Annotated in this window: 432 protein-coding genes, 2 tRNA genes, 1 pseudogene, 2 riboswitches and 2 other annotated features (1 of these 439 running past the window's edge); of the genes and pseudogenes, 110 read left to right on the top strand and 325 right to left on the bottom strand. The window is 42.7% G+C overall.

Annotated features, from left to right (window positions below; translation table 11 throughout):
- The 12 genes from RIL182_RS10045 to RIL182_RS09985 all read left to right on the top strand — a co-directional run.
- A protein-coding gene (locus RIL182_RS10045) for an ABC-F family ATP-binding cassette domain-containing protein (RefSeq protein WP_134523274.1) crosses the window boundary here: on the top strand, window positions 1-1,406 show its 3' portion. It extends 538 nt beyond the left edge of the window; only the last 1,406 of its 1,944 coding nucleotides appear in the window; its start codon lies off the left edge, out of view; its stop codon occupies window positions 1,404-1,406.
- A gap of 74 nt (window positions 1,407-1,480) precedes the next feature.
- Window positions 1,481-2,134: a redox-sensing transcriptional repressor Rex gene (locus RIL182_RS10040; protein ID WP_022113005.1), complete on the top strand. Its 654-nt coding sequence runs from the start codon at window positions 1,481-1,483 to the stop codon at window positions 2,132-2,134.
- Window positions 2,135-2,327: 193 nt separating this feature from the next.
- A complete protein-coding gene (locus RIL182_RS10030) occupies window positions 2,328-3,866 on the top strand; it encodes an NAD(P)H-hydrate dehydratase (protein ID WP_134523272.1) in 1,539 nt (512 codons plus the stop codon).
- Window positions 3,867-3,927: 61 nt separating this feature from the next.
- Window positions 3,928-5,097, top strand: coding sequence for an alanine racemase (alr, locus tag RIL182_RS10025; RefSeq protein ID WP_006859343.1), 1,170 nt, complete (start codon window positions 3,928-3,930; stop codon window positions 5,095-5,097).
- A gap of 72 nt (window positions 5,098-5,169) precedes the next feature.
- The gene (locus tag RIL182_RS10020) at window positions 5,170-5,517 is read left to right on the top strand and encodes a type II toxin-antitoxin system PemK/MazF family toxin (RefSeq protein ID WP_015560523.1); all 348 of its coding nucleotides are present in this window, start codon (window positions 5,170-5,172) and stop codon (window positions 5,515-5,517) included.
- Window positions 5,518-5,600: 83 nt separating this feature from the next.
- Window positions 5,601-6,329 carry a YebC/PmpR family DNA-binding transcriptional regulator gene (locus tag RIL182_RS10015; RefSeq protein ID WP_015560524.1) on the top strand — a complete coding sequence of 243 codons (729 nt, stop codon included), beginning with the start codon at window positions 5,601-5,603 and terminating at the stop codon, window positions 6,327-6,329.
- A 193-nt stretch (window positions 6,330-6,522) separates the two neighbouring features.
- The gene (gene glgA, locus RIL182_RS10010) at window positions 6,523-7,974 is read left to right on the top strand and encodes a glycogen synthase GlgA (RefSeq protein WP_118487988.1); all 1,452 of its coding nucleotides are present in this window, start codon (window positions 6,523-6,525) and stop codon (window positions 7,972-7,974) included.
- Between the two features lie 228 nt (window positions 7,975-8,202).
- The gene (locus tag RIL182_RS10005; protein ID WP_330573325.1) at window positions 8,203-8,868 is read left to right on the top strand and encodes a ClpP family protease; all 666 of its coding nucleotides are present in this window, start codon (window positions 8,203-8,205) and stop codon (window positions 8,866-8,868) included.
- A gap of 103 nt (window positions 8,869-8,971) precedes the next feature.
- A complete protein-coding gene (locus RIL182_RS10000) occupies window positions 8,972-9,850 on the top strand; it encodes an undecaprenyl-diphosphate phosphatase (protein ID WP_172606711.1) in 879 nt (292 codons plus the stop codon).
- A gap of 51 nt (window positions 9,851-9,901) precedes the next feature.
- Entirely contained in the window at window positions 9,902-12,637 is a 2,736-nt protein-coding gene (locus RIL182_RS09995) for an FtsK/SpoIIIE family DNA translocase (protein ID WP_118596998.1), read from the top strand.
- Window positions 12,638-12,655: 18 nt separating this feature from the next.
- The gene (locus tag RIL182_RS09990; RefSeq protein ID WP_006858302.1) at window positions 12,656-14,326 is read left to right on the top strand and encodes a formate--tetrahydrofolate ligase; all 1,671 of its coding nucleotides are present in this window, start codon (window positions 12,656-12,658) and stop codon (window positions 14,324-14,326) included.
- Window positions 14,327-14,349: 23 nt separating this feature from the next.
- Window positions 14,350-15,477 carry a chitobiase/beta-hexosaminidase C-terminal domain-containing protein gene (locus RIL182_RS09985; protein WP_006858303.1) on the top strand — a complete coding sequence of 376 codons (1,128 nt, stop codon included), beginning with the start codon at window positions 14,350-14,352 and terminating at the stop codon, window positions 15,475-15,477.
- Window positions 15,478-15,570: 93 nt separating this feature from the next.
- On the opposite strand, the gene RIL182_RS09980 is transcribed toward RIL182_RS09985, so the two are convergent.
- The gene (locus RIL182_RS09980) at window positions 15,571-16,152 is read right to left on the bottom strand and encodes a xanthine phosphoribosyltransferase (RefSeq protein ID WP_022113002.1); all 582 of its coding nucleotides are present in this window, start codon (window positions 16,150-16,152) and stop codon (window positions 15,571-15,573) included.
- Between the two features lie 65 nt (window positions 16,153-16,217).
- On the bottom strand, window positions 16,218-16,742 hold the full coding sequence (locus RIL182_RS09975; RefSeq protein ID WP_022113001.1) for a hypothetical protein: 525 nt from the start codon (window positions 16,740-16,742) through the stop codon (window positions 16,218-16,220).
- A 162-nt stretch (window positions 16,743-16,904) separates the two neighbouring features.
- On the opposite strand from RIL182_RS09975, the gene rlmH reads away from it, so the two are divergent.
- Complete coding sequence (gene rlmH, locus RIL182_RS09970; protein ID WP_006858304.1) at window positions 16,905-17,396, top strand: 23S rRNA (pseudouridine(1915)-N(3))-methyltransferase RlmH; 492 nt, start codon at window positions 16,905-16,907, stop codon at window positions 17,394-17,396.
- A gap of 69 nt (window positions 17,397-17,465) precedes the next feature.
- The gene (locus RIL182_RS09965; protein ID WP_044999406.1) at window positions 17,466-18,992 is read left to right on the top strand and encodes a glycoside hydrolase family 43 protein; all 1,527 of its coding nucleotides are present in this window, start codon (window positions 17,466-17,468) and stop codon (window positions 18,990-18,992) included.
- Window positions 18,993-19,109: 117 nt separating this feature from the next.
- Here the strand turns inward: RIL182_RS09965 and RIL182_RS09960 are convergent, their stop codons facing one another.
- Window positions 19,110-20,636 (bottom strand): sodium/proline symporter, encoded by a 1,527-nt coding sequence (locus RIL182_RS09960; RefSeq protein WP_006858305.1) that lies wholly within the window; start codon window positions 20,634-20,636, stop codon window positions 19,110-19,112.
- Between the two features lie 148 nt (window positions 20,637-20,784).
- A riboswitch (Fluoride riboswitch) is annotated at window positions 20,785-20,858 on the top strand.
- 96 nt (window positions 20,859-20,954) lie between these two features.
- Between RIL182_RS09960 and RIL182_RS09955 the strand changes: the two genes are divergently transcribed.
- The 20 genes from RIL182_RS09955 (at window position 20,955) to mutL (ending at window position 44,384) form a co-directional block, all read left to right on the top strand.
- Window positions 20,955-22,160: a chloride channel protein gene (locus RIL182_RS09955; RefSeq protein ID WP_044999407.1), complete on the top strand. Its 1,206-nt coding sequence runs from the start codon at window positions 20,955-20,957 to the stop codon at window positions 22,158-22,160.
- A 182-nt stretch (window positions 22,161-22,342) separates the two neighbouring features.
- Window positions 22,343-22,981: an endonuclease III domain-containing protein gene (locus RIL182_RS09950; protein ID WP_006858307.1), complete on the top strand. Its 639-nt coding sequence runs from the start codon at window positions 22,343-22,345 to the stop codon at window positions 22,979-22,981.
- Between the two features lie 147 nt (window positions 22,982-23,128).
- A complete protein-coding gene (locus tag RIL182_RS09945; protein ID WP_242655608.1) occupies window positions 23,129-23,917 on the top strand; it encodes a CAP domain-containing protein in 789 nt (262 codons plus the stop codon).
- A gap of 233 nt (window positions 23,918-24,150) precedes the next feature.
- Complete coding sequence (locus RIL182_RS09940) at window positions 24,151-24,969, top strand: FAD binding domain-containing protein (RefSeq protein WP_006858308.1); 819 nt, start codon at window positions 24,151-24,153, stop codon at window positions 24,967-24,969.
- A gap of 80 nt (window positions 24,970-25,049) precedes the next feature.
- Window positions 25,050-25,514 carry a (2Fe-2S)-binding protein gene (locus tag RIL182_RS09935; RefSeq protein ID WP_006858309.1) on the top strand — a complete coding sequence of 155 codons (465 nt, stop codon included), beginning with the start codon at window positions 25,050-25,052 and terminating at the stop codon, window positions 25,512-25,514.
- Complete coding sequence (locus RIL182_RS09930) at window positions 25,511-27,814, top strand: xanthine dehydrogenase family protein molybdopterin-binding subunit (protein WP_015560537.1); 2,304 nt, start codon at window positions 25,511-25,513, stop codon at window positions 27,812-27,814. The genes RIL182_RS09935 and RIL182_RS09930 overlap by 4 nt, the downstream gene beginning before the upstream one ends.
- 4 nt (window positions 27,815-27,818) lie before the next feature.
- Window positions 27,819-28,445 carry a nucleotidyltransferase family protein gene (locus tag RIL182_RS09925; RefSeq protein ID WP_044999408.1) on the top strand — a complete coding sequence of 209 codons (627 nt, stop codon included), beginning with the start codon at window positions 27,819-27,821 and terminating at the stop codon, window positions 28,443-28,445.
- A complete protein-coding gene (locus tag RIL182_RS09920) occupies window positions 28,432-29,739 on the top strand; it encodes a pyrimidine-nucleoside phosphorylase (RefSeq protein WP_015560538.1) in 1,308 nt (435 codons plus the stop codon). Before RIL182_RS09925 ends, RIL182_RS09920 begins: the two co-directional genes overlap by 14 nt.
- A 35-nt stretch (window positions 29,740-29,774) precedes the next feature.
- Window positions 29,775-30,044: a YabP/YqfC family sporulation protein gene (locus RIL182_RS09915; RefSeq protein ID WP_006858311.1), complete on the top strand. Its 270-nt coding sequence runs from the start codon at window positions 29,775-29,777 to the stop codon at window positions 30,042-30,044.
- Between the two features lie 3 nt (window positions 30,045-30,047).
- Window positions 30,048-31,295: a sporulation protein YqfD gene (gene yqfD, locus RIL182_RS09910; protein ID WP_006858312.1), complete on the top strand. Its 1,248-nt coding sequence runs from the start codon at window positions 30,048-30,050 to the stop codon at window positions 31,293-31,295.
- Window positions 31,282-32,280, top strand: a complete 999-nt coding sequence (locus tag RIL182_RS09905) for a PhoH family protein (protein ID WP_006858313.1) — start codon at window positions 31,282-31,284, stop codon at window positions 32,278-32,280. The genes yqfD and RIL182_RS09905 overlap by 14 nt, the downstream gene beginning before the upstream one ends.
- A complete protein-coding gene (locus RIL182_RS09900) occupies window positions 32,277-33,470 on the top strand; it encodes an HD domain-containing protein (RefSeq protein ID WP_006858314.1) in 1,194 nt (397 codons plus the stop codon). Before RIL182_RS09905 ends, RIL182_RS09900 begins: the two co-directional genes overlap by 4 nt.
- Before the next feature lie 61 nt (window positions 33,471-33,531).
- On the top strand, window positions 33,532-34,029 hold the full coding sequence (ybeY, locus tag RIL182_RS09895) for an rRNA maturation RNase YbeY (RefSeq protein ID WP_015560540.1): 498 nt from the start codon (window positions 33,532-33,534) through the stop codon (window positions 34,027-34,029).
- Window positions 34,030-34,044: 15 nt separating this feature from the next.
- Window positions 34,045-35,706, top strand: a complete 1,662-nt coding sequence (locus tag RIL182_RS09890; RefSeq protein ID WP_006858315.1) for a putative polysaccharide biosynthesis protein — start codon at window positions 34,045-34,047, stop codon at window positions 35,704-35,706.
- A 112-nt stretch (window positions 35,707-35,818) separates the two neighbouring features.
- The gene (locus RIL182_RS09885) at window positions 35,819-36,205 is read left to right on the top strand and encodes a BofC C-terminal domain-containing protein (RefSeq protein ID WP_006858316.1); all 387 of its coding nucleotides are present in this window, start codon (window positions 35,819-35,821) and stop codon (window positions 36,203-36,205) included.
- Between the two features lie 149 nt (window positions 36,206-36,354).
- Window positions 36,355-37,638 carry a BaiN/RdsA family NAD(P)/FAD-dependent oxidoreductase gene (locus RIL182_RS09880; RefSeq protein ID WP_006858317.1) on the top strand — a complete coding sequence of 428 codons (1,284 nt, stop codon included), beginning with the start codon at window positions 36,355-36,357 and terminating at the stop codon, window positions 37,636-37,638.
- Entirely contained in the window at window positions 37,625-39,256 is a 1,632-nt protein-coding gene (locus tag RIL182_RS09875; protein WP_006858318.1) for an NAD(P)/FAD-dependent oxidoreductase, read from the top strand. Before RIL182_RS09880 ends, RIL182_RS09875 begins: the two co-directional genes overlap by 14 nt.
- A 49-nt stretch (window positions 39,257-39,305) precedes the next feature.
- Window positions 39,306-41,984: a DNA mismatch repair protein MutS gene (gene mutS, locus RIL182_RS09870; RefSeq protein ID WP_022112989.1), complete on the top strand. Its 2,679-nt coding sequence runs from the start codon at window positions 39,306-39,308 to the stop codon at window positions 41,982-41,984.
- 18 nt (window positions 41,985-42,002) lie between these two features.
- Entirely contained in the window at window positions 42,003-42,701 is a 699-nt protein-coding gene (locus RIL182_RS09865) for an FAD-dependent thymidylate synthase (protein ID WP_015520760.1), read from the top strand.
- Between the two features lie 57 nt (window positions 42,702-42,758).
- Window positions 42,759-44,384, top strand: coding sequence for a DNA mismatch repair endonuclease MutL (gene mutL, locus RIL182_RS09860; protein ID WP_330573324.1), 1,626 nt, complete (start codon window positions 42,759-42,761; stop codon window positions 44,382-44,384).
- A gap of 101 nt (window positions 44,385-44,485) precedes the next feature.
- Here mutL and RIL182_RS09855 read toward each other — a convergent pair whose 3' ends face one another.
- Window positions 44,486-45,655: an IS110 family RNA-guided transposase gene (locus tag RIL182_RS09855; RefSeq protein WP_134522982.1), complete on the bottom strand. Its 1,170-nt coding sequence runs from the start codon at window positions 45,653-45,655 to the stop codon at window positions 44,486-44,488.
- A gap of 277 nt (window positions 45,656-45,932) precedes the next feature.
- Here RIL182_RS09855 and RIL182_RS09850 point away from each other — a divergent pair, with 277 nt between their 5' ends.
- From RIL182_RS09850 to RIL182_RS09785, 14 genes are all read left to right on the top strand, one after another.
- Window positions 45,933-46,391, top strand: a complete 459-nt coding sequence (locus RIL182_RS09850) for a DNA mismatch repair MutL family protein (RefSeq protein WP_243128751.1) — start codon at window positions 45,933-45,935, stop codon at window positions 46,389-46,391.
- A 1-nt stretch (window position 46,392) separates the two neighbouring features.
- Window positions 46,393-47,349, top strand: coding sequence for a tRNA (adenosine(37)-N6)-dimethylallyltransferase MiaA (miaA, locus tag RIL182_RS09845; protein WP_006858321.1), 957 nt, complete (start codon window positions 46,393-46,395; stop codon window positions 47,347-47,349).
- Window positions 47,342-48,637, top strand: coding sequence for a methionine gamma-lyase family protein (locus RIL182_RS09840; protein WP_006858322.1), 1,296 nt, complete (start codon window positions 47,342-47,344; stop codon window positions 48,635-48,637). The genes miaA and RIL182_RS09840 overlap by 8 nt, the downstream gene beginning before the upstream one ends.
- A 54-nt stretch (window positions 48,638-48,691) precedes the next feature.
- On the top strand, window positions 48,692-49,387 hold the full coding sequence (radC, locus tag RIL182_RS09835; protein WP_022112983.1) for a RadC family protein: 696 nt from the start codon (window positions 48,692-48,694) through the stop codon (window positions 49,385-49,387).
- A 24-nt stretch (window positions 49,388-49,411) separates the two neighbouring features.
- A complete protein-coding gene (locus tag RIL182_RS09830) occupies window positions 49,412-50,428 on the top strand; it encodes a rod shape-determining protein (protein WP_006858323.1) in 1,017 nt (338 codons plus the stop codon).
- Window positions 50,429-50,436: 8 nt separating this feature from the next.
- Window positions 50,437-51,294, top strand: coding sequence for a rod shape-determining protein MreC (gene mreC, locus RIL182_RS09825; RefSeq protein ID WP_006858324.1), 858 nt, complete (start codon window positions 50,437-50,439; stop codon window positions 51,292-51,294).
- A gap of 15 nt (window positions 51,295-51,309) precedes the next feature.
- Window positions 51,310-51,828, top strand: coding sequence for a rod shape-determining protein MreD (gene mreD, locus RIL182_RS09820; RefSeq protein WP_006858325.1), 519 nt, complete (start codon window positions 51,310-51,312; stop codon window positions 51,826-51,828).
- Window positions 51,821-54,697 (top strand): penicillin-binding transpeptidase domain-containing protein, encoded by a 2,877-nt coding sequence (locus RIL182_RS09815; protein WP_022112982.1) that lies wholly within the window; start codon window positions 51,821-51,823, stop codon window positions 54,695-54,697. Before mreD ends, RIL182_RS09815 begins: the two co-directional genes overlap by 8 nt.
- Before the next feature lie 62 nt (window positions 54,698-54,759).
- Entirely contained in the window at window positions 54,760-55,587 is an 828-nt protein-coding gene (gene minD / locus RIL182_RS09810) for a septum site-determining protein MinD (RefSeq protein ID WP_006858326.1), read from the top strand.
- Window positions 55,580-55,777 carry a cell division topological specificity factor MinE gene (locus RIL182_RS09805; RefSeq protein WP_006858327.1) on the top strand — a complete coding sequence of 66 codons (198 nt, stop codon included), beginning with the start codon at window positions 55,580-55,582 and terminating at the stop codon, window positions 55,775-55,777. Before minD (RIL182_RS09810) ends, RIL182_RS09805 begins: the two co-directional genes overlap by 8 nt.
- Window positions 55,778-55,781: 4 nt before the next feature.
- The gene (locus tag RIL182_RS09800) at window positions 55,782-56,885 is read left to right on the top strand and encodes an FtsW/RodA/SpoVE family cell cycle protein (RefSeq protein ID WP_022112981.1); all 1,104 of its coding nucleotides are present in this window, start codon (window positions 55,782-55,784) and stop codon (window positions 56,883-56,885) included.
- 19 nt (window positions 56,886-56,904) lie between these two features.
- Window positions 56,905-57,300: a methylglyoxal synthase gene (locus tag RIL182_RS09795; RefSeq protein ID WP_006858330.1), complete on the top strand. Its 396-nt coding sequence runs from the start codon at window positions 56,905-56,907 to the stop codon at window positions 57,298-57,300.
- Between the two features lie 117 nt (window positions 57,301-57,417).
- Window positions 57,418-58,401, top strand: coding sequence for a D-alanyl-D-alanine carboxypeptidase family protein (locus RIL182_RS09790; RefSeq protein ID WP_006858331.1), 984 nt, complete (start codon window positions 57,418-57,420; stop codon window positions 58,399-58,401).
- Window positions 58,402-58,519: 118 nt separating this feature from the next.
- On the top strand, window positions 58,520-58,942 hold the full coding sequence (locus RIL182_RS09785) for a hypothetical protein (protein ID WP_015560543.1): 423 nt from the start codon (window positions 58,520-58,522) through the stop codon (window positions 58,940-58,942).
- 138 nt (window positions 58,943-59,080) lie between these two features.
- Here the strand turns inward: RIL182_RS09785 and RIL182_RS09780 are convergent, their stop codons facing one another.
- Window positions 59,081-59,293, bottom strand: a complete 213-nt coding sequence (locus RIL182_RS09780; protein WP_015520750.1) for a DUF378 domain-containing protein — start codon at window positions 59,291-59,293, stop codon at window positions 59,081-59,083.
- 138 nt (window positions 59,294-59,431) lie between these two features.
- Here RIL182_RS09780 and RIL182_RS09775 point away from each other — a divergent pair, with 138 nt between their 5' ends.
- The 8 genes from RIL182_RS09775 to RIL182_RS09740 all read left to right on the top strand — a co-directional run bounded on the left by RIL182_RS09775 (window position 59,432) and on the right by RIL182_RS09740 (window position 66,277).
- The gene (locus tag RIL182_RS09775) at window positions 59,432-60,823 is read left to right on the top strand and encodes an HlyD family efflux transporter periplasmic adaptor subunit (protein ID WP_118412231.1); all 1,392 of its coding nucleotides are present in this window, start codon (window positions 59,432-59,434) and stop codon (window positions 60,821-60,823) included.
- Between the two features lie 15 nt (window positions 60,824-60,838).
- A complete protein-coding gene (locus RIL182_RS09770; protein WP_006858332.1) occupies window positions 60,839-61,534 on the top strand; it encodes a YggS family pyridoxal phosphate-dependent enzyme in 696 nt (231 codons plus the stop codon).
- Between the two features lie 4 nt (window positions 61,535-61,538).
- A complete protein-coding gene (locus tag RIL182_RS09765; protein ID WP_015520749.1) occupies window positions 61,539-62,075 on the top strand; it encodes a cell division protein SepF in 537 nt (178 codons plus the stop codon).
- 2 nt (window positions 62,076-62,077) lie between these two features.
- Window positions 62,078-62,830, top strand: coding sequence for a YlmH family RNA-binding protein (locus tag RIL182_RS09760; protein ID WP_006858333.1), 753 nt, complete (start codon window positions 62,078-62,080; stop codon window positions 62,828-62,830).
- 41 nt (window positions 62,831-62,871) lie between these two features.
- Complete coding sequence (gene aroB / locus RIL182_RS09755; protein WP_044999409.1) at window positions 62,872-63,966, top strand: 3-dehydroquinate synthase; 1,095 nt, start codon at window positions 62,872-62,874, stop codon at window positions 63,964-63,966.
- A 27-nt stretch (window positions 63,967-63,993) separates the two neighbouring features.
- On the top strand, window positions 63,994-64,518 hold the full coding sequence (gene lspA, locus RIL182_RS09750; protein ID WP_006858334.1) for a signal peptidase II: 525 nt from the start codon (window positions 63,994-63,996) through the stop codon (window positions 64,516-64,518).
- 42 nt (window positions 64,519-64,560) lie between these two features.
- Window positions 64,561-65,493, top strand: coding sequence for an RluA family pseudouridine synthase (locus tag RIL182_RS09745; RefSeq protein WP_006858335.1), 933 nt, complete (start codon window positions 64,561-64,563; stop codon window positions 65,491-65,493).
- A gap of 154 nt (window positions 65,494-65,647) precedes the next feature.
- The gene (locus RIL182_RS09740) at window positions 65,648-66,277 is read left to right on the top strand and encodes a cytidylate kinase-like family protein (RefSeq protein ID WP_006858336.1); all 630 of its coding nucleotides are present in this window, start codon (window positions 65,648-65,650) and stop codon (window positions 66,275-66,277) included.
- 335 nt (window positions 66,278-66,612) lie between these two features.
- Here RIL182_RS09740 and RIL182_RS09735 read toward each other — a convergent pair whose 3' ends face one another.
- The 4 genes from RIL182_RS09735 to dtd all read right to left on the bottom strand — a co-directional run bounded on the left by RIL182_RS09735 (window position 66,613) and on the right by dtd (window position 69,054).
- Window positions 66,613-67,545 (bottom strand): fibronectin type III domain-containing protein, encoded by a 933-nt coding sequence (locus tag RIL182_RS09735; RefSeq protein WP_172606710.1) that lies wholly within the window; start codon window positions 67,543-67,545, stop codon window positions 66,613-66,615.
- Window positions 67,524-67,751, bottom strand: a complete 228-nt coding sequence (locus RIL182_RS21235; protein WP_006858338.1) for a CARDB domain-containing protein — start codon at window positions 67,749-67,751, stop codon at window positions 67,524-67,526. The genes RIL182_RS09735 and RIL182_RS21235 overlap by 22 nt, the downstream gene beginning before the upstream one ends.
- The gene (locus RIL182_RS21230; RefSeq protein ID WP_006858339.1) at window positions 67,748-68,203 is read right to left on the bottom strand and encodes a hypothetical protein; all 456 of its coding nucleotides are present in this window, start codon (window positions 68,201-68,203) and stop codon (window positions 67,748-67,750) included. The genes RIL182_RS21235 and RIL182_RS21230 overlap by 4 nt, the downstream gene beginning before the upstream one ends.
- A 398-nt stretch (window positions 68,204-68,601) precedes the next feature.
- The gene (gene dtd / locus RIL182_RS09725; protein ID WP_006858340.1) at window positions 68,602-69,054 is read right to left on the bottom strand and encodes a D-aminoacyl-tRNA deacylase; all 453 of its coding nucleotides are present in this window, start codon (window positions 69,052-69,054) and stop codon (window positions 68,602-68,604) included.
- Window positions 69,055-69,277: 223 nt separating this feature from the next.
- On the opposite strand from dtd, the gene RIL182_RS09720 reads away from it, so the two are divergent.
- A complete protein-coding gene (locus RIL182_RS09720; RefSeq protein WP_006858341.1) occupies window positions 69,278-70,012 on the top strand; it encodes a tRNA 2-thiocytidine(32) synthetase TtcA in 735 nt (244 codons plus the stop codon).
- 46 nt (window positions 70,013-70,058) lie between these two features.
- Window positions 70,059-71,108, top strand: a complete 1,050-nt coding sequence (locus RIL182_RS09715; protein WP_022112973.1) for a tyrosine-type recombinase/integrase — start codon at window positions 70,059-70,061, stop codon at window positions 71,106-71,108.
- 110 nt (window positions 71,109-71,218) lie between these two features.
- Here the strand turns inward: RIL182_RS09715 and RIL182_RS09710 are convergent, their stop codons facing one another.
- The 4 genes from RIL182_RS09710 to RIL182_RS21225 all read right to left on the bottom strand — a co-directional run bounded on the left by RIL182_RS09710 (window position 71,219) and on the right by RIL182_RS21225 (window position 74,494).
- The gene (locus RIL182_RS09710) at window positions 71,219-71,917 is read right to left on the bottom strand and encodes a lysophospholipid acyltransferase family protein (RefSeq protein ID WP_243128750.1); all 699 of its coding nucleotides are present in this window, start codon (window positions 71,915-71,917) and stop codon (window positions 71,219-71,221) included.
- Between the two features lie 214 nt (window positions 71,918-72,131).
- Window positions 72,132-72,464 carry a hypothetical protein gene (locus RIL182_RS09705; RefSeq protein ID WP_006858362.1) on the bottom strand — a complete coding sequence of 111 codons (333 nt, stop codon included), beginning with the start codon at window positions 72,462-72,464 and terminating at the stop codon, window positions 72,132-72,134.
- 162 nt (window positions 72,465-72,626) lie between these two features.
- Entirely contained in the window at window positions 72,627-74,306 is a 1,680-nt protein-coding gene (locus RIL182_RS09700; RefSeq protein ID WP_134523155.1) for an IS66 family transposase, read from the bottom strand.
- 14 nt (window positions 74,307-74,320) lie between these two features.
- Window positions 74,321-74,494 (bottom strand): hypothetical protein, encoded by a 174-nt coding sequence (locus RIL182_RS21225; RefSeq protein ID WP_006855274.1) that lies wholly within the window; start codon window positions 74,492-74,494, stop codon window positions 74,321-74,323.
- Between the two features lie 46 nt (window positions 74,495-74,540).
- Here RIL182_RS21225 and RIL182_RS09695 point away from each other — a divergent pair, with 46 nt between their 5' ends.
- Both RIL182_RS09695 and lexA read left to right on the top strand, forming a co-directional pair.
- Window positions 74,541-74,798: a hypothetical protein gene (locus RIL182_RS09695; RefSeq protein WP_134523269.1), complete on the top strand. Its 258-nt coding sequence runs from the start codon at window positions 74,541-74,543 to the stop codon at window positions 74,796-74,798.
- A gap of 128 nt (window positions 74,799-74,926) precedes the next feature.
- On the top strand, window positions 74,927-75,544 hold the full coding sequence (lexA, locus tag RIL182_RS09690; RefSeq protein WP_006856092.1) for a transcriptional repressor LexA: 618 nt from the start codon (window positions 74,927-74,929) through the stop codon (window positions 75,542-75,544).
- Between the two features lie 87 nt (window positions 75,545-75,631).
- Here the strand turns inward: lexA and rsfS are convergent, their stop codons facing one another.
- From rsfS to RIL182_RS09555, 27 genes are all read right to left on the bottom strand, one after another.
- The gene (rsfS, locus tag RIL182_RS09685; RefSeq protein ID WP_006856091.1) at window positions 75,632-75,979 is read right to left on the bottom strand and encodes a ribosome silencing factor; all 348 of its coding nucleotides are present in this window, start codon (window positions 75,977-75,979) and stop codon (window positions 75,632-75,634) included.
- An 87-nt stretch (window positions 75,980-76,066) separates the two neighbouring features.
- A complete protein-coding gene (gene yqeK, locus RIL182_RS09680) occupies window positions 76,067-76,645 on the bottom strand; it encodes a bis(5'-nucleosyl)-tetraphosphatase (symmetrical) YqeK (protein WP_044998667.1) in 579 nt (192 codons plus the stop codon).
- Between the two features lie 81 nt (window positions 76,646-76,726).
- Window positions 76,727-77,371: a nicotinate-nucleotide adenylyltransferase gene (gene nadD, locus RIL182_RS09675; RefSeq protein WP_006856089.1), complete on the bottom strand. Its 645-nt coding sequence runs from the start codon at window positions 77,369-77,371 to the stop codon at window positions 76,727-76,729.
- A 1-nt stretch (window position 77,372) separates the two neighbouring features.
- Window positions 77,373-77,669, bottom strand: a complete 297-nt coding sequence (gene yhbY, locus RIL182_RS09670) for a ribosome assembly RNA-binding protein YhbY (RefSeq protein WP_022112969.1) — start codon at window positions 77,667-77,669, stop codon at window positions 77,373-77,375.
- A gap of 57 nt (window positions 77,670-77,726) precedes the next feature.
- Window positions 77,727-79,010, bottom strand: coding sequence for a GTPase ObgE (obgE, locus tag RIL182_RS09665; RefSeq protein ID WP_006856087.1), 1,284 nt, complete (start codon window positions 79,008-79,010; stop codon window positions 77,727-77,729).
- Between the two features lie 175 nt (window positions 79,011-79,185).
- The gene (rpmA, locus tag RIL182_RS09660; protein ID WP_006856086.1) at window positions 79,186-79,470 is read right to left on the bottom strand and encodes a 50S ribosomal protein L27; all 285 of its coding nucleotides are present in this window, start codon (window positions 79,468-79,470) and stop codon (window positions 79,186-79,188) included.
- A gap of 3 nt (window positions 79,471-79,473) precedes the next feature.
- Window positions 79,474-79,803 (bottom strand): ribosomal-processing cysteine protease Prp, encoded by a 330-nt coding sequence (locus RIL182_RS09655; RefSeq protein ID WP_006856085.1) that lies wholly within the window; start codon window positions 79,801-79,803, stop codon window positions 79,474-79,476.
- 18 nt (window positions 79,804-79,821) lie between these two features.
- Window positions 79,822-80,127, bottom strand: coding sequence for a 50S ribosomal protein L21 (gene rplU / locus RIL182_RS09650; protein ID WP_006856084.1), 306 nt, complete (start codon window positions 80,125-80,127; stop codon window positions 79,822-79,824).
- Between the two features lie 160 nt (window positions 80,128-80,287).
- Window positions 80,288-81,121, bottom strand: coding sequence for an undecaprenyl-diphosphate phosphatase (locus RIL182_RS09645; protein WP_006856083.1), 834 nt, complete (start codon window positions 81,119-81,121; stop codon window positions 80,288-80,290).
- Between the two features lie 67 nt (window positions 81,122-81,188).
- Window positions 81,189-82,445: a ribonuclease E/G gene (locus tag RIL182_RS09640; RefSeq protein ID WP_006856082.1), complete on the bottom strand. Its 1,257-nt coding sequence runs from the start codon at window positions 82,443-82,445 to the stop codon at window positions 81,189-81,191.
- A gap of 1 nt (window position 82,446) precedes the next feature.
- Window positions 82,447-83,172 (bottom strand): TIGR03936 family radical SAM-associated protein, encoded by a 726-nt coding sequence (locus tag RIL182_RS09635; protein WP_006856081.1) that lies wholly within the window; start codon window positions 83,170-83,172, stop codon window positions 82,447-82,449.
- Between the two features lie 70 nt (window positions 83,173-83,242).
- Window positions 83,243-85,105, bottom strand: a complete 1,863-nt coding sequence (locus tag RIL182_RS09630) for a TIGR03960 family B12-binding radical SAM protein (RefSeq protein WP_006856080.1) — start codon at window positions 85,103-85,105, stop codon at window positions 83,243-83,245.
- 82 nt (window positions 85,106-85,187) lie between these two features.
- Window positions 85,188-85,487, bottom strand: a complete 300-nt coding sequence (locus RIL182_RS09625) for a hypothetical protein (protein ID WP_022112964.1) — start codon at window positions 85,485-85,487, stop codon at window positions 85,188-85,190.
- Window positions 85,488-85,683: 196 nt separating this feature from the next.
- Window positions 85,684-86,775: an acyltransferase gene (locus tag RIL182_RS09620; RefSeq protein ID WP_006856078.1), complete on the bottom strand. Its 1,092-nt coding sequence runs from the start codon at window positions 86,773-86,775 to the stop codon at window positions 85,684-85,686.
- A gap of 28 nt (window positions 86,776-86,803) precedes the next feature.
- On the bottom strand, window positions 86,804-87,598 hold the full coding sequence (locus tag RIL182_RS21660; RefSeq protein WP_242655489.1) for an ATP-binding protein: 795 nt from the start codon (window positions 87,596-87,598) through the stop codon (window positions 86,804-86,806).
- A gap of 189 nt (window positions 87,599-87,787) precedes the next feature.
- Entirely contained in the window at window positions 87,788-88,120 is a 333-nt protein-coding gene (locus RIL182_RS21655) for an AlbA family DNA-binding domain-containing protein (RefSeq protein ID WP_006856076.1), read from the bottom strand.
- A 92-nt stretch (window positions 88,121-88,212) separates the two neighbouring features.
- Entirely contained in the window at window positions 88,213-89,496 is a 1,284-nt protein-coding gene (gene hisIE / locus RIL182_RS09605; RefSeq protein WP_006856075.1) for a bifunctional phosphoribosyl-AMP cyclohydrolase/phosphoribosyl-ATP diphosphatase HisIE, read from the bottom strand.
- Between the two features lie 101 nt (window positions 89,497-89,597).
- Window positions 89,598-90,185, bottom strand: a complete 588-nt coding sequence (gene hisB / locus RIL182_RS09600; protein ID WP_015520729.1) for an imidazoleglycerol-phosphate dehydratase HisB — start codon at window positions 90,183-90,185, stop codon at window positions 89,598-89,600.
- Window positions 90,186-90,201: 16 nt separating this feature from the next.
- Entirely contained in the window at window positions 90,202-91,494 is a 1,293-nt protein-coding gene (gene hisD / locus RIL182_RS09595; protein WP_006856073.1) for a histidinol dehydrogenase, read from the bottom strand.
- Window positions 91,495-91,567: 73 nt separating this feature from the next.
- Window positions 91,568-92,212: an ATP phosphoribosyltransferase gene (hisG, locus tag RIL182_RS09590; protein WP_015520727.1), complete on the bottom strand. Its 645-nt coding sequence runs from the start codon at window positions 92,210-92,212 to the stop codon at window positions 91,568-91,570.
- Between the two features lie 13 nt (window positions 92,213-92,225).
- Window positions 92,226-93,410: an ATP phosphoribosyltransferase regulatory subunit gene (gene hisZ / locus RIL182_RS09585; RefSeq protein ID WP_006856071.1), complete on the bottom strand. Its 1,185-nt coding sequence runs from the start codon at window positions 93,408-93,410 to the stop codon at window positions 92,226-92,228.
- Between the two features lie 136 nt (window positions 93,411-93,546).
- Window positions 93,547-94,080: a Holliday junction resolvase RecU gene (locus tag RIL182_RS09580; protein ID WP_006856070.1), complete on the bottom strand. Its 534-nt coding sequence runs from the start codon at window positions 94,078-94,080 to the stop codon at window positions 93,547-93,549.
- Window positions 94,081-94,172: 92 nt separating this feature from the next.
- Entirely contained in the window at window positions 94,173-95,162 is a 990-nt protein-coding gene (locus RIL182_RS09575) for an RluA family pseudouridine synthase (RefSeq protein WP_006856069.1), read from the bottom strand.
- 12 nt (window positions 95,163-95,174) lie between these two features.
- Entirely contained in the window at window positions 95,175-97,199 is a 2,025-nt protein-coding gene (locus tag RIL182_RS09570; protein WP_044998665.1) for a YgiQ family radical SAM protein, read from the bottom strand.
- Between the two features lie 85 nt (window positions 97,200-97,284).
- On the bottom strand, window positions 97,285-97,992 hold the full coding sequence (locus RIL182_RS09565) for a pseudouridine synthase (RefSeq protein ID WP_022112958.1): 708 nt from the start codon (window positions 97,990-97,992) through the stop codon (window positions 97,285-97,287).
- Window positions 97,993-98,097: 105 nt separating this feature from the next.
- On the bottom strand, window positions 98,098-98,940 hold the full coding sequence (locus tag RIL182_RS09560; RefSeq protein ID WP_006856066.1) for a M23 family metallopeptidase: 843 nt from the start codon (window positions 98,938-98,940) through the stop codon (window positions 98,098-98,100).
- A gap of 54 nt (window positions 98,941-98,994) precedes the next feature.
- On the bottom strand, window positions 98,995-100,452 hold the full coding sequence (locus RIL182_RS09555) for an aminoacyl-histidine dipeptidase (RefSeq protein WP_134523267.1): 1,458 nt from the start codon (window positions 100,450-100,452) through the stop codon (window positions 98,995-98,997).
- 30 nt (window positions 100,453-100,482) lie between these two features.
- On the opposite strand from RIL182_RS09555, the gene RIL182_RS09550 reads away from it, so the two are divergent.
- Window positions 100,483-101,451 (top strand): nucleoside recognition domain-containing protein, encoded by a 969-nt coding sequence (locus tag RIL182_RS09550; protein ID WP_044998663.1) that lies wholly within the window; start codon window positions 100,483-100,485, stop codon window positions 101,449-101,451.
- Here the strand turns inward: RIL182_RS09550 and RIL182_RS09545 are convergent.
- The 14 genes from RIL182_RS09545 to nadA all read right to left on the bottom strand — a co-directional run bounded on the left by RIL182_RS09545 (window position 101,378) and on the right by nadA (window position 111,492).
- Window positions 101,378-101,983, bottom strand: coding sequence for a hypothetical protein (locus RIL182_RS09545; protein WP_006856062.1), 606 nt, complete (start codon window positions 101,981-101,983; stop codon window positions 101,378-101,380). The two genes, RIL182_RS09550 and RIL182_RS09545, sit on opposite strands and share 74 nt — an antisense overlap.
- 12 nt (window positions 101,984-101,995) lie before the next feature.
- Window positions 101,996-102,481, bottom strand: a complete 486-nt coding sequence (gene coaD / locus RIL182_RS09540; protein WP_006856061.1) for a pantetheine-phosphate adenylyltransferase — start codon at window positions 102,479-102,481, stop codon at window positions 101,996-101,998.
- 35 nt (window positions 102,482-102,516) lie between these two features.
- Window positions 102,517-103,071 (bottom strand): 16S rRNA (guanine(966)-N(2))-methyltransferase RsmD, encoded by a 555-nt coding sequence (rsmD, locus tag RIL182_RS09535; RefSeq protein ID WP_172606709.1) that lies wholly within the window; start codon window positions 103,069-103,071, stop codon window positions 102,517-102,519.
- 50 nt (window positions 103,072-103,121) lie between these two features.
- Complete coding sequence (locus tag RIL182_RS09530; RefSeq protein WP_006856059.1) at window positions 103,122-103,661, bottom strand: CinA family protein; 540 nt, start codon at window positions 103,659-103,661, stop codon at window positions 103,122-103,124.
- A gap of 11 nt (window positions 103,662-103,672) precedes the next feature.
- A complete protein-coding gene (gene pgsA, locus RIL182_RS09525; protein WP_006856058.1) occupies window positions 103,673-104,215 on the bottom strand; it encodes a CDP-diacylglycerol--glycerol-3-phosphate 3-phosphatidyltransferase in 543 nt (180 codons plus the stop codon).
- 42 nt (window positions 104,216-104,257) lie between these two features.
- Window positions 104,258-105,592 carry a 30S ribosomal protein S12 methylthiotransferase RimO gene (gene rimO / locus RIL182_RS09520; protein ID WP_006856057.1) on the bottom strand — a complete coding sequence of 445 codons (1,335 nt, stop codon included), beginning with the start codon at window positions 105,590-105,592 and terminating at the stop codon, window positions 104,258-104,260.
- Window positions 105,582-105,827, bottom strand: coding sequence for a DNA-directed RNA polymerase subunit omega (rpoZ, locus tag RIL182_RS09515; protein WP_044998697.1), 246 nt, complete (start codon window positions 105,825-105,827; stop codon window positions 105,582-105,584). Before rpoZ ends, rimO begins: the two co-directional genes overlap by 11 nt.
- A 97-nt stretch (window positions 105,828-105,924) precedes the next feature.
- On the bottom strand, window positions 105,925-106,563 hold the full coding sequence (gene gmk / locus RIL182_RS09510) for a guanylate kinase (protein WP_006856055.1): 639 nt from the start codon (window positions 106,561-106,563) through the stop codon (window positions 105,925-105,927).
- Complete coding sequence (locus tag RIL182_RS09505; protein WP_006856054.1) at window positions 106,544-106,813, bottom strand: DUF370 domain-containing protein; 270 nt, start codon at window positions 106,811-106,813, stop codon at window positions 106,544-106,546. The genes gmk and RIL182_RS09505 overlap by 20 nt, the downstream gene beginning before the upstream one ends.
- A 13-nt stretch (window positions 106,814-106,826) precedes the next feature.
- The gene (locus RIL182_RS09500) at window positions 106,827-107,705 is read right to left on the bottom strand and encodes a YicC/YloC family endoribonuclease (protein WP_044998696.1); all 879 of its coding nucleotides are present in this window, start codon (window positions 107,703-107,705) and stop codon (window positions 106,827-106,829) included.
- 140 nt (window positions 107,706-107,845) lie between these two features.
- Window positions 107,846-108,382, bottom strand: coding sequence for a transcription repressor NadR (locus RIL182_RS09495; protein ID WP_006856051.1), 537 nt, complete (start codon window positions 108,380-108,382; stop codon window positions 107,846-107,848).
- Between the two features lie 63 nt (window positions 108,383-108,445).
- Window positions 108,446-109,330, bottom strand: coding sequence for a carboxylating nicotinate-nucleotide diphosphorylase (gene nadC, locus RIL182_RS09490; RefSeq protein WP_172606738.1), 885 nt, complete (start codon window positions 109,328-109,330; stop codon window positions 108,446-108,448).
- Complete coding sequence (locus RIL182_RS09485) at window positions 109,299-110,519, bottom strand: L-aspartate oxidase (RefSeq protein ID WP_006856049.1); 1,221 nt, start codon at window positions 110,517-110,519, stop codon at window positions 109,299-109,301. The genes nadC and RIL182_RS09485 overlap by 32 nt, the downstream gene beginning before the upstream one ends.
- Window positions 110,520-110,583: 64 nt before the next feature.
- On the bottom strand, window positions 110,584-111,492 hold the full coding sequence (nadA, locus tag RIL182_RS09480) for a quinolinate synthase NadA (protein WP_022112947.1): 909 nt from the start codon (window positions 111,490-111,492) through the stop codon (window positions 110,584-110,586).
- A 207-nt stretch (window positions 111,493-111,699) separates the two neighbouring features.
- Here nadA and RIL182_RS09475 point away from each other — a divergent pair, with 207 nt between their 5' ends.
- Window positions 111,700-112,194 carry a hypothetical protein gene (locus tag RIL182_RS09475; RefSeq protein ID WP_006856047.1) on the top strand — a complete coding sequence of 165 codons (495 nt, stop codon included), beginning with the start codon at window positions 111,700-111,702 and terminating at the stop codon, window positions 112,192-112,194.
- Between the two features lie 110 nt (window positions 112,195-112,304).
- Here RIL182_RS09475 and RIL182_RS09470 read toward each other — a convergent pair whose 3' ends face one another.
- The 4 genes from RIL182_RS09470 to RIL182_RS09455 form a co-directional block, all read right to left on the bottom strand.
- Complete coding sequence (locus tag RIL182_RS09470) at window positions 112,305-112,538, bottom strand: HPr family phosphocarrier protein (protein ID WP_242655488.1); 234 nt, start codon at window positions 112,536-112,538, stop codon at window positions 112,305-112,307.
- Window positions 112,539-112,603: 65 nt separating this feature from the next.
- Window positions 112,604-114,406: an oligoendopeptidase F gene (gene pepF, locus RIL182_RS09465; RefSeq protein WP_006856045.1), complete on the bottom strand. Its 1,803-nt coding sequence runs from the start codon at window positions 114,404-114,406 to the stop codon at window positions 112,604-112,606.
- Window positions 114,407-114,506: 100 nt separating this feature from the next.
- Complete coding sequence (locus tag RIL182_RS09460) at window positions 114,507-118,901, bottom strand: InlB B-repeat-containing protein (protein ID WP_044998658.1); 4,395 nt, start codon at window positions 118,899-118,901, stop codon at window positions 114,507-114,509.
- A gap of 163 nt (window positions 118,902-119,064) precedes the next feature.
- A complete protein-coding gene (locus tag RIL182_RS09455) occupies window positions 119,065-120,681 on the bottom strand; it encodes an Ig-like domain-containing protein (protein ID WP_006856042.1) in 1,617 nt (538 codons plus the stop codon).
- Between the two features lie 719 nt (window positions 120,682-121,400).
- Between RIL182_RS09455 and RIL182_RS09450 the strand changes: the two genes are divergently transcribed.
- Window positions 121,401-122,639, top strand: coding sequence for an IS110 family RNA-guided transposase (locus tag RIL182_RS09450; protein WP_044998657.1), 1,239 nt, complete (start codon window positions 121,401-121,403; stop codon window positions 122,637-122,639).
- Between the two features lie 458 nt (window positions 122,640-123,097).
- On the opposite strand, the gene RIL182_RS09445 is transcribed toward RIL182_RS09450, so the two are convergent.
- Window positions 123,098-123,847, bottom strand: coding sequence for a P-loop NTPase family protein (locus tag RIL182_RS09445; protein ID WP_242655487.1), 750 nt, complete (start codon window positions 123,845-123,847; stop codon window positions 123,098-123,100).
- 317 nt (window positions 123,848-124,164) lie between these two features.
- Between RIL182_RS09445 and RIL182_RS09440 the strand changes: the two genes are divergently transcribed.
- Window positions 124,165-125,961 carry an Rqc2 family fibronectin-binding protein gene (locus RIL182_RS09440; RefSeq protein ID WP_006856037.1) on the top strand — a complete coding sequence of 599 codons (1,797 nt, stop codon included), beginning with the start codon at window positions 124,165-124,167 and terminating at the stop codon, window positions 125,959-125,961.
- A gap of 160 nt (window positions 125,962-126,121) precedes the next feature.
- Here RIL182_RS09440 and RIL182_RS09435 read toward each other — a convergent pair whose 3' ends face one another.
- A complete protein-coding gene (locus tag RIL182_RS09435; RefSeq protein ID WP_044998693.1) occupies window positions 126,122-126,979 on the bottom strand; it encodes a CPBP family intramembrane glutamic endopeptidase in 858 nt (285 codons plus the stop codon).
- 42 nt (window positions 126,980-127,021) lie between these two features.
- Window positions 127,022-128,149 carry a glycoside hydrolase family 88/105 protein gene (locus tag RIL182_RS09430; protein WP_134523265.1) on the bottom strand — a complete coding sequence of 376 codons (1,128 nt, stop codon included), beginning with the start codon at window positions 128,147-128,149 and terminating at the stop codon, window positions 127,022-127,024.
- A 420-nt stretch (window positions 128,150-128,569) separates the two neighbouring features.
- Between RIL182_RS09430 and RIL182_RS09425 the strand changes: the two genes are divergently transcribed.
- Window positions 128,570-128,776, top strand: coding sequence for an alpha/beta-type small acid-soluble spore protein (locus tag RIL182_RS09425; RefSeq protein WP_015560581.1), 207 nt, complete (start codon window positions 128,570-128,572; stop codon window positions 128,774-128,776).
- A gap of 190 nt (window positions 128,777-128,966) precedes the next feature.
- On the opposite strand, the gene recG is transcribed toward RIL182_RS09425, so the two are convergent.
- From recG to RIL182_RS09410, 3 genes are read right to left on the bottom strand one after another with little or no spacing between them, the layout of a single operon-like run.
- The gene (recG, locus tag RIL182_RS09420) at window positions 128,967-131,024 is read right to left on the bottom strand and encodes an ATP-dependent DNA helicase RecG (protein ID WP_134523263.1); all 2,058 of its coding nucleotides are present in this window, start codon (window positions 131,022-131,024) and stop codon (window positions 128,967-128,969) included.
- 13 nt (window positions 131,025-131,037) lie between these two features.
- Window positions 131,038-132,735, bottom strand: a complete 1,698-nt coding sequence (locus tag RIL182_RS09415; protein ID WP_006856030.1) for a DAK2 domain-containing protein — start codon at window positions 132,733-132,735, stop codon at window positions 131,038-131,040.
- Between the two features lie 14 nt (window positions 132,736-132,749).
- A complete protein-coding gene (locus tag RIL182_RS09410) occupies window positions 132,750-133,109 on the bottom strand; it encodes an Asp23/Gls24 family envelope stress response protein (RefSeq protein ID WP_015560583.1) in 360 nt (119 codons plus the stop codon).
- Window positions 133,110-133,315: 206 nt separating this feature from the next.
- Here RIL182_RS09410 and rpmB point away from each other — a divergent pair, with 206 nt between their 5' ends.
- On the top strand, window positions 133,316-133,501 hold the full coding sequence (gene rpmB, locus RIL182_RS09405; RefSeq protein ID WP_006856028.1) for a 50S ribosomal protein L28: 186 nt from the start codon (window positions 133,316-133,318) through the stop codon (window positions 133,499-133,501).
- 128 nt (window positions 133,502-133,629) lie between these two features.
- Here the strand turns inward: rpmB and RIL182_RS09400 are convergent, their stop codons facing one another.
- The 10 genes from RIL182_RS09400 to RIL182_RS09355 form a co-directional block, all read right to left on the bottom strand.
- Window positions 133,630-134,895 carry a fibronectin type III domain-containing protein gene (locus tag RIL182_RS09400; protein ID WP_006856027.1) on the bottom strand — a complete coding sequence of 422 codons (1,266 nt, stop codon included), beginning with the start codon at window positions 134,893-134,895 and terminating at the stop codon, window positions 133,630-133,632.
- Window positions 134,896-134,999: 104 nt separating this feature from the next.
- Window positions 135,000-135,842 (bottom strand): sugar phosphate isomerase/epimerase family protein, encoded by an 843-nt coding sequence (locus tag RIL182_RS09395; RefSeq protein WP_006856026.1) that lies wholly within the window; start codon window positions 135,840-135,842, stop codon window positions 135,000-135,002.
- Window positions 135,843-135,861: 19 nt separating this feature from the next.
- Window positions 135,862-137,418 carry a glycoside hydrolase family 28 protein gene (locus RIL182_RS09390; protein WP_006856025.1) on the bottom strand — a complete coding sequence of 519 codons (1,557 nt, stop codon included), beginning with the start codon at window positions 137,416-137,418 and terminating at the stop codon, window positions 135,862-135,864.
- A gap of 14 nt (window positions 137,419-137,432) precedes the next feature.
- Window positions 137,433-138,071, bottom strand: coding sequence for a hypothetical protein (locus RIL182_RS09385; protein ID WP_006856024.1), 639 nt, complete (start codon window positions 138,069-138,071; stop codon window positions 137,433-137,435).
- A 32-nt stretch (window positions 138,072-138,103) separates the two neighbouring features.
- Window positions 138,104-139,996, bottom strand: coding sequence for a family 43 glycosylhydrolase (locus tag RIL182_RS09380; protein ID WP_006856023.1), 1,893 nt, complete (start codon window positions 139,994-139,996; stop codon window positions 138,104-138,106).
- A 3-nt stretch (window positions 139,997-139,999) separates the two neighbouring features.
- Complete coding sequence (locus tag RIL182_RS09375) at window positions 140,000-141,580, bottom strand: glycoside hydrolase family 43 protein (protein ID WP_006856022.1); 1,581 nt, start codon at window positions 141,578-141,580, stop codon at window positions 140,000-140,002.
- A gap of 57 nt (window positions 141,581-141,637) precedes the next feature.
- A complete protein-coding gene (locus RIL182_RS09370; RefSeq protein ID WP_006856021.1) occupies window positions 141,638-142,324 on the bottom strand; it encodes a rhamnogalacturonan acetylesterase in 687 nt (228 codons plus the stop codon).
- Window positions 142,325-142,338: 14 nt separating this feature from the next.
- Window positions 142,339-143,181 carry a carbohydrate ABC transporter permease gene (locus RIL182_RS09365; RefSeq protein WP_006856020.1) on the bottom strand — a complete coding sequence of 281 codons (843 nt, stop codon included), beginning with the start codon at window positions 143,179-143,181 and terminating at the stop codon, window positions 142,339-142,341.
- A gap of 15 nt (window positions 143,182-143,196) precedes the next feature.
- Window positions 143,197-144,162 (bottom strand): ABC transporter permease, encoded by a 966-nt coding sequence (locus tag RIL182_RS09360; RefSeq protein WP_006856019.1) that lies wholly within the window; start codon window positions 144,160-144,162, stop codon window positions 143,197-143,199.
- A gap of 117 nt (window positions 144,163-144,279) precedes the next feature.
- A complete protein-coding gene (locus tag RIL182_RS09355; RefSeq protein ID WP_022112705.1) occupies window positions 144,280-145,878 on the bottom strand; it encodes an extracellular solute-binding protein in 1,599 nt (532 codons plus the stop codon).
- A gap of 254 nt (window positions 145,879-146,132) precedes the next feature.
- Here RIL182_RS09355 and RIL182_RS09350 point away from each other — a divergent pair, with 254 nt between their 5' ends.
- Window positions 146,133-148,400, top strand: a complete 2,268-nt coding sequence (locus tag RIL182_RS09350) for an AraC family transcriptional regulator (protein WP_243128748.1) — start codon at window positions 146,133-146,135, stop codon at window positions 148,398-148,400.
- A 21-nt stretch (window positions 148,401-148,421) separates the two neighbouring features.
- A complete protein-coding gene (locus RIL182_RS09345; protein ID WP_243095916.1) occupies window positions 148,422-149,861 on the top strand; it encodes a serine hydrolase domain-containing protein in 1,440 nt (479 codons plus the stop codon).
- 582 nt (window positions 149,862-150,443) lie between these two features.
- Here the strand turns inward: RIL182_RS09345 and RIL182_RS09335 are convergent.
- The 3 genes from RIL182_RS09335 to RIL182_RS09325 all read right to left on the bottom strand — a co-directional run bounded on the left by RIL182_RS09335 (window position 150,444) and on the right by RIL182_RS09325 (window position 154,369).
- A complete protein-coding gene (locus RIL182_RS09335) occupies window positions 150,444-151,247 on the bottom strand; it encodes a gluconate 5-dehydrogenase (protein WP_006856014.1) in 804 nt (267 codons plus the stop codon).
- Between the two features lie 159 nt (window positions 151,248-151,406).
- A complete protein-coding gene (locus RIL182_RS09330) occupies window positions 151,407-152,888 on the bottom strand; it encodes a UxaA family hydrolase (RefSeq protein WP_006856013.1) in 1,482 nt (493 codons plus the stop codon).
- Between the two features lie 14 nt (window positions 152,889-152,902).
- Window positions 152,903-154,369, bottom strand: a complete 1,467-nt coding sequence (locus RIL182_RS09325; protein ID WP_044998653.1) for a tagaturonate reductase — start codon at window positions 154,367-154,369, stop codon at window positions 152,903-152,905.
- Window positions 154,370-154,689: 320 nt separating this feature from the next.
- Here RIL182_RS09325 and RIL182_RS09320 point away from each other — a divergent pair, with 320 nt between their 5' ends.
- From RIL182_RS09320 to RIL182_RS09305, 4 genes are all read left to right on the top strand, one after another.
- On the top strand, window positions 154,690-155,700 hold the full coding sequence (locus RIL182_RS09320; RefSeq protein ID WP_015520694.1) for a LacI family DNA-binding transcriptional regulator: 1,011 nt from the start codon (window positions 154,690-154,692) through the stop codon (window positions 155,698-155,700).
- Window positions 155,701-155,725: 25 nt separating this feature from the next.
- Complete coding sequence (gene uxaC, locus RIL182_RS09315) at window positions 155,726-157,141, top strand: glucuronate isomerase (RefSeq protein ID WP_044998651.1); 1,416 nt, start codon at window positions 155,726-155,728, stop codon at window positions 157,139-157,141.
- Window positions 157,142-157,248: 107 nt separating this feature from the next.
- A complete protein-coding gene (gene kduI, locus RIL182_RS09310; RefSeq protein ID WP_006856009.1) occupies window positions 157,249-158,112 on the top strand; it encodes a 5-dehydro-4-deoxy-D-glucuronate isomerase in 864 nt (287 codons plus the stop codon).
- An 81-nt stretch (window positions 158,113-158,193) separates the two neighbouring features.
- Window positions 158,194-158,832 carry an RpiB/LacA/LacB family sugar-phosphate isomerase gene (locus tag RIL182_RS09305; protein ID WP_015520692.1) on the top strand — a complete coding sequence of 213 codons (639 nt, stop codon included), beginning with the start codon at window positions 158,194-158,196 and terminating at the stop codon, window positions 158,830-158,832.
- On the opposite strand, the gene RIL182_RS21215 is transcribed toward RIL182_RS09305, so the two are convergent.
- The 18 genes from RIL182_RS21215 to proB all read right to left on the bottom strand — a co-directional run bounded on the left by RIL182_RS21215 (window position 158,829) and on the right by proB (window position 174,404).
- Window positions 158,829-158,975: a hypothetical protein gene (locus tag RIL182_RS21215; RefSeq protein WP_006856007.1), complete on the bottom strand. Its 147-nt coding sequence runs from the start codon at window positions 158,973-158,975 to the stop codon at window positions 158,829-158,831. The genes RIL182_RS09305 and RIL182_RS21215 overlap by 4 nt on opposite strands.
- Window positions 158,976-159,053: 78 nt before the next feature.
- Window positions 159,054-159,491 carry a GerW family sporulation protein gene (locus tag RIL182_RS09300; RefSeq protein WP_006856006.1) on the bottom strand — a complete coding sequence of 146 codons (438 nt, stop codon included), beginning with the start codon at window positions 159,489-159,491 and terminating at the stop codon, window positions 159,054-159,056.
- 27 nt (window positions 159,492-159,518) lie between these two features.
- On the bottom strand, window positions 159,519-160,457 hold the full coding sequence (locus tag RIL182_RS09295; protein ID WP_006856005.1) for a hypothetical protein: 939 nt from the start codon (window positions 160,455-160,457) through the stop codon (window positions 159,519-159,521).
- A 10-nt stretch (window positions 160,458-160,467) separates the two neighbouring features.
- Window positions 160,468-160,785, bottom strand: a complete 318-nt coding sequence (locus RIL182_RS09290) for a hypothetical protein (RefSeq protein ID WP_006856004.1) — start codon at window positions 160,783-160,785, stop codon at window positions 160,468-160,470.
- 32 nt (window positions 160,786-160,817) lie between these two features.
- Window positions 160,818-161,270, bottom strand: a complete 453-nt coding sequence (locus RIL182_RS09285; protein ID WP_006856003.1) for an NUDIX hydrolase — start codon at window positions 161,268-161,270, stop codon at window positions 160,818-160,820.
- Between the two features lie 79 nt (window positions 161,271-161,349).
- Window positions 161,350-162,840 carry a peptidoglycan D,D-transpeptidase FtsI family protein gene (locus RIL182_RS09280; RefSeq protein WP_015560597.1) on the bottom strand — a complete coding sequence of 497 codons (1,491 nt, stop codon included), beginning with the start codon at window positions 162,838-162,840 and terminating at the stop codon, window positions 161,350-161,352.
- A complete protein-coding gene (locus RIL182_RS09275) occupies window positions 162,779-164,155 on the bottom strand; it encodes an FtsW/RodA/SpoVE family cell cycle protein (protein WP_006855969.1) in 1,377 nt (458 codons plus the stop codon). Before RIL182_RS09275 ends, RIL182_RS09280 begins: the two co-directional genes overlap by 62 nt.
- A 4-nt stretch (window positions 164,156-164,159) precedes the next feature.
- The gene (locus RIL182_RS09270) at window positions 164,160-166,469 is read right to left on the bottom strand and encodes a U32 family peptidase (protein ID WP_242655482.1); all 2,310 of its coding nucleotides are present in this window, start codon (window positions 166,467-166,469) and stop codon (window positions 164,160-164,162) included.
- A gap of 101 nt (window positions 166,470-166,570) precedes the next feature.
- Window positions 166,571-167,041 carry a cell division protein ZapA gene (locus RIL182_RS09265; protein WP_006855967.1) on the bottom strand — a complete coding sequence of 157 codons (471 nt, stop codon included), beginning with the start codon at window positions 167,039-167,041 and terminating at the stop codon, window positions 166,571-166,573.
- A gap of 96 nt (window positions 167,042-167,137) precedes the next feature.
- Window positions 167,138-168,130, bottom strand: coding sequence for a Holliday junction branch migration DNA helicase RuvB (ruvB, locus tag RIL182_RS09260; protein ID WP_006855966.1), 993 nt, complete (start codon window positions 168,128-168,130; stop codon window positions 167,138-167,140).
- 19 nt (window positions 168,131-168,149) lie between these two features.
- Complete coding sequence (ruvA, locus tag RIL182_RS09255) at window positions 168,150-168,761, bottom strand: Holliday junction branch migration protein RuvA (protein ID WP_006855965.1); 612 nt, start codon at window positions 168,759-168,761, stop codon at window positions 168,150-168,152.
- A 52-nt stretch (window positions 168,762-168,813) separates the two neighbouring features.
- Window positions 168,814-169,311 (bottom strand): Gx transporter family protein, encoded by a 498-nt coding sequence (locus tag RIL182_RS09250; RefSeq protein ID WP_006855964.1) that lies wholly within the window; start codon window positions 169,309-169,311, stop codon window positions 168,814-168,816.
- The gene (locus tag RIL182_RS09245; RefSeq protein ID WP_044998636.1) at window positions 169,301-169,669 is read right to left on the bottom strand and encodes a NusG domain II-containing protein; all 369 of its coding nucleotides are present in this window, start codon (window positions 169,667-169,669) and stop codon (window positions 169,301-169,303) included. Before RIL182_RS09245 ends, RIL182_RS09250 begins: the two co-directional genes overlap by 11 nt.
- A 95-nt stretch (window positions 169,670-169,764) precedes the next feature.
- A complete protein-coding gene (gene miaB / locus RIL182_RS09240; RefSeq protein ID WP_006855962.1) occupies window positions 169,765-171,255 on the bottom strand; it encodes a tRNA (N6-isopentenyl adenosine(37)-C2)-methylthiotransferase MiaB in 1,491 nt (496 codons plus the stop codon).
- Window positions 171,256-171,292: 37 nt separating this feature from the next.
- Window positions 171,293-172,561 (bottom strand): glutamate-5-semialdehyde dehydrogenase, encoded by a 1,269-nt coding sequence (locus tag RIL182_RS09235; protein ID WP_006855961.1) that lies wholly within the window; start codon window positions 172,559-172,561, stop codon window positions 171,293-171,295.
- 146 nt (window positions 172,562-172,707) lie between these two features.
- A complete protein-coding gene (locus RIL182_RS09230; protein ID WP_006855960.1) occupies window positions 172,708-173,301 on the bottom strand; it encodes a 5-formyltetrahydrofolate cyclo-ligase in 594 nt (197 codons plus the stop codon).
- A complete protein-coding gene (locus RIL182_RS09225) occupies window positions 173,276-173,500 on the bottom strand; it encodes a DUF896 domain-containing protein (RefSeq protein ID WP_015560603.1) in 225 nt (74 codons plus the stop codon). Before RIL182_RS09225 ends, RIL182_RS09230 begins: the two co-directional genes overlap by 26 nt.
- Before the next feature lie 52 nt (window positions 173,501-173,552).
- Window positions 173,553-174,404: a glutamate 5-kinase gene (gene proB / locus RIL182_RS09220; protein ID WP_006855958.1), complete on the bottom strand. Its 852-nt coding sequence runs from the start codon at window positions 174,402-174,404 to the stop codon at window positions 173,553-173,555.
- Between the two features lie 285 nt (window positions 174,405-174,689).
- Here proB and RIL182_RS09215 point away from each other — a divergent pair, with 285 nt between their 5' ends.
- Entirely contained in the window at window positions 174,690-176,417 is a 1,728-nt protein-coding gene (locus RIL182_RS09215; protein ID WP_055195878.1) for an IS1634 family transposase, read from the top strand.
- Window positions 176,418-176,716: 299 nt separating this feature from the next.
- Window positions 176,717-177,778, top strand: coding sequence for an FAD:protein FMN transferase (locus RIL182_RS09210; protein ID WP_044999484.1), 1,062 nt, complete (start codon window positions 176,717-176,719; stop codon window positions 177,776-177,778).
- 21 nt (window positions 177,779-177,799) lie between these two features.
- Here the strand turns inward: RIL182_RS09210 and RIL182_RS09205 are convergent, their stop codons facing one another.
- From RIL182_RS09205 to gnpA, 6 genes are all read right to left on the bottom strand, one after another.
- A complete protein-coding gene (locus tag RIL182_RS09205) occupies window positions 177,800-179,086 on the bottom strand; it encodes a right-handed parallel beta-helix repeat-containing protein (protein ID WP_006858765.1) in 1,287 nt (428 codons plus the stop codon).
- Window positions 179,037-179,501, bottom strand: a complete 465-nt coding sequence (locus tag RIL182_RS09200; protein ID WP_006858764.1) for a hypothetical protein — start codon at window positions 179,499-179,501, stop codon at window positions 179,037-179,039. The genes RIL182_RS09205 and RIL182_RS09200 overlap by 50 nt, the downstream gene beginning before the upstream one ends.
- Window positions 179,498-180,226, bottom strand: a complete 729-nt coding sequence (locus RIL182_RS09195) for a carbohydrate ABC transporter permease (RefSeq protein WP_006858775.1) — start codon at window positions 180,224-180,226, stop codon at window positions 179,498-179,500. The genes RIL182_RS09200 and RIL182_RS09195 overlap by 4 nt, the downstream gene beginning before the upstream one ends.
- Window positions 180,227-180,296: 70 nt before the next feature.
- Window positions 180,297-181,181 (bottom strand): carbohydrate ABC transporter permease, encoded by an 885-nt coding sequence (locus RIL182_RS09190; protein WP_006858763.1) that lies wholly within the window; start codon window positions 181,179-181,181, stop codon window positions 180,297-180,299.
- 65 nt (window positions 181,182-181,246) lie between these two features.
- On the bottom strand, window positions 181,247-182,605 hold the full coding sequence (locus RIL182_RS09185) for an ABC transporter substrate-binding protein (protein WP_006858762.1): 1,359 nt from the start codon (window positions 182,603-182,605) through the stop codon (window positions 181,247-181,249).
- 82 nt (window positions 182,606-182,687) lie between these two features.
- Window positions 182,688-184,850, bottom strand: a complete 2,163-nt coding sequence (gnpA, locus tag RIL182_RS09180; RefSeq protein WP_006858761.1) for a 1,3-beta-galactosyl-N-acetylhexosamine phosphorylase — start codon at window positions 184,848-184,850, stop codon at window positions 182,688-182,690.
- Window positions 184,851-185,119: 269 nt separating this feature from the next.
- Between gnpA and RIL182_RS09175 the strand changes: the two genes are divergently transcribed.
- A complete protein-coding gene (locus RIL182_RS09175; protein WP_006858760.1) occupies window positions 185,120-185,995 on the top strand; it encodes a helix-turn-helix domain-containing protein in 876 nt (291 codons plus the stop codon).
- Window positions 185,996-186,152: 157 nt separating this feature from the next.
- Here RIL182_RS09175 and leuD read toward each other — a convergent pair whose 3' ends face one another.
- Both leuD and leuC read right to left on the bottom strand, forming a co-directional pair.
- Entirely contained in the window at window positions 186,153-186,641 is a 489-nt protein-coding gene (gene leuD, locus RIL182_RS09170) for a 3-isopropylmalate dehydratase small subunit (protein ID WP_006858759.1), read from the bottom strand.
- Between the two features lie 23 nt (window positions 186,642-186,664).
- On the bottom strand, window positions 186,665-187,927 hold the full coding sequence (gene leuC, locus RIL182_RS09165; protein WP_006858758.1) for a 3-isopropylmalate dehydratase large subunit: 1,263 nt from the start codon (window positions 187,925-187,927) through the stop codon (window positions 186,665-186,667).
- Window positions 187,928-188,155: 228 nt separating this feature from the next.
- On the opposite strand from leuC, the gene RIL182_RS09160 reads away from it, so the two are divergent.
- A complete protein-coding gene (locus tag RIL182_RS09160) occupies window positions 188,156-189,046 on the top strand; it encodes a LysR family transcriptional regulator (RefSeq protein ID WP_022112726.1) in 891 nt (296 codons plus the stop codon).
- A 149-nt stretch (window positions 189,047-189,195) separates the two neighbouring features.
- Here the strand turns inward: RIL182_RS09160 and RIL182_RS09155 are convergent, their stop codons facing one another.
- The 40 genes from RIL182_RS09155 to RIL182_RS08960 form a co-directional block, all read right to left on the bottom strand.
- Window positions 189,196-190,539 (bottom strand): MATE family efflux transporter, encoded by a 1,344-nt coding sequence (locus tag RIL182_RS09155; protein ID WP_006858756.1) that lies wholly within the window; start codon window positions 190,537-190,539, stop codon window positions 189,196-189,198.
- 1 nt (window position 190,540) lies between these two features.
- A complete protein-coding gene (gene leuS, locus RIL182_RS09150) occupies window positions 190,541-192,958 on the bottom strand; it encodes a leucine--tRNA ligase (RefSeq protein WP_006858755.1) in 2,418 nt (805 codons plus the stop codon).
- Between the two features lie 226 nt (window positions 192,959-193,184).
- Window positions 193,185-193,494: a binding site (T-box leader), on the bottom strand.
- Window positions 193,495-193,737: 243 nt separating this feature from the next.
- Window positions 193,738-194,760: a ketol-acid reductoisomerase gene (ilvC, locus tag RIL182_RS09145; protein ID WP_006858754.1), complete on the bottom strand. Its 1,023-nt coding sequence runs from the start codon at window positions 194,758-194,760 to the stop codon at window positions 193,738-193,740.
- 70 nt (window positions 194,761-194,830) lie between these two features.
- Window positions 194,831-195,355, bottom strand: coding sequence for an acetolactate synthase small subunit (gene ilvN / locus RIL182_RS09140; RefSeq protein WP_006858753.1), 525 nt, complete (start codon window positions 195,353-195,355; stop codon window positions 194,831-194,833).
- A 115-nt stretch (window positions 195,356-195,470) separates the two neighbouring features.
- Window positions 195,471-195,647, bottom strand: a complete 177-nt coding sequence (locus RIL182_RS09135) for a hypothetical protein (protein ID WP_006858752.1) — start codon at window positions 195,645-195,647, stop codon at window positions 195,471-195,473.
- 21 nt (window positions 195,648-195,668) lie between these two features.
- On the bottom strand, window positions 195,669-197,816 hold the full coding sequence (locus tag RIL182_RS09130) for a YhgE/Pip domain-containing protein (protein ID WP_134523256.1): 2,148 nt from the start codon (window positions 197,814-197,816) through the stop codon (window positions 195,669-195,671).
- Window positions 197,813-198,241: a hypothetical protein gene (locus RIL182_RS09125; RefSeq protein WP_006858749.1), complete on the bottom strand. Its 429-nt coding sequence runs from the start codon at window positions 198,239-198,241 to the stop codon at window positions 197,813-197,815. Before RIL182_RS09125 ends, RIL182_RS09130 begins: the two co-directional genes overlap by 4 nt.
- 59 nt (window positions 198,242-198,300) lie before the next feature.
- Window positions 198,301-200,520 carry a YhgE/Pip domain-containing protein gene (locus tag RIL182_RS09120; protein WP_134523254.1) on the bottom strand — a complete coding sequence of 740 codons (2,220 nt, stop codon included), beginning with the start codon at window positions 200,518-200,520 and terminating at the stop codon, window positions 198,301-198,303.
- A 113-nt stretch (window positions 200,521-200,633) separates the two neighbouring features.
- Complete coding sequence (locus tag RIL182_RS09115; RefSeq protein WP_006858747.1) at window positions 200,634-201,086, bottom strand: hypothetical protein; 453 nt, start codon at window positions 201,084-201,086, stop codon at window positions 200,634-200,636.
- On the bottom strand, window positions 201,083-202,612 hold the full coding sequence (locus RIL182_RS09110) for a Y-family DNA polymerase (protein WP_006858746.1): 1,530 nt from the start codon (window positions 202,610-202,612) through the stop codon (window positions 201,083-201,085). The genes RIL182_RS09115 and RIL182_RS09110 overlap by 4 nt, the downstream gene beginning before the upstream one ends.
- Before the next feature lie 271 nt (window positions 202,613-202,883).
- A complete protein-coding gene (locus RIL182_RS09105; protein WP_006858744.1) occupies window positions 202,884-203,894 on the bottom strand; it encodes a GGGtGRT protein in 1,011 nt (336 codons plus the stop codon).
- A gap of 18 nt (window positions 203,895-203,912) precedes the next feature.
- Window positions 203,913-204,605 (bottom strand): iron-sulfur cluster assembly scaffold protein, encoded by a 693-nt coding sequence (locus RIL182_RS09100; RefSeq protein ID WP_006858743.1) that lies wholly within the window; start codon window positions 204,603-204,605, stop codon window positions 203,913-203,915.
- A 147-nt stretch (window positions 204,606-204,752) separates the two neighbouring features.
- Entirely contained in the window at window positions 204,753-206,345 is a 1,593-nt protein-coding gene (locus tag RIL182_RS09095) for a YARHG domain-containing protein (protein ID WP_006858742.1), read from the bottom strand.
- 21 nt (window positions 206,346-206,366) lie between these two features.
- Complete coding sequence (locus RIL182_RS09090) at window positions 206,367-207,863, bottom strand: methyl-accepting chemotaxis protein (RefSeq protein ID WP_134523252.1); 1,497 nt, start codon at window positions 207,861-207,863, stop codon at window positions 206,367-206,369.
- Window positions 207,864-207,948: 85 nt separating this feature from the next.
- On the bottom strand, window positions 207,949-208,620 hold the full coding sequence (locus RIL182_RS09085) for an LbetaH domain-containing protein (protein ID WP_044999478.1): 672 nt from the start codon (window positions 208,618-208,620) through the stop codon (window positions 207,949-207,951).
- A 176-nt stretch (window positions 208,621-208,796) separates the two neighbouring features.
- Window positions 208,797-212,750, bottom strand: coding sequence for a DNA topoisomerase III (locus tag RIL182_RS09080; protein ID WP_006858739.1), 3,954 nt, complete (start codon window positions 212,748-212,750; stop codon window positions 208,797-208,799).
- Window positions 212,751-212,773: 23 nt separating this feature from the next.
- Window positions 212,774-214,138 carry an ATP-binding protein gene (locus RIL182_RS09075; protein WP_015560618.1) on the bottom strand — a complete coding sequence of 455 codons (1,365 nt, stop codon included), beginning with the start codon at window positions 214,136-214,138 and terminating at the stop codon, window positions 212,774-212,776.
- 123 nt (window positions 214,139-214,261) lie between these two features.
- The gene (gene asd / locus RIL182_RS09070; RefSeq protein WP_006858738.1) at window positions 214,262-215,353 is read right to left on the bottom strand and encodes an aspartate-semialdehyde dehydrogenase; all 1,092 of its coding nucleotides are present in this window, start codon (window positions 215,351-215,353) and stop codon (window positions 214,262-214,264) included.
- Between the two features lie 181 nt (window positions 215,354-215,534).
- A complete protein-coding gene (gene argH, locus RIL182_RS09065) occupies window positions 215,535-216,920 on the bottom strand; it encodes an argininosuccinate lyase (protein WP_022112819.1) in 1,386 nt (461 codons plus the stop codon).
- Window positions 216,921-217,013: 93 nt separating this feature from the next.
- On the bottom strand, window positions 217,014-217,679 hold the full coding sequence (locus RIL182_RS09060; protein WP_006858770.1) for an epoxyqueuosine reductase QueH: 666 nt from the start codon (window positions 217,677-217,679) through the stop codon (window positions 217,014-217,016).
- Window positions 217,661-218,833: a glycosyltransferase gene (locus tag RIL182_RS09055; RefSeq protein WP_006858736.1), complete on the bottom strand. Its 1,173-nt coding sequence runs from the start codon at window positions 218,831-218,833 to the stop codon at window positions 217,661-217,663. Before RIL182_RS09055 ends, RIL182_RS09060 begins: the two co-directional genes overlap by 19 nt.
- Window positions 218,834-218,836: 3 nt before the next feature.
- Entirely contained in the window at window positions 218,837-219,331 is a 495-nt protein-coding gene (locus RIL182_RS09050) for an HD domain-containing protein (protein WP_015520659.1), read from the bottom strand.
- Window positions 219,332-219,408: 77 nt separating this feature from the next.
- The gene (locus RIL182_RS09045) at window positions 219,409-219,795 is read right to left on the bottom strand and encodes a hypothetical protein (protein ID WP_006857684.1); all 387 of its coding nucleotides are present in this window, start codon (window positions 219,793-219,795) and stop codon (window positions 219,409-219,411) included.
- 131 nt (window positions 219,796-219,926) lie between these two features.
- Window positions 219,927-220,391: a pyridoxamine 5'-phosphate oxidase family protein gene (locus RIL182_RS09040; protein WP_015520657.1), complete on the bottom strand. Its 465-nt coding sequence runs from the start codon at window positions 220,389-220,391 to the stop codon at window positions 219,927-219,929.
- An 81-nt stretch (window positions 220,392-220,472) separates the two neighbouring features.
- A complete protein-coding gene (gene cbiB, locus RIL182_RS09035) occupies window positions 220,473-221,447 on the bottom strand; it encodes an adenosylcobinamide-phosphate synthase CbiB (RefSeq protein WP_015520656.1) in 975 nt (324 codons plus the stop codon).
- Window positions 221,448-221,451: 4 nt separating this feature from the next.
- The gene (locus RIL182_RS09030) at window positions 221,452-222,063 is read right to left on the bottom strand and encodes a histidine phosphatase family protein (protein WP_015520655.1); all 612 of its coding nucleotides are present in this window, start codon (window positions 222,061-222,063) and stop codon (window positions 221,452-221,454) included.
- Between the two features lie 2 nt (window positions 222,064-222,065).
- The gene (locus RIL182_RS09025) at window positions 222,066-222,446 is read right to left on the bottom strand and encodes a bifunctional adenosylcobinamide kinase/adenosylcobinamide-phosphate guanylyltransferase (RefSeq protein WP_006857682.1); all 381 of its coding nucleotides are present in this window, start codon (window positions 222,444-222,446) and stop codon (window positions 222,066-222,068) included.
- Window positions 222,447-222,476: 30 nt separating this feature from the next.
- Window positions 222,477-223,244, bottom strand: coding sequence for an adenosylcobinamide-GDP ribazoletransferase (locus RIL182_RS09020; protein ID WP_134523250.1), 768 nt, complete (start codon window positions 223,242-223,244; stop codon window positions 222,477-222,479).
- Complete coding sequence (locus RIL182_RS09015; RefSeq protein WP_015520653.1) at window positions 223,241-223,882, bottom strand: bifunctional adenosylcobinamide kinase/adenosylcobinamide-phosphate guanylyltransferase; 642 nt, start codon at window positions 223,880-223,882, stop codon at window positions 223,241-223,243. Before RIL182_RS09015 ends, RIL182_RS09020 begins: the two co-directional genes overlap by 4 nt.
- On the bottom strand, window positions 223,879-225,087 hold the full coding sequence (gene cobT, locus RIL182_RS09010; protein WP_015520652.1) for a nicotinate-nucleotide--dimethylbenzimidazole phosphoribosyltransferase: 1,209 nt from the start codon (window positions 225,085-225,087) through the stop codon (window positions 223,879-223,881). Before cobT ends, RIL182_RS09015 begins: the two co-directional genes overlap by 4 nt.
- 105 nt (window positions 225,088-225,192) lie before the next feature.
- Window positions 225,193-226,767, bottom strand: coding sequence for a cobyric acid synthase (locus RIL182_RS09005; protein WP_134523248.1), 1,575 nt, complete (start codon window positions 226,765-226,767; stop codon window positions 225,193-225,195).
- A 25-nt stretch (window positions 226,768-226,792) separates the two neighbouring features.
- The gene (locus RIL182_RS09000; protein ID WP_134523245.1) at window positions 226,793-228,517 is read right to left on the bottom strand and encodes an extracellular solute-binding protein; all 1,725 of its coding nucleotides are present in this window, start codon (window positions 228,515-228,517) and stop codon (window positions 226,793-226,795) included.
- 82 nt (window positions 228,518-228,599) lie between these two features.
- On the bottom strand, window positions 228,600-230,321 hold the full coding sequence (locus RIL182_RS08995; RefSeq protein WP_242655581.1) for a sensor histidine kinase: 1,722 nt from the start codon (window positions 230,319-230,321) through the stop codon (window positions 228,600-228,602).
- Window positions 230,322-230,419: 98 nt separating this feature from the next.
- Entirely contained in the window at window positions 230,420-231,904 is a 1,485-nt protein-coding gene (locus RIL182_RS08990) for an alpha-L-fucosidase (protein ID WP_006857676.1), read from the bottom strand.
- Between the two features lie 134 nt (window positions 231,905-232,038).
- Window positions 232,039-234,069: a beta-galactosidase gene (locus RIL182_RS08985; protein WP_006857675.1), complete on the bottom strand. Its 2,031-nt coding sequence runs from the start codon at window positions 234,067-234,069 to the stop codon at window positions 232,039-232,041.
- An 83-nt stretch (window positions 234,070-234,152) separates the two neighbouring features.
- Window positions 234,153-234,776, bottom strand: a complete 624-nt coding sequence (locus tag RIL182_RS08980; protein ID WP_015560631.1) for a YesL family protein — start codon at window positions 234,774-234,776, stop codon at window positions 234,153-234,155.
- 188 nt (window positions 234,777-234,964) lie between these two features.
- Window positions 234,965-236,767 (bottom strand): type 2 periplasmic-binding domain-containing protein, encoded by a 1,803-nt coding sequence (locus RIL182_RS08975; protein WP_006857673.1) that lies wholly within the window; start codon window positions 236,765-236,767, stop codon window positions 234,965-234,967.
- A gap of 59 nt (window positions 236,768-236,826) precedes the next feature.
- Entirely contained in the window at window positions 236,827-237,792 is a 966-nt protein-coding gene (locus tag RIL182_RS08970) for a carbohydrate ABC transporter permease (protein WP_006857672.1), read from the bottom strand.
- Between the two features lie 13 nt (window positions 237,793-237,805).
- On the bottom strand, window positions 237,806-239,275 hold the full coding sequence (locus RIL182_RS08965; protein ID WP_082241367.1) for an ABC transporter permease: 1,470 nt from the start codon (window positions 239,273-239,275) through the stop codon (window positions 237,806-237,808).
- Between the two features lie 236 nt (window positions 239,276-239,511).
- A complete protein-coding gene (locus tag RIL182_RS08960) occupies window positions 239,512-241,251 on the bottom strand; it encodes an ASKHA domain-containing protein (protein WP_006857671.1) in 1,740 nt (579 codons plus the stop codon).
- A gap of 326 nt (window positions 241,252-241,577) precedes the next feature.
- Between RIL182_RS08960 and RIL182_RS08955 the strand changes: the two genes are divergently transcribed.
- Window positions 241,578-242,336: an exodeoxyribonuclease III gene (locus RIL182_RS08955; RefSeq protein ID WP_022112833.1), complete on the top strand. Its 759-nt coding sequence runs from the start codon at window positions 241,578-241,580 to the stop codon at window positions 242,334-242,336.
- A gap of 189 nt (window positions 242,337-242,525) precedes the next feature.
- Here the strand turns inward: RIL182_RS08955 and RIL182_RS08950 are convergent, their stop codons facing one another.
- The 8 genes from RIL182_RS08950 to thiS all read right to left on the bottom strand — a co-directional run bounded on the left by RIL182_RS08950 (window position 242,526) and on the right by thiS (window position 248,949).
- The gene (locus RIL182_RS08950; RefSeq protein WP_006857670.1) at window positions 242,526-243,713 is read right to left on the bottom strand and encodes a MalY/PatB family protein; all 1,188 of its coding nucleotides are present in this window, start codon (window positions 243,711-243,713) and stop codon (window positions 242,526-242,528) included.
- 203 nt (window positions 243,714-243,916) lie between these two features.
- Window positions 243,917-244,192: a cell division topological specificity factor MinE gene (gene minE / locus RIL182_RS08945; protein WP_006857669.1), complete on the bottom strand. Its 276-nt coding sequence runs from the start codon at window positions 244,190-244,192 to the stop codon at window positions 243,917-243,919.
- Between the two features lie 11 nt (window positions 244,193-244,203).
- Complete coding sequence (gene minD, locus RIL182_RS08940; RefSeq protein ID WP_006857668.1) at window positions 244,204-244,995, bottom strand: septum site-determining protein MinD; 792 nt, start codon at window positions 244,993-244,995, stop codon at window positions 244,204-244,206.
- Window positions 244,996-245,016: 21 nt separating this feature from the next.
- Window positions 245,017-245,715 carry a septum site-determining protein MinC gene (gene minC / locus RIL182_RS08935; RefSeq protein WP_015520639.1) on the bottom strand — a complete coding sequence of 233 codons (699 nt, stop codon included), beginning with the start codon at window positions 245,713-245,715 and terminating at the stop codon, window positions 245,017-245,019.
- Between the two features lie 166 nt (window positions 245,716-245,881).
- Window positions 245,882-246,526, bottom strand: a complete 645-nt coding sequence (locus tag RIL182_RS08930; protein ID WP_006857667.1) for a thiamine phosphate synthase — start codon at window positions 246,524-246,526, stop codon at window positions 245,882-245,884.
- Window positions 246,519-247,727, bottom strand: coding sequence for a 2-iminoacetate synthase ThiH (thiH, locus tag RIL182_RS08925; RefSeq protein ID WP_006857666.1), 1,209 nt, complete (start codon window positions 247,725-247,727; stop codon window positions 246,519-246,521). The genes RIL182_RS08930 and thiH overlap by 8 nt, the downstream gene beginning before the upstream one ends.
- 154 nt (window positions 247,728-247,881) lie before the next feature.
- The gene (locus RIL182_RS08920; protein ID WP_006857665.1) at window positions 247,882-248,661 is read right to left on the bottom strand and encodes a thiazole synthase; all 780 of its coding nucleotides are present in this window, start codon (window positions 248,659-248,661) and stop codon (window positions 247,882-247,884) included.
- A 90-nt stretch (window positions 248,662-248,751) separates the two neighbouring features.
- A complete protein-coding gene (thiS, locus tag RIL182_RS08915) occupies window positions 248,752-248,949 on the bottom strand; it encodes a sulfur carrier protein ThiS (protein WP_006857664.1) in 198 nt (65 codons plus the stop codon).
- A gap of 289 nt (window positions 248,950-249,238) precedes the next feature.
- Between thiS and RIL182_RS08910 the strand changes: the two genes are divergently transcribed.
- A complete protein-coding gene (locus tag RIL182_RS08910; RefSeq protein ID WP_006857713.1) occupies window positions 249,239-250,456 on the top strand; it encodes a GDSL-type esterase/lipase family protein in 1,218 nt (405 codons plus the stop codon).
- A 160-nt stretch (window positions 250,457-250,616) separates the two neighbouring features.
- On the opposite strand, the gene udk is transcribed toward RIL182_RS08910, so the two are convergent.
- Window positions 250,617-251,249, bottom strand: coding sequence for a uridine kinase (gene udk / locus RIL182_RS08905; RefSeq protein WP_015560639.1), 633 nt, complete (start codon window positions 251,247-251,249; stop codon window positions 250,617-250,619).
- A 134-nt stretch (window positions 251,250-251,383) separates the two neighbouring features.
- A tRNA-Thr gene (locus RIL182_RS08900) sits at window positions 251,384-251,456 on the bottom strand.
- Between the two features lie 247 nt (window positions 251,457-251,703).
- Between RIL182_RS08900 and RIL182_RS08895 the strand changes: the two genes are divergently transcribed.
- From RIL182_RS08895 to RIL182_RS08870, 6 genes are all read left to right on the top strand, one after another.
- Complete coding sequence (locus tag RIL182_RS08895) at window positions 251,704-252,243, top strand: cupin domain-containing protein (protein WP_015560640.1); 540 nt, start codon at window positions 251,704-251,706, stop codon at window positions 252,241-252,243.
- Between the two features lie 69 nt (window positions 252,244-252,312).
- Complete coding sequence (locus tag RIL182_RS08890; RefSeq protein ID WP_006857663.1) at window positions 252,313-253,386, top strand: ABC transporter ATP-binding protein; 1,074 nt, start codon at window positions 252,313-252,315, stop codon at window positions 253,384-253,386.
- Complete coding sequence (locus RIL182_RS08885; protein ID WP_015520636.1) at window positions 253,379-254,203, top strand: ABC transporter permease; 825 nt, start codon at window positions 253,379-253,381, stop codon at window positions 254,201-254,203. The genes RIL182_RS08890 and RIL182_RS08885 overlap by 8 nt, the downstream gene beginning before the upstream one ends.
- Window positions 254,197-254,967 (top strand): ABC transporter permease, encoded by a 771-nt coding sequence (locus RIL182_RS08880; RefSeq protein ID WP_006857660.1) that lies wholly within the window; start codon window positions 254,197-254,199, stop codon window positions 254,965-254,967. Before RIL182_RS08885 ends, RIL182_RS08880 begins: the two co-directional genes overlap by 7 nt.
- Window positions 254,968-255,008: 41 nt before the next feature.
- Window positions 255,009-256,064, top strand: a complete 1,056-nt coding sequence (locus tag RIL182_RS08875) for an ABC transporter substrate-binding protein (protein ID WP_006857659.1) — start codon at window positions 255,009-255,011, stop codon at window positions 256,062-256,064.
- A gap of 142 nt (window positions 256,065-256,206) precedes the next feature.
- Window positions 256,207-257,214 (top strand): DUF5688 family protein, encoded by a 1,008-nt coding sequence (locus RIL182_RS08870; RefSeq protein ID WP_006857658.1) that lies wholly within the window; start codon window positions 256,207-256,209, stop codon window positions 257,212-257,214.
- A gap of 25 nt (window positions 257,215-257,239) precedes the next feature.
- Here the strand turns inward: RIL182_RS08870 and glgA (RIL182_RS08865) are convergent, their stop codons facing one another.
- The 26 genes from glgA (RIL182_RS08865) to aroD form a co-directional block, all read right to left on the bottom strand.
- Window positions 257,240-258,697: a glycogen synthase GlgA gene (gene glgA, locus RIL182_RS08865; protein ID WP_006857657.1), complete on the bottom strand. Its 1,458-nt coding sequence runs from the start codon at window positions 258,695-258,697 to the stop codon at window positions 257,240-257,242.
- Window positions 258,698-258,790: 93 nt separating this feature from the next.
- Complete coding sequence (spo0A, locus tag RIL182_RS08860; protein WP_015520632.1) at window positions 258,791-259,585, bottom strand: sporulation transcription factor Spo0A; 795 nt, start codon at window positions 259,583-259,585, stop codon at window positions 258,791-258,793.
- 149 nt (window positions 259,586-259,734) lie between these two features.
- Complete coding sequence (locus RIL182_RS08855; RefSeq protein WP_243128747.1) at window positions 259,735-261,240, bottom strand: GGDEF domain-containing protein; 1,506 nt, start codon at window positions 261,238-261,240, stop codon at window positions 259,735-259,737.
- A 22-nt stretch (window positions 261,241-261,262) separates the two neighbouring features.
- The gene (gene spoIVB / locus RIL182_RS08850) at window positions 261,263-262,477 is read right to left on the bottom strand and encodes a SpoIVB peptidase (protein ID WP_118597840.1); all 1,215 of its coding nucleotides are present in this window, start codon (window positions 262,475-262,477) and stop codon (window positions 261,263-261,265) included.
- A 153-nt stretch (window positions 262,478-262,630) separates the two neighbouring features.
- Window positions 262,631-264,301 carry a DNA repair protein RecN gene (gene recN / locus RIL182_RS08845; RefSeq protein WP_044999160.1) on the bottom strand — a complete coding sequence of 557 codons (1,671 nt, stop codon included), beginning with the start codon at window positions 264,299-264,301 and terminating at the stop codon, window positions 262,631-262,633.
- 67 nt (window positions 264,302-264,368) lie between these two features.
- Window positions 264,369-264,821 carry an arginine repressor gene (argR, locus tag RIL182_RS08840; protein WP_006857654.1) on the bottom strand — a complete coding sequence of 151 codons (453 nt, stop codon included), beginning with the start codon at window positions 264,819-264,821 and terminating at the stop codon, window positions 264,369-264,371.
- A 31-nt stretch (window positions 264,822-264,852) separates the two neighbouring features.
- Window positions 264,853-265,713: an NAD(+)/NADH kinase gene (locus tag RIL182_RS08835; protein ID WP_006857653.1), complete on the bottom strand. Its 861-nt coding sequence runs from the start codon at window positions 265,711-265,713 to the stop codon at window positions 264,853-264,855.
- Entirely contained in the window at window positions 265,714-266,526 is an 813-nt protein-coding gene (locus tag RIL182_RS08830; RefSeq protein WP_022112841.1) for a TlyA family RNA methyltransferase, read from the bottom strand.
- Window positions 266,527-266,547: 21 nt separating this feature from the next.
- Window positions 266,548-268,413 carry a 1-deoxy-D-xylulose-5-phosphate synthase gene (dxs, locus tag RIL182_RS08825; RefSeq protein ID WP_134523243.1) on the bottom strand — a complete coding sequence of 622 codons (1,866 nt, stop codon included), beginning with the start codon at window positions 268,411-268,413 and terminating at the stop codon, window positions 266,548-266,550.
- A gap of 180 nt (window positions 268,414-268,593) precedes the next feature.
- Window positions 268,594-269,484, bottom strand: a complete 891-nt coding sequence (locus RIL182_RS08820; RefSeq protein WP_006857650.1) for a polyprenyl synthetase family protein — start codon at window positions 269,482-269,484, stop codon at window positions 268,594-268,596.
- A 30-nt stretch (window positions 269,485-269,514) separates the two neighbouring features.
- Window positions 269,515-269,733, bottom strand: a complete 219-nt coding sequence (gene xseB / locus RIL182_RS08815) for an exodeoxyribonuclease VII small subunit (protein ID WP_006857649.1) — start codon at window positions 269,731-269,733, stop codon at window positions 269,515-269,517.
- Window positions 269,723-270,928, bottom strand: a complete 1,206-nt coding sequence (gene xseA / locus RIL182_RS08810) for an exodeoxyribonuclease VII large subunit (protein WP_015560647.1) — start codon at window positions 270,926-270,928, stop codon at window positions 269,723-269,725. The genes xseB and xseA overlap by 11 nt, the downstream gene beginning before the upstream one ends.
- Entirely contained in the window at window positions 270,925-271,320 is a 396-nt protein-coding gene (gene nusB / locus RIL182_RS08805; RefSeq protein ID WP_044999158.1) for a transcription antitermination factor NusB, read from the bottom strand. The genes xseA and nusB overlap by 4 nt, the downstream gene beginning before the upstream one ends.
- Window positions 271,321-271,412: 92 nt before the next feature.
- Window positions 271,413-271,790 (bottom strand): Asp23/Gls24 family envelope stress response protein, encoded by a 378-nt coding sequence (locus RIL182_RS08800; RefSeq protein ID WP_006857647.1) that lies wholly within the window; start codon window positions 271,788-271,790, stop codon window positions 271,413-271,415.
- Between the two features lie 165 nt (window positions 271,791-271,955).
- The gene (locus RIL182_RS08795; protein WP_006857707.1) at window positions 271,956-272,303 is read right to left on the bottom strand and encodes a hypothetical protein; all 348 of its coding nucleotides are present in this window, start codon (window positions 272,301-272,303) and stop codon (window positions 271,956-271,958) included.
- A 1,011-nt stretch (window positions 272,304-273,314) separates the two neighbouring features.
- Window positions 273,315-274,247: a homoserine O-acetyltransferase MetA gene (gene metA / locus RIL182_RS08785; RefSeq protein WP_015560648.1), complete on the bottom strand. Its 933-nt coding sequence runs from the start codon at window positions 274,245-274,247 to the stop codon at window positions 273,315-273,317.
- A gap of 137 nt (window positions 274,248-274,384) precedes the next feature.
- Window positions 274,385-276,400 carry an NAD-dependent DNA ligase LigA gene (gene ligA / locus RIL182_RS08780; protein WP_006857645.1) on the bottom strand — a complete coding sequence of 672 codons (2,016 nt, stop codon included), beginning with the start codon at window positions 276,398-276,400 and terminating at the stop codon, window positions 274,385-274,387.
- Complete coding sequence (rluF, locus tag RIL182_RS08775) at window positions 276,397-277,152, bottom strand: 23S rRNA pseudouridine(2604) synthase RluF (protein ID WP_006857644.1); 756 nt, start codon at window positions 277,150-277,152, stop codon at window positions 276,397-276,399. The genes ligA and rluF overlap by 4 nt, the downstream gene beginning before the upstream one ends.
- A gap of 115 nt (window positions 277,153-277,267) precedes the next feature.
- Window positions 277,268-278,605: an SH3 domain-containing protein gene (locus RIL182_RS08770; protein ID WP_242655579.1), complete on the bottom strand. Its 1,338-nt coding sequence runs from the start codon at window positions 278,603-278,605 to the stop codon at window positions 277,268-277,270.
- Window positions 278,606-278,701: 96 nt separating this feature from the next.
- Window positions 278,702-278,773, bottom strand: a tRNA-Arg gene (locus RIL182_RS08765).
- A gap of 166 nt (window positions 278,774-278,939) precedes the next feature.
- Window positions 278,940-280,052 carry a DUF4422 domain-containing protein gene (locus RIL182_RS08760; RefSeq protein WP_015520619.1) on the bottom strand — a complete coding sequence of 371 codons (1,113 nt, stop codon included), beginning with the start codon at window positions 280,050-280,052 and terminating at the stop codon, window positions 278,940-278,942.
- A gap of 83 nt (window positions 280,053-280,135) precedes the next feature.
- Entirely contained in the window at window positions 280,136-281,101 is a 966-nt protein-coding gene (locus RIL182_RS08755; RefSeq protein WP_006857642.1) for an L-lactate dehydrogenase, read from the bottom strand.
- Window positions 281,102-281,276: 175 nt separating this feature from the next.
- A complete protein-coding gene (locus RIL182_RS08750) occupies window positions 281,277-283,130 on the bottom strand; it encodes an ABC transporter ATP-binding protein (protein ID WP_006857641.1) in 1,854 nt (617 codons plus the stop codon).
- On the bottom strand, window positions 283,123-285,444 hold the full coding sequence (locus tag RIL182_RS08745; RefSeq protein ID WP_134523241.1) for an ABC transporter ATP-binding protein: 2,322 nt from the start codon (window positions 285,442-285,444) through the stop codon (window positions 283,123-283,125). The genes RIL182_RS08750 and RIL182_RS08745 overlap by 8 nt, the downstream gene beginning before the upstream one ends.
- Window positions 285,445-285,447: 3 nt before the next feature.
- A complete protein-coding gene (locus RIL182_RS08740; protein WP_006857639.1) occupies window positions 285,448-285,936 on the bottom strand; it encodes a MarR family winged helix-turn-helix transcriptional regulator in 489 nt (162 codons plus the stop codon).
- A 112-nt stretch (window positions 285,937-286,048) separates the two neighbouring features.
- Window positions 286,049-286,801 carry a type I 3-dehydroquinate dehydratase gene (aroD, locus tag RIL182_RS08735; RefSeq protein WP_006857638.1) on the bottom strand — a complete coding sequence of 251 codons (753 nt, stop codon included), beginning with the start codon at window positions 286,799-286,801 and terminating at the stop codon, window positions 286,049-286,051.
- Window positions 286,802-287,002: 201 nt separating this feature from the next.
- Between aroD and RIL182_RS08730 the strand changes: the two genes are divergently transcribed.
- Window positions 287,003-288,034 (top strand): 3-deoxy-7-phosphoheptulonate synthase, encoded by a 1,032-nt coding sequence (locus RIL182_RS08730; RefSeq protein WP_015520616.1) that lies wholly within the window; start codon window positions 287,003-287,005, stop codon window positions 288,032-288,034.
- Window positions 288,035-288,164: 130 nt separating this feature from the next.
- Here RIL182_RS08730 and xerD read toward each other — a convergent pair whose 3' ends face one another.
- From xerD to RIL182_RS08715, 3 genes are all read right to left on the bottom strand, one after another.
- Window positions 288,165-289,049 carry a site-specific tyrosine recombinase XerD gene (xerD, locus tag RIL182_RS08725; protein ID WP_118597851.1) on the bottom strand — a complete coding sequence of 295 codons (885 nt, stop codon included), beginning with the start codon at window positions 289,047-289,049 and terminating at the stop codon, window positions 288,165-288,167.
- Window positions 289,050-289,123: 74 nt separating this feature from the next.
- Window positions 289,124-289,687 (bottom strand): hypothetical protein, encoded by a 564-nt coding sequence (locus tag RIL182_RS08720; protein WP_006857635.1) that lies wholly within the window; start codon window positions 289,685-289,687, stop codon window positions 289,124-289,126.
- 28 nt (window positions 289,688-289,715) lie between these two features.
- A complete protein-coding gene (locus tag RIL182_RS08715; protein WP_015560654.1) occupies window positions 289,716-290,270 on the bottom strand; it encodes an NUDIX hydrolase in 555 nt (184 codons plus the stop codon).
- 383 nt (window positions 290,271-290,653) lie between these two features.
- Here RIL182_RS08715 and RIL182_RS21965 point away from each other — a divergent pair, with 383 nt between their 5' ends.
- Window positions 290,654-290,776, top strand: a complete 123-nt coding sequence (locus tag RIL182_RS21965; protein WP_006857634.1) for a hypothetical protein — start codon at window positions 290,654-290,656, stop codon at window positions 290,774-290,776.
- A 28-nt stretch (window positions 290,777-290,804) separates the two neighbouring features.
- On the opposite strand, the gene RIL182_RS08710 is transcribed toward RIL182_RS21965, so the two are convergent.
- The 5 genes from RIL182_RS08710 to recA all read right to left on the bottom strand — a co-directional run bounded on the left by RIL182_RS08710 (window position 290,805) and on the right by recA (window position 295,901).
- On the bottom strand, window positions 290,805-291,608 hold the full coding sequence (locus RIL182_RS08710; RefSeq protein ID WP_006857633.1) for a response regulator transcription factor: 804 nt from the start codon (window positions 291,606-291,608) through the stop codon (window positions 290,805-290,807).
- A gap of 29 nt (window positions 291,609-291,637) precedes the next feature.
- On the bottom strand, window positions 291,638-292,153 hold the full coding sequence (locus RIL182_RS08705) for a hypothetical protein (protein WP_242655578.1): 516 nt from the start codon (window positions 292,151-292,153) through the stop codon (window positions 291,638-291,640).
- 208 nt (window positions 292,154-292,361) lie between these two features.
- Window positions 292,362-293,909, bottom strand: coding sequence for a ribonuclease Y (rny, locus tag RIL182_RS08700; protein ID WP_022112858.1), 1,548 nt, complete (start codon window positions 293,907-293,909; stop codon window positions 292,362-292,364).
- A gap of 201 nt (window positions 293,910-294,110) precedes the next feature.
- Entirely contained in the window at window positions 294,111-294,734 is a 624-nt protein-coding gene (locus RIL182_RS08695; protein ID WP_006857632.1) for a regulatory protein RecX, read from the bottom strand.
- A 3-nt stretch (window positions 294,735-294,737) separates the two neighbouring features.
- Window positions 294,738-295,901 (bottom strand): recombinase RecA, encoded by a 1,164-nt coding sequence (gene recA, locus RIL182_RS08690; protein WP_006857631.1) that lies wholly within the window; start codon window positions 295,899-295,901, stop codon window positions 294,738-294,740.
- Window positions 295,902-296,434: 533 nt separating this feature from the next.
- Here recA and RIL182_RS08680 point away from each other — a divergent pair.
- Window positions 296,435-296,806, top strand: a complete 372-nt coding sequence (locus RIL182_RS08680; protein WP_006857629.1) for a DUF3783 domain-containing protein — start codon at window positions 296,435-296,437, stop codon at window positions 296,804-296,806.
- 96 nt (window positions 296,807-296,902) lie between these two features.
- Here the strand turns inward: RIL182_RS08680 and trxA are convergent, their stop codons facing one another.
- The 5 genes from trxA to RIL182_RS08655 form a co-directional block, all read right to left on the bottom strand.
- Window positions 296,903-297,229 (bottom strand): thioredoxin, encoded by a 327-nt coding sequence (gene trxA / locus RIL182_RS08675; RefSeq protein ID WP_006857628.1) that lies wholly within the window; start codon window positions 297,227-297,229, stop codon window positions 296,903-296,905.
- 84 nt (window positions 297,230-297,313) lie between these two features.
- A complete protein-coding gene (locus tag RIL182_RS08670) occupies window positions 297,314-298,903 on the bottom strand; it encodes a peptide chain release factor 3 (protein WP_134523236.1) in 1,590 nt (529 codons plus the stop codon).
- Between the two features lie 24 nt (window positions 298,904-298,927).
- Window positions 298,928-300,085 carry a phosphopentomutase gene (locus RIL182_RS08665; protein WP_006857626.1) on the bottom strand — a complete coding sequence of 386 codons (1,158 nt, stop codon included), beginning with the start codon at window positions 300,083-300,085 and terminating at the stop codon, window positions 298,928-298,930.
- Window positions 300,086-300,301: 216 nt separating this feature from the next.
- Window positions 300,302-302,173: a leucine-rich repeat domain-containing protein gene (locus tag RIL182_RS08660; protein WP_006857625.1), complete on the bottom strand. Its 1,872-nt coding sequence runs from the start codon at window positions 302,171-302,173 to the stop codon at window positions 300,302-300,304.
- Between the two features lie 49 nt (window positions 302,174-302,222).
- Window positions 302,223-302,804 carry a hypothetical protein gene (locus RIL182_RS08655; protein WP_134523234.1) on the bottom strand — a complete coding sequence of 194 codons (582 nt, stop codon included), beginning with the start codon at window positions 302,802-302,804 and terminating at the stop codon, window positions 302,223-302,225.
- 52 nt (window positions 302,805-302,856) lie between these two features.
- On the opposite strand from RIL182_RS08655, the gene RIL182_RS08650 reads away from it, so the two are divergent.
- A complete protein-coding gene (locus RIL182_RS08650; RefSeq protein WP_006857624.1) occupies window positions 302,857-303,249 on the top strand; it encodes a helix-turn-helix domain-containing protein in 393 nt (130 codons plus the stop codon).
- A gap of 57 nt (window positions 303,250-303,306) precedes the next feature.
- On the opposite strand, the gene RIL182_RS08645 is transcribed toward RIL182_RS08650, so the two are convergent.
- The 14 genes from RIL182_RS08645 to RIL182_RS08580 all read right to left on the bottom strand — a co-directional run bounded on the left by RIL182_RS08645 (window position 303,307) and on the right by RIL182_RS08580 (window position 315,208).
- Complete coding sequence (locus tag RIL182_RS08645; protein ID WP_006857623.1) at window positions 303,307-304,131, bottom strand: SpoIIIAH-like family protein; 825 nt, start codon at window positions 304,129-304,131, stop codon at window positions 303,307-303,309.
- Window positions 304,128-304,733 carry a hypothetical protein gene (locus tag RIL182_RS08640; protein WP_006857622.1) on the bottom strand — a complete coding sequence of 202 codons (606 nt, stop codon included), beginning with the start codon at window positions 304,731-304,733 and terminating at the stop codon, window positions 304,128-304,130. The genes RIL182_RS08645 and RIL182_RS08640 overlap by 4 nt, the downstream gene beginning before the upstream one ends.
- A complete protein-coding gene (locus RIL182_RS08635; protein ID WP_006857621.1) occupies window positions 304,730-305,299 on the bottom strand; it encodes a stage III sporulation protein AF in 570 nt (189 codons plus the stop codon). Before RIL182_RS08635 ends, RIL182_RS08640 begins: the two co-directional genes overlap by 4 nt.
- A gap of 15 nt (window positions 305,300-305,314) precedes the next feature.
- Complete coding sequence (locus RIL182_RS08630) at window positions 305,315-306,466, bottom strand: stage III sporulation protein AE (RefSeq protein ID WP_006857620.1); 1,152 nt, start codon at window positions 306,464-306,466, stop codon at window positions 305,315-305,317.
- On the bottom strand, window positions 306,463-306,846 hold the full coding sequence (locus RIL182_RS08625; RefSeq protein ID WP_015560665.1) for a SpoIIIAC/SpoIIIAD family protein: 384 nt from the start codon (window positions 306,844-306,846) through the stop codon (window positions 306,463-306,465). Before RIL182_RS08625 ends, RIL182_RS08630 begins: the two co-directional genes overlap by 4 nt.
- 29 nt (window positions 306,847-306,875) lie before the next feature.
- On the bottom strand, window positions 306,876-307,070 hold the full coding sequence (spoIIIAC, locus tag RIL182_RS08620) for a stage III sporulation protein AC (RefSeq protein WP_006857619.1): 195 nt from the start codon (window positions 307,068-307,070) through the stop codon (window positions 306,876-306,878).
- A gap of 51 nt (window positions 307,071-307,121) precedes the next feature.
- Window positions 307,122-307,640: a stage III sporulation protein AB gene (locus RIL182_RS08615; RefSeq protein ID WP_006857618.1), complete on the bottom strand. Its 519-nt coding sequence runs from the start codon at window positions 307,638-307,640 to the stop codon at window positions 307,122-307,124.
- Window positions 307,634-308,590, bottom strand: a complete 957-nt coding sequence (gene spoIIIAA / locus RIL182_RS08610) for a stage III sporulation protein AA (protein WP_006857617.1) — start codon at window positions 308,588-308,590, stop codon at window positions 307,634-307,636. The genes RIL182_RS08615 and spoIIIAA overlap by 7 nt, the downstream gene beginning before the upstream one ends.
- Window positions 308,591-308,713: 123 nt before the next feature.
- The gene (locus RIL182_RS08605; RefSeq protein ID WP_015560669.1) at window positions 308,714-309,721 is read right to left on the bottom strand and encodes a hypothetical protein; all 1,008 of its coding nucleotides are present in this window, start codon (window positions 309,719-309,721) and stop codon (window positions 308,714-308,716) included.
- 58 nt (window positions 309,722-309,779) lie between these two features.
- A complete protein-coding gene (locus tag RIL182_RS08600; RefSeq protein WP_044999151.1) occupies window positions 309,780-311,219 on the bottom strand; it encodes a carbon starvation CstA family protein in 1,440 nt (479 codons plus the stop codon).
- 180 nt (window positions 311,220-311,399) lie between these two features.
- A complete protein-coding gene (locus tag RIL182_RS08595) occupies window positions 311,400-312,086 on the bottom strand; it encodes a hypothetical protein (RefSeq protein ID WP_006857616.1) in 687 nt (228 codons plus the stop codon).
- Window positions 312,087-312,171: 85 nt separating this feature from the next.
- Complete coding sequence (gene argS / locus RIL182_RS08590; protein ID WP_006857690.1) at window positions 312,172-313,959, bottom strand: arginine--tRNA ligase; 1,788 nt, start codon at window positions 313,957-313,959, stop codon at window positions 312,172-312,174.
- A 160-nt stretch (window positions 313,960-314,119) separates the two neighbouring features.
- Complete coding sequence (locus RIL182_RS08585; protein WP_044999148.1) at window positions 314,120-314,611, bottom strand: QueT transporter family protein; 492 nt, start codon at window positions 314,609-314,611, stop codon at window positions 314,120-314,122.
- Window positions 314,612-314,767: 156 nt separating this feature from the next.
- Window positions 314,768-315,208, bottom strand: a complete 441-nt coding sequence (locus RIL182_RS08580) for a S24/S26 family peptidase (protein ID WP_022112869.1) — start codon at window positions 315,206-315,208, stop codon at window positions 314,768-314,770.
- Window positions 315,209-315,327: 119 nt separating this feature from the next.
- Here RIL182_RS08580 and RIL182_RS08575 point away from each other — a divergent pair, with 119 nt between their 5' ends.
- Entirely contained in the window at window positions 315,328-316,521 is a 1,194-nt protein-coding gene (locus RIL182_RS08575; RefSeq protein ID WP_044999146.1) for a PqqD family protein, read from the top strand.
- Window positions 316,522-316,532: 11 nt separating this feature from the next.
- Here RIL182_RS08575 and RIL182_RS08570 read toward each other — a convergent pair whose 3' ends face one another.
- The 23 genes from RIL182_RS08570 to RIL182_RS08460 form a co-directional block, all read right to left on the bottom strand.
- Window positions 316,533-318,299, bottom strand: coding sequence for an ABC transporter ATP-binding protein (locus RIL182_RS08570; RefSeq protein ID WP_118590756.1), 1,767 nt, complete (start codon window positions 318,297-318,299; stop codon window positions 316,533-316,535).
- Window positions 318,300-318,435: 136 nt separating this feature from the next.
- The gene (locus tag RIL182_RS08565; RefSeq protein WP_006856096.1) at window positions 318,436-318,801 is read right to left on the bottom strand and encodes a hypothetical protein; all 366 of its coding nucleotides are present in this window, start codon (window positions 318,799-318,801) and stop codon (window positions 318,436-318,438) included.
- 52 nt (window positions 318,802-318,853) lie between these two features.
- The gene (locus tag RIL182_RS08560) at window positions 318,854-319,240 is read right to left on the bottom strand and encodes a hypothetical protein (protein WP_006856097.1); all 387 of its coding nucleotides are present in this window, start codon (window positions 319,238-319,240) and stop codon (window positions 318,854-318,856) included.
- 67 nt (window positions 319,241-319,307) lie between these two features.
- Window positions 319,308-320,363 carry a lysylphosphatidylglycerol synthase transmembrane domain-containing protein gene (locus tag RIL182_RS08555; protein WP_006856098.1) on the bottom strand — a complete coding sequence of 352 codons (1,056 nt, stop codon included), beginning with the start codon at window positions 320,361-320,363 and terminating at the stop codon, window positions 319,308-319,310.
- Window positions 320,353-320,907, bottom strand: coding sequence for a hypothetical protein (locus RIL182_RS08550; protein WP_006856099.1), 555 nt, complete (start codon window positions 320,905-320,907; stop codon window positions 320,353-320,355). Before RIL182_RS08550 ends, RIL182_RS08555 begins: the two co-directional genes overlap by 11 nt.
- A 39-nt stretch (window positions 320,908-320,946) precedes the next feature.
- Window positions 320,947-321,993 (bottom strand): glycosyltransferase, encoded by a 1,047-nt coding sequence (locus tag RIL182_RS08545; RefSeq protein WP_044998669.1) that lies wholly within the window; start codon window positions 321,991-321,993, stop codon window positions 320,947-320,949.
- A gap of 114 nt (window positions 321,994-322,107) precedes the next feature.
- A complete protein-coding gene (locus tag RIL182_RS08540) occupies window positions 322,108-323,529 on the bottom strand; it encodes a DUF4832 domain-containing protein (RefSeq protein WP_006856101.1) in 1,422 nt (473 codons plus the stop codon).
- A 1-nt stretch (window position 323,530) separates the two neighbouring features.
- On the bottom strand, window positions 323,531-324,796 hold the full coding sequence (locus RIL182_RS08535) for a nucleotidyltransferase domain-containing protein (RefSeq protein ID WP_006856102.1): 1,266 nt from the start codon (window positions 324,794-324,796) through the stop codon (window positions 323,531-323,533).
- Window positions 324,780-326,324 (bottom strand): lipopolysaccharide biosynthesis protein, encoded by a 1,545-nt coding sequence (locus RIL182_RS08530; protein ID WP_006856103.1) that lies wholly within the window; start codon window positions 326,322-326,324, stop codon window positions 324,780-324,782. Before RIL182_RS08530 ends, RIL182_RS08535 begins: the two co-directional genes overlap by 17 nt.
- 45 nt (window positions 326,325-326,369) lie before the next feature.
- Window positions 326,370-327,356, bottom strand: coding sequence for a glycosyltransferase family 2 protein (locus RIL182_RS08525; protein ID WP_242655491.1), 987 nt, complete (start codon window positions 327,354-327,356; stop codon window positions 326,370-326,372).
- A gap of 19 nt (window positions 327,357-327,375) precedes the next feature.
- Entirely contained in the window at window positions 327,376-328,617 is a 1,242-nt protein-coding gene (locus RIL182_RS08520) for a DUF4874 domain-containing protein (protein WP_006856105.1), read from the bottom strand.
- A complete protein-coding gene (locus tag RIL182_RS08515) occupies window positions 328,592-329,389 on the bottom strand; it encodes a glycosyltransferase family 2 protein (protein WP_006856106.1) in 798 nt (265 codons plus the stop codon). The genes RIL182_RS08520 and RIL182_RS08515 overlap by 26 nt, the downstream gene beginning before the upstream one ends.
- A gap of 35 nt (window positions 329,390-329,424) precedes the next feature.
- Window positions 329,425-330,648 (bottom strand): glycosyltransferase, encoded by a 1,224-nt coding sequence (locus RIL182_RS08510; RefSeq protein ID WP_006856107.1) that lies wholly within the window; start codon window positions 330,646-330,648, stop codon window positions 329,425-329,427.
- Window positions 330,620-331,003 (bottom strand): hypothetical protein, encoded by a 384-nt coding sequence (locus tag RIL182_RS08505; protein WP_006856108.1) that lies wholly within the window; start codon window positions 331,001-331,003, stop codon window positions 330,620-330,622. The genes RIL182_RS08510 and RIL182_RS08505 overlap by 29 nt, the downstream gene beginning before the upstream one ends.
- A complete protein-coding gene (pelG, locus tag RIL182_RS08500) occupies window positions 331,000-332,454 on the bottom strand; it encodes an exopolysaccharide Pel transporter PelG (RefSeq protein ID WP_006856109.1) in 1,455 nt (484 codons plus the stop codon). The genes RIL182_RS08505 and pelG overlap by 4 nt, the downstream gene beginning before the upstream one ends.
- A gap of 3 nt (window positions 332,455-332,457) precedes the next feature.
- Window positions 332,458-333,900, bottom strand: coding sequence for a GT4 family glycosyltransferase PelF (gene pelF / locus RIL182_RS08495; RefSeq protein ID WP_134523231.1), 1,443 nt, complete (start codon window positions 333,898-333,900; stop codon window positions 332,458-332,460).
- 2 nt (window positions 333,901-333,902) lie between these two features.
- Entirely contained in the window at window positions 333,903-335,720 is a 1,818-nt protein-coding gene (locus RIL182_RS08490) for a DUF2194 domain-containing protein (RefSeq protein ID WP_006856112.1), read from the bottom strand.
- A 50-nt stretch (window positions 335,721-335,770) separates the two neighbouring features.
- Window positions 335,771-338,167: an amino acid ABC transporter permease gene (locus RIL182_RS08485; RefSeq protein WP_243128757.1), complete on the bottom strand. Its 2,397-nt coding sequence runs from the start codon at window positions 338,165-338,167 to the stop codon at window positions 335,771-335,773.
- A gap of 20 nt (window positions 338,168-338,187) precedes the next feature.
- Window positions 338,188-339,099 carry a hypothetical protein gene (locus RIL182_RS08480; protein ID WP_006856114.1) on the bottom strand — a complete coding sequence of 304 codons (912 nt, stop codon included), beginning with the start codon at window positions 339,097-339,099 and terminating at the stop codon, window positions 338,188-338,190.
- Window positions 339,096-341,273, bottom strand: a complete 2,178-nt coding sequence (locus RIL182_RS08475; RefSeq protein ID WP_006856115.1) for an NAD-dependent epimerase/dehydratase family protein — start codon at window positions 341,271-341,273, stop codon at window positions 339,096-339,098. Before RIL182_RS08475 ends, RIL182_RS08480 begins: the two co-directional genes overlap by 4 nt.
- A gap of 13 nt (window positions 341,274-341,286) precedes the next feature.
- The gene (locus RIL182_RS08470; RefSeq protein WP_006856116.1) at window positions 341,287-341,538 is read right to left on the bottom strand and encodes a PqqD family protein; all 252 of its coding nucleotides are present in this window, start codon (window positions 341,536-341,538) and stop codon (window positions 341,287-341,289) included.
- 40 nt (window positions 341,539-341,578) lie between these two features.
- Window positions 341,579-342,424 carry a diaminopimelate epimerase gene (gene dapF / locus RIL182_RS08465; RefSeq protein WP_006856117.1) on the bottom strand — a complete coding sequence of 282 codons (846 nt, stop codon included), beginning with the start codon at window positions 342,422-342,424 and terminating at the stop codon, window positions 341,579-341,581.
- 55 nt (window positions 342,425-342,479) lie between these two features.
- A complete protein-coding gene (locus RIL182_RS08460) occupies window positions 342,480-342,800 on the bottom strand; it encodes a hypothetical protein (RefSeq protein ID WP_006856118.1) in 321 nt (106 codons plus the stop codon).
- Between the two features lie 144 nt (window positions 342,801-342,944).
- Between RIL182_RS08460 and sigG the strand changes: the two genes are divergently transcribed.
- The gene (gene sigG, locus RIL182_RS08450) at window positions 342,945-343,724 is read left to right on the top strand and encodes an RNA polymerase sporulation sigma factor SigG (RefSeq protein ID WP_006856120.1); all 780 of its coding nucleotides are present in this window, start codon (window positions 342,945-342,947) and stop codon (window positions 343,722-343,724) included.
- Here the strand turns inward: sigG and RIL182_RS08445 are convergent.
- From RIL182_RS08445 to RIL182_RS21205, 20 genes are all read right to left on the bottom strand, one after another.
- A complete protein-coding gene (locus tag RIL182_RS08445; RefSeq protein WP_006856121.1) occupies window positions 343,721-345,331 on the bottom strand; it encodes an MBL fold metallo-hydrolase RNA specificity domain-containing protein in 1,611 nt (536 codons plus the stop codon). The genes sigG and RIL182_RS08445 overlap by 4 nt on opposite strands.
- Before the next feature lie 128 nt (window positions 345,332-345,459).
- A complete protein-coding gene (gene sigE, locus RIL182_RS08440) occupies window positions 345,460-346,191 on the bottom strand; it encodes an RNA polymerase sporulation sigma factor SigE (RefSeq protein WP_006856122.1) in 732 nt (243 codons plus the stop codon).
- Window positions 346,192-346,204: 13 nt separating this feature from the next.
- Window positions 346,205-347,014 carry a sigma-E processing peptidase SpoIIGA gene (locus RIL182_RS08435; protein WP_330368905.1) on the bottom strand — a complete coding sequence of 270 codons (810 nt, stop codon included), beginning with the start codon at window positions 347,012-347,014 and terminating at the stop codon, window positions 346,205-346,207.
- Window positions 347,015-347,284: 270 nt separating this feature from the next.
- Window positions 347,285-348,481 (bottom strand): cell division protein FtsZ, encoded by a 1,197-nt coding sequence (ftsZ, locus tag RIL182_RS08430; protein WP_006856124.1) that lies wholly within the window; start codon window positions 348,479-348,481, stop codon window positions 347,285-347,287.
- A gap of 116 nt (window positions 348,482-348,597) precedes the next feature.
- Complete coding sequence (locus tag RIL182_RS08425; protein WP_006856125.1) at window positions 348,598-349,353, bottom strand: cell division protein FtsQ/DivIB; 756 nt, start codon at window positions 349,351-349,353, stop codon at window positions 348,598-348,600.
- Window positions 349,354-349,355: 2 nt separating this feature from the next.
- Window positions 349,356-350,474 (bottom strand): FtsW/RodA/SpoVE family cell cycle protein, encoded by a 1,119-nt coding sequence (locus tag RIL182_RS08420; RefSeq protein WP_006856126.1) that lies wholly within the window; start codon window positions 350,472-350,474, stop codon window positions 349,356-349,358.
- Window positions 350,475-350,524: 50 nt separating this feature from the next.
- A complete protein-coding gene (gene murD, locus RIL182_RS08415; protein ID WP_006856127.1) occupies window positions 350,525-351,889 on the bottom strand; it encodes a UDP-N-acetylmuramoyl-L-alanine--D-glutamate ligase in 1,365 nt (454 codons plus the stop codon).
- A gap of 125 nt (window positions 351,890-352,014) precedes the next feature.
- On the bottom strand, window positions 352,015-352,968 hold the full coding sequence (mraY, locus tag RIL182_RS08410) for a phospho-N-acetylmuramoyl-pentapeptide-transferase (RefSeq protein ID WP_006856128.1): 954 nt from the start codon (window positions 352,966-352,968) through the stop codon (window positions 352,015-352,017).
- Window positions 352,969-353,023: 55 nt separating this feature from the next.
- Window positions 353,024-354,751: a peptidoglycan D,D-transpeptidase FtsI family protein gene (locus RIL182_RS08405; RefSeq protein ID WP_242655493.1), complete on the bottom strand. Its 1,728-nt coding sequence runs from the start codon at window positions 354,749-354,751 to the stop codon at window positions 353,024-353,026.
- A gap of 79 nt (window positions 354,752-354,830) precedes the next feature.
- Window positions 354,831-356,882 carry a peptidoglycan D,D-transpeptidase FtsI family protein gene (locus RIL182_RS08400; protein ID WP_006856130.1) on the bottom strand — a complete coding sequence of 684 codons (2,052 nt, stop codon included), beginning with the start codon at window positions 356,880-356,882 and terminating at the stop codon, window positions 354,831-354,833.
- Window positions 356,883-356,918: 36 nt separating this feature from the next.
- Complete coding sequence (locus RIL182_RS08395; RefSeq protein WP_006856131.1) at window positions 356,919-357,422, bottom strand: hypothetical protein; 504 nt, start codon at window positions 357,420-357,422, stop codon at window positions 356,919-356,921.
- Between the two features lie 17 nt (window positions 357,423-357,439).
- Entirely contained in the window at window positions 357,440-358,378 is a 939-nt protein-coding gene (rsmH, locus tag RIL182_RS08390) for a 16S rRNA (cytosine(1402)-N(4))-methyltransferase RsmH (RefSeq protein WP_022112887.1), read from the bottom strand.
- A gap of 11 nt (window positions 358,379-358,389) precedes the next feature.
- The gene (gene mraZ, locus RIL182_RS08385; RefSeq protein ID WP_006856133.1) at window positions 358,390-358,824 is read right to left on the bottom strand and encodes a division/cell wall cluster transcriptional repressor MraZ; all 435 of its coding nucleotides are present in this window, start codon (window positions 358,822-358,824) and stop codon (window positions 358,390-358,392) included.
- Entirely contained in the window at window positions 358,776-358,943 is a 168-nt protein-coding gene (locus tag RIL182_RS21210; protein WP_006856134.1) for a hypothetical protein, read from the bottom strand. Before RIL182_RS21210 ends, mraZ begins: the two co-directional genes overlap by 49 nt.
- A 149-nt stretch (window positions 358,944-359,092) precedes the next feature.
- A complete protein-coding gene (locus RIL182_RS08380) occupies window positions 359,093-359,260 on the bottom strand; it encodes a Spo0E family sporulation regulatory protein-aspartic acid phosphatase (protein WP_006856135.1) in 168 nt (55 codons plus the stop codon).
- Window positions 359,261-359,441: 181 nt separating this feature from the next.
- Window positions 359,442-360,029 carry a zinc dependent phospholipase C family protein gene (locus RIL182_RS08375; RefSeq protein ID WP_006856136.1) on the bottom strand — a complete coding sequence of 196 codons (588 nt, stop codon included), beginning with the start codon at window positions 360,027-360,029 and terminating at the stop codon, window positions 359,442-359,444.
- A gap of 230 nt (window positions 360,030-360,259) precedes the next feature.
- Window positions 360,260-360,574, bottom strand: a complete 315-nt coding sequence (locus tag RIL182_RS08370) for a DUF1540 domain-containing protein (protein WP_015560702.1) — start codon at window positions 360,572-360,574, stop codon at window positions 360,260-360,262.
- 173 nt (window positions 360,575-360,747) lie between these two features.
- Window positions 360,748-360,969 (bottom strand): hypothetical protein, encoded by a 222-nt coding sequence (locus tag RIL182_RS08365; RefSeq protein ID WP_015560703.1) that lies wholly within the window; start codon window positions 360,967-360,969, stop codon window positions 360,748-360,750.
- Between the two features lie 77 nt (window positions 360,970-361,046).
- A complete protein-coding gene (locus RIL182_RS08360; protein ID WP_006856140.1) occupies window positions 361,047-361,550 on the bottom strand; it encodes an SEC-C metal-binding domain-containing protein in 504 nt (167 codons plus the stop codon).
- Window positions 361,551-361,797: 247 nt separating this feature from the next.
- A complete protein-coding gene (locus RIL182_RS21205) occupies window positions 361,798-361,965 on the bottom strand; it encodes a hypothetical protein (RefSeq protein ID WP_006856141.1) in 168 nt (55 codons plus the stop codon).
- Between the two features lie 154 nt (window positions 361,966-362,119).
- Between RIL182_RS21205 and RIL182_RS08355 the strand changes: the two genes are divergently transcribed.
- Window positions 362,120-362,335, top strand: coding sequence for a hypothetical protein (locus tag RIL182_RS08355; protein ID WP_022112888.1), 216 nt, complete (start codon window positions 362,120-362,122; stop codon window positions 362,333-362,335).
- A gap of 19 nt (window positions 362,336-362,354) precedes the next feature.
- Here RIL182_RS08355 and RIL182_RS08350 read toward each other — a convergent pair whose 3' ends face one another.
- From RIL182_RS08350 to RIL182_RS08315, 8 genes are all read right to left on the bottom strand, one after another.
- Window positions 362,355-363,710, bottom strand: coding sequence for a citrate/2-methylcitrate synthase (locus RIL182_RS08350; protein WP_006856143.1), 1,356 nt, complete (start codon window positions 363,708-363,710; stop codon window positions 362,355-362,357).
- The gene (locus RIL182_RS08345; RefSeq protein ID WP_006856144.1) at window positions 363,707-364,153 is read right to left on the bottom strand and encodes a MarR family winged helix-turn-helix transcriptional regulator; all 447 of its coding nucleotides are present in this window, start codon (window positions 364,151-364,153) and stop codon (window positions 363,707-363,709) included. The genes RIL182_RS08350 and RIL182_RS08345 overlap by 4 nt, the downstream gene beginning before the upstream one ends.
- A 210-nt stretch (window positions 364,154-364,363) precedes the next feature.
- Window positions 364,364-365,005, bottom strand: coding sequence for a DUF4340 domain-containing protein (locus RIL182_RS08340; protein WP_006856145.1), 642 nt, complete (start codon window positions 365,003-365,005; stop codon window positions 364,364-364,366).
- Window positions 365,005-367,125 carry a Gldg family protein gene (locus RIL182_RS08335; RefSeq protein WP_134523228.1) on the bottom strand — a complete coding sequence of 707 codons (2,121 nt, stop codon included), beginning with the start codon at window positions 367,123-367,125 and terminating at the stop codon, window positions 365,005-365,007. The genes RIL182_RS08340 and RIL182_RS08335 overlap by 1 nt, the downstream gene beginning before the upstream one ends.
- Window positions 367,125-368,072 carry an ABC transporter ATP-binding protein gene (locus RIL182_RS08330; protein ID WP_006856148.1) on the bottom strand — a complete coding sequence of 316 codons (948 nt, stop codon included), beginning with the start codon at window positions 368,070-368,072 and terminating at the stop codon, window positions 367,125-367,127. Before RIL182_RS08330 ends, RIL182_RS08335 begins: the two co-directional genes overlap by 1 nt.
- Before the next feature lie 308 nt (window positions 368,073-368,380).
- Window positions 368,381-368,983, bottom strand: a complete 603-nt coding sequence (locus RIL182_RS08325) for an HAD family hydrolase (RefSeq protein ID WP_006856150.1) — start codon at window positions 368,981-368,983, stop codon at window positions 368,381-368,383.
- 18 nt (window positions 368,984-369,001) lie between these two features.
- Entirely contained in the window at window positions 369,002-370,282 is a 1,281-nt protein-coding gene (locus RIL182_RS08320) for an adenylosuccinate synthase (RefSeq protein ID WP_006856151.1), read from the bottom strand.
- A gap of 118 nt (window positions 370,283-370,400) precedes the next feature.
- The gene (locus RIL182_RS08315) at window positions 370,401-371,282 is read right to left on the bottom strand and encodes a LysR family transcriptional regulator (protein ID WP_006856152.1); all 882 of its coding nucleotides are present in this window, start codon (window positions 371,280-371,282) and stop codon (window positions 370,401-370,403) included.
- 161 nt (window positions 371,283-371,443) lie between these two features.
- On the opposite strand from RIL182_RS08315, the gene RIL182_RS08310 reads away from it, so the two are divergent.
- Window positions 371,444-372,793, top strand: a complete 1,350-nt coding sequence (locus tag RIL182_RS08310; RefSeq protein WP_006856153.1) for an MATE family efflux transporter — start codon at window positions 371,444-371,446, stop codon at window positions 372,791-372,793.
- 141 nt (window positions 372,794-372,934) lie between these two features.
- Here RIL182_RS08310 and RIL182_RS08305 read toward each other — a convergent pair whose 3' ends face one another.
- The 10 genes from RIL182_RS08305 to RIL182_RS08265 form a co-directional block, all read right to left on the bottom strand.
- On the bottom strand, window positions 372,935-373,810 hold the full coding sequence (locus RIL182_RS08305; RefSeq protein ID WP_006856154.1) for a DegV family protein: 876 nt from the start codon (window positions 373,808-373,810) through the stop codon (window positions 372,935-372,937).
- A 15-nt stretch (window positions 373,811-373,825) separates the two neighbouring features.
- On the bottom strand, window positions 373,826-374,305 hold the full coding sequence (locus tag RIL182_RS08300; protein ID WP_006856155.1) for a methylglyoxal synthase: 480 nt from the start codon (window positions 374,303-374,305) through the stop codon (window positions 373,826-373,828).
- A 168-nt stretch (window positions 374,306-374,473) separates the two neighbouring features.
- Window positions 374,474-374,998 carry an NUDIX hydrolase gene (locus RIL182_RS08295; RefSeq protein ID WP_006856156.1) on the bottom strand — a complete coding sequence of 175 codons (525 nt, stop codon included), beginning with the start codon at window positions 374,996-374,998 and terminating at the stop codon, window positions 374,474-374,476.
- Between the two features lie 27 nt (window positions 374,999-375,025).
- A complete protein-coding gene (locus RIL182_RS08290; RefSeq protein WP_006856157.1) occupies window positions 375,026-376,735 on the bottom strand; it encodes a methyl-accepting chemotaxis protein in 1,710 nt (569 codons plus the stop codon).
- Window positions 376,736-376,747: 12 nt separating this feature from the next.
- On the bottom strand, window positions 376,748-377,629 hold the full coding sequence (locus tag RIL182_RS08285; RefSeq protein WP_006856158.1) for a BMP family ABC transporter substrate-binding protein: 882 nt from the start codon (window positions 377,627-377,629) through the stop codon (window positions 376,748-376,750).
- Between the two features lie 15 nt (window positions 377,630-377,644).
- Window positions 377,645-377,959 (bottom strand): hypothetical protein, encoded by a 315-nt coding sequence (locus tag RIL182_RS22050; protein WP_006856159.1) that lies wholly within the window; start codon window positions 377,957-377,959, stop codon window positions 377,645-377,647.
- Between the two features lie 111 nt (window positions 377,960-378,070).
- Window positions 378,071-379,648 (bottom strand): DUF4153 domain-containing protein, encoded by a 1,578-nt coding sequence (locus tag RIL182_RS08280; protein WP_006856160.1) that lies wholly within the window; start codon window positions 379,646-379,648, stop codon window positions 378,071-378,073.
- Between the two features lie 26 nt (window positions 379,649-379,674).
- Window positions 379,675-379,893: a helix-turn-helix domain-containing protein gene (locus RIL182_RS08275; protein WP_015520555.1), complete on the bottom strand. Its 219-nt coding sequence runs from the start codon at window positions 379,891-379,893 to the stop codon at window positions 379,675-379,677.
- 10 nt (window positions 379,894-379,903) lie between these two features.
- Window positions 379,904-380,383 carry a DUF2975 domain-containing protein gene (locus tag RIL182_RS08270; protein WP_006856162.1) on the bottom strand — a complete coding sequence of 160 codons (480 nt, stop codon included), beginning with the start codon at window positions 380,381-380,383 and terminating at the stop codon, window positions 379,904-379,906.
- A 297-nt stretch (window positions 380,384-380,680) separates the two neighbouring features.
- A complete protein-coding gene (locus RIL182_RS08265; protein WP_006856164.1) occupies window positions 380,681-381,571 on the bottom strand; it encodes an RpnC/YadD family protein in 891 nt (296 codons plus the stop codon).
- A 452-nt stretch (window positions 381,572-382,023) separates the two neighbouring features.
- On the opposite strand from RIL182_RS08265, the gene RIL182_RS08260 reads away from it, so the two are divergent.
- Window positions 382,024-383,751, top strand: a complete 1,728-nt coding sequence (locus RIL182_RS08260; RefSeq protein ID WP_055195878.1) for an IS1634 family transposase — start codon at window positions 382,024-382,026, stop codon at window positions 383,749-383,751.
- A gap of 254 nt (window positions 383,752-384,005) precedes the next feature.
- Here the strand turns inward: RIL182_RS08260 and RIL182_RS08255 are convergent, their stop codons facing one another.
- The gene (locus tag RIL182_RS08255) at window positions 384,006-384,695 is read right to left on the bottom strand and encodes a hypothetical protein (RefSeq protein WP_006856166.1); all 690 of its coding nucleotides are present in this window, start codon (window positions 384,693-384,695) and stop codon (window positions 384,006-384,008) included.
- A complete protein-coding gene (locus tag RIL182_RS08250; RefSeq protein ID WP_242655494.1) occupies window positions 384,695-385,459 on the bottom strand; it encodes a hypothetical protein in 765 nt (254 codons plus the stop codon). The genes RIL182_RS08255 and RIL182_RS08250 overlap by 1 nt, the downstream gene beginning before the upstream one ends.
- Before the next feature lie 260 nt (window positions 385,460-385,719).
- Between RIL182_RS08250 and RIL182_RS08245 the strand changes: the two genes are divergently transcribed.
- The 3 genes from RIL182_RS08245 to RIL182_RS08235 are packed head-to-tail and all read left to right on the top strand — an operon-like array spanning window position 385,720 to window position 387,613.
- Window positions 385,720-386,088 carry a GntR family transcriptional regulator gene (locus RIL182_RS08245; protein ID WP_044998679.1) on the top strand — a complete coding sequence of 123 codons (369 nt, stop codon included), beginning with the start codon at window positions 385,720-385,722 and terminating at the stop codon, window positions 386,086-386,088.
- Window positions 386,088-386,786, top strand: a complete 699-nt coding sequence (locus tag RIL182_RS08240; protein WP_172606708.1) for an ABC transporter ATP-binding protein — start codon at window positions 386,088-386,090, stop codon at window positions 386,784-386,786. The genes RIL182_RS08245 and RIL182_RS08240 overlap by 1 nt, the downstream gene beginning before the upstream one ends.
- Entirely contained in the window at window positions 386,780-387,613 is an 834-nt protein-coding gene (locus RIL182_RS08235; protein WP_006856170.1) for a hypothetical protein, read from the top strand. The genes RIL182_RS08240 and RIL182_RS08235 overlap by 7 nt, the downstream gene beginning before the upstream one ends.
- 111 nt (window positions 387,614-387,724) lie before the next feature.
- On the opposite strand, the gene RIL182_RS08230 is transcribed toward RIL182_RS08235, so the two are convergent.
- The 6 genes from RIL182_RS08230 to RIL182_RS08205 form a co-directional block, all read right to left on the bottom strand.
- Window positions 387,725-390,262: a cation-translocating P-type ATPase gene (locus tag RIL182_RS08230; protein WP_015520549.1), complete on the bottom strand. Its 2,538-nt coding sequence runs from the start codon at window positions 390,260-390,262 to the stop codon at window positions 387,725-387,727.
- Between the two features lie 226 nt (window positions 390,263-390,488).
- Window positions 390,489-391,874 carry an NADPH-dependent glutamate synthase gene (gene gltA, locus RIL182_RS08225; RefSeq protein ID WP_006856172.1) on the bottom strand — a complete coding sequence of 462 codons (1,386 nt, stop codon included), beginning with the start codon at window positions 391,872-391,874 and terminating at the stop codon, window positions 390,489-390,491.
- 30 nt (window positions 391,875-391,904) lie between these two features.
- On the bottom strand, window positions 391,905-392,783 hold the full coding sequence (locus RIL182_RS08220) for a sulfide/dihydroorotate dehydrogenase-like FAD/NAD-binding protein (RefSeq protein WP_006856173.1): 879 nt from the start codon (window positions 392,781-392,783) through the stop codon (window positions 391,905-391,907).
- A gap of 221 nt (window positions 392,784-393,004) precedes the next feature.
- Window positions 393,005-393,814: an ABC transporter ATP-binding protein gene (locus RIL182_RS08215; RefSeq protein WP_006856174.1), complete on the bottom strand. Its 810-nt coding sequence runs from the start codon at window positions 393,812-393,814 to the stop codon at window positions 393,005-393,007.
- A complete protein-coding gene (locus RIL182_RS08210; protein WP_006856175.1) occupies window positions 393,814-394,776 on the bottom strand; it encodes an ABC transporter permease in 963 nt (320 codons plus the stop codon). Before RIL182_RS08210 ends, RIL182_RS08215 begins: the two co-directional genes overlap by 1 nt.
- A 36-nt stretch (window positions 394,777-394,812) precedes the next feature.
- The gene (locus tag RIL182_RS08205) at window positions 394,813-395,928 is read right to left on the bottom strand and encodes an ABC transporter substrate-binding protein (RefSeq protein ID WP_044998681.1); all 1,116 of its coding nucleotides are present in this window, start codon (window positions 395,926-395,928) and stop codon (window positions 394,813-394,815) included.
- A 207-nt stretch (window positions 395,929-396,135) separates the two neighbouring features.
- Window positions 396,136-396,378 (bottom strand) — a binding site (T-box leader).
- Window positions 396,379-396,514: 136 nt separating this feature from the next.
- Between RIL182_RS08205 and RIL182_RS08200 the strand changes: the two genes are divergently transcribed.
- Window positions 396,515-397,426, top strand: a complete 912-nt coding sequence (locus RIL182_RS08200) for a bacteriohemerythrin (RefSeq protein ID WP_006856177.1) — start codon at window positions 396,515-396,517, stop codon at window positions 397,424-397,426.
- A 187-nt stretch (window positions 397,427-397,613) separates the two neighbouring features.
- Here RIL182_RS08200 and RIL182_RS08195 read toward each other — a convergent pair whose 3' ends face one another.
- The 3 genes from RIL182_RS08195 to RIL182_RS08185 all read right to left on the bottom strand — a co-directional run bounded on the left by RIL182_RS08195 (window position 397,614) and on the right by RIL182_RS08185 (window position 401,619).
- Entirely contained in the window at window positions 397,614-398,555 is a 942-nt protein-coding gene (locus RIL182_RS08195; RefSeq protein ID WP_015560723.1) for a TIGR03943 family putative permease subunit, read from the bottom strand.
- 35 nt (window positions 398,556-398,590) lie between these two features.
- The gene (locus RIL182_RS08190) at window positions 398,591-399,757 is read right to left on the bottom strand and encodes a CobW family GTP-binding protein (RefSeq protein ID WP_118772939.1); all 1,167 of its coding nucleotides are present in this window, start codon (window positions 399,755-399,757) and stop codon (window positions 398,591-398,593) included.
- Between the two features lie 125 nt (window positions 399,758-399,882).
- Complete coding sequence (locus RIL182_RS08185; protein WP_006856181.1) at window positions 399,883-401,619, bottom strand: ABC transporter ATP-binding protein; 1,737 nt, start codon at window positions 401,617-401,619, stop codon at window positions 399,883-399,885.
- 144 nt (window positions 401,620-401,763) lie between these two features.
- Between RIL182_RS08185 and RIL182_RS08180 the strand changes: the two genes are divergently transcribed.
- Window positions 401,764-402,405 carry a lactate utilization protein gene (locus RIL182_RS08180; RefSeq protein WP_006856183.1) on the top strand — a complete coding sequence of 214 codons (642 nt, stop codon included), beginning with the start codon at window positions 401,764-401,766 and terminating at the stop codon, window positions 402,403-402,405.
- A 103-nt stretch (window positions 402,406-402,508) separates the two neighbouring features.
- On the opposite strand, the gene RIL182_RS08175 is transcribed toward RIL182_RS08180, so the two are convergent.
- The 9 genes from RIL182_RS08175 to RIL182_RS08135 form a co-directional block, all read right to left on the bottom strand.
- Window positions 402,509-403,063, bottom strand: a complete 555-nt coding sequence (locus RIL182_RS08175) for a PilZ domain-containing protein (protein ID WP_006856184.1) — start codon at window positions 403,061-403,063, stop codon at window positions 402,509-402,511.
- 257 nt (window positions 403,064-403,320) lie between these two features.
- Window positions 403,321-403,497, bottom strand: coding sequence for a 30S ribosomal protein S21 (gene rpsU, locus RIL182_RS08170; RefSeq protein WP_006856185.1), 177 nt, complete (start codon window positions 403,495-403,497; stop codon window positions 403,321-403,323).
- Window positions 403,498-403,639: 142 nt separating this feature from the next.
- Window positions 403,640-404,524 carry an Ig-like domain-containing protein gene (locus tag RIL182_RS08165; protein ID WP_242655495.1) on the bottom strand — a complete coding sequence of 295 codons (885 nt, stop codon included), beginning with the start codon at window positions 404,522-404,524 and terminating at the stop codon, window positions 403,640-403,642.
- Window positions 404,525-404,557: 33 nt separating this feature from the next.
- A complete protein-coding gene (locus tag RIL182_RS08160) occupies window positions 404,558-405,847 on the bottom strand; it encodes a methyl-accepting chemotaxis protein (RefSeq protein ID WP_006856187.1) in 1,290 nt (429 codons plus the stop codon).
- A gap of 74 nt (window positions 405,848-405,921) precedes the next feature.
- Entirely contained in the window at window positions 405,922-408,582 is a 2,661-nt protein-coding gene (gene alaS / locus RIL182_RS08155; RefSeq protein ID WP_134523226.1) for an alanine--tRNA ligase, read from the bottom strand.
- A 65-nt stretch (window positions 408,583-408,647) separates the two neighbouring features.
- Window positions 408,648-408,800 carry a hypothetical protein gene (locus RIL182_RS08150; RefSeq protein WP_006856190.1) on the bottom strand — a complete coding sequence of 51 codons (153 nt, stop codon included), beginning with the start codon at window positions 408,798-408,800 and terminating at the stop codon, window positions 408,648-408,650.
- Window positions 408,801-408,875: 75 nt separating this feature from the next.
- Window positions 408,876-409,631 (bottom strand): MBL fold metallo-hydrolase, encoded by a 756-nt coding sequence (locus RIL182_RS08145; RefSeq protein WP_006856191.1) that lies wholly within the window; start codon window positions 409,629-409,631, stop codon window positions 408,876-408,878.
- Window positions 409,632-409,644: 13 nt separating this feature from the next.
- The gene (locus RIL182_RS08140; RefSeq protein WP_006856192.1) at window positions 409,645-410,946 is read right to left on the bottom strand and encodes an amidohydrolase family protein; all 1,302 of its coding nucleotides are present in this window, start codon (window positions 410,944-410,946) and stop codon (window positions 409,645-409,647) included.
- A gap of 86 nt (window positions 410,947-411,032) precedes the next feature.
- Window positions 411,033-411,875: a purine-nucleoside phosphorylase gene (locus RIL182_RS08135; protein WP_006856193.1), complete on the bottom strand. Its 843-nt coding sequence runs from the start codon at window positions 411,873-411,875 to the stop codon at window positions 411,033-411,035.
- Between the two features lie 276 nt (window positions 411,876-412,151).
- On the opposite strand from RIL182_RS08135, the gene RIL182_RS08130 reads away from it, so the two are divergent.
- The gene (locus RIL182_RS08130; protein ID WP_044998685.1) at window positions 412,152-412,823 is read left to right on the top strand and encodes a hypothetical protein; all 672 of its coding nucleotides are present in this window, start codon (window positions 412,152-412,154) and stop codon (window positions 412,821-412,823) included.
- Here the strand turns inward: RIL182_RS08130 and RIL182_RS08125 are convergent.
- The 8 genes from RIL182_RS08125 to RIL182_RS08090 form a co-directional block, all read right to left on the bottom strand.
- Window positions 412,716-413,363 carry a YczE/YyaS/YitT family protein gene (locus RIL182_RS08125; RefSeq protein WP_006856195.1) on the bottom strand — a complete coding sequence of 216 codons (648 nt, stop codon included), beginning with the start codon at window positions 413,361-413,363 and terminating at the stop codon, window positions 412,716-412,718. The two genes, RIL182_RS08130 and RIL182_RS08125, sit on opposite strands and share 108 nt — an antisense overlap.
- A gap of 69 nt (window positions 413,364-413,432) precedes the next feature.
- Entirely contained in the window at window positions 413,433-415,004 is a 1,572-nt protein-coding gene (spoIVA, locus tag RIL182_RS08120) for a stage IV sporulation protein A (RefSeq protein WP_006856196.1), read from the bottom strand.
- Window positions 415,005-415,080: 76 nt separating this feature from the next.
- Window positions 415,081-416,025 (bottom strand): diacylglycerol/lipid kinase family protein, encoded by a 945-nt coding sequence (locus tag RIL182_RS08115; RefSeq protein WP_006856197.1) that lies wholly within the window; start codon window positions 416,023-416,025, stop codon window positions 415,081-415,083.
- 145 nt (window positions 416,026-416,170) lie between these two features.
- Window positions 416,171-417,712 (bottom strand): 4-alpha-glucanotransferase, encoded by a 1,542-nt coding sequence (gene malQ, locus RIL182_RS08110; RefSeq protein WP_044998687.1) that lies wholly within the window; start codon window positions 417,710-417,712, stop codon window positions 416,171-416,173.
- A gap of 30 nt (window positions 417,713-417,742) precedes the next feature.
- On the bottom strand, window positions 417,743-418,762 hold the full coding sequence (locus RIL182_RS08105; protein ID WP_006856199.1) for a LacI family DNA-binding transcriptional regulator: 1,020 nt from the start codon (window positions 418,760-418,762) through the stop codon (window positions 417,743-417,745).
- An 86-nt stretch (window positions 418,763-418,848) separates the two neighbouring features.
- The gene (locus RIL182_RS08100; RefSeq protein WP_006856200.1) at window positions 418,849-419,715 is read right to left on the bottom strand and encodes a carbohydrate ABC transporter permease; all 867 of its coding nucleotides are present in this window, start codon (window positions 419,713-419,715) and stop codon (window positions 418,849-418,851) included.
- Window positions 419,715-420,557 (bottom strand): carbohydrate ABC transporter permease, encoded by an 843-nt coding sequence (locus RIL182_RS08095; protein ID WP_022113273.1) that lies wholly within the window; start codon window positions 420,555-420,557, stop codon window positions 419,715-419,717. The genes RIL182_RS08100 and RIL182_RS08095 overlap by 1 nt, the downstream gene beginning before the upstream one ends.
- A 134-nt stretch (window positions 420,558-420,691) precedes the next feature.
- On the bottom strand, window positions 420,692-422,155 hold the full coding sequence (locus RIL182_RS08090) for an ABC transporter substrate-binding protein (protein WP_006856202.1): 1,464 nt from the start codon (window positions 422,153-422,155) through the stop codon (window positions 420,692-420,694).
- Window positions 422,156-422,438: 283 nt separating this feature from the next.
- Here RIL182_RS08090 and RIL182_RS08085 point away from each other — a divergent pair, with 283 nt between their 5' ends.
- The gene (locus RIL182_RS08085; RefSeq protein WP_015560737.1) at window positions 422,439-423,698 is read left to right on the top strand and encodes a chloride channel protein; all 1,260 of its coding nucleotides are present in this window, start codon (window positions 422,439-422,441) and stop codon (window positions 423,696-423,698) included.
- A gap of 133 nt (window positions 423,699-423,831) precedes the next feature.
- On the opposite strand, the gene RIL182_RS08080 is transcribed toward RIL182_RS08085, so the two are convergent.
- The 18 genes from RIL182_RS08080 to RIL182_RS07990 form a co-directional block, all read right to left on the bottom strand.
- Window positions 423,832-424,263 carry a DUF1284 domain-containing protein gene (locus tag RIL182_RS08080; RefSeq protein ID WP_044998705.1) on the bottom strand — a complete coding sequence of 144 codons (432 nt, stop codon included), beginning with the start codon at window positions 424,261-424,263 and terminating at the stop codon, window positions 423,832-423,834.
- A gap of 13 nt (window positions 424,264-424,276) precedes the next feature.
- Window positions 424,277-424,864: a biotin transporter BioY gene (locus RIL182_RS08075; RefSeq protein WP_006856205.1), complete on the bottom strand. Its 588-nt coding sequence runs from the start codon at window positions 424,862-424,864 to the stop codon at window positions 424,277-424,279.
- 72 nt (window positions 424,865-424,936) lie between these two features.
- Window positions 424,937-425,956, bottom strand: a complete 1,020-nt coding sequence (locus RIL182_RS08070) for an asparaginase (protein WP_015560740.1) — start codon at window positions 425,954-425,956, stop codon at window positions 424,937-424,939.
- 17 nt (window positions 425,957-425,973) lie between these two features.
- On the bottom strand, window positions 425,974-427,011 hold the full coding sequence (locus tag RIL182_RS08065) for a threonine aldolase family protein (RefSeq protein WP_172606707.1): 1,038 nt from the start codon (window positions 427,009-427,011) through the stop codon (window positions 425,974-425,976).
- 33 nt (window positions 427,012-427,044) lie between these two features.
- Window positions 427,045-428,055, bottom strand: coding sequence for an anthranilate phosphoribosyltransferase (gene trpD / locus RIL182_RS08060; protein ID WP_044998689.1), 1,011 nt, complete (start codon window positions 428,053-428,055; stop codon window positions 427,045-427,047).
- 118 nt (window positions 428,056-428,173) lie between these two features.
- The gene (gene trpA / locus RIL182_RS08055; protein ID WP_006856209.1) at window positions 428,174-428,962 is read right to left on the bottom strand and encodes a tryptophan synthase subunit alpha; all 789 of its coding nucleotides are present in this window, start codon (window positions 428,960-428,962) and stop codon (window positions 428,174-428,176) included.
- Window positions 428,963-429,028: 66 nt separating this feature from the next.
- Window positions 429,029-430,240 (bottom strand): tryptophan synthase subunit beta, encoded by a 1,212-nt coding sequence (gene trpB / locus RIL182_RS08050; protein ID WP_006856210.1) that lies wholly within the window; start codon window positions 430,238-430,240, stop codon window positions 429,029-429,031.
- 104 nt (window positions 430,241-430,344) lie between these two features.
- On the bottom strand, window positions 430,345-431,040 hold the full coding sequence (locus RIL182_RS08045; RefSeq protein ID WP_006856211.1) for a phosphoribosylanthranilate isomerase: 696 nt from the start codon (window positions 431,038-431,040) through the stop codon (window positions 430,345-430,347).
- Window positions 431,028-431,798, bottom strand: a complete 771-nt coding sequence (gene trpC / locus RIL182_RS08040) for an indole-3-glycerol phosphate synthase TrpC (RefSeq protein WP_015560745.1) — start codon at window positions 431,796-431,798, stop codon at window positions 431,028-431,030. Before trpC ends, RIL182_RS08045 begins: the two co-directional genes overlap by 13 nt.
- 9 nt (window positions 431,799-431,807) lie before the next feature.
- A complete protein-coding gene (locus tag RIL182_RS08035; RefSeq protein ID WP_006855972.1) occupies window positions 431,808-432,377 on the bottom strand; it encodes an anthranilate synthase component II in 570 nt (189 codons plus the stop codon).
- A complete protein-coding gene (trpE, locus tag RIL182_RS08030) occupies window positions 432,374-433,795 on the bottom strand; it encodes an anthranilate synthase component I (protein ID WP_006855973.1) in 1,422 nt (473 codons plus the stop codon). Before trpE ends, RIL182_RS08035 begins: the two co-directional genes overlap by 4 nt.
- 69 nt (window positions 433,796-433,864) lie before the next feature.
- Complete coding sequence (locus RIL182_RS08025; protein ID WP_243128745.1) at window positions 433,865-434,140, bottom strand: hypothetical protein; 276 nt, start codon at window positions 434,138-434,140, stop codon at window positions 433,865-433,867.
- A 261-nt stretch (window positions 434,141-434,401) separates the two neighbouring features.
- Entirely contained in the window at window positions 434,402-435,079 is a 678-nt protein-coding gene (gene yqeC / locus RIL182_RS08020) for a selenium cofactor biosynthesis protein YqeC (protein WP_022113260.1), read from the bottom strand.
- A gap of 230 nt (window positions 435,080-435,309) precedes the next feature.
- On the bottom strand, window positions 435,310-437,718 hold the full coding sequence (locus RIL182_RS08010; protein WP_006855976.1) for an alpha-galactosidase: 2,409 nt from the start codon (window positions 437,716-437,718) through the stop codon (window positions 435,310-435,312).
- A complete protein-coding gene (locus RIL182_RS08005) occupies window positions 437,715-439,088 on the bottom strand; it encodes a glycoside-pentoside-hexuronide (GPH):cation symporter (protein ID WP_006855977.1) in 1,374 nt (457 codons plus the stop codon). The genes RIL182_RS08010 and RIL182_RS08005 overlap by 4 nt, the downstream gene beginning before the upstream one ends.
- A gap of 64 nt (window positions 439,089-439,152) precedes the next feature.
- Complete coding sequence (locus tag RIL182_RS08000) at window positions 439,153-440,622, bottom strand: DUF6937 domain-containing protein (protein ID WP_242655484.1); 1,470 nt, start codon at window positions 440,620-440,622, stop codon at window positions 439,153-439,155.
- Between the two features lie 82 nt (window positions 440,623-440,704).
- A complete protein-coding gene (locus RIL182_RS07995) occupies window positions 440,705-443,128 on the bottom strand; it encodes a glycoside hydrolase family 2 protein (protein ID WP_134523224.1) in 2,424 nt (807 codons plus the stop codon).
- 2 nt (window positions 443,129-443,130) lie between these two features.
- Window positions 443,131-443,697 carry a TetR/AcrR family transcriptional regulator gene (locus RIL182_RS07990; protein ID WP_015560754.1) on the bottom strand — a complete coding sequence of 189 codons (567 nt, stop codon included), beginning with the start codon at window positions 443,695-443,697 and terminating at the stop codon, window positions 443,131-443,133.
- 381 nt (window positions 443,698-444,078) lie between these two features.
- Between RIL182_RS07990 and larB the strand changes: the two genes are divergently transcribed.
- Entirely contained in the window at window positions 444,079-444,882 is an 804-nt protein-coding gene (gene larB, locus RIL182_RS07985) for a nickel pincer cofactor biosynthesis protein LarB (RefSeq protein WP_015520509.1), read from the top strand.
- Between the two features lie 47 nt (window positions 444,883-444,929).
- Window positions 444,930-446,399 (top strand): nickel pincer cofactor biosynthesis protein LarC, encoded by a 1,470-nt coding sequence (gene larC / locus RIL182_RS07980; RefSeq protein WP_006855984.1) that lies wholly within the window; start codon window positions 444,930-444,932, stop codon window positions 446,397-446,399.
- 61 nt (window positions 446,400-446,460) lie between these two features.
- Here the strand turns inward: larC and RIL182_RS07975 are convergent, their stop codons facing one another.
- Entirely contained in the window at window positions 446,461-446,637 is a 177-nt protein-coding gene (locus tag RIL182_RS07975; protein ID WP_006855985.1) for a hypothetical protein, read from the bottom strand.
- A 348-nt stretch (window positions 446,638-446,985) separates the two neighbouring features.
- Here RIL182_RS07975 and RIL182_RS07965 point away from each other — a divergent pair, with 348 nt between their 5' ends.
- The 5 genes and pseudogenes from RIL182_RS07965 to RIL182_RS07940 form a co-directional block, all read left to right on the top strand.
- Complete coding sequence (locus RIL182_RS07965) at window positions 446,986-447,327, top strand: transposase (protein ID WP_006855988.1); 342 nt, start codon at window positions 446,986-446,988, stop codon at window positions 447,325-447,327.
- Window positions 447,324-448,232, top strand: a complete 909-nt coding sequence (locus tag RIL182_RS07960) for an IS3 family transposase (RefSeq protein WP_006855989.1) — start codon at window positions 447,324-447,326, stop codon at window positions 448,230-448,232. The genes RIL182_RS07965 and RIL182_RS07960 overlap by 4 nt, the downstream gene beginning before the upstream one ends.
- 195 nt (window positions 448,233-448,427) lie before the next feature.
- Complete coding sequence (locus RIL182_RS07955) at window positions 448,428-448,949, top strand: helix-turn-helix domain-containing protein (RefSeq protein ID WP_022154496.1); 522 nt, start codon at window positions 448,428-448,430, stop codon at window positions 448,947-448,949.
- A gap of 4 nt (window positions 448,950-448,953) precedes the next feature.
- The gene (locus RIL182_RS07950; RefSeq protein WP_044998691.1) at window positions 448,954-449,646 is read left to right on the top strand and encodes an LptM family lipoprotein; all 693 of its coding nucleotides are present in this window, start codon (window positions 448,954-448,956) and stop codon (window positions 449,644-449,646) included.
- Window positions 449,647-449,922: 276 nt separating this feature from the next.
- Window positions 449,923-450,234 (top strand): annotated as a pseudogene (locus RIL182_RS07940) (integrase core domain-containing protein); the annotation flags it as partial.
- 123 nt (window positions 450,235-450,357) lie between these two features.
- Here the strand turns inward: RIL182_RS07940 and RIL182_RS07935 are convergent.
- The 7 genes from RIL182_RS07935 to RIL182_RS07905 all read right to left on the bottom strand — a co-directional run bounded on the left by RIL182_RS07935 (window position 450,358) and on the right by RIL182_RS07905 (window position 456,200).
- Complete coding sequence (locus RIL182_RS07935) at window positions 450,358-450,828, bottom strand: GNAT family N-acetyltransferase (protein WP_015560755.1); 471 nt, start codon at window positions 450,826-450,828, stop codon at window positions 450,358-450,360.
- Between the two features lie 362 nt (window positions 450,829-451,190).
- The gene (gene thiW / locus RIL182_RS07930) at window positions 451,191-451,733 is read right to left on the bottom strand and encodes an energy coupling factor transporter S component ThiW (protein WP_006855995.1); all 543 of its coding nucleotides are present in this window, start codon (window positions 451,731-451,733) and stop codon (window positions 451,191-451,193) included.
- A gap of 40 nt (window positions 451,734-451,773) precedes the next feature.
- Window positions 451,774-452,958: a putative hydroxymethylpyrimidine transporter CytX gene (gene cytX, locus RIL182_RS07925; RefSeq protein ID WP_006855996.1), complete on the bottom strand. Its 1,185-nt coding sequence runs from the start codon at window positions 452,956-452,958 to the stop codon at window positions 451,774-451,776.
- The gene (thiD, locus tag RIL182_RS07920; protein ID WP_022113243.1) at window positions 452,955-453,755 is read right to left on the bottom strand and encodes a bifunctional hydroxymethylpyrimidine kinase/phosphomethylpyrimidine kinase; all 801 of its coding nucleotides are present in this window, start codon (window positions 453,753-453,755) and stop codon (window positions 452,955-452,957) included. Before thiD ends, cytX begins: the two co-directional genes overlap by 4 nt.
- 165 nt (window positions 453,756-453,920) lie before the next feature.
- Window positions 453,921-454,027, bottom strand: a riboswitch (TPP riboswitch).
- A 123-nt stretch (window positions 454,028-454,150) separates the two neighbouring features.
- A complete protein-coding gene (locus RIL182_RS07915; RefSeq protein ID WP_006855998.1) occupies window positions 454,151-454,411 on the bottom strand; it encodes a hypothetical protein in 261 nt (86 codons plus the stop codon).
- The gene (locus RIL182_RS07910) at window positions 454,408-455,556 is read right to left on the bottom strand and encodes a sensor histidine kinase (RefSeq protein WP_006855999.1); all 1,149 of its coding nucleotides are present in this window, start codon (window positions 455,554-455,556) and stop codon (window positions 454,408-454,410) included. Before RIL182_RS07910 ends, RIL182_RS07915 begins: the two co-directional genes overlap by 4 nt.
- Window positions 455,553-456,200 carry a response regulator transcription factor gene (locus tag RIL182_RS07905; protein ID WP_015520501.1) on the bottom strand — a complete coding sequence of 216 codons (648 nt, stop codon included), beginning with the start codon at window positions 456,198-456,200 and terminating at the stop codon, window positions 455,553-455,555. Before RIL182_RS07905 ends, RIL182_RS07910 begins: the two co-directional genes overlap by 4 nt.
- A gap of 134 nt (window positions 456,201-456,334) precedes the next feature.
- On the opposite strand from RIL182_RS07905, the gene RIL182_RS07900 reads away from it, so the two are divergent.
- Genes RIL182_RS07900 through RIL182_RS07890 form a run of 3 tightly spaced genes read left to right on the top strand, consistent with a single transcriptional unit; the run spans window position 456,335 to window position 458,324 of the window.
- Window positions 456,335-456,475, top strand: coding sequence for a CD1871A family CXXC motif-containing protein (locus RIL182_RS07900; protein ID WP_006859626.1), 141 nt, complete (start codon window positions 456,335-456,337; stop codon window positions 456,473-456,475).
- Window positions 456,468-457,367: a 4Fe-4S binding protein gene (locus RIL182_RS07895; RefSeq protein ID WP_044999712.1), complete on the top strand. Its 900-nt coding sequence runs from the start codon at window positions 456,468-456,470 to the stop codon at window positions 457,365-457,367. Before RIL182_RS07900 ends, RIL182_RS07895 begins: the two co-directional genes overlap by 8 nt.
- A 48-nt stretch (window positions 457,368-457,415) precedes the next feature.
- Complete coding sequence (locus RIL182_RS07890) at window positions 457,416-458,324, top strand: TlpA disulfide reductase family protein (RefSeq protein WP_006859628.1); 909 nt, start codon at window positions 457,416-457,418, stop codon at window positions 458,322-458,324.
- A 158-nt stretch (window positions 458,325-458,482) separates the two neighbouring features.
- Here the strand turns inward: RIL182_RS07890 and RIL182_RS07885 are convergent, their stop codons facing one another.
- The 4 genes from RIL182_RS07885 to greA all read right to left on the bottom strand — a co-directional run bounded on the left by RIL182_RS07885 (window position 458,483) and on the right by greA (window position 461,347).
- The gene (locus RIL182_RS07885; RefSeq protein WP_006859629.1) at window positions 458,483-459,316 is read right to left on the bottom strand and encodes a DUF4300 family protein; all 834 of its coding nucleotides are present in this window, start codon (window positions 459,314-459,316) and stop codon (window positions 458,483-458,485) included.
- 81 nt (window positions 459,317-459,397) lie between these two features.
- Window positions 459,398-459,886 carry a hypothetical protein gene (locus RIL182_RS07880; protein WP_006859630.1) on the bottom strand — a complete coding sequence of 163 codons (489 nt, stop codon included), beginning with the start codon at window positions 459,884-459,886 and terminating at the stop codon, window positions 459,398-459,400.
- Window positions 459,887-459,955: 69 nt separating this feature from the next.
- Window positions 459,956-460,828 (bottom strand): methylenetetrahydrofolate reductase [NAD(P)H], encoded by an 873-nt coding sequence (gene metF, locus RIL182_RS07875; RefSeq protein ID WP_006859631.1) that lies wholly within the window; start codon window positions 460,826-460,828, stop codon window positions 459,956-459,958.
- Window positions 460,829-460,843: 15 nt separating this feature from the next.
- Complete coding sequence (gene greA / locus RIL182_RS07870) at window positions 460,844-461,347, bottom strand: transcription elongation factor GreA (protein WP_006859632.1); 504 nt, start codon at window positions 461,345-461,347, stop codon at window positions 460,844-460,846.
- Window positions 461,348-461,373: the final 26 nt, after the last annotated feature.

Here is a 461,373-nt window from a genome sequence, read left to right as displayed (position 1 = left end):
CGGATGTACTGCTTTTAGATGAGCCGACGAACCATCTGGATATGGAGTCGATCCGCTGGCTTGAGAATTTTCTGCGGGCTTACAAAGGGGCTGTTGTGATCGTAGCACATGACCGTTATTTTCTGGATCGTGTTGTCACAAAAGTTGTAGAGATTTTCCAGCATAAAGCGTATGTATATCAGGGAAATTATTCGGATTTTGCAAAGAAAAAAGCAAAAGTTCGTGAAGATCTGTTAAAACAGTATTACAACCAGCAGCGTGAGATCAGACACCAGGAAGAAGTTATTACAAAATTAAAATCATTCAACCGCGAAAAATCTATCAAGCGTGCGGAAAGCCGTGAGAAAATGTTAGATAAGATTGAACGCATTGAAAAGCCGGTTGAGGATAATACGGATATTAAGATCGTGTTAGAGCCAAATGTGGTCAGCGGAAATGACGTCCTTACCGTGTCAAATCTTGCAAAATCCTATCCGCCGGTCACATTGTTTTCGGATATTTCATTTGAGATCAAACGTGGGGAACGGGTGGCGCTGATCGGTAACAATGGAACTGGTAAAACGACCATACTAAAGATCATCAATAATCTGATTCCGGCAGATGGCGGTACCGTGACACTTGGTTCGAATGTGCATATCGGATATTACGATCAGGAACATCAGCTTTTACATATGGAAAAGACGATTTTTGAGGAAATCTCAGATGCCTATCCGGGGCTGAATAATACGAAGATCCGCAATGTGTTAGCAGCATTTTTGTTTACAAATGATGATGTGTTTAAGCACATTTCAGATTTGAGCGGTGGAGAGAGAGGACGTGTTTCCTTAGCAAAATTAATGCTTTCCGATGCGAATTTTCTGATCCTTGATGAGCCGACGAACCATTTGGATATTACATCCAAAGAAATTTTGGAATCTGCGTTAAACCAGTATACCGGAACCGTATTTTTCGTTTCCCATGACCGCTATTTTATCAATCAGACGGCGACGAGGATCCTAGAGCTGACAGGTGAGACGGTTGTAAATTATATTGGAAACTATGATTATTATCTGGAAAAACACGATATCATGACGCAACTGTATGTAAAACCACAGGAAATATCGGATATTCAGGCAGGAAAACAGGATGATGCGGTCAATAAACTTGACTGGCAGGCGCAGAAGGCAGAACAGGCAAGGATCCGTAAGATTGAAAACAGTCTGAAAAAAATAGAAGATGAGATTGCAGCATTAGAAGAAGAGATAAGCGCGATCGATGAAGAATGTGCGAAGCCGGAAAATGCAGTCAATTCCGCAAAGTTAAATGAACTTGCTGCACGACAGCAGGAGTGCAGGGAACGCCTTGAAACCTGCTATGAAACGTGGGAAGATCTGTCAATGCAGCTGGATGGAGCTAAAGATAGTTAAAAATTTCACACATTGACAGACACAGGGGAAATCACTATAATAAACGAGAGAACGTAAGAAAGGTGGAACCTTTTGTGCAGGAAAAAGAGATATCACAGGCAGTGATCCGAAGGATGCCGCGTTATTACCGTTACCTCGGAGAACTATTAGACGCCGGTGTGGAGCGTATATCATCCAATGATCTGAGCAAACGGATGAATGTGACCGCATCCCAGATCAGACAGGATCTGAATAATTTTGGCGGGTTCGGTCAGCAGGGCTACGGCTATAATGTAAAATATTTATATGAAGAGATCGGTAAGATCTTAGGTTTGAATGAGAGACACAATATTATTGTAATGGGTGCCGGTAACCTTGGTCAGGCACTTACCAATTATGTAAAATTTGAGAAACTTGGCTTTGTTATCATAGGACTTTTTGATGTAAATCCGGCGCTTGACGGAGTGACTGTACGCGGGATCAAAATCCGTATGTTAGATGAATTAGAGAGTTTCTGTGAAGAAAATCAGGTAGATATCGCAGCGCTGACCATGCCGAAGGAAAAGGCAGATGCGATTGCAAACAGGCTGGTCGGACTTGGAATCCGTGCAATCTGGAATTTTGCCCATGTAGATCTTGAATTGATCGACAAAAATGTTGTCGTGGAGAATGTACATCTTTCCGACAGTCTGATGCAGTTGTCTTACAACATTGTCAGAAACAAAAAAGCAGAAGAAAACGGCAACTGAAAAGGTGCTGTAAATGTAGAGAGCAAATAGCTGCCGCACAGATTTATGTGCGGCGTTTTTTGCCTTATAAAACAAGGAGAAAAATCCTCTGCTCCTGCAAAGGCAGTCGCATTTTGCTCCGCAAAACAAGGAGAAAAATCCTCTGCTCCTGCAAAGGCAGTCGCATTTTGCTCCGCAAAACAAGGAGGATTTCATGAAATATCTTGTAGACAGCCGGGAAATGCAAAAATATGATGCAAATACCATTTCACATTTTAAGGTGCCGGGACTTCTCTTGATGGAGCGCGCTGCAATAGCATTTGTGGAAGAGCTGCATAGACAAAATGTGGATCTTACGGAAGTACTCATTGTGTGTGGCAGTGGAAATAACGGTGGAGATGGTCTTGCGATCGCACGCCTTTTATTTTTGGAAGGACATGCTGTCACGGTCGTTTATGCCGGAAATAAAGAGCACTGTTCGGAGTCAAACAGGGTACAGCAGGATATTTTAAATGCATACGGTATTTCTATATACATGGATATCCCGGAAAAGATCAGACCTACTCTTGTAATAGACGCAATATTTGGTGTGGGACTCTCAAGAGATGTGACCGGTGAATATGCAGATATGCTGTGCCGGATGAATGAACTTTCCGGGGAAAAAGCGGCGGTAGACATTGCATCCGGGATCTCTGCGGACACGGGAGCCATTTTAGGCACAGCGTTTCGTGCAGATCTTACGATCACATTTGCATTTGAAAAATTAGGCAGTATCCTCTGGCCGGGAAATGAGTATGCCGGCAGGATCATTGTATGTGATATTGGCATCACGAAAGAAAGCTGGCTGGGTGAACCGCCGGCCGTGATGGCACTTGAAGAAAAAGATTTTTCGATACTGCCAAAAAGAAAAAGCCATTCTAATAAGGGCAGTTATGGAAAACTCTTGCTGATCGCCGGAAGTGTCAATATGGCAGGGGCGGCAGTTTTGTCTGCGAAAGCAGCTTATGCCACAGGGTGTGGTCTGGTGCGTGTGCTGACTCCGGAGGAAAACAGAGCTATTTTACAGTGCAGTGTTCCGGAGGCGGTTCTTACTACTTACGATAAAACTTTAGTACCGGAAGAACCGGTTCTGAGGGAGATCCTTGACTGGGCAGATGCCATTGTGATCGGTCCCGGACTAGGAAAAGAAAAAACTTCTGCACAGATATTAAATTTTGTGTTAGAATATGGAACGTCACATGAGAATAAAGCATTTCTTTTTGATGCTGATGCATTAAATCTGGTGGCAGAGCAGAAAAACACCGGAGTGCAGGGGGCAGATAGATGGAAAAATTTTAAGAATACTGCCGTGATTACACCGCATCTTGGAGAGATGAGCAGGCTTACCAGAAAAACAGTTGGAGAAATCCAGAAGAATCTGTTGCAGACAGCTGCAGATTTTGCAGATGAAAATCAGGTTATTTGCGTCCTGAAAGATGAACATACAGTGACCGCACTGCCGGATCATAAAAGGTATCTGAATCTTTCCGGTAATCCGGGAATGGCAACTGCAGGAAGCGGGGATGTACTAAGCGGTTTGATCGGTGCACTTATGGCACAGAAACTGACATCATATCAGGCGGCACCTCTTGGAGTATACCTTCACGGTTTGGCAGGTGATATCATGGTACAGACGACAGGTTTACAGGGCCTTACAGCCTCGGATCTGATCACCGGGATCAAAAAGGTACTAAATATTTACACACAACAGTAAAAGCGCGTATAGATTTTGTGTTGAACAAAAAAGTAATGAAAAAAATAGATTGGAGAACAACATGAACAGATACAGCAGAGTGCATGCGGAGATCGATCTGGATGCAATTCTTCACAACATGGATGCAATGCGTGGGAACATTGCAAAAGATACAAAAATTATGGCGGTCATCAAGGCTGACGGCTATGGACATGGTGCCGTAGAGATTGCAGAGACGATTGAAAAACTTGATTATCTATACGGTTATGCGGTTGCCACGGTGGAAGAGGGACTGATCCTTCGAAATCACGGGATCCAGAAACCAATCCTGATCTTAGGATATGTGTTCCCGGATCAGTATGTGGATATGATCAAAGCGGGCATCCGTCCGACCGTATTTACCAGAGAGATGGCAGAAAAGCTTTCCGTTGCGGCTGCAAGTATCGGCAGGGACTGCAAGATTCATTTTGCAATTGATACCGGAATGAGCCGGATCGGTTATCAGGTTACGGAAGAAGCTGCGGATGAGATGGCACAGCTTTCAAAACTACCGCATATTATAGTGGAGGGTATTTTTACCCATTTTGCAAAAGCAGATGAAAAAGATAAGGAGCCGACATACCAGCAGATAAAACTTTTCCGTAAAATGATCGACATGTTAGAAGAACGCGGGGTAAGTATCCCGATTCACCACTGCTCAAACAGTGCAGGAATTGTCGATATCCCGGAGGCAAACATGGATATGGTGCGTGCAGGGATTACGCTTTATGGAATGTGGCCGTCTGAGGACGTGGATAAGACGGCAATCAGCTTAAAACCTGCATTATCGCTTGTGACACATGTTGCATATGTAAAAGAGCTTCCGGCTGGCAGGGCAATCAGTTATGGCGGAACTTATGTCACAAAAGAACCGCGTATGATTGCAACGATCCCGGTCGGTTATGCAGACGGCTACGCGAGAGGACTTTCAAACAAAGGAGCTGTTCTGATCCACGGAAGGCGTGCACCGATTCTTGGCCGTGTCTGTATGGATCAGTTTATGGTAGATGTCACAGATATTCCGGATGTTAAAAATGAGGATGAAGTGATACTGATCGGCAGGGATGGTGATGAGTGCATTACCATGGAAGAGGTCGGCGGGTTATCCGGACGTTTTAATTATGAATTCGCCTGTGATCTTGGAAAACGTATACCACGTGTTTATATCCATGGTGGACGGATCATCGGTACGAGAGATCATTTTTCGGAATAATAGAAAGGAATGGAATACACCAGTAAAAATTGGCAATACTATCCGTAAAGCAAGAAAATGGAGTGGAAGTATATGGTAATTAGACGTGGTGATATTTTTTATGCAGATTTAAGACCGGTCATCGGCTCAGAACAGGGCGGTGTAAGACCGGTGCTCATAATACAGAATGATGTTGGCAACAGGCACAGTCCAACCGTGATCTGTGCAGCAATCACATCCCAGATGAATAAAGCGAAGCTTCCAACACACGTAGAACTTGACAGCAGAAAATATGATCTGGTCAAAGATTCTGTGGTGCTCTTAGAGCAGCTTCGCACAATCGATAAAAAACGTTTGAAAGACAAGGTATGTCATTTAGATTCCCAGATTCTGGTGAAAATAGATAAGGCGCTTGAGGTAAGCTTAGAGCTGTATACATAAATAGGCTTGCCAGAAAACGGAAATAGTGATAAAATAAAATGTATTTTCGAAGCAATAAACAAGTGAGAAAAGAGGAAGTATTTATGTCAGGACATTCCAAATTTGCGAATATTAAGCACAAAAAAGAAAAAAATGATGCAGCAAAAGGAAAGATTTTTACAATTATCGGACGTGAGATTGCCGTTGCAGTAAAAGATGGCGGCCCGGATCCTGCAAACAACTTTAAACTGGCTCAGGTCATTGCCAAAGCAAAAGCAAGTAACATGCCAAACGATACGATTGAGCGTGGTATCAAAAAGGCATCCGGTGAAGGAAACTCTGTCAATTACGAGTACTGTACCTATGAGGGATATGGTCCGAGTGGAACAGCTATCATCGTAAAATGTCTGACCGACAATAAGAACCGCACAGCTGCCAATGTCCGTAACGCATTTACAAAGGGACACGGAAGCATCGGTACACAGGGATGCGTTTCCTATATGTTCGATGAAAAGGGACAGATCATTATCGCAAAAGAAGACTGTGAGATGGATGCGGATGATCTGATGATGATCGCACTTGATGCAGGCGCAGAGGATTTTTCTGAGGAAGATGACAGCTACGAGATCATCACAAATCCGAATGATTTTGAGGCAGTACACGCTGCACTTGAAGCAGAGAAGATCCCTATGGCAGAAGCAGAGGTTACAATGATTCCACAGAATTATGTAGAGCTGACAGCAGAGGAAGATTTAACAAATATCAACCGTATTCTTGATCTGCTGGATGATGATGATGATGTTCAGGAAGTATATCACAACTGGGATGAATAAATAAGATTCAAGGTACATAAGATAAACGGCATGGATGAAAAGTCTGTGTCGTTTTTTATATGAAAATAAAAGTTTTTTTACATTGTATTAAATTTTTTTGCTTTGCAGTAAAAAAATATGGTATTCTTTTCGGAAATGTTATATGATAATAGTAATTAAGATTTGAAGAATAAACACAGGAATGGAGATTGCTATGAAGAAAATACTTTTTGCAGCATCGGAGTGTGTTCCGTTTATTAAAACCGGGGGTTTGGCAGATGTATGTGGAGCATTGCCGAAGGAATTTGACAAAAACGAGTGGGATGTCCGGGTTGTAATACCGAATTACAGCTGCATACCGGACAAGTTTCGCAGCAAGTTTGAATATGTTGCTCATTTTTATATGAGTGCCGGCAGTTATATTACGAATAAGTATGTCGGTATTTTAAAATATGTCATGGATGGCATTACATATTATTTTATTGATAATCAGGAATATTTTAACTGTGCAGTACCGTACGGTGATGTCCGTTATGATATTGAAAAATTCTGTTTCTTTGACAAGGCTGTTTTGTCCATGTTAAAACAGATCGACTTCTGTCCGGATATCATTCACTGTCATGACTGGCAGACAGGTCTGATTCCGGTATATCTAAAAAATGAATTTCAGGCTGATTCCTTTTACTGGGGCATGAAGAGTATTATGACGATCCACAACTTAAAGTTCCAGGGAGTATGGGATATCAAGACCATGCAGGGACTGACCGGATTTTCAGCTTCCCTGTTTACACCGGATAAGCTGGAATTTAAAAAAGATGCCAACATGTTAAAGGGTGGTCTTGTCTATGCCGATTATATCACTACAGTCAGTGATTCCTATGCACAGGAGATTCAGACCGAGTATTATGGAGAAGGTTTAAATGGTCTGTTGTCTGCACGGCATTTTGATATGCAGGGTATTGTAAACGGTATTGATTATCAGGTATATGATCCGGCAGCGGATACAAAGATTTATACCAACTATAAGCCGTCTGATTTCCGTAAGAAAAAATACATGAATAAGGTAAAATTGCAGGCAGAATTAGGACTTGCCGTTGACAAGAAAAAGTACATGATCGGTCTGATCTCAAGACTGACCGACCAGAAAGGTTTAGATCTTGTAAATTATGCAATCGACCGGATCGTGGACGACTATACACAGCTGGTTGTTATCGGTACCGGAGATCCGCAGTATGAAAACATGTTCCGCCATTATGCATGGAAATATGGAGATCGTGTTTCTGCAAATATCTGTTATTCCGATGAACTTGCACACAAACTGTACGCAGCAGCAGATGCATTCCTGATGCCGTCCCGCTTCGAACCGTGTGGCCTGACACAGCTTATTTCATTCCGCTACGGTACAGTTCCGATCGTTCGTGAAACAGGTGGACTGAGAGATACGGTAAAACCATTTAACGAATATGAAAATACGGGAGACGGTTTTTCCTTTGCAAATTATAATGGAGATGAAATGCTTTCTGTGATCAATTATTCCAAACATATTTTCTTCGACCGCAAGAAACAGTGGAACCAGATGATTGACCGCGGCATGGCAAATGATTATTCCTGGAACAATTCCAAAGGAAAATACGAGGGATTATATAATTATCTGCTCGGATGTTAGTAATGCTTTTTTAAAATAAAGATATACAAAAGAAGCGTAAAATTGATTTTCTGTATGATTATTTTACAGACGGATATACTAAATGAGAATATCGTATAAAAAACAGGATGTTTCAAACATCCTGTTTTTTATATCATGGAAAAAGAGTATAGTGTGAAAAATAAGATTTTTCACACGCAAGATTTGTGCTTGCGCACAAACTTGAGATGCGCAAAAAACAGCGCAGGAATGGAGAATATCATGGCAGAAAATCAGGAAAAGAAAAATGAGGAGATCAGAGAGTTTGGACAGATCCAGATGAAAAATAAAATTTCATTGCTGACGATCATCGGGGAGATTGAGGGACATGACTGTCTTCCGGCAACCACAAAAACGACGAAATATGAGCATGTTCTTCCAAAACTGGCAGAGCTGGAAGATAACCCGGATACAGAAGGGCTGCTGCTGCTTTTAAATACGGTTGGAGGTGATGTGGAAAGCGGTCTTGCAATCGCCGAAATGATCGCATCGATCCGCAAACCAACGGTTTCATTAGTCCTTGGCGGCAGTCATTCCATCGGTGTGCCTTTAGCGGTATCGACCGATTATTCGTTTATTGTGCCATCCGGAACCATGGTGATCCATCCGGTGCGCATGAGTGGAACCGTGATTGGTGCAAAACCGACGTACGACTATTTTAAACAGATGCAGGACCGGATCGTTCACTTTATCAGCACCCATTCGAAAGCAAGTGAAAAACGTCTGGAGGAGCTGATGATGAATACAGGAATCCTCACAAAAGATCTTGGTACAATCCTGGTCGGGAAAGAAGCGGTGGAGGAAGGACTGATCAATGAGGTCGGTGGTATTTCCGATGCATTTTCCCGACTGCATCAGATGATAGAAAAAAAATAACCAGTTAATGACAATCTGCCTCAAATATGGTAAGATAAAATATGTATGTAAAAAGTTACCGCAAAAGAACGATTTATTACGAAGATACAAAGAGGAGGCAGATATGTCATTATTACAGGCAATACTAATGGGGATCATACAGGGTTTAACAGAATTTTTGCCAGTGAGCAGTTCCGGACATCTGGCGATTTTTAAGATATTATTTGGTGTGGATACAGACACAGGACTTCTGTTTGATGTCCTTTTACATATCGGAACATTAGCAGCAATCTGCATTGTTTACTATAAAGATGTTTTAAAAATGATCGTGGAGGGAATCGGAATCATCAGAGACTGTTTTATTAACCTTATCCGGTTTATCGGAAATAAAACCGGTAAGACAGACGAACCTTACCTCCGGATCGTAAACAGCAGTTACCGTAAATTAGTCGTTTTGATCATTGTATCTACCATTCCAACCGGAATCATCGGTGTGGTTGGAAAAGATGTTGTCGAGATGGCATCGGAGATATTGCTGATACCGGGTATCTGCCTGATCCTTACCGCTGTCCTGCTTTTTATTGCAGATCATACCAGAGATGGAGAAAAATTGCCAAAGAGCGTTACATATACAAATGCATTTGGAGTCGGAATAGCACAGGGAATCGCAACACTTCCGGGATTGTCACGTTCCGGAACAACGATCACGGCATGTCTGCTCAGCGGCTTTAACCGCAATTTTGCCGTAAAATACTCATTTTTAATGTCAATACCGGCAATTCTTGGAGCACTGGTACTGGAATTAAAAGACTGCACGGCAGTTGCACTTTCCGGTGCAGAGATTGCATATTATGTAGTTGGTATGATCATAGCCGCAGTGGTGGGATATGTCTGCATTAAGACAATGCTTATCGTTGTACGCAGAAAAAAATTTACAGGTTTTGCCATTTACTGTCTGATCGTGGGTGTGATCTCGATTGGCGGATATATCTATATGGCATAAATAAATGCAATATATCTGTGCATTTACAGAAATTGAGTTGGAGGTAATATTTTGGCAACAGGGAATAGGAAGCGTTCTGCTACCGGAAAAAAATCATCATCCGGCAGGAAAACAAATTCTGGACATAAGAGAAATACAAAAAAACAGCAGGAGCGTGAAGCTGAATTTACGCGTGAGGTGATTTTATGGATCGTGGTTGCTGTTTCACTTTTGCTGTTTATCAGTAACTTTGGATTTGGCGGTACGATCGGCGGTACAGTCAGCCGCTTCTTTTTTGGTTTATTTGGAATTATTTCATATATATTTCCAATCGTATTACTGGTGGGGACTTTTTTTGCCGTTTCGAACCAGGGAAACCGGGTGGCAGCCGTAAAATTAGTGGCGGTCATTTTGTTTGTGGCATTTTTATGTATGTTTTTTGAACTCATTTCCGATGGAACTGATGCAAAAAGTGCAATGGATGCTTATCGGTACAGTTTTGATGCAAAAAGTGGAGGCGGGCTGATCGGAGGCGGACTTTCCCATATGTTATGCTCCGGATTTGGAGTGATCGGGGCATATGTGATCGATGTGATCGTACTCATTATCTCGCTTGTACTCATCACGGAGCGATCTGCATTTCGTGGCATGCAAAAAGGTGGGCGCAGGGTGTATGAGTCTGCCAAAATCAGCAATGAACGTCACAGAGAACGTGTTGAAATGCGAAGAGAAGAGCGTGAGCAGCGGGAACAGCAGCGCAGAATGGACAGAAAGGTTGAGGGCGTTGCCATTGATACAAAGCTGATTCCGGATACGCCGCAGAAACGTTCCCAGGATATCAGTGAGATTCTGCCGGAAGATATGATCGATTTGCCGGAGATCAAAGAGGAAAAACATGTCACACTGACTGCAGGAAGTACGATATCAAATACAACACCATCTGCATTTTCAGATGAGGCATTAGATGCAATGGGACAGGCGCTGACAGCAAAAACAGAGTTGTTTGCGGCAGAGGAGGAGCAGGTATCGTTCCCAATACAGATGGAAGAACCGAAAGCTTCACGGACAGTTGCAGAGGAAGCACCGTTTGCTATACCTGGACGCCCTGATCCGGCGATGGCATTTGGAATGGAGCAGGGGGCAGAGGAGATTCCATATGAGGAAGAAACGGATACTATACCGTTATTTGGGGCAGATTTAGAATCTGAGCCGCTGCCGGAAGAAACTGCTGAAGATGTGCTGCCGGTGCAGCATGAAACAGTAGTACAGACGAAAGATATGGATAACATTCCGGAAAAGATGGATGTTGAAATCGTACCGCCGGAGAAAGAATATGTCTTCCCGCCGGTTACGCTGTTAAAACAGGCAGAAAACAAGCAGGGAGATACCAGAAAACAGTTGCAGGAAACTGCCATGAAACTGCAGCAGACATTAAAAAATTTTGGTGTCAATGTCACAATCACGAATATCAGCTGTGGACCGGCAGTAACCAGATATGAACTGCAGCCGGAAATGGGTGTAAAGGTAAGTAAAATCGTCAATTTGGCAGACGATATCAAGTTAAACCTCGCTGCAGCGGATATCCGTATCGAAGCTCCGATTCCTGGAAAAGCAGCAATCGGCATCGAAGTGCCGAACAAAGAAAATGTCATGGTATCGTTCCGTGAACTGGTGGAATCAGAGGAGTTTCAGAACCATCCTTCAAAGATCTCTTTTTGTGTCGGAAAAGATATCGGCGGTAAAGTATCTGTGGCTGATATCGAAAAGATGCCGCATCTTCTGATTGCCGGTGCGACGGGGTCCGGTAAATCCGTCTGCATCAATACGATTATTATGAGTATTTTGTATAAGGCAGACCCAAAGGATGTCAAACTGCTCATGGTTGACCCGAAAGTTGTGGAGTTAAGCGTTTATAATGGTATTCCACATCTTCTGATCCCGGTTGTCACAGATCCGAAAAAAGCGGCAGGTGCGCTGAACTGGGCTGTGGCAGAGATGACTGACCGTTATAATAAGTTTGCGGAGGCGCACGTCCGTAACTTAAAGGGATACAATGCCAAGATCGACAGCCTTCCGGATGTGGAAGGAGAACCAAAACCGGAAAAAATGCCGCAGATCGTCATTATCGTAGATGAGTTAGCGGATTTGATGATGGTTGCGTCGAATGATGTTGAAGGCGCAATATGCCGGCTGGCACAGCTCGCGCGTGCTGCAGGCATTCATCTGATCATTGCAACACAGCGTCCTTCCGTCAATGTCATCACCGGACTGATCAAGGCAAATATGCCGAGCCGTATTGCATTCGCGGTAACATCCGGTATTGATTCGCGAACGATTCTTGATATGAACGGTGCGGAAAAACTGCTTGGAAAGGGAGATATGCTTTTCTATCCGCAGGGAATTCCAAAACCGGTGCGTGTACAGGGTGCGTTTGTTTCAGATAAGGAAGTATCGGATGTTGTCAATTACATCAAAGAAGAAAATGGACAGGTTTCCTACAATGCGGCAGTGGAAGAACATATGAACAACGCAGAGTCAGAAAATATGACAGTAAGCATTGATTCAAATTCAGGAACCGGAGATGGAAGGGATGCATATTTTGCAGATGCCGCAAAGCTTTTGATCGAGAAAGAAAAAGGCTCGATCGGAATGCTGCAGCGTTATTTTAAAGTTGGATTTAACCGGGCAGCAAGAATTATGGATCAGCTCGAGGAGGCCGGCATTGTCGGCCCGGAAGAAGGTACAAAACCGCGCCGCGTTTTAATGACGCAGGAGCAGTTTGAACAATATGAAGAAGAGTATTTATAAGACACGAGGAGGATCATTATGAAAACAGACATTGAGATCGCACAGGAAGCAAAAATGCTGCACATCCGTGAGGTTGCGGAAAAACTTGGCATTGCAGAGGATGAATTAGAGCTTTACGGTAAATATAAGGCAAAACTCTCAGATGAACTGATTGAGCGTGTAAAAGATGAGCCGGACGGAAAGTTAATCCTTGTAACGGCAATCAATCCGACTCCGGCAGGAGAGGGAAAGACCACGATCAGTGTCGGACTTGGTGAGGCATTTGGACAGCTTGGGAAAAAAGCAGTAATTGCACTTCGTGAGCCGTCCCTTGGACCGTGTTTTGGAATTAAAGGCGGCGCTGCAGGAGGCGGTTATGCACAGGTTGTTCCGATGGAGGATTTGAACCTTCATTTTACCGGAGATTTCCACGCAATTACTTCTGCAAACAATTTACTTGCCGCTTTACTTGATAATCACATCCAGCAGGGAAATGAACTTGGCATTGATCCAAGACAGGTTGTCTGGAAACGTTGTCTGGATATGAATGACCGTGTCCTCCGAAATATTGTGGTTGGACTTGGCAGAAAAATGGATGGAATGGTCAGGGAAGATCATTTTGTAATTACTGTTGCATCAGAGATCATGGCTGTTTTATGTCTTGCAGACGATATGCATGATTTAAAACGCAGACTTGGAAAGATCATTGTTGCATATACTTATGATGGAAAGCCTGTTACCGCTGATGATATCAAAGCAACCGGTGCGATGGCTGCATTGTTAAAAGATGCTTTGAAACCAAATCTCATTCAGACTTTAGAACATACACCGGCAATCGTTCACGGCGGACCATTTGCAAATATTGCACATGGCTGCAACAGTGTCCGTGCTACAAAGACAGCCTTAAAACTTGCTGATTATGTGATCACAGAGGCTGGTTTTGGCGCCGACTTAGGTGCTGAGAAGTTTTTCGATATCAAATCCCGTATGGCAGGACTTCACCCGGATGCCGTTGTTTTAGTTGCAACTGTCCGTGCATTAAAATATAATGGTGGTGTTGCAAAAGCCGATCTTGGAGAGGAAAATTTAGAGGCTTTAAAGAAAGGTATCGTAAACCTTGAAAAGCATATTGAAAACCTGCAGAAATATGGTGTTCCGGTTGTTGTAACATTAAATTCATTTGTAACCGATACCAAGGCAGAAACCGATTATATCGAACAGTTCTGCCGTGAGAGAGACTGTGAATTTGCACTTGCGAAAGTGTGGGAGAACGGTGGAAAAGGTGGAGTGGAACTTGCCGAAAAAGTATTAAAGACTTTAGAAACAAAAGAGAGTCACTTTAAGCCATTATATGCAGATGATCTGTCACTGGAGGAAAAAATCGAGACGATTGCAAAAGAAATCTATGGGGCTGACGGTGTGACATATGCATCTGCCGCAGCAAAGGAATTAAAACGTATCGCAGACATGGGAATGTCAGATTTCCCGGTATGTATGGCGAAAACACAGTATTCCCTGTCTGACGACCAGACAAAACTTGGCCGTCCGAGTGGATTTACCATTAATGTGAGAGAAGTTTATGTTTCAGCCGGAGCCGGATTTGTTGTTGCCATTACCGGTGCAATCATGACAATGCCGGGACTTCCGAAAAACCCTGCTGCATATGGAATTGATGTTGACGATAACGGTGTGATTACCGGATTATTCTAATAAGTCGAAAGCGAGGATATCCCATGAAATGTGCGAAGTGTGGGGCAGAGTTAAAAAAAGGCTGCCTTTACTGTTCTGTCTGTGGCCACGAAGCACAGATAGTTTCGGATTACAACGTACTTGAGGATGATTATCTGCGTTCACTTCTAAAAGACGGAGAAGGTGAAAAAAATCCGCAGGAGAAGGAACCGGAGCCAAAAAAAACAAAAAAGAAGAAAAAAAGTCATTTGGCACTTATTGTCTGCTGCTGTCTTATCATAACCGGTGCGGCTGTTGGCATTGCTGTAAAACTTTATATCGATAATAAGAATGCAAATTCCTATGATTATCAGATTGAAATGGCAGAAAAAGAGCTGGTGGATCGTAATTATGAAAATGCACTGCGATATTATAAGACGGCACTGGCATTGCAGCCGGATGATATCAAAGTTCGTGAGGCAATGGCAGAGATCTATACCAGCCAGAAAGAATATGATTCAGCACTCGTTTTATATATGGAAATCCTTCAACTTGACAAAACGAATAAAGAGGCTTATCAGCATCTGATCTCCATTTATGATGAAATGGGGGATTATGACAGCATTCTTTCTTTAAAAGAAGATGTTACGGATGAGAATATACTTGCATTATTCGATGATTATGAGGTTGGTGAACCGATCATATCTCCGCTTAGTGGGCAATATGATGATTATATTACAGTCGTGATCTACTCAATTGCCGGAAATGACATTTATTATACGACGGATGGCACTGTTCCGGATAAAGAAAATGGGATTCCATATCCACAGGGAGGTATTCCGTTAAATCATACTGGAAATTTTGAAATCAATGCTGTATGTTGTAATGAAAAAGGCATCTACAGTGATATCGTAACAGAAGAATACCAGATTCAGTTTAAAAAACCGGATCTGCCATCTGTCTCACCAGATGGAGGAGTTTTCTCTGAGGAGACCACTGTAACAATCACACAGCAGAAAGATTGCACGATTTATTATACATGGGATTCTACAGATCCAACAACAGAATCGGCTGTTTATACAGAACCGATTGTTGTTCCGGAAGGGGATTATGTATTATCTGTCATGGCAGTAAATAACAAGACAGGTTTAGTCAGTGATATCTATCGTGTAAATTTGGGATATCATCCGTAAGGAAACAGCTAAGAAAACATTGCATGAAAAAAGTCAGCCACAAACATGTGACTGACTTTTTTCATGCTTTTAATGTACACCAAAGGCATATATTTATTCTTCTTCAGGAATAAATTCGATCAGATCTTTTCCAAGTTTACTGATGCGGGCGAGAGAGTATACATCAATGCCCTGTTCCATTAATTTTCCGCGTCCCGGCTGGAATGATTTTTCAATCAGGATACCGACTCCGGCGATCGTTGCATGTGCTTTGCGCAGCAAGCGGATTGCTCCTGTTGCAGCTTCGCCGTTTGCAAGAAAATCATCCACGATCAATACATGGTCATTTTCATTGATAAACTGCTGGGATAATGTCAGCTCATAGCTTGTCCCTTTGGTAAAAGAAGTGATTACTGTCTGGTACAGATTATCATTTAACACCTTTGAAGGCTGTTTCTTTAAAATGATCATTGGAACATTCAGCGCTAACGCTGTCATAAGAGCAGGAGCGATACCGGAACTCTCGATCGTTACGACCTTCGTTACTCCACAATCTTTATAGTGTGCGGCAAATGCTTCACCGATCTGATGCATTAAAACAGGATCAACCTGATGGTTTACAAAACTGTCTACCTTTAAAATATCTTCATTGACTGCAATTCCTTCCGAAAGAATCTTCTCTTCAAGTATTTTCACAATAGCCACCTCATAAATTCAAATATTTTACCTATTATATCACATATATCTGACAGAAAAAAGTATTAAGCCAAAAATATTTTATCATAAATCGTTTCGATAATGTGATCTAAGAGGGAGGCATCTGTCTTCGGATATTTTTCAAGGAGCAGACTGCGCATGACCTCATAGCGCAGAAAATAATTCTGCTCGTCAGAATCGTCTGAAATGCCGGCATCAGCATTGATTGTTTCTGCTGTGTAGGTATCTAAAAACCAGTGGCAGATCTCTTCAAACTGCTTTTCTTCACGATCAGCTGCATTTGAAAGCGTTTTTAATTCCATAAAGGATTTTATGCCGACGAAAAAGAAGATGGCAAACATAACTCCCATGACGATAAGAATCAGTGTTTTCGTGTATGAAGCACTGTGAAAAGGAAGCAGATCCAGTCCAAACAAGATCAGAAGAATAAAACCGGCAACGCTTACGATTGTGAATGTGTAGGCGGTAGATGTGACGTCTTCTATTTTTGTTTTCTTCGATACATACGCGTGAGACGGTGCGAAATCGCTCTCGGCTGTACTGCTAAAATCAAATGGTTCCTGTGACATGGTTTTCCTCATTTCCAGATGTATGAACATCTATTGTTTTTCAAGTAATTTTAGTATAAATTATAATGTAGATGCATGCAAGCGGATTTGCTAGAATGACTATTAACAGTTCGCTGCATAATTCCGAAAACAATATAATTTTTATTTAAAATGTGAGGAACTATGAAAATTACAATTTTATGTGTCGGGAAGATCAAAGAAAAGTTTTACAGGGATGCGATCGCAGAGTACAGCAAACGTTTAAGCCGTTACTGTAAATTAGATATTATAGAGGTTGCCGACGAAAAGACGCCCGAAAATGCAAGTGATACCGTAGAAAATCAGATCAGGGAAAAAGAAGCCGAGCGAATTCTGATGCGTCTGGATAAGGAGGCAAAAGAGGGCGCATATGTATTTGCCCTTGCAATCGACGGCAGGGAATTTGATTCGGTGGAGTTATCAAAAAAGATTGAAAATCTTGGGACTTCCGGAATCAGTCAGATCGTGTTTCTGATCGGCGGATCACTGGGAATGTCGGAAAACCTGTTAAAACGTGCTGACTGTAAACTCAGTTTTTCGAAAATGACATTTCCGCATCAGCTCATGCGTGTGATCCTGTTAGAACAGGTTTACCGCAGTTACCGGATTATGAATGGCGAACCGTATCATAAATAATGCAGTTCGGCAGACAGAAATTTGAATCAAACAGTCTGTTGAGGAATGCTGCAGAAGGAGAAGAGCGACATGAGAGTACAAAATCCAGTTGTCCGTGGTTTTTACCCGGATCCAAGTATCTGCAGTGCAAACGGCAAATATTATCTTGCCTGCAGTTCGTTTGAATATTTTCCGGGGGTTCCATTATTTGAAAGCGATGATCTGTTAAACTGGAAACCGATCGGCCATTGCCTTACCAGAAAAAGCCAGGTCAATTTATATCAGGTTCCCGGTTCCGGCGGGGTGTTCGCACCGACGATCCGCTTCCATAACGGACGGTTCTATATGGTTACCAACAACAATACCTATCAGAAAAATTTTTATGTCTATACAGACGATATCTACAGCGAATGGTCGGATCCCGTTTTTGTGGATCAGGGAGGCATTGATCCATCTTTATATTTTGAGGGAGATAAAGTTTATTTTATCAGCAATGGAACTGACGAATCAGATGGAAGAGGCTGTATTTTCCAGTGTGAGATCGATATCGTAACCGGAAAACGATTGACGGAAAGCAGACCGATCTGGAAGGGCAGCGGCGGACGATACATCGAATCCCCGCACATGTATCATTTCGGTGATTGGTATTATCTGATGGTTGCAGAAGGTGGTACGGAATACGGACATATGGTGACTTATGCAAGATCGAAAGATCCTTACGGACCATTTGAGGCGTATGCCAAAAATCCGGTACTTACAAACCGAAATTTAGGCGGCAATGAAAATCATATACAGGGGATCGGTCATGGTGATCTTATCACCACACCTTATGGGGAAACCTTTATGGTATGTCTGGGATTCCGGATCCAGAGCGACTGGATGCCGTTCCATCATTTAGGACGTGAGGTATTTTTAGTTCCGGTTACCTGGGATAACGATGGATGGTTCACTGCAGGTGTAAATGGAACCGTGGAATCTGTGATGGATATGCCGTTAAATGCCACGGCACAGGAAATAAACGGACTTTATGATGTTTCTTTTGAGACATTAAAAAATGAGCCGCAGCGTTTTTGCCATCTGCGTGAGTACCACAAGGAATGTTATGCGTTTGCCAAAAACAGTGTGACACTTTTGGGCAATCGTTTTACCTTAAATGATGCAGAAACACCAACATTTTTAGGCGTCCGCCAGTCGGAGTTTGACACAGAACTTACCGTCGGACTTTCCGGGAATTCGCCGGAAGCGGGTATCACATTTTATCTGTCCGAGGAACATCATTATGATCTGGCTGTTTTATGTGATGAGAAGAAGCGCACATTGATCTTACGTCTGCGCATCGGGGATGCGATTATGGTGGTAAAAGAAATAGAACTGCCGGATGATGCAGAGGTTACCTTAAAAGTGGTATCCGATCCGGCGCAGTATCATTTTTATGGAGTGTTGGACGGAAAAGAAATTCTGCTTGGAAGCACACGTACAAAATACTTATCTTCTGAAGTTGCAGGGGGTTTTACCGGTGTTGTGATGGGAATGTATGCGGTAAACCCGGAGGAAGCTGAAGATTGTAAGGCCCTGTTTATGAATTTATGCTGGAAACAGGGGAAAAACAGAGGTTAAAGCGTAAACCTTAGTGTTTTATCATGAAAAAAACAGGGATTACATGTTACTATAGTATGTAATCCCCGTTTTTTAGATGTATTCGATCGAAATAAAATAAATCTTTTTTAAAATCTGTTATACACTCTCAAACTCATCAACGATCTCCTGTGAAGGTGGTGCAGTCAAAAGACTGACAACAACGATCGCAGCTGCAGAACATAAAAATGCCGGAAGCAGTTCATAAATTCCAAACAGGCCTCCAAGTGGGGCAATCAGATATTTCCATATAAATACCATAACGCCACCGACAATCATTCCGGCAAGTGCACCATTTCGATTGGTACGTTTCCAGAATAATGAAAACAGCATGACAGCACCGAAAGTCGCACCAAATCCTGCCCAGGCGAAAGATACGATGCGGAATACAGAACTGTTTGGGTTTCTGGCAAGGAAAACACCGATAATGGCGATCACAACAACTGTAAGTCTTGCCATAAGCATGGAAGATTTTTTGGAAAGCTTTAATCCCATGCAATCACAGAACAGGTTTTGTGAAACACATGAGGATGCAGCCAAAAGCTGTGAATCCGAAGTTGACATGGTACTTGCAAGGATTCCGGCAAGAATAAGTCCAGCCATGATAACGGATAAAACACCGTGATTACTTAAAAGGACAGCTGTTCTGACAATCAGTGTCTCAGACTGAGCCGAATTCTCAAATAACGCAAGGGCACCGGCTTTGGTCATTGCAGAACCGATAATACCGATAAAAATGGCAACAAACATGGAAATAACAACCCATACGGATGCAATCCTTCTGGAGGTTTTTAATTTGTTCTCATCCTCGATTCCCATAAAACGAAGCAGGATATGCGGCATGCCAAAATATCCGAGTCCCCATGCAAGTGTTGATGCAATGGTAAGACTTTTGTATGGAACGGATGCGCCGGCTGCAGGGTCATAGGAAGAAAAAAGACTTAAATATCCGTTCATGGATTTTGCGTTCGCAATAATGGCATCAAATCCTCCGGCAGTGTGGATACCGAAAATTACAACGATAAAGAGTGCAATTGTCATGATGATACTCTGAATCAGATCCGTCATGCTTGCGGCAAGGAATCCACCAAGAGTGGTGTACAAAACAATGACGATCGCGCTGATAATCATTGCCGGAAGATAGGAAACACCAAACAGTGTAGAAAACAATTTACCACATGCAGCAAAACCGGAAGCGGTATACGGCACAAAGAAAATCACGATCATAATTGCAGAAATTGCCATCAGTGCATGGCTTTTATCACGGTATCTGTTTTCGAAAAAAGCCGGCAGCGTGATGGAATTGTTTGCTTTGTGGGTATAACGGCGCAGGCGTTTTGCAACGATCAGCCAGTTGAGATAGGTACCGATTGCAAGCCCGATCGCAGTCCAGCCGGCCTCAGCACAACCGGAAAGATACGCAACACCGGGCAGTCCCATCAAAAGCCAGCTGCTCATGTCAGATGCTTCCGCACTCATTGCAGTTACAATCGGCCCGAGTTTACGGCCACCCAGATAAAAATCAGAAACATCATTGTTCTTTTTGGAATAGAGTACACCAATGCCAACCATCAGGATCAGATAAATGATCATGACGAGAAGCAGTCCTATTGTCTGTCCTGTCATAACAAAACTCTCCTTTGTCTGTTCATATAAATTTTTGCAAGTATATCATGAATGAAACATTACTGCAATACTGTATCACAATAAAGTTGTAATGTAAAATATTTTTTATTGACATAGCGCGAAAGATATGATATTTTACAGAAAAAAAGTATGAAACGGGAATGAGGTTCTCCCACGATTAATTCGAAACCGCTAAATTTAGCTGATGACTTCTGTGTAGACTGCACGGGGGTATCAGCTTTTTTTGTGATTTCGAAAAATAATCAGATAAAGAAAGGATGTTTGTGCAAAAAAATTGCACAGCGAAGGATTAAACGGATGGAAAACAAATCACAAACGATTGTTTTATCTCTGAAATATGTATTGCTTGCCATTTTAACCGGTGTACTGGTTGGAATCATTGATACAGTATTTGGCAGAGGACTACTGACAATTTCTGATTTTCGGACAGGCCATTATTTGTATCTGATACCGTTTCTGCCGTTTGCTGGTCTTTTGATCACATGGCTGTATTATCATTTCAGCGAGACAAGCTTAAAGGGGATGACATTAGTATTTGAGACGGGACAGAAAAAAAGAGAGGATATTCCGTTGTTGTTAATTCCTCTGGTCATGTCTGGAACCTGGATCACGCATTTATTCGGAGGAAGTGCCGGCCGCGAAGGCGTCGCCGTGCAGATCGGTGCAGTGTTATCACATGTACTTGGGCGCAGATTTCATCTTCCAAAAGACAGCCGCGTTATGCTGATTACCGGTATGGCGGCGGGGTTCGGTGGTTTGTTTCAGACGCCGCTTACAGCCGTATTTTTTTCCATGGAAGTGATCGTTGCAGGAAAAATACAGTATGAAGCACTGCTGCCGGCACTGATTGCTTCATATACAGCTGCTTATACTTCCCATACACTGGGGCTGGAAAAATTATATGTGCCGCTTAAGGATACACTTGAGATATCAGATGCTGGTATGGCTGTCCGGCTCATTGTGCTTGGAATCATTTTTGGACTGACCGGACGGCTGTTTTCGTTTCTGCTTGCAAAATCAAAAAAGTTTTTCGGAGAAAAAATCAAAAATCCATATTTCAGGATAGGTGTTATTTCCATCCCGTTAGCACTGATTTTGTTTCTGCTTTACAACGGAAGATACAGCGGACTTGGAACCAATCTGATCTCGGCAGCATTTTCTGGCGGAATGATTTATTCTTATGACTGGATCTTAAAACTGCTGCTGACAATTTTAACTCTTGCAATCGGATATCAGGGTGGGGAGGTTACACCGTTATTTTCCATTGGTGCATCGCTTGGAATTGTTTTAGGGGGAATTCTTTCCATTTCGCCGGTTCACTGTGCGGCACTCGGATACGCAGCTGTATTTGCAGGTGCAACGAACACACTGCTTGCGCCGGTGTTGATCGGACTTGAAGTATTTGGAGCAAATGATATGGTGCCGTTTCTGATCGTATGCATTTTTGCTTATCTGGTGAACGGGGATAAATCTATTTATGGAGCGCAGGAAGTGAGAAAGTAATTTTGGCCCGTATTGCTTTCATTGTTTCAGGTAAGGTTTTATGATAGAATATCAGGTATCACAAGCTTGTGGTGCCTGCGCTAAAACTTGTGATACCTGAAAACAGACAAGAATAACGCTTAAAATAAATGTGTTTAAGGGAATATATTTTGTAATAAGACAATAAGGAAGTGAGGCTAACCATGAGAAAGAAAGAACTTGCCAAAGAAGTGATCGAGCGTCTGAAAAAAGAATACCCGGATGCCGGATGCAGTCTCGAATATGACCAGGCGTGGAAACTTCTGGTCAGTGTCCGCTTGGCGGCACAGTGTACCGATGCAAGGGTAAATATCGTTGTAGAAAAATTATATGAAAAATTTCCGGATGTGAAAGCACTTGCCGAAGCACCGGTGGAAGAAATTGAAGAAATTGTAAGACCGTGCGGACTTGGAAAAAGCAAGGCACGGGATATCAGTGCATGTATGAAGATTTTATGGGAGCAGTACGGTGGAAATGTGCCGGAAGATTTTGACTCCCTTTTAAAACTTCCGGGTGTGGGAAGAAAGAGTGCGAACCTGATCATGGGAGATGTCTTTGGAAAACCTGCAATCGTAACTGACACACACTGTATCCGCCTTGCAAACCGTATTGGTCTTGTCGATGGAATCAAAGAACCCAAAAAAGTAGAGATGGCACTCTGGAAGATCATTCCGCCGGAGGAAGGGAATGATCTGTGTCACCGTTTTGTGTATCATGGACGTGAAGTATGTACGGCGCGGACAAAACCGTATTGTGACCGCTGTTGTCTGAACGATGTCTGTAAAAAGACGGGAGTGGAGTAAAAAATATTGGAAATTCCAGATTTTACCGGTTGGATGGCAGTATAAATTATGATATTCTTCTGCTTGTAACAATTATGTAATATATTTGAAATGGATAAGAAATATTTAAACTGTTACATAATGCAAAATTACAAATGGAGGAATATCATGAAGAAACAGACAATACTAGCATTTACAACGGCACTTGGAATTGCGATGAGCGTATCTGCACCGGTAGAGGCAGCGTCCGCTAACCGTGTGAACATCTCAGTTTATGAGAAGGACTGCACAACAAATCAGTGGAACTCTGTTGAGACAGGTTCTATCAATGATGTATTGAAAAAAATATGTGATCGTTTTCCGGCAATCGTTTTACCGGGAGACTGCATACCGGAAATTCCAGAAGACGACAAAGAAGAGCAGACACCGGATACGTCAGAGAAACCAGACACATCGGAAAAGCCGGGTACACCAGAAAAACCAGACACATCAGAAAAGCCGGAAGAAAGTCAGCCGGGCGGTACTGAATCAGGTGGGAACAGTACTACAGACAGTGAACAGCCGAAAGATGATGTAACGGAAAATTTCTATGCAAAACAGGTTTTAAAACTGGTCAACACAGAGCGGAAAAAGGCCGGCTTAACGGAACTTACATGGGATGATACAGTTGCGACTGCCGCAATGACACGTTCAAAAGAAATTGAAAAATCATTTTCCCATACCAGACCGGATGGAAGAAATTTTGGAACGGCGATCACAGATCTTGGTATCACTTATCGCAGAGCCGGGGAAAATATCGCATGGGGTCAGAAAACACCGGAAGCGGTTATGAATGCATGGATGAACAGTGAAGGGCACCGTGCGAATATCTTAAACCCGAACTTTAAGAAGCTTGGTGTCGGTTACCGTACAGATAGTCAGAGAACGCCGTACTGGACGCAGTTGTTTACTTATTAGAAAAGAATAAGAGTTATTTAGAGAATGGGCATATTGCAAATGAGAGTTTGCGTAATATGCCCATTTTTTTGCGGGAAACCACAGTTTTCCAGAAAAAGTCCTTGGTTTTCCAGAAAAAGTCCTTGGTTTTCTGGGAAAAGTCCTTGATTTTCCCTTATTCCCGTTTGACGGCAGTACTTCTGTACAGTATAATATAAATAGCACCCTTTTATGCGTACACACAGGAGGAATCAATGTTAACGATCAATGAATACCGCAAGGTAGAAAGTTTAGAAGAAGCGTATGAGCTGAATCAGAAAAAGAATAATAAGATCATCGCAGGCGGTGTCTGGATGAAGATCGGTGACCGGAGAATTGCGACGGCAATCGATCTGTCAGGGCTTGGGCTGGATCAGATCACCGAGACGGATACAGAGTTTGTCATCGGTGCCATGACAACACTGCGTGAGATAGAAAAACATGCGGGACTTGCCGCATATACAGACGGAGCCATCCGTGAAAGTGTCCGCCATATTGTCGGTGTACAGTTCCGCAACTGTGCAACCGTAGGTGGAAGTATTTTCGGACGTTTTGGTTTTTCCGATGTACTGACCGTATTTCTGGCAATGGATACCCAGGTAGAGCTGTATCATGCAGGTATGGTTTCCTTAAAAGAATTTATTGATATGCCATATGATAATGATATTTTAGTAGCTCTGCATGTGGCAAAAAAGCCGATCCGCATTGCCTATTTAAGCCAGCGCAATACGGCTACCGATTTTCCGGTGGTTGCCTGTGCAGTGTCTGAATATGATGGCAGTCTGCATGTGAGTATCGGAGCAAGACCGGTTCATGCCAGATTGGTAGAGCTGCCGCTCGGTTCCGGTGAACCGGATGGTTTTGGAAAGCAGCTTCCGGAAGGATTTGAAAAAGATGAGGCACTGGTAAAGGAACTTGCAACCTGGTGCGCAGATCAGTTTACTTATGGCAGCAACCGCAGAGCCGGAGCTGATTACCGAAAACATGTTGCTGGCGTGCTGATCCGCAGAGCAATCTGTTCTTTGGAAAAATAAAAGACAGGCATTGGTGTAAAAAGGTATGAAAGTCTTTGCTTATAAAAAGACAATATCAGAAATGGAGAACGAACAATAAGATGAAAATACATGTATGGCTGAATGAGCATGAAATCACACGCGAGATAGCAGCAGATCTGCCGCTGTTAGAATTTGTCCGGTCAGAGGGCTGTTACAGTGTAAAAAGAGGATGTGAGACCTCAAACTGCGGTCTCTGTACCGTGTGGATCGACCACAAACCGGTGCTTTCCTGTTCCGTGTTAGCGGCAAGGGCAGACGGTACACATATCACAACCTTAGAGGGAGTGGAAGATCGTGCAAAAGAATTTGGCACTTATCTCGCAAAACAGGGCGGCGAGCAGTGCGGCTTCTGCAATCCGGGATTTATCATGAATGTACTTGCGATGGAGGATGAGTTGGAAAACCCGACGGAGGAGGATATGAAGGAATATCTTGCCGGAAATCTCTGCAGATGCAGCGGATATGAGAGCCAGCTTCGTGCAGTCAAAGAATACCTGAAGTTTAAAATGGAGGGAAAAGCATGAACAGCAGTACGAACTTAAGAAAACCGGGAAAATTTGTCAACGCTCCCGTAATGAAAAAAGATGCGATGGCGCTTGTGACCGGAAAACCGGTTTATATGGATGATGTGGCGCCAAAGGACTGTCTGGTCGTAAAAGTTCTGAGAAGTCCGCATGCGCATGCACTGATCAAGGAGATCCGCACAGACCTTGCAGAAAAAGTAGACGGTATTGTCTGTGTACTGACCTACAAAGATGTTCCAAAACGCCGCTTTACCATGGCAGGACAGACTTATCCGGAGCCGAGTCCGTATGACCGTTATATATTAGAAGATCGTGTCCGCTTTGTCGGCGATCCGGTTGCGATCGTTGCCGGAGAGACCGAAAAAGCAGTCGATATGGCATTAAAACGGATCAAAGTGACTTATGAGGTTTTAGATGCTGTATTAGATTTCCATACAGCAATGGATAATCCGGTTTTAGTACATCCGGAGGATGACTGGAAGTCACTCTGCCCGGTGGGTGCGGACAACAAAAGGAACCTCTGTGCGTCCGGTGTGGACGGAGAGGGTGATGTGGATGCCGTGATTGCGGACTGTGATATCGTATTAGACGAAACTTACCATGTCAAAGCCATGCAGCAGAGCATGATGGAAACTTTCCGTACCTGTACCTATCTGGATACCTATGGCCGTCTGATCGTGCTCAGTTCCACGCAGATCCCGTTCCATGTGCGGAGAATCGTTGCAAATGCACTCGATATTTCCAAGGCAAAAGTGCGTGTCATCAAACCGCGTATCGGTGGAGGTTTCGGTGCAAAACAGACGGTTGTGACGGAAGTATATCCGGCGATCGTAACATGGAAGACCGGAAAACCTGCAAAAATGATCTACACCAGGGAGGAATCCATGATCGCATCCTCACCGCGCCACGAGATGGAAGTCCGTGTACGTCTTGGCGCAATGTCGGATGGAACGATCCGTGCCATCGACCTGCACACACTTTCAAATACAGGGGCGTTTGGTGAACATGGTCCGACTACGGTGGGATTAAGCGGCCACAAATCCATCCCGATGTACCACACGGAGGCATTCCGTTTTCAGTATGAGGTAGTCTATACAAACCGGATGTCCGCAGGCGCTTACCGCGGTTACGGTGCCACACAGGGTATTTTTGCGGTGGAGTCCACAGTCAATAAATTGGCAGACAGACTTTCCATGGATCCGATCGTGCTTCGCCAGAAGAATATGATCCATGAGGGCGATGTGATGCCAGCTTATTATGGCGAGACCGCGAATAGCTGCCGCTTAGAGGAATGTCTGCTAAAGGCTTCTGATATGATCGGATGGAAAGAAAAAGGCATGCGCACTGTCATGCCGGATGGAAAGATCCGTGCACGCGGCGTTGCCATGGCAATGCAGGGATCTTCCATTTCCAACTGTGACGTCGGTTCTGTCACGGTAAAATTAAGTGATGAGGGAACTTATCATATCACGGTCGGCTGTACCGATATGGGAACAGGGTGCGATACGATCATTGCCCAGTTTGCGGCGGATGTGTTAGAGACACCGATCGATAATATTTCCGTGTACGGTGTTGATACAGATATTTCCCCATATGATTCCGGTTCTTATGCATCCAGTACAACTTATCTGACCGGAATGGCAGCAGTAAAGGCATGTGAACAGTTGAGAGAACACATTATTGCACTTGCAGCAGCCCGTATGAATAAAGATGCTTCTGCACTTACTTTTGATGGAGAAAATGTCATCGATGAATCAGACGGTTCTAAAATGAGCCTTTTTGACATTGCAACCGCGTCCATGTGCAATAATGAGATATCAATGGAGGTTACTTATTCACACAGCTCCCCGGTATCACCGCCACCATTTATGGCAGCCTGCGCCGAAGTCGAAGTTGACCCTGAAACAGGCGCGATTGAGTTATTAGACTATACCGCCTGTGTTGACTGTGGAACTGTCGTAAACACCAATCTTGCAAGGGTACAGACAGAAGGAGGACTTTTGCAGGGAATCGGCATGACACTGTACGAGGATATCTGGTACGATGAACGCGGGAAAAATCTTTCCAATTCCTTTATGCAGTATAAAGTACCAAGCCGTCTGGATACAGACCGTATCCGTGTGGAATTTGACAGCAGCTATGAACCGACTGGTCCTTTTGGTGCAAAATCCATCGGTGAGATCGTCATCAATACACCGGCCCCGGCGATCGCAGATGCAGTTTATAACGCAACCGGCGTCTGGATCAATGAGCTGCCGATCACACCTGAGAAAATCCTGAAGGGAATGAAGGTGATCTGATACGATACAGATAAATCTGATCTATCTTGCTGCCGGATACGCAAGGCGGTTCGGCAGCAATAAACTGCTTACGGAATTTCATGGAAAACCGTTGTTCCTGCATGGTCTGACAGAATTAGTGCGCCTGCAGAATATGTGCAGTTATCCGTGTAAGATCATTGTTGTGACTGCATACGATGAAATTGAGCAGTTGTGTAAAGAATTGTCTGCAATCGACTGTATCGTCGTGCGCAATCAAGGTACGCAAAACGACGGAATTGCCTCAAGCATTCGAAAAGGCATAGAGACAGCTGTCACTTATCCCGTGACAGCAACGGGTGATTCTGTCTCCTATGATATGTTTTTTCAGGCAGACCAGCCGTATGTAAAAGCAGAATTACTCCATGACTTTCTGGATGCATTTTTTCGCAGCAAAAAAGGGATCGGGGCTTTAGCGTGTGACGGCAGTCTGCGCAGCCCCAATCTTTTTTCGGAAACTTATCGCGGGAAACTGCTTGCACTGACCGGGGAGTGCGGCGGTAAAATAGTGATCCGTTCCCACCCGGATGATGTTTTCTCTTATCCGGTTTTAATGCCGGAATTTTTTGTTGATATCGATACAAGGGAGGATTATGCACATGAGAATGTATGACCTGATTGAAAAGAAAAAACTTGGCATGGAACTGACCACAGATGAGATCCGTTTTATGATCGATGGTTTTACGGACGGTTCGATTCCGGATTATCAGATGTCTGCCATGACGATGGCGATCTGTTTTCAGGGAATGAGTAAACGGGAAACGGTCGACCTGACACTTGCCATGCGTGACAGCGGGGATGTGCTCGATCTCTCTTCCATTCCGGGTGTGAAAGTAGATAAACACAGTACCGGCGGTGTGGGAGATAAGACATCGTTAGCGCTGACACCGATCATTGCTTCTCTTGGAGTTCCGGTTGCAAAGATGTCTGGAAGAGGACTTGGCCATACCGGAGGAACCATTGACAAACTTGAGAGCTTTCCGGGATTTACGACTGCGCTTCCGGAGGAAATCTTTTTTAAAAATGTCCGTGAGATCGGTATTGCACTGGCAGGGCAGACAACCAATCTTGCCCCGGCGGATAAAAAGCTGTACGCACTGCGTGATGTCACGGCTACCGTCGATCAGATGTCACTGATTGCCAGCTCGATTATGAGCAAAAAATTAGCTTCCGGCAGTGATGCAATCGTGCTCGACGTCAAGACCGGAAACGGCGCATTCATGAAAAAATATGAGGACTCTGTCGCACTTGCAAAAGAGATGGTGTCGATTGGAACGATGGCAGGCAAAAAGACGGCGGCAGTCATCACGGATATGGACCAGCCGCTTGGAAATGCCGTTGGAAATGCCATCGAAGTGATCGAGGCGGTCGACACCTTAAAAGGAGAAGGCCCTTCGGATTTTAAAGAGGTAGTCTTTGCACTGGGGGCCCAGATGTTACTCTTTGCAGGACGTGCAGATTCATGCGAAGAGGCGGTAAAACTCATGCAGGATTCCATAGACAGTGGAGCTGCGCTTGATAAAATGGCTGAGTTTGTGAGAGCGCAGGGTGGGGATGCATCTTATGTATATGACACTTCAAAGTTCCCAAAAACAAAATATTCGGTCGAAGTAAAAGCAGCGTGCGGCGGATTCGTGCATCGCATTCTGGCGGAAAATATTGGCATTGCCTGTATGACACTTGGCGGTGGACGTGAAACGAAGGACAGTGTGATCGATCTTTCTGTTGGCATTTATTTAAAGAAGAAAAATGGAGATGCTGTAGATACCGGTGACACACTGGCAGTCATTTATGCAAATGATCGTGAAAAAATGGATGCGGCTGCCGAAAAAGTACTGCATGCTTATGAAATTGCTGCCGTGCCGAAAGAAATGCTGCCGGTCGTAAGAGAATATATTTACGAATAAAGAATAAGATCTTTTTTTCCTTCATACAATCATATATGAAGAAAAATCAGAAAGAAAAAATAATAAACAGCTTAGAACTGCCGAAGGATCTGATGCTCGGCGCAGCGATCGTGACTGCAACCGGAAGGCATGAGGTTCTGATTTCTAATTATAAAGGAATCCTGGAATATGAGGATTCCTTTATCAAAATACAGACAAAAAACTGCAGGATCCTGATTTCCGGCTCACATCTTGCAATCGACTATTACACGAATGAGGAAATGAAAATTACCGGGTTTTTAGACACGATCCAGTACGAAAATTAACAGATGCTGCTCTCGGTAATTAAGTATTTTAAAGGATACGTGTATGTCCGTTTAAGCGGTTATGCGCCGGAACGTTTCCTGAATTTATGCGGAAGCCATGATATTCTGATCTGGAATTTGAAATCTACGAAGGATGGATACGAATTCTGCATCAGTGTAGCAGGTTTTAAGCAGTTACGTCCGATCTTAAAAAAAACAAGAACACATATCCGCATCCAAAAAAGATATGGCATGCCGTTTGAATTGTACCATTACCGCAAACGGAAAATGTTTGCAATGGGCATGCTGTTATTTGCAGGGCTGATCTATTACCTTTCCGGTTTTATCTGGAATATTGAAGTCAACGGCAATTCCTATCTGTCTGAGGAAGTCGTACTCTGCTTTCTTTCGAAAGAACATGCCTCTTTTGGCACAAAGAAAAAAAATATTGACTGTGCGGCTTTAGAGGAAACGTTAAGAAGCCGTTATCCCGAAGTGATCTGGACTTCCATCAAAATCTACGGCACCAAAATGACGGTTGATATCCAGGAAAATCTGCTCCCGGAAGAAAATTATGAGGAAAAGAAAGAGGAGACAGCGCACGATATCGTTGCTGCCGATGATGGCTTGATCACAGAAATGATCACAAGAAGTGGTACACCGGTAGTGACTGTAGGAACCCCGGTGAAAAAGGGAGATGTGTTAGTCAATGGGTATGTTGAGATTCTAAATGATGACGGAGAGACGGCACAATATCTTTACCGCACCGCAGATGCGGATGTCATTGCAAAAGTTACATATTCCTACCATGATGAGATACCGATGGAATATGTAAAAAAAGTATCGACTGGCGCAGAAAAAATAACTTATCAGGTCAGAATTCTGGATTATCTGATCGAAAATCCTTTTTTTTCACCGGTGGAAGAACCATATGAAGTTGTGTCGGATGTGTCACAATTTCACTTTACAGATAATTTTTATCTTCCGGTTTATCTGGTCAGACAGACCTATCTGGGCTATAAAAATGAACAAAAGACGTACACAGAAAAGGAGGCAAAACGACTGGCTTCTGAGAATCTTAAGAAATATCTTGACGATTTGGAAGAAAAAGGTATTCAAATTACAGAAAAAAATGTTATTATAGAGAGAACGAAGAAAAAATATGTGGTGAAAGGAACGATTGGCACTTTAAAATCCATTGTTTCCTATCAGCCGACAAAAATCATCGAACAATCGAGCGAAGAGAGGCAACCGACGGATGAGTCTGACTGAACTATCATTAAATATACCGACTGATCATGTGGCCAATGTATTTGGTCAGTTTGATGCGTATATCAAAAAAATTGAACGCACCTTAAACGTCACTGTGGTTTTACGCGGTGAGAGTATGAAGCTCCTTGGAGAGGAACATAATTTAAAAAAAGCGGAACAGGTATTTTTACAGCTGATCGAATTATCAAAAAGAGGCAATATCATTACTGAGCAGAATGTCAATTATGCACTGGCACTTTCGGAGGAGGAAAAAGAATCCGCAATCGTGGAGATCGATAAGGACTGTATCTGCCATACGATCAACGGCAAGCCGGTCAAACCAAAGACACTTGGACAGAAAGCATATGTGGATGCGATACGCCAGAAAATGATCGTGTTTGGCATGGGTCCTGCAGGAACCGGTAAAACTTATCTTGCAATGGCAATGGCGATCACGGCGTTTAAGAATGAAGAAGTGGGAAGGATCATCCTGACACGTCCGGCAATCGAAGCCGGCGAGAAATTAGGATTTTTGCCGGGGGATTTACAGAGTAAGGTCGACCCGTATTTAAGACCGCTTTATGATGCATTATATCAGATCATGGGAGCAGAAAGCTTCCAGAAAAATATGGAAAAGGGGCTGATCGAGGTTGCACCGCTTGCATACATGCGCGGACGTACACTTGACAACGCATTTATCATATTAGATGAGGCGCAGAACACCACACCGGCGCAGATGAAAATGTTCCTTACCCGTATCGGTTTTGGATCTAAGGCGGTGATCACCGGTGATGCAACCCAGAAGGATTTAACACCTGGCACAGCATCCGGTCTTGATGTTGCCTTAAAAGTATTAAAAAAAGTGGATGAGATCGGCATCTGTGAACTGACCAGCAAAGATGTGGTCCGTCATCCGGTTGTACAGAAGATCGTGAAGGCTTATGAAGATTATGAAAACCGCAGTAAGAGCGCATCAAAAAGAAGACAGGAGACTCGCCAGCGATGAATGACCGCTTTGTAATCAAAAGAGGATGGAATCAGGTCTGCATGTTTATCGTTACCATTGCAGCCATACTTTTACTGTGTGCAAAACAACAGATTTTACTGGATCAGATTTTAGGGATTGTCTGTGTTGCCATGATATGGTTTGTATTGTTTCTTTTCTTTATAGAACACGATCGTGCGGAAGGACTGATCAGCCATAACCGTGAAACAGATTTCAAAAAAGTATTATATAGTTATACGGCAGCAGCGGTGGTGGTTGTGTTTGCATCATACTTTCCTGAATTTGTAAAACCGCTGGTATTTGTACCGCTCATTATTGCAGCCTTTGTTTCCGAACGTCTTGCGCTTATCACCGGTATTTTCTGGGATTCCATGATATGTCTGGTTATGGGACTGCATTCACAGGAACTGATATTGTACTGTCTGTTGACAATCTTTGGTGTGATCCTTGCCGGGACGGCGGAGGAAGCCACAAAACAGGAAAAAAAACTTATCTGGTATGAAGTGCTGTTGTTCTGCCTCTCCGTTTTACTTCCAGTCACCTTTTATTATCTGACCTATCAGGAGGTACATTTTGTGCTTTTATTATGGGGAATTGGAGAGGGTGCCATCAGTGTTTTGTGGCTGCAGTTTGGCTATCCGCATTTCTCACATTTGAGGGAACAGGAAGTAAATGATATCCTGACGGATATTATAGATGATACTTATCCTCTTGTCCGTGAACTGTCAAATTTTTCGAAACAGGAATATCAGCATGCACGCAGAGTTTCAAGACTTGCAGCAAGCTGTGCGAGAGTTGCCGGGGCAGATGAAAAGACCTGCGCGGCGGCAGGATTTTATTACCGGATCGGGATCATGGAAGGTGAACCGCTCACAGAGAGCGGAATCCGCATTGCACAGGAACACTGTTTCCCGGAAGATGTCATCCGTATCATCAGTGAATATGATGGCGAAACAGCACCGCCTTCATCCATCGAGTCCGCGATCGTACATATGGTAAATGGCCTGGTCAAAAAGATAGAAGTTTTTGACAGTTATACAATGGCAAGCGAATGGAATCAGGATATGGTCATCTACCAGACACTAAACGAATATTCTGCAAGCGGAATTTATGATCAGTCCGGGCTCGGCATGAATATGTTTTTAAAGATCAGGGAATATCTTGTAAATGAAGAAACCTTCTTCTTTTAAAAAACGTATAAAATACAAAAGATATAAAAACTGCCTGTAAGGCACAGAAATGAGGAAATTTATGAGTCTTTTTATAGAAAAAGAAACAGATACTGATTTTTCATTTGATGAGGAGGCACTCGCAAAAGAAGTGACAGACTATGCAATCGAGCATGAGGGATTTCCGTTTGAAGCTGAGATCAATCTGACACTCACGGACAATGATGGAATCCACGCCATCAATAAAGAATACCGTGACATTGATGCGCCGACGGACGTTTTGTCATTTCCGATGCTTTCTTATGAGAGCGCAGGAGATTTTTCGAAATTAGAAGATGATTACGATGACAATTTCAACCCGGACACAGGCGAAATAATGCTCGGTGATATCATTATCTCTGTTGACAAAGTAAAGGAACAGGCAAAAAGTTATGGGCACAGTGAAAAACGTGAATATGCATTTTTAATCCTTCACAGTATGCTTCATTTATTTGGATATGACCATATGACACCGGAGGAAGCTGCCATTATGGAGGGAAAACAAACTGAGATCTTAAACGAGATGAACATTTTAAGATAACGAGGATTAAGTCATATGGGCAAACAAAATAAAAAAAGCAGTACAAGTTTTCTTGTGCAGGGTTCTATTCTTGCTATCGCATCCATCGTCAGCCGTATTATCGGTCTGATCTACCGTATCCCGCTGACAAATATTATCGGGGATACCGGAAATGACTACTATGGAACTGCTTTCCAGATTTATAATATATTATTGATCATTTCATCCTACAGTCTGCCGCTCGCAGTATCAAAACTTGTATCTGCAAATTATTCACAGGGCAGAAGACACAATGTATACCGCATTTTAAAATGTGCATTGATCTTCGGTGTATGTACCGGTACGGTCGCCGCACTGATCCTTTTGTTTGGTGCTGAGTTTATCACAGGCACGCTGATGAAAACACCGATGAGCGTCTTCGCTGTGCGTGTACTGATCCCTGTACTTCTGATTGTTGCAGTACTTGGTGTTATGAGAGGATTTTTTCAGGGACTTGGAACAATGATGCCGAGTGCAACTTCCCAGATCTTAGAGCAGATTGCAAATGCAATCGTCAGTGTATGGGCAGCGTATGTATTGGCTGATTATGGTGCAAAGGCTGGAGCACTGCTTGGTGATGCTGATAATTATTCCGCAGCATACGGAGCAGCAGGAGGAACGCTTGGTACTGCGATCGGAGCACTGGTTGCATTATTATTCTGTACCTTTGTACTGGTTGTATATCTGTGTGCGTTCAAACGCAGTCTGCACAGAGAGCGGAAAAGAAACGTTGATTCCTATGGCTCGATATTTCATCTGCTTATCATAACGATCATCCCGGTTTTACTGAGCAGTACGATCTACAACTGCAATACCGTCATAGATCAGGCTGTATATAAACACATTGCTGCATATCAGGGATATACCGCGAACCAGTATGGTTCCTGGAATGGTATTTATACTGGAAAATATACGGTTCTGATCAATGTTCCGATCTCCATTGCATCAGCGATGGCGGCATCCTCTGTTCCTGCACTGACTGCTGCCTATGCAGCCGGGAAAAAAGGTGAAGCAAAACGACAGATCGGGATTGCAACACGTTTTATCATGGTGATTGCTTTTCCATGTGCAGTTGGCATGGGCATACTTGCATCACCGATCTTACAGCTTTTGTTCCGTGATTCATCGGAGACTGCTGCACATATGTTACAGGTAGGAGCTGTTACGATTTTGTTTTTTTCACTGTCAACGCTTTCAAACGGTCTTTTACAGGGAATCGGCCGCATGAAAGAACCGATCAAAAATGCGATCATTGCACTGGTACTGCATTTAGGACTGCTGGCAGCACTTATGTTCTTGTTTGACTTAAACATTTTTGCAGTCGTTATCGCAAATGCAGCATTCGGTCTTATCATGTGTATTTTAAATGCAGGATCAATCCGCCGTTACAGTGGATATCATCAGGAAATTCGAAAAACATTTTTTGTCCCTGCAATCGCCGCTGCCGGTATGGGTGTTGTTGTATGGCTCGTCTATCATGGCATTCTGTACGTGCTGCGTGTTAATGCTGTAGCAACGCTTTTGTCGATCGTGATTGGAGCGGCGGTATATGCAGTGTTACTGTTGCTGTTAAAAGGATTAAATGAGCAGGAAATCTTGCGTTTCCCGAAAGGCCGCATGCTGGCAGATGTCGCAAAAAAAATGCACTTATTAAAATAGCTGACGGCATGTGTTTAGACATTCTATGACCATGAAAAAATATTTCTGACAAGTGAATAAAAAGTAAAATTTGGCAAATACTTATCGTAAAACCGGAATATGGAGTGATGGGATGAAAAAAACGACGAGTATTTGCCTTTTTACCGGAATGATCTTTCTTTTATTGGTCATGGTTGTTTATTTACTGTTTACACAACAGGATACGGGGGAAAAAGAACAGGATCTTGCTGCGGCAACCGAAGAAATGCCGGCAGAAACGGATACAGAAAAAGAACTTAAGACAACAGAGAGTCTTGCAGTTTATGAACCTTATGCGTATATCATAAAACAAAAGGATGGGATTCTGGTCGTATACCAGAGTGATGGTATCACAGAATTCTTTGAAACAAATATCCGCATCCGTGATCTGAATGAAGATATGGTAAAGAAATTGGAAAATGGGATCCGGTTTTCGGACGATCAGGAATTGTACGCCTTTTTGGAGAGCTATTCCAGTTAGATTGCTGCAGCCTTTCTGATATTGATGAATTACCAGCAATAACTATGGGTTTCACGGATTGAATGTTTGTTTTTTGTATGTTAAAATAATCAATAGTTTATCCTGTTACGGACAAATAAACTATATAAATATCGAAAAAGGTTTTTAATATGACAGAAACAGAAGTTGCAGTCATTGGCGGCGGAGCATCCGGGCTGATGGCTTCTATTGCGTCTGCTTTAGCAGGTGCAGATACAATCATCTTAGAACATATGGACCGTGTAGGTAAAAAAATACTTGCCACGGGGAATGGAAAATGTAATTATACAAACGAGGTGCAGGGATTATCGTGTTACAGAGGCGAAAACCCTGCTTTTGCTGTACCGGTATTCAGACAGTTCGATCAGAAAAAAACAGTGGCGTTTTTTCGTGAGATCGGTATCGAACCAAAAATAAAAAACGGCTATTATTACCCGGCGAGTGAACAGGCTGCTTCTGTTCTGGATGTCCTTCGCATGGAAGCCGCATATACCGGTGTAAAGGAGATTGTCTCCTGTGAGATCAAAGCAATAAAAAGACAGGGAGATTTCTTTCTGATCCGGACAGGCACAGGAGATTTTCGCGCAAAATCAATCATTTTTGCAACCGGTCTTTTCGCTTCGCCGAAGAGTGGGAGTGACGGCAGTGCGCTTCCATATATTGAACACTTTGGGCACCATATCATAGATATTGTACCGGCGCTGGTGCCGTTGCAGTGCAGGCAGTCATTCTTTAAAATGCTTGCAGGAATCCGTGCAGAAGTTTCGATAAGACTGTACATAAACGGAGCAGAAACGACCAGAGAACGTGGTGAATTACAGCTGACGGATTATGGAATATCGGGAATTCCGGTTTTTCAGATCAGCCGATATGCAACCAGAGCTTTAAAACAAAAAAAACAGGTATATGCACAGATCGATTTTATGCCGGACCGGTCTTTTGGGGAAGTGAATGATCTGCTGAAACTGCGTTTTTGCATGAATGCTCACGGAAAAGATGCCTCTCAGGCGATGATCGGTCTCTGCAATAAAAAGCTTGCAGAGGTACTCTTAAAAGAAGCCGGGATTGATCTTCATATTCCGTCAAAAAAAGTACCGGAAAAACAACTGACACGTCTGACAAAACTGCTGAAAGACCTGCGTGTCGACATCACAGGAAGCAAAGATATCGCGCAGGCACAGGTCTGTGCGGGCGGTGTGGACACACGCGAGATCGATGCAGCCAGCATGATGTCAAAATTAATTCCGGGACTGTTTTTCGCAGGAGAAGTCGTTGATATTGATGGTATCTGCGGTGGATATAATCTGCAATGGGCTTGGTCCAGCGGATATGTGGCAGGAAGCCACGCAGGAGAATATGCACATCCGGGAAAAAAAGCGCACAGGAAGAAACGAGGAAATTATGATTCGAATTAATCAGATCAAGCTGCCAGTAACACATGATACGGTGCAGTTAGAGCAAAAGATCAAAAAAGCGTTGAAATTAAAGGCGGACACGCCTTTTCAATACCAGATCGTCAAAAAATCCATTGACGCAAGGAAGAAGCCGGATCTGTTTTATGTGTACTCCGTAGATGTAGAGACGGCAGACGACCAGAAAATTTTAAAAAAGGTTAACAATAATAATGTTATGTCAATCAAAGTGAAAAAATACGTCCTTCCGGAAGTCATAAATCCTTCACGCACACCTGTGATCGCGGGGGCAGGCCCTGCCGGACTGTTCTGTGCCTATGCATTAATGTCAGAGGGTTTTCATCCGATCGTGACAGAGCGTGGTAAAAAGGTCGAAGAACGGACTGCGGATGTGCAGAAGTTCTGGGAGACCGGTGTCTTAGACACCGCCTCGAACGTCCAGTTCGGAGAGGGCGGTGCAGGAACCTTTTCCGATGGAAAATTAAATACATTGGTCAAAGATCCCATTGGAAGGAACCGTTTTGTTCTTGAAACATTCGTAAAATTTGGGGCACCGGAACATATTTTATATGAAAACAAACCACATATCGGCACAGACATTCTTGCAGATGTGATAAAACGGATGCGGGAATTTATGACAGAAAATGGCGTAGAGTTTTTATTTGAGACCTGTGTTACCGGATTTTCCACCGGCAAAAACGGGAACTTAAAATCTATCGAATTAAATCACGACAGACAAATCGATACCGACTGCCTGATCCTTGCCATCGGTCACAGTGCAAGGGATACGTTTTCGCTGTTACAGGAAAAGGGCTTAAATATGCAGGCAAAATCCTTTGCGGTCGGATTCCGTGTGGAGCATCCGCAGAGCGAGGTCAATCTGACACAGTACGGAGATTTATATGCAGACAAACTTCCTGCGGCACCTTATAAAGTGACGGCAAATCTTCCCTCCGGCAGAGGGGTATACTCCTTTTGCATGTGTCCGGGCGGTTATGTCGTAAACGCTTCCTCCGAAGAACACCGTCTTGCAGTCAACGGTATGAGTTACTCGGACCGTGGCGGCAGCAACGCAAACAGTGCGATCATCGTCTCCGTCACACCGGAAGATTTTAAGGCGGATGCGATCCGTCATGGCGTTTTAGAAGATGCCGATGGGAAAGAAGATGTACTGTCCGGCGTCCGTTTTCAGGAACGTCTGGAGGAGCGGGCATGGAAACTTGGAAATGGAAAGATCCCACAGCAGTTGTTTGGTGATTACTGTAAAAATCGTCCTTCCGTTTCCTACGGTGCATTTGAGAGTACAACAAAGGGTGATTCCGTACTTTGTAATTTGAGAGGACTTCTGCCGGAAGAATTAGAGGAATCATTCATAGAAGGAATGCATCATTTTTCCCGTGCGATTCCGGAATTTGACCGTGAGGATGCGATCCTTTCCGGTGTCGAAAGCCGTACATCTTCCCCGGTGCGTATCGTGCGTGATGAATCATTCCAGTCGAATATCCGCGGCATTTACCCATGCGGGGAAGGCGCCGGATATGCAGGTGGTATCATGTCTGCGGCAATGGACGGCTTAAAGGTTGCCGAGGCAATCGGTAGATATGCCATAGAGAGTAAATGATAGATTACAATTATGAAAAAAATAGATGATCCATTTGACGGACGCTATTATGATGAATAGAAAAAGAACAGAGGTTAAAGACGTGGCAGAATATACACCTATGATGCAGCAATATTTAAAAACAAAAGAGGAATATAAAGATTGCATTTTGTTTTACAGACTCGGTGATTTTTATGAGATGTTTTTTGATGATGCGATCGTTGTCTCAAAAGAACTTGAACTGACGCTGACCGGCAAAAGCTGTGGTGCAGAGGAACGCGCGCCGATGTGCGGTGTTCCTTATCATGCAGTGGAAGGATACTTAAATAAACTGGTTGCAAACGGTCATAAAGTTGCGATCTGTGAGCAGGTGGAGGATCCAAAACTTGCAAAAGGTCTTGTAAAGCGTGAGGTGATCCGCATCGTCACACCGGGAACAAACACAGACATGCAGGCTCTCGACGAATCCAAAAATAATTACATTATGTGTATCGTATATCTTGCAGATAAATACGGTATTTCATTAGCGGACATCTCGACCGGAGACTATTTTGTTACAGAGGTCGATACGGAGCGGAAACTGATTGACGAGATCAACAAATTTGCACCATCCGAGATCATCTGCAATGAGAGCTTTTATATGAGCGGTGTCGATCTCTCTGATATGAAAAATCGCCTTGGTATTGCAGTGTACTCTTTAGAGGCATGGTATTTCAGTGACGAGACGGCAGAAAATACGTTAAAAGAACATTTTAAGGTGCAGAGTCTTGAGGGGCTTGGATTATCTGATTATGCGTGCGGCACGATCGCTGCGGGGGCATTGCTCCGCTATCTGTATGAAACACAGAAAAATGATCTTGGCAATCTTTCTGCGATTCATCCATACTCAACCGGGAAATATATGATCATAGACAGTTCGACCAGACGTAATTTAGAGCTGGTGGAGACACTGCGTGAAAAGCAAAAACGCGGTTCACTGCTATGGGTGTTAGATAAAACCAAAACAGCGATGGGAGCAAGGACACTTCGTGCTTATGTGGAACAGCCATTGATCGATAAAACCGAGATTGAACTGCGCCAGGAAGCCATTGGTGAGTTAAACGATCATGTGATCACAAGGGAGGAATTGCGCGAGTATTTAAATCCGATTTATGACCTTGAGCGTCTGATCACCCGTGTGACTTACCGGACAGCCAATCCGCGTGATCTGATCGCATTTAAGAATTCTATCAGCATGCTGCCTCCGATCAAATCCCTGCTCGATGAGTTTGACGGTGCACTGCTAAAAAATATCCAGAACGACATTGATGCCATGGAAGAACTCTGCTCCCTGGTAGATCGTTCGATCATGGAAGAACCGCCGATCTCTGTGCGCGAGGGCGGACTGATCAAGGAAGGTTATAATGAGGATGTCGATAAATACCGCAATGCCAAAACAGAGGGTAAGACCTGGCTTGCAGAGTTAGAGGCAAAAGAGCGCGAAAAGACCGGAATTAAAAATTTAAAGATCAAATACAACAAAGTGTTCGGCTATTATCTGGAAGTGACCAATTCCTACAAGGATCTGGTGCCGGATTATTTTACCAGAAAACAGACACTTGCCAATGCGGAGCGTTACATCACACCGGAATTAAAAGAATTAGAAGATATGATCTTAGGCGCGGAGGACAAGCTCGTCAGCTTAGAGTATGATCTGTTCTGTGAAGTACGGAATAAAATTGCAGAAGAAGTTGTCCGTATCCAGCGGACAGCGAAAGCAATCGCAAACTTAGACGTTTTTGTATCACTTGCAGTCGTTGCAGACCAGAATAATTACTGCAGACCAAAGATGACCAACAGTGGAGTGATCGATATCAAGGGCGGCAGACATCCGGTTGTCGAAAAAATGATCACAAACGATATGTTCATCGATAACGATACATATTTAGATAACGGAAATAACCGTATTGCAATCATAACCGGACCGAACATGGCAGGCAAATCCACTTACATGAGACAGGCTGCATTGATCGTTCTGATGGCACAGATCGGAAGTTTTGTTCCAGCGACATCGGCAAAGATCGGCATCGTGGATCGTATTTTTACCCGTGTCGGGGCATCGGATGATCTTGCAAGCGGTCAGAGTACCTTTATGGTGGAGATGAACGAGGTCGCAAATATCCTGCGCAATGCCACATCCAATTCGCTTTTAGTACTCGATGAGATCGGACGCGGAACAAGTACCTTTGACGGTTTAAGTATCGCATGGGCGGTAGTTGAACATATCAGCAACCCGCGTCTGCTCGGTGCAAAGACACTGTTTGCGACACATTATCACGAGCTGACTGAGCTGGAAGGAAAGTTAAACAACGTCCACAATTACTGTATCGCGGTCAAAGAAAAAGGCGACGACATTGTATTTCTGCGCAAGATCGTGCAGGGCGGTGCGGATAAGAGCTACGGTATCCAGGTTGCAAAACTTGCCGGTGTTCCGGATTCCGTGATTGAACGCGCCAAAGAAATCGTGGAAGAGCTGAGCGCAAATGATATCACGTCTGTCACGAAAAACATCACGCCTGCAACGGCAGGAACGAAAAAGAAAAAAGAACGTTTGGATGAAGTTGATTTGACACAGATGTCTTTATTTGATACCGTAAAGGACGATGATATTTTAGAAGAGTTAAAAACGATTGATGTCGGAAATCTGACACCAATCGAGGCATTAAACAAACTTTATGAATTACAGAATAAAATAAAAAACCGCTGGTAGAAATGGAGAATAAAATTTATGGGCACAATTACAATTTTGCCGGAGACAACTAAAAACCCGATCACGCTGATGGGACAGCGCGCCGGTGTCTGCTGGGGAGGAAATGTAGAAGATCCGGAGAAAAATTATAAACGGGGCATGGACTGTATCATTTCCGGACATGGAAGAGTCATGGAATATGTAAATGTAGAGATGATCATTGCCGGCTATTCCGCGAGAGTAGAGCGCGAGTGGTATACACATATTGGCGGCTCACCGACACGTTTACAGTCAAGTACACGCTATATCAATTATGCCGGACGCGGATTTGATTACATCATCCCGCCGTCGATCCAGAACAACAAAGAAGCATTGGAAAAATATCAGGCATTAATGGCGCATATCAATGAAGAATGCCGCGCTTTGCAGGAAGACTACGGGATTCCAAAGGAAGATGTTGCAAACGGACTGCCGCTTGGCATGACGGCGTCGATCGTGGATAAAAGAAATCTGCGCAGTTTAACGGAGATGAGCCATCAGAGAATGTGTAACCGCGCATACTGGGAATACCGCCAGTTATTTGGTGACATCCGAAAAGCACTTTCGGAATATTCGGAAGAATGGCGCTGGATCGCAGATAATCTGTTTATGCCAAAATGTGATTACTTCGGATACTGCTCCGAGACAAGACCTTGCGGGAAACCGGTGTCCGGCGTTCCTAAGATGCCAAGACCATAACAGAATAATGCTGCAGGAAATGCAGCAGAAACGATTGAAACAAAGAGGTGAATCTGTATGCCTGAAATTACACTGCTCAGTCAGGAGACAATTGACAAGATTGCAGCCGGGGAAGTTGTGGAACGCCCCTCTTCCGTGGTAAAAGAACTGGTGGAAAATGCCATCGATGCAAAGGCAACTGCCGTCACAGTTGAGATCAAAGAGGGCGGTATTTCATTTATCCGTATCACGGACAATGGCTGCGGCATCGAGCGGGCGCAGGTTCCGCTTGCTTTTTTGCGCCATTCGACCAGCAAGATCAAAAGCGTGGAAGATCTGATGAGCATTACCTCTTTGGGATTCCGCGGTGAGGCGCTCTCAAGTATCGCTGCAGTTTCACAGGTCGAGCTGATCACAAAAACATACGGGGAACTGACCGGTACCCGCTATGTTATTGAGGGTTCGAAAGAAAAGGAAAATGAGGAGATTGGTGCGCCGGAGGGAACCACTTTTATCGTCCGCAATCTTTTTTACAATACACCGGCGAGGCGCAAATTTTTAAAGACAGCACAGACGGAGGGCAATTATATCAATGACCTGATGGAGCGTCTTGCCCTGTCGCATCCGGGGGTTTCCTTTAAATTCATCAACAACGGTCAGACGAAAATGCATACCTCCGGCAATTCCAGGGAAAAAGATATGATCTATCATATCTACGGCAGGGATATCACCTCCGGGCTTTTAGAGATCGACCATAAAAATGAGTATTTTCATGTCAAGGGTTTTATCGGAAAACCGTTAATTTCCCGCGGAAACCGTAATTTTGAGAATTACTTTATCAACGGACGTTATATCAAGAGCGCGCTGCTCTCAAAGTCGATTGAGGAAGCGTACAAAGGCTTTCTGATGCAGCACCAGTATCCGTTCTGCGTTCTGTACTTTTCCATGGATACCGATCTTTTAGATGTCAACGTGCATCCGACGAAGATGGAACTCCGTTTTTCAAACAATGAGGCGATCTATAAGACATTGTTTGAAATTATCCGGGGCGCGCTGACGCACAAAGATTTTATCCCTGAAGTACCGGTGCAGGAAGAAAAGATACGGAAACGTGAAAACATCAAGGCACCGCTCCCGGAACCGTTTGAGCGCCGGGGTGTTGAAATGGTGCGGAGTGGAGGAAGGTTTCAGCCGCAGGACATACAGCAGGGAACAGGCGGACAGTCCGGTTTCGCTGCGTCAAAAGAAAATGAAGACGTGCAGACAACAATTCCGATGCAGAGCGCAGCACCGCAGAAGGAATCAGCACCGCCGGAAAACCTTTCTGTCTTTAACTCGCTTCTTCCAAAGAAAGAAACGGCTGTCACAGAACAGTCCGCGGACCGGGTATCGGAAAGCAATACATACACCGTTTCCAAACCCGTACCGCAGCCAATACAGGCGGATAAAACAACGGCAAGCCTGCCAGAAGAGACAGCGGCAGCTTTACCGGAGTCAAAAGTCACTTACGAGCAACAGGAACTTGCGGCAGTCTCCGAAGGTTTTCTGACAAAAGATGCCAAGAAGAAACACAAGATCATCGGACAGCTGTTCGATACTTACTGGATGGTAGAGTATGAGGACAAGCTGTTCATCATCGACCAGCATGCAGCGCATGAAAAAGTACTTTATGAGACCAGCTATGAAAAGTCAACCATAAATTAGCAAAAAATTTCTTTTTCATATCGGTGGTAAAAAAGGGTAACTTTAATAGAGCTCCCTTAGGGTGCTTTTTCAAAATCTATCGATATTGGTATACAGACCTCTTATTCGAGGTTGAATTCTACTTCGCCAGTGAGCATCTTCCAGATGACTCTGACAAGCTTGCCGGCACAGTGCCCAAGTGCATTGTAGTGAGACCGGCCTTCAGCCCTCTTGGCATCATAATAAGCCTTGAAGGTTGCGTTGTTTCTGACAACGTTCCAAGCTGCATTTACAAGGGCATATCGTAAAACACGAGAGCCACGTTTGGACATCCTTGTTGTCTTAGCCTGAAAGTTACCAGACTGATAAACAGAAGGATCCAAACCGGCAAAAGCAAGCAGCTTGTTAGGATTGGAGAAACGGTGAATATCACCTATTTCACCAAGAATCATTCCACCATTGATATAACCGATACCAGGAATGGTCATGATGACAGAATCGTTGAATTTCATGATATCCGTCATCTCAGCTTCAATCTTTTCTAATTGGCTATCCAGTAACTCGATTTGTTGAATGGTTTGAGTTATCTGAATAGATATAGCGCTGTCGTTAGCACCGACAGACTTCTGTGCGAGAACTCTTAATTCTTTGGCCTGTTCTTTGGTAAAGTGTCCGTGTGAGTTCACTTTGAGCAGATTTGCCAGATGAGTCATATGCATGGAAGCAATCTCTTTTGGAGAAGGTGTTTCTTTTAATAAAGCATAGACAGCGTGTTGATGCAGACCGGATTTGAAAAAGTATTGAATCTCCGGAAAGACCTGATCAACATAGGTTGTCAGTTGAATTTTCAATCGGGTACGTTGCTTTATGGTTTTCTGACGGAAACGTCCCAATGCCTTAAGATCCATCATATCGAGATCGAAGAAGCTGACGAATCTGAGGTTGTCCTGCATCATAAGAGTTTTAGCAATCACGTAAGTGTCGACCTTATCTGTCTTAGTTTTGCGAACGTTATTTTTTCGCATTTGACAGGTTTTGATGGGGTTCAACACACACACTTGGTAAAGCTCAGTAACAAGGTATCGAACAAGGTTGTCACCGTAGTGTGCCGTTGACTCAAGACCGATGATGAGGCTGTTCTTATCGAATGATTCGAGTTTAGAGACCAGCAGTTGGAAGCCATCAGCGTCATTTGTGAATTTGAACGGCTCAATGATTATTTCACCGTCGGAAGAAATCGCAGCGGCGAAATGATTAAGTTTGGCAATATCAATGCCTACGTAAATTTTCATGAGGTTGTACCTCCCTTTCCTAAAGTCTGATACCATGATGTCCACCAACGATTATCATCGTAGACTTGATAGAAATAAGTACTCTGAGTGAAAAACACTCCGGCAACATCCAGCTAATAAACAATTCAGATAAATGTAGTGGCAATACACTCCAGTTGAGTAGTCAAGCTACAGAAAACAAATCAAAAGTCCATAGTATCTGAATTGTATTGAACCACGATATTAAAAGAAAGGAAATATGTGATAATTAACTTCCTAATTATCATACAAGAAAACGATGAAAAAAGTGCGTGAAAAAACATTTTCATCACAGACGCTCAGTCCGCCGATCATCCTGACACTCAGCATTGAAGAGATCGAGATGCTTGAAAAATACAGGGAGCAGATCGATGCGTTCGGCTATGAAATCGAACCGTTCGGCGGAAAGGAATATGCAGTGACTGCTATTCCGGCTGATTTTACCGGGATTGACACAAAAACAATGTTTCTTGAAATGTTAGATGATTTTGCAAATATAAATGAAAATGATTCACCAAATGCCATTATGGAAAAAGTTGCGTCGATGTCCTGTAAGGCAGCTATCAAGGGAAACCAGCACATCAGCAGGCCGGAGGCAGAACGGCTGATCGATGAACTGCTGGAACTTGAAAATCCGTACAACTGCCCGCACGGACGCCCGACGATCATTTCCATGACCAAATATGAAATAGAAAAGAAATTTAAAAGGATTGTCTGATATGCAGCAAAAACCAATGATTATTCTGACCGGTCCGACCGCGGTGGGGAAAAGTGCCCTCTCGGTGGAACTGGCAAAAAAAATAAATGGAGCGGTGATCTCTGCGGATTCTATGCAGGTCTACCGCCATATGGATATCGGTTCTGCCAAGATCACACCGGAGGAGATGCAGGGTGTTACGCATTATATGATCGATGAGCTAGAGCCGGACGAAGAATTTCACGTTGTGCGTTTTGTCACGATGGCAAAAGAATATTTAAAAGAAATCTATGCGGATGGAAAAATCCCGATCATAGCCGGGGGCACCGGATTTTACATTCAGGCACTTTTGTATGATATTGATTTTACAGAGCAGCAGTGTGATGAGACTTACCGCAGGCAGTTAGAGGATCTTGCCAGAGAACATGGCGCAGAATATCTGCACGGAATACTGCGCGAAGTGGATCCGGCTTCCGCCGAAGCGATCCATGCCAATAATATCAAACGTGTGATAAGGGCGTTAGAATTTTATCAGTTGTCCGGCAAAAAAATATCTGAGCACAACGAAACGGAACGACAAAAACAGTCTCCATACAATTTTGCCTATTTTGTACTCACGGATGAGCGTGCAAAATTGTACGAACGCATTGACAGACGCGTGGATGCAATGATAGAAGCCGGACTTGTGGAGGAAGTAAAAAAATTAAAATCCAAGGGCTGCAGCCGGGAGATGGTTTCCATGCAGGGGCTCGGCTACAAGGAGATCCTTGCATATTTAGACGGCGGGTGTACCTTAGAGGAAGCTGTCTATATCATCAAGCGTGAGACGCGCCACTTTGCAAAACGCCAGTTGACATGGTTTAAGAGAGAGCGGGATGTGATCTGGCTCGACAAGCAGGCATTTGGCTATGATGATGCAGCGATTTTAACAGATATGATATCAATTTTAGAAGAAAAGGAAATAATCAGTCATGAATAAGTGGATGGAAGAACAATACGAAGCCCTTGGTATTTCAAGAGAAGTATATGAATTTGGAGAAAAAATCGAAGATTCCTTAAAAGAACGTTTTGCAGCGATCGATGCTACGGCAGAATACAACCAGTTAAAAGTCATCAAAGCGATGCAGGACAACCGTGTGAGTGCAGAGTGCTTTAATATGTCATCAGGATACGGCTACAACGACCTCGGACGTGACACATTAGAAAAAGTATATGCATCCTGCTTTAAAGGAGAAGATGCTTTAGTACGTCCGCAGATTACCTGCGGCACACACGCTTTAGCACTTGCTTTAATGTCAAACCTTCGTCCGGGAGATGAACTTTTATCCCCGGTCGGAAAACCATATGACACCTTAGAGGAAGTGATCGGCATCCGTCCGTCAAAGGGATCTCTGGCAGAATACGGCGTGTCTTACCGTCAGGTGGATCTTCTGCCGGACGGAAGTTTTGATTTTGAACATATCAAAGAGGCGATCAATGAGCGGACAAAACTCGTGACGATCCAGCGCTCCAAAGGGTATGCAACCAGACCAACCCTGTCCGTGGCACGTATTGGAGAGCTGATCTCCTACATCAAAGGCATCAAACCGGATGTCATCTGTATGGTAGATAACTGTTACGGTGAATTTGTTGAAGAGCAGGAACCGCTTGAAGTCGGAGCGGACATGATCGTTGGTTCTCTGATTAAAAACCCGGGCGGCGGACTTGCGCCGATTGGCGGATATATCGTCGGGAAAAAAGAATGTGTCGAAAATGCTGCTTACCGTCTGACCTCTCCGGGACTCGGAAAAGAAGTCGGTGCATCCTTAGGTGTCATCCAGTCTTTTTATCAGGGATTTTTCCTTGCACCGACCGTGGTGAGCGGCGCATTAAAGGGTGCGATCTTCGCGGCAAATATTTACGAAAAACTTGGATTTGAGGTTGTTCCGAACGGAAGTGAGAGCCGTCACGATATCATTCAGGCGGTCGCATTCCACAATCCGGATGCACTGATTGCATTCTGTGAGGGAATTCAGGCGGCGGCACCGGTCGACAGCTATGTAACGCCGGAACCGTGGGCAATGCCGGGCTATGACAGCGATGTCATCATGGCGGCAGGTGCTTTTGTACAGGGATCATCCATTGAGCTGAGTGCAGACGGTCCGATCAAGCCTCCATATGCCGTTTATTTCCAGGGCGGACTGACCTGGTATCACGCAAAACTGGGCATTCTGAAATCTTTACAAAAACTTAAGGAACGAAAACTTGTCGACCTTGACTTGTTATGATAGAATATAATGTGATTTATGTATGCTTCCCGGGAGAGCAGAGAGGAAGCATTTATGAACAAAATTACTACGGTAAAAGAATTGCCGGATTCGGAAAAACCATATGAAAAGTTTCTTACATATGGCCCGGAATACTTAAGTGATGCAGAGCTGTTAGCAGTGATTATCCGTTCAGGGACAAGCGGTCTGAAGTCTGTGGAAGTTGCGCAGAATCTGTTAAATGACGGTCATCGCAATTTATTAAACCTCTATGACATTCCGTTTGAAAAGATGCAGAAAATACGTGGAATTGGTCCCATAAAGGCAATCCAGTTAAAATGTATTGCGGAATTATCAAAGCGGATTGCACAGACAAAATCAGCACCAAACGTATGCATGACTAATCCGAGAACCATCGCAGATTACTATATGGAGCATCTGCGCCACGAGAACAAAGAACATCTGATCGTCTGTATGTTCGACAACAAATGCCACATGAAAGGTGATAAACTGCTTTCTGTCGGCAGTGCAAACGAGACGATTGTTTCGCCGCGTGAGGTTTTTGAAACAGCAATCAACTGTCATGCAGCACATCTTATCTTAGTCCATAATCATCCGAGCGGTATACCGGAACCATCCCATGCAGATGATGTCGTTACAAAACGGATTTTAAACTGCGGACAGTTGATGGGCATTCCGCTTTCCGACCATGTTATTATCGGAGATCATTCTTACTTTAGTTACAGAGAAAATAACAGGATCGTGGTTTAAACCGCGTTCCAAAGGGAGAGAACAATGACAAACAACGTATACGGTATTGATCTTGGAACATGCAATATGAAAATTTACTGCAAGTCTTCCAACAAAATCTTAAATGAGAAAAACACGATCGCATTAAAAAATAAAGATGAGATCTATGCTTATGGTAACTCGGCATACGCAATGTATGAAAAGGCCCCGGAGTCTATCCATGTGACATTCCCTGTTACAACAGGTGTCATCGCAGATTTCAACAATCTTCAGTCCATGATACAGCTTTTCTTAGAAACACATGTCAAGGGAAGCTTAAAGGGGGCAGAATTTATTGTGGCAGTACCGACAAGTATCACAGAAGTAGAGAAAAAAGCGTTTTTTGACATGTTCTATAAGAGCAAGATGAAGCCAAAGAGTGTTCTTTTATGTGAAAAACCAATCGCAGATGCTGTGGGATTGGGATTAGACGTCAATGAACCGACCGGTATCATGGTTGTAGATATCGGTGCAGATACGACCGAGATTTCTGTTATTTCACTTGGAGGACTTGTACTTAGTGATCTTCTCCATTTTGGCGGCAATAAGATTGATGAATCCATCATTACTTATGTAAAACGAAATTATAATCTGGTGATCGGGCAGAAAACGGCACAGAGTATGAAAGAACGTTTGGGTTCCGGTATCCCGGGCAATGAAGATACGATGATCGTTGTCGGCAGAGATGTTGTAAGCGGACTTCCGATCGAAATGGAAATGTCAGGCGGAGTTGTCTATGAAGCAATCAAAGATAATCTCGAAAGTATCTGCAATTCCATCAAAATGATCTTAGAGAAAACACCACCGGAACTTGCAAAAGATATTATCCATTCCGGAATCTATATCACAGGCGGAAGTTCCCAGATTCATGATCTGGATAAATTGTTTGCAGATATCACAGGAATTGATATCAATACCTGTGAAGAACCGGAAGAGTGCGTTGTGCGTGGTCTTGTAAAAATTGTTTCCGACAGCAAATACAAACATCTTGCCTTCAGCATGAAAAGTAAGATCTTGATTTAGGGGAAAGTATGAAACGAAAACCAAAATTTGTTCTTCCCACAAAATATATATTGCTTATCTTAAGCGGTGTATGTATTGTGGCAATATTACTCAGTTTTACACTCGGCATATCCGGCGGACCATTAAATACTGTCGCCGGATATGTATTTATCCCAATGCAGCGCGGCATTAATTCTGTTGGCAGCTGGATTGGTGAAAAAGCAGACAATCTAAAAAAATTAAATGATGTTATGGCAGAAAATGAAGACCTGAAACGTCAGGTGGATGATCTGACCACGGAATTAAATACCATTAAATTAGAGCAGTACGAGCTTGACAATTTAAGAGAACTTTTAAAACTGGATCAGAAATATCCAAGTTACGATAAAGTTGCAGCAAATGTTATCGGGAAAGACGGCGGCAACTGGTTTACGAATTTTACGATTGACAAGGGATCTAACGATGGAATCGAAGTGGACATGAACGTGATCGCGGGAAGTGGTCTTGTAGGAATTGTCACAGACGTAGGACCAAACTATGCAAAAGTTTCTGCTATCATAAATGATACCATAAAAGTCAGTGGTATGGTTACAACCACATCGGATAACCTGATCGTAAATGGCAGTTTACAGAATATGAATGAAAATATGGTCATTGAATTTTCAAATCTCAATGATAAGGACAATAAAGTTGCCATCGGTGATCCCGTCGTTACTTCTTATGTATCAAACCGCTATCAGCAGGGAATTCTGATCGGTTATATCAGTACACTTACCATGGATTCTAATAATCTTACAAAGTCGGGTACCATTACACCGGCAGTCGATTTTGAGCATATCGAAGAAGTTCTTGTCATTTTAAATAAGAAACAGACAGCAGAATCTTAGAAATAGAGGTTATTTATGAGAAGAAAGATTACCGTATTTATTATTATTGGCGTCTGCTATCTGTTGCAAACGACATTTTTTGACACACTTTCCTTTGCATCCATATCACCAAACCTTCTGATTATCGTAACATCGTCCTTTGGTTTTATGCGTGGACGCAAAGAAGGGCTTTTTATCGGTTTTTTCTGCGGACTGCTCTTAGATATTTTCGGTGGAGGTGTTCTTGGATTTTACAGCCTTTTATATATGTATATCGGTTATATCAATGGAATGTTCCGTAAACTTTTTTATCCGGAAGATATTAAACTGCCGCTTGTCCTGATTGCAGGCAGTGATTTAAGCTGCAACCTTCTGATTTATTTTATCATGTTTCTTTTTCGAAACAGATACGACTTTAACTACTATTTTTTACAATTAATGATACCAGAGTTGGTTTATACCATGGTTATAACAATTTTTTTGTATTTCATAATTTTAAAGATAAACCAGAAACTGGAAGCAATCGAGAAAAGGAGTGCAAGCAAATTTGTTTGATAATATAAAAGAAGCATGCCGTATGTTTTTTAAATCGCGGCTGGTTGTAGCAACAGTTGTGATGATTCTGCTGTTTTCCATTCTTCTGTGGCGTATTTTTTCTCTTCAGATTGTAAATGGAAAAGAATATCAGGACAATTATACGTTCAAAATCGTCAAGGAACGCACCTTAAACAGTACACGCGGAAATATTTATGACCGCAATGGCAACCTGCTCGCCTACAATGAACTGGCATATTCCATTACGATCGAGGATAATGGTACTTACAGTTCTACGAAAGCAAAAAATGCAGCGATCAATGCAGAAATTGCACAGGTCGTAACCGCACTTGAAGAAAATGGAGACTCCATTGTCAACGATTTTAAAATATTGCTGGATGACAATGGCAATTACAGTTATAATATAGAAGAATCCGGCGCAACCTGGAAACGTTTTCTGGCAGATGTGTTTGGAGAGGCTTCATTTGAAAGTATGCAGGAAGATGAATCTGACATCATTTCCCGCAACAAACTTGATTTTAAACCGACGGAAGCAACCGCTGCACAGGTTATGCAATATCTGGCGGGCAGCAACCGTTATGCCATTGGAACCGAATATGATGATGCAATGGCATATAAGATTACTGTTGTACGTTTTTCCATGGCACAAAATGCCTATCAGAAATATATTGCAACAACGATCGCAACGAACGTTTCCGAGGAATCGGTTGCCTATATCAGCGAACACGCTGCAGAATTGCAGGGGGTTGAAGTATTAGAGGATACCATACGAAAGTACAACGATAGTGAATATTTTTCTTCCATTATCGGTTACACCGGAAAAATATCCACCGACGAATACAATAAACTTTCAGAGACAGATGATTCCTATACTTTAAATGACGTAGTCGGTAAACTTGGTATTGAACAGTATATGGACAGCGATTTAAAAGGTGAGAAAGGTCATGAAAAGCTCTATGTGGATTATCTTGGAAAAGCGGTAAAAGTCATTGAACACGAAGAACCGCAGGCAGGAAATGATGTCTATCTGTCTATCGACAAAGATCTTCAGATTGCAGTATATAAGCTTTTAGAGCAGGAGATTGCCGGAATCGTATACTCCAATATTGATAATCCTGGATCAGATATCAATATTCCGATCACAGATGTCTATTTTGCACTGATTAACAATAATGTGATTGATTTTTCACATTTTTCAGAAGAAAATGCATCCCCCACGGAACGGGAAGTACAGCAGATCTTTGCCAGCAGACAAAATGCTGTAATTGAACAGATACGCACCGAACTGACCGGAAGTGCACCGACACCATTTGCATCGATGACAGAGGAATATCAGGATTATTTTACCTATATCATAAAAAATATGCTTCATGATAACAATATCCTGTTAAAGAAAAATATTGATACGTCCGATGAGGTTTACCTTCAATGGCAGAATGGGGCGATTGGCCCGCAGGAGTATTTAAACCATGCAATTGCCAAAGGGTGGATCGACATTACAAAGTTTTCCGTAAGTGAAAAATATTCAGATTCTACTGAAATATATGATGCATTGTGTGATTATATTCTAAATGATATCAGTACAGATTCAGATTTTACAAAAATTATATATGAATATTTAATCCAGACCGATGCAATTACCGGAAGACAGCTTTGTCTGATCTTATTTGATCAGAATATTCTGGCATTTGACGAGGATGATATTGCAGGATTATCAGGCGGCACAATTGCACCGGCTTCCTTTATCAAGGAAAAGATCCAGAATCTTGAAATTACACCGGCACAGCTTGCCTTAGATCCATGTGCGGGCTCCTGTGTGATCACAGATACAAAGACAGGGGAAGTTCTCGCTTTGGTAAGTTATCCTGGATACGACGGTAACAGGCTTGCAAACACCGTCGATTCCGATTACTTCAACAGCCTGCAGCAAAATAATGCAAGACCTCTGTACAATTATGCAACCCAGCAGCGGACGGCACCTGGTTCTACATTTAAAATGGTATCAGCGACGGCAGGTCTTGCAGAACATGTGATCAGTACGACGGAGCAGATCCAGGATCTTGGAGTGTACAAAAACGTAAGCAATGAACCGAGATGCTGGATTTATCGTTCTTTCCACGGATCACATGGTCTTATTAATGTGTCTGAAGCACTTAGAGATTCCTGTAACTACTTCTTCTATGAAGTTGGTTACCGTCTCAGTACCAATAATTATGCAATGAGCTACAATAATGATGCCGCAGAAAACGGTATTGAAAAAATTCAGAAATATGCTTCACTTTATGGCCTGAATGAAACAACCGGCATAGAAATTGAAGAGAGCAAACCGCAGGTCGCAGATAGTTTCCCTGTCATGGCTGCCATTGGTCAGAGTAATAATAACTACTCCACGATACAGCTCGCCAGATATGTTACTGCCGTTGCAAACAGTGGTACCGTATATAATTACACACTTTTAAACAAAGTAACGGATTCTGACGGAAACACATTAAAACAATACGAACCGGAGATACGCAATACCGTGGATGTCTTAAGTGACAGTGACTGGGATGCCATTCATACCGGTATACGCATGGTGGTTGAAAATACAAAAGAATTCGATGGATTTCCAATCGAGGCAGCCGGCAAGACAGGTACGGCACAGGAGGATCTGAAACGGCCAAACCACGCTTTGTTTGTCGGTTATGCTCCGTACGATAATCCTGAAATATCAATTGCAACGCGTATTGCAAATGGATATACTTCCCACAATGCGGCAGAAGTTTCAAAGAAGATCCTTGCATACTATTTCAAAGTTGAAGATGCTGATTCTCTGTTAAACGGACAGGCTGAGAATATTAATGCTACATCAAATGGTGTAAATGATTAACATTTGAATAATTCCCGTTTTTTTGCGGGTTTTATTAATAAATCAAAACAGGAGGTTCCCTCATGGGTGAAGTGATTACTTTTACCTCAGGAAAAGGCGGCGTTGGCAAAACGACAACCACAGCTAACGTTGGCGCAGGACTTTCACTGTTAGATAAAAAAGTCGTATTGGTAGATACTGATATCGGCTTACGAAATCTTGATGTTGTCATGGGACTGGAAAACCGGATCCTCTATAATCTGGTGGATGTGCTAAGCGGCAGATGCAGGGCGAAACAGGCAATCATCCGGGACAAACGATTCCCGAATCTCTCTGTGATACCGTCATCCTGTACAAAAGAAAAAATTCTGCTTGATTCTGATCAGATGAAACATCTGCTTGATGATCTAAGACAGGAATTTGATTATATATTAGTTGACAGTCCCGCAGGTATCGATCAGGGATTTTTACTTGCCATTACGGGAGCCGACCGCATTGTAGTGGTCACAACACCTCAGATTGCAGCCATTCATGATGCTGATTGTGTACTTCAGATATTAAAAACACATTATACGGTAAAAACAGAACTTCTGATCAATGGTTTTCGCAAGCACATGGTAAAAGACGGAGATATGCTAAATATCGATGATATCTGTGAACTTTTAGATGTGCCATTACTTGGTGTCGTGCCGGAAGATGAACAGATCATCATTGCCCAGAACCATGGCGAACCGTTGCTGCATCTGGATGGAAATAAAAAGAATGCATTACTTTCTGAGCTCTGCTACAACAATATTGCACGGCGAATCACAGGTGAGGAAGTGCCTCTGTTAAATTACATAAAACAGGGCAGTATTTTTTCGAAGATATTTTTTAAAAAGAAACCTGTGAAAGGAGCGCTGCATGTTTAAAACCCATTCCGGAAATGTTGCAAAAGAGCGCTTAAAGCTGATGATGAATGCAGACCATCAAAAACTGGATGATGCCACTATGGAACTGATCCGTCAGGAGATAGGCTGTGTTATCACGAAATATGTGGTTATAGAGCCGGAGAACATTGAGATTAAAGTAATGTTAAAGGATTACAAGAAAAGAGAGTAGGATAATGTCTAAACTTTATAAACTAAAGAATTACAAATTCATACTGGTCATATATGTTCTGATATTAAATACCCTGGGGGTCTTTCTGGTTGGGAGCGCAAGCCCCGGGGATCAGAAAAAACAGATCATCGGTATGGTGAGCGGTATTGTCATCATGGTGATTTTATCTCTGATCGATTACAGTTTTATCCTCCGTTTTTCCTGGATCATATATCTGCTGGCAGTCGGTCTCTTAGCACTGGTACTTGTCGCGGGTGATTCTTCAAAAGGAGCACAGCGCTGGTTTGAGATTGGCGGTATCCGCTTTCAGCCATCCGAACTTGTAAAAATACTTTTGATTTTATTTTTCGCGTATTATTTCATGAAATATGAGGAGAAGATCAATACGGTAAGAGTGATTGTTTCTTCGTTTGTGTTACTTGCGATTCCGCTGTTTTTAATCTATAAACAGCCAAATCTGTCGACAATGATTGTAATTACCTTAGTTTTTTGCGCATTATTATTTATGGCAGGCTTAAATTACAAACTGGTCGTCGGTGTGCTGATCGTATGTATTCCGGTCGGACTGATTGGAATGACACTGATCATACAGGATAAAATCCCATTCATCCACGCTTATCAGCTGGGGCGTATCATGGCATGGCTTTATCCGGATGATTATCCGGATCTTGCCTACCAGCAGCAGAATTCGATCATGGCGATCGGTTCCGGACTATTATGGGGAAAAGGACTTAACAATACGGATCCGACTTCGGTCAAAAACGGAAACTTTATTTTGGAACCTCAAAATGACTTTATTTTCGCGGTTGCAGGTGAAGAACTTGGATTTGTGGGCAGTGCAGTGATCATAATTCTCTTGCTTTTCATCACGATTGAGTGTATATTTATTGCTAGAAAAGCAAAAGACACAGCAGGCAGACTGATCTGTTGTGGTGTAGGTGCGCTGATTGGTTTTCAGACTTTTGTCAATATCGGTGTGGCGAGCGGGCTTCTGCCAAATACAGGTGTAACACTTCCGTTTGTCAGCTACGGACTTACATCATTATGGTCTTTGTATATAGGTATCGGGCTTGTCTTAAATGTCGGGCTTCAGCCGAAAAAATATTAACAACAGGGGGTCCTACAACATGAACATTGGATTAATAGCACACGATTCAAAAAAGAAACTGATGCAGAATTTCTGCATTGCCTATCGGGGTATACTTTGCAAAAATGAGCTTTATGCAACTGGAACGACCGGAAGACTGATCGAAGAGGTTACAAATTTAAACGTTCATAAATATCTGGCAGGACATTTAGGCGGGGCTCAGCAGTTAGGGGCTCAGATCGAGCACAACGAGATCGATCTTGTCATTTTTCTTCGTGATCCGTTGACACCAAAATCACACGAACCGGATGTCAACAATGTCGTAAAAATCTGTGATACACACAACATACCGCTTGCAACAAATCTTGCTACCGCAGAACTTCTGATCAAATCTTTAGACAGAGGCGATTTAGAGTGGCGTGAAATGTACAAATAACAGAAACGAATAATAGAATACACACTTTGTGAACATTCTATTATTAAGAATAAAATATATACGCAGGATATACCTTTATCTGGTGTATCCTGCGTATTTTATGAAAGGAATTTTAACATGAAACGATTGCTATCTGTTCTGTGTATTACAGCACTTTTACTTGGCAGCATTACCGGTTGTGGCAAAGAGGAGGTTACATTGGAACAGCCTTATGATATTTATGAAACGACCGGAAGTCTTGGTCTTGGAACAACTGTTTCTGCCGGTGCACAGGAATATTTTTCAAAAGACCTGTGTGTAGCCGATGACGTTTCACTTGGTACAGATACAACGGATTCACAGGTTGCAGAAGGCGCCGGTACTTTTAATCTGGCAACAAATGAGATTGTCTATGCAAAAAATATATATGAGAGACTATATCCGGCAAGTACAACAAAAATTTTGACCGCGTATATTGCATTAAAGTATTGCACAGATTTAAGCCAGACGGTCACGATCAGTGAAAACGCTGCAAATCAGGCCTCCGATTCCTCTGTCTGCGGCCTTCATGCCGGAGATGTGATCCGCATGGATGACCTTTTATATGGTATGATGCTGCGAAGCGGTAATGATGCTGCGATTGCAATCGCAGAGTCGATTTCAGGGAGTGTGGAAGAATTTGCGGCACTGATGAACAAAGAAGCAGCCGCACTGGGGGCGACACAGTCTCATTTTGTCAACCCAAACGGACTTCCGGATGAAAATCATTATACCTCTGTATATGATCTGTATCTGATTTTCCGTGCGGCATTACAGAATGAAACATTTGTCCAGATCATAAGCACGACTTCCTATGATGTAACCTATCAGGCAGGAGATGGTACAATAGAAGAACATACCTGGGAAAATACAAACCAGTATCTGAGCGGTCACGCAAAATCTCCGGACGGTTTTACCGTAATTGGCGGTAAAACGGGTACAACCGGTGATGCAGGATACTGTCTGGTGCTTTACTCCATGAATGAACAGTCACAGCCAATTATTTCTATTGTTCTGAAAGCAGACGGAAAATCAAACCTTTATCTGTTAATGAATGAAATGTTATCCGGTTTTGCAAATTAATTGAAAATATTATTGTTTTTTTTGTGTTAATATACTATAATTAATTTATAAAACGAACCGTTTTTATTCATTTTCACGAATATGGACGTTGCATCGAAGGATCAGGAGGGAAATGACCATGATAGAGATTATTTCAGGCGAAAAGGGAAAAGGAAAGACAAAGGAACTGCTTAACAAGGTCAATACATCGATCACATCTGCAACTGGCAATATCGTATATCTGGATAAGAGCCAGAAACATATGTATGAGTTAAATAATAAGATTCGATTGATCAATGTAAACGATTTTCTGATTGATAACTGTGATGAATTTCTCGGTTTCATCTGTGGTGTGATATCACAGGATCACGATCTTGAAGAAATGTACCTTGACAGTTTTCTTACCATTGCATCGATAGATTCCGATGAACTTTTAAATCATGCGATTCAAAAGCTTGATGTGATCAGTGAAAAATACAATGTAAAATTCATTTTAAGCGTATCCAAAGATGAATCAAAACTGACAGATATTGCAAAAGCAAAAATCGTCATTTCCCTATAAAAATGAATATGTAAACAATCAGATAACACACACCATGTGAATATATCTTTTGTTATGAATTATGCGGTATGGAAAGATCTCTTATCCATACCGCATAATTCATGATAACAGAATGTTTGCGAAACATGCATTCTGTTATTAAGATTCTCCTACAGAACGGATTCTTCCGAACAAGCTGAGCAGATATAATCCCCCAATTCCCACAAGTGCATAAATAATTCTTGTAAGCCATGACATATCCCCGAAAAGAAATGCCACCAGATCAAATCTGAAAAAGCCAATCAGTCCCCAGTTAATCGCACCAATGATAACCAATGTAAGCAATGTGTAATCAAGCCAGTTTGTATTCATTTTTTTAGCCTCCTTTTGCAGATAGTATGCACGCAAAAAAAAATTTTTATTCGTATAAAACTTCTTTATCCTCGTTGTTTTCTATTGAATAAAATGTTAGAATAGGAATGTTGAAAAATTTAAGAGGTGAGTAAATTTTTGAATGAACATAAAAAAGTAGTAAAATATCGTAAACCGTTCAATATAAATATTGGTGTAATCATTTTTATTATTATTTTCATATATCTTGTATTCAATGTTTTCACTTACATTACAACAACGCATACTTCTGTTTATGAAGTGGAGCAGGGAACCATGGCAGAAAATAATGTTTACCGCGGTCTGATCCTTCGGGATGAAACAATTGTCACATCGCAATACGCTGGATCACTGAACTATTATGTACGCGAATCATCGAGAGTCGGATACGGAGATCTGATCTGTTCCGTCGATGAAAGCGGAAGCGTTTCCCAAAAGATTAATGATGTAAGTGCAGACGCCTCTAATCTGGATGCCGAAGGACTTTTAGAAATCGAAAATGATATTTCCGACTATGAAAATTCCTATCAGGCGCAGACATTTTATAATATTTATTCATTTAAAGAAAATATTGATTCTGCATTAAATGAAGCCTTAAGTCTGGAAGCTTTAAACGGATTATCGGATTATACATCCGCTGCCGGAAATGGTTCTTCCTTTCATACGATCACAACCGATACACCTGGGATCCTTGTTTATTACACGGATGGATTTGAAAATACGACCACGGACAATTTTTCAAAAGAACAGTTTGATGAAGCGTCCTATCAGCGCAATAATTTAAAACAGAATGTATCCGTTTCTAACGGGGATGCGGTTTATAAACTGATCAGCAACGAAGAATGGCATATTGTCGTTCCTATTACAAATACACTCGCAGATGAACTTGCAGATGACAATACTTTAAAACTCCGGTTTAATAAGGATGGTAAAACGGCATACGCTACCTATGTGATTACAGAAAAGAGCGGCGAAAAATACCTGATTTTAACACTTCGCAATTCACTGGTACGTTACGCAAAAGATCGTTTTATAGAGATTGAACTGCTGCTTACCGAACAGACCGGACTGAAAATTCCAAATTCGGCAATTACAGAAAAAGAATTTTTTACCATACCGGTCAGCTACTTTATGAAAGGCGGGGATTCTGATGCCGATGGACTGCTTGTTTCGTCCACAAACAAAAACGGAAAGACAACAACAGAGTTTGTTTCGCCAACGATTTATTACACAACTGACGATTATTACTATATCGACAGTGAGAATGTTACTGCCGGAGACATTCTGGTAAAACCTGATTCGAATGAAACTTACCGGGTTGGCTCAGACACTGCAACCTTAAAAGGTGTCTATAACGTCAATAAAGGTTATGCTGTTTTCAAACAGATCGATATCCTTTATCAGAGCAAGGAGTATACCATCGTAAAAACCGGAACTTCCTATGGAATTTCCTTATATGACCACATCGCTTTAGATGGAGCGAAGATCAATGAAGATGATTTGTTAAAATAATGGAGGGAAAATGATATGTTAAAAGAAAATCTTGCCAATGTCGAAAAAAATATTGAACAGGCTTGTAAAAATGCCGGACGCAGCCGCGATGAAGTAACCCTGATTGCGGTAAGCAAAACGAAACCCGTTGAAATGTTACAGGAAATTTACGACGAAAACATCCGTGATTTCGGTGAAAATAAAGTACAGGAACTCTGCAGCAAGATGGAGCAGCTTCCATCAGATATCCGCTGGCATATGATCGGACATCTTCAGCGCAATAAAGTAAAGTATATTGTGGGAAAAGTTGAGTTGATCCATTCCGTGGATACATACCGCCTTGCAGAAGAGATTAACATTCAGGCAAAAAAACAGAATGTGATCGTTCCAATTCTTGTCGAAGTCAATATTGCACATGAAGAGTCTAAATTTGGTATTTCCGCAGAAGATGCAATCCTTCTTGTGGAAGAGATTTCCAAACTTGAAAATATCCGTATCAAAGGACTTATGACGATTGCGCCTTATGTTGAAAATCCGGAAGATAATCGTCTGTATTTCCGAAAAATAAAGCAATTATCTGTTGACATAACTAATAAAAACATAGATAATGTATTTATGGAAATTCTGTCTATGGGAATGACAGGCGATTATATGGTTGCAATCGAAGAGGGCGCTACCATGGTGCGTGTAGGAACCGGAATTTTCGGTGAAAGAAATTATAAACAGGAGTGAGAACATGGGAGTTCTTGATAAATTTTTAAATGTTATGCGTCTGAATCCTGAGGATGACGACGATTTTTACAATGAAGATTACGATTACGATGATGATTATACAGAGGACGAGCCAAAGCAGACATTCCGTCGCGAGAAGAAACGTGAAACAGTAGAAAAAGATTATGATTCAGATCGTCCGAAGGAGACTCCGGTAAAATCCTCATCCAAGGTAACGCCGATCCGTCCATCGAAAAAACAGACTGGTCCCGGCGGTATGCAGGTATGTGTGATCAAACCTACTTCTGTTGAAGATGCGAGAGAAATTACAGAGACTTTACTGGAGAACCGTACTGTTGTCCTCAATGTTGAGGGTCTTGACGTTGAGATTGCGCAGCGTATCATTGATTTTACATCCGGTTCATGCTTTGCAATCAGTGGTAATCTGCAGAAGATTTCAAATTACATCTTCATTATCACACCGGCATCTGTGGATATTTCCGGAGATTTTTTAAGTTTAATGGATTCATTTGAGACAAGGGGTATTCAGACCGATTTTTAATTATGAATGAGCAGGAACTTTGTAAAAAACGTCTGTTGGATCTTTCCAGACAGGCTGACCGAAAGGGAATCGTTTTATTCAGCGATTTCCTTAATTTAAATGAACTGAATATTTACCACCAGTGTGAATCCGAATTTGCCACAAAGACGGAGAGTTTTGGCGGGGTTTCCTATGCAGAGCGTCAGATAATTGCTTTTATTCCTGATGCTCTTTATTATGAATGGACATACCCGATTGCGGCATTAAAGGTGGAACCCGCTTATCCGAAGTTTGCAGAAAAATTAGGTCACCGTGATCTGCTTGGATCTGTCATGACACTCGGTATAGACCGCTCAAAGATCGGTGATATTCTGATGGGAGACGGCTGTTATTATATCCTGTGTGAGGAAAATGTGGCTCCATACTTTATGGAACAGCTCACAAAAGTTCGTCATACACTGGTGCGCTTAAGTGTTGTAAGTACAGACGAAATCAGTTCGCATCAGGAGATGATCGATAAAGATGGCATCATTACCTCAAACAGACTTGATTCTGTCATTGCCTGTGTATACCGTTTATCCAGAAGCCAGTCTTTAGAACTGATCCGCGCAGATCGTGTATTTGTAAATGGAAAAAATATTCAGACACCAACCTATATCTGCAAGCCGGATGATATTATATCCGTGCGCGGTCATGGGCGTTTTCATTTTATTTCCATCTCAGGAGAAACCAATAAAGGACGTCTGAAAATCAAATATCAGCTATATAAAAGTTAACAGTACGCTCATATGCAAAAATGCAGAAACGGAGGAGTATTATGTCAAAAAGTATACCGGTTACAGATGGAACAAATGTGATCTATACGATTGAATTAAAAAAAGATTTTGGGGATCTTTGTAAAGAACTGATCAGACTCAAAATCAGTCCTGACCAGAAACTTTGTATTGTCACAGATTCCAATGTAGCACCCTTATACGCAAAGGAAGTACAGGATCAGCTTTCTGCGGTATTTTCAAATGTATTTTTACATATTTTTCCTGCAGGTGAAGCAAGCAAAAACACGGATACCGTAGGTGCGTTATATCAGTTTCTGATAGAAAATCACTTCGACAGAAGAGACATCCTCTTAGCACTTGGTGGAGGTGTAGTCGGTGATCTGACCGGTTTTACGGCAGCAACTTACTTACGGGGCATTGATTTCATACAGATTCCAACTACACTGCTTTCACAGGTGGACAGCAGTATTGGCGGCAAAACGGGTATTGATTTTATGCAGTATAAAAATATGGTCGGTGCATTTTATCAGCCTAAATTAGTTTATATGAACCTGTCAGTGCTTCATTCTCTTCCAGGAAAACAGATTGTTTCCGGAATGGGAGAGATTATCAAGCATGGCTTGATCAAGGATGCTTCTTATTTTGAATGGCTCATCGCTCATGAAAAAGAGATCTGGGCATTAGATCCTGAAATTTTAGAAGAAATGATCTACATAAGCTGTAATATCAAGCGTGATGTGGTCGAACGTGATCCCAAAGAGCAGGGAGAGCGTGCACTCCTTAATTTTGGACACACGATTGGTCATGCCATTGAAAAGCTTTCTGATTTTTCGCTTTACCACGGAGAATGTGTAGGACTTGGTATTGTTGCGGCATCTTATCTGTCCATGCAGCTTGGCCATATTTCAAAAGAAGATTTTGAGAAAATACAAAATGCTTTATCGCTTTTTGAACTTCCAACACAGATGGATGGATTTAACGCAGAAAAAGTTCTTTCCGCAACAAAATCCGATAAAAAAATGGTTGGAAACCAGGTTAAGTTTATTCTGTTAAAAGAGATTGGAAATGCTTATATCTACCGCGAACTGACAGATGAACAGATTCTTGACGGTATCCGTTATGTCTGCCGTTCCTAAAATGATTTCCAAAGAAATGAGGACTCAATGAAACAACAATCTAAAACCATTCAAAAAAAAGCTTTTATCGGTATTTTATGCTCAGTCATTCTGATTTTTTTAGACCAGTTTACAAAATATCTTGCAGTACAGCATTTGAAAGATCAGATGCCTGTTGTTTTGTGGAAAAACGTTTTGGAACTCAGTTATTTAGAGAACCGTGGTGCAGCGTTTGGTATTTTTCAGGGAAAACAGTGGCCGCTTATTATTTTTACCGTGATTGTTCTGATCCTTATCATATATTTTTATCTGATGCGCATTCCTTCGGAAAAACATTTTGGCTTACTCAATGGAATCGCCATTCTGTTTTTTGCAGGTGCGATCGGTAACTTTATTGACCGGGTTACGCAGAGATATGTGGTTGATTTCTTTTATTTCAGACTGATCAATTTCCCGGTGTTCAACGTCGCAGACATTTATGTGACCGTTGCTGCCGTACTTTTGATCTTATGTCTGCTGTTTTATAAGGAAGAAGACTTTGAACGTATTCTTCCCACAAAAAAGAAATCATGATTTTTGTATACCATTGAATATACATACCAGAATGGAGATTTTATGAAACAGGAAACTTTCGAAATAGAGGCAGAATATGAGGGAGAACGCTTAGATAAATATCTAAGCGTTATTTTTGAGCAGTCAAAAACCTCTTCAAATGCACCTTCACGTTCTTTTTTTCAGAAACTGATCAGGGACGGCCATGTAAAAGTAAATGATTCTATAGCAAAAGCAAATTACCGTCTGCGTATGGATGACCTTGTATGTGTGGAAATTCCAGACGCCGTGGAAACACCGATTCTCCCGGAAGATATCCCGCTTGATATTTTATATGAGGACGATGACCTTCTCGTTGTCAATAAACCGAAAGGAATGGTTGTACATCCATCAGCAGGGCATTATTCAGGCACCTTAGTTAATGCGATTATGTTTCACTGCAAAGACAGTCTTTCTGGCATTAATGGCGAAATACGGCCAGGAATCGTGCACCGGATCGATATGGACACAACCGGTTCGCTCATTGTATGTAAAAATGATGAGAGCCATATTAAAATTGCAGAGCAGATCAAAGAGCACAGTGTCAATCGCAGATACCGCGGTATTGTATATGGCGTTGTAAAAGACGATGAAGGAACGATCAATGCTCCGATCGGCAGACATCCGACCAACCGGAAAAAGATGGCGATCAACGAGAAAAATGGAAAGCCGGCGATCACACATTATAAAGTACTGGAACGTTTTTCGAATTATACCTATATGGAATTTAAATTAGAGACGGGCAGAACACATCAGATCCGCGTTCATATGGCAAGTATCGGTCACCCGTTACTTGGCGATACCGTATATTCCAGTGGAAAAAGTCCGTTTAAAACGCAGGGGCAGACACTTCATGCCATGACGATCGGTTTTATTCATCCGCATACTAATGAATATATGGAAATATCGGCACCACTCCCAGAATATTTTTTGAAAATACTAAAAAGTTTACATTAAATTCCGAAAAATTGTTTTAATTTTTGAAAAAATGTAGTATAATTATACAAAAGAAACAGATATCATCATATGAAAACGAGGCGTTTTGCATGTATTGCACAAATATTTCGTAATATGTAAGATATTCTGCTGCAAAAGAAAGTGGGGGATTCCTATGTCAAATAAGATATATACCATTGGTCGTGAATTTGGAAGCGGAGGTAAAGCAGTTGGTGAGGCACTTGCCAACAGACTTGGCATCAAATTATACGACAAAGAATTATTACAGCAGGCAGCGAAAGACAGTGGCTTTTGCGAAGAGATTTTTGAAAATCACGATGAAAAACCAACCAGCAGCTTTTTATACTCACTGGTCATGGATACATACTCCGTTGGAAGCTACAATTCTTCACCGTTTCTTGATATGCCGTTGAACCATAAAGTATTCCTTGCACAATTTGAAACGATCAAAAAGATTGCAGATCGTGAATCCTGTGTCATTGTTGGCAGATGTGCAGATTACGCATTGGCAGATTATCCGGACTGCATCAATATTTTTATACATTCAGATATGGAAAACCGCGTCAAAGCTGTCAGCAAACGCCTGAATATCACAGAGAATAAGGCAAAAGACCTGATCCAGAAAAAGGATAAACAGCGCGCCAGCTATTATAATTATTATTCCAGCAAGCGCTGGGGTGATTCTACTAGCTATCATCTGACACTGGATGCCGGAAAGCTTGGTATTGACGGATGTGTCGACATGATCTTAAAATTCCGTGAAATTATGGATGCACAGAAATAAAATAGAAATATCCCGGAAAAAAGTCCCTGTTAAGGTGTATAGCCTTAATGGGGATTTTTTTATAAAAATGATAATTGCAAATTGATTAGTTTTGTTGCCGACACAGCGTATATTGAGTTAATAAGCTACAGACTATTTGCTTCCGAATACAACTATTCGTTAAACTTGTGTTTTGCGAATAGAAGAAAAGACAATCAAACAACTCAAATACACTCTGCTACATATAAATTTATACAAACTTTATCATCAATGCATCCATACGAAAATCCCGTGTTAAGATAAATATCTGGTTAACACGGGATTTTTCTGATTGACAGCCTGCAAATAAATCTATATTATTTACATTTTACTTTTTTTACTACTGAATATGCGCCATATATTTTTTTACCTTTCACAGTTTTATATGCGCGTACCTTATAATAATACGTTTTTTTGGAAGAAACTTTTTTATCAAGGAAAGTTGTTTTTTTCGCGTTTTTAACGGTGGAAACTTTTGTAAATTTTCCTTTATTTGAAACAGCAGTAAGCGCATTCCAGCTTAAGGTAACACTATCTACTTTTACAGAATTCACCTTTACATTTTTCGGTGCCGTTTTATCTACGGACTTTACTGTTACTGTCACCGTTGCCTTTGCTGAGTCATCTGCTTTCGTAGTAATAATGGCTGTTCCTGTTCCTTTGATTGTTAAATTGCCACTGGAAGCATCTATTGTCGCCACCGCATTATTAGAACTGCTCCAGTTTACATTTGCTTTTACTCCGGTCAGTGTAGTTGTTGCTGTCAGCTGATAACTCTTATTTTTATTTGTGTCATAATCATAAGTCAGATTTGCTCTTCCATCACAGATCTGAACACCTGTTATTTCTGATTCTAATGTCGGTAACAACAATAAGTACTGGTTATCTCCCGTACAAACTTCATCTTCTGTTGTAACTTTAACAATATAAAGTTTGTCTTTTCCCGGAGTAACATTCATTTTACTTCTGTCAAGTTCAAATGGAACAACAACAGAATCTGCATTCGTGACATCTTTGATCGTTCTCTGGAAAACAATATCTCCATCTAACGAATCTTCGTATACTTTCAGTTCCACATCTGCATTTCGTGCTGTCAGATTAGAAATCTGTGCATACACATCAATGATATTATCATGATAATATTCCGTTGTTTTTAGCGAAACATCTGCATATCCGAGTTTAATTTCCTGTTCATTATTTTTTGTATTGCGATCTTCATCTTGATTGATCACAAACCTGTATGTTTGCACTTCTTTCGATACGGATTTTGAAAATGTAATTTCAATCTCTTTTTCTTCTCCTGAAGCAATACTTTCATTACATCCACGGTATCGATCCAGTCATCATCCTCATATACATCAACAGTAAATCCTGATGCATCTTTCACCCCTTCATTTCCAACGGAAATTGTCGCTGTCTGCCTGCCGTTTGCATAATTTTGTTCGCTGGCGCTCACATTTTCCAATACAAGGTCATTTGCTTCAACAGTTTCCTGGTAAGCAAGGATAAACTCATCCGCATCATTGAGATCATAATACCCGAATACAATATGGTAAATTCCATCGGACGTTTTATAAATTGCTGGTTGGTAAATGTATTGTTGGTAGTGTCAAATACTGCAAATGCAAGTTCAATTCTTCCGGCAAGATCTTTAATCTGCTCTGTCGTGTTCAAATTAACAGACTTCTTGTGTCTGTCTTTTGATTCTTCCGTTTCAGTCTCTTCAATTTCAGTTTCTTCTATTTCGACTTCTTCGGTTTCAATCTCCTCAGTTTCAATTTCCCCGGTTTCGGTTTCTTCGGTTTCAGTTTCTGCTTCTTCCGTCTGAATCTCTTCTATTTCTTCCGTCTCGGTTTCAACTTTCTCAGTTACTGCTTCTTCCGTTTCGACTGTTTTCTCAGAAGCCATTTCATCCGTTTCCTGAGGTTCTTCTTTGCTGTTCCGCCAATGACTGGAACATCTCCCGGTACGGTATAACCAACTCCATTTCCAAATTTGAAATTTTCGCTGACTTTTGTATCAGTACCAATGAATCTGGATGCTTTCGACTTTATAAAAATGTTGGTCTTAACAGCCTCTGATTTTACATTGTTTCCACATACAACCTGTAAGTAAAAGAACTTTCCGGGCGGATCAGCCCGTTCCCCGCACTGACATTTATACCATATAAAAATTATACTAAAATAATTCCAATCAAAATAAACCGTATACCACCCAGCATAAATCCTGTTATGCCAAATAGCATTCCAAAATCATCTTCCTCCTTTCCTTTTTCCTTTCAAAAAAATCAACCATTCTTACGATTTTCATCGTATGAGTTCATCAGAATCAAGAATGATCGTAAAAGGTCCGTCATTCACAAGGGATATTTTCATATCTGCTCCGAAAACCCCCTGTTCTACAACTGCAATCTGATTTTTACAGCTCTCAATAATATAGTGATAAAGTTCTTTTGCCATGTCCGGTTTACCGGCATCTGTAAAAGATGGCCTGTTTCCCTTCCGGCAATCTGCATATAAGGTAAACTGTGATATTAATAACAGACTTCCATTCACATCCTTCAATGATAAATTTGTCTTTCCTTCAGAATCTTCAAAAATACGAAGTCCGATCAGTTTTTTTATCATTTTATCCGCAATCTCTTTCGTATCAGAATCGGATATGCCAATCAGTACCATAAAACCTTTTTGAATACTGCCCGTTACCTCATCATCTACGCGACATGCGGCTGAACATACGCGTTGTACTATAAATTTCATGATCCATATCTACTCCTTTTTTCATAATTTCAAATCCATTTTTTATACCAAATTTCATAACCATAAATCCTACTATAAATTTAACATATTTTTAACAATTTGCATATACTTTTCCACATTAAACAAAAAAAGTAATAATTTTATCCTGCATCATCCGGATTAAAAATTAATATACCTTTGCCTTAAAATATTGTATAATAAAGAAAGTTCAGGAGGCCTGCATATGAAATTACAGCAATTATACAGCTACACGCGAAAAGCAATTGATCATTATCAGTTGATTGAGTCCGGCGATAAGATCGCCATTGGTATTTCCGGAGGCAAAGATTCTCTTACACTTTTATATGCACTGAGTGGTCTGCGCCGCTTTTATCCCCAAAAATTCGATCTGGTAGCTGTGACCGTAGATCTTGGCTATGAAAATTTTGATCTTACAGCTGTTTCAAAACTCTGTCATGATCTTGACGTCCCATACCATATCGTAAATACAGAAATAGCAAAGATTCTCTTTGAAGAACGAAATGAAAAACCCACCTGTTCCTTATGTGCAAAAATGCGCAAAGGTGCCTTGAATCAGGCGATAAAAGAACTCGGATGTAATAAAGTGGCATATGCACATCATATGGATGATGTGATTGAAACAGCATTTTTATCCATGATTTTTGAGGGACGCTTTTATGTATTTCCCCCAAAAACCTACATGGAAGATTCTGATCTTACCATAATCCGTCCTCTGATTTATGTATCTGAGGCAGAAGTAAAAGGATTCCGGAATAAGTATCCGCTTCCTGTTGTAAAAAATCCATGTCCGATGGACGGTAATACTAAACGCGAATATGTAAAGAAACTGATACAGCAGTTAAATATAGACAATCCGGGGGTTAAGACGAAACTTTTTCATGCAATCCAGAACGGAAATATACAAGGATGGCTGTCCGGTACCAATAATGCAATTTAAGCCTTATGTTACTTTTTTAAAATCCCCCCACAAACTGGAGATCACAATGAAAGAAAAAGCATATTATGAAACAATAAACGTAAAGAATGAAGTAAAGTTAAGAAAACTATTAGAAACACTGCCACCCTTTTGCAAACAGTTTTTTATTGGCATTGAAGCAACAAGCTCTTCCAGGACAAAAATTGCATACGCATATGATATCGGGTGTTTCTTCGATTACCTGCATGCTACCAATCCGGTCTGTGCTAAAATGGATATTACAGATTTTCCAATCTCTATTTTAAATGAAATTACACCAATGGATATTGAGGAATATCTTTCTTATTTAAAATACTACGAAAAAGACGGAACGGAACACACCAATGACGAAGGTGGTTTGAAGCGTAAACTTTCTGCCCTGCGCTCCTTTTATCATTATTATTACAAAAATGGTTTGATTGAAGATGATCCAACTGTTAAAGTAGACATGCCTAAAATACATGAAAAGAATATTATCCGTCTGGATGTCGATGAGGTGGCAAAGCTCCTTGACGAAGTGGAATCTGGCGAGAATCTTACTGCGAGACAGCAACAGTATCATGAAAAGACAAAAATCCGGGATCTGGCAATGATGACACTTCTTTTAGGAACCGGTATCCGTGTTTCTGAATGTGTCGGCCTCGATATGGAAGATGTTGACTTTAAAAATAACGGCATTAAAATCCACCGCAAAGGTGGCGCAGAAGTTGTCGTATATTTTGGAGAGGAAGTCCGCAGAGCTCTCATGGATTATATGGTGGAACGCCAGAAAATCACTGCAGCCGACGGAAGTATCAATGCGCTCTTCCTATCACTTCAAAACAAGCGCATAAGTGTCAGATCCGTGGAAAATATGGTAAAAAAATATTCCAAGCTTGTAACAACCTTAAAACATATTACGCCGCATAAACTTCGGAGTACCTACGGTACATCCCTCTACCGCGAAACCGGCGATATCTATCTGGTTGCCGATGTTCTTGGACATAAAGATGTCAATACTACCCGTAAGCACTATGCTGCACTTGAAGATGAAAGACGCCGGAGTGCTGCGAAATATGTCAAATTACGTGAGATCTGATTTCTGTGTATTATTAAAAAAGTGCTATATGACATTTTATATCATATAACACTTTTTCTAATTCATAACAATAGAATGTTCATGGAAGATGCATTCTATTGTTTCATATATTATGTCTCCGGTAACAATATACTGTCAATTTTTTCCTGAATCCTGCGCTGTACCAGTTCTGCAATCTCATGTGTTTTCAATGAACCATATTCATCAAATAAAATAGGTTTCAGATAGTGTACCTGTGTTGTCACAGGTCCCAGATTAAAACTGTTAAAAACCTTATAGGAATCGATCAGGGCAACCGGTATAATCGGTGCCTTTGTCTTTAAAGCAATTTTAAAACTACCGGCCTTGAAATTGCATACGTTATTACGATTATTGAAATCGTACCCGCCTTCCGGAAAAAGGATATAACGTTTCCCCTTTTTAACGTCTTCTGAAACTTCATTAATGATTGTAAGCGCCTGCCTTACATCCTTCTTATCCAGACGTTTTCCCTGCAGCAGATCGATAAATTCCCGAACGAGGATCGTATTGGATTTTGCACGATCCATGACGATAGAGCACGGTTTTTTATGGGTATAAATAATACCAAGTGCGTCATACTTTCCCTGATGGTTTGGATACATCATATAGCCGCCCTCTGACGGGAGATTTTCCAGACCATATGCTTTCGTCTTAATTCCACCAGTCGTTTTCATAAGGCGAATCACATGGCGCGCAAGCTCATATCGCTCTTCTTCTGAATATTTTTCAGGATGATCCGCTTCCTTATGCATCTTTGGAATCATATATGGTGCTCTGAAAAGGTTCATAAGAATTACATAAATAAACTTTAACATATCTTCAACGCTATCCTCCGTACCTGGCATATACCCTGAATATCACCACTTCCATCGGGATATTTTTATGCCGAATATAATTATTATAGCTTATTTTGAAGAAAAATACAACATCCCCACAGACTACTGTTTTGTTCCTACTGTTTTGTTGCTGTTTTGTTGCTGTTTTGCGCTGCTATTTGGGCACCTATTTTAAATATTCTGCTGAATAATATGGCACTGTCAGATATTCGCCCTCATGAATATCATCCGGAAAGATATGATTGATCATACATACCTCTTCTATATAAGCTGAGGTATCTTTATAATCATCGGTCATATAAATCCCTGCAATGTCATTTAACGTCTGTCCCGGGGTAATCTGTATGCTGGTATAATATTTATAGGCACTGGTTTCATCAGCCGCCTGTGCCCGGATCGTACCAAAACATGCGGAACACATTATTATAAATAGTACCATTGATAATGCGATCAAAAAAACTGATTTCTGCTTTTTCCTGCTTTTTCTTCTGCTTCTCATAAACACCCTCCATCACATGCAAACATTTGTTGCGAACAACTGTTTGCATATCTGTATCATAATACGCGAACATTTGTTTGTCAAGTGGTTACTGTTCAGAGGTAAACTTGTAACAAAAGAACCGATGGTATAGACTAATCGTAGTCAAAACCATCGGTTTTCTTATGCAAATATTTCTGCAATCTCGCGGAACAGATTGGTCTGCTCTTTTCTGCGCATCAAAACCAGCATGCTCATGCATTTACAGAGATGGTCGATGCTTGACGGACTCCGGAATGACACAGCCTGCGCCTGTTTTCTTTTATATTTTCTCAGCAGCCGTTCGGCTTCGTTATTCGTGGCAGGTACATTCTTATTATGGAGGAAAAGAAGATGATCTTTCTTATACTTTTTCATCCTTTTGTACAGGTTGTATCCATCACGGTAGTATTTCCCAGGCGGCTCATAGTCGTATTCATCCCCAGCTATGGACAGGATTGTTTTATAACGTTCTTCAAATTCGGAGACGGTCTGCGGATCTGGCTCTTCTGATTCAGATAAACCATTCCGGTAATGGATCATTTCCTGTATCAGGGAATGCATCTGCCTGTTCCAGGTACGGTCCTTTTCGTTGTCCATGCTGTCTTTCAGATAACGCAGTACATGTGCAAGGCATTCCTGGTGGCCGGTTCCATACTTATAAAAGGTTACATCATGATCGTGGACCAGTGTCCCCTGATAGTCTTCAACGACCGTGCCCTTTATTCCATCGTGTCCCTTTTTGCCCCTGGCAAAATAGAGCACACCGCCATCCGGAACCGCACATACAAATACATACGAACTTTCCCCGTTTACACAGGCATTGGTACAGTCTGTATGCATGACAGGGGAAAGCAGCATATCGCAGAAAATCTCTTTACGCTGGGATTCTGTTTTTTGGGCAAATGACCGGCAGAGATTATTGATCATGCCTTTTGATATGTTTATTTTTCCATCTGTCAGATCAGACAAAAACCTGCGGCTTTTATCAATTGATGTACAGCAGTCATTATTCAGCAGAAACAGGAAAGCACGTAAATTTCCTCCATAGTTAACGTCATCAATGACTCCCTGTGGAAATGGTGCATGGATCCGTTCACCTGTTTTGGAATTATAGTACACATCGGCATGATACTCGGTCACATGCACTTCTACGCTGATGTCGATTTTCTGCTTTGTAATGGTTTTCGATGTTTTCTTAAAGTCAGGGTCATGGAGTACTTCTTCGGGTGCCGGAAGATAGATTTCCCTTGTCGGGGTGAGTTTCTTTCTGCAGTGCCCCCTGTGTCCTGGCTGTCCACCGGGTTTCCTTCCTGTTTTTTCGCGGCTGTTGGATATTTTTTTGCGGGCGATAGATTTTGAAGACGGGATGGATGAGTTTTCATAGTTCCGGTTAATCTGTGCCGTCAGTTTCTGTACTTTTTGTTTTTCATCATCAAGCTCTGTCTTTACTTTGTAAAGTTCCCGTCTCTGGGAAGTTACTTTTTCAAGGGCGGTGTCGCGCTGTTTTTCTGCACGGATGGCCCTTTTTTCCATCATATCCGCCTTTTTTACTGCTTCGGCGACCATACGGTCGCATTCTTTTTGCAGCTGTTCAAAAATCTCAAACCATTGATTCCGAATCGTAATGGCATGGCTGTGTTCTTTTGCTACAGCTGCTTCCAGTTTTGCAATTCTGCGTTCCAGGGCACGCACCTGTGTAAGGTGCTGTTTTTCCATTCGGATATATTTTTCTCCCGATTGAAAGGCTGCAAGTTCTTCCTGTGCTGCTTTCAGCCTGTATTGAAGTACTGTAATGGTTTCAAAAGAATTCCCCATCCCCATGCCGCGTCCTTTCCTTAAATGTTTGTCAGATCATCAATGATTTTTTCTAATTCTGCATTATGTTCCTCAAGGGATTTGATCAATGAGGACTGGGTTTCGATGACCCTGTGCTGTAGTCCGTTTGTATGCTCAAGACTGCCTATAAGTTCTTCATATGCTTTGAGTTTGCTTTTATCATCTGCGTTCATTTGTGCCTCCTTAAGTATAGGATAAGTATAGCAGAAACAGGGACGAATGGGAAATCGGACGAATTACGGGACTGGCAGAATGACGGTGGATAACCGGCAGAAAAATGAAAGAAGCAGGAGTGGAAATCCGTATTCCAGCCATGTAAAAGCAGGAAAACATGCAGGTACTGTTTATAATTTCAAAAGAAAAAGCAGGATTCGGAAGTCGTTAACGAGACTTCCCATCCTGCTTGAGTTTATCCACAAATATATTTTTTTAAATTTCGTCAGTTTTTACAATGGTCTGAACAGTAACGTCAAGTGAAAAATCGAACAAATTTTCGGAATATACGTTTGCATTTTCATTTGTTTTATGATAAAATAAATACAGGGCAGAATCATCCCCTTACAAGATTGATAAAATACATTTTATCGTATAATAGGAGGCACTTTATGGCATATGGCAAAATCAGCAGTAAGCAGCGAGAAATTTTAGAATATATCAAACAGGAAATTTTAAACAAAGGTTATCCACCTGCAGTTCGTGAGATCTGCGAAGCAGTTCATTTAAAGTCAACTTCTTCTGTTCATTCACACCTTGAGACTCTTGAAAAGAATGGTTATATCCGAAGAGATCCTACAAAACCACGTGCCATCGAGATCATTGATGACAATTTCAACTTAACAAGACGTGAAGTCGTAAATGTCCCTATCATTGGTCAGGTAGCTGCCGGTCAGCCGCTGCTTGCCGTTGAGAATATCGAAAATTACTTTCCGATTCCTACTGAGTTTATGCCAAATGCAGAAACGTTTATGTTAAAGGTAAAAGGGGACAGTATGATTAATGCCGGAATATTTAACGGTGATAAGATTCTTGTACAGAAACAATCAGATGCACAGAATGGAGATATTGTCGTTGCGCTTGTAGATGATTCCGCAACCGTAAAAACTTTTTACAAAGAAGACGGTCACTTTCGCCTGCAGCCGGAAAATGATACCATGGATCCGATCATTGTGAATGAATGTTCGATTCTTGGTAAAGTATTCGGTATTATGCGATTTTTAAATTAAGGAAAAGGCAGCTGATTTTCATGTTAACAATCAGCTGCCTTTTCCGTTTATGTTCATAAAACTATTTACAAAACATATCACTATTTTTTACAGTTCATCCACACTGATCTCTTTCCCATCTTTCCAGATACGCTCAAGATCATAAAAAAGTCTGTCCTCTTTCGAGAAAATATGGATAATGATATCATTATAGTCCATCAGAATCCATGTAGAAGACTGATTGCCTTCCACCTGCCGTACTTTAAGATCTGCCTTATATAAAGCTTCATCTACCGCATCACGCATTGCCTGAATCTGATTCTGGTTCATTCCATCTGCAATGATAAAAAAATCTGCGATCGGTGAAATTTCACGGATATCAATTACTTTCACATCCTCTGCCTTCTTGTCTTCCAGTGCCTTCACTGCTATTTTACAATATTCTGCTGAAGTCATAAATCTACACTCTCCTATTATTTTTGTTTATTTTCCCGGCAATGGCTTCATACACCACACCAGAAAGGCATGTTTAAACTTGAAACATCAATCATGTTTTTTCCTGTATTGACGGTAAAAATCATAGGTCATCTTTGTTGTTGCATCGATACTTCCACCACGGCTGGATAGATAAGCCAGCGTATCATGCAGGATTTCCGCCATACAGACATCCAGATCTTCAAAAGCGATCTTCCTTATATAGGGAAGGTTTTCTGCCTTATCCCGCCCAGGCTCAATATAATCCGCAATATAAATGATTTTGTCTAAGAGGCTCATATCCGGTTCACCGGTCGTATGCACTTTGATTGCATGTAAAATCTGTGGATCCGATACTTCATATACCGTTTCCGCCAAAAATGCCCCTAATTTTGCATGCAGCAGATACGGGCTTTTATATTCTACCGGATTGATCAGAATGTGTTTTTTTTCACACATTTCTATTTTCTGATCATTTGGGATACACTTTGCACAGTCATGAAGTAATCCTGCAAGCATTGCCTTTTCCATGGAATACTCATGTGCCATGGCAAGACAGCCCGCAGTGTACATAACACCTTTCGTGTGCTCATAACGACCCTTATCCAGTTCTTTTTTTAACTTTTTTCGAATTTCATTTAATTCCATGATAATCTCCATTTCAGACCAGCTTATTGCGAAGAGACGCTGCCGTCAGATTTGCGCAGACATAATTGCATGTCTTATCATCTAATCCTCCCCATACAAATGATGTTCCTGAATATATGCCAGTACTTTAGGCGGAATCAGCGAAATATCTGTTTTTCCGCGTCTTAAAGCCGCACGGATCTCACTGGATGAAATATCTGTTTTTCCACCCTCGATTGGATAGATTTCAGCAGGAAATAGCTGTTTTAAGGCAGAAATCTTTTTCTCAACCTCCGACAAATCCATATCATCACGTACTGCGGCCAAAATAACTGCCTTCTCACAGATAATTTCAGGATGATACCATTTTTCTAAATAATCAAGGGAGTCAGCCCCCATAATAAAGAAAAAATCAGTATCCGGACAAGCCTCTTTTAATTTTGTGAGTGTCAGATAAGTATAACTTGTCCCCTCTGCATCGATTTCCATTCGTGAAAGTTTAAAATATGGAATATCATAGATAGCCAGAGCTGTCATTTCCGCCCGGATATCTGCCGCTGTCATTTTTTTCTCGTCTTTATTGGGAGAATGTCCGGCGGGAATAAACCATACTTCATCCAATGCAAATTCTTCATACGCACTCTGCGCAATATTTAAATGTCCCTTATGAATCGGATCAAAAGAACCGCCTAAAATGCCTACCCTCTTTAAATGCTTTTGTCCGATCCTGCACTCTGCATCTTCCATATCAGCCCGGCAGTTCGTACTTGGTATTTTTCTTCGCCTGACGGAATAAAACGATCTTCTTTCCAATTACCTTCACAACCTCAGAACGTGTCCGCTCTGCAGTCACTGCAGCAATCTCTCTCGGATCATCAATACAGTTTTTTAATACAGCCACCTTGATCAGCTCTCTCTTTTCTAATGCTTCGTCTAACGCTGTAATGATCTCCGGTGTAAGGCTTGCTTTTCCAATATGAAAGATCGGATCCATCGTGCTTGCACATCCGCCAAGGTATGCACGCTGTTTACTTGTTAATGCCATAACATTCCTCATTTCCGCACCGTTTCCCAGTGCCATTAATATCACATCAGTTTCTTATTATTTATAATAATCAAATTCAAATCCATACATACGCACAGTATCGCCATCTTCGATTCCCTGGGCTTCTAATTCTTTTAATATACCCTGTTCCTTCATAAACTTCTGGAAGAATAAAAATCCTTTTTCAGAATCGATATTGGTATAACCAAGCATTTTTTCGATCTTTGGTCCCTCAATCTCAAATGCTCCATCTGCCGCCTGTGAAATCGTATAAGGCTCATCCTTAAAGAATCGCAGTGCCGGATCAAATTCAGGCTCATAGATCACCGGCTCGCTGTCGCAGTGATCGAGCAGCTCCTGAACATGATACAGCAACTCTTTTAATCCCTTTCCGCTGACTGCAGAAATCGGGAATACACGGATTCCGTCTTTTTCGAACTCCCGTCTTAAAGACTGGACGATCTCATTCTCATCACCGTACACCGCATCCATCTTGTTTGCTGCAATCACCTGCGGCTTTTCTAAAAGTTTCGGATCATATGCCTCTAATTCCTTCATGATAGCACGGATATCTGCGATTGGATCACGTCCTTCGGTTCCGGCTGCATCGACCACATGGATCATGACTTTTGTACGCTCAATATGACGCAAAAACTCAAGTCCGAGTCCGACACCTTCAGATGCCCCCTCAATGAGTCCCGGAATGTCGGCAATGACAAATCCCTTCGCACCATCTAAGTCTACGACACCAAGGTTTGGCTGTAAGGTTGTAAAATGGTAATTGGCGATCTTTGGCTGTGCATTGGTTACCCTTGACAATAACGTTGACTTTCCAACATTCGGAAAACCGACCAGACCGACGTCCGCGATCACCTTTAATTCCAATTTTACTTCCAGTTCAATGGCATCTCCACCCGGCTGTGCATATTTCGGCGCCTGCATGGTAGATGTTGCAAAATGCTGGTTTCCAAGACCGCCGCGGCCGCCTTTTAAGATCACCTGTCTGCGGTTGTCACCGGACATATCAGCAATTACTTTTCCGGACTCTGCATCTTTGATCACAGTTCCTGCCGGAACTTTTAAGATCAGATCCTCGCCGTTCTTTCCATGACAGTTGCGTTTTCCGCCTTCTTCTCCAGGCTGTGCGGCAAACTTTCTTCTGTGACGATAGTCGGTAAGTGTATTTAAACCGTCATCGACCACGAATACGATATCACCGCCGCGGCCGCCGTCTCCGCCATCCGGACCGCCGTCCGGCACATATTTTTCCCTGCGGAAACTGACATGACCATCCCCGCCTTTTCCTGATTTTATAATAATTGTTGCTCTGTCTGCAAACATATTTTTCTACCTCAAATTTAACAAAAACACGTACATAAAGCAGGGTTCAACCTGACTTTGAATACATGTGAATTACCTGTCACATTCTTAATACAAATAGAACCCGGCTATCACATCCATCTGCGATGGATGTGCCATCTGTGATGGGTGTTCATAGTCGGGTCCACAGTACATCTTATTCAGCTACTGGATAAACGGAAGCCTGTTTCTTATCTCTTCCTTTTCTTTCGAATCTTAAGATACCATCTGTTAAAGCAAATAATGTATCATCTCCACCGATACCTACATTAACGCCCGGATGAATCTTTGTTCCACGCTGTCTGTATAAAATGTTTCCAGCTTTTACAAACTGTCCGTCTGCTCTTTTTGCTCCTAATCTTTTAGATTCGGAATCACGACCGTTCTTTGTAGAACCAACTCCCTTTTTATGAGCAAAAAACTGAAGGTTCATATTTAACATGTCTTACACCTCCCTGAATTTTAGAATGATATAATCATTTCCATAAGTGTTTTGTATTCCCTGCAAACCTAAAACCAATGACTTCATAAGTAGATCGGCATCATGTCCTGCCGGGGAAGAAAACGATAAGCTTATCTTTCCTGTCTCCTCATCCGAATCAGTGAAAAAGGCATCTTTCGTATATAAGCCGAGACTGTTTACCGTATTGATGACCAATGCGGAAATCCCTGCACATACAATATCTTCGCCTTCCTCTGCATATCCGGCATGTCCAAGACATTCAAAGCCTAAAAACTCGTTGTCACGGTTTCTGAAAATCGTTATCTTTGTCATAACAACTTTCCCTGTCGATTACGCGTTGATCTTTTCAATCTTAACCTGTGTAAACGCCTGTCTGTGACCGTTTTTCTTGTGATAGCCAGTCTTTCTCTTGTACTTGTAAACGATAACTTTTTTACCTCTGCCCTCTTTTACGACAGAAGCCTCTACAGAAGCGTTTGCTACATCAGAACCAACTTTGATACCGTTGTCAGATACAGCTAAAACCTGATCAAAAGTTACTTTCTCACCAGCTTCTTTTCCGAGCTTTTCAATGGTAATGATATCGCCTTCGGATACTTTGTACTGTTTACCACCTGTTGCTATAATTGCGTACATATGGCACCTCCTATTATCATTACTCGCCAGTTATGGTGCCTTCTATCTGTGATTGATACAGTATAGACGGACTTTCAGACCTCACTGTGCGGCATACTTCGTTACTTTAGCATATATTTTTTGTTACGTCAACCATTTTTTACAAATTTATAAAATATTTTTATCTGAAAGCAAAATAAACCAGCACCAGCGCTCCAAGCACGATACGGTACCATCCAAATACCTTAAAGTCATGTTTCCGGATATAGGACATCAAAAAGTGGATGACAACAATGGAGACAAGAAACGCAACCACTGTTCCAACTCCCAGGATCACAAACTCTGCCCCGGTAAATGCAAATCCAAATTTCAAGAGTTTTAAGAGGCTCATGCCGAGCATAACCGGAACTGCAAGGTAGAACGTGAACTCCGCAACAGCTACACGGGAGACACCTATGATCAGTCCACCTATGATCGTTGCACCGGAACGTGAAGTTCCAGGAATGATGGAAAGAACCTGAAACAATCCGATCATAAATGCAGTCTGGTAGGAAATATCCGCAAGTGTTTTGATCTTTGGCTCTCTTGTCTTATTCCAGTTTTCAATCAGAATAAAGGCAACACCATAAAAGATCAGAGCGATCGCAATCACAACCGGTGTGTGAAGATGTGCTTCGATATAATCGTCAAATAATATTGTGACAGCCGCTCCCGGAATACATGCTACCACTACTTTAAACCATAAAGAAAAAATATCTTTTCTTATCACAGGCTTCGCCTTATCCTTAAACTGGAACGGAAACATCCGGTTCCAGTAGAGGACTACAACCGCAAGGATCGCACCAAGCTGAATGATAATAAAAAACATTTCCTTAAAGGAATCACTTGCGTTTAGCTGTAAAAATTCGTCCACTAAAAGCATGTGTCCGGTGCTGCTGATCGGGAGCCATTCCGTGATTCCCTCCACGATTCCAAGAAAAATTACTTTTAAAATCTCAATAAAACTTAAATTCATTTTTATTCTCTCTATACTTTCTTAATTTTGATGATACTCAAATGTCCGTAAAATGTTCCAGATTGTGTCAGGACAAACTCTCCCGCAGTGATTTTTTGATTTTCTTCCGCGTGACCTCAACAAGACCGAGTTTTGTCATCTCAACGATCTGCGTTGGTACCGGATCTTTTTTCAGTGCCGCTCCAAAAACATTTAAAAGTTCACTCTCTGCCGACTTTGCTTCCAGATTGATAAAATCAACAATGACAATCCCTGAAATATTGCGCAGCCTTAACTGTCTTGCAATTTCTTCTGCAGCTTCGATATTTACTTTAAGGAAGTTTTCCTGCATTTCCTTTTTGGCAATGTTTTTTCCGGTATTTACATCAATTACCGTCAGAGCTTCCGTCGGCTGGATAATAAGGTATGCACCTGACTTTAACCATACTCTCTCCCTCAATGCATCGTGAAGCTGTGATGTGATCCCGCTAAGTGCAGATAATGAAACCATTTCATCTTCATAATAGCGGATTTTAAGACCATGTCCGGTGAGTATTTCATCTACCCTGGATCTCACACTGCCCCCGGTTACAAGCTGTTTTGCACCGACACCATACATGTTACAGATTGTCTCAAAGATTTCTCTGTCATCCGTCACCACTTCCCCCAGTTCTGTTTCATAAAGTCCGTTTAACATCTTCTGCCACGGCTGTTCCTCTTTATGTACCAGAGAATAGCGGATCAAATATTTTGCGCCTGAGATGATTTTTTGAACTTCTGCCTCAAGCTGTGCCAATTCCAAAAGCAGTTCCTCTTTTGATGCCTGCGCAGCATTGGTACGGACGACCACACCATATGGAATCTGTTCTTTGCCTGAAAGAAAATCTTCTACGATCTTTAACAGTTTTTCTCTTTTCTCTTTTGGCAGCTTGGAAGATGCACCGATTTTTCGTTTTCCAGTCGTAAGGATCACATATTTTCCGGTAAACGTAAGGTTCGTACTTACGGAAGGATCCTTCGTCTTTAATGCTTCTTTTACCACCTGAACTAAAAGTTCATCCCCTGCACAAATTGCTTTTTTTTCTGATTGTTTTTTGGTAAAAATAGGATTTTTCAGTTCCTGCAGCGGCAGGTAACAGTTCTGTCCCGGTGCGATGCAGACAAAGGCAGCATTCAGATTTTTTACAACATTTTCTACCCTGCCTATATAAATATTTCCAAGCACAGATGTCCCGGTCATGGATTCCGTGGTCACTTCGATCAGTTTTTGTCTGGCATCACAGAGTGCCGCAATGCGGTATTCTTTTTTTTCGATTTCTGTTGTTGTAATAATAAAACGGTTCATATTACCCGATCACTTCCCCCATTTTCCCAAGGGAAATAAATCCATCTCCTGCCGGATCCATGGCATAGACATCCCTGCGGTGAATCTGGATCGTATTCTGGTCATAAGTATATCCCATTGCCTGAAACATTGCTTCTAGTACAAGTTCCGGCTTTAGGTTATCCGTACTTCCTGTGGATACTTTTAAATAAAATACCGGTCTGCCGTCTCTTTCTGACACATCAAATGCATATACAAGCTGCTTTAAATCCATGACTTTTTCGCTTTTTTTCGTCTGTTTTGTGATCAGAAATTCTTCTTTTTCCGTAAAATACTGACGGATGCCATCTGCAAAAGTTCTAACGTCTGCAGCCGGTTCATACCCTTCTTTAAAGAAAAGGTCATAGTCCGCCGCTGCAACCATGGACATTGCTGTTTTTGCATTGTCCGGCAGCTTTACATACTCTGTGACTTCCACACCTTCCACCATGGTATCATTCAGTGCCTTAATAGACGCTTCGCTTGATCTGGTAGAATTTACTTCAATATCAAGATACTCTCCATCACTGGTGATTCCGACACCAAGCGGTGCCGCAAAAGACATGATCTGGTGCGGGGAAAAGCCTTCCGAGTAGCAGATATCAATTTCTGCCCTGCGCATTGCCTTCTGAAAATAACGCATAATATCCAGATGTCCGATAAAACGCATCACACCGTATTTACGGAATTTAATCCTTATCTTTATCATAATGTCAACCTTACATTAACCCTTTCTTCTTTCACATTAAGTATCTCATGTAAAACGTTAAATATCTTTTTTAACGCTCTGCCATACATACCCCTGTTTTAAACTGGGCGGCACCACATCCGGAGCAGCGCATCCTGCAGTTTGGAGTCACATTCTCTTCCATGGCATTTTGCCATTCGCGTTTTAAGAATTCTTTCGTCACGCCGGTATCAATGAAATCCCATGGAAATACTTCATCAAGTGAGCGCTCTCTTTTGGTGTAAAAATCCATATCCACGCCACATTCCGCAAATGCATCCAACCATCTCTGGTAATCAAAATATTCGGACCACGCATCAAATATGCCGCCACGCTCATAAACCGTGCGGATCACATTTCCGACCTTGCGGTCACCGCGTGCTAATACACCCTCTAACACCGTCACATCAGCTTCATGCCAGTTGTATTTGATGCTTTTACGGTTTAACTGCTCTTTTACCGTGTCATTGACAACTTTCGCACGCGCAATATAGTCCTCCGGGTCATGCATGGATGCCCACTGGAACGGTGTAAAAGGCTTTGGCACAAAAAACGATGTTGAAATTGTGATCTGGCATTTCCCATTCCGCTGATCTTTTGGAATCTCATAATAACGTACCGCAATATCGTTTGCCAGTTCCGGGATCGCCTTCATATCCTCTTCTGTCTCGGTCGGAAGCCCTAACATAAAGTAAAGCTTTACCTTATTCCAGCCACCTTCAAATGCCATTCCGGCACCTTCTAAGATAACCTCTTTTGTAAGACCTTTATTGATAACATCCCTGAGACGCTGGGAACCAGCCTCCGGTGCAAAGGTCAGACTGCTTTTCTTGATATCCTGCACTTTTCCCATAACATCTAAGGAAAATGCATCGATACGCAGAGATGGAAGAGAAATATTGACACCTTTTCCCTTAAATTCCTCAATTAAAAATGTCACAAGTTCCTGTAACTGTGAGTAATCGGAAGAACTTAAAGAGCTTAAAGAGATCTCTTCATGTCCGGTTGACTTTAACATCTGGTACGCAAGTTTTTTTAAACGTTCCACATCTTTTTCACGTGTCGGACGGTAGACCATACCCGCCTGGCAGAAACGGCAGCCACGGATACAGCCTCGCTGGATCTCAAGAACCACGCGGTCCTGTGTCGCCTTGATAAATGGTACAATCGGTTTTTCCGGATAAACTGCCTGCGTCATATCTGTAACAATCTGTTTTGTGACCGTGCGTGGCACATCCTCATACACCGGTTCAAATCCGGCGATCGTTCCATCCTCTTTATAGCTTACTTCATATAAAGATGGTACATAAATACCAGGAATCTTTGCGGCCTCATGTAAAAAATCCTTGCGCGAAGCTCCTTCCTGCTTCATTTTTTTGTACAGATCCAGCAGTGCATCATAGGAAATTTCGCCTTCTCCCATATAAAACAGATCAAAAAATTCCGCAATCGGTTCCGGGTTATAGGTACATGGACCTCCGCCAATTAAGATCGGATCATTTTCCGTCCTGTCTGCTGCCTCGATTGGAATCTGGCTTAGATCTAAGATCTGTAAGATATTGGTATAACACATCTCGTACTGTATCGTAATTCCCAAGAAATCCGCATCCTTTACCGGCTGTTGCGACTCTAAAGAAAATAACGGGATATTCTCTTCTTTTAAAATTGCATGCAGATCCGGCCATGGGGAATAGACGCGCTCACACCAGACGTCCTCTCTTTTATTTAACATATCGTATAAAATCTGAATACCAAGATGTGACATTCCAATCTCATAAACATCCGGGAAACACATCACAAATCGGATATCAACCGTATCTTTCTCTTTTACCACGCTGTTTAACTCGTTACCGATATAGCGCGCCGGTTTATCAATCTTCATCAGTATCTCATCGGATAAAGCTAATTTTGTCATTTAAAAAAATCCTTTCCATTTCTTCTTTCGCGCTCAAATTTCGCCGTTCGTCAATCATACATGTATGTTGACTCACTTGCGCTCAATGTATCATAACATAATTTTTCAGATTTGTATAATAATGATTATCACAGATCATTTCTGTGATCGTCTGCGTGCTGTAACCACACAAATCCGTATGGGTATACATGCAGCCTAAAAAAGCTGCAAATATACATACAGATAAAAAAATGCGCAGTTTCAGTGCTGCCGCAAGCCCCATTTCCGGTGCAGAATCATCCACCTCTCTGGTCTCTCTCTTCTGCATCCCGTTTTCCTCATAAAAAGAATTGCGGATATTCTGCACATATTCCCTGCGCCGTTCGACTGTCTGTCTGTCCATAGAACACTCCATTTCTGTGCCAGTCCATCTGCATAAAATTATATGACTGATTTCATACAGCAGTTCTGTGTCCCGGCACTGGTTTACCATAAAAATATTATGTATACCAGTGACCGTTTTTAAGTAAACATCGTTTTTTTATTCTGATTTTTGATATCATTTTATGAATCTATGGACAAATTCATACCTTGTATTTTTATTTCTGTCTCTGCTTTTTTGTAAAAGGTTTCTGGAGCCATTTCAGCAGCGTATTGTCAAGGATCATTGCACCGATTGCTGAGATAAAAAGAGTCAGTACCATCATCACAATACAGCCGCCGACAATGCCACCGCCGAGCACATTGACATGCAGTTTCTGTTTGACCACAAAATGAAGTACGCCCCAGTGGATCAGCAGAATAGAATAACTGTACCGGCTGATCCACTGCACAAAGAAACTGCTTTTTGTTTTTTGGGACGCAAGGCGCTTTACCAACAAAAAGATAGCTGCCGTAAAACACATCATTGTGGGCGAATTCTGATAAATATAATTGACATAATCATTTCCGTTCCAGATCCACATACAGGTTTCAATAAATGATAGAAATCCTGTAAACATGAAAAAATTTTCTACCTTTCTGCTGCATTTTTCAGAAAGAAAATATCCAAGTAAAAAAGTGCCCGCATAAGAATCCACCACAATGCCAAACACAGAGTTGATTCCGTAAAGTGGTAGATAGGTGTCCAATGCACAAATTGCAAATACGACCCCTATCACACCCGACAATACGGTATCGGGAATATTATGTACAATATACCGCATAAACGGCGTCAGTACATACAGCCAGATGATCACATAGACCAGCCAGAAATGAGGTGCCTCCATTGGAGCCCCCGTTAAAATACGCCTCAACATCAGAATCCAGTGGTCCGGTCTCAGCCAGACAAGCCCTTCCTTTGCCACGATATACAGAATGTAATAGACAACCAGCGGAATTGCAACTTTTGTGAAACGTTTCCGGAAAAAATTGCCGATCGATTCATTTTTTACCGGGAGCAATAATGCTCCGCTTAACATGACAAAAAGCAGGTTGCAGGACAAAAATATAAAATTAAAGATGGTAAGCACCCGGAATGGGATGCTTCCGTATTCTGTCATCGTGGCAGCCAGTGAGACTGTATGCACCCCGATCACAAATACGGTCGCTATGACGCGCAGATCATCGATGTAGACCTGCCTGCCGCCTTTTGACAGATTACCAGTCATAAGTTGTTTTATTTTTTCAAACATGGAGTCTCCAATTTTCATTTTCAGGATTTTATCTGATATACCCAAATTATTTTTTCATATAAACTTTATCTTTCGTTTTGCCTTTGCTGATCAGAACTTCTACTTTTTCAGCTTTTGACAACAGCCGGCTTGCGGTCTTTTTCTCTACATCCAGTAATTCAGCCGCTTTTGCACTGTTAATGGTATCATGAACAGTCAGATATTGTAATATTACCTGTATTCTGGCAATTTCTAATTCGGACATTGATTCGGACATTGATTCGGACATAATCTCATTTTTATCAAATCCATCGCGGATATGAATAATTGTATTCAAATATGTTCTGTCATCATCCATATCAAATTCCGGTCCAGGAGAACCATTTTTCTTAAGTTCACGTAATATTTTGGGAATACCTGTGCCTTTTTTCTCTGACAAATCAATTTCTTTAAATAATTCTCCAATCCGTCTGTTCCTGTATTTTCTGCCTTTGATCCTGCCTTCGGCAAATCGCTCAAGATTAATCCATTTTGCCAATCCCGGATAATTGAGTATCTGGATACTGTCGACGTAAATCCGGATTTCAACAGGTTCCTGTTCACGATATGATTTATGAAAAAATCGTTCTGATTCCGCCTGCCCCTGAAGTTTTACAACTTTTTCTTCAATAACATTTGTGTTAATGTAATCTAATGCATCCTGAACCTGTTTCCAGATAGGACCTGTAAAGGTTTTTTCAATAAAATCATCGGATGCCTCTGCTTCTTTTGTATTAAACCGGATTAACTCAATGTATGATCCTGGGATAAATTTTTCCGGATGTTCTGCAAACATTAAAACCCCGATATTTCTAATATCCAATTCTGTATCTGTCTCATCGGCGACTTCTTCGGCAAGGAGTAATTCTTCGAGCGTACTGTTATTGATTTCTTCGATCAGGCTGCTATTGCTTTTCTTAATAAAATCTTCCAGATATCCCCGTCTGATATTATCAATTTCCAGATAAACAGTTTTAGGCGCCTGATATGGACCACTGTCACCAGCAGAACATCAAAGATAAATCAAAAAAATTCCGGAATTCTGATAATCAATGATTTCCATTCTCGGAATATATCTTGGAACGATCTGATTGCAATACTGAAAAATTTCCTGTTGGATGGAATCCAGATCCTCTTTTGGTACCCCTTCTAAAGGAAATACCGGCATCCCATTTTCTTCTTTTACACCGATCACAATATATCCACCGTTTGTATTGTCATAATCATTTGCAAAAGCACAAATAGAATGAATGATATCATTTGGGTTCCATCCTGTTTTATATTCTACCCGATCATGTTCAACCACGCGGCCTTTTAACAGTGTTTCTATTTTTAATGGTATCATTGTAATCTCTCTTTCATAAATATTTGTTATTCATGACGAACCTGCAAAAGGACATTTACAAGTAATTTCTGCCTGTAAATGTCCTTCGTATATTACCTCTGTGAAAGCTCCTGTGTGATCTCCTCCCACGTAACTCCCTTTTCCGCCATCAGCACCATCATATGATACATGAAATCGGATATCTCATATTTGATATCTTCCGGATCCGGATTTTTGGCTGCGATGATGATTTCTGATGCCTCTTCTCCGATCTTCTTTAAGATCTTATCGAGTCCTTTGTCAAACAGATAGTTCGTGTATGACCCCTCTTTCGGGTTTGCCTTGCGGTCTAAAATAATCGCATAGACATCCTCTAATACTTTCAGCGGATTTTTCTCCATATACTCCTTTTTGACGATCTCATTAAAGAAACAGGAGACATTTCCGGTGTGACAGGCTGCACCGATCTGTGATACTTTCGCTAAGATCGTATCATAATCACAGTCTGCGGTCAGTGACTTTACATACTGGATATGTCCGGATGTCATACCTTTGATCCATAACTCCTGGCGGCTTCTGCTGTAATAGGTCATCTTTCCGATATTGATCGTCGTTTCAAAAGCCTCTTCGTTCATGTAGGCAAGCATCAAAACCTCATCCGTGCGGTAATCCTGCACAATAACCGGAACCATGCCATCCGAATTTTTCTTTAAATCTGCCCATTTTAATGCCGGTTCGAAATTATCCATCTTGATCCCGCCTGCAGAGAGCTGTGCTTTCATTTCCATGATATCTGTCTCAGGATCATTGATAAAAGATCCGGCAATTCCGCGTACATTTTCGCGTTTTAAGGTCTCAATAATTTTCTCGTAATCGCATTCCTCAAAATATACGACATACGGAACGTCTGTAATATTTTCGATTGCCGTCAAAACGCTGGTGTTTAAAACCAGAAGTTCGTGAAAATGCTCCTGCATCTCCTCCTGATGTTTGAATACAAAATCAACATTTGCCACGGAAACAAGGATGCGCTCTTTTCCAAAACGGTCGCTCGCCTCTCTTGCAATATCCATGCTGTTTGATTTTGCACCGTTTACAATAACCTGCAGGCATCCGGCATAAATAAACTTCTTGACATCCTCAAAGCGGCTGATGTTTCCACCTGCGCAGACTTTGATCTCGACATTGCGGTTGATATTTTTGATGGTATGAATATTCTTCTCGTGTTCTTCGTCATCGTCTGAGAGATCAAAAATGATGATTTTATCGATACCGCTGTCATTATAAAGACGTGCCAGACTGATCACGTCCCAGCCCATTGGTTCAAAATTATCCATGCCTTTTACTGCCTGTCCATTTTTTAAGTAAATGGTGGCAACAATATTTTTGTGTTCCATATTTAAAAACTCTCCATTCCTGCATTTTCTTAACAAGCCATACACGTTTTTCTTTTGTGATATATACCTAAGACAGATTTCTGCAGGAATCGCAAGTTTTCCTACAGGCTGCCTTTTGTGGACAACACATCCGTGATACGCGGATCATAGCCGGTTGCTTCATCTAACGCCCTCGCAAATGCCTTGAACATTGCTTCGATCATATGATGGTTATTGCCGCCGGACAATACACGGATATGCAGATTCATACCCGCTGCATAAGAAACGGCATAGAAAAATTCTTTAACCATCTCCGTGTCCATATACCCTACCCGCTCCACAGTAAATTCACCATCAAAAACAAGATAAGGTCTGCCGGAGAGATCCACGGCGCAGAGCACCAGTGTCTCATCCATCGGCAAAATACAGCTTCCAAAACGCTTGATGCCCTTTTTATTTTTTAACGCTTTGCGGATCGCATTACCAAGCACGATTCCGGTGTCTTCGATCGTGTGATGGCAGTCCACGGCAAGATCACCTTCCACTTTGACATCCAGATCAAAAAAACCATGTCTGGCAAATCCTTCTAACATATGATCAAAAAAGCCGATCCCAGTGTCAATCTCCGCTTTACCAGTTCCGTCTATATTCAGATTAATCTTAATATCCGTTTCTTTTGTTTTTCGTATGTACTCCGCCGTTCTTTCCATTTTACCACATTCCTCTCTAGTCTTCAAATCGTACACGGATTGAATTTGCATGCGCCGTTAACTGTTCACATTCTGCAAACTGTACGATATCTTTATAAATCGGCTCTAATGCCTCTCTTGAATAAGAGATAATGCTTGACTTTTTGATAAAATCATCCACGCTAAGCGGTGAGAAAAATTTTGCAGTTCCGTTCGTCGGCAGCACATGGTTTGGACCGGCGAAATAATCACCCAATGGTTCACTGGAATATTCCCCGACAAAAATTGCTCCCGCGTTGCGGATCTTTGTCATCGTCTCAAATGGATTATTTGTGACAAGTTCAAGATGTTCGGATGCAATCTCGTTCACTGTCGCGATCGCCTCGTCCATACTTTCTGCCACTAAGATATAACCATAATTATCCAAAGACTTCTGAATGATTTCTTTTCTGGATAACTGTGCCACAAAACCTTCCACTTCTTTTGATACCTGCTCTGCTAAATCCCTGCTCGTTGTAACAAGGATCGCAGATGCCATCTCGTCATGTTCTGCCTGCGAGAGAAGGTCTGCTGCAACAAAACGCGGGTTTGCAGTTTCATCTGCTAACACCATGATCTCACTAGGGCCTGCAATGGAGTCAATGCTTACAAAACCAAATACGGCTTTCTTTGCCAGGGCAACATAGATATTACCAGGACCTACAATTTTGTCTACCTTTGGAACGCTTTCCGTACCAAATGCCAGCGCTGCGATCGCCTGTGCACCGCCGACTTTATAGATTGCATCCACACCTGCCTCTTTTGCCGCAACTAAGGTCGCCGGATTGACTTTTCCGTCTTTTCCGGGAGGTGTTGTCATAACGATAGTTTTTACACCCGCAACCTTTGCCGGAACGATGTTCATAAGCACGGAGGACGGATAAACTGCCTTTCCGCCCGGTACATAAACGCCGACTTTTTCCAAGGCAGTCACTTTCTGTCCTAAAATAATGCCGGACTCCTCGGAATCAAACCAGGAATACTGGCGCTGTTTTTCATGATATTTGCGGATATTTACCAGCGCCTTGCGGATCACCGTAAGCAGTTTTTCATCCACTTTTTCGTAGGCCTCTTTAATCTCATCCTCCGTCACAAGGATATTCTCTGCGTTGATGTCAGCTCCATCAAAACGCTTTGTGTAATCAAAGATCGCTGCATCGCGGTTTGCCCTTACATTTTCTATGATCTCATTTACTCTGCCTTCAAATTCACCATAGGAATTCGGGCTTCTTTTTAAAAGATTTTCCAGTATATTTGTTCTTGCCTCTTCTGTCAGTTCTATAATTCGCATACTTCTCCTCCATTTCAAAACATCTGTTCCGTCTGTATTCAAAACATTGCTGTGGCAAACGGTTTTTGTTATCTTATATGACGGTCTTTAAATCGGAAATCAGTTTTGTAATGCGCTCATTTTCCATCTTCATGCTCACCTGATTGACTACCATGCGGGCAGAAAGCGGACAAACTTCCTCTAACACCGACAAACCGTTCTCACGCAGGGTGGAGCCGGTTTCTACGATATCGCAGATAACTTCAGATAAGCCAACGATCGGCGCCAACTCGATTGATCCGTTCAGCTTGATGATCTCCACAGTCTGATGTTTCTTATTATAGAAATAATCTTTTGCAATCCGCGGATACTTGGTTGCAACGCGGATCAGTTCATGATGGTTTAACAGCTCTTTTGCATTTTCCGGTCCACAGATGCACATGCGGCATTTTCCAAATCCAAGATCAAGTACCTCGTAAATATTTCTGCCTTCCTCTAAGATCGTATCTTTTCCAACGATACCAATATCTGCTGCACCATATTCAACATATGTCGGCACATCCGGTCCCTTCGCAAGGAAAAAACGGAGTTTTAATTCTTCATTTACAAAGATCAGTTTTCTGGTGTCTTTGTCCTTCATCTCCTCGCAGGTTATGCCGATCTGTTCAAACATCTCTAAAGTTTTCTTCGCCAGTCTTCCCTTCCCAAGGGCAAAGGTTAAATATCTCATCTCTTCCATCGTATCCGTCTCCTTACATAAATGTCACATTCACAAAGTGATTCTGCTTTGCATAGGTGCGATAATCTTCTTCGGTCTTTGAGATATCTCTTGCCATCAGCTCCACATTTCTGCCGTCAGTACGCAGCTCCATCGCCTTTTTGATCGCCTCACTGCGCATTTTCGAATCATAAATAATAAGTTCGTTCTGATATTGTACCGGAATTTCGATCTTCTGTCTGGAAAGTGCTGCCATCAGCTGGTCAATAACGATCGCAAAACCGATGGATGCTGACTCCTTTCCAAAGTAAGTCAGAAGTTCATCATAACGGCCGCCCTTTACGATCGGCTCACCGCTTCCAAACGTGTATCCCGCAAAAATGATGCCGGTATAGTACTGATAATTGCTGACAATTCCAAGCTCCACGGAGACATATTTATCAATGCCATAGATCTTTAAAACCTGATGTAACTCCTCAAGGCGCTCGATCGCGGCTAAGATACGCGGATATTCAGATGCATATTTCTTTGCCGTCTGCAATTCGTCAGATCCGGTATACAGATTGCCGAGCATTCCAAACAGAGCCTTTAAGTTATCGTTTAAGCTCAGCGTCTCAGCAAACTCCGTTACACCAAAATAATTTTTGTTGGAAATAAGGTCATGAAGTTCTTCTTCCTGTTCTTCCTTTAACCCTGCCGCATCTGTCAAACCGCGGAAAAATTCTGCATGACCGACGGAAAGCTGAAACTCTTTTAATCCTGCTTTTTTCAGGCAGTCGATCACCATGGCAATGATCTCCGCGTCTGCATCTACCGTGGAATCGCCTAAAAGCTCTGCGCCAAGCTGTGTGCTCTCTTTTAATCTTCCCTGATAGCTGCTGTTGTTTAAAAATGTATTTCCCATATAGCAGAGACGGATCGGCATCTTCTCCTCACCAAAATACATTGCGGCACATCGCGCAATGGAAGGTGTAATATCCGGTCGAAGTACCAACGTATTTCCCTCCCGGTCAAAAAACTTATACAGATCCTTCGAAGGTGTGGTTCCGATCTCTCTGCCAAAGGTATCAAAAAATTCAAATGTTGGTGTCTGGATTGGGTGATAACCGTACTGTTTCTGTACTTTTAATAATTCATCCTGCAAAATCAGCTTTTTCTCGCATTCGTCATTGTAAATATCCCTGACACCTTCAGGTGTATGTAATAACTGTCTTTTCATCAAATCTCCATTCCGGGACGTTATGTGATAAGTGATTTTTCTGCCGTCCCTGCACACATTTTTCTCTTGCACTTTAGTGTGCTACCTTGCTACCACATAAAACTGCTGTTTATTATATTGGAAAACAAAGGGAATGTCAATCCCTTGCCAGCAAATCTTTTTGCAGCGTATCCAAGTAAGGAACCAGTACCGCTTTTCCTTTCGGAAGGAAATAATCGGATTCTAATTCCTCATAACGGAAACTTTTTCTTCCACCTTCTTTTGCGCGGTTCCAAAATTCCAACAGCTTTGCAAGGCGCAGATAATAAAATTCGTTCCTTGCGGTAAAACTGATCAGAAAAAAAGAAATTCCCCCCTGCTTTTCAAAGTTTTCCATGAATGTTACCTGATGTTCATGGATATTCTGAAGCGGAAAGGTGTCTGTCGCACATTCCTTTGCGTCAAAACACACCGGGATTCCCTGGACGGCGCCAATATAGTCGACGGTACTTTTCTGTTCAAAATATGCCAGCGTAATATGCCTTGTTGCCTTGTCTATATTGATGGGTGTGATCGGCGTTGGAACTTTCTGAATCAGCGCAAGGCCATTTGTCAGATAAGTTTCATTGGTGCGGTTGATGAACTCCTCTAAGGTTGAACCCCTGAGTCCTCTTGAGTTCCAGGTTGCCATGATGGTACTCCTTTATAAAAATAAATTATTCCAAATTTTTTCGAACACTATAGTCTGAAAACATGCACATGACAGAATGTACATTCATCGGTTTATAAATTTTCGATCACATTCCATGCCCGCTCAAATTCAGCACCACATGGAGCCGTAATCTCCCTGCCGTCCTCAAATACAAAGCGGCTTGCATGAAGAAGCTGTGACGTTATCCTTGCATTTTTCTTAAAATATACATTAACTCCAGAATCTCCATATTTATAGTCTCCTATGATCGGATGTCCGATAGACGCAAGATGCGCACGGATCTGATGGGATCGCCCGGTCATCAGATGAACTTCAAACTCCGTGTAACCGCCCATACAGCGAATCGGTTTATATTCCGTCTCGATCGGGAGCCATTCTCCCTCAGAAGGTTTTGTCCTGCGGATCAAAACCTGATTGGACGATTCATCTTTCTGCAGATAACCTTTCAGATAAGAAGCTTCTTTTACCGTCCCCTTTACGATACATCGGTAATATTTCTGAACCGAACGTTCCTTTAAGGCTTTTGCCATCTCCTGAAGTCCCTTTAAGGTCTTTCCGGCAGCTAACAGACCGGATGTATTGCGGTCAAGCCGGTTGCAGATCGATGGGCGGAAGGTACGGAAAGAACTTTCCGTCAGTTCCCCTTTCGCGATCAGATATGCAAGAATATATTCGTTTGCGGAAATATCTTCCGGTTTTGCCTTCTGGGAAAGCATGCCGGTCGGCTTATTGATAAAAATCACATCTTTATCTTCATAAACAACCGGAAGTTTCCGTTTTCCTGATGTAAACTCCCTCGAAAGTACTTTAAGTGCCTCGAATTCAGAATCCGGTGTGCCGCTTCCACTGAACTTCTCAAAGGTTTCATCGGAAAAAAACAGTTTTATATCGTCGCCCTGATTCAACTTTTCGGTTCCGTCTGCCTTTTTTCCATTTAAAGTAATATTCTTTTTTCGGAGCATTTTGTATATAAAGCTGCCCGGCGCATTGCCAAGCAGCTTTTTTAAATATTTATCAAAGCGTTGTCCCGCTTCGTTTTCATTGATTTTAAATTCACGCATAAAATTTTCTTTCTATTTCTTTTTATGGATGTTGCGGATCGTCTTTTTTTTCTTGGCGCCAGTATTCTGCTGGTTATTTCCAGACGCTGTAATCTTTTTACGGCTGCCGGATGTGACCGTCCGTCTGTCATTTTTCACGCTGTTTTTGCTGTGGAAATTGTCCCTGTCATTTTTTGAACTGCTTCTGTGGGAATTGTTTCCTCTGTCATTTTTCGCGCCATTTCGATCAAAAGAATGTTCTCTTCTCGGACGGATCAGGCAGTGTTTGTCAAATCCGATCAGGTCTGTTCTGCCAGCCTTTGTGAGTGCTTCCACCACCAGATCATAATTTTTCGGGTTCCGGTACTGGATCAGCGCCCTCTGCATCGCTTTTTCATGTGGATTGACAGCGACATAAACCGGTTCCATCGTGCGTGGATCCAATCCGGTATAATACATACAGGTTGAGATCGTAGAAGGTGTCGGATAAAAATCCTGTACCTGCTCCGGCATATAGCCGAGGTCACGCAAAAATTCAGCCAGTTCTACAGCTTCCTTTAAAGTAGAACCCGGATGAGAGGACATCAGGTATGGCACTAAGTACTGTTTTTTGCCAAGCTTTTCATTCATGTCCTTATATGCCTTCACGAACTTTTTATATACTTCCACGCTCGGTTTCCCCATCTTCTCCAATACCGCATTGGAGATATGTTCCGGTGCAACTTTCAGCTGACCGCTGACATGGTGCTCGCAAAGTTCACGTAAAAACGTGCGGTCTTTATCGTAAATCAGGTAGTCAAACCGGATACCGGAACGGATAAAAACTTTTTTCACATTCGGGAGCTGTCTTAATTTCCGGAGCAGCGACAGATAATCTTTGTGGTCTACTTTCAAATTTTTACAAGGCTGCGGGAACAGACACTGTTTATGCGGACAGACACCTTTGGTAAGCTGCTTGTCACACGCCGGCGCACGGAAGTTTGCAGTCGGACCTCCGACATCGTGGATATATCCCTTAAAATCCGGTTCCCAGACGATCTGGTTTGCCTCGGCTAAAATCGATTCATGGCTTCTGGTCTGGATGATACGCCCCTGATGGAAGGTCAGTGCACAGAAACTGCAGCCGCCGTAGCAGCCCCGGTTGCTGACTAAGGAAAATTTGACCTCCTCGATCGCCGGAACACCGCCTGTCTCCTCATAAGATGGATGGTAAGTTCTCATGTAAGGAAGCGAATATACCTGATCCATCTCACTCTGTGTCAGAGGTTTTGATGGCGGATTCTGTACCACAAACATTTTCCCGTCATACGTTTCAAACAAACGTTTTGCTACGAACGGATCCGTATTGCTGTACTGCACATAAAAGCTTTTTGCATATTCTTTTTTATCCGCAAGCAGTGCTTCATAATGCGGCAATTCGATTGCATCGTAAATATCCTCACGTTTTCTGGTCTTGTAAACCGTTCCGTCAATAAATGTGATGTCTTTGATATCTAACCCGCTATCCAGAGCATCTGCGATCTCTATGATACTGTGTTCGCCCATACCATAGGAAATGATGTCTGCACCGGAGTCTAACAGGATGGAACGTTTTAATTTATTCGACCAGTAATCGTAATGCGCAAGCCTTCTTAAACTTGCCTCGATCCCGCCGATGATGATCGGTTTGTGCTTATATGTCTGCCGGATCAAGTTGCAATAGACAACCGTCGCATAATCGGGGCGTTTTCCCATCACGCCTCCCGGTGTGAACGCATCGCTCTGGCGTCTCTTTTTAGAAACAGAATAATGGTTTACCATGGAATCCATATTTCCTGCAGAGACAAGAAAGCCGAGCCGCGGTTCTCCTAAAATATTAATAGACTCTTTGTCATGCCAGTCCGGCTGTGCAATGATACCGACTTTATAGCCATGTGCTTCTAATAAACGCGATATGATGGCATGTCCAAACGATGGATGATCGACATAAGCGTCACCGCACACATAAACAAAATCAAGCTGGTCTATGCCAGCCTCTCTCATATCTTCTTTGCTGATTGGTAAAAAACCATTTTTCATGTTGATCCTCATTTCTGTATATTGCACAGAGACAGCACAGATATCTAAGCCGCATCTGCATGTTTTCTTTTTTTCTGTCTGCCTGTCAGTGTCGGCGCAGTTCCTGTAATTCTTCTTCGGTCAGTGGACGGTATTCCCCGGGAGCAAGTTCATCCGGCAACACCAGTGATCCCATCTCCACACGTTTTAGATAAGTAACCTTCTTTCCCACTGCCTCAAACATCCGCTTTACCTGATGGAACCTGCCTTCTGTAATTGTTAACCTGATTTCCGAATTGTCACCCGAATGCAAAACCTCTAAAAGTGCCGGTTTTGCAGGCTTTTCTTCTCCTATGTCAACCCCATTTTCAAAAAGGTTAACATCTTCTTCCGTGACACGACCGTCGATTTTTGCATAGTAAACCTTCGAAACATGCTTCGCCGGGCTGAGCAGATCGTGTGCTAATGCCCCATCATTTGTGATGAGCAGCAGTCCTTCTGTATCAATGTCAAGTCTCCCCACAGGGAAGAGGTCATGGCGCGCCGTGTCAGTCAGATAGTCCATGACTGTCCGGTGCAGATTGTCCTCCGTTGCAGTCACACATCCCGCCGGTTTGTGAAACAGATAATATTCATACTCTGTATATGTTAACGGATTCCCCCGAAAACAGACCGTATCATTTTTTTCATCCACTCTCTGTTCCGGTTTCTTTACAACTTCCCCGTTGACCGTGACAAGCCCTGATCGGATATATTTTTTTACTTCGCTTCTGCTTCCTGTGCCGAGTTCGGTCAGTAATTTATCCAGCCGCATGGCTCTCTCCATTCTCTAAAATCTTACTATATCAATAGCCATTATTTACTATATCTGTATAATATTCAAATTATGCTGCAAATGATGTTGTCGAAAAATGGCGGCTCACCTAAGTGCGCCTCCTTGTCTTTCCCATAAATAAGAAAGCATCGGATAGGAATTTACCGAAAACTCTGTTCCATCTTTATCATTCAGATAGATTCCCATATGAAGATGGACTGCAAAATTCCCGGTCGTGCCCTCCACATCGCTGTAACCGGTGTCACCCATAAAGCCGAGAAATGTGCCCGCCGATACTGTTTCACCGATCTGAAAGTCTTTTGCATACTCCGCCAGATGGGCATAATAAAAATATGCACCGGACGGACTCCGGATTCCGATCCGGTAGCCGCCAAGACGGAGCCAGCCTATATTTTCCACAACGCCGTCGGTCATACTGTAGACCGGATATATGCCCCGCACATTTTCCGATGCCATGATATCGGTTCCCTCATGTCCGCGGTCGCCGCCAAAAGTCCGGCTCTGCATCCAGCTATTTTCAAATACAACGTTATCTTCCGGTTTTCCTGCGATCTTTCCCACCGGAAAACACAAAAGGTCACTCCAGACGCTTTTGACATATCCGTTTATCTCTGTAAATTCATTGCCACGATATTTTTTTGCATCTGCGACCTGTTTCTTCAACAGCTTAGGATCTGTCATCTGGCAGTCCGATGCAAAATACATCGTCAAAAGCTCACAAAACCCTTCCATATCGGATCCGGCATTGTTAAAAAAGGTATTGACCTGATCTTTTGTCAGATTATGGTTCCGCAGATTGCGAAATGCCGTTTCATAAGAAAAACAGTTTCTCCTGTGTGCACTCTCTAAAAGTTCTTCTGTCAAAAGTACCTGAAACACTGCCATCATACATAAAAACACAAGCAGCCACAATCTGACTTTTTTCATAAGACCAGTCCGTACTCCCTTATTTTTGCAATATTAAATTTATGACAAACGTTTTTATTTACTTCTCTTTAAAAATTCCACAATCAGTTTCCATACTTTTTCGGTAGAAGAAATGCTGAGACGCTCCTTCGGTGTATGGATATCAAAGTTATTCGGTCCGAAGGAAACGCAGTCGAGATCTGCGATCTTGCCGGATAAGATACCGCACTCAAGTCCTGCATGGATTGCCTCAAACACTGGCTCCTCGTGGAATAATTCTTCGTATACGGCACTGATTCCCTCACGGATATCAGACTCCGCGCGATACTCCCATGCCGGATAATCCCCGCTTACAGAGATCTCACCGCCTAAAAATTCGGCCAGATACTCTAATTTATCTTTTAATTCTTCTTTTCTTGTGGAGACACTGCTTCGCACAGATGCGGTCAGCTCAAGGCCATCTGTTGTCAGTTTCATGATTCCGGTATTTAAAGAAGTCTCTACCAGTCCAGGCATTACCATGCTCATATGCTGCACGCCGTTTGGCACGTTGCGCAGATAAAAGATCACTTTTGTCATGGAAGAATAAGATAATACATCATACTCCCCTGTTCCATTCTCTTTTATTTCAATGCAGACAGCCGGATCTGAGACAGCATACTCTTTTTTAAAAATCTTTTCCAGTTCTGTAATATAATCGGAAAGTTCTGCTTTTTTCTCTTCCGGAATGACGATCTCTGCCTCACACTCACGCGGGATTGCATTATCTTTTAAGCCGCCTGCAAGTGATACAACCGCCAGTTCCATTCGGTCGGAAAGATATTTTAACACACGTCCCATCAGGATATTGGCATTGGCATGTTCCTTATCGATCTCACTGCCGGAGTGCCCCCCCTCTAAGCCAGTCACAGTCAGTCCTGCGCCATATCCCTGCTGTTTCTGCCATGTGACAGGGATCACAGTATCCACAGTCATACCGCCAGCACAACTTGTCAGGAAATGTCCTTCCACATCGGAATCAATATTTAACATCTTATGGCCTTTTAACATGGAAAGATCTATGACCTCTGCTCCGAGCATGCCGATCTCCTCATCAACCGTGATCACAGCCTCAAGTCTTGGATGCGCAATCTCCGGTGAATCCATAATTGCGAGGATATAAGCAACCGCAACACCATCATCACCGCCTAAAGTCGTGCCTTTTGCTTTTAAGAAATCGCCGTCTACATAAAGCTCCAGACCGTCTTTCTCAAAATCGATCTCCACGCCTTTTTCCTTCTCACAGACCATATCCATATGTCCCTGCATGATGATCGGGTCTGCACTTTCATATCCGTCAGATGCCTCCTGAATGATCACAACATTGTTTGCCTCATCCTGATAGCACTCTAAACCATGTTCTTTTGCAAAAGAAATCAGGTAATCGCTGATCTGTCTGGTATTTCTTGAACCATGCGGAATTGCTGCCAACTCCTCAAAATATGCAAATACTTTTTTGGATTCTAACTCTGGTAAATTTAATTTGTTCTTCATAGATGCCTCCTGTTTCTCATATATTCTAATATGAAAAAGAAATTAATATTCTTGTGTATCCTTATTTTTATCGTTTATATTTTATTTTTCCCGCAGGACGCAGTAACTGCAGCAACCGACGGGCTGGTTCTCTGGTATGAGCGGGTGCTTCCCTCTCTGCTGCCATTTGCGATTTTATCCAATATCCTGATCTACTCTGGTTTTACCGGATATCTTGTAAAACTTCTCTATCCGCTCCTACGTCTGATCTTACCAGCCAGCAGAAATGGCTCTTTTGTGCTGCTGTCCGGTTTTCTGTTCGGCTTTCCGATGGGAAGCAAAAACTGTGCTGAAATGCTAAAATGCGGGCAGTTAGAATATCAGGAAGCCGAAATACTGTTTATGGTGACAAACAACATCAGTCCTGTATTTATCAGCAGCTATATTCTCTGCCAGGAACTTCATATGCCTTCCCTGATACCACTCAGCTATCTGGTAATATTTTTGCCGCCTCTCATTGCCGGTAGACTGCTCTTTTTCTTTACAGAGAAAAAGCAATCAGTATCAAACCACTCCACCACATACAAAAAGCCAGCATCTGGATCTCAAATAAATTTTAAAATCATAGACGCCGGCATCATGAACGGTTTCGAAACACTAACCAGACTTGGAGGTTATATTATGCTGTTTTCCATGATATCTTCCATGTTCCGGCTGCTTCCACTGCCAGAAACCACAAAACTGATGCTCACCGGATTGACAGAAATCACAAACGGGATCAAAGCTGCCAGCCAGTCACCCCTTACACCTGCCTGCCGTTATTTACTTGCCATGACTTTTACTGCCTTCGGCGGATGTTCCGGTCTGGCACAGACCAGTTCGATGATCAAAGGAACCGGTCTTTCCATCAAAAAATATGGAATCTTTAAACTGCTTATGACCCTAATTACTGCTGTTCTGGCATGGTCTGTTGTAACTCTTGTGTATCCGTCTGCGTTTCTTCCTGTATGTCTGCCGTAGGATTCAATTCGGCACGGTTCGTTGTAACAACATCAAGGAATCCCTGCAGAGTACTCATATATGCATCACTCCTTGCCTTAGAAGAATCCATGGCATGTGAAATTGTACTCTCTAAATTTTTCAAAATATCGTCTGTATACTGCATGGCACCCATACGGATATTATTGGCGTCATTTGTTGCATTGTCTAAGATTTCCTGAGCCTGTTTGGTTGCGATCATAACAACCTCATTTGCCTGTGCATATGCCTGCTGCATAATTTCATGCTCACTGACAAGTTCATCTGTTTTTACCTGTGCCTGTGCAATGATTGCATCCGCTTTCGCCTGCGCATCCGCTAAGATTGCTTCTTTATTGCTGATAATCTTCTGATAACGCTTGATCTCATCCGGTGTCTTGCTGCGGAGTTCATTTAATAGTTCTTCCATAGTTTCGCGGTTTACAATGATCTTAGACGGTGCAAAAGCCTGCGTCTTACAGCCGTCAATATAGTCTTCAATCTCGTCTATTATCTGTTCAATTCTGCTGGCCATAGTAACCACTCCTTATTTTTTAATCTGATACTTATCATATATCCGGTCTATAAAACGTGCCGGCACAAACTTGGATAAATCTCCTCCATAAGATGCAAATTCTTTCACGATTGTAGAGCTTAAATAAGAATACTGGAGACTGGTTGTCAAAAAAATTGTCTCCACTTCCGGATTTTCCACATGATTTGTCTGTGCAATCTGAAGTTCATATTCAAAATCTGTTACAGCGCGTAGCCCTCTTACAATGATCGTCGCATCGATTTCTCTCATATAATCGACTAAAAGACCATTAAAACTTGTCACTGTAACATTTGGCATGGAATCTGTCATCTCCTTAATCATACTAACACGTTCATCTAAAGAAAACAACGAATTTTTTGCACTGTTATTAAGTACTCCGACCACAAGCTCGTCCACAATTCTAGCAGATCGTTCTATAATATCTAAATGTCCTAACGTCAACGGATCAAAACTTCCCGGATAAATTGCTTTTTTCATAGGTTCCTCCCATACAAATGGATCATGTATTTTTTCTATTGATTTTTGATGATAAATGCATGTTCATTTGTCTTATACGTCTTTAATCGTTTCAATGTGAATCCCATATCCGGCAAATAGTCAAACGCTGTATCCAACGATGCTTCGACGATGATGATTCCATTTTCTTTTAAAAGCGAAGAATCTTTCAGGTAAGAAAGTACATCATATTCAAATTCCTGTTTATAGGGAGGATCCATAAAAATGATATCAAACCGGTATTTTCCTTCCATCGCTCTTAAAGCTGATAAAACATCCGAATTATATAATTTTGTTTCTTTTGTAAACTTGGTAAAGCGGATATTGTCCTCCACGCATGCAGCAGCTTTTTTATTATTTTCGACAAAAACGGCATACTGCGCACCGCGGCTGACTGCCTCAAGTCCCATCTGTCCGCTTCCTGCAAACAGATCCAAAAAATAGCATCCAGGGATCTCATCCTGTATGATATTAAACAATGTCTCTTTGATACGGTCTGTGGTAGGTCTGGTGTCAAGTCCTTCTACCGTTTTTAAAGGAAGGCTTCTCGCTGTTCCTGCAATAATTCTCATACTAATAACCATGCCTTTCTAGTGTAAAATATCTTTCCTATATGGATTTTTCACACTGCATACGTTTCTTCTATACATTTTTTTAACATGGAAAGTGCGCTTTCTGTGGCGCTCTTTCTTACATCCATGCGGCTGCCGGAAAACATATGACGCTCCGTCACTGTCTTTCCATTCAGATAACAGCCGATAAACACCAGCCCGACCGGGCATTCTTTCGTTCCCCCATCTGGTCCGGCAACACCTGTCACGGATACTGCCGCCATTGTTGCAGCCGTTTTTGCTGCAGAAGCAGCCATATCCGCCGCTGTTTCACTGCTTACCACGCCATAGGTATCGATTGTTTCCGGTGCAACATGTATCATTTTAACTTTTGCTTCATTTGAATATGTCACATACCCCTCTGTAAAAAACTCTGAGATTCCCGGAACATTGATCAGCGTGGACGCGATCATCCCACCCGTGGCGGACTCCGCTGTTGTAATTGTAATTTGATATTTTTTTAACAAACCATAAATGGAATATTCCAGCGGTTCCTGTACTGCACTTTTGCCGGTACAGGAATCACTGGAATCATATACATGTTCAGCCAACTGCTATTCTCCTATTTCTGTTCTTTTAAAACATTTTTATTTTTGGCAATATAATCGATCAGTGATACGACTGTCAGCGCCAAAGCAATGTATGTAAGAACCGTGCCAAGCACTGCAAAGAACGGATTTGGAATATCTAAGATCAGCACAATCACCATAAGCATCTGGAAAACCGTTTTAAATTTTCCCCAATAACTTGCAGCAATTACAATTCCATTATCTGCAGCGACCAGACGAAATCCACTGATGATAAATTCTCTCGCAATGATAATGATGACAATCCAGGCTGCAAGCTGCCCTTTCTCAATCAGACAGATCATTGCAGAGCAGACAAGCAGCTTGTCTGCCAGAGGATCCATAAATTTTCCAAAATCAGTAACCAGATTGTACTTTCTTGCAATTTTTCCATCCAGCATGTCGGTAAGACTTGCAATGATAAAAATAGCTACTGCAATATAATTGCCATAACCTTCAAAATACGGAGCAAGCATAAAGAAAACAAAAAACGGAATCAATATCATACGCATTACCGTCAGTTTATTTGGTAAATTCATAATTTACACTCTCCATTTCTGCACAATAAATTTTAAATACTGCTAGATCAATTCTCCAATCAGGTCATACTCATAGGCGCCTGTCACACGTACTTTCGCGATATCGCCCGTCATGAGTTCTTCATCTGTATTAATAAAAATATAACCATCTACATCCGGTGCATCACGGTAAGTTCTTCCAACATAAGCATTTTCATCACTCACTTTCCCTTCAATGAAAACGTATAACTCTCTGCCTTTCATGGTCTCATTTTTATCAAAAATAATCTCTTCCTGTAATTCCATGACATCTGCCTGCCAGTCTTTTTTCAGATTTTCATCCACCTGATCGGTAAACTCTGCAGCAGGCGTTCCCTCCTCCGGTGAATAGGTAAAAGCACCAAGACGGTCAAATTCCATGTCATTGATAAACTGCATCAGTTCCTCATGCATTTCCTGTGTTTCACCCGGGAAACCACAGATCAGCGTCGTACGCAGTGTAATGTCCGGAATGCGTTCACGCAGATGCGTAATGATCTTTACAAGATCTGCATTACTCGTTCTTCGTCCCATGCGTTTTAATATGGTATCATTTGCATGCTGGATCGGGATATCCAGATAATGGCATACTTTCTGATTGCGGATCATGGCATCAATCAGACCTTCGTATATTTCTTCCGGATAACAGTACATGATACGGATCCAGAACAGGTCTTTGATCTTGTTTAACTCATCTAATAAACGGTGCAGTGACTTTTCACCATAGAGATCAACTCCGTAGAGTGTGGTCTCCTGTGCCACCAGGATGAGTTCTTTTGCTCCTGCAGCAACCAGTTCTTTTGCCTGTTCGATCAGATCTTCCATCGGAACACTGCGGTAATTTCCGCGGATATACGGAATAATGCAGTATGTGCAGCGCTTGTTGCATCCCTCTGCGATCTTTAAATAAGCAAAATGTCCGCCTGTTGTCACAGAACGTTTGGTGTGCAGTGTCGGCAATCCCTCTAAGGTCTTGAAATTCTCATAATGTTTGCCCTCTAAGGACTGATGCACTGCGTTTACAATATCCTCATAGGAATTCGTTCCAAGAATTGCATCCACTTCCGGGATTTCTTTTACGATTTCTTCTTTATAACGCTGTGCAAGGCATCCGGTCACGATCAGAGACTTTAATCTGGCTTCTTTTTTCAGTTCTGCCATCTCAAGAATCGTATTGATACTTTCTTCTTTTGCATCATTGATAAAGCAGCAGGTATTGACAATGATAATGTCTGCTTCCTGCTCATCATCTGTCATTTCGATTCCATCATCTCTTAACATGCCAAGCATAAACTCTGTGTCGACCAGATTCTTGTCACATCCAAGTGATACAAATAAAAGTTTTAAATTATTCTTCATCCGATGTCTCCGGTAAAATCTTTACCTTTCCTTCGTAAAGTTCTTCTACTGCGATGGATAATGGTTTCGGGCACACTTTTTTCTCTGCCATCGGCTCATCTCCTGCAATGATCTGGCGTGCTCTTTTTGCAGCTGCAATCACAATGGAATAACGGCTGTTTACAACCGGCTCCTCACCAATTTCCACACCGTCGTTTACTACTTTCATTAATTCTACATAAGATGGATGTATCATGATAATTCCCCTTTCTTTGCGCATTGCGCATATGGCGGTCTCCCGCTCTTAGATTCTTATATTTATGTTACAGATTTTTATCTGTTTCATGAACAGACTATTTTGAAAATGTTTTTAGTTCATTCCGCATTTCCTGTATAGCTGACTCATTACGGTTTACACGGTAATGTTCATTCTGAATGATCTGATGAACTTCTTCCACACAGTCTTCTAACACGTCATTGACTACCAGATAGTCATAGGACTCAATTCCCTCCGCCTCTTCAACGGCTCTTGCAAGTCTTGACTCGATCACGTCCATCGTCTCGGTTCCTCTGCCTATCAGACGGTTTTTTAACTCTTTGGCACTCGGCGGTGTCACAAACAAAAGCAATGTATCCGGGAATTTTTCTTTGACTTTTAATGCTCCCTGGATCTCGATCTCTAAGATGACATCTTTTCCTGCCTCTAACTGTTCTTCCACATATGCCTTCGGCGTGCCATAATAATTGCCGACGAACTGCGCATATTCGATCAGTGCATCGTCTTTTATCATCTGCTCAAACTGTTCTTTTGTACGGAAAAAATATTCCACACCATCCGTTTCACCCGGTCTTGGATTTCTCGTCGTAGCCGAGATGGAAAGTGCATAGCTGTCAGCATATTTTTTCATTAATTCTTTCATGATGGTTCCTTTTCCCGAACCGGAAAATCCGGATACCACGGTAAGGATTCCTCTATTCTTTCGTATCATCATATACCTCTGTGGCATTGCCATTAAATCTGCCGGCAAGCGTCTCCGGCTGCAATGCTGATAAAATGATTTTGTTGTTTTCTGTAAAAATGACGCTTTTGGTCCTGCGTCCCTGTGTTGCATCGATCAGATTTTCCTGTTCTTTGCCTTTTTGCACCATACGCTTTGCCGGTGCGGAGTCTGAAGATACGATACAGACAATCTTATCGGTATTGACCATATTGCCAAATCCAATATTCATTAGCTTTGCCATATACCACCCGTCCCTATTCTATATTCTGGATCTGTTCCCTGACCTTTTCAATATCCGTTTTTAAACTGATACCGATATCAGAAATTGCAAGATCATTGGTTTTAGAAAGAATGGTATTTGCCTCGCGGTTCATCTCCTGCGCAATAAAGTCAAGTTTTCTTCCCACACTGCCACCAGCTTCCAAGGTATCTTTGGTACTCTTAATGTGGCTGCGCAGTCTGACTGTCTCTTCATCAACACAGATCTTATCTGCAAAGATCGTTACCTCCGTCGCAATTCTTGCATCATCGATCTGACGGTCTCCTAGCAGTTCTGCCACCTTAGCCTCTAACCGTTCTTTGTACTCCTTAATGATTACAGGGGAGCGCTCCTCAATGAAATCCACATAGGATAACATGCCATCAAGTTTCTCGCATAAATCTTTCTTTAAATGCTCGCCTTCCCTGATCCTGCTCTCCACAAACTGCTCTGCCGCACCGCGGATCGCTTTTTCAAGTCCGAGCCACAGAGATTTCTCATCTATGCCCTGTTCCTCCATCGTAAACACGTCCGGGTACTTTGAAAGCGTACTCACACGGATATCATTATCAAGTCCGAACTTTTCTGCCATACTGTTCAGATAAGTCAGATACTGGGCTGCAAGTGCTTCATTATATTTCAATGAAACATTATCCTGCGTATAATCTTCGCAGTTGATAAAAATATCAACCTTACCGCGCTCCATATACTCTTTTAACAGCGTACGGATCGCACTCTCGAAGAAATTCAGCTTTTTAGGCATCTTGATATTGACATCGAGATAACGGTGATTTACGGCTTTTATCTCTACCGTAAACTTGCGGTTCTCATCCGCAAATTCACACCGGCCAAAACCGGTCATACTTTTTATCATATTTCTCTCCGTTTCTGCAAAATATCCTGTCACGTAAAAATCACTTATGCATCACGGTTTCATCTCTTTCTCGTATGCATAAGTGATTTTATTATAAAGCGAATTTGATTTCAAGTCAATATCCCGGTTTTTTTAATTTCTTACTGTTCATATGGAAGTAATTCCGCAAGATAGCCTTTCTTTTTGAGTGCTTCCTCTATCTCATCTAACACTTCTTCACTCTCAGCGCTGATCTTATGAAAATGATATCCGGACGTCACATTGAGAAGTGGTGTCGATTTTCCTGTCTTTAAATCATCCATAAAGTTCTGCACATCTCGCCTGCTTTTGATATTTAGCGGAGCATCTAATTTCCCATAAACGCGGTGATTGACCATGACATTGACCACACATCCCCCAAGATCAACGATCGTAGTCAGTTCATCCTCCACCTGTTCATTGGTATGGCATACTTTAAATATCCTGACTGCCTGTTTTGGTTCATCCAGCAGATAACCTCTTGCAGTAGAAATAATCGGATACCCCTGTGTGCGGAGAAGTGCAATATCCTGCACCACGACCTGTCTGCTGACACCGGTTTTTTTTCCAATTGCCGTGCCGGATACCGGTGTATCTGTATCACGTATCATAGACAGGATTTCTTTTCTTCTGTCTGCTCCGGTCATTTCTTTTTCCATTTGCGATCCTCTCCTTTTTGACTCTGCATTTATTTTAGCTGAATCTGTCTATTTTTACAAGCGTTACTGAAGGGAATCTGTTACTTTCAAGTGTTTCAGGCTGATATCTAAGATCGGTGCTGAATGTGTCAGGGCACCGCTGGAAACATAATCCACTCCGAGTGCTGTGATCGTTTTGATATTCTCTTTTGTGATATTTCCGGAGCACTCTGTTTTTGCTCTGCCGTCGATCAGCCGGATTGCCTCCGACATCTGTTCCGGTGTCATGTTATCGAGCATGATAATATCCGCACCTGCTTCCACGGCTTCTTTTACCATGTCAAGATTTTCTGTCTCTACCTCGATCTTACGGACAAACGGAGCATATGCTTTTGCAGCAAGAATAGCTTCTTTTACACCGCCTGCCGCATCAATATGATTATCTTTGAGCAGAACACCGTCCGATAAATTGTAACGATGATTCTGTCCGCCTCCCACACATACGGCATATTTCTCGAAAATACGCATGCATGGTGTTGTCTTTCTTGTATCAAGTAATGTTGTGCTGCTGCCCTCTAATAACCGTGCAACCTGATGTGTATATGTTGCAATACCACTTAAACGCTGCAGATAATTAAGAGCTGTACGCTCTCCGGATAAAAGAACCCGCACGTCACCTTTTACCGTCGCAAGGAGCTGTCCTTTTTTTACAGCATCACCGTCTTTTACTTCCCTGCCATCCTGATTTTTCGCCCACTCAACTTTTGTGGACGCATCTAACATGGTAAATACACGTTCAAATACCGGAAGTCCGGCGATCACGCCGTCCTGTTTACAGATCAGTTCCACCTCTCCGGCCCTGTATTCCGGCATCACTGCGTTTGTGGATACGTCCTCACTGTGAATATCTTCCTCTAATGCAAGACGGATATATTTATCAGCAACAAGCTGCATGGTAATTGGATTCAAATTCATGATCTTCATTTCCTTTCTCTTCATTTTGTATTTTTACTGCTGCACGTTTTGCAAAAACAAGACTCTCTAACAGGCTGTTGCTTGCAAGCCGATTCTTTCCGTGAACTCCGTTGCAGCTCGTCTCCCCGACTGCATATAGATTTGGCATCGTTGTCGCAGAATCGCGGTTCACATGGACACCGCCCATAAAATAATGCTGTGCCGGCACGATAGGCGCCGGTTCTTTTAAAAGATCATACCCTTCTTCGAGACATTTTTCATAAATGTGCGGAAAATGCTTCAAAATGATTTCCTTTGGAACATGTGCAAATGAGATCCATTCATACTCCACACCTTCTTTTTTCATTTCTTCCTGTATTGCTTTTGTCACAACATCACGCGGCAGAAGTTCATTGACAAACCGTTCTCCTTTGTGATTGAGAAGAACTGCGCCTTCTCCCCTTGCTGATTCCGAGATCAGGAAACTCCTTCCAGGCTTTTTACTGTAAAGGCATGTTGGGTGGATCTGTACATAGTCCATATGTTCAAGTTCCACACCGTGTTCTTTTGCGATCCTGCATGCATCACCGGTCAGTATTGGGAAATTGGTGGAATGCTCATAAAGACCCCCGATTCCTCCGGTTGCCATAATTGTATTGTCTGCATGAATATGCAGCGTTTCACCTTCTTTTGTTTCTGCGGCCATACCGGTGCATTTGCCACCATCCACCAAAATATCTGTCATGGTCGTATACTCTAAGATGGTCACATTCGAACATTTTTTTACATGTGATAGTAGTGTCGTTGTGATCTCCTTTCCGGTAATATCCTCATGGAAGCAGATCCTCGGCCGGGAATGAGCTCCCTCCCTGGTATAGGCAAGGCTTCCATCCGGATTTTTTGCAAAACGGACACCAAAATTCAACAGGTCGTTGATCACATCCCGGCTGGAACGTATCATAATATCAACGCTCTCCTTTCGATTTTCATAATGTCCGGCCCGCATGGTATCTTCAAAGTACGAATCGTAATCAGATTCATCCCGCAGTACACAGATTCCTCCCTGTGCCAGCATGGAGTCACAGCTTTCCAAATCTTTTTTTGAAAGCATCAGAATATTCATTTCTTCCGGCAGATTCAAAGCCGCATAAAGTCCTGCCACACCACATCCTGCAATCACTACATCATAATACAGATTTTTCATATTTGACCTCATTTCTGTGCCGCCATCGGAAATGTTTCGAATTCCGTTTTAACACATGTTGCTTTTATTTTCCGGCAAGTTCTAACATTCTTGCCAGCGCATTTTTTGCAGCGCCTTCCGTTTCCGGTCTTGCATGGATCTCATTTTCCCCTGTTTTTAACACATGAAGCACTTTTTCCGGCGTGATTTTTTTCATATTCACACAGGTCGGTGTTGTTTCCGGGAAATAAAACTCTGCATCCGGTCTGCGCTCTTTTAATTTTGTAAGAACACCGCACTCCGTGCCAATGATAAATTCTTTGTCGCTGCTCTCCCCGGCAAAATTGATAATTCCGCTTGTCGATCCGATAAAATCTGCGATTTCAATAATTTTATGATTGCATTCCGGGTGAACCAGTACTTTTGCATCCGGATGCTCTGCCTTTAAATCAAGCAATTCCTCTACCTGCATAAATTCATGTACAATACAAAATCCTTCATTGTAAATGAATTCTTTTTCCGGCACCGCTGCGGCGACAAAATGTGCCAGATTCCGGTCCGGGATAAATAAAATATGTTTATTCGGCAGATTTTTTACAATCTTTACCGCATTTGCAGAAGTTACACAGACATCCGACCACGATTTGATCTCCTGTGTCGAGTTGATATAACACACGACCGCAAGGTCATCGTACTGGTCTCTCGCGGCCTGTACGGTTTCTTTTGTTACCATATGTGCCATCGGGCAGTCCGCAGCAAGATCCGGCATCAGTACTGTTTTATCCGGATTTAACAATTTTGCACTCTCGCCCATAAATGTCACGCCACAGAGTACGATCGTCTTATTTGCAAGCTCTGTTGCCTTTTTACTCAGGAAATAAGAATCTCCGATGTAATCGGCAAGTGCCTGGACTTCCGGTCTTACATAATAATGTGCCAGGATCACGGCATCTCTTTTCTTTTTCCACTCTTCTAATTCTTCCAAACTTATCATACGCCCTCTTAACTCTCTCTCAAATTTTTTGCCCATTCATTTCAGATTTTTAATGAAACTTTTCGTAGTATACCACTTATCATTACATATGACAAGACACATGTTTAAAATCATGTAAAGTTTTCTGCTTTTATTTTTCAAAGAAATGTTTTGTACTTCTGAAACAATACATAATTCATTCTGTTTCAAGACATATTAAACAACAGAATGCATGTTCCGCATTCTATCTATTGCGAATATAAAAATCATGAAAAAGAGGGATTCTATATGTTAAACGGAGATACTGTAAAATTATTGCGGGAATGTAATGCCGGCACAAAAATGGCAGTTTATTCCATGGATGAGATCTGTGATAAAATTTCAGATGCAGATTTTAAAAATATCATCCTGGCATCTAAAGAAAAACATGCGCGTCTCGGAAATGAGATCCATGCACAGTTAGAAAAATGCGATGATCCGGCAAAAGAACCAAATGCGCTTGCAAAAGGAATGTCCTGGCTGAAAACAAATGCCAAGTTAGCAGTTGAGGAAAGTGATGCTGTGTGTGCTGATCTTTTGACCGAAGGCTGCAATATGGGTGTCAAATCACTCTGCCGCTATTATAATCAGTATGCGGCCGCGGACAAACAGGCCCAGGGATTTTGCAAAGAACTGATCCATCTTGAGGAAAATCTTGCCAAAGAAATACGATGTTATCTTTAACAGAAAAACTGCCACTCACACAAAGCAAAAAAAGACAGTAACAACTTACTTTCGATTGTTACTGTCTTTTTATTCGGTTATTTACAGCCCCGTGTTTTCCGGTAAATGTGTTATCTTCCTTTTACCACAAATTCACGGATTTCCTCCATCACAGTATCATCTTCCTCATGTATGGTCAGTGTCAGAGGTTTTGACAGATCCATCGTACAGATTCCAATGATTGATTTTCCATCTACGGTATATCTGCCTTTTGCAAGGTCAAACGCTCCTTTATGGCCACTTAAGATATGACACAGCTTCTTTGCTTTTTCCGGTGCATCGATCAATACTTCTACCTGTTTCAAAACAAAATCCTCCTGTTTTGTTCTTGTATAGATATAGTATTCCACAATTTTCCACCGGTTATTCATTATTCGGCAAGCAATGCCTCGATTTCATCAAGCACTTCCCCAAATACATCCAGTGCCTCCTGGATTGGCTTTGGTGTTTCAAGGTTGACACCGGCGATCTTAAGCAGCTCAACCGGAGAGGCAGAACAGCCACCGGATAAAAACTTCTTATAACGTTCTACCGCAGGTGCTCCCTCTTTTAAGATTCCATGTGCCAGTGCAACTGCCGAAGAAAATCCCGTTGCATACTGATATACATAGAAATTATAGTAAAAATGAGGGATTCTTGCCCATTCGTAGGCAATCTCAGAATCTGATACCATATCCGGTCCAAAATATTTGCAGTTTAAGTCATAATATAATTTATTTAACGTCTCAGCGGTCAGGCTCTCTCCCTCTTCCACCATCTTATTGCTTAACATTTCATATTCAGCAAACATAGTCTGACGGTAAACAGTTCCCTTAAAGCTGTCAAGATAATGGTTGAGCAGATATGCACGCTCCTTTTTATCAGTTGTATTTTTCAGCAAATACTCCATTAAAAGCACTTCGTTACAGGTAGATGCCACCTCTGCAACAAAGATCTTATACTGGGAGTAAATGTATGGCTGACTGGAATTTGAATAATAGGAATGCATCGCATGTCCCATTTCATGTGCCAGCGTAAACATATTATCAAGGGTATCATTATGATTTAACAGCACATATGGATGTGAACCATAAGCCCCTGCAGAATAAGCTCCGCTTCTCTTTCCCTCGTTCTCATAAACATCGATCCAGCGGCTTTCAAATCCCTCTTTTACCTTTGCGACATATTCTTCCCCAAGTGGTGCTAATGCCTTTAACACGGTTTCTTTCGCTTCTTCAAAAGAAATCTTCTTTGCGGCATCTGCGATCATTGGTGTGTAAACGTCGTACATATGCAGTTCGTCCACGCCAAGGCATTTTTTGCGAAGACGTACATAACGGTGCATTTTATCCATATTCTTATTGATCGTATCGATCAGATTATGATAAACAGTCGGAGAAACATTGTTAGCATCCACTGCGGCTTCCAGTGTTGAATGATAGTGTCTCGCATTTGCATAGAAAACCTGCTGTTTTACCTGACCATTATATAATGCAGCAAGTGTGTTTGCATACTGTTTGTACACACCATAAAATCCCTCAAATGCATCCTTGCGCACACGGCGGTCTGCCGACTCCTCAAACGGAACGAAATTACCATGGGACAGTCTTACGGTATCTCCCTCTTCATCTTTGATCTCCGGGAATACAAAATCAGCGTTGTTGATGATGGAATATACCTGTCCGGATGTCTCCGCCATATCGCCTGTCATCGCTACCAGTTTTTCCATTTCAGCAGAAAGTGTATGTGCCTTGGTACGCTCGATTTCCTCGATCTGTTTACGGTAAAGTTCTAACTCTGGAAGTTCTTTATAGTATCCTTCCAGAACAGCCTCATCCATTGCAAGGATCTCCGGAACGATAAATGCAGTCTGGCTTGACACCTTCGTCAGCATAGAATACATTTTCTGGGACATTGCCTGATGTGCCGTATTTTTCTGGTCTTCATCAAACAGACGCTCTGCATAATTAAAATCATAATCCAGTTTTTCCTCTGCCTTAGCTGCGCGTTCTAATACAAATAACAGATTTTGCGCACAAGCAGCTACTTTACCTTCCATCTTTCCGATTTCATCCAGGATCTTGTCAATCTCATCCAGATCTTTTTTCCAATCCTCGTCGGACGCATACATATCTTTTAAATTCCATGTATATTCTTCTTTTACTTCGCTTCGTTTTAACAATTCTTTTGCCATTGTAAACCTCCATATTTTTACTGCCGGGAAATGATTCCAGCACTCTCTAATTTACGCTCTGCAAAAGAATTTGTAAAGGGAAATATTGATGTTTTATTATCTATTTCCTATTCGGTGCAAGGAACTGATTATAGAAGTTATTCAACGCATCCGGTTCTTTGCTGTTTCCAATTCCGTGAGTTTCCACATATTGTTTCATCTGTTTGATCGTTTCCTTTGAAAATACATAGGTTTCCGCCGGGGTATCATGATCCATGTTATTTAATGCGCTTTCCAGTGCTGCCTTGTATTCCGGATCGACTTTCCAGATAGAATTATCTTCAAGTCCGCCTTCTTCAAACGATTTGTTATAATATTTGCTGTTGATGAAACGGGTAACTCCGGCCAGATCCATCTGTGTGAGTTTTTTCGGTGTGGTATCGGTCACATGCACCATGATCTGTTTCACATAAGTATTTCCTGTATGGTCAACTACAGTCAGATTTTCCGATGCGGCAAAATCATGCTGCAGATTTGTAAATTCTTCTGCCTGGTAGTCCGGGATCGTGAAAGATGTGAACACTTCCGGATCACTCGGTGCCGGATTGGTTCCCGGTAAAATCGGACTTCCATCTTCCCGGTCGGTTGCCGTTGCATGGCTTAAGATTTCTTCTTCCGTGATAAAACCACTCTGTGCCTGCTCTAAGGTATAATAGAGATCCTGTGCCTGAATCCACGGGCAGTCGTCCCAGACAGCATAAAGTGTGATCTCTCCACCATCTTCTGCCACAAGGTTCCGAACGGCATCTCCGGCTTTCCACTGTGGGATAAAGGTGTCTTTGCCATCTTCTAAGGACCAGCCCATAAATACGGATGCGTAGACTTTTTTCTTTGGCTCCTCGGCTTTCTTATTTTCCTCGATGTCTTCTTCCTCTAAGTCATTGAGAGCATCAATATCTTCGGCATCATCTTTATTCTCTTTTGTCACGGCAACTTTTTCATTCTGATCCGTATCGTCTGTTACATCAGGATTGTCTGTATCATCTGATTCATCAGAATTATCTGCCATTTCTGCCTCGTCTGCTTCATCGGAACTGTCTGCCATTTCTGCATCGTCTGATTCATCAGAGTTGTCTGCAGTTTCTGCATTGCCTGCTTCTTCCACAGCATTCATGGAATTCTGTGCGTCTGCATCTGAATTACCTGCATCCGAATCATCTCCATTGTTTTCGGAATCCTCATCCTCTGAATTACCGGCACCCTCTGGGTCTTCCGCATTATCCGGATCTTCAGTATCTTCGATTTCTTCCGTTTCCTCTTCATATCCATCCATCATTGCCTTTGGAATCACTCCGGCAATAACATCCTCTGTCACGTTTTGTCCATCCAGTGTATATTTCACATAGGCTGCTGTTCCGTCTGCATTCCATACATCCGGTAGCGTTACGTCTTCATCATACGTTGCTTCAATATCATTGATATGTCCGGCTCCACCGTTCGGATCAAAATGGATCGTATATTTATTTGCCTCTGCATTGGCTGTCATCGTGACATTTCCGGCCGGCATCGTAAATACAAACTTCTTAGCATCTACGGTCTGCTCCCCACCGGATCCGCCTTTATAATTTCCTTTCCAGTTTAACCAGTGATAGCCTTCTTTTACTGCCGCATCGATGGTGACGCTCTGTCCATAGCGGTACGATCCGCCTCCGGTCGTCTTTTCAATGCCGGTTCCGGCATTTAATGTTACATTATATAGATGTCTTTCATAATAATAATCAATGACCATCTTTCCATCTGCAGTTACCTCTTTCGTCTGTGTTTTCGGGCTGTCAAAACCGGTGTATGTCTTTACTGCAGGAGTAACCTTGCTTCCGATCTGTGCTTTTTTCGTCTCTGTTTCGGCAAGTTCATAGTTTTTATCGTCATGGGTTGATGCAATACCATCTGCTTTCTGTTTCCAGTGGCGGACGGTATATTCTGCCTGATCCAGTTCCCAGTGTGCATACAGGGAAATGATCTTTCCTTTGGTTCCGTTGGATAAAGTACCACTCTTTGCATAGCCCCGCCAGTCACTGGCACAGATCTTGCCCTGATTATCTCCGGATGCTGCTCCGTCCACATTTACATAGGTTCCACCGCTTGCTGCAGTCCACCATCCGGCTTTCGTATGGGTTCCACTGATCACTTTACGGTAACCATTGATCGTGATACTGCTTGACAATGCAGCATTATAATAGGTGCCGTAACGGTATGTTTTATAGATATACGGTGTGTTATTTTTACAGATACTGCTGATCTGTGTTCCGGTATAACTCTTTGTCGCTGTCTCTGTAGCACTGTTTCCGATCAGCGTAAATGTATTACCGACTTTCCATACATCCGTACTCGTCAATGCCCTTGGTGTGTTTATGTAATAACGGACTTCGTATGGCTCCCCGATGCCGGTAAGTGTCAGCGTCAGGTTACAGGCCGGCATGCTTCTCTCATAGGCATAGGTCTTATCATTTACCATGTCCGATGTTACCTTGCGGTCTTTGGATTCGTTGGTCTTTTCATTGAGATCCGTCCATTTGCTGAACTGATAACCGGTGTTGAAAGCTGGTGTTGTAATAATTGTTGCACCGCACGACACCTCATACGATGCCATATAATAATCACCGGATACCGTGCTGCTACTGTTTACTGTACCTCCTGCATCTGGTGCAGCCGCTTTTATATTTTCAACTGCCTTAGCAGCCTTACCGCTTGCTTTTATATATACATCCGTTACCGCTTTGTTTGTAGCAGTTTTGTCGATTTTGACAGTGAGTACATAAATTGGAATTCCTGTCGATTCTTCCGATAATATGTCATCAATGGTAGTACCTGTTGCAACATTTTGCGATCTTAGATCTCCGGACAGTTTAGATCCATTCTTAAATTCCTCTTTTCCGGAATTTTTTTCATATGTACAGTCGATGCTGTAACTAATATAACTTCCTTTGCTTGGATTTACAAATTTACTTTTTCCAATAGCTGTTTCACCTTGCGTATCTACTGAAAACGTTACGGTATGCTCTTTTGCATTCCAAACGCCTGTAATTGTGGTTGTTTTATCAGCCTCCTTATTATAAACCGTGAGTTTTGGTTTTGTATTCGTCGGAGTTAATGCTTCGTCTAATGTAACAACCAGTTTTCCATTGTAATATCCCGTCTTAGACTGCAGCGTCTTATTGGTAATCTTCTGTGAAACAGTAACTGTTGTCGGGCTTTTTACTGTCGTAACCTGAGCTCCTTCTGCAAAGTTATCCGAAATATCTACCGCAATACCCGTCACAAACATGGTAACCCAGTGCGTTTCATCCCCTGTATTGGCCTGCAGCGTGTATTTATCATTTGCATAGGCAGGCTGTGTACTCTCTTTGGGAATTGTAAAATCAACCAAATCTCCCCTTGTCGTCGTTACTTCATCGTACAGTGCCTCTCCATTAATCGATAAATATGGACTCACTTCCTTTGACAGTCCGAAAATCCGTTTGTTTTTATTAAACTTTTCAGTTTCTTTCTGTGCATACAGATTCAGTTTTGTCAGATTAACTGCCGTGTTCCCACTATACACAAAAATCGTCAGATATTGTCCAGTTAACGGCTCTTTATCATTCGCCTTATATGCCTTTGACTTCACTTTTGTGACCATTCCGGTCTTGATATCTTTCTCTACCCATTCTCCATCGTGTTTTGAAACATCATCAATATTAAAATCCGCAGACATTCTAAGACGTACTGCTCTCATCGGAACCGTTATATCACAGTTTTCCACAACGATCAGCTGCCATCCTCCGGCGCCCTCACCGCCACCGATATGTTCATAATACGGAATGTTGAATACGGAATACGTTCCATAGATCTTGCTGCTTTTATTAATGATGTCTGTTACATCTGCATACATATTGACAAAAGTGTACTGTTTATTTACTCCATTTTCCTTTTTTTGATCTATATAATCGATCGACCGGTTATCATAAGTTGCATACTGTGCCTTTATCAGTTTTGCCGATCCATCCGGCAGTACAAAGGCGATTTCTGATTTTGCCAAAGCAGCTGCATCTGTCGTCGATCTGTCTACACTTGTTCTTGCCTGCCATACCAAATATGCAGCCCGTACTGTTCCATCCCCACCTGACGATTTTGTAAGCTTTGCAGATCTGTTATTTTTGATCTTCTTTCCAATCACGGAGTTATCTGCTTTTTTCAATACCGTTTCAGCGGCTTTATACTGGTCTTTTTCACTGTCATAGGTGTTATAGTTTGTAACAATATCGTAAGCCCATGTATCATAGTTCGTATTTCCAGTATAGTTGATATTCAACCGTCCATACAGCGGTTGTCCTGCCCCCGCCTGTGAATCCGTCATATAGGCTTCTCCTGCTTCTTCTACCGTGATCGCTTTCACACTCTGTGGGATCATGGTGAACAAAAACATTACTGCACAGAGCAGTAAAAATCTGCTTAATTGTGTTATCCTGTTTCTCATAAATCTCCTTTCGACTTTTTTGTCATGTGTAATTTATATTTTCATTTTGAAAATACCGTAATAATAAAAAATGAACTGCAAGGTAATCAGATGCCAAGCAGTTCACTTTTCTGTGGCAGCCTATAATAGACTGCCATCTACTTTATTAAATTTTCCTTGCTGTTTAAAGTTTTGTTACAAAACCATCCTTTTCTGCATTTTTATCTCTATCAGCTCCTGTAGTACATCCTGTCCTATATTCAGCAAATGATGTTGTCTTGTCACTAACAGTTACCTTCCATGAATAACTCCAACGTCCATCAGCTGTTTTTAAGGTAATAATAGCTGATCCTTTTCCTATAGCTTGAAGATAGGATTCATCCTTTACTCTTAAGATATTTTCATTGCTACTAGACATAATAATCTTATTATTGCTTGCAATAGCATCCGCATAATCACATGAAGTTGCCACTTTTTTATCTGCCGCGAAAAATTCAGTTGCTACTCCTCTTAATCTATATTCAATCGTACCATCATCATTTTTCTTCACATAGTACTTGATATTATCGTACATATCAAATCCAACTGCCAGCACCATGTCGTTTTTCTTAACCGTTACCTTGTATTTCGCCTGGACTTTCTTATTGGCTTTTGACGTAACTGTAATCGTTGCAGTTCCCACCTTTTTCGGTGTCACAAAACCGGTGGAAGAAACAGCTGCAACACTTGTGTTGCTGGACTTATAGGAAACAGCACTGTTCTTTACACCAGTGATCCGTTTTACTTTGATCTGTGCCTGTCCGTATTTCTCTTTCTGCACTAAAAGCTGTTTTCCAATAAAATGATCCTGACTACTATAATCTTCTGTATAATATTCAAGAGTCTCTGCATCTCCACAATGATCATAAATCTTATGGAAAGATTTTTCCGGATATAAAGTTACACTGTTTTCTGCAAGTACGATCTTACCTTTTCCTTTTTCGGAATAGTCCGTATCAATCATATCCGCCGTTTTTACGGTTACCTTAAACACAGCTTTTACTTTCTTGTTGATTAGGGAAGTTACAGTGATCGTTGCCTTTCCTGCTTTCTTGCCGGTTACTTTTCCTTTGGATGATACCGTTGCAACTTTTTTGTCACTGGAAGAAAAGGCAATGTTCTTATTGCTGATCCCTTTAAAGGATTTTACTTTGACAGTGGTTGTCTTTCCGACAACAATGGATGCTTTTTTCTCTTTTAAAGTGATCTTTGCTTTCTGCTTTCCTTTGCTTACAGTCAGACTCAATGTTCCTTTTACCTTGGAATCATAGATGGATGTCACAGTGATCTTACATTTTCCTTTTTTCTTTACTGTCACAACACCCTTTGCATTTACTGTTGCAATGCTGGTGTTCGAGGATTTGTATTTCAGTTCACCGGATTTGATACCGTCTTTACTGTTTTTTGATCCTACCACCACTCCATTTTTAAACATGGCAACCGGAACAATCGTGAACTTCTCTCCTGCATAAACAGTTTTCTTTTTCATGCAGTGATAATGTCTGTATGTAGAAATATTGCAACAATGTTCCTGCGTTTTATGCCATTTGGCATCATCCGATGTTGCAAACACGATCTGATTCTTTGGCTGATCCTCTCCAAAGTAATCAATGTATGTTGCCTGCTTTGCCGATACTTCCTCCGGCTGTGGTACTACGATGCTGCTGATGCACATGATAAGTGCCAGCATCAGTACGACTGCTTTTTTCCATCCTGCCAGCATTGTGGCACTGGTTCTGTTCTTTCTTCCTCTCTCTCTCATAACTTCTGATTCTCCTTTATCCTTTATTTTTGATTCTTTTACTTACGACGTTGACAAACGAAATGGAAACTTTTATAATATACCTATCAAGACAGCCGGGTGATAAGCAAATACCTATCTGCTCCGGTGAAACAAGTTTATAAGTTACAAAAATAACCGTCAACTTTTCTCAGGAGCTGGACGGTTATTTTTTTGTCTTATTATGTGTATCATTTCTGACACTTCTGACAAGCGTTATGATGGCACATATCATAATAACAAATGTGAATAAATCACTATATGTAACCATGCTACCACCCCTTTCTCCGAATCTCGGAGCAGATCTAAGTGGTAAAGCCGTCCTTTCGGCTGCCTTGATCAGTATACTATATCTGTTTTCCTTTTCTTTATTATAAACGTCATGTAATGGAAAAGCAACTTTCTCTGATCGAATATCTTCCTATTTATTTGTCAACGAATCATGAAAGCTTATCACAGCCTGTAATGAAAATGAGGTGTCTGGCTCCACTATTTTTTTGTTGCTTATTCTGCTTTATAATAGTCTTAGGTAGGATTAAGTTTGATTGCACCTTGGAGGATATGCACCCCGTTTGTCAACGTAAATGTTTTGCCCTTGAGCACAGCATATTGTCGCACCTTTTATGGATAGCACGAGTAGCAAAGTCCGCATTATCTCGGGCAAATCTCCTGCCAATTCTATTGTAAAGGAGTTGCTCCGCATGAAAGACCTTCTGGAAATTTCCTGTGGGCTGGATGTCCACAAAGAAAAAATCGTTGCCTGTATCCTGACTGGCCCTTTGGGCAAGCCAACACATTCTGAAATTCGGGAATTCTCTACCCTGATCCCAGACATGATTGCCTTACGGGATTGGATCGTTTCCCGAAACTGCCATCATGTCGCTATGGAAAGCACGGGCATTTACTGGATGCCTATTTATGAGATACTAGAGGACGCATTCTCTGGTGATATTACTTTACTGGTTGTAAATGCACGCCATATGAAGAACGTTCCCGGCAAAAAAACAGACATGCGGGATTCCGAGTGGATTTCCACCCTGCTCCGCGCCGGACTTCTGAACGGCAGCTTTATTCCTGAAAAAAGAATCCGGGAATTCCGTGATCTAAACCGCTACCGCAAGAGTATCATCCGTGATATTACATCCCAGAAAAACAGGATTGAGAAATTTTTGCAAAGCTCCGGCTTTCGCCTGTCCTCTTTCATTTCTGACATTTTTGGTGCTTCCGGCAAGAACATCATCCTGCACTTGATCGAGCACGGGCAAATTGACCGGACTGCTTTGGACTCCTGCTTAAAAACAAAGACAAGAAACCATATAGATGAAATCCTCATGTCTGTAAATGGAACCCTCTCAGAACACCAGAAAAAATTCCTCAAAATCCTCATGAACCATTATGACTCCCTAAAAGAGCATCTGAATGAAATCGAAAAAGATCTCGAACAGGATATAGAACCGTTTATTCTTCAGGTGCAACAGCTGAATAGTATTTACGGGATAAGTACCACCGCTTCCTGTGCAATTATTGCTGAAATCGGTGTTGATATGAAACCATTTAAAACCGCAGAGCACATCTGTTCATGGGCTGGCTTGTGTCCCGGGAATAATGAAAGTGCCGGGAAGCGAAAGAGCACCTCTGTCACAAAAGGCAATCCATACATAAAAAGTATGCTTTGTGAAATTGCCTGGGTAATTGCCGGAAAACGGAATACCTATCTTTCTGCTTGGTATTGGAGAATCAAACAGAAAAAAGGTGCGAAAAAAGCAATTGTTGCACTTGCCAGGAAACTACTTGTCATCATTTACACCATGCTAAAACAGGGAACTCTTTTTGACGAATCCTGTTTTGAGGCTCGACGCAAAAACTGTGAGCAAAAGCAGCTTTCCCGCTATATACGGGAATTAGAGAAACATGGTTATCATGTAGAAGCCCAAGGTTAGTCAATCTTTGTATCATCCATATTTCACTGTCGGCAGCCAATATTGTGACTGCTTTTTAGTGATGCTTTCATAATTGTTGAAAACATTTGTTGTCAAGGTTCAGATATTAGCTACAAGTTTTATTTTCGTAGCAAGGTACAGTTCTTGTATAGTGCAGATAAAAGCACAGTTTTCACTTTCATTACCATGGAATATTCTTAAAAGTATCTGTAATGAATAAAAAAGATTGTTTCAGATATGCCGTCTTTACCTATAAAACCGACATATAGAATACCAAGATTGTATTGATGTCTTAATCTTTCATATACGAATTTAGTATAGCAAATTTTTTTTATAAAAAAAGACCTTTTCATTTATTTAATTTTATTTTTATATTTGTAATTTATTTTTAATATAAAATGGAAGTTCGATTCGAGCTCCCATTTTTGCCATACTTTTATTTCTTTACAGACAGGTTATTATTTAATAGTTATAACCCTTAAAGAATAATTTTTATCCAAATGCCATCCACTGTACCATTTATAGTCTTTTTTATTAAATGTAATCTTCTGCGTAGTCACTCTTGAAATCTTTAAATCATCCACATATACATATCCGCTGGTCCTTGAGCAGGTGCCTATGACACCGATCCCCTGCCCTAGGTTATATTTCGTTTTTGTGTTAATTTTCGATGTCTGTTCATCCTTATAAACAACATTTTCCAGCGGCATATCATTGATCGTGATCACATAATATTTTCCGGATTTTTTATAGCTGGCTGTTTTCCCAGGTTTACACTCTTTTTCCTTCGCCGGATCCCACAGTGCGACACGCATTTTTTTGCCATCTTTGATCAGCATTACCGTATATTTTGTACGGATATCCCCAACATAATTACCGTTTTTACTATTTTCCAGACCTATCCACGCATCCACATGTACGGTATCTCCATTCATTTTTAAGGCTGCTGCCGGAACATACACTTTTGCAGACATTTTCATATTTTTCTTTATTTTTGAAGCTTTTTTGTAACCTGCCTGCATAACATAATTGTTATTCATCCACGCTGCATCAGATTCTTTATCTCCATTGAATACAACTTTTGAACGAAGAGCCTTATTTGCGGCTGCAAATGTCTGCTCTGACGGAACAGATGCAAATACACCGATCAGCAATGCTAACACCAGCACTCTTGCCATTAACACAATACTTTTTTTCTGTTTTACCATACGCAAATCCTCCATTTCTCATTCTCCCAATTTCACGCACTACACCTCATCTTCCAATACAATATCTGCCAATGAAAATAATTACTATCCAGACATGTAAATTATCAAAATCATCGTTATTTTTGATTATTTCATCTGTTTTCTGACTTTTTTGACAAGTTATTGTATTTAAATGAATTTATGCAATACTTATATATGTTTCATCATAATGTGTCAACAAATAAACATTCCAACAGCGTTGTTTTTATGCTAAAAATCCGTTATAATATCATTCTGCGGGAAATCCGTGGAAACACATTCCGAAAGGAGATCTAAAAATGGCTTTTGATGGATTAGTAATATCCAATCTTGTATATGAACTGAATCAAACAATTTTAAATGCAAAGATCAGCAAAATTGCCCAACCGGAAAACGACGAGCTTCTTTTTACCTTAAAAGGAAGTAACGGGCAGTTCCGTCTTGCCATGTCAGCGAGTGCTTCGCTGCCTTTTCTGTATCTGACAGAAACAAACAAACCAAGTCCGCTGACAGCACCAAATTTTTGTATGCTGTTACGCAAGCACATTGCAAACGGGCGGATCATAAAAATTTACCAGCCTCACATGGAACGTATCATTCGTTTTGATATCGAGCACCTCGATGAAATGGGTGATCTGTGCCAGAAAACACTGATCGTGGAACTGATGGGAAAACACAGTAACATTATTTTCTGCAGCTCCGACGGCACGATCATTGACAGCATCAAGCATGTATCCTCCATGATGAGTTCCGTGCGTGAGGTCCTTCCGGGACGGGCTTACTGCATTCCAGCCACGCAGGAGGACAAATTAAATCCGCTTGAAGTTACAGAAGAAGTTTTCATGGAATCTGTCATGAAAAAACCTGTTTCCATCACAAAGGCAATTTATGGCTCTTTTACCGGGATCAGCCCTGTGATTGCAAACGAGATCTGTTACCGTGCTTCGATCGACGGAGATATGCCGGTAGATTCGCTCGATGCAGACGGCAAGAAACACCTGTTCCATAACTTTTCATGGATGATGGAAGATGTAAAAAATCACAATTACTGCCCAAATATCATCACACGCGGCAGGGAACCGATCGATTTTTCCTGTTTTCGTCTGTCCGAATATGTGCACACTGCTCTGGATCAAAAAATTATGCAGAACACGGATCATGCTGACACGAATGCTTATACCATGACGGAATACGATTCGATATCCAAAGTTCTGGAGGAATACTATGCTTCCAAAAATATTTACACGCGCATCCGCCAGAAATCTGTCGACTTAAGAAAAATTGTGTCCACTGCGTTAGAGCGTAACCGTAAAAAATACCAGCTCCAGCAGAAACAGTTAAAAGATACAGAAAAAAGGGATAAATACAAAGTATACGGTGAACTGATCCACACCTACGGTTACGATTTAGAGGAAGGTGCAAAACAACTGGAAGCGCTTAATTACTATACGAACGAAAACGTAAAGATTCCTCTTGACCCGACCTTAGACGCCAAAGCAAATGCACAGAAATATTTCGATAAATACGGAAAATTAAAACGTACTTACGAGGCACTGACCGACCTGATTGAAGAAACGAAATCTGAGATCGACCACTTAGAGAGCATTGCCACATCTCTTGATATCGCCCTGACCGAGGACGATCTGGTACAGATCAAGGAAGAACTGGTGGAATATGGCTACATTAAGCGGAAACGCACTGACAAAAAAGCAAAGATCAAAAGTAAACCGTTCCATTATATTTCCTCAGACGGCTATCATATGTATGTCGGAAAAAATAATTATCAGAATGAAGAACTGACATTTAAATTTGCAACCGGAAACGACTGGTGGTTCCATGCCAAAGGAATGCCGGGCTCCCACGTCGTTGTGAAAACAAATAACGAGACAGATCTGCCGGACCGTATGTTTGAGGAGGCAGGAAAACTTGCCGGTTATTATTCCAGCGGCAGAGACAGTGACAAGATCGAGATCGATTATCTCCAGAAGAAAAATGTGAAAAAGCCAAACGGAAGTGCTCCGGGTTTTGTGGTATATTACACCAACTTCTCACTGACGGTACACCCGGATATCTCCGGTCTGACACTGGTGGAATAAATCAATAATCCAATACGCCATGACCTGCGTGCAAAACACTATCATCGTAAGCAATAGAATACACGCTTCGCGAACCAAACCATTATCATGAAAAAAACGCAGCCGTGAATTTTTATACGATTCACGACTGCGTTTTTTTCGCTTACAATGATTGAGTAATTTACGCTTCTTTCCTTTTCTGCAGTAACAAAAATGCGATCACTGCAAAAATCAGGTACGCTGCTATGGAAATAACAGAAGATTCCACACCGAAATCTCCACCTGTCAACAGAAAAGAATCGGTATCAAGAACATAATTATACCAGACCGCACTATCTGCCGCAGATCCGATATGAATCAGTCCTCCGATCATCAGACAATTCCAGATTCCATGCATGAGTGCAGAATACCAGATCGTTCCGGTATAGCAGGTCACCAGAGAAAACAGGATTCCAACGAGACTTCCTGCTATCACTACCTGGATCATTCCGGGAATACTCATTCCTTCTTCAATATGCAGACAGCCAAACAGGACAGATGGAGCTATCACTGCAATTTTCCGGTTCCATGCATATTCCACCGAACTCATAATAATTCCGCGGAATACCGTTTCTTCCACGATTCCGGTTGCCAATCCTAAATATGCAACACTTCCGGCAACAAGCTGTTTTAATGTTTCTGCTTCTAAGGTTGATTGCTGCCACGTTCCTGCAAATAACTGGTATATCAGAATCACCAACAGTGGCATTGCAAAAGCGGCGATGATCCAAAACGGATACAGATCCGGTTTCCCGATCTTAAAATCTGCCATTGGTATTTTTAACATTTTTTTACAGATCAGAAAGACTCCTCCAAGTACCAGACCCACATATAAAATTCCAGTGAAAATATTTCCTGTCACCGCTGACATTCCGCCTGCCACCAGCATATTTCCGATCAGAAGTGCCAAAAGCTGCGAAAATGCCAGAAGACAAAGTGCAAGAATACTTACGCCTGCTGCCTTTGTTCCACTAAATTTTGTTTGTTTACTACTGCTCATATCTGCTCCTTTTTCCTTTGCCGGCAAATGTTCTGATTTATTTTACATTTCCAATCGTTTCATCTCTGTATAAGCAAGTAAAAACGGACCAACGCCCTTTGCGTCATCCTTAACGACCGGTTCGGACATATAATAATCAAAAGTTCCGGAACGTCTGTTCGCACCGCCTAGTCCTGCAACCAGACAGATTCCGTCTAAATGAAGTTCACCATTCTCATCTTCCGATAAGTACTTCTCACAAATACCGTGAAATGCCTTCTCGCCATAGGTACGATAACTTTCCGGAAGGAATCCAAGGCGCACACCTTTTAACAGTGCATATGCCATGATCGAGCTTCCGCTTGTCTCAAGATAATTGCGATCCATGCCGCCGACATTTACAACCTGATACCACATACCGCTCTCATCCTGATATTTTAACATAGAGTCCATCAGCTCCACAAAAATCTGTTTCATTTTCTCATATGGTTCCCCGACAGATGCATCCGCTTTGTCCAACGTGTCGAGCAGAGCCATGGAATACCATCCTGATGCGCGGAGCCAGAAATTCTGGCTGAGACCGGTTACCTTGTCACACCAGAACATTTCTCTTGAGGAATCATATGCGTGATAATAAAGTCCTGTCTTTGGATCGCGCATATTCTTTACCACATTAAAAAACTGTGAAAAAATATCGTCATAATTTTTTTTGTCATGAAAACGCGTCTCATATTCCATGTAAAACGGCTGGCACATATAAAGGCCGTCTAACCAGACCTGATTCGGATAAATATTTTTATGCCAGAAATTTCCTTCTTTTGTACGAGGCATTTTCTGGATCTGACTGTAAACAAGATCGATTGCCTTGCGGTATTTCTCTTTTCCTGTCAGGTCATAAAGTTCAAACAACGTCTTACCTGCGTTTACATTGTCAATATTTAATTCTTCCACCGAATATCCTTTGATCGAACCATCCTCCATGACCTTGCAGTCAATAAAATGATCCGCAAATGAAAAATATTTTTCATCTTTTGTGATGGCATACATCTCTAAAATTGCCTTGATCATACATCCATCGATGTAATTCCAGGTTGATTTTTTCCCCTGTAAAATCTTTTCAATGTTCCAGATTGGACGATCCGGCGTACTCTTTTCTAAAAGTTCATCGATGTATTTTTCAATCTTATCCATACTGTTTTCTCCTTCTCCCGTGTGTTTTGTCCCCTTGTATTATGAGCCGGTTCACACAAATCACTTTACTCTTATCATAGCTTATATAATCCAGTTTGTAAATATTTTTTGTAAGCGCTTACAAATTTTATTATAATTCAATAAAATATTTTGTCGCAAACAGCCTTTTCATTCTGTACCGAAAATTTAAAGTTTATGTATCACTTGTTGCGGATATTACTTGCTTTTTTGACAAAAAATGCATGTTTAGCTGCTGTAATATTTCACATACTATCACTGAACAAAACAAAACGTGATCAAAAGCACCGCAGCAAAGTACAAACGCCGCGGAACCTATGATTAACGCGGCGTTTGTTCAAATCATACAAATGATACCTTATAAAACAAAAGATGTATCACACACTAAAGGAGGAAACTATTATGGCAAGTCGTTCATCTAACAGAGCAGCAGTTCCTGAAGCAAAAAGTGCATTAGACCGTTTCAAATATGAGGTAGCAAGCGAGATCGGCGTACCTTTAAAGGACGGTTACAACGGTGACCTTACTTCCAGACAGAACGGTTCTGTCGGCGGTTATATGGTTAAGAAAATGATCGAGGCGCAGGAGAGACAGATGTCAGGCAAATAATTTTGCCACAAATAATTTTTGCTGTAAATGACGGTTCTTCGAGCCACTAAGATCTATGATCCGCAAGGATCTATGCCTTTGGGCACACAAAAACGGGAGCTTTCCATAGGAAAGCTCCCGTTTTTGTAACCGTATTATTATTTCCAATTTACAGGCAGTATGTAAATGAAATCTATCATAAAATCAATTTTTAAAGATTGAGCCTGCTCTTCTGATCTTCAAAGAAAATTTCCAGATAGTGCTGCAGGTTTATATTTTCTTCCTCGCATAGTTCCGGGTCTGTCGCAAGCAGATCCTGCACCTCCTCAGATGCCTGCTGTAATACAGACGCATCCTGATAGATATCCGCCAGTAAAAACTGCATCTCACCGGACTGGCGGATGCCAAAGAAATCTCCCGGTCCGCGGAGTTTTAAATCTTCGCTTGCAATCTTAAATCCATCGTTGGATTTATTTAAAATATCAAGCCGCTTCATGGAATTTTTGCTGTCTGAGGCATTGACCATAATACAATACGACTGGACATCTCCTCTTCCGACACGTCCTCTTAGCTGGTGAAGCTGTGCAAGCCCGAACCGTTCTGCATTCTCGATCATCATGACCGTCGCATTCGGCACATTGACCCCGACCTCGACAACCGTTGTGGAAACAAGTACCTGGATCTCATTTTTTACAAACTGATCCATGATCTTATTTTTCTGCTCTGCTTTCATCTGCCCATGTAAAACGCCGATCACAATGTCTTCCGGCAGTTCTTCCCGCAGACGTTTTGCATAATCGGTGACATTTTCTGCTTCCATATTTTCACTCTCTTCCACTAACGGACAGATCACATATGCCTGATGTCCCTCCCGTATTTCATGTTCGATAAAAGCATATGCCTTGGGGCGGTATCTCTGGTCAACCACACAGTTTTTGATTGGAAGCCGTTTTGCCGGGACTTCATCAATCACAGAAATATCCAGATCACCGTAAATAATAATTGCCAAAGTACGCGGGATCGGTGTTGCACTCATGACAAGCACATGAGGCTCTGTTCCTTTTCCGGCAAAAGTCTCCCGCTGACGCACTCCAAAACGATGCTGTTCATCGGTGATCACGAGCGCAAGATTCTGATAGATTGCTTTCTCCTGAATCAGCGCATGTGTCCCAATGATCATAGCATTCGAATAAACCTCTAGTGCCTCATATGCACGGCGTTTCTGTTTTGCCGTCATGGAACCTGTCAGAAGCACGATCGGAATATGGAGTCCAAACTGTTCACACATGCTCTGATAGGACTCATAATGCTGTCTTGCAAGCACCTCCGTCGGTGCCATGATTGCAGACTGGTAGCCATTGTGGGCGGTATCTGCCATCGCAAGAAACGCAACGATCGTTTTACCGGAACCTACATCACCCTGGATCAGACGCTGCATGACCGTCTCGGAACGCATATCGCGTTTTACATCCGCAAGTGCCTTTTTCTGTGCGTTGGTAAGTTCATAAGGCAGCCGCTCTATCAGTTCATCTGTAAAATCATCTTCCGCAAAAACAAACTCGTTTTTTTCTTTAACGTGCTTTTCCTTCTGATACTGCATGCTTAGAATAAAAAGGAAAAATTCGTCAAACACAAGCCGCCTTCTCGCAGTAATGAGTGTCTCCATATCCTCCGGGAAATGGATCTGGCGGATGGCATAATTATACTCACAAAGACCGTATTTCTCGCGGATGGCATGCGGCAGATAATCCATAAACAAATGTTCGTCTCCAAGTGCCGCACGCACCGTCTTTGTGACAAGGTTATTGGAAAGCCCATTTGTCAGTGTGTATACCGGCAAAAACACCTGTTCCATGGAAGCATACTGTTCTTCGGTAAACATTGCTGCCTGTTCCATGACAAGTCTTCCATTCTTTTTATTGACTTTTCCATAAAAAATGTAAGTGCTGCCGACTTTTAAATTATTTTTCATATAAGGCATCCGGTACCATACCAGCTCTAAGGAGGCTCCCATCTCACTGATCGTCGTAACTGTGATCTGCATGGTGCGCACCTTCCGCACTACCGGTGTTCTTGTGATCCGTCCAAGAACCGCCGCCTGTTCCCCGTCGAGTACCTCATCCACATGTTTTGCCTGCGGATACTGTATATATGTCCGGGGATAATGAAGGAGTATATCACCTACGGTGTATACTCCTATCTTATGAAATAATTCTTCTGTTTTGGCGCCGACACCTTTAATTTCTCTTAAAGGGGAATTGCGATCCATTTTTACTCCATTCTTATTCTACTGAAATCACATAATAGTAGATCGGCTGTCCGCCATAGTGAACCTCGATCTCGACATCCGGGAATGCCTCTCCAATCTTCTCACCAAGTGCATTGGCGTCTTCTTCCTTCGTGTCCTCACCGTAATAAATGCTGACGATTGCAGAATCTTCATCGACTAACTGTTTCATCATATCCATAACCGTCGGCTCTAAATTCTGTCCTACGGAAAGAATACCGGAATCGCCGATACCCATAAAGTCATCCTGTTTGATCTCTTTGTCATCGATCACCGTATCACGGACTGCATAGGTAACCTGACCGGTCTTTACCATGGAGATTTCAGAACTCATGCGCTGCTCGTTATCTTCCGGTGTACTGTCAGGAATGTAATTGATCAGCGCAGTAATACCCTGTGGGATCGTCTTTGTCGGGATGACAATGATCTTTTTATCCTCCACAAGGGATGCTGCCTGATTTGCCGCAAGGATAATGTTCTTGTTGTTTGGCAAAATAAATACCGTCTTTGCATTTACTTTTTCAATGGCATTTAACATATCCTCGGTACTTGGGTTCATGGTCTGACCACCCTCAATGATGTAATCGACACCAAGACCTTTAAAGATCTCGTTGATTCCCTCACCGATGCTGACGGAAATAAATCCCATCTCTTTTGGAGGTTCTGCCGGTTTTTCCTCTTTTTCCTCCGGAATGCCGGCTGACTGCATCTCTTTTTCTTTCAGGGCGGAAATCTTCTCATCACGCTCTAACTTCATATTTTCAATGATGATCGTTGTCAGGGAACCATAGGTAAGTCCTCTCTGCATTGCAAGTCCTGGATCGTTGGTATGTACATGTACCTTTACGATCTCATCATCTGCGACAACAACGATGGAATCACCGATCGTCTCTAAATAAGACTTAAACTCATTCTCCTGCTGCAGTGTGATCGGTGTGTCAAGCATGATAAGGAACTGTGTACAATATGCAAATTTGATCTCCTGATTTGCCTGCGCTTCGATATTATAGGATGTTCCTGTGTTCTCCGGTGCCTTTTTGATTGTTTCAGCGCCCTCAATGGTATAATCTACCTCTTTGCCGAGCAGTGCGTCCATTGCACCCTTCATGACCTGCATCAGTCCCTGCCCGCCAGAATCCACAACACCTGCCTGTTTTAAAACAGGCAGCATCTCCGGTGTCAGATCCAACACACGGTCACCTTCCTTGATGACCTCTTCACAAAAATATACCAGATCTTCTGTATCATCACAAAGTTCTAACGCACGGTCAGACATCCCTTTTGCAACGGTTAAGATTGTTCCCTCTTTTGGCTTCATAACAGCCTTGTAAGCTGTCTCAACGGCCTTCTGGAAAGAATCTGATAAAATCTGTACATTGATCTCATCATATTCTGCGATCACCTTGGTAAAACCACGGAACAGCTGTGAAAGAATAACACCAGAGTTACCTCTCGCTCCTCTTAAAGAACCGGATGAAATAGCTTTTGCCAGCGCCTTCATCTCCGGTTTTTCCAACGCACTTACCTCTCTTGCCGCCGACATGATCGTCATTGACATATTTGTACCGGTATCACCATCCGGAACCGGGAATACGTTCAACTCATTGATCCATTCTTTCTTTGCATCCAGATTCTTTGCTCCGGCAAGAAACATCTTCGCCACAAGCTCAGTATTTATCGTAGTGATTTCCACCTTCTATGTCCTCCTTAATCAATTACACGCACGCCTTCGACGTAAATATTAATTTTTTTGATTTCCAGTCCGGTAAACTCTTCTACCTTATATCTTACCGTTTCGATTAAATTGTCGGAAACCGTACTGATGCTGACACCATAGGATACGATCACATGAAAATCAATCGTGATCTTATTATCCTCGTCAATCGCTACATTAATACCATGTGTCAAATAATCTTTTTTCAGTAACTTCACCAGACCATCTTTCATATTGACAGCAGCCATACCTACAATGCCAAAACACTCCACTGCTACAGAGCCTGCATAGGTTGCAATCACTTCCGGGTCTATTGAAACTCTTCCCAACTGGGTATCCATATGTCCATTCATATACGTTCCTGCTCCTTTCAAAGCCATATTAACGCTAGTTTATTGTCTATTATAACCGCTTTTTACCAAAATTCCTAGTCCTGTTTACTATTTTTAATATTTTTTTTAAAATTTGCTTGCAATATAAAAATGAATCTGTTAGAATAAACATGTTGTGAGTCTGATAGTACAGGCAGACTTAGTGAATTACAAGGAGGTGCAAAACTATGGCAAAATGTGCAGTTTGTGGAAAGGGCGCTCATTTCGGAAATAATGTCAGCCATTCTCATAGAAGATCAAATAGAATGTGGAAATCAAACATCAAGCGTGTGAGCTGTAAAGTAAACGGAACACCTAAGAAATTATATGTATGTGCTTCCTGTTTGAAATCCGGCAAAGTTGAAAGAGCTTAATTTTGAACACTGAAAAAACTGTCGTATCCGATTTGATATGGCAGTTTTTTTGTGTCTGGAATTTCCACTGAAACAAAAAATCCAAAAGACCGGATCTGCATTCCAGTCTTTTGGATTTTTCCTTTTTCCTATTTTACCTTAACCTTCCATGTATAATATTGCGTATTCTTGAAAGTCTTTGATTTTTTATTTACCTTTACATTTTTACTTGCGTCAATTCTTACATAATAAGTTTTTCCGCTCTTTAATGCCTTTTTCCCGAATTTTCTGATAGTTGCACTTGTCTTTTTGCTGTTATAGGTTCCAACCTTTTTGTAACCAGAGTTCTGTTTATCGGAAATATATACCGTATAATTTGATGCGCCTTTCACTTTCTTCCAGTTTAACTGAATCTTTTTTTTGGAAGTCTTTACAGACAGTTTGTAAGACGGATCCTTTGCAAAATACAGTACGTCAGACCATTCACCATATGCTTTCTTGTTATTGCTTAAGTTAACGTAACCTCTTACCTTGATCTGGTAAAACTGTTCTTTTTTTAATTTATTTGTAGAAACACGGAGTGAGGCACTTGAAGTACATGAGCCCGAATAAATTTTCTTTTTGGAATTGTCATAAATAATATATTCATAACCATTTGCAGCATTTGCTTTTTTCCATTCAAAATATGCAGCATTTGATGCCGGATAAAAAGCCGTGTTCTCTACACCTGTGATCTTAGTAGGTGTCACTGCTGAATTTGAATAATAACCACCGGAAGTTGCATATGCGGTATAACCTGTACTGCTTGTTCTTCCTGCATAAATATGTCCCTGATAACGACTGTTCTTCTTTAATCCTGTGATCTTGACACTGTTCTTTTTGGAAACAATCTCTGATGCATTGTTTTCGCTCGTTCCACTCTGATAACAGGTCAGTTTGTAACAGTTTGCCCCGGAAGCAGCCTGCCAGCTCAGCGAAATGGATGTCGTGCCTGCTCCGGTCTGTTTTACAGAATTCGATACCACCTGCTCCGGAACTGTCACAACTTCGATCGCTTTTGACCATGCAGTATCATCCGGTGCACTGGATGATTTTGTTGTAGATGTTCCGATCTGGACATAATAACTCTTTCCCGCAGAAAGACCGGAAATATAACTTTCGGATGCATTATAATTACGTTTGCTTCTGGTGGTATTGCTCTTAAAGCCTGCATCATCACTGACGCGGTAATAATAGCAGATATCATTCTGCATAACAGCGTTCCACTGCACTGTTACAGAACTGCTGCCCGCTTTTACCTGTTTCACGCCTGCCGGTGCAGCAGTCTGTGCATTCGCATCAACTCTTCCGGCAAGAACTAATGTCAGCGCAAACAGCATAACAACTAAAATCTTTTTTGTCTGTTTTCTTAACATTTTTATTCTCCTCTTTTTTATATTATCAATTTTATTTTACATCTTATATCACAGGAATGCAATCCTACTTTCTTCCCAGCCTGATTTTTTCTAAAAAACTTCTTTTAAATCCGGCACGAATCATACAATCCCTGAATATATTCTTTAGACTGTACTGCATTCTCCGGCGTTGTATTTTCAAGCGTCACATGTATATACGGCTTTCTCTCCTTAATGAAACGAATAATCTTCTCATAGTTCATCTCACCTGTTCCTGCAGCGACTGACACCAGTTTCCCATCCTGCACCACAAAATCTTTCATATGGACCATTGCAATATCATCTCCAAGCAGCTCTATCGCTTCTTCTATGATCACATCCCTGTTCTGATAATTGCTGATATCCAAAAGATTGACCGGATCAAAAATGATCTGAAGATTTGGAGACGCGATCTCATCAAGCACTTTCCGCGCTCTCTTCGGATTGCATACGATATGTTTCCACACCGGCTCGATTGCAAAAATAACGCCCATTTTTTCTGCATAGGAAATCACCGGTTTCACATTCTGTATAAAAATATCCAGCGCCTCATCCGAGTGATTTTTTTCCTCAAACTTATATGCCTCGTTGACAGCACCTGTCTCTGTTCCGACTACCCCGACGCCAAGCAGTGATGCAAACCGAATATGCGCCAGATAACGGTGTGTGATCTTTGCAAGCTGTCCTTCATCTGGATTTGCAAGGTTTAAATAACATCCCAGTACGGCAATATCAAGATCGTTTTTTGCAAATATTTTTTTCAAGTACATTGCATACCCCGGAGTCAGTGCCCCATCATCCACCGGATATTCCGTGATTACTTTTGAGAGTGCCAGATGTCCGCACAAAAACCCCTGCTCCTTTGCGATTGCAAGGCGCTCCTCAAGTGGTGCTTTTTTGATATCATGTAAACGTATTCCTAACTGCATATGTTTTCCTCTTTCTGTTCTACTGCACGAAATGGTCAATTCCCTCTGTAACAAGAAGTTCTCCATCCTGTCCCTCTATTTCCACGTTTTCTAATACCAGTTCTTTGATGTTGCGCGCAAAGATTCCCTTCTTTGTACACTCTTCCACACCGGAAGACATGGCAGGAACGCCGGATTTCGGATTCTTAGCATATGTCACTGTAATATTTTTCATAATGATCTGCTCAATTTTCTGTTCCGGCAGTCCATCAAAATATGCAGCTGCCACATGACAGTTTTGGGCTTTAATATCTTCAAAATCAAGTCTTAAGATCGCAGGTGTACCATCATCTACCGGCATTTTTTCACGGCTCTGGACAAACTCGGTCTTGCCGTCCGGATCACAGAAATAAAAACAGTTTATCACAAACGGCGTCATAACCTGATCCATATCGATTTTCCGGAAAATAATCTGATCTAAAACGGCATCTTTTCCCCGTCCTCTGCGTGTCTTGATACGTAGTCCCCGGTCTGTATCGTAAAACCGGCATTCTTCCACGACCAGATTTTTGACACCGCCAGCCATCTCACTTCCGACTGTTACTGCACCATGACCATTTTCCATCAGGCATTGTCTGATATGGATATTTTCAGAAGGTGTCCTATATTTCTTTCCCATATAGATCTTACCAGACTTAACTGCTATGCAGTCATCTCCAAGTGAGAATTTCACACCGACAATATCTACATTTTTGCATGATTCAGGATCCAGGCCATCCGTATTTGGCGAATCGCTTGGATTGTTGATCGTAAGTCCGTAGAATTTCAGGTTATCTGAAAAATACGGATGCAGTGTCCAGGACGGACTGTTCTTGAAAGTTACACCACAAAGTGTCACATTCTGACAATGGCTTAAGAAAAACAGACGCGGGCGGAATGCTCCTACCATGACTTTCGGATTTTTCCACCAGTTTTCTTTTGAAGCATTGCCATTTATCGTTCCTCTTCCGTAGATCAATACATTTTCTACATCCAGTCCGGTGATGATGCCGGCAAACATCGGTAATGGATTTCCTTCCCACGTTCCTAAATTATATTCACCCTGTTCATCATAACTTTCAATCATACCAGGAAATTTCGGATAGGCCGCCCTGTCTGTATCTGCGATAAGTTCTGCTCCCTTTGCAAGCTCAAGGCGCAGATTACTTTTTAAAAACAGACTGGTAATGCGATAGCTTCCCTTTGGAATAAGCACACGGCTTTCCTTCGGACAGGCTAGGATCGCTGCCTGTATAAACTTCGTATCATCCTGTTTTCCATCGCCTGTAGCACCAAAATCACGGACATTTAATGTGACAAATTCATATGCTGTAACAAACGATACCGTTCCTAGTTCGGTACCATCTGCTGTTCTTACAGAAACCTCATAGGAAGTCTGCGGTTTTAAATCAAACAATGAATTTATAACCGTATCCGTTGAAAATACCTCTTCACCGTTCAGCAGAACATGATATGTTTCTTTTGTATTGTAAATTCCACCATCTGCAATTTCAATGACCGCATTGCGGGCAGATTTCATAATCAGTTTTACTTCCATGACTCTTTTCCTCCCTATTCCGACTGTTCCATCGCAAGCAGATCATATTGTTCTATTGTTCTTGCTGTAATGTCTGACAGATATTCCGTCTGATCTGTCATGCCCGTATTTTTCAGATGCCCTGCCATTAAAGCACCTGTTTCTGCATATTTTTCTTTCAGCAAAATTCCAATATTGCAGCCCTTTAATATGGCATAGGCAAGTTCCGTTGTTTCTTCTCCCTCAGCTAACGCATCCTTTAATACGCGTTTATAAACTGCGGTCAAAGTGCGGTATTTTTCATAAATCTCAAAACTGATTCCATCAATCACATCCACCAGGGCTGCTAAATATGCATTTCTTGCTTTTGCATCGGCAAATCCGGCTGACGCCTCATCTTCCATCCGGTCAACGATCTTATTGTACCGCTCTTTTTTCCCACATACCGTTTCATATTCCATAAAAAAAGGCATGGCACAGATATCCTCCGGCAATTCGCCCTGCGCTGCACGGATCTGTTCTGCTTTCTCCTTATATACTCCATCTCCTGTTTCTTTATAAAACATGACTGCTAGTCTTCCGAGCCGGTCTGCCTCTGATTCATTCAGAGAAGCAATCGCCTCTTCCGGCATCTGCATAAGTTTTCTGATATCTTCCTGTCTTTTTGTTTCCATTTGTCTCCCTCGTTTTTCTGATACTGACTTTTTTATGCTTCGATATCCTGATAAATAAAATTAAAAAAATCTGCATACAATTTGTGTTCTCCGGCAACCGCATAAATACCTGTCATTGCCCCGGTAAAGCGCTTACCCATATGAATTCCTTCATCGCATAGATAATAAACATTCGCAATCTCTGCTGCTATATGTTTTTCTTCCCCCTGCAGCCGGTAAGTAAAACGCCGCTTTAAATACTCTGTTTCCACTTTCAGGCTGATCTTTTTCCCTGAACAATCACATGGAAGCATCTGTCTCTCATGCAGAACATCTTTATCCCCAATATGTTCTTTTACCTGGATATAATAAGAATTTTCCCTGCAGACTGCAAGACACACCCATGTATTTTCGTCATAATAACAGACTAAACCTGCTTCCTGACCACCTGTAAGTCCCGGTATCACAAGTTCCGTTTCCGCAGTAAAACAAAACGAAGTCTGTCTCTGCAATAAAATATTTTTAGCAGCCACATCTCTGAGTGGAAAACGGCTCCCTTTGATACGGATTCCTGATGAGAGAAAACGGATTCCTTCCGGCTCCGGTGCACGTGGTGTCATCCATTTTGGGTTCCAGCCAATATCCGGCTCTTCTTCCGGCATCCACACCGGAAGATCCGGTTTTTTCTGCAGAACCGAAGGTCCCTTTAAACCGTTTACGACCGGCCAGCCATCCGCCGTCCAGCTGATCGGATCAAGCGCCGTCTCCCTGCCAAGCATACTGTAACCATCTCCGATCATCCTGCCGCAGAGATATACCATATACCACTCCCCGTTCTGTGTGCAGACCGGCTTTCCATGACCACATCTCTGGATTGCTGCCCCCTCATCCATCTGCCGCATGATCGGGTTGTATGGACACGGTTCATAATTTCCCATAAGTGTCTTACTTCTCGCAACAGAAATCCTGTGTCCCATTCCGGTTCCTCCTTCTGCCAAGAACAGATAATAATAACCGTCTTTTTTTAACAGATGTGGTCCTTCCGGCGCACGTTTCTGATCTCCGTAATATAACAATTTTGCCTCAGAGATCTGCTTTGTGCAGTCATCATTCAGTTCTAAAATCCTCGCCCCACGGTTTAGCAGCATATAGTGTCTGCCATTCTCGTGAAAGATAGACGGATCAATTCCATCCTCATCAATGACCGCCGGTTTACTGTACGGTCCCTCCGGTCTATCTGAGCTTACCACGATCTGTTTACGGTACACAGTGCCTGTGTCATTCAGGCGGTAGGTTGCCGTGACATAAAATTTTCCATTATCATAAGAAATATCCGGTGCCCAGTAGCCTCTGCCGCCTTCCAGTTCATCCAGTGCCGCCCACTGTGGATCTGTGATCGCATGACCGATGATTTCCCAGTGTATCAGATCCCTCGAGTGCGAAACCGGGATACAGGGGAAAAATATGAATGATGAATTCACCATATAATAATCTTCCCCGACACGCACAATAGACGGGTCCGGGAACATTCCACAGCGTATCGGATTATGATACATCCCCTCATAAGATGCACCTGTTCGTTCTTTATAGTAAGAAAGAAGTTTCTCATCTTTTCTTTCATATGCAATCTGATACGGCGTCACACATTTACCATCTCCTGCCGTAATATCCATTCCAACTTTTTCCACAAGGTAACGGTTCATTTCCAGATTACCGGACGCCGCTGCATAATGCAGAATATTTCTATGATTTTCATCCACCGTATTCATACTTGCCCTGGAATATTCGACAATATACTTTACAATAGAAAAATCTCCAAGTTCCGCTGCATACAAAGCAAGCGGTACACCTTTTTCCGTCACATCATCAATGCAGGATGGATTTTCTGTCAGTTCACGGATCACACCATCTAAATTTTTTGCTTCTAATTCTTTTTGAAGTCCCATAATCTAATCTTCCAGTGCCTCTACATGCAGATACTCGAAATCTCCATAGCCTCCCAGTTCCTTTTCCCCGATGACATTCGCAAACAGCCCTATCTTCGCACCTACCCAGGTATGATCAGACGGTGTAAACTCTGCTCTCACTTCCGTCCAGGATGCACTATCTGTATCATCAGTCAATGAATAATAACAATGAAATACACTGCCGTTATCTCCCTCGCGCATCGCAAAGATCAGATAAACTTTTTCCTGTTCCTCCGGCAGTACCAAAAGCTGCTCTGCCTTCTCGCGCATTCCATCCTCACCGTCATAAGATTTTCCAAGGATCAGACGTTTCTGACCTCTGATCATGCGGACTGCAAGATATGCATAGTGACCGCCCATCATGACCATTCCCGCCTGCTCCTGTTCAGACAATGCTGAAATGTCAACACAGACAGACGCTCTAAAATATGGGCAGACCAGTTTTTCCGTCAGCACATTCGAACACTCCCAGAGGATCGGCTCCGCTTTCCCGGATGGATTTTTACAGTATAATCTCAAAATCCCCTTTCTCTCTTTCAAAGAATAAAAATCATCCTTCGGATTGCCAATCCACTGCCACTGCAAGCCGAGTTTTTCCGATGAAAAGTCATCTCCCGCCGCAAGGTAACAAGGTTTCTCTGTGATTCCGGTATTTGGTTTTTTATGGATGATACATGGTTCCCCACAGCCATCCACTGCATTGATCCCCATGACCGGCCAGTCATTTTCCCATACGACCGGCTGCATATGGACAATACGTCCGTAAAGTCCGCGATCCTGAAAATGAAGGAACCATTCATCGCCGTTTACCGTATCTACCAGTGCTCCCTGGTGCGGTCCGTTTACGATACTGTTCCCCTGATGAAGCACATTTTTCTCCTCATACGGTCCGTAAATGTTTTTTGAGCGCAGAATCACCTGCCATCCGGTCTTTACACCGCCTGCCGGAGCAAAAATGTAATAATATCCGTTTCGCTTATATACCTTTGGTCCCTCAATCGTCGGCTGTGTCTTAAGTCCACAGTAGAGGATATGGTCCTCCCCCGTCGCCTTTGTTCCATCCCATGACATCGGGAATATGCCAAGATGACTCTTAAATCCAATACGGCTCTTCGCATAACCATGGATGATATATGCATTTCCATCCTCATCCCAGAACGGGCAGGAATCGATCAGACCTTTTCCGGCTAACACAAGTACCGGTTTTTCCCAGGTTCCAAGTGCGTCTTTTGTGCGCACCATGTAGATGCCCTCATCCGGCATTCCGTAGTAAATATAAAAATATCCCTCATGGTAACGGATCGCAGGTGCCCATACGCCCTTTGCATGCTGCGGCAGATCATAGCCCGGCTCATCGATCTTTTCGATCGCATAATTTTTCAGTTCCCAGTTTACCAGATCTTTGGATGTTAAGATCGGCAGTCCCGGCACATAGTTAAAGCTGGATGCCGTCATATAATAGGTATCCCCTACGCGTATCACATCCGGATCGGAATAATCTGCAAAAAGTATCGGGTTTTTATAAGTCCCATCTTCCTGATCTGATTTCCATAACAATGACATAACCCTCAAATCCTCCTAAACACTGGTTTTATTTCCTGATACAAAAATGGCAAGGGATCACTCCCAAGCCACTAATAAATCACTATAGATACCGCCAAGTTCTTTTAAACCTCTCGCTATACATCCCGCGTAGACAACTGCACCCATATATTTCAGATGCGTATTGTCGGTCAGCCCGTCCATATGGGACGGATAGACACCTGCCGGCAGATGCATATACCATTCTTTGGTTTTTTCAGCTCCAGCCTTTCGCATTTCTGCGCGGCTCATACTGTAAAGATCGATCAGCGGAACATTTAAATTTTCAGCTGTCTGTTTCATTGCCGCCACATAATCGGTATGTTCCCCGATATCTAAATGTTCCTCATCAATAAAACATCTGCGCTCAAGCGGCGTAATAAAAACCGGCCATGCTCCTTTGTTTCTTGCTGCATTTACAAATTTTTCCAGATTCACCATGTAATCGGAATATGGATCTGTATACCGCTGTGGATCATTCTTTTTCTCATCGTTATGTCCAAACTGGATAAATAGAAAATCTCCTGCGGTAATTTTGTCATAAATCGGTGTCAGTCTCGACTCATCGATAAAGCTCTTTGTGCTTCTGCCGTTTTTGGCATGGTTCTCCACCCGCACCTCCGGCTTTAGGAACAGGTTCATCACCTGTCCTATGCCGGTCTGCGGAAATGTAAGAATGTCATTGTATTGTACGGTAGAATCTCCAGCCCAGAAAATAGTCGCCATACAAACCTTCCTCCTTATTCTTTTACAGCTCCGATATTTACACCTTTTACAAAGTATTTCTGTAAGAACGGATATACGATCATGAATGGAATGATGATAACAATGATTGCTGCATTCTTTACGGTGTTCTCAGTTGCACCACCGTTTGCCTGCGGAAGATCACTACCCATGATGATACTTCTTAACTTCATCTGGAAGTTATAAAGGTTTGAATCTGTAATATAAAGTTTGTAATGTGTATAGTCGTTCCAGTATGTAACGGCAAACATAAGACCGATGGATGCTAATGCTGCTTTTGACATCGGAAGTACGATACGGATAAATGTCTGCATCGGAGTACATCCGTCAAGTGTTGCCGACTCAAACAGGCTGGCAGGAATACCTTCGAAGAAGTTCCTCATCAATACCAGGTTATACACGTTCAGTGCCGGGAATAAGATAACGACCCAGATGGTATTGGTTAAATGTAATGATTTTAATACGAGGTAGGTAGGGATCATACCACCCTGAAAAATCATGGTAAAAAGTAATAAGTTTGCAAATAAGTTACGTCCCGGCATATCCCACTGGATCAGTACATATGCACCAAATGTAGATAAGATCAATGCGATGATCGTACCTGCAATCGTTGTGATTACAGAAATCATTAACGGATGGGACAGCGTTGGGTTTTTGAATACGGAAATGTATCCTGCAAGGCCAAATTCCTCCGGCCATAATTTCATACCATATGCGGTTTTTAAATCGAATGAGTCAACTAATACTTTCCACATCGGGATGATAATCAGTAAACTTAAGATAATAAATATTAACCCGTTTACGATCGGGAAAACTTCTATTTTTTTCTTGCTTTTCATATCTGCTGCTCCTTCCTAGACGATTCCGCGTCCATCACGTACTTTCTTGCTTAAGTGATTGCAGAACAGTACCAGTACACAACCAACCAGAGATTTGAACAGACCAACGGCTGTCGTATAACCGTAATTTGGAATCGCACCACTGTTGAAGGTCTGATAGTAAATATAAGTTTCAAGTACGTTTGCTGTACCTAAAACAGCATCATTCTGCATTACAAATGCGGACTCGAACAGGTTCATAACCTTTGCAAGGTTTAAGATCAAAACAGTAAGGATTGTATTCTGTAAAGCCGGGAAAGTAATATATCTCATCTTGCCCCAGCGTCCTGCACCATCCATTGCTGCAGCTTCATAAAGCTCTGTATTTATTCCGGCAAGCGTTGCCATAAAGATAACGGTCTGCCAACCGGTTTCTTTCCAAATATTAATGATATAGTACGCAAGTCTCCACCATTTTGAATCCCCCAGGAAATAAATCCCAGAATCAAGTACACCAGCGTTGATCAGGAATGTATTTACAAGACCTTCTGCTGTCGGTGCCAGGATCAAAGTAAAGACGGATGCGGTAACTACCCATGACATAAAATGTGGCAGATAAATAATTGTCTGCACGATCTTTTTAAAATGAATGTTTGCAATCTCATTTAAAAAGATAGAAACAATAACAGCTGCTGCTGTTGTCAAAAACAATTTGATAATACTAATCTGTAAGGTATTCCAGAATGCCGTCCAGAAATTTGGCATGGAAAACATTTTCTGAAAATTTTTGAGACCAACAAAACTTGCCTCTTTGATTCCGTTATAATCGGTAAATGCAAAACGGATTCCAAGCATTGGTAAGTAAAAGAATATTAATGCAAAAATTAATACAGGAAGAAACATCAGATAGAATCCTCTGTATTTATAGATTTTTGCTGCCAGGTGGTTCTTCTTTCCACCGGTTGTAGCCGTTACGGCTGATTTTTCATTACTTTTTCTCATATCTGTTCTTCCTTTTCAATCAAACATGAATTTGTGATCCATGATCTGTGCCGGCTGCGGATATCCGCAGTCAGGGCACAGATCATAGTTCTTAGTTCCGTTTACCGGAAAGTTTTATTATTTGTTTAAAGAATCAACGATTGCCTGTGACCACTCTGCACCGTGATTTGACTCAAACTGTGCATATGCATCATCAACAGTGATCTCACCCATAACAACTTTTGCGATCAGCTCGTTCTTTAACGTTGTTAAATCACCATTGTACTCGCTCATCTCATCTGTGGTAGGAACAAGATCCGCAGCTTTGCAATTATCATTGAATAACTGTGCAGACTCTTTTGCTTCTGCTGCTACAGATTCTTCCTGAGGATCGTTTGCAAGCTCAACTAAAGCAAGCATTGGATCAATGTGGGCTTTGGTGTACTGTGTACCCTCTTTCTCACGGTTCTCTAACATATGGAACTCACCATCCGCATATGTTTTCTCGTTCTCTGTTCCAGCAAATAATGTCTCTGCTGCTGTTGACCAGTGAATGCCTTCTACACCGTATGTCCATAAGAACTGAACGTCTCCGCCATCCTGCATCGGCTCAATGAAGTATTTGAATACGCCTTCCGGGTTCTCACATGCAGATGTGATGCACCATACTGGTGGAACACGGTCAAGGTACTGACCTACTTCAGCGATCGGAGGTAATGCTACTAACTCACCGTCTTTACCGTTTGCTTCAAGATTTGTCTTTAAGTTGGTTGCCCATGTACCTGCCCAGTAAGTAAATACACCAAAGCTGTCATCATAGAATTTGTTACGGCAGTCAGATGTACCATTTGTTAATGTGGTAGGATCAATCACGCCCTCTTTGTAAGCAGCTGCCATTCTCTCAAGTGCGCTCTTCATAGAATCCTCTGTGAATCCATCTTTCCATGTTCCGTCTTCTGCTTTATAGAAGCTTGGGTTTGCATCCTGATAGAACTCTGGTAAGTAGTTTGTATATGGAGCCTCTGTTCCGATGAAACCAGCAGCAGATACACCGTAGGTATCTCCGTTTACACCATTTCCATCCGGGTCACCGGTTGTAAATGCTTCGAGCATTGCAAGATACTCATCATAGTTTGTCGGAACATCAAGTCCGCAGTTGTCTAACCATGCTTTCTTAACATATGTAACACATCCGTTACCACGAGCTGCCGGCATACCGTATAACTTACCATCAAGTCTTACACCATCGATAACTCCTGTGCTGCCGTATGCATCCTGTCTTGTTTTTAAATCAGAAGATGCATAAGCGTCTGTCATATCCCACAGAACTCCCTGCTCTGCATAACCTGCATAATAGGTAGAAGATAAGATCATAACGTCTGGCCAGTCACCACTTGCAACTGTCTGTCCTACTACATCATAGTAAGCATCATGATCCGGCTGGATCACATTGATCTTCATTCCAAGAAGATCTTCCAATTTAGCAATGAACTCTGCCTGTCCGTTTTCCTGTGTGAAAACAGTTCCATCTACCATAATGGTGATCTCTTCTGGTTTCTCAACATCAGAATCTGTTGCTGTGCTTGCGGAAGCATCACCGCTCTCTGTGGTTGCTTCATTATTTGTAGAAGCATTTGAATTTGTTGTTCCTGCGTTACCAGTGTTGCTGGAACCGCATCCTGCCATACCAGCTACCATAGCGGCAGCCATAAGGACTGATACTACCTTCTTTTTCATAAGAACCTCCTTATTAGGAAAAAATTTGTTTCGACACTGCTCTGATGTAAGTGCTTTCATGTCTTGCTCATACATTACCATCTTATGGGATTTTCAGCAAGAAACAATATTTGACAGGGGGTACAAAATTTGTTTTAACACTACGCAAACCATTGATTTTACTGGGTTTTTGATTTTTTGTTGTATTTTTTTCATATTATGATAAAATAGAAAACGTACGATTAAAAAACATGAAAAAAGGACATTTAATACCTATGAGAATAAATTTGAATCCACCAGCGGATGCCACAGCAAAAAATGAATCCACTACGTTTCTCATGATTCGCTTTGCTATTACATACAGTGTCTTTTTACTTATCATTTTACTTCTGATGGTACACCTCCACCGTGTCTCAACAACACGCTCTGAAGAGGATTTCTGGAATCAGGATCAGTCTACCTTTGAAAGTGCCGTTTCACTTTTAGATAATAATTTCACAACCATGGATTCTATCACAAGACAGCTCAGCATGAATACCAAACTATACCATCTTGCAACGATGAAGTCCACAGACGATAATGATTTTTATCTGTCAGGTCTCACCATGAAGCAGTCCCTTGCCTCTTATATGTATTCCTACAATGAGCTTCCTTTCAGTACCTATTTTGTTTATCTGAGAAATAGCGGCTATATTATCAGTGTAAACACTTTCAATTCCGAACAGCTTTATTATATAAGAAACTATTTATCTTCCGGGGCGAATTTTAATGAATGGCATGATCTGCTCAACAACAATCTGACAAAAGATTCTGCCCTTTATCCACTTTCGGATTTTATGCTTCCCGAAAGCGGTAACGCATATCTTTATGTGTTAAATATGGACGTACTGACCTACAAAGATATTCCTGCTACCGTTGCTTTCCATATCAATGAGCAGACCTTACGCAAAATTTTCAGCGGTGTTTCTTTAGGTGATACCGGTTACATTATTGCAGTCGACGCACAGGATCAGCCAGTGTTTTCCCTGTCCGAAGATAAGAATACATCATCTGAAAAAGATTTAAATACGCTTACCGAATCCGTATTATCCTTATCCTATGATGACAATAATACCTGTGTTCACAATGACACACATATTATGCGGATCGCATCAAAAACAAATGACTGGACTTTCTATCTGGTACAGCCGGAATCCATTTATCCATCCGATTATCAGTTTATTTTTCTGCTGATCCTTTTTGCAGCAATCATCGGTGGACTTATCATGATATTTATTTTAGTCCGCAACAATATGCGCCCGATTCTTCATTTAGATGACCAGCTCCAGGAAACACTGCATGCAAATACGCAGTTAATCGAAGAAGCTGCTGCAATCCGTCCTGTTTTATATGACAATTATTTGAGACAGCTGATGAGTGGAGTTATCACAACCCCGGATGAGCTTTCATTTATCCAGAATTATCTGCATTTAGAAGATCCATCGCTTCATTATTATGTATTGTACGGTGTAACTTACGAAAATGATCCTGCTGCAGATACTTTTCCAAATGAAAATACTTCCACTGAAAGTTCTGAAAGTATGAAAGATATTATCGCCGGTCTTTTGGCCAGATATTTTTCTTATGAAAATAACTTATATCTGTGTTCCCCAAAGAAACATATTTATGCTGTGTTAATCCCTTTTAGTGGAACTGCCGATGAGATACTGATCACACTTCAGGAAAAAGCATTAAAATTTCATAGTGAACTGCTAGAAGAGTATTCGATCTGGTTTTTTGCAGGAATCGGTCTCTCCTGCTCCTTCACCAACATATGGGAATCTTACCAACAGGCGAAAGATGCTGCAGGGTATACCAGTAAAAACTATATTTTCCTTCCATATGAAATGTTGAAAAAAGACTCCCATGTTTACTACTATCCGGCTGAATTTTCAACCCGTCTGATTCGTTCCATCACTGGCGGAAATAAATCCCAGGTGATTGAAATTTTCAATCTGATCCACCAGGAGAACATTGAAGAACGTTCGCTTCCGTTTCAGTTATTACGGTTTTTACTTACCGATATCCGCAACACTCTGTTGAAAGCACGTTTTACATATACGGGAGAAAGTACTCCGCAGATAGCGGAAATTGATACTATGCTTTCACAGGACGAGTTAACTTTCCGTCTCTGTGAAGATATCAGCATTAAACTGTGTGATTTCTTTGCATCAAAATCCGAAAAGAATAATCTGATTGACAGCATTGTGACTTATATCCGTGAAAATTACAAAAATCCGGCGCTCTGCTTAAGCAAGATCTCCGACGAGTTCCACATATCAGAAAGTTATTTTTCTCATATGTTTAAAGAAAATATGAATGTGAACTTCTCTGTCTATCTGGAAGATCTGCGGCTCACAGAGGCGGCACATCTGATTGAAAAAGGCGAGTCCTGTATCAATGAAATCGCTTTGGAAGTTGGTTATAACAACCAGACGTCTTTCCGACGTGCATTTAAGAAAAAATATGGCGTTACACCAAGCAGCTTTGGTGTTCAGTCTTAATAAGAAATGGAGGATATTACAATGAATTTCAAAAAAGGTTCTCCAGAAAGTGCTGGCATCCCATCCGGATGCCTTCTTCACTTTCTGGATCGTTTACAAAAAAAACAGGTTCCAATGCACAGTTTTCTTTTAATGCGGCATGACACACTCATTGCCGAGGGCTACTATGCACCCTATCAGAAAGACACGCTGCATCGCATGTTTTCGATCAGTAAAAGTTTTACATCCATTGCGATCGGTCTTTTGGAAGCGGAAGGAAAATTATCACTGGATGATCCGATCGTCTCATATTTTCCAGACAAGATTCCAGCAAATGTACATCCGTGGATTGCAGCCATGACGATCCGGGATATGCTCATGATGCGCACCTGCCATGCCGCGACGACCTACAAAGTCGATATGAAAAGTGACTGGGTAGAGAGTTTCTTTACCGTGCCGCCAACCCATCCTGCCGGAAAGCTCTTTCATTATGATACGTCCTCCGCACATACACTCTGTGCGCTTGTAGAACGTCTTTCCGGCATGCCAATGCTCGATTATCTCAAAGAAAAGCTGTCTGTTTTGGAATTTTCCGGTGAATCCTACATGCTGACAGATCCTTTTGGCGTCTCCATGGGCGGAAGCGGACTTGTCGCTCTTCCATCCGACCTGTTAAAATTCGGTTATCTTCTATCTCACGATGGAAATATTGATGGAACACAGCTCGTTTCTGCCTCCTACATCAAAACAGCAACCTCCCATCTCTCTGACACACGCATCACGGCACCTCTTCCAAGTGAAGCCTGCGGCTATGGTTATCAGATCTGGCGCAGTGAAAAAAATGGTTTTGTCTGCTACGGCATGGGTGGTCAGTTCATCCATTACCTTCCGGATTATGATCTTCTCTTTGTCACTACCGCAGACACACAGGGACTTGCGGGTGGAAATCAACTGATTTATGATGCTCTGTATGATGAGATTCTTCCTTTCATACAGGCAGATCCACTCCCGGAAGATCAAAAAACGCATACAGAGCTTCTTTCTGTGCTCTCTTCACTTGCGATTGCACCTCTGGGCGATAGTGCAATGACGGCAGCGGTCACTTCACAAGTTTCGGGGAAACGATATATGTTCAAACCAAACAGTAGTGAGTTTACAGATTTTACAGCGGATTTTACAAATGATGAGGGATGTTTTACGTTTACACTGCACGGCAGACCGTGTTCCATTCATTTCGGTTTTGGAAAACTTGTCTGCGGACAGTTTCCCGTCTATGACCAGAGGTATGCTGCCAGCGGAGTGTGGGTTTCAGAGAACACTCTGTATGTGCGGGCGCATGTGATCGATGCGTTTGTGGGGAGTGTGCATTTTGAGGTGGTGTTTGGAGATGCGGATGTAACGGTGTTTATGAGGAAGCAGGAGGAAAGTTTATTTGGGGAGTTTCAGGGACATCTGGTTGGGATGGTTTGTGGATGCCTGTAGTGAGGCGGCAAAAGTCTTAACGCCACATGGACGGGGCGTTTAAGACGTACACGTCACTCCGTTGTAATCTAACTCAGGCAGACTTAGATTTTCTTATTTTCGGACATCGGAACAAAACAGACCCGACTTTGTGCAATTTGCCAATCAAAAACTTGAAGCCACCTTTTGACACCCGAATCCTACACAGCAAAAAACAGCTTCCTGCTTTAGCAGTGAAGCCACAATCAATATCATCTAAAATCCATCAGAAACTTGGAGGGTGTTTGCACTAAGGCACGCCGACAGTGCACCGGAACCGGCAGATTTTGTGATGACTTTGGGAGGAAATTAGAGGTTCTTAGTGCCCTTGTCACAAAACAGCGTTTTGCTGCCACGGATGGCAGCAAAAATCCCCGTCGAGCCATGGAAGGCTCGTCCGGGGATGCACGCGTCACTCTGCCACAACCCAGATCAAGGGCACTTAGAACCTCTTATTTCCGTACAACGGAACCCAACAAAACCTGCCGGTTCCGGCGCACGTCCCAAGGCTCAGCCACCTCCTGACTGGGTGCAGCATCAATTCACAACAAATCTCATCTGTTTTTACTGTGGCTGCTTACCAATATAAGCTAAAATACCACCATCTACATACAGCACATGACCATTTACAAAGTTAGATGCATCCGATGCAAGGAACACAGCCGGTCCCTGTAAGTCTTCTGCATTTCCCCATCTTGCAGCCGGAGTCTTTGCGATGATGAACTGGTCAAACGGATGTCTGGAACCGTCCGGCTGGATCTCACGAAGAGGTGCTGTCTGAGGTGTTGCAATATAACCAGGTCCGATACCGTTACACTGGATATTGAATTCACCGTACTCAGATGCAATGTTCTTTGTTAACATTTTTAAACCACCTTTTGCTGCAGCGTAAGCAGAAACGGTCTCACGGCCAAGCTCACTCATCATAGAGCAGATGTTGATGATCTTTCCGTGGCCTTTTTTGATCATGGACGGAATCACTGCTTTTGATACGATGAACGGTGCATTTAAGTCAACATCAATTACCTGTCTGAACTCTGCTGCTGACATATCGCACATTGGAATACGTTTGATGATACCTGCATTGTTTACAAGGATATCGATCACACCAACTTCCTCCTCTACTTTTTTCACAAGTTCATTCACCTGCTCCTCATTGGTAACGTCGCAGACATAACCATGAGCTTTGATCCCTTTTTCAGCATAAGCTGCTAATCCCTTGTCAACCAGCTCCTGTTTGATATCGTTGAATACGATGGTTGCGCCTGCCTCTGCATAAGCAGATGCGATAGCAAATCCGATACCATAAGACGCGCCTGTTACTAATGCAATTTTACCCTCTAATGAGAAATTGTTTAAAAATGACATAATTCTGTCTCCTTTTTTGTGTTATGTTTAAGATTCTTTCAATAAGAATCCAGTTTCTACTTTTTCTGCCGGATGTTTCTGAAATAACAGATTGAATTCTGCACAAACATTCTATTGTAGATATCCATCATATCAGATTGACAACTTTTTTCCGTTTCCTTACAAGGTAACACCCTGCTTAAAGATCGCCATATCATGGAATCCGGCTTCCTCACTGCGTACCTTCTTACCAGATGCAACGTCGATCACATAGTCAAATAATTTCTGACCTGTCTCCTCTAACTCTGCATCCTCCACAAGAACGCCCGCATTGAAATCGATCCAGTTCTTTTTCTTTCCGGCAAGTGTACTGTTGCTGGAAATCTTAACGGTCGGAACCGGGGAAGCAAACGGTGTCCCGCGTCCGGTCGTAAACAGAACAATGTGTGCTCCGCTGGCTGCTAATGCAGTTGCAGCAACAAGGTCATTGCCCGGTGCGCTGAGAAGATTTAATCCCGGCGTATGTACGCGCTCGCCGTAGGAAAGAACGCCTTTTACTGCAGCACTTCCTGATTTCTGTGTACATCCCAAAGACTTATCCTCTAAGGTTGAGATACCGCCTTTTTTATTTCCAGGTGACGGATTCTCGTAGATTGTCTGGTGATTATCTTTAAAATACTGTTTAAAATCGTTGATCAGGTTCACCGTCTGCTCAAATAGTTCTTCATTTTCACAGCGGTTCATAAGCAGTGTCTCTGCGCCAAACATCTCCGGCACCTCAGTCAGGATCGTTGTTCCGCCCTTTCCGATCAGGATATCAGAGAATTTACCAACCAGCGGGTTTGCAGTGATTCCGGAAAATCCGTCACTGCCGCCACACTTCATGCCGATGATCAGTTTGGATGCACTGATCGGCTCACGGGAGAATCCTGCCGCATAATTGATCAGTTCCTCTAGGAGTTTTTCGCCCTCTTCCATCTCGTCTTCGCATTCCTGACAGATTAAAAACTTCACACGGTTCTCGTCATAATCACCAATGTATTTTTTCAGTTCACCGATATTACTGTTCTCACAGCCAAGACCAAGTACTAACACGCCTCCGGCATTTGGATGTTTTACGAGATCAGCGAGGATCGTTCTGGTGTGTTCCTGATCATCACCCATCTGGGAACATCCATATGGATGCGGGAATGCAATCACTTCCTCCACAGAGCCATGTACCTTTGCGTTGGCACGTTTTGCCATCGCCGTCGCAATATTGTTTACACAGCCGACGGTCGGTACGATCCATACTTCGTTACGCACACCGACGCTGCCGTCCGGACGTGCAAATCCCATAAAGGTACGCTCCTCTGTCTTTTTCTCCTCTGTTTTTACAGGCTCGTAGGTATAAGTGAGCAGATCGCCGAGTGCTGTTTTGATATTGTGTACATGCACCCACTGACCGGCTTTGATATTCTCTTTTGCATTTCCGATACGGAAACCATATTTGATCACATCACCGCCCTGCGGGATGTCACAGATCGCCATCTTGTGTCCGGCAGGGATCGTCTCAGCCGCTGTGTATTCTTTTCCATCGACTGTGACTTTCTCTCCCTCTGCAAGTTCTTTTATGGCAACAATGACATTATCATTTTCATTGATTTTTATAAAATCTTTCATAAGTGTTCTCCTGCTTATGCGTTAAAAGTTTTTTCCATTGCTGCTCTCATACCAAGTGCACGGATATCTTCCATATAACCGGTTACAGCCTCTTCTACTCCGGCTAATTTGGTAAGATCTTCGCCCCAGAAATGCTCGTTGGATAAAACAGCATGTGTATACTCTGCTGCGTCCTTAGAACTGTTTGCTGCAAAGAACTCTAATACAGCAGCGTCATCTAAGATCTGGTATTCAGTACCGTCACGATGTCCGATCAGAGCCTTGTCACGGATCTCTGTTCCTGTGTAGAATGCCATCAGTGCAGCCAGTGAGAATGTCAGGTGTGTCGGAAGTTTTCCTTCATTCTTAATGTACTCTAAGAAACTCGGCATACATCTTGCGCGCCATTTTGAAACAGAGTTCAGGGAAATGGATAACAGCGCATGTTTTACATATGGGTTGTTAAATCTTGTGATCACTGCCTCTGCAAAATCAATCAGATCCTGTTTCGGAAGTGTCAGTGTAGGAATGACCTCATCAAAGATCGTTGCTTTCATAAAGTTGAAAATCAGTTCATCCTGCATAGACTCTAACACGATATCATTGCCGCAGAGATAAGATGCCAGTACAAAGGAAGTATGTGCACCGTTTAAGATACGGACTTTTCTCTGTTTGTATGGCTTCTGGTTGTCTGTAAAGATCACCGGAAGTCCTGCATCCGGAAGCGGGAACTCTTTGCTGATATCTTTTGCGCTCTCGATCACCCAGAGAGCAAATGGCTCACCTGTTACGATCAGATTGTCCTGATAACCGAACTCTTTGCAGAGCTCCTCTGCCTCGTCTCTTGGGTAACCGGTTACAATACGGTCAACTAATGTAGAAGTAAATACACAGGCTTCATCTAACCATGTCTTAAATCCCTCTTCTAAATTCCAGAGTACTGCAAGTTTCTCTACACACTCTTTTAAGTGGATACCATTGTCATCGATCAGCTCAACCGGAAGCATCACAAGACCTTTATCCATTGCCCCGTTAAAATGTTTATATCTCTCATATAAGAATTTGGTTAATTTGCCCGGATAGCTTTTTGGCGGTTCCATCTCTAATCGGTCTGTATCATCATAAACGATACCTGCTTCTGTTGTGTTCGAAACAATGTAACGTAAGCTGTCAAGTTTTGCATAATCTGCATATTTCTGATATTCACCATAAGCGTCTACTGCATCTGCAACGCTGGTCACAATGCGGTTGATACGTTTTGGCTCACCGTCTACGATTCCTCTTAACTGTACGGTATACTGGCACTCCTGATCATGGAATCTGTCAAGACTTCCAAATTCGATCGGTTTTACAAGTACGATGTCCCCGTTAAATTTCCCCTGCTCATTTGCAATGTCGATCATATAGTCAACAAATGCACGAAGGAAATTTCCCTCTCCGAACTGTAATACTTTAACCGGTCTCTCCACTTTTCCTGTTTTCTTTCTGTTTAATAATTCCATCATATTCCTCCTGCTTATCAGCTCATCACTGCACAATGTCATTTTGTAAGCGTTTACAATTTGTATTTTTACACCTTTTTGCCGTTTCGTCAATATGTAATTTTGCACAATTTAGTAATTTTTATTATTTTTCTTTAAAATCTCCATCTTTTCTTCTACATTTTTTCTATTTTCACAAAATCCGATATTGCTTTATTTTTTTTAATATTGTATAATTAGGCCAGCAGTAATGAAACTGCTTTCATTTTTTGTTTACATTCTATATTTAATGTAATCCGAAACGTTTCAGGATGCAAATTTGTTATAAAAGGATTTTTTATATGACAATATATGATATTTCAAAAAAAGCGGGGGTATCGATTGCTACCGTATCCCGTGTATTAAACGGCAGTGACAAGGTCCGCCCTTCCACAAAGAAAAAAGTCATGGATATCATTGAAAAATATGACTACACACCAAATGCTTTCGCACGCGGCATGGGGCTTCACTCCCTGCAGACGATTGGTATTCTCTGTGCAGATTCCTCGGATCTTTTTCTTGCAAAGGCAGTTTATTATCTGGAACAGGAGCTGCAGGCAAACGGTTATGAGTCTCTGCTTTGCTGCACCGGATATAATCTGGAGCTCAAGCAAAATTACCTGAATTTGATCCTTTCCAAAAAAGTAGACGGCATCATTCTTGTCGGTTCTAATTTCATCGGTACTACCGAAGATGAAAACCAGTATATTAAAGATGTTTCCACGCAGGTACCGATCATGCTGTTAAACGCTTCCTTTGATTATCCGAACGTTTACAGCACTTTATGCGACGACTACACGACTATGTTTGAGGCTACCGAGTCCATGTTAGATTCCGGTATCGCCGATCCAGTCTATATTTACAATTCTATTTCATATAGTGGCCGCAAAAAATTAAATGGTTTCAAAGACGCCTTAAAAAAACATGGCATCTCTGATATAGAAAACAGGATCCACAAATACGACGGAGATTCCCAGCAATTCAATGAAATTGCAGATTTTATGGATCAGGTTGCAAAAGAGGCCCCTCCTTTTCATGGAGTGATCGCTGCGGATGACGTACTCGCCGTCGGCGTAGTCAAATACGCACAACGCAATCATATTTCTGTGCCCGACGATTTATCGATTATTGGGTACAACAACTCCATGCTGACAACCTGCTGTATTCCGGAACTCACTTCCGTGGACAACCGCTTAGAAACACAGACTCATCAGTTAGTACAGACCTTAGTCGGTGTTCTTTCCGGTGAAGAAATGCCGAAGAAATCTATTTTCTCCGGCAAACTGATCAAACGTGGAACTACTTTATTCTAAAACAATTTTTATGGAGGAAAAAACAATGAAACAATTTATGGATGAAAACTTCTTACTTCAGAGCGAGACTGCTCAGAAACTTTACCATTCCTACGCAGCAGATGTACCGATCTTAGATTATCACTGCCACATCAATCCGCAGGAAATCTACGAGGACCGTCAGTTTGAAAATATTACCCAGGTATGGTTAGGCGGCGACCATTACAAATGGCGCTTTATGCGTTCCTGTGGTGTCGATGAAAAATACATCACCGGTGATGCTTCCGACAAGGAAAAATTCTTAAAATGGGCTGAGGTTCTTGGAAAAGCCATCGGCAATCCACTGTTTCACTGGAGTCATCTTGAATTAAAGAAATATTTTGGTTACAACGGCGTTTTAAATAAGAAAACAGCCGAGGAAGTATGGGAGTTATGCAATAAGAGACTTGCAGAGAAAGATATGTCTGTCCGCAACATCATCAGACAGTCCAACGTTACTCTGATCTGCACCACCGACGATCCGGTCGACTCCTTAGAATGGCACAAAAAGATTGCAGAGGATGATTCTTTTGACGTTCAGGTTCTTCCGGCATGGCGTCCTGACAAGGCAATGAATATCGAAAAAGTTACATATTTAGATTACATTGCACAGTTATCTGACGTTTCCGGCATCAAAGTAGATACCTTTGCAGCCTTAAAGAAGGCACTTTCAAACCGTATGGATTTCTTCGCTTCCATGGGATGCAGCGTATCTGACCACGCTTTGGAATATGTAATGTACGCACCGGCTTCCGATGATGAGATTGAAGCTATTTTTGCAAAACGTCTCTCCGGAGAAGGTGTTACCCGTGAGGAAGAGTTAAAATTCAAGACTGCATTTATGCTGTTTGTCGGCACAGAGTATACAAAACGTAACTGGGTTATGCAGCTTCACTATGGATGCAAACGTGACAACAACACTCCGATGTTCGACCGCCTTGGACCGGATACCGGATACGACTGCATCAACAACTATGCACCATCTTCTGAGATGGCAGATTTCTTAAATTTCTTAAATAAGAGCGGAAATCTTCCAAAAACTATCATTTACAGCTTAAACCCGAACGACAACCAGGCAATCGGCACGATCTTAGGATGCTTCCAGGATTCCACCGCTGTCGCAAAGATCCAGCAGGGTTCCGCATGGTGGTTCAACGATCACAAGACCGGTATGCAGGATCAGATGATCTCCCTTGCAAACCTTGGAAATCTCTCCGGTTTTGTCGGCATGCTGACAGACTCCAGAAGCTTCTTATCCTACACACGTCACGATTACTTCCGCAGAATTCTCTGCAACCTGATCGGTGGATGGGTAGAAAACGGTGAGTTCCCAGCAGATTATGATACATTAGAGGAGATCGTAAAAGGTATCTGCTACAACAACTCTGTAAATTACTTTGGATTTAACTTAAAAACCTGCTAAGATATAAAACAGGATGCATGCAGCTTTAATAACCTGATTTTCAGCGTTTTGGATTCATATATTAAGATATTTGTGATGCGCACAGAAAGGCGCAGGAAAGGATTTTTATGGAACTTCGTACTGCAGCATCTCCAAGAGATGTCAAACATTACACAACCGAACGTTTAAGAGAAGAATTTTTAATCGATGATCTGTTCCAGCCGGATGTCATCAAACTTGTATACAGCCATATCGACCGCATCATCACCGGTTCAGCTGTTCCGGTAAAGGAAACTTTAAAATTAACCGCCGGCGACGAGCTGCGCGCACAGTATTTCTGTGAGCGCCGTGAGCTCGGTGTGATCAATATCGGCGGTGCCGGCGTGATCACGATCGACGGAAAGGAATACAATGTTGCCCACAAAGAAGGCATGTACATCGGCATGGGTTCAAAGGACATTTCCTTTGCAAGCGAAAATGCAGATGCTCCTGCAAAATTTTACTTAAACAGTGCTCCTGCACATATGACCTACCCGACTGTCCTGATCAAACCGGAAGGCACACCGGAGGACGGTGTTGTCATCGTAAAAGACTGCAACAAAGTAGAACTCGGCTCCTTAGAGACCGCAAACCACAGAACGATCTGCAAATATATCCTTCCGGGACAGGTAGAGAGCTGCCAGCTTGAGATGGGTATGACAAAACTCGAACCGGGCAGTGTATGGAACACCATGCCATGCCACACGCATGACAGACGTATGGAAGTTTATCTGTATTTTGATATGCCGGAAGATGCACTTGTAATGCATTATATGGGCGAGCCGACAGAGACAAGACACATTGTGATGCGCAATGAGCAGGCTGTCATCTCTCCGAGCTGGTCAATCCACTCCGGATGCGGCACACAGGCATATACTTTCATCTGGGGAATGGTTGGCGAAAATCAGGACTTTGATGATATGGATGACGTTGCAATGACAGATCTGATGTAACTTTTATCAATGCCGGAATATGGGTGTACTGCCACTATTCCGGCAAAATAATATACCGGCAGTACAGAAATGAGGATATTCATGAAAATTGCATTAATCAACGAAAACAGCCAGGCAGCAAAAAATGAAATGATCTGTGCCACCTTAAAATCTGTGGTAGAGCCAATGGGACATGAAGTGTTTAACTACGGCATGTACTCTGCTGAAGATACACATCAGCTGACCTACGTGCAGAATGGTATTCTTGCAGCAGTTTTATTAAACTCCGGTGCTGCTGATTTTGTGATCACAGGATGTGGAACCGGCGAAGGCGCCATGCTTGCATGCAACGCATTCCCACAGGTACTCTGCGGACACATCGAATCCCCTCTTGACGCTTATCTTTTCTCACAGGTCAACGACGGGAACTGTATCGCTCTTCCATTTGCAGAAAACTTTGGATGGGGTGGAGAATTAAATCTGACCTATATCTTTGAAAAACTGTTCTGCGCTCCGGGCGGCGGTGGATACCCGAAAGAGCGTGTGGAACCGGAACAGCGCAACAAAAAGATCTTAGATGAAGTTAAAAAAGTGACCCACCGCGATCTCGTATCTATCTTAAAAGAACTTGACCGTGACCTTGTAGTCGGTGCTTTAAGCGGCGAACATTTCAGCGAGTACTTCTTTGCAAACTGTAAAGATGAAACAATCGCTGCCTGTGTAAAAGAGCTGATCGGCTAACAGTCATCACAGCAGAACAGGTAATAACCTGCGAGCATACATAAAATCATGAGCACAAACCCACAGAAACGGTTGTGAATGACGATCATCACAAGCATTCCCATTGCGAAGCAGAACAGTGCAAATCCGAGCATCCGTTTCATGGCAGACTCCAATAAAGAAACGCATATATTACTGATAATATATGCGTTTCTTTTGCGTTTCTATACTGTTTTAAAAAATTATTTGTTTGCGGAATCCTTTAAGATATCCTCCATCTCTTTTCCAGCTGCTGATTTTGCGGCATCATCGGTCTGATCCGCTGCGGAGTCCTCAGAAACCACATCATTTTTCGAGGTAAATTTGTTTACAAAATCCGGCACCATATCAAGGATTTTCGTGATTCCATCCTGATTCTTGATGTTTACCAGTTTTGTTGTCCCGTTCTGGATCACAAGAACTGCACTCGGCATGATCTTTCCACCCATACCACCGGCACCGTTATTTTTCTTTTCCTGTGAAAAAGCTCCGGCTGCAACGCCAAATGAAACATCCACCAGCGGAAGGATGATCGTATCACCAATATGGATCGCATCACCCACTACTGTTTTTGTTGTGATAAAACTGTCCATCCCCTTAAACAAGGACTCTACTGTTGTATGAAAACTGTTGTCTGCCATAATAAAAACCTGCCTTTCTCTTTTTCTTTACTTAAAAAATTTCTTTATAAAATTCCGGATATCACGCTCCTTTAACAGACGGATACCGGATATAAGTACATGTACGAGACGGATGTGCCCCTTTACCAGAAAAGTACCTTTCACATATGTCTTATCTGCTTCAAAATCGGGATAAATCCCAATATCATACTGATAGATTGCCGGAAACATGGCAAGGATTCCAAGTGCCTGTCCGGTCGCTGACGGCTCCCACAGTGCAAAATTCAGTTCTGTGTCAATCTTTCGAAAACGCGAATGTTTCAGTAAATATTTAAGTTCTTTCCAGATTGCAGAAACACTATTACGGTTATGTTCATCGGTCAGTGCAGCCTTTATTTTTCCTGCCTGCCCGGACAGGTCTGCCAGTTTTCCACGAATACCTTTGATTTTATTAGTGATATCGTGAAATTTACTTGTTATCCTCTGTCCAAACGATACTTTTTCAGAATCTGTCTCATCTATATTCTTTCGTACTATAGACGTCTGCTCTTTCGTATCTGTACCATCTTTTGAATCTTTCTTTTCATTGGCTTCTGCTGCATCTTTTACACTGACATCCCGCCGTTGCATTTTTGAATCTGATGGAAGTATGTTTTCAACCTCTGCTTTTGTCTCATGCACTGCCGTGTCTGTACTGTCTGCATCCGGTTCTTCCTCTTCGTCCTCCAGCTTCTCCCCCAGAGCGATACGTTTTCCAAAGAGTTTCAGCGTATAAGAAAAACCTTCCTCGTTATAAGAAAAGCCAAACGACAGAATATGAAGCAGCCAATGCACTTTCCCCTGAACCCGGATATTTTCTTCTATGCTTCCATCCGTCCTGTAACGAACCGGCACAACTAATACAAGAAAAACAATCAGCAGAAAAAGTGCAGGCAGCGTCAGCAGGATCCAGCCGATTATTTTTAATATGAGCAATATAACTGACATTCTACGCTCCTTACCCCTGTTTTTCTGCAAGATAGGCGCGGACGGCAAATGTGCCGGTACTGTGGTACACTTCATCCACAATGGATGCTGCGACCTCAATCGCTTCATCATAGCCCTTTGCCAGTCCCACAACCACCATATCTTTTTTCGGATACCCTTTTTGCATCAGTTCGTATGATGGTATGATATCAAGCAGATTCTGTGTGTTAGAGGCTAATGTGATCACATAAATCCCAATCTGTCCGGCATTGTGCATAATCTTCCATTTGACCTTCTTTGTCTTATGTACAATACTTTCTCCAACATACAAATCCTTATACCATATCATACATCCTGCTCCATCTTTCTGATGTGTTTTGTTTATTCATACCTGTGGCTGCCCCACAGATTATTCTTCTTTAATTCCTGATATTCCTCATACGCTCTTTCTAACATCTGTTTTTCATTCGGAAATTTCAAAAGATGATACGCCTCATGGTATTTGTAATAACCGGAATCGACAAAATATTCTTCACGCTGTGGTTTGCTGTAATAACTGTCTGCCATCATCAGATACCAGTGCACCGTCTTCTCCACAACATCCTCCGGTACCGTAAATGAATACTGACTTTTCCCGATATATTTCATCAGGGTTGCTTTCACACCAGTCTCTTCATATACTTCCCTCATCGCTGTATCCTTATATTCTTCTCCTGCTTCCACAGTTCCCTTTGGAAGTACCCATCCCTCGTATTTATTTTTGTAATTTTTGTACAAGAGCAATATTTTGCCGCGAAATATTACCACACCACCACAACTTGTTGCCTCGATCATCGCAATACCTCCTGATGTGGTTTTTTATAATACTGTCATGCTAATAAGTATAATACTTTTCAAAAGCACATGCAACATTTCATTCATTATAATATGCATCAAAAACCTCTTTTGCAATCGGCACGGCATATTCACTTCCGACACCTGCTTTTTCCACGATGACAGCGATTGCAATATCGGATTTATCATCCCGGTGTGCATATCCCACAAACCAGGAATGCGAGGAATCTGCACCGGTAGAATACTCTGCTGATCCAGTCTTTCCTGCCGCCTCATAGCTTTGACCGCTCAGTTTTTTACCGGTTCCTGTCTCCACCACATAATTCATATAATCTTTTAAAATTGCTGCCTCATCCGTTGTCATAAGCGTACCGTATTCTTCCGGCTCATACTGCTCGACCAGTGTTCCGTCGCTGCTCTCCACACGGTCTAACACATATGGCTTCATCAGTACTCCATCATTATTGATTGCACTGACAAGCAACGCCATATGAAACGGTGTCACAAGTGTCTGTCCCTGTCCAATGGAAGTTGCCATAATTGCCGAAGATCCGTCTGACTTATCCAACACAAAACTGCTCTTAGATGCCTGCAGATCCGTCGGAAGGCTGGTATTAAACAGCATTTTATTACACAGCTGTCCAAACTGGTCGATGTCAAGTTCCATTCCAAGCGATGCGTAAAATGCATTGCAGGAATTGGCAAATGCCTGGCGCAGATTCTGCGTTCCATGGCTCTTGTTTCCATAGCAGTGGATCGTATGATTTCCAACCGTATAACTGCCTGTACAGGTATAACTGTAATTTTCATAGTCTGCATGTTCCTGAATATACTCTAAAGTTGTCAGGATCTTAAATGTCGATCCCGGCGGATAAAGTCCCTGCGTCGCACGATTTAAGAGTGCTGCATCCGTGTTGTCATCTGCGGTCAGATTATCCCAGTCGGCTGCAATCGTGTTCGGATCAAAATCCGGTTTTGACACCATCGCAAGAATCTTTCCGGTGGAAGGCTCTAATACAACGATTGCTCCCTTATAATACCCCAATGCATCGTATGCCGTTGCCTGCAGTCCATAATCCAATGTTGTGACCACATTGTCCCCAGGACTTTTCTCCCCCTGCATCTCGTCTCCAACTTTATCTATAAAAGCTGTATTTGACCGTAACAGATTAAAATTTGCCAGTGACTCGATGCCTGATTTTCCCTTGGTAGAATACCCGACTATATGGGAAAATATACTGCCATACGGATATCTCCTTGTCTCATTTCCCTCACTGTCCGTCACCGTCTCCGCAAGCACCTGTCCATCATTCGTCAGAATCTGCCCGCGCACGATCTTCTGTGCAAATGTCTCCTGTCTGGTATTATAAGGATTATTGATAAATTCCTCGCTCTTAAAAAACTGGAAGTAAGAAAAATATCCCATCAGACAGATAAACAGTGCCAGAAATGAATATGTGATCACTGCAAATTCCCGGTTTTTTGTATTCTTTTTCTTTTTTCCTGTCTTAGTAGAGTTCTTCGACCTGTTGTCTCTCGTATCCGGTCTTTCGCTGTTTTTTTCTCGCATTGTTTTCTCCCTCATCCTGTCTTAAAATATACAGTCCCTGAATTACCGCAAACAGCATCATGGTTGCCAGTAATGAACTTCCTCCATAGCTGACTAACGGCAGTGTCACTCCAGTTGACGGGATAAACTTAGTCACTCCGCCAATGGTAAGAAATACCTGGAACGCATATACTGTACCCAGTCCTAACGCCACGAGCTTGTAAAACTGTTCTTTCATCTGCATTGCAATATTTAAAAACATCAAAAAGCAGCTGATGCACACCATGATCAGACAAATTGCGAAAATACCGCCTAATTCTTCTGATATTGCAGAAAAAATAAAATCCTGCTCAACAACCGGTATCTTATTCGGCGACCCCTGATACAGTCCCGTTCCAAACCAGCCGCCGGTTCCGATTGCAAACAGCGACTGACAGATCTGATATCCCTCGTTGTCAATCACACTGAGCGGATCCCGCCATGCCACAACTCTGACACGGACATGTGAAAACAGTCCATATGCAGCTACTGCAGCAATACATCCGACCAGCAGACCACCGGCAAAATAAAACAGTTTTCTGGTTGCAACATAGAGCATGACCAGATAGGTGACAAAAAAGATCAACGCACCTCCAAGATCTCTCGACGCAACTAAGATCAGCACATGCACTGCCGCCACGATCGTTGTGATACAGACTGTTTTAAAATCCGTATTTTTATAGAGCATGCCTGCCACAAAAAATACAAATAAAATTTTTACAAATTCAGATGGCTGTATCGAAAACAGGCCACCGATCGTAACCGAGATCTTCGCACCATAGCTCGTGGAACCAAATATGGTAACTGCAGCAAGTCCGACAATGCCGATCATCGCATAAAGCCAGGTCAGTCTTCGTAAGGACTGCACTTTCCGTATCAGTACCGGTATCACAATTGTAATAACGGATGCACAGATCGCAATCGCATACTGTCTGATCGCCTTCTCGTAAGAAAGCCTTGTCAGCATAATAAAGCCGACCATTAAAAGCATGCACATATTATTTGTCACAAGTCTGGACGCTTTTGGATACAGTAACTGATAATTAACGATCACGATCGTCACTAAAATTACCTGAAGAAAATAAAGAATGATCAGATTAATTTCATCCGTAACTGTATAGAGCACTAAAAATGCATCCAGATGGATCAGATACATTAAAAAAATCTGTCTGTCAAAAATATGATTCCGCTTTTCCGTACTGATCCTGCTGCGAAATGCCGAAAAACACTCATATGCATAACATGCAAACAATATGATCATCAGATATTTTGAAACTTCCACGATAAGATTTTCCATACCGTTATTCTACTCCTCGTTTATAGTGTCCACCGGTATATTCGCCTGTATACAGTTCCTGCAGACTTTTTTCCCCATTCAAAAATATTTTTTCATATAAATGTAAAATCTGTTTTACCTGTGGTCCCTGCTCCGTCGTAAAGCTGATCCGGTACGCATGGATCCCCATTTTCTCCAGCTCCTTCCGATATGGGAACAGGATCAGCGGAGCTGTATTATAAATCGTATTATAACATTCCGTACAGTTATTTTTGACCGGGAAATATTTTCCATAACGGTCCTTTAAATAAGTAACTGTCCGCATTTTGTCACACCCCCGGTCAGCCCCGGCATTGGCATGTACACACTGTGCCGACACCATCAGCGGCAGATTGCCATACAGAAACATCTCACTGTGTGTATTGTCCCTTCCCTGCAGCTCTTTCCGGTTCAGTTCCAAGGGAACGGTATCGCGCACCGGCTTCCTATCCCAAAACTGCTTTTTGGCATAGGAGTTCCATGTATACAGATTATGATCTAAAATCACATCCATATCCGACAGATTCTGACGGATAAACGCAAGTTCATCATAGCTTTTTACCACAAATCCGTCTACCCCGGTCTGCTTCATTCCGGAAAGATTCCTTTCATAAAATGAAAGTGCAGAAAGCCGGAATACTGCCGGCATGATATAATACGCCTTTTTCCCCGCCGAGTGGATACGGCTCACATCTTCTTTTAATGCTGTGAAAAGATTTTCCCTGGTATAACAGCTGCTGTCAAGATAAATGGCATCTACATAAGATGCATCAAGCAAAAGTGTGATACAGGAACGATTCTCGATGGAAACCGAAAGATACGGTGTTACGCTGCCTTTCTCTGTCTTTCGCTCTTTTTTCACAGATACCGTTTCCTTCTGCCATTCTTCGCCGGATGTTTCTCCTGCCGCCATTTCTGTTTTATGCGAAGCTTCCCTTCTTCGCATAGGTGCGGTCAATGCCTCGCTCAACCGTTCAAGTGCATTTCTCCGCAGCACATTCAGTGCCTGTACGGGAAGGAATATATCGTCATCCATATCTATGTCAAGTTCTGCAAACTCATACGGTGTATTTCCGGTCTTTTTTATGCTTGCAGCTACTTTTTCTTCCGCAAGCGGCTGTTTTAATGCTGCCTGTACCACATCTCCATCCACAGAGGTCCGGATATCATTTAATGCAACTTCCAGTTTAGCAGGACAATCTTTTTTTAATCTTAAGATTCCATTGATTTTTTCTTTTTTTTCGGACCTTACATACTGTTCTTTTATTTCTTCCCAGAGTGCTTCATTTCCTTTTGTATGTGATGGCTTATCAAGTGTGATCATCTCTCTGCCATTATGTCTTTTATAGTATCCATCGGTAAATCCACTGCGGTTTCCAAAATCATAAAGATGCTGTATATCTTCTTTCGTTACTTTGAAATCTTTCTTTGCAGTCACCTCATCCGTGCGCAGGCATGCATTGATGTAATAGTCTATATATTTGCGATAAACCGATACCACACCGGCTGCATATTCGGGCTGTTTCATTCTTCCCTCAATTTTAAAGGAATCCACTCCATTTTCGATCAGTTCCGGGATCATTGACACCGTACAGAGATCTTTCGGGCTTAAAATGTAAAGGTCACGCTCTTTTTTCCCCGTTTTTACCGGATGTTTTTTCTCATCCATGACCTCATAAGAAAGACGGCACGGCTGTGCACATCTGCCACGGTTTCCGCTGCGTCCTCCTAACATACTGCTAAACAGGCACTGCCCGGAATAACAGTAACAGAGCGCCCCGTGGACAAAACTTTCGATCTCAATATCCACATGATCTTTGATATCCCGTATCTCCGCAAAGGACATCTCACGCGCAGTCACAACACGGTCTGCTCCGAGTTCTTTCATCATCATTGCACCATAGCGGTTTGTCACGGTCATCTGTGTACTCGTATGTATGGAAAGTCCCGGAAAAGCCTCCCGCACCAGCCGAAAAGCCCCCATATCCTGAATAATGACTGCATCTAATCCCTGCTCATAATAAGGCAGCAGATACGAATATAATTCCTCTGTCAACTCACGTTCTTTAAATAATGTATTTACCGTAAGATACACTTTTCTCCCATGAATATGCGCATAATCAATTGCCAGAAGCAGTTCTTCCTCAGTAAAATTATTCGCATAGGCGCGTGCACCGAATCTGCCGCCACCGAGGTAAACTGCATCTGCACCGGCATGTATCACGGCCTGAAAAGTTTCCATGGAACCTGCCGGCGCTAACAATTCTATATTCTGATATCGTTTATTACTGTTCATTCTGATTCTCTCCATCAAAAACATAAAAGGACGAAAATAACCTCTCCGTCCCCTCACTTTTTCCTGTATGGCAGTTCTCTGCTACAGGTACCCATCTACTATTAATCAGCGGTATCTTCCTGTTCTGTTTCATCTTTTTCTGAGGTATCTTCATCCTCAATCTTCCCAAGAAGCGACTCCTCTAATGACGATTCCAAACGCGCCTTATTCAACAGTAATTCTCGATTTTCTGTATCTAAACGCTTGATCTCTTTCTTATCATTTTCCGACTGGATCTGTTCTGCGATCAGATCGTGTTTCAGGTTATAAATTTCTTTTTCTTTTGCCTCAATCTCACGCTCTAACTTTTCAGCCTGGGCTTTTGCCTTAAAATAATCATCTGCGATATTAAGCTGTAACAAAGTTGCCTTCATGTCAGCCGGAAATCTCTGATAACCCTCTATACTGTCAAATTCATTTAATTTCCCATTGATATAGACTGCAACCTTCTGAAGATATTCCTCGCTTTCGTATCCGCTTAATGTATATACTTTTCCGCCGATCACAACTTCTGCACTTGTTTTCTCTGCCATTTATCTTCTCCTCCGGTCTTCTGCAGTTTTTACTGTTTCTTTTACCGAACATCACAATATATGGTATATTATAATGACATACAACGTTAAAATCAACTATTTTGTCAATCCGAAATGCTGATATGCAAAATCAGTTACCACGCGTCCTTTCGGCGTACGGTTAATAAATCCGTTTTTGACCAGGTACGGTTCATACACGTCTTCAATCGTCCCGGAATCTTCGCCGATCGCTGCTGCTAACGTATCGAGTCCTACCGGCCCGCCGGAAAATTTTTCGATCATGATCTTTAAGATATTGCGGTCATTCTGATCGAGTCCCATCTTATCCACCTCTAAAAGATCCAGTGCAAAAGCAGCAACTTCTTTCGATATCTTTCCATCATATTTCACTTCTGCAAAATCCCTGACACGCTTTAACAGACGGTTCGCCAGTCTCGGTGTTCCGCGTGAACGTCTCGCGAGCTCAAATGCACCTTTCTCATCAATCTCCACTCCAAGTGTTTTTGCCGAATGCAGGATGATCGTCTTTAATTCTTCCACCGTATAAAACTCCAGATGATGTACCACACCGAAACGATCACGGAGCGGTGCCGACAAAAGTCCCGCCCTTGTGGTTGCACCAACCAGTGTAAATTTGGGCAGATCCAGACGGATTGCACGAGCTGTTGCACCTTTACCAATCATAATATCGATCACATAATCTTCCATTGCCGGATATAGCACTTCCTCCACCTGACGGTTCAGCCTGTGTATCTCATCCACAAACAGGACATCCCCCTCCTGCAGATTGCTTAAGATAGCCGCCATTTCGCCCGGCTTTCCGATTGCAGGACCCGATGTCACTTTAAGATGCGTCCCCATCTCATTTGCAATGATTCCCGCAAGCGTCGTCTTTCCAAGTCCCGGAGGTCCATAAAAAAGTACGTGATCCAACGCCTCGCCTCTCTGTTTTGCAGCTTCAATATATACTTTTAAATTTTCCTTCGCCTTCTGCTGTCCGATATAATCATCAAGCGTCTGTGGGCGCAGACTTTTCTCGATTTTAATATCCTCTTCCTGCACCTGTGTGGAAATGACTCTTTTTTCCATTTAATTTTTCACCACATTTCTATAAAAATGCCATATTCTTTAATGCCATCTTTAATATTTCTTCCACGTCCGTCTCTTCTGTAATCTCAATGCCGTTTAATGCACGCAGCGCCTCCGAGGACGAATATCCAAGTGCAACTAAAGCCTGCACCGCCTCGTTTTTGGTGCCCTGGGCGTGATTTTCTGCCGGTTCGCCCGTCTTTTCAAACTTCTGTTCAAACGCGTCTTCTAAGCTCATTTTATCTTTTAATTCCAGAATCAGTCTCTGCGCCGTCTTTGTACCGACTCCCGGTGCCTTTGCAATCGCTTTTGCATCATCACCAAGGACTGCAAACCGCAGATCATCGGTCGTCATCACGGACAGAATCGCAAGTGCTCCCTTCGGTCCGATCCCGCTGACACCTAAAAGCAGCTTGTAGATTTTCAATTCATCTTTGGTCAGAAATCCAAAAAGCAGCATGGCATCTTCCCTGACATGCAGATAAGTATATACTTTTACTTCTTCCCCGACAGAAGGAAGATACCGGAATGTCTGTCCGGTTGTGTAGATATGGTAACCGATTCCTCCGGTTTCCACCACAATGCTCTCCTCATCCATATCTCTCAAAATGCCTTTGATGTATGAATACATGTTAATCCTCCTAATGCTGCTGTCCACACTGATCGCATGAGCAGTAATCTAATTACACCATCCGGTTTCCAATCCGTTTTATCATTTCCTGTGCCGCAATGCCGATCAGAAACCCGGTCAGCGCACCGGCAAATAAAAGCACCGGCATATAATAAAAAATATTATAATTTTCAACAACATACGCTGCCACAATAAGCTGTCCGACATTGTGAAAAATTCCACCGCTCACACTGACAGGCAGAACGCCAAACCATTTCATCCTTTTTAATAGATACATTACAAGGAAACTGAGCAGTCCGCCTGCCAGACTATATAAAATACTGAACATATTTCCAAACAGAAAACCCGCCAGCACGATACGCAATGCAGAAACTGCCAGTGCCTCTTTTGTGCCAACGCAATATAGCATCAGTACCACAACAATGTTCGTCAGTCCAAGTTTTACACCTGGTATTCCAAAATAAAACGGAATCAGTGACTCCACATAGCTGCAGATCAGTGCCAGTGCCAGATATACACCTAAGTATGCCGTTTTTTTCTTATCTCGCAATGGAATCCAACTCACTTTCTCCTGTACCAATCACCTGCACCACTACTTTGTTTGGCAGACAGACGATTGTTTCATTTGTTTTTGAAATAGCTTTCTGGTGCACACAGAGTTTGTCCGGGCAGTCTGCTTCTGTCACATCCGCTTTTCCATCTTTGATCACAAGCAGATTCGTCGTTTTCCCGTCCTTCTGGATTGGGATCTCCTTGTCCACATCAAGCGGATAAGTTCCATAGATTGCTCCGTCTACTGTAACCTCCACGCTTGCACCGGTATCCTGATGTGTCAGATAAAATCCTGCCGCGATCCCTGCTAAGCCTATGAAAACTACAGCTAAAAAAGTAATATCTTTTTTCTTCATTCTTGCTCGTCCATATAATAGAAGCCAAAGGCTTCTTCCCGGAATTTTATATACACTCCCCATGTAATAGAAGCCGAAGGCTTCTTCCCAGGATTTTATATACTCTCCCCCATGTAATAGAAGCCTTTGCATTCCAACAGTTTCACATCCACGATTTTTCCGATCATATCCTCAGTTCCAGGAAGATGTACCACAGAGTTATTGCTGAGTCTTCCGGTCACAAGTGACGCATCCTGCTCATTTTTTTCTTCGATCAGAACCGGAAGTGTCTGTCCGGTCAGCGCTCCTGCTTTTTCTGCGGAGATCGTCTGCACTTCTTTTAACAGACGGTCAAACCGTGCCTTGATCACGTCCTCCGGGATCTGGTCTTCCATCACTGCCGCAGGAGTTCCGGTACGTTTGGAATAAATAAAAGTAAACGCACTGTCGTAACGCACTTTACGTACCACGTCCATGGTTTCCTCAAAATCTTCCTCTGTCTCTCCAGGGAATCCGACAATAATATCCGTTGTAAGTGCAATATCAGGCACTGCGGCACGGATCTTATCTACCAGTTCTAAATAATGTTCCTTGTCATAGCGCCGGTTCATCAGTTTTAAAATACGGCTGCTTCCTGACTGTAATGGAAGATGCAGATGTTTACAGATCTTTTTGGAATTTTTCATAACTTCGATCAGATCATCGGAAAGGTCCTTTGGATGGGAAGTCATAAAACGGATACGCTCAATGCCATCTACCTTTTCGATCTCCTGCAAAAGCTGTGCAAACGTCATTGGCTGCTCTAAATTTTTGCCATAAGAATTGACATTCTGTCCCAGAAGCATAATTTCCACAACTCCGTCAGCCGCAAGGCGTTCCACCTCACGGATGATTTCTTTGGGCTCTCTGCTCCGCTCCCTGCCGCGCACATACGGTACGATACAATAACTACAGAAGTTGTTGCATCCAAACATAATATTAACACCTGATTTAAAGGAGTATTTTCTTTCAACCGGAAGATCCTCAACGATCTTATCGGTATCTTTCCAGATATCGATCGTCATGGATGTACCATGACCTGCCGCATGCTCTGAATAACTGTTTTCCAATGCGGTAACGATCAGCTCTGCAAATTTATAGATATTATGTGTTCCAAAGATCAGGTTTACAAAACGGTAACTCTGTTTAATCTTTTCTACCACTGTCGGTTCCTGCATCATACAACCGCACAGTCCGATCATCATAAATGGATTTTTCTTCTGAAAGCCGTTTAAGTATCCCAGTCGTCCGTATACTTTATTGTTTGCATTCTCACGAACCGTACAGGTGTTATAAATAACAAAATCTGCTTCCTCGGAATCTTCCTCCACATAGCCGATCTTTTCCAGAATACCGACTAATTTTTCGGAGTCCCTTGCATTCATCTGGCATCCGAATGTGGATACATGAAAAGTCAGCGGACTTCCTTTTTCCTCGGAAAGCTGTCTTAAATACTCTTTTGCAATATCCATAAAGTAATACTGACGTTCCGGTTCCGTTGCCGGAATCTGGTTTTTATCTGCGATGCGCAATGTCGGGCGCACTCCCGTTGTAACTTTCTGACTCATAAAACTGTTAAATCCTCACTATTTCTATTGCTTTTTCTTATGGTCTTACCTGACCATTTCCATAAATGATATATTTTGTGCTGGTTAATGCTTCTAAGCCCATCGGACCTCTTGCATGAAGTTTCTGCGTGCTGATACCGATCTCCGCGCCAAAACCAAACTCAAAACCATCCGAAAACCGTGTGGATGCATTGACATAGACACAGGCAGCATCCACTTCATCTAAAAACTTCTGTGCATTGGTATAATTTTCCGTAATGATTGCCTCGGAATGTCCTGTATTATAGCGGTTAATATGGGCGATTGCCTCATCCACGGAAGTTACCGTCTTTGCAGAGATCGTATAATCTAAATATTCCCTGCCCCAGTCTTCTTCCACCGCCGGTTTGATTAGTTCTTTATTCAATGCAGCGTCGGCTTCTGCTGCCGCAAAACTTCTCTCATCTGCATGCACCTCCACGTTTTTTTTCTGAAGTGCCTCTGTCAGTTTCGGCATAAACGCATCCACGATCTTTTCATGAATGACAAGCGACTCGCAGGCATTACAGACACCGATCCTCTGGGTTTTGGCATTCAGAATGATATTTACCGCCATGTCAAAATCAGCAGACTCGTCCACAAAAATATGACAGTTTCCGGTTCCTGTCTCGATCACAGGTATCGTTGCCTGATTCACAACTGCACGGATCAGTCCTGCTCCACCACGTGGAATCAGAACGTCGACATACTGGTTCATTTTCATGAATGCTGTCGCAGTATCCCTTGACGTATCTTCGATCAGAGATGCTGCTTCTTTTGGAATACCAAGCTGCTCTAATGTCTTCTGGATAACCGAAACGATCGCGATATTCGAATAGATCGCATCACTTCCCCCCTTTAAGATCACAGCATTCCCGGTCTTAAAACAAAGCCCGAAGGCATCAACGGTCACATTCGGTCTTGCCTCATAGATCATGCCGACCACACCAAGCGGTACACGTTTTTTTCCGATCATCAGACCGTTCGGACGTTTTTTCATGGAAAGGACTTCCCCGATCGGATCATCTAAAGCCGCTACCTGCTGCAGACCTTCCGCAATCTGTGCGATTCTCGCTTCATTTAGCATCAGACGGTCTAATAGTCCTTCCGGCATATGATTATTCCTGCCATTTTCAAGGTCTTTTTCATTTGCGGCAATGATATCAGCAGATGCAGCAATAAGTGCATCTGCCACTGCGATAAGAGCCTGATTTTTCTCATTGGCGCCTAACGTGGCAAGGGTGCGGGATGCAGCTTTGGCTCCCTGGCATATTGGTTCTAGTTCCATGATGATACCTTTCCTTTCTGTGAAATGTTTATACGGTGTTGCGGCGATACTTGGGGCGAAACTCTGCGATAGGCTGTGGTTGTTGTAAAACGGGCACCTGTTTAACAACAGTCGAAGGTTTTGGGAGCGTTTCGCTTTGAATTGCCTCAGATTATCTTATATTCACTTTCTTCGGTATAGATACGATACATTTTTATATCTGTATCAAGTACTTCCAACTCTGGTTCAAGCTGGTTCTCGTAAGCTAATGCATAGCGGTTTAGCTTTGCAAATCTTGCAAAATAGCGGTCGTAAAAGCCCTTACCGTAGCCGTAGCGGCTGCCAGTGGGGGTAAAGACGACTCCTGGAACTAAGACTGCAACCTGTTGGTCGTATAAATCCATGGGATTTATACGGCGGCATTCCACAGTTGGTTCCATGACATGAAATGCACCCTCTGATGTCTGTGCGAAAGATGTGATCTCGTAAAATTCCATGGTACAGTCTGTTCCTGTCCGTGGCAGCGCGACATGTTTTCCATCATGTAACGCCTGTCTGAGAAACGTCAGGCAGTCTGCTTCTTTTCCAAGCGGATAATATCCAAAAATCCAGTCTGTTTTGGCATACCAGTCCGATTTTAACAGATTATCACAGATTTTTCTGCTCTTTTCATGTTTTTCAGGTTCTGACATTGCATTTCGGATGGCAAGATGTTTTTTCCGGATTTCTTTTTTATCAGGAAAGCTTTTTCTTATTTCCATATTCTTCGCCAAGGTTTGTGACCGTACCGTCCGGATTTTGCATATCAATGTTATTTAACTGTGCTACAAGATTGCGTTTTACATCCGCAACATAAGCCTTTCGCAGCATTGCCTGTTCTTCTTTTTCCGCCTCGGTAAGTCCTTCCGCCTGTGATTTGCGGTAAAGTGCGTTGATTCTGTCAATCTGTTCCTGTTTCATTAAAATCTCCATTCCTGCGCGTGAAAAATTTATTATTCACACTAATCTTTTTCTATCCGATTGTTTCTAATATAAAATCCTGTATACGGAATGTTTCCTTTTTCTGTGCCTTAAAAATGGTTCCCCTAAAGCTGTCATCAAAAATATGATGCAGTACACAGACATCTGCTCCGTTTGCAATGATCATATCTGTCCCGGAAAGTGTCGCGATCTTTGCCGCGGTCAGCTTGGTCGCCATGCCGCCGGTTCCGACATCGCTTCCGGTCGTACTCTTTGCCATTCCAAGAATGTCTGAATCCATCTTTTCGACCACTTCGATCAATTTTGCATCCGGATTCTTATGCGGATCATCCGTAAATAATCCGTCAATATCGGATAACAAAATCAAAAGATCTGCTCCAATCAGGGAAGCAACGATCGCAGAAAGCGTGTCATTGTCACCAAACTGCATCTCATAGGTAGATACCGTGTCATTTTCATTGACAATCGGGATCGCACCTAAACGGAACAATTCATCAAATGTATTTTTGGCATTTTCTCTGGAAACTGGGTTGACCATGGTATTTTTGGTCATAAGCACCTGACCTGCCACCTGGTTATATTCTGCAAACAGCTTCTGGTAGATCATCATCAGTCTTGCCTGTCCGACTGCTGCACATGCCTGTTTTGTAGAGAGTTCCCGTGGCCGCTCTGTCATGCCAAGCGACTGTCTTCCAACTGCGATCGCACCGGAACTGACTAAGCAGACATCCATCCCCCTGTTTCTTAAGTTGCAAAGCTCGCGCACTAAGTGCTCTAGTTTTGTAAAATTCAGACTACCGGTCTCCTCATAATTTAATGAAGAAGAACCGATCTTAACAACAACTCTTTTTTTCTCATGAAAGTGAAAACTTTTCTGGTCCATTTTCCCATTGAATCCCCTTTATTTCTGATTATTCTTTTTCGAACATATGCACTGTATTATACTCTATCATATCTGATGCAAAATATCAAAGAAAAAAAGTGAATGCTTGTAGCATATTCATTTTTATGCTACAGTGATGTTCGAATGACACGGGAGTTTGACACATTGAAATCCAAAAAAGTACCACAAAGCCTTGAAATAGGCTTATTTTTTTGTCAAATTTTTATTTTTATTATATAGTAATATTTGGTGATATGTGGTATAATAGTGACAGAGGTGATTATTGTGCGTATAACAACATCAAAATCAAAAAATTCTGAGTCCTTTTACATCACTCAGTCCTATACAAATGCCAATGGGAAAAGTACTTCCAAAACCATCCGAAAATTAGGTACGTTAGCTGAATTATCGGCGCAGCTCCACACGGATCGTGACGGAGTTGTTGAATGGGCAAATGAACAGGCTCGTCTTGAAACACTGAAATATAAAAGTGAAAAAGAGGATGCTACTGTCATGATTCCATTTCATTCCAACAGACTCATGGACTATAATAAGCAGAAACTTTTTTCTGGCGGATATCTTTTTCTTCAGTCTATTTACTATGGACTTAAGCTCGATTCTGTCTGCCGAAAAATCAAAAGCCGACATAAATTCGAGTATGATCTTAATGCTATTTTATCTGATTTAATTTATACAAGGGTTCTGGAACCTTCCAGCAAAAGTTCTTCCTTTCGAGCAGCAAAACAGTTCCTTGAGCCTCCAACTTATGAACTTCATGATGTTTACCGAGCTCTTTCTGTTCTTGCTTCTGAAATGGATTTTATTCAATCAGAAGTTTATAAAAACAGCTTTTTTCTTGGTGACAGAATGGATCGGATCCTTTATTATGATTGCACAAACTACTACTTTGAAATCGAACAGGAAGATGGAGATAAAAAATACGGAAAAAGCAAAGAGCACCGTCCGAATCCCATTATTCAAATGGGACTCTTTACAGATGGTGACGGAATACCTTTGGCTTTCTCACTCTTTCCTGGAAACCAAAATGAGCAGAAATCCTTAAAACCTTTAGAAACAAAGATTCTCCAACAATTCGGCTGTGATAAGTTTATCTATTGTAGTGACGCCGGACTTGCTTCTGAGGATAACCGTGTTCTTAATCACATGGGACAGAGGGCATTTATTGTCACTCAGTCCATCAAAAAGCTGCCTGCTGAAGACCGGGCATGGGCTTTAAAGAAAACTGGCTTCAAACGTCTCTCAGATGATAAACCTGTTGATCTCACAAAACTGACAGATGATGACAAGAACCAGCTTTATTATAAAGACGAACCATTGACAACAAAAAAACTGGATCAAAAATTAATCATAACCTACTCCCCTAAATATGCCGCTTATCAGAAAGCCATCCGTGCGGAGCAGATCTGTCGGGCAGAAAAAATGGTTGCAAATGGCTCTCTAAAAAAACAGCGTAAAAATCCAAATGATCCTGCAAGATTTGTAAATAAGGTAGCTGTAACCAACGAAGGAGAAAAAGCTAAGATCCACTATTATCTCGATACGGATAAGATTGCTGAAGAAGAAATGTATGACGGACTTTATGCGGTATGTACAGACCTGCTTGATGATGACGTTGCAGATATCTTAAAAGTCAGTGAAGGAAGATGGCAGATTGAAGACTGTTTCAGAACTATGAAAACAGACTTTGAAGCCAGACCCGTTTACTTAAACCGTGAAGATCGGATTAAAGCTCATTTCCTCACCTGCTTTCTTGCTCTGTTACATTTCCGGTTATTAAACCGCTCCTTGAAAGGGACTTATACCACAGAACAATTACTTCACACTTTAAAAGACATAAAATTTACGGATATAGAAGAACAGGGCTTCATGCCGGTATATGAACGTCAGGAAATCACTGATGATCTCCATGAAACCTGCGGATTCAGAACGGACTATCAATTCATAACAAAACGGAAAATGAAAGGAATTCAGAAAAAAAGTAAGCGGAGATAAAACATTACTATATTTCGTGTATGCAGATAAAAGTGCCACCCCCCTTGTATTTACAGGGATTGTGGCACTTTTTTAACTAATCAACTGTCAAAGATGAGATTATACTCTATCATATCTGATGCAAAATATCAAAGAAAAAAAGTGAATGCTTGTAGCATATTCATTTTTATGCTACAGTGATGTTCGAATGACACCATTTTATGAAATGATGTTTCAGATAACGAACAAAAGCGTATCTGCTGTGTATTCTCACGGCAGACTGACTGGAAATGGAGAATAACTTGAAAAATAAGATTTTTATGAAACGAAACTATCGATTATTTTTATGTATACTGCTGTCTATGCCGGTTTTACTGCTATCGGGTTGTGATCTGCCATCCCGGCTCAATTTTGGCAAAACTTCCGGCTCCGGCGAATCGATCTCCAAATCGGGTTTTTATTTTAATACCGTCATTACCGTCACCTTATATGGAACAAAAGACGAAACCCTGCTCGATGACTGTTTTTCTCTGGCAGACACTTATGAAAATTATTTTTCCAACACGATCGCAGACAGCGATGTGTCAAAAATCAATGCGGCAGACGGTGCACCTGTCACCGTGCATGAAGAGACCGCAGAACTGATCAAAAAAGGTCTTTATTATGGAGATCTGAGCAATGGAAAATTTGATATTACGATTGGAAAATTATCGGATCTGTGGGATGTTTCTACCAAGGCTTTATTAGAGAAAACAGATGCCTCTATGATTCCATCTGATGATGAGATCAAAAAGGCTTTAACGACAGTAGACTATCAGAATGTAGTTGTAGATGGCAATACCGTCACCTTAAAAGATCCGTCCGCTAAAATTGATCTCGGCGGAATTGCCAAAGGATATATTGCAGACCGCATGAAAGATTACCTGAATCAAAAAGGAGCCGCCTGCGGCTATATCAACCTCGGCGGCAATGTGCTCTGTCTTGGTGCAAAACCGGACGGTTCTTCCTATAATATTGGCATCCAGCGTCCGTTTGACGATGAGGGCGCTGCAATGCTCGCTGTATCCGTGACCGACCAGACCGTTGTGTCTTCCGGTGTTTATGAGCGCTATTTTGAGGTGGACGGCAAACGCTATCATCACATTTTAGATACTGCTACCGGATATCCCTATGATAACGGACTGCTGGGTGTTTCGATCATCACGGACGAATCCGTGGACGGTGATGGACTCTCCACCACCTGTTTTGCACTGGGTTTAGCTGACGGGATGGCGCTTGTGGAAAGTCTGGATAATACAGAAGCCGTTTTTATTACGGAGGATTATGAACTGCATTTTAGTTCGGGGATGGGGACTAAAATTCCGTATCAGGTGATGGAGTGATGATCTGCCATGGTATGGATTTTATAACTGTATGATCTGATTATTTTCTTCCGTAAAGTTTCCACCATCCATATTCTTTCTCACAAAAGGAACTCCCTTGCGAACATAAAATATATTATCTGTAAGCAGTGCATCCGGGTTTTCGGACGGGCTGATGGTTCCACCTAAATCATCATAACTGACGTTATTACGAAATGTGTTATGAATGGCCTCCTGCATACAAAACATCACACAACCGCCTTCATTTTGCCTGCTGTAATTATACTCATACACCGTTCCATCCCCGGAATCTGCATCGTAAGCCATCCCGTCCTGATTCAGCCGCGTGTCTGCCACTTCATTATAACAAAACAACGCATCTTTACATTTCCATGGCCAGATTGCCGCAGCAACCTTTCCACCACGGTTGCCCGGATTGCAATAAATACGGTCATTGATCTCACATGCCACAGAATCGGTCATATTATGTTCCACAAACGGGCGCAGTGCATACATGACCGTTATTCCATCTCCACCTGCCATTTTCACATAATTATCCCGTATCACAATATTCTCATGACCATATTTCAAAAACCTTTTTTTATCCAGTTCTGCACCCGCAAATTTCTCATGTGCATAACTATACCCGACTGCGATCCCCCAACGGCTCACACGATATACATAGCATCCCTCCACCAGGATATCTGAAAATCTTGCCACTCCTGTCATTGCTTCTTCCGCTGGCTGTAATGCTGTCATATAGATGCCGCCATTATTCATATGCTTGTCATAAACATTTCCATGAACATCATGGATTTTAAGATTTCGAAGTGTGATTCCACATCTTAAACCTTTCTCTTTTGCAACGACTGCAACACCTGTACGCTCCATTTTATCTGCCTGTGAATAATTTTCGCCGATCACTTTATCCGCACTGTTTGTAATCTCAATATCCTGTATGATAATATACTCGGCATCAAATAGAAGTACTGCCGAGGAAACATAACCATGGTAAACATGCATCGGCGAATCCAGTTCTTTTCCATAATCCTGATACCAGATTCCCTGTCCGTCTGTCTTTATCAGAGGATCTTCACCACATCCATAACTTCCAATTACAATCGGCATCTGCTTTGTTCCGCTGTCACGAATCTGTAAAAACTGTTTTTCAAAAACACTTCCACACGCAAGCAATATGTGATCCCCCGGTTTTAGTGCAAGCCTATTGATGGCAAAAAGACTTGCGAATGCACTGTTTTCACTCAAACCGTCATTGGTATCACTTCCGTTTATCGAATCGACATAATATTTCCTGCACAAGTCTGTCATACACTTCCTCCCGCAATCTTTTTTCAATGATCTGCTCTACCTCTTCATAAGAAAAAAGATCTCCAAAATATCTTCCAAATAAATCTTTATTCCGTTCATAGAAAGCTTTTTTCTGATTTTCTGTAATCTCCGGACTGATTCCTGATTTTCTAATATTTTCTGTCGGCTGTACAAAATCTAACCGGAAACGCGTCAATTCATACTGTAGATACATCGGCAATGAATATCTGCGCGGTCCGTAAAATACCTTTTTCTCCATTTCAAGCCTGGCATTCTCTTCATTTTTTTCTGCACATCTTTTTTCCAACGCCTCTATATCGGCGTTTTCAATCAACCCCAGCTTTTCTGCAAGAACAAGTTCGGCTTTCGCATATGCCCACTCTTCTGGTGTAAGGCAGTATCTTTTTTCTATCATTTAACAGCCCCCGTAATTCCATTTGCAAAACTTTTCTGCAGACATAAGAAAATAATCGCCGTCGGAAGTGTACAGATCAGTACACCGAGCATCAACATCCCATAATCAACACTGTAGCCGCTTTTTAAGTTTGCCACAAGCATTGGCATTGTGATGGAATCATTATTTTGAAAGACAATCTTTGGCCACAGATAACTATTCCATGCGTTCATAAAAGTAACCGTCATTGCAGCTCCATATGTTGATTTCATAACAGGCACAAACATCCGGAAAAAAATCTGTATTTCACTTAGCCCCTCCAGACGAGCCGCCTCTATAATATCATGAGGGAAAGACCGCGCCGCCTGACGGAACATCATAATCATAAATGGCGTTGAAATAGACGGCAAAACAAATGCAATCCAGCTATTGACCAGATTCCAGGAAGAGATCATTTTAAAAAGCGGGATCATGATTGCAACAAATGGCAGCATCATAGCTAACAACAATACACTCATCAATATGTCTTTTCCCTTATCATGATAAATTTCAAATCCATAACCTGCAATTGAACAGACCAATAATGTGATAATCGTCATAAGAATCGCATTTCGAAATGAATTGATCATTGCCAGCCCCAGATTCTGATTGGCAATCAATGCCTTAAAATTTTCGACTAAATATGTTCCAGGAAGCAGTTTTCCCCTGACCACATCAATACTTTGATTGGTTGCACCACAAACCATGTAATATAGTGGAAATACAGACAAAAAACTTGCAAAAATCAATACAATATGTGATATACATAATTTTCCTTTACTCACGTTTGTCACCTACTTTCATTTGAATTGCAGACAAAATTGCCACTATAATAAGGATAAACACTGAAAGTGCTGCCGCATAATTAAATTTTGGTGTCTCCACAAAAGAAATGTTATAAATATAATGCGTCAATGTCATTGTTGACTTTCCCGGTCCACCAGCCGTTAAATTTACAGACTCGTCAAACAACTGCAGTGTTCCAGACGTTGACATAATAGCCGTCAGTAATATGGTAGGCTTTAACAGTGGAATGGTGATCTTTGTAAACTGTTGAAACGGTGATGCCCCATCAATACGACTCGCCTCATAGACGGAATAATCAATATTCTGCAGCCCTGCAAGATAAAACACCATATTGTAACCGGTCCATCTCCAGACCAACGCGATTATAATTACAAATCTTGCAGCCCATGCATTCTGAAACCAGTCTACGGTCGGAAGTCCAATCGCAGAAATAACGTGATTTACCAGACCATCCTGCGCAAACAGTGACTTAAAAATCATAGAATACGATACCAGTGATGTTGCACATGGCAGGAAAATCATAGTTCGATAGATTCCTTTTCCCTTTATATTCGGATTGTTCAGTAATTGAGCAAGAACAAGGGCAATGATCAACATGACTGGAACCTGTATGATAAAATAAAATACTGTATTGAAAAGGCACTGCAAAAATGTTTTGTCCTTCAGTATCCTGACATAGTTTGCAAATCCAACCCACCTTACAGAATCTCCCATACCATTCTTAAATGACAGCATAAGCGCCTGTATCATGGGATAAAAACAAAATACAAAAATCAATATAGCTGCCGGAAGCAAAAACGCCCAACCAGTGAGGTTATGTTTTCTTTCCAGACTTAATTTTCTTTTTTTCTCCATATATTTTCTCCTAATGTAATACCGGGAACATAAAATTTGTTCCCGGTACAAACCACTTTACATATTTAATTTTCAATATTAAATTCTAATGTTTCCTGTGCATTATTCATTTCACCGTCAATATCAGCATTATTCTGAACAACATTTGTGATTGCATCTGTCAATGCACTTCTTATGTCCGAATAGTATGCACCACAGTCAAATGCTGGAACCGAACCTGCATATCCAACGATATCTTTATATACTGCCTGTCCACCATAAAAATCTGATGCCTGATTATATACATCAGACTGTGCAGCCGGAATGTAGCTTGCAATCGCACCTGCATTCGGCAACAGATCATCATATAATTCCACACTGCTTCCAAATGTAGATTTTAAGAAATCAAATGCAAGTTCTGTATTCTTACAGTTAGAAGATACTGCCCAGCTTGCACCACCACAATTTGCATAATTTGTGGCTCCATCAACTCCATCCAGTTTTGGCATGTTTACAATTGCCCATTTTCCTGACTGATCCTCTGCCGCCTGAATGGATGACATGATCCAGCATCCATTGATCACTCCTGCTGTTTTTCCGTCATTCATAGAGGCAATATACTGATCCCAGTCCGTATACTCGGCAATAATACCCTCATCAACTAATTTTTTATAAACTTCCATTGTCTTTTTTAACGCTTCATTGTCTGCAATATGAACCTTTCCGTCAACAATTGGTGAGGCTCCTGCCGACTGCAGCATTTCCATAAGTAATTCGGATCCACCGGAGGAAGCGATCATTGGCACTCCATTCGCCTCTACTACTTTTTTTGCAAGTTCCTCAAACTGTGACCATGTAGTATCCTTAAAATCGTCAACCGTAAGACCTGCCGCCTCTACCATATCCGAACGAATTGCCATAATCGTTGCACCATTATCAAAAGGAAGTCCATAATTTTTTCCCTCTGCCGTGGAATCTGCAAGTTTTCCCTCTGTAAACTGCGAAAAATCAATTCCGGAATCTGTTAATTCTGTAAAAATTCCAGGAAAATTGGCAATATTTTTATGGAATGAATAGTCCTGCATCAGAAAAATATCCGGTAAAGTACTGTAATCTCCTGACGTTGCAGCTGTAATCAGCTTTGTCTCAATATCATTATAAATATTTTCCTGAATATCCAGTTTAAAATCTGGATGGTCTTTCTGATAAATCTTTTCTGCCTGTTCCATGGCATAAATATTAAAAGTGGGATCCCAGCACCATACCGTAAGTGTTTCATCTCCATTTTCATTTGTTTCTGCGGAAACACTCTGCGTATCCTCATTACTGTTCGTAACATTTTCTTTTTCGTTCGTGTTTCCTTCATTTTGGTTCCCACCACATCCGGCAAACACAGATACTGTCATAGTTGCTGCCAACATGAATCCCAATGCTTTTTTCTTCATAAAAAATACCTCCCTGCAAAAATTATTATTTTTTTATTTTATAAAATATGACGGTATGATACCACTCATAAATTATCAATAGTTACATTGTCTCATTCAACCACCGCATTTCTCCTGGTTCTAGTGTCAACCTTACGATAAAATCGCCATTGATATACAGATCTGTCTGACATTCTTTTCCTGAATTATTTATGACAGCTATTTTTTGCGTTTTCTGAAAAACAGTGACCTCAGTATCTACATTTGTTACGTAATATCGTTTCATCTCCTGTTCCATTCCCGCTGCATAATAAATTGCACGAAGCAGAATACGGCAGTTCTGAGGGGAATACGGCAATCCTGCAAAGTAAACACCGTGACCTTTTCCGTATTGATTAACAACCAGCTGGCTGTATTCTCCATCCATTGCAAGAATCTGATAATGATCTCCCTGCGCATAAATGCGGGTCGTACCTTCTCCGAAATCAATATCCCCTTCAATATCTTCCAAGATAAAATGCTGCGGATTTTTCTCGTTATATTTATCTGTACTTAGTGAAAAACCCATCTCACGATCTACACCAAGCACATCCGCCAGCTGGAAAAATCTTCCCTGATGCTGATATGCTGTCGGTTCTCCTACTCCGATAAATCCACCACCTTCATCCACAAACTGTCTTAACGTTGTTACAACTGCTTCATCAATCCAATTTTCAGCTCCACTGAATGACGTATATGCATCTCCAACATTGATGATCACCCTGATATCTTTTGGGATTCCTTTTTTCACATCATCAAAAGAGATAAATTCCACATCAAACGGCATTCCACTCAGACATTCCAGCACTCCCTCTGCAGAATAAGTTTCTCTGTGCCATATTGCATGATGCACCTGGTTTGACATCCATTTCCGCAAACCTCCCCAACAGTTTAAAACTGCTACTTTAAATGGTGCAACATAAGATTTCGTCCCGTTCATATTTTCATGTATCTGTCTGAATTCCCCGACAACACTTTGAATCTCTTCTATAAATCCCGGCCATTCACTGGCCAATTTTAAATATCCGCCATATCCGATGCGGTCAAGCGGAGAACGTAAAATTGCCCTTCTCGCTTTCATCCAGTTGTCCTTTGCCTCCCCTATGGGATCTCCGCCTTCTCCAAACACGTCGGGGAAAAAATATGGCAAAAGCCTTCCTTCTGTATATTTAACCCCTTTTATATCTGAAATCATACGGAGTGTCACACCACTGCCAACAGAACCAACTACTGCATCCAGACCAATTTCTGCAAAATATTTTCCGTATGGTTCCGTCCCTATCCAATGATCTCCCAAAAACATCATCGCTTCTTTTCCATAGGAATGAACAATATCTACAAGTTCCTTGGCAAGCGCACAAACTTCCTGCTGCTGGAATTCAATAAAATCCTTAAACTCACGACTTGGCACACGGAACATGCTGTTGTGATATCCCTGATCCACAATAAATTCCGGTCTGAATTTATACCCTGCCCACTTTTCAAATTTCTCTAATATGTATGGACTTACACTTGCACTATATCCAAACCATTCTACAAATTTTTCACGTTTTTTATCATCAAAGGTAAGTGTAAACTGGTGAAAAAAAGTTGTAAATCTTACCACGTCGATCTGCGGGTTTTCTTCACACCAGCGTTTTAATTTTTCTTTTACGTACTTCTGGGTTTTCGGCTGCCGCACATCATATGTCAGTTGATGTGGTGTATCTTTCCAATCATTTGTAATAAAGTTATACATATGTACAGGATCCCATATTAAAAACGCCAGAAAACTTACCGTATATTCATGATAAGGAATGGTTTTTATTTCAACTTCTTCCCGTTCTTTTTTAAATTCCCAGTCATCGACAGAAACCACTTCACCCGTTGTGCGATCAATTACTTCCCACCATCTTTTGGGATCATCCAACGTATTGACTTTTAACTGCTGTGTATGAAATCCTTCCATCAATCTTATACATAGTTTTTCACTTCTTGCAGTTACGCGATTGCTGATCAGGTATTCCTGTTGAATCTCTTCCGGATTTTGCTCGGCCCAGGCATTATCCTTTCTGGTCGTATAATACGTTGCATATTTCTTTACCGGCTCATTCAATAACGCATCCGGCATCTCCGTTCCGTCACAGTCACGCAATGCATCTGCTCCAAGAAGATTTTTCAATCGTATGGTTTCCTCGACAATGTCTGCATCGGTCGGCAATGTCAGTCTGCCTGTTTGTTTTGTCATTCCTGTCTTCTCCTTTCTTGTCTCATCACCTGATGTTTTTAAGTATATCTGTCTGCATCAACTGCTTCAATTTTTATGTTGCTCTAATTTTTATATATCTTGCTTTATACTCAATAAAATATTTGCATTTATCATAAATTACTGTATACTTGCAATAAGAAACCCTATTTAATTGCTATTTTATTCATCAGTTTCACAACATTATTTTAGTAATATTGCGGTTTTAATCTATAAGATATAAAATTTGATACAACAGGAAGATAATACAAATGAGTAATGAATTAATTAATTTTGAGTACAAAGGAGTACCCGATCCGGATTTTAAACTTCGTTATATTTCTATTTCTAAATACGAAGGGGATTGGCAAAGCCACCCTCACACCCATCAGTTTTCTGAACTTTTCTATGTTATCAGTGGAAAAGGTGTATTTTACATTGAAAATGATACGGTTTCTGTATGTGCAGACGATCTGATAATCATAAATCCACATATTGAACATACGGAAAAAACGATGTCAAACGATCCTATGACCTATATTGTATTTGGTGTAGAAGGGCTCGCTTTCTATTTTAATTCCCAAAACGCTGCTAACCCAAAAGGATACAGCTACTATAATTATGGTTCCGCCAAAACACACTTTATTAATTTTTCCCAGATTATGATAAAAGAGTTTAATGCAAGAAAGCCAGGTTTTGAAGCAATCTGTCATGGTCTCCTACAGGTTTTGCTTGTTTATATTACACGCGAACAGCATCTTTCTGTCATATCTGATACCACTTTGCAAATATCAAAGGAATGTTTTGTTGCGAAAAAATATATTGATGCTAATTATGCAAAAAATATTACTTTAGATCTGCTCGCTGAAATCACCCATATCAACAAATTTTATTTATCACATTCTTTTACGGAGTATGTTGGAACATCCCCCATCAATTACCTGATGGAAACCAGACTCGCTGCAAGCAAAGAACTATTGCTCAGCTCCAGTCGCTCGATTGCAGAAGTTGCATCCAGCACAGGTTTTTCATCACAGTCGTATTTTTCGCAGATTTTCCGAAAGAATACAGGTATGTCACCCCTGCAATACCGTAAACTGAAACAAACAGATTCGAAAACCATGCAGGATGATTCCTATTATATTTGAAAATTTTATAGAAACATATAGACTTAATTGATCATTTCATGCACAAAATGATACACATTTTCTTTATTACGACAAAACAAAAAAATCCGCCAAAGACCCACTGCATAGAAATGCAGTCCCAGTCTTTGACGGATTTTCTTATTCATTCATTTTCATTTTATTTCTGGTTAATATAGTTGACCAGTCCCTCACAGTCAATAATTTTCTGCATGAACGGCGGGAACGCCTGTCCCTGATATGAGGTACCCTTTGTCACATCCGTGATCACTCCGGTATCAAAGTCGACTTCTACTTCGTCCCCGGCCTCGATCTCTTTTGCCGCCTGCGGACATTCGATGATCGGAAGTCCGATGTTGATCGAATTGCGGTAAAAAATGCGTGCAAATGTCTCTGCGATAACACAGCTCACACCGGCTGCCTTGATGGCGATCGGTGCATGCTCTCTGGATGAACCGCATCCAAAGTTTTTATTTGCCACCATGATATCTCCTGCTTTGACATTCTTTACGAAGTCTTTATCGATATCTTCCATGCAATGCAATGCCAGTTCCTTCGGATCAGAAGAATTTAAGTATCTTGCCGGAATGATGACATCGGTATCTACGTTGTCTCCGTATTTGAATACATGACCTTTTGCTGCTTTCATGTTTACTCTCCTTTTTCTTAAACCTATGCTACTTCATCCGGTCCGGAAAGTTTTCCGGTGATCGCACTTGCTGCCGCTACTGCCGGGCTGGCAAGATAAATCTCAGACTCCACATGTCCCATTCTTCCTACGAAGTTACGGTTTGTGGTGGAAACGCAGCGCTCATGCTCTGCGAGGATTCCCATATAACCGCCAAGGCAAGGTCCGCAGGTCGGTGTACTTACAACTGCACCAGCCTCGATAAAGGTCTTTAACAGTCCCTCTTCCATCGCATCGAGGTAGATCTTCTGTGTTGCCGGGATCACGATCACACGCAATCCTTTTGCTACTTTTTTGCCTTTTAAAATAGATGCTGCCACACGCAGGTCATCCATTCTTCCATTTGTACAGGAGCCGATCACTACCTGGTCGATCTTGATGTCACCGACCTCGTCGATCGTCTTTGTATTCTCCGGAAGGTGTGGGAATGCAACGGTTGGCTTTAAAGTACTAAGGTCGATCGTATAAGTCTCCTCGTACTCTGCATCCTCATCTGCCTCATAGACAACATATGGACGTTTGGAATGTGCTTCCATATATTCCTTTGCAAGATTATCTACCGGGAAAATACCATTTTTTCCGCCTGCTTCGATTGCCATGTTTGCGATTGTAAAACGGTCATCCATAGAAAGGAAGGAAATGCCGTCCCCAACAAATTCCATTGATTTGTAGAGCGCACCGTCCACACCAATCATTCCGATGATATGTAAAATGATGTCTTTTCCGCTGATCCATTTTGCCGGTTTGCCGGTCAGGACAAATTTGATCGCTGCCGGGACTTTAAACCATGCTTTTCCGGTTGCCATACCAGCCGCCATATCCGTACTGCCGACTCCGGTGGAAAATGCACCCAGCGCACCGTAGGTACAGGTGTGGGAATCCGCACCGATAATGACATCGCCTGCCACGGTAAGACCTTTCTCCGGCAGCAGTGCATGCTCTATTCCCATCTCTCCTACATCAAAATAATTTGTAATATCATGCCGGCATGCAAACTCTCTGACGCATTTACAATGCTGTGCAGATTTGATATCCTTATTCGGCACGAAGTGATCTAATACAAGTGCGATCTTATCCTTATCAAAGACACCGTCCACCTTCATTTTATCCATTTCATGAATCGCTACCGGTGAAGTAATGTCGTTGCCTAAAACCAGATCCAAATCTGCCTCAATAAGCTGTCCGGCACTGACTGATGGAAGTCCTGCATGAGCTGCAAGGATTTTCTGTGTCATCGTCATCCCCATGGGTATATCCTCCTAAAAAATTAAAATCTGTGTCAGGAATGGTGTGTGCCCGTTCCCGTTTTTTGTGTGATGTGTGTGTAGAACAACATTCGCTGTCCTATCTGTATGTTATTCTAACACAGGTGTTACTATAATAAAAATACATATTAAATATATTTACCATAACTAAACTTCATGGTATAATGAGAAAAATTATCGATGTATCCAGTATCAGAAAGGAATTTTATCATGAACCAGAATTTATCATCTTACCGGATTTTTTATACCGTTGCAAATACCGGCAACATTTCAAAGGCTGCCAAAGAACTCTACATCAGCCAGCCTGCCATCAGTAAATCCATCCAGAAATTAGAGGAAGGTGTCGGCTGCAAGCTGTTTTCCCGAAGTTCGCGCGGCGTTGTCTTAACCGATGAGGGAAAACTGCTCTACGACCATGTGAGCAGTGCCTTTGAGACTTTAACCCTCGGTGAGGAAAAATTAAAACGTTCCATTGAGCTCGGTGTCGGACACTTAAAGATCGGTGTCAGCGCAACCCTCTGTAAATATCTGCTGCTTCCTTATTTGCAGGAATTTATAAGACAGAACCCGCATGTCTCTATCTCCATCACCTGCCAGTCGACCAACGAGACACTTGAACTGCTCGAGGACAATAAGATCGATATCGGTCTGGTAGGAAAACCGGATAATTTAAAAAATATCCATTTTGATTTTCTCGAAGAGATCGAAGATATCTTTGTCTGCACCAAAGACTATCTGCGGAATTTGCGCGCGCGCGGCGTCCACAAGGATCAGATCCTTACAAACTCAACACTGATGCTGCTCGATAAAAACAATATGACACGCCAATATATCGACGACTATCTTTCTGACAACCAGATTCAGGTCAAGGAATCCATCGACATCTCCAGCATGGATCTTCTGATCGACTTTGCCCGTATCGGTGTCGGCGTTGCCTGCGTCATCAAAAGTTTTGTAAAAGAGGATCTCGCCTCCGGCGCCTTAGTGGAGATTCCGCTTGGCATCCCAATCCATAAGCGTGAGGTCGGTTTTGCCTATAAAACAACGACAAAACCTTCCAAAACACTTGGGGAATTTATCCGGTTTTATAAAAACTTTTAACAGATACAATATAATAGAATGCACGCTCCGCGAACATTCTATTATCATGAACTATACAGCCAGGTTGGCAAAGCCAACTGCTAAATAAAACTTTACTTTTTCTCAAAACTATACAGCCAGGTTGGCAAAGCGAATTGGCTCAATAAACTTTATTTCTTTTCAAAACTATATAGCCAATTCGCTTTTAAGAAGTAAATCAAAAAGATCACCGAACTGATTGACCAGGTCAGCGGGTACGCCCAGAAGATGACCTGGATTTTCGGGATAAAATGCACGGTAACCGTGATGTATGTAATTCTTATGATGCACCAGGATGCAAGCATGACAAACATCGGCACGGTAGATTTTCCCGCACCGCGCATGATACCGGCGATACAGTGCGAAAATGCCAGGAAGCAATAGAAAAATGCTTCTATGTGAGCCTGTCTGGTTGCAAATTCAACAACCTGCGCTTCATTGTTAAATGCCGCTGCAAGCTGCGGAATTGTAAAAAATACGATCACACCGACAACTTCTGCAAGCAGTGTCGAACAGGTAATGCCAAAATACGCACCTTTTTTGGCCCTGTCATACTGTTTTGCTCCGAGATTCTGCCCGATGAACGTTGTGAGCGACATTGCAAAACAGGTGATCGGCAAAAATGCAAATCCTTCTATTTTCGAATAAACACCACATCCCGCAACTGCCATCACACCAAATTTGTTGATATTCGTCTGCACGATGATATTGGCAAATGAAATGATGGAGTTCTGCATACCGGACGGCAGTCCGATTCCGATGATCTGTCCCAACATTCCCCTATGAAAACGGATCTGTGAGATCTGTACCTGATAGACATCTTTGGTGCGCATCAGACGGAGCATACATAAAAATGCGCTGGAAAACTGCGAGATGATCGTCGCAAGTGCCGCAGCACCAACGCCAAATCCCAGTAAACCTACAAACAATAAATCCAGTACAATATTTACAATCGATGAGAAGATCAGATAATAAAGCGGATGTCTGCTGTCCCCGACCGCCTGCAAGATTCCCATCACGATATTATACATGACAAATGCGACCGATCCCGCAAAATATACCCTGAAATATACAATGGAGTTTGGCAGCACCGACTCCGGCGTTCCCATCAATACAAGAATCTGGGGTGCCAATATCATTCCGACCGCTGTCAGGATACAGCCGGACACCAGACCAAATGCAATATTGGTATGTACTGCTTTTTTCAATCCTTCATAATCTGCTGCTCCAAAATATTTCGAAATGACAACGCCGGCACCAACTGCAATTCCATTAAAAAAGCCGACCATCAGAAATATCAGACTGCCGGAAGAACTGACAGCTGCAAGAGCATCACTGCCAAGAAAATTACCGACGATCAGGGAATCGGCGGTATTATATAACTGCTGAAACAGGTTCCCTAAAAAGAGGGGGATTGCAAATGACACAATCCCCTTCCAGATGGAACCCTCTAATAAGTTTGTTCCTTTTTTCATCTTATTTCATTACAATATTGACAATTCTTCCCGGAACGTAAATCTCTTTTACAATGTTTCCAGTCAGCTTATCTGCAATTGATTCTTTTGCTTTTGCAATAACATCATCTTTTGCGTCATTTCTGCCGATTGCCAATGTTCCTTTCGTTTTTCCATTGATCTGTACTGCGATCTCAACCGTATTTTCAACTGTTTTTGCCTCGTCAAATTCCGGCCATTTCTGCTGGTATACATAACCTGTTCCGCCAATGATCTGCCAGAGTTCCTCTGTGATATGCGGAGCAACAGGGTTTAACAGAATTAAGAGTGTCTCATACTCGCCCTTAGTCACAGCATTTTTCTTATAGAACTCGTTAATCAAAGCCATCATTGCAGCGATCGCGGTATTGTATTTCAGATTTTCATAATCGCTGCTGACTTTCTTGATGGTCTGATGCATCTTTGTCTCAAGTTCTTTGGAATATCCGGTTTCTTCTGTCATGATGTCCTGTAACTTCCATACACGCTCTAAGAAACGACGGCAGCCCTTGACGCCATCCTCAGACCAGGATGCACTTAAATCAAATGCTCCAATGAACATCTCATAAGTTCTTAAGGTATCTGCACCATACTCTCTTACGATATCATCCGGATTTACGACATTTCCTCTGGATTTTGACATCTTCTCTCCGTTCTCACCAAGGATCATTCCGTGGGAAGTACGTTTCTGGTAAGGCTCCGGACATGGAACTACTTTCTCGTCATAGAGGAATTTATGCCAGAATCTGGAATATAACAGATGGAGTGTTGTATGCTCCATACCGCCGTTGTACCAGTCTACCGGCATCCAGTATTTTAATGCCTCCGGACTTGCAAGTGCCTCATCATTGTGCGGATCGGTATATCTTAAGAAATACCAGGAAGATCCAGCCCACTGCGGCATTGTATCTGTCTCTCTCTTTGCAGGACCTCCACAACAAGGACAGGTCGTATTTACCCAGTCTGTCATGGCAGCAAGCGGTGACTCTCCATTGTCAGTCGGCATGTAGCTCTCTACCTCAGGAAGCATCAGTGGCAGCTCGCTCTCATCAATCGGCACATAGCCGCATTTATCGCAGTGAACGATCGGGATCGGCTCACCCCAGTAACGCTGACGGGAGAATACCCAGTCTCTTAATTTATAGTTAGTCTTTGCTGTACCAATGCCTTTTTCCTCTAAAAATGCAATCATTTTTGCCTTTGCATCTTTTACTTCCAGTCCGTTTAAGAACTCAGAATTGATCAGAACACCGGTTGCAACATCTGTAAATGCCGCTTCGTTGATGTCAACTTCCTCACCATTTTTTGCAACAACCTGTACCATTGGAATATTGAACTTTTTGGCAAATTCCCAGTCCCTCTCATCATGTGCCGGTACTGCCATGATCGCGCCTGTTCCGTAAGACATTAATACATAATCGGAAATCCAGATCGGGATTTCTTTTCCGGTTACCGGATTGACTGCCATAAGACCGTCAATCTCCACACCCGTCTTATCTTTTGCAAGTTCTGAACGTTCAAAATCGGATTTCTTTGCAGCTTCCTCACGGTATGCAGCAATCGCATCCCAGTTCTTTAACTCGTCTTTATATTTATCAATGATCGGATGCTCCGGAGATACAACCATGTAAGTAGCACCAAATAATGTATCACAACGTGTCGTATAAACACGGAGTTTGTCCTCTTTTCCGGCGATCGCAAAATCTACCTCTGCACCCTGTGATTTACCGATCCAGTTTTTCTGGGAAACCTTGACACGCTCGATATAATCTACATCATTTAATCCCTCTAACAGCTTCTCAGCATAATCGGTGATCTTTAACATCCACTCGCTCTTTACCTTGCGGACAACCGGAGCACCACAGCGCTCGCAGACACCGTTTACAACTTCCTCGTTTGCCAGGCCTACTTTACAGGAAGTACACCAGTTGATCGGCATCTCTTTTTTGTAAGCAAGTCCTGCTTTAAACAGTTTTAAGAAAATCCACTGTGTCCATTTGTAATAACTCGGATCTGTAGTGTTGATCTCTCTGTCCCAGTCGAAAGAATAGCCCAAAGAATGAAGCTGCTCTTTGAAACGCTTTACGTTATTCTCGGTTACAATCTTCGGATGGATCTTATTTTTGATCGCATAGTTCTCAGTCGGAAGTCCGAATGCATCCCATCCCATCGGATACAGTACGTTATAGCCCTGCATTCTGCGCTTTCTTGCTACGATATCAAGTGCTGTATAAGGTCTCGGATGACCTACATGAAGTCCCTGTCCTGACGGATATGGGAATTCTACCAGTGCATAATATTTTGGTTTGCTGTAGTCGTCTGTCGCAGCAAAAGCCTTATTGTCATCCCAGACTTTCTGCCATTTTTTCTCAACGACTTTGTGATTGTAAAGTTCTGACATATAATCCTCCTTGTTTTTCGAAGAAAAATGCGACTGCCCTTGCAGGAGCAGAGGATTTCCCTCCTTGTTTTGCGGAGCAAAATCCGAGTCCTTTGACGAGGAGACGATTTTCCTCCTTGTTTTTCGAAGAAAAATCCGAGCCCTATGGCGAGGAGCGGATTTTCCTCCTTGTTTTTGCGAAAAAAAACTCCGTCTCCGAAGATATGCTTTTAAAATTGCACATCCTCTTAGAGACGAAGTCTATCTTACTCCGTGGTACCACTCTAATTCGTATTCTTTTGATTTCATTTCCCATCTGTCAATATTTAAAATCCATCTGCTCATCTGTCAGATCAATTTTAACATGAAAACAAGACAATACGCTCTTATGATCCTTAACGCGGACAACACGCTTTTGCTTACACACTATAAACCTAACTGATAGCTTGGACAAAAGGACTCAAAGGCGAGTTGGGAATTTTTCTTTACTGTCTCGCAGCATCCGGCAGCTCTCTGAAAAATAAAAAATTCTTACTATTCCTTATCAAAGTCTGATGTATTTTATTCACAACATGATTTATTTTATCATATACCATGGTTTTGTCAAGTACCAACCGCCCTGTCAGAAACGTTTCCTCCAGCTGTCATAAAAGTTTTTCTGATACCGGTTCACAAGTTCTTAAGGTAAAAAAAGAACCATCATATGAAATGTACCACATGATGATTCTTTCTTTTATCTTTCCAACAATAAATCTATACTCTAAAGTATAATATCCATTGTCTCATTACTCAGCTAAAAATTAGTTGTTGATCAGTTTGTCCTCTTCGTTGTTCCAGCTGTACAGTTTACGGATCTCTTTACCAACCTGCTCTGATGGATGCTCTGCAGCTTTCTTTCTCATAGCCTTGAAGTGAACCTGACGTCCTGCAGGAGACATATCAAGTAAGAAATCTTTTGCAAATGTACCATCCTGGATATCGGAAAGGATCTGTTTCATCGCTTTCTTTGTATCCTCTGTGATGATCTTCGGTCCTGTGATGTAATCACCATACTCTGCTGTGTTGGAGATAGAATATCTCATTCCCTCGAAACCTGACTGGTAGATTAAGTCTACAATCAGTTTCATCTCATGGATACACTCGAAGTATGCATTTCTTGGGTCATAACCAGCTTCGCATAATGTCTCAAAACCAGCCTGCATTAATGCACAAACACCACCGCAGAGAACTGCCTGCTCACCGAAAAGGTCTGTCTCTGTCTCGGTACGGAATGTTGTCTCAAGAACACCAGCTCTTGCTCCGCCGATACCAAGTGCATATGCTAATGCAAGATCCTGTGCTTTTCCTGTTGCATCCTGCTCAACAGCGATCAGACAAGGTGTTCCTTTTCCAACCTGATACTCAGAACGTACGGTATGTCCCGGAGCTTTTGGAGCGATCATGGTAACATCTACATCCTTTGGAGGTACGATACATCCGAAATGAATATTGAAACCATGTGCGAACATTAACATGTTGCCTGCCTCAAGGTTTGGCTCGATATCTTTTTTGTACATATCTGCCTGTTTCTCATCGTTGATTAAGATCATGATGATGTCGGCTTTCTTTGCTGCCTCTGCTGTTGTATATACTTCAAATCCCTGTTTCTCAGCTTTTGCCCAGGATTTGCTTCCCTCATAAAGACCAATGATAACATGGCATCCTGAATCTTTTAAGTTTAATGCATGTGCATGTCCCTGACTGCCGTAGCCGATGATTGCGATCGTCTTTCCGTCTAACAGTGAAAGGTTACAGTCTTCCTGATAAAATATTTTTGCTGCCATAATTAATTTCCTCCAATTTTGGTTTCTTAATAAAAAATATGTATTTGCATATTCTTATCTGCTTATTTTGTTATAATGATACTCTTTTGCCGTCTTCGTCTAACATAACGACATCGGAAATGCCTCTCGACAATCCGGTCAGTCCGGTTCGCGCAAGTTCTAAAATCTCATATCCGGACAGAAGATCTAAAAATGCATCCAGCTTGTCCTGATGGCCTGTCAATTCGATCACCATCGAATCGTGGGTTACATCCACAACTTTTCCATGAAAGATCTCGGTTACATTTAAGATTGGCTGACGTTCTGTATCTTTCGCACGAATCTTTACTAAGATCAGCTCTCTCGTCACGGATGAACCATTTTCAAGTTTTTTGATGTCTACAACATCTTCCAGCTTCGCAAGCTGTTTTTCAATCTGCTCTAAAATCTGTTCATCGCCGGTCGCGACGATCGTAATCCTTGTATATCTCGGATCTGCGGTCACGCCGGAAGAAAAACTGTCAATGTTGTAACCTCTTCTGCTGAAAAGTCCTGAAATATGACTTGTCACGCCCGGGTTATTCTCCACTAATAGAGATAATACCTGTTTTCTCATTCTGCATCTCCAATAGTTTAATACTTTAATCACACATCACACTAAAGCTATGATATCACATCGAAATATTTTGTCAATAAACAATTTTTCATCTGCCCGAAATCATAGTCGATTTTCAGAAAAATTTTGCGGTAATAATCCATATGACTGCTGCTGCCACAAGCCAGATGCCAATCTGCCGTATCCTTTTTTCTGCATTCAGATCACCTCTCTGGTCTTTTCTCGTGCACGCCCCCGGCACAACTGTCATAAGAAGTCCTGTCAAAAGTAATACCATTCGAATCAGTAACATTTTAAGCTCCTTCGTGTGGGATCAGATCATGATCTCCGTGTTTTCCTTGCTCTTTTCAATGACATGGTTCAGTTTACGGAACGGTATCGCAATAAGAAGTCCAATGACCAGCGAAACGACCAGATAAATTGCAAGTTTTCCAACATAGATCCAGTAGTTCATCTGATAAATTCCACCGATTGTCTCTCTCATGGCATTCATTCCATACGGGAATGGCAGATATTTATAAAGTGACTGGTATACCTGCGGTAATGTCTCAATCGGGAATGTTCCGCCCGCACCGGCAACCTGGATAACCATAACAACGATTGCAAGTGCCTCACCGACATTTCCAAATGCAACGGTAAGCGAGTAAATAAACAGCGTAAATACAAAACTGCTGACTGCTCCGGCAAGCCAGAACAGGAATGGATTATGACACTGTATCCGCACATAAAACAAATCTCCAAGCACCGTGATCAGTGTCTGTGTCTGCCCTATCAGGAAAAACAGGATATAGCGCCCGAAATATGCCTGATATGGTTTTATATCCGTGATGCCCTCTTCCGGTTCTACTTTCACATGAATAATCGCAACCAGAATCAGCGCACCTACCCACAATGCCAGAATCGTATAAAACGGAGCCATGGCAGAGCCATAATTTTCAATCTCATAAATTCCGACAGTGTCAAGATTTACCGGAGAAGAGATGAAACTGCCCAGCTGCTGTGGATCTGTCTCTAATATCTCCATAAACTGTTGATACTGTTCATCCTGTCTCAATGTGGTGAAATCCGCGATGATCTGCGTCAGTTTATTATATAACTCCTGCGCCATTTCTAAAGAATCATATAAATCTGCACTTCCCCTTGAGAGCGTGTCCTCGTATTTTGACAGCACCTTTTCCACATCGCCAAAATCCGCATTGATTCCGTTTAAAATCGATGTCGTTGCGATCATGGAATTCTGCATTGCATTCATCGTGGAATCAAGCTGTGGTTTTACGGTATACTCAAACGTATGCTGCAGCGCATCCAGAGCCGTCTTACAATTTTCAATCTCGGTTGTAATCTGTCCTTTTAAGGTATTGATATCCTCCGCTGTGGCAGTTCCGTTTTCTGCAAGTCCGTTCAGTTCAAGTTCAATCATCTTTAACTGGTCACGCACACCCTGGATCTGCATTCTTGTCTCGTCATCTGCTGGTCCCTCCCAGCTTGAAACCGAGTCATTAAACATTTTTTCCAGATAAGGCACTACGGATATTGTCGCATTCAGTCCGTTTCCTGCCGCATCTTCGTATTTTCCCAGTTTTTCCATGTCATTTTGTATCACCATGGACACATTATTCAGGCTGTTCTCAACCAGATCAAAACTGTATGTAACCATCTGGGTAACCGTATCCGTCGTTGCATTTCCGGCAAGTATCAGACTTTCCATGCTGTTTACCGTGTCCTGACCTGTAGAAACCATGGAATCAAGTCCCGGAAGCATGACCTGGCTTGTTGCGACGATACTCTGTGCAGAATTTAAAATACTTGCAAATGAATTTAAGATGTTGATGTAGCTCTGCAGATCACCGCTTACATCGTTTAACCGCTGCGTAATTGTATCCGCAAGTGAACCTCCGTCAACATCGTTTCCCGCAACTGCATCCCCGACCTGCATCATTGCCTCCGCAAGTGTGCTCACGAAGCTTGCATTCACCTGTTCCTGAACAGACGTTTTGGCTTTTGAGGTAATCTTCGGCGCTATCGCATTTTTCTTTTCATTTTCATAATAAATAATATCCGGGTGTTCGATCTGTCCACCAAGGAAGCTGATCATCTCCTCCGTAAAATCATCCGGAATCACAAGAGCCGCATAATATTCACCGCTGTATACACCATCCACCGCCTCGTCGGATGTCTCAGTAAATACCCATCCCATAACCTTGTTTTCCTGTAACGCTTCAACAACGGATGAACCGATATTGACAGAAATACCCGCCACCGTTACACCTTCATCTTCTGATACCACTGCAACCTTCAGGTTTGAAGTCGAACTTTCACCATACGGATCCCAGTTTGAAAATATATTAAACCATGCATAGAGGCATGGAATCACACAAAGTCCCATGATAACCACAACCGCAACCACGTTCTGGAAAATCCGTTTCACATCGGAGATAAAGATTTTAAATATATTTTTCATTCTGTTTTCTCCTTTGTATCACTCTCTGTTATTTTGGGTATCTCTGCCTCGGAATTAAACTTTTCATCTAATTTCTGAATGGCATTCTTAATATTTTCCTCTACTTCGTCAAGCTGTTTTCCCATAAGAACATCCACAGCTTTATCCTCTTCATCCCGCAGTTCGTTTAGCTTCTCCTGCAGGTTATAATCTACATACTCTACAAGGATCAGATAAGTTGCAAGTGCAAATAATGATACGATCCATAAAATCAGGAAAACCACCTTGTTACTGTCTGTCCAGAATAACAGGATCAAAAATATAGGCGGAATGATCGCAATACATTTGAGTCCGATCTTGATCCGTTTCTGATTCTGCAAATGGATATTCTGTTCATATGCAACGAGTTTTCCATACATTTCCTCGTATCTGCTTTTTTCTTCCATTCTTCTCTCTCCAATTCTGCTATCTATAAAAAAGACTTGCTTTTCACGCTTTGCTTCCGCTACATCATTTTTGTATCTTCCATTCGTTTTTCCACAAAGTGATTCAGTTTCACAAACGGAATACGGATTACAAGTCCGATCAGAAGTCCAACTACCGCAAAGATCATCAGTTCCGCCAGATTCTTCATATAATCGCTTCCATACATACCACCGATCGTCTCACGCATGGCATTGATCGCATATGGGAACGGGAAAAATATATAGATATTCCGGTAAACTGCCGGTAAAAGTTCAATTGGGAACGTTCCGCCGGATCCCGCAATCTGAATTACCATGATCACAACCGCAAGTGCCTTACCCACATCACCGAATGAAAGGGCAAGTGAATAGATCAATAGTGTAAATGTAACGCTGGCAAGCGATGCCACCAGCCAGAACCACCCCGGATATAAAATCTGACAATGCAGGATATAGATATCTCCTAATACAATGATCAGTGCCTGTAACTGTCCCATCACAAAAAACAGCAGATATCTTCCAAAAAAGAGCTGATAGGATTTTACATTTTTCAGATTTTTCGGTTCTGCCTTCACCTTGATCAGCGCGACGAGAATCGTTCCTCCAACCCAGATCGCAAGAATCGTGTAAAACGGAGTCATTGCCGAGCCATAGTTTGGAATCGGATAAACCTCCTCTGTCGTAACCAGCACCGGCTGGGAGAAAAACTCACCATATCCTTCCGGATCGCCCTTCATGAACTCCATAAATGCCTGTACTTTTTCATCATCCTCAACCGAATTTAACCGGTCTAACAGCTTCGTTAATTTTTCACTCACACCATCGATAACCGTCTGAATCTGTTCTAAACTGTCATTTGCTCCTGTAGCGGTCGTCTCAATGCCGGAAAATACAGAACTCATATCTCCTAACGTGTCATCTAGTCTTGTCAGAATATCTGATACATTGTTCAACATCTGACTCATGCTGTCGATCACATTATCTAACTGTGGAACCAGGCTTGTCGTATACATTTCCTGCATATTTGTGATTGCCTGTGAACAGGTGGTGAGAACCTGCGTCATATCCGACAACGATTTGTTGATTGCATCCGCAACCATACTGCCCGATACCTGTGTATTGATTGTATCCGTCTGGGAATCTCCGGAGAATCCCATTGCGATCTGATTAATGCTGCTGATCGCTTTTTCAATATCTGTTGCCCCGCCATTGATCGATTCAATCGTCTCAATGATTTTCTGAATGACGGTACGGTCTGCATCCGACACGCTATCTTCAACGACCACTTTTTTTAAATGTTCCTGCAAACGGTTCAGTTCCCGCTGCAGTTCCACTGCATCCAGTGCTGCCTGATTCAGACTGTCTGCCGTCTGCTGTGCATCCCCGGCAAGATTCGTCGCATTGATACTCCCCTGAATTTTATTCATAGAATCATTGATGCTTGTCATGGTCTGGTTCACATTTTCACTGAATGATTTTAAGGATGTCTTTGTATCATCCAGGCTGCTTCTCGCCGTACCAAAACTCTTTGCACCGTCGGATACCTTGTCACTGAGTCCCGGGATGCTGCCTTTCGCCTCTGCAACCGCCTGGGAAAGTTCCGAATTTCCGGCAATGAACGTATCGATCATTTTACTGTAACCGATCAGATTTTCATTCAGATTTTCCAGTTTATTCTGAAAATAAGCAAACTTATCGTTCTCTTCCATCTGTTCGGAAATATGATTTGTCTGCTCAAATATATTGCTTGCAAGTACTTCTATGAACTGCTCATTGATGCTCTGTTTTAAGGTGGACACCGCAGAATCCGTAATCTTTGTCGCCACGGCATTCTTTTTTTCATTTTCATAATAAGAGATGGTCGGTCCCTTAAAATCTTCACGAAATACATTATACATACTGTATGTAAAGTCAGAGCTGATGATGACCGCTGCATAATATTCGCCGCTGTATACACCCTCTAAAGCCGCATCTTTTGTATCTGTAAACACCCATCCGATCTTATCATTTTCCTTCAAACTCTCAATGACCGAATCGCCCATATTAACAGTAGTTCCGTCATCCATCTGGTAACCTGTATCCTCTGTGGCTACTGCAATCTTGATATTTTTGGTATTTGCGTACGGATCCCAGTTTGAGTATATATTAAACCACGCATACAACGAAGGTATGATACAAAGACCGATCGCGATCACCAGCGCAAAAGGATTCCGCACCAGTCTCTTCATATCTCCGCTAAAAATACGCCATATATTTTTCATGCCTCACAAGCTCCTTAACTCATCCATATTCTTTCATAGAGCAAAAGTCCCTATTATCGGGGAGATTATACCATCCGAAATATTGATTGTCAAATTTACCCATCTGTCCTTTTTCACTCTGTATCCCCAAATATTTCGCCATCCATCTCAAAAATATACTGCATGTGAACTTCCGTTCCATCCTCAAATAAAAGTCTGCGCAGATAAGTATCTATTTTCCGTATCCTGCCACGATGCGTAACATAAGCCCCACCGGCTTTCTTTTCATCCGGCACAAAATAAGTAACCATAATCTCCGGCTTTTCCGAAAAATATTCCTGTAAAACATGCATTTTTTCATCAAGCTGTTCTTTTTTGTCCTCATCGAGTTCTAAGAATGCTTCTGTTCGTCTTGCCGTCTCACGGATAGAGTCCTCATGCCCTGTAAGTGCTGCGAAAGGCGAAAACTGTGCAGCCCTGTCTGATAACGCCATCTGCGGATGTTTTGTTGAGACATGATGTGGCAGATGGATGATATCATCATATTTATGTGTTTCTTTTTCCTGAAATATATTTTTCCCTTTCATGCTTTATGCCCTCCGATCTGCCGGTTACGCTCCACACTGGTAGCCCCCTCCTGCAGATTCATCCCCTTTAGCATGGCATTTTTCCCATATTTCTTTTTCACACTGAGGACTGCCTCCTGCAGTTTTCTCTCTTTTTCCTTCTTTACCTTTTCCGCCTGCTTTTTCTGTTCTAATGCCGCATAATCTGTAAACAGATCAAGCTGTTCAAACGTATCTTCCTGTTTTGCCGATGATTCATCCGATAACCTGCAGGCTACCACATAGATCCGGCGGATCAGAAGATTCGGATCTACAATACGGTCATACAACTCCATCACTGCATCCATGATCTGTTTCGTGGAGGATGTCTGGTTTTTCAGATTGATCGTTCCGTGTGCGTGTTTTGGCACCCTTCTTCCATAGCGGTCAATGGTCACTTCCCCGTGATACGCATTTCTCCGTTTTGGATCCGTCAGGTTATCAATATCATAGCCGATCGTAAGCACCATCTGATCTGTGACTAAGTGCTTTTCCACCAGATCCAGCACAAGCAGATCTGTCATTTCCCGGACGATCAGTTTTCCTTTTTCAAACTCATAAGGACACTGCAGCACCTGCCCGGAACTGATGCTGTTTGTCTCCGGCTTGTACGCTTTGATCAGGTCAATCGTGGTCGGTTCATATCCCCACGCGTGGTCAATCAAAAGTTCTGCATTAATACCAAACATTTTATAAAGAAAATCTTCATTATAAAAATCCTGTTCACCGCCTAAGGAACAGCGTGCAATATCCCCCATCGTATACAGTCCTGCCGCCTCTAGTTTTTTCCGATAACCACCACCGACTCTCCAGAAATCCGTCAGTGGTCTGTGATCCCACAGCAGTCTGCGATAACTCATTTCGTCAAGTTCTGCGATCCGCACGCCGTTTGCATCCGGCGTTACATGTTTGGCAACGATATCCATTGCAACCTTACACAGGTACAGATTCGTGCCGATGCCGGCGGTTGCTGTAACCCCTGTTTCTTTTAAAACATCCCGGATCATTTTCTCTGCCAGTTCTCTCGCACTCATCTGATATGTTTTCAGATAATGTATTACATCCATAAATACTTCATCCACCGAATACACATGCATATCTTCCGGTGCCACATATTTTAAATAGATGTCATAGATTTGGTTACTTTTCTCCATATAAAGAGCCATACGCGGCGGCGCTGCAATATAGGTCAGTTCCAGTGTCGGATCTTTTTTCAGTTCTTCCGCATTTGCTGATTTTCCGGTAAACACACCTCCGGCGATCCTGCTTCTCCGTTCTTTATTAATCTGCTTTACTTTCTGCACGACCTCAAATAACCTCGCACGCCCCGGAATTCCATATGCTTTCAGTGACGGTGATACTGCAAGACAGATTGTTTTCTCTGTTCTGCTCTCATCTGCGACGACAAGATTTGTCGTCAGCGGATCGCATTCCCGTTCGACACATTCTACTGATGCATAAAAAGATTTGAGATCGATTGCAATATAGATATGGGATGAATCACTCATGACCGGATGATGCCTCGCTTTCTGTTTTTCTGGTATAGATATTATTATAGCAGAAAATATGTTCGATTATCACCCTGTTTTTGAAAAATAAAAATATTTTCTTCCTGTATTCCCTTTTCAAAATACTCTTCTGCTAATATATTTGTTTTCCATACTTTGCAATATCCTCCAAAAGGTACTGATTTCGAATTTCAAATAAATTTATACAAAAAAAGAAACGGGATTCTTGCAAATACAAAAATCCCGTTTCTTTCTATGCTTTAAATTTATCTTAGAACTTACCAGCCTTATGAGCTTCCTCAACGGAAACTGCAACAGCAACTGTAGCACCAACCATAGGGTTGTTACCCATTCCGATCAGACCCATCATCTCAACGTGAGCCGGTACGGAAGAAGAACCTGCGAACTGTGCATCAGAGTGCATACGTCCCATGGTATCTGTCATACCGTAGGAAGCAGGACCTGCTGCCATGTTGTCCGGGTGAAGTGTACGTCCTGTACCACCGCCGGAAGCAACTGAGAAATATTTCTTACCCTGCTCGATACATTCTTTTTTGTATGTACCTGCAACCGGATGCTGGAAACGTGTTGGGTTTGTAGAGTTACCAGTGATGGAAACACCTACGTTCTCATGATGCATGATTGCAACACCTTCCTGAACGTCATCTGCACCGTAGCATTTTACAGTTGCGCGAAGTCCGTTGGAATATGCTTTCTCATATACAACATTTAATTTTGCAGCTTTGTAATCATACTGTGTCTCAACAAATGTGAATCCGTTGATACGGGAGATAATCTGTGCAGCATCTTTTCCAAGTCCGTTTAAGATAACACGTAATGGTTTCTGACGTACTTTGTTTGCTTTCTCAGCGATACCGATTGCACCCTCAGCTGCTGCGAATGACTCATGTCCTGCTAAGAAGCAGAAGCACTCTGTCTCTTCCTCTAATAACATTTTACCAAGGTTACCATGTCCTAAACCTACTTTTCTGTGGTCTGCAACAGAACCCGGAATACAGAATGCCTGAAGTCCCTCACCGATTGCTGCAGCAGCATCAGCAGCTCTTGTACATCCTTTTTTGATTGCGATTGCAGCACCTACAGTGTAAGCCCAGCAAGCGTTCTCGAAACAGATTGGCTGGATTTTCTTTACCTGATCGTAAACATCAAGTCCAGCATCTTTTGTAATTTTTTCAGCTTCTTCGATAGAGCTGATACCATAGCTGTTTAACACAGCGTTGATCTGGTCAATTCTTCTTTCATATCCTTCAAATAATGCCATTTTCGTCCGTCTCCTTTCCTACTCTTCTCTCGGGTCGATGATTTTAACAGCATCTGCCACACGGCCGTACTGTCCTTTTGCTTTTTCCCATGCAGTGTTAGGATCATCGCCTTTTTTGATGAAGTCAGTCATTTTTCCAAGAGAAACGAACTGATATCCGATAACTTCGTTATTCTCGTCAAGAGCAATACCGGTTACATAACCTTCTGCCATCTCCAAGTAACGAACACCTTTCTCTTTGGTAGCGTACATTGTACCAACCTGGGAACGAAGTCCTTTACCTAAATCCTCAAGACCAGCACCGATTGCAAGACCGTCATCAGAGAATGCACTCTGTGTACGACCGTAAACGATCTGTAAGAATAACTCTCTCATTGCTGTATTGATTGCATCACAAACAAGGTCTGTGTTTAATGCTTCAAGAATAGTTTTGCCCTGTAATACCTCTGCTGCCATAGCTGCGGAATGTGTCATACCAGAGCATCCGATTGTCTCAACTAAAGCTTCTTCGATTACACCATTTTTTACATTTAATGAAAGCTTGCAGGCACCCTGCTGAGGAGCACACCAGCCAACACCGTGTGTAAAACCTGAAATATCTTCAATTTTTTTAGAATGAACCCATTTGCCTTCTTCCGGAATTGGAGCTGGTTCATGTTTTGCGCCCTTTGCTACAGGACACATGTTTTCGACTTCCTTAGTGTAAATCATTTTAAGACTCCTTTCACTTAATAGAACTGTATGTATCAGACTTTGTTATACATTTAACATACCTTACCTATTTTCGCACATTTTGTTGAAATCTACAAGTCCTAATCGAAAAAAATTATCTTTATTCCGTGTATTTGTTTTTATACACTAATCAAAATAATTCAATTCTGAAAAAACTTCCGACCCCAGTCTGCCGGCGTTGCTGATATTTTCCCCATCCACATGAATATATCCTTTTGTTCCGTCTTTGGCACGAACATAGATCCATTCCTTTGCATCGGAACTGATAAAGAATACATCCTGACCGGATGAAACCGTCACCTGGTCTGATGTCTGATCCATAGCCTCCCACAGTGGGAGATCCACATATAATCTGTGCGGTGTGAAATACTGATACCTGTGCATTCCGGTATCCATATACTCTAATTTCCCCGCATCACTGTCATACCACCAGTAGCCATTTAAGTATGCTGTCTCAAGAATATCTGTACGAATTGTTCCATAGATTCCGCTTTGTCCGGTAAAGCCGTTGATACCGCCATTTTTTTCTTTAAAAGGAAAACCAGTAACTTCTCCGGCAAATTCGAGTGTGTTTCCATCATACCGGTAAAAATATGTCACATAATCACCACTCGGCCCATCATCTAAGACAGCAATCTCTAACGAATCATCATAAGCATTAATATCAGTGACATAAAAGCAATCTGTTTCCGGTGTCACCATCGCCGCATATTCGCACAGTTCATATGAAGTTCCATTCACGGTAAGGATACAGGAATACCCTGCATAATCGCCACTCTCTTTCACATCATAACGTATTTCTTCTTCCCTGCCGTCTCCATCAATATCTTCCATAACTTTCTGTCCTGTTTTATACTCTTTCGGATATGGATGTTCGTCTGCATATGTTTTTTCTGCTTCCTGTATCACTTTCAGATTATCTTTCTCTGTCTGGCTTAACACAGACTCGTCAAATGCATCTGTCTCCGCCGTTTTTTCATACCAGGAACATGCATTAAAATAACTCTGCAGATATTCATTGGTAAAACCCCGTCCATGTCTTGCATAGATTTCATTGCGTGCTAACCATAAATCATTGTCCGACATATTGATAAGACTGTCTGCCGAAATTGTCTGTGTCATACTGACCGGAATGATATACTGGTCAGCATCTTTGTGCAGGTTCTGTGTATCAATGACCGCATTCTGTACTACCGTATCTGACTGCTGCATCATCCCTTGATATTCATTTAAAGTATCCTCATTTTCCACATCGCAGCTCACATCCGTAGGCCTCACAACCTCATATAACACTCCATCATCGGTATATCCTAAAATACTTACACCGGCAGCATCCGGATACCATTCCGTGTCCTTCGAAATGCCAAAAAGGTATCCCATCCCTTTTTCTTTCTCATAGGAAGCCTTCTGAAAAACCGTAAATCCATTTTCATCTTCCGCAACAACATACTTGTCTTTCCAGCTTTTTGGAAACTGTAATGTAACATCCTCCCAGGTATAACTTTCCCCATTTTCCTGTAATTCTGCGTTTTCATTTTCTGTCACAGATTTCTTTTCTCCGGATGCATTTCCATCCTTTTCTGTCGTTTTTTCCGTCTCCTGGCTTTCTATCGTTTTCTGCTCATCTCCGTTTATTTCCTTTTCTGTCAGATCTGTCTTCCCACACCCTGCTGTAAAAAGCAAAAGTGCGGCTGTAAACAACCACACTTTATTTTTCATATAATTATGCACTCCTTTCTGTCAGTGCAAAAACTTTTTTATATCATCTGCCGTACTGTGAATTTTCTCTACCGCATTCTGAACCTGTTTTGCAACATCAAGGTTTTCTTCACTGAGTGTATGTACCTGTTCTGCACTCGCCGTAACTTCCTCAGTCGCTGCCGAAAGCTGCGAGCAGTTTACCACAATCTTATTGTTGGAATCTGAAAGTCCGCTTACCTTTTTATTGACCTCTTCAATATGGGCAACCAGCTCACCTATATTTTTATTAAGCAGATTAAATGTTTCTGACGCAGCAAGAATCTTTTCTTTCTGATCTTCCGTTGCCTGTACAGAACCTTCTACTGATACAACCACATCATTTGCATTTGCATTCAGTTCGTTTGTAATTCTCGTGATCTCTTCCGTCGAATTTTTTGTCTGTTCCGCAAGCTGTCTGATCTGCTCTGCTACAACCGCAAAACCTCTTCCGGCTTCTCCGGCACGTGCACTCTCAATAGATGCATTTAACGCCAGCAGGTTTGTCTGGCTTGAAATATTTAAGATCATACCTGCAATCTCTTCTACTTCTTTTGTCTTATCCTGAAGTTTGGTCATTGCCTCAGTAACATCATGATTTGTATTTGTGATCTGCTCTGCCTGATCTTTCAACTCATCCATCACACGCATATTTTCCTGAATGCTGTCATTTGAATTCATTGCGATATCCACCATCTGTTTTGATCGCTCACTTGTTTCCTCGATCGCATCCTGGATCGTTGCAGTCATGGTATTCTGTTCTTCGATGCTGTTTGCATTCATTCCGGAAGCCGTTGTAATCTCCTGCATACTGCCAGTTACAGAATTGGTCGTCTCGACCAGTTTTCCGATCAGGCTGCTGCTCTTAACTGATTCTTCCTGAACAGTTTTGGAAATCTCAAGCACTCCCTGTAAAATTTCATTCTGCTTTTTGTGTTCCTCATCTATGGATCCAAGTGCATCTGCGTTAAACAATAATGTGATCTTTCCAATTCTTGAAACCATAAATAAAACGCCAAGCACGCCGACCACAGAACATATTGTATCCACGTTCAATACAGTAATACCCTTTATTCCCTGAACAATCGTAACGATCACGTAGAGAATACTCACTCCCACACAGGTTCTTTTTAATCCACCTTCATCATAGTACGGAATCTGTAACGCAACTAAAACGATCAGTACATACGTAATAAAATGTGCATCTGTCTGTACTCCGACTAACAGATACTCTAATCCCATCTCAAGCGTAGCAATCACTTTTAATTTTGCTGTTGCATGATCTTTATGATAAATAATCGTGTCCAAAACTGATGCGCCTATTATTAATACAGTATTCCCATATACTGTTGCATTTACCAGATTCTGATTTGCCATGCGGAGCCACAGATACAGTAAAAACAATATTCCAAGAAATATGGTTGCACCTATATAGAACCGGTTCATCTTTTTGATCCGTTCCGCTTTATCATTATAAATATATTTCTTTTCTTCTTCCATATATTTTATCTCCCTGTACTTAAAATATAATCAATATTTTCTGCCATAACTTATCCGACCTGTCCGGATCTTAAGTTTAAGAATATCATGCTTCTTTTTTCTGTACAACCTCGCCCGGTTTCTTAAAAATTGAGTTTGCCGGGATCACTCCCCTGACACTTGAAAGCGGATATACATTTGTATGTCTGCCGATCACCGTTCCAGGATTTAATACAGAGTTACATCCAACTTCCACATAATCCCCAAGCATGGCACCGAATTTTTTCAATCCAGTCTCGATCTTCTCATCACCGTCTTTTACCACAACCAGTGTCTTGTCGGATTTCACATTTGACGTGATCGAACCTGCACCCATATGCGATTTATAGCCAAGAATGGAATCGCCAACATAATTATAATGCGGCACCTGAACGGAATTGAAAATAATATCATTTTTCAGTTCTGTGGAATTGCCGACAACAGAACCCTTTCCTACGATCGCACTGCCGCGGACAAATGCGCAGTGACGGATTTCTGCATCCTCATCAATGATCAGCGGACCGTTTAAACATGCTGTCGGTGCCACTTTTGCACTCTTTGCAACCCAGATATCCTCGCCTCTTTTTTCAAACTTTTCCGGATCTAATGTTGGTCCAAGTTTTTTTATGAACTCACTGATCCCTTTTAAAGCCTCCCATGGATATGTAAACTGTTCTAAATATTCTTTTGCGATTGTTTCATCTAAATCATATAAATTGCTGATTTTTGCGTTTTCCATCTTTTCCTCCATCCCAGAATGTCTCTCTCACATGGATATGAATCCAGTGTGATCCTGGCATTTCTGTTTGCATACTGGTTCTATTGTAAAACGTTTTCACAGATCTGTCAAAATAATATTCGAACACTGCAAAAAAATTTCCGGACAGACAAGAATTTCTGTCTGCCGGAGATTTCTTATGGCATAAATTCATCTAAAAAATTACTTCCAGCGATCCATTCTGCTTCTTCCTGTTCCTGAAATGCTGCAGCCTCATCCGCCATAGTGGCATAGAAATCATCCGCACCATCCGGTGTCTGTTCTGCCTGCTGTGGCTGCTGTTTTTCAGTCTCATTTTCCTGCACAGCCATCTGCACTTCTGATTGTTTCTCTGACTCCTGTTTTTGTAGAGACAGGCTTCCCGGATTGTCAAAATCAAAACTGATCCGCTCATCCTCATATTTTAGGCAGGAATCAAACACATTCCCTGCTTTCGAGTTAAATCCAGTCACTTTTTCCTTTGTCTTTCCGGTTTCCAACAGTTCTTTTATGATTGCTTCCGAAAGCGGCACTTTCGCAACCGTATGCCCTACCTTAAAACCGCAGTCACACTCATAGTACCATTGGCTTTTCTTTAAGAGTTCCCCACACCTCGGACATTTTACTGTTGTCTCGACAGGTTTTGGTTTCTCCGGAAAATCAAAGGTGATCTGCCCCTCTTTGGTCAGTTTTAACGGAGCATCAAATTTCATTCCGGTCTTTGCGATAAATCCTTCGATCACACCGGTCTTTCCATTGGTTAAAAGTTCTTTGACCTGTGCTTCTTTTAATTTTACTCCTGCGATCTGTCCAACCGAAAAACGACAGCTTTCCGGATCATCTTTTTTATAATTTGCGCAGCCATAGCCGAACGGCGTTTTCACCATATCACCGCCGCAGACCGGGCATTTCACATCTTTTAATTTGGGGGCTTCCACATCCGAGAAATCGTATTTTAGTCCGATTACCTTGCCGGATTCGTCTTTTTTTAAAGCAATCCTTGCATCAAACTTCTTTCCTGTCTTTGACTTAAATCCGCGGATCGTCGCCGTCCGCCCCTCTGTCAGAAGCTGTTTTACCTGTGCCTCATTTAACGTTTTTTCTCCCATCTTTCCAATGGAAAAACGGCAGCTTTCCGGATCATCTTTTTTATAATTTGCACAGCCATACCCGAACGGTGTCTGCACAATGTCACCGCCGCAGAGCGGACAGGAAACATCTTTTATCTTTTTTGCCTCCGCATGATCAAAGTCAAACTTTAAATATTTCCGACCGGTTTCATCGGTTTCTAATGCCACGCAGGCATCAAATTTTTTGCCCGTCTTTGACTTAAAACCGCGGATCGTCTCCGTTCTGCCGTCGGTTAAAAGTGATTTCACCTGTGACTCTGTCAGATCACGTCCGGCAAGTGTACCGATGGCAAAGCGGCAGCTCTGCGGATTTTGCTGGTCGTAATTCATACAGCCATAACCAAATGATGTTTTCTGGATCTGTCCGCCGCACATCGGGCAGACTACATCTTCTAATATCTCTGCCTCATTCTTTGAAAAATCAAATTCGACTGTTTTTCTGCCATCCTCTCCTGTTTTCAAAAGCAATGCCGCCGAAAACTTCTTTTTATTTTTTGCGGTAAACCCTTTTAAGACCTCCGTCTCTCCTTTTTGCAGCAGATCAGTCAGGTCATCCACACTAAGGGATTTTCCCGCGATTTTTCCAATGTAGAAATAACAGCTTTCCGGATCTTCACGGTGTTTCACACAACTGTAACCAAAAGAAGTGATTTCCATATCAGAACCGCAGACCGGACATTTCACCCCTTCTAATATTTCAGGTTCATTTTTGGAAAAGTCAAAATTGACTGATGCTTTTCCATTCTCATCTTTTTCAAGTACCAGTGCAGCAGAAAAGCGTTTTCTGGACTTTGAGATAAAACCGGAGAGCACTTCCGTATGTCCTTTCGTCAGAAGTTCGACCACTTCCTCTTCCGCTAAATCTCTGCCCGCAATGGTTCCGATGGAAAATTTACAGCCGCTTCCGTCCTTTTTATAATTGCTGCATCCATAGCCGAACGGTGTCGTCTCCATCTCCCCGCCACAGACCGGGCAGACTGCCTCTATTTTTTTCTTTGCGGCAAGCCCTCTTCCGCCTTTTCCGACAAACGGATGAATCCTCGCCGCAAGATTGCCGGTCAGGTCATGTTCGATCATGGAAACCGTTTCTTTGCGGATAAAATCTTCCAGTTTACTGCGATAATCTTCCATGATGACTGTTCCACGCGTGATACCGTCGAGTCCCTTTTCCCAGGAAGCCGTCATCTTCGGATTTAAGAGTGCCGGCACGGTCATGCTCACCACCTCAAACACCATCTCTCCGATCGCTTCCGGGCTTAGCACCTGCGTCTTTTGGTTCAGATTCAGATACCCGATACGCACCAGTTTGCGGATGATCTCAGCTCTCGTCGCAGAAGTTCCGATTCCGGAGCCTTTGATCTGTTCCCTTAATTCTTCCTCCTCAATAAGCTGTCCGGCATTTTCCATCGCAAGCACCATCGAACCGGAGGTATAGCGTTTCGGCGGTGCGGTCTTTCCCTCTTTGATCTCATAACCGTCCACCTTCAGGGGATCACCGGTCTTTAACTGCCCTGCCAGTTTTAAGAGTCCCGCACTTTCTTCTTCCTTATTTTCATCATTTCCCGGTCTTCCCATGATTTCAAGAAATCCCGGATTTTTTAACACCTTTGCAGATGCAAAAAGCTGTTCTGCCCCCACCTGTACCACCAGTTTGATCGTTTCATACTCAGCCGCCGGATAAAAGATACTTAAGAAGCGGCGCACGACCAGGTCATACACTCTTCTCTGTAAATCGCTTAACGAACCAAGTTCTGTGAGCTGTCCGGTCGGAATAATCGCATAGTGATCGGTGATCTTTGAATCGTCAGTATACTGTGTACGTGCAATATTCCGGTAAGTACCCTCTTTTAAAATACGCTCCGTATAAGTTTTCGTCGGCTCATAGGTTTTTAAACGATTTAAGTTCTTCCCGATCTCCTTTGCAACTGCCGTCGAGAGCACTCTCGCATCCGTTCTCGGATAAGTCGTCAGTTTTTTCTCATATAAGTCCTGTGCCACCTGTAACGTCTCATCCGGGCTGATCTTATATCGTTTCGAACACTCTGCCTGTAACTCTGCAAGGTTAAATAATAACGGTGCTTTCTTTCTGGATGTGCCGCGCTCTAAGGATTTTACGACCGCCTGTTTTCCGTCAAGTTCACCGATCAGATTTTCCGCGCTTTCGCGCTTTTTAAAACCATTTTCCTTATACAAAAGGGGCGATTCAAAATATTTAGAACCATTTACCGCCTTCCACTCTGCGGTTACTGTCTCCTCCGTTTCCGCGCCTTCCGGCAGGAATCCTCCCACCACACGGTAAAACGGCGTCTCCGCAAAGTTGCGGATCTCCCGCTCACGGATCACGACCATTCCAAGTACACAGGTCATGACTCGTCCCACCGCGATCGCCGTATAACTTTTAGTCGCCGCAGCATCATTCAATAGTTTCCCGTACTTTACCGACATCGCCCTGGAGAAATTGATTCCCATTGCATAATCTTCAATTGTGCGCATAATACCGGATTTTGCCAGATTATCATACTCTGCCATTGGCTTTGCCTCACGGATTCCGCGCAGAATCTCCTCTTCCGTCTGCGAGTCAATCCAGACACGGAGTTCTTTCATCCCCGGTCTGACCCCGCCAAAGCGTCTGATATTTTCCTCAATCGTCTGTCCTTCTTTTCCGGCATCGCCTGCCCAGTAGACAGTTTCTATGTCCTCTCTGAAAAGCATCCGATGCACCGTATCATACTGTTTGCTGACATCTGGTATTACATTGTATTTATATTCTTCCGGCAGAAACGGTAAATCTTCCAACCTCCATCTTTTGTATTTTTCATCGTATTCTTCCGGATAGACCATCTCCACCAAATGGCCGACACACCATGTAATGACATATTTGTCATTTTCAATATATCCGTCATTTCGTCCGCTCACGCCGAGAATCCTTGCAAATTCCTGCGCTACACTTGGTTTCTCCGTTATTATCAAAGACTTTGCCACTAAAGTATTTCTCCGTTTCTGTTTTATAATTCACTCATATCGATCAGAACAAAACGCTTATCCTGTTCTGCCATTTCAACAACTGCCTGTTCAAATGTGCTCGCAGAAAACAGGAAATAATAATTCGCACTGATCTTTGCTTTTTTCATATTTGCAAACAATTCTTCACACATCTCCATTGTGACCTGCGGTTTTTCCCAGTTGCACAAACCGACCAGATTTTCCCGCACTTCATTCTGGGCAATGATATCAATATTTCCTGTCTTGCCGATCCATGTTCCCATTTTTTTAATATGAAGCGGCAATTTTCCTGTAAGATTTAAAAGCCACAGATATTCCATGCAGACACCCACAAAGTAACGGTTTAAGTAGGTATTTAATCCCGGTTCGATGTAAGTATCATAAAACTCTTCCGCAGACATCATGTAGAGAGCTGACAAATGCGGATAAATAAAGCGGAACCAGAAATTGACATAGTTATCCCGGATCCGGTAAACTCCCTTTTTGGCATTCTCCCATCCGCCGGTCTCAAACGATACTGCCTTTTCGATAATGTCGGAAGCGGCAAGATTTTTCATATAGACGCTGATCTTTGCACGCGAAAATCCTGTCTTTAAGTACAGGTCGTTTAATTTGTCACACCCGCCCGCAATACAAGCTAAGATTGTATCATACACGGACAATTCCCGCAGGCTTGCACCGATAATATTTTCTGCCTTATTATACATATAGCCGTTTCTTGATAAAATCTGCCTGCAGATGTTGGTCTTTAAATCTACCTTCGGGTTCCAGTGATTGATATAACCGGTAACCCCGCCGATCACGCCGTAAACCCGGATACATTCGCTGACCGGATAATCCGGAAGTACACGCACAACTTCCAGAAAATTCAGATTGGAAAGCTTGATCGTCTGATCGATCTTTTTCACTGCATCTGTGCCGATACAATTTTCCATTTCCTTCTCAACCCACGATACAACAGAGCTGCACAGCAGGATCATGACCGGCCCCGGATACAATTTTTTTGCCTTTAATTTTAAAACAGCATTAATAAAATCCGTATCTTTTTTGGCAATATAAGAAAACTCATCGATCACTAAGATAAGCTTTTCCGGTCCACCGCTTTTGATCCGGTTAAAATATTCCTCATAATCATATTTTTGCAGCCTGACCTGCAGTTTTTCCTCTAACGCTTCCGCCATCATCTGTTTTTGAGACTCCGGTGACGCATACCGTGCACGATAATAAAAGGCTTTTTTGTTCTGCAGGAAAGTCTTCAATAACAATTCTTTTTCCAGATCCGGCCTGCCATATAAAACGCATAACTGATTGCCGGACTTTGCATACAGTGTTTCTAATTCCTTTAAAACAGCCGTTTTTACAACCATGTTTCCGCCCTCCCGTTTGTATTTCACATAGGAGAAATTATATCATTTTTTAACTTTTTAGGCAATATAAAACGCCACCGGACGTCCTGATCCGATGGCGCTTTTTGTTATTTCCTATTTTTATTATTTCTTTGTGATATATCCCTGTGCTTTCAACAATTCTGCGCAAAGTACTGCACCGCCTGCTGCACCGCGGACTGTATTGTGGGAAAGTCCGACAAACTTCCAGTCGTATACGGTATCCTCTCTTAATCTGCCGACAGAGATACCCATTCCATTCTCATAGTTAACATCTAAGGAAACCTGTGGTCTGTTGTCTTCCTCTAAGTACTGGATGAACTGCTTTGGTGCACTTGGAAGTCCTAACTCCTGCGGAACACCGCTGAAGTTTTTCAATGCCTCGATCAGCTGCTCTTTGGTCGGGTTTTTCTTAAATTTTACAAATACTGCTGCTGTATGTCCGTTTAATACCGGAACACGGATACACTGGCAGGTGATCACCGGTGATTCTGCAGGAACGATCGCTTTTTTCTCTGCATCCACATGACCCCAGATACGAAGCGGCTCTTTCTCAGATTTTTCTTCCTCTCCACCGATGTAAGGAATGATGTTTCCTACCATCTCAGGCCAGTCTTTAAATGTCTTACCAGCTCCGGAAATTGCCTGATAGGTTGTGGCAACTACTTCATACGGTTCAAACTCTTTCCATGCAGTAAGTACCGGTGCATAGCTCTGGATGGAGCAGTTTGGTTTTACGGCAACGAAACCGCGTTTGGTACCAAGACGCTCTTTCTGGTATTTGATAACTTCCATATGTTCCGGGTTTACTTCCGGCACTACCATAGGAACATCCGGTGTCCAGCGGTGTGCGCTGTTATTGGAAACAACAGGTGTCTCTGTCTTAGCATAATCTTCCTCGATCTTTTTGATCTCTTCTTTGGTCATATCTACTGCGGAGAATACGAAATCGACTTCTGCTGCTACTTTCTCTACCTCATTGACATTCATGACAACGATGTTTTTCACTGCCTCCGGCATTGGAGTATCCATTTTCCAACGGTCACCAACCGCCTGCTCATAGGTCTTTCCGGCACTTCTAGGACTTGCTGCAATGGTTGTCACCTCAAACCATGGGTGATTCTCTAAAAGAGAGATAAATCTCTGTCCTACCATACCTGTTCCGCCAAGAATACCAACTTTTAACTTTTCGCTCATTTTGCTCTAATCTCCTCGTCCCTTATTCTTTGTTTGTCCGTCTGTCGCAAACATGTGTCTTTCATAGTAAATATATTATGCTATTTCCCGGAAAAAAGCAATGCTTATTTTGTCAAAGTTTCCTGTATTTTTGGCGAAAACTTGTGCATTTGTCACAATATCACGTCAGTGTGTAAAAGTATTACATCCATTCCTTACTCAGATATTCACGCTCTTTTTCAATGACTTTCTCCATTGCCTCTTTGCCCGGAGCACCGACTGTCAGACGTTTATTGACGCATGTTTCCATAGAGATCGCATCATAAATATCCTCCTCGAATACCGGACTGATCGCTTTTAATTCCTCTAAACTCATATCATCGATCGGGATCTTTTTATCGAGGCAGTAAAGCACGATACGTCCGACGATTCCATGTGCATCACGGAATGGAACACCGTGGTTTACCAGGTAATCAGCCGCATCTGTGGCATTCGTAAATCCATGATTTGCGGACTGGCGCATTCTGTCTTTGTTAAAGCGCATGGTGGCAAGCATGCCGTTGAACAAAGCGACACAGCCTTTTACCGTATCCATTGCATCAAAAGAAAGCTCTTTGTCCTCCTGCATATCTTTATTGTATGCAAGCGGGATTCCCTTCATGGTTGTGAGCAGTGACATCAATGCACCGTAGACACGTCCTGTTTTACCGCGCACTAACTCTGCGATATCCGGGTTTTTCTTCTGCGGCATGATACTGCTTCCTGTGCTGTATGCATCATCGATTTCCACAAACTGGTATTCATTGGAGTTCCAGATAATGACTTCCTCGGAAAAACGTGAAAGGTGCATCATGATCGTCGCACATGCAGATAAGAACTCGATCAGATAATCACGGTCCGACACACCGTCCATACTGTTTAAGGTCGGTCCGTAAAAACCGAGCAGCTCTGCAGTATATTCACGATCCAACGGATAGGTCGTGCCAGCAAGTGCACCAGAACCGAGCGGACAGTAATTCATGCGCTCATAAATATCATGCAGACGCAGACGGTCACGCTTAAACATCTCAAAGTAAGCACCCATATGATGTGCTAATGTGATCGGCTGTGCTTTCTGCAGATGGGTAAAGCCCGGCATGATCGTCTCTGTATTTTCTTCCATAATATGTAAGATTGTAGTCAGAAGTTCTTTTAGCAGTCCGTCCACCGCGAGCACCTCGTCCCTGGTATAAAGACGCATATCAAGTGCTACCTGGTCGTTACGGCTGCGTCCGGTATGCAGTTTTTTACCAGTATCTCCAAGACGGTCGATCAGATTTGCCTCCACAAAACTGTGAATATCCTCATATTCCGATGTGATCTCTAATTTTCCGCTCTCCACATCCTCCTTGATCTCCTGCAGTGTTGTGATGATGTCGTTCATCTCCTGCTCCGTTAAAATGCCCTGTTTTCCAAGCATTTTGACATGTGCAATGCTGCCCTCAATGTCCTGTTTATAAAACTTCTGGTCAAATGTGATAGACGCATTGAAATTATATACAAGCTGATCTGTTGCCTTTGTAAAGCGTCCTCCCCATAACTGTGCCATATCTAAATCCTCACTTTCCTTACATAAATTATCTTCCATTCTACATGAAGTGTCTTTTCGCCGCAAGTCCCTGTTGTATTTTTATACAGGAATTTATGCATTCCCAGCTGCCGCTTTTGCCGCGATCTGTGCATCCCGCTCCCGCTTTGAGAAAACACAGCCACAGTAATACTGGCGGTACATGCCATACTCCTCCGATAGTTCCACGGAACGCTTATAGCCATTCTTCTTTTTAAAATCAGAATTCAAATATGCGATCCCGTATTCTTCCGACAGACGGTCTCCGATCTCATTTAATTTTTCCGCATTTTTGAGCGGGCTGATAGATAATGTCGTCGTAAAATAATCCATGTGAAGTTCCTTTGCAAGCTCTGCCGATTCCCTAAGGCGCAGCTCATAACAGCGGAAGCAGCGTTCCCCGCCCTCTTTCACATCCTCTAAACCGCGCGCCATCTCATAAAAGTACTCTTTGTCATAGGTTCCCTCCACAAAAGAGATCGGATATTTTGCCGGAAGCCGCTCAATAAAATGCTGCTGTTCCGCCACACGCTTTGTATATTCTTCCTCCGGATAAATATTCGGATTATAATAAAAAACCGTAATTTTAAAATACTGGGACAGATACTCCAGACAATAAGAGCTGCACGGCGCACAGCAGCTATGCAGCAGCAGGGAAGGCACTCGCTCTTCGCGCTGATTTTTTTCAATGGTTTCCTCTAACATTTTCTGATAATTCTGCTTCAATCTTCTGCCTCCCATGACAATATTTCTTTTGCACGCGCCCTCCAGGTATGTCCGGCACAAAAGGTCTGATATGCATTTTCCCGGATTTCTGAACGGAGTTTTTCATTTTCCATCAGTTCCCCGGCAGCCTCGGAAAGCGAATCTATTTTTGCCAGCGAATAAAACATCATATCCTTGCGGTTTTTAAAATGCGCACACCGGTACGGATTCGAATCTGTCAGCACCACGGTACGGTTCGCCATCCCTGCGATTGCCCGGTCATGGACGCCCCGGTTAAAGATCGGCGAAACATCAAGCATGATCTGTTCTCTTGCAATCTTTTCAAAGGAAAGATCAAAGGTGACCGGCTTCTCGATCGTCCGGTATCTCTCATACGGTGTCTGGTATTTTTCCCATCCCTCGCCGACTAACTGAACCGGTATTTTCTTTTTCAAGAGTTCATCGAGTGCCGCTTTCCGGAAATAATCCCTGATATAAGCATCCGACGCATACATCGTATTCATAAAAAGTGCAAACTGCGCTTCGTCAAGCTCCATGTCATCTTCTTTTAAACATGCCGCAAATGCTTCTTCCATTGGAAGTTCCGGCACCGCAATCCGCATTTCTATGATCCGCTTCATCATCCCGCAAAATGGCTCCGGTGCCGCCTTTACGATATCATATACTTTTTCCGGCGCATCATAAGTCCCCATAAAAAGGATATGGTCTGCGGGATTTTTTTCGCCGTCAAATAAAGCGATGGTTGCGCCAAGCGGAAGCATATGTACGCTCTTTACCTGCGGATGATATTTTTTCACATAATCTGCCTGCCCCTCGTCAAGAACAATCGCATGAAAGTTTTTTGCCCGCGTCATCAGACAATTATAATGAAACAACGGATGATCCACGATATAATCATAAAACGGCCCGTCGAACAGGTCGATCACCGGTGTTCCGTCATCCATCGCAAGCCGTGGCAGCAAGGAATTAAAATCAAATACTGCACGATATTTTTTCCCAAAAAACGGAGAAAGCACGGCATCAAGATCATCCTGGGATGTAAATTCACAAACAGTAGTCTCATATCCCAGATCATCAAATGCCGCCGCAAGCTGATGTGCAAAAAAATTTCCGGACAAATAGCAGATCTCTCTGGAACAGAATACTAAAATCTTTTCCTGCGATTCCATCGGTCATTCCTCGATTCCAAACATTTCTGCACAGATGCGTTTTCCATGTTCCGTGCGGAAAATTTTGTTGTATGCATGCATCACAGCCTCTTTTGTCACGCCATCCTCATAGAGATTGACCAGAAAATCTGCCTCCACCAGTATCTGGTAATCCAGACCGTCAATCTGGTCATAAGTGTGGTGATGTCCGACCAGATAGGACACTCTCCGGATGATTTTTTCGTCAAAATGCATTCTGCCAAGCATATCCTCTGCCACTGCCGGCCCTTCCTGCTCCTGAAGCCTGCCGTTACTGCTTCCATACTTTTCCTCCGCCACTTTGATCCCGATATCATGTACATAAGCAGCCACCTCGAGTGTCAGCAGTTCTTCCCCCTGCATGCCGGAAAGTTCCCCGATCAGCTTTGCATAGCTGTGTACCTTTGTAAAATGCTGGATTCTTTTGGGATCATTCCTGTAATACTGTATCATTTCACAAAATAACTGATTTAAATTCATCTTTTTCCTCCTGTAAATACAAACGGACTCCTGCTAAAAATCTCCCCATAGCAAAAGTCCGTTTCCATACTCATCCCTTAATCTCTCACATAACGCAGGCATAAAATCCCGACCAAATATTCTACCACACACAGCACCATAAAAACAGTGGCTCCGGTGAGAACCCCGGCTATGATCTGAACGATCACAGCGATCGCATGCAGCCAGATCGGCACATCATGCAGGCAGCAGGCAATTCCAGTCTCTAATAATACGATCAGGCAGACTGGAACGACCGGCATATGCAGTGCAATGATTCCTGTCAGAATCACCGCAAGTGCTGCAGCAATAGCTGCAAACAGCATCAGCATACTCTGATTCTCCGCAAACAGTGTTCCCAGTGTGCCTCCTATACTTTTTTTCCTGCGCTGTTTTATGGATACGCGCGGCTCCTCTTTTTTTACATAATTTTCAGGTTCACTCATACCTTAATCCCTCTCCTCTTTCTGCTATAATGTCATCCGGATAAATAATTCCATTTTCCTATGACATGCTGTCTTTGGTCATTATATCAATTTATAACAAAAAGAACAAGTAGTTTTCACTTTACCGTATTCTATGACTCATTTACCAGTTTCCCCGTTATATGTTCCGGATTTAATTCCAGACACAACACACTCGACCCGCATTTTGAAAGTTCCACTTTCGCATATTCCTTATCGTCAGTAAATTTATCACACATATTCGTGCATATCTGATTTATTGTGTCCTGATCTTCTACAAAGCGGACACGTCCGAACACAATAACGCTCTTTATATTCAGCGCCCAGTCATTTTCTTTCCGATAGCCTTTATCATAGACGCAGAAAGAAACCTTGTCACAATTTTTTATCGCATCTATTTTATGTCCCGATTTTGCACCGTGAAAATAAATTTTCCCGTTTTTTTCATTGTACCAATGAGTGACAGGCATACCATACGGATAACCATCGTCACCTAATACAGAAAGCACGCCTCTCGGTTCATTTTTCAAAATCTCCATACATTCTTCCTTGCTCAATTCCTGTTTAAATCTTCTCATTTTACGAAACATTGATATAGACTCTCTTTCTTTCATTTAATCATATAAACCATTTTTTCATTTTGAATGGCATCCTCACTGTCAGAATAATGTTACCACCAAAAGTGCCAGCAGACACAGGATTTCTCCGATCACCGCACTCCGGTACAAAAGCACATTTACCCGCACGATATCCTCCGCTTCCACCGGTCTTAAATCATCCCCGATAAATGGCTTTTTTACGATTTTTCCAAAATAGCTTGCATCCCCCGCCAGGCGAAGATGCAGGGCACCCGCACAGGCTGCCTCGGTCTGGGCAGAGTTCGGACTTGCATGATTGTAACGGTCACGCTTAAAAATGCGCAGGGCATCTTTCCCGGAAAACTGTTTTCCCGGCCCATAGGCGGCTGCAATCATCAGCGCCGCACTGATCCGCGCCGGGATATAATTCACCACATCATCGAGTTTTGCTGCCGTCCTTCCAAAATTCAGGTAACGTTCATTCTTGTAGCCCACCATCGAGTCCATCGTGTTGACTGCCTTATATAAAAACCCTAACACCGGACCTCCGATCGCCAAACAGATCATCGGAGCAATCACACCGTCCGACGTATTTTCTGCTACTGTCTCCACAGCCGCTTTCGCGACCCCTGCCGCATCCAGATTTTGCGTATCGCGTCCGACGATCATTGCCACTGCATTTCTTGCGCCCGCAAGATCATCTGCCCGCAGACGTTCATACACTTTCATGCTCTCAACTTTCAGGCATTTCGTCGCAAGGATCTGATAGGTCATGATACTTTCTAAAATACAGCCTGCCACCGGCGCAATCGCATAAGCTCCCCACAGCAAAAGACCGCTCACCGCTCCAGTCGCAAGCAGTACAACGGTCACTAGCAAAATACCTGCGCGCCGTTCTTTTTTTTCATTTCTTATGCCTGTCACATCAAGCAGTCTATGATCCAACGCTGCGATCAGATTTCCGATCAGGCGCACCGGATGATACAGCCAGTGCGGATCCCCGATCAGTAGATCCAGCAGAAATCCCGCCAGAAATGCTATCATATGATAATACATGTCTTTACTCTCCAAAAATTAATTTTTCATCACGCATGGAAATTGATGTCTCTTTCACCATCCCATTTGCGTCTACTGCATAGGACAGCGTACATTCGTATCCCTGTCCGCACCTGCACTGATAGTCAAAATAGGAACCCTGTCCATAACTGTCAAAAAGTGCCATAATCATGCCGCCATGTACAATGCAGACAACCTTTTCCGGTACAGTTACCTGTTTTTCTAATTCCATCAGGCAATCCAACAGTCCCGCTTTACACCTTGTGATAAATTCTGCCCGGCTCTCTCCGTCCGGAAACGGCAGTGTGCCGCCACTGTTGATCCATCTCTGATAATCTTCATTTCCATTTAAATCAAAGTAAGTCTTTCCCTCAAAACTGCCAAAGTTCATTTCTTTCCATTTTTCTATGATCTGATAAGGCTGATCTTTATATAAAATCTCTTTTGTCTGTCTGCACCTTAGCATGGGACTCGTAAAAATAAGGTCTGCTGCAGGATAATTTTTCCTGTTGCGCAACAGCATTTCACATCCGTCCTCAGAAAGCGGTTCATCTGTCCAGCCAAGATAACTTTTTCTGCGGTTCGACGCTGTCTCTCCATGCCGGATAAATGCCATTGTTATTTTATTTTCTGTGCTATCCCGCATATCACACGCTCCACACTCTCCGAAGATTTTGCCAGAATGACCTGCATCCTTCCGACCTGCTCCCGGTACTCTCTTTCTTCTTTTAACATCGGCACCACACCGCATCCGACTTCATTGCAGATCACGATACAATCCGGGTTTTTCTTTATAAATGTTTCTGTGAGTTTTGGCACATCTGCCTGCTCTTTCACTTTTCTTCTTACCCACAGATGGAACTTATCTACTGCTTTTGCACCGCATAACTGCTCAAGTTCTGCGTTTTCGCCCGAAAAAATGTCGTTCTCTGATATATGATACGCTGTTTTTACATAATTGCGTTTTCCCTGTGCCACTCCACCTAAAACCAGTCTCATTTTACACCCTCTTTTTTTGTTATTCCTTTATCATCGTATAATTCCACATACCGCAGCTGCCACAACGATCACACACTCACACACTGTCACAAAATATCCTTCGGTATCCCCGGTAATACCTCCAAGTTCCTTTTTACATTTCTTATAATAATACAGAAAAGTAAGACCTGCGCCCACTAACACTGCCACTCCCGTCACTCCGTCTAAATACAGCATCAGCACCGCCACCGATGCTGTCTGCAAAAACAGTGCGGTCTTTACGGCCCGCTCATGCGCTTTGCTCGTGAACATATACAAAAGTCCTTCTTTCTTTGCACCCGGAAAAGTCATCGCAGCAATACCGGAAAGACAGCGTGATAAGAAAAATCCGGCTGCCACGATCCCCGCCTGCCGTACTGCATCTATCTCTGAATATGCTCCGATATAAATCAGTTCATACAGCACCAGACAGATTACAGAAAAAGCACCTATATGCGAGTCCTTCAATATCTCAAGTTTTTTCTCTCTCGGCTGGTAAGAATGGAACGCATCCATCGTATCCATAAATCCATCCACATGAAATCCTCCGGTAACTGCAAGTGGAATGGCTGTGCCAATCATGGCAAATGCCACATTTCCAACCGAAAATTTTCCGCAGAACCACCACCAGAACATCGTGATACCGCCGATGGCCGCTCCAACCCACGGGAAAAAGCAGAATGCATACTTCATTTCTTTATCCTGCCAGGTAAACTGCGGCATCGGTATCTGGGAATACATGGAAAATGCAATGACCAGTGCTCTTAATGTTGTCATCATAATTTCTCCCCCTTTATAAAAATCGGGATTCCTGCCACAACCTCAATCACCGAATCCGCCATTTCTGCTAACTGTTGGTTGATCTGACCCAGATTTCTAATGTATTCCATCGTTTCCGGTTCATAGATAATTCCGTCCTCAAAGATCTGGTTTGTCACGATCACCAGATGTCCGGTCTGGTCTTTCAAGTGCCTGATCTGGCGGACGATATTTTCTACACAGTTTGCATTTATCTCATCACCGACAGTCTCCGGGAACATCTCATTCGCCACAAGGTTTGACATGCACTCCAATAAAGCCACGGGCATCCGTATTTTTCCATGCAGCCTGGCACATCCCTGTTCTAAAAATTCTGCCGTACATACTCTTCCATGTGATGTGTCACATGTCTGTTCCAAAGACTCTGACATGCATACCTGTGCAAACGCTTCATCCACCTTGACAGGACACTCAGCCGTTTGAAATCCTTTCCCGGCGCGAAGTTTTCTGTGCCGTTCCACACGGCGTACTCCCTCTTCTCCATAGACACGCATCGTCGCAAGATAATATAAGTCTCCTTTTCCCGCCAGCTTTACCGCCACACCTTCTGCATATTCCGACTTACCACTGCCGCTTGCGCCTGTCACTACAACCATCATACGTCTGTAAACCTCTTGTATGCTTCCACCCTAATATCTGAAAATGTTGTCCGGTTACCATAGACTGCATGTACCGTATCGAGCAGTCCAAACATCAGAACGGCACCGGTTCCCTCACCGAGCGCCAGACTGCCATCAATGACCGGATGTACACCAAGTTCCTGTAAGATCAGTGCCGCTGCCGGTTCCCTGCTTTTGTGGGAAGCGATCAGGAAATCCTTTACGCCCGGAACAAGACGTTCTGCCACAAGTGCTGCAACTGCACTGATCACACCGTCCAGCACAACCGGGACACCGTAAACTGCGCCCCCGATGCAGACACCGCACAGTCCTGCAATATCCAGTCCGCCGACCGAACACAGAATACGAAATACATCTTTGGAGTCAAACTGATATTTTTTCCGCGCCTCATCGATCACCGCAATCTTATGTAATAATCCCGCGTCACTGAGTCCTGCACCTTTTCCGGTAATCGCTGCCGTCTCACAGTTTAACAATGCCGCCGCCACTGCGCTGCTTGTCGTCGTGTTTCCAATTCCCATCTCCCCGGTTGCAAGCAGTGTCACACCATCCTCTTTGCACTTTTTTACACTGTCGATGCCAGCTTCGATCGCAGCCAATGCTTCCTCCTCCGTCATCGCCGGCTGTTTTAAAAAGTTTTTTGTACCCCTGCTCACCTTTTTATTCCAGACGCCTTCCGGTGTTTCTTCCGCTGCGATCCCGACGTCGATTGGAATGACTTTAGCATTCGCCTGTGCAGCCATAAGGCAGACAGAGCTTTTTCGTTTTCCCATGGATTCTGCAACCTGATATGTGACTTCCTGCCCGGACTGGCTGATGCCCTCCTCAACGATCCCGTTATCCGCACACATCACGATCACTGCCTTCTTTTGTAACGGCACCCTCTCGTCCCCTGTCACTGCACCGATCTGTGTAAATATCTTTTCAAAGATTCCCAGCCCATCTAATGGTTTCGCTAAGGAATCCCAGTTTTCCTGTACCTTTTTTCGGATTTTCTCATCCGGTCTTCTGATACAGACATACCCCTGTAGCGTATTCAGAACACGGTTGGTATACTTAATCAAACCTGTTTTATCGATATAAATTTCAGAATTTACACTCTTTTCAAAGCTTTCATTTCCCTGATTCAGGTATCTTCCCATCCCGCTGCCTCCTGCGTACTTCTTTTTTATTTCCGTTATCATTTATTATAGGGCAGTTTCCTGTGTTCAGCAATAAACAAATTTACTCCGTCAAATCGGTCCGTCCAGTCGCTGCTGTTCTCGCCTGTTGTGCGGTAACAAGCAGCCTTACATCCCCATCATCCTATACACCGCATCCATATCCAGATACTCCCGCAGCGTCTTCGCCAATTTATCATACTGTGTCTCTTTAAATTCCTGATAATTCTGCTGAGTCACTGCCTCCATGGAAATTCCTTTCTTTGTGGCAAGTGCCTCAACGATCTTTGCAGCAATGCCATCTGCATCAAATACTCCATGAACATAAGTACCATAAACATTACCTGCACAGATTCCATCTGCTTTTTGATTTTCAGCCTGATCTGTGATATGGCACAGATATTCATATCTTTTTTCCTGAAGCATTTCGGGCTTCTCACTCCGACCTAAATCCATCATAACCGTATCCATATCAATCTCGGCATGATCCGTCCTGCGGCTCGCTCCCATATGAATCTCATACCCCGTCAGCTTCACACCCGACAGCACAGACAGCACTCCGGTCAGTTCTTCAAATGTCCCGTCCACCTGCGTTCTCGTCTTTTCCTGTTCCATCTCTGTCTCCATCGGCAAAAGTTCCATACCGCGCAGCATACCGCCCTCCTCGACACCATAAGGATCTGTGATGCACTCTCCCAACATCTGATATCCGCCGCAGATGCCAAAGATCACGGCATCCCGATTTTGCGCATGCTTTTTGATGGCAGCCTCCAGCCCGTTCTGGCGCATCCATTTTAAGTCGCCCATCGTATTTTTACTGCCGGGCAGGATGATCATATCCGGGTGATGCAGTTTTTCCAGCGTGTCCACATAGCGGACAGAAACGCCCTCGATCGATTCAAATACCATAAAATCCGTAAAATTGGAAATGCGTGGGAAACGTATGACCGCAATATCCACCGCTTTCTCCTCATGTTCTGCAAACCGGTCTGACAGGCTGTCCTCATCCTCAAGGACTAAATGCATATAAGGCACGACCCCGGTAACCGGAATCCCACCTTTTTCTTCTAACATCTTTATGCCCGGGTCTAAGATTGATACATCGCCGCGAAACTTATTGATGATAAGCCCTTTGATGCGCTCCCGTTCTTTTTCTTCCAGTAAGACTAACGTGCCGATCAGCTGTGCAAACACACCACCGCGGTCGATATCACCAACAAGCAGTACCGGCGCATCTAAAAGTTCCGCAAGTCCCATATTGACAATATCATTTTCTTTGAGGTTGATCTCTGCCGGACTCCCGGCGCCCTCGATCACGATGATATCCGCCTGTTGTTCTAATGTATGATAAGCCTTTAAAATATCCGGGATCAGTTTCTTTTTATACGCAAAATAATCCCTCGCTTTCATATTTTCAAGCACTTCACCGTTTACAATGACCTGAGAACCGGTATCGTTGGTCGGCTTTAAAAGGATCGGATTCATACAGACCTGCGGTCTGATACCTGCCGCTTCTGCCTGCATGACCTGTGCGCGCCCCATCTCAAGTCCTTCCCCGGTAATATAAGAATTCAGTGCCATATTTTGTGATTTAAACGGTGCCACACGGTAGCCATCCTGTTTAAAAATGCGGCACAGACCTGCCACGATCAGGCTTTTCCCTGCATTTGACATTGTTCCCTGAATCATGATTTTTTTTGCCATAAACTTATTTCTCTTTCCTATGCTCTTACTCTCTGCGGCTGATCTCATCCCGCAGCAATGCGGTCATTTCCCGGTCTGCTTTTTCTAATCCGGCATCCTTTAAATTCTGCTGTAATTCATCCCATTTCGCATCAAAATCATCGGCTGGACTGACAACACACTCAATGAGTCCCTTCCACGATACATTATCTAACGCAACTAACATTTTTTCCAGTTCATCTGGCAGTGTCATCGCCCATAATGGGGAATATGCATCTTTTGAAAATTCTTCTTTCTGTGGGAAAATATCGGTCAGCATGTCAACATTCCATGCTTTCAGTGCTTCTTTTTCCATCTCATCATAGCCTTCTTTTACCATTTCCCTTGAGCTCTTACTATAGGAATTGCCCGTGGAATCAACCGACTGATTTCCATAACTTGGATATGGATAAACACGAAATCCCACACCTGTGCGCTCAGAATAATTGGTGTCTTTCCGGGACGCTTCAAGATCCTCCTCCGTAATGCACCGTTTTCCGTTTTCATCATAATAATAATCGACACCCTCAATCCCCCAGTTTAACAGGATCTGTGCCTCATCACTGCAGAGCCAGTCCAAAAACCTGACAGCCCGAACCGGATCTTTACAGCTTTTTGTAATACCAATCCCCCAGCCTACCGCAAGATTCTGCTGTTTTAAAGAAGGGCATTTCACGGATCGATCAATTGTGACCGGAAGCCCCGCATAGGTGTGCTCCTCCTGTCCATCTGCCCGCAGGGATATCTCAGCGCCTGTATAATCCCATTCCTCATCCAAAAGTCCAAGCACTCTTCCCTCTGCAACTTTTAAAACAAAATCCTCATGCGTCTGCGTCGCAAATTCAGGATCTAAAATGCCCTCATTGTACATTTCATTCAGCCATTTATAATATTCTTTCTGCCCGTCCGCTGCATGTTTATAATAAACTTCCTGTTTTTCATCATCCACGATCCACTGCCCGTTGTCTGCGGAACCATTCATATACCCGGATGGGTTCGATAACATGGTATACCAGTGCCAGTCGGAACAGACGATCGAAATACCAATGGCCGGCTTTCCGTTGATCATTGGATACTTTTCCATATAATCACGGATCATCTGCGTGTATTCTTCCAACGTATATGGTACACGATACTGGTTTTCCTGCAATACTGCCCACTGCAGCTGGGCAGTTCCGGATGTTTCTAAGGTTTCTTCCTGCACTTTGTCACTGCACAGCTGATAAATGGACGGATCCTCACTGGAATAACGCAGATTTTCATATTCATCTCCATACAGCTTTTTAATATTCGGACCATACTCATCTATCAGATCCGACATATCGATCAATGCATCGTTGCGGATCAGCGTTGATACCGAACCCTTGGCAAACACGAAATCCGGGTATTCCCCGGTTGCCACCATAAGTTCTATCCTGTTGTCATTACTGTCTGCAGGATAATCCATTTTCAATGTGACCCCTGTCTTTTCTGTAATCATCTGCGCAACCGGATCCGTCCAGGTATCCTCCAATCCATCCGCACTGTAAAATGTAAATGTGACCGGTTCTAATGATTCCTGTGTGGTTTCCTGCTGCTGTGTATCCACAGCCACCGTATTTTCCGCAGCACTGCAGCCATATAAACCCATCAACAGACTTCCTGTCATAATACCACATGCAATCCGCCTGCCTGCATGCGAATTGTACGCAAGTAAACTACATGCATACCTGTAAAAAAAACTCCTTCCCATATGTATCCTGCCCCTTTAAATTATTTCCTCATTATTTTATATCCAAATCTTCTAATATGAACTCATTTGTGTTCATTTTTTATCACATGATTTCCGATGTCAGCACCGGAAGTTTAATACATACTTTTGTTCCCGCTCCTGTCCTACTCTCAAATTCCACTCCATAATCCTCCCCATACTGGAGCTTGATTCTCTGATTGACATTGCAGATTCCAATATGTGTCCGGTCCAGATTTTCAAAATCGTTCAAACCTCTCCGTACTTCATCTAATTTTTCCATGGACATTCCGCATCCATTATCCGTCACGGTGATCCAGAGATGTGATCTCACTTCAACCCGGATCACGATCTCACCGCCGCTCTCCTTTGCTTCAAGTCCATGCACAAAAGCATTCTCCACAAAAGGCTGGATCAAAAGCGGCATAACCTTTAACGGCTCAATGTCCCCCTCCGTTTCAATACGGTAATGGATCCTGTCATGGAAACGGTAATCCTGTATTTTCAGGTAATACTCAACCAGTTTCAGTTCTGATTTTAACGGCTGCAAGGTATTACTTACCTGGATATTTCTCCGCATGATCTTTGCAAGCATTTTTGCCAGTTCCTCGATATCCGGCTGATTATGAATTCTTGCCTGCATACGGATCGTCTCTAACGTGTTATACAGAAAATGTGGATTGATCTGGCTTGCAAGCATTTTAAATTCCACTTCTTTCTGCCTTGCATTGACCTGTTCTTTCTGCACACGTTCTTTGATCACGTTATTCATCAGTTCCTGTATGGAATCGATCATTACCTTCAGATCCCGGTAGAGATCCGAGATCTCATCCTCCCCGCCGATATCCTCCGTGATATCAAAATCTCCAGTTGCAGCCTTATGCATCTGCAGACGGAATGTATTTACCCTCGTACTGAACTGATTGGAAAATACCAGAATAATTCCAAGACCAGACACCACACAGACAAGCTGTGGCACAAGACTTCCCAACGCACTGCGGGCTGCCGATCCTGCGATCTCTTCATACGGACATACACTGACTAAGGTATAATAATCATCCGAATAGTCCGGTTTTACCCGCACCGTCGATAACAGACAGGTATCTTCCCCCTGAAAACGCATTTTGCCGGAATAAGTATCATCTTTGATCTGCTTTAACAGCAGAATCATTTCATCCGTGTCCCGTTCATATTCATTGCGGTGCAGAACCACCGTGTCATTATACACTAAATAAGTATCCTGCACAGGCAGCTCCGTCCTCTTATACTGCATGTTAATTGCAAGTACACCGACCGGCTGCATATCCTTCGTATATAAAAGTCTCGACATCCGGAGTGAATCCTTGCGTTTTAACGAATCATACGAATAAGACCAGTACGGTTTTCCATTCAGTTCGAGCGTATTCTGATACCATGGCTTCTCTGCAATCTCCTGATCTACATGTACAAAATATTCATTATTGGAAATTGTATCATTATTCAGATACAACGTGATACTTGAAATTTCATGATAATAATATTTCAGATAATCAGAAATGGTATCATAGTCTCTGTAATCTGCAAGAATCTCCGAATAGTTTTCATACTGATGAAATGCGATATGCTCAATCTTTTCATCAAAGTACATCTGTTTGGAAATGTCGGAGATGACGGACATACTCTCGCTCATTGAATCCGCGATCATATTTAACCCATCCATCTCGCTTTCCTTCGCTTTCTGGATCAACACCGATCTCGTATTCTGATAAGTATAAATATCCAACAGCAGAATCGGCAGAATTCCTCCGGCAATGTATATAAAGAGCATTCTCTCCCGCAGTCTTAAATTGCCTATGAATGTTTTTATCCGGGCAAACAGACTCATGTTTTTTACGCCTTTCGTTCATTTTTCACTCAGAGCGGTGTTTATTCCGGACGCACACGCACAACAACCGGAAACTCACTGTCTATTCCAGGTGCGGTTACATGAAGTCCTTCCCCGTCCACAGACCATTGCAGCCTGCCATCATATCCTAAAATATCCACCGACTCAATGATACCATGAAACTCCGGCACATTCTGATCACTGCTGTCTGCCAGTGAACGGATACAGAAAACACCATCTTTAGGACATTGTAACGCAATTGCGTAAATATTTCCATGATTAATCGTAAAACGGTAATCTTTGTTTGTAAATTTCAGTTCTTTCTGATCCTGAAACTGTCCTTCTGCCGCTGCCGTCGGACCTTCCATGGATTTTCGCCAGACATTTGCACCGATAACGGCCTCACTGTTTACTCTCATCCATTTTGCAAGATCTTCCAAAATAGCACGGTCACCATCCGGGATCGTTCCATCCGCCTTCGGACCGATATTTAACAGAAGATTACCATTTTTGCTGACTACATCCACGAGTGTACAAATGATCTCATTGCTGCTTTTATAATCCAATGTGTCAGTATAGCACCAGGAATTTCTTGCAACTGCCGTATCGGTCTGCCAATCATAGGGCTTTGCTTCCGCAAACCCACCGCGCTCCACTTCCACAATTCCACTGCCAAACATCATCGCATCATGTTTATAACAGATTTTAACATCTTTGCCCCATTTCACGCCGCAGTTGTAATAAAATGCAGCGAGTTTCTTTAAATATGGTTTGAACGCCTGATGCTGCACCCACCAGTCAAAATACAGCAGGGATGGTTTATAATTTAATATAATTTCCGCTGTGCGTGCTAACCAGTCATTTAAAAATTCTTCTGTCGGATACGGCTCTCCGTAGAGATCTTCTGCATCCGGTTCCGGCATGGACGGCCAGTACAGATCTCCTTTTTGCAATGGTTCTTTGATATCACTGTCAAATTCTTTTCCGTGTCCTAAGAAAAACCAATGTTCTGCACGGTGGGATGATGTGCAGAACGTAAGTCCCTGTTTCTCAATCTCCGCTTTCAGTTCACCAAGTACGTCCCGTTTCGGCCCCGTCTCTGCCGAATTCCAGTGGGACAGTTCACTTTTGTACATCTGAAATCCATCATGGTGTTCTGCAACCGGAAACACATAACCGGCACCGGCTTCTTTGAATAAACGCACCCATTCTGCCGGGTCAAATTTTTCGGCGTGGAACATCGGGATGAAGTCTTTATATCCAAAGTCTTTCTGGCTGCCGTAGGTTTTTATATGGTGTTCGTATGCGGGCATTCCCTCGATGTACATGTTTCTTGGGTACCATTCGTTGGAGTTGGCGGGAACACTGTAGACGCCCCAGTGGATGAAGATGCCAAATCTTTTCTGTTTAAACCAGTCAGGGGTTTTCGCCTGCATCAGGGATGACCAGGCTGGCTGGTACGGGCCTTCTGCGATGATGCGGTCTACGGTTTCGAGAAGTTGTTGTTCTTTCTGCTGTTCCGACATAGTGTATGTCCTCTTTTCTTGCTCTAGATGGGGCGAAACTCTAATTTAGGCTGTGCCTGGGACTCAACTACTTCAGTTTTTTGAAGAGTTTCGCGGTTTCTTTGTGGAAAATCTCTACTTGCTTGAAATAACCTTTACCTGCTTTGAACGATCGCCACTGCTTTTGCCGGAAGTACAACTTTCTCTCCTGCCTGGTAAGTCATTCCGCCGAGCAGGTCAGTTCCGGCTTTTTTCAGCGTTACTTCCTGTGATTCGTCCGTCGGATTTAAGAGGAAGAGGAAGCTGCCGTTTTTGTTTTCGCGGAGAGTGATCTCTACTTTGTCACTGCCTTCTGCGAGTGGTTCTACGCCGGCTTCTTTCATAATGTCAGTTAAGAAAGTGCGGTAGAAGTCCTGATTGGAGCGGGTTGCGACGTAGCAGGCTTTTCCGGATCCAAAGGTGTTGCAGGTCAGTACGGGCATTCCGGCATAGAAGTCATTATCATAGGTTGCGAGTGTTTCTGCGCCTTCGGTATGTGATAAATCACAAAGCACTTCTGCCGGATAAGTCACATCTTTGTATGCAAAGGTATGTTTCATGCCAGCATCTCCTGCCGGAATCGCATCGGATTCTTCTACCCAGATACCCAAAATATCGCGCAGTCTGCCCGGATATCCGCCTGTGATCACAAGGTCATGGTCTTCCACATATCCGCTGAAATAGGAGGTCAGAAAGGTGCCGCCCGCTTTGACAAAGCTGCGGATCTTTTCATCATAACCGTCTTTGCACATGTATAACATCGGTGCCATGACAACTTTATAACCGGACAGATCATCGTCCACACCAACAAAATCCATTGGGATATGAAGATTTAACAGTGCCTTATAATACTGATAAATCTCCTCATAATAATTGATACAACGGCTTGGGCCTGCGGATAATACCGTTGCCCACCAGTTATCCCAGTCAAATACAACTGCCACTTCTGCCGGAGTTCTTGCACCAAGCAGTGTATCAGAAAGTTCAGTCAGTTCTTCGCCAAGTGCTGTGATCTCACGGAACACTCTCGTATTCTCATTGCCGACATGGTCGATCACTGCACCGTGATATTTCTCACAGGCACCAATGCTTCTTCTCATCTGGAAAAACATGATCGTATCTGCGCCGTGCGCTGCCGCCTGATAGCTGTATAAGCGCATCACACCTGGTCGCTTTAAGGCACAGTAGGTATGCCAGTTACTCACACTCGGTGTCTGTTCCATCAGTGCAAACGGTTTGCCACCCTTTAATCCACGCATCAGATCATGTGCCATCGCATTGTTTTCTGTCTCTGCGCCAAAGGAAGGATAGCTGTCCCAGGAAATAAAATCCATTTCTTTTGCCCATTTCTGGTAGTCTAATGATGGATAAAATCCCATCAGATTTGTGGTAACCGGAATATCCGGCGTGTACTCTTTTACCGCATCGCGCTCTAATTTGTAGCAGTCTAAGATACTGTCCGAATTGAATCTGCGGTAATCGAGTGAAATCCCCTGGAAATTGGTACGGATGCCATCCCAGTTAAACTCCTCTGAACGCATATCCGGCAAAACAACATCATCCCAGTCATAAAAGGTATGTCCCCAGAAAGAAGTGTTCCATACACGGTTTAACTCATCCAGCGTTCCATATTTTTTATGCAGCCATACACGGAATGCTTTTTCACAGTTTTCGCAGTAACATTCCCCGCCATATTCATTGGAAATATGCCATGCAACGATATTGTCATAATCTTTGTATCGCTCTGCCAGTTTTGCGGCAAGTGCCACAGAATATTTCCGGTAAGTCGGGCTGTTCGGGCAGGAATTATGACGTGCTCCGAATTTCCGCTTCATGCCATTATGCTCGACACGCAAAATATCCGGGTACTTTCTTGCCATCCACGCCGGATGTGCCCCTGTCGAAGTTGCAAAGCAGACTTTCAATCCGTTTTCTTTCACATACTCCATGATCTTATCCAGTTTGGAAAAATCATAGGTAATTTCATCCGGCTGCAGTGCTGCCCAGCTGAAAACATTGAGCGTCACGACATCAATGTGCGCTAATTTAAACAGGCGCATGTCCTCTTTCCAGATCTCCTCCGGCCACTGTTCCGGGTTGTAATCTCCACCATATAAAATTTTATGTACTTTGCTGCTCTCGATCATATTTACCTCCAATTTCTGTGCTGTATTTTTGCATCTTTTTCGTATTGCTGTTCCTGATTTGTTCTGTTAACCGGTTTTACCTGTCACTCGCCCTCGCGGTTCACACGCTCGATCTGTAAGAATACACGTTTGCTTACTGCTGCGACCGTGTAAATGATAAATCCAGGTCCAAATAAGATTCCAAGAAATATCATGGTTGAATTATACTGGAAGATCAGCACTTCTGCTGCGACGAGGATCACAAGGATCAGTGTTTTTCCAAAATATTTTCTTGAAATATCCATAGAATTCTGGATCGTGCGGACCACCGTATTTTCATATCTTGCCAGCAGTGAAAAGGAATAGATCATCGCAATGATCACAAGAAATACGGACACCATACCGATGATCAGCAAAATGACCGGATTATTTTTCACTGCTCCAAACAGCTGGAAGTCAAGATATACCGCATACCATGCAACCAGAAAGATCAGTCCCATCGGAACGCCCTGTTTAAAGTTTGCCTTGTACGCTTCAAAATATGATTTCGCGATATAGCCCTCCTCATCATCCGCTAACTTTAACGCAACCGACATTGCCGCCGTGGTCGATGCCCCGATCGTAAAAACCGGCAGGCTTCCAAGAATCCATAAAAAATTTAGTTTTAAAATATCAAGTACTCTGCTTAAAAAACGGTACAATGGACTGTCAACGCTAAAAAATTTCATTTGTTTTCCTCCAATCTCAAAGTGCTTCCCATGCACTTTTCTTATCTCTCATTTTATTTCATACCTCTGATCTGCTTTCATCATACAGGATTTTACTCCAGATATCCAGTATGATGAAAACAGACCGGGGCGATCCGGACGGAATGTCCGGATCTTCTGCTCTGGTCTGTCATTCATTTGTGATACAATTATTTGATGGTCCCTTTTACTTCGTTCTCAGCTGCTTTTCTAAGTGATGCCTCATTCTCCTGGAATGCGATACACTCGTCATAGCCGTAGTCTTTTGCCTGGGAGATCATGTCTGCAACGATCTGGTCGTATTCAGCATCTGTCTTAGCATAGATTGCTTTCCATGAATTTGTCTTGATGCACTCAGCAACCTGTGTCCATAATACAGTTAACTCATCAGATTTTGTAGACTCAGAGTATGTTGTACCAAGAGAAAGTTTGTAAGGTCTTGATCCCATGTACTCATCTGCTGTTGCAAAACCGGTCTTATCTCTCCAATCCTGCTCAATGTCAGAATTTGCATCTGTTGCAAAACTTTCCCATTTACGATAGTTGAATGTCTCACCGTTTGAATCAGGATTTAAGGAATCAATCGCCCACGTTGTATTGTTCATTTTAAAGGAACCATCATCAAATGTTCCGCTGTAACCATCAGACATCTGTGTGCTGATATCTGTCTTAGCTGCACGTCCTAAATCTGTAAACTGCGTTTTTCCATTTTCATCATAGTACCAGCAGACATCCTTTGGACCATACTCAGCTGTCATACGTCCTTCCGGAGTAGATAACCAGTTTAAGATAGCCATACACAATTCCGGATACTCTGTCTTAGCACCGATAGACCAGATACGGTTTCCACCGTAGATATTCTGACCATAGCAGATCGGGGTTGCATCTTCCGGTGGGCAAGGATACATTGCTTTGCCTTCCTGTGCATGTGAATCTGAGTTGTAGAAAGTAGAACCTAAGAAGTTGAACACATTTAAGAATGCTCCACCGTTCTGGTAATCTTCCTGCATACCGTCATATCCCTGTGTCTGGGAGTCAGGATCAAGTAGTCCTTTCTGATACAGGTTGTTATAGAATTTTAAGCATGTGAGGTAAGGTCCATTTTCCTCTAATGCTGGATGGAATACCTGCTCCTCTGGATCATACAGACCAAAACCAAATTCATCATATCCATAATAAGCAGTTGCTGTTGATTTTACGAACATTACAAGGTTTCCGTCCCAGTCGTTGAATAAGGAAACACCATAAGTTGTTTTTCCGTTATCATCGGTCGGGCAGATCTCTTTCATCTGACCTAAAACATCTACCATATCGTCTAAAGTCTTGATCTCAGGATATCCTAACTCTTTGTAAAGATCCCATCTTAAATCCCAGGTATACATGAAATCCTGACGTGCTGTCGCATCCCTTGCAACATCAAATCCGAATCCATAAACAGTACCGCCGGAAAGATTTGCATTTTTCTCTAATGCATATGGCATGTTCTGTTTGATGTATGGACCGTAATCGCTTAAGATATCATCCTCGTTCCAGTCAAAGAGCATTCCCTTGCTGACTGCCTGCTGATACTCATCAGAATCATTTCCCCAGAGAACCAGATCTCCAAGGTTTCCTGACTCCATACGTGTCTCATATACACCGTCAGAATCCGGGATGATATTTAATTTTACATTGAATTTGTCTAACATGATCTGACCAAACCATCCGATCTGCTCACCGGAATAGTTTGCTAACTGATCGAATACATCGAGAGTAACTGTCTCTTCCGGAATGATATCTGCGAGATCTTCCGCTTCATCTTCGGAAGTTTCCTCGGATACTCCACTCTCCGTTGCATCTTCGTCTGCAGCATCCCCCGCTGCATTGTTGCTGTTGTTCTTTGATGCACTTGTCTGATTGCTACCCCCACAGGCTGCCATGGAAACTGTCATTGCAGCTGCCAGAAGCAGTGATACGATTTTCTTTGCTTTCATGTAATTTTCCTCCTTGTTTTTGTGTTATTTTGATTCCGCGCCTCGCGGTTAACACCTCTTTAACCTTTTACGGCACCTAACATGATACCTTTTTCAAAGTAACGCTGCATGAATGGATATACGATTAAAATCGGGATTACCGTTACCATGGAAATCGTATATTTGATAACCTTTCCACTCATTGCTGATTTTAAAACAGCCTCGCTGACAGATCCGCCAGACTCCATTAATGCACTTAAGTTGGATGCCTGATTTAAGTAAATGTAAAGTCTGTGCTGTAAAGTATATAATTTCGGAGCTGATGTCATTAAGATCAGGGAATCCGTAAAGGAGTTCCAGTGACCAACTGCACCGAAAATCGCAATCGTCGCAAGGATCGGTTTACTGAGCGGCCAGATGATCTTGCGGAATACAGTAAAGAAGCTTGCTCCGTCGATCTGAGCACTCTCTTCGAGTTCCGCTGGAATTGACTCTATGTATGTTTTTACCAGAATGATGTTATACGGAGCCACAATACCAGGAATGATGTATGCCCAGAATGTATTGGTCAGACCTAACATCTGCATATTTAAGAACCATGGGATCAGACCCGCATTGAAATACATGGTAATCACAAGAAATCTGTACCAGAATTTTCTGCCCCACATTTCATCTTTGGTTACCAGATATCCGATAAATCCGGATGCTGCTACCATAAGTGCCGTACCAAGTACTGTTCTTGACAGTGATACGATCAATGCACTTGAAAGATCACTTACATTTAATAACGCTGTATAGTTATCAAAATGGATTCCTCTCGGTATGAAGTTGATTAAACCCTTGATTACCAGATCATTATCGCTGATCGTATTGATAAACAGGTAATAAAATGGAAATATACATGCTATTGTAAATAATGTAAAAAACAGGTAATTTAAAATGTTAAATACGATATCGCCCGGTTTTAAGCGATATTTGCGTTTATGTGTTTTTTCATAAAGTTTTTCGGCTTTTAAATCAGCCTTTTCCTGTGCTGTTTTTGCCATGTCTTACGCCTCCTTATACAATACTCTCGCCACGAATCAGTTTCGAAATACCGTTTGCAGCAAACAGTAACGTTACACTGACAACGGATTTTACCATACCGATTACTGTTGATAATGGAATCTGTCCCTGTCCGATACCAAGTTTGTATACATACAGGTCAAGTACCATGATAGAACTTGTATTGGTAGAGTTTTCAAATACTAAATACTGATCCATACCATTGCTTAAGATATTTGCAATCGACATTAACAGTAATACACAGAATGTCGGGATCAGGCTCGGCACGGTAATATTCCACATTCTCTGGAAACGTCCTGCACCGTCGACGGTTGCTGCTTCATAAAGCTGCTGATCAATACCGGAAATTGCTGCAATATAAATGATTGCACTCCAGCCGATACCTTTCCATAAGCCCCAGGCTAACATCTGCAGCCATACATGGCTGCCGCCCATCAGCATATTCACGCCCTCTTTCCAGATTCCGGCATTTACCATCAAACTGCTGACAAATCCGTCTGTAGAAAAGATACAAAATGCGATTGCATATACAAGAACCCAGCTGATGAAGTTCGGTACTGTTGTAAGTGTCTGTACGACGCGGCGGAACTTCATGTTTTTAATCTCGCAGAGGAAAATTGCAAATGCCATTGGAAGCCAGCTTGTCAAAATTCCAAGACCACTCATTGCAAGCGTGTTTTTCAGAACACGGATGATATCTCTTACCGTTGCAGGATTTTTAAACAACTGCGTGAACCATTTGAATCCAACAAAGTTATCCATGCTTAAGGTATCACCAACTTTGTAATCAAAGAATGCATATCTCCATCCCCATAATGGCAGATAACAAAATACACCAGCCAGTGCCAGGAATGGCATTAACATCAGGAACAGGCGGTACTTTGTTTCCATCTCATATTTAGCACCCGCCTCAACCTTAGGCTGTTTTGCCATCGCGATCAATGTTACGATCAGGATCAGTACTGCAACGATCAGGATCATATAAAAACCATTTGAAAAGATCGGCTCGATTTTCTTAGGTTTTTCTGTCTGGCTGATCTGACTGTATGCAAGTGCGATACCGCCAAGTCCTGACAGCATCACTGCACTTCCTGCTGCTGTGAAGATGTTACTTAATTTTTTCATTTTCAGATTACCGAGTGATAAACATCCACCGGCTGCAACTGCTGCTGTACCAACGCAGATAATCAGAGCTGATAAAGAGTCAAGCCGTAATGTTGATTTCATAACCCATCCTTTTCGGAATGCACGTCCAAACTCTGATGCCAGTGATGAGTATGAAATACCGGAAGTAAACAGTGATAAGTTTCTTCCGATCATTCCGCTGATCCTCGCTGGATTGATTCCAGGTATGAACATGAATAAGACTGCGAACAGAACTGCGATCCGAAGTACAATGTATAACTTGCCTGTAACACCGGAACCATCTGTTTTGTTGTTTTTTGAAATGCCCGTTTCTTTCATTTCTCCCTTTCCCTTCTTTTTTGGTTTTCGCCAGCATCCGGAGCTTTTCGAAAACGTTTAAGTATTGTTTTAAAAAAAATATTTCCGAACTGCTTTTGTTGTATTTATTATATAAAAGGGAAGAAAATTAAAATACCGTAAATAATTGATAAAATATACCTTGATTTTTGGTCATTCAAAATGAGACATCAAAAAATTGGGGTATTTTTGTTGAATAAATACCCCAATTTTCTGACTCAACAGAATTGCATATGTTTTAAATATAATTCCTGAAACTCTGGTGTATCTGCAAGATTGATCTCATGGGATATGGCTGCAATCTCTTGCGGCTGCATATCACTGCTTTCTTTTGAGTGTGTCAGGCATCGTGCGGCTCCCTCTAAGGCACTGTTGCCGACCGGCGTGAGTTTTCCGCGAAGTCCGATTGGCAGAAGTCCGATTCCAAGTGCTTTTTCCATGTCAAGTCCCATGCCAAACCCGCCTGCAACATATACTTTTTTTATCTGTTCATGAGAAATATTTGATTTCTGCAGTAATACTTCTAAACCCGCACAGATAGCTGCTTTTGCCATCTGCACCTGTCTGATATCCTCCTGGGTAAAATAAATTTTTCCGGGTACGACCGGAAATCCTTTTTCAAACCACGGTTCTCCCAAAATCCCCTGAGTATCAACAATATGGTGCCGCACGAGTTCATACATTACATCAATGATTCCGGTTCCGCATAACCCAATGGCCGGTTTATTTCCAATCGTCTTTGTCACCATATTATTTTTACCAAATAAAACTGCACGGCAGACAGCTCCCGGCACACCGGGCATACCGCAGGATATGTTTCCACCTTCGAATGCCGGTCCCGCGGCAACGGATGAAACAAGGAAATGATCTCCCGCAGCAAGAACCATCTCACCGTTTGTTCCAATGTCGATCAGCATCTCGCATTTGTCCGGCCGCATACCACATCCCATCATGCCCGCCGTAATATCTCCTCCAACAAAAGCTGAGATTCCCGGCATGATCTGTACTTTTGTGGTCTGATTGATTCCGGTATGCCCGCATTCTCTGACATATCCGTGTTCTCTGGCATCACTACCGTCTCTGGCAACTCCACTTTCTTTGGCATCTCCACTTTCTCTGGCATCTCCACTTTCTCTGGTTTCCTCATACTCACCATTCAATTCTCCCCACGTCATATCCTCCGGCGCAAGGTTCACAGGAGTAAATGGTGCAGCGCCAAGCCCCACACAGGAATATCCCAGTAAAAGGTGAATCATTGTAGTATTTCCGGCGATCACGATTTTGCTGACATTCAGCACATTTTCGTCCTGCCCCGCAAGCAGTGTCTCTGCCAGATTCCTCACATCTTTTAAAATGCTCTCTCTCAACTTTTCTGCATCTCCGGACGCTGCTGCACGGATCCTTGAAATCACATCTGCGCCGTATGCCCGTTGATGATTAACAGAAGATGCAGTTTTTAAGCATATTCCATCGGTGAGGGAAATCAGTTCTGCAGCGAGTGTGGTTGTTCCGATATCGATTGCGATACCATAGACGGATTTTTCCGTATCCATATTTTCCGGTTTTATTTCCCCGTCAGACCCTATTTGTGCACGATCCTCTATTTTGTTTTCACAGATAACTGTTGTCGCCTGTACATCGCTCTCCATTTTTGTGTTCCGGACAAATTCCATCTGCACCTGTATCTGATTTTCTCTGATTTCCGGAATGCATACATACAGATCATCTGTCGGAACCGTCATACAGGAAAGACGCCATCCCTCTTCCAGTTCCCGCTCCGTAAACACTTCCTTTTCCCGCTGTTTTGGCGGATCTGTTTTTCGTGTTTCTTCTATTATAATACAACATTTTCCACAGGTACCTTTCCCGCTGCAGGGCGCATCTAAATATTCTCCCTGCTCCCTTAACAGCTCCAGTATCGTCTTATTCTGTTTTTTCTGTAAAAAAATGCGTTTCATCAATCCTTACCCGCTGCCTTTCTCTCACATTTCCGTTTTTCAACAGCACCTGTGGTGCCATAGATACACGCTCCATAAACTTACTTATTGACATAAATTATACCATATTATTGTTTAACTATATCAAAACTGTTTCGACCGTATTATTTTCTTTTCATGCAGAATCACATGTTTTCCTTGTTTCAATGAAATGATAATGTTATGATATCTTGCGGAAACAATCCAGTTTTATCTGACGGTAACAAAAAATTTTAACACCAACATATTAAGATGTTGAGACCAAATAGTGCATTCCCAACATCCTAATTAAAAGAATGGAGAATACTATGAAACTGATTTCCTGGAATGTCAACGGACTGCGTGCCTGTATCCAAAAAGGCTTTCTTGATTTTTTTCATGAAACTGATGCAGATATTTTCTGTATTCAGGAATCCAAGCTGCAGGAGGGACAGATCGACCTTCCTCTGCCCGGTTATTTTTCCTACTGGAATTATGCCAAGAAAAAAGGTTACTCCGGCACAGCGATTTTCACAAAAAAAGAGCCTCTGAATGTGACTTACGGTATCGGCATCGAAGAACACGACAAAGAAGGACGTGTCATCACCTTAGAATACCCTGATTTTTACATGGTTACCTGTTATACGCCAAATTCTCAAAACGAACTGGCCAGATTGCCTTACCGCATGCAGTGGGAAGATGATTTTCGTGCTTATTTAAAAAGACTCGATGGATCCAAGCCTGTCATTCTCTGTGGGGACTTAAATGTTGCACATGAGGAGATCGATTTAAAGAATCCAAAAACCAACCGGAAGAACGCCGGATTTTCGGATGAAGAACGAGAAAAAATGACAAAGCTTCTCGATGCCGGCTTCACAGACACCTTCCGCTATTTTTACCCGGATACAGAACAGATCTATTCCTGGTGGTCCTACCGTTTTAGGGCACGGGAAAAGAATGCCGGATGGCGTATTGACTATTTTATCACTTCCAAACGGATGAATGATAAGCTGACCGGCGCAAAGATCCACACGGATGTTTTCGGATCTGACCACTGCCCGGTGGAATTAGATATTGACCTGTCATAAAGCTTTTCACGGATATTTTTGATTCAGGCCACGGTACGATGTAACTCGATATCGACTTATCAACAGCTTTCTGCAGAGGATTTGCTGTGACTGCAGTGGAGTTCCTCTTCAATAAGATATACTCCACCGCAGTGCCATCTTCGTGCCTTTTTGATCATTCTGAACAGATATCATACTGTTACAAAGTTTTTAATCTAACGCATCCACTGCTTTTTTCAGTTGCAAAAATGCCTGTTCTAACGTTTTTCTCGGACATGCAATGTTAATGCGCTCAAAACCAATACCCGTTTTCCCAAAAATTGCTCCCGCGTCTAACCAAAGTCCTGCCTGATCAATCAGTGCTTCCAACTCTTTTCTTCCCAGTCCAAGTTCTCCGAAATCCAGCCATATTAAATAGGTTCCTTCCGGCTCAATCAGTTTAATCTGTGGAAGATTTTCCTTCAGGTATTCGCGGACAAAGGAAAGATTCTGATACAGATATTCTTTTAACTGTAAAAGCCATTCCTCTCCCTCTTCATAAGCGGCCTGACATCCGACAAGTCCCATCAGATTTACCTGGCTGTATCCTGCCTGATCCACCGCACGGACAAATTTTTGACGCAGTTTTTCATCCGCAATAAAAATGTTTGACACCTGAAGACCGGCAAGATTAAAGGTTTTACTTGGTGCCGTGCAAATTACGGAAATCTGTTCAAACTCCGGTGAAACAGATGCAAAGACATGATGTTTATGCCCCGGATATACAAAATCGCTGTGAATCTCATCACTGACGACAGTCACCTGATATTTGAAACAGATCTCTCCGATTTTTCTTAATTCCCACTCTTTCCATACACGACCTACCGGGTTATGTGGACTGCAGAGCAAAAATAAATGGATCTGATGTTCCTTTATTTTCGCCTCAAAATCTTCAAAGTCGATCTCATAATGACCATCTTTTAATACCAGATCGCTGCTGACTAACTTTCTGTCATTTGACTCAATGACCTGACGAAACGGATAATATACCGGCTGTTGGATCAAAACTGTATCGCCTTTTTCCGTATATGCACGCACAGCGGCCGCAAGTGCAAAAACAACTCCCGGCGTTTTTACCAGCCACTCCGGTTTTACATCCCAGTCAAAATGATCATGATACCATCCCGATACTGCTGCAAAATAATCTTCTTTGCTGTCACTGTATCCATAAATTCCGTGTTCCACTACTTTCTGCAGTCTTTCGGTCACTGCAGGCGCAGTCTTAAAATCCATATCGGCAACCCATAACGGCAAGACATCTTCTTTTTTCCCACGTTCTTTCGCAAAATCGTATTTTAAACATCCGGTTCCTCTCCGCTCCACAGCTTCATCAAAATTGTACTTCATGACATACTCCATTCCGGAATACCGCTCCTTTAACCATCTTTTGTATTTCTGTTATTGGCTGCTGCATCCTGTTTTCTTTCTATTATCATCTAATTCATATCAAATTAGTATGATATTAGCATTTTCACTATTATATGTCAATAGTACTATAAAAAAGACTGTCCAAATGAAATATACTTTCTTCTTTGAACAGTCTTTTTATCTTTTATAAAATTTTATGAATTTCCATGTCTGATATCGCGGATCGGAATATTAACAAACAATGCCGGTACCGTTCCATTGTTCGACTCTGACTCTGTCTGCGTGATCTGAATGTCAAGGCCTTCCATATCAATATCCATGTGTTTTGAAATTACCTGGATGATCTCGTTTTTAATCTGCTCCATCATTTCCGGGGAACAGCTTGCGCGGTCAGTCACCAGCAAAAGTTTTAAACGGTCTTTTGCAACATCACCGGAACTTTTCTTCTTAAATAAGTCCATCAATCCCATGACTGTTCCTCCTAATTTTTCTTAAATAAATCTTTTAATTTTGAAAATACTCCCTGTTTTGCATCCAGATCAAGAAATGCAACTTCCTCACCGAGAATACGGTGGCAGATATTCTCATATGCCTGTCCAGCAAGGCAATTACTTCCAACCAGTGGTTCCCCCTGGTTCGTAGAGATTACGATATGTTCATCATCCGGTACTGCACCGATCAGATTGATTGCCAGAATGTCGCACACATCTTCGACATTCATCATATCACCGCGTCTAACCATGTCCATACGCAGACGGTTTACGATAAGATCAACTTTCTGGATCTGATTTGCCTGAAGCAGTCCAATGATACGGTCAGCATCACGCACTGCAGAAACCTCCGGGGTTGTGACAACAAGTGCCCTGTCTGCACCTGCGATGGCATTTTTAAAGCCCTGCTCGATTCCTGCCGGGCAGTCTAATAAAATATAGTCAAAATCCTGTCTTAAATCTTCGATCAATGCCTGCATCTGCTCCGGAGATACCGCGGATTTATCTCTGGTCTGTGCTGACGGCAAAAGACATAAATTCGGATATTTTTTGTCTTTGATCAGTGCCTGTTCCACACGGCAGTTTCCTTCTACAACATCTACAAGATTGTATACAATACGGTTCTCAAGACCCATGACAACATCTAGGTTACGAAGTCCGATATCTGTATCGATCAGCACTACTTTTTTGTTTAACTGTGCCAGACCTGTTCCAACATTTGCGGTTGTGGTCGTCTTACCAACTCCGCCCTTCCCGGACGTAATTACAATAACTTCACTCATTTTAAAATATTCCTCCTGCTGTTAAATATCGCTTAATAGTTCTTTTGTCAGCGGTTCAATACAGATTGTCCCGTCCTTTAAGTACGCAATCTGCGGAGACGTGGTCGTTTCTTTGACCTTTTTTCGTATTCTTCGTCTGCTAAAAGGTTTGTCCGGACTTTTTGCTAAAATATTTCCAATCCGAATCTGGATTGGATCCATATCGAGTGCAACAATAAATGCACTGTCATCTCCCCCAAGTCCTGCATAGACGCTTCCCTTTACCGCTCCAAGTACAACGATACTGCCGTTTGCCATGACTGCTGCGCCCGGATTGACATCACCTACCACTACGATTCCTGTTTCACTCTCAAGTGTCTGGCCAGAGCGAAGCGTTCCGCGATAAAACTGAGTCCCACCATCCACATACGGCTGCTGTACAGATGCCTGATATTCTTCGATCTGCTGTTTGACGTATGCTTCACGGTCCGGATCATGATCTACAATGCACAATATCTCGATACTTGTATTCGATGTCACCGCATCAATGATAGCCATTTCCTCATCATGCGTCAGCTTTCTTCCCTCGAAAGAGATCGCCAGTTTTGCCCCTTTAAAGAACTTCTCTGACTCTTTGAATTTCTCGACGATGGCATCCAAAAGTGCTTTAAAAGATATCTCATTGCTCAATACAAGATGTATCCCGTATTTATTACTTTTTATAACAACTGCCTGTGACATATCGTCCCTCCACTTTACTATCCGATTTAGTATAGCAGATTCTTGAAACAGGTGCAATGCGACAGGAGAAATTTGATTGAAATTTTTATATTTTTTTATATGCAATCGGCAATACAGCTTTCATTGTCTGTCGTTTTTTGAAATAACTGCCCGTTTTTTATATTTATCATATTGCCATAAAAGCGGACATGATGCACGCACCTGCCGCACCACATTCACACACGCTGTCTATTTTTCCATCGTTCAGTCCAATTCCACCGATGGCATACACAGGAATATTTACGGTTTCACATACCTGCTTTAAAAATTCCATTCCGCGTGGCGGCAGTCCTCTCTTACAGTCCGTGGCAAATATATGCCCTGCGGTCAGGTAAGATGCCCCTAGTTTTTCTGCCTCAATAGCATCCTCAACAGAATGAACCGAACAGCCTAAGATCAGCTTATTTTTATTCTTCTGATCCATTGATAGGTTCCCAGACATAAATTTTATCTGTTTTTCTTCATTTTCTGTCTTTTGCATACAAGTTCTTAACAGTGGAAGCGGCAAATGAACATACTGCCTCTCTAACCGTTTTGCGGTTTCTATATAACTGTGTAAAATACAGATCACTCCATATTCTTCACAAATTGCCAAAACCTGTCTTGCCATCTCTTCATATTCCGTCTCCGGCAGATCTTTTTCCCTTAAGATCAGAGCTGCCGGCTTTGTTTCACAGACTCTTTTGATCTGTTCTAAAAACGGCCTCTCACAAAGGCTCCGGTTTGTGACAGCAATTATTTTCCCCGGAATCGGATTTTCTTTTTTACACATAAATATAATCACTCATAACAGGCTGCAATCCTTCCTCAAGCAGTGCATCATACACCTGTTTTACTGTCCTTCCGTCAGAAATTTCAAACTGCTCGTCGCCCTGATCCTCAAGTCCTTTCGCATGGCTTCCGATACCGGTGCTGACCCCCGCAGAAATCTTTGTCGCTGCGATCTCCATCAGACTGTCTCTCACCCTTGCACACTCTCTGGTAGAAACCGTAATACTTGCATATGGCATAAACAACCGGTATGCCGTCACAACCTGCAAAAGTTGTTTTTCATGCACATCCATCGGATTGATCTTATCATTGTTGATGATCGGGCGAAGCCTCGGACAGGAAAAAGCAATCTCTGCATGTGGATATTTTCTCTGTAACAGATAAGCATGCATTCCTGTTGCAAATGCATCTTTTCTGAAATCATCAAGTCCCAGTAAAGCAGCAAAACCAACGCCTCTCATACCGCCGCGGATCGCACGTTCCTGTGCCTCCATACGATAAGGAAAAATACGTTTATGTCCTGCCAGATGAAGTGTCTCATATTTGTCTGAATTGTATGTTTCCTGAAAAACTGTTACATAATCCGCGCCGCATTCATGCAAATACGCATATTCCTCCGAATTCATCGGATAAACTTCAAGACCAATTACTTTAAAATATTTCCGCGCGATCTTACACGCTTCTCCTATATATTCCACATCTGACATTTTCCGACTTTCGCCTGTCAGGATCAAGATCTCCTGTAGACCGGATTTTGCGATCTCCGCCATTTCCGCTTCGATTTCCTCTGCATTTAATTTTGCCCTGCGGATACGGTTATGACAGTTAAACCCGCAGTAGATACAATAATTTTCACAATAATTGGCGATATAGAGCGGCGTAAAAAAACAGACCGAATTGCCAAAATGATTTTCTTTTTCCACTTTTGCACACTGTGCCATCTCTTCGATAAACGGTTCTGCCGCCGGCGACAGCAGCGCTGCAAAATCTTCCGGTGTGCGGTTTCTTTTTGCCAAGGCACATCTTACATCTTCTGCTGTATAGCTGTCGTAATCGTATGCCTCCATTGCTTCAACCACCTGTTTTGTGATATCCGATTTTAATGCCTCCATGCCTGGCAGATATACCATATGGTCGATCCTTGCCTCTTTCTGATGTTCCTTTATTTCTTCGCTTAATATACTTTCATTGATGTGTTCCATGATTTTTTCCCCTGTGCTTATTCTGAACCCGAAATTTTTTATACTCAATTTCCATTCAAATCAGATCATAAAAATGTATTATATTTTCCGATTCCAAAATTTCCTAAAACTGATTTTTGTTCTACTCTCATATTTAACGCTCTGATCTTCTGAATTATTCAGAGAGGAATCCTGTCAGCGGCGAGGATGCGCTTGCCCCTCCCATTTTGACACGTCCACAGCCTGAGAGGTATGCCTTTCTTCCGGCTTCGATCGCTTCACGGAAAGCAGCTGCCATCGCCGGGATATCACCAGCCGTCGCGATTGCGGTATTTGCCATGACTGCAGCAGCTCCCATCTCCATGACTTCACATGCCTGTGACGGCTTTCCGATACCGGCATCCACGATGATCGGCAGGTCGATCTCATCGATCAGTATCTGGATAAAATCTTTTGTACAGACACCTCGGTTAGAACCGATCGGTGCTGCAAGCGGCATAATACATGCTGCACCGGCATTCTGCATATCACGCGCCGCATTGAGATCCGGGTACATATACGGCATCACGACAAATCCTTCTTTTGCTAATACTTCTACCGCTTTTGCTGTTTCATAATTGTCCGGAAGCAGATATTTCGAATCATGAATGACCTCAATTTTTACAAAATCACTTCCGCTGATCTGTCTTGACAATCTTGCTATACGAACTGCCTCCTCCGCATTGCGCGCCCCTGATGTATTTGGAAGCAGTGTCACATTTTTTGGGATGTAATCTAAGATATTAGCCACACCACCCTCATTTGCGCGGCGCAGCGCCATCGTCACGATCTCCGCCTTTGCCTCTTTCACTGCTGCATCGATCAGTTCTAAGGAATATTTTCCGGAACCCAATATAAATCTGGAAGAAAACTCATGCTCTCCTAATTTCCATGTATCTTTTGTTATTTCGCTCATCTTTTTTTCCTCTTTTCTGCTTTTCTCTTTTTTTACTTTTCTCTGTTTTTCTGCTTTTCTCTGGTTTTTTTATTTCTCTTTTTCCGGCATTTAACAACCGCCGCCCATGAAACTGACAATCTCTAAAATGTCGTCATCCTTCAAAACAACTTTTGCATAATCTTCTTTGTCCAAAATTACATAGTTGTGCTCGACTGCAATCTGCGCTAACACATAGTGATTCTGCTCTAAATAATCAAGTATCGTTGTTCCCTCCGGCAACTTTGTGTGCTTTCCGTTGATTTCCATACATCCTCCTTTAATTTTACGGAGTAAAATCCAAGTCCCTTTGGACGAGGGGAGGATTTTTCTCCTTTTAATTTTACGGTGTAATAAAAAAAGCGTTCACGAAAGAATACACCCGCGGTGGTGTACCCCTTCATGAACGCTTTGTTCACTCTGTTTGTGATAATAACATGATACAGTGGTGAAGTCAAGGAAAATTCATGTTTCACTTTACCCTCCCTCTAAAAGGATGTATACTGATACAAAATTCACAGGACACATTTTCCTATGAATCCAAAAATTTCTGGCAGAAATGGAGAACCCGATGAATACAACAATAAATAAAAACCAGACATGGTGTTCCATGTGGGGAAATGCAGTTTCAATCGCAGAACACCGCCCTGAGAGCTATGCAAAAGATATCACACTCCGCTATCCGGTCTATGCGCCGTTTGATGGAACTGCTTTAAGATTTACCTTTGATAATTACTGCGGCAGTGAACCTGTTTCCATCACGAAAGCAACTGTCTCCATCGCAGACTGTGATTTTAATTGCGATGACATTACAAGAAAAATAAATCTTTCCTGTCCCATGCAGGAATCTGCAACAGCACAGATTACTTTTTCCGGGAATTCTTCCGTGACGATCGCCGCACACGAGCGCATCATAAGTGATGACATTTTCTTTCAGGTCCAGGCAGGCCAGACTCTCTGTGTCAACCTTTATTTTGCGGATTTTACCCTGATGCAGTCAGCAGTTCTGATCACAGGCCCTCTCTCAAAAGGATTTTTTTCACTGGGAGATCAGACTTCTGCCGGCAGGCTTCCCCTTGATACAAGCAAAACGACAAACTGGTTTTATTTTCTGAGTAACATTGATATTTTGACATCTCCGGACAATCATGCCGTGATCTGCTATGGCGACTCCATCACCGCGCAGGCATGGCCGGACGAACTGATGCTCCGGCTGTTACGGGAAGGGAAAAAACATACTTCCGTTATACGCCGTGCTGCGAGCGGTACCAGAATTCTCCGCCAGTATGACTGTATTACCTATGATTCGTACGGTTTAAAGGGAAGTAACCGTTTTTCACATGAAATACCAACTTCCGGCGCAGACACCATCATTATCCAGCAGGGGATCAATGACATCATTCACCCGGTCGGATGCGACATCAATCCATTCCGCCCCATGAGTGATCTTCCAACTGCAGAAGAGCTCATAGACGGTCTCAAATGGTACGTTGATCAGGCACATGCCCTGGGATTATCTGTTTATATCGGAACACTGCTTCCAATCGAAGACTGGCGCACCTATGCACCTTTCCGTGAAGAGTTAAAAAATCAGGTGAATGAATGGATCCGCCTGACGGACGGTTTTGAGGGATGTATCGACTTCGACCTCGCAGTACAGGATCCTGATCATCCTGCAGCATTCAAAGCCGGCTATGACAGCGGCGATCATCTGCATCCGAGTAGTGCCGGTTACAAAGCCATGGCAGATGCTGTACCTAAATCCTTTCTCTATTAAAAGACGGTCTGCCCTGAGGACTTTTTGATCACAGGACGTAGTTTCCTATGAAGATTCGGGGTGGCAAAAAAAATCGCACCAAAGCGGATTTTCATCCCGTCCTGGTGCGATTTTTACAGCATTATATATGCCCGTCAGTCTCTCATTTGACCTCTTAGCTCTATGCTTCCTCTAAATGTTTTCTTACTCTCTGGATCAGCATCTCCAACGCAACTGCATTTTCCCCGCCTTCCGGGATAATGATGTCTGCACGCCGTTTGCTCGGCTCCACAAACTGCTCATGCATCGGTTTTACCGTCGTTAAATACTGATTTATGACACTGTCTAACGAACGTCCACGATCTTTTACGTCTCTTACGATTCTGCGCAGAATACGGACATCCGCATCGGTGTCTACAAACACACGGATATCCATCAGTTCACAGAGACTCGGCTCTGCAAAGATCAAAATACCCTCTAATACAATGACCGGTGCAGGTTCCACTAGGATCGTCTTATCGGAACGATTGTGGATCGTATAATCATAGACCGGCATCTGAATCGCCTTTCCTTTTTTCAGCTCTTTGATATGTTCACATAAAAGTTCTGTATCAAACGCATCCGGGTGATCATAATTTAACTTTGAGCGATCCTCATAGTTCATCTCGTCATGGCGTTTGTAATAATTATCATGGCGAAGAATACTGACTTCATCACGTCCGAAGCTGTCAACCACTTTATCTGCCAACGTCGTCTTTCCGCTTCCTGTTCCCCCTGCAATTCCAATTAAAATTGTATTTTTTGCTTCTGCCATAATACCGTATCCTTTCATATCCTGATACAGGAAAAATCCTGTTATAGAACGCAATTTCCTGCGAACGAAAAAAGCAAGCGGAACTTTTCAGGAACCACTTGCTCTCTCATCCATCCGGCATTCCGGAATCCATAAGCCAATAGTCGGACTCGAACCGACGACCTACGCATTACGAATGCGTTGCTCTACCAACTGAGCCATATTGGCAATCTGAGGTGTGTTGTCTTTCGACTCACGCCACACTTGTTCATTATATATAATTTATATAAAAAAAGCAAGACCTTTTTTATATTTTTTTAAAGCTTATTTTCTATTGACTTTTCCTATAAAATGCATAAAATAGTCTTGTTTACTTATTGTAAACAAAACATATATTTTTACAGTTACCAAAAAATTGCAGAATTGAGATTAGTCTGAAAAATAACATTTTTCACACGCAAGAATGGAGGTTCGCATGGATATCGGAAAGCGTATGAAAGAGCTTCGTATCCAGTACGGTCTGACACAGCAGGAACTTGCTGACCGCTCTGAACTGACCAAGGGATTTATTTCCCAGCTGGAACGCAACCAGAACTCTCCGTCCATCGGCACACTGCTTGACATCATACAATGTCTCGGCACAACTCCTGCCGAATTTTTTACGGACGAAGAACCGGAACAGATCGTATTTGAAAAAGATGATTATTTTGAAAAAATCAGCGAAGATGGAAATAAAATGATCGAATGGATCATACCAAATGCCCAGAAGAACAGCATGGAGCCGGTGCGCCTTACTTTAAAACCCGGTGGTTCCTCCGACACGCATCTGCCACATGCAGGCGAAGAATTCGGCTATGTATTAAAAGGAACCGTGCGTGTTTTTTACGGTGGAAGAACTTATACTGTCCGGGCAGGCGAATCTTTCTATTTCCAGGCGGGGAAAAAACATCGGCTGGAAAATAACGGCAACCGTGATGCCATCCTGATCTGGGTTTCCACACCTCCAAGTTTTTAATCTGTATTTTACATACCATTTAGAAAGGGATAACGTTTTTTACTATATTAAGAAGCGTTTTGAACACAAATGAGCAAAAAATTAATCAATCTGACAGGTATTTCAAAATCCTACGGCGATCACGTCGTATTAGATGACTTAAATTTATATATCCGCGAAAATGAATTTATCACACTCCTCGGCCCTTCCGGCTGCGGAAAGACAACCACCCTCCGCATCATCGGCGGTTTTGAGGCTCCGGATGCAGGAAGCGTTGTCTTTGACGGCAAAGATATCACGTCCCTGCCGCCAAACGAGCGTAACTTAAATACTGTTTTCCAGAAATATGCCCTTTTCCCGCATATGTCAATCGCGGAAAATATCGCATTTGGTCTGCGGATCAAGAAAAAAAGCAAAGAATATATCAATGATAAAATCCGTTATGCACTGAAATTAGTGAATCTTGAGGGTTTTGAAAACCGCTCTATTGATTCTTTGAGCGGCGGCCAGCAGCAGCGTATCGCGATCGCGCGCGCCATTGTAAATGAACCGAAAGTTCTCCTTTTAGACGAACCGCTCGGTGCCCTCGACTTAAAGCTCCGCCAGGACATGCAGTACGAGCTGATCCGCCTGAAAAATGAGCTTGGCATCACGTTCGTATTCGTTACCCATGATCAGGAAGAAGCACTTACCATATCCGATACGATCGTTGTCATGAACCAGGGGTACATCCAGCAGATCGGTACACCTGAGATGATCTACAATGAGCCTGTCAATGCATTTGTTGCCGACTTTATCGGTGACAGCAACATCATAAACGGAACCATGATCCAGGATAAAGTTGTGGAGATCTTAGGTGTGAAGATCCCATGTGTCGACGAGGGATTCGGCTGTAATACGCCGGTCGATGTTGTAATCCGTCCGGAGGATGTCGAGATCACAGAGCCTGGTGCCGGTTTTATGGATGGTGACATCGTATCCATCATCTTTAAGGGTGTACACTATGAGATCAGCATTATGGCAAACGGCTATGAATGGCTGGTTCACACCACAAAAATGTATCCGGTGGGCACGCATGTCGGCATCAACGTGATCCCGTTTAACATCCAGATCATGAACAAACCGGAATCTGAGGATGAGGAGGCCGTGGAGATCGATGCGTAAATTAGGCAGACAGCTTTTAGCAGGACCTTATCTGGTATGGATAATCGGATTTATCCTGCTGCCGATCGTTATTATCTTATATTATGCGTTTACAAATACTTCGGGTGCTTTTACCTGGGACAATATCGCAGCGATTGCAGACCCGGTACATGTAAAATCCATTCTGCTTTCCTTAAAGCTCGGATTTTTCTGTACAGTAGTCTGTCTGCTGCTTGCCTATCCGCTTGCGATGATCTTAAACAGTTTTCATTTTAAGCATCAGAGTTTTGTCGTATTTTTATTTGTACTTCCGATGTGGATGAATTTTATGCTGCGTATCCTTGCCTGGCGGCTTTTACTCTCCAACAACGGTATCGTAAACGCACTGTTTGGTCTCTTTGGCTTTGGCCCGGTGAAAATGTTAAATACACCGACCGCCGTTGTATTCGGCATGGTATATGACTTTCTGCCATTTATGATCCTGCCGATCTATAACTCCATAGCGCGCATCAAACCGGACGTTATCGAAGCTGCAAAAGACCTGGGTGCAAATTCAAGGATCGTACTGATCCGCATTATCTTTCCGCTGACACTCTCCGGCGTGATCAGCGGAATCGTCATGGTTTTCGTTCCGGCTCTTACCTCTTTCGTGATCTCCGATCTGCTCGGCGGTGGTAAAGTGCTTTTGATCGGAAATGTCATTGAACAGGAATTTATGCAGGGAAGCAACTGGAATTTGGGCTCCGGACTTTCCGTTGTACTTATGATTTTCGTCATCGCAAGTATGGCGGTCATGAATATTTTTGATAAAGATCAGGGAGGAACTGCTGTATGGTAAAGAAGGCTGCATCCCGCATTTATCTTGCGGTCATCTTTTTATTTTTATATCTTCCGATTCTTGTTTTGGTCGTTCTTTCCTTTAACAATTCCAAATCAAGAGTCGTATGGGGCGGATTTACTTTAAAATGGTACGCCTCCTGTTTTACAGACAAAACGATCATGAACGCACTGATCATGACGCTGCAGATCACACTTTGCGCCGCAGTACTCTCCACGCTGATCGGCACACTCGCTGCCATCGGCATCAGTGCGATGAAAAAACGTGGCACCACACTGATGCTCGGTGCAACCAACATCCCGCTGTTAAACGCGGATATCGTGACCGGAATATCACTCATGCTGCTTTTTGTAAAATTTTTAAATCTGGGCTTTGTAACGGTGCTCATTGCACACATTACATTTGATATCCCGTATGTGATTTTAAATGTACTTCCAAAATTAAAGCAGGTAAACCGGAACACCTATGAAGCGGCCTTAGATCTTGGTGCCTCCCCGCTTTATGCCTTTTATAAAGTGACCTGGCCGGATATCAAATCCGGTGTGTTTTCCGGATTCTTAATGGCTGTCACCATGTCCCTGGATGATTTTTCCATCACCTTTTTTACCAAGGGTGCCGGTGTGAACACACTTTCGACCATGCTCTACACAGAACTTCGAAAAGGTGTACGTCCGGAGCTTTATGCACTTTCCACACTGCTGTTTTTTGCCGCATTTCTGCTGCTGCTTGTCATGAACCGCAGATCGTCTAAGAACAGCCAGTAATTACAGATACGCCGTATTATCCGGCAGATCGTGAGGATATCATGAAAAAATATATTGTTTTTCCGCTTTTACTTCTCGGCGCTTTTTTTGCCGCAGGCTGTGGAACAAAAAATACCGCTGACGATAATTCGCTGGTCGTTTTAAATTATGGAAAATATATGGACAGTTCTGTTTTAAAACTGTTTGAACAGGAAACCGGCATCCATGTTAAATTAGAAGAATATGAAAGCCCGGAGGAAATGTATACGAAATATAAAGCCGGTTCGATCGGTTATGACTTAATCTGCACTTCCGACTATATGGTAGAACGTCTGATCTCGGAGGGCGAAGTAAATAAGATCGACTTCAGCAGTTTTTCGAATTACCAAAATATTGATCCGTCGATCATCGATGCGGCAAGGATCTTTGACCCGGATGCCTCTTACTCCATGCCCTATTTTTACGGAACGCTCGGCATCCTCTACAATACCACGATGGTCACAGATGATGAGGTGTCCTCCTGGAATATCCTGTGGGATGAACACTACAAAGATTCCATCATTATGCAGAATTCTGTCCGTGATTCGTTTGTCCCGGCTCTTCGCCTGTTAAATTATGACATCAATACAGAAAACGAGACCGAACTGAATAATGCCGTTGATCTTCTGATCAAACAAAAACCTCTTGTGTACGCCTATTATGTGGATGAGACTTCCGATGAAATGGCTGCCGGAAATGCGGCAATGGCATTAGTTTATTCCGGGGAAGCAGCCACTGCGATGGAATTAAATGATGACCTCTCCTATACGGTTCCAAAAGAAGGTTCCAACCTCTGGATCGATTCCTGGTTCATTCCAAAGAGCTGTAAAAATCAGGAAAATGCTGAAAAATTTCTCGATTTCCTATGCCGTGAGGACGTTGCCATGAAAAATTTTGATTATGTCTGCTATGCCACACCAAACCTTGCTGTGATTGATGCACTTGACGATGAGACTCTGAGTGATACCACCATTTTCCCGCCACAGGAAACACTGGATAACTGTACCGTGTACAAACAGTTTGATGAATCCACAACTTCGCTTTACAGCTATCTCTGGAAAAAATTAAAATCCGAATAATTTTTCTTGCATTTGTAGTATGCATGTGTTATAGTAAGTCCACGCAGTGTTTTGCGTGGACTTTCCCCATTTTAGAAACAGTAATATCTTCTCCTGCACCGCGGATTTATCGTGGATAGATTCGTATTTACAGGAGGTCTTTATGACATATCAGACATTTAAACAGCAGATCAGACAATCTTTACAGGACGCATTTGGTTCTGACGTTTCCATTATCCTGCAGGACATTTTAAAAAATAACAATACCCACTTAGACGGTCTGACCGTTTTAACTCCGGGCTGCAATATCTCACCGACCATTTATCTGAATGACTATTTTCATGCATATGAAAACGGCCGGCCCATTTCTGATATCTGCACCGAGATCAGGGACATTTATCAGCAGAACAAACCCGCCCACAGTGTTGATATTTCCTTTTTCACATGCTATGAGAAGGTTCAGTCCCGCATTATCTTTAAGCTGATCAATTACGAGCGCAACAAGGCGCTGTTAACAGATGTTCCCCATTTTCGTTTTCTTGATTTGGCGATCGTATTCAACTGTCTGATCGGCATTGATCCGGACGATATCAGCCAGTCATTTTCAGAAGAAAAGATTTCCTGCTCTCCGTCAGCCTCTGGCAGCTCTGCCACGATCCTGATCCATAACCATCATCTTTCCTTCTGGAATATCACAAAAGATGACCTGTATGCACTTGCATGCAAAAACACACCGGATCTCCAGCATTATGAGCTTCGCAATATGAGCGACGTGCTAAAAGAACTTCTTTCCGATGACGACAGCTCCGCCATCCTTGCTCCACCGGCACCTTTTCCGATGTATGTGCTGTCCAATCATACAAAATTAAACGGCTCTGCATGTATCCTGTATCAGGATCTGCTAAAAAACTTCGCAGAGCACTTAAGAAGTGATCTTTATATCCTTCCAAGCAGCATCCACGAAGTTCTCATCATTCCCGTCAATTCTTTTGCCACACCGGCCGATCCTCTGCTATCCTCCGCAAACAGTCCCGCAGATACCCGTCAGCAGTCCTATCGGGAACTCTCGGAAATGGTTCAGGAAGTCAATGCCACACAGCTTTCCACAGAGGATATTCTCTCCGACCATGTATATTATTATTCAAGGGAAAGCAGCCGTATTACCATGTAAATTATTTTTCAAAAAAGTGACCGTATTACCATGTAAACTTTGTCATCAGACTGTCGTACAACTTTTCATATTCTGCCACCGATGCGTTCCAGGAGAAATCCTGACTCATACCGTGTTTTATCAGTATATCCCAGTCATTTTTATGCTGGTAAAATACGGATAACGCATAACGGATTGTCGCTAACATCTCATGCGCATTATAATTTGCAAAGGAGAATCCGGTTCCCTCTTTCGTATATTCATTATACGGAATGACGGTATCCTTAAGACCACCCGTTTCACGCACGATCGGAACCGTGCCATAACGAAGGCTCATCAGCTGGCTTAAACCACAAGGCTCAAACAAAGACGGCATCAAAAATGCATCACAGGAGGCATAAATCTGATGGGCAAGTTCCTCTGAATAGCCGATATGTACCTTCATCTTATCCGGATATTTTCCCGCAAAGTAAGACAGCATATCCTGATATCGTGCCTCTCCGGTTCCTGCCACAACAAACTGGACACGCTCGGTACTGAGCAGTTCATCCATGATATATGCGATCAGATCAAACCCTTTCTGGTCTGTCATACGCGATACCATACCGATCAGAAATACGTCCCCGTCTACCGGAAGAGACACATTTTTTTGCAGACGTGTTTTGTTGAGAGCCTTTCCTTCCTTATAATTCACCTCGTTATAATGATTGGTCAGATAGACATCTTTCTGTGGATCATATTCTGTATAATCCAGGCCATTTAAAATACCGAAAAGTTTATCCCTGCACGCATACATAAGTCCTTCTAATCCTTCACCGCCCTCTGGTGTCGTGATCTCATAGGCATAAGTCGGACTGACTGTGGTGACTGCATCTGCATAGACCACACCGCCTTTTAAGTAATTCGCCTCACCGTAAGACTCTAACTTATCTGAGGCAAAAATCTGTTCCGGCAGTCCGGTAATATCCATAACTGCAGGCAGTTTCCATCTTCCCTGAAATTTCAGATTATGGATGGAAAATACCGTCTTTATACCCGTATAGTATTCCTCATCTCCATATAAAGTACGCAAAAATACCGGAAGCAGTCCCGTCTGCCAGTCATGACAGTGGATGATATCCGGACAGAAATCAAGATACGGCAATGCCTCTAACACTGCTTTTGAAAAGAATGCGAACTTCTCCACGTCCTCATAAATATTGTTGTACGGTGCATTTCCCGCAAAATAAAATTCATTGTCGACCAGATAGTAAGTAATTCCATCATACGTTGTTTCAAAAATCCCAACGTATTGTTTCCTCCAGCTTAAATTCACATAAAAATGGCATAAAAAATGAAGCTGTCCTTTCCACCGTTCTTCCATGCAGACATATTTTGGAAGAATGACCCTCACATCATAATTCTTCTTGTCAAAATATTTTGGCAATGAGCCTGTTACATCTGCAAGTCCTCCGGTTTTCATAAAAGGCACAGCTTCTGAAGCCGCAAATAATATTTTTTTCATGTCATAAACCCTCCAGCCCCAAAAATTTATTCTTCTATAAACTTTTGAAAATCTAAAGAATATTATAACTCTTTTTTACTTTTCTGAAAAGTATTAATACATTTTATGTTCCAGACGAATACGGTCTGTGATCAGCGCGATAAATTCTGAGTTGGTCGGCTTTCCTTTTCCATTGTGGATCGTATAACCGAACATCTCATCGATCGTATCCATCTTTCCCCTGCTCCATGCTACCTCGATCGCGTGACGGATCGCTCTCTCCACTCTGCTTGATGTTGTCTGGTATTTCTTTGCAATCGTCGGGTATAGGATCTTTGTGATGGAATTTAACATCTCCATATCATTCACGGACATAACAATGGCATCCCTTAAGTACTGATATCCTTTGATATGTGCCGGAACACCGATCTCATGGATGATCTCCGTCACATCCGCTTCAAGACTGCGCTCGCTGACCGGCTCTGCCTTTTCATATGCATTTATCTTACGTTTTTCCATTCCGGGCACACTGCGGTTTTTGATCCGTTTGATCCGGTCAATGATCATATCATTATCAAATGGTTTCATAATGTAATACGATGCCCCCATGTTGATCGCATCTTCCGTGATACGATCTTGTCCGATTGCACTGATCATGATAAATGCCGGGTGTTTTTTGATCGTTTTATCCTTGTTCACACGGCTAAGTACCCCAAGTCCGTCTAACTTTGGCATTACTATGTCAAGCAGCACGATATCCGGCTCTTTTGTTTTTATCACACGATAAGCTTCCTCACCGTCTTTTGCTGTTCCTACCACATTCAACTCATCATCACTTTCGATAATATCCCCTAATAACTGTAACATTATCTCATTATCATCAGCAATTGCTACACTTAATTTTTCCATTTCAAGCCCTCCTGTGACAAAACAATAGAAAGTGCGCCTCGCGAACTTTCTATTATCATAAATTATTTGTAAATTGATGATACTTATTTTCACTCAAATTATTTTGTCGAATGTAGTCGTCAAGCGCAAAAATTTACATAAATTATGGATTATTCTACAATAATACGAAATCCATCCCTTCCGTTTTCTTTTACTTCATACAATGCTTTATCCGCATGTTCAATCAGACTATTTCTGCTTTCCTGTCTGCTTGGCAGGAAACTTGCATATCCCTGTGAAATCGTGACGGCTGCCTGTCTGCCAGAATCCTTATCCTCTATATGCAGCTGCTGCAGTTCTTTTTTTATCGTTTCTGCAATGGAAGTGATCGTATTTTCTTCCCCGTTCTGGATAAGCAGTACAAACTCATCCCCGCCAAACCTGTATGCCTTTCCACGTTTTTCCACGGCATTCTTCAAAACATCAGCAACATGTCGAAGACAACGATCCCCCTGAATATGCCCATATGTATCATTATGCTGTTTAAAGCAGTCGATATCAAGCACTCCGACAGCAATCTTTTCGCCTGTTTTTATTGCATGTTCAATCACATCCACAGCATCCTTCTCTAACATATACCGGTTGCCCAGCCCTGTCAGTGCATCCTGATTGGAACGTACCTCCGCATGTCTGCGTTGTTCTTCCTTTTCCTGAAGTTCAATCTTTAAGTCGATCGCACATGCACGTTCCTCATTGTCTGCTTTTTTCTGCTGCTGAGCCACATCTACATAGTGAATGCAGAGCTTTACATACTGCTCGTTGTCCCCAAGCTCCTTATAGTAATCCAGCCACATTTCATTGAGAATCATTTCATAATAAATGCTGTTCTGTTTCTTTGCATGCTGCTCAAATGCCAGAATCACTCTTTTCCACTTGTCAAACTCCTGCATATCTTTCAGCAGGCCGCACAAGTCACTTACATCTTCAATATAATCTGCTGCATTTGAATCATCAATTCCACCCTTTATCAATTCATCCAAATGCTCATACACATATTCTTTTTCCCCAATGTTCCAGTAAAGTCTTGATTTCAATGTCAGATAAGAGTAACGATACATTTCATTCACAATACCCTGGCTGCATTTTTCTAATTTAAGAAGTTCCTTGCGTGCATCGTCAAGCCGGTCAAGTTCCCCATAGGACTTCATGAGATTCATGTGTGTAATCAGATACCTGATCTGAAAATTCTCATTCTCTGTGTCTGTCACTTTTTCAAGTTCATCTGCAGACCTTTCAAAATATCCAATCGCCTTTTGGTGCTGCCGTAACTCCTGATATCTGGAACCTATGTTATTATACGCCAATGCCAGAACGGATGTTATTCCATGTCTTTTTGAACACTCTAACACTTCTAAATAACAATCCATTGCAGCCGATTCATTTCCAAGCGACACATAGATGACACCCATCATATTCTGCGCAAATGCATACTGTTCATAATTTTTTTCCATCCGATAGATATCGATTGCATTCTGCGTTAAAGTTGCCGCCTTATTTAATTCTTTTGAAAAAAAGGCTGTCCGGCCTTCCTCCATATATTCCGCCGCTAATTTCTCTATTTCACTCTCTGTATGCATATGCCACCCATTTACAAAAACTGTCACTTTTTGTTTCATAATACCATATTTGCCTGTGATGTTAAAGCATTTTCTCAATGAATATCCCATAACCCCTGGTCGGATCATTGACGAGCACATGTGTAACGGCCCCGATCAGTTTCCCGTCCTGTATGATCGGACTGCCGCTCATTCCCTGTACGATCCCGCCTGTCAGCTCTAAAAGTTCAGGGTCTGTAACCCGGATCAGGATTCCTTTATTTTCCTCTTTTCCGCTGTAATCAACACTTTCCACCATCACTTCATATTTTTTACTCTCCCCGGAAACAGACGATACAATAAACGCACTTCCGGTCCTGATATCCTGTTTATAACGCACCTCATAACACTCCCCGGTTTCTAACCACTTTAAGTTTCCGTTTAAGACTCCATGAATCCCAAGACCGGTGTTTTGCATGATCGAACCTATTCTTGTACTGTCTCCGTATTGAATAATACCGGAAAGTTCTCCCGGAGTGCCTGACTTTCCTTTCTTTATGCCTACAATATCTGTATGATAAAGATACCCTTCCGCCATACTCATGATCGTTCCGGTATCGCTGTCACTCACTGCATGTCCAAGTGCTGCATAGGTTCCATCTGCTTTGTAATAAGTAAGTGTTCCTACTCCCGCAAGGTCGTCCCTCACCCAGACACCAAGCATATATTTTCCACTGACACTCTTTACCGGATCCAGGGAAACCTCAATATATTCCTCGCCACGCATGATTCCAAGAATATCTTTTTCTCCTCCGGCTTCGTTCACTGCTGCAGCAAGGTCTTCTTTCTCGCTGACTGCCATCCCATTGACACTGACAATATAATCTCCGCTTTTTACAAGATTTTCTGACGGCTTTACCTCCCGTCCATCTACCCTCTCCACTTCCCCATTCCCGATCACAAGTACTCCTTTTGTTTTCGCATAAATTCCAACCGGCATTCCACTGGCATAAACCGTTTCCGGTTCCACCAGCATAACCGTGATATCTTTAACGGGAAAAATTCCAAATAATCTGCAATTTACACAATACGTAAGCGGTGAATCTTTTGTCAGATATTCAAATACCTCCGTACTGTCCTGCTTTAGCACAACACTGACCGGAACATCAAAATCATAAGATACCGTTTCTCCCGCTCTCACATATATCTCATCCGGCACAGCATTCTCAAACGATTTTACCGCAAAAATCAACGTAAAAAAGAATCCCATACAGGTAAGATTTTGTATAATTCTGTAATAAGCACTTATCTTTTTCATTCTCTCTCTCCTGTTTTCCCCATCTTTCGCAAAAAAAGAAGATATCCTGTTTCGATATCCCCTTTTTATTATATGTGCTTTTTTCTTTTTCACGCTGTTATTTATCCAAACTGCCCTGCCACTTCCTGACACACCGGCCTTTTTTTGGAATTTTTATTTTTTCTTTTTTGCGGCAAGTTCTTTCATTTCCCGCGCACTTTCTCTTACCTTATCCGTGATTTCAACACCGCCAAGCATACGGGACAGTTCGTCCACGGTTTCTGCCGTATCAAGCCGTCTGATCTTTGAGACGGTTGCGCCGTTTGAGACAGCCTTCTCAATCAGATAATGTGCATCCGCCATCGCAGCGATCTGCGGCAGATGTGTGATACAGATGATCTGGTGTGAACGTCCTAAAAGATTCATTTTCTCGGAAACCATCTGTGCCGTGCGTCCGCTGATTCCACTGTCGATCTCATCAAAGATCAGCGTCTCCACCTCGTCCTGATCGGCAAGCACTGTTTTTATCGCAAGCATAATTCTTGAAAGCTCTCCCCCGGATGCCACCTTTCCAAGCGGACGTACCGGCTCTCCCGGGTTTGTTGAGATCATAAACTCCGCATCGTCGTATCCGTTTGCTGTGTAGTTTGACAGCACGTCAAACCGCATTTCAAATACAACATCTAAAAAGTTCAGATCTTTCAATGCTTCCGTCACTGCAATAACCAGTTTTTCTGCATATTTTTTGCGGATATCGGACACTTTTTCACAGCTTTTCTGCAGTTTTTTCTCCGCGTTTTTTACTTTTTCTTTTAAATCAGCCAGATAAGTATCGTAATCTTTTAACCGGAGCAGCCGTTCCTGTTTCGTTTCACATGCACTTAATATTTCCTCAATAGAACTTCCATATTTTGACTTTAAGTGATTGATCTCATCCAGCCGTTTTTCCAGATGGTAAAACGTCTCCTCGTCAAAATCTGTATCATCCAGATAATCTGCAATCTCCCGGTTAAAGTCATTTAGCAGATTGTCGATCTGTGTAAGCGTTTCTTCCATATCAGCAATTTTCTCATCATACACTGATACGCCCGAAAGTTCCCTTAGCGCACGTCCGGTCAGCTCTGATGCCTGATCCATCCCTCCGGTATACTGATACGCCTGATTGAGTGCTTCCACAATTTTTTTCCCATTGATGAAACGCTTATACTGTGTCTCTAATTCCTCATCTTCTCCCACAGTAAGTCCGGCCTCTTCAATCTCACCGACTTCATATTCCAAAAACGAAACTTCCCTTAAGCGTTCTTCCTCATCCACGTCCGCATCGTTTAACTCTGACACAAGTTTCTTATAGTCCTTATATGCCTCTGCAAGCTCCTTTTTCGGCTGCTCGATCTCTTCCTTTGCATAACTGTCAAGGATCTCTAAATGCTTTTTCTTCGACAAAAGTGACTGATGCTCATGTTGTCCGTGAATGTCAATCAAAACCGAAGCAATTTCTTTTACTTTTGAAGCAGGCACACTCTCGCCATTGACCTTCGAGACACCGCGTCCACCCGTGATCCTGCGGCTTAAGATGACCTCATCATCCTCAGTCTCCACATCAAGCTGCTTTAACACCTGTTTCTGCTTTTCGGTAACAGAAAAAATGAGTTCCACCAGCGCTGGTTTTTCCGGGTCACGCAGCATTTCTTTCTGAACCTTGCCTCCAAGTGCAAGATTGATTGATCCAATGATAATGGACTTTCCGGCACCTGTCTCACCGGACAGGATATTTAATCCCCCGGCAAAATCGACCTCCGACTCATCAATCAGTGCTAAATTTTTCACATGCAGATTTTGTAACATAGAATCTCCTTCCTGCGCATTCCCGCGCATTCTCTCCCGGAAGTATCTCCTCTTTTCTGACAGTCTGTTATTCTTCTACAATTTTGCGCAGCCGTCCCATAACTTCAACAGTTTCCTGTACACTTCTGACTGCACACATGATCGTATCATCCCCGGCAATACATCCCACAACTTCATGCAGATGCATGGCATCAAGTGCCGCAGCCACCGCCATTGCCATTCCTGATACCGTCTTGATAACAAGGATATTCTGTGCCATATCCATGGAAACAAATCCATCGCGGAACACTCTGGTATATTTTTCAGACAGATCTTCGCTTGCCTCCATCAGTGCAACATATTTCTGCCTGCCCCCGTTGACTGCCACCTTTGTCAGCTTCAATTCCCGAATATCCCTCGAAACCGTTGCCTGCGTTACCTGATATCCTTCCCTCTCTAAATAATCCGATAATTCTTCCTGTGTTTCGATGTTATTCTTTTTTATCAGTTCAAGTATTTTTGCCTGTCTCTTTGTTTTCATACTTTCTCCTGTTCTAAAGATAAATCCACTATTATGTATAAGCGCTCATCTTCCTGCGCAATATTTCAAGGAAACTTTCACTGCTCAATTTACAGATCTTTGCCGTATCTTCCGCCCTGCGCACCACAAAACGATCGCCCACTTCCAAACGAACTTTGCTGTCTCCGTCAAAACTGACTTCCACCATCTCGTCTTTCTGGGAGCGACGCTTTCCAAGTTCTACGGTAACCTCCTCATCTGCACTGATCACGATACTTTTTGAGCTTAAGTTATGATCATTGATCGGCGTGATCAGCATCATCTGTGCCTTCGGGTCCACGATCGGACCTCCCGCCGACATATTATATCCTGTAGATCCGGTTGGTGTCGATATAATGATTCCATCTGCGCGGAACGTATTCAGATATTCACCATTGACATAGACGATCAGATTTACCACCGAAAGTGCCCCGGTTCTGTGAATTACCACATCATTAAGTGCGATATCCGCAGGCAGTATCTCACCACCCTTGATCCCGTATCCGCCAAGCATCATCCGCTCTTCGACCATGTAGTCGTCTTTCATGAGCTTGTCAACTGCTGCAAATACGTCTTTTTCTTCCAGCTCACACAGATATCCCAGTGTCCCTAAATTGACACCGATCAGCGGCAGTCTGCTCTTTACCAAAGCTGCTGCGGCACGGATCAACGTACCGTCTCCACCGAGCACCAAAACTCCCTGTGTATTTTCAGGGATATCTTCCCTGTGCGGAGCCGCCTCACCCGGTGTCTCCCCATTGCTGAAAAAAGTGCTGCAGGAACCACCCTTTTTCTCAATGTATTCTTTAATGTGATTGGTCAGCCTCGCCTCAGAATCCTTATAATAGTTTGTGATAATCAGAAAATTTTTCATTTATTTGTCCAGTTCTCCATGTGCCGCATCTACCACTTTTTGTACATCGACAGATTCTTCCACGCCTGCCTGTTCTGCCTCTGCCTCTTTTTTCAGATGCACCAGATACTCAATATTGCCCTCAGGTCCCTTGATCGGCGAATATTCCAGATGAAGCACGGAAAATCCGATTGAAAGTGCGAATGATACGACCTTATCAATTACTTCCTCATGTACGGATTTATCGCGCACAACACCTTTTTTCCCTACTTTTTCTCTTCCCGCCTCAAACTGTGGCTTGATCAGGCACACCATTTCACCGCCATCTGCCAACAGTTCTCTTGCCGGGCCAAGCACCTTCGTCAATGAGATAAATGAAACGTCAACAGATGCAAAATCTAATACATCATCGATATCCTGTGGTGTCACATAACGGATGTTCGTCTTTTCCATGCAGACCACCCGCGGATCCTGTCTTAGCTTCCATGCAAACTGACCGTATCCGACATCGACAGAATACACTTTTTTTGCGCCGTTCTGGAGCATACAGTCTGTAAATCCTCCGGTCGATGCCCCGATATCCATACAGACTTTGTCATTTAATTCTATATCGAAATGCGTCATCGCTTTTTCAAGCTTCAATCCGCCTCTGCTTACATATTTCAGCGTATTTCCCTTTATCTCGATCTTTGCCTCTGTATCAAACATGGAACCTGCCTTGTCCTCGCGCTCATTTTCCACGAACACATTGCCTTCCATGATCATCGTTTTTGCTTTTTCCCTGGACGGTGCCAGTCCTCTGTTTACCAACAATAAATCCAATCTTTCTTTCAATGAATCTGTATCCTTTCTGCCTTATAATGGATGATAAACCTCTTTGATCCGTTTTAATATGGTATCCGCATCAATACCGACTTCGTGGTATAGAATATCCACATTTCCATGCTCCACATACTCATCAGGGATTGCTATATTAAGTACATTCACATAGATTCCCTGTTCGTTATAAAAACGGGTGATATGCTCCCCGAAGCCACCATTTATGACATTCTCTTCCATGGTAACGACCAGTGTATGTTTCGATGCAGCCTCCATTAACATCTGTGTGTCTAACGGCTTTGCAAAACGGGAATTGATAAGACTTGCAGGAATGCCTTCTTCCCTTAATGCCGCATGCACTTTTTCAGCCGTCTTAACCATCGATCCTAACGCAACCAGTGCAATCTCTGATTCACGATAGATCCATTCACTCTTGCCGACGGAAATCGGCTGCCTGTATTCTTTCAACCCGTCATACGCTTCCCCACGCGGATACCGCACTGCGATCGGTGTCGGAAAATCGACGGCATACTTGATCATATCGGAAAGTTCCCATTTATTTTTCGGTGCCATGATCGTCATGTTCGGAATCGCAGACAGATAGGATATATCGAAAATACCCTGGTGTGTCTCTCCGTCACTGCCGACAAGTCCTGCCCTGTCGATTGCAAAAACAACCGGCAGATTCTGAATACACACATCATGCAGGATCTGGTCATATGCACGCTGCAGGAAAGATGAATATACCGCAAATATCGGTTTTAACCCTGCCGCCGCAAGTCCTGCCGCAAACGTAACTGCATGTTCCTCCGCAATTCCAACATCAAAGAAACGACCCGGGAACATATTATGAAAACGTTTGAGTCCCGTACCATCCGTCATAGCCGCTGTGATTGCTACCACTTTTTCATCACGGTCACCAAGCTTGCGCATCACAGTTGAAAAAATATCCGTGTAGTTTGCTTTCACTCTCGGTTTGCTTGGCAATCCGGTCTCAATATCAAACGGCTCCGTACCATGAAATCTTGCCGGATGGCGCTCGGCAGGCAGATATCCTGCACCTTTGTGTGTTAAAACATGTACCATGACCGGGCCTTCAATATTCGACGCTTCTTTCAGCAGTCTTAAGATTCCCTTCATATCACTGCCATCAACCGGTCCTAAATAAATGATGCCCATCTCTTCAAAAAGCATGCCCGGAATAAACAGCTGTTTGATTCCACTCTTCGTCTTACGGATCCGCTCTACCATTTTATTGCCGTAAACCGGAATCTTGTTTAGCGAATTCATCACGCCCATTTTCAGATCCAGATAGGCATCTGCCGTCCGAAAACCGGACAAATATGTCGAGAGTCCACCGACATTTTCAGAAATAGACATATTGTTATCATTCAGCACAATAATAAAATTAGATTTTAACTGTGCCGCATTATTCAGAGCTTCAAATGCCATGCCGCCAGTCAGCGCACCGTCCCCGATCACAGATACGACCTTATAATCCTCGCCCGCGATCTCTCTGGCATGTGCATAGCCTAATCCGGCAGAAATCGAGGTGGAACTGTGTCCCGTATCAAAGCAGTCACAGTCGCTTTCTTTTCGTTTCGGGAAACCGCTCATCCCGCCATATTTGCGGAGTGTATCAAAGTTTTCTCTTCTTCCGGTTAACAGTTTATGTGTGTAGGACTGATGACCAACATCCCAGATCAGTTTGTCCTTTGGCAGATCCAAAAACAGATGAAGCGCCATGGTAAGCTCCACCACACCCAGATTTGACGCCAGGTGTCCACCGGTAACCGATATTTTCTGAATTAAAAATTCACGGATCTCATCCGCTAATATCTCTAACTCTTCCTCTGAGAGTTCTTTGATATCATTTTCTTTTTTTATTTTTTCCAATATCATACTGACTTCCTCTGTTTCCCGGTTCTCTTTTTGTACCGATTTATTCAGGATATAATGAGCGCAAGAGAGTCAATATGCCTGCATGATTGACGAACGGCGAATTGGATCATGTGCTGTTTTTGCACAGGATATAATGAGCGCAAGAGAGTCAACATGCTCGCATGATTGACGAACGGCGAATTATTTTTCACGCGAAATCAGATAGCGCAATAATTCTGTCAGGAATTCATTTTTCACAACCAGTGTCTCCATCTGTGCGATCGCCTTTTCCGAAAGGTCTGCAACATCCTGTTTTGACTTCTCGATTCCTTCATACGTCACATAGGTGCTCTTGTGATTCTTCTCATCACTGCCGATCGGCTTTCCAAGCACTTCCATCGTACTTGTCACATCGAGGATATCATCCTGTATCTGGAATGCAAGCCCGACTTTTGATGCCACCGCTTCCACGATCTTCTGTTCACTTCCGGTCGCCCCAGCAAGAACAGCTCCAATCATCATGGACGCCTCGATCAGCGCACTTGTCTTGAGACGATAGATAAAATCAAGTTTTTCTTTTGTCATATCACAGGTATTCTCAGACTCAACATCCACTGTCTGTCCGCCGACCATTCCATAAATTCCCGCTTTTGCAGACAAAATACGGATTGCTTTTCCAATTCCCGGATTCTGTGGTTCGATATCCAGTGCCTTCGCCGCCGTCTCAAATGCATATGTCAAAAGAGCATCCCCGGCAAGGATCGCCATTGCCTCCCCATACACCACATGTGTTGTCTTTTTGCCACGGCGGTATTCATCATTGTCCATCGCCGGAAGATCATCATGCACCAGTGAATATGTATGTATCATCTCGATTGCAGCCATAAACGGCTCGATTACTTTCGATTTTCCGCCAAACAGCCGGTAAGTCTCTAACATAAGAATCGGCCGTAATCTTTTTCCTCCTGCAAGAAAACTGTAATTCATTGCTTCGATCACAGTTTTCTGGTATCCCTTTTCCTCTGGCAGATAGGAAGTTATGATCTGTTCTGCCTCATCTGTATGTCTGCCTATTTCCGCTTTGATATCCATATCTGCTCCTCCATATGCACCGTCTGCATCTTAAAAATCTTCCAGTTCCCCTTTGGCATTTAAAATCTGCATCTTTTTCTCTACGGTATCTAACATCACATTGCACTCTTTTAGTTTTTCCACACCGCTCTGATACAGCAAAAATGACTGTTCCAGTGAAATCTCCGGCTGTTCCATCTGTTTTAAAATATCCTCAAGCTCTGCAAAATTATCTTCCAGCGCAGGCTTGTTTTTTGTTTCATCGCTCATGCAAAACCTCCGTCACCTCTGCCTCTAACGCACCTTTTAACAGGCGGATTTTCACACGGTCACCCGCTTTCACACCCTCTGCATCTGTAAGTGTATGCCCGTTTTCATCTGTCACATAAGAATATCCCTGTGCAAGTTTTTTTACCGGCGACACACCCTCTAATCTTTCCGAAAGCAGCGCCAGCTTATGCCTGCGCAGCTCAATCATATGCTCCATGCGGTTTCTTAGCTGTTCTTCCAGATCTGCCGCATATTTTCTTTTTTCGCGCAGCTGCCCCTCAGGGCTCAGATAGGAAAGTCTGTCCTTTGCATGTTCTAATTCTTTTCGCATCTGCTGGATGCGCTGCATATTCAATAAGAACATCCGCTCTTTGATCTCGCCAAGTCTTCCCTCCACTGCCGCATAATCAAACACTGCAAGTTCTGCTGCTGCCGACGGCGTCGGTGCCCGCAGATCTGCCACAAAATCAGCGATCGTCCAGTCTGTTTCATGACCGACTGCTGAAATAACCGGAGTTTCACACTCAAAAATGGCTCGCGCTACCTCTTCCTCATTGAACGCCCACAGATCTTCAATCGAACCACCGCCCCTGCCGACAATCATGACATCCACCCCAAGCGCATCTAACGCATGGATTCCATTTACAATACTCTCTACAGCACCATCCCCCTGCACTAAAGCAGGGTATAAAATCAGCTGCACAAACGGGTTACGTCTCGCAGAAATATTGCGGATATCCTGCACCGCAGCACCGGTCGGTGCTGTCACAACTCCGATCTTCATTGCATACGGCGGGATCGGCTGTTTGTATTCTGCCGCAAACATTCCCATTTCTTCTAATTCCTGTTTCAGAGCTTCAAACTTCTGGTAAAGGTTTCCCGCACCGTCAAGTTCGATTTCTCTTGCATAGATCTGATACTTTCCATCACGCTCGTATACTTCCACCGAACCCGTCACGACAACCTGGTCGCCTTCTTTCATCTGGAACTTCAGACCTTTTCTGCTGCCCGCAAACATCACTGCGTTAAGCGTCCCGGCTGCATCCTTGATCGTAAAATAGATATGACCGGACGTATGATATTTGCAGTTAGACACTTCTCCCTTTACACTGATCCGCTGTAACATAAAATCCTGGGCAAACATATTTTTGATATATGTATTGACCTGCCCTACGGAATATACGTTTTTCATCATACCAGTTTTGCCAGTACACCATTTACAAACGAAGGTGAATTATCTGTGCCGTACTGTTTTGCCAGTTCCACCGCCTCGTTGATTGCAACTTTCGCCGGTACATCTTCCTCATACAGCATTTCATACACTGCCAGACGGATCAATGTCAGATCAACTTTTCCCATTCTTCCTGTTTTCCAGCCTTCTGATACCTCATTGATCTTCGCGTCAATCTCCTCAAGCTTTTCAGAAATCTTTTCTACTTTTTCAAAAATATATGTCTTGTCTTTTTCTTTCCAGTTGCAGGCATCATCCTCACACAATGCAATCTGCTCTGACATCTCTTCCTGATTATAAAATTCCACACGGAACAGCATTTTAAATACCTGCTCTCTTATCTCTCTTCTGGTCATATTCTTTTCTTCTGTCATCCTTTCTTCTTGTATTCTTTTACGCATAAGGAAAAAGGATGTCGCTTAAGACACCCTCTTTTCTTAGAATAGCATTATTTATTGTTGCCCATGTCCACACTTGCGATACGGATGTTCACTACGGATACTTCAAGTCCTGTCATATTTTCAATCGCATTTTTTACTCTGTCCTGTACTTTGGCAGATACCTCCGGAATGGAATAACCATAAGAGATATTCAGCGCAACGTCCACATTGACGGTTCCCTCAAGCACCTCTACTCGAATGCCTTTGGAAAGATTCTTCATGCCAAGCTTACTAACAAGTTCATTTGTAATGTTGCCAGCCATGGAACCTACCCCTTCAACCTCTGTAGCGGCAAGCCCTGCAATGATGGCAACTACTTCATCTGCTATCTTCACTTCTCCCAAATTACCATCCTTTATTTTAAATGTTTTTCTATCCTCACCCATCGCTAATTGCCTCCTAAGTGATATTATAAACTTATTATAACAGACTATTCTTGTTTTGGAAACTAAAATTTGTATAAAACCGGGATTATCTGTCAGAATGGTAGTATCTTTATCTTTAAATCAGTTTGATATAGACATCTAACTGCTCTTCTTACAATTCTGCCACTAAATCTGCAAATTCTCCGAGCTCTCCTCGTACCGCATAGGTTTCCAGGGCATTGTAATAATCCAGTCGATTTTCTTTTGCGATAGATACCGGCCATTCCCAACTGGCAGAACATGCCCCGCACCACTGATCCGTACTTCCTGATTCCGGTAAATACCACCAACTATAATATTTTCTGTCAAAATTGCATGAATATCCTTTACAATAGGTTCATCCAGTATTTTTCCTTCCGCAATGCACTTTTTAACATACTGATACGCCTTCTTGTGATTGACAACTTCATATATTTCACGCAGTTCTTTTCCGCCTACAGATATTCCATCTTCCAGTACTACCTTGGTTTCCATCAGCGTCAATGTATTACCTTCTATAGCTGTGGAATTATGTGTAAAAGTTAATTCAAAGTCTTTTTCATAGGAAGATAATATTGGCTTTGCACAGTTTTTGACTTTGAGTCATTTCGATAGTATGGCTCATGTGAACGTTAATACTTATCATAACCTAACTGATCGTCCATTTCGGCTTCTAACATTCCCTGAATTGTACTAGCCAGCAAATTTTTAAAGCGCCTTATATATCATTAACAGTTTCTATGCAAAAGTAGTTATTTTTTTAAACAAGAAGATTAAAGTGAAGAAACACCAGAATCGACATCCACCGAATCTAGCGTTTCTTTATCATAGAATCATTTTACAGCCCTTTGCTTTTACTCGTCCTTATAAGTATTTCTTACATTTTTAAGCTTTGTCTGTCCAGATACTGCTATTCCAACAACATCTAACACATCTACTTCTAATCCAGGATAGTACGGATAAAATCTATTTTGTTTCCATTGACTAACGGTCATATCTCCAGAAGCCTTTTTGAAAACCATTCATATGCTTGATCCAAGCAAGAAACGGCATCTCTACAAAATGTAATATTATATTTAGAATTATTCCGTATATAATAACAGTCAAAATAATATTGTGACATTTCTATTTTTGTTGTATCATATACAAATTTAATATCTGGATAATATACATCAACATTTGCAGAATAGATATATCCATTTTTCATCTCGTAAATCCATAATAAATCATCAAGACAACTTGATGATTTCAAATACCGAACCCAATCTTAAAAAAATAACTGCATCACAACACCTCTTTTTTACGCAAAAAAAGAGAAGAAAGTTTTCACGTTCTTCTCATATTTTTGTCATATCAGAGTTCTATTTTCTTTTGTTTTTTGGAGTGTGTATGCTACACACTATCTACACACTTTCGCTATCAAAATATGTGCCATTTTATACAATTTTATAATTTTCTGAAGCAAACCAAATACGGCTCTAAGTCTCTATTTCCGGGAAGACGACCTTATTTCCCTACAATCTCCGCCGTATCAATGAACTCATACGGTGTCGTCTGGTACACATAATAGTTCAGCCAGTTTGAGTAGAGGATATTCCCATGTGACCGCCACTCCAGCCTCGGCTTTTTCGTATCATCATCATCCGGATAATAGTTGACCGGGAGATCGATCGGCAGTCCTTTTTCTTTATCACGTTTGTACTCCTTGTCAAGTGTGACACGGTCATACTCCGGGTGTCCCATGACGAAAATGCGTCTGCCTTCGTCTGCGATTGCAAGGAACACACCTGCCTCATCAGACTCGGCAAGAATCGTCAGATCCGGTATTTTACGGATATCTTCCGCTCTCACTTCTGTATGTCTGGAGTGCGGTGCCATAAAATAATCGTCAAAGCCGCGGACTAACGGCACTTTGCGGTTCATGACATGATGTTCAAACACCCCGAATACCTTTTTGTCCAGCAGATGCTTTTTCAATCCATAATGATAATAAAGTCCTGCCTGTGCACCCCAGCATAAATGCATCGTAGATGTCACATGTGTTTTCGTCCATTCAAAAATATCACACATTTCCTTCCAGTAGTCCACTTCCTCAAATTCCATCTGTTCCACCGGAGCCCCTGTGATGATGAGTCCGTCAAAATAACGGTTTTTTACTCCATCAAACGTCTCGTAGAATTTGTTTAAATGGCTCATGGATGTGTTTTTTGACTCATGGGACGATACTGTGATAAATGTCACATTGATCTGCAGCGGTGTGTTCGACAGCGAACGCAAGAGCTGCAGCTCTGTGTCTTCTTTTAACGGCATTAAATTCAGGATTCCAATCTCAATAACGCGGATATCCTGATGTGTTGCTCGACTTTCATCCATAACAAATATATTTTCCTTCTCCAATATCTCTTTCGCCGGTAAATCACTCTGTGTTTTAATTGGCATAACATTCTCCATTCTCTGAGCAACTTGTTGCGAAGCGGCGACGGAAATTTCAAATTTCTGTCTGCCATAAAAGATATTTGTTTTGCTCAGAAACAAATATCTGTGTGGCAAATAAGCTATCGAGCTTATTTGCCACACTATTCTCCATTCTCTGCGCTGATTCCAAGCAGTACAAACAGTTCTGCTTCCGTGAGCACCGTGATTCCAAGTTCCTGTGCCTTTGTCAGTTTGCTGCCCGCACTCTCTCCTGCAACAACATAATCTGTCTTTTTCGATACGGATCCTGATACTTTTCCGCCGTATTTCTCCACCAGTTCCGCCGCTTCTTTTCTTCCAAGTGTCGGCAGTGTACCTGTGATGACAACTGTTTTTCCACTGACTGCCGAATCGATCGTCTCGGTCTCTTCCGCTTCCATGTTCACACCTAAAGACTTTAGTCGGGCGATCATTTCTTTATTTTTTTCATCATGGAAGAAACGGAAAATGCAGTCTGCGCTGACTTCCCCGACATCGTCCACCTCCATCAGGGCATCCCTGTCAGCATCCTCTAAATCAAGGATCGAAGGAAAACGTTTCATGATCGTCTTTGCGGCAGCTTTTCCAACATTCGGAATACCAAATCCGGTCAGAAGCATGTATGCATCATTTTCTTTTGCCTTTTCGATTGTTTCTAAAAGCTTGTCTGTATTCTTTTCTTTTCCGATAATACCCTGTTCGATCAACTCTTCCCTGTGATCTTTCAGTTCAAATATATCGGCAATATCCTTAATATACCCCAAACGAACAAGTTCTTCAATATAAACTGTACCAAATCCCTTGATATCCATGGCATCCCTGCCGACAAAGTTAATGATATGACGTTCTAACTGTGCCGGACAGTTTGGTGAAGTACACTTGATATCCGCAGTATCTTTTTCACGTTCCGTCTTTGCACCGCAGACCGGACAGACATCCGGAATCATAAAACGCTTCCAGCCGTCCGGTCTTTTTTCCTTGCGGACTTCTTTTACTTTCGGAATGATCTCTCCGGATTTGTAAACCACGATCGTATCGCCAATGCCGACATCTAAATCATCAATGAAATCCTGATTGTGCAGTGTTGCCCTTGAAACAGACGTTCCACACAGGCGCACCGGCTCAAACACGGCAGTCGGTGTGATCCTTCCGGTCCTTCCAACGGAAAGTTCAATATCAAGCAGTTTTGTTTCCTTTTCTTCCGGCGGATATTTGTATGCGATTGCCCATTTTGGAACTTTTGATGTATTTCCGAGCAGTTCCCTGTCCGAATAGCGGTTGATCTTAATGACCGCACCATCGATATCGTAGCCGAGATTTCCACGGTTTTCTCCGATCGCTGTAATTGCATTCCAGACTTCATCCGCTGTTTTGCATACTTTGTAATCTTCGATGATCGGGATGCCCTGTCTCTTTAAAAATTCATATCCCTGCGTGTGAGTCATAATGTCCATGCCACGCACCTGCTGGATATTAAATACAAACATGGAAAGTTTTCTCTCTTTTGTCACGCGGCTGTCAAGCTGACGCAGCGTTCCTGCTGCGCAGTTTCTCGGATTTGCAAAAATCTTTTTTCCAAGCAGTTCCTGCTGTTCATTGACTCTGTCAAAATCTTCATTTTTCATGTAGACTTCCCCACGGATCTCCAAATATTCCGGTTTGTCCTTTAATTTCTTTTTGACATCTGAGATCACTTTTGCGTTCGCGGTCACATCCTCGCCAAAATTCACACCATCACCGCGCGTCAATGCAAGTGAAAGATCGCCATTTTCATAACGCAGCGCCATGGACAGCCCATCAATCTTATATTCGACCACAAACTCCGGATCATCAAGCTGCTCTTTCATCTGCTCTACAAAATCAACGACCTCTTCTTTTGAGAAAACATCCTGAAGACTTAACATCGGCACATTGTGATGCACTAAGACTCCGGCAGTCCGCTTTGCCGTGCCGCCGACATGCTGTGTCGGAGAATCTTTTGTCACCAGTTCCGGATGCTCTTTTTCTAATTTTTTCAACTGCTGCATCAGCATGTCAAATTCATAATCAGAGATCTCAGGACTGTCCTGATTATAATATCTGTCACTGTGATAATTGATCTTATCCCTTAACTCTTTGATCTGTTCTTCCGGTGTCATCTGTCTCCTCCATCCCGTCCGTGAATCACTGTCGTATTTGATGAATCTTTTACCAGCCTCATCAACTCTTTATATTCCTGCGGAGTTACCTCGCGGTAAGTTCCGGCTTTTAAATCTCCCAGTTCAATATTCATGATACGGGTTCTTACCAGTTTTTCCACTCTATACCCAAAATATTCACACATGCGCCGGATCTGACGGTTCAATCCCTGTGTCAGTATAATGCCAAACTGCCTTTTCCCGATCCTCCATACTTTGCATTTGCGCGTCGTGGCATTTAATTCCACCAGTGGAACTCCTCCTGCAAGTCCACGCAGGAAACTGTCGGTCACGGGCTTGTTGACCGTGACGATATATTCTTTTTCATGCATATTTCCGGCACGCATGATGCGGTTTACAATGTCACCATTGTTTGTCATAAGCAATAAGCCTTCGGAATCTTTGTCCAGCCTTCCAATCGGATAAATCCGTTTCGGATAATTGATGTAATCCACGACATTATTCTTTTCCCTCTTTTCAGCGGTACATACAATTCCGGTTGGCTTGTGAAATGCCAGAAGTATCATTTCCTCTTCTTTTTTTACCGGCTTTCCGCAAAAAAGAACCGTCTGGTCTGGCAATACTTTTGCTCCCATGGAAGCAACCACACCATCTATCGTCACATTTCCTGCTTCTACCTGACGGTCCGCCTCTCTTCTTGAGCACACGCCTGCCTCGCTGAGATATTTATTGATTCTGACTGGCTCCTGCATTTTTCACCTTTCTCTTTCTGCACAAAAGCGGAGACTTATCTTTAAAGTCTCCGCCATTTCTACTGTGGCTACAAGTCTGTTACTAAAAATGTGCCATCCATTGTATATTGAACATTTACTGTAACAGGGAAGTCTTAATATAACCGGTCTGTCCATTCCAGGTTACCTTTGTCCATCCCTCTGCATAGCTCATAACTACCGTGACCTTCTCACCGGAAAAAGCTGTTCCGATCTTGCTGTCGTTCTCGCTCATTCCCGAACGGATATTTATGGAATCACTCAGCGTAATGACTGTTCCCTCAGCTATAAAATTGCTTGTGGTCGTCTGCTCTTCATTTCCACCGTTATCTGAATCAGAATCGGAATTTTTCGTTGTAAGATACTCTGTCTTAATATATCCGGTCTGTCCGTTATAATTTACAACACTCCACTCTCCATCTGTACCTGTTCTTGTAAGTGCTGTGCCTTTCTCTAACGTTCCAATTTTATCGGATTCTGTATCTGCGGCTGCTCTGACATTTACAGTATCTACTGCATAAACGGTATCCGGCTCACCCTGTGTCGGTGTATCTTCCGCCGGCTGCTCCGTATTCTCCTCCGGTGTCTCAGTCTGCTCTGATTCTGTTGTTTCTTCCGGAGCCTGCTCTGTGCTCTCTGTCTCGGTATTCTGGCTGACGATCGTGCCTGCCCACTCAGTGATCGCATTCGGAATCGTCGTGGAGATCATCTCACTTAACTTATCATCCGAAGCAATGGCCGTGTCATATTTACCCTGTACTTCTTTCTGAAGTGTATTGACATCTTCGCTGTCCTCGTACTCACTGATCAGGTTCTGAATGCTTGTATCTAACGCATTTTCTTTAATCTTTAAATTGTACTGGCTGTAAAGGTTATCAATGTATACACTGCCATCTTCATTCGTGCGCACATAGAAGAAATCCAGTCCCGGCGCAACCGTATCTACATCTTTAAATTTCACTTCAACATAAACGGATACAAGATAAGAAGATGCATCAAGCCCCTGTTTTGTGTAGCATTTGATATTCTGGTATGCATCTACATACTGGCTGAATACGGAAATATAACTTTTTTCATTTTCAGACAGCGGGGTTGCGATTGTTGAAAGTGTATCCGTGTCTCCCGCTGCATATGCGGTATAGTACTGGTTGATCAGTGTATTTACATCTTCATGTGCATCCACCTCAAACTCCTGTTTTGCGTCATCTGATGCCTCTGAAGCTACCTCTGTTGCCGCAACATTCTGTCCATTCTGTGGCTGTTTCGGAGATCCGACCTTTACTAAAATAAGTACCATTGCAAGGAACAATACCCCTGCTGTAATATAACGCACATTCTGTTTTATAAATGTAAGAATCTTATTTGTTTCTTTATTGCCTGTCTCTTTATTTTCTGTATCTTTTTTTAATTTATCATCAACATTTGAAGAAGCCATCGTATTTTCCATCCCTTTCCTTTTGTTGTATAAAACGCCATAAAATATGTAACAGGCGTAACATATAACATGCCGCCTGCTATCTGACTGTCAAAATGCACCCGGCGGGAATCGAACCCGCATTGCCGGAGTCGGAGTCCGGTGTTCTATCCATTAGACTACGGTTGCCTGCTCTTACTATTATAAGGGATCTGCAGCATAAAAAAAATGTTACTTTTTTACGCACGTTTTATCATAGCAGACCATAAAATAATTGTCAACAAAAAATGCCGGTGCAGGTTACGGCATTCTTCCTCATGCGTGTATTTTCCTGCTTTCCGGCATTTCTTAAAATTTAATGAAGATATTTTAACATGCGATCCATCAGATCTTTTTTCTCACTTTCAGATTCTTTTCCCATCATGACTGCCACCCACACTGCGGTCTTTGATATTTTCCCTTCGCCCAGAAAACGGATATCCTCTTCGCTCTCGCTGTTTTCGCGGTACCGGCTCACAACCCGGTTTAATTTCGAAAATATCTCCATCAGTCTGCCAAAATCATTTTCTCTTTCTAAAATCATGGTTTCGCCATGATTTCTTTCTTCCCCCGCGGTTGCAATGATCTGCATGCACAGATGCAATTCACCCGTGATATCAGATGCCTCCATTAATACATCCGGTCTTTTTTCTCTTGTCTCCAAAAAAATTTTCTTTGCCAGATCAACATCGCGGTTTCTGAAACATTCGGCAAGACACCTTTTTAATTCACCGGTCTCTGCCTTTTCTCCAAGCATTCCCACTTTGCACTCATATACACGCAGCTTTTTCACTGTAACCCACACAAGCAGGAGAAATTCGGAAATAAATCCAAATACTCTTTTATGGTAGGCATCTTCCCCCGTTTCTAATTCGATCCGCTCTGCCACCTCAAAGAAAATGGAAAACAGCCAGGATGCATATTCATCAAATAATATTTTTGAAGTGACAAGGATATTTCCAAAATAAGTCTGTCTGCCATTTACAAGCTGTTCAAATGCATCCGCATATTCCGGATATTTCTCTGTAATGACCTTTCCTGTCATCTCCAGTGCCCGTATATTGTGGTTTGCCAAAAATCCGTCGTAATAAGAATTGTTTAACAGGACTTTTTTGGTCGTGACCAGATCGTATTTTCTTAACAGTTCCCGGTATTCCTTCTCCGTATAGATCTGTTCTTTTTCGTTGATCAGATACCGTCTGTAATGGCAGGTGCCGACATAATCGGCATCATGGCAGTTTTTCCAGATCCAGTAAAACCCGGTCAGCTCACTGTAATAACAGTTCAGCGCTGAGATCTGTTCTCCCGTATCATCCCCCAAATATCCCAGATTCTCCCCGCATGCCCTTCCGACATGAAGCGGTACATAAAGCGGATCCGGCAGGGGTGTAAATTTTTTGTGTGTCATGGTATATATGCGCATGGACATGATGTGTCCTCCTTTGTATTCCTGTTGATACAATTTTTTTTACATCATCTGCTAATAAACTATACCACAACTATCCTGTTTTTTTAACCGATCCCGTGTTCTTTTTTTATCATTTCTTTCATCCCGGTTAAAATATCCGCTGATCTTTTCAACTGCATTTTTTCTTCCTCGTCCAGTGAGATCGGTATCACGTTCTCCACACCGTCCTTTCCGACAATGGCAGGCATGCTGATCACAATATCTTTCATTCCGTAAATGCCATGCATCATGGAAGATACCGGAAGGATCGACTGTTCATTTCGGATGATACATTCACAGATCCGCTTTACCGCCATCGCAATCCCATAATAGGTCGCATGCTTGCGTTCAATGATCTCGTAAGCGCTGTTTCTTACTTTTTCATAGATACGGTTTTCGGATTCCTCATGCATAAAATGACCACGCATTTCGCAAAAATCACTCAGACGGACACCGGAAATATTCGCATTGGACCATGCGGCAAGTTCACTGTCTCCGTGTTCCCCGATGATAAACGCATGCACACTGCGGTTATCTACCCCTAAATGCTCCCCGATCAGATATTTTAACCGGGCGGTATCAAGCACTGTCCCGGAACCGATCACGCGGTGTTCAGGGAAACCGGAAAGTTTCAGTGCCGTGTAGGTAAGGATATCGACCGGATTGGATACGATAAGAAGGATTCCCTCACAGCCGCGCTTTGCGATCTCCGGGATGATCTGTTTGTATATCTCCACATTTTTGTGGATCAGATCAAGCCGCGTCTCATCCGGCTTCTGGTTTGCACCCGCCGTGATGATAATAATTCCGGCATCTACAATGTCATCATAGTCCCCGTCATATATTTTTACCGGTCTTGCAAATGGAAGTCCGTGGCTTAGATCCATCGCTTCCCCCTCCGCCTTCGCGTGATCTGCATCAATCATGACCATCTCCGAAAAAATACCGCTCTGCATCAGCGCAAATGCCGATGATGCGCCCACGAATCCGCAGCCGATCATTGCCGCTTTTCTGATATTCATTTTGTCCATATGATTTTCCTGCTTTCTGCCGCATGAATGTGGCTTTTTCTCATAGTGTTTCCTGTTTGCCGGAAAATTTATGCAGCTATTTTTCTTTTATGTATCCGGAACGAAAATGAATTCCATACCCGGCAAAATCTACACGAAAAAAGGATGCCGCCAAACGACGACATCCCATATCCTCTTACGCAACAACATCCTCAAACTGTGAATTATAAAGATTTGCATAAAATCCATTTTTTTCAAGCAGTTCTTCGTGATTTCCCTGCTCCACGATATCCCCGTCCTTCATGACAAGGATCAGATCCGCATTGCGGATCGTTGAGAGTCTGTGTGCAATGACAAAACTGGTTCTGCCACGCATCAGATTATCCATCGCTTTCTGGATTGTGACCTCGGTTCTCGTATCAACCGAAGATGTTGCCTCATCGAGGATCAAAATCTTATTGTCCGCAAGGATTGCCCTTGCGATCGTAAGGAGCTGCTTCTGTCCCTGTGAAACATTGCTTGCATCCTCATTTAATTCCATCTGGTAACCACCCGGAAGTGTCTTAATGAAGTGGTCAGCATGTGCCGCTTTCGCCGCTGCAATGACCTCTTCATCTGTAGCTTCTAAACGTCCGTAACGGATATTTTCCATGATCGTTCCCTTAAACAGCCAGGTATCCTGCAATACCATTCCAAACGCATCTCTTAATTCCCTGCGGTTAAAATCCCTGACATCATGACCGTCTAATTTGATGGAACCGCTGTTTACATCATAAAAACGCATCAGAAGCTTTACCATCGTAGTCTTTCCTGCGCCGGTCGGCCCAACGATTGCAATCTTCTGCCCCGGTTTGACATGTGCACTGAAATCTTTGATGATCGTCTGATCCGGGTTGTAACCAAACTGTACATGATCAAAATCGACGGTTCCGGTTACGGCACTCACATCTGCCGGATGTTCTACGGTCTGATCTTCCTCTTCCTCATTTAAAAACTCAAACACACGCTCAGATGCTGCCGCCATCGACTGTACCTGATTGATGACCTGTGCAATCTGCTGGATCGGCTGTGTGAAGTTTTTTACATACTGGATAAATGCCTGGATATCACCGATCGTGATCGTTCCACGGATTGCAAGCAGTCCACCGGATAAAGCCACTGCTGCGTAACCGAGGTTTCCGACAAACATCATGATCGGCTGCATCATACCTGACAAAAACTGTGATTTCCATGCGGACTGATATAAAATCTCATTGGTGCGGTTAAATTCCTCAATCGTGTCTTTCTCACGGTTGAATGCCTTGATGACTAAATGCCCGCCATAAACCTCCTCGACCTGTCCATTGATATGACCTAAATATTCCTGCTGGTCTTTGAAGTATTTCTGGGATTTTTTGACCACAAATGAGATCAGTGCCATGGAGATCGGCAGGATCACGATTGCAATCAGCGTCATTAACGGGGAGATACTTAACATCATGATCAGCACCCCGACTAAGGTTGCAACCGACGTGATGATCGTTGTGATACTCTGGTTTAATCCCTGTCCTAAGGTATCGACATCATTGGTGATTCTCGATAAAACTTCTCCGTAAGTACGGCTCTCAAAATACTTCATCGGCATGCGGTTGATTTTCCTGGAGATTTCTTTACGCATGCGGTAGCAGATCTTCTGCGTTACACCGGTCATAATCCAGCCCTGGATAAAGTTAAATGCCGCACTGCACACATAAAGCCCTAACACAAATAAAAGGATCTGTCCGATATAGGTAAAATCGATGCTTCCCGTGCCCTGGATCTTTGCCATCAGTCCTTCGGAGAGCGCTGTGGTTGCCTTTCCTAAAGTCTTAGGCCCGATTACATTAAATACCGTGGAAGCCGCCGCAAAAATCATGACTACAATAATTGCAGCTTTAAAATTTCCAATGTAAGATAACAGTTTTCCCAGAGAACTCTTTAAATCCTTCGGTTTTTCTCCCGGCTGCATGCCGCGCCCCATCGGTCCTCTGCCACGGTGCTGCATTCTAACTTTTTCTCTTTCATTACTCATTGACAGACACCTCACTTTCCTCTATGCCAAGTTCTTTTGCCGAAAGCTGTGAACGGGCGATCTGCTGGTATGTCTCACAGTTTTTCAGCAATTCTTCATGCGTACCTTTTCCGACGATCTTTCCATCATCAAGCACAAGGATCTGTTCTGCGTGTAAAATTGTACTAATTCTCTGCGCTACAATGATGACTGTGCTGTCTTTTACTTTCGATGCCAGTGCTTTTCGAAGTGCCGCATCCGTCTTTAAGTCAAGTGCAGAGAAACTGTCATCAAACACATAGATTTTCGGCTGTTTTGCAATCGCACGTGCAATGGCAAGACGCTGCTTTTGTCCACCGGAAACGTTGCTTCCACCCTGTGCGATATCACTGTCGTATTTCTCCTGTTTCTCCTCAATAAAATCGGCTGCCTGTGCGATCGCTGCTGCCTCTTTGATCTCCTCATCCGAAGCATCACGTTTTCCAAAACGCAGGTTTGACGCAATCGTACCGGAAAACAGTACACCTTTCTGCGGCACAAAACCGATTTCTTCCCTCAAATCTTCCATACGGATATTCCGGATATCCTGACCGTCTAAGGTAACACTTCCGCCTGTGACATCATAAAGTCTTGGAATCAGGTTGACCAGCGTGGATTTTCCACATCCGGTACTTCCGATGATTGCCGTTGTCTTACCCGGCTCCGCTGTAAAATCAATATCCTCCAACACATCTGCCTCCGCTCCCGGATAGCGGAAGCTGACATGTGAAAAACGGATCACACCTTTGTGTTCTCTTAATTCTTCCGGATTTTTTGCATCTTCTATGGAAGACTCTGTGCGGATAACCTCATCGATACGTTCTGCTGCCACTGCTGCACGCGGAAGCATGATCGACATTGCTGTCAGCATTAAAAATGCCATAACGATCATCATCGCATAGGTGATGAATGCAGTCATGGAACCGACCTGCATGGAACCGGCATCGATTTTGTGCGCGCCTACCCATACGATACCTACGGTCAGAAGATTCATAATCAGCATCATACCCGGCATCATAAATGTCATGACACGGTTTGTAAACAGCATGGTCTTTGTCAGATCTTTATTTGCAGCATCAAAACGTTTTTCTTCCTCTGTTTCCCTGCCGAATGCACGAATGACGGAAAGTCCTGTTAAGATCTCTCTGGATACCAGATTGATCTTATCGACCAGTTTCTGCATCAGCTTAAAACGAGGCATTGTAACAGACATCAATACCATGACATAGCCAAGGATCACAAGGATTGCCAGAATAATGATCCATCCCATTCCTGCTCCTGTCTGGATGATTTTTAATACACCTCCGATGCCAAGAATCGGCGCATAGGCAACCATACGGATCATCACTGCAGATACCATCTGAATCTGCTGGATATCATTCGTACTTCTGGTAATTAAAGATGCAGTGGAAAAATGATCCATCTCCGCGTTAGAAAAACGAACCACCTGTCCAAATATCTTTCCTCGCAGGTCACGTCCGATTCCGGCACCAATGCGCGCGCCAAAGAATCCGACCAGAACCGTTGCCACACCCATAAGAAGTGCCATCGCAACCATTCTGCCACCGGCTGACCAGAGATAGGATGTCTGTACCTTATCAATATCCACTCCTGCCGCTGTATCACAGCTTACCGCATATGCAATTCCCATCGATTTTACCAGAGAACTTCCCATGGTATCAATCGTATCAGAAACGGTAGCGCGCATGGATAGGATCTGTTCCTCTGTCATAGCCCCTGATGCTTTCATAGCTGCAAAGACTGTGCGCATATCCACACAATTTGTTACCATAGTATTTCCGTCGTCATCCTCGACCTCTTTCTCAAAAGATGTAAGCGGCACTCCCATGGACTCCCCGATCTGCTCGATACTCATGTTATCAAGCATCGCCTGATCCATTCCGGTCTGTTTTGCCACACTCTCTTTAAATGTCTGCTCATCCACCGATGACATCTGATAGTTCATCAGAAGAGGAAGAAGCAGCGTATCATCCAGTTCATCTAACTGTTTTTTATCTGTAACGGTCAGACGGTAAACATCTCCGTCCTTTTCGTAACTGTTTTCCCAGCTTTCCTTCTCCTCATCGGTCATAAAAAGCTGTGCCAGTGTAAACTCGTCCTCCGTTACTGCCTCCGGCAGCACATGCTCCACACCTTTGTTCTGGATTCCGACATCAATAATATCCGATGTGTATGCCGGAAGAGACAGATCACACCACGCCTGTACAACTAACAGTGCAACAACAATGATCAGTCCCTTCCAGTACGGGAGCATATTTTTAAATATTTTGCTCATGTCCTATTCTCCTTTTTGTCTCATTTTTCGGTCTTCGATTTCTTCCCTCGACGCCTCGTAAAGCTCATTCAGGCAATCGATCAGCTGTTCCATGTCATCCCGGTCTATTTTTGAGATGACTGCATGCGCAAAGCTGCTCATGATCTGCTCGCACTCTTCCTGCTTCTGTTCCCCGGATGCCGTCAGCTTCACATAAGTATTGCGCCTGTCTGCTTTGTTGACGTCGCGCTCAATGTATCCTTTATCTTCCAACGTCTTTAAGGTGCGTGAAACTGCAGGTCCCTTCGCTTTCAGCTTTGCGGTCAATTCGGAAACCGTCAGTTCTTCCTTTTCCCCACTGCAGTGCTTGATCGCCGCCATCGTCATGCCCTCAAGTTTCGTGATATCCGGCACCAGATCACCCATATGCAGTTTGTGAAACTGATACAGCGCAAAAAAAAATCTTGTAAATAAATCATCCATTCCTGTTTTTCTCACCTCATTATTTAACATTGTTATATATTTTCTTTGTTATTTATTTACAGTGGCATATATTAACACAGGGAAGATACCACGTCAAGTATCTTCCCTGCACTTTATCCATTCTTTATATTTTCTTTATTTTTTATTCACATCCCTCATGCAGCATAGCGAGCGTTTGCTGCATTTCTTCCAGTTGAAACTGTCCCGGTGCACTTTTCTTTCCATGCGACGCAAATGTCACACAGGAACCAAAAGTTTCTCCGCTCACTCTGCTGACTGCCCCCAGTTTTCCCATGGACACGGTAATGATCGGTGTTTCCTGATTTTCACTGTGAAATTCAGAAGTAACGGCAAGCAGCCGCAATACATCTTCCGTTGTTTTTGGAGTCACAACAAGTTTGACAATATCCGCACCTCCTTCACACATATGGTCAAGCAGCATCCGCATTACATCTATCTGCGGTGTTCCTTCCAGATCATGATGTGATGCCACAACTTTCTTCCCCTTTTTTTGAATTTCCCGGATCCGCTTTGCCGCATGTTCCTCCTCAAAAAATTCCAGATCGATCAGATCCACACATTCTGACTCTGCCGCAAGATCGTGCAGATCATTTAATGTTTCCCGGTCAACCGACACCACTCCACCCTGTTTTGCAGTACGAAATGTATACAAAAACAGTTTTTTCTTTAATAAAGGCGCTATCTGCTGCAATATTTCCCGCACTTCATTGTAGTCGGTGTAATGTTCAAATGCATCCAGCCTCCATTCGATCATGTCTGCATCCGATTTCACGAGATATTCCACTTCTTTTATAACTTCTTCTTTCGTTTTTTCGAGAACCGGAACGCATATGAGCGGACGTCCCGTTCCGACCTCTGTTCCTTTTATTTTCATGCCAGACACCTCCCTGCCATCTCACAATCATCTTCTTTTTTCATTATAACCAACCCCCTCCTGTTATGCAAATATTTGACATCTTCTGCAATATCATTTAATATAATTTTTGATTTTAGCGCTTAGAATGGAGTTTTTAGTGTGAAAAATAAGTTTGATAGCTTATTTTTCGCAATAAGTTGCTCAGAAATGAGGATTATTATGAGTTTTACATTTTTAAACCAGCTTCCTTCTCCGGCAGAGATCAAACGTGATTTTCCGCTGTCAGAAGAATTAAAACAGTTAAAAAAAGAACGGGATGCTATGATCTCCGACGTTATCACCGGAAAAGATGACCGTTTTCTCGTTATCATCGGACCTTGTTCCGCAGACCGGGAGGACGCTGTCTGTGATTATGTCAGCCGCCTCACAAAAATCCAGGAGGATGTTGCCGACCGTCTGATCATCATTCCGCGTGTTTATACAAATAAGCCGCGTACTACCGGCGAGGGCTATAAGGGTATCGCCTCCCAGCCGGATCCGGAAAAAGCGCCTGACATGATCGAAGGTCTGATTGCCATGCGTAAAATGCACATCCGTGCGATTAAAGAGAGCGGTTTAACCTGTGCAGATGAGATGCTCTACCCGGAAAACTGGGGATATGTCGAAGATCTTCTCTCCTACGTTGCCATCGGTGCACGTTCTGTCGAGGATCAGCAGCACCGTCTGACGGTCAGTGGTTTTGATGTCGCATCCGGTATGAAAAACCCGACCAGCGGCGACTTTTCTGTTATGCTCAACTCCGTATATGCGGCACAGCACCCACATCATTTCGTATACCGTGGTTACGAAGTGGAGACAAGCGGCAACCCGCTGACACATGTTGTTCTGCGCGGCGCAGTCAGCAAACACGGTAACTCCACACAGAATTACCACTACGAAGATCTGATCCGTCTGTGTGACATGTACGAAAAAATGGATCTTGTCAATCCGGCAGCCGTTGTGGACGTAAACCATTCCAACTCCGGCAAAAAATATAAAGAACAGATCCGTATCGTAAAGGAAGTCATGCACAACCGTCAGGTTTCTTCTGAAATTCAGAAGATGGTAAAAGGTGTTATGATCGAGAGTTATATCGAGGAAGGCTCCCAGAAGATCGGCGAACACATCTACGGTAAATCCATCACGGATCCTTGCCTTGGCTGGGAAGATTCCAAAAATCTGATTTATACGATTGCAGATATGTGCCGTTAAGATTTTTTACCTGTACCGGCAGCTTCTTGAAATCTCATAATGAAAAAAGGAACTCCATTTCTGTGAGTTCCTTTTTTATTATTCATGACAATAGAGTGTTTGCAGAACATGCATTCTATTGTTTCTACTACTATCCTCTCGGATGTGCTTTCAGATACACTTCCCGGATTCTTCCCTGCCCCATCTGCGAATAAATCTGTGTCGTAGAAATATCAGAATGTCCTAACATCTCCTGCACCGACTTTAAATCTGCTCCATTGCTGATCAGATGTGCCGCAAACGAATGGCGCAGCGTATGCGGTGTGATCTCCGATTCGATCCCCGCCTTCTTCCCATAAAACTTGATCAGTTTCCAGAAACCCTGACGGCTCATTGCACCACCGGTACAATTCGTAAACAGCCACGGACAGTCCGCCTGGCTGATCAGATGATCTCTTCCATCCTGCATATATCTTGTCAGTGCCTCCCTTGCGACATTCCCAAATGGAATGATCCGTTCTTTATGGATATCCGTACAGATCACATACTCCATCTGAAGATTCAGATCCGAGACTTTTAACGATATCAGCTCCGACACACGGATCCCTGTCGCGTAAAGCAATTCAAGCATCGCCTTATCCCGCAGCTCTTTCGGTGTATTTCCGGACGGCTGCTCTAACAAAAACGTCACTTCTTCCGTGGTCAGGATACGCGGCATCGTTTTTTCAATCTTAGGTGCTTTCAAACGCCATGCCGGATCCGACTCGATTCTCCGCTCCTTTTCAAGAAAATGAAAAAAAGCTTTCATTGATGCAATGCTCCTTGAAACCGTCGCCGGTTTCCGTCCTTCACGTTCTAAAAACATAACATATGCATTCAGATTTGTCTCCGTAACGGCAGACACCCCGTATACATTCTGCGCTTCCAGATATTCATTCATCTTGCGGAGATCACGTTCATAGGAAACTTCCGTATTCTTTGATGTCTGTTTTTCATTGTGAATATATTCAATAAAATCCATAATGTCATGTGTCATGTTTTTTTCCTGACTTTCTTTTTATCCTGTGTATTTTTTCATTATAATGATAAGCAGACCGAAAAGCAATCTTTTCAAAAATTTTTTACGATCATCTTAAGGAGCGGAATATTGATATAAGCTTCTGCAAATACGCCGCCGATTACCAGTATTACTGCCACCCCATAAAATACAACAGATTCTACCGCCTGTTTTATGCGGATTTTCGGATTACATACCGGTGGCCGGTACTGTCTGCTGTTTTTGCCACAAAAGCGGCACCATAGTACCGCAGCCACATAAAAAAATGCCTGTGGAAGCAGACCGACAAACGCAACTGCAACACCACGGATTCCAAGATCCGCAATCGCCATTGCAAGAAAAAATCCAAATGTTCCTGTCAGAAGACACAACCATACCGTCGATGCCACCGCATATCCGCACCCTTCCCCAAACAAAAAGAAAAAAAATGCGAACTTTCCCCGTTTCCAAAACAGCAGCCAGAACAGTCTTTCCGGTGAAATGCTGCTATATGCGAACTGTTCTAAAATCCATATATTTAATATCCGGCAAAGATCCCCTGCCTTATACTTTAACAGGTTTGCAAGAAAAACACCCACAAAAAATACAGGCAGAAACAGGCATCCTTCTTTTTTCACACACGCCCCACATACACTTTTCTTCAGTTTATGCGTTTTTCTCCTGATTCAGAAGATTTTTATATGCCAAAAGTGCAGAAACTGTTTTGGCATCCTGTAATTTTCCATCGTAGATCATCTGACAGAGTTCATCGATGTCATGTGCCTCGACATCAAGGAACTCTCCCTCATCTAAATGCTGATGTCCCGGTTTTAAATTACGCGCTAAATACACATCAATGAACTCGTCACAAAATGCAACTGTTGTTTTAAGTGACAAAAGACGCGTAAGATCATCACTGCGGTATCCCGTTTCCTCCTCTAACTCCCGTGCAGCACACACCTTTGTGTCTTCTGTAACACTGTCTCTTGATCCCGCCGGTATCTCAAGTGTCATACGGTCGATTGCATTCCGGTACTGACGCACCATCAGAATCTTTCCGTCTCCGCGTACCGGAACAACGGCTGCCGCCCCTTTTCTGTGTGAAATAAAATCCCATTCTTCGAGTTTTCCGTCCGGCAGCTGCATCGTATCTGTATAAATATCCAGAATGGCTCCATTTTTTACCAGTTCTCTTTTTACTCTCTTAACCTGTTGGTCCATACAATATTCCTCCGCTTCAATATATTCCAAGTCTGTTATTTTTTTACAGTATCTGTTCTTATTGTACCACCCTCTGCCTTTATTTTCCATCTACTTTTATACAATTTGGACACGACGAAGGCGACTTGTTACTGTTCGCAGGCAAGTGAATGGCATAGCACCGGACACTGACACACCTTTCCATCAGCTCTTATCACGTGCGTATGAACAGATGTACTTGGCAAAACAACGTCTAAAAGCAAAAAATAAAGCGGCAGATAAATAAAACGTTAAAACTTTCCTCTTCTCTTTCCAAAAAAGATTAAGGAATACACAAAAATCTCCCTTTTATAAGTTTGACTGTTATACTGATAACATCAAATTTACGAAAGGGAGATTTTACTATGACAGTCATTGAGATTGTTTTTTCTGTCATCGGGATTGGCATTATCATCGGAGGGTTTGTTTACGCAATTTACGATTCTTACTGTCAGTCAAAAGATTATCGTACATCCAGAAAAAAATAAGCTGCACACCTCTGTGTGCAGCTTATTTTTATGCCATCATACGGATACCATTTCTGATATTCTGACCTTCCATCACTTTCATGTTTCTGCCAGCCTGATTTTCCAGCATCTGCATGCCACCTTTCTCAGCCTGACTCTCCAACATCCGGTATCCTACCCGCGGGATCGTTGTAATATACTCCGGTTCTAAAGGAGAACTTTCTATTTTTTTTCGGATATTCGTCATATTGACACGAAGAATCCTGCTGTTTTGCTCTGCATATGGTCCCCATATTTTTTCCAAAAGCATCTGATATGTTACAACCGTACCAGAATTTAACGCAAGACTTTCTATGATCCGGTATTCCACCGGTGAAAAATGAACCTCCGTTCCTCCAAGCAAAACCTGTCTTTTTGTAAAATCAACCTTAAGATTTCCTGCCTCGTAATATGTATGCGCACCTACCGAAATTCTTCTGCGTAATGCGGAAAAAATCCGTGCCGCAAGTTCCTTCTCATGAAACGGTTTTACCATATAATCATCTGCTCCGGCATATAATGCCTCCACTTTATCAAGGTAGCTGCTCCGTTCCGACAGGATTATAATCGGGCAATCCGTCCACTCCCTGAACCACTGGATCAAGGTGATCCCTTCCATATCAGAAAATTTATTATCCATCAGAATCAGATCCGGACAGACACCGGTACTCATCTCCATTCCCTGTTTTCCACTTCCTGCAATATAAATCTTGTAATTTTCTTTTTCCATTGCCCTGCGGATCAGATAAGAAATGCTTGTATCCTCATCGATCAGTAATATTTTTGCTCTGTCACTTATTCTATTTTCTATCACGTTAATACGCCTCCTGTAATATCATCTTTTTATTCAATTACAGGAATACGTTTTGCCTTCTTACCATCAACAAGATGTATGTATTTTATATTCTGCCACAGTATGATCATATGGCTGCTAAATCTTTTTAGTGCCATATGCAGAATAACTGCTGGGATCATTAAAAGTACATATACTTCTACTAAAAACCGTAACATCTGAAAACGGCTCTGATTCTGTTCACCCAGCGCAGCTTCACTCTGTGTCGTTCGCGCCAGTGTAGCCGCCGGTGTTTCTTCCGGGAGACCGCATGCCTGACGTTCTGCTATTTCCGGTCCCGTCAACCGGTCTATGTGATATTCTTCTAGTTCACATTCCCCTGCCTGGTCTGCATTTTGTCCTTCTATTCCATACTTCAGGAGCCCGCCTGCGGTCAGCTCAAAACTCTGTGGTGTCTTTTCATACAAATGCAGTGTATCTGTCTGCGGTAAAAACTGAAAGAAAGATATTACGATAAATCCAATCAGGATAAACAGAAACCACTTATGCTGTTTTACTCTCTGCATTTGCCACACCACCTTTCTTTCACTCATTTTCAGATGTATTTTAACATATATTTTACATCCTGGCACTATTTTTTTTCAGAATTCCGTCTTTCTCTGATTCCATATATGCAAAAACTGCCGTACCTGTCATTTATGACACCGGTACGGCAGTCTCTTTATTTTTCATACAATAGATCGCACGCTCTGCGAGCAACCCCATTGTCACGAATTACTTCGCGTAATCTGTTACCCTTGACTCACGAATAACATTTACCTTAATCTGTCCCGGATATTCCAATTCAGCTTCGATCTGTTTGGAAATATCACGCGCAAGCAATACCATATCGGCATCGCTGATCTGCTCCGGAACAACCATGATTCGAATCTCCCTGCCCGCCTGAATAGCGAAGGATTTTTCTACACCCTTAAATCCGTTAGAAATATCTTCTAACTGTTTCAATCTGTTTGAATATGTTTCCAGTGTCTCTCTTCTGGCACCTGGTCTTGCTGCACTAATTGTATCTGCAGCCTGAATGATACATGCAATTAATGACTCCGGTTCTACATCACCATGATGCGCTTCTACCGCATTGATAATAATTGGTGACTCTTTGTATTTTCTACATAAATCCACACCGATCTGAATATGGGAACCTTCCATATCATGATCGACAGATTTACCAATATCATGTAACAATCCTGCACGTTTTGCAGTTCTTACATCTACACCGATTTCAGCAGCCAGTAATCCGGAAAGCTGTGCTACTTCAATGGAATGTTTGAGAGCATTTTGTCCGTAGCTCGTCCGGAATTTCATCCGGCCTAAAAGACGCACAAGCTCCGGATGGATTCCGTGAACACCAACCTCTAAGGTTGCTGCCTCACCTTCCTCACGAATCATTGTCTCGACTTCTTTCTGAGCCTTCTCAACCATTTCCTCGATTCTTGCTGGATGGATACGACCATCCACAATCAGTTTTTCCAAAGCAATTCTGGCAACTTCACGACGAATCGGATCAAAACCGGATAAAATCACTGCCTCCGGCGTATCATCAATGATCAGATCCACACCGGTTAACGTTTCTAACGTACGGATATTACGTCCTTCACGTCCGATGATTCTTCCTTTCATTTCGTCATTCGGAAGCTGTACAACAGAAATCGTCGTTTCGGCAACATGATCCGCAGCACACTTCTGAATTGCAGTCACCACATACTCTTTTGCCTTCTTATCAGCTTCTTCCTTTGCCTTGTGTTCCATTTCTTTGATCAATTTTGCAGTATCAATTTTAACGTCTTCTTCAACAGTCTTTAAGAGATAATCCTTTGCCTGTTCGGAGGTTAAACCGGAGATCCTTTCCAGTTCTTTCACACGCTCTTCATTGAGCTTTGCGACCTGCGCTTTCTGTCTGTTGATCTCTTCTTCCTTGGCTGCAAATCCCGCCTCGCGTTTTTCGATCGCTTCTAACTTTTTGTCCAGATTTTCTTCCTTCTGAACAATGCGTCGTTCACTGCGTCCGATCTCCGCTCTCCGCTCTTTTACCTCCTTGTCTAAGTCATTCTTGACACGGATGGATTCTTCCTTCGCTTCAAGCATTGCTTCACGCTTCTTGGTTTCTGCCGTTTTTACCGCTTCATCAATAATCTCACGCGCTTTTTCATCTGCATTTCCGATCTTAGCCTCTGTTACTTTTTTATAGTAAGCAGTTGTGACGAAATATACAACGACCGCGGTAACCAGTAGAGTGATCACAACAGCGATAATCACACTTCCCACAGGAGCACCTCCTTTATTAAATTTTCATTGTACATATAACATAAAAACATGGTTTGTTATCTGTCATAATTACAACATATAAATTTTATTCTATTTTAATATTTATGTCAAGTAGATAACTGTTCAATGTGCATAATATTGCATTTTTATTTTGCAACAATACAACATATTGTACCAAAAATCCCCCGTTTTCCTATGTTCTTATTCCTCGTATTCATCCCAGATTTTCATGACATGCAAAATATCGCTGCTCTTAAATCCACGGCGCATCAGATACTGGTAAATTTTCTGCTGTTCTTTGCGGTCACATTCTTTTGGTTCATAATGTTTCTTTTCTAAAAGCTGACGGATCTTTAACTGTTCATCACTGTCGAACACCTCATCAAGTGCCTGTTCTATCACACTTTTTTCAATTCCTTTTGCTATAAGATCCATTTTTAATTTCTGACGGCTTTTTTTCTTCTGTTGATATGAAATATAGGTCGTCGCATAGCGCAGATCATCGATATAGTGATATTTTCTGACATACTCCACTGCAAGATCCACGCACACATCAGGATACCCGTTCTGCATCAGCTTCTCCCGCAGCTGATGTTCCGTCCGGTCCATTCGTTCCAAAAGAAACATCGCACGTTTCTTCGCCCGCATTCCAAGTATTTCATAGATGATCTCATCATATTTCTCCCGGGATATGACAGTCCCCTCCCGCAAGGATAATTTTCTTACCTCACCCTTATATAAAAGGACTTCCATCCCGTTGTCAAACCGAATGGAAGTCCTTCCTTTTTCCCGGGGAATTACTTCTACGACAAGCAACTCCTGCATCTTTTATTCCTCCGCTTTTACCTCGGCTGTATTCTCTGCTTTCTTTTCAGCCGCTTCCGCTTTTTTTGCGATCGCTTCCGCTGCTTTTATGCTCTGTGCCTCAGTCTCGTTTTCCTTTGTTTCCTCAGACTCTTCCGTTCCGTCCACATTTAACATTTCTCTGACTTTTGCCTCGATCTCCTCACAGATCAGCGGATTTTCTTTCAGATACTGTTTTGCATTCTCACGTCCCTGGCCGATCTTATCTCCATTGTATGCATACCATGCTCCGGATTTGTTAACCACACCCTTATCTGCTGCAAGGTCTAAGATATCGCCCTCTCTGGAAATTCCCTGTCCAAACATAATATCAAACTCTGCTTCACGGAATGGCGGTGCCACCTTATTCTTAACAATTTTTACCCTGGTACGGTTACCAACAACCTCTCCGCCCTGTTTTAATGCCTCAATCCTTCTGACATCCATACGGACAGAAGAATAGAACTTCAGTGCACGTCCACCGGTCGTTGTCTCCGGATTACCAAACATTACGCCTACTTTTTCACGAAGCTGGTTGATGAAGATAACCACACAGTTGGATTTGCTGATGACAGAAGTCAGCTTACGAAGTGCCTGGCTCATCAGTCGTGCCTGAAGTCCGACATGCGAATCACCCATATCTCCATCAATCTCTGCCTTTGGAACGAGTGCTGCCACGGAGTCGACGATCACGATATCAACCGCCCCGGAACGTACCATGGTCTCTGTGATCTCAAGTGCCTGCTCTCCGCAGTCCGGCTGGGATATGTATAAGTTGTCGATGTCAACGCCGATATTCTTTGCATAGACAGGATCTAAGGCATGCTCTGCATCGATAAATCCTGCGATACCGCCTCTTTTCTGTACCTCAGCAACCGCATGCAGGGCAACGGTCGTCTTACCACTGGACTCCGGTCCATAGATCTCGATGATTCTTCCTTTCGGAAGTCCACCTAAACCAAGTGCAATATCAAGACTTAATGATCCGGTCGGAATCGTCTCCACATTCATATGTGCGGAATTATCACCAAGTTTCATGATGGAGCCTTTGCCGTACTGTTTCTCAATCTGTGAAATTGCAGCATCCAACGCTTTTAATTTATCATTTTTTACTGCATTGATCTCTTTATATTTATCTTCCTTTGCCATTTCTTTCCTCCGTGCGAACTTATGTTCGTTTTTTCTGTTCTAATAGTATTATATTTTTCCCGAAATGTCAACCACAAAATTGTCTGCAATTTTCCATATGCTTCCCCATCTGACATATGACAGTCTGCAGCACACCTTTTCCAGTTATGCTATTTCTTTTTATTCATGGGATAAACCGGCAGATTTCTGCCTGTGAACCGCCACCAAAGGGCGGTGAAGATTTTTATCTGACAACCTTAGCGGAAATGATTTTCCTTATCGACAAGTGTATCATAGTGGTGGTTTCTTTACAAGTAGTTTCTTTCATAAAATTAAGACTTGCCATAAAGTTAAGACTGTGTTCAGCTGCAAAAGGTATAACTGAGTTTCGTGAATGGCAAATTGCATGATACCGGGTCTGTTTTGTGCGATTTGCCGGCCATCAGGTTTTGATACACCTTTTTGCAGCTTAATCTTTGCTATAAAACATATTTACACCCTGCTGCAAAACTCTTATAATATGTCTATTCTATAAATATGAAACGGAGTTACACATGGAAAAATTACTGGTATTTCATTTAGATGACAACAATCTCAAAAAATTAAAGCAGATCACGGGGGCTTTGAAGGTCCGTGTGGAGGAGGTTCCTTCCTCTGATTATTTAAAACCATTGGAGATGATTGCAAATAAGACTGCTTCCCCTTTGATTCAGCCTTTTTCCGGGAAGGTTCCTGCGGAAAGTCTGATTGTTTTCTGTGATTTTACAGAGAAAAAGATGGATAAACTTTTAGCATCTCTCCGCAGGGATCAGGTTGTCATAGATTATAAAGCAGTGCTTACGCCGACAAATCGGAAATGGAATGTGATGCGGATGTATTTGGAGATGCAGGCGGAAAAGGCTGCTTATCAGAAAAATAAGGCATAGCCATGTGAAACTCACAGCTGCTGATGAGTTTCACACGGCTATGCCTGAAGTGATTCATCATAATAGAATGTTCGCAAAGTGTGCATTCTATTGTTTTTAGTCTTCTTTGATCTGCTCGATCATATCTATGATCTCTTCTCTTGTCTGCAGTCCGACTGCACGGTTCTGAAATAATCCGTATTTCATGACAACCAGCGTCGGGATGCTCATAATCTGATATTTCAATGCCAGCACAGCCTCCTCGTCAACATTGACTTTACCGAAGATGACCTTGCCTTCTAATTCTTCCGCAAGCGCCTCAATCACCGGTGACTGCATTTTACACGGCGCACACCACTCTGCCCAGAAATCTAATACAACCGGAAGTTTTGCACCGAGTACTTCATTTTCAAAATTATCTTTTGTGATTGTGATAACTGCCATTTTCTGTTTTCCTTTTCCTGCTGTCTAAATTCACTTAACTGACAATACCCGCGTATTACAGATTTTGCCAGCTAAACCTGTCCTTTACTCACGCCCGAACTCAGAGAGCACCAGTCCCTCATTTCGGTCAAGCACCATACCAACACTCCATGCATTGACAAATAAGAGTAACGGTCTGCCCTTTAAATCCTGGATCTTCTTCATATCCGAAGTTCCGACAAGCTTGTCCATATCGATCTCCTCGTTTTCGATCCAGCGGATATGCTCGTATGGCAGGTTGTCCATGCGGATCTCAACATTATATTCATTTTCCAGACGGTATTTTAAAACATCAAACTGAAGGACACCGACAACGCCGACGATGACTTCTTCCATACCCATATTATATTCCTGGAAGATCTGGATCGCACCTTCCTGCGCGATCTGCTGCATGCCTTTCATGAACTGTTTACGCTTCATGGTATCCACCTGGCGCACTCTCGCGAAATGCTCCGGCGCGAAAGTAGGGATTCCCTCAAACTGGAACGGTTTTGCTGTGGTAAGCGTATCTCCGATTGAGAAAATGCCCGGATCGAACACTCCGATGATATCCCCCGCATACGCCTCGTCTACGATATGGCGCTCCTGTGCCATCATCTGCTGCGGCTGCGACAGTTTGATCTTTTTGTTGCCTCCCTGCACATGTGTAACCTCCATACCGGCGGTAAATTTTCCGGAACAGATACGCATAAACGCGATACGGTCACGGTGTGCCTTATTCATATTTGCCTGTATTTTAAATACAAATGCGGAAAAATGCTCATCAAACGGGTCTATTTCTCCGATGTCAGCTTTACGCGGCAGTGGGGAATAGGTCATTTTTAAGAAATGCTGTAAAAATGTCTCCACACCAAAGTTGGTCAGGGCAGATCCGAAAAATACCGGGGAGAGTTGTCCTTTTGTGACAAGATCCATATCAAACTCTGCACTTGCCCCGTCGAGAAGCTCGATCTCCTCCATCAGCTTAGCGTATGCGTCCTGTCCGATCTCCTCGATCAGTGCAGGATCATCCGCTGCAATATGCTTTTCGGTTCCCTCTTTCGTTCCCTTTAACGTGTCGGAGAACGTCATGACCTCTTTTGTGTTACGGTCATATACACCCTTAAAATTCTTTCCGGAACCAATCGGCCAGTTGACCGGACAGGTTGCGATCCCAAGTTCTTTTTCAATCTCGTCTAACAGATCAAACGTATCATTCGCATCGCGGTCCATTTTATTGATAAAAGTAAAAATCGGAATATGGCGCATCACGCAGACCTTAAATAATTTTCTCGTCTGTGCCTCGACACCCTTTGATCCATCAATGACCATGACCGCAGAGTCCGCAGCCATCAGGGTACGGTAAGTATCCTCCGAGAAATCCTGATGTCCCGGTGTATCCAGAATATTGATGCAGTAGCCGCCATAATTAAACTGTAACACAGAAGAAGTAACGGAAATACCTCTCTCCTTCTCGATCTCCATCCAGTCAGATACCGCATGGCGTGCAGTTGCCTTTCCCTTGACGGAACCGGCAAGATTGATCGCTCCTCCGTAGAGCAGGAACTTCTCTGTCAGAGTCGTTTTACCTGCATCCGGGTGGGAAATGATTGCAAATGTACGTCTTTTTTCTATCTCTTTTCTTAAATCAGCCAAAACTATTTTATCCTCCAAAAATCCTTATAAAATCGGGATTGCCTCTCCCGCACACTCCGGCTTAATGTCAAAATAAGCAAGAATGGTTGCCGCAATATCTGAAAAGCAGCCTCTTGTTCCGTAATTAACACCCGCTCTGATCGGTTTTCCATACATCACAAGCGGTGTATATTCTCTCGAATGATCGGTCGACGGTGTGCTTGGATCACAGCCGTGATCTGCCGTGATCATTAAGATATCCTCATCTCTCATTGCAGCTATTAGCTCCGGCAGGCGCTCATCGAAATAAGTCAGTGCCTTTGCGTAGCCTTCCACATCATTGCGGTGCCCGTAGAGCATATCATAATCTACAAGATTTGTAAAACAAAGTCCCTCAAAATCCTGTTTCATATACTCGATCGTCTTGTTGATTCCATCCTCATTTCCGGTCGTGCGCACATACTCTTTGATTCCTTTTTCTGCAAAAATATCAATGATCTTGCCCACGGAACGCACATCATATCCATGTCCGCACAACTGATCTAACATCGTCACTTTCGGTGGCTGCAGGGAAAAATCATGACGGCGTACCGTTCTTGTAAAATTGCCCGGCGTGCCGACAAACGGTCTTGCGATCACGCGTCCCACACCATTTTCCCCGGTCAGTATCTCCCTTGCAATCTTACAGTATTCGTAAAGTGTCTCAACCGGAATGACATCCTCGTGCGCTGCCACCTGAAATACTGAATCTGCAGATGTATATACGATCAGTTTTCCCGTTTTCATGTGTTCTTCGCCGTAATCGCGGATGACATCTGTCCCGGAATACGGTTTATTGCAGAGCACTCCTCTTCCGGTTCTCTTCGTAAACTCGTCTAAAATTTCCTGTGGAAATCCATCCGGGTAAGTCGGCAGCGGACTGTTTGAGATGATGCCCGCAATCTCCCAGTGCCCGATCGTCGTATCTTTTCCTTTCGATACCTCCGTCATTCTCGCGAAAGATCCGGCCGGATTCTTTTCTTTTTCTCCGATCTCCATTCCGTCTATATTAAAAAATCCCAGTTTTTGCATGTTCGGCATCGAAAAATACGGACTGGATGCCGCAGCTCTTATGGTATTACTTCCCGCATCGCCGTAAGCTGCCGCATCCGGCATTTCCCCGATCCCAACGCTGTCAAGTACGATCAAAAATACTCTCTTCATGTAAAAGTCTCCATTCCTGTATGTGAAAATCCTGCTTTCCAATCCAGTTCTCTAAAGAAAAAAGCTGAGCACATGTCTCAGCCTGGTCCCCAATGTCCAAAAAACTCGGGCAACTCTGTTGTTTTTAGTATATTCAAAAATATAGAAAAATGCAATAGTATTTCATATCCTATTTTAAAAATGAGACAGCTTTAAAAAGCTGCCCCATTGAAACTGTTATTTTGTTATCTTTACTTTTTTGCCCTGTCCCTTATTTTTCAAAAGTTTTTTATAAGCCGAAAGTTTCTTTGCAGGAACTTTGATCTTTGCATTTGACTGGATACCTTTCCATGCATCCTTTCCAACGCTCTTTAACGCTGTTGATTTGATTGTAATACTGGATAATTTAGAATTGCCTTTGAAAGTTTCTTTTCCAATTTTCTTTACGCCCTTTCCAAGCGTTACTGTCGTCATCTTTTTACATCCTGAAAAAGCTAAATCACCAATGGAAGTTACCTTATCCGGTACTGTAATCTTTGTCAGTGCTGTACAATTTTGAAATGCACCTTTTCCAATGCTTGTCACATTTTTCCCAATGGTTACTTTGGTCAGTTTTTTATTGCCTTTCAATGCATTTGCAGCTATAGAAGTTACCTTGTAAGTGGTATTTCCAATCTTAATTGTCGCAGGAATCGTTATCGTTTTCGATTTGCTTTTCGTTTTTACAAATGCTACGGCAGTTCCCTGTTTTGTCACCTTATAACTGTTTTTTCCAGAGGTTACTGTTTTTCCCACTGCCGGAAGTTTCTGATTATTTTCTGTATCGATCGAAGAATCTGACTCGTCTGTAAGATACTGATACTTAAATTTATATGTTTTTGCATATTTTTCTGCGGCGGAATCTTTGTAACAAAAAATAGTCAGATCAACACTGGTGTCAAATGCACTTTTATCTATGCTTGTGACAGTTTCAGGAATTGTAATGTTTTTTAAACTTGTACAACTATAAAATGCAGAGTTACTTATACTCGTCACTCCTTTTGGAATTGTCACATTAGACAGACTACTGCACCCTGAAAAAGTAGATTCCTCTATTTGTGTAACTCCTTGCGGAATTATTACACTTGTTAGGTTTTCACAAGATTTAAATGCTACTCTTCCTATGTTTGTTACACTTTCAGGGATTATTATACTCGTTACATTCTGACAATATTCAAACGCTTCTTCACCTATGTTTGTTACACTTTCAGGTATTTTAATTTCTCCACTTTTTGCTCTAGGACACTGTATCAAAACTTTCTTTTTTTTATCGTATAATATTCCATTCTCCGATGTAAAATATTTATTATCTTCAGATACTTGTATATCTGACATGCTTGCCTCCCCCGCAAATGCCCCTACACCTATACTTTTTACATTTTTAGGAATTGTCGCATTTAATAATCTAAGGCAAAAATGAAATGCGTACTTTCCTATACTGGTTACACTTTCCGGAATCGATATGCTTGTCAAATAATAGCAATTCCAAAAAGCTTCATCACCTATCTTCACCACTGTTTTAGGGATTATAATATCTCCTTCCATTTCTCGCGGACACTGCAACAGTACTTTTTTCTTTTTATCATACAATATTCCATTCTTTGAGGAAAAATATTGATTATTTTTCGATACTTTTATCTCTTTCAGTTTCATACAGAATGAAAATACATTTCCATCCATACTCTCTAAACTTTTCGGAATTGTCACACTCGTTACACTGGGACTATTCCCGAATGCATAGTTTTCTATGCTTTTCACCCCATCCGGTATCGTAATATCTCCTCCCGAACCAGTATATTTTTTCAACACGCCTTTTTCTATCACAAAACCATTTTTATCTGCTTTTGCCGTCTTCACATCATCTGCCACATCAATATCCGTTACATCTCCAGCGTTTTCTTCTAAGACAGCCATTCCATCCGCATTTACTATCACTTTACCATCTGTGCTTTCCTGTAACTGATATGCTGCGGTATCGTCCGTTGCAGCATTGACTGTTGCTGCGCTGCCTGTACATCCCCATATCAGGGTAACCGCCAATAATCCTGCCAATAATCTTTTTTTAATCATTCCTTTTTCTCCTCGTTCATTTCATTTTTCCCATAACATAAATACTGTTTCAGGAAATTATTTTCTTTGCCATACTTCCCAGATAAGGTATCAATGCAATCAACACATCTACCCCTTTATCTGTCAAAAATTTTACCAGTTCATAAAGAATCTTTTTCGCCTGCTTTGTTTCTTTTTTGTCTGTTTCTTTTTTCAGTTCGGACAGGATTTCCTTTATTTTATGGCATTCTTCTTCCGTCAGTCCTACATTCAGTAACTGTTCTGCTGCTGTAAGCATATTACCTGTAAGTATACCGATATCAACGATCTGGTTGTTTTCCATATGGTTCATAATCTGAATAGATGTCTGCTGCGGTTTCAATGCTTCCGCACGCTCTTTTTGCGCCATCTGTAAATTATCTTTGTAATTGATCAATTTAGCCTTTACCTTACAAATATCCTCATCGAAATCAATGTAATCCGAAGTATTCACCGCACTCACACAATAAGCAGACAATCCTGTTTCAAAACCTTTGATCTCCTCTCCGTAAACACTTCTCACCTCCTCAATAAAATTGTACTTTTCTTCATCATCGATCATGTTGTCATCACATCTTCCGATATAATCACTTAATGTCTCAATTTTTCCCATTTGTTTCCCTGACTCCTCCTTTCTTATGTCCATTATACTCCTTGGTATTCATATGAGCAATATAAATATTACGTCTGAATGCTATTTTCATATTCTGTCGAACATTAAAATAAACACATATGGGGGTGATTTTATCGACGTAATCAAGAAAATAGACCATCTACTCAAAGAACGTGGCTGGAGTGACTATCGCCTTTCCGCGGAATCCGGACTTTCTACTTCAACGATTGCAAATATGCGCAGACGAAACACAGTTCCATCCATCAGCACACTTGAGACAATCTGCCAGGCATTTGGTATTACGCTGTCGCAATTTTTTCAAGAAGAAAATAACCTTGTGGAATTAACTTCAGAACAAAAAGAATTTTTTGATAATTGGGTAACACTGACAGCCTCTCAGAAAAAACTTTTTTTCGACCTGATAAAAGAATTGAAATCACCTTAAAGAACTTTTTCCTTGTCAAAATTAAACTGGCAAAAAGGGGAAGGAAAAACAGACGCCCTACTCGGCGTCTGTTACCACGATCGGTGTGATCACGATCTTATCTGCGGAAATATTGGTTTTTCGCTTCACAATATCCTCCACCTGTGCTCTTTTTGCATCAGTCACTTCTCCCATATTCAGTACGACATCACAGTTATCATCGGTAATGCTGACCACGACATCTGAAAATCCTTTTGCCTCTAAGAGCATTTCTGCTGCGGCTTCTCGCTCCGCGATATCTGTCATTGCCACCATCTTGTTCACGGCATCCTGCTTTAAGTTATCTGCAACGGATGTATTGTTTACGATCTCTAATAACGCCTCTTTATTTTTAGACCGGATCTGTTCGCGGTTTAATTTCATTCTTGCTGCATAGTCGAGATTTGCAGTGCCGGTACTTGTGAGAACCGCCTCCCCGGGATTTTCAATCTCCTCTGCATCCTGGGACGTCATGTCTGCCACATCCGCTGCATCTGCGCTCACATCTGCCACCGCATTCTGTCCATCTGCCGCATTTTCTGCAACATCCTGACCGTCCGTCACAGCTGCATCTGCCGCATCGTATGTATCTTCGCCGGTTCCTGCATCCGCAGTCTCCGTCCCATCCACAATTGCAAGTTCTTCCCCGGTTCCCTCATCTGTAAAAATATTCTCCGCCGCCAGCGGATCTTCATCGGAGATCTCATACTCCTCCTTCAGTGCATCTGTACCTGCATTTGCCGCCGTCTCCGCTGCCGTACCGTCATCAATGTGATTGTTCATGTAACTGAAATATCCCGCCACCGCAATCATCAAAGCGAGTGCTGTAATAATCAGCTGGTTTTTCTGAAATATCTTTTTCACGTTCCATCCTCCTTCGAACTCATCTTTACTACCTTAATTCTATGTGCTTCCACCTGAAATAATGCCTTTACGGCATCTGAAATATCAGAAACGATCCGTGGGCTGTCTCCCCCCTCTGCCACCACAAGCACCCCCTCGATCTCCGGAAGTATTTCTTTGCTGACATACGGAGCTTTTTCGCCGCCGCTCTCCTCATATACCGTCTCCTCCCCGCTGTCCTTTTCCGTCGTCATCTCCATACTCCCGCTGTCCGTATTAGTGACTGTTGATGTATGCTCTGTCTTATCCTTTTCTATGATATCTTCCCCCTGATCTGCCACCGTGACCATGACAGAAACTTTCCCCACTCCTTCCATCTGTCCTAACACCTGTTCTAATTTATGCTCTAAATACTCCGCATAGTCCTCTTTTTCGTATTTCTGTTCCGTCTTCTCCTGTGCTGTACCTTTCTTTTTGCTTTCTGCTAAATACTTTCCATATCCACCGGAAGGCATTGCCGCCACAAGAAGAAGCACCCCAACAAGAGCAACTGCGATCCAGTCCGTTTTTTTTAACTGGAGCCACCTTTTCTGCTGCAAAAATTCTCTGATTTTCTCCGTCATCCTTCACCACCATACGAAATCTGTATCCGATCTTCCTTAACCCCATAATATTGCACAAGTTTCTGCTTCAGTTCGTCAAGCACAATCTGGCTGCCCTGCGCTTTTCCCTGTTCCACAAAGATTCCTTCTGTGTCCCTGGCTTCTTTTTCTGCTACCGTGAGTATAATTTTTCTCACTTCATAATTTTCTGTCAGTTCCACCGATGATTGCTTTACCATAAATCCAAACTGTTCTAAATATCCTTCTGCAGTTCCCTTTACATCCAGCGCTGCCGCATTTTCATATTCTCTGCGGTAATAATCATTCCGTAAATACTCCATACGGCTGATGTCTCTTGAAGCCTCACTTAAATTTTCCGTAAACGTTTCAGACCTGATCTTATCAAGCAAAGCATCATTATCCCCCCAAAAAGAAAAAAAAGGCTGCATGACACCAATGATGAGCACAAGTTCCGTAAAAAAATAAATATATTTTTTTAATCTTCCATTCGGGATCAGCTGTCTTGCAACCACAAGCAACAGAAAAAGGGCAAAAATTTTTTGAATATACCCGATCAATACGTTCATCCGTTTCTCACTTTCTTAATAGCCAAACCCGGAGGAAGCAACCGTAAGCGCGATCGTCAGAAAAATCAGCATCACACAATATCCCATCAATTTCAGGTACAGCATCCCCCCCTGTGCCATTCCCTTTAAACATCCGGCGATTCTCTTATCTGCAACAGGTTCCACCACAGCAGCTGCAATTTTATAAAAAAGTACCATACAGCCTGCCTGTACCATCGGCACTGCCACTAAAATAATCAGTACGATCAACCCGGCTGCCCCAACACAGTTCCGGATCATAATTCCTGAACCAAGCAAAAGTTCACTGACACCATTCACTGTATTACCAATTCCGGGTATCATTGCCATTGCCCGTCCTGCTGTCCCATAAAGCAGCCTGTCCTTTGCCGGTGCAACGATCCCCTGCACAACATTCAGCCCAAGTACAATGATTCCGGCAGATCTGATTGCCCACCCGATCAGTCCTCCAATCAATTCCATCATGTTTGCAAACTTTTCTTCCTCAAAGAAATAATTGATCAGCACAGTCAGTATATAAATATGGATCATTGGCACTAAAATGGTTAAAAACAGCCACTCGATCAGATATATGATCAGAAAAGCCGTCTGATAGAAGCCCGATGCAATGCTTTCTCCCGCCGAAAAAAGCATTGCAATACTAAATGTCGGTATAAAAATCTGAAAAAAATCCACACTCTTTTCCAATACACCGCACACAATCTCACGAAACGTCAGAAATGACTGCAGCATCAAGACTGCTAATACACAGAATACAAGGATAAAACAAAGATCTGATACATAAGATGACGCAAACGCACCGGCAAAATTTTTAAGTACAGAAAAACACACGGCAAGCAGCACCACCTCCACTAATATTTTGCGGTTTTCACAGACTGACTCACATAATTGCCCCATTAGCCATGGTCCGATCTGCTGATACAGCGCCCCTGGCTTCTCCTGATACAGTAGTTCTTTCACCAGTTCTGAAAATGTAATCCCACTATCCTCTGCATCCTGTCTCATAAAATGATCCAGCTTCGAAAAATCCAGTTCTTCTGTCATGTTCCCTAAATAATCCTGAGTATTTTTTTCAGATGCGAAAACCGGAACCGTCTCAATCACACAGAGTAACAGAATACATATCACACACACTCCCCATTTTTTCATAAAAAGCTCCCGACTGTCTCTAAAAAAACCGTCAAAACCGGAATACTAAGCACCAGAATCGACAGCTTAGCAAACAGTTCGATCTGATTTCCGACTGCCGCATATCCAGCATCTTTACAGATATTCATCGCAAACTCCGCCACATAGGTGATCCCAACCATTTTTAATATCAGTGTGATATACGTCTGATCCACTGCAACAAACGTCTGCATTTTTTTTGCAAAATTGATGACAGTCTCCACCTTTCCAAGAATATAAATAAAAATGCAGATGCAGACTGCCATACTGATAAACATGCTGTATTCACTTTTTTCTTTCTGCAGTAAAAGTGCCAGAAGTACTCCTGCGATACCAAGAACCGCTATTCTTAAAATATCCATTTCATGCCTCATTCCCATTCTGTAACATCTTATAATGCAAACAGTGACTGCATTGTTTCAAACAATTCATAAATATAAGGAACAATCCAAAAGAGGACAATCAGCAATCCCGCAAGGCTTGTCAGAAATGCATGTTCCTCTCTTCCGCTATGTTTTAGCACCTGACTGATGACCGTGACTAAAATCCCGACCGCCGCAATTTTAAATATCAAATTAACACTCATCCGTAATCCAGTCCCCTCTCTTGCTTGCCGTATACACACTTTATTTTTGCGTTATATAAAAAGTATCACTAACATCATTCCTCCTATTACACTGACCGCCCCGGCCACTCTCTGCTTTTCTCTCTGCTCTTTCCGCTCTTGTTCGATCACAAAATCAAGCCTCTCTAAATAAATAGAAAGCATTCTTTCATTCTCTTTTATATTTCTTCCAAAAAAAGCATTTCCGGCATTCGCAATAATCTCAAGTTCAGACGCACAGATTCCCAATTCTTTTCGATTTTTCCAAAATATATCCCACCAGATTTCACCTCCGCTTTCTCCCTTTTTTGCAGCAAGACGATCAGCAATCTGTCCGCATACTTTTTGCAACACCACATCGTTCGTCAGCGTCGGTTGATTCAAAATATGCTCCATCGGAAGTAATGCAAGTGCTGCCTCTCCCGAAATATTTATGAGAAGCTGACGGATTTCATACAATCTAAGCAGATGCTGCCTGATTTCAGCGATCATGTTTACTGCAAGTCCAACCCCGGAACCTGCAACCAGAATACCACCTATCAGCTTTAGCATAACTGTTCTCTTTTTCCGTTAAAAACCTGAAAATCCCGCTCGCCGGACCGGTTATGCCGGATCAGAATAAATCGTTCAAAAATTCCACGCTTCATCCACTTTTTCAGATATGGTTTCTCCCATAATTCTTCCACCGTATCCGCATGTACTGTTCCAAGAATCCGTACCCCGGAACAGGCTGCCTGTTCGACTGCCTGAAAATCTTTTTTCCCTCCAAGTTCATCCACCGCTATGATCTGCGGGGACATGGAGCGCAGCATGAGCATCATTCCCTCTGATTTCCCACATCCAGATAAAACATCCGTTCGTATTCCCATATCATTTTGTGGAATTCCAAGATGACAGGCTGCAATCTCAGACCTCTCATCCACCACACAGATTTTCATACCTTCCCAGCCTTCTTTCCCATTTGAGAGACTGCGGATACAATCCCGCAGACAGGTTGTTTTGCCTGCACCCGGTTTTGACACCAGCAGTGTATTATAAATACTTTCTCCGTCCTTCAGAAAAGGCAGAATTTTTTCTGCACATCCTTTTTTTTCATGTGCCACACGGATATTCATAAAACTAATATATTTGATCCCTGTAATACCTTCCCTGTCTTTTGCAATCTCCCCTGCAATTCCAACCCGGTGACCACCCTCAATTGTAATATATCCCTGCCTTAGTTCCTCCTGGTATGCATACAGGGAATACTCGCTGATATAGCTTAACATCTCTGCAATATCTGCGCCCGTTATTCTGTAACATGCTCTTGCATTCTGTACGCTTTCTCTGACACAGGCACACATTTCACCGTCCATATCCGTCAGATAACGTGTTTTCCCGGAATACGCAAGCTCGATTGGCTGTCCTGCCCGGATCCGGATTTCCTCAAGATCATTCAGCCACAGATTATTTTTTATTTTTTTTCTGATATGTACCGGAAACAAAACTTTTAGGTTTTCCATATGCCTCCTCCCTTTTCTTTTAATTCATTCTATGAGACAGGCTTATTTTTATGCATAAAAATACCGACCTGCCAAACGTAAGACTTTTCTTAACGTTTCGCCGCCGGTATTTTCTTTTATTTTTTATCTGTAATCCATTACAAGGAACATCGGTTTGATGGCTACGATTTCATCGTATTCCTCCTGTTCCACTACCACACTGGAATTTAACGCTTTTAAATCCTCTTTCAGCACTCTAAGTGCCGCCGGTATCGTCTCTGCGCGTCCTTCCTTTAAAATATCCTGCATCCTCTTTAGTACAACCGGATGTGCATAACATGCCGGAACCGGGAAATCAGGATATGTTTTGATATATTGTTCCATCTCGTCTACCGCATTTAATAACTGCTTTTCAATATAGCTTCTGTTATTATGTGACGTCGGCAGTACACTAGCACCGGAAAACAAAAAGATTGCTGCAAGACCGAACAAAAGGAAATAAATTCCAAATCCTGCGTGTGTAGCCAATGAATATATACCATACCCAAAAGCTCCAAGTCCCATCAGTGTAATTGCAAGTGCAACCCATTTGTATGCCGGATTACTCCGGTCATAAACTCTTTTCTTCTTAGCTGACTGACTCAGATTCAAATACAGATCTGTATCCTTATGAAGATATTTGATTGCATTATCGAGACAGCGGATATTTTTCTTTGCAGTTTCTGAAATATTTCCGATACGCTGCTTTTCTTCCATCCGCTTTGCCTTCTCCGCGAGTTTTTGCTCCGCAACCTCACTGTGCAACGGTATCTGCGGAAAGTTGACCTCCACATAAGCAAGCAGGCGGTCCACATCCTCCTCATGTTTAAAATTGCACTGCTTTTCTTTGCCATCATCATATTCAACCACGAGATAAGGCAGCGTGCCAAATGCACCTTTACCGGTAAATCCACCTTTGCTCATCGCAATTCTTTTGAAAATACGCTTCACCGACTTCATCGGAACATAGTATCTTCTTTCTATGTAGAAACTGTTCAGATAAATGGCTTTCTTACCAACACCACATGGTCCAAATTTTCTGCATGTCTTTTTGTCTTCCGTCAATTCCATGTCGGGCAGTGACAGGTTGCCCAGTCTCTGTGGTTTCAACATCTTCCTCAGCTCCATTCCTGTATTACTTTTTATACCTGTTAAGCATCGCTGTCATGTATTACATTTTTGCCGGTTTCTTTGTTGCGTGGATAAAAATTCCCAAGAATACAACAGCCAGAATGATTCCCACCGGATATGCAACTGCTGTAGAGAATCCAAGGCACTCATCTGCGCAGAAGAAATAAGTCATGGATACGGCACTCATAAAGGTTGCCGGTACAGCCGTGATCCAGTAATTCTTTTTCTCACGGAACAGATACATGCTTGCCGTCCATAATACGATCATGGCAAGTGTCTGGTTCGTCCAGCTGAAATATCTCCATACAACCGCATAATCCAGATGTCCTACAAAAGCACCAACTGCAAGAAGCGGTACACAGAGTAACAGACGTTTCTGGATCTTATCCTGATCGATCTTAAACCAGTCTGCCAGTACCAGACGTGCACTTCTGAATGCGGTATCACCGGATGTGATCGGGCAGACAATAACACCGATCATGGCAAGTGCTACACCAACGCTTCCCATTGTCTTGATACATACATCATAAATAGCTGCGGACTGTCCACCGGAAAGGATCTCTGCGAGTCCTGTGTTTAAACCACCTGTAACCTCATAAATAGAACATCCTGCTGCTGCCCAGATCAGAGCGATAACGCCCTCAGCAACCATTGCACCGTAAAATACGAAATGTCCCTGTTTCTCAGACTTCATACAACGTGCCATAAGTGGTGACTGTGTGGAATGGAATCCTGAGATTGCTCCACATGCTACTGTGATAAACATGAAACTCCAGATCGGTTTGCCATCCGGATGCATGTTACCGAAATGACTCCAGATCTCCGGAATCGTATATTCGGAATGTGTAAAAATACCAATGATAACACCCACCGCCATTATGATCAGGCAGATACCAAACAGCGGGTAAATACGTCCGATAATCTTATCAATCGAAATAAATGTTGCAATAAAATAATAAAGAAGAATGATCCACAGCCAGAACTCTGCGCTTGTGACAATTCCTGTCACACCACTGTTCTTAAACAGTGTAACGATAAGTCCTGCAGGTCCTACTGCGAAAACGGTACCTACCATTACAAGCAGTACAACACTGAATACACGCATGACATTCTTCATCACATTTCCAAGGTAAATACCACATACCTCTGAAATGGAAGCACCATCATTACGTTCGGAAAGCATACCGGAAAAATAATCATGTACACCTCCTGCAAAGATGGTACCAAACGTGATCCATAAAAATACAACCGGTCCCCAGAGAGCACCCTGCATAGCACCGAAGATCGGTCCTAATCCGGCAATGTTTAACAACTGCACCAAAAAGAGCTTCCATTCCGGCATGACAACATAGTCAACCCCATCGTTGATCCTTACTGCCGGTGTCTCTCTGTCATCCGGTGCGAATGTGTTCTCCACTACCTTACCATAAACAAAGTACCCACCAATTAATAACGCCAGGCAAATAAAAAAACTAATCATAATAACACCTCCCATATGTATAAATGCTAGTTTCTTATTGCTTACCCTTATTATAGTACTTATCACTTAAAATTCAATACGTTTTTTCATTTTTTTGTCTATTTTATACAATATCAACAATGTATTTTCGAAAAAAAAGAACCATAAGCCAAATCCGGCTTACGGTTCTTTTTTTCAATCTTAGTATCTTGTAGATGTATTAATCTGCAGACATTCAGAAACCTTCGTTTTTTCATTATAGCAATACACATATATGTATCCATAATTGTTTGACACTGTGATCTTCTTAGAGAAACTGGATTTATTTACTCTATAGTTATTATAACTTCCTGTTCCGGATGTCACATGAACGCTTGAGATCTTCCAGCCACTTTTCAGTTTGATGTCCAATTTTTGTTTTTTAAATGCCTTGTTCGTTCTAAGTACATCATTTTTATTAAATTTTGAAAGCAGGTTTGTTTTTCCGATTTTAAATGTCTTGCATGGATTGGTGTATTTTTTGACTGTAAATGTTGTTTTTAACTTTACACCTTTTACCGTACATGTGATCGTACTCTTAGCTGCTTTCTTGCCAAACTCAACACGAATGTAACCATCTCTCGGTGCAACCTTAATGTATTTGTTACTGCTCTTTAAATTTTTGATTTCTTTTGCTTTGCTGCAGCCCATAATACTGATTACACTTGAGAATCTGCTTAAGGCACTCCCTGGCTTATAAGTCACAACAGTTGCTGAATATGGATTCACATAAACCCTGCCGCTTGCCGCCTGTACTTCAACGTTTCCCTGTGGTGCCACTGCACCGGCTGTCAGAGTCATCACAACCGCAAGTGCAAACGCAATTACCTTTTTGCTTAACTTTTTCATATTAATCCTCCTTGTTTTGCTCCTTGTTTTGCTTTTCAAAAACAGTATACCATATTTTCTTCTGACAGAAAATAAGACATTTTTCCTACATACGCTCCGGTGCAGAGAATCCGAGCAGATCAATACTGGTTTCAAGGACGGATTTTGTCAGTTCTAACAGGCGGATATAGGATTTCTGAACCGTTTCATCCTCCTCGGACATGATCTTTGTCTCATGATAGAAACTGTTAAATGCATTGGCAAGATCATAGATATAGGAACAGATCTTGTGTGGTGCTGTATCCGCAAATGCTCCATCGATCACTGCATTAAATTTAGAAATCTCTAACATCAGGTTCTTCTCGCTCTCAGAATGTGCAGACGTAATCACTGCACCTTCTGCACTCTTTCCTAAGTCATGATACTTGTGCAGAATGGATTTGATACGAACGATCGTATACAGGATATATGGTCCGGTATTTCCCTCAAAGGAGGTGAACCGGTCAATATCAAAAATATAATCTTTACTTGCCTGATTAGAAAGATCTCCATATTTGATTGCGGCAAGTGCAACTGTTTTTGCAGTTTCCTTTGCTTCTTCCTCGCTGATTCCAAGATTCTCTTTTGCCTTCTGGTTTTCGGTAATCTTCTTTAACATCTCATTATCAATCTCAGATACAAGATACTCTAAACGCATGACACCACCATCTCTGGTCTTAAACGGCTTTCCGTCCTTGCCGTTCATCGTACCGAATCCCAAGAATTTTAATTCAGTCTCCGGTTTTACCAGTCCGGTCTTTCTTGCGCAGCGGAATACCTGTACGAAATGAAGTTCCTGTCTCTTATCTACCACATAAATGATCTCGTCCGGGTCATAATCTTCCTCACGCCATACGATCGTTGCAAGATCGGTCGTATTGTAGAGGGATGCACCGTCTGATTTTAAGATCATACAAGGCGGGATCTCTTTCGTATCGGTGTCTTCTTTTACATCGACGACCAGTGCTCCGTCACTGACATAGGCAAAACCGTCATCTTTCATCTTCTGCACCATTGCCGGAATATAAGGCTGTGCATCAGATTCACCTTTCCAGAGTTCAAAAGATACGTTCAAGTTCTCATAGTTTTTCTTTAAGTCTGTCACAGACACGTTTAAGATATGGGAAAGTAATGCCTGATAGCCCTTTCTTCCATTCTGCAGCTCATAAGTTGCCTGCATGGCTGCCTCTTTGTACGCCTCATCCTCTTTTGACTTTTTACTTGCGGTCGGATAGATCTCCTCCAATTCAGAAATCGTAAACGGTGCTTCTTTCGGATATTCCCCCTCAAAGTTTTCATCGAAGTAGACAAGATCCGGCTGACGCAGCTTTAACTCCGTAATGATCAGTCCCATCTGTAAGCCCCAGTCGCCTAAATGTACATCCCCGATCACCTTATGTCCGGCAAACTTGCCGATTCTTTTGATACTCTCACCGATGATTGCAGAACGTAAATGTCCGACATGAAGTGGCTTTGCTACATTTGGTCCGCCGTAATCGATCATGATCGTCTTAGGATTTTTTGCCTTCTCACATCCAAAACGGCCTTCATCTTTCTGCATATCTGCCACATAAGACGCTAAAAATGCTTCATCCAGCTTTAAATTTAAGAATCCCGGTTTTACGGATTCTGTCATGGAAAACATGGATGCCTCTGCAAGTTTTGCAGCAACCTCGTCTGCGATCATAAACGGTGCCTTTTTGTATTCTTTGGCAGCCGCCATTGCGCCGTTGCACTGATATTCACAAAGATCCGGTCTGTTAGATAAAGTAACCTTTCCATATTTTGCATCATAACCACAGTCTGTGAATGCTTTGGTCACTTCATCCGTAATCAAATCTAAGATTTTCTTCATTGTATTTTCCTTTCCATGCGGTATCACACCACTTTTTTCTTCTATTTATCCTCGTATCATTGTATACATTGCCGGAGAAATTGTCAAACAATAGTTTACGGCGGCAAAGACAACTGTCCCTGCCGCCGTAATTTCCAGACCTTGGTTTTAAAATAAACTTTTATTCGTTTTTAAAGATCACACTGCGGTAATTATTTAACACTTTATACAAGATCATACCTAACACATAGCAGGAAATCACTTCGCCGATTCCGACAGTCAGCATAAAGAATGGGATCGTCCCCTCTGCCATGTACACATATGCAAGTACAAATGGTACAATGACCGTGTTTGCCACGATCGGTGGTAACGGAGCCAGCCATTTGTGCTTTCTTAATGCATAAGTTCCACACGCTCCGATCAGTGTTGCAAGGCTGCCAAACACAACATCAAGCGGCATGCAGCCGGTGAGCAGATTGCTTAACAGGCATCCGATAAAAAGTCCCGGAATGGCTGCCGGCGTAAATACCGGTAAAATGGTAAGTGCTTCGGAAATCCGGACCTGAATTGCGCCGGAGGCAAGATTGAATGCGCTGATAAAATAGGTCAGCACAACATAGATTGCTGCGATCAGTGCAGCCTGTACGATAAGTAATACTTTTTTGTTTCTCATTTGTTTCTCCTTTAGTTTTGTTTTACGAGTGGAAGGTCTCGAACACTCGATGTTACTGTAACTCCCAGAGTCTAGCATAATTGTGAAAAAAAATCAACACCCATGCAAATTTTCAAACAATATTGATTACAACCGGTCACGTTTCCTGCGTAAAAATTATTCTGAATTATTTTTACGCAGCCGGCGCACCCATGCAGTAAATGACCAGAATATCCCTCTCACCGGCAGAAACATCAGCCACAATCCGGACCAAATCACATAAACCGGATTTTTCACGCTGATACGACGTCCATTCCGCACAAATGCGGTCAAAATCCCTCTGATCTGGTCCGCTTCCACCGGTCCTTCCACCTCCGTCTGATTATCCCCTGCCATATAAAACTGACCGCCTTTTCGTTTTACAACACGGTGCAGAACCAGAATGCTCCCTTTTCTGCGGTACAGCACAACATCTGCGCGCCGGATTTTTTTCACATCCGCTTTTTTTATGACCGCGGCATCTCTGCCCGGCACAAACATGGGATACATACTGTATCCTTCGGGATAGATCTGTATGATCTCTCCCGCTTCTAATAATTGTTCAATATCATATTTCATCGGAAACCTCTTGTTACTGTTCACTTGCAAGCTTGTCATCTTGAAATATTGTAGCATTTCCCCTGTCCAAATGCTATAATATTTCCAATTCATTTGTAATGGAAAGGAACCACAACGATATGAAAACATCTGATGGATTCGTAAAAACAACAATCGCAGGTATTCCCTATCTTCTGCCCTATGGTCAGAAAATTGCCGACCATGCACGCTCCCTGCGCCTAAATGACTCCGGTGCACTTTTATGGGATACACTCTCCCTGGGTGCGGACAAAAGCACGCTCTTATCTGTGCTGGCGAATTACTACAATACAGATGCTGATATGCTCCCTCAGCTTACCTCTGACTTAGACAGCTATCTTGCCTCTTTAAAGCAACTTGGCATGCTCTCTTACAATGCGCCGGCAGAAAATTTCCCACCGCATTCTGATCAGACCGACAATACGTTTCCTGCACTGTTTTCTGACGATCGTGCTCCAAAATATTATAAGATCGGCGGTCTCTGCTTTTCATGGTTTGGCCCGGACGATCTGTTTGATACCTATTTTAAAGATTTCTCCTGCGAAGCTGCTGTGGCTGATCAGCGCATTTTTATAATAACCGGGAAACCGTCTCATCTTGCAGATGGTACACTTCTGCTCCACACCACTGAACTTACCATCTTTGACGTCACCGACACCTACCGCTTTGTCTTTGGCACTCACTGGGGAATCCATGAAATGCGCGTAAAAAAAGACGGCTCTGCCGCCGTCCTCTACTGTGTTGATGCCGATAATAAAGATCATGCAGAAAATATTTTTCATGCACTGCGTTTTGCCTTCCTGATTGCCGCACAAAAGCAGGCTCTTTTTGTCCTGCACTCCGTTTCTATTTTTTATCAGGGAAAAGCCTGGCTCTTTTCCGGCAGCTCCGGCACCGGCAAATCCACACACGCGAACCTCTGGGCGAACCGGTATCATACTCCGGTTTTAAACGGAGACTTAAATGTACTTGGCATCAAGAACGGCCTGCCTTATCTATACGGTCTGCCCTGGTGCGGGACGTCCGAAACATACACCACCACCACCTATCCACTTGGCGGTATCGTGTTTTTAAAACAGGCTCCTTTCAACCGGGTGAACTCTCTCCCACCGGATGAACAGGCACTTTTTCTGATGCAGCGCATGATCTCCCCGACCTGGACGAAAGACCTGCTGTTAAAAAATCTGGCATTTGCAGAAACACTTGCCCCGCTGACAAAAATTTTCCGGCTGAATTGTACAAAAAATCCCGAAGCTGCAGCCGTCATGAAAGCTGCCATTGATCAGTCCATATAAGACGCTTTCTTTCAAAACTCATCCATCATTTTCTGTACTTCCTCTGCGGTCAGCACAACACACCTCTGTTCCCGGATTCCATACACCCTCCTGCACACCGACAATACCGTTGGGCGGTGTGTGGTCACGATACAGGTGCGCGGTTCATTTGTCTGCATGATATTTTTCAAAACCCTGCGCTCGGTTGCAACATCAAGTGCACTTGTCGCCTCATCCAAAAGCAGGATCGGCGCACGGCGAAGCAATGCCCTTGCGATTGAAAGCCTCTGTGCCTGTCCTTCTGAGAATCCGACCCCCCGCTCTCCGACTTTACTATATATCCCATCCGGCAGTTTCTGTACAAACTCCCAGGCACAGGATACTATCAGTACTTCTTTGATCTCCTCATCCGTAGCATCCGGTCTGACATTCCGCATATTTTCCGCAATCGTGCCGGAAAACATTGTATTTCCCTGTGGCACATAAGAGAACAGACGGCGTGCTGCCGGTGTGATTGTAAGCACTTCCCCTGTTTTTGCTCCCACCAGATCTTCATCCCCGCTTTGTATATGCAGCAGGGCGAGCATAATGCGCAAAAGCGTTGTTTTTCCTTCACCGGAAGGTCCGACTAACGCAACAATCTCATGTGGATGTGCCTCAAAGTCCGCCCGCATAAACACCTTTGTTCCATTGTGATAAGTATAAGACATCTTAGAAATGCAAAGACTGATGCCGTTCTCCCGGTTCTCTTCATAAAATTTCTCCGCATGCTCTGCATCCGAATAGTCCTCTTTTGGCATGCCAAGGATATCCATCAGCCTTCCAGCAGATGTGGTCAGCGAAATCGCCGTCGGTACCAGTGACACAAGCTGATTCAGCGTTCCTGTCAGTGAGCCGGACAATGATAAAAACATCGTCATCGTACCGTAGGAGATCGCACCACTCCAGACGCGGTAAATACCAAATCCATAACAGCTGTATGACACCGCAAGCCCGACGATCGATAACAGGATCGAGGTTGCCATGGACATTTTCTGAAACTCCAGCTTCATACCAAGATATTCTTTTTGCAGTCCTCGCAGACGTTCCCCGTAGAGCCGCACCAGATCAAAAGCCTTGATCGTCTGGATATTCGAAAATGCCTCCTGGTTAAATCCTGACATCTTTGCATTCATAGCTGCGCTTTTCTCATTATTTCCTTTCATTCGCCTTAAAATCCGCCTCGACATCAGCATACTGACCGGCATGCCAAGCATCGCAAGAAGTGCAAACATCGGATCATTGTAAAAGACAAGCACAAACGTACTGATAAACCGCACAGTATATATGATCAGATTCGGAATCCAGCTTAAAATACCATTTGAAATGTTTGAGGCATCCGAATTCCAGCGTGTCAGGAGATCTCCCGTGTGATATTTCTGGATTGCCTCAAGATCCGTCACTAACATTTTATCAAAAATATCTGCCTTGATATCATTGTCCACACTGATACTGATCTTATTGGAAAAATAACTGGTCACCTGTGAGATCAGCATATTCCCTATGGAAAACCCGATATACAGACAGAACGTACGCACCAAAAGCCCCGCCTGCTTTCCGGTGATAATATCGACCATATCCCTTGAAATCAGACTTGAAATCAGTGAAACAACTGTTCCAGACAGACCAAGCAGCGTGTAAAAAATCATCTGTTTCCAGTACTTTCTCGCATACTCATAGATCCAGACGGTCTCCCGCCACATATCTTTTAATACACCCTCTTTGATCCTTTTATGATAAAATTTCAGACTGTCTAACATAATATTTCCCCATTCTAGCCGATTTCCAGTTATTATAACAAATATGAACCACGAAAAAAGAGGTTACCACATGTATATGTCAGGCAATCTCTTCCTCACATACCATATGATAACCCCATCTGAACTCCATATGATCCTACATCGCCCAGTCAGTTACTGTATCATCCGGTCCATATCCTTTCTTTTCCCAGGATGGCTTGCGGTTTCCATTATCAGTATTGTAACTTCCAGCATATCCCGAATCCACATAATGCGTCTCGAGTCCACAGGCTGTAGCTGTATATGCCGGACATCCCAGACATCCGAACTGCTGTCTGTATCCTCTGGTGCCTCCATTCCAGCCTGAATAATCCGGTGCCTGCCAGTTACCATTCATATACTGGCTATCACACTTTATATTATTTGCCGTATCTGAATTATCAGCCGCTCCACCGCTTGCAAGATACACACCTTCTGCCGTATCTTGATATGCGATGATCATTGGTCTCTCATATCTGTTCATTTCTGGTTTATTTCTCAGTTCATTTGTTATCTTTTCTTATTGCGCCTGCCCCTTAGTCCGTAACACTCACACTTGAGATTGCAAGTCCCGGATCCGATTTTACAACCAGATCACCAAAACCGATATTATCGTTCGGATTCTGATGATATCCCAAAGAAACACAAAGAGAACTTGTTCCGTCTCCTGATGTGCACCCCCTGCCACCGGAAACATAAGTAACCGGCTGATTAAATGAGATATTTAACTGCTGTGCTTCTTTAGTATGATCCGCATTATGCACGGCATTCACCTGAATACGGTAATCACCTCTTCCGGTCTGCGGTGTCTGATGGATATATGCTGTTGTCGTATAACAACCGCTTCCGTCGCCACTTGCTAAATATACCCCTTCTGCAAGTTCATCACTGGTAAGTAACACTGGTTTCATATACTCTTTCATGCGAACTTCCCTCTCCCCTGTTCTTTTCACTTATTTCTATCTATTTTAACCATATCTTTTTGTGCTGTCAAGCATTAGTACACGCCTTTTTTCGCCCTGAACCGATTTTTTTATAATGAATTTTTAAAACCCACAATGCTCCAATAACCAGCATCAGGTAAAACCCCACTCCCCTTGTCACGCACATTGCAGGAACCAGATACTGTCCTGAAAATACCGGTAGAAATACCTTTCCATACATCGCCTCCGTGATTCCCTGTGCTCCCGGTACCGGAAGCATATCCACCGCAACATAGATGGCTGCCTGAAGCAGCAGGATCTGGTACATCGCTGTTCCAGACAGTCCAAATCCCAGATACACCAGAAAAGTCAGCAGAAAAGCACTGCTTCTCTGAACAAATGTCATCACAATTAAAATCAGTATTTTTTCTTTGTGATCCCGGAAAAAGAGAACCGTTCCACGGTACCCATCCAGAAATCCGTCCAGTTTTTCCAACCATTTCTCTTTTGGTATTTTCATGCCGCATTTTTGTGCCATGACAATTATTTTTTCGGCCAGATGACGGATCAGAACCGGTCTTAACATGACAAATAAAAGAAGAATTACGAGCAGAACATTTAAGGAAAGTCCCACGATATACCAGAAAAAATATCCGCCAAGATGCTCTTTCAGTAGTTTCTGCCAGAATAACAGGATCATCATTCCGACGACCGCCAGCACAAATTTATAAGCTGTCGCAACAGCCATCAGCACCGCGGTTCCCTCCGGCAGAGGAATACCGTCCCTTTTCATATAATAAAGCTGCATGGGCTGTCCTCCCGATGCAGACGGCGTGATCCCGGAAAAAAAGAACCCGGCAAATGAATATCCAACACACTGACGCACATGTACTATGATCCCGACACTTCGAAGCAGAAAACAGATCATACAGCCTTCCGCAGCAACAAAAAATACTGAAAGGAACAATGCCGCCCCGACATATACCGGCTTCATTCTGATTAGTGTAGATTTCAGTTGTGAAAAATTTTGTCCACGCAGGACTACACCAAATGTAAGCATCATGATCGCAAGAAACAAAAAAAATTCTTTTCCATATTTTCGGTCTGTACTCTTACGTTTCATAAGCAACCGCCTGTTCTTCCCGCACGATCAGATCTGAAAGACGTCCCTCAAACACCACGCGGCAGTTTTTGTATTCACAGACATCCTTCGGGGTGACCAGTGAAAAATGTTTCTCCGATATGAAAATCCCCTGTTCCCCTAACACTTCTGCCAGATAAGATGAACATGTATACTGGTTTTTTAGGTAAAATTTCCGGTGGCAGAGCAGGGTCAACAGTCCAGCAGCCGCATAGTGCATATGGAATCTGTTTTTGTAATCCTTATGCAGGCGTTCACGGATCGCTTCTTTCTGTTCACCGGTGCAGTCCAGTTCACAGATCCGGTACTCAGCCGTCGGAAACGCCCCCGCGATCTGTCTGCTCCACTCGCGCTCAAATCCTGCAATCAACGGGATATACGGATTTCTTCTTCCAAAACTGTAAGCTTCCGACAACTGTTCATCAAGTGACAGTACCACATGAACGTATTTCTGTCCCAGATAATGTCTGATCAGAGATGCAAAAAACCCTGGTGTGTCCACTAATGCAATATATATGTGTGCCATATTCTTTGGTTCCTTCCTGTTTTTTCTATTTTTTGCATTTTACTGAAATCTGTAAACTGCATTCGCAAGACGGTAACCGCCAATGGTCAGCCGCCTTCCAACTGCTCCGGGCAGATCCGTCCATCCGCTCAGACTCGCGTATTTCAATTTATAGTACAGTTTCGGATTGGATGTTTTGATCTCTCCCCACAGATTCTTTCGCTTTTCCAGTGCTTCCTCATTTCCGATCAAAAGCAGGTGAATCGATGAGATCGCCATCATGATCGAGATATTGCGGTACATATACGATGCCAGTTTTGGTTCCTTCTCTTTTATTTTTGTAAGATCTGCCCCCGCGATCACCATTCTGGTCACTTTCATCTGCTGGTCGATCCGCTTTTTTAACATCTGCTCGTTGACAGACTGGTCATCCCTGCCAAGATAATACTGGTACAGATCAATATCCATATAAAAAATATTTCTGACATACGGCAGCGGGCAGTAGGCAAACAGATTGTCCACATAAAACGTATGCTCCGGCAGAACAATTCCCGACTGCCGCAATATTTCCGTGCGGTAAACCAAGGCATGCATGACCAGATACTGGGACGGCAGGAAATGCCCTGTCTCACTCCAGTGGCAGATTTTTTCTGCAGGAAACACATTCCCGTATCCCATACTGCGCGTTATCTGCTGCTCCAGATGATTGTATACATAGTTGCAGACAAACAGATCCGGCTTTTCTTCGCCCCTTCCCGCCTCTTTGCAGTAATATCTGATTTTTTCTAAAAGTTTCTGATAGGCAGTTCCGTCCAGCCAGTCATCGGAGTCCACCACCTTAAAATAAACACCCCTTGCGCAGGCAAGTCCCGCATTGACACCGGAACCGTGTCCACCGTTCTCCTTATGTATCACTTTCACAAGATCCGGATATTGTTTTTGATATGCATCCGCGATCTCCACTGTCTTATCCTTTGAACCGTCATCTATAATAATGATCTCCACATCTTCTCCGCCCGGCAGAAGCGATTCGATACACCTCGCCATATAACTTTCAGAGTTGTAACATGGAACCACAAAACTCAGATATTTTTCTCTGTTCTCCATCCTAAGCTTCCCTCCCTTTCCTTTCACAGATAATCTTACGGGAAAACTCTTAAGAGAACGGACAGCTTTTCTTAAATATTTTCGAAATTATTTCTAAACAAAATCGGAACCATTTTACGATTCCAGTAAAATGGTTCCGATCTTATATCCTTCCTGTTCTATTTTCTGATCATTTGCGAATGTGATAAAACTGCCGGTCGCCGTATCCCGCACCGCAAAATATACACTGTAACATCCAGCCTTTACACCCCGAAGCGGTATATTTGTTAAAAAGTTCTCCTTTTTTTCTGCTTCATTTCCCCCGGCAAGTGACGCAATAGCCCCTGAGGGGATTCCCTCATAAATCGTCTGACCTGTTTCATCTTTCACAAGGAATACCGGTTCACACTCTTTATAGACCGGTGCAAATCCGACATTCTTAAGTGACACTTTTATTTCTGCCGTATCTTCCCAGAAATCATGCTGCATAAAAACATCCGACAACACCAGACGGTAACCTAAATGCCTCTCTATATACGAAAGTCCTTCCATCCCGTCAAAGCAGTCCGATGTCTGTACCGCAGATGACGCCCACTTTTCTAATACTGCCGCATCATAGTCCTGATTCAGATAAGTCACATGCATGGTTTTTAAATCCGCAATAGCGCACTCTAAATCATTATATTCATTGTCTATGATGACCTCCCCGCCATTTGGCACACGGGAACACAATTTTTCCTGAAAAGTAAGTTCTTCCATGCGGTTCCACGCCTGATCTGTACCTGCCTCTGCGGCACTTTTTTCACCATAAGTACCACAGTCATTGCCACTTCCTAACATTCCGTCATTGAACAGTCCAAGCCTGTCATACAGCGGATTTTTACGATCTTCCTGCAAGTCTGCATCTGCACTTTCCAGGATCTTCCGCCACTGTACCGGTGTCCGCACTGCAAGATACATCTGGCTATCCGTCGATTTTACAAGCTGTTTTGCAAGCTGCTGTAAAGACTGCTGATCTGCATACTTTGTCCCATTGAGTTCCCCCCAGTTGCCGACAAAGAGCCCCTGTAATGTAAACACAGAGTCACTGTATTCTGTTAATATTCCTCCAACCTGCTGCATATGTTTTATCACAAAATCGATACTCTCCGGTTCATACTTCTCATTTTCCCCATTCCAGTCATACAAAAACCGTACGATCCAGTGCTCTTTTGTCACAGACATCGCCTGAAAAAGTCTTTCGATATTCTGCAGACCTTCCTTTGATATTTCTTTGTCCCGGTATTCCCTTAAATTGATCTGCGCCATGGCAAGGGCATGATCTGTATCTTTTTGCATCTGCCTGTCTAACTGCTCACTCATATCCGCCGGTTCATCCGAAATCAGAAAACCATAAATATGATAAAATCCACGATTCGGATTCCAGATTTTCTCCGTAGATTCCGTAAAAGTCTCCGTGGTAAGCATTACCTGCCAGTGAAAATAATCATGTATCCCCACAGCAATTCCGGTGATCATTAACACAAACAAAATGAAAAACAGTAATTTTTTTCTCATCTTATTCCTCGTATTTATTCTTTTGAAACAGCTTCATCTTCGTTACCAGCCGGCTTCGTTTCTTTGCATTTTTTAAGATGGCAATACTTGATATTCCACGAAGTTTCCGGTTGCGGTATACAAAACCGAAAAATGTCCTTACCCACAGAATGGGATAAAGTATTTTATACTGCCCGGCTTTCGGATGGCTTAGGTGCATCTGATGATGAAACTCCCTGATATAATCAATCCATCCTGTTCCCCTCATGGCTACCATGCGTTTTGAATCTGCTTCACCAAATTCCTCGGCTTCCATGATCTCTGTAAAAAACTCTTCCAGGTAAGCCTCCTCTTTCATTGCCCCGGCTTCTCCTGCCTTTTCCAGAAACTGCACCTTGTTTTCTGATAATCCCAGATATCTGACACAAAATAACGTAACTACACATGCAAGATTTAAGATGCCGCATTCTCTGACCAGTGTTAAAAATTTTGCTTCCTCCTCTGCCGTACATCCATGTTCCCAGAATACAACCCAGTCGCAAAGAAGTTTTAAGCCAAATCCGGAACGCAAAAAATGCTGCAGCATATGTAATAACAGATAAAATGCCTGATATGATGGCGAGGCCAGGAAAAAATCCACTCCCATGACATTTTCAGTAACCCTGTTTTCAAAAAAATCTTTCTGACATTTTTCCAAAAAAGTGTTCACTTCCGTTGAATCAAACGGCTCCACTAATGCACTGTGCAGCTCTAAACGGATTCCTTCCGGGCTCATATAAGTAAGATGGTGATTTTCCTGATGTCCGCTCTCTGCCACAAATCCATGCACCTGCAGACATCTGCCAGCCTCCTGCGCCATCTTTCCGTTCTCAACTAAAAGATCAACATCCCCCGACTTGCGCAGTTCCGGCACCGGATAAAGTCCTGCTACGCCGCTTCCCTTTAATAATATCGTATCAATTCCCGCATCTTTCAAAAGACCTGTCACATACCGGCTCATAAAAAGCAGACGGTAGGACTGCCATACAGTCTGCGTACTTCTCTCCTGCACTCTTTTCCAGTCTGCCCCGTCCTCTGGCAGAATATTTTCCAATACGTCATACAAAAGCGGCAGCACACGATGACGATCCGCTATGGAAAGAATACTTTCCCAGTCCGTTTCCTGTTGTTTTAATCGTTCCCATTTCTGCTTTAAAGCTGCCTGATTTTCTACATGCGGTTCTGCATGTAGTGCTGCATCCAAAAGACTGCACAATATAAGTTCTTTCTCTTTATTTTTTTCTTCCATCTGTCCACCTCTTTTTCCATATAGCAAGTGCTTTTCTCTTTACAATTCCAAATTCTTTTGTGTGGCAAAAGCAAAGAAGCATCACAAGGCTCGGCACCACAGCACATATGAAAAATCTCTTTAAAAATACGATCACCCTTCCACCATCCGCAAATAAGCAAAGCCGGTCTGTTCCATACCAGATCACACCGGTTACCGCTGTATAGATCACATAGCGGACAAAAAACGGAGCCACCTTCGCATGCAGTCTGTGTCTGTACAGCACATATGGTTCCACCCATACAGAGGTGAGCATGGTAGAGAGAAATGTTCCGGCAAACACTCCGAATGTTCCAAATTTCCATACCAGAATCAGTGAAATAGCAAGGTTTAACACCGCTTCCACCAGTGCTTTATACCGGTCAAACCAGAACAATCCAAGCGAGTCCCGGAATGTCAGCACCGCTTTTCTCGTTCCATTGATATAAAAGTTAATACATAAGATTAAGACCACCGGCATATCAAACAGATACTGCTTTCCGAAAGCGAGCTCCACAAACGGATTTAAAAGTTCATACAAGCAGATCGCCGCCGCCCCGTAAAGCCAGTTTCCGATAAAAAAAGCAGTCTCAAAAATGCTTTTTACCCTGCCCTCATCTTCTGTAGCTCCCAGATTACCAACACTTGCGGTGATTCCCTGAAAAATCTGGTCTAACACCTGTCTGACTGAGCCGATCAGAAGGAAATAATTAGAATAAATGCCAACACTGATGACGCCCACAAAAGAAGAAATCAGCAGATTATCGGTATTATTGACCACCACATTTCCAAGTTTATGCATCAGCATGGCTTTTATATTGCGGAATATATCTTTTCTTTCATCCTCCGGCAGCTGCTCTTTCGTTTTCTCTTTCAGGTACGGATACATACGATCCGCCTTTCGGGAAATGCAGATATTAGAGAGCAGTGTACATACAATATAAATACTCAGGAAAAAAATAAAGTTGTGTGTCGTAAATAAAATGACGATCTGACAGATATCCTGTAAGATCAGAAATGCCGTCTGGTATAAAAGAACAATATAGTTTAACTGATGCACTTCGATCAGGGTACGTTTATATACCAGCAGATAAGAAACGACTGAATTTGCCAGATATAAAAAATAAATCAGCATCAGATGATCAACATCCGGCCGGTTTTTCATGAGAACATCAAAAAAGGGAATGATCGACAATCCTAACACTACCACACAGCCTGCCGTGATACGATAAAATGTCCTAAACATCCGCATCAGGATCTGCTGTTTTCTGATATCTCCCTGTGCGATTGGACGATAGAGTGCATAACTGATCGCCGTTTCCACACCAAGCTCTGTCAGTGAGAGTACATTTAAGATATCCGTGAAAAGTCCATTGATTCCGACATAACTCTCACTGAGTGTGTGTGTAAATACCACACGTGTCACAAACCCCATCAGAATCGCAGCAATCCTTGAGATCATGGCAACCACGGTATTCATGGTCGAATATTCTGTTCTGCTCTTCTCCATATGTGTTCTCACCTTTCTTTCATTTTTCTCAGAGTTTCTATCAGATTATTCAAATTCTGCGCAGTGCAGCATCCGATAGACCGCACCAAACGCTCTCACACTGACACTGACCACACAGGCACTTCCCTTTAAGTAAAGAGAAACCTTTTTATCTGTAAGATATTGTGGCAGTTTCTGCCTGACGTATTTTTTTATTTTTCTGCAGTCTGCAGCAACATAATTGCCATTCCGGCTCATTGCGGCAGCCATCCCCATCAGGTCAAACAGATAATGGTTCTCAAATATTTTTTTATATTGGGGATATCTGCGGGAATACACATTGCAGTAATCCTCAAACATCATCATTGCCTTCTGGTATATCCCGTCGTATCCACGATTACATATGCCGGATTTTCTCTGCATATAGTAATACTCCGCTTTTGTTCCGCACACAATCGTGTCACACTGTTCTAATACCCGGCAGAACATCTCGTAATCTTCCGCAAACGACAATTCCGTTGAAAAACGAATTCCGTCAAGGACCTCCCGCTGAAACAATTTGTTCCAGACATAGGCACGCAGGTAGCTTCTCTCATGCAAAACACCAAGCGCTTCTCTTCCGTTCATGCAGACCACATCTGCCGGACTTTCAAATTTTTTCCCCACACCGGCATCATATTTATACCAACCGGAGCATGCAGCAATCTGTGCTTCATGTGTTTTTAAAAGCCGGATCAGATAGGTATACATATCCGGTTCTAATACATCATCCGAATCAACAAATGCGATATATGCGCCAGCCGCCTCTTTCAGTCCTTTATTTCTTGCACCGGATACACCCTTATGTTTTTCGTGAAATACCCTGATCCGTGCATCCGTCATCTGAAGTCTGTCACAGATCTCCCCGGAACCATCATCGGAACCATCATCGATCAGAAGGATCTCCAGATCCGGATACGTCTGGTGTGTAATACTTTGCACGCAGTCTTCTAAATAGTTTTTCACATTATATACCGGCACGATCACACTGATCTTATCTGTTTCTTTCGTCATGTTTTTCCATGCTCCCTTTTTATCTGAGATACAACCGTTCTTCTCCCCCTTCATTTGCAAAACGGATTGCCACGTTTCCTCTGCATCTTGTCAGTTTCAGAAAATATCTGTCCTTCTTCTCATCCTGCAGTCCTGACAGCAGAAATACGATTTTTACCGTCTCCTGTCCTGCCAGCATCCGAAGATCATAATCTGCCTGATACACTTCTTCCGTTCCATCCTCATTCTCTCTTACAAGTGCAAGTTCTGTTTTATCACAGATATTTGAAAATCCTGTATTGGCTATCTCCACCTCAATCCTGTCCGTATAAAATACTGCACTCCCTGCCACAAAACGATACCCCAGATGTGCACCGATATACTGGTAGAAACTGCCCCATTCCCCATATTCCATCTGCTTCCACCGGTTCAGAACCTGCTCTTCATGGATACTGTTCAAATATGAAACCCGCAAATCACACAATGCCCGCAGCATTTCCTTTGCAGCAGGATTCTGACCGGAAAGCACCTCGCCTCCAAACGGGATCTGACCACAGGTTTCCTGCATATAACCGATTTCATCTGCAATGCACCAGTCCTCTGTCCATGCACTGTCCGCACGACGTTTCACTCCAAAAGTTCCCATGTGATTTTCTGAGCCAAAAATCGCATCATCAAATACCCCTGGTACTGCTTTGTCATTCTCATTTGTCACTGCCATACGGCAAAAAGACGGTTTTCTGAGTGCGATTCTGATGTCGGGTCCAATTGCCTTCCTCCATGCAGCATAGAGTTTCCGGATGTATTCCTGATCTAAAAACTTTGATCCATGCATTTCTCCCCAGTTACCGATAAATAACCCCTGCGTGATAAGGATATCGCTCTCATATGCACGCACAACAGCTCCAAGCTGCCTCATATGAGTTAAAACAATGGAGAACAATGTCGGTTCCCGTTCCATTCCTTTCCCCTGTGTATCATACAAAACGCGCAGAATGATTTCTTTTCCCCGGCTGTGAAAACATTTTAAAATTTCATCTGCATATTCCAGTGCCTCTTCTGAAAGGCTCATTCCACGAAATGCCCCGATATCAAACCGTACCAGCACTAATGTTTCATCATCCCAGTAAGGCTGATATAAAAGTCCATCTTTCTCTCTTTTATCCAGTGTAAATGTATAAATATGGTACCATCCTCTGCCCGGATTTGTACATACTTCCCTGCTCTCCTCCGGAAATCTGACTGTAAAATGTTTTTTATTTCTGTTCTTCCAGAAAAACATCTTCGTTCCCCGCCCCCGCATCAATTTTTAATACTTTTACACGGAATACCACTCCGATAATCGAAAACACCATGCGAAACATATAAATAACCGGTTTCAGTCCGGAATGCATACTGACTCCCGTCTGCCTGTTGTGCATGACTGCCGGTATCTCTTCCACTTTAAATCCAAGCAGCAGCATCTGAATGATCATATTTGCATCCGGATACTTATCATCAAAATGCTTATATTTAGAATAGTACAAAAATGCCTTCCGGCTAAGTCCCTGGAGTCCTGTCGTCGGATCACAGATATGACGTCCCGTCGTCATTTTGATCATCTGGCGGAACAGCGCATATGCCAGTTTTTTGGTCACGGAAACCGGAAAATCAGAACTCCCCTCCATAAACCTCGATCCAAGCACGATATCCGGATATCTTCCATCTGCATCCCTCTGCCGGAGTCTCTCATAAATCTTTGGAATATTGCAGACATCATGCTGCCCATCCGCATCCATCTGTATCACATATTTGTATTTTCTTCGTATTGCATATTTATATCCAAGCTGCAGTGCACTGCCATAACCAAGGTTAAACACATGCGTAACTAATGTATGGCCATGTGCCTTCACCACCCAGTTTGTTGAATCAGAAGATGCATCGTTCATAACAAGAATATCCGCAATGGATGAAATTTCCGGCTTTTCCAGCTCATAAAGCACCGCTTCAATATTCTTTTCCTCATTATAAGCAGGCATAATAATCAATAACTCTTTTTGCTTTTTCATTTCCATCCCACTCCTCTTTTTTGCTGTATGTATTTTTTCTGTCAGCGAAACAGTAAACCGGTAAGCAGCTCCATATCTTTCTCATAGACAACATTTTTCTTAAGAGATGCCTCCCGATACCGGTTTCTCAGTTTCTCATCTTCCATCATCCTGCATACAGCTTCACTAACCGCTTCCGGTTCTAATCTGCATAAAATACCATCCACGCCATTTTCGATCTGTTCCCGGTTACTCTCCGATGCAATGATTGGAAGTCCAAGCGTCTGTGCCTCCTGTATTGCAATACTTTTTCCTTCAAATCCGGTCGCATGTACATAGATATCTGCACTTTTGTAATACGGATACGGATTTTCCACAGAACCTGACAGAATAAAATCCTCCTGTAATCCCAAAGAATCGATCAGATGTTCGAGTCTCTTTCGTTCCGGTCCTTCTCCGAGAACATACCAGCGGACATTTTTATGTTTCTCCTTGATTTTTTTCATCGCCCTGATTGCTGTCGGGTAAGATTTCTGTTCCGTCAGCCGGCCGACTGTAAGAAGCCTGATGCCATCAAAATCATCAGAAAATCCGCCGGGCAGCGATGCTTTTGTTTTTATTTTCTCTGTATCGATAATATTATGAAAAACCTTTGTCCGGCCGGCACATTCCGGGTAGACTTTTAAAAACTGCTGCTTTACATCCTCCCCGATTGGGAAAATGGCGTCGTATTTCAGATAGCAGTCACGGTCTAACTTTCTGGTATAGCCTGCCTTTGTGTAATCAATATGTATGAATGCCGCCTTTTTCTTTGCACGGACATGATCTGCAACGTAATATGCAGATCCACCCTCTAAATAGGCAACTGCAAGATCATATTCTTCCGCAAAACGTTCTCCTCCATCGGAGAGCACACGCCAGAGCAGCTTATCCGGCAGCACCTTCCGCCGTTTTAACATATCCGCAAGTGATGACAAAAGATATGGCAGCAGACAGAATACGGTACCCCGGACGAACATGGTCTTTAAAATCGTCCTATACATAAAATATCTTCCCTCTTTCTGCAAAACCGACAGAGGCTGATAAGATTTATTTTTCAGCAGGACCTCTTTGGGCAGTTTTTTCACCAGTTCCCCCTGCCCCATCAGAACATAAAGAGAGATCTCATACTGCACATCTTTTGTCTTTTCATTTTCCTTTTCCAGTTTTTCAAGCAGTTCTAAAAGTGCCATCTCCGCACCGGCTCCGCCTAATGTATTAATCACGAACAATATTTTCTTTTTCATCCACAAGCCCCTTCAGTTCCTGCAATATTCTTTCATTTTCCTGATTGAGCAGTGATACCTGCATCGCCAGTTCCTGGTTTTTTACCACCACAACAGACACTGCCATACTGATTTTAAATAAAAACAGGATTATAACAACAAACACAGCAAATGCAAACAGTACCACACTTTTTGCTCCATTCCACAGGTATGTGGCTGCATCCGTACTTACCGCAATGCCAGATACAAGAAATGTCGCAGAAACAATCGCCCAGCCAAGTCCGATCCCATCCGTCAGTTTCTGCCTTGCATACATAAAAAGATCCAAAATGAGCAGAAAAATTCCAACAACAATCAACATCATTTTCAATATCATGCTTTTATCCCCTCTTTTCTGTCATAACTTTTTGCGGAAGGTTTTCTTCCCCGCTTTATCTTAAACAATTCACCCTGGCAGAAAATATGTACATCCATATGGCGTTCCACCCAGCGAAGCCTGAAATATCCGACGGTAAAGCCAAGGAAACTTCCCATGACAAGTCCTGCACCATACCAGATATCAGGAAGCTGTTTTGAAAACAGCGTTCCAAAAAACGTACCCAGACAAAAGCAGACCGCCGTTAAAAGTGCTCCTGTCATATCATTAAAATAATACAGAAAAATCAGTTCCGCATACAGCAAAAAAAGAATAAAGTAACCGGCTGCAAGACACGGATAAATCTGCATCACAAGTCCTGAAAAGCCCATTCCCGGCAAAAATATCACACAGAGCAGATAAAGCACGACCGAGACAATAAACTGGATTCTCACAAGATTCATAAGTTCAGATGCAAGCTGGCGGAACATTCTGTTTTTTGCATTATTGATATCTTCCCATCTGCCACCGATAACAGCCTCCGAATATGCCTTGTACCTCTCATGAAAATGCATTTCCACGCGGCTGATAAAAATGATGGTCGACGAAAGATTCGTAAACATTGCCAGACAGGTCGCCATATCATATGCAGGCGCATAGACAAACGTATGTGCCACCGTCATCTTTAAGTCCGTCGTCCAGAATATAAAATTATGTATATACAATCCTAACGTATACAATAGGTTTGTCGCAATAAGGTGCCAGTAAATTTTGAAATAATGAAGCACCTTGCGGTACTGGCGGCTGTTCCTTTTAAAATAACTCTTAATCGTTGCCGCTGATATCGCCGCCGTCAGGAAAAATCCGATCGTAAGTGAAAGAAGCATGCTGTATATGATGTCCCTGTGAAACACTTTCACGAGCAGCCACGCAAGCCCAAATGCCGCTGCCATACCCATCAGGAAAAATAATGATATTTTCTGATAGTCCTTGCAGATCGACAGATACAGCATGGAATAAAATACCAGAAGAAGCGATATAAAGCCGCAAAACCCGGTAAACACAAACACCAGATCCACCTGCCCCTTCAGATACTCTCTGACACAGAACGGGATTGCAAACAGACACCCGAAACAAATATTTAAAAATAATCCGACATCATAACATGGCAGGATATCTTCGTACTTTTCCTCATAAATAATATCGGACATATATCTCGATAATACAGCATTAAACGGTGCCGCAACCAGCAGGGAAAATATAAAAATATAAAGTACCGTGCCTGAAAATAATCCTCTTCTCGCATACCCTACTGTCTCGTATCCAAGAAAATGGCTCATTAACATCACATTTCCGATCACGACAAACATGGGTGCGATCGTGACCATGGTACTGTAACCGAATCCTGCCAGATTTGCAAGGATCGTGCGCCTGTCATAAATTTTCTGAAGTTTTACGCCTATTCCTGCCATAGATCACACATCCCCTTTCTTTCCCTGCACTCTGCCTTCATCCTCAAATTGCCGGTAAATCTGCCGGTATGTTTCTTTCATATCCTCCACAAGATACCGGCTCTTTAGTCTCCGGTATCCGTTTTTTCCCATGCCAATCCTCTTTTCTCTGTGGCATGCCAGATCTACCATCGCTGCCGCAATCTCCTCCACATTCATGATATGTGTAATGATCCCGGCTTCCCCAAATGAATCGCCTTCCCCGTAGATCAGCCCCCTGCAGTTGCCTACATCCGTTGCAATCACCGGTTTTTTTGCCGCAAAACTCTCTAAGATCGTCAGTGGCTGTCCCTCACTGATGCTTGTGAGTATGGTCATATCCATCTTCCCAAGATATTCTGTCACATCGACTTTTCCGGTAAAGATCACATCCTCCACGCCAAGAAGATCCACCAGTTCAAAACATTCTTTGGCATATTCTTTTTCCTCATCGGATGGTCCCATGATCCACAATGCGAGTTTTGGTGCCTCTTTCTTGGCATAAGCAAAGGCTCTTATCATCGTTTTGACATCCTTGATCGGCGCAATTCTTAACACCGCTCCGATATTGATGGTGTCATCTTCTTTTCTCTCTTCTTCAAGACATCTGACAAATCTCTGATCATCAATACCGTTCGGTGTGATCTTTATTTTTTCTGCCGGACATCCGAGTTCGATCTGAAGTTCCATGGCATGCTTGTAAAGACAGGTTACCTGATCTGCATACCGGTATGCGAGCAGGGACATTTTTTTAAACTGTTCGATCCAGATATTTTTATAGATACCGCCTACCCACTTTGCACGGATCAGCTCCTCCTCCCGCTCCCTGGTATAAATTCCATGCTCCGAAACCATTAGTCCGCATCCATATCTTTTTTTTGCCATGCTTCCGATCACTCCCGCATATCCGGTCGCAACACAGTGATAAAGATCCGCCTCGGGCAGTTCCATTTTCAAGGTCAGAAACAGTGGCAGATAAATGGAACGCATGGTCCAGAGGAAATCAGAAAAAACAACCTGTGGATATCTGAGCTGATAACATTCCCGCACAGCATTTAAAAAATCTTCTCCCATCAAAAGCGCGTTCAATGAAAAATTTTTCTTTTCAAACAACGTAAACAACGTATCCCACTCAACATTCCGGTTTAAAAGTAATGACCGCAGTGCCTCATATTCATTCTGACGCAGATGCAGTTTTTTATTTTTTTCCTGCTCTACCCAGTCATAATCTTCCAGATAAAGCTCATAAACTTCCGACACATTTTCCGGCAGTTCATAAACAAATTTTCCTCTGTATGAACGGTTTGCTACAATCGCAAGCACCACGAATTCTATGTCGGGAAAAGCTTTTATCATACTGTTGATCCAACTGGAAACACCGCCCACCACATAAGGATAACATCCCTCTGCTACAATACATACTTTCATTTTCAATCCTCGTAATAAAACAATTGCTTTTCTTCTTCCTCACTCAACCGGATTTTTACCTCATCCTCTTCTGCACAGATCAGGTAAACACCATCCTCCACTACAGAAAAACTTCCTCCCTGTATATCCTCTGCTTCGCGTGTTCCCGTATGCAGTAAAAACCACGCTTCCTCTTCTAATCCGTCAACATGCAGGGAAATCATATTATCTTCAGATTCTGCTGAATAAGAAAGTGCCAGAAATCTCCTTATCCTCTGATCGCTCTTTGAGATCGTTGTCTCATCAAATGCCGTAAACGGTTTCTGATAAGTACAGATATTAGACGCTGCTTCCTTCGAAAGGATCTCCCACGCATCATCCTTTTTCTCCGGATATGCTGCTGCAAGCAGATCCCATACCGTATTCGAATACCCCAATGCGGTCTGGATACATCTCTGTCTGAAATCATCCATAAATGTATGATTCACACCATCTCCGGTAGCACGCTGCAGTGTCACCTCTTCCCCTGCAAAGGAAACGATCGGTTCGTCGCTGGTCTGTGATTCCCTGGTTACAATCGTCCTTATTCCATCAAGTTCCTCGCATTCCAAAGCATCCCCCAGTTCGTCTTCATTTTGCAGGTATAATGACTGAAAACAATAATCTGGTGCCTCTTTTTTCCAAAACGTTTCGTCTTTCTCCATTTTTTCCGACAGCCCGGTTCCAGATACATTGCCGGATGAAAGTCCTGCCTCCCCGTATTCTTCTTTCAATAATTTCAGATAATATGCCACTTCTCCCTCCCGTGGCTCATTTTCATCTCCATAATCAAACTGCGGTGTCATCATACAGGTCAGTTTTGCATCGATCTTTCGTTCAATTGCGACCAGCGACGGCCAGATGATTTCTCGAAATAATGCCTTTTGTGACTGACTGTATATTTTTTCCATTTTATCTTCATTTTCCGACGCAAATCCAGGATAATTTGCAATCACAAGATTCTGTGCATTGATCACCGGATAAATCTCAAACGAATACGATTCTGCCATCATTGCATCCAGAATGCCAATACCGGAATTATCCTTTAAATAATTTCCATTAATGCAAAACACACAGGCATTTTCCAGTCCGTTTCTCCATATAATGGCAGGCTGTCTTCCGCTGTCCGGCCGAACATCTGAGAGTATTCCGACCATATAACTTTTTGTGCCCTCCCCCGTCACATACCATGGAATTTTAAGATCCATATCCTTATTTTTCTCTTCTTCCTCATCTTTTGCCTGATAGATCACTTCCCCGCCGAGCAGAAATCCTTCAAATAAGTGTATGCCGTCAAGTGTCACTTCATTCTGTTCCACATATCGGATTCCAAGCAGCTTTCTCAAACGGTCGTTCTTCTCAATTTCCTCTGCATCCGGCAGTCCTGAAACTATAACATTTACTCCCTTTTCGGCTGCATCACTGACCGCCTTTATATTATCCCTGGTATTCAGACAGGTTCCATCTAAAACCCAAATATCCGGCAGCCTGCTGTCTTCCGACACGATACCATCAAAAGAGTCCGCTGTCTGAAATTCACGTTTGCTATATGTACACCACCATTTTACGGTATTCTTTACTGCCTCACTGTTTCCAATATACAGCACACCTGCTGTTTTCTGTATATTCTGCCCGGATGCCAGATACATATTCTGTTTTGTCAGTTCCGTTGTGGCACTTTCCTTGTATTCATTGATCCCATATTTACTTAATTTATCCTTCATCACACCCGTAAATTGAAACATAAACAGTAAAATCATTAACATGATCGTGATTGCAGCAAAATTTCTTCGGGATACCATCACATTTTCCTTTCCAAATCCATCTCATCCTGCAGCCATTATTTTTTCCGTCAATTATATCCATAATCGATTGAAAAATCATATAAACTGTAGGTATTCTGTTCTACCACATAGCAGATAAAATCATCTGTTTCATAATACACCTGTATTTCTTTTCCATACAGTTCCATAAATGCCTGTGCCCAGTAATACATTCTTGACATTACGATCCATCGGTTTTCACCTTCATAAACCGAAATATCTCCTGCTGTTGGCAGCGGTTTTTTTGCTCCTTCTTCTGAAATGAGCTGTCCGCTTCCCTCATATGCCACGGTATAATCAAGTGGTATCTTCTCAATAAAGAAATATACGCGGTCTGTCGGCAGCGTCAGATTTCCATTGACCGCATCTCCTTCCATACTCCGTAAAAATGTAATTGTTTCCTCATGACGTGCATAATCTTCCATCATTCGCAGTTCATCATTCGCAGAACAGATTGTATATTTATACTTTTCGTTCTCCCGCTTTATATTTGCCAGACAGGTAATCGCCGCATTCGACTGCAGTGCCGTCAATATTGACGGCGTACGGATCTGATTTCCATTGACAAGTGTCGCAGCAAGTGCCGCTGACGTCATCAGTGAAACAAGATTCATCCAGATATTCCGCTTAAAAAATCCAAAGACCAATGTTACCATACCGTCCATTCCAAGTCCTATCGCTACCGGTATCATATAAGCGACGTAGATACTGCACCGGCTTGCATCCATGATATGTGGCAGTCCAAAACGCCATGCAGAAAGAAACATCATCAAAAGCAGCAGACCAAATCCTGCGGACATCAGCATTGATCCATAATCATGTTTTCCAATGAGCGTAAACAATAGTCCACCGATCAGGCAGAATCCCTCGCACCCAAAAATAAACAACATCCATGGCACGCTTGCCTGAAGCATTACAACATTGTGCACTCCTGTCCACAGATAATCCAATCCGTTTTGGGTAATATCCGTAATCCGGAAACGTATCTTTTCCACCAGCATACCAAACCTTGTTGTTTTTACCTGCGTCCCTTCTGTCATCTGTGCATTTTCCACACCATTTTCTGACATTGTCTGATCCGTTATGCTCCCGGCAGTATCCGTACTTTCCGTCATGCTCTGATCCGTCACACTCTGTGTATTTGTATTTATTTCTTCCTTTTCACTGCCAGGGATATCTGCTTCATCTTCCTCCTCAGCACCCGTATTATTGCTGCCATTAATTACATTGAGTCCCCAGCCCAGCGATCCCTGTAAAGGCGTACCCTGTAAAAAGGCAATTCCCATCGGAAGCACTGCCAAGAAGATACTTAAAAGACCAGTCGCAAGAACCCTGAAAAAATACTCCTTTTTGAAAATACGCAACAGGTATCCTCCTGCAATACCGATACAAAACAACCCTGCTACCATAGTATCATAAAAATGTACGATCAGCGTAAGTCCAAATCCTGCAATAAATCCCATAAGATAACGGGTACTTTTGCATTTCCAGGTTTTTAATCCGGCAGCATTTCTTTCCTTGTTGCATTGATTCACTTCTATCTTCCGCTGTTTTAAAAAGGCATACATAAAATAAATGCCGGGCAGGATAAATATCATGCCAAATTCCTGAGGCAGCGAACTGTAATAACGCGAGTAAGTATTCCTGTTAAAAAATGCAGCAAGTACATAGACAAATACAGCTCCCCATGCGCAATACGATGTCCTGCAGCACGCTTTCAAAAATGCCAGAAGTGCATAATGGATATATAAGACCTGCACCACATAAAAAAGCCGGAGCAGCACATACGTTTCAATCCCTGTTACCGTATGGATATAATAAATTACGCAGTGGAATCCAAATGGATAAATTCCAGCTACAAACACATCATTCTGCCCCATCGCATTGATCCAGTAATTGTGTACCGGTATATCGGATGCACAATAACCGTATGTATTTATCATATTGGTTCCATACATTACCAGAACCGTTGCAGTAAATACAACAAACAGCACTCCATCTGCAAAATGCCTGATGATCAGCCCACACATTCTGCCACACAGTTTCTTAATTTTTCTGCCAATCCACTGTACAATCTCCAGAAGAAGTAATTTAATGCCAAGCGTCTCCCGGATCACATGGGATGTTCTGTTTCCTATGATATGTCCGATTTTTTTAGGTGAAACTCTTTTCGTATGTACCAAGGATATAACGACTGGAAGTGCACTGCCCAAAATCAGCGTAAATCTGCCTGAAATATGAAGCAGCTGAAGAAATAATACCAGATTGATCAGATAGAAATGACCTAATACGATATAAAAGAAAAACCGTACACTAAATATTTCATCTTTTAACCTGCGGTGCAGAAGCAGTGCCGGAACTGCGATAAAAAGTCCCGTATAAATTGTGAAAATGCTGATAAACTGTAACACAGTCAGGACTTTCATCGACACTGCCATCACCTCCTTTAGCTAAAAATACGAATTAATTCCAATGTTTCCCTGTCGATCACAATATCTGAATTTTTTAATTTTTCCAATTCATCAAAAAAATGTTTTTTGTTTCCCTCTGTAAAATAAAGTTTTAAATAACAGGTATAGGTAGATAATTCTGCCGGATAGAGTTCCCTGCTCTTATCGCACCAATATTTCATGCGCTTAAAATCCTTTATCTTAAGAAGCAGAACGCAAAGTCCCTCAATATAGGAAGCCTGCAGTTTCTCCTGGTATTTTTCATCCAGAAAATTACATGCCTCCTCCATCATATCGATGTAGGTCTGCTGTTCCTTTTCATGAAACACCTCCTGGATCAATACCCCATGCATATACTCAATCAGGATACAGGCTGCTTCTGCCGCATCAACTCCCTCCTGTTTCATCTGAAGGTAAAGTTCCTGTGCACGCTTTCTGAAATCATTCAATGCATCCCTTAATACTGTAGCGGCATAATGTGATGTTTCCGTGTCCTCACTGTTTAACGCAAGCGAGATGGATGCCAGAGAATTCTGTACATCCCCACGGACCACATTCATGACCAGCGTTCTTAAACTGTCTTTGTCGCTGATCGCAAGTGCCTCCTCAATCGGTACTAAATTTCCTTCCCTTTCCTCATCTGCCCGAAGATGTGTCTTTACACGCTCCTTGCTGAAAATAACATCCTCAAGATCCACGTTCTGCCGGAAAAAAACCTTGTTAAACACCAGTCCCGCCAAAAAAAACAACGGTCCCACTACCGGGCAGAGAAACATCACGATCCCCTTCATCAGAATATCTGTATTTTTTTCTTTCTGCCTGATCCTGCTGTTTCCTATCACATATAAAACAGCAACAGCCGTATTGATCAGAAGAACGATACAAAATCTCTTTTCCACAACCGTCATACAAATACATCCTCCTGTATCTGGCAGGACACACCCTCTTTTTCAAATCTTTCTCTTACCATGGTCGCATCTTTTGCACTGGTATTTGCAAGAAGCGCATACATTTTTCCACCTTCAAGTTCACCGACATAATCGCTTTGTCTAAGGAGTTTGATAAGCCTTTTCCCGACCTCATCACGGTCATTTTCCTTTGTATCCACGGAAAGCAGTGCACACTGTGTCAATCCTTTATCACGCGCATTTAAATATGCCTTTACAAGTGCTAAAAAGGCTTCCGGTTCTAATATATTCGTTCCTTTTATGTAACGCTGCTGCTCTAAGGCAGAAATATAACGGTTTGCACGCACCACCGCATTCTGAATCAGATAACCGATAACCGTCAGCATATTCGCCTGTCCTAACGTCATCCGCTCCCACGGAATTCCCCAGATCATCAGAATCAGCTGCATCTCATCTTCCGAATAAATGGCATTTGCCATAAGCGGATATCTTTCATCCATATTTTTATTAATATAAACTTTCTTCCCGGCAAGCACCGTATACATGGCATCCATTTCGCTGTAATTGATTGAATTACCGAGGCTGCGTGCTTTCTCCGATGTTGCAGAAAAAAGACGTGCATAGGAACGGTTTGCCACCGTATAGATTGCCACATCTTTGCTTCCCATCAGTTTTGCAAGTACTTCCGCCGCATAAAAAAGTACCTCACAGGGTTCATACTGCTCTAAACTGGATGTGATCTCATATAATTTTCCAAAACTGTCATTCTGGTTTACGATCTGGTTTGCGAGAATTTCTTTTACCCTGACATTGCTGACATTGATATCCGAAATATCATCTAACTGCTTGGTTAAGTATGATACTTCATGCCGCTGTTCCTCCCTCATTGCACGAAGCTGGTCTCTCAGATATCCCACTGCCAGACCTAAGATCAAAAGCTGCGCGATCCAGACATAGGTATTATAGTCAAGCATAACATCAAATCCGCTTCTGTGGTACATCTGCCGGAAACAGTACCCTGCCACGGCAAGCAATGCAGAAAATGTTGCCTGCTGCTGCCCGTATACAAGTGCAAACAACAGCACATACAGAAGATAAAAATCAATATTCTGAAAGTATTCACTTCCGACTGCACGGTTATTCAACATGAAAAACGGAATAAAACAAATCAGGTTTTCCATAAAAGGAATCAGATTCGTTATGATTTCTTTTGTCCTGCTGCCTAATCTTCGAAACAGATATCCCTTTTTCTGCCCTGCATCTGTAAATTCAGATACATGTCTGCTGAAATAAGCCGCAATCTTTTCCACATCTGTTTCTGCATGATGAAGCACACGGCTTCCAAATTCTTCATCGTATCTTTTACCGGAAAGCATAACTTCCCGGTATTTTTTGTTTTCCTCTTCTACGATACTGACCTCATTCTCCATTCCTGCGGCAACAGCCTGGGCAAGCTCATACCGTGACATTTTCTCCCCGGAAGATAACTGATAGAGGGTATGTTTATGGTCTTTTGCCACCATTATCTGGTAGATAAACTCCACCGCATCCGCCTCATGCAGAAGCATTATTTTTTCATTCTGCGACGCAATGATCTCTCCGGTCTGGACTGCTTCGAGGCACATATCCGCACAGATCGTATCTGTATCCTCTTTCTTTCGTATTTCCCCATACAAATGATCGAGGCGGAGAATCACAACATCATTCCCCATCCTTGCATAATTTTTACAGATATCTTCTCCGATAGCGATCGCCTGGCCTTTCTTGCTGTATGCCCCGGTAGGATCATCCTCTGTCATAAACTGTGCGCTTCCACCGCCAAAAACACTCTCCGAAGAAAGATAGACAAACCTGCCTTTCTTTAAAGCGGTATAATTCATCAGTATATTCGTAAGTCCCGCTGCATAGGACGCCGCTGTGTTTTCCACCCTGTTCCAGGAAAAATTATGGTCATATGCCCCCAGAAAAACTACTACCTGTGGCATAATACTCTCTAATACCTCCCGCACACAGGCATCCTCATACGAAAAATGATACACTTCAAATACTTTCTTCAGGCTGTATCCCTTCTTTGGTTCTTCTGTCAGCACAAAGACCCTGTGTCCTTCCTTATTCAGTCTGTTGATCATAAGCCGCATAAAATTGCCGGCATTCCCAACTAGCAATATATTCATACCTGCTCCATTCTCAAATAATTCCCTGTTGTCTTAACTCCATCATAAACTGCCCTACGTCGCTTTGTGCGCAGGAGAATGACAATCCATATTCTTTTGCAAATGCCTGCATGATCTCATCCTCAGACATTCCTGAAATATACGCACGATATATATATGCACCGCACTCGTTCAACATGAATGGTTTTTGATATTGTTCCCCCTGCTCCATATCCAAAAGCCAGTATGCCCCCGCTGCCTGGCGTAATTGATACCGTTCTTTCATTGTAACTTATTTCCCCTCTTTTCGCCACTTTCGTTTTCTGTCAGGCAAAAAACTGTTCTGCCACAGTAATCTTTCCTATATATACGACTGGTCCTGTCATGAAAATTCTTCCATCCTTTTCAAATTCGATAAAAAGATCTCCACCGTGCATATGTACGGTCACTGCATCTTCGACTAATCCCAGACGGTGAGAAGCCGCTGCTGCCGCACAGGCTCCGGTGCCGGAAGCAAATGTATACCCCGCCCCGCGTTCATAAATTTCAACCTGTATATTTTTTTCATCTACGATCTGACAAAGCTGCATATTGATACGGTTTGGAAAATATTTTGCATTTTCCACATATGGTCCTAAATGCAGTGCTTTCTCACGATCTACCCTCTCAAGCATAATAACACAATTTGGATTTCCCATGGATACACAGGTCGCATTATAAAAATTGTCGCAGAAAAATATCGATTCTCCCACAACTTCTCCCTCAAATCCAAGTGCCGGGATCTGTTCTGCCTCAAAGACCGCATATCCCATATCCACACGCATACAGTTTCCAGCATCATCCAAAAATGTTACCAGTGTTTCCCCCGCTTTCGTGGTCAGATAATATTGCCTTTCTTTTACATATCCGGCATCTTTTAAATATCTTGAAAAAATCCGGATGCCATTGCCGCTTTTTTCAGCTTCACTTCCATCCGGATTAAAAATTCGTACTTTAATTTTTTTATCTTCCATAACCGGTCCGTACAAAATTCCATCTGCACCGACACCAATATTGCGTCTACAAAGCTGCCTTATCAATCTCTCATTTAAAACTACATCATTTTTCTTCGGATCAAAGATCAGATAATCATTGCCAACTCCATGGTATTTGCCAAGTATGATCTCAGACATCTTGATTCCTCTGCCATTTTCCTTGTGATATCATATGCAGAATAACAGGAAATGGTTACTCTACTCCCCCATTTTCAAACAACTGGTGAATATGTTCCGCCTTCTCGTGGAGGATCTTGTCAATCTGATCTTTCGTCACTTCGTCTAAGTCTTTCTCCTGACCATATTTACCCGAATATGCGTTCGTTGCTTTATTGTAGTCTTCCTGCATATTTGGATCCATAGTCTGGTCTTGCGCATTTTCTGCCTCCGCAGTCTGCTTCTGCATCCCGGAATCAGCCTGCGTTCTCGGAATATAGTTCACATTCCAGTACTTGATAATACTTCTTGCGATACGTTCCCGTTCATTTCTCTTATCGATCATGTCTTTCATCATCACTGCACCACACTCTGTTCTGATTTTTGATACCTTTTTATTTTAGCACGAAACCCATTGGAAAAAAAGTTAATTTCTGAATAAAATTCATCCTTTTGAAGCATGCTCTTTATGGTAAAGATAAAATTCCGGAGGATAAACAGCATGGCTTCTTATAAAGTAGAAATCTGCGGCGTCAACACCGCAAAACTCCCCATTTTGAAAGAAGAGGAAAAAGATGCTCTGTTTGCACGGATCAAACAGGGAGATACCGCCGCCAGAGAAACTTATATCAAAGGCAATCTCAGGCTGGTATTAAGTGTCATCAAACGTTTTTCCGGCAATCACGAAAATGTAGATGATCTGTTTCAGATCGGCTGTATCGGCCTGATCAAGTCCATCGACAACTTCGATCCGACGATCGGGGTTAAGTTTTCCACTTACGCAGTTCCCATGATTATAGGTGAGATAAGACGTTACCTGCGCGACAATAACTCTATCCGCGTCAGCCGTTCCCTGCGCGACACTGCCTACAAGGCAATCCACACCAAAGAAATACTCTCAAAGACGGAAAACAAAGAGCCGACTCTCGACGAAATTGCCGCCGAATCCGGCATTTCTAAAGAGGACATCGTTTTCGCCCTCGATGCCATCCAGAGTCCTCTCAGTCTTTATGACCCGGTCTACACCGATGGCGGTGACACACTCTATGTCATGGACCAGATCAGTGACAAGAAAAACCGGGAAGAAAACTGGATTGAAGAGCTGTCCCTAAACGATGCTCTCGACCGGTTAAACGAACGTGAAAATTATATCTTAAAACTTCGCTTTTTTGAAGGAAAAACGCAGATGGAAGTGGCTGACGAGATCCATATCTCCCAGGCTCAGGTCAGCCGCTTAGAAAAATCTGCGTTAAAATCCATTCGTCATTATCTGTCGCTCTAACGATCCCATTTATTGCACAGAGCATTGATCTGATCTGCAAATTTGCCAAGTTCTTTGTTTGGCATTCCCTCACACTTATTGATAACCGTAAGAAGTCTCTGGCCTGCAGCAAGCAGTCTTGCAAATACATTGCTCGATGCACGGCTCTTCTCTGTTATCTTCTTCTCTGCCCGTTCTCTGGATCCTTCGCGTACCTGCTCGCCGGTTGCAAGGTCAAATGCATCTCCCGGGAACGGCGCATAGGCCTCATACCCCAAAGTATCTTTCAAATGATCCGCGAACTGCTCCGTAACTTTGTCTTCCCCGTGTACCACAAATACTTTTTTCGGCTTATTTTCGAATGCTGCCGCCCATTTTGTCAGTTGTTCCACATCTGCGTGGCCGCTGATACCCGGCAGGTTCTCGATTCTTGCCGCAACCTCGATTGTCTCACCAAAGAGCCTTACCTCTTTTGCACCATTTAAGAGTGAAAAGCCAAGTGTTCCCGGCACCTGATATCCCACGAATAAGATCGTGGAATCTTTTCTCCACAGATTATGTTTCAAATGGTGGCGGATACGTCCCGCCTCACACATTCCGGATGCAGAGATAATAACTTTGGGATTATCATTAAAGTTGATCATTTTTGACTCATCACTTGTGATCGCCATTTTAAGTCCCGGAAATCCGATCGGATTAATCCCCTGCTGCACAAGTGCTCTCGCATCTTCGTCAAAACATTCTTCCACACTCTTGTTAAAAATGCTTGTCGCTTCAACCGCTAACGGACTGTCTATGTATACCTCAAAATTTTCAAATTCCGGCAGCAGATGCTCACTCTTGATCCTGCGGATAAAATAAAGCATCTCCTGTGTTCTGCCCACGGAAAATGCAGGAACGACCAGATTACCGCCGCGTTCATACAATGTTTCTTTGATCACTTTTGCCAGGGCGATCGCGAAATCCGGAGGTGTATTGTGTTTTCTGTCACCATAGGTTGACTCCATGATCACATAATCGGCATCTTTGATGTATTCCGGATCTTTGATGAGCGGACGGTTACCTGGTCCGATATCACCGGAAAATGCCAGTTTTACCTCTGTACCATCATCATCCCTCACCCACATTTCAATGCTTGAGGATCCAAGCAGATGACCTGCATCTACAAAACGGATCTCAAGTCCGTCACAGACTTTGATCTTTTTCTGATAATCACACGGCACAAAATGGCTCAGTACACTCATCGCATCATTCATATCATAAAGAGGCACCACTTCCGGTTTTCCGGCCCGTTTTGCCTTACGATTGCGCCATTCTGCCTCGAACATCTGGATATGTGCACTGTCTTTGAGCATAATGTTGCAGAGTTCATTGGTCGCTAAGGTACAGTATATTTTGCCGCGGAAACCATGATTGTATAAAAGCGGCAATAATCCGGAATGATCAATATGTGCATGCGTCACAAATACATAATCGATCATCGCTGCATTGACCGGAATCTCCTGATTTGTGTACAGATCCGGCCCCTGTTCCATACCACAGTCCACCAGTATATGCTTATCTCCAAAGGATAGATAATGGCAACTGCCTGTTACCTCATGTGCTGCGCCTAAAAATTCCAATACCATATGAAGTCCCCCATTCTGTCTGCTTTTCTTTCATTATACTATTTTTCAGCTATATGCACAATATTTTTTCATATTTTATATATTTTTTAACTATTTTGTCGTTTTACCAGACAAAAAGCAGAGAGACTTTACTCAAGACGCACGATTTCTTTTTTCAGTCTTCCCATGATCTTTTTTTCCAGTCTGGATATGTAGGACTGGGAAATACCAAGCATATCCGCAACCTCTTTCTGGGTTTTTTCCTCTCCATCGATGGAATTTAACCCAAACCGCAGTTCAATGATCATCCGTTCCCTGCCAGATAGTTTTCCAATCGCTGTCTTAAGCAGCCGATGTTCCACATCCGTTTCAATGTCGTGATAGATCACGTCCTCATCGGTTCCTAAGATATCCGAAAGTAACAGCTCATTTCCGTCCCAGTCCACGTTTAAAGGCTCATCAATAGACACTTCCATTCTCGTTTTGCTGTTTCGCCGCAGATACATCAGAATTTCATTTTCAATGCATCTCGAAGCGTAGGTCGCAAGTTTGATATTTTTCCCGGGATTAAATGTGTTGATTGCTTTGATCAGACCAATCGTACCGATAGAAATCAGATCCTCCACCCCGACGCCGGTATTATCAAATTTTTTTGCAATATACACCACAAGCCGCAAGTTATGTTCAATCAGCTGTTTTCTTGCAAGCTGTCCGCTCTCATCACTGGTAAGCATCTCTATGCATACCGCCTCATCTTCACCGGCAAGCGGCGGCGGAAGCACCTCTGCGCCTCCGATATAATGCACCTCATCCTTTTTCTTTCGAAAAATACCAGGAAATATCATCGTTCTTATCTTTGGTATCGCAAATTTTATGTACATTTTCAATTCCACCTTAATTCTTATTTTCTGTCTTGCCGCCCTGTGGCATAATGCTCGAAGCATTTAAGAGCATTTCATATTCCTTACCGTCAAACAGCATCTTATCTGCGGTTCCAATCGCTGCATGTGGGATTTTTACCGCACGTTTTCCCTGAAAAACAGTCATTTCATCCACATTTGTTACCGCGATCAGTCCATCCTTTTCCCCCAGTGACCGATATGGCACAAAACGAACCAGATCCTTTTCTTTTGTAAAGAATTTTTCCGCCACAGATCCCGATAGAATACTGATCTCCTGTCCTGTGTACGGATCCGTCAGCTGATTCCCGCTATCCCAGTATGCACGCAGCCTGATATGCCTTTCTCCTTTTTTTAACTCTGCAGGATATATATGATTTCCATAAACGCGCCTTTCACCAAAACAGATCACTGCCGTAACAACTACCGCTGCCGCAACAAGCATCTGTAAAATTTCATTTTGCGAAAATATATGCTGTTCTAAGAGCCACTCAAGCGCACCTCCCTGTATCACGCACATAAAATAGGTCACAACCCAGTTTTCTAAATAACTGCATTTTCCTTCCCAACCAAAACAAAAAAATACCATCCCTGTGTTTAAAACAAAATGTGCGATCAAAAAATACAGGATCCTGTTATTGATAAAGCACACCAGAAACAGATGAATCAGCGAAAACATCAGCGATACCGCAAACAGCCGCCCGGGATGTATCCTCCGTTTCAGCAGGCAGTTGCATCCAAGTATTGCCATATAGTCCATAAACAGATTTTCAAGCAGGAACACATCTGCATAAAATACATAGATCTCGTCTCACCCCTTTTCTCCAGACTCTTTCGTATCTTTACTGTTATTATAAAACAGTACAACTTTACTTTTTGTCAAAACAGGTACTCCAAATCCCGCAAATCATCCCTTATTTTCGACAAGCGTTGTTCTTTTCTATATATAAAAAGAGATTTATGTGTTTTCTCTTCAAACACATAAATCTCTTTTCAGATGTATAAACTGCTGCTGCAGCCCGCGTACTTTGCAGGCATATCTGTTGTTATGTTTTCTAATATTTTATCTCAGATATTATTTTCTTGAATTTTTAAGGAAATCCGGAATTTTAATATCCATTGGCTGTACTGTGCTCTCAGGCTGACGCGGTCTCTGAATACCAGAAAATGATGGTGCAGCCGTCTGTGTCTGCGTATGTGCCTGTACACTTGCACCAAGATTTGCCGCCTGTCTGTTGATGCCAGGTGTTCCAACCGGTCTTGTAACGTTTGTTGTATTTCCATAGCGGAGATCCGGCATAATCTTGCTCTTCGGTGCTGCCGCATTCTCAAGTCCTGTTGCGATAACTGTGATCGTAGCTTCATCTGTCATAGACTCATCATACTTCGCACCAAAAATAATGTTTGCATTATCACCTGCAAGATCCTGAACATAGCTTGCTGCATCGTTCGCATCCATCAGGGAAATATCACCGGAAATATTGATAATAACATGGGATGCACCATTGATCGTGGTCTCTAACAGCGGACTCGCAACTGCAAGTTTGACAGCTTCGATTGCTTTGTCATCTCCCTTGGCATTACCGATACCGATATGTGCCATACCCTTGTCCTTCATGACAGTGGAAACATCAGCAAAGTCAAGATTGATCAGTGCCGGCAGATTGATAAGGTCTGTAATTCCCTGAACAGCCTGCTGTAACACTTCATCTGCCTTCTTTAAGGCATCCGGCATGGTCGTACGTCTGTCAACGATCTCCAGAAGCTTATCATTCGGGATCACGATCAGTGTATCAACGCTCTCTTTTAAACGGTCAATACCGGAAAGTGCATTTAACATACGCTGTTTTGCTTCAAATTTGAATGGTTTTGTCACAACGCCGACCGTTAAGATTCCCTGCTCTTTTGCAATCTTTGCAACAACCGGTGCTGCACCTGTTCCGGTTCCGCCACCCATACCACAGGTTACGAAAACCATATCCGCGCCCTTCACTGCTGCAGATAATTCTTCCATGCTTTCCTCAGCGGCTTTCTGACCGATTTCCGGCTGTGCTCCTGCTCCAAGTCCTTTTGTCAGCTTTTCACCGATCTGGATCAGTGTCGGTGCTTTACAGAGTGCCAACGCCTGTTTATCTGTATTTACTCCGATAAACTCGACTCCCCCGATACTCTCATCAATCATTCTATTTACAGCATTATTACCAGCTCCTCCTACTCCGATCACGATGATCTTTGCACTGGTATCCGCTTCTGTTGTCTTAATCTCCAGCAAGGTAGTTCCTCCTTCATTTAGCTTAAAAAATTACAGCTAAAAAACTCATATAATCTATAATATAATTTTTCTTACAATTAATCAACTGATTTTTCAAAAAAGATTACACTTTTTTTTTACAAATCTGCACGGTCAAACACAATATCTGTCGTATCCGGCGTCCATGTCTCTAAATGCAGTATACCGGAGAGTCCCGACAACTGTGGCATAATTGCGGAAAGTCTCGCAATTTTCTGTGTCAGATAATCTTCTGAACCAACATTGACCGCAATCGTTCCGTAAGTGAGCTGTGGCTGCATTGCACTGTCATAGTGGATTTCTTCCGGTTCAAGTTCATATTTTTTCAGTAGTTGTGTCAGTGTCAACAGATTTCTCAGCAGTTTTGTATCCTCAAGCGGCAGTTTTTCGTATAAAACCACACTATCACAGGTAACTCCCGTGATCTTTGGCACTCCTTCGATTACATCCGACGAAGTTTCCACAACAAATCCGTCTTTATCAAAGTACGCATATTGTCCAAGCGTATCAATATAAAAACTGCCCAGAATACCTTTTTCTGTAACCGAAATCCGCAATGTATGCGGATCATCCAGCGAAATTTCCATCGTATCCACAAACGGTACTTCCCCGACATCCACAAACCGGTATTTCAGATCTACATACAGACTGTTCCACGAATAATCATCGTCCAGCACCATATTTTTGATCTGGTCGGCAGAATAAAGACTGTTTCCTTCCACAACTACATTCTGGACTGTAAATACCTTTACCACAATAAGTGCCGCAAGTGCAAACAACATCAGAACTACCAGAAAGATACAGATCCCGATTCTTCTTCTTTTTTTTCTTTTTCTCTGTTCTTTGATCCTCATAATCAGGCAACCTCTAATTTAATTCCCCTCGATACAGAAAGTGCCAGCCCCATCTCAGCCAGCAAAATCGATATGGATGTTCCTCCATAACTGATAAACGGCAGTGATACTCCCGTATTCGGTATTGTATTTGTTACAACCGCAATATTAAGCAGTACCTGAATGGACAAATGTGCCATAATACCAACTACGATCAATGCGCCATACAGATCGGATGCATTGTTTGCAATGATCATCAGACGCCAGATAATAAGCAGATACAAAAGTATCAGACAGACTGCACCAAAAAGTCCAAGTTCTTCACAGATAACCGAAAAGATCATATCATTTTGTGCCTCCGGGATAAATCCCAGTTTCTGCATACTCTCTCCTAACCCTTTTCCGAAAAGGCCTCCCGAACCGATCGCATATAATCCCTGCAGCGTCTGATACCCTTTTTCATAATCCTCAGGGTGCAGCCAGATCATAACACGTTCCGCACGGTAAGACGCCAGCAGAATAAACAGAGCACCAAAAAGGCATACTCCTATTCCCATTAAAATAAACTGTAAATATTTCGGACTCGCAACAAATAACATACAGACAGCAATTCCAAGGATAATGATTGCCGTACTTAAGTTATTATACGCAACCACTGCCAAAACCGGTGAAATCAAAAGCATGATCTTAAGCAGACTCATAATTTCCCCAATGCGTTTAGGCGTTTTATAGATGATCGTCGCAAGGAAAATGATAACCGCAATTTTTGCGATCTCAGATGGCTGGAACTGGATCGGTCCGATCCTGAGCCATCTCGACTGTCCCTTTGCACTTGTTCCGACAAAAATAACCGCTGTACAAAGTACCAGCGCCACAAAATACGCAAGCGTTGAAAGCTGCATCCAGAACTTATATGGGATTCTTGAAATAAAAAGCATTGCCACTATTCCAAGTGCACTTGCATACATTTGTCTTTTTACATAATATGCTGCATCGTTAAATCTTGTTGAGCCATAGTAGGAACTGGTACTATATAACATAATCAGTCCGAAACATAACAAAAATATAATCAGAAATAACAGGCTGTAATCAAAATACCGGATCGATTTTTGTCTTTTTTCATTTTTCCGTCTTCTTGCCATAATTTTTCCTCATTTACACAAAACCTGTCTGATCAAGCCCCACAACCGTTTTATTCCGGCAGTTCCATGACATATTGCCGGAACAGTTCTCCCCGCTGTGTATAATCCTTAAAATCTCCCCAGCTCGCACATGCCGGTGAAAGCAATACTGCTTCCCCGGGCTTTGCCAGCCTATAACAGATATTTACCGCTTCATTTAATGTATCACAGCATACAATATTCTCAAAACCATGTTTCCTTGCGCAGACTGCGATCTTATCTTTTGTCTGTCCGATCAGTAATAGACATTTTACTTTCCCATCAAAGCTCTCAATCCACGCATCAAATTCAAGATTTTTATCATAACCGCCGCCGATCAGCAGTGTCTTACGATTCATTGAACCGATCCCGCGGATTGCCGCATCCGGATTTGTCGCCTTAGAATCGTTATAGTACAAAACACCATGCAGATCTCTCACAAACTCAATGCGGTGTTTTACACCCCAAAACTCTTTTAGTACACGCTGCACAACATCTATCGGTGCTCCCATACAAAGTGCAGTGCCGGAAGCCGCCATAACATTTTCATAATTATGTATGCCCAGAAGTTTTAATTCACCGACATCAATCAGGCGCTGCCGTTCTGTTTCTTTTCCAGCGATCCAGATCGTATTTTCCTGCAGATAAATTCCCTCTTCCAATGGTCTTTTACTGCTGAAAAACAAAACGTTTACTTTTAATGTTTCGGCAAATTTCCGAAGTATTTCATCCTCATAGTTGAGCACACAGGTATCTTCCTTTGTCTGACACTTTGTAATGCCCTCCTTTGCACGGATATACGCCTCCATCGTGTGATGTCTGTCAAGATGATCCGGCGTAATATTTAAAATTGCAGAAACAGACGGATGAAATGTTTCCATCGTTTCTAACTGGAAACTACTGATCTCTGTCACTGTGACGGTCTGCTCTGTGGTTTTCTCCACAATTGAAGTATAAGGAATACCAATATTTCCAGCCACAAAGACTTCCGGATAACATTTTTTTAAGATTTCTCCCACCAGTGTTGTCGTTGTTGTCTTACCATTTGTACCCGTGATCGCTGCAACGCGCCCTTTTTCAAACCGGTACGCAAGTTCCGCTTCTCCTACGACCGGCACTCCCGCAGCCTGTAATTTTAATATCGCCGGCGTATCAAGCGGTATTCCGGGACTTACCACTGCAAGTTCCATCGCCTGTACTGCCGCATCCGGCAGTTCTCCAATCCACAACGGGCAATCCGAAAATACAGGATATGTTTTTTCCCATGCACTGCGGTCGAATTTTTCATTTCCGTCAAACAGGCAGACCATACAGCCCATTTTCTTTAGTAACGCTCCGGCAGCAATCCCGCTTTTTCCAAGTCCTGCCACCAATACCTGTTTTCCTGTCAGATCCATGCATTACTCCATTCCATATATCTAATTCATGACAATAGAATGTTCGCGGAGCGTGCATTCTATTGTTTTCAGTCATAGACTTCTATCCACGGGTAAACCTGCAGCCACAGACTGCATGCCGTCTTTTACATCGCCAGTAAAGCAATCAGGCATAAGATTGCTGTCGTGATTGAAAATACCGCAACGACCCTTGTCTCTGACCATCCGCCAAGTTCAAAATGGTGATGGATCGGAGCCATACGGAAAATACGTTTTCCGCCTGTTTTCTTAAAATAAGTGACCTGAATGATAACAGACAGAACCTCCACGAGGTAAATCAGTCCAACGATCAGTATAAAAAGCGGCATCTGCATCATATATGCTGTCGACACTACAAAGCCACCCAGTGCCAGAGATCCGGTATCTCCCATAAAAACGCTTGCCGGATATACATTAAATAGTAAAAATCCAAGCAGTGCACCCACAACCGCACAGGTGATCGGCGCAATCCCTGCATTTGTTCCGATCGCTACAACGGAAAAGAAAGTCGCAACCATGATCGTAACACTCGATGCCAATCCATCCAGTCCGTCGGTAAAGTTTGTTCCGTTTACAGTGCCGACCACTGCAAAAAAGAGGACCGGGATTGCCAGCCATCCAAGGTCTAAATACTTTCCTCCGGAGAACGGAATCAGCATGGTAAGCGCCACACCGGAATATTTGACCATATATACAGCAAATACACCTGTGACAATGATCTGAAGAATCATCTTCTGCCACGCAAGCAGTCCGTCAGAGCGGCGCAATACTACTTTTAAATAATCATCCAAAAATCCGATCACACCAAATCCGACTGTCATAAAGAGGATCGGAATAATCTTCGGATAATCTTTTACATAAAACAGGGATGTTATGATGATACTTGCAAGAATCATAATTCCCCCCATCGTCGGTGTTCCATTTTTCTTTAAATGAGATTCAAGTTCTTTTCGTTCGGTCTGGCCTACCTTTAGTTTTCTCAGAAACGGAATCACTACAGGGCCTAACAGTGCACTGATCGCAAATGCGATAATTACTGGTATTACAATTTCATATGTCATATTATTTACACCTCATGTACTTTTTTAACAACACAATAGTATACGTCATTTTTCATCATTTCGCAAGATACGGTAAAATGTTTTCCATAATTTCTTTGGCAACAGGTGCCGCGATCTGACCACCATAATAAGTTCCTTTCGGATCGTTGATCACAACAAGCACCAGTACTTTCGGATCATCCGCCGGGGCAAACCCGAGAAACGACGAGATATATTTATGGTCACTTCTCGGAAGTGTCTGTGACGTAGCAGTTTTTCCACCGATGGAAAACCCTTCTATTTTTGCATTTTTTCCACTGCCATCGGAGACAACCCTCTCCAAAAGATATCGCATCGTTTCCGATGTTTCTTTTGTGCAGATATCATTTTTCGTCTCATACCGCAGCGTTTCCACTTCTTTTCCTCCTTCCCCGGTGATCTTTACTCCAAAATGCGGTGTGATACGGTGTCCTCCATTGATAATAGAAGAAACCGTGGTCACAAGCTGCATCGGTGTAATCTGAAATGACTGCCCAAACGATATAGTCGCAAGTTCTACCGGACCGACATTTTCTTTTTTATGCATGATCGTTGCAGCTTCGCCGGGCAGATCCACATTTGTTTTCGAGAGCAGTCCAAACTGGCTGAAATATTTATAAAAATTTTCAACTCCAAGTCTTTCCCCAAGCTCAATAAAAACAGGATTGCATGAGTTCATAATCCCCGTTTCAAATGTTTCCGCTCCATGCCCGGTTGTTTTTGCACACCGGATACGCCGATCCTCCACCAGCTTATATCCGGGACAGTAGAAATTATCTGTCAGTTTCACAACACCCTGTTCTAAAGCTGCTGCCGCTGTGATGATTTTAAATGTTGAACCTGGTTCATAAGTATCGCTGATACACTGGTTTCTCCACATCTGATTTAAAAGATCCTGTTTCTTCTCTGCCGGGACATTTACCTCTTCCGTCAGTGTAAACGGATCATTCAGATGAAATTCGGGATAATTTACCATCGCAAAAATTTCTCCATTTGACGGGTTCATCACAATCACAGACACATACTTTGCATCCTTTTTGATATAGGTTTTCTCAGCCGCCTGCTCACAATATAACTGGATGTTATAATCCATGGAGATGTTAAGGTCGTATCCATTGACCGGCTCAAGCCGCGTCTCACCGGCATTTTCAATCTCAATTCCCCGCGCATCGGTAAGCGTGAGTATTTTCCCGTTCGTTCCCTGAAGATAGGAATCATATTTTACTTCAAGTCCGACGATCCCCTGATTATCACCACCTGTAAATCCTAATACTTTCGATGCAAGTGTATCATACGGATAATATCTCTTATAATCTTCATCGACTTTGATCCCTGCAAGTTTGTATGCCCGTATCTTATCCCCTGTCTCTTTGGGCACGTTCGTCTTTACACGTTCGATGGAGCTTACCTTTCCCACTCTTTTTCGCACCGCCTCCTCCGACAGTCCAAGTTCTTTTACCAATGCTTTTACGACTGCCTCCTCATCTTCAATCTGGCTGTGTATAACCGATATGGTGCAGACTGATTTGTTCGTGGCAAGCACCATTCCGTTTGCATCTAAAATTTTTCCTCTTGCCGCCTTAATATCACGTTCCCTCTCATGGAGGTTCTGTGCTTTCTGTCCATAATATTCCGAACAGAACACCATAAGATACACCAGCCTCCCCATCAAAAATAAAAGTGCCAGGAACACGGCTGTAAACATCACCATGATTTTTTTACGATGAAATGTCTTACTTCTATAGAAAGGAAGTTCCTGCTGCATATACAAAAACCTCACAAAAGTTTTCATAGCATTTTATTCTTACTTTTGTGAGGTTATGTGTTTTGTTTTATACTTTTCCCTACTGCTGTCCTTCATCTGATCCCGGATCAATATCTTCGGCAGGCTGTTCCCCGGTATTTTCCGGCAGTTCATCCGTCGTATCCGGCACATCCAGACTCTCCTCGGCAGTAGAATTCGCAACATCCGCTGCCGTCACATCACCGACATCTCCTTCATCTTCCCCCTTGATTCCCCAGCCTTCATGAATACCGGTAGTATCTTCATCCCGGTATATATTCATATAAGGAAGAACTTCCTCTAAGATCTCTCTTACAATATTCTGTGCATAAGTACTGTGGAACTGTTCTGCGACATTCGGTTCATCCACAACACAGTAAATGACAAGCTGCGGATCCTCGACCGGCGCAAATCCAATAAATGAAACCAGATAGTTCACCCCGTCACGTCCCGCTTTCTGCGCAGTACCTGTTTTTCCTCCCATGGAATATCCATCCACTTTTGCAGTTACCGCAGTACCGCCTGTAACCGTAGAATACATATACTGTTTTAAAGCATCGCTCGTTGACTTCGATACCGTTTCCCTCAGAAGAGTCGGCGTCACTTCGCTGATCGTGTTTCCACTTTCATCTGTGATCCGTTTTACCACATGCGGCTGATAAAGGCTTCCCCCATTGACCAGGGAACAATACGCCGTTGCAAGCTGTATCATCGTCGTATTAAAATTCTGTCCAAACGCATTCGTTGCAAGATCGACCGGTCCCATATTATCCGCCGTATAGATCAAAGAGTCTGTTCGCGCTTCTCCCGGAAGGTCAATTCCTGTCCGCTGCCCAAATCCGAAGATCTGCTGATATTTTGTAAAAATATCACTTCCCAGACGGTAGGATATCTGCATCATCGCATCATTGCAGGAATTCATAAGCGTCTGTTCAAGCGTTTCCATTCCGTGTCCACTTCTGTTTACACAGTGAATATCATGTCCTCCCACATGCTCATATCCATCACAGTAAAAACTGTCTCCTGTTGAAACTTTTCCCGTTTCAAGTCCGGCTGCTACTGTAAACGGTTTTGCAGTAGATCCGGGCTCATAGGTATATGTGGTGCAGAAATTCTGCCAGAGCTGGTTTAACGCATCCATCTGTGCATCTTCATCCATCGCATCAATCTCCTCCTGCGTATAATACGCCGAAAGATCCCTCGGATTACTCAGATCATAATTGGGATAATTTGCCATGGCAAGAACATCCCCGTTATTCGGGTTCATGATCAACACACCAACATGACTCGCTCCCGGCTCATCCTCGCGGAAATTTCCGGTATAGGCCTCGTTAAAATCCGCAATTTTCTGTTCCACTACAGACTGGATATGAGAATCGATCGTAGATACCACCGTGTTACCGTTTTTTGCGGCCTTGATGGTTTTTTCAAAGTTATTATCTGTGTTTAAATACCCGTATTCCCTGCCATCCACACCGTTTAATGTCTCGTTGTAATACTGTTCGAGACCGTTCACTCCAACGTTACCGGAAGCCGTAAATCCTACAATAGAACTTCCCAGCGCACCATAAGGATACTCTCTCTGGTATTCTTTTTCAAACCAGACACCCTTGATGTCAGGATTCACCTTTTTTCCTTTTTCATCAACAGCCTCCTGCATCTCAACAAACGGCTGTATTTCCTCATAGGAAGCTTTTTTCTTCAATACAATATAGCGGCTGTCTTTCTGATCTTTTGCATAGCCATACAGTGTATTGCTGTCTAAGTCCTCAAAACAACTTGCAAGTGCCTGAATGGTAGGCTCAATATACTCATCTTTGCTTGTCATGACGGAACAGTCTAAAATGACATTATAAACGGCGATACTGGTTGCAAGTACCGTGCCCTTGCTGTCCACAATATCGCCTCTCTGATACGGAATGGTCTGACTGTCATATTCCTGCTGTGATAAAACAATTTTCTCATATTTATCACCACTGGTATATTCAATATACATAAGTCTTCCAATCAGGCCTGTCAGCAAAACTGCGATCGCACTGAACATAACGATCAGTTTTTTCTGCATGCGTTTTGGAAATTTCAACCATGGTTTTCTTCTTTTCTTTGCTGCCATCCTTACCCCTGCATTTCTTATGTCAGTATCTCTCTGCTATTTCTGCGGTATCTCACTGTACTGATTCATAAAATCATCATTGTCAACAGTATAATAGATAATCTGGGATTCTTTTGCGTATGACATTCCAAGCTCATTGAGTGCCTTTTCTCTGACACTGTCAAGATCTACAGACATACGGATTCTCTTATATGCCTCATCATTGTCCGCCTTTAAATCAGCGATCTGGCTTTCTAAGCTGCTGATCGTATTCATTCTTGCCGTCATATCAGACTGTATTTTTATGTAAGTACCTGCAAACACGCCAAACACTGTCACTGCCATTGTAAGGAATACCACATACCTCTTGCTCATCCGAAGCTGGCGTTCCTGATTTCTTCTTACCTGGCGTTTTCTTCTGCGCAGCTGTTCTTCCCGTTCTCTCTCTTCTCTTTCCCGTCTTTCTCTTCGGTAATCAGGCACTGCTTCCATGCGGCGCACTGTATTGCCATCCACATAGTAATTTCTTTCGGAAGCTCTCCTCTCTGTCTGATTCTTCATGTTAATTCCTCCCTGCTTTATCTTCTCTCAAACACCCGAAGTTTCGCACTCTTTGATCTCGAATTTTCTTCCAGTTCCTTCTCCGATGGAAGGATCGGTTTTCTTGTAATCACTTTTCCTTTTGACACTTTTCCACAAACACACACCGGGAAATCACTCGGGCAGGTACATGGATTCTCATTTCTCTTGAAATTAGATTTTACGATCCGGTCTTCTAATGAATGGAATGTGATAATACAGATTCTTCCACCCGGATTCAACAGATCGATCATCTCGTCTAAGTGATCACTGAGCACTTCAAGCTCATGGTTTAACTCGATGCGGATCGCCTGAAATGTACGCTTTGCCGGATGGCCCCCGGTCACCTGTACTTTCATTGGAATGGCTGCGCGTATAATATCTGTCAATTCTCCCGCTGTCTCGATCGTTTTCTTCTGTCGTTCTTTTACGATATGTTTTGCAATATTTTTTGCAAATTTATCTTCCCCGTAATCACGGATAATACGGTATAAGTCCATTTCACTGTAGCCATTGACGATATCTTTCGCTGTCTGGCTCTGTCTGTCATCCATACGCATATCAAGCGGTGCATCCGGTTCACGGTAGGTGAATCCACGTTCCGGTGTATCCAACTGAAAAGAAGAAACACCAAGATCAAGCACTATGCCATCTACCCCGTTCACTCCGATCGCATGCAGTTCTTCTTTCATATTGGCATAATTGCTGCGGATCAGTGTAGCTTTGTTTCCAAACTCTGCAAGGCGTTCGCCTGCCGCCTGAATCGCATCTGCATCCTGATCGATTCCGATCAGTCTTCCATTCTCTCCCAGACGCTTTAATATCTGGTAAGAATGTCCGCCACCGCCTAAGGTTCCGTCCACATAGATTCCATCCGGTCTGATATTTAAATTTTCAATTGTTTCATTCAATAATACAGAATAATGATGAAATTCCACTGCCCTCACCTCTAAATGCTAAATCCCAACTCTGCCATATGTTCTGCGATGCCATCCATCTCATCCTCGTCATAGGTATTTTCTAACCATCTGCCTTTATCCCAAATCTCCACACGGCTCAACACGCCGACTAAGACGACATCTTTTTGTAAATCAGCATACTCTCTTAAAACCGGAGGAAGTAAAATTCTTCCCTGCTTGTCCAGTTCTAATGCCGCTGCTCCTGCGAAGAAAAAACGTGAAAACTTTCTGGCGTCCTTAGAGGTCATGGAAATCCCCCGGAACTTTTCCTCGATGTTGTGCCATTCTTCTTTCGTATACACAAACAGGCATCCATCCAATCCCTTTGTCACTACAAATTCATCGCCAAGCTGTTCTCTGAACTTTGCAGGGATAATCAGTCTGCCTTTTGGATCCACTGTGTGATTGTATTCTCCCATGAACATAACACAAACACCTGCCTTTCAGTGGAACTAAAATCCGAAAGATCTGATCTTCCACCAAACAGGATCTCATCTACCACTTCACACCATTTTGTACCACTTTCCTCCACATTTATATACATCTTAAACCACTCTTAAGAAAAAATCAAGAATTTCCTTGATTTTCCAACGGCTTTTTGCGGTAATGTTACTAATTTGTTGCACAAAAAAAGAACGGTAGTACCTTTGTCCTATCGTTCTTAAAATAATATTTTTCCTGTTCGCCTGTCTGTCAGCTCATCTGTACCTGCTGTTTTCTCTCTAAGTATTCTTCGATCAGTTTATCCAGTTCCGTACTCTTTCGATAGTATTCCTCGAATTCATCGTTCTGTAAAAATGATTCATTGAGTTCTGACCGGACAGACTCAATTTCTCTTTGAATTTCTTCGATTCTGTTCATATGAATCCTCCTTGACTGCCAAGATTCCTATGCCACTTTCATCGCGTTGCTGGCGTTTTATAGTACTTATGATACTGTTTTCGTTGATATTTACATATTACTCCTAAATCATGCAAAAATCAATCAAAACAGCATGCCACTTCTCACCATTTTTCGACACCAGATGCCATGTTTTCCCTTATTATGAGTGTTTCAGACGGTGATTTTCGCTCTTTCTCGCAAGAACTTCTATCATTCCCTCAATTGCCCTGCGATTTACCTCAACAATATGCGTGATATCATCTGCGACATCATGTTTTCGTTCAATATAATCATCATGCGCTTTCTGGATATAATCGCAGAGTGCTTTCGCATCCACAAAATGTCCGCCGGAAATATGCTGCCTCTCAGCCTCTCCGCTTTTGATATAGGATCTCAAATCGCGTTTCAGTCTTTCCTCATAGGAGCAGTGATCCTTAAATCCTCCCGGATATATTTTGTTGTGTGGAAATGTAAAATAATCTGCCAGATAATGACTGACCTGTCCTAAATCTCTATAGTATTTTCTGTTCTTTTTATTCATGACCTTCTGCCCTTCCGACAGCCGGGCAATATGTTTTTTTACATAAGGAAAGGTTCCATTGATCTCATGTCTTTTGTAAATAAAAGAAGGCTTGATATCCGGAAGAACGCTTCCGATATAAAATGAAAACCTGTGTTTTTTTAACTCTTTGTCATCCAGACTGTTTACGATATATCTTGCAAGCGAAATATGAGATTTTTTTCTCATTCTAAAAGCCTCCCATTCTTATGCATTCCTGACACTCAGAAATGTATTCTATGACTTATTTTCTATTCGCATTATAAGTCTCATCTAACCAAAATACAAGTTAAGATTACCTGAATTTTTTCTGTGCATTCTATGTCAGATTTCTAAAGATTCCGCTATAAGAAAAACCGGAGACTTCTATACAAAATCTCCGGTTTTACCGTCCTTGTTACCGCTGGCGCAAAAACTTCTTAGCCGCAGCAGAAACTTGCGCATTCCGTTTCTCTGCAGTTGCAGGCATTACCACCCGCGATACCGATATGGTCTGCGCTGCATTTCTCTTCCTTATTAAAAACACAGTTCGCAGCACAACATGCCACTTCAATATTTTTCGGTGCATCTCCCGTTACGTTTTTTGCGCATCGGTCCCCACGTTCCGCAAAACTTCCGCAGCAGGTATCTTCACTTTCTTTTGCGTCTTCTCCTTCCACCTTGATATTACCTTTGTGGCAGCAGTTTGCCTCGTTGTACATACAGCCTGTTACCGAACAATCCAGAATTGTCATTTTTTCTCCTTTTCTCCCTCATGAAAAAGGGGACAGTCCTTCGTATTTTTATCATTTCTTCCGTAATGATCTGACTGTCTTGTATTATTCTCTCTCCCTTTGTCTGATTTATGCTTTGAAACAGCGTTTACAGGTTTTCTTTTTATGACAATATCTGGTTTTTATGACAATTTTTATTCTGTATCCTCGTCATCCCAGTCCCAGTCATCTTCTCCATTGTTGGTAATATAAGTCGTACCGTTACCACAGCCATATTTTGCATTTTTGCGCGGTGAGATCAGCATCCCGATGATCACGCCGGAAAGCGCTGCGATCGCAACGATCAAAGTTCCATCCAGTTTTGTGACAGAAACAGTTTCCGTCATATCCGCAAAAAATTCTTTTATTTTTTTCATAATGATAATTTCTCCTTTCAGATACATAAAAATCCCTGTGTTCTGATATCATTCAAAACACCGGGATTTTGTTTTACTTATTTATTCATGCAGCAGTATTTATATTTTTTACCGGATCCACATGGGCATGGATCGTTACGTCCGATTTTCTTTCCGACAATAACAGTTCCGGACTTCTTCTGCTCTAAGTACAGTCTTCTCTTTGTTTCGCCATCGAAGATCTCATTCCACTGTGGAAGCTCATACAGCCAGTCAGCCTTAGCATCTACCATGTTTTTGTATAATTTTTCTTTGTCAAATGCAAGACTTACTTTTGTATCCTCCTCCATGGTATCGATTGGATTCGGCTCTACTAAGCTGTCATTGATTCCATCCAGAAAACCTGTCATCTCCATGACGCTCAGATTATATTTATCAGCAAGCTCTTTTACCGTTCCCTCGACCTTCTCATCCGGGTTCGTAAGAAGCTTCTCATATACGCCTTTTTCCAAAAGGAAATATCTCTGCCAGAATCTCTGTAATTCCCCTCTGTCTGTTTTCTCATTATAGGCAATTTTCTGCCACTGTTCTAATAATGCCATAGTCTGTTTCCTCGTTTTCTATGTGAATTGTGGTTGCATTTAACATGCATATATTATTATAGCAAATATCTGCTGTTTTTGCAATTCATTAATTCACGATGCAGGGATTTCGCTTTTAACTTTTTTATCTATGCATTTTTATAAATAATCCAGTTATCAGCATTCCATCTGCGGTTACCCTTCGTTCCTGGTCAATACGCGCAAAATTCCCCCTGCTTTTTCCCTATATATTTCTTCTGCTGATTTTCTATCCGCCTATCGTTCCTTCCCGGAATACCCGGTTACGTTTTATGATATCAATCATTTCTTCATGTATGCTGCGTATTTCATCCGGGTTTATTCTGGAGAGAAGGTCGCGGACTGCATCAACTTTTGGAATCCTTCCACTGATACAGTTTTTCAGTCTTTTCGACATGCTTTCAGGGGCTTTTATTTTTTAAAGTGAAATCTCTGTTCACGATGTTTGCATCTTGACTCTTCCGTCACTTTCGGCTAGGATAATCTTAATATATTTCCGGCATTTTGCGAACAATATGCCGATAAGTACACTAAAAACTGGAGGGTTGGATTTGAAAAAAATAAAACGTATTCTTGCCATTCTTGGCGCAATTATCTTAGCCGGTCTTTATATTTCCACCATCGTCTGTGCACTCTCTTCCAATGAGAACTATATGGATATGCTGATGGCCTCTGTTTATGCAACCGTGATCATCCCGGTGCTGATCTGGGCATATTCTTTTGTATATAAGATGGTCAAGAAAAATCATGAGCAGAAGGAAGATTAATTTTCCTCTGCTCATTTTTTTATCGCTCTTCTAACGGCACATATGCTTTCTCCGGCATGATGCTCCGGTATGCAGGACGAATGATTTTATCCATATTTACCAGCTCTTCCATGCGGTGCGCGCTCCATCCGACAATACGGGCGATCGCAAAGATCGGGGTATAAAGCTCTAACGGGATGTCTAACATACTGTATACAAATCCACTGTAAAAGTCCACATTGGCTGAAACCCCCTTATAGATATGGCGTTTTTCCGCGATCACTTCCGGTGCAAGATTTTCTACCATACTGTATAATGCAAAATCTTTTTCTCTTCCCTTCGCCACCGCGAGCCTTTCCACAAAGCTTTTGAATACGCGCGCTCTCGGATCGGAAAGAGAATAAACGGCATGACCCATACCATAGATCAGGCCTTTGCGGTCAAATGCCTGTTTGTCGACAAGCTGTTCCAAATAGTTTTTAACTTCGTCTCTGTCTCCCCAGTCCTTCACATGATTTCTCATATCATCCATCATTTCCACTACTTTGATATTGGCGCCGCCGTGCTTTGGTCCTTTTAAGGAAGAAAGTGCCGCTGCCATGACAGAGTATGTATCGGATCCGGATGAGGTCACAACCCTTGTTGTAAACGTAGAGTTATTTCCACCACCGTGTTCCATATGAAGTACCAGCGCAATGTCAAGCACGCGCGCTTCCAGTTCCGTGTACGCCTTATCCGGGCGAAGCATAAGGAGCAGATTCTCTGCTGCGGACAATCCCTCCTGCGGACGGTGGATATAAAGGCTGTCATCACAGATATAATGGTTGTATGCATGGTAACCGTACACCGCAAGCATCGGGAATACACTGATCAGCTTGATGCACTGTTCTAACTGCGTATGCAGCTCCTGATCAGCGATCGTCTCATCATAGGAAGCAAGTGTCAGCACGCTTCTCGTCAGCGAATTCATGATATCCTTGCTCGGTGCTTTCATAATGACATCTCTGGTAAAGTTTGTCGGAAGCTGTCTGCACTCTTCTAACATGCTCTTAAATGCCCCTAATTTTGCAGCATCCGGCAGTTCGCCAAACAAGAGCAGGTATGCCACTTCCTCGAATCCAAAACGTTTTCCCTCAAATCCATGGATCAGGTCGATCACATTGTAACCGCGGTACCAGAGCTGTCCGTCACACGGAACCTTTTTCCCATCCTCCGTTTTAAACGCATCGATCCTTGAAATATTGCTGATCCCCGCAAGCACACCGGTTCCATCCACATCTCTCAAACCACGTTTTACACCGAACTCCTTAAACAGCTCCGGCGGGATTCTGTCATTACGTTCACATATTGTCATCAGTTCTTCCGTTTCTTTTCCAAAATCTCCATATTGGTTCATGTCCCATCCTCCTGTTCTGCCTGAATATTCTTCATGATCTTGCCCATTACCCGCTTTAAGCAGCTTCGTTCTTCTTCTGTCACGCCCGCAAACAGACGCTCTAAAATATCTGCCCGGATCTGTTCAAACTCTTCCAGCACAGGTTTTGCCTTACCAGTCATACGAATGTGTATTTTCCTGTGATCCGCCTCATCAGCAACCAGCTCAATATATCCATGCTGTTTTAAATTGTCCACCGATTTTGAAATATGGGCCTTGGACAAATGCTGTATCTCGATCAGATCCTTTGCGGTATCCTTCTGTTTCTCATGGGAAATCAGATAAAGGATATCCAGCTCCACATGGCGCAGTCCATAGGTCTCCATCAGCCGTTCACATGCCTGCTCGATCACTTTTCTCATCTGCTGGTTGGTTCCAAATATTTCATACTCACTGTACATCATCCCTGCTCCACATTCTTTTTTCTTCCGGTAAATAACTTTTTATTTCCTGCTTTGCGGTTCGAATTAGTTCGTTAATGAACTTTCTCACATTCATGTTACCTCTTTTTTCCAAAAGTGTCAAATTAAAAATTTATGAACTTAAAATACCGGACTGCACATATACAATCCGGTATTTTCATCTCTGTGATTCAGATTTGTCATTTCACTCTCTTACTTCGTTTCCGTTTCCTCTGTTTCATTCGGCACCACGGTCGCTGTCTCCGTTTCATCCACGGCCTCCGATGGCTCTTCTGCCTCAGTTTCCGTATCATCTGCTTTTGCGGTCAGATCTTCGACGCTCTTATCAAATCCGGTCGCTGGCGCGCTGTCCACAACATATATGGTATCACTGTCGCCCGTTTTCAGATAATACTCATTCGTGATCTCATTCTGGCTGCCAATGTAGATCGTCGTTAGCCCGGAATCCGTTTTTAACGTAACCGTATTAGCAGGATCATCCAGCCCAAAGTCCGCCAGGTCATCATACTCTGTAACCTCGTCTGATGCCGTGATCGCTGATGCCTTATTTAAAAGTGTCTCCAAAGCGCTCTCATCAATATCAACCGACTGATCCCCGTCATAGGTCCACTCTGTTCCATTTTTTGTAAAGGAAAGTGTTGTTCCATCCAGCACATAAGAAAACTGTGTGATATCAGAGACCTCAAGATCCGTCACCTGGATCTTTTCCGCCTCTTCTTTGGCATTTTCCTTTTCTTCCTGTTTTTTACTGTAAAAATGGACGCCTATATACGCAAGGATCAGCAGGATCAGCAAAATGACCAGAACGATCATCTGTTTTTTCTGTTTCTGCATTATTTTTTCCTCCTTACTGCCCAGATCACAACTCCGATAATAATCAGTACAACCGGTATAAAAATACTTGCTGCCAGTCCACCAATAATTGTAGAAATTGAAGTGATCGTGATCGTGCTCATCTTATAGTCTTTTACCGGAATAACGCTGGTATTATCATCCTCCCCGCTGGTCAGATTCGTCATGATATCAGTAAACATCGATACGTTGCTTCCCGATACGATCTGGTCTGTGGAATCCGTAAATAACTCCATAGAACCTGCCACAACGACCTGGGATGATGTATCATTTTCTGTCTTTGCCGCCGCAAGTGCGATCGTAAATGGTCCTTCAATATCTCCGTCTTCTTTTTCAGATGTTGTTGCATTATCTGCATCAATCTTTGATACCGCCTTATCGGTTGTCTGCAGCAATGCGGTATATGTCACATTATCGGAAGACCCGTCATAACTGAACGCTTCGCTGTACGGTGCAAAAATATATTTTCCGCTGACAGAAGATGTGTAATCGCTGCTCTCTACTTCCGGAAGCAGATAGTATGGAATGTTATTGTAATAGTAGGAACTGTCGTTCTCCATGACAATACCATCCACACGCTCAATGCCGTATGCTTTTAAAATACTTTCAAAGTTCGTCAGATCCTTGTACTGGAAATTGGTCGTGATCAGCGCTTTTCCGCCTTTTTCCAGATAATCGGTCACTTTCTTTGCATCATCTGCGGAGAAATCCGAAGTCGGTGCGTTGATAATGATTGCTGATGCATCATCCGGCACAGCCTCCTCTTTTAACAATGTCAGCTCCGTGAGTGTCATATTCGCCTTCTCGATTGCTTCCGAAAATCCGCCGGAAAGCGAAGTTTCCCCGTGTCCTGTGATCTCATAGACAACCGGCAGCTCGCTCGAATCTTTGGTCACATACTGGAGTGCACTTGTGATCTGTCCCTCGGCATCATATCCATCAAGGCTTCTTGAATAGGAAGAATAATCATAGGAGTACTCATAAATATCGTTATAATCGATCACTCTGGAGCGTGCATCACTCGCAACAATCAGACTGTTCGAAGTAGGTGCATCCGTCGTATACTTCTGGAAAAATGTCGGATTGGTCGACGGATTAACATAGCTTACTTTTACATGACCGGACAGATCCTCATATCGCTGTAATGTCTCTGAAAGCGTACTGTCCGCATTTTTCTCTGCTGCAAGCACATAAATATTGACATCCTGATCCAGTGTCTTTAAGTAATCTTTTGTCGTATCCGTAATGGAGTACAACTTTGTGGATGTCGCATCGATTGCTGTGACCGTGGACGGCAGCTCATTTGCCACCAGGTTCACAACAACCGCAATGGCAAAGGCGACAACGATCATTCCGATGGAAAATGCCCCCGGAGCGATCTTTTTGGTGCTAACCGAATATCTGCGTTTCTGGATCAGCTGGCAGCTCAAAAACAGGCAGATTCCGATCACCGACAGAAAATAGATCACGCCTGTGAGGTCTAAGCAGCCATTCATAAATTTATCCAACGGTGTGTACAAATCATATGCGTTTAATATTTTTGTCAGAAGATTACCGCTCTGTGAGATCATGCTGGTAATACTCGACATCATGTAACCAAGAAACAGTGCTGCAAATCCAAGCACTGCTGCGATAACCTGACTTTCCGTTACCACTGACATCAGCATACCGATCGCAATACATGCGCAGCCATACAGCCAGAATCCCAAAACCGCCACATAGCTTTCTCCAAGCGGCACGGAACCATAAATGGATAAAAATAACGGTGTCAGCGCAACAACGATCATTGCAATGGAGAAAACTCCGACCATGGCAAGATATTTGCCAAACACGATCTTTCCAAGCGGAACCGGGGAAGTTAACATCAGCTGATCTGTCTTTGTATGCCGTTCCTCCGCAAAGCTCCGCATGGTAAGTACCGGTACCGCAATCATCACAATAAATGAAACTGCGGAAAGCGAATACGAAACATAAGGCGAACCGGACCTTAAGTTATAAGCATAAAAATACAATCCATATAAAGCGAGTACTGCTGCAATAAAAAGCCATCCCACCACAGTCTGGAAATAGGATCTGATCTCACGTTTAAAAATTGCAAACATTATTTTGTTCCTCCTTCCTGTGATGTGAGTTCAAGGAATACATCCTCTAAGGACTTCGATGCTGCCTTCATCTCTAAGATCGGCATATGGTGTTCCACGCAGGTGTGATAAATCGCCTCGCGTACATCCGCATCTTTTTTTGCCGTCACAAGAAGCTGTACCGCGCCATCCTCTTTCGACTCTGTTTTTTCACACCGCTCCACCTGTGCGACCTCACGGATCGCTGTTTCCGCAGTATCTTCCTCTGCTTTCACTAGCAGCTCGATCTCCTGTGCACCGGTCATCCGCTCTAACAGATTCTCCGTGGAATCACTGGCAACGAGTTTTCCGTGCGAAATAATAAATACATGATCACAGACAGCAGAGATTTCAGACAAAATATGGGAACTTAGTATGATCGTATGTTTCTTTCCAAGTTCCTTGATGAGATCCCTGATCTCTATGATCTGTTTCGGGTCCAATCCTACGGTCGGCTCATCTAAGATCAGTATTTCCGGATATCCAAGTACTGCCTGCGCAAAACCGACTCTCTGGCGGTAACCTTTTGACAGGTTACGGATCAGTCTTCCCGATACTTCCTCTGTTTTTGTAATTTTCATGGCTTCCTTCACATATCCTGCCCGCAGGCTTTTCTCTATCTTCTTTAATTCAGCCACAAAATCCAGATATTCTTTTACCGTCATATCCATATAAAGAGGCGGCAGTTCCGGCAGATACCCCACACACTTTTTTGCTTCCTCCGGCTGTTTTAACACATCAAATCCGTTGATCTTTACCTCACCGGATGTCGCTGCAAGGTAGCCGGTAATAATGTTCATCGTTGTTGATTTTCCGGCTCCGTTCGGGCCCAGAAAACCATAGATTTTACCCGGCTCTACCGTGAGCGACAGATCATCAACAGCAACATGACTGCCATATTTTTTTACCAGATGATTGATCTCAATCACGTTTCTCTCCTCCTTATTTCATTCTCAATATATGCCACTATCCGCACTTATCGTGTGACCAGTAACCAAATTATTACTTTATAAGAGTAACGTGTAATTGTGTTTAAAGGAGGATGAATCTGTGATAAAAGTGTGAACATATACAATAGAATGCACACCCTGCGAGCATTCTATTGTCATGAATAATAGAATGCACACTCTGCGAGCATTCTATTATCATAAATAAAAGCAGCCTCCACATCCGTGAAAGCTGCTCTTATCCTGTATCTCTTCCTGTGATACGATTTTATGCAGTCATGTACCATTTCCTACATAACACCATATGTTTTTAATTTTTCCAAAGCATCCTGATACGTCGTAAACAACACGGTATGAATACCCTGTGTTTCCGCTGCTTCGATATTTTCCCTGCGGTCATCTAAAAATACACATTCATCTGCCACAAGGTTAAATTTGTCTAACAGTGTCCGATAGATCTCCGGTTCCGGCTTGATCTGATGAACTTCAAAGGAAAATACCTGTCCGTCCACATCCGAAAGAAATGAAAGAGCTTCCGCTGTATGTTCATAAGTCCATTTTCCGTAATTGGAAAGGATATACACATGGTAACCTTTCTGTTTCAGCTCCCGGATCCATGCGCGCGAATAATCGTACTGATAAATTGCCCGTGCAACATTTTCCCAGAACAGGCAGATCTCTTTTTCATATTCCGGCGCATTTTGGACAAATACAGCAAGCTGCTCCTCTGCATCCAGAACACTGCGGTCTGATTCATTCCAGGCATCAGAGTAAACGGTCGCATTTCCAACCGCCTCCTCTGTCTTTTCATCAAAACCTAACTCCTGAAACGCCGCATGCGGATCCCAGTTGACTAACACCATTCCTACGTCAAAAATAATATTTTTTATCATATCGGATAGTCCTTTTTCCTATTTGCTACGGTAAATGATATCGTCTCTTCCCGGTCCGTTTGAAACCATTGTGATCGGGTAGCCGATCTGTTCCTCGATGAACTCTACATATTTTCTGCAGTTTTCCGGAAGATCCTCATATTTCTTGATTCCACGGATATCACATTTCCATCCCGGAAGGTTCTTTAATACCGGTTTTGCTTTCTCTAATTTTGCTGTGGTCGGGAAATCTGTTGTCACTTCACCGTCGATCTCATATCCAACACATACCGGGATCTCATCTAAGTAGCCAAGTACATCGAGTACGGTAAATGCAACATCTGTGGTTCCCTGCAGACGGCAGCCATATTTACTTGCTACACAGTCGAACCATCCCATACGTCTCGGACGTCCTGTGGTTGCACCGAACTCACCGCCGTCACCACCGCGTCTTCTGAGTTCATCTGCCTCATCACCGAAGATCTCGCTGACAAATGCACCTGCTCCGACTGCGGAAGAGTATGCTTTACATACAGTCACGATCTGTTTGATCTCATATGGCGGGATACCTGCACCGATTGCACCATACGCTGCCAGTGTAGAGGAAGATGTAACCATCGGATAGATTCCGTGATCCGGATCTTTTAAAGTTCCAAGCTGTCCCTCTAATAAAATAGTCTTTCCTTCTTTGATTGCCTGATCCAGATAAGAAGAAACATCACATACATAAGGTGCGATGGTATCGCGGTACTCATGTAATGTCTCTAATAATTCATCCGGGTTGATCAGTGGTTTATGATATAAATGCTCTAAGAGTACATTCTTTGTCTCTGCAATACGGACAACTTTTTCTTTTAACAGCTCCTCGTCAAATAACTCGCTGACCTGGAAACCGATCTTTGCGTATTTATCAGAGTAAAATGGTGCGATACCTGACTTTGTGGAACCGAAAGATTTTCCGCCTAAACGCTCCTCCTCATACTGGTCAAACAGAATGTGGTAAGGCATAACCATCTGTGCACGGTCTGAAACTAAAATCTTTGGCTTCGGAACGCCTCGCTCCACGATAGACTGGATCTCTTTCATAAGTACCGGAATATTTAAAGCGACACCATTGCCGATCACGCTTGTGGTGTGTCCGTAAAATACACCTGACGGTAATGTGTGAAGTGCAAACTTTCCGTAATCATTTACGATCGTATGACCTGCATTTGCACCACCCTGGAAACGTACGATAATATCTGCTTCCTTCGCAAGCATATCTGTGATCTTTCCTTTTCCTTCATCGCCCCAGTTGGCTCCAACGACTGCTTTTACCATTTGAATATCCTCCTAGTTTCTCTATGCTATTCCTGTTTACTTACTGATTATACATGATGTTTCTCTATAAGTAAAATTAATATTCTTTATATCTGATATAATCATTCATTATGTGAATTTATAAAAGTCCTTTTAAAAGCTTTGCCGCAGCCGCAGACATCGGGATCCTCTCATTTAATACGATACAGAATTTTCGTGCCGGAATTTCTTTTTCAAACTGCAGCTTAAAAAGCCTGCCATCCTCCTCATACTCTTTTGCAAACTCTTCCATCACACTTGCGATCCCAAGATTGCGGAGCGCAAACTGAATCAGCATATCACTGGTGGCAAGTTCAAATTCCGGGGACACCGTCACACCTTCTTCTTCTAAAAATGCCTCCACATAATGTCTCGTCGAGGTGCTTCCCTCTAAACACATCAGCGGATATTCCGAAAGTTCTTTGTATTGCATCTTTCTCCCACAGAGCTCTTTGTATTTTTTCCCTGCCACAAAAACGTCGCGGATCTCTTTGACCGGGATGATCTTAAGCCATCCCTGCGGCTCCACCGGAGAGCTCACGATTCCAAAATCGATCCTGCCATCCGCAAGATGCTGTAAAGTTTCCGGTGTTGGCGCATTGGTCACGGTCACGCGGATATTGGGATATTTTTCATGAAACCGCTCTAAATATGGAAGCAGATAATATTTTAATGTCATATCACTTGCACCGATGCAGATTTCTCCCTTTTCAAGGTTTAGCATCTCAAGAAGTCTTTTTTCTCCGGAAAGAATCGCCTCATAGCCGCGTTCCACATAGGAAAACAGCATCTCACCCTCCTTGGTCAGACGTACTCCCTTTGCCATTCTTACAAACAATGCACAGCCAAGATCCTTCTCTAAATGCTTGATCGCCTGGCTGACTGCCGGCTGTGAGATTGACAGTTTTTCTGCCGCTAACGTAACACTTTTCTGCTTTGCCGTATAATAAAATATCTTATAGTATTCCAAATTAATGTCCATCTGATTCTCCCTTAAAAAAATTAGGAAAAAAGTCTTATTTTCCGCTTGTATTTCTGATTTTTGTGACGTATACTAAGCCTTACATGTTTATTACATTATACTGCATATATGTGCACTGAATAATTACATCATACCAAAGTTTGAAAGGAGTTTCCAGTAGCATGACAAAAGATATGACCACCGGCAGTTCATTAAAAATCATACTGCTTTTTTCCATTCCGGTTTTATTAGGAAATCTGTTCCAGCAATTTTATAATATGGTAGACACGATCATCGTGGGAAGATACCTCGGCGAAGATGCACTTGCTGCCGTCGGTTCCACCGGATGTATCATGTTTTTAGTGCTCGGCTTTGCCACCGGAATCGCACAGGGATTCGGTGTCATGATTTCGCATGCCTTCGGTGCAAAAGATTTTCGCTTGTTAAAACACTACGTTGCACTCTCCCTGATCTTAACCGTGATCGTATCTGCAATTCTTACGATTCCGACCGTTGCCGCTTCCCGCCTGTTTTTAGTCTGGATGCATACACCGGATAATATCTTATCCATGGCAGATGCTTACATCAAGGTCATTTTTGCAGGTATCATCTTAACAATGCTCTACAATGTATCTGCCGGTATCTTAAGAGGTATTGGAGACAGCAAAACACCGCTCTACTTTTTGATCTTTTCTTCTATATTAAATGTGGTACTGGATCTTTTATTTATTATCGTGCTGAAAGCAGGAACCGCCGGTGCCGCCTATGCCACCATCATTGCGCAGGGAATCTCCGCAATTTTATGTTTTATCCATATGTTCCAGCAGTTTGAGATCCTTCGCACAACAAAAGCGGACTATTATCTGGATCGCCCGGGTGTCATTAACATGCTCTCGATCGGTATCACAATGGCATTAAATTACTCCATCACCGCCATTGGAACCATGATCTTACAGAGTGCTGTCAACGTGTTTGGTTCCAGTGTGGTTGCTTCCTTTACAGCCGCTTCTAAAGTCAACAATATCGCAACTCAGACCATGCCGACGCTCGGCACCGCCATGGCAACCTACTGTGGTCAGAATCTCGGTGCAGGAAAATACGACCGTATTTTCGACGGTATGCGCAAAGGATTTTTCATCTGTATCGCTGCTGCAGCCATCGGTGCTGCCATCTGTATTTTCGGTGGAGAATTTATCGTAAGCTGGTTTGTAAGCAATCCTTCCGATGAGATTTTCTCCTATGCCATGATGTATTTAAAAACAGTAAGCTGGTTTTTCCTCCCGCTTGCCATGATCTTTTTATACCGCAATGCCTTACAGGGATTAGGCGAAGGACTTGTTCCAATGTTGAGTGGCGTGATCGAGCTGGTATGCCGCTTTGTTGCGATCGCACTCCTGCAGAAACCACTCGGTTATCAGGGGATCTGCCTTGCTGATCCTGCTGCCTGGGTGGGCGCCGGTATTCCTCTGATGATCACTTATATCATTTGGAAAAGCAAAAAGATACGGCAGCACAGCAATTCTCCAGCCTAAACAGCGTGAAATTTTTCTGTCTGCAAAGGACTTTTAATTTCTATAGGTAAAAATCGCCTGAGATCCGAATTATCTCTTGTAATTCAGATTTCAGGCGATTGCTTTATCTGGCTTTTCTCTCTGTTCTCTTTTATTTTTCTATTACGCTTCCAGCTCTGGAATCTTTCTTGAACATGCCACTGCTAACGCTCCCGGTCCGATATGGCAGGAAATGCTAAGTGAAAGCGGATCCATACGGATCTCCATCCCCGGAAATGCCTCCTGCACTTCTTTCTTGAAGTTTTCTGCCGCTTCTAAATCATGCGTATATGCCATCTCAAGATACATATGCTCTCCGTTCGGATCGTTAAACCGGTTGGCAAAATCATTCTTCATTGCCTCAATCATGATACTCTTTGCCTGTTTTACCGTTCTTGCCTTGGCAAATGCATCTAATTTTTCACCCTGAATCTGAAGCACCGGTTTTAATTTTAACAGTGTTCCAAGCGCGGCAGCAGCTGGTGTGATCCTGCCGCCTTTTTTCAGATAATACAGCGTGTCCACCATAATGTAAATCGATGATTCAAATTTATCACGCTCTAAAATTGTCTTGATCTCAGATGCAGTTCTTCCCTGTTTTGCAAGCGCAAGTGCATCTAAAACAGACTGGCGCTGTGTAACAGAAATTCTCTGATTGTTCACCACCTGCACCTTTCCATCATAATCCCGGGAAAGCATCATGGCTGTCTCACAGGAACCACTAAGTCCGGACGACATTGGGATATGTACGATCTCATCGTACTCTTTTAACAATTCATCCCAGGTATCTGTCACATTTCCTACAAGCGGCATGGATGTATGGATGTCTGTCTTCTCGGAAAGCATCTGGTAAAACTCTTCCTGTGACAGATCGATATCTTCATACAGTGTCTTATCTCCCACAAAAAAAGGCATCGGCATTACAGTAACTCCAAGTTCCTTTGCCATACTCTGCGTGATTCCGCTGTTGCTGTCTGATACGATTGCTACTTTGCTCATGAAAAATGTTCCCCCTTATAATGTCTCTGAGCGTTTTTTGATGTTTTCTTTGAAGTTGATCACCTCATGCTCATACTCTTCATTCATATATTCAGATCTGATCATAAAGTCTGCCGATGCCTTATTGTTTGCGATCGGGATATCATATACCTGTGCAATACGAAGCAGTGCCTTTACATCAGGATCATGAGGCTGTGCAGTCAATGGATCAGAAAAGAAAATGACAAAGTCTACTTTTCCCTCAACGATCTTTGCACCGATCTGCTGGTCTCCACCAAGAGGGCCGCTGTTATATCCACGAACCGGAAGTCCGGTCTGGTCTGTAATCATACGTGCCGTGGTCCCTGTTCCACAAAGGAAATGATTTTTCAGGATCTCTTTATTTGTTTCGCACCATGCGATCAGCTCTGCTTTTTTATTATCATGCGCGATCAGTGCAATATTTTTCTGTTTTCCAATGGTAAGTGTTACATAATTTTCATTCATATGCGCCATCCTCCGTCATTTATCTGTGCCTTTATCTATTGCATATCAGATCAGTTTTTCTGCAATACATATTGTTAAGTATAACATATTTTTTGTCGTTCTTCCACAAAAAAATAATAGAATGCGCGCTCCGCGGACATTCTATTATTTTATGTACCGGATTTCTTCTTTGCCTTTTTATTCCGGCAATTTTACTTTTCCATCCAGAATCATCTTCACAAATGCAGTGTCACGAATGATCCACGGATCCTTTTCTATGCGTATATTGGTATTGTATACAGTCTCCGGCTGCTCCCACTTAAGATAATACCCCTTTGCCACTTCACTGGGTGTCAGATGAAGTTTCTCCTGTTTTTCCCCTACCTTACAGTAATAAAAGTAAGAATGACAGATATATTTACAGGACGGATCAAATATATCGCGGCGCATCTCAAGGATCTCCCCTAGTTCACACACAGACTCTTTTAAAACGGTAAGCCCTGTCTCTTCACGGATCTCACGCACAAGGGTTTCTAAAAAACTCTCTCCCTTTTCCATCCCGCCGCCGGGCATCTTATATTCGCCATCCGTACTACACTGCATGGCAATCTTTCCATCCCGGAAAATTACACCACGCACATTATATTTTTCATATACTTTTGTTGTGTCGTCATAATTCTTCTCGTCAAAAACAGCAAGCACTTCCATCTGTTTTGTCTCCATATTCTGCAGCTTAAGGCCATATTTTTATCATATATCAAAATGTCTGATATTGTGTGCAAGCATATCCGCCATATTACGCAGATTTTCGGTAGAATCCTTGATATTCTGAAAACTGTCCGTAATCTCTGTGATGGATGAACTTGTCTGCGTGGTTCCTTCCACATTCTGCTGTGCAATCTCTGACAAAGAATCAATGACATCTATGATCTCTGTTCTTGCACTCTCTAATTTCTTTGTACGTGTTTCAATCTGGCGAATTCGTTCAATAGATGCGTCGATCTCACCCATAACACCATTTACCATCTGCTCCGTACTCTCGATATGCATATTCTGTTTTTCAATGATCTCCTGTGTCTTGCCCATTGTCTCAACCACACGCTGGGAGTTTCCGATCAGTGTATTTACGATTTCGCCGATATTGCCACTCGCCGTATCAGACTGTTCTGCAAGCTTCTGTATCTCAGATGCCACAACCGCAAACCCTTTTCCAGCCTCGCCTGCACGCGCAGCTTCAATGCTGGCATTTAAAGAGAGGAGATTCGTCTGGGATGCAATTTCAGAAATAAACTGCGATGCCTTCTGAATACTCTGTGCTGAAATATTTGTCTGTTTCGTCTGTTCCGCGATCGTTGCAACAGCTGCCTTTACTTCTTCGCTGATTCGTTTTAGTTCATCGATCGTAACAACAGCCGCATCACTGGACTGTTTCATCTGATCTGCACTTTCATTCAGCTCATCTGCTGCTCTGCCGGTCTCAATGATCAGATTTCCCATATATTTTACATTGTCAGAAGCTTTTTTTGCATCCTCTGCCTGTAAATTTGCCCCGGTTGTAATAGAATCTACCGTTGCCTCCACCTCACGCATTCCATCGTAAGTCTGATGGGATGTATCCTCTAAAGTATTGGATGCTTCCATCAGCATATCGGTACTTTCCTTGATTCCCTTAATGATCTTTTGCAGTTCTTTCTGTAAATGCTGTATCGCTTTGGTCAGATCTCCGACTTCATCTTTCCGCCCTAAGATCTTCTTGTCAAACTCTACGTCAAGATGACCGGCAGACACTTCCTGCACATTTGCAATTCCTTTCTTTAATGCACGTGTGATCGAGGTTGCACTGATCTCCACGATAATGATACAGATAACAAGTACCACAAGCACGATGGCTACGATCGTATTAATGATCTGTATCACGCTGTGGGAGATTTCCTGTTTCTCCGCCCCTGCAAACACCATACCGATCGGAGTACCGCTGTCGCCTTTCTGATATACCGGAACATAATAGCCATAGTATATGGTGCCATCCATGGATACATTATCACTGAAATATTCCTCACCACCATTTAATACCTTTTCAACAACCTTGTCACCCGCCGGACTTCCCAGAATCCTGTCACCATTTTTGTCGACTGCAGAAGTCATGATTCTCTGTGATCCATAGAAAAATGTCACATCCATCCCAGACTCCTGTTTGATGGTATCCACCAGATTCTCTGACTGTGAAATGTTATAACTTCCTTTCCAGATATCACCATTTTCCGTCTGCAAATAGGTACCTGCATTCTGGTCATAAGCTGCCTGCGTCGCGATTGCAGTTCCTTTTAATGAATTTTCCACCTGATCGATAATTGCACCCTTTACGATCGTGGACGCGATCAGAAGGATAATTCCTCCTAACAGAAGCAGCGGTATCAAAGAACAGAATAAAACTTTTTTTCGAATCGTCAATTTCATCATCTCATTCTCCCCCTAGTCCACAATCACAACGTTTTTATAATACCAGTCAATGCCGCCGGTAATCATTGCATCATCTAAGGTTCCATTCTCTGTTCCAACCGTCTCCCCTGTATTTGTCTCCATCACTCCGTCAAAAACATTATTGCTGCCATTTAAAATTTCTGCAGTCGCTTCATCCACCTTCTCCTGCGTACCCTCTGCCGCAAAAGATGCCAGATTCGTCAGCTGTACCAGCCCCTCTGCCATACCTCCATAATAGTTTGATCCATCCCAGGTTCCATTGATAATACTCTTAACTGCCGAAGTATAGTATGCACTCCAGTTCCAGATAACACTCGTCAGACAGGCATCCGGTGTTTCCTTGCTCATATCTGAGTTATAGCCGATACCATATACACCACGTTCCTGTGCGAGTGTCTGCGGATACGGCGTATCACAATGCTGTGCCATCACATCACAGCCCATATCCAACAGCTGTTCCGATGCTGCTTTTTCCTTATCCGGATCATCCCAGCTGTTTGTGACTGCCACATAGATCTTTGCCTCCGGGTTAACAGCTGCAACACCGATCGCAAATGCATCAATTCCACCTGTCACCTCCGAATTGGAAGAATCCTGCGCTGCAACATAGCCGACCTTATCCGACTTTGTATTCATGCCAGCCACGATACCGCTTAAATACCTTACCTGGTAAATACGACCAAAATAATTGTTGAAGTTCTTTCCATTTGACATATAACCGGTTCCATGGGAAAAGTAAATATCCGGATATTTTTCAGCCATCTCTGCTGTTGTTTCCATATACCCCCAGCTGGTTGTAAAAATAATATTGCACCCATCCGAAATACATGCTTCGATTGCTTCCTCCGTCGCCTTTGCGTCAGAGTCATCCACGATCTTTCTCTCAATCTAATCATCGCTTAAACCCAGATTTTCCTGCATTCCCACAATTCCCAGATCATGCGTGTAAGAATATCCGCTTCCCTCATCCGGATCTGAAATATAAAGCACGCCGACTTTTATATTTTCTTTCGAAATTCCTGCCGTGCCCGATGTGGTATCCGACTGTGCACCGCCTGTACTGTTCCCGGCGGTTTCCGTTGTAATATAGCCATCGTTTGTCGCATAATCATCCGGCGTAGTACCTGTTTTTCCACCACACCCGGCGAGCATTCCCGCCACGGCAAACAGTGCAATTATCTTTCCAGCTGTTTTTCCTTTCATCTTTTGTTCTCCTCATCATAAATTTTCACAACATCTTTGTTTCATTATACAAAACCGGAGAACATTTGTAAATAAATATTATTTTTATGACAATAATCTGATACTTATGACCTATTTTTCTGAAAATATTCTTTTTGCACGCAGATAAGACAGATTAAATGTCCGGAGCGTCACAGGCTGGTTCATCCTGTCATTTTCCTGCATATATTCCCACTTCCAGTTATATATTCCATCCCCGTAATAACTCTTGTCCGGATGTTCTTTTAAGTACTCAGCGATCACTGGTGCCGCATCCGTTGATAAACAGGAGAGATAACTGTAATCTCCCGCAGTATTTCCATTTTCGATCTGCGCCAGATCATAGGCGGCAATCCCCGCATCTACATGTGCAAAGGCAAACAGGACATAACTGACGCACACAACCGCCATTCCATACTGAAACAACGGGAACCTGCGGTTCCAGATATAACAGATCGTCCCTGCCATCAGAAGCGTGATCACTGCCAGTGCCACAAGTACCACAACACGCAAAAATGTGAGCTGGTATGCCCGGATATACAGGATCATTCTCCACCCGCTCGATGCTGTCATAATGATCGTACATACAGAGATCACCGTCAGAACGGCATCGACCGCCCTGTTCCTCTGAAAGAAATGCTCCATTGTAAGAACCGCCCCCAGATTTAAAATACACACCACAAGGAGCTGGAAAAATCCCTGCCTTGCATATTCGGCATAGGTCACTCCTGCCGGCAGCTCCCCGCCACCGCCAAACAGATATATGATCTGTATACCACAGAATATCACATATAATACCGCCACTAAGACCGAAACCGTAAACATTGCTGTCGTCTCTGTAAGAATTTTTACTTCCCTGTCCTGCCGGTCTTTTCTGTATGCTGTATATCTGACTCCACAGTAAGATGAAATAAAACCAAAACATAACATGAAACAAATCCCTGCCAGGTTTGCCGGTATCCTGATTCCTTCGAAAACTTTTGCAATCATATTTGAAAATACCAGATCCGCCGACATTAACAATCCACCGATCAGAAGAACCACCGGTATCGCTACTGCAATTCCGATCAGGATCTCACGCGCTTTGCCATTTTCTTTTTTCTCCCGCAAACGTGCAAAATCGTTTCCATCGCCAAATGGTCTTGCAATGCTGCCAATTGCTCCAAATACAGCATTTACTCCACCGCACAGGTAATCCCAGAAATTCCATTCGTTTTCATCTGCCATATTTCGTATCAGGAAACACACCGTGAATGCAAATATCCAGCAATAATTCATCCAGATGATCCACTCATTTCCGGTTGTAAATGTACTGACCGCAAGGATCAGCATATACACAGCAAAAATTATTGTTGTTTTAAAAACTTTTCTTTCCTTTACCGTTTTAACGATGTAACAGATATATCCGATCGTTGCCACCACCCACAGAAGTACTGCGGCACCTGTCATATTTTTGTAAATACAGACTGTATAGATCAGTGCGTAAATGAGGCTTGCCGGCGCAAGTTTTTTAAAAATCCCCGCATTTTCTTTCTGCTGCTGTTTTTTTCTTTCCTGCCACTGCGCTTTCTGCTCCTCGTAACTGACTGTAAGATTCTGATCCATTTTCATGCTCCCTTCCTTTTCCAATAAGCTGTCCTGTTCCTGCTTCAGTTTTTCATAAACTGTCATATTCCTGCTTCATTCCGTACAATATATTAAATTTCATCATCCGATGGAACATATTCTAAAATATCTCCCGGCTGGCAGTCCAACGCCCGGCAGATCTTGTTTAATGTGTCTACTTTGATTGCTTTTGCCTTTCCATTTTTTAGTATGGAAATATTTGCCATTGTAATACCTACTTTTTCCGAGAGTTCAGTTACACTCATTTTTCGCTTTGCAAGCATTACATCTATATTTATGATAATCGCCATTTGTCTCTCCTTATATCGTAAGTTCATTTTCCTGTTTTAATTCGTAGGCTTTCAGGACCAGATGTGATAATGCCGCTGCCAAAACAGATATCATGACCGAAAGCAAAACTGCGGTGATCATAAAAATACTGATTCCGGGCTGCCTGACCGCTAAGATTGCCAGAAAAACAATTCCCGCAAACCACACAACTGAGAGCAGCAATGCGAAGTGACTGATATTTCGAAAACATTTTGCATTTTCTTTTGAGAATGAATTGTCTTTTCCGATCTGCACACATACTTTCCAGAACTGGTACAGGATCGCATAACAGATCACCGCAATGCACCAGCCGTACAACAGCCCCGGCATAAAAAGATACGCCAGTGATTCATCCGCGTCCCTCCATGACATTGCAAGTACCGGCATAATATATAGAAAGAACACCGCCCCCATCAGCGCCAGTACAATCGTGATTGCTTTTAGCCACCGTGAAATTTCTTTTTGCTGCATAAATGATTCTCCTCCTGATCTGATTCACTTTTCTTTGAGTTTGTTTTTGATTCCAGATTTTTCTTTCTGGTTTTATTGTTTTCCTTTATTATACACATATATCTTGCTTTTGCAATATATTTTTATTGTTTTACAATAAATTTTTATTGGTAAATAGTAATAATAAAATCCTCTGCAAACAGTCAGGTGCTATTTGCCACCTGTTTTTCTGTTTACAGAGGATTTTATTATTTACTGTTCATTTCATTATTTTTTTATATAGTTTTATCAACAGTTTCCGTAATCTTTTTAAAATATTTATTGTCTGTTCGATTGTAAATATTGTTCTATTTCCAATGGCGATTTTCCAGTTACTTCTGCAATTTTTTCTATTGGGAAATCCAGCTTAATCATATTATGGATCATTCTCTCTTCTGCGATCTCGATTCCGTCACTTTTGCCAGCCTCATATTCTGCCTTTCGGAGTTTTTTCTCTTCCCACTCTTTATCATATTCCAAAATACTCACCATCTTTACCTCCGAACGATTCTTCCGAAGAAATTCCACCAAAATTCCTTCTTTGATACATTCATCGATTGCCCGTGCAACTGCATCGTTTAAGTTCATTTCTGATGTATATTTGCGGACTCTCGCTACATAAATGGCATATTCCTTCAATGTCTGACACTGCTCCATCAGCTCTTTGTTATGTCCTTCATTGACGTTTAACATCAGGGCTTTTAACTCCAGGTCCGGCTCGCCAGCCAGATGCTCATAAGCGTTTGACAGTCGAAGTTCCACCCGGTCATCCACTGCATCCGTTCCATTATAAAATACCATAAATTTCGGTGCCGGTATCTTCTGCAGGCGGGACGAATACAAGGACTTATCATCAACATACTGCTGATATTCGATTCCTATGTAAATCAGATCCCGCAGCGGTATGTTGGGATTTAACGTGGACTGGTGCTCGTAGAGATAAATATTCGTCTCTAACATAAATGCCAGGTCGTTTTTCATCCCCATGTAGATTGCATTTTCCAGCGTGACGATTTTCAGATCATCTGCGTTCTGATAAGCTTTCCCGGTTACTGCATTGTACAAAGATAAAAGGTTCTCTTTCTCTGAAAACAACATGCGGAATACGGTGTCTTTGTACTGACGGTTGGCTGCTGGTATCTTTTCTGATACCTGTGTACCCTTCTTCATATTCAGTTCCTCCTATGTGCAGGAGGCTCATCCAGATCTCCTGCTTTTCATTTTTGTGAATAAAAAGCATAGATTTCTGAAATGTTTTTTGAAATGTAGACGGATGTGTCATCCTTATGGTCATGTAAAGCAAATGCAACTGTCTGAATAACGCTGTTCACATGGTAGAAATATGCTTTGATTTATCTTAGCATACGTCATTCTTCGTATGCAACTGATTTGAAATTTCTTGTGCAGTCTGCACAAAAAAGAAGTCCGATTTTTAAAGAAAGACAGTGTCCGACTTGAACACCGCCTCTTTTTTACACTGCTGTACACGGGAGTTTGACACATTGAAATCCAAAAAAGTACCACAAAGCCTTGAAATAGGCTTATTTTTTTGTCAAATTTTTATTTTTATTATATAGTAATATTTGGTGATATGTGGTATAATAGTGACAGAGGTGATTATTGTGCGTATAACAACATCAAAATCAAAAAATTCTGAGTCCTTTTACATCACTCAGTCCTATACAAATGCCAATGGGAAAAGTACTTCCAAAACCATCCGAAAATTAGGTACGTTAGCTGAATTATCGGCGCAGCTCCACACGGATCGTGACGGAGTTGTTGAATGGGCAAATGAACAGGCTCGTCTTGAAACACTGAAATATAAAAGTGAAAAAGAGGATGCTACTGTCATGATTCCATTTCATTCCAACAGACTCATGGACTATAATAAGCAGAAACTTTTTTCTGGCGGATATCTTTTTCTTCAGTCTATTTACTATGGACTTAAGCTCGATTCTGTCTGCCGAAAAATCAAAAGCCGACATAAATTCGAGTATGATCTTAATGCTATTTTATCTGATTTAATTTATACAAGGGTTCTGGAACCTTCCAGCAAAAGTTCTTCCTTTCGAGCAGCAAAACAGTTCCTTGAGCCTCCAACTTATGAACTTCATGATGTTTACCGAGCTCTTTCTGTTCTTGCTTCTGAAATGGATTTTATTCAATCAGAAGTTTATAAAAACAGCTTTTTTCTTGGTGACAGAATGGATCGGATCCTTTATTATGATTGCACAAACTACTACTTTGAAATCGAACAGGAAGATGGAGATAAAAAATACGGAAAAAGCAAAGAGCACCGTCCGAATCCCATTATTCAAATGGGACTCTTTACAGATGGTGACGGAATACCTTTGGCTTTCTCACTCTTTCCTGGAAACCAAAATGAGCAGAAATCCTTAAAACCTTTAGAAACAAAGATTCTCCAACAATTCGGCTGTGATAAGTTTATCTATTGTAGTGACGCCGGACTTGCTTCTGAGGATAACCGTGTTCTTAATCACATGGGACAGAGGGCATTTATTGTCACTCAGTCCATCAAAAAGCTGCCTGCTGAAGACCGGGCATGGGCTTTAAAGAAAACTGGCTTCAAACGTCTCTCAGATGATAAACCTGTTGATCTCACAAAACTGACAGATGATGACAAGAACCAGCTTTATTATAAAGACGAACCATTGACAACAAAAAAACTGGATCAAAAATTAATCATAACCTACTCCCCTAAATATGCCGCTTATCAGAAAGCCATCCGTGCGGAGCAGATCTGTCGGGCAGAAAAAATGGTTGCAAATGGCTCTCTAAAAAAACAGCGTAAAAATCCAAATGATCCTGCAAGATTTGTAAATAAGGTAGCTGTAACCAACGAAGGAGAAAAAGCTAAGATCCACTATTATCTCGATACGGATAAGATTGCTGAAGAAGAAATGTATGACGGACTTTATGCGGTATGTACAGACCTGCTTGATGATGACGTTGCAGATATCTTAAAAGTCAGTGAAGGAAGATGGCAGATTGAAGACTGTTTCAGAACTATGAAAACAGACTTTGAAGCCAGACCCGTTTACTTAAACCGTGAAGATCGGATTAAAGCTCATTTCCTCACCTGCTTTCTTGCTCTGTTACATTTCCGGTTATTAAACCGCTCCTTGAAAGGGACTTATACCACAGAACAATTACTTCACACTTTAAAAGACATAAAATTTACGGATATAGAAGAACAGGGCTTCATGCCGGTATATGAACGTCAGGAAATCACTGATGATCTCCATGAAACCTGCGGATTCAGAACGGACTATCAATTCATAACAAAACGGAAAATGAAAGGAATTCAGAAAAAAAGTAAGCGGAGATAAAACATTACTATATTTCGTGTATGCAGATAAAAGTGCCACGCCCCTTGTATTTACAGGGATTGTGGCACTTTTTTAACTAATCAACTGTCAAAGATGAGATCTTAGCATACGTCATTCTTCGTATGCAACTGATTTGAAATTTCTTGTGCAGACTGCACAAAAAAGAAGTCCGATTTTTAAAGAAAGACAGTGTCCGACTTGAACACCGCCTCTTTTTTACACTGCTGTACACACCTGTTGTGTGACCGGCAACATTACACCATGCACGCCCGTGCATTATAATTTCCCGATATTTCCGGCAGCTCCGACATCACAGACAGTTCTAAAATATCTCCCGACGCCCACACAAGGATCGTTTCTCCAGAAATCGAAGCCATCCCGGTTTTTGAAACATTCATGGAATATTCTTTGACGACTTCCATGGAAGATCTCATAGAATGCTCCATAGAATATTGGTTTCCACCCTGACTATTGCCCACGTTCCGACTTTCAGGCGGCATTTCAACATTTATCCCAAGTCCCGAACGCCCCTTCTGTAGCCGCTCCGCCGGTTCATTGGACAGTCTTATTTCCGGCATGACCTGCATATCCTGCACATTCTGTACGGACTGCACAGACCGCCCCCCGGATACCGCCGGTTCTTTTGGCCTATGCTCATCACAGGTTTTTGCGACAGGTTCATTTTGCTTTTCCATCACGTTGCAATTTTTCGGATCCGGCTCTTTTTTTCTCCGCTTCACCCGCACAACCCGCGGCGCCCTGACTGACTCAATGTAGAGGACATCCTCTTTCCGCTGCATTTTGTCTAAGAGGATTTCAAGGAAGATCGTTCCATAATAATTTCTACGGTATTTTTCCTGTTTTCTGAATTCGGACTGTACCCAGCCTGTCTTTGCCGTCTGCTTTATTTTGATCGATTCTTCACCGTAAAACTGATCTGTCATTATGCCTTACTGTTATAATAGCTATTGTTATAATAACTGCTGTTATAACTCTGTGAATTATTCACGTAGCGTGCATAACGGTTATAATTACTGCTCGCCTGCGCACTTGATTTCTCGAGTTCCGTCACCTTTTCTTTTGCATATTTGCCGATCTGGCCTGACAGATTCGACACCTTTTTGGCAAATCCATCTTCACCGGTAAACAGTTTCTTTACCTGGCTGATATCGGCTGCCTTTAATTTGTTTTCGTCCAGTTCTAATGTCCCGTCACCTTTTATCGTAATTCCGATCTCACGGAGTTCCTTGTTTTCCGCATTTGCATAATTTTTCAGTTTTTTGGCATAATTTGAATCAACAATATCGCCGGACTGTGCGAGACGCTTCATCAGATAATTATAGTCATTCACAAACGACTCTATATGATCTGTCACATTTTCCTTCAGCTTTGTCTCATCTTCCTCGTCAAATACGGAAGTACCATCCGTTTTTAAAAACTTTCCCAACCGTTTTTCCACACGTTCCGCAGCCGTCTCCATACCACTGTACAAAAGCGTCTGCGTCCGGTTTGCAAGTAACTGCTCCGCAGATGACGTCTTTCCACTGTTTGCATTTAATTTTGAAAGAAGCTGACTGATCGACTGTCCGGAACTCCCGGAAGTGCTCTTTTGTGTTCTCTGCCGTTTTGTCGTAAATGTCTTCGTCTTTGCAATACGTTTCATCCGCGCACGCACAATGGTGCTGTTTAGTCTGTTTCCAACTCTCATACTCATTTTCCCCATTTCACAACTCATTTTATGACAACAGTTAAGTTCTTCCCGTTATACAGCTGATTTTTCATCCATATAACAAAATGGCGCCTGTTTTTCCGGGTATTTCATTCCTTGAAAATCAGACGCCATCCTTAGCTTTCTCCTGTTATGTAATTTATATCGTCATAAAATCAGAATACTTTACAAAAAAATCTCTTGACACTTTTCTTGTATTATTGTATTATTTCACTAGTACAAAGAAACGAGGTGATACAATGGCATGGAACCTTAATTCCGACCGTCCTATTTTTATACAGATCGTCGAACGGATCGAAATGGATATCATTTCGGGCAAATATAAACCCGGAGACAAACTGCCTTCTGTCCGTGACCTTGCCGCCGAGGCAGCGGTAAATCCAAACACGATGCAGAAAGCTTTCACAGAACTTGAACGAACCGGTCTTGTTTTCTCACAGCGGACAACCGGACGATTTATTACGGAGGACACTTCCATGATCGATGAATTAAAATCAACACTTGCAAAAGATAAAATTACAGAACTGCTCTCATTTATGCAGCAGCTCGGCTTTCAGGAAAATGAGATTCTGGCTATGATCGGTCAGACCATGAAAGGAGAAAAATGATGGGCACATTACTTGAATGCAAAGATCTCACCAAAAGTTTCAGTGGAAAAACAGCGATCGACCACATTGATCTTTCGATTGAGAGCGGACATATCATTGGTCTGCTCGGTCCAAACGGCAGCGGAAAGACAACACTGATCAAAATGATCAACGGACTTTTAACCCCGACCTCCGGCACCCTTTATTACAAAGAAAATCCGATCGGTGTCGAGAGCAAACGCCACATTTCCTATCTGCCGGATCATAGTTATCTGAATATGAACCAGCGTGTGAAAGAGATCATCGCCTTCTTTCAGGACTTTTATGAAGATTTCGACAGCGAACGCGCCTATGATATGCTGCAAAAACTAAATATCAATCCAAATGATTCTCTAAAAAGCATGTCAAAGGGAACGAAAGAAAAAGTGCAGCTTATCCTCGTCATGAGCCGCAAAGCAGAATTATATATTTTAGATGAGCCGATCGCAGGTGTCGATCCCGCTGCGAGAGATTACATTTTAGACGTGATCTTAACCAATTACGATCCGTCCGCTTCCATCCTGATTTCAACGCACCTGATTGCAGATATCGAAAACATTTTAGACCAGGTTATTTTTATTCAGAACGGACAGATCCGTCTCTCATCCTCTGTGGACGATATCCGCGCCAAGGAGGGGAAATCCGTCGATGCACTGTTCCGGGAGGTATTCAGATGTTAGGAAAATTATTTAAATACGAATTTAAAAACACATACAAGTTAATGTTCATCATCTATGGCGTTATGGCGTTTGTTACCATCCTTGGCTGTATTGCCATGTACGGTGACAGTGATCCTGCCGGCACAGAAAACCAGTTACAGGAGATCTTCTTTACAGCAGCTATGGTATTTTATGTACTCGGCGTATTTGCACTTTTCGTGGTAAGCTATGTATATATGTGTGTACATTTTTATAAGACAATGTATTCTGATCAGGGATACCTGACACACACACTGCCGGTTGGCCAGATGTCAATTTTTAATGTAAAACTGCTCGTTTCCCTATGCTGGCTGATGCTCTCCCTGATCATTATGTTTGTATCGATCTTCGCCCTGGGCTGTGCGGCAAACAGAGGATTTTCCTTTGATGCAGATTTTGATATGCTCATGGTAGATTTCCAGAATCTGTTTGGCATGTCTCTCCATACGTTTAGCATTTATATGATTTTTGCCATGATCTTATCCTGCCTACAGTACCTTTTGATGGTATTTGCAAGCGGTTCTATCGGTCAGCTCTTTACAAAACATAAAGTAGGAGCTTCCATCGGTGCCGGAATCGTCTTTTACATGTCAGGTCAGATTGTATCCTCGATCATCCTGGTACTTACCGGATATTTTGGTGTCATGAACAACGTCAATGTTGTAACTTATAATGCCACTGAAAACGTTACATTCAGCACAACTGTTTCCTCTATGCTGTTTTCCGGATCGCTCTTTTCGATCATCGAATGTGTTATTTTCTATATTGTGTGCATGGTTATCATCAAAAAACACCTTAATCTGGAATAACTGCAACATTTCATTTTCACAAAAATTGATTGCTAAACAGCCGCTCTGCTTTAAAAACGGAGCGGCTGTTTTTTTATCCGGTTTTTATCCTTACCGAATACCTGTCCTCTTTCATGCTGTTGCCTGATGTATTTTCTTTTTTAACACTAAAAGACTTTCCCGCATCCACTCCACAAATTTCGACAGATACCGCAGAATGGACTCCGCTGCAACCGTAAATACCGCAGTCAGCATCATACACTGCCCTGAGATATCCCTGATTGCAAATAAGTGGCTGACAAATATCATGCAGAACAGCCAGCCGGCGACCATTCCAACCATCAGTACCCGGTGTCCAGCCGTCATCGGTTTTGCGATCTGATATAAGATCATAAATCCAACAATAGCAACAAGTATCGTACAGGATGTCGAAATGTCCTCTTCGTTCACACCAAATACCTGACAAAACAATACCAGACTGCTGACAGCAAAGAAATCGGTAAGTCCGGCAGGCAATGCCTTCAACAACACATTTGTCATAAAATGTCCCTGTATGCGGTCTTTGTTTGGCTCTAATGCAAGCACAAAAGACGGAATTCCAATCGTAAACATACTGATCAGCGAAATCTGTGACGGTTCCAGTGGATAATTGATCATAGAGATCATGGAAAATACTGCAAGCAGCATGGAAAAAATATTTTTAACCAGGTATAAGCTTGCCGAGCGCTGGATATTATTTACCACTCTCCGCCCTTCCATCACTACAGAGGGCATCCTTGAAAAATCATTGTCCAAAAGAACAAGCTGTGCCACCTGCGATGCAGCCTCGCTTCCCGATGCCATTGCGATACTGCAGTCCGCATCTTTTAATGCCAGCACATCATTGACACCGTCACCCGTCATGGCAACCGTTCTTCCCTGTGCTTTCAGCGCTTCCACAAACTTTAACTTCTGATCAGGTGTCACCCTGCCAAAAATCTGATATTTTGCTACAGCCTGTGCGATACTCTCATCTGTTGTCAACGTGGATGCATCCACATAGTTATCTGCGCCACAGATTCCCGCTTTTTCCGCAATTTCAGCAACAGTCTTAGGATTATCCCCGGAGATAACCTTGATCTCCACACCACGCTCTGTAAAATAGGAAAAGGTTTCCTTTGCTCCTTCCCGTATCGCATTTGTCAGCATGATAAACGCGATCGGTAATACTTTTTCCGTAAGCTGCTGTCCGTCTAAAATTCCCTCATATCTGCCATACACAAGGACACGATACCCTTTCTCACTATACGCTTCTATTCGGTCTTTGTACTCTGCATAATCCTCCCGAAGCACAAATTCAGGTGCCCCGATCACATAACTTTTTCCCTCTGAAATGATTCCACTGTACTTTGTCTTTGATGAAAATGCAAATACCTTTTCTGCTTTCTTTATCTTTGTTAAAGTATCCGGCTTAAAATATGTCTTTAATGCCTCCATTGTTGCATTATCGGCATCCATGTCTGCCGCAAACTCACCGATCATGCCCTTTATCTGCGCATGTTTTTGTTCCTGTTCCTCACCGCACTTTACATCGACATATACTTTCGTATCACCGTCTTTCTCATAAACTCTTTTCGTCAGGTCTTCTGCAAGAATAAACTGATCCACTTCCATCTCCGGCACTGTAATTGTTCCTGTCTTGTCCACACAAAGTACATCTACGCGGGCTAACGTTTCAATACATTTCATATCATGGATCAAAACCTGCTGCTTTGCCAGACGCATGGCACTTACCGCCATGGCAACGCTCGCTAACAGATAAAGTCCCTCCGGTATCATTCCAATGATCGCTGCGACCATACTTGTCACACTGTCCCGCAAAGGGGTTCCCGCATATACAAACTGCTGTATAAAAAGAACCACACCAATGGGAATGATCACAATACCGACTGCCTGCACCAGCCGGTTCAAAGAGCGGATCATCTCTGACTGTTCTCCCTCTTTCGTCTGTGTTGCACGGTGGGTAAGTTTTGATATATAAGACTCTTCCCCAACTTTTGTCAGCTGTGCCAGACAGCTGCCGGACACCACAAAGCTGCCGGACAGCAGTTCATCGCCATTTTTCTTTACAATTTCATCCGCTTCTCCGGTAAGGAGTGATTCATTCACATTTAACTGCCCTTCTAACACAACCGCATCCGCCGGTATCTGCCCGCCCGCAGAAAGCTCCACGATATCATCCATCACCAGTTCTTCTGCCGGTATTTCTTTTTTACTGCCCTCCCGGATTACCCGTGTTTTCGGACTGTTTAAGATAGACAGATCATCCAGAACCTTCTTCGAGCGGATCTCCTGCACGATTCCGATCAGCGTATTTGCAACAATGATTGGAAGAAATGTCAGATCCCGGAAAGCACCAACGCCGATTAACAATAACGCGATCACTAAAAATATCAGGTTAAAATATGTAAATACGTTTGATTTTACGATCTCTTTCGTCGTCTTTGTCGCCGACTCCGCTTTTTTATTCCAGAGACCCTTTTCTTTCCGCTCTGCCACCTGCTGTGCGGTCAGTCCCCGGATCGTTTCTGTCTGTTCCCGGTCTGCATTTTCTGCCACTTCTTTTCCCGTCTGATTCTGTTTTTCGTTTTCTGCCATTTCTTTCTCTGTCTGGTTCACATTTTCCTCCATATAGCTATACCTCTTAGTATTCATCACTGTCACTCTGACTCATTTACAATTCATCATAACTTTGCTTACAAGTATAACCAATATTTTTGAAAAAAAGTAGGTTTTGGATAAGATTTAAGGAATATTTTAGATGTGTTAAGAAATTTTTATAAAAAAAGTTTTTAAGAAAAAATGCCGGACATCAGCAGTTTCCACTGACTCCGGCATTTTTACCATCACTGGTCTATTATTTATTGCTCAGATATTCATCGATTCCCTTTGCGGCAGCTTTTCCTGCACCCATGGCAAGAATTACAGTTGCAGCTCCGGTTACGGCATCACCACCGGCAAATACACCGGCTTTTGAGGTAGCACCGTTTTCTTCCTCTGCGATGATACATTTTCTGCGGTTGATCTCAAGTCCCTTTGTAGTGGAAGAGATCAGCGGGTTCGGTGAAGTTCCAAGTGACATGATCACGGTATCTGCCTCGATCTCATACTCAGATCCCGGAATCTCTACCGGGCTTCTTCTTCCGGATGCATCCGGTTCACCGAGTTCCATCTTAATGACTTTCGCGCCTTTTACCCAGCCATTCTCATCTACAAGAATTTCTGTCGGGTTCTGGAGCAGATCAAAGATCACGCCCTCTTCTTTTGCATGATGTACTTCCTCCACACGCGCCGGAAGCTCTTCCTCGCCACGGCGGTATACGATATGTACCTCCGCGCCAAGTCTCTTTGCAGTTCTCGCAGCATCCATAGCAACGTTACCGCCGCCGACAACGATAACTTTCTTGCCTGCTTTGATCGGTGTATCATACTCATCTTTAAATGCCTTCATCAGGTTGTTTCTGGTCAGGAACTCATTTGCAGAAAATACACCCATTGCCTGCTCGCCAGGAATACCCATAAATCTTGGAAGTCCGGCACCGGAACCGATAAATACGGCCTCAAATCCCTCGTTTTCCATTAATTCATCGATTGTAACAGATTTTCCGATAACAACGTTTGTCTCGATCTTAACACCGAGTGCTTTTACATTTTCCACCTCAGCAGCAACAACCTTCTGTTTCGGAAGACGGAACTCCGGGATACCGTAAATCAGTACGCCGCCTGCCTCATGAAGTGCCTCAAAGATTGTCACATCATAGCCAAGTTTTGCCAGATCTCCGGCACAGGTTAAACCTGCAGGGCCAGAACCGATGACTGCAACCTTATGTCCGTTTAATTTCTCTGCTTTTTTCGGTTTAATATCATTTTCTCTTGCCCAGTCGGCAACAAAACGCTCTAATTTACCGATTGCAACCGGTTCACCCTTGATTCCGCGGATACATTTTCCTTCACACTGGCTCTCCTGTGGGCAGACACGTCCGCAGACTGCCGGAAGTGCGGAAGACTGACTGATAATGTGATATGCCTCCTCAAAGTTTCCTTCCTTTACCTGTGCGATAAATGCCGGGATATTGATAGATACCGGACAGCCCTTCATACACTGCGCATTTTTACAGTTTAAGCAGCGTGCTGCCTCAGCTTTTGCCTCTTCCTCGTTATATCCTAAACATACCTCTTCAAAGTTAGCCGCACGAACCTGTGGTTCCTGCTCGCGAACCGGTACTCTATTTAATACGTCCATTCTCTCTATCTCCTTTTCAAACGCTCAACCCTACTGACAGTTGCCACAGCCGCCGTGATGTGTATCACCTTCCTGCAGCTTTAACATCGCTCTTCCCTCTTCTGTCTTGTACTGTGCCTGACGTTTCATCGCCTGGTCAAAATCAACCTGATGCCCGTCAAACTCCGGTCCGTCCACGCAGGCAAATTTTACTTCCCCGCCTACTATCAGACGACATGCACCGCACATTCCGGTTCCGTCTACCATGATCGGGTTCATGGAAACAACGGTCGGGATTCCAAGCTCTTTTGTCAGCTTACATACGAATTTCATCATGATCATCGGTCCGATCGCTACACAGTGATCATAGCGTTTTCCTGCATCCCAGAGTTCCTGTAACTGATTAGTTCCCATACCGTGGAATCCATAAGAACCATCATCGGTCGTCACATAGAGATTTGTCGCAACTTCTTTCATCTGGTCTACTAAGATCAACAGATCTTTTGTCTTAGATCCCATGATCACATCACAGTCCACACCGTGCTCATGCAGCCATTTTACCTGCGGATATACCGGTGCTGTACCAACACCTCCGGCAACGAAAAGGATCTTCTTTTTCTTTAATTCTTCAATATCTTCGTCAATCAGGTCAGACGCACATCCAAGCGGGCCTACAAAATCCTGGAATGCATCTCCTTCCTGTAAATATGCCATACGCTCTGTAGATGCTCCGACAGTCTGGAATACGATCGTGATCGTACCTGCTTCCCTGTCATAATCACAAATGGTAAGCGGAATACGCTCGCCCTCCTCATCAATCTTTACAATTACAAACTGCCCCGGCTCACAGTACTGTGCCACACGAGGTGCTTTGACATCCATAAGATAAATCTTATCTGCCAGTTTTTCTCTTCTTACGATTGGATACATGGTCTCCTCCTAACATTTTTATATACATCAACATGCCCGTCAAAGTATTTATTTTCATACTTTAACATAATAAAGGAAAACACGTTAAATTTCAACGGCTTTCCTCTATTTTTTCTCAATTAGTTCTGTTTTTTCTCAAATTATTACTGCCAGATCCTGCAAAAAATCCTATTTTTCCCTTATTCTGCCTGTGAAAACAGGATCCTGTCGTTGACTAACCATCATTCCGCCTGCGAAAACAGGATCCTGTCATTGTCCAAACGCTTTCCGGCACAGACGGCAAACTGCTCTAACAGATCCTCCACCGTCATGCCCGCACGTTTTTCTCCGCTCACATCTAAGATGATATTTCCGGAATCCATCATCAGGGTACGGTTTCCAAGTTCTAATGCCTGGTGCATATTGTGGGTTACCATAAGGCAGGTGATCTTTCTCTCTGCAACGATCTGTTTGGTCAGGTCGAGCACTTTTTTTGCGGTTGCCGGATCCAATGCCGCCGTATGCTCATCTAACAGCAGGATCTTTGGTGTGACCATCGTCGCCATAAGAAGCGTCAGTGCCTGGCGCTGTCCTCCGGAAAGGAGTCCTACCGGCTGCTTCATGCGATCCTCTAACCCCATATCAAGCAGTGCAAGGTGCTCCCTGAATTTTGCCTTATCCGCCGCATTGATACGGCTGAAATATGCATTTTTTGAGGTTTTGGCGCGAAGATAGGCAAGTGCCATATTTTCCTCGATCGTCATATGCGGCGCGGTTCCCTTTAAAGGATCCTGAAACAAATGACCAATCACCTTGCTCCGCACATGTTCTTTCTGGTAAGTGATATCCTCCCCATCTAACACAATAAGTCCCCGGTCGATAAAAAATGCTCCGGTGATTGCATTAAATAATGTAGATTTACCTGCTCCATTGCTTCCGATAATTGTTGCAAAGTCGCCATCCTTCAATTCCAGATTCAGATTTTTTAATGCGCATTTTTCATTGACAGTTCCCGGATTGAAGGTCTTGCTGACATTTTTCATAATTAACATCACGGTTCCTCCTTCTTCTGGTTCTGTTTCTGGATCTGTTCCATATATAACTGGTTTTCTGCCTTTGCAAGGCGGCGCTGTTTCATAAACGCTGCCTGCTTTTTCAGATAAGGCAGTGCGATCGCAAATGCAACGATAAGTGATGATACCAGTTTTAAACATTCTGCCGGAACATTTAATCTTAAAGCAATCGCTACGATAAAGCGGTACAGGCAGCTTCCTAATACCACGCCGATCACACGCTTTAACACACCGCCTTTTCCGATGATCGACTCCCCGATGATCAGACTCGCAAGTGCGATCGTTACCATTCCCGTTCCAAGATTGATATCACAGGATTTCTGATACTGTGCGAGCAGTCCGCCGGAAAGTCCGGTCATGGCATTCGCAACACAAAGTCCGATCGTGATCATAAGTCCGGTATTGATACTTGATGCCCTTACCATATCCGGGTTATCGCCGGTCGCACGGATGGAAAGTCCCAGTCTCGTATTTAAAAACCATGCCAGTATCACACCGACAATCACAACAAATACAGCTGCAACGATCAGTTTATACCAGGTTCCCCCGATATGATCTTTCGCCCATGAAAAAACCGTGTCACAGGAAAAAAGATTGATATTGGATGCAAAACCCATCACCGCAATGTTGATCGTGTATAATCCTGTATTTACGATGATTCCAGCTAAGATGGACTGAATACCCATTCTGGTCTGTAAAAATGCAGTAACGAATCCCGATACAACTCCTGCTGCCGCCGCCGCAAACAGTCCTAACACCGGATGTCCGGCAAGCGTCACCGTCGCACAGACTGCACAGCCTAATGTAAAGCAGCCGTCTGTTGACAGATCCGCAATATCTAATATGGAAAATGATACAAATAATGCAAGCGCAACCAGTGCATAGATAAATCCAAGTTCTAATGCGCTCTGTACAATGGAAAGTGTAATGATCGAACCCATAATCCCCTCCGGTTCCGTTTTTCTTCTATTCCGCTTTTATTCAAATTCTTCTGCGGTTGTAACTTCTTTTAATTCCTCACACATATCTTTAAATACACTGTCATCAATGCCAACAGCTGCAGCTGTCTCCGTGTTGACAGTCACGATACCACTGTCTAATGTGCGGACTGCTGTTGCTGCAGGATCAGCACCATTTACAAGGATGTCTGCTGCCATATCTGCCGTTGCAGTTCCAAGCTCTGTATAATTGACGCCATATCCTAAGAATGCTCCGTTTAACGCGAAGGAATCAGCTCCTGTATAGTGCGGGATCTTTGCATCTGCAAACTTTTCAAAGATTGCAAGCTCGGCTGTCATGATTGTGTTATCGGTCGGTGTGAATACTGCATCTACCCCTTCTGCCACAAGCGCATCTGCTGCTGCAGATACCTCTGCATTGGTGGTTCCTGTCTTTTCAATATATTCAATACCGTTTTCCTCACAGTAAGCGATTGCATCTGCAACCGGCACTTTTGAGGAATCCTGGCTCTTATCATATAACAGTCCGATTTTCTTTACATCCGGGTTGGCTGCCGTGATCAGTTTCATAACAGCCGTGGTGTCAAGTGCATCGGATGTGCCTGTGATATTTGCACCAGGTGCATTTAAATCTGCGACAAGTCCTGCGCTGACCGGATCTGATACTGCGGAGAATACAACCGGGATCTGATTGTCCTCTGTCGCATTCTGCATGATCATGGCTGCCGGTGTTGCGATCGGGATGATCACATCCACTTTTTCTGCAACCAGATCCGTTGCGATCTGATTTAAGGTAGAGGAATCTGCCTGACCATTATAGGTATAATCTGCATAATCGAATGTCACACCAAGTTCTGCACCTTTTGCATCAAGCTCTGCCTCGATCGCCTTCTCGATCTGGTTTAAGGAAGCATCATCTACATACTGGACGATACCAACTTTATATACCGTGCCATCTGCATTGGCGATCTCTGTCACATCCGCATTGGCATTCTCTTTTATTTCTGCGGTATTTGCATTATTCTGTGCATTTGTGTCTGTTTTCGCATTATTTCCCGTGCTGTTTCCACATCCACCAAGCACACCTGCTGTCATTGCCATCATTAATACTGCTGCCATCATTTTTCTTTTCATTTCTTTCCCCTTTCTGCGTCGTTCTCTGCGCATTACAGGTTTGTGCATAAGCACAAATCCTGTGTGCGAAAAATTCTATTTTTCGCACTTGTTCCCTCCAGATTTTAAATTTGGAAAAAGCCGTTTCGAGAGGTGGAATTCGTCATCATGCAAACTTTCGTTTACAATGTAAATGAATTTTACATTAAAAAACCGCCTCAGGTTCTTGCCTGAGACGGTAATAGTATCTATTATCGCGGTACCACTCATATTGACTGAAAAGTCCACTCACTTCATGTACAACCATACATGCCGGATGGGTAACGGGTCCGGTTCCCGGCGGCGCCTACTAAATTCTGTTCAGGCCGCCCTCAAAAGTCCATTCAGCAAATCCATCCATACTGCAATCCCACCACCTGCAGCTCTCTGTAATATCAAAAAATGCTTACTACTCTTTCTCAACGGTTTTTCTTTATGGGTATACTTTAATATATTAAAGTGATTTTGTCAACACGTTTTTTATTTTCTTTTTTTATTTTCTTTTTTCTCACACGGATTCATGTTATAATGTTGATGTATTATCCCATATAACTCCATAAATATAATTATGGGCTGGGAAATCCATATTTTTATTCAAAAGAAAAGTGGTATTTACCACGGAATGGAGGATTTTATAATGTATAAATTTACAGACGACTATTTAATTGGAATTGACGAGATTGATAATGAGCATCGTCGGTTATTTCAGATGATAAATGAAGCGATTGACCTTTCAAAAGAAAGTTCAGATATCTCTGTTATCTCCAAGAATCTGGTTTCCGGATTGAAAAATTACGCTGCAACACATTTCGCCCATGAGGAAGCTTACATGGAGCATATTCATGATCCTGAGCTTCCGATCCAAAAAAAAGAACATGAAGCATTTACAAAAAAAATCAACACTTTTGCTCTGGATACTTCTTCCCCGGAAGCAGCAAGGCAATCCCTAAACGACCTGCTGGCTTATCTGGCTCGCTGGTTATACCGGCATATCTTAAGCAGTGATACGATGATCGGAAAAATGTCTTCTATTTCTGCTGATGAAGAAGATCCATTTGCATTTTGCGAAAAATACAAAACCGGCGTTGAGTTAATTGATACTGAGCACCGACGGCTGTTTGAGATCATTCACGATACCAACGATCTGATTCACGCAGAACTTCTGCATGACAAATATGATGAGATCATGCACCTGCTTGTAGAATTAAAAGACTATACAGAATTTCATTTCCGTGATGAAGAAAATCTCATGGAACGCATCCATTATCCGGAAATCAGTGCTCAGAAACGTGCACATACTGCCTTCGTGGAACGTCTTGTTGAGGTTGATTTAACAGATTTGGACGAAATGGATGACAATCAGCAGGAATATCTGATTGACCTGATCAATTTTTTGTCCGGCTGGCTGATCAATCATATCTTAGGTTCCGATAAAAAGATTGGTGAGTATATGCGTGAACATGGAATCAAGGAAGAATAGGCTCAAAGAAAAACAAGAACACAAAAAATAATATCTGATTACTAAAAATTTTAAAAGGACAGAAACTGGATTCTTCGGATTCCAACTTCTGTCCTTTTCCTATGCATCTATTTGTTACTGTTCACATCTCCAAGTGTGACCAGCAGCGATTATTCTTCCCAGCTTACACATGCAGAACATATCCGGTTTACGAGAAATATACCAGCTCATCTTCCGGTTTTTCTGCCGGTTCGATGGATACCGGATAAAGTACCGGTCCTTTTCCCTTATACTCTCTCGCAAATTCCACATGCACTTCCGCAGTGATATTGATCCAGGATTTGTGCGGGATCTTGTCCTCATCCGCATATTTACACTTAAATCCGATAAATGTCACATCCTCGATGCAGCATGTCATCGCAAAACGTCCCGGCACAAACACTCCTTTTTTAAGTTTTTCCGGATTGTATACCAATGCCAGGAAAGATACTTTTTTGCCCTCATATTTTTTCGGATTATCCATACAGTCCATGTACCAGATTGCATAGTCTGCATCGGTGATCTCGATCACATCCGCAGAAAGATCAAACGGAAGTTCCTCCGGACGTTCATCCAAGCTGCCGTCCTCACGCTCGAAGACGAGCTGTGCCTTGCGGTTCTGTGCCTTGACATTACGGCGGCATTTGCCTTTGTCCGTGCTGTCATCACAGCGGTTAAAGATCACGACATCTGCCTGAAATAACTGCTCCATTACCATGGTACGCATATTTGCAAGATACATGTCAAACGTTGTCGCATCCACAGTCGCTAACTGCTGTACGATCACCCAGTGTTTCGGGAGTTCCATATCCATCAGTGTTCCCATTCCCCAGGTACCATTGTATTCGATAAACACCTGCTCCGGCAGATATTCCGCCTGCACTTTGTTTAAAAACTCTTCGGTAAAATCCTCTTCATTTTCTACCATGACAAGTCTGGCGTTGATTTTTTTTAACTCCTCCTCGTCATATTCGACATCTCCGTCCTCACAGCAGATCACAACACTTCTTCCACCCTCAGTGAAACCATCATCAAATAACGTCTCCTTCACCAGAGTCGTCTTGCCGCTGTCCATAAAACCGGTAAATAAATATACTGGTATTTCGTTCATATAAATCTCCATTCCTGAGTAACTTTTTCCCGCTTTTACGCGATTCCAAACAGTTCCTCTAATCTGTGTTCGTCAATATGTGTACCAATCACACAGAGTCTTCCGGTATAATCTGGCTCTCCCTCACGGATCTCGTACTCACCCGGAACCATGTCAAAGTAGATCCAGGAACCATTCACATCGGCTACCATACCTTTTGCACGAAGGATCTCGCCGTAGTCGTCTGTCTCGCAGAGTGTCTTTAACACTTCCTCAATCTGCTCTTTTGTAAACTTATGAGGTGTCTCCTTGCCCCAGCTTGTAAATACCTCATCTGCATGATGATGGTGATGATGATCATGGCAGCCGCAGGTGCAGTTCTCGTCATGCTCCTCATGATCGTGGTCGTGATCATGGTCATGGTGATGTTCATGTTCTTCGTGATCATGGTCGTGATCATGGTCATGGTGATGTTCATGTTCTTCGTGATCATGGTCATGATCATGGCAGCCACAGGTGCAGTTCTCGTCATGCTCCTCGTGGTCGTGGTCATGATGATGCTCATGCTCATGTTCTAAAGCTTCCTCTTTTGCATGCTGCTCTGCGAGAAGTTTTACTTCCAGAGAGTCCTGTCCCTCCACTACTTTTAAGATCTGTTCGCCTTTGATCTCATCCCATGGAGTTGTGATAACAGCAGCTTTCGGATTTAATGCCTGGATCTGTTTTACACACAGCTCTAACTGCTCTGGTGTTGCCTTCTGGCTTCTGCTTAAGACAACCGTTGTCGCATATTCGATCTGGTTGTTGAAAAATTCACCAAATGCTTTCATCTGTTTGCTTGCCTTTAATGCATTTACAACCGTGATCAGTCCGTTTAATTTGACATCCTCGTCTTTTTCCACGTCGATGACAGATTTCATAACATCGGATAATTTACCAACACCGGACGGCTCGATCAAAATACGGTCCGGATGGAACTTCTCGATGACTTCATGTAAGTTTTTACCAAAATCGCCTACTAAGGAACAGCAGATGCATCCGGAATTCATCTCTGTGATCTCAATTCCTGCATCCTTTAAAAATCCTCCGTCAATGCCGACTTCACCAAATTCGTTCTCAATCAGAACGATCTTCTCGCCCTTAAAAACTTCCTCGATCATTTTTTTAATAAATGTTGTTTTTCCGGCTCCAAGGAAACCAGATATAATATCAATTTTTGTCATTGTCTTATCTCTCCCTTCACAAACACTACTATTTTACTCTAGTTTTTCCTCTTTTGCAAATTTTTGCATGGATTTCATGAAACTTTTATATTTTACGCTATACACTTCTCTTCTACACAGCACTCTTATTTATGAAACTGCATCTGATACAGTTTTTCATACACACCGCCTTTTTCTAACAGTTCCTCATGCGTTCCTTCCTCCGCAATGCCCTCCTCCGTCAAAACCAGGATTCGCTGTGCATTTTTGATTGTGGAAAGCCGGTGTGCGATCACAAATGTTGTACGATTCTTTGCCAGTTTTTCCAGAGAATCCTGCACGACTTTCTCACTTTCATTGTCAAGTGCACTCGTCGCCTCATCAAAGATCAGGATCGGTGGATTCTTTAAAAATACCCTTGCAATGGACAAACGCTGTTTCTGCCCGCCGGAAAGCTTGATTCCCCGCTGTCCGATATCTGTTTCATACCCATTTGGCAGCGACATGATAAAATCGTGTGCATTGGCATTTTTCGCCGCTTCAATCACTTCCTCACGTGTTGCATCCGGTTTTCCATAACGGATATTATCAAAAACGGTTCCGACAAACAGATACACATCCTGCTGTACGATACCGATATGGTCGCGCAGGCTCTTTAACCTGATATCCCGGACATCGCAGCCATCAATCTTAACTGCTCCTGCCGTCACATCATAAAACCTCGGAATCAGTGAACACAGTGTACTCTTTCCGGCTCCTGACGACCCCACAAGTGCCATATAAGCCCCCGCCGGAACGTTCAGGTTAATATGATTTAACACACATTCCGTATTTTCCTCATACTGGAAAGATACATCCTCAAAGCTGATATCGCCTTTGACATTGACCAGCTCTTTTGCATCCTCTTTATCTGCAATATCCGGTTCGATCGCCATGATCTCCTGAAAACGTTCAAACCCGGTATATCCGTTCTGAAACTGTTCCGTAAAATCAATTAGTGTCCGCACCGGCTCTGTAAACACGCTGATATAAAGCAAAAATGTGACCAGATCACTGATATCCACACTTCCCTTTGCGATCAGAATGACACCCGCAAGTATGACATTTACCTGGATCAGGGTCGTAAAAGTACCAAGTCCTGCCGAGAAACTTCCCATATAATAATAACTGTTCTTTTTTGCGCGCAGAAAGCCTTCGTTTCCCTGACGGAATTTTTCTTTTTCGATATCCTCATTCGCAAATGACTTTACCACACGGATCCCGGACAAATTATCCTCGATCTGTGCATTGATATCGGCGATCCGCTCGCGGTTGCTGCGAAACGCACGTCGCATTTTTCCGTTCATGTAATAGGCAAACAGAAACATGAACGGCAGCACTGCAAATGCGGCAAGTGCAAGTGCCGGTTTAATACTCATTAAGATCACGAACGCACCAATAATTTTGATCAGGGAAAGGATAATGTTTTCCGGTCCATGGTGCATCAGTTCTGTGATATCAAATAAATCCGTCGTAATACGGGACATCAGCTGCCCAACCTTCTGATCATCATAAAAGGAAAATGACAGCTTCTGAAAATGTGCAAAAATCTCCGCACGCATGTCATACTCGATTTTAGCGCCCATCACATGCCCCTGATTTGCAATAAAAAAACGGCTGTAACAGTCTACCGCCACCAGTGCGAATAACATAAGCGCAATCCAACGGATCTGTCCTAAAATCGCCTGCGGTTCCATATAGATTAATGTAGATGTCACATAACGGATCACAAGCGGGATCACAAGCGCGACCGCCGCAGATACCGTTGCAAAAAACATATCTGCCCAGAACACTCCCAGATACGGCTTATAATATGAAATCATCTTTTTCAGGTTTTTACTCATAGTATTCCTCCATTTCCAACTCTTTTATTTTATCTATCCTGTCCCAAAAGTCAAGAATATGTGCTATACTAAAAGAAGCACACAGTGACATTGAGACTGCCAAAGTGCGATCCAATGTCAAATACGATAAAAAGGAGTACATGTATGGATACAATCAAAAGCAAATACCATGAAACACTTGCTGCAACAGTGATCAAAAACCTTGAAAAACGCCAGATGGAAGGCTACTACTGCCCGACCGTAGAAGACGCAGAAAAACTTGCATTTTCATTCTTAAAAGATGGGCAGACCGTATCTTTCGGCGGCTCCATGACCTTAGAGGAGACCGGCATGCTGACAGCGCTCCGCCATGATCCTTCCATCCATCTGATCGACCGCTCAACCGCAAAAACACCAGATGAAACAAAAAAAATGTATCACGACGCTCTTTCCAGCGACGTATATTTTATGAGTACCAATGCAATCACAACCGGTGGCGAGCTTGTCAACATCGATGGAACCGGAAACCGTGTTGCCGCACTGATCTATGGTCCGGAAACTGTTGTTATTTTAGCTGGAATGAATAAAATTGCCGCAAATGTAGACGAGGCCCTGAGCCGTGTACATAATGTTGCCACAGCACAAAACTGTATCCGTCTTGACAAAAAAACACCTTGTGCCATAACCGGTGCCTGCGCAGACTGTCTTTCTCCGGACTGTATCTGTAATCAGGTTGTCATCACCAGAAGAAGTGGAATCAAAGGACGTATCAAAGTACTTTTGATTGGAGAATCTTTCGGTTATTAATTAAAAAAGAACCGTGAAAATATGAATTTTTCAGTTTGTTAACTGTTTTTCATATTTTACGGTTCCTTTTTTCGTATCTTTTCAAAATAATTTCTCATGGCTGCTATTTCTTTTTTGCAACCATTTTACAACCATACTCTTCGGTCTCCGGATTGCTGTTCTGCTTACGAACCACTTTATACTCATAACGCATTCCTGAATCAGTTACATCCATATAAAGCTGTAGCTGCATTCCAACGTCCAGACAGCCGGAAATTCCTTTAAACAGTACACCATTTGCGCTCATATTTTTGATGGTAACCGGTATCGGCTTATGGAGCGTTATCATGTTATTTTTTATCCTGACACCTTCGATCTTGCCAGATGCTTCAATCTCATAACGCTCAAATTTTCTGCCTTTTTTCTGTTCTTCATCGTATAGCGCAATCGACATTTCGTTTGCGATCACCGCCCCCTGTACGGTACCTAAATAAGAATATATTTTGTTCTCCAGAAAAACAAGCAGTCCCACTGGTTCTTTCGGGCGATATGCCATCGCACTCGCCCGCACTTTGATGATATTTGTCAGCAGATTATGACCAAGAATTACCGTGTCTGCAAGTACACTGTTTTTTTTCTGTTCACGGATAATTACCCGGCAGTTTTTTAAATTAATCATAAAATATCATCTCCATTCTACTCATTTCGTATATTCTGTCTCTATCTTAAATTCGTATTTCATACATCTTTTCTCATATTATAAACATATTTATGCATTTCTGCAATACTATGCCCTTTGCTCCACGATATTTCTAAAGATTATCCACCTTACGAATAGACTTATTATCGCAATAAAATATATCTGGTAAATAACCTCACTCAGAGAAAAAAAAGACTACCACACATGCGGTAGTCTTTTTGCATTACAACTAATTATTAGTTGTATTTTCTTTTTCTAGCTGCTTCAGATTTTTTCTTACGTTTTACGCTTGGTTTCTCGTAGTGTTCTCTTTTACGAATCTCCTGCTGGATACCTGCTTTTGCGCAGTTTCTCTTGAAACGACGTAAAGCGCTATCTAAAGTCTCGTTTTCTTTTACAATTACACTAGACATTATCTCACACCTAACCTCCCTCCAGTTGCGTATTGTGCATATTCAACTGTTTGGGTAATATTTATTGCACTATATAGCATTATAACATATTTTCCCGGTTCGTCAACCTATTTTTGAAATAATTTCAGATTTTTATTTGAAATTATTTTACGGTAATCTGAACTTTAACAGTTTTCCCATTCGCTGTGACAAGAATGGTTGTCTTTCCTTTCCGAATGCCCCGGACAACACCTTTACTGTTTACTGTAGCGACTTTCTTGTTCTTAGACTGATATGTTATTTTTGTTTTTGGCATTGCAGTGGCTTTGATCGTCGCTTTTTTACCCTTTTTTATAGTAAGCGATGTCTTAGTCACATCCAATGTCTTTCCTGAAAATGAAACAACAGCAGGTGTATATTCCTTTTCTGATCTGTTAAGATAATACCAGCAACCACTGTTTTTTCCATTCTCATAATTTTGCTTTACAACTGATTTCTTATCTACAGTAAGTGTCACATCATCAACATAAATACTTCCCTTATATGCCTTATTAAAACCAGAGATGAACAGATGTCCATACACACTTCCCTTTGATGCAGAAATCCTGTCACAGTTATCCAATGATATTTTCACATTGACAACATAAAAATCACCATATTTTTTTACTTCTTTCGAATTCTTATCATAAGAATATCCTTCTTTCGAAGACTGTGCCATTCCGGCATATGTATCGCCATTTTTGCCTGTAAAAAAATTAACTGCAGGTTTTACCCATATTCTTCCAGTTTTCATATAAACGGCTGGCACATAAATTTTTGTCTGAAATACATAAGTCTTTCCAAAAGTAATTTTTTTATTGGAAATCAGGCTCTTTACATATATCCCGCTGTCATCTCCACTTGCTGCATTCCTGGCAAAATCAACATTTATCTCTAATGCTTTTGTTTTCGCAGCAGCGATTACTTCACTGCTTTCACCTGCAAAAATAAACGTAAACATCATTGCAAATGCCATAACCACAGCAATCATCTTTTCCTTTATTTTCATCTGCATTTTCTCTCCTCTGTATTAAACAAACATTTAACGCAGTTTAAAACGCTCTACAAGGCCCTCTAAGGAATCTGCTTCTGCAGAAAGTTCTTCACTGGTAGCAGATGTTTCTTCCGATGCTGCAGAGTTGCTCTGGATTGCGTCGCTGATTTGTTTCGTGCTGTCTTCGATCTCTTTTACAAAGGCTGCCTCACGATCAGATGCCGTACGGATCGTTGCTACCTCACCCACAATAGCATCCAGTTCGTTCAGAACATCCGTCAGAGATTCTGCCGTCTGCTGTGTCACCTGATTACCGTGTTCTACTTCATTCTGGTTCTCTGTCAAAAGCTGTTTTGACGTATCTGCAGAATTTGCACTGCTCTCAGCAAGCATACGGATCTGCTCTGCAACAACTGCAAATCCTTTTCCTGCCTCACCGGCTCTTGCTGCCTCAATAGATGCATTTAAGGACAACAGATTTGTCTGTGATGCAATACTCTCAATTTCTTCGATAACCTGTCCGATTTCCTTGGATGTCACGGAAATACGCTCCATTGCCTCTGTCAGTTCTGTCATCTTCTGCTGGCTTACCGCTGCTGTTGTTCCAACGTCTTTCGCTTTATCATGTACAATATCAATCGACTTACTTGTTCCAAGAATCTGTTCTGTGATTTCTGAAACGCTCTGTGCTAAAGAATCAACGGCCACTGCCTGATCCGTTGCATTTTTGGCAAGATCCTGTGCGCTGACTGCAAGCTGGTCGGATCCCTGTGCCACCTGATTCGAAGATTCACGGATTGATTTTAAAGCATCACTAACATGTTCTGTTGTTGCAATCAGTTTTGCATGCACCGTATCAAATTCTCCCACATAAGCATCCCTGCATCCGGATTTTACCGTATAATCACCTTTTGCAAATGCATCCAGAATATGATTAAGATCTCCTATAATCCGTTGCAGCGTAGTTGCTGTTTTGCGAAAATCTTCTGCAAGTTCTCCGATCTCATCCTCCGACTGATAAGCAATTTCAATATCAAGTTCTCCACCAGAGATTTTTTCTGCCACACTGCTTAGTTCCCTGACCGGTTCTACAATATAGTGTATCAGCATCTTAGCCCGTTTCAATGTTGCCAGAATACTGCAGACCGTTATAATCGCAAGCACAACAATACCTCCGGCAAGCACAAAATACTCTGTTGCAGACGGAACAATTTTTACTGCAAACATTAAAAATACTGCAAACGCCACGCTGACCACATATAAAACTATGATCATTTCAAAGCTTCCGTTTACCTTTTCTTTAATACTCTTATTTTTAAATTCCATTTCTTTATCCATCTTTTGCCTCCATAGCTAAAAAGCTGTCATCTTCCGTGATTCTTCAGTTGCGGGACAATCATGCTAAACAGCTTTTAGGAAAGCTGTGCCTCAAGTGCTGTTTTTGCCTCTGCGATCGCCTCCAAAATACCAGCCGGATTTTTGCCTCCCGCCTGTGCCATATTTGGACGTCCGCCGCCGCCACCGCCGACTTTGCCGGCAATGCTCTTGATCAGGTTTCCTGCATGCGCTCCCTGTTTCATTGCTGCATCAGTTGCCATAACGATCAGATTTACTTTTCCTTCACAGGAAGAAGCAAGTACGATCACACCTTCACCAAGCTGTTCTTTTAACTGGTCTCCAAGATCACGCAGACCGTTCATATCTACACCGTCTACGGCAGAAGCAAGTAATTTCACACCTTTTACTTCCACAATCTGATCCATGACATCTCCAAGCGCCTCTTTTGCTGCTTTGCTCTTTAAGGACTCGTTTTCGCTGGTCAGTGCTTTGATCTCTGCCTGCATATGCTCGATTTTCTCTGTTAATGTCGCCGGTGTTGCCTTTGCCGCTTTCGCTGCCTCTAAAAGTTCTTTCTCTAAATTGCGATAGTAAGCAAATACGTTGTCTCCGGTCAGTGCCTCGATTCTGCGGACGCCTGCTGCAACACCATTTTCAGAGATGATCTTGAATGCTGCTATTTCGGATGTATTCTTTACATGAGTACCACCACAGAATTCTTTGGAAAAATCTCCCATGGATACCACACGGACAGTCTCACCGTATTTTTCGCCAAATAACGCCATGGCTCCTGTCTTTTTCGCCTCATCTACAGTCATCACATCTGTGCGTACCGGAATTGCCTCTGCGATCTTATCATTGACGATCTTTTCTACTTTTTCAAGTTCCTCCGGTGTCATGGCTGCAAAATGACTGAAATCGAAACGGGTACGCTCGCCATCCTGATAGGAACCTGCCTGCTCTACGTGGGTTCCTAATACTTCACGCAATGCTTTCTGCAGTAAATGTGTTGCGGAATGGTTCTTACAGATCTTTGCACGGAGTGCTGCATCTACCGAAAGATCTGCCTCATCTCCTGTTTTCATCATACCGGAGATCATCTTTCCGACATGTCCTACTTTTCCGCCAAGTAATTTGATCGTATCCTCTACCTGGAATTCTCCGGCTGCAGTGCGGATGATACCCTTATCTCCCTGCTGTCCACCCATGGTAGCATAGAATGGAGTCTGTTCTACGATCACGGTTCCAACCTCTCCATCAGATAATGCCTCAACGATCTCCGTCTCTGTGGTAAGTACGGTAATTTTTGACTTGCAGTTTAAGGAATCATAGCCTACAAACTCTGTGGTAACAGAAGGATCGACAGACTCATATACTGTCTCATCAGCGCCCATGTAGTTTGTCACTTTGCGGGCTTTTCTCGCTGTGGTACGCTGTACTTCCATCGCCTTTTTGAATCCCTCTTCATCGACAGAAAATCCTTTTTCTTCGAGGATCTCCTGTGTCAGATCCATCGGGAATCCATAAGTATCATAAAGTTTAAATGCATTCTCACCGGAAAGAACCTTTACGCCGTCTGCTTCCATCTGTTTTTCCATATCAGAAAGGATGGAAAGTCCCTGATCGATCGTTTTTCCAAATTTTTCTTCTTCCTGGGATAATACTTTAAAGATAAAATCTTTTTTCTCTTCAAGTTCCGGATAACCATCCTTGCTCTCATTGATTACGGTAGCAGCCAGTTTCGCCATGAAGATACCGTCAATGCCAAGCATTCTTCCGTGTCTTGCCGCGCGGCGGATGATACGGCGGAGTACATAACCGCGTCCCTCATTTGAAGGCATGATACCATCGGAGATCATAAACGTTGCAGAACGGATATGATCGGTAATCAGACGGATGGACACATCATCTAATGCATCTACCTGATACTTTTTGCCGGACATCTCACATACCTTGTCGCGGATCGCTTTCATGGTATCAATATCAAATACGGAATCTACATCCTGCATCACAACAGCTAAACGCTCCAATCCCATACCGGTATCAATATTTTTCTGTGCAAGTTCTGTGTAACCGCCCTTACCGTCACCCTCAAACTGGGTGAATACGTTGTTCCATACTTCCATGAAACGATCGCAGTCGCATCCTACTTTACAGTCCGGTTTGCCACAGCCGTATTTTTCTCCACGATCATAATAGATCTCAGAACAAGGACCGCAAGGACCAGCGCCATGCTCCCAGAAGTTATCACATTCTCCGGTTTCCGGATCACGGTAAAATCTGGTGATCTTCTCTGCCGGAACACCCACTTCTTTGTTCCAGATTTCGAATGCCTCATCATCTTCCCCGTAAATAGACGGATAAAGTCTGTCCTCCTCAAGTCCAAGAACCTGGGTTAAAAACTCCCATGACCAGTGTATCGCTTCATGTTTAAAGTAATCACCAAATGAGAAATTGCCAAGCATCTCAAAAAATGTCAGATGACGCGCTGTCTTACCAACATTCTCAATATCGCCGGTACGGATACACTTCTGACATGTGGTCACTCTTCTCCTCGGCGGTATTTCCTGACCTGTGAAATATGGCTTAAGCGGTGCCATACCTGCATTGATCAATAGTAAACTGTTATCATTGTGTGGTACCAATGAAAAACTCTTCATCGCAAGATGTCCCTTGCTCTCAAAAAACTCAAGATACATTCTGCGCAATTCATTTTCTCCGTAAAACTTCTTCACGACAAGTTCCTCCAACGTTGTATAAATTATTTCATGCCCTGTCTTTTTGCAGGGTCACGACGGCATTATTCTTTTCCGGCATTTCCGGAAGCTGCAGTGTCTTTTTTCGCTTTGCTTTTCTCTGCCCATTTTCTGCCAGCAAATACTCCAGCAACTGCAACAGCTGCAAGAATTACCATTATTAACACATAATGTACAAACCATCCAAATACTGCCATAAATACCCCTGCCTTTCTATCTTCTATAACTTACTCAGTATAACGCACTTTTTTCCTATGCGTCAAGCGTTAACACTACTTTTCCTCAATCAGGAAAACCTGATTTTCATGTGTGATTTCCACCACACGCTCCGCCATCCCCGGATTCCATATTTTATTCTTATAAACCGGGATGTGGGAATAATCCTGCCACATATGCATCGGGAACACATATTCCGCGGATGTGGTCTCCAAAAAATAATCCATTCCGAGTTCCTGATCTGCGCCCTGTCGCGGATCCATCGGAACAAATGCAAGATTGATTGGTTTTCCCGCCAGTTTTTTGATCTGTGTCCGGTATTCCCTGCGCATCCTGCCGTTGATCAGATCTCCCGCCCCTTCCCATGTCCAGTCATTCAAATCTCCTGCATGGAAAAAAGTTGCCCCTCGTGTTTCCACATAAAATGCAACACCTGCATCCGTTGACCGCAGTGTCTCGATCTTCACATCATCCACCTGATATTTTTCGCCTGCCGAAACATAAGTGATCTTCTCTCTGATATCATCCGGGAATCCATGTTTCTGTAAAAAATGCGGGCTCATTTTACAGTCTTTTGAAAGTATATAGTGGATATTTTTATATTTTTCTGCCCAGTGCAGCACATCCATATCAAAATGATCCTGATGTTTATGACTTGCAAACACATAGACTGGTGTGTCCGGCTCGTATTCCGGAATCACACCGCAAAATGTGTATCCTTTGATGCGGTCTCCTGCAAACCAGTCAAAGATCAGCACCTTCTCATCCACTTCCACCAGAAAACAGCTGTGATGTATAAATATTACCTGCATAATTCTCCTTCTGTTATTTCATACGGCGGATGATCTCATTTGCACGGCGGTAAATATCTGCCGGATCAAATCCGATGTCAAATTTCTGGTCTTCATATAAAACTTTTCCATTTACCATAGTCAGTTTTACATTCTGCTTGCTTCCGCTGTATACAAGATTTTTCACGATATTATTTTCCGGCTGCATGTTCGGCTGGTTCAGATCGATCATGACAAGGTCTGCTTTTTTGCCAACCGCAAGACTGTCACAGTCAAATAACTGCATGGCATGTGCACCGCCTGTGGTTGCCATATATAAGATCTCATCGGCGCTGACGCACTCCGCATCCATTTCACGCACCTTTGCAAGTGCAGAAGTCAAAAACATCTCACGGAACATATCCAAGCAGTTGTTGCTTGCCGGGCCATCGGTTCCGATCGCCATGGAGATTCCCTCATCCACAAAACGTTTGGTCGGACAGATACCGGAAGCAAGTTTTAAGTTGGAAGCCGGGTTTGTCACTGCTGTCAGTTTTTTCTTCTTGTAAATTTCAAAATCAGCATCCTCAAACCATACACAGTGGTAACCGCCGCCGCCGTACTCGTACATACCAAGTGCATCCGTAAGCTGTGTCGGTGTCATGCCCCAGCGCTCTTTGCACTCTGCCACTTCCAGTTTTGTTTCGGAATTGTGCAGCCATACCGGGGATTTTAATTTCTGTGCCAGTTTTGCCACGCCCTCCATCAGTTCTTTTGATGTCGTGTATTCTGCATGAAATCCCACGATAAAGCTTGTCAGGTCACTCATCTCATTGACAATGTGATAATTTTCCTCCATCAACTCTACCGTGCCGCCAAAGTTGTTCAATCCGCTGGTCTGAACGGTACGGAATCCGGTATCTACCGATGCCTTTGCATCGACCGGCGGGAAGAAGTACATATCAAAGTTGGACGTAATACCGCTGGTTAAATATTCCATAATTCCAAGGATGTTAAGCCAGTATACATCATCTTCGGTAAGCTGTCCTTCTTTTGGGAATACCTGTTTGTTCAGCCAGTCCTGCAGTGGAAGGTCGTCCGCATAGGAACGCAAAAATGTCATTGCCGTGTGGGTGTGCGCATCTTTAAATCCCGGCATTAAAAGGTTGCCTTTTGCGTCAATCTCGCGCTCCCATACCAAAACTTCACCGTTTTTGCAGACAGCATCCACGCCTGTCTTACCGTCCCCGATGTAGCAGATTTCTTTTCCTTTTACCCAGAGTTCGCCTTCGGTGATCTGGAATTTGTGGTTTTCTGCCGGAACTAATATTTTTGCGTTGTAGAAACGTATGTTCATTGTTTTTCCTCTTTTCTTTTTGTGTTTTTCGTTCAGTGGATCAAAAAGTGTGACCGCCGTTTTTGATCTACTGAGTTGTAGTAACTTTAATTCTGCTGTGCTCCGATCGCTTTGATCGTTTCAGTTACGAGCGCCTTAAATTTCGGGGCAACGGCGTCAGCCGTCTCCTGAACTTCTGCGTGTGAGAGCGGAATTGATGAGATGCCGCTCGCAAGGTTGGAGATACAGGAGATTCCAAGCACTTTCATTCCCATGTGTTTTGCAGCGATCGCCTCACAGGCAGTACTCATGCCGACGGCGTCAGCACCTAAAGTGCGGCACATGGCGACTTCATGCGGTGTCTCAAACTGCGGTCCGGAGAGTTGGATGTAAGTGCCCTCTTTGATGCGGATCTCAAGTGCTGATGCTGCACGTTTTACAATATCCTGCAGATCTAAGTCATAGATCTGGCTCATATCCGGGAAACGCACACCAAGTTCCTCAATGTTGGCTCCACGGAGCGGTGATGGCACAAAACTTGCAATCTGGTCTTTGATCAGCATGAAATCCCCGGCATGCATGCCAAGCTGGATGCCACCTGCTGCATTGGTGAGAAACAGAACTTCTGCGCCCATCATTTTCATCAGCCTCGTCGGCAAAACAACATCGCTCATCTCATATCCCTCATAATAATGCACACGCCCCTGCATGCACACGACCGGGACATCATCCACATATCCGAAGATAAATCTGCCCTTATGTCCCGGAACCGTCGACACTGGAAATCCTTCAATGTCATGGTAATCTAACGTATCCACCACGCGGATATCATCCGCATAGTCGCCAAGACCAGAGCCTAAAATCAATGCCACCTTAGGAGTAAAATCAATCTTTGCTTTATAGCTGTCATAGCATTTTAATAATTTTTCGTATGCCGGATTCATAATCATCCTCCATTCTTCTCCTTGTCCTATATTCTGTCAATTCCGGCTTCTCCGGAACTTCTCCCTTCTTGTCTTTCAAAAACAGCTGATGCTTCCTTACTTCATTTTTTCATAATTGAAAATTCTTTACAACACTGTCATTTTCGATTATAACAGAAGAAATCATAAAATCCAATCTCCATCCTAAACAAAAGCTGATTTTCCCCGATATATTTTGTAAGAATACATCACAGGCTATACTTTTCATATGCACGGAAACACAGTGCAGGAATGGAGAATTTTATGACTCAGTTCAATCTTTCCGGTTTAAAAAAGATTTTAAACCCATCTTCCGGCAAAAGGAATGTGGTCGATCAGATTACAGACCGTTTATCCAAATCTTCCATCGGTCTTTCTTCCGGTGATGATACTTTAAATGCAGTCAGTTTTTCCGGCATGGATGCCTTTGACCTGACGCAGAACATCTCCGAGCTTTTAAGCCCCGCCTGCGGTATGACCGAAGAAGAAAAGCAGGCAGAATTAGCCAGAATTCAGGCAAAATTAAAAAGTGGAAAAAAACTGACCGAAGAAGAAATGCGTTTTCTTCAGGCAGTAGATCCCCAGCTCTATATGCAGGCAGCCAGAATCCAGGCGATGCGCGACTCTCTCGAACAGCAGTTAGAACACTGCAAAAGCAAGGAAGAAGCTGCCAAAGTATTTTCGGACACCATGTCGATGGTAAGCGACAAAGATCCCATGAAAGAATACATTGTCGCCGCTTATCAGGATGCCTACAACGAATTTCAAAAAAGCGGGAAATACCAGCATCTCCCGCAAAAATCATCAGATGATAATAAATCTGATTCTTTAGTCGCACTCGATAAAACGACCGATTTTCTCACCGACAGCACCGATCACCGGTCCGAGCGTAAATCCCATCAGGATCGTTACGATTCCGATCTTGCCACCGAATAAAAATGCGATCACAATAACGGTAAAATCAAATGCCATACGGATCAGACGGAACGGTACCTTCGGCATCCATTTTGCAATGATAAATGCAATCGCGTCATAAGGTGCTGTTCCTAATTTCACATCCATATATACAGCTGCTGATACAACAAATATCGCCAGTGCCGGAATCAGCACCAGAATACGCACTGCCATCGAATCAAACAGTCCTGCCGGTAAGATCTTATCCCATACCCAGGAAAAAAACTGCAGTGAATATCCAACTAAAAACATATTGGCAAGTGTTCCAAATCCGATATTTTCCCTGCCAAGCAAAATGACAAAGACAAATATGATCGTATTGAGCAGTGCCTGCCAGTTTCCGATTCCCATTCCAAGTTTTTCCGAAATAGCAAGATTCATGCTGGTACAGGGATCTGTTCCAAGATCCACAAGCACCAGCAACGACAGTGCAAATCCCATCACAATTACGGACAGGATCACAGCAGCCAGCCTTACCCCAAAATTCTTTTTCTGATACATTCCCTGAATAAATTTTTTCATCTGTTTTTCTCTTTTCTTTTTAAGGTTACTTATTTTTGATTTTACGTTTGTTTTCGCAATACTACCGCATCAAATGATAATGCATACCATACCACCAGTATTATCATTTACAATTTTCTGCATTGTATCCTGCAATTTCATCTGACATTCATCATCCATCATTGCGATCTTGTTACGGATTCCATCCTCCATCAGTTCTCCAACCGATTTGCCGAAAATATTTGTTTCCCATGCACCCTCTTCGCTCTGCTGTCCCTGTTTGATGTAAGAGATCAGATCATTTGCCTGCTCCTCGCTGCCGACAATTGGAGCGATCTCGGTCTCAATATTTGCACGGATCATATGGATCGACGGCGATACCGCTTTCATTTTGACGCCAAATTTATTGCCATGCCGGATCAGCACCGGCTCTTCCATTTTGATATCGGAAAGTCCCGGACTCACAACGCCATAACCTTTTACCTGAACCGCTTCAAAAGCATCTGACACTTTTTCATAAGCCTCTTTCTGCCCTGCCATCTCTTTTATCATGGAGATCAGCTCATATTCACCTGCGATCGGCACACCAGTCAGTTCACTTATATTTTCATAATAATATTTATCGTCTAAATCCATCCGCACCACCACGCGCCCGGTCGCAAGATCCGTCTCGTCGATCTTGATCTGCGAAACATACTGCTCCGGTGTAAAGGAAAGTGCTCTTACATCTCCCGTTTTATGCATACTGTCTAAAATCCCGGATGCAGTTTTAATGATTTCCGCTTTCATCGGATGCTCCGGCTTTAGCATTTCCGTCCATTTTGGAATAAAAAATTCGACACGCGTCACTGGAAATTCACAGAGGATATTCTCTAAAATGCGGACAATATCATCTTTCCGCAGCTGCTCACAGTTGACCGGCAAAACGGCAGTCTGATATTTTTCTTTCAGTTCGGCTGCAAGTTCCATCGTCTCATCACTGTACGGTTTTTGTGAATTTAACAGAATGACATATGGTTTTGCGATCGCATTCAGTTCCTCCACCGTCTGTTCTTCCGCTTTTACATATGCATTTCGCGGCAGTTCCCCGATCGTGCCATCGGTCGTCACAACGATTCCGATCGTTGCATGATCCCGGATCACTTTCTGAGTACCGATCGACGCAGCTGTCGTAAATGGAATTTCCTGCTCCGACCATGGTGTTTTTATCATGCGGCTTTCATTTCCTTCCATATGACCGGATGCTCCCTCCACCATAAACCCGACACAATCGATCAGACGCACCTTTATCTTCGGCTGTGCGGCAGATCCCTGTATTGCAGTCCCCGGCAGTACAGACTGCGAAAGTGCCGGCTGTGGCATGCCGGCACTGCTCCCCGGCAGTTCCGGCAAAATGATCTCTGCCGCCTCCTGCGGGATAAATTTCGGTTCCGTTGTCATGATCGTTTTCCCAGCCGCGGATTGTGGCAACTCGTCTATAGTGCGCTCCCGCGCATGCTCATCCTCCATAAACGGAAGCACCATAAGATCCATAAACCGTTTAATAAATGTGGACTTTCCGGTTCGCACCGGCCCCACAACTCCTATGTAGATCTCTCCATTGGTACGGGTATTGATATCCCGGTATAAGTCAAATTCCCTGTTATCACTGAAATGTTCCATCAGATATTCTCCTCCATATGTTGTAACATTTTATGAAGAAGAACGCCTGTTTATGACGGCAGTGTCCGCAATTTCATTATTTTAACACGCGAAGTTTTCCCGGCAGACAGTGGAAATGAACTTCCGTCACTTCCCCACAGTACTCCCCGTCTGCATGGACAACCATCGGACGGCTTAAACGGATCGTACAGTCTTTGGCATCCGTCACAGAAAATCCATGGATAGACGTATGCTTTGCCGCCACTAAAAACGGCAGACACAGAAATGTTCTCCACTTCGGGATCCCCGCTGCTTCACAGAATGATAATTTCCCGTCACAGGCGGATGCTGCCGGAGCCATCGGCACACCGCCTCCCTCAGCTTTAAAATTCATCGCAGCCGTAAAGATCATTCTTTTTTTCTGTAAACCTTCCTCCCGGTCAAAAAAGATCTCTGCATCCGCGGTCTGCATCGTAAATAATGACTGCACGGTCAGTACCAGATACGTCAGTTTTCCAAGCCGGATTTTATTCAGGATATCTTTGATCGTTGATTTTAATGCTTTTTTACAGACTAACGCATCCAGTCCAATCCCCGCGCTGATGGCAAACAGTCTTTTTTTCTCCCCAAAGTTCACCTCTCCCAAATCCATACACCAGGTATCCTCACGCGATTTTTTCATCGCATTTAAAATATGTATGGCACCGTTTTTCGGATCCTTCGAGAGTGACAATCCTCTGGCAAGATCATTGCCGGAACCGGTCGGGATCACGCCGAAACGTACCTTTTCAAAATCCGTGATCCCATTGATCACCTCATTTGCCGTTCCATCCCCACCGACTGCGACCAGGCAGATATCATTGTCATCCATGGCACAGATCTCTGTAGCGAGTTTACCGGCATGTCCACGGTACTCCGATACAAATGCCTGATAGGAAACGTTTCTCACCTTAAGCACTTCCTCGATCTCTTTCCAGATCTGCTTTGCGTTCCCACTTTTTGACTTTTCATTGACAATAAAATATAGCATGTATCCCCCCATATAAGCTTTCGATTATTTGTTATTTTAAAACATTTTCCGACAAAAAGGAACCCATAATATAAAAAGGAGGATTCTAACCTGTGACCGGTCAGAATCCCCCCTCTAAACTTCTGTTTTTCATGCCATCAGACCTGTATGCGGTCTGTTATTTTTCCTCTGCGGATACTTTCTTCTCCTCCGCTTCGGTTTCTTCTTCCTCTTCCTGATCTTTGTTTAAACGTCCATACATCTCCATATATTTATAGAGACGTTTTGCAAGTTTTCCGGTGATCTGGTCTGAAGTTGCTCTCCACTCCCAGTTACCGCCGAGTGTGGACGGTGTATTCATACGTCCCTCGGAACCGATTCCGATCAGATCCTGCATCGGAACGATCGCCATATCTCCGACTGATGCCCATGCACCGCGCATCATACCCCAGTTAAAACCTTCTTCCTCCGTGAGATTTAAGTACTCTTTCGCAAATTTAACACTTGCCTTCGGTGCTGTCTTCATCCAGCCCATCAACGTATCATTGTCATGTGTTCCGGTATATACGACACAATGTTTCTCATAGTTGTGTGGCAGATAATCACTGCCCTCTCTTGAATCAAATGCGAACTGGATGACCTTCATTCCCGGGAAACCGGAATCTTTTACCAGTTTTAAAACGGAAGGTGTAAGGAAACCAAGATCCTCCACGATGATATTTAACTTTCCGAGTTTTTTCTCCATCGTACGGAACAGATCCATGCCAGGACCTTTTCTCCACTCACCATTTCTCGCCGTATCATCTTTTGCCGGGATCGCATAGTAAGAATCGAAACCGCGGAAATGATCGATACGGACGATATCGTATAATTTTGACATCGCTTTTACACGCTTCGTCCACCAGCTGTAACCGTCTTTTTTCATAGCATCCCAGCGGAATAACGGATTGCCCCAGAGCTGTCCGTCTGCCGAGAATGCATCCGGCGGGCAGCCTGCTACATCGATCGGATTTAACTCCTCATCGAGATAAAACTGTCCCGGATTTGCCCAGACATCAGCACTGTCTCCGGCAACATAGATCGGCACGTCACCGATGATCTCAATGCCAAGATCATTGACATACGCTTTTAAATCCCACCACTGTTTAAAGAACAGATACTGTAACATTTTATAAAACGCAATATCTTCTGCATAGGTAACCCGCGCTTCTTTTAAGGCTTCCGTTTTTCTGGTTTTTAAGTCTTTTTCCCACTCATACCATGCAACACCGCCGTTAGCATCTTTTAATGCCATAAAAAGTGCATATTCATCCAACCACTCTGCTTCATCCTTGCAGAATGCTGCAAAATCTTCCGGCTCATTTTTCCGGAACCGGTCATATGCTTTCTTCAACAAAGGATAACGTGAGGCATACATCTGACCATAATCCACATACCGCGGATTGGTTCCCCACGAAAATGATTCACATTCTTTTTTTGTCAGTAATTTTTCTTTGCAAAGATATTCTAAATCAATAAAATAAGGATTACCTGCAAAGCTGGAAAAAGACTGATACGGAGAATCTCCGTAGCTGGTCGGACAGATTGGCAGGATCTGCCAGTATTTCTGACCTGCCCTTTTCAAAAAATCTGCAAATTTTCTTGCTTCTTTTCCCATGGTACCGATCCCGTAAGGAGACGGCAGGGAAGATATGTGCATCAGCACACCGCTGGTCCTCATAATATTTGTTCCTCCTACTATCTGTATGTGTTACCTGATTTTTTGAATACTTTCTCCACTTGCCAGTTCAAACGGAACGATCTCATGAATCTGACTCCGCTTTAACTCAATCTGCCCAAACAGGATTTCCACGCTTCTGGTTGCAAGTGTCTGATACTGCTGTTTGATCGTTGCAAGTTTCGGATTATAGTATTCTGCCAGAGCTGTTCCGTCAAATCCAATCACTGACACATCCTCCGGCACACGGTATTCTAAATCCCGCAGTGCACGGATCACACCGATCGCCATGACATCCGACATGGCAAACACAGCCGTGATATCCGGACACCTGGCGATCAGCCGTTTCATACCGCGATATGCGCTGTCATAGGAAAATCGTGCTTTTTCGTAGCTTTTTTCCGGCACAAACACAGTATCATGTTCCAAAAAGCTCTGCTGACAGCCGATAAAACGCTGATGGCTGGTGTACGATTTTTCAATATCTCCACCTAAAATACCAATCTTCGTATGACCTGCATCAAATAACGCATCCACTGCACATTTTGCAGCGGCGATATCGTCTGTCGCAACAGAAGAAAGGTTTGGAAAATCCATCTGGTCTGCAAGGTTTGTCACAAGCACACACGGCACATCGACCTGCGCAAATTCTTTTTTGAAATACTCCGGATTACCTCCTAAAAAGAGCAGTCCAAGCGGCTTTCTCTCCCTGCAGAGGAGAACTGCCTGCTCCACCTCATCTGCATCCTCATCTAAATAGGATACGATCAGCGTATAGTCTGTATTTTCAATCATACACTGGATTTCTTCCACGATGCTGGCAAAAAGCATATTTTGGATACCTTTTACCAGCACACCAATGGATTTGGAATTACTCTGTTTTAGATGTTTCGCATTATTGTTTGGCACAAAATTATACGCTGCGACTACTTTTTCGATTTTCTTTTTTGCATCCGGACTGACATCATTTCTGTGATTCAGCACACGTGACACGGTACTGACGGAATATCCTGATTCCCTGGCTATGTCTTTTATCGTAACCATATTTTTCATTCCTGTCTACTATTTTTTCGTATTTTTTCGTGAAATTTGAATTTTTGTCAAATTTCAACAAAAAATATACATTTCTTAATAAGATATCAGCCTTTTACCGCTCCTGCAACTACTCCTTCAATAATATATTTCTGACAGATTCCATAAAAAATGATGATCGGGATGATTGCGAGTACCAGCATCGCCATCATGGTACCCCAGTCTACCGCACCGTAACCGCCTTTTAAATACTGGATTACAATCGGGATTGTCTTATATTTTTTCAGGTCAAGTACCAGATACGGCAGCAGATAATCATTCCAGATCCACATTGCCTGTAAGATTGCAACCGTGATAACCGTCGGTTTCATGATTGGGAATACGACCTGGAAGAAGGTCTGGATCGGTGTACAGCCATCGATCATGGCGGCCTCCTCGATCTCTAACGGAATGCTCTTTACAAATCCACAGAACATAAATACCGCAAGCCCTGCTCCAAATCCCAGATATACTAATATAATACCGATCGGGTTGCTCAAATGCATCATGTTTGCCAGCTTAGATAACGGGAACATTACCATCTGGAACGGCACGATCATGGAGAAAAGACATAACATGTAAAGTGCCATGGTAAATTTATTATGTACTCTGGTGATAAACCATGCACACATGGATGTGCAGAATATGATCACTGCCACGGAACCTACCGTGATAATAACCGAGTTACCGAACGCTGCAAAGAAATTCGTCTTCTCAATTCCCTTTACAAAGTTTGTCATACCGAAGAAAGAACGCTCATCCGGAAATGCAAAAGGACTTTTCATAATAAATCCTTTTTTCTTTAACGAGTTGATCAGCACCAAAAAAATCGGATACAGATAAAATACAGCTAAAATGCTGAAAAACAGTGTCAGTATCCATCCGTGTTTTGCACGCCTTACTGCACTTACCTGATTGTCTGTCTGTTTTGCCATTACTGCTGTACCTCCTTACTTCTGGTCAGACGGTTCTGTGCCAGTGCGATAACTGCCACTATGATAAAGAAGATCACCGCTTTCGCCTGTCCGACACCTTCCCATCCATTTCTTCCATAAAATGTATCAAAGATATTTAACGCAAGCATCTGTGAATTATTTGACGGCTCTCCTGCTGTCAATGCAAGGTTCTGGTCGAACAGCTTAAAGGAGTTCGTCAGTGTCAGGAATGTACAGATCGTGATGGATGGCATAACCATCGGAATCGTTACTTTCTTTAACAGCTGCCAGCTGTTTGCACCATCCATCTTTGCCGCCTCGATCAGTTCACCCGGAATGTTCTGGATACCCGCAATATAAATGATCATCATATAACCGATCTGCTGCCAGTTCATCAAAACGATCAGTCCCCAGAAACCATATGAGGAAGAATAGGTCAATGTTTTTCCGAAGTTTGCCAGAATTCCGTTTAAAAGGATCTGCCAGATATATCCTAAAACGATACCTCCGATCAGGTTTGGCATAAAAAATACGGTCCGGAACACATTTGTTCCCCTAATTCCCTTTGTTAAAAGCATCGCTATGGTAAATGCAAATACATTGATTGTAATCACTGATACCACTGTAAATAATGCGGTATACCACAGCGCATGTACAAATGTTGGATCGGTAAATACACGCAGGTAATTTTTCAGTCCAACAAAGGACGCATCCGTTACTGTGGTAAATTCACAAAATGATAAATAGATACCCATAAGAAAAGGAACTATAAAACCTATGGTAAATGCCACTAAAGTCGGGAGCGCAAAAATTGGAAAATATTTTTTTATTGATTTCTCCATAGTCTTTAACCTCTCATAAATCCGTTCAATCTCTAAATACAGTTCTTTCAGAAAATTTCCGTTATATATGGTTTGTGCGGTATCGGCACAGATACCGCACAAATTTACTATTTTCTAAAAGAGAAATTATTATTTTACTGTCCGTTTGCTGCTGCATACTCAGTTGCCCAGCCGTCTACGAATGCGCTTACAACTGCATCCCAGTCACCGGTACCCTGTGCATACTCAAGTAATGCGGAGCCAACGCCATCTTTCCATGTCTCAGAAGGAATGGTTGAGAAGTTCCATGAAACAGGAGTCTTGCCATCTGCAATATACTGGTTTGCATCCTGAATGAATACGTTGTCAGCTACATAGTCACCGGTAAATGTTAAGAATGGTGTTGTGAATCCCATTGCATGCGCCATGGAGTCACGTCCTTCATCCGAATTAATTACCCAGCTTAAGAAATCAAGTGTTGCCTGGATATCTTCCTCCGAAGCCTGTTTGTTTACACACCAGTAGTTTTCGGAACCTGTGCAGAGTCCCTGATTTTCTTCACCAGGAGCACCAATGTAAATCGGCATCATGCCCATATCATCTGCTGTTACTAAATATCCATTATCCTCGTTTGTCAGATTGCCGTACTCCCATGTACCATTCTGATAGAATACTGCTTCTTCCATACCGAACTCTGACTCAGCTTCATCACCTGTCTTGCTGGAGAGGACACCTGGTTCACAGGTAGAATCTGTGATGTATAAATCCCAGATTTGTTTATAATTGTCAAGGTATGTTCCCTCAATCGCATCTGTGCTTGTGATGCCTTTGTCTTTGTATTCATAGTAAATTGGAAGATTTGCAAGATGTGTCTTAAATCTCCAGTCAGAAGATCCATCCATACCTGCAGATGTAAATGCACCCTGAAGATCGTATCCGAACTGGCTGTTGATCTCATCTTTTCTCGCCTGAATATCATCTGCCACTGCTTTTAATTTATCAAAGCTGTTGATCTCATCCGGAGAAGAAATCACTGCGTTATCCATGGTACAGTAATCATTTAAAATCTTCTTATTGTAAATGAGACCGTATGTCTCGAGCACATATGCGACACCGGAAACCTCACCAGCGTCATTCTTTAATGCAAAATCTTCACTGGAAAGCTGTTTGCAGATCTCGCTGTCGGATAAGTCATAGCAGTAATCTTTCCAGTTTGCAAGTCCTACCGGTCCATTTACCTGAAATAATGTAGGAGCTTCGCTCTTTGCCATTTCAGATTTTAATGTCTGCTCATATGTACCGTCTGCTGCGGTAATAACTGTTACCGGCACACCCGTCTGCTCTGTATAGATACCTGCTAAATCCTGCCATGCCTGATCCTGCTCCGGTTTGAAGTTCAGATAATATACAGAACCGCTTCCTGATGCACTGTCTGCAGTCTTTTCTGCATCAGATGCCTCGGTTGTCTTTGCAGCCTCTTCTGTCTTTGCAGCCTCTTCTGTCTTGTTTCCTGCATTTGCTGTTCCGGAAGTATTCCCCGCATTTCCGTTACCACATCCTGCAAACATGGTTGCTAACATAGCGGATGCTAACATCACTGATAAAACTTTTCTTTTCATATTTTTTACCCTCCTGAAATTGTGTATGGTATCTTATGGAACGTTTCCGGTATTGTTTACGGTAATGCTACCGGTAACGTTTTCATTTGATGGTTAAATTATAAGACACTCTTTGCAAAAGCGCAAGACTCTTTTGACATTTTCAATGTTTTATCCAAATATTGCATCCGTTTTTTGTGCACATTGCACTTGTTACTGATTTATATTGTAAAAAAAGCTGGAAAATGCTAAGATTTTGTTAGAAATTTAAACTTATAAGTTTATAAAAATGGAGTTTACAGATATGAAAGAAATCATCAGACATAAAATAAAACACAATTTAAAACGCATTGAAACTTCTATTAAATGGGTTCTGTTTGCAATTATCTCCGGTGTTGTTGCCGGAGGCGCCGGAACATTATTTTATTTTGGCATGACGTTAGTCACACTGATCCGCACCAAACATCCATGGCTGATCTTTCTGCTTCCTTTTGGCGGTCTTGTGATCGTCGGCTGTTACCGTCTGCTTCACGACGAGCATGACACCGGTACCAATCTCGTGATTTCTGCGATCCATTCCGACGATAATCTGCCGCTAAAAATGGCACCACTGATCTTTATTTCCACACTGATCACCCATTTGTTTGGCGGATCTGCAGGCCGTGAGGGTGCTGCTTTGCAGCTTGGCGGAAGCATCGGTAACGGAATTGGTAAACTGTTTCATTTTGACGACAAGGACAAGCATATTATGATCATGTGCGGCATGAGTGCCTGTTTCTCCGCATTGTTTGGCACACCTATGGCTGCTGCTATTTTCTCCATGGAAGTTGTAAGTGTCGGCATCATGTATTACGCTGCACTGGTTCCATGCGTAATCTCTTCCCTTGTTGCGCATGGGATTGCCGTTTCTTTTGGGATTTCGCAGGAACTTTTTCTCATTGATTCGATTCCTTCTTTCGGAATCGGCAACGCCGTCCGCATCTCCGTGCTGGCAATTCTCTGCGCCGGTATCAGTATCCTGTTCTGCGTGATGCTGCACCAGTCCGAAGCGCTTTATAAACATTTTTTCAAGAATCCTTATGTAAAGGTTTTCGTTGGTGGATGTATCGTGATCGTGCTGACACTGCTTGTCGGTAACCAGAATTACAACGGAACAGGCGTCAATATCATCGCACAGTGCATCGACGGCACCGTGCGCCCGGAAGCATTTTTACTGAAAATGATCTTTACAGCTGCCACGCTTGGCGCCGGCTACAAAGGCGGCGAGATCGTGCCTTCGTTTTTCACGGGTGCAGCGTTTGGATGTCTGTTCGGAAACCTGCTCGGCTTTTCGCCTGCACTCTGCACCGCTGTCGGCATGGCTGCTGTATTCTGCGGTGTAACTAACTGTCCGATCACTTCTCTTTTGATCAGTTTTGAGCTGTTCGGTTATGACGGAATGCCATACTTTTTACTGGCAGTTGCTTTCAGCTACATGCTTTCCGGTTATTTCGGACTCTACCACAGCCAGAAGATCATTTACTCAAAGTATAAGACGAATTATATTAACAAGAAAACGGAATAAAATATTGATTTCCCTTGTCAGGCATATTTTTCATACCGTTTATCCAGGAAAGAACCCTGTTAAGCAAAAGACTTCAGCATACTTATGCTGAAGTCTCTATACTGATACTAATATACTGTTTGCAGATCTGATTCTAAAATTCTTTAAGAAAATTTAAGATTTTTCTGGCATTTTCGAGCCATTCTTCATAACTGCACAATCCCTGCTGATACCATCTGCATCGTCCACAGCTTTTTAAAAAGTTTTCCTTATCAAGCTTTTTTTCTGCACACTGCAGCAGTTCCCTGTAAGAATAAAGCTGATTTTCTTTTAATCCGAACAGTTCTAACAGCTCCAGATCTTTTGATTTTACATGATTTTTATCATCCACACAGGTATCATCCGGTGTCCGGTTCGGACAGCGCGTACAGATCATATCCGGGTCTGTCACGAGCATGAGCGGTTCTTCCTGGTCTGCCTTCAGTTCCCGCACCTTCTGTGTCATATTGTCACAGAAGGTGCCACTGTATCCCTCTCCCCGGTAAAGGACGGTACACAAAATATGGTGCACACGAAATTTTTTCATAGATATGCCACCTTTAAGCTGCCTTTGCATCCTGTAAAATATTTCCTGCATAAAGCGCCTTACGGACAGCAATGGCAACCAGATAAGCACCAACCACTGAAATCACATCTTTTACAATATAAGGCAGTGACACTGCCACTAAAGATGCTCCAATAGTAATATGCGCCAAAACTGCATACTGAACAGCACCAAGCAGATGACAGATCAAAAGACCGATTACTCCAAGGATGATCTTTACCGCCGGATTTTTTCTGCGGACAGAAATGCCACATAACAATGTCAGAAAAATAAATCCAAAAATAAATCCACCGGTATAGCCAAACAGCACTCCCGGTCCTGCACTCATTCCCGCAAAAATCGGTACACCAACAGTTCCAAGTACAATATAAAGTAATGTTGCTGCCACTCCAGACTGCCATCCTAACACATAACCGCACAATGCCATTGCAAAAGTCTGCAGGGTGATCGGCACACCGGTCGGCATCGGAATCTGAAGAATGGAAAGAACTGCGAGGACTGCAGTAAACATCCCAACGGTAACGATTGTTTTTGTTGAAATTTTCATTTTCTCCTCTTTTCTGCGGAAAAAATGTTTCCGCATTTGTTTTTTTACAGTCTAGTCCGATTCTTTCCTATTGTCAACTGCATATTTCACTTTTGTTTACAATCTGTTTTAACATTTTCTGTTTTTTCCAAAAATCACATCATAATTAATGCTGCGGTAGAAAATGTCCTCCACATCTATGCTGTGCAGATCAAAATTTCCAAGCATCCACATTGTCTTTGCGATGACCGATTCAAGTGTCATATCATAAGATTCTAAGAAACGACAGTACTTTTTCATATCGTGCCCGACCTCATATACGGTCATATCACTACCCTCGTGTGCCACCTGTGTTGCCATGACTACCAGTTTGTCCGGGTACTGTCTGCACAGACGGTAAAACTCATCCGCTATGGATTTTGGAATACCGCCCACACCAAAACTTTCCACTATAATACAGTCATAATTTTCAAAAATACTCTGTAACACCCGCGGACGGATACCGGGGATCAGTTTCATCAGGAAAATGTTCTCGTCAAGTTCCTCATAGAACCGTACTTCATCCTCATATGGGAGCATCGGCAGATAACGCATGATATTGCCATCCTGAATCACTGCCAGTGACGGAAAATCAATGCTTGAAAAAGCATTATAGCTTTTCGATCTTACTTTTTTTGCACGCGTTCCCGCAATGACTTTGCCATCGAAAACAATCTGCACGCCCTGTGATTTTTCATCTGCCGCATATAAAAAACTGTCGATCAGATTTGATTTTGCATCCGTAATTTCAAGGTCGATCGGTTTTTGTGCTCCCGTGATCACGATCGGCTTTGTTGAATTCTGGATCATATAAGAAAGTGCAGCAGCTGTATATGCCATTGTATCCGTGCCATGTGCAATGACAAATCCATCATAAGCATCATAATATTCCCGGATTGCATGTACAATTTTTTTCCAATGTTCCGGTTCCATATTAGAACTGTCGAGATTCAAAAGCTGTATTGCAGATACCTCACAAAATTCTTTTACCTGCGGAATATACTCTAACAGTTCTTCCGGTGTGATCTGTGGCTTTAATCCATTTTCAGACTTTTTGGAAGCAATCGTACCCCCTGTTGCGAGTAATAATATTTTTTTCTTTGCCGACATACCGGTAATCTCCATTTCTATATGATTGCTCTTATGTCTGCAAGAAGTGCTTCAACATTTTCTTCTTTTGTTGCCCAGCAGGTACAGAAACGCACTGCACTGTGTGTTTCATCCACCCTTGCCTGATATGCAAAGCTGTATTTTTCCCGCAGCTTGTCTAATACATCATCCGGCAAAATCGGGAACTGCTGGTTTGTCGGGGAATTGATATAGAACGAAATGTTCATTTTTGTTAATTCATCTTTTAATTTTTCTGCAAGTCGTGCTGCATGTGCTGATATTTCAAAATAACGGTTCTCCTCAAATAAAGTCAGAAACTGAATTCCTAACAATCTTCCTTTTGCCAGCATACCGCCACGCTGCTTGATGCTATAACGGAAATCTTTTTTCAGTTCAGGATTGGTGATCACGACTGCCTCACCAAACAAAGCACCTACCTTGGTTCCTCCGATATAAAAAACATCCGTATTCGCAGCAATATCTGCCATCGTCAGATCATTTTCCCGGCATGCAAGTCCGTATCCAAGTCTCGCTCCGTCTAAAAACAGATACAGATCGTTTTCCCTGCAAACCCGGTATAACGCCTCAAGTTCTGCCTTTTTATAGATGGTTCCAAGTTCCGTCGGATTGGAAATATACACGAGTTTCGGCTGTACCATATGTTCAAAACTCTCATCTGCAAAATGTGCTTTTGTATATTTTTCAACCTGCTCTGCCGTCAGCTTTCCATCCGGCGTATCGATCGTCAGGCATTTATATCCGCACGCCTCAAGTGCTCCGGTCTCGTGCACATTGATATGTCCGGTCGTCGCCGTGATGGCTCCCTGATAGGGTCTTAATGCAGATGCGATCACTGTGACATTGGTCTGTGTTCCCCCAACCAGAAAATGTACATTGGCATCCGGTGCTTCGCAGACAGCTTTTATCCGATCTGCCGCCTCCCTGCAATATTCATCCTCTCCATATCCCGCTGTCTGTTCCATGTTTGTCTCTTCGAGTCTTTTTAAAATTGCCGGATGGCATCCTTCCGTATAATCGCTGTTAAATCGTATCATTGTTTTCTCCATTCCTGCACTTTTCGTGCTTTTCTATGAATTTGAAACTCTGACTAATTCCTCAAGTTTTTTCATTGCTTTTCCGGAGTCGATGGTTTCTGCCGCTAATTTTACACCAGATTCTATGGATTCTGCAACCCCTCCGATATAAAGAGTTGCTCCGGCATTCAAAAGAACAATCTCACGTTTTGCTCCTGTTTCTTTTCCACTTAAAATTGCCTTCGTTATCTCGGCATTCTGTGCACCGTCTCCACCGCGCAATTCCTCTAAGGAAGCTCTCTTTAATCCAAACTGCTCCGGTGTTACCTCATAGGTTTTTACATTTTCCCCATCAATCTCTGATACTGTGGTCGTTCCGCTTAACGTAAATTCATCCATATTATCATTTCCACTGATGACAAATCCGCGCTCCACGCCAAGTCTGCCCATAGCTTTTGCTATTTTCTCCGTCAATGCCGGACTGTATACACCAACGACCATATTTTTTGCACGGGACGGATTTGCAAGAGGTCCTAAGATGTTAAATACCGTACGGATTCCCAGCTCTTTTCTCACCTGGCCAACGTATTTCATGGATTTATTGAAAAGCTGTGCAAACATAAAACCTATTCCGGTCTCATCAACACATTTCTGTACCAGTGCCGGTTCTGCCATAATGTTGACTCCAAGCGCCTCTAACACATCACCCGCACCGGATTTTGAGGAGATGGAACGGTTGCCATGCTTTGCAACCGGAAGTCCTGCCGCTGCGACCACAAACGCAGATGTGGTTGAAATATTAAATGTATAGGTACAGTCTCCACCGGTTCCGACCAGATCCACATAGTTTTCAGATTTCGGTGTGATTGTCTCCGCCTTATCGCGCAGCACCGATGCCAGACCGATGAGTTCCTCTAACGTTTCTCCTTTCATGCGCATTGCCGTTAAAAATGCTGCGATCTGTGCCTGCGTTGCCTCTCCGCTTAACATGATCTCCATTGCTTTTTTTGCTTCTTCCTGTGTTAAATTTTTTCCATCTACTGCTTTTGCTATGTATTCTTTCATGATAATCCTCCCTGTTTTGCGGAGCAAAATGCATGCTATGTTTTTTATAGCATTTGCCTCTTGCAGGAGCAATGCCCAGCATGCTGTGTATGATTTTCCTCCCTATTTTTATTTAAAGTTAATTTAATTCTTTCTTAAATGTACTGCAATACTCTGCTGCCACTTTTGTGCTGTAATCATTTTCTTCCATCAGACGGATGAAATGGCTTCCCACGATTGCACCGTCGATCGTATCTTTCATCGGTTTTACATCCTCCGCTGTGCGGATACCAAATCCCATCATGACCGGAATCTTTGCGACAGCCTTCACGCTCTTCAGATAACTTAAAACTTCTTTGTGGAAATCTGCTCCCTGCCCGGTTACACCCATAGAAGATACGCAGTATACAAACCCTTTTGCGCCATCTAATATCTTTGGAATACGGTCACCGGAAACTGGTGAAACAAGCTGAATCAGAATAGTTGTTTCATCCTGATTTAAGTATTTTGCGATTTCTTCCTGTTCCTCAAGCGGCAGATCCGGGATAATAAGACCATCCACACCGACCTCGTTACATTTTTTCACAAATGCCTCTACCCCATAATGAAGTATGGTGTTGTAATACATCATAAAGACGATTGGAAGCTCTGAACCTTCTTTTCTCAGCTCCTCTACTGTCACAAATACTTTTTTTAAATTGATGCCGTTACAGATTGCTTTGTAGGATGCATCCTGAATGACCGGACCATCTGCAACAGGATCAGAAAACGGGATTCCAAGTTCCACAACGTCAAGTCCGGCCTCCTCCTGCGCCTTCAGCAGTTTCTTTGTTCCCTCAAGATCCGGAAGTCCTGCTGTAATATAAGTGATAAATGCTTTTTCGCCTTTTTCCTGTAAGGCTTTCATTTTTGCTTCAATACGATTCATATCTGTCTTTCCCTTCTTTTCGTTTATTAAATCATGTTTATATTATTTTAATTTATTTTTTCTGAATCAGTTCAGGTAGCCTTTTCCTGCCAGATAATCCGCAATCGTATTGACATCCTTATCTCCACGTCCTGACAGACAGATGATCATTGTCTTATCCTTTGCTTCCGCTGCACCAAGTTTTTCGGTAAGTTCTTTCGCATATTTGCTCGCATAAGCTACTGCATGTGCACTCTCAATCGCAGGAATGATTCCTTCTAATTTACAGAGTTCCATCAGCGCATCCATTGCCTCTGTATCGGTCACGGAAACATATGTGGCTCTTCCGCTGTCTCTGAGATAGGCGTGCTCCGGTCCGACCCCCGGATAATCCAGTCCTGCGGAAATAGAGTGTGCCAGTTTTACATTTCCATCTTCATCCTGCAGCAGATAGGAACGCATGCCATGTAAGACTCCCGGCTCACCAAGTGCCATCGCCGACGCATGCTCACCTGTCTCGATTCCCTTTCCGGCCGCCTCAACGCCGATCAGTTTTACCGAAGGTTCCTCTATAAAATCTGCAAACATTCCAATGGAGTTCGAGCCGCCGCCCACGCATGCCATCACGGCAGCCGGCAGCCTGTGTTCCACTTCTAAGAACTGTTTTTTTGCTTCTCTGCTGATCACGCTCTGAAATTCCCTGACCATCTTTGGATAAGGATATGGACCTACCGCAGAACCTATGATATAAAAGGTATCCTCCGCTGTCTTTGCCCAGGTACGGATTGCCTCGTTGGTGGCATCCTTTAATGTATTACTGCCGGAACGGACACTTACGACTTTTGCCCCTAACATCTCCATTCTCATAACATTCAGTGCCTGTCGCCTGATATCTTCCTCGCCCATGTAAACGGTACATTCCATATCAAACAAAGCTGCACCTGTCGCAGTTGCCACGCCGTGCTGTCCGGCACCGGTCTCCGCAATAACTTTCTTTTTTCCCATACGCTTTGCAAGGAGGATCTGACCAATTACATTATTGATCTTATGTGCTCCGGTATGGTTTAAATCCTCACGTTTTAAATAAATCTTTGTGCCATACTTTTCACTGAGACGTTCCGCAAAGTAAAGAGGTGTCTCGCGTCCCACATACTGTTTTAAATAGTAATGGTACTGCTCCATAAATTCCGGATCATGGATTGCCTCCTCAAATGCTTTGTCTAATTCCTCTAATGTATTCATCAGAGATTCCGCTACATACTGTCCTCCAAATTCTCCGTAATATGCTTTCTGGTTCATAATTTTCGTGTTCCTTTCTTAAATTTAAAATTAACTTATATCTCTTTTACTTTATTTATCACTTTCTATAACGAAATACTGTTATATTTCTGATTTTCCGCCGTCTAAACAATAGAATGCATGTTCCGCACAAATTTCTGTATTTTTTCCCTGTCTTTTCCGGTTCCCTGTCCAGGTTCTTTTTCCACACCCGAACTGACATCCACGATATCCGGTGAAAAAATATCTATCCCCCGGCTGACGTTATCCGGGGTAAGACCTCCTGCAAGTACAAACTGGATTTGTTCTTTCTCAAGTATCTGTCGTAACTGCCTTAGCATTTCTTTGCCCTCGTCTCTCTCATATGCATCCCATCCAAAGGTTTTTCCGCTTCCAAACTCTTTGGCATCCATGAGAAGTGCCGTGATTTTTTCATCTATGGATAAATCTCTATATTCCCTCACTAGTTCCTCAAATATATTCGCATCCGTAAGATTGACTGCCTGCCAGACCGGGATCTCTGTCACTGCGAGGACTTCCTCTGTCAGATTGCCATGCACCTGCAGGATATCAAACCCCGCATCCATAACTTGTTTTACCATCGTCACATCCGGGCTTACTGCGACAGCTACCTTTTTTATACTGTCATTTAATTTTTCAAACAATTCTTGTGTTTTACTGATTGGAATGTAACGGCAGCTTTTTTCATATAAAACAAATCCTGCATAGGAAACATCCGCTTCATTCAGCCATTGTATTTCCTCATCCTGCGTGATCCCACAGATTTTGATCTGTGGAACTTTCTGTTTTATGCTTTCCACCTCTTTGCAACCTCCTTCGGATGCTCCGCTTCCATCAGTGCCCTGCCGATCAGGAATGCATCCACACCACATTCCTTTAAAAGTTCCACATCCGCATCCTGTAAGATACCACTCTCCGCAACCAAAACTTTGTCTTCTGGTACCAGTTTCGAAAGCTGTACCGTCGTATCGAGACTGATTGTAAAATCTTTGAGGTTGCGGTTGTTGACTCCAATGATATCTGCATCGATCTTCATTGCCCGCTCCAGTTCTTTCTCATCGTGTACTTCCACCAGTGCATCCAGCTCTAATTCTTTCGATAACTGATAAAAATCTTTCATCTGTGCATCATCTAAAATTGCTGCGATCAAAAGTACTGCATCTGCCCCAATCGCCTTTGCCTCATAAAACTGGTAGGGATCGATCATAAAATCTTTTCTTAAGATTGGGAGCTCCGTGATCGTCCTTATCTTTTTCAGATAGTCCACATTTCCATCAAAATGATCTTCCTCGGTCAGGCAGGAAATTGCGTCTACCGATTCGTTGTATTCATCAATTCTGTCCAATAAATTTATTTTACTTTTAATTTTCCCAAGACTTGGGGAAGCATTTTTAAATTCTCCGATAATGGAAATACCACTTTTACTTAATGCCTGATAAAAACCGTGTTTTTTGCCTTCATACTTCTCTGCCAGTTCACGCATTTTTATTTCACTGATATTCTTTTTATGTTCCGGCAGACGCTTCTTTTTATCCTCTACAATGACATCGAGTATCATAACTACCTCCTAATTGATTCCATTGATAAAATTTTCCACCATTCGTTTTCCATGTTCTGTATAGATAGATTCCGGATGAAACTGTAAACCGATCACCGGATATTCTTTATGCTGCATTGCCATGATCTCTCCGTCTTTGGTCTGTGCCATAACCGTCAGACATTCCGGCAGATCATCCATCTGCACTGCCAGCGAGTGATATCTTGCCACCTTGACCGGTGAGGTAATTCCTGCGAAAATTCCGGTTCCGGTATGTGTGATCTCTGACTGTTTTCCATGGAACAATGCTTTTGCGTATGTCACGGTTCCCCCAAATGCCTCACCGATACACTGATGTCCAAGGCAGATGCCAAGGATTGGAATCTCTCTGTAAAATTCCTTTACCACATCCATACAGATTCCTGCTTCCTTCGGACTTTTCGGTCCTGGGGAAAGAACAATTTTATCCGGATGTAACTCTCTTATCTCCCCGATCGTAATCTTATCATTGCGGACAACCTTTATATCCTGCGTAAAAGTTCCAATATATTGGTACAGATTAAATGTAAATGAATCGTAGTTATCGATCAGCAATATCATAAGTTTTCCTCCTCCACAAGGGTTTTTGCCAGAGCCATGACCTTGTTACAACATTCTTTGTATTCATTTTCCGGAACAGAATCTGCAACGATTCCGGCTCCTGCCTGTAAATAAACGTTTTTTCCTTTTTTGATCATCGTACGGATCGTGATACAGAAATCCATATCGCCGGAAAAATCCACATATCCGGTTGCACCACCGTAAAGGCCTCTTCTCACACTCTCCAGTTCTTCGATAATCTCCATCGCCCTGATCTTTGGTGCTCCGCTCAAAGTTCCTGCCGGGAGGAAGGATGCCAGCAGATCAAACGGGTGAAAACTGCCTTTCTTGCGTCCCTCGACCATCGAGACGATATGCATGACATGTGAATAATTTTTTACGCTCATAAAGTCTGTAACTTTTACCGTACCAAACTCTGTGATGCGTCCCATATCATTGCGGGCCAGATCAACTAACATGACATGTTCGGCACGTTCTTTTTCATCGGCAAGCAATTCCCTGTGCAGTCTGTCATCTTCTTCCTTTGTCTTTCCCCTTGGTCTTGTTCCGGCGATCGGGCAGGTAAATACCCTATTCCCCTGTTGTTTGACCAGCATCTCCGGGGAACTTCCAATCACTTCAAAATCTCCAAAATTAAAATAATAAAGATATGGAGATGGGTTTAGCTCACGGAGTTCGCAGTACAGATCAAATCCATCCTGTCCCGTCGCGATCGTCCAGCGCTGTGATAATACGGTCTGGAAAATATGCCCGTCGCGGATATACTGTTTGATCTTATTTACCTTTTCACTGTATTCCTCTAAAGTATCTGACTTTTTCGTGATCACTCCATCCGGAAACAGTCTTACTTCTGATTCTTTCTGTTCCTGCATGGCAGTTTTGATCAATTCTGCTGCTTTTTTCGCTGCCGTTTCTTTTCCTGTCTCATCATCGGATTCTAAGATCACCGCGGTCAGTGTTTCTGCCACATGATCAACCACAATGAATTCTTTCATCAGCATAAGCTGAACCGTCTCAATCCCGATCTCATCCGGGTTTTCTTCCGGCAGCACCTCACTGTATCTCACGAAGTCATAACCAACACTTCCCACAAGACCTCCCGAAAAATTCAGTTCCTCATTGTCCTTCCGGATTTCAAATTCGTTATAATATTCTTTTAATAATGTAAGCGGATTTCCCTCCCTTACATCCTCGGTACCATCTTTTTTTGTAATCACCAGTGACTGTCCCTTCGAGGAAATGATCTCTTCCGGTTCTACGCCGAAAAATGTATAGCGGTCATAATTCTTGTCATAACTCTCTAACAAAAATCCTTTTTTCTTTCCCACCAGATTCCGGTACATCCCGGTTGCTGTCTCATTTACAATACTGACTGTCTTTTTGTAAACTCTGTAAATTCTTTTCATCCCAATCTCCATTCTCGAATCACCTGTTGCAAAACCATGTTATCAAAACAATAAAGTTCACACTCTGCGCGAATTTTATTGTTAAAAAACGCCCCTGACCGGAATTTTTTTCCAGTCAGGGGCGTTTTCACGCGGTGCCACCCTGTTTCGCCAGACATTATGATTCCATGTAGGACAAAGAGTCGCTTGCGACTCTTTCGTGCCCGAGCGGTGCTGTTTACAGCAAACTTCATCTCCGCAAGGTGCGCATCCCGCCCGGAGGGCTTTTTCATTCATAGGACGTAATTTCCTATGAATGAAAAAAACGGATATTTCCAAAAACTGGAAATATCCGCCACCAATCATGTCTGACCTCATCCGACACACAAACAGCTATCTTTCTTTACTGTCCGATATCTTACCTCTGTAACGTGAGGACACGGCATCCGCTACTGACCATACCATCTGGTACGCTGTTCGCTTTGCTCTCGCAAACCCATTCCTTTCATATTCATCTGTCCGTTTCCACCAGCCACGGACTCTCTGTGAGATATCCTATGAAGTACTCTCTTTGCTCAACGATTTAACGTTTCTTTGTTTTTTAAGTTGTTTCGATTTTAGCATGGTAAAGCGGTAGTGTCAAGAACTTTTTATAAAATATCTCCGCTCCGTCTCCATCCCCGGAAACTGCTGTCCGATCTTTTTTTCATAGACCGCCATCAGTACATCCAAATCCGTACGCGTCAAAAGATGCGCTCCGTCGCAGTCTAATGCTTCCTTTACGCACTCTGGTCTGTGGCACACTTCATCCACACTTCCTCCGACTGCGTGAAGTCCCATGACGATCACAACTTTATTGCTCTGTGCATACACCGCCGGCTCCCATGCTTCCGGCGCTTTTGCCGCCTTATGTGCAGCGCCGTCCGCCTCGATCAGGACAACATCTGCCTCTTTGCATACTGCTGTAAGCTGTTTAATGCTTAAAGTTTTAAACTTCTCCGGTTCCATCTTCTGCTGTTCTTCAACAGCATCGTTTCCGGCACATTTTCCAACCGCATAAATCTCTGTTTTTTTATTATCACTTAAAATTGTGCCACACACACAGATCCCGTTTTTTTTCAAAATCCCGGCTACTTCCTCTCGCAGCTTCTCACAACTTTTCTCCCTGCCATCAATGAACACCCGGTCTTTTGGCACATACATATGCGTTGTAGTTGTGATCATGACTTTTTTCCCCTCGTTTACAAACGCTGCAGCATCCTGATAAATGCTGCTGGTCTTTCCGCCGGCTCCGACGTAGGATATGATATAAGACATTTTTTCCCCTTATATTTTTTTATTCAAGCTGATTTACACCACTTTTTGCCAAAATCTTTCTCCGCAGCAACGTATACGCGATCATCATCGCAATTCCCGTCACAACCCACGAAATCGGGTAAATTATCATCAGCACCCAGAATTCGTGCACTCTCTTACATACCGCAGCGATCAGGCTGTAAAGCGGGTGCTCACTGTCCCCGATGCTCCTTAAGATCGACGAACCAAAATCATAGAGTATGATCTTCGAAAGCCTCTTCCATAAAATACATCCGCGCCCCGAAATCCTGAAAATATCTCACATTCTCATTATATCCATTGCCGGAAAATGCCTGTTTCAACTTCACGCCGCCATACATCAGGGTATCCCCGTATGCCGTAATATTCTCCTTTTCCCCGTCCATTTTCACAAACTTTGCAACCAGATTGTGCGCAATGGAGTCCTGTCTGATATGGATCGGTGATACGGTGTTAACCAGATCCCCGAACTCTTTGACATTATATTTTAAAGAACGGTTATAAAAATGATACTTCTTTTCCTCACAGAGTCCCTGTGGTTTATAGTACCCGAACTGCGTGTTTGGCACGACAAGCTTTTGCATGACGAAGCCGACCGCCTTCGACTGATCCGGCGAGACGCACGTCCATTCCGTCACATTGCTGTCATCATTCCAGAGGACACTGTTTTTTCCAAACGCATTTCCTCTGCCGTTCCCTGTAAAACTCCTGCCACGGTAAAAAATTCCCTGTTGCAGCACACTGCGCCATTTTTTGTAAAGAATGATCTGCGCTTTGATGGCTTCTGACTCTTCTTTTTTCAGATCACAGAAATTGCACTCATATCCGAGCAGTCCAAACGCCGCTACCGCAAAACGTGTTTCAAGCGGTGTCGTGCGCAGTGTCTGATGATTTGGGCAGCCGGAGACATGTGCGCTTATCACGGACATCGGGTAGCCGTAGCTGTACCCGGTCTGGATCTCGGCACGGCAGAGCGCATCTGTATCATCGCTCGCCCAGATCTGTGGGAAATAACAGAGCATACCAAGGTCAAAACGGTTTCCACCCGCAGCACAGCCCTCAAACAGGATGTCCGGGAATCTCTTTGTCAGCTCCCTCATGCAGCGGTAAAGTCCCATCACATACCGGTGTGCCACCTCCCCCTGCCTTTCAGGACGGATACTCTGTGAAAAATAATCCGAAAATGTGCGGTTCATATCCCATTTTACATAGGAAATGTCCGCGGAGGAAAATACTCTGCCCATCTCCTCAATGATATGATCCTGCACGTCCTTTCTGGTCAGATCAAGGATCCTCTGATTGCGCCCTTCCGAGTGCGCCTTTCCCGGAATCTCGATCACCCAGTCCGGATGGCTGCGGTAGAGATCACTGTCCACATTGACCATCTCAGGCTCCACCCAGATTCCAAAATCCATGCCAATCGCCCTGATCTTATCTGCAATCCCCTTTAAACCGCCCGGCAGTTTCTTTGGATTTGGCTGCCAGTCTCCTAACGATCTCGTGTCATTATCACGTTTTGCAAACCAGCCGTCATCCATGACGAAAAGCTCAATGCCCGCCTCTTTTCCCGCTTTTGCAAGTGAGAGCAGTTTTCTTTCATTAATGTCAAAATAGGCTGCCTCCCAGCTGTTTAAGAGCACCGGGCGCTCCTTTTTCTTCCAGGTTCCCCTCACAATGTGCTCCCGCACAAAACGGTGCATATTCTGGCTCATGGCATTATATCCGTCTGATGCGTAGGTCATTACCGCCTCCGGCGCCTCAAAACTCTCCCCTGACTCAAGTGTAAAACAGAACGACTGCGGATTGATCCCGGATACGATTCTTACTTTTCCAAAACTGCCGACCTCCGCCGCCTCATAGTGATTGCCGCTGTAGATCAGATTAAATCCAAAACATTCCCCCGCATCCTCCGTGGTATGTTCTTTTCCAAGCATCACAAACGGATTGTCACGGCTCGACGACGTTCCCGTGTAAGAGGCGTTTACATATTTTCCCGGCACCAGCCGTACGTCCGTGCGCCCCATTTCACGTGCCCAAGCCCCGTGAAATGTTGTAAACACATAGTCGGACGGTTCTAAATCAAGCTGCAGGCTCATCAGGCGGTTTAACTTTACCACATCCCCGCTCTCATTGATGAGTTTTGCGCTCCTTGTGATCACATCACAGTCCTCATAGACATAATAATGGAGTTCTAATATGACTCCGCTGTTTTTATCGCGCAGTGTCACACCAAGCCACTCCACCTCACCGGACTCATCATACGATCCCGGAAGTGTCTCAAATTCTTCCTTTCCGGTTCCCTGTTCAAATTTTTCAAACAGGAAATCAGACGTTTCGCTTCCATCGGAAAGTGTCAGTTCCACAAAAGGCTCCCTGATATCGCCTTTCCCGAAAGAGGACATCTCAAGACATGCGTCCTCTAAGGAAAACTGCAGATGTTCACTGTCATAAATATTGGTATTACCCGGCGCAAATGCATGCTGTTCCATCAATCCGTCTATGGCTGGATGAATTTTTCTTCCATAATATAAGTGCTCCAAATGTCCGGTTTCCATGACACGGAACAGATAAGAAGTATGTCTGGTATGCAGGGAAAATAACTGGTTTTCGACTGTGATCATGCTTTTTTCATCTCCTTGATCTCTTTTGCGATTTCTTCCACTTTCTGCTCACTTAAAATATATTTTTTGCGGAAATAAAATACCGCAACAAGCAGTCCTGCGATCGGGAATACTGTCATGGTCAGGCGCAGTCCTGCGACCGAACTTCCCGCTGCCGCAACTGCTGCCCCGTCCGTATTCTGGCTTAAATTGCAGACGGTCAGGCAGATCGATGCCACAAGCGCAGCCACACCGGAAGCAAGTTTTACAACGAAAGTCTGCATGGAAAAGATCACGCTCTCATCCCTTCTGTGATTCTTCCACTCTCCGTAATCGACCGTATTCGCAAGGAATACCGTTGTGAGAACGGATAACATTCCATTTGCTGAAAAGATAAAAAATGCAGGAACAAACAGCAGATACAGGTTTGACATATTGACAAACATTAAAATCAGAAGAACCGCATATCCTAAAATCGCCATCACAAAACTGGTATAAAACACCTGGATCGTTCCCAGAAATTTGCGCAGGATCGGGAAAAACAGCATCATGGCAAGAATCTGCATTGCTCCACCAAACGTATTAAATAAGGTATAGGCATTGTACCAGCTATCACCGCCAAAGTCATACTTGAAAAAGTAAATGACGAGATTGGATGTAATGTAAATCGAGCAGTTGATCAAAACGATTGTCACAACGACCGTCATCGCCTGATCGTTCTGTAACAGGGAACGGAACATCTGTCCAACCGAAGGTGCCTCCACATCCACGGTAGATTTTTCTTTGATATTTAAACAGGTGATTAAAATAAATACAAAAAACAGAATTGCAACCACCAGCGCAAACCATTTGAAACCGACTCGCTCATTTCCCTGCCCTAACATATAGACACATTTCATTGTGATGATCGTCACGATCGCAGAACCGACTCCGGCGCAGGAGCGCGCGAGTGTGGAAAGTCCTTCTCTCTCTTTTCCGCCCTCCGTAAAAGCCGGGATCATCGACCAGTATGGGATATCCATCATGGTATAGGTAACACCCCACAAAATGTAAGTCACTGCCGCATATGCCACCAGTCCGTTTCCGTCGAGTTTTGGCGGTGCCGCAAACATCAGATACAAAATCACTGCATTTGTCAGTGTCCCGATAAACAGCCACGGGCGGAATTTGCCCCATTTTGTGCGCGTCTTTGCAACGACCACACCCATGATCGGATCGTTAAATGCATCAAACACACGCGCCGCCATCAGAATGATTCCCATTGCGATCGCGCTGACTCCTAAAATATCCTGATAATAATATAAAACATAACTTGCCGAAAACATATAAACCATATCTTTTCCGACCGCCCCAAGTCCGTATGAGACTTTCTCTTTTCCTGTTAATTTCATAAATCCTCCTTGTTTTCCGAAGGAAAATGCGAGTCCTCTGGCGAGCAGAGGATTTTTTTCCTTCCTAAAATTTTTTCTGCTTCATCGAAAATGCAAGTTCCACGACCTTATACGCCCCGTCGTAGATTCCGGCTTCTTTATTTTTTACAATGTTGTCGCACATATCGCAGAGCAGTGTTTTTTCTTCCAGAAACAGTTTCATCATCTGAAGCGTGTGCGGGATATCCCTGCACTCTAATGTGCCATCACCGATCTCCGCGGAATGGATTGCTCCCCACTGCTCGTGTCCTCCAACACGTCTGATAAATAGTTTCGGCACCGGATAAAATGAAAGTTCACTCGGCTTTGTGACGAGCACATCGCAGCTTCGCATCAGAAGATTCGTGCAGTATACCGCTTCAAAAATATTTTCATGCCAGAAGCCGTGGATTCCGATGACATCTTTGTTAAGCGCATCCTCCGCAAATTTTTTCGTATCCTCCCAGTCGTTAAAATGTTCTTTCGCATAATGTCCCATCTCCGGGATTTCCTTTAAAAGTTCCTCCCAGACATTGCGGTAATCACCGACATTGACATAAAGCGCCGCTTTCTTTTCTTTGATCTGTGGCAGCAAAAAACGGATGATCTCTGCAAAAATTTCTTTCTGTGCACCGGCACCGCCGATCGTCAGGAGAAAACGCATCGGTTTTCCCTCCTCTTTTCTCTGTTTTCTCGCTGCGCAGTCCGTCTCGATATTGCTGACAAGCTCATGGTCGATATAATGTCCGGTATAAAAAAGAGCATCTTCCGGCATCGGATTCAACACATCATTCCCCTGCATTCCGTTTAAAATGCGGTACCCCTGGTATGCATAGTGCGTCTGCACCGTGTGAATGCTGCCTTCCGCTAAATGAAGCGCCATCTGCCAGTTGTCCGGGATCGCATTGACCACATATTTCATTCCGGCGTGAAGCGCAGCCTGCGCCGGCCACACATGCGTTGCGACGACCGGGATATCCTTTGGGATATTCGCATACACCGGAGCCATCAATTCTGCATTTTTCTGATCTGCTGCATTGTAGGTCAGTTTGCGAAATCCCTCATAGTTCATCGGCTCCCACACCAGACGGTTAAAGAGTCTGCTCTTCTGTGACAGACGGGAACCCATGGAGTAAAGATCATTCTGCGCACCGATCACTTTGGTACAGGTGGTCTGTCCGTAGGAATTTAAATCCATCCAGTACGGTTCATACCCCAGCGCATGTGCTGCGGAAGCGATCGCCATGGAAATGCGGTAATGACCAAATCCCATACGGATGTTTCCGACAATGATTCCTTTTTCCGTATTAAAATCCGCTGTGCCTTCTTCGCCTACACGGATATCTGAAACACCGAGCTCCGGTCCGATATACGGATTTGCCTGAATCGAGGTCGGATAAATTTTTGTGCTGTCATCTCCGAATTTACGGATAAATTTCTGCTTTGACCGGACTGCTTTTTTATAGGCACCCGGTGCAATGTCGTTTCCAAAAATCTGTTTTGATCGTTCTGTCATCTTACACTTCATCCTTCCTTATTTTGTGTTTATTAAAATTCTTTTCAAAATTTCTTTTCACATTGTAAAACACAGTGACCGTTTATTTTCTGTCATTTTTCACTTCAAACAGTATTCTCTGCTCTTCCATCTGTGCCGCTTTTATCTTTAAAATCCCGACGCCTTCTTCCCCGGTCGTTCTGACATAAGTGCCGCCCATGCCTCCCTGCAGGGAAATGATTTCAGGTCCAATGATGGCGATTGGTCCCTCCGTCGACAGTACAACCGGTTCCTGGTAAAAGCTTACGATATTATCGTTCTGATCCAGGGCACGGATACGGATTTCCGCAGCTTCATAAGTATTTCGTTCTGTCAGGTTTTGATGGTCCGGTTCCGCGGATAAATGCATGGAAGTGACCGGCTCTTTTCTGACCACTTTTACCACTTTTCCATTCTTTACTGCCTCAAACCGGTAGCTTGTCGAAGTACCTCCCCAGTCACCGATATAACGGTTGTACAAAGCCACTGCATCCGTCGGCTTCATGTGATACATGAGTATAAGCTTCAATGCCGCCAAATACACGCCTTTCGGAAGATCGGAAAGTCCATACCGCGCCGCCGCATTCAGGATATACTTCACTTTCCTTGCCTGCTCCGGTTTAAAATCTTCCTCTTTTTCAATGGCATCCCCGATAAAGTCATCCACTGCGATTGGTCCGTGTGAAAGATTTTTATACGGCGAATCTGATGCGGTATACTCCTTTAAAAACCGGTCATTTTTGTACATCCGTACACTGTCCGCATTGGTAAAAATCCAGATCGTTCCGCGGTTACAGCCCGGATGTTCCCCGATATCCATGGACGAACTGATTTCAAGTACCGGCTCCTTTTCCTGCTGACACATGTAGACCGCAGCCGCAAGTTTCGGATTTCGGAACATGTCCATCACACCGTGATAACAGATACGGTCGCCGCTGCCAAAATCCTTATGTGTATTGTAGTCAAACATGCACCAGCCAAAACTTCCTGCAATATCCGCTTCCCCGGCAACTGCATCTAATACATTTACATGTCGCATGGCATGCCACACACGGTGTTCCTCCCAGTCGTAACTTTTCGTTGGATACATATGTCCGTTATATTCGCTGATGAGATACGGTTTGCTGTTATCAGACGTAACAGCACTTTTTTTCTCACATCCGTGGTTTGTCCCATTGTGGCTGAAATCATTGTAGGTATAGACATCCTCTAAAAGGCTGCTCTTTTTATGTGCCCGGACACCCCCAGTCTGTCTTGTTGGATCCAGTTCATGTGCCACGCGGTTTGTTTCCCGGTAAAATGCGTCATCATCCCCGGACTCGTTGATCCGCACACCCCACAGGATCACAGACGGATGATTCCGATACTGCTCTACCATGTCTTTTACGTTTTCGACCGCCTGTTTTTTCCAGATTTCATCCCCGATGTGCTGCCAGCCCGGTATTTCCGTAAAGACCAAAAGTCCCAGTTCATCACACCGCTCCACAAAATGCCGGCTCTGCGGATAATGGGACGTCCTCACCGCATTTACGCCCAGTTCATTTTTCAAAATATCTGCATCCCGTTTCTGCATGGATTCCGGCATTGCATAGCCGACATATGGATAACTCTGATGGCGGTTCAATCCTCGCAGCTTTACTTTTTTGCCATTTAAATAGAAGCCGTCCTGCAAAAAAACTGCAGTCCGGAATCCAAACAGCGTAATATTTTCATCCAGCACATTTCCATTTTGCAAAAGTTCTGTTTTGACTTCATAGAGCAACGGATTCTCCAGATCCCAGAGTTTTATATCCGGCACCGGAAAAGAAAGCTTACGATCTGATGCCACCCGGCTCTCACCGATCTGTCTGTAGTTTTCTGTGCCGCGCTCTCTGATACTCTGCCGGATGAGAAATTCCTTTTTTTCATCGGTTTTGCCACTGTTTTTAATTTCTATTTCAGAGATCAGCTTTGCGTCTGGCTTTTGACCTTTCGGTATTTCGCTGTGCAGAAATATATCCGCGAGATAAGTCTCATTTTTCAGATCCACATAGGCTTCCCGGTAAATTCCGCCGTAAGTCATATAATCGATCACATACCCGAACGGCGGGATGTTTAAGTTCTCCCTGCTATCCACCCGCACTGTAAGCACATTTTCTGCCCCGATTCGCAGTTTTTTGCTGATATCGATGGAAAATGCCGTGTAGCCACAGTGATGCTCCCCGATCCTTTCCCCGTTCAAAAACACCTGTGCTTCATGCGCGATGCCTTCAAACGTCACGATCACGGTCTGATCTTTCCATTCTTCCAGTGCAAAAAAATGTTTTCTATAGCAGCACACCATCTGGTAACTGCTCTCATCAAAATAATGAAACGGTGTCTCCTTGCAAGTGTGCGGCAGTCTGACATCCTCCCATGCGTCATCCTGATAAGCCGTCTCTCTCATTTGATTTTCGTATGTTTCCTTAAATTTCCACCCGTCATTCCAGTAAATGCGTTTTTGCATCATCCTCACTTCCCTTCCGCAACGATTCCCTGCACTAAGATCGTGACTACTTCATCCAGACCATCCTGATAGGATATCCCGTTAGAGATCAGGATATCTCTCTGGAAAAATTGCTCTAATGCCGCCTCCAGCATCATTTTTACGATTGGGATCTTAACCGGCCGGATCACGCCCTCTTTCATTCCCTGCTCTAATAAGGAAATCGTTGTCTCCCAGCCGGTTTCTAACCGTTCCTCCACATGTTTGTAGATGTTCGGATACTTTTCCCGCAACAGATAGAGCTGTCTGAAATCAACTTCCCGGTAACTCTCCGGCAAAACACCTAAAACCGCCCGGATTTTTTCAAGTGTGGATAATTTTTCATTCTCTAACACCTGTCTTTCGCTCTCTTTGATTGAATCGAACAGATAATCTACCATCGCTAAGAAAAGTGATTCCTTATCACGGAACACGGTATAAATCGTTTTCTTACTCATGCCAAGGATTCCAGCCAGATCATCCATGGTAAATTTTAACCCTTTCTGGTTAAATGCCTTTAAGGTTCCCTCTAAAATACTCTCCCTTAATTCCATCATGTTCTCCGTTTCTTCTTTATTACATGGAAACTATTTTTGTTATTTGAGTTTCCTATATTGTATCATCTTGTTTTCGTACCCGCAAGAAACTAATTTACCAAAAATAGTTTCCATTTTTTATCTATTTCTTCCAAAACCCAGAGAATCGTGTGCATTTTATTTTTGCAAATAAGGTGGGATGTGAGTATAATAGGCAGTGAATTGCAATGAAGGAGAAATTAGTGTGAAAAATAAGCTCGATAGCTTATTTTTCGCACGGCTATTTGTTTCTGAGCAAAAACAAATAGCTTCTATGACAAGGCATAAAAAACATGACAGACGAGAATTTGAGATTCTCGTCGCCTCTTCGCAACAAGTTGCTCAGAAATGAGGATTACTATGGAAAATGATCATATCAAACATATATTAGAACAGTTAGAATCGGGGCAGCTTACTGCTTCCGATGCTTATGACCAGTTAAAGCTGGCACCTTTTGAGGATCTTGGATATGCCAAGGTGGATCATCACCGTGAAGTCAGACAGGGTGCGCCGGAGGTGATCTACGGTGCATCTAAGACAAAAGAACAGATGGAGGGCATTATAAACAGCCTGCTCTCCCACTGCAAAGAAAATATCCTGATCACAAGACTTTCGACAGAATCCGCGGCGTACCTGTCCGAACGTTTTGATCTTTTTTACGATGAGCTGTCAAAAATCGGCATCGTAAACCGCACCGAGCATTATTCCGCTGACGGCACGATCGTTGTCGCCACCGGAGGGACAAGCGATATCCCGGTTGCAGAGGAGGCTGCGCTGACTGCAGAGGTACTCGGCAATCATGTCATCCGTCTCTACGATGTCGGCGTTGCCGGGCTCCACCGTCTGCTCTCAAATATGGAACTTTTATCAAAGGCAAATGCGATCATTGCAGTCGCCGGGATGGAAGGCGCGCTTGCGAGCGTCATCGGCGGCCTGACCGACTGTCCTGTCATCGGCGTCCCGACGAGCGTTGGTTACGGCGCAAGTTTTGGTGGTATCTCAGCACTTTTATCGATGCTTAATTCCTGCGCCAGCGGTGTTTCCGTCGTAAACATCGACAACGGTTTTGGTGCAGGTTACCTTGCCAGCATGATCAATCATCAGGCAGCCCCTAAAACAGATGACAGACCATCATCCTGCCATAAAAACACGGACAAACTGTAAATCTTCATATTAAAAAATATCAAATTCAGCACCAGGGAGGATTATTTATGAAAACACTTTATATAGAATGTAATATGGGTGTTGCCGGCGATATGTTAATGGGCGCCCTCTATGAACTCTGTGATCAGAAAGAAAAATTTTTATCGGACATGAATCAGGCTTTTGCACCTTACGGTGTGACACTTTCTGTGGAACCGGCAGTAAAATGCGGGATCAGCGGCACACACATGAGGGTAGCTGTACACGGTGAGGAAGAACATTCCCATGATGTTCTGCCTGAGCACATTCATGAAGATGGGCACATGACAATCCATGCACAGGAAGAATCCCCTACACACGATCATGGTACACAATGCTGCCATGAACACGTTCATGATGAAGATACACTCATGCATTCACATGAACACACTCATGATGAAGATACACTCATGCATTCACATGAGCACACTCATGATGAAGATTCACTCATGCATGTTCACGATCATATTCATGACGAAAATGAGCACACACATACTCACGACAACAACTCGCACCATGAACACCACCACACGCATGCCCACACCAGTTACACCCAGATCTTAGAACAGATCCACACACTTCCATTCCCATCATCGGTAAAAGACTCCGTAGCCGCAGTCTACCGTCTGATCGGGGAAGCAGAATCAAAAGTGCACCACTCCACCTTAGACCAGATCCATTTCCACGAAGTCGGATCGATTGACGCGCTTGTGGATGTGACCGGATGTGCCTATCTGTTATCACTGCTTGAACCGGAAACCATTCTCTGCTCTCCGGTTCATGTCGGAAATGGCTTTGTACACTGTGCCCACGGCACACTCCCGGTTCCGGCGCCTGCCACCGCAGAACTTTTAAAAGGGATTCCTTTTTACAGTAGAAATATTCAGGGCGAACTCTGTACGCCAACGGGGGCTGCTGTTTTAAAACATTTTGTGACCTCTTTCGAAGCCATGCCGCCTATGAATGTAACAGAGATCGGCTATGGTATGGGAACAAAGGATTTTGCTGCCGCCAACTGTGTGCGTGTTTTCCTCGGCGAATCTTCTCCCGGTTCCAACACAGCTCCATCCTTTGATGACTCCGTGCTGTCCATCTCCTGCAATCTCGATGATATGACAGGCGAAGCGGTCGGATTTGCAACTGAACTGCTCTTACAGGCGGGCGCTTTGGACGTATACACAATACCGATTCAGATGAAAAAGAACCGTCCGGGTATTCTTTTAACCTGTATCTGTGAGCCAAAAGACCGTGAACGTCTGACTTCCCTTTTCTTTTTACACACCACAACACGCGGTGTGCGCTATCAGATGTTTGACCGCGCCAAACTTACCTCTGAAATCGAAACCTGCCATTCCGCATACGGCGATATACGGATCAAAAAAAGCTGCGGGTACGGTGTCGAAAAAGAGAAAGCAGAGTTTGAAGATTTAAAAGCCATTTCTGCCGGCCATAACTATGAGGTGTCACTCGACCAGATCCGGGATACGATCGTGAGATAATTTTAAACAGATGACAGGGCGAAAATCCGATTTTTTCAGACATTTTCGCCCTCTTTCTTCCTCATTTCAGCGTTTCCACAGGCATTTTGGGGGAATCTTCTTCATTTCTGCTGTTTTTCGCCCTGACTTTTTGATTTCCGTGGGCTATTGAAATGAATTCCATCACTTTTCGCCCATTCTCTTTTATATCTGATAAATTTCTATTATAAATCGGGCGAACCACTTTTATTTTCCTCATATTTCACCCATTTTTTATCTTCACCCCCAATCCAGCTAATACAATACTTTGACATCTCATCCGTGACCTCATACACCGGAAGAAACATGGTTTCCGTGCCACGGGAACGGGATCTGTAACTGCTCTGCTGCCAGGGGGGAAAGCTTCATAGGTGTGCTCAACAAAAAATCTTATACACAAAATAGCTGCGTATAAACTTCGTAACCATCTAAAATTTCTTCTTTTTCAGACAATTCATGCAGATAAAGACTCACCATATTTTCCAATACATGATGTTGTATAAATAAAGTTGACACCTTATTCTCAAGGAATTCATGTATAATAAAAGAGAATAAGGAGGAACTCTCAATGTCACGAACCCAACGTAAATACGACCAGGAATATAAGATCCAGGCTGTCAAACTTGCCAAAGAAATCGGCGGTGCTAAGGCAGCCAAAGAATTAGGTATCCCAGAAGGAACCATCCACACATGGCTGAAAGCAGTTAGAGCAGGCACATTGGATATTGGCGACGGTGCACATACTCCGGAAAGCGCGATGAGTCTTGCTGAGGAGCTTGCCATGCTCCGCAAACGCGTTAAAGATCAGGACAAAGAAATCCGACGTCTGAAAGAGGAAAATGAATTTCTCGAGGAAGCAAGCGCTTTTTTCGCAGCCAGCCGTCGGAAGTCAGCAAGAACCAAAGAATGATGTTCATTGCCATAAAAACGAAAGACGGCGTGATTAAGGGAAAACTCTCATTCTATTGCCGGATGCTTGGCGTCAGCCGCCAGGGTTTCTACAAATATCTTGCTATTAAAGATCGCCCTTGGAAATATCAGGATCTTGCTGATGCCATGAGAGTGATCCATGCTGAGGATGAATGCAATGATACCTATGGACGTATTCGCATGTACCAAGCACTGCTCCTTAAGAATCCGACGGGAATCAAGATCCCCAGTGAACGAACCGTTTACAGGGTTATGGATGAAATAGGACTTGTCCATCGGCCAAAGCGCAAGCCAAATGGCATTACCAAGGCTGATCGGGAAGCACGTAAGTCAGATGATCTTCTGAAGAGAGAGTTCAAGGCTGATAAGCCACTTGAAAAATGCGTAACTGATATCACAGAAATCAAGGCAAAAGATGGAAAACTGTATGTTTCAGCCATCTTCGACTGCTTTGATTCCAGCGTTCTGGGACTGGCAATGAAAACAAACATGAAGGCAACTCTGTGTGAGCATACACTGGATAATGCCTATCTGGCGCATCCTGATCTGCGAGGTGCCATTGTGCACTCCGACAGAGGAAGACAATATACCAGTGAAACCTACCGTCAGGCGCTTTCTAAATATGGCATTATACAAAGCATGAACAGTGATGGTGGCAGGTGCCACGATAATGCTCGATGTGAAAGCATGTGGGCCAGAATGAAAAGCGAGCTTCTCTATGACCGCTACAATACGGAAAGCCTGACCACGGATGAGCTGAGAGTTCTTATTTGGAGATATTTCATCAGTTACTGGAACAACAGGAGGATCTGCTCTGCCAACGGTGGGCTTCCTCCTATGATTAAGCGTCAGAGATACTACCAATCTCTGGGCCTGGCTGCATAGGAAATGATATCTTTGAGATAAATGTGTCAACCAATATTGACAATATCATAATTTTAAATGCCTTTATATGAACACTTAAAGTGCAGAAAAACAAGCAATTTCATAAATGTTATTATTTTGAGCGCAAATGTAAAGCAATGTTGATAGAAAAAATTGTTTATTTTATTTAAAATTGCTCTTAAAGGAGGACACAAAATGGAAATTGGAAATAAAATCAACCAATTAAGGAAACTTTCGGGAATGACACAAGAACAATTAGCAGAAAAACTTAACGTATCCAGACAGACTATTTCCAAATGGGAGTCAGATAGCACTTCCCCTGATTTAGAAAGTATCGTTAAAATAAGCAGAATTTTTCATGTGTCATTAGATGATTTGCTAAAGGAAGGAGAAGCAGGTGTGGCAAACAAAACTGATGAGCAAATAACTTTAGAAGATTTGATGAAAATAAATCTTCATAACAGAAAAATGACGCTGTTGCTAATTAGTGGTCTGATTTTTATTATGGTTAGCATATTAAATTTCGCCTATGTAATTGCGCTACAAAGCACAACACTTAGTACCCAGTATATGCTATACCGATATATCGTTACAGGACAATACGAAAATGCCCCTATTGATTATATGCGGTTAATGATACCGTCTATTATTGCGGCAGCAATCGGAGTGATATTGTTCATAAGTTATACCATTGAAAGAAGAAAAAAAGGAGACTGAAAATATGTATAAGGCAAAGAAGTTTATTTCATATATGGCTTTATGTGTGTTAATCTTTTCTTTATGTGCATGTGGAGAAAAAGGTAGTGAAAACGCTGCTATTTATGGAGAAACCGTCGGAGGATTGGAAGATAATGAGCTTTTTGCAATTATTGATACAAATGCTTCTTTACCTGTTTTACTTGTTACCTCACAAGTATATAATGACGGTTTGGGAAATCAGGCAGCACTTAATTGTGATGTATATTATTTGATAGATAAAGAAGTTAAAAACATAGGAACAATAGAAAGTATGGGAACAGCATATCCTATCGCCTATGATGAAACAGGTATTTATGCTGCTTCCGGTCACGATATGCAGCGTTTTGAAATTGAAAAATCCGGTTCGCTCAGACTGGCAGAGGGGATTTATGAGCAATTTGACGAAAGTGGAAATGCTGCTTATACCATGAAAAAAGGAGAGGAAACAGATGTAATTACAGAAGAAGAATACTATGCAGCTTTTGAAAAATACAGCAATGCTACCATAGTAAATTTCTCTTATGGTGCATCGGACGCTGGCAAGGCAGAAGTGGTAACTAACAATGAGCTGGAACCCCGTCAAGGAAATATAGCAGAAGATGTCAATGTACTAGAAATTGTACAAGAGACAGCCTCGGAATTTGCAGTCAAAAAAATGGAAACTTCTTATTTTTGAAAGGCAGGACAATGAAATTTTTTATGCCGCTACTTTGGTAGAAAATGATTGTGCGCCGGAGATGATATTTTTACAAACGACTTACAGACAACACTTAAAGAATAGCAAACCCAGTCGAGCCAGTCAACGGCAAGATGAACGGCTCTTGCAGAGCCGCCGTTGACAGCCCCGCCCGGTTTTGCAGTTAGGCAGTCAAGGAGCGACAGCCTAAAGTGCTGCCGCCCCTTACTTTTATGATACAGCATCAACTTTGGAAGTATATCCTGATGCTGTATCAGAGGAACACAGTACACAAGTGAGTTATATCGTAAAGCAATCAGCAAATATGGCATTCTCCAAAGCATGAACAGTGCTGGCGGCAGATGCCACGACAATGCCAGATGCGAAAGCATGTGGGCAAGATTCAAAGAAGAATTACTTTATGGACGTTATGATACCACTTCAATGACAGTAGAACAGTTAAAAACACTCATCTGGAGATATTTCATCAGCTATTGGAATAACCGAAGAATCTGCTCTGCTAATGGTGGCTTACCTCCGATGATTAAGCGTCAACAATACTACGATTCATTACAGGAGGCAGCATAGGTCGAACATCCTTGAGAAAAAAGTGTAAACCAATATTGACAATATCAACACTTTCTTTTCCAGCGTCAATTATTTCATCTTTAATCTCCTGCAAACACATATGAATCTCCCATTTTTCATTTTCTACAATATATATTCCATCTGTCTCTCTTTGGTTTTTAATCCCATTTTTTCATAGAATTTTTCCGCGGAGGTATTTCCTGCCCAGACATTTAATGTCACTTCATAACAGCCTAACCGTTTCGCTTCGCCCTTTACATATTCAAACAGGCTCTCACCTACATGCTGTCCTCTGGTTTTTGCATCGACGCACAGATCATCGATAAAAAGCGATGTAAACGGCACCATATTATTGGAGAATGGCTGCTGTTTCAACTGGCAGAAAGCATATCCTAAGCATACGTCATTCTCATCTGCAGCTACATAAACAGGCTTTGTATCATCTTTTAACATTTCTTTCAGTTCATCCTCTGTGTACTTTGTCGTCCCCGGAATAAAAATATCCGGTCTTATATCTGCATGGATTTGAAGCACCTGCTCTAATAATTCAATCAGTCTTGGGATATCTTTTTCGTTTGCTCTTCGAATATTCATTTCACTTGCCTCCATATTTTTCATTATATCTGTAGTTTGAGTTTCAGGAATTTATTTTGATCCCCGCTTCCATTTATACATTTTCAGACACTGCGGATGCTCAAAATACTCCTGATCAAAGATCCATGCAATGTCAGTTTCCGATAATTCTTCTGCCTTAAATCTCCGATATTTGCTGTTCAGCTATACACTTCCCACTATCTGGGCGTGTTCGGGACTTGCACCCGTTAGAGTGCGCCCATGGCGCGCAAACTAAAAAAAGGCTCCGCCAACAATAGCAGAGCCTCCGACATTTTCTTTAAAAACCCACGGTATCCAGCCGGATCGTGGTAAATGATAATCCAAAATTTTTGATTTCTATCTTACTCTTCTAAACTTTCCTTCATTCTGCCAAGCATACCTGATTTTTTCAACGGCAGAGTAATAATAATGGCAATGATCGTTCCTCCACAGGTGCTGATCAGAAACGGAACAACAAATGTGAATAACGCCGCTGCTTTATTACCCATGACAAGATATGCCACCGGATAAGAGAGCATTCCACCAATGATTCCGGTTCCAACTACTTCGCCAATATAGGCAAATGGAAGTTTTTTCCCATACTTATAGAGAAGTCCGCCAAGCAATGCACCACACATGCTTCCCGGGAATGCCAGAGGGCTTCCCAGTCCTAACAGATTACGGATCAGCGCCGCAATAAATGCCTGTGCCAGTGCCCACCACGGTCCTACGGTAACTGCGCATAAAATATTTACCAGATGCTGTACCGGTGCACATTTTGAACCGAATACCGGGAAGGAAAATAAACTTCCCACCACCGCTACTGCTGCTAAGATTGCTGTAACTGTCAATTTCTTTAAATTAAATTTTTTCATTTTGTCCTCTTTTCCCAGAATCTGCCACATACCACATTCTAAAAAAAGAATGATAAGACTGCAACAGTTCCTATTTTGATTTTACTGCCCCTGCAGCTTTTTCCACAATCAGGCAGAGAATGACTGTGACCACCATATCCGGCAGCGTATTTCCAACCGGCGTATCCACCTGCATCAATATGCGGTAAATCACAAATCCGGCAAGCCATACGATCAGATTACGCCACTGAAATGCAGATTTTCCGGCATCTGCTTTCTTTAAAATGAAGTAATCTGCGATCTGCACTGCGATCATCGGAGCAAAAACAGAACCGATCAGATATAAAAAGTTTGTAATGTTATCCATCGGATAAACGATTGCTGCGACAGTTCCAATCACAGTAACAACAATTGCCGCCCATTTTTCCTGAATCTTTGAGGAAATGGAAACACTAGAAACTCCTGCGGAATAGGCATCCAGGAAGGTTGTTGTAACCGTGGAAAATACAATAATGAGAAGTCCGACAACGCCGAAACCGGTTTTTAACATAATCTGCGCAATGTCATATTCACCGGTAAAAATAGCCGCTCCCATACCGATCATGTACATAAAAATGCTGACCAGACTGTAGACAATCACACTTGCGAGTGTTGCTGCAAACGGTTTTTCTGCTTCTCTTGTATAATCACTGATCAGCGGCAGCCAGGAAAGCGGCATTGCCACCGCAAGCTCTACGGCAGCTCCGAATGTCAAACTTCCGTCATCCACGATCGGCGTCATGCTGCCGCTGCCAAAGAAGATCACTTTAAAAAGTACCAGTGATAAAATAAAAAGTGCTGTCATGGCAACCGTATTTAATTTGCCAAGATTGGTCAGTCCAATGAAAATCCACACAATGATCAAAGCACCAATGATGACTGCCCACACCCAGTTTCCGGTATGTAAAACGCCGTCTGCCGCAAGTGCGCCATCATAGATCATGATCGCAGTCCATCCAACAAGCTGTAATACATTTAATACGGCAAAAAGAAGGCTTCCCTTCTCGCCAAAGCTCATTTTTACAGTTTCCATGGCACTTTTGCGCTCTTTCGCTCCGATCATTCCTGCCGCAAACATCATAAGTCCGCCGATCAGATGACCGAGCAGAATCGCTGCCATTGCTTTTCCAAAGCCAAGCGGTGCAAAGTATGTACCTGTCAGTATTTCGGCTAAAGATACGCCCGCACCAAACCAGATTAATCCGTTTGAAAAAACGGAAGTTCTCTTTTCATTCATCCTTCGTACTCTCCTTCGATCGCAAATGCATGGTTCATAGGTCCGCTTCCTTTTCCAAGGTCAAGCATGGCGGCAAGTGCGCCGGAAATATAATTTTTCGCATACCTGACGGAAGTTTCTAAATCCCTTCCTTTTGCAAGATTCGATGCGATTGCGGAAGAAAGCGTGCAGCCTGTTCCATGGGTATTTGGATTGTCAATTCTCTTTCCATGAAACCACACCGGCTCTTTTCCTTTCTGGAAAAGAAGGTCGTTGGCATCATTTAACTGATGTCCACCCTTCAATAAAACCGCACAGCCTAAAGTGTTACAAATGACTTCTGCTGCTTTTTCCATATCTGCTTCTGTTTTGATCTCCATTTCGGAAAGCACTTCTGCTTCCGGGATATTCGGAGTAATAACAGTTGCAAGAGGCAATAATTTACTTTTCAATGTGCTGATGGCGTCCCCGCTGATCAGTCTTGCCCCGCTGGTTGCCACCATGACAGGATCCACCACAATATTTTTTGCATGATACTCTGTCAGTTTTTCCGCAATTGTCTCGATCAATTCACTCGACGAGACCATTCCGGTTTTGATCGCATCCGGATGAATATCCGTAAAAATACTATCCAGCTGCTCTGCCAAAAATTTCGGAGTTACCTCCATAATATCTGTTACGCCGGTCGTATTCTGGGCAGTCAGAGCCGTGATCGCACTCATCGCGTATACGCGGTTTGCGGTCATTGTCTTAATATCTGCCTGGATGCCGGCGCCTCCACTAGAATCACTTCCAGCGATTGTTAATGCTGTGTACATAAAATTATCTTTCCTTTCCATATTGCATTAATTTTGTATAGCGACCTAAGGTGGTGCCCCCAATCTGCCGCTGTAATATATCATTTATCTTCATGCAGCCTTATCGGCGCAATCGACCAAAAACAAAAAGTGCAGGAACCCAACCAAAGATTCCTGCACAAAAACCACTTGTGATTCATTATCTCCCTACGTTGGCATTATCCAAATCAGGTTCCGGGTTAAAGCGTCCGCTTACTCTCAGCCCGCCTGTGCGAGCACCCCATTTTTTGTTTTCGACATCACTTTTGTGATGATCTGTTTTTTTTATAACAGCTTTATTATACACGCCTGTTCTCAAAATGCAAGTTTTTTATCCTGTGACATATAAAGTTCCGTAAAATACGGATCTGATTTCATCAGTTCCACAAAAGTCCCCTGGCAGAATCACGAACCAGGCAGGAAAGATTCTCCTTTTCCAGTGCCATCATGATCTCATCGTCCGGGACATTTCTGTCAAATAAAATATTTTCTCTGATCGTCCCATCAAAAATCTGAAAATCCTGGGATAAATAAACAATTATTTTCTGAAAATAATCTGCCTTATAGTTCAATAGAAAAGAATGAAATACCCCAGGCACAAGATAACCAGATGTAACTAATAGATTATGATCGATCACAGTGGTAATATTACATCAAAAACCGTTCCTCCAGACGGATTTGATCTGACTGCAATACTGCCATCATGCACTCTCACGATTTCACGGACAAGCGCAAGTCCAAGTCCTACACCGCCAAGTTCCCGGCTTCTGGATTTATCCACACGAAAGAATGGTTCAAACACGCGTTCCCTGAGTTCCTCAGGGATTCCGTTTCCCGTATCCTCCACGGACAGATAAACATGTTTTTCCTTCCGGTATGCAGTTACTGTAACCTGTCCGCCCGAATGATTATATTTTATGGCATTCTCAACAAGATTGTATACCAGCCTGTAAATAAGAATGTCACTTCCAACCATCGTTATATTTTTACATTTTCCAGTAAGTTTTATGTTTTTTTCCTGTGCAAGGGGATCCAGATCTGCTAACACTTCATCAACAAGCGCGTCAACCATAATTTCATCATCCCGTCCCACAGTCTGGAGTTCACTCATATCAAGGAGCGTTTTTACCATTTTACTGAGTCTTCCATTCTGCTCGGTAACCATCTTTATTGTCTGCAATGTATCAGCATCATTATCCGGATGCCGTGTAGAATTATAAAGATCAAGCTGTACCTGCATCAAAGATAATGGCGTCCGCAGTTCATGTGCTGCATTTGCGGTAAATTGCCTCTGTATCTCAAATGCGTCCGAGAGACGTTCAAGCATCTTATTATACGAAACGCTAAGCTGGTTCAATTCTTTAACTTTATTTTCTTCTATTCGTGAAGCTGCCAGATTTTGCGCCTGTACTTCTTCAATTTTATCAGAAAATTCACGGATTGGTCTGAGTGCATGCCCACTTATAAAATATGTAACTACCCCGCCAATAAGAGCCAATATGGCTGATATCAGCAGACTGTTTTTTTTGTAATCTTCCTTATTATTATATGCCTGGATAGAAAAATCATTGGCAAACTCATCCCACTTATCATCTGGAATGCTGATATATATTTCATCCGTATCCTCCCCGTTATCCTCTCCCTGGGCATCCACAGTCTCCTGCAGGGAATCGATATAATACACGCCATTTTTATAGACAAACATCGTCAGACATCCACATATAACTGCAATATATACTGTAATGATACAGGTAAGCCTCCACTGCAGTGACATTCTTTTCATCGTTCAGACTCCTCCCGTATTTTATATCCCTCTCCCACCTTGTTTAAAATCGGATCATATCCAAGTTCAGCCTTAAGCTTTTTCCTAAGCGAAGACATGTGTACTCTGATGGCACCACTAAAGCTATCCACGGATGCATCCCAGACATGTTCCATCAATTCCTCCTGACTTACCGGTCTTCCAGGATTCAAAAGTAAATATTCCAAAATACCATTTTCTTTTCTTGTCAGGGAAATCATTTTCCCTTTTGCATATGCCTCACGTCTTACCGTATCGAACTTTATCCCACCACTTTCCAGACACACATCTTTCTGCACAAATTTTCTTCTTGTCAGACTTCTGATACGCGCCTCAAGTTCCTGCAGATGAAATGGTTTTTCCATATAGTCATTTGCCCCTGCATCCAGTCCTTCAACCTTATCCGCAATCTGCCCTCTTGCAGATAATATAAGAACCTTTGTCTCCTCATTTCTCTGTCTGAGTTCCTTTAAAATCTCCATTCCATCCATACCGGGCAGATTCAGATCCAGAACGATCAGATCATAATTCTCCGTCAGGACACTTTCAAAAGCCTCTTCCCCATCATAACAGGTATCCACCTCGTACCCTGCATCATACAGCCGTTTTGCAACCATGTCACACATTTGTTTCTCATCTTCAACTATCAATAATCTCAAAATTCATTCACCCGCTTCTTAACACAAATTTTACAACAGCTATTGTATAATACTAACATCAGCTGGTCAATAAATACAACAAATGAAAGGAGTAAAATATCTTGAAGTGCAAAAAAATCTATCAGTCGATCCTGCTCATCTCAGGTATCACCATGATAAGTTACGGTGCGGTCAGAGGAGAAGCAGCTGTCGTGCTCGGTAAAGCAATAAAATTATGTCTGGAGTGTGTCGGAATTGGATAAAAAAAAGACTTTTCTATCAAAAAATATAGCTGTACTACGCGGATGGATACAGGCAGCTGCCACGCTGCTTACGAATATCCATATTCCTAATTTATGGAAAGGTAAAATATATCAGGGCAGCGTAAAAAACGTATGTGTACCAGGATTAAATTGTTACTCCTGTCCTGCGGCAACCGGAGCATGCCCAATTGGGGCTTTTCAGGCAGTTGTCGGTTCATCAGGATTTAAATTTTCATACTACATAACCGGATTTTTTATTTTACTCGGTGTAACACTCGGAAGATTTATATGTGGTTTTCTGTGTCCGTTTGGATGGTTTCAGGATTTACTTCATAAAATACCCGGGAAAAAATTTTCTACAGCCCGGCTCAAACCGCTGCGCTATTTAAAATATATCATCCTGATCATTTTTGTTATACTTCTTCCGATGCTGGTAACGAACTCTATCGGAATGGGAGATCCTTTCTTCTGTAAATATATTTGTCCTCAGGGTGTCCTGGAAGGAGCTATCCCTCTCGCACTTGGAAATGCCGCTATACGTTCTGCACTGGGAAAACTTTTTTCTTTTAAATGCCTTATTTTAATCACAGTTATTGTGTTAAGTATTTTGTTTTACAGACCATTCTGTAAATGGATCTGTCCTCTTGGAGCAATCTACTCATTATTTAATAAAGTCAGCTTTCTTTCTATTAAAATTGAGAACAGCAGATGCATCGGATGCGGGCAATGCCAAAAGGCATGTAAAATGGATGTGGATGTGTGTAAAACTCCAGATCATCCGGAATGCATACGATGCGGAGCCTGTATAAAAGCCTGTCCTAAAGATGCGATCCACTACCAGTTTATGGGGAAATCATGTAAAAAACAGAACAACAGTAACCAGCAGTCATAAACCAGTAACTATCAATCTTATTACAATTTAAAAAAGGAGCAATTATCCATGAAAACAAAAATTACATTTATTTCAGTTGTCACACTCAGCATCGCACTGCTGCTTACATCCTGCAGCGGAAAAGGAACTGTAAGCACCACAGAACCACAGAATACCACGGCTGAAGACAGCACGGCATCTGCGGACAATTCCAACACGAAATTGGATGATTTATATCAGCAGGAGAACCAGATCTTTGCAGAGCATAAAGATATATGGGACAAATTATTTGGTCTGATGAATAAAAACACTGCAGATTCAAACGGAAATTATGCTGATCATCTGGCTGATACCGCTGAATCAAACAAAGATTCTTTTACTGATGACGAATTCAAAACACTTACTAATGATATTGAAACCATACGAAAAATCGAAGAACAGATCGCAGAAATTGAAAAAGAAACTACAGAATCCGATAACAATGGGCAAAATACTAATTCTGAAGATGCATCACCATTCAAAAATTTCTCAGGTCAGGATTTCGATGGTAATTCTGTTGACGAAAGTCTTTTTTCCGAAAATGCAGTAACTGTCATCAATTTCTGGTTTACCGGCTGCAAACCTTGTGTTGCTGAGTTATCCAAACTGAATGAATTAAATGATGCAGTCAGGGCAATGGGAGGAGAAGTAGTCGGCATCAACACAGAAACCTTCGATGGAAATGAATCGGCTATCAAAGAAGCTGCCTCTGTTCTTGAAAGCCAGGGTGCTAAATACCGCAATCTTTCTATTGATTCATCTTCAGATGCAGGTAAATATGCCTCCAATATCATGGCATTTCCTACCACAATACTCGTCGACAGAAATGGTAACATCGTGGGTGATCCGATGCTCGGCGGAATCGATAATCAGGATAACTATGATACTCTGATGAAACAGATCCAATCTGTAATCGATGCAGACAGCTCAAATAAATAACTCTTTTATGATATTCTTTTGTACATAACCGGCACATCATACCCAACGGTTCTATTTTCATTCACTCCCGGACTTTCAGATACCTCCCGGCAGGTATCTGAAAGTCTCTCCCATTACCGGTATAACTTTCTTTTTATCTGCATTCTCCTTATGCTTTCTTAAGTCGTCCTCTTTAACGTTCCAATATAATCTCCATTATGATAAACAAATGGTCCGGGTTCTCCCTCTTCTCCAAAATATTCCGGTCTTAAGGACAAGATATCGAGCAGTTCATCAATTGTCTGCACCCTGGTTGCCTGATATGGCTGTTCAAATGCAATCTTTTCTACAAACAAATAATAATCACTATACTTTATCAGGATACCTGTATGACCTACAAAAACAGCATCCGAATATGGATCATATATTACGATACTAAGAAGTGATATTCTGTCATTGTCTATTTGAAATCCATATTCTTTCCAGCTGTCGCAAAATGCAGATTCCGGATGTCTGTCATCCGTAACACTCTTTTCACCATAAAGTGTGGTAAACATGTCTTTGTTCTCTTTTAGGATTTCATATCTGTCCACATTATCTATCGCTTCTGTATCAAACATCAGATAGGTTCCCTCATAATGATCTTCCGTTAATTCCGAGCGGATCACCCCATCTAACAGAAGAAAAGCTGTCATTCTACAGTCCGCATCTGAATAATCATGATTCTGTTCCCAGCCATCCATACATTTACCGATATCCGCTTTCATTTTCCCAGGATCTGACCATGTATCTTCCAGCTTCGCATTTTTTCCTGCGGAATCTGCAAAATCAACCGCCCATTCCCGAAATATGTCTACATGCGCAGCTCCCGCAGAGTCAAGTTCTTTACAGATCTCAGTAATCGTATTGTTCCCTCCCATATATGTTGCACCAGGTATCTTTTGTTTCTGCACTGTTTCTGTGCAGGCCGCCAGCATCATAAATGCAGACACAATCATAGCAGACAGTTTCATTGCTGTTTTTGTTCTGGTTTGTTTTTTCAACAGATATTACCTCTTCTCCCCTAAATGATCATGACGTAAAAATCGTTCCTGTCAATTCTTTTCATCCTCGATCGTGAGTGTTCCAGGTCTTACATTCAAATAGATACTGCCCTTGTCCACTTTATACATATCAAGCAGCATTACCCAGAGACGGTGTATTGCGTCAAGTAATACATTCGATACCTCTATGCTGTATGGCAGCAGTGCATGAATATCAAAAAAACGCATGCCAAGTGGTGGTAAAAATACCATATTGCTTGATTTTACTTTCTGCTCTCCTATGCTTCTGTTTGCAGTTTTTAACATTTCATAAGTGATCAGACAAAAATCTTTTCCTTTATATTTACAATAGTAAGAAACATAGCACTCATCAATCGTCCAGTCTAATCCGTCCTCATGCTCAACGGGTTTTTCTTCTGCCGGATTTGCCTCGGTAGTCATAACCTCTACACTCCAGCGGATTCTTCCTTCTTTTGTCTCTCCCATCATCTCCTGGATCTCACGAAAAATTTCTTCCTGTTTTTTCACATTAATCTCCATTTCTAAGCAGCTAATGATATTATTTTTTTCATAAAAGCTATATATTTTGCCCGGAAACAAATAGCCGTACTAATCCCTCACATAAATATCCGAAAGGTTCTCAAGGATCGCTCCTGCGACATCCGGTTTGTTCATCGTATAAATATGCACATGATTGACACCGTTTGCGATCAGATCGATGATCTGGTCTGTCGCGTAGGCGATACCTGCCTGTTTCATGGCAGCCGGGTCACTTCCAAAACGGTCAACGATTGCAAGGAAACGGCGCGGTACCAAACTTCCGGACAAGGCAATGCTCCGTTTTACCTGGTTTGCGTTGGTGATTGGCATAATTCCTGCTACGACAGGAACATCGATTCCATGTTTTAGTGCTTTGTACATAAAGTTATAAAGAATATTATTGTCAAAGAACATCTGTGTTGTGAGGAACTCACATCCGGCATCCACTTTTTCTTTCAGATGGATCAGATCTTCCTCTAATGTCTGTGACTCAGGATGTCCTTCCGGATAGCAGGCTCCGCCGATACAGAAATCTCCCTGTGATTTGATATCATAGATCAGCTCACTTGCATGTTTATACTGATTTGGCAGCGGGAAATCCGCATTCTGCGGGATATCTCCGCGCAGTGCAAGTACATTTTCAATCTGCTTTTCTTTTAACTCCTGAATCACAGAGGCAACTTTCTCCTTAGTCGAAGATGCACAGGTGAGATGTGCCAGTGCCGGAATATGATTCACATTTCGCACTTCATTTGCAAGTTCTACCGTATAATCAGAAGTTCCGCCGGTTGCACCATAAGTAACACTCATATATGCTGGTTTCAATGCTGCCATATCTCCGACAATCTTTTTGTAGTTGTCTAACTGTGCACCCTGTTTCGGCGGGAACAGTTCACAGGAAATCGTTACATTCTCTGTATTTAATAATTCTGTAAGTCTCATAAATCCCTCTTTCTGCTAAAAGCTTCGTAATTTATCGGAACCGTCATCCACGGTATTCTCGATCTTTCGTATCACAACATAATAGGAATAATTCTCATTGACAGCCACTTCCACGCGGTCACCGACCTTATGTCCAAGCAATGCCTTTCCAAGCGGTGACTCATTGCTGATCAGATTCTTTAAAGAATTACCGCGGACGGTGGTCACAAGTTTATAAACTTCTTCCTCATCGTCCTCCTCAAAATAAACCGTCACCGTATTATTCATACCAACTTCATCCTCCGCAGAATCCGTTGAAATCACTTTTGCTGTTTTGATCATTCTCTCTAAATAGCGGATACGGCTCTCATTCTGGTTCTTATCTTTCTTTGCCGCATGGTACTCGAAATTCTCACTTAAGTCTCCCTGCGCTCTTGCCTCCTTCACTGCCTCTAAGGCCTCTTTGCGCACCACAAGTTTCCGGTATTCAATCTCCTCTTCCATCTTTTTTATATCCTGTTCGGTCAATTCGTCGTACATGAATCTTCCTCCTTACTTGTCATTTC

The organism is Roseburia intestinalis L1-82, from assembly GCF_900537995.1.
In the GTDB taxonomy this organism is placed as follows: Bacteria; Bacillota; Clostridia; order Lachnospirales; family Lachnospiraceae; genus Roseburia; species Roseburia intestinalis.
This window is presented reverse-complemented; position numbering and strand designations above follow the sequence as displayed.

Coding starts and splice junctions, on each gene's coding strand:
- RIL182_RS10030 (WP_134523272.1), top strand. CDS start 2,328: ATGAAATATCTTGTAGACAGCCGGGAAATGCAAAAATATGATGCAAAT.
- alr (WP_006859343.1), top strand. CDS start 3,928: ATGAACAGATACAGCAGAGTGCATGCGGAGATCGATCTGGATGCAATT.
- RIL182_RS10020 (WP_015560523.1), top strand. CDS start 5,170: ATGGTAATTAGACGTGGTGATATTTTTTATGCAGATTTAAGACCGGTC.
- RIL182_RS10015 (WP_015560524.1), top strand. CDS start 5,601: ATGTCAGGACATTCCAAATTTGCGAATATTAAGCACAAAAAAGAAAAA.
- glgA (WP_118487988.1), top strand. CDS start 6,523: ATGAAGAAAATACTTTTTGCAGCATCGGAGTGTGTTCCGTTTATTAAA.
- RIL182_RS10005 (WP_330573325.1), top strand. CDS start 8,203: ATGGAGAATATCATGGCAGAAAATCAGGAAAAGAAAAATGAGGAGATC.
- RIL182_RS10000 (WP_172606711.1), top strand. CDS start 8,972: ATGTCATTATTACAGGCAATACTAATGGGGATCATACAGGGTTTAACA.
- RIL182_RS09990 (WP_006858302.1), top strand. CDS start 12,656: ATGAAAACAGACATTGAGATCGCACAGGAAGCAAAAATGCTGCACATC.
- RIL182_RS09985 (WP_006858303.1), top strand. CDS start 14,350: ATGAAATGTGCGAAGTGTGGGGCAGAGTTAAAAAAAGGCTGCCTTTAC.
- RIL182_RS09975 (WP_022113001.1), bottom strand. CDS start 16,742: ATGTCACAGGAACCATTTGATTTTAGCAGTACAGCCGAGAGCGATTTC.
- rlmH (WP_006858304.1), top strand. CDS start 16,905: ATGAAAATTACAATTTTATGTGTCGGGAAGATCAAAGAAAAGTTTTAC.
- RIL182_RS09965 (WP_044999406.1), top strand. CDS start 17,466: ATGAGAGTACAAAATCCAGTTGTCCGTGGTTTTTACCCGGATCCAAGT.
- RIL182_RS09960 (WP_006858305.1), bottom strand. CDS start 20,636: ATGACAGGACAGACAATAGGACTGCTTCTCGTCATGATCATTTATCTG.
- RIL182_RS09955 (WP_044999407.1), top strand. CDS start 20,955: ATGGAAAACAAATCACAAACGATTGTTTTATCTCTGAAATATGTATTG.
- RIL182_RS09950 (WP_006858307.1), top strand. CDS start 22,343: ATGAGAAAGAAAGAACTTGCCAAAGAAGTGATCGAGCGTCTGAAAAAA.
- RIL182_RS09945 (WP_242655608.1), top strand. CDS start 23,129: ATGAAGAAACAGACAATACTAGCATTTACAACGGCACTTGGAATTGCG.
- RIL182_RS09940 (WP_006858308.1), top strand. CDS start 24,151: ATGTTAACGATCAATGAATACCGCAAGGTAGAAAGTTTAGAAGAAGCG.
- RIL182_RS09935 (WP_006858309.1), top strand. CDS start 25,050: ATGAAAATACATGTATGGCTGAATGAGCATGAAATCACACGCGAGATA.
- RIL182_RS09930 (WP_015560537.1), top strand. CDS start 25,511: ATGAACAGCAGTACGAACTTAAGAAAACCGGGAAAATTTGTCAACGCT.
- RIL182_RS09920 (WP_015560538.1), top strand. CDS start 28,432: ATGAGAATGTATGACCTGATTGAAAAGAAAAAACTTGGCATGGAACTG.
- RIL182_RS09915 (WP_006858311.1), top strand. CDS start 29,775: ATGAAGAAAAATCAGAAAGAAAAAATAATAAACAGCTTAGAACTGCCG.
- yqfD (WP_006858312.1), top strand. CDS start 30,048: ATGCTGCTCTCGGTAATTAAGTATTTTAAAGGATACGTGTATGTCCGT.
- RIL182_RS09905 (WP_006858313.1), top strand. CDS start 31,282: ATGAGTCTGACTGAACTATCATTAAATATACCGACTGATCATGTGGCC.
- RIL182_RS09900 (WP_006858314.1), top strand. CDS start 32,277: ATGAATGACCGCTTTGTAATCAAAAGAGGATGGAATCAGGTCTGCATG.
- ybeY (WP_015560540.1), top strand. CDS start 33,532: ATGAGTCTTTTTATAGAAAAAGAAACAGATACTGATTTTTCATTTGAT.
- RIL182_RS09890 (WP_006858315.1), top strand. CDS start 34,045: ATGGGCAAACAAAATAAAAAAAGCAGTACAAGTTTTCTTGTGCAGGGT.
- RIL182_RS09885 (WP_006858316.1), top strand. CDS start 35,819: ATGAAAAAAACGACGAGTATTTGCCTTTTTACCGGAATGATCTTTCTT.
- RIL182_RS09880 (WP_006858317.1), top strand. CDS start 36,355: ATGACAGAAACAGAAGTTGCAGTCATTGGCGGCGGAGCATCCGGGCTG.
- RIL182_RS09875 (WP_006858318.1), top strand. CDS start 37,625: ATGATTCGAATTAATCAGATCAAGCTGCCAGTAACACATGATACGGTG.
- mutS (WP_022112989.1), top strand. CDS start 39,306: ATGATGAATAGAAAAAGAACAGAGGTTAAAGACGTGGCAGAATATACA.
- RIL182_RS09865 (WP_015520760.1), top strand. CDS start 42,003: ATGGGCACAATTACAATTTTGCCGGAGACAACTAAAAACCCGATCACG.
- mutL (WP_330573324.1), top strand. CDS start 42,759: ATGCCTGAAATTACACTGCTCAGTCAGGAGACAATTGACAAGATTGCA.
- RIL182_RS09855 (WP_134522982.1), bottom strand. CDS start 45,655: ATGAAAATTTACGTAGGCATTGATATTGCCAAACTTAATCATTTCGCC.
- RIL182_RS09850 (WP_243128751.1), top strand. CDS start 45,933: ATGAAAAAAGTGCGTGAAAAAACATTTTCATCACAGACGCTCAGTCCG.
- miaA (WP_006858321.1), top strand. CDS start 46,393: ATGCAGCAAAAACCAATGATTATTCTGACCGGTCCGACCGCGGTGGGG.
- RIL182_RS09840 (WP_006858322.1), top strand. CDS start 47,342: ATGAATAAGTGGATGGAAGAACAATACGAAGCCCTTGGTATTTCAAGA.
- radC (WP_022112983.1), top strand. CDS start 48,692: ATGAACAAAATTACTACGGTAAAAGAATTGCCGGATTCGGAAAAACCA.
- RIL182_RS09830 (WP_006858323.1), top strand. CDS start 49,412: ATGACAAACAACGTATACGGTATTGATCTTGGAACATGCAATATGAAA.
- mreC (WP_006858324.1), top strand. CDS start 50,437: ATGAAACGAAAACCAAAATTTGTTCTTCCCACAAAATATATATTGCTT.
- mreD (WP_006858325.1), top strand. CDS start 51,310: ATGAGAAGAAAGATTACCGTATTTATTATTATTGGCGTCTGCTATCTG.
- minD (WP_006858326.1), top strand. CDS start 54,760: ATGGGTGAAGTGATTACTTTTACCTCAGGAAAAGGCGGCGTTGGCAAA.
- RIL182_RS09805 (WP_006858327.1), top strand. CDS start 55,580: ATGTTTAAAACCCATTCCGGAAATGTTGCAAAAGAGCGCTTAAAGCTG.
- RIL182_RS09800 (WP_022112981.1), top strand. CDS start 55,782: ATGTCTAAACTTTATAAACTAAAGAATTACAAATTCATACTGGTCATA.
- RIL182_RS09795 (WP_006858330.1), top strand. CDS start 56,905: ATGAACATTGGATTAATAGCACACGATTCAAAAAAGAAACTGATGCAG.
- RIL182_RS09790 (WP_006858331.1), top strand. CDS start 57,418: ATGAAACGATTGCTATCTGTTCTGTGTATTACAGCACTTTTACTTGGC.
- RIL182_RS09785 (WP_015560543.1), top strand. CDS start 58,520: ATGATAGAGATTATTTCAGGCGAAAAGGGAAAAGGAAAGACAAAGGAA.
- RIL182_RS09780 (WP_015520750.1), bottom strand. CDS start 59,293: ATGAATACAAACTGGCTTGATTACACATTGCTTACATTGGTTATCATT.
- RIL182_RS09770 (WP_006858332.1), top strand. CDS start 60,839: ATGTTAAAAGAAAATCTTGCCAATGTCGAAAAAAATATTGAACAGGCT.
- RIL182_RS09765 (WP_015520749.1), top strand. CDS start 61,539: ATGGGAGTTCTTGATAAATTTTTAAATGTTATGCGTCTGAATCCTGAG.
- RIL182_RS09760 (WP_006858333.1), top strand. CDS start 62,078: ATGAATGAGCAGGAACTTTGTAAAAAACGTCTGTTGGATCTTTCCAGA.
- aroB (WP_044999409.1), top strand. CDS start 62,872: ATGTCAAAAAGTATACCGGTTACAGATGGAACAAATGTGATCTATACG.
- lspA (WP_006858334.1), top strand. CDS start 63,994: ATGAAACAACAATCTAAAACCATTCAAAAAAAAGCTTTTATCGGTATT.
- RIL182_RS09745 (WP_006858335.1), top strand. CDS start 64,561: ATGAAACAGGAAACTTTCGAAATAGAGGCAGAATATGAGGGAGAACGC.
- RIL182_RS09740 (WP_006858336.1), top strand. CDS start 65,648: ATGTCAAATAAGATATATACCATTGGTCGTGAATTTGGAAGCGGAGGT.
- RIL182_RS21230 (WP_006858339.1), bottom strand. CDS start 68,203: ATGGCTTCTGAGAAAACAGTCGAAACGGAAGAAGCAGTAACTGAGAAA.
- dtd (WP_006858340.1), bottom strand. CDS start 69,054: ATGAAATTTATAGTACAACGCGTATGTTCAGCCGCATGTCGCGTAGAT.
- RIL182_RS09720 (WP_006858341.1), top strand. CDS start 69,278: ATGAAATTACAGCAATTATACAGCTACACGCGAAAAGCAATTGATCAT.
- RIL182_RS09715 (WP_022112973.1), top strand. CDS start 70,059: ATGAAAGAAAAAGCATATTATGAAACAATAAACGTAAAGAATGAAGTA.
- RIL182_RS09710 (WP_243128750.1), bottom strand. CDS start 71,917: ATGAACCTTTTCAGAGCACCATATATGATTCCAAAGATGCATAAGGAA.
- RIL182_RS09705 (WP_006858362.1), bottom strand. CDS start 72,464: ATGAGAAGCAGAAGAAAAAGCAGGAAAAAGCAGAAATCAGTTTTTTTG.
- RIL182_RS09700 (WP_134523155.1), bottom strand. CDS start 74,306: ATGGGGATGGGGAATTCTTTTGAAACCATTACAGTACTTCAATACAGG.
- RIL182_RS21225 (WP_006855274.1), bottom strand. CDS start 74,494: ATGAACGCAGATGATAAAAGCAAACTCAAAGCATATGAAGAACTTATA.
- RIL182_RS09695 (WP_134523269.1), top strand. CDS start 74,541: ATGGGAAATCGGACGAATTACGGGACTGGCAGAATGACGGTGGATAAC.
- lexA (WP_006856092.1), top strand. CDS start 74,927: ATGGCATATGGCAAAATCAGCAGTAAGCAGCGAGAAATTTTAGAATAT.
- rsfS (WP_006856091.1), bottom strand. CDS start 75,979: ATGACTTCAGCAGAATATTGTAAAATAGCAGTGAAGGCACTGGAAGAC.
- yqeK (WP_044998667.1), bottom strand. CDS start 76,645: ATGGAATTAAATGAAATTCGAAAAAAGTTAAAAAAAGAACTGGATAAG.
- nadD (WP_006856089.1), bottom strand. CDS start 77,371: ATGGAAGATGCAGAGTGCAGGATCGGACAAAAGCATTTAAAGAGGGTA.
- yhbY (WP_022112969.1), bottom strand. CDS start 77,669: ATGGCATTAACAAGTAAACAGCGTGCATACCTTGGCGGATGTGCAAGC.
- obgE (WP_006856087.1), bottom strand. CDS start 79,010: ATGTTTGCAGACAGAGCAACAATTATTATAAAATCAGGAAAAGGCGGG.
- rpmA (WP_006856086.1), bottom strand. CDS start 79,470: ATGTTAAATATGAACCTTCAGTTTTTTGCTCATAAAAAGGGAGTTGGT.
- RIL182_RS09655 (WP_006856085.1), bottom strand. CDS start 79,803: ATGACAAAGATAACGATTTTCAGAAACCGTGACAACGAGTTTTTAGGC.
- rplU (WP_006856084.1), bottom strand. CDS start 80,127: ATGTACGCAATTATAGCAACAGGTGGTAAACAGTACAAAGTATCCGAA.
- RIL182_RS09645 (WP_006856083.1), bottom strand. CDS start 81,121: ATGAATTTAAGTTTTATTGAGATTTTAAAAGTAATTTTTCTTGGAATC.
- RIL182_RS09640 (WP_006856082.1), bottom strand. CDS start 82,445: ATGAACCGTTTTATTATTACAACAACAGAAATCGAAAAAAAAGAATAC.
- RIL182_RS09635 (WP_006856081.1), bottom strand. CDS start 83,172: ATGATAAAGATAAGGATTAAATTCCGTAAATACGGTGTGATGCGTTTT.
- RIL182_RS09630 (WP_006856080.1), bottom strand. CDS start 85,105: ATGACAAAATTAGCTTTATCCGATGAGATACTGATGAAGATTGATAAA.
- RIL182_RS09625 (WP_022112964.1), bottom strand. CDS start 85,487: ATGGACAGACAGACAGTCGAACGGCGCAGGGAATATGTGCAGAATATC.
- RIL182_RS09620 (WP_006856078.1), bottom strand. CDS start 86,775: ATGAAAATTGGAGACTCCATGTTTGAAAAAATAAAACAACTTATGACT.
- RIL182_RS21655 (WP_006856076.1), bottom strand. CDS start 88,120: ATGATACCATTAAAAATAGAAACACTGTTAAAAGGCCGCGTGGTTGAA.
- hisIE (WP_006856075.1), bottom strand. CDS start 89,496: ATGGAACACAAAAATATTGTTGCCACCATTTACTTAAAAAATGGACAG.
- hisB (WP_015520729.1), bottom strand. CDS start 90,185: ATGGAAAGAACGGCGGAGTACATACGAAAAACAAAAGAAACGGATATT.
- hisD (WP_006856073.1), bottom strand. CDS start 91,494: ATGCGAATTATAGAACTGACAGAAGAGGCAAGAACAAATATACTGGAA.
- hisG (WP_015520727.1), bottom strand. CDS start 92,212: ATGGAAGAGATGAGATATTTAACCTTTGCCCTTGGGAAGGGAAGACTG.
- hisZ (WP_006856071.1), bottom strand. CDS start 93,410: ATGAAAAGACAGTTATTACATACACCTGAAGGTGTCAGGGATATTTAC.
- RIL182_RS09580 (WP_006856070.1), bottom strand. CDS start 94,080: ATGGCAACCTGGAACTCAAGAGGACTCAGGGGTTCAACCTTAGAGGAG.
- RIL182_RS09575 (WP_006856069.1), bottom strand. CDS start 95,162: ATGCGTGAATTTAAAATCAATGAAAACGAAGCGGGACAACGCTTTGAT.
- RIL182_RS09570 (WP_044998665.1), bottom strand. CDS start 97,199: ATGAAAAATGGTTTTTTACCAATCAGCAAAGAAGATATGAGAGAGGCT.
- RIL182_RS09565 (WP_022112958.1), bottom strand. CDS start 97,992: ATGCGGCTGGATAAATTACTGACCGAACTCGGCACAGGAAGCAGAAGC.
- RIL182_RS09560 (WP_006856066.1), bottom strand. CDS start 98,940: ATGAAAAAAGTCAGATTGTGGCTGCTTGTGTTTTTATGTATGATGGCA.
- RIL182_RS09555 (WP_134523267.1), bottom strand. CDS start 100,452: ATGAAGAACAAATTAAATTTACCAGAGTTAGAATCCAAAAAAGTATTT.
- RIL182_RS09550 (WP_044998663.1), top strand. CDS start 100,483: ATGAAAAAGAAATTAATATTCTTGTGTATCCTTATTTTTATCGTTTAT.
- RIL182_RS09545 (WP_006856062.1), bottom strand. CDS start 101,983: ATGGCCAGCAGAATTGAACAGATAATAGACGAGATTGAAGACTATATT.
- coaD (WP_006856061.1), bottom strand. CDS start 102,481: ATGAAAAAAGCAATTTATCCGGGAAGTTTTGATCCGTTGACGTTAGGA.
- rsmD (WP_172606709.1), bottom strand. CDS start 103,071: ATGAGAATTATTGCAGGAACAGCGAGAAGCCTTCCTTTAAAAACGGTA.
- pgsA (WP_006856058.1), bottom strand. CDS start 104,215: ATGAATTTACCAAATAAACTGACGGTAATGCGTATGATATTGATTCCG.
- rimO (WP_006856057.1), bottom strand. CDS start 105,592: ATGAAGAATAATTTAAAACTTTTATTTGTATCACTTGGATGTGACAAG.
- rpoZ (WP_044998697.1), bottom strand. CDS start 105,827: ATGATACATCCATCTTATGTAGAATTAATGAAAGTAGTAAACGACGGT.
- gmk (WP_006856055.1), bottom strand. CDS start 106,563: ATGATGATACGAAAGAATAGAGGAATCCTTACCGTGGTATCCGGATTT.
- RIL182_RS09505 (WP_006856054.1), bottom strand. CDS start 106,813: ATGGCAAAGCTAATGAATATTGGATTTGGCAATATGGTCAATACCGAT.
- RIL182_RS09500 (WP_044998696.1), bottom strand. CDS start 107,705: ATGATAAAAAGTATGACCGGTTTTGGCCGGTGTGAATTTGCGGATGAG.
- RIL182_RS09495 (WP_006856051.1), bottom strand. CDS start 108,382: ATGGAAAAAGAAATGACCGGAGCAGACAGAAGAAAAGAAATCCTGTCT.
- RIL182_RS09485 (WP_006856049.1), bottom strand. CDS start 110,519: ATGAAAAATCTGTATTATGATGTAGTGATTGCAGGATGTGGTGTGGCA.
- nadA (WP_022112947.1), bottom strand. CDS start 111,492: ATGATAAGTTTGGAAGAATTAGAAGAGTGGAAAAAGAAAAGAGATGCC.
- RIL182_RS09475 (WP_006856047.1), top strand. CDS start 111,700: ATGCATGTTCCGCATTCTATCTATTGCGAATATAAAAATCATGAAAAA.
- pepF (WP_006856045.1), bottom strand. CDS start 114,406: ATGGCAAAAGAATTGTTAAAACGAAGCGAAGTAAAAGAAGAATATACA.
- RIL182_RS09460 (WP_044998658.1), bottom strand. CDS start 118,901: ATGAGAAACAGGATAACACAATTAAGCAGATTTTTACTGCTCTGTGCA.
- RIL182_RS09455 (WP_006856042.1), bottom strand. CDS start 120,681: ATGAGAGAGAGAGGAAGAAAGAACAGAACCAGTGCCACAATGCTGGCA.
- RIL182_RS09450 (WP_044998657.1), top strand. CDS start 121,401: ATGAAAGACCTTCTGGAAATTTCCTGTGGGCTGGATGTCCACAAAGAA.
- RIL182_RS09445 (WP_242655487.1), bottom strand. CDS start 123,847: ATGGTAAAACAGAAAAAAAGTATTGTGTTAATGGCAAGAGTGCTGGTG.
- RIL182_RS09440 (WP_006856037.1), top strand. CDS start 124,165: ATGGCTTTTGATGGATTAGTAATATCCAATCTTGTATATGAACTGAAT.
- RIL182_RS09435 (WP_044998693.1), bottom strand. CDS start 126,979: ATGAGCAGTAGTAAACAAACAAAATTTAGTGGAACAAAGGCAGCAGGC.
- RIL182_RS09430 (WP_134523265.1), bottom strand. CDS start 128,149: ATGGATAAGATTGAAAAATACATCGATGAACTTTTAGAAAAGAGTACG.
- RIL182_RS09425 (WP_015560581.1), top strand. CDS start 128,570: ATGGCAAGTCGTTCATCTAACAGAGCAGCAGTTCCTGAAGCAAAAAGT.
- recG (WP_134523263.1), bottom strand. CDS start 131,024: ATGGATCGCAATTCCCCTTTAAGAGAAATTAAAGGTGTCGGCGCCAAA.
- RIL182_RS09410 (WP_015560583.1), bottom strand. CDS start 133,109: ATGAATGGACATATGGATACCCAGTTGGGAAGAGTTTCAATAGACCCG.
- rpmB (WP_006856028.1), top strand. CDS start 133,316: ATGGCAAAATGTGCAGTTTGTGGAAAGGGCGCTCATTTCGGAAATAAT.
- RIL182_RS09400 (WP_006856027.1), bottom strand. CDS start 134,895: ATGTTAAGAAAACAGACAAAAAAGATTTTAGTTGTTATGCTGTTTGCG.
- RIL182_RS09395 (WP_006856026.1), bottom strand. CDS start 135,842: ATGCAGTTAGGAATACGTTTACATGATATCAAAAAAGCACCACTTGAG.
- RIL182_RS09390 (WP_006856025.1), bottom strand. CDS start 137,418: ATGGAAGTAAAACTGATTATGAAATCTGCCCGCAATGCGGTCATTGAA.
- RIL182_RS09385 (WP_006856024.1), bottom strand. CDS start 138,071: ATGGAAACAAAAAGACAGGAAGATATCAGAAAACTTATGCAGATGCCG.
- RIL182_RS09380 (WP_006856023.1), bottom strand. CDS start 139,996: ATGGGACTTCAAAAAGAATTAGAAGCAAAAAATTTAGATGGTGTGATC.
- RIL182_RS09375 (WP_006856022.1), bottom strand. CDS start 141,580: ATGTCATTGTTATGGAAATCAGATCAGGAAGATGGGACTTATAAAAAC.
- RIL182_RS09370 (WP_006856021.1), bottom strand. CDS start 142,324: ATGGCGACTATTTTCTGGGCTGGAGATTCTACCGTACAATACAATGAC.
- RIL182_RS09365 (WP_006856020.1), bottom strand. CDS start 143,181: ATGAAAAGCAAGAAAAAAATAGAAGTTTTCCCGATCGTAAACGGGTTA.
- RIL182_RS09360 (WP_006856019.1), bottom strand. CDS start 144,162: ATGAGAAAAAGTAATGAAAAATCAGCCGTAACGGCTACAACCGGTGGA.
- RIL182_RS09355 (WP_022112705.1), bottom strand. CDS start 145,878: ATGAAAAAGAAGGTAGTATCAGTCCTTATGGCTGCCGCTATGGTAGCT.
- RIL182_RS09350 (WP_243128748.1), top strand. CDS start 146,133: ATGAGAATAAATTTGAATCCACCAGCGGATGCCACAGCAAAAAATGAA.
- RIL182_RS09345 (WP_243095916.1), top strand. CDS start 148,422: ATGAATTTCAAAAAAGGTTCTCCAGAAAGTGCTGGCATCCCATCCGGA.
- RIL182_RS09335 (WP_006856014.1), bottom strand. CDS start 151,247: ATGTCATTTTTAAACAATTTCTCATTAGAGGGTAAAATTGCATTAGTA.
- RIL182_RS09330 (WP_006856013.1), bottom strand. CDS start 152,888: ATGAAAGATTTTATAAAAATCAATGAAAATGATAATGTCATTGTTGCC.
- RIL182_RS09325 (WP_044998653.1), bottom strand. CDS start 154,369: ATGGAATTATTAAACAGAAAGAAAACAGGAAAAGTGGAGAGACCGGTT.
- RIL182_RS09320 (WP_015520694.1), top strand. CDS start 154,690: ATGACAATATATGATATTTCAAAAAAAGCGGGGGTATCGATTGCTACC.
- uxaC (WP_044998651.1), top strand. CDS start 155,726: ATGAAACAATTTATGGATGAAAACTTCTTACTTCAGAGCGAGACTGCT.
- kduI (WP_006856009.1), top strand. CDS start 157,249: ATGGAACTTCGTACTGCAGCATCTCCAAGAGATGTCAAACATTACACA.
- RIL182_RS09305 (WP_015520692.1), top strand. CDS start 158,194: ATGAAAATTGCATTAATCAACGAAAACAGCCAGGCAGCAAAAAATGAA.
- RIL182_RS21215 (WP_006856007.1), bottom strand. CDS start 158,975: ATGAAACGGATGCTCGGATTTGCACTGTTCTGCTTCGCAATGGGAATG.
- RIL182_RS09300 (WP_006856006.1), bottom strand. CDS start 159,491: ATGGCAGACAACAGTTTTCATACAACAGTAGAGTCCTTGTTTAAGGGG.
- RIL182_RS09295 (WP_006856005.1), bottom strand. CDS start 160,457: ATGTCAGTTATATTGCTCATATTAAAAATAATCGGCTGGATCCTGCTG.
- RIL182_RS09290 (WP_006856004.1), bottom strand. CDS start 160,785: ATGATATGGTATAAGGATTTGTATGTTGGAGAAAGTATTGTACATAAG.
- RIL182_RS09285 (WP_006856003.1), bottom strand. CDS start 161,270: ATGATCGAGGCAACAAGTTGTGGTGGTGTGGTAATATTTCGCGGCAAA.
- RIL182_RS09280 (WP_015560597.1), bottom strand. CDS start 162,840: ATGCGAGAAAAAAACAGCGAAAGACCGGATACGAGAGACAACAGGTCG.
- RIL182_RS09275 (WP_006855969.1), bottom strand. CDS start 164,155: ATGGAAAATCTTATCGTGGAAGTTTCAAAATATCTGATGATCATATTG.
- RIL182_RS09270 (WP_242655482.1), bottom strand. CDS start 166,469: ATGAACAGTAATAAACGATATCAGAATATAGAATTGTTAGCGCCGGCA.
- RIL182_RS09265 (WP_006855967.1), bottom strand. CDS start 167,041: ATGGCAGAGAAAACAAGTGCAGAAGTTGTGATCGGCGGAAAAGTATAT.
- ruvB (WP_006855966.1), bottom strand. CDS start 168,130: ATGGAAAAAAGAGTCATTTCCACACAGGTGCAGGAAGAGGATATTAAA.
- ruvA (WP_006855965.1), bottom strand. CDS start 168,761: ATGTATTCATACATCAAAGGCATTTTGAGAGATATGGATGAGGAGAGC.
- RIL182_RS09245 (WP_044998636.1), bottom strand. CDS start 169,669: ATGAAGAAAAAAGATATTACTTTTTTAGCTGTAGTTTTCATAGGCTTA.
- miaB (WP_006855962.1), bottom strand. CDS start 171,255: ATGAGTCAGAAAGTTACAACGGGAGTGCGCCCGACATTGCGCATCGCA.
- RIL182_RS09235 (WP_006855961.1), bottom strand. CDS start 172,561: ATGGAACTAGAACCAATATGCCAGGGAGCCAAAGCTGCATCCCGCACC.
- RIL182_RS09230 (WP_006855960.1), bottom strand. CDS start 173,301: ATGGAAATAAGAAAAAGCTTTCCTGATAAAAAAGAAATCCGGAAAAAA.
- RIL182_RS09225 (WP_015560603.1), bottom strand. CDS start 173,500: ATGAAACAGGAACAGATTGACAGAATCAACGCACTTTACCGCAAATCA.
- proB (WP_006855958.1), bottom strand. CDS start 174,404: ATGGACCAGAAAAGTTTTCACTTTCATGAGAAAAAAAGAGTTGTTGTT.
- RIL182_RS09210 (WP_044999484.1), top strand. CDS start 176,717: ATGAAACGAAACTATCGATTATTTTTATGTATACTGCTGTCTATGCCG.
- RIL182_RS09205 (WP_006858765.1), bottom strand. CDS start 179,086: ATGACAGACTTGTGCAGGAAATATTATGTCGATTCGATAAACGGAAGT.
- RIL182_RS09200 (WP_006858764.1), bottom strand. CDS start 179,501: ATGATAGAAAAAAGATACTGCCTTACACCAGAAGAGTGGGCATATGCG.
- RIL182_RS09195 (WP_006858775.1), bottom strand. CDS start 180,226: ATGGTTTGTGGTGCAACCAATCAAAGTATTGATGTGGTCAGGGGAAAA.
- RIL182_RS09190 (WP_006858763.1), bottom strand. CDS start 181,181: ATGGAGAAAAAAAGAAAATTAAGTCTGGAAAGAAAACATAACCTCACT.
- RIL182_RS09185 (WP_006858762.1), bottom strand. CDS start 182,605: ATGAAGAAAAAAGCATTGGGATTCATGTTGGCAGCAACTATGACAGTA.
- gnpA (WP_006858761.1), bottom strand. CDS start 184,850: ATGACAAAACAAACAGGCAGACTGACATTGCCGACCGATGCAGACATT.
- RIL182_RS09175 (WP_006858760.1), top strand. CDS start 185,120: ATGAGTAATGAATTAATTAATTTTGAGTACAAAGGAGTACCCGATCCG.
- leuD (WP_006858759.1), bottom strand. CDS start 186,641: ATGAAAGCAGCAAAAGGTCATGTATTCAAATACGGAGACAACGTAGAT.
- leuC (WP_006858758.1), bottom strand. CDS start 187,927: ATGGGGATGACGATGACACAGAAAATCCTTGCAGCTCATGCAGGACTT.
- RIL182_RS09160 (WP_022112726.1), top strand. CDS start 188,156: ATGAACCAGAATTTATCATCTTACCGGATTTTTTATACCGTTGCAAAT.
- RIL182_RS09155 (WP_006858756.1), bottom strand. CDS start 190,539: ATGAAAAAAGGAACAAACTTATTAGAGGGTTCCATCTGGAAGGGGATT.
- leuS (WP_006858755.1), bottom strand. CDS start 192,958: ATGTCAGAACTTTACAATCACAAAGTCGTTGAGAAAAAATGGCAGAAA.
- ilvC (WP_006858754.1), bottom strand. CDS start 194,760: ATGGCAGCAAAAATATTTTATCAGGAAGACTGTAACCTTTCACTGTTA.
- ilvN (WP_006858753.1), bottom strand. CDS start 195,355: ATGAGAAAACAGGTATTATCTCTATTAGTGGAGAATAACCCGGGCGTG.
- RIL182_RS09135 (WP_006858752.1), bottom strand. CDS start 195,647: ATGTTACTGATTCGAATGGTATTACTTTTGACAGGACTTCTTATGACA.
- RIL182_RS09130 (WP_134523256.1), bottom strand. CDS start 197,816: ATGAAAAATATATTTAAAATCTTTATCTCCGATGTGAAACGGATTTTC.
- RIL182_RS09125 (WP_006858749.1), bottom strand. CDS start 198,241: ATGGAAGAAAAAAGCAGATACGAGGAAATGTATGGAAAACTCGTTGCA.
- RIL182_RS09120 (WP_134523254.1), bottom strand. CDS start 200,520: ATGAAAAATATATGGCGTATTTTTAGCGGAGATATGAAGAGACTGGTG.
- RIL182_RS09115 (WP_006858747.1), bottom strand. CDS start 201,086: ATGAAAGGGAAAAATATATTTCAGGAAAAAGAAACACATAAATATGAT.
- RIL182_RS09110 (WP_006858746.1), bottom strand. CDS start 202,612: ATGAGTGATTCATCCCATATCTATATTGCAATCGATCTCAAATCTTTT.
- RIL182_RS09105 (WP_006858744.1), bottom strand. CDS start 203,894: ATGGCATTATTTGAAGGATATGAAAGAAGAATTGACCAGATCAACGCT.
- RIL182_RS09100 (WP_006858743.1), bottom strand. CDS start 204,605: ATGATTTACACTAAGGAAGTCGAAAACATGTGTCCTGTAGCAAAGGGC.
- RIL182_RS09095 (WP_006858742.1), bottom strand. CDS start 206,345: ATGAAAAATAAAGTGTGGTTGTTTACAGCCGCACTTTTGCTTTTTACA.
- RIL182_RS09090 (WP_134523252.1), bottom strand. CDS start 207,863: ATGGAAGAAGAAAAGAAATATATTTATAATGATAAAGCGGAACGGATC.
- RIL182_RS09085 (WP_044999478.1), bottom strand. CDS start 208,620: ATGGAAAACGCAAAAATCAGCAATTTATATGATTTAGATGAAACAATC.
- RIL182_RS09075 (WP_015560618.1), bottom strand. CDS start 214,138: ATGGTTGTAAAAACGGCTGTTTTAAAGGAATTAGAAACACTGTATGCA.
- asd (WP_006858738.1), bottom strand. CDS start 215,353: ATGAGCGAAAAGTTAAAAGTTGGTATTCTTGGCGGAACAGGTATGGTA.
- argH (WP_022112819.1), bottom strand. CDS start 216,920: ATGGCACAGTTATGGGGAGGACGCTTTACAAAGGCAACAGATCAGCTT.
- RIL182_RS09060 (WP_006858770.1), bottom strand. CDS start 217,679: ATGGGAGGCAGAAGATTGAAGCAGAATTATCAGAAAATGTTAGAGGAA.
- RIL182_RS09055 (WP_006858736.1), bottom strand. CDS start 218,833: ATGGAATCGCAGGAAAAGATTTTAGTATTCTGTTCCAGAGAGATCTGC.
- RIL182_RS09050 (WP_015520659.1), bottom strand. CDS start 219,331: ATGAATTTAAATCAGTTATTTTGTGAAATGATACAGTATTACAGGAAT.
- RIL182_RS09045 (WP_006857684.1), bottom strand. CDS start 219,795: ATGAGTGAACCTGAAAATTATGTAAAAAAAGAGGAGCCGCGCGTATCC.
- RIL182_RS09040 (WP_015520657.1), bottom strand. CDS start 220,391: ATGAGAAGATTTAAACAGGAATTGAGCAAGGAAGAATGTATGGAGATT.
- cbiB (WP_015520656.1), bottom strand. CDS start 221,447: ATGTATTATCATATGATAGCATTTCTGGCGGGATTTCTGCTGGATCTA.
- RIL182_RS09030 (WP_015520655.1), bottom strand. CDS start 222,063: ATGGCATTTATCCGGCATGGAGAGACAGCGTCGAACCGCAGAAAAAGT.
- RIL182_RS09025 (WP_006857682.1), bottom strand. CDS start 222,446: ATGAGACTGGTTTTAGGTGGAGTGGCACAGGGAAAACGCAATTATGTA.
- RIL182_RS09020 (WP_134523250.1), bottom strand. CDS start 223,244: ATGATGACAACATTAAGAGCACTGGTCATTGCATTTTCCATGTATTCC.
- RIL182_RS09015 (WP_015520653.1), bottom strand. CDS start 223,882: ATGATGGTTGTAGTGACAGGCGCAAGCGGCAGTGGTAAGTCGGAATAT.
- cobT (WP_015520652.1), bottom strand. CDS start 225,087: ATGATAACGGAAATAAAAAAGAAGTACGCAGGAGGCAGCGGGATGGGA.
- RIL182_RS09005 (WP_134523248.1), bottom strand. CDS start 226,767: ATGGCAAAAAAAATCATGATTCAGGGAACAATGTCAAATGCAGGGAAA.
- RIL182_RS09000 (WP_134523245.1), bottom strand. CDS start 228,517: ATGGGAAGGAGTTTTTTTTACAGGTATGCATGTAGTTTACTTGCGTAC.
- RIL182_RS08995 (WP_242655581.1), bottom strand. CDS start 230,321: ATGCTCTTTATATACATTGCCGGAGGAATTCTGCCGATTCTGCTGTTG.
- RIL182_RS08990 (WP_006857676.1), bottom strand. CDS start 231,904: ATGTCGGAACAGCAGAAAGAACAACAACTTCTCGAAACCGTAGACCGC.
- RIL182_RS08985 (WP_006857675.1), bottom strand. CDS start 234,069: ATGATCGAGAGCAGCAAAGTACATAAAATTTTATATGGTGGAGATTAC.
- RIL182_RS08980 (WP_015560631.1), bottom strand. CDS start 234,776: ATGAAATTTTTTAGCGTTGACAGTCCATTGTACCGTTTTTTAAGCAGA.
- RIL182_RS08975 (WP_006857673.1), bottom strand. CDS start 236,767: ATGAAAGCAAAGAAAATCGTATCACTGCTTCTGGCAGCTGCAATGACA.
- RIL182_RS08970 (WP_006857672.1), bottom strand. CDS start 237,792: ATGGCAAAAACAGCACAGGAAAAGGCTGATTTAAAAGCCGAAAAACTT.
- RIL182_RS08965 (WP_082241367.1), bottom strand. CDS start 239,275: ATGAAAGAAACGGGCATTTCAAAAAACAACAAAACAGATGGTTCCGGT.
- RIL182_RS08960 (WP_006857671.1), bottom strand. CDS start 241,251: ATGAAACGCATTTTTTTACAGAAAAAACAGAATAAGACGATACTGGAG.
- RIL182_RS08955 (WP_022112833.1), top strand. CDS start 241,578: ATGAAACTGATTTCCTGGAATGTCAACGGACTGCGTGCCTGTATCCAA.
- RIL182_RS08950 (WP_006857670.1), bottom strand. CDS start 243,713: ATGGAGTATGTCATGAAGTACAATTTTGATGAAGCTGTGGAGCGGAGA.
- minE (WP_006857669.1), bottom strand. CDS start 244,192: ATGGGATTGATGGACTTATTTAAGAAGAAAAGTTCCGGTGATGTTGCA.
- minD (WP_006857668.1), bottom strand. CDS start 244,995: ATGAGTGAAGTTATTGTAATTACGTCCGGGAAGGGCGGAGTTGGTAAG.
- minC (WP_015520639.1), bottom strand. CDS start 245,715: ATGTCACAGGCAGTTGTTATAAAAAGTAATAAATACGGGATACATCTT.
- RIL182_RS08930 (WP_006857667.1), bottom strand. CDS start 246,526: ATGTGTAAAAAAGAAAATCCGATTCCGGGGAAAATAATTGCTGTCACA.
- thiH (WP_006857666.1), bottom strand. CDS start 247,727: ATGGAACACATCAATGAAAGTATATTAAGCGAAGAAATAAAGGAACAT.
- RIL182_RS08920 (WP_006857665.1), bottom strand. CDS start 248,661: ATGAGCGAAATAACAAAAGATACATGGAAATTAGGAGAGCATGAGTTT.
- thiS (WP_006857664.1), bottom strand. CDS start 248,949: ATGGAAATCAACGGAAAGCACACAAAGTTGCCGGAGGGAACAACGATA.
- RIL182_RS08910 (WP_006857713.1), top strand. CDS start 249,239: ATGGAGAACCCGATGAATACAACAATAAATAAAAACCAGACATGGTGT.
- udk (WP_015560639.1), bottom strand. CDS start 251,249: ATGGCAGAAGCAAAAAATACAATTTTAATTGGAATTGCAGGGGGAACA.
- RIL182_RS08895 (WP_015560640.1), top strand. CDS start 251,704: ATGGATATCGGAAAGCGTATGAAAGAGCTTCGTATCCAGTACGGTCTG.
- RIL182_RS08890 (WP_006857663.1), top strand. CDS start 252,313: ATGAGCAAAAAATTAATCAATCTGACAGGTATTTCAAAATCCTACGGC.
- RIL182_RS08885 (WP_015520636.1), top strand. CDS start 253,379: ATGCGTAAATTAGGCAGACAGCTTTTAGCAGGACCTTATCTGGTATGG.
- RIL182_RS08880 (WP_006857660.1), top strand. CDS start 254,197: ATGGTAAAGAAGGCTGCATCCCGCATTTATCTTGCGGTCATCTTTTTA.
- RIL182_RS08875 (WP_006857659.1), top strand. CDS start 255,009: ATGAAAAAATATATTGTTTTTCCGCTTTTACTTCTCGGCGCTTTTTTT.
- RIL182_RS08870 (WP_006857658.1), top strand. CDS start 256,207: ATGACATATCAGACATTTAAACAGCAGATCAGACAATCTTTACAGGAC.
- glgA (WP_006857657.1), bottom strand. CDS start 258,697: ATGAAAAAAATATTATTTGCGGCTTCAGAAGCTGTGCCTTTTATGAAA.
- spo0A (WP_015520632.1), bottom strand. CDS start 259,585: ATGGAAAAATTAAGTGTAGCAATTGCTGATGATAATGAGATAATGTTA.
- RIL182_RS08855 (WP_243128747.1), bottom strand. CDS start 261,240: ATGAAACAAAAAGTGACAGTTTTTGTAAATGGGTGGCATATGCATACA.
- spoIVB (WP_118597840.1), bottom strand. CDS start 262,477: ATGAAAAAGATAAGTGCTTATTACAGAATTATACAAAATCTTACCTGT.
- recN (WP_044999160.1), bottom strand. CDS start 264,301: ATGTTACAAAATCTGCATGTGAAAAATTTAGCACTGATTGATGAGTCG.
- argR (WP_006857654.1), bottom strand. CDS start 264,821: ATGAAAACAAAGAGACAGGCAAAAATACTTGAACTGATAAAAAAGAAT.
- RIL182_RS08835 (WP_006857653.1), bottom strand. CDS start 265,713: ATGAAAAATTTTCTGATTATCACAAACTATTATAAGGATTCTGAGGCG.
- dxs (WP_134523243.1), bottom strand. CDS start 268,413: ATGATATTGGAAAAAATAAAAAAAGAAAATGATATCAAAGAACTCTCA.
- RIL182_RS08820 (WP_006857650.1), bottom strand. CDS start 269,484: ATGGATATCAAAGCGGAAATAGGCAGACATACAGATGAGGCAGAACAG.
- xseB (WP_006857649.1), bottom strand. CDS start 269,733: ATGAGCGATGAAACAAAAAACAAGCCTGCGCTGGAAGATAATTTTGCA.
- xseA (WP_015560647.1), bottom strand. CDS start 270,928: ATGATGAAAAACGTATATTCCGTAGGGCAGGTCAATACATATATCAAA.
- nusB (WP_044999158.1), bottom strand. CDS start 271,320: ATGACCAGAAGAGAGATAAGAGAGCAGGTATTTAAAATGCTGTTCCGT.
- RIL182_RS08800 (WP_006857647.1), bottom strand. CDS start 271,790: ATGGGTGAGGATAGAAAAACATTTAAAATAAAGGATGGTAATTTGGGA.
- RIL182_RS08795 (WP_006857707.1), bottom strand. CDS start 272,303: ATGGAAACCAAGGTAGTACTGGAAGATGGAATATCTGTAGGCGGAAAA.
- metA (WP_015560648.1), bottom strand. CDS start 274,247: ATGCCAATTAAAACACAGAGTGATTTACCGGCGAAAGAGATATTGGAG.
- ligA (WP_006857645.1), bottom strand. CDS start 276,400: ATGACACCGGAAGAACAGATCAAAGAGTTAAGGGATAAGATCAATTAT.
- rluF (WP_006857644.1), bottom strand. CDS start 277,152: ATGCAGGAGCCAGTCAGAATCAATAAATATCTCAGCGAGGCAGGCGTG.
- RIL182_RS08770 (WP_242655579.1), bottom strand. CDS start 278,605: ATGGCTTCTTCAAATGTTGATGATAAATTAAAAAAAGATACAGAAAAT.
- RIL182_RS08760 (WP_015520619.1), bottom strand. CDS start 280,052: ATGTCCATGCGCATATATACCATGACACACAAAAAATTTACACCCCTG.
- RIL182_RS08755 (WP_006857642.1), bottom strand. CDS start 281,101: ATGGACAAAATGAATATCAGAAAAGCGGCAATGATCGGCTGCGGATTC.
- RIL182_RS08750 (WP_006857641.1), bottom strand. CDS start 283,130: ATGAGTAATGAAAGAGAAAAAGTTAGAATGCAGCACCGTGGCAGAGGA.
- RIL182_RS08745 (WP_134523241.1), bottom strand. CDS start 285,444: ATGAGCAAAATATTTAAAAATATGCTCCCGTACTGGAAGGGACTGATC.
- RIL182_RS08740 (WP_006857639.1), bottom strand. CDS start 285,936: ATGTTAAATAATGAGGTGAGAAAAACAGGAATGGATGATTTATTTACA.
- aroD (WP_006857638.1), bottom strand. CDS start 286,801: ATGAAAATAAAAGGAACAGAGGTCGGAACGGGACGTCCGCTCATATGC.
- RIL182_RS08730 (WP_015520616.1), top strand. CDS start 287,003: ATGAGTTTTACATTTTTAAACCAGCTTCCTTCTCCGGCAGAGATCAAA.
- xerD (WP_118597851.1), bottom strand. CDS start 289,049: ATGACACATGACATTATGGATTTTATTGAATATATTCACAATGAAAAA.
- RIL182_RS08715 (WP_015560654.1), bottom strand. CDS start 290,270: ATGGACCAACAGGTTAAGAGAGTAAAAAGAGAACTGGTAAAAAATGGA.
- RIL182_RS21965 (WP_006857634.1), top strand. CDS start 290,654: ATGACAGTCATTGAGATTGTTTTTTCTGTCATCGGGATTGGCATTATC.
- RIL182_RS08705 (WP_242655578.1), bottom strand. CDS start 292,153: ATGCAGAGAGTAAAACAGCATAAGTGGTTTCTGTTTATCCTGATTGGA.
- RIL182_RS08695 (WP_006857632.1), bottom strand. CDS start 294,734: ATGCAGGAGTTGCTTGTCGTAGAAGTAATTCCCCGGGAAAAAGGAAGG.
- recA (WP_006857631.1), bottom strand. CDS start 295,901: ATGGCAAAGGAAGATAAATATAAAGAGATCAATGCAGTAAAAAATGAT.
- RIL182_RS08680 (WP_006857629.1), top strand. CDS start 296,435: ATGGAAAAATTACTGGTATTTCATTTAGATGACAACAATCTCAAAAAA.
- trxA (WP_006857628.1), bottom strand. CDS start 297,229: ATGGCAGTTATCACAATCACAAAAGATAATTTTGAAAATGAAGTACTC.
- RIL182_RS08665 (WP_006857626.1), bottom strand. CDS start 300,085: ATGAAGAGAGTATTTTTGATCGTACTTGACAGCGTTGGGATCGGGGAA.
- RIL182_RS08660 (WP_006857625.1), bottom strand. CDS start 302,173: ATGATTAAAAAAAGATTATTGGCAGGATTATTGGCGGTTACCCTGATA.
- RIL182_RS08655 (WP_134523234.1), bottom strand. CDS start 302,804: ATGGGAAAAATTGAGACATTAAGTGATTATATCGGAAGATGTGATGAC.
- RIL182_RS08650 (WP_006857624.1), top strand. CDS start 302,857: ATGAGCAATATAAATATTACGTCTGAATGCTATTTTCATATTCTGTCG.
- RIL182_RS08640 (WP_006857622.1), bottom strand. CDS start 304,733: ATGACGGAGAAAATCAGAGAATTTTTGCAGCAGAAAAGGTGGCTCCAG.
- RIL182_RS08635 (WP_006857621.1), bottom strand. CDS start 305,299: ATGAACGTATTGATCGGGTATATTCAAAAAATTTTTGCCCTTTTTCTG.
- RIL182_RS08630 (WP_006857620.1), bottom strand. CDS start 306,466: ATGAAAAAATGGGGAGTGTGTGTGATATGTATTCTGTTACTCTGTGTG.
- RIL182_RS08625 (WP_015560665.1), bottom strand. CDS start 306,846: ATGGATATTTTAAGAATAGCGGTTCTTGGTATCGCAGGAGTACTTCTG.
- spoIIIAC (WP_006857619.1), bottom strand. CDS start 307,070: ATGAGTGTTAATTTGATATTTAAAATTGCGGCGGTCGGGATTTTAGTC.
- RIL182_RS08615 (WP_006857618.1), bottom strand. CDS start 307,640: ATGCTAAAGCTGATAGGTGGTATTCTGGTTGCAGGTTCCGGGGTTGGA.
- spoIIIAA (WP_006857617.1), bottom strand. CDS start 308,590: ATGGAAAACCTAAAAGTTTTGTTTCCGGTACATATCAGAAAAAAAATA.
- RIL182_RS08605 (WP_015560669.1), bottom strand. CDS start 309,721: ATGTTGAAACCACAGAGACTGGGCAACCTGTCACTGCCCGACATGGAA.
- RIL182_RS08600 (WP_044999151.1), bottom strand. CDS start 311,219: ATGATTAGTTTTTTTATTTGCCTGGCGTTATTAATTGGTGGGTACTTT.
- RIL182_RS08595 (WP_006857616.1), bottom strand. CDS start 312,086: ATGAAAAAGTTAAGCAAAAAGGTAATTGCGTTTGCACTTGCGGTTGTG.
- argS (WP_006857690.1), bottom strand. CDS start 313,959: ATGAAGAAAATCTTAGATTTGATTACGGATGAAGTGACCAAAGCATTC.
- RIL182_RS08585 (WP_044999148.1), bottom strand. CDS start 314,611: ATGAGAAACAAAAAAGTATTACTTATCGTACAGGCTGCACTGATCGCA.
- RIL182_RS08580 (WP_022112869.1), bottom strand. CDS start 315,208: ATGAAATATGATATTGAACAATTATTAGAAGCGGGAGAGATCATACAG.
- RIL182_RS08575 (WP_044999146.1), top strand. CDS start 315,328: ATGAAAACATCTGATGGATTCGTAAAAACAACAATCGCAGGTATTCCC.
- RIL182_RS08570 (WP_118590756.1), bottom strand. CDS start 318,299: ATGTTAGACAGTCTGAAATTTTATCATAAAAGGATCAAAGAGGGTGTA.
- RIL182_RS08565 (WP_006856096.1), bottom strand. CDS start 318,801: ATGAACAGATATGAGAGACCAATGATCATCGCATATCAAGATACGGCA.
- RIL182_RS08560 (WP_006856097.1), bottom strand. CDS start 319,240: ATGAAAGAGTATATGAAACCAGTGTTACTTACCAGTGATGAACTTGCA.
- RIL182_RS08555 (WP_006856098.1), bottom strand. CDS start 320,363: ATGAAACGTAAGAGTACAGACCGAAAATATGGAAAAGAATTTTTTTTG.
- RIL182_RS08550 (WP_006856099.1), bottom strand. CDS start 320,907: ATGGCACACATATATATTGCATTAGTGGACACACCAGGGTTTTTTGCA.
- RIL182_RS08545 (WP_044998669.1), bottom strand. CDS start 321,993: ATGGAGAACAGAGAAAAATATCTGAGTTTTGTGGTTCCATGTTACAAC.
- RIL182_RS08540 (WP_006856101.1), bottom strand. CDS start 323,529: ATGAGAAAAAAATTACTGTTTTTCATTTTGTTTGTGTTAATGATCACC.
- RIL182_RS08535 (WP_006856102.1), bottom strand. CDS start 324,796: ATGGAAGAAAAAAATAAAGAGAAAGAACTTATATTGTGCAGTCTTTTG.
- RIL182_RS08530 (WP_006856103.1), bottom strand. CDS start 326,324: ATGGAGAAGAGCAGAACAGAATATTCGACCATGAATACCGTGGTTGCC.
- RIL182_RS08525 (WP_242655491.1), bottom strand. CDS start 327,356: ATGACGAAAGAAACAGATAAGATCAGTGTGATCGTGCCGGTATATAAT.
- RIL182_RS08520 (WP_006856105.1), bottom strand. CDS start 328,617: ATGTTTTTCTGGAAGAACAGAAATAAAAAACATTTTACAGTCAGATTT.
- RIL182_RS08515 (WP_006856106.1), bottom strand. CDS start 329,389: ATGGAAATGAAAAAGCAAAAAGAGTTATTGATTATTATGCCTGCTTAT.
- RIL182_RS08510 (WP_006856107.1), bottom strand. CDS start 330,648: ATGAAAAAGAAAATATTGTTCGTGATTAATACATTAGGCGGAGCCGGT.
- RIL182_RS08505 (WP_006856108.1), bottom strand. CDS start 331,003: ATGATATTGAAAATGATGTTGATTGTTGTTGGAATTTTTCTGCTCATT.
- pelG (WP_006856109.1), bottom strand. CDS start 332,454: ATGGCAGGAATAGGCGTAAAACTTCAGAAAATTTATGACAGGCGCACG.
- pelF (WP_134523231.1), bottom strand. CDS start 333,900: ATGAAAGTATGTATTGTAGCAGAGGGATGTTATCCTTATGTGGTGGGC.
- RIL182_RS08490 (WP_006856112.1), bottom strand. CDS start 335,720: ATGGTATCCCGAAGAAATTTTGCTGCAATCACGATCATGTTAATGATT.
- RIL182_RS08485 (WP_243128757.1), bottom strand. CDS start 338,167: ATGAAAGTCCTGACTGTGTTACAGTTTATCAGCATTTTCACAATTTAT.
- RIL182_RS08480 (WP_006856114.1), bottom strand. CDS start 339,099: ATGACGGTTGTGGAAAAGAGATTTTGTATCGTTCTTCTGATCAATACG.
- RIL182_RS08475 (WP_006856115.1), bottom strand. CDS start 341,273: ATGAATATATTGCTAGTTGGGAATGCCGGCAATTTTATGCGGCTTATG.
- RIL182_RS08470 (WP_006856116.1), bottom strand. CDS start 341,538: ATGAAAGAACGGTATCAATTACGCCAGGCAGCGGGGGCATACTGGCTT.
- dapF (WP_006856117.1), bottom strand. CDS start 342,424: ATGTCTGAGATCATACTTGGCAAATACCATGGAGTTGGCAATGATTAT.
- RIL182_RS08460 (WP_006856118.1), bottom strand. CDS start 342,800: ATGATGAAAGACATGATCGATAAGAGAAATGAACGGGAACGTATCGCA.
- sigG (WP_006856120.1), top strand. CDS start 342,945: ATGGCTTCTTATAAAGTAGAAATCTGCGGCGTCAACACCGCAAAACTC.
- RIL182_RS08445 (WP_006856121.1), bottom strand. CDS start 345,331: ATGGTATTGGAATTTTTAGGCGCAGCACATGAGGTAACAGGCAGTTGC.
- sigE (WP_006856122.1), bottom strand. CDS start 346,191: ATGTACATAAAATTTGCGATACCAAAGATAAGAACGATGATATTTCCT.
- RIL182_RS08425 (WP_006856125.1), bottom strand. CDS start 349,353: ATGAGGATCAAAGAACAGAGAAAAAGAAAAAAAAGAAGAAGAATCGGG.
- RIL182_RS08420 (WP_006856126.1), bottom strand. CDS start 350,474: ATGGCAAGAAGACGGAAAAATGAAAAAAGACAAAAATCGATCCGGTAT.
- murD (WP_006856127.1), bottom strand. CDS start 351,889: ATGGATCTGACAGGAAAACAGGTATTGGTGGCAGGACTTGGAAAAAGC.
- mraY (WP_006856128.1), bottom strand. CDS start 352,968: ATGACATATGAAATTGTAATACCAGTAATTATCGCATTTGCGATCAGT.
- RIL182_RS08405 (WP_242655493.1), bottom strand. CDS start 354,751: ATGCAGCAGGAACTTCCTTTCTATAGAAGTAAGACATTTCATCGTAAA.
- RIL182_RS08400 (WP_006856130.1), bottom strand. CDS start 356,882: ATGGCAGCAAAGAAAAGAAGAAAACCATGGTTGAAATTTCCAAAACGC.
- RIL182_RS08395 (WP_006856131.1), bottom strand. CDS start 357,422: ATGAAGAATCAGACAGAGAGGAGAGCTTCCGAAAGAAATTACTATGTG.
- mraZ (WP_006856133.1), bottom strand. CDS start 358,824: ATGTTCATGGGAGAATACAATCACACAGTGGATCCAAAAGGCAGACTG.
- RIL182_RS21210 (WP_006856134.1), bottom strand. CDS start 358,943: ATGTATATAAATGTGGAGGAAAGTGGTACAAAATGGTGTGAAGTGGTA.
- RIL182_RS08380 (WP_006856135.1), bottom strand. CDS start 359,260: ATGAACAGAATCGAAGAAATTCAAAGAGAAATTGAGTCTGTCCGGTCA.
- RIL182_RS08375 (WP_006856136.1), bottom strand. CDS start 360,029: ATGAGAAAAAAATCTCATATTTCGCTTGCAAGATATATCGTAAACAGT.
- RIL182_RS08370 (WP_015560702.1), bottom strand. CDS start 360,574: ATGACAATTCTGGATTGTTCGGTAACAGGCTGTATGTACAACGAGGCA.
- RIL182_RS08365 (WP_015560703.1), bottom strand. CDS start 360,969: ATGAAAAAAATAAAAGAATTTTTTGCGGATATGACGGAAACTGTTTCT.
- RIL182_RS08360 (WP_006856140.1), bottom strand. CDS start 361,550: ATGGCATTATTAGAACAGTGGCAGAAAATTGCCTATAATGAGAAAACA.
- RIL182_RS21205 (WP_006856141.1), bottom strand. CDS start 361,965: ATGTCGAAAAGACTGAAAAACTGTATCAGTGGAAGGATTCCAAAAGTT.
- RIL182_RS08350 (WP_006856143.1), bottom strand. CDS start 363,710: ATGAACCAATATGGAGATTTTGGAAAAGAAACGGAAGAACTGATGACA.
- RIL182_RS08345 (WP_006856144.1), bottom strand. CDS start 364,153: ATGATGTACAGTGAGTATGAAATATTTGGAACCAACCAGCAGATGAGA.
- RIL182_RS08340 (WP_006856145.1), bottom strand. CDS start 365,005: ATGCAGAAACAGAAAAAACAGATGATCGTTCTGGTCATTTTGCTGATC.
- RIL182_RS08335 (WP_134523228.1), bottom strand. CDS start 367,125: ATGTTTGCAATTTTTAAACGTGAGATCAGATCCTATTTCCAGACTGTG.
- RIL182_RS08325 (WP_006856150.1), bottom strand. CDS start 368,983: ATGATAAAAAATATTATTTTTGACGTAGGAATGGTGTTAGTCAACTGG.
- RIL182_RS08320 (WP_006856151.1), bottom strand. CDS start 370,282: ATGGTAAAAGCAGTCGTTGGAGCCAACTGGGGCGATGAAGGAAAAGGA.
- RIL182_RS08315 (WP_006856152.1), bottom strand. CDS start 371,282: ATGGACATTAATTTGGAATACTATAAGATATTTTATTATACGGCAAAG.
- RIL182_RS08310 (WP_006856153.1), top strand. CDS start 371,444: ATGACAAAAGATATGACCACCGGCAGTTCATTAAAAATCATACTGCTT.
- RIL182_RS08305 (WP_006856154.1), bottom strand. CDS start 373,810: ATGAGCAAAGTAGCAATCGTATCAGACAGCAACAGCGGAATCACGCAG.
- RIL182_RS08300 (WP_006856155.1), bottom strand. CDS start 374,305: ATGGCGCATATGAATGAAAATTATGTAACACTTACCATTGGAAAACAG.
- RIL182_RS08295 (WP_006856156.1), bottom strand. CDS start 374,998: ATGGAGACAAAACAGATGGAAGTGCTTGCTGTTTTTGACGAGAAGAAT.
- RIL182_RS08290 (WP_006856157.1), bottom strand. CDS start 376,735: ATGATGAAATTGACGATTCGAAAAAAAGTTTTATTCTGTTCTTTGATA.
- RIL182_RS22050 (WP_006856159.1), bottom strand. CDS start 377,959: ATGAAAGGAAAAACAGCTGGAAAGATAATTGCACTGTTTGCCGTGGCG.
- RIL182_RS08280 (WP_006856160.1), bottom strand. CDS start 379,648: ATGACAGTTTATGAAAAACTGAAGCAGGAACAGGACAGCTTATTGGAA.
- RIL182_RS08275 (WP_015520555.1), bottom strand. CDS start 379,893: ATGGCGATTATCATAAATATAGATGTAATGCTTGCAAAGCGAAAAATG.
- RIL182_RS08270 (WP_006856162.1), bottom strand. CDS start 380,383: ATGCAGCAAAAAGAAATTTCACGGTGGCTAAAAGCAATCACGATTGTA.
- RIL182_RS08265 (WP_006856164.1), bottom strand. CDS start 381,571: ATGAAGAAGGGTACACAGGTATCAGAAAAGATACCAGCAGCCAACCGT.
- RIL182_RS08255 (WP_006856166.1), bottom strand. CDS start 384,695: ATGACAGATCAGTTTTACGGTGAAGAATCGATCAAAATAAAGCAGACG.
- RIL182_RS08250 (WP_242655494.1), bottom strand. CDS start 385,459: ATGAGAGTTGGAAACAGACTAAACAGCACCATTGTGCGTGCGCGGATG.
- RIL182_RS08245 (WP_044998679.1), top strand. CDS start 385,720: ATGGCATGGAACCTTAATTCCGACCGTCCTATTTTTATACAGATCGTC.
- RIL182_RS08240 (WP_172606708.1), top strand. CDS start 386,088: ATGGGCACATTACTTGAATGCAAAGATCTCACCAAAAGTTTCAGTGGA.
- RIL182_RS08235 (WP_006856170.1), top strand. CDS start 386,780: ATGTTAGGAAAATTATTTAAATACGAATTTAAAAACACATACAAGTTA.
- RIL182_RS08230 (WP_015520549.1), bottom strand. CDS start 390,262: ATGGAGGAAAATGTGAACCAGACAGAGAAAGAAATGGCAGAAAACGAA.
- gltA (WP_006856172.1), bottom strand. CDS start 391,874: ATGGACGTATTAAATAGAGTACCGGTTCGCGAGCAGGAACCACAGGTT.
- RIL182_RS08220 (WP_006856173.1), bottom strand. CDS start 392,783: ATGTATCCAATCGTAAGAAGAGAAAAACTGGCAGATAAGATTTATCTT.
- RIL182_RS08215 (WP_006856174.1), bottom strand. CDS start 393,814: ATGTTAATTATGAAAAATGTCAGCAAGACCTTCAATCCGGGAACTGTC.
- RIL182_RS08210 (WP_006856175.1), bottom strand. CDS start 394,776: ATGGGTTCGATCATTACACTTTCCATTGTACAGAGCGCATTAGAACTT.
- RIL182_RS08205 (WP_044998681.1), bottom strand. CDS start 395,928: ATGAAAAGAAAAATGATGGCAGCAGTATTAATGATGGCAATGACAGCA.
- RIL182_RS08200 (WP_006856177.1), top strand. CDS start 396,515: ATGGGCTGGGAAATCCATATTTTTATTCAAAAGAAAAGTGGTATTTAC.
- RIL182_RS08195 (WP_015560723.1), bottom strand. CDS start 398,555: ATGAACGAAATACCAGTATATTTATTTACCGGTTTTATGGACAGCGGC.
- RIL182_RS08190 (WP_118772939.1), bottom strand. CDS start 399,757: ATGACAAAAATTGATATTATATCTGGTTTCCTTGGAGCCGGAAAAACA.
- RIL182_RS08185 (WP_006856181.1), bottom strand. CDS start 401,619: ATGAGTAAAAACCTGAAAAAGATGATTTCATATTATAAGCCGTATCTG.
- RIL182_RS08180 (WP_006856183.1), top strand. CDS start 401,764: ATGGATACAATCAAAAGCAAATACCATGAAACACTTGCTGCAACAGTG.
- RIL182_RS08175 (WP_006856184.1), bottom strand. CDS start 403,063: ATGATTAATTTAAAAAACTGCCGGGTAATTATCCGTGAACAGAAAAAA.
- rpsU (WP_006856185.1), bottom strand. CDS start 403,497: ATGTCTAGTGTAATTGTAAAAGAAAACGAGACTTTAGATAGCGCTTTA.
- RIL182_RS08165 (WP_242655495.1), bottom strand. CDS start 404,524: ATGAAAATAAAGGAAAAGATGATTGCTGTGGTTATGGCATTTGCAATG.
- RIL182_RS08160 (WP_006856187.1), bottom strand. CDS start 405,847: ATGGATAAAGAAATGGAATTTAAAAATAAGAGTATTAAAGAAAAGGTA.
- RIL182_RS08150 (WP_006856190.1), bottom strand. CDS start 408,800: ATGGCAGTATTTGGATGGTTTGTACATTATGTGTTAATAATGGTAATT.
- RIL182_RS08145 (WP_006856191.1), bottom strand. CDS start 409,631: ATGCAGGTAATATTTATACATCACAGCTGTTTTCTGGTGGAAGTGGAT.
- RIL182_RS08140 (WP_006856192.1), bottom strand. CDS start 410,946: ATGAACATACGTTTCTACAACGCAAAAATATTAGTTCCGGCAGAAAAC.
- RIL182_RS08135 (WP_006856193.1), bottom strand. CDS start 411,875: ATGATTATGAATCCGGCATACGAAAAATTATTAAAATGCTATGACAGC.
- RIL182_RS08130 (WP_044998685.1), top strand. CDS start 412,152: ATGACTCAGTTCAATCTTTCCGGTTTAAAAAAGATTTTAAACCCATCT.
- RIL182_RS08125 (WP_006856195.1), bottom strand. CDS start 413,363: ATGAAAAAATTTATTCAGGGAATGTATCAGAAAAAGAATTTTGGGGTA.
- spoIVA (WP_006856196.1), bottom strand. CDS start 415,004: ATGGAACATTTCAGTGATAACAGGGAATTTGACTTATACCGGGATATC.
- RIL182_RS08115 (WP_006856197.1), bottom strand. CDS start 416,025: ATGGGGGGATACATGCTATATTTTATTGTCAATGAAAAGTCAAAAAGT.
- malQ (WP_044998687.1), bottom strand. CDS start 417,712: ATGAGGACCAGCGGTGTGCTGATGCACATATCTTCCCTGCCGTCTCCT.
- RIL182_RS08105 (WP_006856199.1), bottom strand. CDS start 418,762: ATGAAAAATATGGTTACGATAAAAGACATAGCCAGGGAATCAGGATAT.
- RIL182_RS08100 (WP_006856200.1), bottom strand. CDS start 419,715: ATGGCAAAACAGACAGACAATCAGGTAAGTGCAGTAAGGCGTGCAAAA.
- RIL182_RS08095 (WP_022113273.1), bottom strand. CDS start 420,557: ATGGAGAAATCAATAAAAAAATATTTTCCAATTTTTGCGCTCCCGACT.
- RIL182_RS08090 (WP_006856202.1), bottom strand. CDS start 422,155: ATGAAAAGAAAAGTTTTATCAGTGATGTTAGCATCCGCTATGTTAGCA.
- RIL182_RS08085 (WP_015560737.1), top strand. CDS start 422,439: ATGAAAGAAATCATCAGACATAAAATAAAACACAATTTAAAACGCATT.
- RIL182_RS08080 (WP_044998705.1), bottom strand. CDS start 424,263: ATGAAAAAATTTCGTGTGCACCATATTTTGTGTACCGTCCTTTACCGG.
- RIL182_RS08075 (WP_006856205.1), bottom strand. CDS start 424,864: ATGCGGAAACATTTTTTCCGCAGAAAAGAGGAGAAAATGAAAATTTCA.
- RIL182_RS08070 (WP_015560740.1), bottom strand. CDS start 425,956: ATGTCGGCAAAGAAAAAAATATTATTACTCGCAACAGGGGGTACGATT.
- RIL182_RS08065 (WP_172606707.1), bottom strand. CDS start 427,011: ATGATACGATTTAACAGCGATTATACGGAAGGATGCCATCCGGCAATT.
- trpD (WP_044998689.1), bottom strand. CDS start 428,055: ATGAAAGAATACATAGCAAAAGCAGTAGATGGAAAAAATTTAACACAG.
- trpA (WP_006856209.1), bottom strand. CDS start 428,962: ATGAATCGTATTGAAGCAAAAATGAAAGCCTTACAGGAAAAAGGCGAA.
- trpB (WP_006856210.1), bottom strand. CDS start 430,240: ATGAACCAGAAAGCATATTACGGAGAATTTGGAGGACAGTATGTAGCG.
- trpC (WP_015560745.1), bottom strand. CDS start 431,798: ATGATACTCGATGTCATTGTAGAGGATAAAAAGAAGCGTCTGCCGGAA.
- RIL182_RS08035 (WP_006855972.1), bottom strand. CDS start 432,377: ATGATATTGCTGATCGATAACTACGATTCATTTACATTTAATCTGTAC.
- trpE (WP_006855973.1), bottom strand. CDS start 433,795: ATGGAGATTGGGATGAAAAGAATTTACAGAGTTTACAAAAAGACAGTC.
- RIL182_RS08025 (WP_243128745.1), bottom strand. CDS start 434,140: ATGAGGTCAGACATGATTGGTGGCGGATATTTCCAGTTTTTGGAAATA.
- yqeC (WP_022113260.1), bottom strand. CDS start 435,079: ATGTCTTATATCATATCCTACGTCGGAGCCGGCGGAAAGACCAGCAGC.
- RIL182_RS08010 (WP_006855976.1), bottom strand. CDS start 437,718: ATGATCACAGTCGAAAACCAGTTATTTTCCCTGCATACCAGACATACT.
- RIL182_RS08005 (WP_006855977.1), bottom strand. CDS start 439,088: ATGAAATTAACAGGAAAAGAGAAAGTCTCATACGGACTTGGGGCGGTC.
- RIL182_RS08000 (WP_242655484.1), bottom strand. CDS start 440,622: ATGACAGAACGATCAAAACAGATTTTTGGAAACGACATTGCACCGGGT.
- RIL182_RS07995 (WP_134523224.1), bottom strand. CDS start 443,128: ATGATGCAAAAACGCATTTACTGGAATGACGGGTGGAAATTTAAGGAA.
- RIL182_RS07990 (WP_015560754.1), bottom strand. CDS start 443,697: ATGGAATTAAGGGAGAGTATTTTAGAGGGAACCTTAAAGGCATTTAAC.
- larB (WP_015520509.1), top strand. CDS start 444,079: ATGGAAAATGATCATATCAAACATATATTAGAACAGTTAGAATCGGGG.
- larC (WP_006855984.1), top strand. CDS start 444,930: ATGAAAACACTTTATATAGAATGTAATATGGGTGTTGCCGGCGATATG.
- RIL182_RS07975 (WP_006855985.1), bottom strand. CDS start 446,637: ATGAGGAAAATAAAAGTGGTTCGCCCGATTTATAATAGAAATTTATCA.
- RIL182_RS07965 (WP_006855988.1), top strand. CDS start 446,986: ATGTCACGAACCCAACGTAAATACGACCAGGAATATAAGATCCAGGCT.
- RIL182_RS07960 (WP_006855989.1), top strand. CDS start 447,324: ATGATGTTCATTGCCATAAAAACGAAAGACGGCGTGATTAAGGGAAAA.
- RIL182_RS07955 (WP_022154496.1), top strand. CDS start 448,428: ATGGAAATTGGAAATAAAATCAACCAATTAAGGAAACTTTCGGGAATG.
- RIL182_RS07950 (WP_044998691.1), top strand. CDS start 448,954: ATGTATAAGGCAAAGAAGTTTATTTCATATATGGCTTTATGTGTGTTA.
- RIL182_RS07935 (WP_015560755.1), bottom strand. CDS start 450,828: ATGAATATTCGAAGAGCAAACGAAAAAGATATCCCAAGACTGATTGAA.
- thiW (WP_006855995.1), bottom strand. CDS start 451,733: ATGTGGCAGATTCTGGGAAAAGAGGACAAAATGAAAAAATTTAATTTA.
- cytX (WP_006855996.1), bottom strand. CDS start 452,958: ATGAATGAAAAGAGAACTTCCGTTTTTTCAAACGGATTAATCTGGTTT.
- thiD (WP_022113243.1), bottom strand. CDS start 453,755: ATGTACACAGCATTAACAATCGCTGGAAGTGATTCTAGTGGAGGCGCC.
- RIL182_RS07910 (WP_006855999.1), bottom strand. CDS start 455,556: ATGAAAAGAATGTCACTGCAGTGGAGGCTTACCTGTATCATTACAGTA.
- RIL182_RS07905 (WP_015520501.1), bottom strand. CDS start 456,200: ATGTGTGACATGGTTGCAAAACGGCTGTATGATGCAGGGTACGAGGTG.
- RIL182_RS07890 (WP_006859628.1), top strand. CDS start 457,416: ATGAAAACAAAAATTACATTTATTTCAGTTGTCACACTCAGCATCGCA.
- RIL182_RS07885 (WP_006859629.1), bottom strand. CDS start 459,316: ATGAAACTGTCTGCTATGATTGTGTCTGCATTTATGATGCTGGCGGCC.
- RIL182_RS07880 (WP_006859630.1), bottom strand. CDS start 459,886: ATGGAGATTAATGTGAAAAAACAGGAAGAAATTTTTCGTGAGATCCAG.
- metF (WP_006859631.1), bottom strand. CDS start 460,828: ATGAGACTTACAGAATTATTAAATACAGAGAATGTAACGATTTCCTGT.
- greA (WP_006859632.1), bottom strand. CDS start 461,347: ATGTACGACGAATTGACCGAACAGGATATAAAAAAGATGGAAGAGGAG.